The 324,513-nt window shown below is 34.1% G+C and carries 322 protein-coding genes, 15 pseudogenes, 1 riboswitch and 6 other annotated features; of the genes and pseudogenes, 86 read left to right on the forward strand and 251 right to left on the reverse strand.

Features of this window, described 5'->3' with window-relative positions:
* Nucleotides 1-261 precede the first annotated feature (261 nt).
* The 3 genes from ABH955_RS06190 to ABH955_RS06200 all read right to left on the reverse strand — a co-directional run bounded on the left by ABH955_RS06190 (nucleotide 262) and on the right by ABH955_RS06200 (nucleotide 3,664).
* Nucleotides 262-921 carry a CatB-related O-acetyltransferase gene (locus ABH955_RS06190; RefSeq protein WP_404490979.1) on the reverse strand — a complete coding sequence of 220 codons (660 nt, stop codon included), beginning with the start codon at nucleotides 919-921 and terminating at the stop codon, nucleotides 262-264.
* A 764-nt stretch (nucleotides 922-1,685) separates the two neighbouring features.
* Nucleotides 1,686-1,835: a hypothetical protein gene (locus ABH955_RS06195; RefSeq protein ID WP_002069316.1), complete on the reverse strand. Its 150-nt coding sequence runs from the start codon at nucleotides 1,833-1,835 to the stop codon at nucleotides 1,686-1,688.
* 359 nt (nucleotides 1,836-2,194) lie between these two features.
* Nucleotides 2,195-3,664, reverse strand: coding sequence for an aminoacyl-histidine dipeptidase (locus tag ABH955_RS06200; RefSeq protein WP_016102002.1), 1,470 nt, complete (start codon nucleotides 3,662-3,664; stop codon nucleotides 2,195-2,197).
* A gap of 251 nt (nucleotides 3,665-3,915) precedes the next feature.
* Between ABH955_RS06200 and ABH955_RS06205 the strand changes: the two are divergent.
* A pseudogene (locus ABH955_RS06205) lies at nucleotides 3,916-4,297 on the forward strand (YxeA family protein).
* 19 nt (nucleotides 4,298-4,316) lie between these two features.
* Here ABH955_RS06205 and spoIISB read toward each other — a convergent pair.
* From spoIISB to ABH955_RS06275, 14 genes are all read right to left on the reverse strand, one after another.
* Nucleotides 4,317-4,493, reverse strand: coding sequence for a stage II sporulation protein SB (gene spoIISB / locus ABH955_RS06210; protein WP_172798766.1), 177 nt, complete (start codon nucleotides 4,491-4,493; stop codon nucleotides 4,317-4,319).
* Between the two features lie 75 nt (nucleotides 4,494-4,568).
* Nucleotides 4,569-4,694, reverse strand: a complete 126-nt coding sequence (locus ABH955_RS06215; RefSeq protein WP_000588712.1) for a hypothetical protein — start codon at nucleotides 4,692-4,694, stop codon at nucleotides 4,569-4,571.
* 112 nt (nucleotides 4,695-4,806) lie between these two features.
* Entirely contained in the window at nucleotides 4,807-5,547 is a 741-nt protein-coding gene (locus ABH955_RS06220) for a type II toxin-antitoxin system SpoIISA family toxin (protein WP_113936499.1), read from the reverse strand.
* Between the two features lie 337 nt (nucleotides 5,548-5,884).
* A complete protein-coding gene (gene gpmA, locus ABH955_RS06225; RefSeq protein WP_113936501.1) occupies nucleotides 5,885-6,622 on the reverse strand; it encodes a 2,3-diphosphoglycerate-dependent phosphoglycerate mutase in 738 nt (245 codons plus the stop codon).
* Nucleotides 6,623-6,775: 153 nt separating this feature from the next.
* Nucleotides 6,776-7,252: a MarR family winged helix-turn-helix transcriptional regulator gene (locus tag ABH955_RS06230; RefSeq protein ID WP_002017049.1), complete on the reverse strand. Its 477-nt coding sequence runs from the start codon at nucleotides 7,250-7,252 to the stop codon at nucleotides 6,776-6,778.
* 450 nt (nucleotides 7,253-7,702) lie between these two features.
* Nucleotides 7,703-8,116: a VOC family protein gene (locus tag ABH955_RS06235; protein ID WP_002012925.1), complete on the reverse strand. Its 414-nt coding sequence runs from the start codon at nucleotides 8,114-8,116 to the stop codon at nucleotides 7,703-7,705.
* A gap of 118 nt (nucleotides 8,117-8,234) precedes the next feature.
* A complete protein-coding gene (locus ABH955_RS06240; protein WP_404490980.1) occupies nucleotides 8,235-8,945 on the reverse strand; it encodes a class I SAM-dependent methyltransferase in 711 nt (236 codons plus the stop codon).
* A gap of 106 nt (nucleotides 8,946-9,051) precedes the next feature.
* Complete coding sequence (locus tag ABH955_RS06245) at nucleotides 9,052-9,813, reverse strand: ABC transporter ATP-binding protein (protein ID WP_404490981.1); 762 nt, start codon at nucleotides 9,811-9,813, stop codon at nucleotides 9,052-9,054.
* 12 nt (nucleotides 9,814-9,825) lie between these two features.
* Nucleotides 9,826-12,165 carry an ABC transporter permease gene (locus tag ABH955_RS06250; RefSeq protein WP_404490982.1) on the reverse strand — a complete coding sequence of 780 codons (2,340 nt, stop codon included), beginning with the start codon at nucleotides 12,163-12,165 and terminating at the stop codon, nucleotides 9,826-9,828.
* Between the two features lie 6 nt (nucleotides 12,166-12,171).
* On the reverse strand, nucleotides 12,172-13,434 hold the full coding sequence (locus ABH955_RS06255; RefSeq protein ID WP_404455272.1) for an MFS transporter: 1,263 nt from the start codon (nucleotides 13,432-13,434) through the stop codon (nucleotides 12,172-12,174).
* Between the two features lie 46 nt (nucleotides 13,435-13,480).
* A complete protein-coding gene (locus ABH955_RS06260) occupies nucleotides 13,481-14,116 on the reverse strand; it encodes a TetR/AcrR family transcriptional regulator (RefSeq protein ID WP_002069302.1) in 636 nt (211 codons plus the stop codon).
* Nucleotides 14,117-14,511: 395 nt separating this feature from the next.
* Nucleotides 14,512-14,991, reverse strand: a complete 480-nt coding sequence (locus tag ABH955_RS06265) for a DUF1648 domain-containing protein (RefSeq protein WP_404490983.1) — start codon at nucleotides 14,989-14,991, stop codon at nucleotides 14,512-14,514.
* Nucleotides 14,992-15,267: 276 nt separating this feature from the next.
* Entirely contained in the window at nucleotides 15,268-16,620 is a 1,353-nt protein-coding gene (locus ABH955_RS06270) for a DEAD/DEAH box helicase (RefSeq protein ID WP_113709454.1), read from the reverse strand.
* Nucleotides 16,621-16,693: 73 nt separating this feature from the next.
* The gene (locus tag ABH955_RS06275; protein ID WP_404455263.1) at nucleotides 16,694-16,963 is read right to left on the reverse strand and encodes a hypothetical protein; all 270 of its coding nucleotides are present in this window, start codon (nucleotides 16,961-16,963) and stop codon (nucleotides 16,694-16,696) included.
* A 90-nt stretch (nucleotides 16,964-17,053) separates the two neighbouring features.
* Here ABH955_RS06275 and ABH955_RS06280 point away from each other — a divergent pair, with 90 nt between their 5' ends.
* Nucleotides 17,054-17,812 carry a hypothetical protein gene (locus tag ABH955_RS06280; RefSeq protein WP_404490984.1) on the forward strand — a complete coding sequence of 253 codons (759 nt, stop codon included), beginning with the start codon at nucleotides 17,054-17,056 and terminating at the stop codon, nucleotides 17,810-17,812.
* Nucleotides 17,813-17,856: 44 nt separating this feature from the next.
* Here the strand turns inward: ABH955_RS06280 and ABH955_RS06285 are convergent.
* Nucleotides 17,857-18,288 (reverse strand): annotated as a pseudogene (locus ABH955_RS06285) (MBL fold metallo-hydrolase); the annotation flags it as partial.
* 203 nt (nucleotides 18,289-18,491) lie between these two features.
* On the opposite strand from ABH955_RS06285, the gene ABH955_RS06290 reads away from it, so the two are divergent.
* On the forward strand, nucleotides 18,492-18,821 hold the full coding sequence (locus ABH955_RS06290) for a YkvA family protein (RefSeq protein ID WP_078174372.1): 330 nt from the start codon (nucleotides 18,492-18,494) through the stop codon (nucleotides 18,819-18,821).
* A gap of 273 nt (nucleotides 18,822-19,094) precedes the next feature.
* Here the strand turns inward: ABH955_RS06290 and ABH955_RS06295 are convergent, their stop codons facing one another.
* The 10 genes and pseudogenes from ABH955_RS06295 to ABH955_RS06340 form a co-directional block, all read right to left on the reverse strand.
* Nucleotides 19,095-20,330: an MFS transporter gene (locus ABH955_RS06295; protein ID WP_404455257.1), complete on the reverse strand. Its 1,236-nt coding sequence runs from the start codon at nucleotides 20,328-20,330 to the stop codon at nucleotides 19,095-19,097.
* 208 nt (nucleotides 20,331-20,538) lie between these two features.
* Nucleotides 20,539-21,009, reverse strand: a complete 471-nt coding sequence (locus ABH955_RS06300; protein ID WP_404490985.1) for a MarR family transcriptional regulator — start codon at nucleotides 21,007-21,009, stop codon at nucleotides 20,539-20,541.
* 204 nt (nucleotides 21,010-21,213) lie between these two features.
* Nucleotides 21,214-22,215, reverse strand: a complete 1,002-nt coding sequence (gene tdcB, locus ABH955_RS06305; protein ID WP_113936510.1) for a bifunctional threonine ammonia-lyase/L-serine ammonia-lyase TdcB — start codon at nucleotides 22,213-22,215, stop codon at nucleotides 21,214-21,216.
* Nucleotides 22,216-22,321: 106 nt separating this feature from the next.
* Nucleotides 22,322-23,065 (reverse strand): annotated as a pseudogene (locus tag ABH955_RS06310) (GNAT family N-acyltransferase).
* 69 nt (nucleotides 23,066-23,134) lie between these two features.
* The gene (gene plsY / locus ABH955_RS06315; RefSeq protein ID WP_002085555.1) at nucleotides 23,135-23,683 is read right to left on the reverse strand and encodes a glycerol-3-phosphate 1-O-acyltransferase PlsY; all 549 of its coding nucleotides are present in this window, start codon (nucleotides 23,681-23,683) and stop codon (nucleotides 23,135-23,137) included.
* A gap of 135 nt (nucleotides 23,684-23,818) precedes the next feature.
* Nucleotides 23,819-24,718, reverse strand: a complete 900-nt coding sequence (locus ABH955_RS06320) for a BadF/BadG/BcrA/BcrD ATPase family protein (protein WP_113936511.1) — start codon at nucleotides 24,716-24,718, stop codon at nucleotides 23,819-23,821.
* A gap of 18 nt (nucleotides 24,719-24,736) precedes the next feature.
* Nucleotides 24,737-25,888 (reverse strand): anhydro-N-acetylmuramic acid kinase AnmK, encoded by a 1,152-nt coding sequence (gene anmK / locus ABH955_RS06325; RefSeq protein WP_016095318.1) that lies wholly within the window; start codon nucleotides 25,886-25,888, stop codon nucleotides 24,737-24,739.
* Nucleotides 25,889-25,909: 21 nt separating this feature from the next.
* Nucleotides 25,910-26,176, reverse strand: coding sequence for a hypothetical protein (locus ABH955_RS06330; RefSeq protein WP_016095317.1), 267 nt, complete (start codon nucleotides 26,174-26,176; stop codon nucleotides 25,910-25,912).
* Nucleotides 26,177-26,254: 78 nt separating this feature from the next.
* Nucleotides 26,255-27,538, reverse strand: coding sequence for a PTS sugar transporter subunit IIC (locus ABH955_RS06335; protein ID WP_002069275.1), 1,284 nt, complete (start codon nucleotides 27,536-27,538; stop codon nucleotides 26,255-26,257).
* 11 nt (nucleotides 27,539-27,549) lie between these two features.
* A complete protein-coding gene (locus ABH955_RS06340; RefSeq protein ID WP_000865888.1) occupies nucleotides 27,550-27,855 on the reverse strand; it encodes a PTS sugar transporter subunit IIB in 306 nt (101 codons plus the stop codon).
* A gap of 226 nt (nucleotides 27,856-28,081) precedes the next feature.
* Here ABH955_RS06340 and ABH955_RS06345 point away from each other — a divergent pair, with 226 nt between their 5' ends.
* Nucleotides 28,082-29,641: a glycoside hydrolase family 10-like protein gene (locus tag ABH955_RS06345; RefSeq protein WP_113936513.1), complete on the forward strand. Its 1,560-nt coding sequence runs from the start codon at nucleotides 28,082-28,084 to the stop codon at nucleotides 29,639-29,641.
* Between the two features lie 57 nt (nucleotides 29,642-29,698).
* On the opposite strand, the gene ABH955_RS06350 is transcribed toward ABH955_RS06345, so the two are convergent.
* The 3 genes from ABH955_RS06350 to ABH955_RS06360 all read right to left on the reverse strand — a co-directional run bounded on the left by ABH955_RS06350 (nucleotide 29,699) and on the right by ABH955_RS06360 (nucleotide 32,611).
* Entirely contained in the window at nucleotides 29,699-30,532 is an 834-nt protein-coding gene (locus ABH955_RS06350) for a DUF3974 domain-containing protein (protein WP_113936514.1), read from the reverse strand.
* A gap of 24 nt (nucleotides 30,533-30,556) precedes the next feature.
* The gene (locus ABH955_RS06355) at nucleotides 30,557-31,669 is read right to left on the reverse strand and encodes a toxic anion resistance protein (protein WP_002119468.1); all 1,113 of its coding nucleotides are present in this window, start codon (nucleotides 31,667-31,669) and stop codon (nucleotides 30,557-30,559) included.
* 348 nt (nucleotides 31,670-32,017) lie between these two features.
* A complete protein-coding gene (locus ABH955_RS06360) occupies nucleotides 32,018-32,611 on the reverse strand; it encodes an O-methyltransferase (protein WP_113936557.1) in 594 nt (197 codons plus the stop codon).
* A 305-nt stretch (nucleotides 32,612-32,916) separates the two neighbouring features.
* Between ABH955_RS06360 and ABH955_RS06365 the strand changes: the two genes are divergently transcribed.
* On the forward strand, nucleotides 32,917-33,075 hold the full coding sequence (locus tag ABH955_RS06365; protein ID WP_002085567.1) for a hypothetical protein: 159 nt from the start codon (nucleotides 32,917-32,919) through the stop codon (nucleotides 33,073-33,075).
* Between the two features lie 34 nt (nucleotides 33,076-33,109).
* Here the strand turns inward: ABH955_RS06365 and ABH955_RS06370 are convergent, their stop codons facing one another.
* From ABH955_RS06370 to ABH955_RS06380, 3 genes are all read right to left on the reverse strand, one after another.
* A complete protein-coding gene (locus tag ABH955_RS06370; RefSeq protein WP_113936515.1) occupies nucleotides 33,110-33,979 on the reverse strand; it encodes a sigma-70 family RNA polymerase sigma factor in 870 nt (289 codons plus the stop codon).
* Nucleotides 33,957-35,267 (reverse strand): phytoene desaturase family protein, encoded by a 1,311-nt coding sequence (locus ABH955_RS06375; protein ID WP_404490986.1) that lies wholly within the window; start codon nucleotides 35,265-35,267, stop codon nucleotides 33,957-33,959. Before ABH955_RS06375 ends, ABH955_RS06370 begins: the two co-directional genes overlap by 23 nt.
* A 72-nt stretch (nucleotides 35,268-35,339) precedes the next feature.
* Nucleotides 35,340-35,663 (reverse strand): luciferase domain-containing protein, encoded by a 324-nt coding sequence (locus tag ABH955_RS06380; protein WP_404490987.1) that lies wholly within the window; start codon nucleotides 35,661-35,663, stop codon nucleotides 35,340-35,342.
* Nucleotides 35,664-35,869: 206 nt separating this feature from the next.
* Here ABH955_RS06380 and ABH955_RS06385 point away from each other — a divergent pair, with 206 nt between their 5' ends.
* Both ABH955_RS06385 and ABH955_RS06390 read left to right on the forward strand, forming a co-directional pair.
* Nucleotides 35,870-37,258, forward strand: coding sequence for an HD domain-containing protein (locus ABH955_RS06385; protein WP_404490988.1), 1,389 nt, complete (start codon nucleotides 35,870-35,872; stop codon nucleotides 37,256-37,258).
* A 293-nt stretch (nucleotides 37,259-37,551) separates the two neighbouring features.
* Complete coding sequence (locus tag ABH955_RS06390; protein WP_002136296.1) at nucleotides 37,552-38,184, forward strand: cupin domain-containing protein; 633 nt, start codon at nucleotides 37,552-37,554, stop codon at nucleotides 38,182-38,184.
* 618 nt (nucleotides 38,185-38,802) lie between these two features.
* Here the strand turns inward: ABH955_RS06390 and ABH955_RS06395 are convergent.
* Nucleotides 38,803-40,095: an exosporium glycoprotein BclB-related protein gene (locus ABH955_RS06395; protein WP_404490989.1), complete on the reverse strand. Its 1,293-nt coding sequence runs from the start codon at nucleotides 40,093-40,095 to the stop codon at nucleotides 38,803-38,805.
* 477 nt (nucleotides 40,096-40,572) lie between these two features.
* Here ABH955_RS06395 and ABH955_RS06400 point away from each other — a divergent pair, with 477 nt between their 5' ends.
* Entirely contained in the window at nucleotides 40,573-40,863 is a 291-nt protein-coding gene (locus tag ABH955_RS06400; protein WP_002031992.1) for a DUF4183 domain-containing protein, read from the forward strand.
* Nucleotides 40,864-40,928: 65 nt separating this feature from the next.
* Here the strand turns inward: ABH955_RS06400 and ABH955_RS06405 are convergent, their stop codons facing one another.
* Nucleotides 40,929-41,696 (reverse strand): DUF4183 domain-containing protein, encoded by a 768-nt coding sequence (locus tag ABH955_RS06405; RefSeq protein WP_404455240.1) that lies wholly within the window; start codon nucleotides 41,694-41,696, stop codon nucleotides 40,929-40,931.
* A 136-nt stretch (nucleotides 41,697-41,832) separates the two neighbouring features.
* On the opposite strand from ABH955_RS06405, the pseudogene ABH955_RS06410 reads away from it, so the two are divergent.
* Nucleotides 41,833-42,036, forward strand: a pseudogene (locus tag ABH955_RS06410) (BclA C-terminal domain-containing protein); the annotation flags it as partial.
* 370 nt (nucleotides 42,037-42,406) lie between these two features.
* Here the strand turns inward: ABH955_RS06410 and ABH955_RS06415 are convergent.
* A complete protein-coding gene (locus ABH955_RS06415) occupies nucleotides 42,407-43,021 on the reverse strand; it encodes a helix-turn-helix domain-containing protein (RefSeq protein WP_242311477.1) in 615 nt (204 codons plus the stop codon).
* A gap of 59 nt (nucleotides 43,022-43,080) precedes the next feature.
* Between ABH955_RS06415 and ABH955_RS06420 the strand changes: the two genes are divergently transcribed.
* Nucleotides 43,081-43,665: a LysE family translocator gene (locus ABH955_RS06420; protein ID WP_113936520.1), complete on the forward strand. Its 585-nt coding sequence runs from the start codon at nucleotides 43,081-43,083 to the stop codon at nucleotides 43,663-43,665.
* Nucleotides 43,666-44,226: 561 nt separating this feature from the next.
* On the opposite strand, the gene ABH955_RS06425 is transcribed toward ABH955_RS06420, so the two are convergent.
* The 4 genes from ABH955_RS06425 to ABH955_RS06440 form a co-directional block, all read right to left on the reverse strand.
* A complete protein-coding gene (locus ABH955_RS06425) occupies nucleotides 44,227-46,023 on the reverse strand; it encodes an ABC transporter ATP-binding protein (protein WP_404490990.1) in 1,797 nt (598 codons plus the stop codon).
* Nucleotides 46,016-47,770 carry an ABC transporter ATP-binding protein gene (locus ABH955_RS06430; protein WP_404490991.1) on the reverse strand — a complete coding sequence of 585 codons (1,755 nt, stop codon included), beginning with the start codon at nucleotides 47,768-47,770 and terminating at the stop codon, nucleotides 46,016-46,018. The genes ABH955_RS06425 and ABH955_RS06430 overlap by 8 nt, the downstream gene beginning before the upstream one ends.
* Before the next feature lie 589 nt (nucleotides 47,771-48,359).
* Nucleotides 48,360-49,244 (reverse strand): GNAT family N-acetyltransferase, encoded by an 885-nt coding sequence (locus ABH955_RS06435; protein WP_404490992.1) that lies wholly within the window; start codon nucleotides 49,242-49,244, stop codon nucleotides 48,360-48,362.
* Nucleotides 49,245-49,504: 260 nt separating this feature from the next.
* Nucleotides 49,505-50,191 (reverse strand): MOSC domain-containing protein, encoded by a 687-nt coding sequence (locus ABH955_RS06440; RefSeq protein WP_404490993.1) that lies wholly within the window; start codon nucleotides 50,189-50,191, stop codon nucleotides 49,505-49,507.
* A gap of 154 nt (nucleotides 50,192-50,345) precedes the next feature.
* Here ABH955_RS06440 and ABH955_RS06445 point away from each other — a divergent pair, with 154 nt between their 5' ends.
* Nucleotides 50,346-51,245, forward strand: coding sequence for a LysR family transcriptional regulator (locus ABH955_RS06445; RefSeq protein ID WP_404491023.1), 900 nt, complete (start codon nucleotides 50,346-50,348; stop codon nucleotides 51,243-51,245).
* A gap of 104 nt (nucleotides 51,246-51,349) precedes the next feature.
* On the opposite strand, the gene ABH955_RS06450 is transcribed toward ABH955_RS06445, so the two are convergent.
* The 4 genes and pseudogenes from ABH955_RS06450 to ABH955_RS06465 all read right to left on the reverse strand — a co-directional run bounded on the left by ABH955_RS06450 (nucleotide 51,350) and on the right by ABH955_RS06465 (nucleotide 54,305).
* The gene (locus tag ABH955_RS06450; RefSeq protein WP_404490994.1) at nucleotides 51,350-51,613 is read right to left on the reverse strand and encodes a hypothetical protein; all 264 of its coding nucleotides are present in this window, start codon (nucleotides 51,611-51,613) and stop codon (nucleotides 51,350-51,352) included.
* A 274-nt stretch (nucleotides 51,614-51,887) separates the two neighbouring features.
* Nucleotides 51,888-52,493 carry a PRK06770 family protein gene (locus ABH955_RS06455; RefSeq protein WP_404455218.1) on the reverse strand — a complete coding sequence of 202 codons (606 nt, stop codon included), beginning with the start codon at nucleotides 52,491-52,493 and terminating at the stop codon, nucleotides 51,888-51,890.
* A gap of 256 nt (nucleotides 52,494-52,749) precedes the next feature.
* Nucleotides 52,750-53,391, reverse strand: a pseudogene (locus ABH955_RS06460) (nucleoside/nucleotide kinase family protein).
* A gap of 17 nt (nucleotides 53,392-53,408) precedes the next feature.
* Entirely contained in the window at nucleotides 53,409-54,305 is an 897-nt protein-coding gene (locus ABH955_RS06465) for a CPBP family intramembrane glutamic endopeptidase (protein ID WP_404442746.1), read from the reverse strand.
* Nucleotides 54,306-54,688: 383 nt separating this feature from the next.
* On the opposite strand from ABH955_RS06465, the gene cspD reads away from it, so the two are divergent.
* Nucleotides 54,689-54,892: a cold-shock protein CspD gene (gene cspD, locus ABH955_RS06470; RefSeq protein ID WP_002012849.1), complete on the forward strand. Its 204-nt coding sequence runs from the start codon at nucleotides 54,689-54,691 to the stop codon at nucleotides 54,890-54,892.
* Nucleotides 54,893-54,978: 86 nt separating this feature from the next.
* Entirely contained in the window at nucleotides 54,979-55,164 is a 186-nt protein-coding gene (locus ABH955_RS06475; RefSeq protein WP_000286202.1) for a cold-shock protein, read from the forward strand.
* A gap of 43 nt (nucleotides 55,165-55,207) precedes the next feature.
* On the opposite strand, the gene ABH955_RS06480 is transcribed toward ABH955_RS06475, so the two are convergent.
* On the reverse strand, nucleotides 55,208-55,759 hold the full coding sequence (locus ABH955_RS06480; protein WP_002031946.1) for a GNAT family N-acetyltransferase: 552 nt from the start codon (nucleotides 55,757-55,759) through the stop codon (nucleotides 55,208-55,210).
* Between the two features lie 230 nt (nucleotides 55,760-55,989).
* Here ABH955_RS06480 and ABH955_RS06485 point away from each other — a divergent pair, with 230 nt between their 5' ends.
* The gene (locus ABH955_RS06485; RefSeq protein ID WP_404455215.1) at nucleotides 55,990-56,538 is read left to right on the forward strand and encodes a hypothetical protein; all 549 of its coding nucleotides are present in this window, start codon (nucleotides 55,990-55,992) and stop codon (nucleotides 56,536-56,538) included.
* Nucleotides 56,539-56,603: 65 nt separating this feature from the next.
* Here ABH955_RS06485 and ABH955_RS06490 read toward each other — a convergent pair whose 3' ends face one another.
* From ABH955_RS06490 to ABH955_RS06505, 4 genes are all read right to left on the reverse strand, one after another.
* Nucleotides 56,604-58,004, reverse strand: a complete 1,401-nt coding sequence (locus ABH955_RS06490) for a protoporphyrinogen oxidase (RefSeq protein ID WP_404455212.1) — start codon at nucleotides 58,002-58,004, stop codon at nucleotides 56,604-56,606.
* 158 nt (nucleotides 58,005-58,162) lie between these two features.
* Nucleotides 58,163-58,312, reverse strand: a complete 150-nt coding sequence (locus ABH955_RS06495; RefSeq protein WP_002012842.1) for an aspartyl-phosphate phosphatase Spo0E family protein — start codon at nucleotides 58,310-58,312, stop codon at nucleotides 58,163-58,165.
* A gap of 241 nt (nucleotides 58,313-58,553) precedes the next feature.
* Nucleotides 58,554-59,504, reverse strand: coding sequence for a hypothetical protein (locus ABH955_RS06500; protein ID WP_404490995.1), 951 nt, complete (start codon nucleotides 59,502-59,504; stop codon nucleotides 58,554-58,556).
* Between the two features lie 486 nt (nucleotides 59,505-59,990).
* Nucleotides 59,991-60,608, reverse strand: coding sequence for a helix-turn-helix domain-containing protein (locus ABH955_RS06505; RefSeq protein ID WP_002031957.1), 618 nt, complete (start codon nucleotides 60,606-60,608; stop codon nucleotides 59,991-59,993).
* A gap of 114 nt (nucleotides 60,609-60,722) precedes the next feature.
* Here ABH955_RS06505 and ABH955_RS06510 point away from each other — a divergent pair, with 114 nt between their 5' ends.
* Entirely contained in the window at nucleotides 60,723-61,613 is an 891-nt protein-coding gene (locus ABH955_RS06510; RefSeq protein ID WP_404455209.1) for a DMT family transporter, read from the forward strand.
* Nucleotides 61,614-61,710: 97 nt separating this feature from the next.
* On the opposite strand, the gene ABH955_RS06515 is transcribed toward ABH955_RS06510, so the two are convergent.
* The 5 genes from ABH955_RS06515 to catA form a co-directional block, all read right to left on the reverse strand.
* Nucleotides 61,711-62,616, reverse strand: coding sequence for a DUF2935 domain-containing protein (locus ABH955_RS06515; protein ID WP_002165842.1), 906 nt, complete (start codon nucleotides 62,614-62,616; stop codon nucleotides 61,711-61,713).
* A gap of 306 nt (nucleotides 62,617-62,922) precedes the next feature.
* Nucleotides 62,923-63,435, reverse strand: a complete 513-nt coding sequence (locus ABH955_RS06520; protein WP_002168410.1) for a GNAT family N-acetyltransferase — start codon at nucleotides 63,433-63,435, stop codon at nucleotides 62,923-62,925.
* 186 nt (nucleotides 63,436-63,621) lie between these two features.
* Nucleotides 63,622-64,566 (reverse strand): GNAT family N-acetyltransferase, encoded by a 945-nt coding sequence (locus ABH955_RS06525; RefSeq protein ID WP_404455205.1) that lies wholly within the window; start codon nucleotides 64,564-64,566, stop codon nucleotides 63,622-63,624.
* Between the two features lie 37 nt (nucleotides 64,567-64,603).
* Nucleotides 64,604-65,128, reverse strand: coding sequence for a GNAT family N-acetyltransferase (locus ABH955_RS06530; RefSeq protein WP_002141727.1), 525 nt, complete (start codon nucleotides 65,126-65,128; stop codon nucleotides 64,604-64,606).
* A 224-nt stretch (nucleotides 65,129-65,352) separates the two neighbouring features.
* On the reverse strand, nucleotides 65,353-65,997 hold the full coding sequence (gene catA, locus ABH955_RS06535) for a type A chloramphenicol O-acetyltransferase (protein WP_404455202.1): 645 nt from the start codon (nucleotides 65,995-65,997) through the stop codon (nucleotides 65,353-65,355).
* A 201-nt stretch (nucleotides 65,998-66,198) separates the two neighbouring features.
* Between catA and ABH955_RS06540 the strand changes: the two genes are divergently transcribed.
* Nucleotides 66,199-66,381 carry a DUF4021 domain-containing protein gene (locus ABH955_RS06540; RefSeq protein ID WP_002012828.1) on the forward strand — a complete coding sequence of 61 codons (183 nt, stop codon included), beginning with the start codon at nucleotides 66,199-66,201 and terminating at the stop codon, nucleotides 66,379-66,381.
* Between the two features lie 48 nt (nucleotides 66,382-66,429).
* Here the strand turns inward: ABH955_RS06540 and ABH955_RS06545 are convergent, their stop codons facing one another.
* Nucleotides 66,430-68,661: an MMPL family transporter gene (locus ABH955_RS06545; RefSeq protein ID WP_404455199.1), complete on the reverse strand. Its 2,232-nt coding sequence runs from the start codon at nucleotides 68,659-68,661 to the stop codon at nucleotides 66,430-66,432.
* 122 nt (nucleotides 68,662-68,783) lie between these two features.
* Between ABH955_RS06545 and ABH955_RS06550 the strand changes: the two genes are divergently transcribed.
* On the forward strand, nucleotides 68,784-69,407 hold the full coding sequence (locus ABH955_RS06550) for a TetR/AcrR family transcriptional regulator (RefSeq protein ID WP_002085667.1): 624 nt from the start codon (nucleotides 68,784-68,786) through the stop codon (nucleotides 69,405-69,407).
* A 126-nt stretch (nucleotides 69,408-69,533) separates the two neighbouring features.
* Here ABH955_RS06550 and ABH955_RS06555 read toward each other — a convergent pair whose 3' ends face one another.
* Both ABH955_RS06555 and ABH955_RS06560 read right to left on the reverse strand, forming a co-directional pair.
* Complete coding sequence (locus ABH955_RS06555; protein ID WP_404455196.1) at nucleotides 69,534-70,187, reverse strand: MBL fold metallo-hydrolase; 654 nt, start codon at nucleotides 70,185-70,187, stop codon at nucleotides 69,534-69,536.
* Nucleotides 70,188-70,269: 82 nt separating this feature from the next.
* Nucleotides 70,270-70,677, reverse strand: a complete 408-nt coding sequence (locus ABH955_RS06560; protein WP_404455193.1) for a GNAT family N-acetyltransferase — start codon at nucleotides 70,675-70,677, stop codon at nucleotides 70,270-70,272.
* 673 nt (nucleotides 70,678-71,350) lie between these two features.
* Here ABH955_RS06560 and ABH955_RS06565 point away from each other — a divergent pair.
* Entirely contained in the window at nucleotides 71,351-71,791 is a 441-nt protein-coding gene (locus ABH955_RS06565) for a MarR family winged helix-turn-helix transcriptional regulator (RefSeq protein WP_404455190.1), read from the forward strand.
* 42 nt (nucleotides 71,792-71,833) lie between these two features.
* A complete protein-coding gene (locus tag ABH955_RS06570) occupies nucleotides 71,834-72,655 on the forward strand; it encodes a class I SAM-dependent methyltransferase (protein WP_404455187.1) in 822 nt (273 codons plus the stop codon).
* Between the two features lie 372 nt (nucleotides 72,656-73,027).
* Here the strand turns inward: ABH955_RS06570 and ABH955_RS06575 are convergent, their stop codons facing one another.
* The 5 genes from ABH955_RS06575 to ABH955_RS06595 form a co-directional block, all read right to left on the reverse strand.
* Nucleotides 73,028-73,531, reverse strand: a complete 504-nt coding sequence (locus ABH955_RS06575) for a GNAT family N-acetyltransferase (protein WP_404442784.1) — start codon at nucleotides 73,529-73,531, stop codon at nucleotides 73,028-73,030.
* A gap of 154 nt (nucleotides 73,532-73,685) precedes the next feature.
* Nucleotides 73,686-74,156 carry a DMT family transporter gene (locus ABH955_RS06580; RefSeq protein ID WP_085311005.1) on the reverse strand — a complete coding sequence of 157 codons (471 nt, stop codon included), beginning with the start codon at nucleotides 74,154-74,156 and terminating at the stop codon, nucleotides 73,686-73,688.
* 19 nt (nucleotides 74,157-74,175) lie between these two features.
* On the reverse strand, nucleotides 74,176-74,868 hold the full coding sequence (locus ABH955_RS06585) for a Crp/Fnr family transcriptional regulator (protein WP_060751755.1): 693 nt from the start codon (nucleotides 74,866-74,868) through the stop codon (nucleotides 74,176-74,178).
* 18 nt (nucleotides 74,869-74,886) lie between these two features.
* Complete coding sequence (locus tag ABH955_RS06590; RefSeq protein ID WP_002127319.1) at nucleotides 74,887-75,312, reverse strand: DMT family transporter; 426 nt, start codon at nucleotides 75,310-75,312, stop codon at nucleotides 74,887-74,889.
* 181 nt (nucleotides 75,313-75,493) lie between these two features.
* A complete protein-coding gene (locus tag ABH955_RS06595; protein WP_404455182.1) occupies nucleotides 75,494-75,979 on the reverse strand; it encodes a DUF2798 domain-containing protein in 486 nt (161 codons plus the stop codon).
* 225 nt (nucleotides 75,980-76,204) lie between these two features.
* On the opposite strand from ABH955_RS06595, the gene ABH955_RS06600 reads away from it, so the two are divergent.
* Both ABH955_RS06600 and ABH955_RS06605 read left to right on the forward strand, forming a co-directional pair.
* Nucleotides 76,205-76,807, forward strand: a complete 603-nt coding sequence (locus ABH955_RS06600) for a DUF2441 domain-containing protein (RefSeq protein WP_404490996.1) — start codon at nucleotides 76,205-76,207, stop codon at nucleotides 76,805-76,807.
* Nucleotides 76,808-76,840: 33 nt separating this feature from the next.
* Nucleotides 76,841-77,782: a nucleoside hydrolase gene (locus ABH955_RS06605; RefSeq protein ID WP_404490997.1), complete on the forward strand. Its 942-nt coding sequence runs from the start codon at nucleotides 76,841-76,843 to the stop codon at nucleotides 77,780-77,782.
* Nucleotides 77,783-77,970: 188 nt separating this feature from the next.
* On the opposite strand, the gene ABH955_RS06610 is transcribed toward ABH955_RS06605, so the two are convergent.
* The 4 genes from ABH955_RS06610 to ABH955_RS06625 all read right to left on the reverse strand — a co-directional run bounded on the left by ABH955_RS06610 (nucleotide 77,971) and on the right by ABH955_RS06625 (nucleotide 83,106).
* On the reverse strand, nucleotides 77,971-78,837 hold the full coding sequence (locus ABH955_RS06610) for an MBL fold metallo-hydrolase (protein WP_404455173.1): 867 nt from the start codon (nucleotides 78,835-78,837) through the stop codon (nucleotides 77,971-77,973).
* Nucleotides 78,838-79,227: 390 nt separating this feature from the next.
* Entirely contained in the window at nucleotides 79,228-80,541 is a 1,314-nt protein-coding gene (locus tag ABH955_RS06615) for a hemolysin family protein (RefSeq protein ID WP_002085679.1), read from the reverse strand.
* A 679-nt stretch (nucleotides 80,542-81,220) separates the two neighbouring features.
* The gene (locus ABH955_RS06620; protein ID WP_404490998.1) at nucleotides 81,221-82,657 is read right to left on the reverse strand and encodes a YcdB/YcdC domain-containing protein; all 1,437 of its coding nucleotides are present in this window, start codon (nucleotides 82,655-82,657) and stop codon (nucleotides 81,221-81,223) included.
* 242 nt (nucleotides 82,658-82,899) lie between these two features.
* Complete coding sequence (locus ABH955_RS06625) at nucleotides 82,900-83,106, reverse strand: tyrosine-type recombinase/integrase (protein WP_404442799.1); 207 nt, start codon at nucleotides 83,104-83,106, stop codon at nucleotides 82,900-82,902.
* Between the two features lie 208 nt (nucleotides 83,107-83,314).
* On the opposite strand from ABH955_RS06625, the gene ABH955_RS06630 reads away from it, so the two are divergent.
* Nucleotides 83,315-83,638 carry a hypothetical protein gene (locus ABH955_RS06630; RefSeq protein WP_002116589.1) on the forward strand — a complete coding sequence of 108 codons (324 nt, stop codon included), beginning with the start codon at nucleotides 83,315-83,317 and terminating at the stop codon, nucleotides 83,636-83,638.
* Between the two features lie 119 nt (nucleotides 83,639-83,757).
* On the opposite strand, the gene ABH955_RS06635 is transcribed toward ABH955_RS06630, so the two are convergent.
* Together ABH955_RS06635 and merR are read right to left on the reverse strand one after the other, a co-directional pair.
* Nucleotides 83,758-84,204, reverse strand: coding sequence for a putative iron-sulfur cluster-binding metallochaperone (locus ABH955_RS06635; RefSeq protein ID WP_404455167.1), 447 nt, complete (start codon nucleotides 84,202-84,204; stop codon nucleotides 83,758-83,760).
* 29 nt (nucleotides 84,205-84,233) lie between these two features.
* Nucleotides 84,234-84,638: pseudogene (gene merR, locus ABH955_RS06640) on the reverse strand (Hg(II)-responsive transcriptional regulator).
* Between the two features lie 222 nt (nucleotides 84,639-84,860).
* Between merR and ABH955_RS06645 the strand changes: the two are divergent.
* Nucleotides 84,861-85,598 (forward strand): ZIP family metal transporter, encoded by a 738-nt coding sequence (locus ABH955_RS06645; protein WP_219302231.1) that lies wholly within the window; start codon nucleotides 84,861-84,863, stop codon nucleotides 85,596-85,598.
* 82 nt (nucleotides 85,599-85,680) lie between these two features.
* Nucleotides 85,681-87,381 carry a pyruvate oxidase gene (locus ABH955_RS06650; protein WP_219302230.1) on the forward strand — a complete coding sequence of 567 codons (1,701 nt, stop codon included), beginning with the start codon at nucleotides 85,681-85,683 and terminating at the stop codon, nucleotides 87,379-87,381.
* Nucleotides 87,382-87,426: 45 nt separating this feature from the next.
* On the opposite strand, the gene ABH955_RS06655 is transcribed toward ABH955_RS06650, so the two are convergent.
* The 5 genes from ABH955_RS06655 to ABH955_RS06675 form a co-directional block, all read right to left on the reverse strand.
* Nucleotides 87,427-88,431 (reverse strand): ABC transporter permease subunit, encoded by a 1,005-nt coding sequence (locus ABH955_RS06655; protein WP_404455164.1) that lies wholly within the window; start codon nucleotides 88,429-88,431, stop codon nucleotides 87,427-87,429.
* 1 nt (nucleotide 88,432) lies between these two features.
* Nucleotides 88,433-89,299, reverse strand: a complete 867-nt coding sequence (locus tag ABH955_RS06660; protein ID WP_404490999.1) for an ABC transporter permease subunit — start codon at nucleotides 89,297-89,299, stop codon at nucleotides 88,433-88,435.
* A 224-nt stretch (nucleotides 89,300-89,523) separates the two neighbouring features.
* Nucleotides 89,524-90,555: an alpha/beta fold hydrolase gene (locus tag ABH955_RS06665; protein WP_404455161.1), complete on the reverse strand. Its 1,032-nt coding sequence runs from the start codon at nucleotides 90,553-90,555 to the stop codon at nucleotides 89,524-89,526.
* A 232-nt stretch (nucleotides 90,556-90,787) separates the two neighbouring features.
* Complete coding sequence (locus ABH955_RS06670) at nucleotides 90,788-92,671, reverse strand: ABC transporter permease (protein ID WP_404455159.1); 1,884 nt, start codon at nucleotides 92,669-92,671, stop codon at nucleotides 90,788-90,790.
* 12 nt (nucleotides 92,672-92,683) lie between these two features.
* On the reverse strand, nucleotides 92,684-93,451 hold the full coding sequence (locus tag ABH955_RS06675; protein ID WP_404442817.1) for an ABC transporter ATP-binding protein: 768 nt from the start codon (nucleotides 93,449-93,451) through the stop codon (nucleotides 92,684-92,686).
* Between the two features lie 390 nt (nucleotides 93,452-93,841).
* Here ABH955_RS06675 and ABH955_RS06680 point away from each other — a divergent pair, with 390 nt between their 5' ends.
* Together ABH955_RS06680 and ABH955_RS06685 are read left to right on the forward strand one after the other, a co-directional pair.
* Complete coding sequence (locus ABH955_RS06680; RefSeq protein ID WP_002127302.1) at nucleotides 93,842-94,324, forward strand: DUF2975 domain-containing protein; 483 nt, start codon at nucleotides 93,842-93,844, stop codon at nucleotides 94,322-94,324.
* Between the two features lie 10 nt (nucleotides 94,325-94,334).
* Nucleotides 94,335-94,553 (forward strand): helix-turn-helix domain-containing protein, encoded by a 219-nt coding sequence (locus tag ABH955_RS06685; RefSeq protein WP_002127301.1) that lies wholly within the window; start codon nucleotides 94,335-94,337, stop codon nucleotides 94,551-94,553.
* Between the two features lie 165 nt (nucleotides 94,554-94,718).
* Here ABH955_RS06685 and thrS read toward each other — a convergent pair whose 3' ends face one another.
* The 6 genes from thrS to ABH955_RS06720 all read right to left on the reverse strand — a co-directional run bounded on the left by thrS (nucleotide 94,719) and on the right by ABH955_RS06720 (nucleotide 100,790).
* Entirely contained in the window at nucleotides 94,719-96,638 is a 1,920-nt protein-coding gene (thrS, locus tag ABH955_RS06690; protein WP_404491000.1) for a threonine--tRNA ligase, read from the reverse strand.
* A 44-nt stretch (nucleotides 96,639-96,682) separates the two neighbouring features.
* Nucleotides 96,683-96,905: a binding site (T-box leader), on the reverse strand.
* A 37-nt stretch (nucleotides 96,906-96,942) separates the two neighbouring features.
* Nucleotides 96,943-97,167: a binding site (T-box leader), on the reverse strand.
* 119 nt (nucleotides 97,168-97,286) lie between these two features.
* A complete protein-coding gene (locus tag ABH955_RS06695) occupies nucleotides 97,287-97,994 on the reverse strand; it encodes a pseudouridine synthase (protein WP_002141694.1) in 708 nt (235 codons plus the stop codon).
* 444 nt (nucleotides 97,995-98,438) lie between these two features.
* Entirely contained in the window at nucleotides 98,439-98,804 is a 366-nt protein-coding gene (locus tag ABH955_RS06705; protein ID WP_002031902.1) for a VOC family protein, read from the reverse strand.
* A gap of 99 nt (nucleotides 98,805-98,903) precedes the next feature.
* Nucleotides 98,904-99,533, reverse strand: coding sequence for a DUF4937 domain-containing protein (locus ABH955_RS06710; RefSeq protein ID WP_404455152.1), 630 nt, complete (start codon nucleotides 99,531-99,533; stop codon nucleotides 98,904-98,906).
* A gap of 24 nt (nucleotides 99,534-99,557) precedes the next feature.
* On the reverse strand, nucleotides 99,558-99,815 hold the full coding sequence (locus tag ABH955_RS06715) for a PhzF family phenazine biosynthesis protein (RefSeq protein WP_078178853.1): 258 nt from the start codon (nucleotides 99,813-99,815) through the stop codon (nucleotides 99,558-99,560).
* A gap of 156 nt (nucleotides 99,816-99,971) precedes the next feature.
* A complete protein-coding gene (locus ABH955_RS06720; protein ID WP_033709062.1) occupies nucleotides 99,972-100,790 on the reverse strand; it encodes a hypothetical protein in 819 nt (272 codons plus the stop codon).
* 435 nt (nucleotides 100,791-101,225) lie between these two features.
* Nucleotides 101,226-101,345: riboswitch (glycine riboswitch) on the forward strand.
* A gap of 107 nt (nucleotides 101,346-101,452) precedes the next feature.
* Between ABH955_RS06720 and ABH955_RS06725 the strand changes: the two genes are divergently transcribed.
* On the forward strand, nucleotides 101,453-102,820 hold the full coding sequence (locus tag ABH955_RS06725; RefSeq protein ID WP_002012784.1) for an alanine/glycine:cation symporter family protein: 1,368 nt from the start codon (nucleotides 101,453-101,455) through the stop codon (nucleotides 102,818-102,820).
* A 49-nt stretch (nucleotides 102,821-102,869) separates the two neighbouring features.
* On the opposite strand, the gene ABH955_RS06730 is transcribed toward ABH955_RS06725, so the two are convergent.
* Both ABH955_RS06730 and ABH955_RS06735 read right to left on the reverse strand, forming a co-directional pair.
* Nucleotides 102,870-103,400: a DinB family protein gene (locus ABH955_RS06730; protein WP_404455148.1), complete on the reverse strand. Its 531-nt coding sequence runs from the start codon at nucleotides 103,398-103,400 to the stop codon at nucleotides 102,870-102,872.
* Between the two features lie 14 nt (nucleotides 103,401-103,414).
* Entirely contained in the window at nucleotides 103,415-104,182 is a 768-nt protein-coding gene (locus ABH955_RS06735; RefSeq protein ID WP_404491001.1) for a DUF3891 family protein, read from the reverse strand.
* A gap of 204 nt (nucleotides 104,183-104,386) precedes the next feature.
* Between ABH955_RS06735 and ABH955_RS06740 the strand changes: the two genes are divergently transcribed.
* Nucleotides 104,387-104,659 (forward strand): HU family DNA-binding protein, encoded by a 273-nt coding sequence (locus ABH955_RS06740; RefSeq protein ID WP_002012780.1) that lies wholly within the window; start codon nucleotides 104,387-104,389, stop codon nucleotides 104,657-104,659.
* Nucleotides 104,660-104,709: 50 nt separating this feature from the next.
* Here the strand turns inward: ABH955_RS06740 and ABH955_RS06745 are convergent, their stop codons facing one another.
* From ABH955_RS06745 to ABH955_RS06790, 10 genes are all read right to left on the reverse strand, one after another.
* Nucleotides 104,710-105,252: a cold-shock protein gene (locus tag ABH955_RS06745; RefSeq protein WP_113937833.1), complete on the reverse strand. Its 543-nt coding sequence runs from the start codon at nucleotides 105,250-105,252 to the stop codon at nucleotides 104,710-104,712.
* A 36-nt stretch (nucleotides 105,253-105,288) separates the two neighbouring features.
* Nucleotides 105,289-106,038 carry a 4'-phosphopantetheinyl transferase Sfp gene (gene sfp, locus ABH955_RS06750; protein WP_404455144.1) on the reverse strand — a complete coding sequence of 250 codons (750 nt, stop codon included), beginning with the start codon at nucleotides 106,036-106,038 and terminating at the stop codon, nucleotides 105,289-105,291.
* 64 nt (nucleotides 106,039-106,102) lie between these two features.
* The gene (locus ABH955_RS06755; RefSeq protein WP_404455141.1) at nucleotides 106,103-107,545 is read right to left on the reverse strand and encodes an MDR family MFS transporter; all 1,443 of its coding nucleotides are present in this window, start codon (nucleotides 107,543-107,545) and stop codon (nucleotides 106,103-106,105) included.
* Entirely contained in the window at nucleotides 107,545-107,769 is a 225-nt protein-coding gene (locus ABH955_RS06760) for an MbtH family protein (RefSeq protein WP_002136206.1), read from the reverse strand. The genes ABH955_RS06755 and ABH955_RS06760 overlap by 1 nt, the downstream gene beginning before the upstream one ends.
* Complete coding sequence (locus tag ABH955_RS06765; protein ID WP_404491002.1) at nucleotides 107,766-114,926, reverse strand: amino acid adenylation domain-containing protein; 7,161 nt, start codon at nucleotides 114,924-114,926, stop codon at nucleotides 107,766-107,768. Before ABH955_RS06765 ends, ABH955_RS06760 begins: the two co-directional genes overlap by 4 nt.
* Nucleotides 114,927-114,959: 33 nt before the next feature.
* On the reverse strand, nucleotides 114,960-115,853 hold the full coding sequence (locus ABH955_RS06770) for an isochorismatase family protein (RefSeq protein WP_002136203.1): 894 nt from the start codon (nucleotides 115,851-115,853) through the stop codon (nucleotides 114,960-114,962).
* Nucleotides 115,854-115,885: 32 nt separating this feature from the next.
* The gene (locus ABH955_RS06775; RefSeq protein WP_404491003.1) at nucleotides 115,886-117,502 is read right to left on the reverse strand and encodes a (2,3-dihydroxybenzoyl)adenylate synthase; all 1,617 of its coding nucleotides are present in this window, start codon (nucleotides 117,500-117,502) and stop codon (nucleotides 115,886-115,888) included.
* A gap of 12 nt (nucleotides 117,503-117,514) precedes the next feature.
* Nucleotides 117,515-118,714: an isochorismate synthase DhbC gene (dhbC, locus tag ABH955_RS06780; RefSeq protein ID WP_404442852.1), complete on the reverse strand. Its 1,200-nt coding sequence runs from the start codon at nucleotides 118,712-118,714 to the stop codon at nucleotides 117,515-117,517.
* A 26-nt stretch (nucleotides 118,715-118,740) separates the two neighbouring features.
* Complete coding sequence (dhbA, locus tag ABH955_RS06785; RefSeq protein WP_098168156.1) at nucleotides 118,741-119,526, reverse strand: 2,3-dihydro-2,3-dihydroxybenzoate dehydrogenase; 786 nt, start codon at nucleotides 119,524-119,526, stop codon at nucleotides 118,741-118,743.
* A gap of 629 nt (nucleotides 119,527-120,155) precedes the next feature.
* The gene (locus tag ABH955_RS06790) at nucleotides 120,156-121,358 is read right to left on the reverse strand and encodes an L-lactate MFS transporter (protein WP_113937825.1); all 1,203 of its coding nucleotides are present in this window, start codon (nucleotides 121,356-121,358) and stop codon (nucleotides 120,156-120,158) included.
* Nucleotides 121,359-122,052: 694 nt separating this feature from the next.
* Here ABH955_RS06790 and ABH955_RS06795 point away from each other — a divergent pair.
* The gene (locus ABH955_RS06795; protein WP_002012762.1) at nucleotides 122,053-122,238 is read left to right on the forward strand and encodes a YkvS family protein; all 186 of its coding nucleotides are present in this window, start codon (nucleotides 122,053-122,055) and stop codon (nucleotides 122,236-122,238) included.
* Between the two features lie 58 nt (nucleotides 122,239-122,296).
* Here ABH955_RS06795 and ABH955_RS06800 read toward each other — a convergent pair whose 3' ends face one another.
* Complete coding sequence (locus ABH955_RS06800) at nucleotides 122,297-122,596, reverse strand: ArsR/SmtB family transcription factor (RefSeq protein ID WP_097832019.1); 300 nt, start codon at nucleotides 122,594-122,596, stop codon at nucleotides 122,297-122,299.
* 335 nt (nucleotides 122,597-122,931) lie between these two features.
* Between ABH955_RS06800 and ABH955_RS06805 the strand changes: the two genes are divergently transcribed.
* Nucleotides 122,932-123,105 (forward strand): hypothetical protein, encoded by a 174-nt coding sequence (locus ABH955_RS06805; protein ID WP_001142748.1) that lies wholly within the window; start codon nucleotides 122,932-122,934, stop codon nucleotides 123,103-123,105.
* 123 nt (nucleotides 123,106-123,228) lie between these two features.
* Here the strand turns inward: ABH955_RS06805 and ABH955_RS06810 are convergent, their stop codons facing one another.
* From ABH955_RS06810 to ABH955_RS06825, 4 genes are all read right to left on the reverse strand, one after another.
* Complete coding sequence (locus ABH955_RS06810) at nucleotides 123,229-126,318, reverse strand: AAA family ATPase (protein ID WP_404491004.1); 3,090 nt, start codon at nucleotides 126,316-126,318, stop codon at nucleotides 123,229-123,231.
* Nucleotides 126,315-127,472: an exonuclease SbcCD subunit D gene (locus ABH955_RS06815; RefSeq protein WP_215552343.1), complete on the reverse strand. Its 1,158-nt coding sequence runs from the start codon at nucleotides 127,470-127,472 to the stop codon at nucleotides 126,315-126,317. Before ABH955_RS06815 ends, ABH955_RS06810 begins: the two co-directional genes overlap by 4 nt.
* Before the next feature lie 15 nt (nucleotides 127,473-127,487).
* Complete coding sequence (locus tag ABH955_RS06820; protein ID WP_002085739.1) at nucleotides 127,488-127,727, reverse strand: DUF2584 family protein; 240 nt, start codon at nucleotides 127,725-127,727, stop codon at nucleotides 127,488-127,490.
* Between the two features lie 184 nt (nucleotides 127,728-127,911).
* Nucleotides 127,912-128,169 (reverse strand): hypothetical protein, encoded by a 258-nt coding sequence (locus ABH955_RS06825; RefSeq protein ID WP_002012747.1) that lies wholly within the window; start codon nucleotides 128,167-128,169, stop codon nucleotides 127,912-127,914.
* 350 nt (nucleotides 128,170-128,519) lie between these two features.
* On the opposite strand from ABH955_RS06825, the gene ABH955_RS06830 reads away from it, so the two are divergent.
* Together ABH955_RS06830 and ABH955_RS06835 are read left to right on the forward strand one after the other, a co-directional pair.
* A complete protein-coding gene (locus tag ABH955_RS06830) occupies nucleotides 128,520-129,572 on the forward strand; it encodes an enoyl-CoA hydratase/isomerase family protein (protein WP_002065275.1) in 1,053 nt (350 codons plus the stop codon).
* Nucleotides 129,573-129,734: 162 nt separating this feature from the next.
* Nucleotides 129,735-130,364, forward strand: a complete 630-nt coding sequence (locus ABH955_RS06835) for a LysE family translocator (RefSeq protein WP_404491005.1) — start codon at nucleotides 129,735-129,737, stop codon at nucleotides 130,362-130,364.
* Between the two features lie 106 nt (nucleotides 130,365-130,470).
* Here the strand turns inward: ABH955_RS06835 and ABH955_RS06840 are convergent, their stop codons facing one another.
* The 8 genes and pseudogenes from ABH955_RS06840 to ABH955_RS06875 form a co-directional block, all read right to left on the reverse strand.
* Nucleotides 130,471-131,931 (reverse strand): CoA-acylating methylmalonate-semialdehyde dehydrogenase, encoded by a 1,461-nt coding sequence (locus tag ABH955_RS06840; protein WP_016126890.1) that lies wholly within the window; start codon nucleotides 131,929-131,931, stop codon nucleotides 130,471-130,473.
* A gap of 39 nt (nucleotides 131,932-131,970) precedes the next feature.
* Nucleotides 131,971-132,861, reverse strand: a complete 891-nt coding sequence (locus ABH955_RS06845) for an NAD(P)-dependent oxidoreductase (protein WP_002031851.1) — start codon at nucleotides 132,859-132,861, stop codon at nucleotides 131,971-131,973.
* 16 nt (nucleotides 132,862-132,877) lie between these two features.
* Nucleotides 132,878-134,587, reverse strand: a complete 1,710-nt coding sequence (locus ABH955_RS06850; RefSeq protein ID WP_404491006.1) for an acyl-CoA dehydrogenase family protein — start codon at nucleotides 134,585-134,587, stop codon at nucleotides 132,878-132,880.
* Nucleotides 134,588-134,742: 155 nt separating this feature from the next.
* Nucleotides 134,743-135,651: a methylisocitrate lyase gene (gene prpB, locus ABH955_RS06855; RefSeq protein WP_002168448.1), complete on the reverse strand. Its 909-nt coding sequence runs from the start codon at nucleotides 135,649-135,651 to the stop codon at nucleotides 134,743-134,745.
* A gap of 18 nt (nucleotides 135,652-135,669) precedes the next feature.
* Nucleotides 135,670-137,106 carry a 2-methylcitrate dehydratase gene (gene prpD / locus ABH955_RS06860; RefSeq protein ID WP_002085755.1) on the reverse strand — a complete coding sequence of 479 codons (1,437 nt, stop codon included), beginning with the start codon at nucleotides 137,104-137,106 and terminating at the stop codon, nucleotides 135,670-135,672.
* Nucleotides 137,107-137,204: 98 nt separating this feature from the next.
* Complete coding sequence (mmgD, locus tag ABH955_RS06865) at nucleotides 137,205-138,326, reverse strand: citrate synthase (RefSeq protein ID WP_141506918.1); 1,122 nt, start codon at nucleotides 138,324-138,326, stop codon at nucleotides 137,205-137,207.
* A 415-nt stretch (nucleotides 138,327-138,741) separates the two neighbouring features.
* Nucleotides 138,742-138,968: pseudogene (locus ABH955_RS06870) on the reverse strand (HesB/YadR/YfhF family protein).
* Complete coding sequence (locus ABH955_RS06875; RefSeq protein WP_215552344.1) at nucleotides 138,949-140,103, reverse strand: MFS transporter; 1,155 nt, start codon at nucleotides 140,101-140,103, stop codon at nucleotides 138,949-138,951. The pseudogene ABH955_RS06870 and the gene ABH955_RS06875 overlap by 20 nt, the downstream one beginning before the upstream one ends.
* Nucleotides 140,104-140,338: 235 nt before the next feature.
* Between ABH955_RS06875 and ABH955_RS06880 the strand changes: the two genes are divergently transcribed.
* Entirely contained in the window at nucleotides 140,339-140,617 is a 279-nt protein-coding gene (locus tag ABH955_RS06880) for a hypothetical protein (protein ID WP_215552345.1), read from the forward strand.
* An 82-nt stretch (nucleotides 140,618-140,699) separates the two neighbouring features.
* Here the strand turns inward: ABH955_RS06880 and ABH955_RS06885 are convergent, their stop codons facing one another.
* Complete coding sequence (locus ABH955_RS06885) at nucleotides 140,700-143,237, reverse strand: PBP1A family penicillin-binding protein (RefSeq protein ID WP_404491007.1); 2,538 nt, start codon at nucleotides 143,235-143,237, stop codon at nucleotides 140,700-140,702.
* A gap of 466 nt (nucleotides 143,238-143,703) precedes the next feature.
* Between ABH955_RS06885 and ABH955_RS06890 the strand changes: the two genes are divergently transcribed.
* Entirely contained in the window at nucleotides 143,704-143,913 is a 210-nt protein-coding gene (locus ABH955_RS06890) for a KTSC domain-containing protein (RefSeq protein WP_002085762.1), read from the forward strand.
* A 67-nt stretch (nucleotides 143,914-143,980) separates the two neighbouring features.
* Here the strand turns inward: ABH955_RS06890 and ABH955_RS06895 are convergent, their stop codons facing one another.
* The 4 genes from ABH955_RS06895 to ABH955_RS06910 all read right to left on the reverse strand — a co-directional run bounded on the left by ABH955_RS06895 (nucleotide 143,981) and on the right by ABH955_RS06910 (nucleotide 146,685).
* Nucleotides 143,981-144,193, reverse strand: a complete 213-nt coding sequence (locus tag ABH955_RS06895; RefSeq protein ID WP_002085763.1) for a YqaE/Pmp3 family membrane protein — start codon at nucleotides 144,191-144,193, stop codon at nucleotides 143,981-143,983.
* A gap of 300 nt (nucleotides 144,194-144,493) precedes the next feature.
* The gene (locus tag ABH955_RS06900) at nucleotides 144,494-145,153 is read right to left on the reverse strand and encodes a DUF6944 family repetitive protein (protein ID WP_002035373.1); all 660 of its coding nucleotides are present in this window, start codon (nucleotides 145,151-145,153) and stop codon (nucleotides 144,494-144,496) included.
* Nucleotides 145,154-145,311: 158 nt separating this feature from the next.
* Nucleotides 145,312-146,022: an SDR family oxidoreductase gene (locus ABH955_RS06905; protein WP_002085764.1), complete on the reverse strand. Its 711-nt coding sequence runs from the start codon at nucleotides 146,020-146,022 to the stop codon at nucleotides 145,312-145,314.
* A gap of 324 nt (nucleotides 146,023-146,346) precedes the next feature.
* Nucleotides 146,347-146,685 (reverse strand): hypothetical protein, encoded by a 339-nt coding sequence (locus ABH955_RS06910; protein ID WP_002031841.1) that lies wholly within the window; start codon nucleotides 146,683-146,685, stop codon nucleotides 146,347-146,349.
* Between the two features lie 212 nt (nucleotides 146,686-146,897).
* On the opposite strand from ABH955_RS06910, the gene gerPF reads away from it, so the two are divergent.
* Nucleotides 146,898-147,113, forward strand: a complete 216-nt coding sequence (gene gerPF, locus ABH955_RS06915) for a spore germination protein GerPF (RefSeq protein WP_001141569.1) — start codon at nucleotides 146,898-146,900, stop codon at nucleotides 147,111-147,113.
* A gap of 285 nt (nucleotides 147,114-147,398) precedes the next feature.
* On the opposite strand, the gene ABH955_RS06920 is transcribed toward gerPF, so the two are convergent.
* The 4 genes from ABH955_RS06920 to ABH955_RS06935 form a co-directional block, all read right to left on the reverse strand.
* The gene (locus ABH955_RS06920) at nucleotides 147,399-147,734 is read right to left on the reverse strand and encodes a YolD-like family protein (protein WP_002012722.1); all 336 of its coding nucleotides are present in this window, start codon (nucleotides 147,732-147,734) and stop codon (nucleotides 147,399-147,401) included.
* A 707-nt stretch (nucleotides 147,735-148,441) separates the two neighbouring features.
* Complete coding sequence (locus ABH955_RS06925) at nucleotides 148,442-148,663, reverse strand: hypothetical protein (protein WP_215552347.1); 222 nt, start codon at nucleotides 148,661-148,663, stop codon at nucleotides 148,442-148,444.
* A gap of 532 nt (nucleotides 148,664-149,195) precedes the next feature.
* Nucleotides 149,196-150,047 (reverse strand): peptidylprolyl isomerase PrsA, encoded by an 852-nt coding sequence (locus ABH955_RS06930; RefSeq protein ID WP_215552348.1) that lies wholly within the window; start codon nucleotides 150,045-150,047, stop codon nucleotides 149,196-149,198.
* 143 nt (nucleotides 150,048-150,190) lie between these two features.
* Complete coding sequence (locus ABH955_RS06935; protein WP_012260898.1) at nucleotides 150,191-151,186, reverse strand: glycoside hydrolase family 25 protein; 996 nt, start codon at nucleotides 151,184-151,186, stop codon at nucleotides 150,191-150,193.
* A 567-nt stretch (nucleotides 151,187-151,753) separates the two neighbouring features.
* On the opposite strand from ABH955_RS06935, the gene ABH955_RS06940 reads away from it, so the two are divergent.
* Nucleotides 151,754-151,948, forward strand: coding sequence for a hypothetical protein (locus tag ABH955_RS06940; protein ID WP_002141671.1), 195 nt, complete (start codon nucleotides 151,754-151,756; stop codon nucleotides 151,946-151,948).
* 352 nt (nucleotides 151,949-152,300) lie between these two features.
* Here ABH955_RS06940 and ABH955_RS06945 read toward each other — a convergent pair whose 3' ends face one another.
* Nucleotides 152,301-152,804 carry a MepB family protein gene (locus tag ABH955_RS06945; protein ID WP_404491008.1) on the reverse strand — a complete coding sequence of 168 codons (504 nt, stop codon included), beginning with the start codon at nucleotides 152,802-152,804 and terminating at the stop codon, nucleotides 152,301-152,303.
* A gap of 220 nt (nucleotides 152,805-153,024) precedes the next feature.
* Here ABH955_RS06945 and ABH955_RS06950 point away from each other — a divergent pair, with 220 nt between their 5' ends.
* Nucleotides 153,025-153,237, forward strand: a complete 213-nt coding sequence (locus ABH955_RS06950; protein ID WP_002031831.1) for a hypothetical protein — start codon at nucleotides 153,025-153,027, stop codon at nucleotides 153,235-153,237.
* A 92-nt stretch (nucleotides 153,238-153,329) separates the two neighbouring features.
* On the opposite strand, the gene ABH955_RS06955 is transcribed toward ABH955_RS06950, so the two are convergent.
* The 5 genes and pseudogenes from ABH955_RS06955 to ABH955_RS06975 form a co-directional block, all read right to left on the reverse strand.
* A complete protein-coding gene (locus tag ABH955_RS06955) occupies nucleotides 153,330-153,887 on the reverse strand; it encodes a hypothetical protein (protein ID WP_002065254.1) in 558 nt (185 codons plus the stop codon).
* A gap of 137 nt (nucleotides 153,888-154,024) precedes the next feature.
* Complete coding sequence (locus ABH955_RS06960) at nucleotides 154,025-154,600, reverse strand: C1q-like domain-containing protein (protein ID WP_002012631.1); 576 nt, start codon at nucleotides 154,598-154,600, stop codon at nucleotides 154,025-154,027.
* Between the two features lie 732 nt (nucleotides 154,601-155,332).
* Entirely contained in the window at nucleotides 155,333-155,584 is a 252-nt protein-coding gene (locus tag ABH955_RS06965; RefSeq protein WP_002127261.1) for a DUF3947 family protein, read from the reverse strand.
* Between the two features lie 133 nt (nucleotides 155,585-155,717).
* Nucleotides 155,718-155,852, reverse strand: a pseudogene (locus ABH955_RS06970) (YqaJ viral recombinase family protein); the annotation flags it as partial.
* Entirely contained in the window at nucleotides 155,849-155,986 is a 138-nt protein-coding gene (locus ABH955_RS06975) for a hypothetical protein (protein ID WP_002127259.1), read from the reverse strand. The pseudogene ABH955_RS06970 and the gene ABH955_RS06975, both read right to left, overlap by 4 nt.
* Nucleotides 155,987-156,062: 76 nt before the next feature.
* Here ABH955_RS06975 and ABH955_RS06980 point away from each other — a divergent pair, with 76 nt between their 5' ends.
* The 4 genes from ABH955_RS06980 to ABH955_RS06995 all read left to right on the forward strand — a co-directional run bounded on the left by ABH955_RS06980 (nucleotide 156,063) and on the right by ABH955_RS06995 (nucleotide 159,236).
* Nucleotides 156,063-156,671, forward strand: coding sequence for a hypothetical protein (locus ABH955_RS06980; protein ID WP_002012636.1), 609 nt, complete (start codon nucleotides 156,063-156,065; stop codon nucleotides 156,669-156,671).
* 361 nt (nucleotides 156,672-157,032) lie between these two features.
* Nucleotides 157,033-157,389, forward strand: coding sequence for a site-specific integrase (locus tag ABH955_RS06985; protein WP_215552349.1), 357 nt, complete (start codon nucleotides 157,033-157,035; stop codon nucleotides 157,387-157,389).
* A 74-nt stretch (nucleotides 157,390-157,463) separates the two neighbouring features.
* Nucleotides 157,464-157,778 (forward strand): thioredoxin family protein, encoded by a 315-nt coding sequence (locus ABH955_RS06990; RefSeq protein ID WP_002012639.1) that lies wholly within the window; start codon nucleotides 157,464-157,466, stop codon nucleotides 157,776-157,778.
* A 576-nt stretch (nucleotides 157,779-158,354) separates the two neighbouring features.
* A complete protein-coding gene (locus ABH955_RS06995; protein ID WP_002085782.1) occupies nucleotides 158,355-159,236 on the forward strand; it encodes a cation diffusion facilitator family transporter in 882 nt (293 codons plus the stop codon).
* On the opposite strand, the gene ABH955_RS07000 is transcribed toward ABH955_RS06995, so the two are convergent.
* The 5 genes from ABH955_RS07000 to ABH955_RS07020 all read right to left on the reverse strand — a co-directional run bounded on the left by ABH955_RS07000 (nucleotide 159,226) and on the right by ABH955_RS07020 (nucleotide 161,969).
* Nucleotides 159,226-159,861, reverse strand: coding sequence for a phosphatase PAP2 family protein (locus ABH955_RS07000; RefSeq protein ID WP_215552350.1), 636 nt, complete (start codon nucleotides 159,859-159,861; stop codon nucleotides 159,226-159,228). The genes ABH955_RS06995 and ABH955_RS07000 overlap by 11 nt on opposite strands.
* Nucleotides 159,862-159,938: 77 nt before the next feature.
* The gene (locus ABH955_RS07005; RefSeq protein ID WP_215552351.1) at nucleotides 159,939-160,694 is read right to left on the reverse strand and encodes a sporulation protein; all 756 of its coding nucleotides are present in this window, start codon (nucleotides 160,692-160,694) and stop codon (nucleotides 159,939-159,941) included.
* Nucleotides 160,676-161,497, reverse strand: a complete 822-nt coding sequence (locus ABH955_RS07010) for a serine/threonine protein kinase (RefSeq protein ID WP_215552352.1) — start codon at nucleotides 161,495-161,497, stop codon at nucleotides 160,676-160,678. Before ABH955_RS07010 ends, ABH955_RS07005 begins: the two co-directional genes overlap by 19 nt.
* Entirely contained in the window at nucleotides 161,497-161,679 is a 183-nt protein-coding gene (locus ABH955_RS07015) for a hypothetical protein (RefSeq protein WP_002085792.1), read from the reverse strand. Before ABH955_RS07015 ends, ABH955_RS07010 begins: the two co-directional genes overlap by 1 nt.
* Before the next feature lie 110 nt (nucleotides 161,680-161,789).
* Entirely contained in the window at nucleotides 161,790-161,969 is a 180-nt protein-coding gene (locus tag ABH955_RS07020) for a YozD family protein (protein WP_002012644.1), read from the reverse strand.
* Nucleotides 161,970-162,118: 149 nt separating this feature from the next.
* On the opposite strand from ABH955_RS07020, the gene ABH955_RS07025 reads away from it, so the two are divergent.
* Nucleotides 162,119-162,286, forward strand: a complete 168-nt coding sequence (locus ABH955_RS07025; protein ID WP_000456534.1) for a DUF3930 family protein — start codon at nucleotides 162,119-162,121, stop codon at nucleotides 162,284-162,286.
* Nucleotides 162,287-162,290: 4 nt separating this feature from the next.
* Here the strand turns inward: ABH955_RS07025 and ABH955_RS07030 are convergent, their stop codons facing one another.
* From ABH955_RS07030 to ABH955_RS07075, 10 genes are all read right to left on the reverse strand, one after another.
* Nucleotides 162,291-162,953, reverse strand: coding sequence for a hypothetical protein (locus ABH955_RS07030; RefSeq protein WP_002012647.1), 663 nt, complete (start codon nucleotides 162,951-162,953; stop codon nucleotides 162,291-162,293).
* A 273-nt stretch (nucleotides 162,954-163,226) separates the two neighbouring features.
* Entirely contained in the window at nucleotides 163,227-163,442 is a 216-nt protein-coding gene (locus ABH955_RS07035; RefSeq protein WP_002085796.1) for a YozE family protein, read from the reverse strand.
* A gap of 72 nt (nucleotides 163,443-163,514) precedes the next feature.
* Nucleotides 163,515-163,787, reverse strand: coding sequence for a YokU family protein (locus tag ABH955_RS07040; RefSeq protein WP_002085797.1), 273 nt, complete (start codon nucleotides 163,785-163,787; stop codon nucleotides 163,515-163,517).
* Nucleotides 163,784-165,202 (reverse strand): lysine 2,3-aminomutase, encoded by a 1,419-nt coding sequence (kamA, locus tag ABH955_RS07045; protein ID WP_002012651.1) that lies wholly within the window; start codon nucleotides 165,200-165,202, stop codon nucleotides 163,784-163,786. The genes ABH955_RS07040 and kamA overlap by 4 nt, the downstream gene beginning before the upstream one ends.
* Before the next feature lie 210 nt (nucleotides 165,203-165,412).
* Complete coding sequence (rocR, locus tag ABH955_RS07050; protein ID WP_087955290.1) at nucleotides 165,413-166,798, reverse strand: arginine utilization transcriptional regulator RocR; 1,386 nt, start codon at nucleotides 166,796-166,798, stop codon at nucleotides 165,413-165,415.
* A gap of 178 nt (nucleotides 166,799-166,976) precedes the next feature.
* On the reverse strand, nucleotides 166,977-167,876 hold the full coding sequence (gene ablB / locus ABH955_RS07055) for a putative beta-lysine N-acetyltransferase (protein WP_404491009.1): 900 nt from the start codon (nucleotides 167,874-167,876) through the stop codon (nucleotides 166,977-166,979).
* Nucleotides 167,873-169,141 (reverse strand): peptidase, encoded by a 1,269-nt coding sequence (locus ABH955_RS07060; protein WP_002012655.1) that lies wholly within the window; start codon nucleotides 169,139-169,141, stop codon nucleotides 167,873-167,875. The genes ablB and ABH955_RS07060 overlap by 4 nt, the downstream gene beginning before the upstream one ends.
* A gap of 15 nt (nucleotides 169,142-169,156) precedes the next feature.
* Complete coding sequence (locus ABH955_RS07065) at nucleotides 169,157-169,819, reverse strand: CoA transferase subunit B (protein ID WP_002127246.1); 663 nt, start codon at nucleotides 169,817-169,819, stop codon at nucleotides 169,157-169,159.
* Nucleotides 169,804-170,502 carry an acetate CoA-transferase subunit alpha gene (gene atoD, locus ABH955_RS07070; RefSeq protein WP_002085805.1) on the reverse strand — a complete coding sequence of 233 codons (699 nt, stop codon included), beginning with the start codon at nucleotides 170,500-170,502 and terminating at the stop codon, nucleotides 169,804-169,806. Before atoD ends, ABH955_RS07065 begins: the two co-directional genes overlap by 16 nt.
* Nucleotides 170,499-171,809, reverse strand: a complete 1,311-nt coding sequence (locus ABH955_RS07075) for an aspartate aminotransferase family protein (RefSeq protein ID WP_033708325.1) — start codon at nucleotides 171,807-171,809, stop codon at nucleotides 170,499-170,501. The genes atoD and ABH955_RS07075 overlap by 4 nt, the downstream gene beginning before the upstream one ends.
* An 801-nt stretch (nucleotides 171,810-172,610) precedes the next feature.
* On the opposite strand from ABH955_RS07075, the gene ABH955_RS07080 reads away from it, so the two are divergent.
* On the forward strand, nucleotides 172,611-173,360 hold the full coding sequence (locus ABH955_RS07080; RefSeq protein WP_002012659.1) for a DUF4397 domain-containing protein: 750 nt from the start codon (nucleotides 172,611-172,613) through the stop codon (nucleotides 173,358-173,360).
* Nucleotides 173,361-173,393: 33 nt separating this feature from the next.
* Here ABH955_RS07080 and ABH955_RS07085 read toward each other — a convergent pair whose 3' ends face one another.
* On the reverse strand, nucleotides 173,394-174,512 hold the full coding sequence (locus ABH955_RS07085) for a BA2291 family sporulation histidine kinase (protein WP_002065228.1): 1,119 nt from the start codon (nucleotides 174,510-174,512) through the stop codon (nucleotides 173,394-173,396).
* A gap of 253 nt (nucleotides 174,513-174,765) precedes the next feature.
* Between ABH955_RS07085 and ABH955_RS07090 the strand changes: the two genes are divergently transcribed.
* Nucleotides 174,766-175,158 (forward strand): YueI family protein, encoded by a 393-nt coding sequence (locus tag ABH955_RS07090; RefSeq protein ID WP_404491010.1) that lies wholly within the window; start codon nucleotides 174,766-174,768, stop codon nucleotides 175,156-175,158.
* 120 nt (nucleotides 175,159-175,278) lie between these two features.
* Here the strand turns inward: ABH955_RS07090 and ABH955_RS07095 are convergent, their stop codons facing one another.
* On the reverse strand, nucleotides 175,279-176,703 hold the full coding sequence (locus tag ABH955_RS07095) for an aldehyde dehydrogenase family protein (RefSeq protein WP_002085816.1): 1,425 nt from the start codon (nucleotides 176,701-176,703) through the stop codon (nucleotides 175,279-175,281).
* Nucleotides 176,704-176,846: 143 nt separating this feature from the next.
* The gene (locus ABH955_RS07100) at nucleotides 176,847-178,202 is read right to left on the reverse strand and encodes a hemolysin family protein (protein ID WP_002127238.1); all 1,356 of its coding nucleotides are present in this window, start codon (nucleotides 178,200-178,202) and stop codon (nucleotides 176,847-176,849) included.
* Nucleotides 178,203-178,565: 363 nt separating this feature from the next.
* Between ABH955_RS07100 and racA the strand changes: the two genes are divergently transcribed.
* Complete coding sequence (gene racA, locus ABH955_RS07105; protein ID WP_002189514.1) at nucleotides 178,566-179,108, forward strand: chromosome-anchoring protein RacA; 543 nt, start codon at nucleotides 178,566-178,568, stop codon at nucleotides 179,106-179,108.
* A gap of 101 nt (nucleotides 179,109-179,209) precedes the next feature.
* On the opposite strand, the gene ABH955_RS07110 is transcribed toward racA, so the two are convergent.
* The 14 genes from ABH955_RS07110 to ABH955_RS07175 form a co-directional block, all read right to left on the reverse strand.
* The gene (locus tag ABH955_RS07110) at nucleotides 179,210-179,806 is read right to left on the reverse strand and encodes a hypothetical protein (protein WP_002085820.1); all 597 of its coding nucleotides are present in this window, start codon (nucleotides 179,804-179,806) and stop codon (nucleotides 179,210-179,212) included.
* 317 nt (nucleotides 179,807-180,123) lie between these two features.
* Nucleotides 180,124-181,974: a hypothetical protein gene (locus ABH955_RS07115; RefSeq protein WP_002136129.1), complete on the reverse strand. Its 1,851-nt coding sequence runs from the start codon at nucleotides 181,972-181,974 to the stop codon at nucleotides 180,124-180,126.
* Entirely contained in the window at nucleotides 181,964-183,781 is a 1,818-nt protein-coding gene (locus tag ABH955_RS07120) for an AAA family ATPase (RefSeq protein ID WP_215552367.1), read from the reverse strand. The genes ABH955_RS07115 and ABH955_RS07120 overlap by 11 nt, the downstream gene beginning before the upstream one ends.
* Before the next feature lie 107 nt (nucleotides 183,782-183,888).
* Nucleotides 183,889-184,149, reverse strand: coding sequence for a hypothetical protein (locus ABH955_RS07125; protein ID WP_002085825.1), 261 nt, complete (start codon nucleotides 184,147-184,149; stop codon nucleotides 183,889-183,891).
* 76 nt (nucleotides 184,150-184,225) lie between these two features.
* A complete protein-coding gene (locus ABH955_RS07130) occupies nucleotides 184,226-185,653 on the reverse strand; it encodes a basic amino acid/polyamine antiporter (protein ID WP_002189509.1) in 1,428 nt (475 codons plus the stop codon).
* A gap of 213 nt (nucleotides 185,654-185,866) precedes the next feature.
* Nucleotides 185,867-187,378 carry an ABC transporter permease/substrate-binding protein gene (locus ABH955_RS07135; protein ID WP_215552368.1) on the reverse strand — a complete coding sequence of 504 codons (1,512 nt, stop codon included), beginning with the start codon at nucleotides 187,376-187,378 and terminating at the stop codon, nucleotides 185,867-185,869.
* A gap of 3 nt (nucleotides 187,379-187,381) precedes the next feature.
* Nucleotides 187,382-188,329 carry an ABC transporter ATP-binding protein gene (locus tag ABH955_RS07140; RefSeq protein ID WP_033709046.1) on the reverse strand — a complete coding sequence of 316 codons (948 nt, stop codon included), beginning with the start codon at nucleotides 188,327-188,329 and terminating at the stop codon, nucleotides 187,382-187,384.
* Between the two features lie 102 nt (nucleotides 188,330-188,431).
* Nucleotides 188,432-188,989: a YdcF family protein gene (locus ABH955_RS07145; RefSeq protein ID WP_215552369.1), complete on the reverse strand. Its 558-nt coding sequence runs from the start codon at nucleotides 188,987-188,989 to the stop codon at nucleotides 188,432-188,434.
* Nucleotides 188,990-189,052: 63 nt separating this feature from the next.
* Nucleotides 189,053-190,282 carry an MFS transporter gene (locus tag ABH955_RS07150; protein WP_404491011.1) on the reverse strand — a complete coding sequence of 410 codons (1,230 nt, stop codon included), beginning with the start codon at nucleotides 190,280-190,282 and terminating at the stop codon, nucleotides 189,053-189,055.
* A gap of 1 nt (nucleotide 190,283) precedes the next feature.
* Nucleotides 190,284-190,820 (reverse strand): NADPH-dependent FMN reductase, encoded by a 537-nt coding sequence (locus ABH955_RS07155; RefSeq protein WP_071745885.1) that lies wholly within the window; start codon nucleotides 190,818-190,820, stop codon nucleotides 190,284-190,286.
* 143 nt (nucleotides 190,821-190,963) lie between these two features.
* Nucleotides 190,964-191,860, reverse strand: coding sequence for a phosphogluconate dehydrogenase (NAD(+)-dependent, decarboxylating) (gnd, locus tag ABH955_RS07160; RefSeq protein ID WP_002012680.1), 897 nt, complete (start codon nucleotides 191,858-191,860; stop codon nucleotides 190,964-190,966).
* 18 nt (nucleotides 191,861-191,878) lie between these two features.
* Complete coding sequence (locus ABH955_RS07165; protein WP_002165883.1) at nucleotides 191,879-193,228, reverse strand: GntP family permease; 1,350 nt, start codon at nucleotides 193,226-193,228, stop codon at nucleotides 191,879-191,881.
* 14 nt (nucleotides 193,229-193,242) lie between these two features.
* Entirely contained in the window at nucleotides 193,243-194,781 is a 1,539-nt protein-coding gene (gntK, locus tag ABH955_RS07170) for a gluconokinase (RefSeq protein WP_404455097.1), read from the reverse strand.
* Entirely contained in the window at nucleotides 194,760-194,966 is a 207-nt protein-coding gene (locus ABH955_RS07175; RefSeq protein ID WP_404455095.1) for a hypothetical protein, read from the reverse strand. The genes gntK and ABH955_RS07175 overlap by 22 nt, the downstream gene beginning before the upstream one ends.
* Nucleotides 194,967-195,175: 209 nt before the next feature.
* On the opposite strand from ABH955_RS07175, the gene ABH955_RS07180 reads away from it, so the two are divergent.
* Entirely contained in the window at nucleotides 195,176-196,078 is a 903-nt protein-coding gene (locus tag ABH955_RS07180) for an ABC transporter permease subunit (RefSeq protein ID WP_404455092.1), read from the forward strand.
* Entirely contained in the window at nucleotides 196,075-197,094 is a 1,020-nt protein-coding gene (locus ABH955_RS07185) for an ABC transporter permease (protein WP_404455089.1), read from the forward strand. Before ABH955_RS07180 ends, ABH955_RS07185 begins: the two co-directional genes overlap by 4 nt.
* 152 nt (nucleotides 197,095-197,246) lie before the next feature.
* On the opposite strand, the gene adhP is transcribed toward ABH955_RS07185, so the two are convergent.
* The 7 genes from adhP to ABH955_RS07220 all read right to left on the reverse strand — a co-directional run bounded on the left by adhP (nucleotide 197,247) and on the right by ABH955_RS07220 (nucleotide 203,843).
* Complete coding sequence (gene adhP / locus ABH955_RS07190) at nucleotides 197,247-198,284, reverse strand: alcohol dehydrogenase AdhP (protein WP_404455085.1); 1,038 nt, start codon at nucleotides 198,282-198,284, stop codon at nucleotides 197,247-197,249.
* A 525-nt stretch (nucleotides 198,285-198,809) separates the two neighbouring features.
* Nucleotides 198,810-199,340, reverse strand: coding sequence for a methyltransferase family protein (locus tag ABH955_RS07195; RefSeq protein WP_404442975.1), 531 nt, complete (start codon nucleotides 199,338-199,340; stop codon nucleotides 198,810-198,812).
* A gap of 96 nt (nucleotides 199,341-199,436) precedes the next feature.
* Nucleotides 199,437-199,697 carry a hypothetical protein gene (locus tag ABH955_RS07200; protein WP_113937789.1) on the reverse strand — a complete coding sequence of 87 codons (261 nt, stop codon included), beginning with the start codon at nucleotides 199,695-199,697 and terminating at the stop codon, nucleotides 199,437-199,439.
* Between the two features lie 191 nt (nucleotides 199,698-199,888).
* On the reverse strand, nucleotides 199,889-200,743 hold the full coding sequence (locus tag ABH955_RS07205) for a MurR/RpiR family transcriptional regulator (RefSeq protein ID WP_061673902.1): 855 nt from the start codon (nucleotides 200,741-200,743) through the stop codon (nucleotides 199,889-199,891).
* Nucleotides 200,744-201,029: 286 nt separating this feature from the next.
* Nucleotides 201,030-201,665 carry a response regulator gene (locus ABH955_RS07210; RefSeq protein WP_215552372.1) on the reverse strand — a complete coding sequence of 212 codons (636 nt, stop codon included), beginning with the start codon at nucleotides 201,663-201,665 and terminating at the stop codon, nucleotides 201,030-201,032.
* A 14-nt stretch (nucleotides 201,666-201,679) separates the two neighbouring features.
* Nucleotides 201,680-202,798: a GAF domain-containing sensor histidine kinase gene (locus tag ABH955_RS07215; protein ID WP_002031724.1), complete on the reverse strand. Its 1,119-nt coding sequence runs from the start codon at nucleotides 202,796-202,798 to the stop codon at nucleotides 201,680-201,682.
* 151 nt (nucleotides 202,799-202,949) lie between these two features.
* On the reverse strand, nucleotides 202,950-203,843 hold the full coding sequence (locus ABH955_RS07220; RefSeq protein WP_061673901.1) for a mechanosensitive ion channel family protein: 894 nt from the start codon (nucleotides 203,841-203,843) through the stop codon (nucleotides 202,950-202,952).
* 251 nt (nucleotides 203,844-204,094) lie between these two features.
* Here ABH955_RS07220 and ABH955_RS07225 point away from each other — a divergent pair.
* Nucleotides 204,095-204,324: pseudogene (locus ABH955_RS07225) on the forward strand (hypothetical protein).
* A gap of 35 nt (nucleotides 204,325-204,359) precedes the next feature.
* Here ABH955_RS07225 and ABH955_RS07230 read toward each other — a convergent pair.
* The 10 genes from ABH955_RS07230 to asnB form a co-directional block, all read right to left on the reverse strand.
* Nucleotides 204,360-204,908, reverse strand: a complete 549-nt coding sequence (locus tag ABH955_RS07230) for a cysteine hydrolase family protein (protein ID WP_404491012.1) — start codon at nucleotides 204,906-204,908, stop codon at nucleotides 204,360-204,362.
* 234 nt (nucleotides 204,909-205,142) lie between these two features.
* Complete coding sequence (locus ABH955_RS07235; protein ID WP_012260876.1) at nucleotides 205,143-205,325, reverse strand: hypothetical protein; 183 nt, start codon at nucleotides 205,323-205,325, stop codon at nucleotides 205,143-205,145.
* A gap of 151 nt (nucleotides 205,326-205,476) precedes the next feature.
* Nucleotides 205,477-205,965, reverse strand: coding sequence for a putative periplasmic lipoprotein (locus ABH955_RS07240; RefSeq protein ID WP_404491013.1), 489 nt, complete (start codon nucleotides 205,963-205,965; stop codon nucleotides 205,477-205,479).
* 260 nt (nucleotides 205,966-206,225) lie between these two features.
* Nucleotides 206,226-206,873 (reverse strand): nitroreductase family protein, encoded by a 648-nt coding sequence (locus ABH955_RS07245; RefSeq protein ID WP_215552374.1) that lies wholly within the window; start codon nucleotides 206,871-206,873, stop codon nucleotides 206,226-206,228.
* 98 nt (nucleotides 206,874-206,971) lie between these two features.
* Nucleotides 206,972-207,847, reverse strand: coding sequence for a D-amino-acid transaminase (gene dat, locus ABH955_RS07250; RefSeq protein ID WP_404491014.1), 876 nt, complete (start codon nucleotides 207,845-207,847; stop codon nucleotides 206,972-206,974).
* A gap of 131 nt (nucleotides 207,848-207,978) precedes the next feature.
* Nucleotides 207,979-208,941, reverse strand: coding sequence for an ABC transporter substrate-binding protein (locus tag ABH955_RS07255; RefSeq protein ID WP_002189500.1), 963 nt, complete (start codon nucleotides 208,939-208,941; stop codon nucleotides 207,979-207,981).
* 233 nt (nucleotides 208,942-209,174) lie between these two features.
* A complete protein-coding gene (locus tag ABH955_RS07260; RefSeq protein ID WP_404491015.1) occupies nucleotides 209,175-210,176 on the reverse strand; it encodes an N-acetylmuramoyl-L-alanine amidase in 1,002 nt (333 codons plus the stop codon).
* Nucleotides 210,177-210,282: 106 nt separating this feature from the next.
* Complete coding sequence (locus ABH955_RS07265; protein WP_012260872.1) at nucleotides 210,283-210,618, reverse strand: hypothetical protein; 336 nt, start codon at nucleotides 210,616-210,618, stop codon at nucleotides 210,283-210,285.
* A 45-nt stretch (nucleotides 210,619-210,663) separates the two neighbouring features.
* Entirely contained in the window at nucleotides 210,664-211,023 is a 360-nt protein-coding gene (locus ABH955_RS07270; RefSeq protein ID WP_088039316.1) for a GNAT family N-acetyltransferase, read from the reverse strand.
* A gap of 91 nt (nucleotides 211,024-211,114) precedes the next feature.
* Complete coding sequence (gene asnB, locus ABH955_RS07275; protein WP_002012706.1) at nucleotides 211,115-213,016, reverse strand: asparagine synthase (glutamine-hydrolyzing); 1,902 nt, start codon at nucleotides 213,014-213,016, stop codon at nucleotides 211,115-211,117.
* Between the two features lie 217 nt (nucleotides 213,017-213,233).
* On the opposite strand from asnB, the gene ABH955_RS07280 reads away from it, so the two are divergent.
* A complete protein-coding gene (locus ABH955_RS07280; protein WP_404442993.1) occupies nucleotides 213,234-213,701 on the forward strand; it encodes an Hsp20/alpha crystallin family protein in 468 nt (155 codons plus the stop codon).
* A gap of 36 nt (nucleotides 213,702-213,737) precedes the next feature.
* Here ABH955_RS07280 and ABH955_RS07285 read toward each other — a convergent pair whose 3' ends face one another.
* Complete coding sequence (locus ABH955_RS07285; RefSeq protein ID WP_002012710.1) at nucleotides 213,738-214,325, reverse strand: SCO family protein; 588 nt, start codon at nucleotides 214,323-214,325, stop codon at nucleotides 213,738-213,740.
* Nucleotides 214,326-214,660: 335 nt separating this feature from the next.
* Here ABH955_RS07285 and ABH955_RS07290 point away from each other — a divergent pair, with 335 nt between their 5' ends.
* Entirely contained in the window at nucleotides 214,661-215,635 is a 975-nt protein-coding gene (locus ABH955_RS07290) for an MBL fold metallo-hydrolase (RefSeq protein WP_002189499.1), read from the forward strand.
* A gap of 188 nt (nucleotides 215,636-215,823) precedes the next feature.
* Here the strand turns inward: ABH955_RS07290 and ABH955_RS07295 are convergent, their stop codons facing one another.
* The 4 genes from ABH955_RS07295 to ABH955_RS07310 all read right to left on the reverse strand — a co-directional run bounded on the left by ABH955_RS07295 (nucleotide 215,824) and on the right by ABH955_RS07310 (nucleotide 218,377).
* Nucleotides 215,824-216,666: a DegV family protein gene (locus tag ABH955_RS07295; protein WP_033733157.1), complete on the reverse strand. Its 843-nt coding sequence runs from the start codon at nucleotides 216,664-216,666 to the stop codon at nucleotides 215,824-215,826.
* A 153-nt stretch (nucleotides 216,667-216,819) separates the two neighbouring features.
* Nucleotides 216,820-217,071: a DUF2535 family protein gene (locus tag ABH955_RS07300; protein WP_002012715.1), complete on the reverse strand. Its 252-nt coding sequence runs from the start codon at nucleotides 217,069-217,071 to the stop codon at nucleotides 216,820-216,822.
* A 328-nt stretch (nucleotides 217,072-217,399) separates the two neighbouring features.
* The gene (tatC, locus tag ABH955_RS07305; RefSeq protein WP_033708120.1) at nucleotides 217,400-218,140 is read right to left on the reverse strand and encodes a twin-arginine translocase subunit TatC; all 741 of its coding nucleotides are present in this window, start codon (nucleotides 218,138-218,140) and stop codon (nucleotides 217,400-217,402) included.
* Nucleotides 218,141-218,197: 57 nt separating this feature from the next.
* Nucleotides 218,198-218,377, reverse strand: coding sequence for a twin-arginine translocase TatA/TatE family subunit (locus ABH955_RS07310; protein WP_002012719.1), 180 nt, complete (start codon nucleotides 218,375-218,377; stop codon nucleotides 218,198-218,200).
* 209 nt (nucleotides 218,378-218,586) lie between these two features.
* Between ABH955_RS07310 and trhA the strand changes: the two genes are divergently transcribed.
* Entirely contained in the window at nucleotides 218,587-219,243 is a 657-nt protein-coding gene (gene trhA, locus ABH955_RS07315) for a PAQR family membrane homeostasis protein TrhA (RefSeq protein ID WP_002189496.1), read from the forward strand.
* Nucleotides 219,244-219,280: 37 nt separating this feature from the next.
* Here the strand turns inward: trhA and ABH955_RS07320 are convergent, their stop codons facing one another.
* The 5 genes from ABH955_RS07320 to ABH955_RS07340 form a co-directional block, all read right to left on the reverse strand.
* Nucleotides 219,281-220,000: a lysophospholipid acyltransferase family protein gene (locus ABH955_RS07320; protein WP_002189495.1), complete on the reverse strand. Its 720-nt coding sequence runs from the start codon at nucleotides 219,998-220,000 to the stop codon at nucleotides 219,281-219,283.
* Between the two features lie 111 nt (nucleotides 220,001-220,111).
* A complete protein-coding gene (locus ABH955_RS07325; protein ID WP_002012622.1) occupies nucleotides 220,112-220,747 on the reverse strand; it encodes an FMN-dependent NADH-azoreductase in 636 nt (211 codons plus the stop codon).
* Nucleotides 220,748-220,988: 241 nt separating this feature from the next.
* Nucleotides 220,989-222,974 (reverse strand): penicillin-binding protein 3, encoded by a 1,986-nt coding sequence (pbpC, locus tag ABH955_RS07330; protein ID WP_309514844.1) that lies wholly within the window; start codon nucleotides 222,972-222,974, stop codon nucleotides 220,989-220,991.
* A gap of 156 nt (nucleotides 222,975-223,130) precedes the next feature.
* Complete coding sequence (locus tag ABH955_RS07335; RefSeq protein ID WP_000637202.1) at nucleotides 223,131-223,619, reverse strand: dihydrofolate reductase; 489 nt, start codon at nucleotides 223,617-223,619, stop codon at nucleotides 223,131-223,133.
* A 19-nt stretch (nucleotides 223,620-223,638) separates the two neighbouring features.
* The gene (locus tag ABH955_RS07340; RefSeq protein WP_002065184.1) at nucleotides 223,639-224,595 is read right to left on the reverse strand and encodes a thymidylate synthase; all 957 of its coding nucleotides are present in this window, start codon (nucleotides 224,593-224,595) and stop codon (nucleotides 223,639-223,641) included.
* A gap of 198 nt (nucleotides 224,596-224,793) precedes the next feature.
* On the opposite strand from ABH955_RS07340, the gene ABH955_RS07345 reads away from it, so the two are divergent.
* On the forward strand, nucleotides 224,794-226,251 hold the full coding sequence (locus ABH955_RS07345) for a serine hydrolase (protein ID WP_404455067.1): 1,458 nt from the start codon (nucleotides 224,794-224,796) through the stop codon (nucleotides 226,249-226,251).
* Nucleotides 226,252-226,462: 211 nt separating this feature from the next.
* Nucleotides 226,463-226,687, forward strand: a pseudogene (locus ABH955_RS07350) (S41 family peptidase); the annotation flags it as partial.
* A 35-nt stretch (nucleotides 226,688-226,722) separates the two neighbouring features.
* Here the strand turns inward: ABH955_RS07350 and ABH955_RS07355 are convergent.
* The 6 genes and pseudogenes from ABH955_RS07355 to ABH955_RS07380 form a co-directional block, all read right to left on the reverse strand.
* Nucleotides 226,723-227,656, reverse strand: a pseudogene (locus ABH955_RS07355) (aminoglycoside phosphotransferase family protein).
* Between the two features lie 11 nt (nucleotides 227,657-227,667).
* Nucleotides 227,668-228,054, reverse strand: coding sequence for a VOC family protein (locus tag ABH955_RS07360; RefSeq protein WP_016126868.1), 387 nt, complete (start codon nucleotides 228,052-228,054; stop codon nucleotides 227,668-227,670).
* 1 nt (nucleotide 228,055) lies between these two features.
* Entirely contained in the window at nucleotides 228,056-228,691 is a 636-nt protein-coding gene (locus tag ABH955_RS07365; protein ID WP_404455064.1) for an HAD family hydrolase, read from the reverse strand.
* Between the two features lie 105 nt (nucleotides 228,692-228,796).
* Nucleotides 228,797-229,384, reverse strand: a complete 588-nt coding sequence (locus ABH955_RS07370; protein WP_002031682.1) for a YpjP family protein — start codon at nucleotides 229,382-229,384, stop codon at nucleotides 228,797-228,799.
* A gap of 283 nt (nucleotides 229,385-229,667) precedes the next feature.
* Nucleotides 229,668-230,867 carry an ABC transporter permease gene (locus ABH955_RS07375; RefSeq protein ID WP_404455061.1) on the reverse strand — a complete coding sequence of 400 codons (1,200 nt, stop codon included), beginning with the start codon at nucleotides 230,865-230,867 and terminating at the stop codon, nucleotides 229,668-229,670.
* Nucleotides 230,860-231,570: an ABC transporter ATP-binding protein gene (locus tag ABH955_RS07380; protein ID WP_002168480.1), complete on the reverse strand. Its 711-nt coding sequence runs from the start codon at nucleotides 231,568-231,570 to the stop codon at nucleotides 230,860-230,862. Before ABH955_RS07380 ends, ABH955_RS07375 begins: the two co-directional genes overlap by 8 nt.
* 148 nt (nucleotides 231,571-231,718) lie before the next feature.
* Between ABH955_RS07380 and ABH955_RS07385 the strand changes: the two genes are divergently transcribed.
* Together ABH955_RS07385 and ABH955_RS07390 are read left to right on the forward strand one after the other, a co-directional pair.
* Nucleotides 231,719-232,150: a GNAT family N-acetyltransferase gene (locus ABH955_RS07385; RefSeq protein WP_404443020.1), complete on the forward strand. Its 432-nt coding sequence runs from the start codon at nucleotides 231,719-231,721 to the stop codon at nucleotides 232,148-232,150.
* A 29-nt stretch (nucleotides 232,151-232,179) separates the two neighbouring features.
* Nucleotides 232,180-232,707 (forward strand): HAD-IIIA family hydrolase, encoded by a 528-nt coding sequence (locus ABH955_RS07390; RefSeq protein ID WP_002185960.1) that lies wholly within the window; start codon nucleotides 232,180-232,182, stop codon nucleotides 232,705-232,707.
* A gap of 56 nt (nucleotides 232,708-232,763) precedes the next feature.
* Here the strand turns inward: ABH955_RS07390 and ABH955_RS07395 are convergent, their stop codons facing one another.
* From ABH955_RS07395 to ABH955_RS07420, 6 genes are all read right to left on the reverse strand, one after another.
* Complete coding sequence (locus ABH955_RS07395; RefSeq protein WP_033713296.1) at nucleotides 232,764-233,204, reverse strand: GNAT family N-acetyltransferase; 441 nt, start codon at nucleotides 233,202-233,204, stop codon at nucleotides 232,764-232,766.
* On the reverse strand, nucleotides 233,201-233,674 hold the full coding sequence (locus ABH955_RS07400; RefSeq protein WP_033733927.1) for an SAM-dependent methyltransferase: 474 nt from the start codon (nucleotides 233,672-233,674) through the stop codon (nucleotides 233,201-233,203). The genes ABH955_RS07395 and ABH955_RS07400 overlap by 4 nt, the downstream gene beginning before the upstream one ends.
* Before the next feature lie 86 nt (nucleotides 233,675-233,760).
* Nucleotides 233,761-234,459, reverse strand: a complete 699-nt coding sequence (locus tag ABH955_RS07405) for an aspartate/glutamate racemase family protein (RefSeq protein WP_404455057.1) — start codon at nucleotides 234,457-234,459, stop codon at nucleotides 233,761-233,763.
* Nucleotides 234,460-234,607: 148 nt separating this feature from the next.
* A complete protein-coding gene (locus ABH955_RS07410) occupies nucleotides 234,608-235,810 on the reverse strand; it encodes an iron-containing alcohol dehydrogenase (RefSeq protein ID WP_404443332.1) in 1,203 nt (400 codons plus the stop codon).
* Between the two features lie 87 nt (nucleotides 235,811-235,897).
* Nucleotides 235,898-237,337: a GntP family permease gene (locus ABH955_RS07415; RefSeq protein ID WP_002127185.1), complete on the reverse strand. Its 1,440-nt coding sequence runs from the start codon at nucleotides 237,335-237,337 to the stop codon at nucleotides 235,898-235,900.
* Nucleotides 237,338-237,541: 204 nt separating this feature from the next.
* On the reverse strand, nucleotides 237,542-238,207 hold the full coding sequence (locus tag ABH955_RS07420; RefSeq protein ID WP_002136064.1) for an HAD family hydrolase: 666 nt from the start codon (nucleotides 238,205-238,207) through the stop codon (nucleotides 237,542-237,544).
* Nucleotides 238,208-238,398: 191 nt separating this feature from the next.
* Between ABH955_RS07420 and ABH955_RS07425 the strand changes: the two genes are divergently transcribed.
* Both ABH955_RS07425 and ABH955_RS07430 read left to right on the forward strand, forming a co-directional pair.
* Nucleotides 238,399-239,196 (forward strand): lipid II flippase family protein, encoded by a 798-nt coding sequence (locus tag ABH955_RS07425; RefSeq protein WP_002127183.1) that lies wholly within the window; start codon nucleotides 238,399-238,401, stop codon nucleotides 239,194-239,196.
* Nucleotides 239,197-239,220: 24 nt separating this feature from the next.
* Complete coding sequence (locus ABH955_RS07430) at nucleotides 239,221-239,796, forward strand: nucleotidyltransferase family protein (RefSeq protein WP_404455054.1); 576 nt, start codon at nucleotides 239,221-239,223, stop codon at nucleotides 239,794-239,796.
* Nucleotides 239,797-239,835: 39 nt separating this feature from the next.
* Here the strand turns inward: ABH955_RS07430 and ABH955_RS07435 are convergent, their stop codons facing one another.
* From ABH955_RS07435 to aspS, 3 genes are all read right to left on the reverse strand, one after another.
* Entirely contained in the window at nucleotides 239,836-240,750 is a 915-nt protein-coding gene (locus ABH955_RS07435; protein ID WP_243514758.1) for an alpha/beta fold hydrolase, read from the reverse strand.
* Nucleotides 240,751-240,786: 36 nt separating this feature from the next.
* Nucleotides 240,787-242,127 carry a sodium-dependent transporter gene (locus tag ABH955_RS07440; RefSeq protein ID WP_404443033.1) on the reverse strand — a complete coding sequence of 447 codons (1,341 nt, stop codon included), beginning with the start codon at nucleotides 242,125-242,127 and terminating at the stop codon, nucleotides 240,787-240,789.
* Nucleotides 242,128-242,243: 116 nt separating this feature from the next.
* Nucleotides 242,244-242,492 (reverse strand) — a binding site (T-box leader).
* A 168-nt stretch (nucleotides 242,493-242,660) separates the two neighbouring features.
* Nucleotides 242,661-243,959: an aspartate--tRNA(Asn) ligase gene (gene aspS, locus ABH955_RS07445; protein ID WP_404455051.1), complete on the reverse strand. Its 1,299-nt coding sequence runs from the start codon at nucleotides 243,957-243,959 to the stop codon at nucleotides 242,661-242,663.
* 105 nt (nucleotides 243,960-244,064) lie between these two features.
* Nucleotides 244,065-244,276: a binding site (T-box leader), on the reverse strand.
* 251 nt (nucleotides 244,277-244,527) lie between these two features.
* Here aspS and ABH955_RS07450 point away from each other — a divergent pair.
* Nucleotides 244,528-245,007 carry a hypothetical protein gene (locus ABH955_RS07450; protein ID WP_404491016.1) on the forward strand — a complete coding sequence of 160 codons (480 nt, stop codon included), beginning with the start codon at nucleotides 244,528-244,530 and terminating at the stop codon, nucleotides 245,005-245,007.
* Between the two features lie 105 nt (nucleotides 245,008-245,112).
* Here the strand turns inward: ABH955_RS07450 and ABH955_RS07455 are convergent, their stop codons facing one another.
* Nucleotides 245,113-246,624, reverse strand: a complete 1,512-nt coding sequence (locus ABH955_RS07455; protein WP_113937761.1) for a M36 family metallopeptidase — start codon at nucleotides 246,622-246,624, stop codon at nucleotides 245,113-245,115.
* A 328-nt stretch (nucleotides 246,625-246,952) separates the two neighbouring features.
* On the opposite strand from ABH955_RS07455, the gene ABH955_RS07460 reads away from it, so the two are divergent.
* Nucleotides 246,953-247,537 carry a TetR/AcrR family transcriptional regulator gene (locus tag ABH955_RS07460; RefSeq protein ID WP_002136053.1) on the forward strand — a complete coding sequence of 195 codons (585 nt, stop codon included), beginning with the start codon at nucleotides 246,953-246,955 and terminating at the stop codon, nucleotides 247,535-247,537.
* A 1-nt stretch (nucleotide 247,538) separates the two neighbouring features.
* Nucleotides 247,539-248,624, forward strand: a complete 1,086-nt coding sequence (locus ABH955_RS07465) for a DUF418 domain-containing protein (RefSeq protein ID WP_404455048.1) — start codon at nucleotides 247,539-247,541, stop codon at nucleotides 248,622-248,624.
* A gap of 52 nt (nucleotides 248,625-248,676) precedes the next feature.
* Here ABH955_RS07465 and ileS read toward each other — a convergent pair whose 3' ends face one another.
* From ileS to ABH955_RS07540, 15 genes are all read right to left on the reverse strand, one after another.
* Nucleotides 248,677-251,778: an isoleucine--tRNA ligase gene (gene ileS, locus ABH955_RS07470; protein WP_404455045.1), complete on the reverse strand. Its 3,102-nt coding sequence runs from the start codon at nucleotides 251,776-251,778 to the stop codon at nucleotides 248,677-248,679.
* A 55-nt stretch (nucleotides 251,779-251,833) separates the two neighbouring features.
* Nucleotides 251,834-252,072: a binding site (T-box leader), on the reverse strand.
* Between the two features lie 98 nt (nucleotides 252,073-252,170).
* Nucleotides 252,171-256,373 carry a tetratricopeptide repeat protein gene (locus ABH955_RS07475; protein WP_404455042.1) on the reverse strand — a complete coding sequence of 1,401 codons (4,203 nt, stop codon included), beginning with the start codon at nucleotides 256,371-256,373 and terminating at the stop codon, nucleotides 252,171-252,173.
* A 367-nt stretch (nucleotides 256,374-256,740) separates the two neighbouring features.
* Complete coding sequence (locus ABH955_RS07480; RefSeq protein ID WP_404491017.1) at nucleotides 256,741-257,535, reverse strand: endonuclease/exonuclease/phosphatase family protein; 795 nt, start codon at nucleotides 257,533-257,535, stop codon at nucleotides 256,741-256,743.
* On the reverse strand, nucleotides 257,529-258,413 hold the full coding sequence (locus ABH955_RS07485; protein ID WP_002127168.1) for a class I SAM-dependent methyltransferase: 885 nt from the start codon (nucleotides 258,411-258,413) through the stop codon (nucleotides 257,529-257,531). The genes ABH955_RS07480 and ABH955_RS07485 overlap by 7 nt, the downstream gene beginning before the upstream one ends.
* A 345-nt stretch (nucleotides 258,414-258,758) precedes the next feature.
* Nucleotides 258,759-259,100, reverse strand: a complete 342-nt coding sequence (locus tag ABH955_RS07490; protein ID WP_002127167.1) for a DUF2085 domain-containing protein — start codon at nucleotides 259,098-259,100, stop codon at nucleotides 258,759-258,761.
* Nucleotides 259,101-259,234: 134 nt separating this feature from the next.
* Nucleotides 259,235-260,923, reverse strand: coding sequence for an arginine--tRNA ligase (gene argS, locus ABH955_RS07495; protein WP_003188971.1), 1,689 nt, complete (start codon nucleotides 260,921-260,923; stop codon nucleotides 259,235-259,237).
* Nucleotides 260,924-260,968: 45 nt separating this feature from the next.
* Nucleotides 260,969-261,183: a binding site (T-box leader), on the reverse strand.
* 40 nt (nucleotides 261,184-261,223) lie between these two features.
* Nucleotides 261,224-262,000: a class I SAM-dependent methyltransferase gene (locus tag ABH955_RS07500; RefSeq protein WP_002127165.1), complete on the reverse strand. Its 777-nt coding sequence runs from the start codon at nucleotides 261,998-262,000 to the stop codon at nucleotides 261,224-261,226.
* A 49-nt stretch (nucleotides 262,001-262,049) separates the two neighbouring features.
* Entirely contained in the window at nucleotides 262,050-262,484 is a 435-nt protein-coding gene (locus ABH955_RS07505; protein WP_002012568.1) for a BrxA/BrxB family bacilliredoxin, read from the reverse strand.
* A gap of 82 nt (nucleotides 262,485-262,566) precedes the next feature.
* Entirely contained in the window at nucleotides 262,567-262,950 is a 384-nt protein-coding gene (locus ABH955_RS07510; RefSeq protein WP_002085930.1) for a thiol-disulfide oxidoreductase DCC family protein, read from the reverse strand.
* Between the two features lie 3 nt (nucleotides 262,951-262,953).
* Complete coding sequence (locus ABH955_RS07515) at nucleotides 262,954-264,081, reverse strand: conserved virulence factor C family protein (RefSeq protein WP_002012566.1); 1,128 nt, start codon at nucleotides 264,079-264,081, stop codon at nucleotides 262,954-262,956.
* Between the two features lie 155 nt (nucleotides 264,082-264,236).
* A complete protein-coding gene (locus ABH955_RS07520; RefSeq protein ID WP_002012564.1) occupies nucleotides 264,237-264,575 on the reverse strand; it encodes a single-stranded DNA-binding protein in 339 nt (112 codons plus the stop codon).
* 161 nt (nucleotides 264,576-264,736) lie between these two features.
* Nucleotides 264,737-264,991: a DUF4318 domain-containing protein gene (locus ABH955_RS07525; RefSeq protein WP_061688393.1), complete on the reverse strand. Its 255-nt coding sequence runs from the start codon at nucleotides 264,989-264,991 to the stop codon at nucleotides 264,737-264,739.
* A gap of 95 nt (nucleotides 264,992-265,086) precedes the next feature.
* Nucleotides 265,087-265,818, reverse strand: a complete 732-nt coding sequence (locus ABH955_RS07530) for a Bax inhibitor-1/YccA family protein (protein WP_002085937.1) — start codon at nucleotides 265,816-265,818, stop codon at nucleotides 265,087-265,089.
* Nucleotides 265,819-265,893: 75 nt separating this feature from the next.
* On the reverse strand, nucleotides 265,894-267,789 hold the full coding sequence (locus ABH955_RS07535) for an ABC-F family ATP-binding cassette domain-containing protein (protein ID WP_002127139.1): 1,896 nt from the start codon (nucleotides 267,787-267,789) through the stop codon (nucleotides 265,894-265,896).
* Nucleotides 267,786-268,433 (reverse strand): HD domain-containing protein, encoded by a 648-nt coding sequence (locus ABH955_RS07540; RefSeq protein ID WP_002012557.1) that lies wholly within the window; start codon nucleotides 268,431-268,433, stop codon nucleotides 267,786-267,788. The genes ABH955_RS07535 and ABH955_RS07540 overlap by 4 nt, the downstream gene beginning before the upstream one ends.
* Nucleotides 268,434-268,542: 109 nt before the next feature.
* On the opposite strand from ABH955_RS07540, the gene ABH955_RS07545 reads away from it, so the two are divergent.
* On the forward strand, nucleotides 268,543-269,280 hold the full coding sequence (locus ABH955_RS07545) for a hypothetical protein (RefSeq protein ID WP_404443070.1): 738 nt from the start codon (nucleotides 268,543-268,545) through the stop codon (nucleotides 269,278-269,280).
* A 231-nt stretch (nucleotides 269,281-269,511) separates the two neighbouring features.
* Here the strand turns inward: ABH955_RS07545 and ABH955_RS07550 are convergent, their stop codons facing one another.
* A complete protein-coding gene (locus tag ABH955_RS07550; protein WP_002035358.1) occupies nucleotides 269,512-269,787 on the reverse strand; it encodes a stage V sporulation protein S in 276 nt (91 codons plus the stop codon).
* Nucleotides 269,788-270,318: 531 nt separating this feature from the next.
* Here ABH955_RS07550 and ABH955_RS07555 point away from each other — a divergent pair.
* A complete protein-coding gene (locus ABH955_RS07555) occupies nucleotides 270,319-270,903 on the forward strand; it encodes a hypothetical protein (protein ID WP_002127124.1) in 585 nt (194 codons plus the stop codon).
* Between the two features lie 194 nt (nucleotides 270,904-271,097).
* On the opposite strand, the gene ABH955_RS07560 is transcribed toward ABH955_RS07555, so the two are convergent.
* The 3 genes from ABH955_RS07560 to exsG all read right to left on the reverse strand — a co-directional run bounded on the left by ABH955_RS07560 (nucleotide 271,098) and on the right by exsG (nucleotide 273,582).
* Nucleotides 271,098-272,708, reverse strand: a complete 1,611-nt coding sequence (locus ABH955_RS07560) for a lipase family alpha/beta hydrolase (protein ID WP_404455029.1) — start codon at nucleotides 272,706-272,708, stop codon at nucleotides 271,098-271,100.
* Between the two features lie 262 nt (nucleotides 272,709-272,970).
* The gene (locus ABH955_RS07565; RefSeq protein ID WP_002085943.1) at nucleotides 272,971-273,180 is read right to left on the reverse strand and encodes a hypothetical protein; all 210 of its coding nucleotides are present in this window, start codon (nucleotides 273,178-273,180) and stop codon (nucleotides 272,971-272,973) included.
* Nucleotides 273,181-273,429: 249 nt separating this feature from the next.
* The gene (gene exsG / locus ABH955_RS07570) at nucleotides 273,430-273,582 is read right to left on the reverse strand and encodes an exosporium protein ExsG (protein WP_000395676.1); all 153 of its coding nucleotides are present in this window, start codon (nucleotides 273,580-273,582) and stop codon (nucleotides 273,430-273,432) included.
* A gap of 207 nt (nucleotides 273,583-273,789) precedes the next feature.
* On the opposite strand from exsG, the gene ABH955_RS07575 reads away from it, so the two are divergent.
* From ABH955_RS07575 to ABH955_RS07605, 7 genes and pseudogenes are all read left to right on the forward strand, one after another.
* Complete coding sequence (locus ABH955_RS07575) at nucleotides 273,790-274,743, forward strand: excalibur calcium-binding domain-containing protein (protein ID WP_404455026.1); 954 nt, start codon at nucleotides 273,790-273,792, stop codon at nucleotides 274,741-274,743.
* 197 nt (nucleotides 274,744-274,940) lie between these two features.
* Nucleotides 274,941-275,030: pseudogene (locus ABH955_RS07580) on the forward strand (iron-sulfur cluster repair di-iron protein); the annotation flags it as partial.
* A gap of 245 nt (nucleotides 275,031-275,275) precedes the next feature.
* Nucleotides 275,276-276,388, forward strand: a complete 1,113-nt coding sequence (locus ABH955_RS07585) for an RNA-guided endonuclease TnpB family protein (RefSeq protein WP_404455023.1) — start codon at nucleotides 275,276-275,278, stop codon at nucleotides 276,386-276,388.
* Between the two features lie 137 nt (nucleotides 276,389-276,525).
* Nucleotides 276,526-276,675: pseudogene (locus ABH955_RS07590) on the forward strand (DUF542 domain-containing protein); the annotation flags it as partial.
* A 291-nt stretch (nucleotides 276,676-276,966) separates the two neighbouring features.
* Nucleotides 276,967-277,929, forward strand: coding sequence for an AAA family ATPase (locus tag ABH955_RS07595; protein ID WP_404443088.1), 963 nt, complete (start codon nucleotides 276,967-276,969; stop codon nucleotides 277,927-277,929).
* Nucleotides 277,929-279,143, forward strand: coding sequence for a DUF58 domain-containing protein (locus ABH955_RS07600; RefSeq protein WP_404443091.1), 1,215 nt, complete (start codon nucleotides 277,929-277,931; stop codon nucleotides 279,141-279,143). The genes ABH955_RS07595 and ABH955_RS07600 overlap by 1 nt, the downstream gene beginning before the upstream one ends.
* Nucleotides 279,140-281,368 carry a transglutaminase TgpA family protein gene (locus ABH955_RS07605; protein ID WP_404455020.1) on the forward strand — a complete coding sequence of 743 codons (2,229 nt, stop codon included), beginning with the start codon at nucleotides 279,140-279,142 and terminating at the stop codon, nucleotides 281,366-281,368. The genes ABH955_RS07600 and ABH955_RS07605 overlap by 4 nt, the downstream gene beginning before the upstream one ends.
* An 83-nt stretch (nucleotides 281,369-281,451) precedes the next feature.
* Here ABH955_RS07605 and bsaA read toward each other — a convergent pair whose 3' ends face one another.
* Nucleotides 281,452-281,934, reverse strand: coding sequence for a glutathione peroxidase (gene bsaA / locus ABH955_RS07610; RefSeq protein ID WP_002065095.1), 483 nt, complete (start codon nucleotides 281,932-281,934; stop codon nucleotides 281,452-281,454).
* Nucleotides 281,935-282,159: 225 nt separating this feature from the next.
* On the opposite strand from bsaA, the gene ABH955_RS07615 reads away from it, so the two are divergent.
* From ABH955_RS07615 to ABH955_RS07630, 4 genes are all read left to right on the forward strand, one after another.
* Complete coding sequence (locus tag ABH955_RS07615) at nucleotides 282,160-282,369, forward strand: DUF3925 family protein (RefSeq protein WP_002127081.1); 210 nt, start codon at nucleotides 282,160-282,162, stop codon at nucleotides 282,367-282,369.
* A 96-nt stretch (nucleotides 282,370-282,465) separates the two neighbouring features.
* Nucleotides 282,466-283,431, forward strand: a complete 966-nt coding sequence (locus tag ABH955_RS07620) for an MBL fold metallo-hydrolase (protein WP_404455017.1) — start codon at nucleotides 282,466-282,468, stop codon at nucleotides 283,429-283,431.
* 85 nt (nucleotides 283,432-283,516) lie between these two features.
* The gene (locus tag ABH955_RS07625) at nucleotides 283,517-283,951 is read left to right on the forward strand and encodes a hypothetical protein (protein WP_016126826.1); all 435 of its coding nucleotides are present in this window, start codon (nucleotides 283,517-283,519) and stop codon (nucleotides 283,949-283,951) included.
* Nucleotides 283,952-284,252: 301 nt separating this feature from the next.
* On the forward strand, nucleotides 284,253-284,495 hold the full coding sequence (locus tag ABH955_RS07630; RefSeq protein ID WP_404455014.1) for a hypothetical protein: 243 nt from the start codon (nucleotides 284,253-284,255) through the stop codon (nucleotides 284,493-284,495).
* A 54-nt stretch (nucleotides 284,496-284,549) separates the two neighbouring features.
* Here ABH955_RS07630 and ABH955_RS07635 read toward each other — a convergent pair whose 3' ends face one another.
* Both ABH955_RS07635 and ABH955_RS07640 read right to left on the reverse strand, forming a co-directional pair.
* Entirely contained in the window at nucleotides 284,550-285,230 is a 681-nt protein-coding gene (locus ABH955_RS07635) for a DUF3600 domain-containing protein (RefSeq protein WP_404455012.1), read from the reverse strand.
* Nucleotides 285,227-285,805 carry a sigma-70 family RNA polymerase sigma factor gene (locus ABH955_RS07640; protein ID WP_002165914.1) on the reverse strand — a complete coding sequence of 193 codons (579 nt, stop codon included), beginning with the start codon at nucleotides 285,803-285,805 and terminating at the stop codon, nucleotides 285,227-285,229. Before ABH955_RS07640 ends, ABH955_RS07635 begins: the two co-directional genes overlap by 4 nt.
* A gap of 206 nt (nucleotides 285,806-286,011) precedes the next feature.
* Between ABH955_RS07640 and ABH955_RS07645 the strand changes: the two genes are divergently transcribed.
* Entirely contained in the window at nucleotides 286,012-286,998 is a 987-nt protein-coding gene (locus tag ABH955_RS07645) for a quinone oxidoreductase family protein (RefSeq protein ID WP_404455009.1), read from the forward strand.
* Between the two features lie 29 nt (nucleotides 286,999-287,027).
* Complete coding sequence (locus ABH955_RS07650) at nucleotides 287,028-287,666, forward strand: zinc dependent phospholipase C family protein (protein ID WP_404455006.1); 639 nt, start codon at nucleotides 287,028-287,030, stop codon at nucleotides 287,664-287,666.
* 44 nt (nucleotides 287,667-287,710) lie between these two features.
* On the opposite strand, the gene ABH955_RS07655 is transcribed toward ABH955_RS07650, so the two are convergent.
* From ABH955_RS07655 to ABH955_RS07680, 6 genes are all read right to left on the reverse strand, one after another.
* Nucleotides 287,711-288,094 carry a VOC family protein gene (locus tag ABH955_RS07655; protein ID WP_404455003.1) on the reverse strand — a complete coding sequence of 128 codons (384 nt, stop codon included), beginning with the start codon at nucleotides 288,092-288,094 and terminating at the stop codon, nucleotides 287,711-287,713.
* A gap of 70 nt (nucleotides 288,095-288,164) precedes the next feature.
* Nucleotides 288,165-288,959: a sugar phosphate isomerase/epimerase family protein gene (locus ABH955_RS07660; RefSeq protein ID WP_404455000.1), complete on the reverse strand. Its 795-nt coding sequence runs from the start codon at nucleotides 288,957-288,959 to the stop codon at nucleotides 288,165-288,167.
* 229 nt (nucleotides 288,960-289,188) lie between these two features.
* Nucleotides 289,189-290,358 (reverse strand): DEAD/DEAH box helicase, encoded by a 1,170-nt coding sequence (locus ABH955_RS07665; RefSeq protein ID WP_002012513.1) that lies wholly within the window; start codon nucleotides 290,356-290,358, stop codon nucleotides 289,189-289,191.
* Between the two features lie 19 nt (nucleotides 290,359-290,377).
* The gene (locus tag ABH955_RS07670; RefSeq protein ID WP_002065080.1) at nucleotides 290,378-290,905 is read right to left on the reverse strand and encodes a hypothetical protein; all 528 of its coding nucleotides are present in this window, start codon (nucleotides 290,903-290,905) and stop codon (nucleotides 290,378-290,380) included.
* A gap of 90 nt (nucleotides 290,906-290,995) precedes the next feature.
* Nucleotides 290,996-292,684, reverse strand: coding sequence for a formate--tetrahydrofolate ligase (locus tag ABH955_RS07675; RefSeq protein WP_277958626.1), 1,689 nt, complete (start codon nucleotides 292,682-292,684; stop codon nucleotides 290,996-290,998).
* A gap of 93 nt (nucleotides 292,685-292,777) precedes the next feature.
* Nucleotides 292,778-293,458: a class I SAM-dependent methyltransferase gene (locus ABH955_RS07680; RefSeq protein ID WP_404454997.1), complete on the reverse strand. Its 681-nt coding sequence runs from the start codon at nucleotides 293,456-293,458 to the stop codon at nucleotides 292,778-292,780.
* A 350-nt stretch (nucleotides 293,459-293,808) separates the two neighbouring features.
* On the opposite strand from ABH955_RS07680, the gene ABH955_RS07685 reads away from it, so the two are divergent.
* Nucleotides 293,809-294,147, forward strand: coding sequence for a hypothetical protein (locus tag ABH955_RS07685; protein WP_001253195.1), 339 nt, complete (start codon nucleotides 293,809-293,811; stop codon nucleotides 294,145-294,147).
* 29 nt (nucleotides 294,148-294,176) lie between these two features.
* Here ABH955_RS07685 and ABH955_RS07690 read toward each other — a convergent pair whose 3' ends face one another.
* From ABH955_RS07690 to ytfJ, 4 genes are all read right to left on the reverse strand, one after another.
* Nucleotides 294,177-294,389 carry a hypothetical protein gene (locus tag ABH955_RS07690; RefSeq protein WP_002012518.1) on the reverse strand — a complete coding sequence of 71 codons (213 nt, stop codon included), beginning with the start codon at nucleotides 294,387-294,389 and terminating at the stop codon, nucleotides 294,177-294,179.
* Between the two features lie 69 nt (nucleotides 294,390-294,458).
* Nucleotides 294,459-294,779 (reverse strand): hypothetical protein, encoded by a 321-nt coding sequence (locus tag ABH955_RS07695; protein ID WP_002165916.1) that lies wholly within the window; start codon nucleotides 294,777-294,779, stop codon nucleotides 294,459-294,461.
* A 51-nt stretch (nucleotides 294,780-294,830) separates the two neighbouring features.
* Nucleotides 294,831-295,607, reverse strand: coding sequence for a hypothetical protein (locus ABH955_RS07700; RefSeq protein ID WP_002085994.1), 777 nt, complete (start codon nucleotides 295,605-295,607; stop codon nucleotides 294,831-294,833).
* Between the two features lie 160 nt (nucleotides 295,608-295,767).
* Nucleotides 295,768-296,193 (reverse strand): GerW family sporulation protein, encoded by a 426-nt coding sequence (gene ytfJ / locus ABH955_RS07705; protein WP_113938551.1) that lies wholly within the window; start codon nucleotides 296,191-296,193, stop codon nucleotides 295,768-295,770.
* Nucleotides 296,194-296,325: 132 nt separating this feature from the next.
* On the opposite strand from ytfJ, the gene ABH955_RS07710 reads away from it, so the two are divergent.
* Complete coding sequence (locus ABH955_RS07710) at nucleotides 296,326-297,111, forward strand: GNAT family N-acetyltransferase (protein WP_404443121.1); 786 nt, start codon at nucleotides 296,326-296,328, stop codon at nucleotides 297,109-297,111.
* Between the two features lie 25 nt (nucleotides 297,112-297,136).
* On the opposite strand, the gene ABH955_RS07715 is transcribed toward ABH955_RS07710, so the two are convergent.
* The 8 genes and pseudogenes from ABH955_RS07715 to ABH955_RS07750 form a co-directional block, all read right to left on the reverse strand.
* Nucleotides 297,137-298,018, reverse strand: coding sequence for a phosphotransferase family protein (locus ABH955_RS07715; protein ID WP_377865927.1), 882 nt, complete (start codon nucleotides 298,016-298,018; stop codon nucleotides 297,137-297,139).
* Nucleotides 298,019-298,049: 31 nt separating this feature from the next.
* Entirely contained in the window at nucleotides 298,050-298,478 is a 429-nt protein-coding gene (locus tag ABH955_RS07720) for a GNAT family N-acetyltransferase (RefSeq protein ID WP_212090503.1), read from the reverse strand.
* A gap of 3 nt (nucleotides 298,479-298,481) precedes the next feature.
* On the reverse strand, nucleotides 298,482-298,847 hold the full coding sequence (locus ABH955_RS07725) for a cupin domain-containing protein (RefSeq protein WP_377865928.1): 366 nt from the start codon (nucleotides 298,845-298,847) through the stop codon (nucleotides 298,482-298,484).
* A 12-nt stretch (nucleotides 298,848-298,859) separates the two neighbouring features.
* Nucleotides 298,860-299,345 (reverse strand): GNAT family N-acetyltransferase, encoded by a 486-nt coding sequence (locus ABH955_RS07730; RefSeq protein WP_404443129.1) that lies wholly within the window; start codon nucleotides 299,343-299,345, stop codon nucleotides 298,860-298,862.
* A pseudogene (locus ABH955_RS07735) lies at nucleotides 299,342-299,903 on the reverse strand (2'-5' RNA ligase family protein). The gene ABH955_RS07730 and the pseudogene ABH955_RS07735 overlap by 4 nt, the downstream one beginning before the upstream one ends.
* Before the next feature lie 6 nt (nucleotides 299,904-299,909).
* Entirely contained in the window at nucleotides 299,910-300,476 is a 567-nt protein-coding gene (locus ABH955_RS07740) for a GNAT family N-acetyltransferase (RefSeq protein ID WP_404454992.1), read from the reverse strand.
* A 232-nt stretch (nucleotides 300,477-300,708) separates the two neighbouring features.
* The gene (locus tag ABH955_RS07745) at nucleotides 300,709-301,839 is read right to left on the reverse strand and encodes a metallophosphoesterase (RefSeq protein WP_404455371.1); all 1,131 of its coding nucleotides are present in this window, start codon (nucleotides 301,837-301,839) and stop codon (nucleotides 300,709-300,711) included.
* A 146-nt stretch (nucleotides 301,840-301,985) separates the two neighbouring features.
* Complete coding sequence (locus tag ABH955_RS07750) at nucleotides 301,986-302,408, reverse strand: GNAT family N-acetyltransferase (RefSeq protein WP_404443139.1); 423 nt, start codon at nucleotides 302,406-302,408, stop codon at nucleotides 301,986-301,988.
* A 131-nt stretch (nucleotides 302,409-302,539) separates the two neighbouring features.
* Between ABH955_RS07750 and pdxR the strand changes: the two genes are divergently transcribed.
* The gene (gene pdxR / locus ABH955_RS07755) at nucleotides 302,540-303,940 is read left to right on the forward strand and encodes a MocR-like pyridoxine biosynthesis transcription factor PdxR (RefSeq protein WP_404443142.1); all 1,401 of its coding nucleotides are present in this window, start codon (nucleotides 302,540-302,542) and stop codon (nucleotides 303,938-303,940) included.
* Between the two features lie 44 nt (nucleotides 303,941-303,984).
* On the opposite strand, the gene ABH955_RS07760 is transcribed toward pdxR, so the two are convergent.
* On the reverse strand, nucleotides 303,985-304,842 hold the full coding sequence (locus tag ABH955_RS07760) for a YitT family protein (protein WP_404443145.1): 858 nt from the start codon (nucleotides 304,840-304,842) through the stop codon (nucleotides 303,985-303,987).
* A gap of 169 nt (nucleotides 304,843-305,011) precedes the next feature.
* Entirely contained in the window at nucleotides 305,012-306,220 is a 1,209-nt protein-coding gene (locus ABH955_RS07765; RefSeq protein WP_404443148.1) for a macrolide family glycosyltransferase, read from the reverse strand.
* A 382-nt stretch (nucleotides 306,221-306,602) separates the two neighbouring features.
* On the opposite strand from ABH955_RS07765, the gene ABH955_RS07770 reads away from it, so the two are divergent.
* From ABH955_RS07770 to ABH955_RS07780, 3 genes and pseudogenes are all read left to right on the forward strand, one after another.
* Nucleotides 306,603-307,481, forward strand: coding sequence for a phosphotransferase (locus ABH955_RS07770; protein ID WP_404454989.1), 879 nt, complete (start codon nucleotides 306,603-306,605; stop codon nucleotides 307,479-307,481).
* A 23-nt stretch (nucleotides 307,482-307,504) separates the two neighbouring features.
* Nucleotides 307,505-308,371, forward strand: coding sequence for a GNAT family N-acetyltransferase (locus ABH955_RS07775; RefSeq protein ID WP_404443343.1), 867 nt, complete (start codon nucleotides 307,505-307,507; stop codon nucleotides 308,369-308,371).
* Nucleotides 308,364-308,498: pseudogene (locus ABH955_RS07780) on the forward strand (class I SAM-dependent methyltransferase); the annotation flags it as partial. The gene ABH955_RS07775 and the pseudogene ABH955_RS07780, both read left to right, overlap by 8 nt.
* A 31-nt stretch (nucleotides 308,499-308,529) precedes the next feature.
* Here ABH955_RS07780 and alr read toward each other — a convergent pair.
* The gene (gene alr / locus ABH955_RS07785) at nucleotides 308,530-309,705 is read right to left on the reverse strand and encodes an alanine racemase (RefSeq protein WP_002127023.1); all 1,176 of its coding nucleotides are present in this window, start codon (nucleotides 309,703-309,705) and stop codon (nucleotides 308,530-308,532) included.
* A 171-nt stretch (nucleotides 309,706-309,876) separates the two neighbouring features.
* Between alr and ABH955_RS07790 the strand changes: the two genes are divergently transcribed.
* Nucleotides 309,877-310,338: a DinB family protein gene (locus tag ABH955_RS07790; protein ID WP_404443154.1), complete on the forward strand. Its 462-nt coding sequence runs from the start codon at nucleotides 309,877-309,879 to the stop codon at nucleotides 310,336-310,338.
* A gap of 7 nt (nucleotides 310,339-310,345) precedes the next feature.
* Here the strand turns inward: ABH955_RS07790 and ABH955_RS07795 are convergent, their stop codons facing one another.
* The 5 genes from ABH955_RS07795 to ABH955_RS07815 all read right to left on the reverse strand — a co-directional run bounded on the left by ABH955_RS07795 (nucleotide 310,346) and on the right by ABH955_RS07815 (nucleotide 314,440).
* Nucleotides 310,346-311,122: a Cof-type HAD-IIB family hydrolase gene (locus ABH955_RS07795; protein ID WP_404443157.1), complete on the reverse strand. Its 777-nt coding sequence runs from the start codon at nucleotides 311,120-311,122 to the stop codon at nucleotides 310,346-310,348.
* A gap of 6 nt (nucleotides 311,123-311,128) precedes the next feature.
* Complete coding sequence (locus ABH955_RS07800; protein WP_404491018.1) at nucleotides 311,129-311,719, reverse strand: histidine phosphatase family protein; 591 nt, start codon at nucleotides 311,717-311,719, stop codon at nucleotides 311,129-311,131.
* 90 nt (nucleotides 311,720-311,809) lie between these two features.
* Nucleotides 311,810-312,964, reverse strand: coding sequence for a stage II sporulation protein P (gene spoIIP / locus ABH955_RS07805; protein ID WP_043313898.1), 1,155 nt, complete (start codon nucleotides 312,962-312,964; stop codon nucleotides 311,810-311,812).
* Between the two features lie 73 nt (nucleotides 312,965-313,037).
* Nucleotides 313,038-314,009 (reverse strand): SPFH domain-containing protein, encoded by a 972-nt coding sequence (locus tag ABH955_RS07810; RefSeq protein ID WP_002012471.1) that lies wholly within the window; start codon nucleotides 314,007-314,009, stop codon nucleotides 313,038-313,040.
* A gap of 2 nt (nucleotides 314,010-314,011) precedes the next feature.
* Nucleotides 314,012-314,440, reverse strand: a complete 429-nt coding sequence (locus ABH955_RS07815) for an NfeD family protein (RefSeq protein ID WP_404443164.1) — start codon at nucleotides 314,438-314,440, stop codon at nucleotides 314,012-314,014.
* Nucleotides 314,441-314,714: 274 nt separating this feature from the next.
* Here ABH955_RS07815 and ABH955_RS07820 point away from each other — a divergent pair, with 274 nt between their 5' ends.
* Entirely contained in the window at nucleotides 314,715-315,932 is a 1,218-nt protein-coding gene (locus tag ABH955_RS07820) for an MFS transporter (RefSeq protein ID WP_002168568.1), read from the forward strand.
* Between the two features lie 49 nt (nucleotides 315,933-315,981).
* Here ABH955_RS07820 and ABH955_RS07825 read toward each other — a convergent pair whose 3' ends face one another.
* The 5 genes from ABH955_RS07825 to spoIIP (ABH955_RS07845) form a co-directional block, all read right to left on the reverse strand.
* Complete coding sequence (locus tag ABH955_RS07825) at nucleotides 315,982-317,457, reverse strand: amidase family protein (RefSeq protein WP_404443167.1); 1,476 nt, start codon at nucleotides 317,455-317,457, stop codon at nucleotides 315,982-315,984.
* A gap of 187 nt (nucleotides 317,458-317,644) precedes the next feature.
* Nucleotides 317,645-318,091: an NUDIX hydrolase gene (locus ABH955_RS07830; RefSeq protein ID WP_404443170.1), complete on the reverse strand. Its 447-nt coding sequence runs from the start codon at nucleotides 318,089-318,091 to the stop codon at nucleotides 317,645-317,647.
* A 23-nt stretch (nucleotides 318,092-318,114) separates the two neighbouring features.
* Nucleotides 318,115-318,855: a M15 family metallopeptidase gene (locus tag ABH955_RS07835; protein ID WP_219302082.1), complete on the reverse strand. Its 741-nt coding sequence runs from the start codon at nucleotides 318,853-318,855 to the stop codon at nucleotides 318,115-318,117.
* 11 nt (nucleotides 318,856-318,866) lie between these two features.
* Nucleotides 318,867-319,364: a GNAT family N-acetyltransferase gene (locus ABH955_RS07840; protein WP_404443173.1), complete on the reverse strand. Its 498-nt coding sequence runs from the start codon at nucleotides 319,362-319,364 to the stop codon at nucleotides 318,867-318,869.
* Between the two features lie 290 nt (nucleotides 319,365-319,654).
* Nucleotides 319,655-320,809, reverse strand: a complete 1,155-nt coding sequence (spoIIP, locus tag ABH955_RS07845; RefSeq protein ID WP_404443176.1) for a stage II sporulation protein SpoIIP — start codon at nucleotides 320,807-320,809, stop codon at nucleotides 319,655-319,657.
* 89 nt (nucleotides 320,810-320,898) lie between these two features.
* Here spoIIP (ABH955_RS07845) and ABH955_RS07850 point away from each other — a divergent pair, with 89 nt between their 5' ends.
* Complete coding sequence (locus ABH955_RS07850) at nucleotides 320,899-321,195, forward strand: hypothetical protein (protein WP_002012463.1); 297 nt, start codon at nucleotides 320,899-320,901, stop codon at nucleotides 321,193-321,195.
* 4 nt (nucleotides 321,196-321,199) lie between these two features.
* Nucleotides 321,200-321,505 carry a permease gene (locus ABH955_RS07855; protein ID WP_078178819.1) on the forward strand — a complete coding sequence of 102 codons (306 nt, stop codon included), beginning with the start codon at nucleotides 321,200-321,202 and terminating at the stop codon, nucleotides 321,503-321,505.
* On the opposite strand, the gene ABH955_RS07860 is transcribed toward ABH955_RS07855, so the two are convergent.
* The 3 genes from ABH955_RS07860 to brnQ4 form a co-directional block, all read right to left on the reverse strand.
* Nucleotides 321,478-322,044, reverse strand: a complete 567-nt coding sequence (locus ABH955_RS07860; protein WP_002165929.1) for a DUF1572 domain-containing protein — start codon at nucleotides 322,042-322,044, stop codon at nucleotides 321,478-321,480. The two genes, ABH955_RS07855 and ABH955_RS07860, sit on opposite strands and share 28 nt — an antisense overlap.
* The gene (csaA, locus tag ABH955_RS07865; RefSeq protein ID WP_404443180.1) at nucleotides 322,025-322,354 is read right to left on the reverse strand and encodes a chaperone CsaA; all 330 of its coding nucleotides are present in this window, start codon (nucleotides 322,352-322,354) and stop codon (nucleotides 322,025-322,027) included. The genes ABH955_RS07860 and csaA overlap by 20 nt, the downstream gene beginning before the upstream one ends.
* A gap of 67 nt (nucleotides 322,355-322,421) precedes the next feature.
* Complete coding sequence (gene brnQ4, locus ABH955_RS07870) at nucleotides 322,422-323,759, reverse strand: branched-chain amino acid transport system II carrier protein BrnQ4 (protein WP_404443183.1); 1,338 nt, start codon at nucleotides 323,757-323,759, stop codon at nucleotides 322,422-322,424.
* A 478-nt stretch (nucleotides 323,760-324,237) separates the two neighbouring features.
* Here brnQ4 and ABH955_RS07875 point away from each other — a divergent pair.
* The coding region (locus tag ABH955_RS07875) for a helix-turn-helix domain-containing protein (protein ID WP_404491019.1) at nucleotides 324,238-324,513 on the forward strand (276 nt) is incomplete at its 3' end.

A 324,513-nucleotide genomic window follows, 5' to 3' on the forward strand; every position in this document is an offset into this window, starting at 1 on the left:
TCTAATATATGAGCTACCTTTTTTCTACTTCCTGGCGAATACTTCGTGATGGAAAACCTTACAGGGAAAATGAAGAAACAATTTTGTTCAATCATTTGAATTATAAATAAAACATATTAAGAACTACTGGTTATATTTCGTAATTTTTCTTAAGATAATTTATAAAAACTAAACCATAATGGGGAGATTATTTCATAATTGTTTCTAGTACAAATAATAAAAAAACTACATCCTATATTGAATGTAGTTTTTCTAGCTGATTTATTTATTTTTCACTTCATTTTTATAAAAAGTAAATAATGGTTCAATGGCTGGACTAGATAAAAGAGGAATTACCTTCTCAATCAATTCTCTATCCCAATCAAACCAACGCATTTCCATTAGCATATTAATTTCTGTATCAGTGAACCGTTTTTTTATTTCCTTAGCAGGATTACCGCCCACTATTGTATATGGCGGAACATCTTTACATACGACAGATCCTGCCGCAACGATTGCACTTTCACCGATTGTAACGCCAGGCATTATTGTAGCATTCATACCAATCCAGGCATCACTTTTAATGACTGTATCACCCTTCGGTTCATAAGATTGTCCGATTTGCTCAGCGAATGGATACACTGTAATCCATTCAGCGTGATGATTATGATTCCCACCCATTAGAATGACAACTCCACTTGCAATACAAACATAATTTCCAATAATGAGCTTATCAAGATGCCAACCCATCTGTTCAATTGGATTGAAAAGTGTTTGGGACTTAGCATCGCCCCATAAATACCTTACACAACCATCTTCAAAATTTTGATTTCCATAATACCCTGAATAATAGGAGTACTCTCCTACTTCAATGAGTGGATTTGTTACTATATCTTTTAAATACTTTGTTTCAGACCAATGATTAAATAATGGATGCTTCATAACTATATTCCTCGCTTCTAAGTATTGTAGATTTTTGCAATTTCCTTAGAAGCTTAATACGACAGCGACATTTTTAAACTTTTTCAAACGACGAATCATTATCTTCAAGCCTTTCAGTTATAATGAAAAATCATAACGTAATAAATTACACAAGTCAAATTAACCAAGTTATAATAAATCCGAGAATGCGGACAAGAAAACCATTTTATATTTTTTTGAAACTCTTTATTTTTTTATTTAAATTACGGTACATGAAATTCACATGACACTTGTGTAGTAATACTTTCTCCTTATCAAGAGGATATAATATTACAGCAGCACTTTTACATAGGTGTAGCTTTTGAATAAAGTTTGATTAAATTAACTTAACTTAACTTAATAAACCTTGATAAAAGAGCGTATAGAAAAAGCGTGTTTTGAAAAAAAGATTGATCAAAACACGCTTTTTCTATATTCAATTGAATCATCTTTTTATAAAAAATTTTGATGATTTTTGTGAACATCACTCAATTAAAGCGCCCGACTGTGGTAGATACATTATCCTCAATTACTTCTTGGGATAGCGTCAGGAAAATGCGGATTTACAACGCTAAGGAAATGTCACTTATTAAAAAAGCCGATTTCCATCTCAAGGAATCGACTTTTTAGTTCATTAAGTAAGAGGTTTGAAAAAATAGCCTGTATATATTTGAACGATAAATAACTTACCTATTTTCTTGTGTTTGTTTGCATTACATAAAGAAAATTCAGAAAAACATAACGTATTATTTATCTGTTTGTTTTTGCTTCTTTTTCAAATACTCCGCACGCAATTTTTCAAGTTGCTGCTTTTTATCAAATTTGGCAGGCGTCTGTTTTTCATGAAACTTTGCCACAGCTGCCTGACCTTTGTAATCCAATTGATATTTCCCCACTTTGTTCACCTACTTTTCTTGTCTTTAAAGAGAACCTATTCAACAAATATAATATACCTTATTTTACTGAAGTAAACCTTATTAGTCAAAGGAACTTAAAGTAAAAAGCTTGATAATAAGGGGAAAACCAATCTAAAAAGTCGCTTTTCTTAGGTAAGGGAAAGCGACTTTTTGTGTAGTCTTATTCAATTAAATGGCCCGATTGTTGAAGAAAGAGATACTCTGCAAAATAGATCTTTTTATCAAACTTTATTTTAAATCAACAATAGGTAAATTTCTTGGCCATTATTTTGCTTCACATAAAATTCTATACAAAAAAGCAACCTATAAATTTAGGCTGCTTTTTATTCCGTCTTTTATTACTTAGCTAATTCTTTCGTTCCCTGCATTACATCAACGAAAAATCCCCAGTTATTCACAACAGAAGAAATACTAATATGTTCATCTGGAGTGTGAACATTAAAGATATCTGGACCGAATGAAATAGCATCTAACTCAGGCATTTTTTGAACAAATACACTGCACTCAATTCCTGCATGTACTGCGAAGATTTCAGCATCTTTGCTGTATTTTTCTTGGTGCACTTTTTCGAATAAATTACGGATAGGCGAATTAGGATTATATGGCCACTCTGGATATTCAGACTCTTTTTCAAATGTTGCCCCTACTAATTCCGCAATATACTTAATTTCATCTACAATATGTTGTTTTAAGCTACTTACAGAACTTCTCACTTCGCTTCGTAATTTAATCTCATCTTGCAGTGTTTGAATAACTCCTAAATTAGTTGAGCTTTCTACAAGACCTTTAATATCCATGCTCATACTTTGTATACCATTTGGAATTAAGAATAATGAAGAAATAAGCTGTTTTTGTGTTTCTTTAGAAAAGACTTTTTCCGCCTTTTCTTCTACTTTTGTAAGTGAAACATGAACATCCGGATCAACAGCACGTAGCTCTTCTTGTAACATACGTGTCCATGATTTTAGTTTTTCTTCTACTTGCTGTACATCTTCTGCACGTAATAAAATTGTAGCTACACTTTCACGCGGAATTGCATTTGTTTTTAAGCCGCCATGAACTTCACTCATATTAAACTGAATGTGAAGTGATAAATCACGTAAAACTCGTCCTAATACTTTATTCGCATTACCGCGTTGTTTATCAATTTCCAAACCAGAATGTCCACCTTTAAGTCCCCCAACATATAGTCGGTATGTGTCCATATCTACTGACGCTTCATCCCAAATCACTGAAATCGTTTCAACTGCTTTCGCACCACCTGCGCTACTCACTAGTAATTTATGATCTTCTTCAGAATCAATATTAATAAATATTTTTCCGTCAAAATGATTTGAATCAACAGCGAATGCACCGCCCATTGTCGTTTCTTCTTCAGTTGTAATAACAACTTCTAAAGCTGGATGCGGGATGTCTGTTGAATCCAATAATGCTAATGCATATGCAACGGCAATACCATTATCAGCACCTAAAGTAGTTTCGTTTGCATATAACATATCTCCAATAATCCTTAATTCAATTGGATCTTTCTCAAAATCATGAACTGTCGCTTGGTTTTTTTCACACACCATATCAGAGTGCCCCTGAATGATAATAGCTGGAACATTCTCATAACCAGAAGTAGCTTCTTTTTTTATAATGACATTTAACGCTTCGTCTTGAATAACTTCTAAATTACGTTCCTTTGCGAAACTCACTAAGTAATCACTAATTTCTTTTTCATTACCTGATCCTCTAGGAATCTTTGAAATTTCTGCAAAATGATAAAATACAGGGTGCTTTGTTAATTGTTCTAAAGTAGAATACATTTTTAAGCTCCTCTCCAATTGACAAAATAATATGTACGTCCTTTATTATTATACCATGATTCATTACTTTACTTTTATTTTAAGATTTCAAAAATTCATTATAACCTATTCATTCCATCCTCATATTTTTTAATTTATTGTAAATAAGCTATACTCTTACAAGATTGTAAGAGTGCTGTAATCAAAATCGATTTTTCTATTTAAAAAATAACCGCATACTTTAAATACATAATTTAAAGGAGATAATGAAAATGAAAAAATTTTTATCTGTTATTACACTAAGTTTATTATTTTGCAACTTAACTATCGGGTGCGAAAGAGCTTCTCTAAATAGAATCGGTAAGGATGTATATTACGTACAGATAAAAGGTGAAGGGTTTATTGAAAAGATAGAAGGTAGAAACTTACGGAACTACACATTGCCGGCATATGATGAAGATGGAGTAAGAAAACAAATTACATTTAGAAGTAAAAAACGATCAAAAATTAAATGAAAAGGCATTTTTGTGCATTTATGTAGACCAAGAAAATAAAGATAAAAATGAAATATCATCGATTGAAGTAAAATCCTATGAAGAAATTCAAAAAGCGGATTTACCTTTAAAAGTAAAAGAAAAGTTTAATGCAAAATAAAAAATACAGGAAAATGCTCTTATGCATTTTCCTGTATTTTTTTCACTCGAGTATATTTCGAACTATTACTATCCATAAGTTTTTCTAAACGATTTATATTTTCTGTTAATGCACCTTTCACAAGAGAGAAATCTGTATTTGATTCTTCTTTTTTAGTTTTAAAAAACGAAGATTTTTGAGCATTTACTTCTGCCATCTCTTCTCCCCCTTTTCAAAAAGATACAACCTTTTATTTATATTATATAGCAAATGCAGACAGAGTGTACACGTATCATTTTCTTTTTAATTCTTCTTCTAACTCTTCTACTTGCTGCAAAGTATCTCCTTTTATTAAAGAGAAATCTGTTGTATCTTCATTATCTTCTTTAAAAAAATCATTGTCATAATCTTTTATCACTACAATCACCTCTACGTGCTAGTGTAGGAATGATTGTCCAATTTTATACAAGCTTGTCTGAATTTGTTCTCCCTTTATGTATAGGTGAAAAGGACAGAAAAAGATTCTGTCCTCATTTACTAAAATAACTATGATGAATTGTTAAATTATATACATTTTCAAAATCTCGATCTTGAAGGTTATTTTTCTTCCCATCAATAACAATGAAAACATCACTAACTATTTTTGCTGGTATAATTCCGACATTTTCTACTTGCACCGCTTTCTGCTCATTCAATTGCTCGATGTGTTCTAATGGAACCATAATACTAAATTGAGAGCGGATACCACGAAAGTTTGTATTTAATTCCTTCACCGCTTCAAATACAACAATTTTCGCACCAATCTTTTCCCCATATGAATCTAAAAATGTGTTTAAGCTTTTTGTATATTCCTCTTCCGTATGCCATTCCATTGTCCCAAAGGCTGTTGGATTCACATTTTGAATAATTGTCGTATATATTTCTCCCCTTGCTTTTGAAGCAATTAATGACCTTTTAATTGATTGGACCGTCTTTCCAATATCGCTGAATTTTGCGCCCCATATTTCTGAAATATTTGGTGTCAAAATGAATGCAATATCAACGAAAATTACCATCGCAGTAAACATTAAAAGATTTTTCCAGAGGGTTAAATCTATTCCTTTTATCGTGAAATAAACTGTGACTGATGTTATGAACAAACCGTACCACGTTTTTCGAATTCGTTGTTTCTTCTCCTCGTACAACTCTTCATTTCTCCAATAAAAGAAAACAAGAACAATAAAGACGATTGCTAAAATAAATAAGCCAATTCGAATGTTAGAGATCGTCAATCACATCACCCTCCATTCCAAAACTACTCACGATACCATTACATGCACAAACAGCTCTCTTTATGACAAAAGACGTGGACAACCTTCTAAAGTTAGCAACATCGCATATACATTAGAAGCAGGCCACGTCTTTTATCCCGCATTAACGAGCAGTAAGCCCCCCACCTCAAAATTCAGCGAAAGCAAAGACGTTAGGTGCGGGATCAACTGCCCATAAAAGCCCGATTGGTGAAGGCTAATAATCAGTGCGGGATGAACACCCTCCACTGATTAAAGTTTCACTTTATCATGAATCTACATTGTATATGTAGACAAGCATGCGTTTCAAATTTTCATGTTAAAAAGAAATATGTTTCGGAATTTCCCCTTCAGGTACTTCTCCATCCATACTTAAGTAATAATGACGAATCGGACGTAATTTTTCATCTAACTCATAAACAAGCGGAATGCTAGTTGGAATATTTAATGAAACCACACCATCACTTGAAAGGTTGTCTAAGTATTTCACTAGCGAACGAATTGTATTACCGTGCGATGAAATAATTACTTTCTCACCACTTTTTAATGACGATGCAATTTCTGAATGCCAATAATCAACTACTCTTTTCTCCGTATCCTCTAAACATTCAGTCAATGGGAATTCATCTTTTTTTAACGTTTTATATCTTGGATTGTTCGCCTCATATCGAGGATCATCTTCAGTAAGTGCAGGCGGTCTCACATCTATACTTCTTCTCCAAATATGAACTTGTTCATCTCCATATTTTTTTGCAGTTTCGTCTTTATTCAATCCTTGTAGTGCACCATAGTGGCGTTCATTCAACTTCCATGAGTTATGTATAGGGACCCAAGTGAGATCCATTTCATGCAGTACAATCCATAATGTACGAATTGCTCGTTTTAGTACCGAGGTATACGCAACATCGAATGTATATCCATTCTTTTTTAATATTGTTCCTGCTTCTCTCGCTTCACTTAATCCATTCTTTGATAAATCCACATCTGTCCATCCTGTAAATCGATTTTCAAGATTCCACAAACTTTGTCCGTGACGAATGAGTACAAGTTTTATCATTATAATTCCCCTCTCGGAAATATGAATTTTAAAATTTCAATACGTACACATATAAAGTTTTTGGCAATGTGAATTTTTTATCCATAGTTGCCAAATATACAGATAAAAATTTTTGATTTTCCAAACTACAAAACAAGATACTGTTTCTATCTTTTATTCTACTGGTATTTCACGCTTAGACGTCCATGCATCAAATCCTGAACGGCTATTTGCCATTTCATTCATAACTTGATGCCAATTTTCTTCACACGATTCGCCAAACTGTGAGAAAATAGCTCCCATTTGTTCTCTTTGAACATCGCTCAGTTTTTTCTCTAAGTCTGTTCCTTCTTCTGTTAAAGACAGCTGTTTCACACGACGATCATGTGCAGCTTCATTACTCTCAATAAGTCCTTTATCTAACAGTTGGCGCAACGGTCCGTGAAGAGCTTGTTTACTTATTTCTAAAAGTGATAACAGCTCATTTACACTAAGCCCTGGAAAACGAGCGATAAAAAACAGAATTCTATGATGTACACGCTGTATACTATACTCTTTTATTATTTCATCTGGTTTTTCTGTAAAAGTTTTATATGCAAAGTAAAATAATGCTAATGCCTCATTCATTTGCTCTTCTTTATGTTGTGTCATCTACTTTCCCCCTGTATGTAAATTATACCACAACTCAATTATGAATAATTTAGTTGGTATATTGAGCCTAATTTCTTCATTCTAAAACCAACAAATTTCAACTATTATATTTTTTGAAGGTTGTTTAATTCGTAAACCATACCTTCAAATAAAGTATCCAAATTACTTTTTAAAGACTTCTTCCAGTTAATGAGTTCCATTACTAGATAAGCTAAAAAATTAAATTAGCAGTTTTATATTATATACAAACCTAAAGGTGTTATAAATACAACGGGTAGCTAAATCTATTTTAATCTTATTGAATAACGATGGTCTTTCTTCTTTAGTTATAACAATGAAACGTTCTTTAAAAACCAGTGACGTTTGTAAAACAAAAAATAAAAGGGATGATACATATTAATCTTGAATCATCCCTTTTGTTATGACGTTAATGTCACCATATTATTTTAATTATTCATCTCCAGCAAGAGTTAACTGCCAAGACACACCATACTTATCATTTAACCAGCCAAACTTTTTACTAAACGGATATGAACCTAAAGGCATAAGAACTTTTCCATCTTGTGCTAGTTTATTAAAAACGGTTTCGATTTCCTCTTCCGTATCACAAGTTACATAAAGAGACATAGCTGGAGTGAATGTAAAATCATGCTTTACATAACTATCAATACACATGAACTCTTGTCCATTTAGCGTAAAAGTTGCATGAATTACAGTTCCCTCTTTACCTGGTCCATTCTCATCATAACGAGAGATACTTACAATTTCTGATTGATTAAATAGCGATGTGTAAAAATTCATCGCTTCCTCAGCTTTGCCCTCAAACATTAAAAATGTAGTGATTTTTTGATTTGTGTTACCCATTTAGAGACATCCCCTTGTTATGTATTTATGCAAAACATACATCGGACAATAAAACCGAACGTATATTCTTATAAGTGTATTGTCTATAAAAACCATGAGTTTGTCAATTATCTATGTTTTATTTCTTCTTAAATAATGCTGTCCAAAGAAATGATTCTCCAAACATATTATTTGGTTGTTCAATTTGCTTCATTTTTCTAATTTCAATTACTTCAAATTCTTTAAATATCTCTCTTAACTTTTCTTCTGAATATGCAAGACCACCTTGCAAACTCCATCCTCTATACACATCCCAGTCCGTTATTTCCGATCCATTTCGCTCATTCAAATCACCTGCTGCAAAACATGTTAATCCGAAATAACCACCCGATTTTAATGAGTTTTTAACTAGATCAACATAATTCATTCTTCTATGTGGTGGAACGTGATGCAAGCAACCGGAATCATATACAAAATCATATTCATCTTGAAAATCCAAATTAAAAATCGATTCACAAACAAATTGTATTTCTATTCCGTTTTCTAATGCTCTCTCTTTCGCCCAATTAATACCTTCTATAGATAAATCTACTGCTGTTACATCAAATCCCTCACTCGCTAAATAAATTGCGTTTCTTCCTGGACCACATCCAAGTTCTAATACTTTCCCTTTTGAAACACTCTCTTTTTGTATATACGAAACTAGGTTCTCATCTGGAACATTTTCAAAAAACGGAACATCTTTTTCTCTATCCGCATAAAATTCATTCCAAAACGGTTCTGCAGGTCTTAATAATGAATCAAGCATTTTTAATATATCTTCTTGAGTGTGTAACGTTTCACTTTTCATTTATACCCCTCCATAATCAATAGTCAGAAAATTATTATATCTCTTTTTGAACTTTCAAACAAAGAAAAAACTCCTATATTCAATAGGAGTCAAAAATATTATCTCTTTAAAATCCAAGTACGGTTAACCATTTTAACAACTGCTCTTCTCGCACTTTCAAATCATCGTCTCTATACTTACCCATCTGTATTTCGCTAACAATTTCCCCGTCCACCATAAAAAGAACTCTTTCTGTTTTAGCTGCTACCTTTACGTCATGAGTAACTAGCAAAATTGTAGTTCCCATACGGTTTATATTTGCTAAAATATCCATTACTTCTTCTGTCGCTTTTAAATTCAAAGCACCCGTTGGTTCGTCAGCAAAAATAATATTAGGTTTATTTATGAGTGCTCTACAAATAGATACCCTTTGTAATTCTCCTCCTGATGCTTCAGTTATATTATTAGTTGCAATTTGACTAATTCCCGTTTTCTTCATCAATTCAAGTGCACGTTTATTTATTATTTTCCTGCTCTCAACTTTTGCTAAATACGCAGGCAAAACTATATTATCAAAAAGATTCAAATTTCTAAGAAGATTGCTCTGTTGAAAAATAAATCCCATTTCGCTGAGTCGTAAATTTGCTAACACCTCTTCTTTCATACATGTTATTTCTTTACTATCAACTTTCACACTTCCTGATGACATTTGATCCATTCCGCTAATATTATATAGTAACGTCGATTTCCCTGAACCAGAAGGTCCCATGACCGATATAAACTCTCCCTCATAAATCTCTAAATTTATATTTTTTAACATATGGTATGTTTTATTTCCATCCATTGCGTATTTTTTATTTAATTGTTTTACTTCTAAAATTTTTTTCAAATTACACACCTCCTACTCCCCATTTAGCTTTAAATCATTTGTTTGTTTCACTGTAAAACTACTGAAAAGTGTTGCTACGGTCACAGATATAAATAAAATAGCTGGACATATTACATAAGAAATGATCGGATTAACAACAAACTTTATGTGAGCTGCTCCCATAAATGAACCTAACCAGCTTATTAGTGTTTCTCCAAGCGTAGCAGCTATAAATGTCCCTGTTAAAACACCTACTAATACTATAGAAATAGAACGAGTAACATATTGTATACGAATATCTTTGTAGGAAAAGCCGATACTTTTCATAATTAATATTTGCGAAGAATCTTTTACCAATAACATTTTAAAAAACATCGCAGTTATTAAAACCGATATCAATATAGCAATCAAAATTGCCACTTGTGTCACGAGTCTTAATTGTTTAATTGTCTCTCCTAAAGTTTGAGATAAATAATTATCCGTATCTGTTATTTTTGCAGAATTAAAATTTTGTTTATACTCCTTCACTTTTTCTTGTAGATTCACTTTGGGTTTCATATCTACATTTACTACGTACCATAATATATTTTCTTTATTATAAGAAAAACTCGCTTTAGCTGTTTTTCCTCCATTCGTTACATCTTGATATATACCACTAATAGTTAGCATTTTCTCTTTTCCTTCTACAAATAAAACGATTTCATCCCCTATATTCTTTTTTAATTCATTTGCGTTCATATAAGAGAGAGCGATCTCATTTTCATTTTTTGGTGCCATACCTTTAACATATTCTATTGGAAATTGAGCGAAATCTCCCACTTCTACATTTAAGTTTTCATGTGTACCATCAGCTTTCACCATTTTAAATGTACTCGTTACAAATGCTGCATATTTTTCTACCTCTTCATCGTTTCCGACATACGATATAACATCATTAAACCGTTTTTCTATATTTTCAGATTGCTGTAAATCTATTCGTATATCACTCTTTCCTGTTCCCATATAATTAACAAATTGCGGTGCCTGAATCGTGTACAAAAAGTTAACCGGTACAACAATCATGAACACTGCAATAATTAAAACGATACTTAATACTCGATATAACTTAAATCGTTTCACTACATCTTGTATACCAATAAATATATTTACATTTGTAATTTTAGTTTGATAGAGAGAACAAAATCTTCTAATCTTTCTTTTTCCTAGTTTATCTCTTGATCGTAAAGCATCTATTGCTGTAATTCTCCTGAAATCCCGCAAAATGATGCGGCAAAAAAGGATAACGGCTAGAAATAACAATGTTGTGACTATCAATGGCACAACATAGTATAAAATACTTTTATTAGCTGTCCCCATATAAAGTGCGATGTTAGAGGTAAATATTTTTGTAACAAATAACGAAAGGATATATCCACATATACATCCGATAGCTGAAATAACAACATATTTTGTTACATATAGTTTTTGAATATCTTTACTTTGAATGCCTATAGCTTTCATAACACCAATTTCCCGATAATCTTCTTCCATTGAAGTCATAATCGTAAATCTAATACATAAAATCGCGATTAGCATTAATAATGCACTTATAATGATCAGCACTGCAGCTATTATTCCATCTGTTAATGAATTGAGTGTTTTAAAGAGTGAATACGTAATAGAGGGACCTTTTTGAGGTAAGTTTGATGACTGGTATAAAGTTTCAAATTCATTTATTTTATTTAAATCTGTTAGCTGGAATTCAATAAGATATTCACTTTCTCCAAAATTACCCTTTATTTTTTCGAAGTCTTCATCGCTTATTACAAATCGTTTTGAACTAACAAGTGATGGGTTCATTTGAACATCACGAACAAATGCCGAAATAGTAAATTCTAGCTCATTATTATTTTTCACAACCCATATTTTATCTCCAATACGCAAATTATATTTTTGCATATAATAAATTGGTACACCTATTTCCCCTTTCCTAACATCGATCAACTCACTATTTAAATCTAATAAAAAGTCAAAAATAGTATTTTGCTTAACGAAGCTAATGTCCATTACACTATTATGTTCCGCTTGATTTTTCTTCTTTATAAAAATGTTAGATCCGCCTATTTGAACCATCTCTGCTGTTTGTTGTTTTTTTACAAAAGGAGTTTGCGCTACAAATGAATCAATTGACTTTTGGTTTATTTCTCCGGCATGCATTTGTACGAAGTGCGGTGCGTTTGATACTTTAAACAATTGATCCGTTGAGTTCAATAGATTTATAACGTTACTTGAAGCACTTGCGATTAAAAGACTTGATAACATGATAAACATAAATAGAATGGTAATTATCATTTTATTTTGAGAGAAATCTCTTTTTAACATTCTCCTAATCATATGGAGCTAGTTCCCTTCATTCCATAATATTTTCTTCGTCACTATCGCTATTATTATCATTATGAAACTAATAACTAATATAGGTAAATAAATTTTCATACTGAATCCTTCAAACATAAAACCATAAATGACTTGCCCAATTGGTGCCATACATTGAGATACCGCTGTTATAATTGCCATTACTTTTCCTAGGTTTTCATTTGATGTTTTCTTTTGGACTACAGTAATCACATAGATGGATACAATTGTCACGATCATTGCAATTAGAATAGAAGAAAGTATAAAGAGGATAAATGGTGGATAGTATCCTAAATTAAGAATAACTGGCGTAACTGATAGTGCCATTGGTAGTACTAATAAAGCTATTAAAAGCATCCAGTAATACAATGTTTTCATCTGTAGCTTTTTCGCAAAAAAACCTATTGATAATGCACCCAAAATAGTAGCAAAATCGATCAATCCCATTCCAATTCCGTATAACGTGTCGCTACTTTCCATTGTTACTCGTATAATAATTGGAGCGCCAACAACAAATAGCGGTGTAAGTATTAAATTTAGTAATGCAGCTAAAAGCATAGATTTCAAAATAAATGGTTGTTTTAAAACATATATAAATCCTTCTTTCATATCCTTTACAATTGTCGGTATTATATGGCTTTCTCGTGCTCTTTTTATAAAAGGTATTTTAATAAACATTTCTAAAATCGCAGATAAAAAGAAAGCAAGAAAACTTATTATTACGAGCATTTTCAAACCAATTATGCCGTACAGTATTCCTCCTAATACAGGAGCAACTATATTCGATAATGCTTGCACACCATTTACGATACCGTTCGCTTGCTCTAACTTATTCTCTGGAACTAATTGCGGAATACTCGCCATTACAACAGGCGAATACATTGCACTAACGACTGCTAGTAAAAACATAATTGTTCCAATCAATATAATAGATACAGGTCCAGTAAATAACAAAACTATAAAGCTTAATACAATCGCAGCGTTGATAAAGTCAAAAATAACCATTAAATTACGGCGATTGAAACGATCTGCTATCGCTCCGCCGAGAGGAGCTAGTAAAAACGGAATACTCGTTACCGCATATAATCCTGCGAATATATCAGCACGCCCTGTTATATCTAGCACATATAATGACAGGGCAAAACGTAAAAGTGTTGAACCTAAAATAGTAATGATTTGTCCACTCACCATTAAGTGAAAATCTTTCATCGAAGACCTTATACTAGCTGACATACTTATCACACCTTTCATTCGATTCAGACCGACTGTCGGTCGATAATATCCAAACAGAAAATTACTATTTCTGTTTGATTAAAACCTCCACCATGTAATCAAAGGCTCCCTCTTTCGCTCCAACAGATGCTTCCATCATTTTGATATAAGCTTTAGCCCTCCTCATCATTTCTTCCGGCTTCCACTGGAATAAACCCTCATCAAATATGACTTGTGCTGAAGAGAGTAATAATTCAATCGTTTCTTGTGGGTATGGAGTAGAAAATATGCCTTCAGCGATTCCTTGTTCTAAAATCTCTGCTAAAACAGGAGATAAATGAATAATTGATTGTACTATACTTTTTTGATGCATTTCCGCATTATTTGGCTGATGAAATTGTTCAATCATTTTATCTTTTACATCTCCTGATTTTGGTGATTGTTCCATTAAAACTCGAAATAACTTATCCAAAACTGGGATATTAGGGTTAGAGACAATTGCTTTCGCTTTAGCAACATCAGCTTTAATAATCCTCATAATAATTTCATCCATTACTTCTTCTTTCGACTTAAAATAATGATAAAACGTCCCCTTTGCTATACCAATCTCTTTTAAAATGTCATTTACTGTAGTTTTCGTATACCCTTTTGTAACAAACAAACGTTCAGCAGTTTCTAAAATTTCATTTCTACGCTCCCCATATTCTTTTACGATCCTCATTCATGTACTCCTTCCTACGGACCGACTGTCGGTTTATTTAAAGTATATGTTTAGTATGTGAAAAGTTTCCTGTTATCGTACATATACAACAACCTACTTTATATTTCCTTTATGAATTTTAAAATTTATTTTTAATACGGTGAATGAAATTTTAAAATTTCATTTTTGGTATCCCCTGTAGAAAGACATTAAAGTTATTAAATTTTAAAACTGCAAACACGCATACCCCCGTCCTAAAATTAAGATGGAGGTAAAATAAAGTTGTTTAATTTTGAATTTAAAAAACTTCCCTATACGAAATTTATAATAAATTCATTTAAAATTCTAAATTACATCCCATAATAGCGCCCGATAACGAAATAATGTCATAAATTAGAATATTTATTCACTCCGTATTATTTAATTTTCCGTTTCCTTATTATTCCTATAACAATTGGAATAACTGTTCCGATAATTATTATTGGTAAAAATAATTTACCTAAACCCCCGCTCCAACCTAAAACTATTGAAATTGTCTCAAATTGGATTAAAGCAAAAATAACTAAACAAACATTTTTTAATTGATTAATCATTTTTCGGCTATTTAAATAAAACTGCTTAGCATTCGATTCATTAAATCTTTGTGGATAGTTATTAACTTCTGGAAACTTCTCTAAAGTCTGCATTAAAAGTAGTATAAATATCCCGATTCCTGGTAGAGTAAAAAGTTCCCATTTTGACCCCCAGCGATCTACAGCCCCCTTTGCGTTATAATGTCCCGGTACTTCCTCAGGTAATCCTCCCCAAATGGTGATCAAAAAAATTATTGATCCTAAGAAAAATGAATATCCAATGATATCCCAAATCCATTCACTTTTTGTTTTTTGGATTTTCATTCTAGGTCTTCCCCATGAATTCACTATATTTCTCCTCCCCCTTCTACGATATCTATAGTAATACATATCCTGTATTACATTTTAAATTCCGATTCATATAACCAAATTATCTCAAATTTACAATATTTTCTCAATTGATTATTATAGAATATGTCCCAATTATTAAATAACAGGACTCGTATTTTTTAGAAAATCTCATTATCTTTCAAACGACTTCATTGTATAAAAATAAAAAAGAGCCGCAATTATTTGCGCCTCTTTTAAAATTATAACTATTTAACGGCCACGTCTTTGCTGACCTTGTTTTGCACTACTTTTCTTATTACTTGGCTTATTAAATGATCGATTGTTATCATTTCTAGAACTATTTCTTGAATCGTTTCTTGGTCCACCTTTTGAACCACTTCTTGAACCTTCACGGCTATCTCTTTGACGATATTGACCTGATTTCTTTGGAGCCGGCTTTTGTACCGGTTTTCCATTTTCATCTACATTTTTTATCATCGGTTGTTCGATTATTTCTCTTTGTATTGGTGCACCAAGCGTTTTTTCAATTTCTTCTAAATGTTTTTCATCTTTCGCTGCAACGAACGTAATTGCAAGACCTGATCCACCTGCACGTCCTGTTCGGCCAATGCGGTGAATATAACTTTCTACATCTTCAGGGATATCAAAGTTAAATACGTGCGTTACACCATCTACATCAAGTCCACGAGCTGCTACATCAGTCGCAATTAAGTACTGAATTTTAGCTTCGCGGAAACTCTTCATAACTCTTTCACGTTTCGCTTGAGGTATATCACCATGAAGTTCAGCACAATTATAACCTAGTCCTTTTAAATTATCATAAAGCTTACTTGCTCTAACCTTTGTACGACAGAAAATAACTGCTAAAAATGGCTGATCACGATCCATAACAAAACGAAGTGCATCTGGCTTTGCACGATCTGTCGTCTCAATGACACGCTGCTCAATTGTATCTACCGTTACTTCTTCACTTTGTACTTGAATCATTTGCGGCTCTTCCATATAACGTTTCGCCAATTTTTTAATATCTTTTGGCATCGTTGCTGAGAATAACATCGTTTGTTTACTATCAGGTGTCTCATCTAAAATATCTTCAATATCATATAAGAATCCGAAATAAAGCATTTGATCTGCTTCATCTAGTACAATCGTTGAAAGATTACTTAAATCAATTGTTTCACGTCGTATATGATCTAATAATCGTCCTGGTGTCGCTACAACAATATGTGTATTACCTTTTAATTTTCTCAATTGTTGTGCTACATCTTGTCCACCATATATCGCTAGTACATTAATATCTTCTCTTTGAACAAGCATTTTTTTAATTTCAGTTGTAATTTGCAGTGCTAGTTCCCTTGTTGGTGCAACAATTAAAGCCTGAACATCACTAGACTCTGGATCGATTTTTTCTAAAATCGGTAACACGAATGCTAACGTTTTACCCGTTCCTGTTTTCGCCTGCCCAATAATATCTTTACCTGACATAATAACAGGAATTGCCTTCTCCTGAATCGGTGTTGCTTCTGTAATTCCATTTTCACGTAATGTATGATTAAAAGTTTCACTAATTCCTAATTCTAAAAAGTTTTTCAAATAGACCACTTCTTTTCCTTATTTTTCACATTAGCTTTCATTGTACCATTTGTTTCGCCAAATATGAAAAATAAAAAAATTCTTATCTTCTTTTTTTATATTCATCCTGTACTAGATGAACAAATTCTTTTTGTTTTTTCTCGGATTTTATTAATGCTTCCATATTTGCAGAAGTCAAAATATACTTTTTAATTTTTCTATTACTCCAAATTAAACTTGTATATTTCTGATCTTCGTGTAACCTTCGAAACCACTCAAATTCGCTTAATTTTGCAATATGATGTTTTAATTTCATGTCATTTCGAGGATAAAACAAAATAACATCTGAAATCACATCAAATAAAGAGCTCATAGCCTTCCCTCCTATGACTTCTATTACATATATACGTTCCTTTACATATATATTTAAAATTTACGGAAATATAGTTAGAGGGTGATAAAAGTGAACACTAAATTAATAAAGATTTTTTGCATATTTTTCTTACTATTTTTTCAATCCATCTCAATTATTATGGCCAAATCTCAAACCGATATAATAATTAAGTTTAAACACGCTTTACTTAATAATGATAAAAAATTAATGCAGTCATATGTAACAGAAGGGATTGAACTACCTACTTTCCCAAAAGATAAACCTATTCATGAAATTAAAGTAGTACCATCTCCAAAAGAGGACACTACAATTCTTATTTCTTATTTCAAAGACACTGATGATGTAAGTACTATCGGTTTCATTTTAGAAATAGTAACAAAAAATAAGAAAATATCTCAAATTAATCAAATTTATGATGGAACTAATCCGTTTATGAAAGAAGCTACTATTGTAAAAGAATATGAATTGAAGGTTAAACGGCATATACTAACACCTACAAAATTCCCATTCGAAATTCAGGGATTTCACGGTTACATCTATAACGATTACTTGGAACTACGTTACTATAATGATGATATTAGTGGAATTTTAAAAATCACTGTTTCACCAGTCCATAATAAATTAGACCAATATGTACATAGAGGAACCAAATTCTATCATTTAAACAATAATATAAAAGCATTATATAATCCTCATTTTGATTTCGCATATGAGCTTCTATTTCAAAAAGTTGGTTTTCAATATAAAATTGCAATTGGTAACAAACTGCATATAAAAAGAGAATTCAATGTTAATGATTTGATTCAAATTGCAGAATTTATGAATTAAAAAAACGATCTTTTTATTTTAAAATAGATCGTTTTTTTATTATTTTATACAGTGAGTTTCCCTCCATGATAGCAATAATACCTTGTTGCTTTAAGATTTTTAATCTTCTTTAAAGACTCCTCCGCTTTTTCTATATCTAAACAAAAGTTCGGATTCGCAATTACTAATTTTCGATTATCTTGAACAGCTGCATCTCCCGTAATTACACAATCCAAATTTGGAAAATATAATGAAATATGCCCCGAAGTATGCCCTGGCGTCGCCAGTATTTTACATTCATTATTCAAAATCATTTGACCATCATGTACTTTTTCATCAACAGGAATATGACTTACATTTTTTAACTGCTGTATAAACCATTCACCAAATTCCTTTTCTTCATTTTGCATATGTTCTAGCATTTCTTCAGCTTGAACCAACCTCTCTGATTTTATATCACCACTAATATAGATAGATTCAATTTCACTAGCAATAATATAAAATCATCCACATACATTTTACAATACAGACTATGTAACGGGACACTGTGCGTCGTTGCAAAACAAACATTATATTATTTTGAACAGGTAATTCCCTATTTTTATGGAATATACATAAGAAAAACAATAAAATTGATTATTTCCCTACTTCTTTGTCTATCCTTTTAAAAAATCTATGTTTTTGTAATAGGAGTGTTTATATGGAGAAACAGACCCTTTGGAAAAAATTCAAAAAAAGCTCAGCAAACCTCGGGAAATCAAGCGTATATGAAAGTATTATTTTATACTACACAATGAGAAAAAAAGGGTTACCTACTAAAGCGAAATTCATAATATTAGCTGCTTTATCTTATTACGTATTAGCAATCGACTTCATTCCAGATATAGCTGCTATTATTGGGATCGGCTTATTAGATGATGTTTTAGCAATCGCTATAGCGCATAAATTTGTAATGCGCCATGCGGACAGTGAAATTCGAGAAAAGAGCAAAGTAAAAATGGAGTCATTATTTACTTCAGCACAAGCATAATTAAACTATCTAGTCATTTACATAGCTTTTTACTTTCAAAAAAGCTAACTTTAATTATTGATAGTTCTATTTAACCTTCACCATGAGAGCATTACAGAATAAATTCTTAATTTTTCTTAGCTCTCAAACTGTAAACAAATAGGGGCCAGTACTTGTTCCTAAGTTCTGACACCCTATTATTTGTTCTTATATTTATCTGTTATACAATTCATTCAGGAAAGATTCCCGTAGAGACATCCTTATATAAAGAAAGACCATAATAGTGCAGATAGTTTATACAGTTACATGCGTCCCTTTATACAAAACTCCTATTGCCACTACTATAAGAATCATCCCCATAAAAGCAGGAGCTGCATGACCAAGTGATACATAAATTTGCCCTCCAATAATTGGACCAATCATTCTTGCCAAAGCTTGAATAGATTGGCTACCACCTTGAATCCTCCCTTGTTCACTAGAATCGACAGACTTTGAAAGCATCCCATTGAATGAAGGTCCGAAAATCGAGTCACCAAAACCAAACAGTAACATCCCAACGATTAGAAGAGGATATAGGGAAAACAAAGCTGATGCTGCAATAAAACTGTAGCCAATAATCTCCGAAACCATTCCAAGTATAGCTATTTGTTTATCACTAAGCTTGATTAAAAGCTTTGGCATTATAAAAGCTTGTGAAATGATATCTTGAAAGCCCATAATTGAAAACATAAGTCCGATTAGTGCAGGCTTCCAGCTAAAAGTATCCATCGTAAATTGTGTGAAAATTGCTTGTAAAGATCCGTTAGGTATCCAAAGTAAAAACGCTGAGACAAGTAACCATTTTAAGTTTTTCATGGAAAGTATGTTTGCAAGTTGTACAAAAGGATTTAACCTTACAAAAGTAATCTCTTTTAACCTATTATTTTTGTCAAGACTCTCAGGCATATATTTCATCCCATATAAGACATTTAATAAAGTTATGAACGCTCCAAAATATAAAGGTACAGAATGACCAAACTTGGCAAGTAATCCCCCAAGTGTTGGTCCAATAATGGTTCCTGCACCTACCACTGCACTCACCCATCCAAAGTACTTCGTTCTCTGTTCTGGAGGAATGATATCTGCAAAATATGCAAAAATTGTACTTATACTCCCGCCTGTTATTCCTTCTATTATGCGTCCAGCAAATAGTACCCATAAAGCCCCTCCTATACCAAAAACTAAGTACCCGATTGCGGAACCGAAAAGGCATATTAAAAGTAATGGACGACGGCCATATTTATCGCTCAAAGCCCCGATTGCAGGAGCAGCGAAAAACACGCAGACAGCATAAACAGAGGTCAGTAGCGTAACAACTAGAGCCTGTTCTTCTGGACTACTTATATAAGGCTGCACTAAGAATGGCACTACAGGCATAATGATACTGAAACCTATACCACAAAGAAATACAGAAATAAGGCCGAATATTAAAGCATGTTTATCTATGTTTTTTTCAGTTTCGCTTTCATTTTGTGATCTAAAAATAGACATTTAACTTCTCTCCTTAAAACATTTTGTTGCTTCATCAACAAAATAATAACTCTGTTTTGTTGATTAGTCAACAAAAATACAATAATAAAAAGGTAGCCTTACTATGAACAGGCTACCTTTTTATTATTTAAATGTATCCCGCATGAACGGGAAAATAAGTTAGTTTTCGGGATTAACTACCCGTAAAAGCCCGAATGCTTCAACTTTATTATGACTTAATATGTATACCTTGTTTCTTTATTTCTGCATCCAAATGCCTACTATACTTTTCCACGAAGTTAATTATACTGTCGAATTCTTCCTCGGTTACTTGCTCAAATACAGCTTTATCCCGCACTTGAAACTCTTTGTGCAGTTCTTCATGAATTTTATAAACTTCTTTCCCTTGTTCGGTAAGCCTAAAATAAATTTCTTTCTTATTTTTCGACTTTTGATAGCTTTCAATAAGGCCTTTTTTTATGAGCTTCTTAGTCATTCTACTTATTGCACCGCGAGTCACATAAAAAGCCTCTGCAAGTTGTGTCACGTTAGAATCTGTATTGTTTTCAATATATTCAATACAATGTACTTCAGAAGACTTAAAACCCTTCAGACCTGCTTCCATCTTATCCTTATTTAGCCAAACCATCTTATTATATAATTCCCTGAAACCGTTCATGACCTGTTCTTCCTTATTCATGGCCTATCCTCCTAACAGCTCATTCATACATTAAAACCATTATATTAAATTTCTGTTTCTGTTTCGACAATATTGATATAATTATTTGAGTTATCTTTGAATAGAGACGATTACATATAATAATTTACTATACAGTAGACAAAAAGTAAGAGCTAAGATTAGTTTTCTTAGCTCTGCTTTCATAAAATTTATGTTATTTAAATACTATTTCACTTCATTAGCTACAAAAAATTGCTCACAAACACTTGATATACGTTGCAAGTCTACGTTCCCACCAGATATAACCGCTACTACTTTTTTCCCTTTTATATATGTATCCACTTTCCCTGCAAGTAGAGCAGCAGTAGCTAATGCACCTGCACCTTCTACAACGGCTTTACCACGCTGTAATAAGTCTTTCATCGCTACTTCTAATTCACCTTCTGACACTGTTACAATATCATCTACTAATTCTTTTACAACTTCAAAAGTTAAATCACCTGGTATTTTAACTGCGCAACCATCTGCTATAGTAGGTGCCTCATAATGTTCTACGATTGTCCCTTTATCATAAGATGCCTTCATCCCATGAACATTTTCAGCTTGTACACCAATTATATTGATTGATGGATTAAAAGACTTTAATGCAACAGCAATTCCAGAAATAATTCCACCTCCGCCAATTGGTACAATGACCGTATCAACATCCCACATATCATCAAGAATGTCCAAACCAATTGTACCTTGACCAGCCATTACCTCTACATCATCATATGGATGTAAGTATGTTTCACCTGTTTTCCTAATAATCTCCTCACATTTTGCCTTCGCATCATCAAAAGTTTCACCATATAAAATCACTTCTGATCCGTATCCTCTAGTTGCTTCAACTTTCGCCTTCGGTGCAGAAATCGGCATCACAATTTTACTCTTAATACCAAGTAAATGAGCAGATAAAGCAACTCCTTGCGCATGATTACCAGCGGAACAAGCAATTACGCCTCGCTCTTTTTCTTGATCTGTCAACTGTGACATTTTATTAAACGCACCACGAAATTTAAAAGAACCCGTTAATTGCATATTTTCTAATTTCAAGTGAATTTCTCCGCCTGTTTTACTAGTCAAATAAAATGATTTTACTAAAGGAGTTTTACGAGCATTTCTGTCTAAAATGTTTTGAGCTTTTTTAATGTCTGTTATATGTAATGGTAGTTTTTTAGTTATCATGCTAACACCTCTTCTAATAATTTATAATCTACTGTTTGTCTCATTTTTAAGTTTTCGTAAGTAATAATCCCTTTATACGCAACCAACTATGTTCAAAAATCATTGCTCATATATGTATGCCATTCTTTAATGTACATCTGTGTAAACAATTCAACATCCTTTTCATATCACGTTCTTTGTAATGATTCAGGCATGCAATTTGGATCCAGTTATTCTTTTGTAAATACGCTGATTCATAATGAACAATATATCCTTGTAATGCTAACGCATCACCTAGCTCCTTAGAAGACTGATCTTCATTTAATTGAATGGTAACTATAATTGGCGCGGCATGTTCTTTAGGTGAAACAAGATTTAAACCCATAGTAGTAATAGCTTGTTCAATATATGTATACGTCTCTTTTATTTTTTTAAATACCATTTCATCTTCAAGTATTTTTAATGCTTCTTGCAATGCATAAATTAAATTCCATGAATGGGAGTATGGGATACTTTCATTTTCTTCGTACATACCAATGTCCATATAAGCAGGTACTGCCTCGTTTACTTTTACAATTGAAAGTAAACGAATTTCATATACGTTTTCTCCATGTTCTTGCAAGTAAAAATCTAAATTTGAAATTTTATGATCTAATGAGAATGGTCGTTTTCCTCGCAACGCAACCATACCTACTAACTTATCACCATCTAAACAAATTAAATAAGTATTTTCTTCATGAAAACGATCTATACGAACATGCTCTTTCGTTTCTTCATGTTACGGAATTTCTTCTACAAATGTTTTATAATTCAATTTATGTATACTTTCAAATTCCCAAGCTTGATCAGCAACTTTATAAATTAACCCCATGTTGTATCTCCTTTATGTATTTAATAAAAATAATAAGTGGAGATTAACTCCACTTATTAAAAGTTCATTTCATTCTCGATTTACATATAAAATAAGTACAATGATAAGTGCACTTAAAATAGTCGTAACAATAGAGTAAGAATACAAAATCATGCAAACTGGTAAACAAGCGATTGTAATTAGTCCGGGCTTAGTAAATCCTTTAAAGATTAAATAAAATATAATGAAAACAGCAATAAGAGTAAGCGCTATCAAATAATCAAATGCAATTAACCCTCCAATAAATGTTGAAATGCCTTTTCCGCCCTTGCCTTTAAATAAAATTGGGTAAATATGTCCAAGTATAACAGCCAGTAAAGCTAACATTACAAATGTAGAATCTTCAAAAAGGTATTTTGCAATAGAAACTACGATTGCCCCTTTGATCGCATCACCTAAAAATGTAGCGACGAAATACCCTTTTCCATATACGCGCCCCATATTTCTTGCGCCAGGATTACCACTTCCTTCTTCACGAATATCAACATTATGTTTCCATTTCGTTACTATATAAGCGGTCAATATGTTTCCAAATAAATAAGAAGCCACCAAATACAAAAATTGCATACTATTAATCATGTAATCATTCACTTTCTACATGGGAGTACTTATACAATATTCAATGACTATGTATATTGTACTTTTTCTTGCTTTACATCCCTTTGTATATTTTAACATCATATTTTTACAAATCATACAAAAATTCTCATACTTCTATTTTATAAAATATACACCCTTCATTAAATGATATGTTCCTTTCACTGCCATTTCTGATGGTGATACGAATATAACTTCTCTCATACTTTTCTCACAGCATTTCTTAAATTCAGCATATATCTCAGGAACGAAACGCAATATACTGCCACTTACTGCAATTAAAGGTGATAAATCAAACTGCATCTTGTTGTAAATATTCACCGTAATTATCGTTAATTCCTTAGCCGCTTGCAGAATAATTTTATGTGCATCATCATTCTCATTCCTCGCTTCCTCTATAATTAATGGTGCAATTGCTGCAACTTTATCTTTTGAAGAACTATATACTAGTCTTTTTATATGAGATGATGTTAAAAGTCGAAACTCGTCTTGAATCCTTAAGCTTAATGGACAAAGTCTAACTCCTTGATCAAATTGATTTGCCATTCTCTTTAAACCTTGTAACGCAATCCAATATCCGCTTCCTTCATCGCCTAAAATATGTCCCCATCCACCACTATACTCGTACACTTCTCCTTTCTTTCCAATACAAATTGCGCCTGTACCGCCAATCGTTAAAATTCCATCCTTCCCTTTTAAAGCAGCTGCATGTGCAATCACTGCGTCATTAAAAACTTCAATTTTCGTTTCATATTTCTTTATTAATCGTAATGTTAATTCATTTGTATTCGCTCCACTTATACCCGCTAACCCTAAACAAATACAAACGCAATGCCCATCAATTAAAGCTTTCTTGCATTGATCGATCGCCTCCATAATATGCGAAACTGCTTTTTCATAATCTATTAATATATTTCCAAACCCACTCGTACCTCTTACAACTTCGTTTCCGTCTTGATCAAATGCAATTGCTTCTGTCTTCGTGCCTCCACCATCTACTCCAATCATATACTTCATATGTTCGCCTCATTTTCATCATCTTATTGGAGGGAATGTTATATTCCCTAAAACTACAGATTGCTTTGCACCTGTTGCGCTTGGCACATTACTCGGATTACGATGATGCGTTTCGTTTGCTAATATCGCAAAGGCGATTGCTTCTTTCGCCTCTGAAGAATAGCCTATATCTTCTTGAATGAATATCGCGCACTTTTCTTCATTCAATCCATTTCGTATCATGTCAACAAGTGTACGATTATAACTGCCCCCACCACCTAAAATGACTTCATCGATTTCATAATACGGCAGAATAAACTCCTTATAATGATGAACAATTGAACTTGCTGTAAACATCGTGACAGTCGTCAAAAGATTTTCTTTACCATGCTTTTCAAACCGCTTCAATAATTCACTTACAAACTCTTCTCCAAACTGTTCTCTACCAGTTGATTTCGGTGGATTCATTTTCAAAAATGGATGGTTCATACAATATGTCAAAATTTCATCTACAACTACTCCTTGTTTTGCAATCCTACCATTTTGATCATATGGCAACTGAAATAATCTTTGACATACATCATCGATTACCATATTTCCTGGGCCAGTATCAAAAGCAATTACACTCTTATTACTTCGTTTACTTGGAATCACTGTAACATTACCAATCCCGCCAATATTTTGTAGTAATCTATTTTTAGTTTGATGGCGATACAAAATGACCTCTGAATATGGCACAAGTGGTGCACCTTGTCCCCCTGCTGCCATATCCATTGTTCGAAAATTAGAGATAACCGTAGTGTTCGTTTCATATGCTATAACTGCTGGTTCTCCAATTTGCAATGTCGAAGAAATACTATTGCCTTCTTGCTTTGGCTGATGATAAATCGTTTGTCCGTGAGAACCTATTAAATCTAATTGTTCCAATGACAAATCAGCCTTTTTACAAACTTCCTCCACAGCATTAGCAAAACATAAACCAAGCTTAAAGTTCAAACTGCATATCAATTGAACATTAGATGTATCAATTGATAAAGCCTGCAGTATCTCATTTTTTATATCCTTACAAAATGGAACAGTAGTAAAATGAATGAGTTCGACCTTAGAATCTACACCGTTCCCTTCTATATGAACGAGCGCTACATCTATTCCATCTAACGATGTACCGGACATTATCCCTGCAATATACATAAAATACATGCCCCCTATTCACTAAAAAACAATTATGTAAGTAAACAACGTACAACCTACAGAAAACAATATAAATCTAATAAACAACTGGACTTTCGATACAAATGTGCCATCAATGAAAGAAACAACGATCGTAAGCAAAACACTTGCCGCAATGCTTGTAACGATCCATATACTATGCATTTGTGATAGATTTAGCATTCTTAATAAAGGTACGAAAAGTAAATTCGCACATATCACTCCAAATAACAATAAAAATACACCTTTATAGCTAAATTTTATATTCATTCCATTTCACCCTCTCTGGACTTAATGTGAAAGAAGTGATAGACAAAATGCCTATCACTCAAAAATAAAATATAAAACTTACGGATTAACAGATTCCCCATCACCATTTTTCTCAATTTCAAGCATGTTTTTGTCGTACATTTTAAAGAATGGTAAATAAATAAGGAATGATATTGCTATGTTTATAAAAACTAATACAATTGCACGCCAATCTCCACCTGTGGCTAAATATGCACCAATTGGAGCTGGTAATGTCCATGGAGGCATTATATGTGTTGGTGTAACAAACCCCATCGCAGTTGCTGAGTATGCAATAGTTGCTGTTACTAGTGGTGTAATGATAAATGGGATAATTAAAATTGGGTTTAGTACAATTGGCAATCCAAAAATAACAGGTTCATTAATATTAAAGATACCAGGCACAATACAAGTTCTTGATAATGCCTTCGAATATTTTGATCGACCAAATACAATCATAGCTAATACAAGTCCTAACGTCGCACCAGAACCACCAATCCATATAAACCATTGGTATAATGGTTCTGGTGAAATGAATGGCAACTGATTTGCTCCACTAGCAACTGCTTCACCATTTTTCCCTAAATATACTTCCCATAATGGCCGGGCAACAGTTCCAACAACCGACACACCATGGATTCCGAATGACCAAAAAAATGTAATTAAAAATACTGGAATGATTACACCGAAGTAACTATCACCAGCTTTTACTAACGGTGCCGCTAATTTATCAACTACATGATGTAAATCAATACTAAAAACGACAGTTACTAAACTCATTAAAATAATTACGAATGCAGCAGGTATAAGTGCTTCAAACGAACGTGAAACAGACGGCGGTACTTGTTCTGGCATTTTAATCATTACATTTTTCGTCTTACAAAATCTTAAAATCTCTACTGATAAAATAGATACGATCATCGTTACGAATAATCCATGCCCCCCGAGATTTGTCATCGGAAGCATAAATCCTTTTTTATCGATTAATTCGGGCGTCAATGTTAAAAGTAGTGAGCATACTGCTAACTGTGCCCCTGATAAAGCATCTAACTTATAACTTTTCGCTAAATTGTATCCTATACCAAATGCTATATATAAAGACATAATAAACATCGTTAAACGATATGGTATTAATATACTTGTTTGATTTTTCAATGCCCAAACTGATATGAAACTATCTTTCGGTAATGGTGGAAATGCTACTATTAAAAAGAAACTCCCTACGATAATAAATGGTAACGCCGAAATAACTCCATCACGGATTGCTTGTAAATGCCTCTGTTCAGAAAGCCTTGCCATCGGTCCAGATAAGTTTTTATCAAGAAACGTGACAAACTTATTCATAACGCTTCCCCCTAACTAATTAATTCATTTACAGTTTTTAATAAAGTCGGTCCACCAAGCGGCGTGTATGCTTGCGGCGGAATAATACCGCACGGAATAGATTCTTGTTCTGTAAGTTTTTTTACAGCGTCAAATCGATGTCTAACTTGAGGTGCAACCATTACAACATCCCAACCATTCTTTACTTCTTCCTCCACCTCACTTGTTCCAATAGCATGCACTTCCATGTTCATACCTTTTTTCTCTGCTTCTTTTTTTAAAGCGTTTACAACAATTGCGCTGGACATTCCTCCAGAACAAACGAATAAAACTTTCATTATTGAATCCTCCTATACTTATAAATTGTTTCTTTCAAATGAAAGAAAGTTTCACTTTACTAACAAGCATATGAAGAAATGAAACGATTTAGTTATACTGAAAGTAAATTTCACTAAAAATATTTTTCCTATTAAATTAATGTTTCAATATTTATTTTTCTCAATTGCAGGGCCAACCTAACATCATATATTATTTTAAATAATCGTATAATAGGGAGGCGTATAAATGATTATGAAACGTTTAGTAATGATGTGCTGTATCGTCATATTGTTTACTCCTTTCTCTTTCATTTCCCCTCACTCTACTTATGCTGAAGTAAATACTACTTACAAAAAACATGAATTACGCGCTGTATGGATAGCATCTGTTCTCAACATTGATTGGCCTTCAAAAACTGGCTTACCTATTGAAAAGCAGAAACAAGAATTTATAAGACTATTAGACGATGTAAAAAACACTGGTATGAATGCAGTCGTTGTACAAATTAAACCGACTGCTGATGCTTTCTATCCTTCAAATTACGGTCCTTGGTCTGAATACATTACGGGTACACAAGGAAAAGACCCTGGATACGACCCGCTCGCATTTATGATTGAAGAAGCACATAAAAGAAATATAGAATTCCACGCATGGATTAATCCATACCGAATAACGATGAATCACACTGATATAAATCGATTATCAAATAATCACCCTGCAAGACAACATCCCGATTGGGTTGTGCCTTACGGCGGGAAGCTATATTACAACCCTGGTATTCCAGATGTGAAAAACTTTATAACGGAAGGCGCTTTAGAAATCGTAAAAAATTATGATGTTGATGCAATTCATATGGACGATTATTTTTATCCTTATAAAGTAGTTGGCGAAGAATTTCCTGATCAAAAAACATTTGAATCATATAATAATGGGAATTTTTCAACTATCGAAGATTGGCGTCGCAATAATGTAAATGAACTCGTAAAAGGTTTAAATACTGCTATAAAACAAGAAAAATCATACGTAAAATTTGGCATTAGTCCATTTGGCGTATGGCGAAATATAGCTGATGATCCAACTGGCTCTAACACAACTGCAGGTCAAAGAAACTTTGATGACCTTTACGCTGACACACGTGAGTGGATACAAAAAGGATATATTGACTACATTACACCGCAAATATATTGGAATATAGGTTTTACACCTGCTGCATATGATATATTAGTAGATTGGTGGGTAAAAGAAACCAATAATAAACCCATTCACCTATACATCGGTCAGGCGGCCTATAAAATTAATAACAGCTCTGTCCCTGCTTGGTCTGATCCTGAAGAATATCCAAAGCAAATCGCTTTAAACCATCAATATCCACAAATAAAAGGTAGTATGCATTTCAGTTTAAAAGATATAAATAACAATCCACTTGGAATTAAAGATAGACTCTCAAAAGACATATATAAACACCCTGCATTAATTCCACCTATGCCTTGGCTTAATCATGATCCACCAAAACAACCTACTTTAAAAGGTGCCATTCCAAGAGATGAAGGTATTGCTATAGGTATCATTGATGATAGAGAGAATGACTCTGCTTATTACGCAATTTACCGTGTGAATGGAAAAAATGAAGTGGATATACAAAACCCAAAACATTTACTTACTACTGTAAGAAAAACAAAACTTGGAGAAATTTACGTAGATAAAACGGCTATTTCTGGAGAAACGTATACGTATGTGGTAACTGCAGTTGATCGATTGCATAATGAAAGTATTCCTTCTAGTTTTACTACCGTTAAGGCAAAATGAAATCTCAAAAAAAAACGCCTTAAAGCTGAGAAATACTTAGCTTTTAAGGCGCCTTTTTTATTTATTCTTAAACTTCTCAGTCGCTGCTCTCATCTTCACATTCAAATCATGATCAATGGAGTCACGAATATCACGCTCTACTACTTCCATTTCTTTTTGGAAATTTTGCAAGTAGATTTTTAATTCTTCTTCTTTTTCAGGACGTTGTGATGGTGGTAATTGTACCACTAATGATAACATCGCTGTTAAATCTTTCATTAAGAACGTTTCAAGTTTATGTTGTTGTTCAAACATACGTTGTTCTTGATAGTACGGAAGTGCATTTAATACTGAAATTGTAATGTCATCAACCGTTCTTTGTAGTGAAGGATTAATCGAGCGTTTATATGCTTGAATTGTATTTAATGCATCTGGATATCGATCATAGAAATACAATTTATAAAACGATAAGTCTGTCGGTTTAGCAGTTTGCTGTGATTCTTGTCTCAAGAAATCTTTCACTTTCATTGTTGCAATATCAATATCTTCATTCGTAAGCTTTTTCGTTGTTTTTGCCATCACATGCACTTTTTTCTGCTTTTCTTTCGGTAACATTGAGAAAACTTGCTCTCTCGTACGTTGGCCCGATGAACAGAAAAGTGTATTTAATGTATTTTGTTCTTTTTTCCCTTCTGTACGAATCCAGCGATAAAAGAGTGGGTGCTGCGTAAATTCTTGTAAAAACGGTGTTGATTTGTTCGATAATTTTTCAATAGAATCTTGCGCTCTCTTATATGGTTTCGTCCATGAAAAATAAAGTTTACGTCCGAAGTATACAACTAAAACAACGACAGTAAATGCGATTAAAAGTAATGATCCTAATAGTAATAATACTCCTTGAATGAAACTCATTTTTTCACCTCCTCTAAAAGTCTGTTATTTCCTTGGACGCTGAATGAGTTTCTGCTTCATCTCATCATTAAATGTATCTAGTTCAATTACAAATTTCTTACTAGACTCAATAATACGTTCTGACGATTTCTCAGATGCTTCAATAGCGGCAAATACATTTTGGAATGATTCACGTAATTTATCCATGCTAATTGCAGGATTTTCAAGGAGTTTTGTTGTTTCTTCTGTATTTTGTTTTAATGCTTGTGAATTGCTTAATACCATTGATTCAATCGCTTCATTTGTTGCATTAACAGCATCAATTGTTTTACGTTGATTTGTTAATGCAAGCTGTATTGCAGCGGAAACCGTTACAACGTTTTGCGTCATCGTAATTGCATTACGAATTGCCTCTGATAGCTTTTCATTATTTTTCTTAATGATGTCTACAGATGCGATAGATTGTAATAATACACTTTTTGCTTGTTGCATATTACGAGTACGCACAAGTATCTTTTCTAATGCATCATTTATTAACGGAATATCCCTTTGACGTTCTGGATTTTGTTTCTCAGCTTCAAGCATACCAGCAAGTTTTCTTCCTAAGTATACTTGTTTATCAAGAGCGTGAATTTTATCGTGTGATTGCTCTTTTAACATTTCAAGACCAACCGTATCCTCTTGCAAGTTATCACGGCCAATGAGAAGTGATCTTATAATCTCCTCGATTTGCTTATCTATAGATTGATATTTATGCACGTAATTTTCAAGCGGATTTTTCTTAAACACTTTAAACATAAGTTTCTTCATACCAGTTGCTTTTAATGAGTTTGGATCAAGTTCTGATACCACTTTTCGTAATTCTAACAATGTATTTGGAATTTCTTCATTCTTTCCATTCATCATCGCTGTCACAGGACGTTTTAAAGCTGATAGCGTTTGTCCTGCCGCTTGCTGCTCTTTATCCCCTAAGTCTCCAAGCTGCGACAATACTTTTGATAAATCTGTATTTTGCTCGCTATTCAACTTTTGTACATAAAGATCTGCTTCTTTATTCAGTTCTTCAAGTTCTGCATCTTTTATTACTGTATCCACTACTACTTCTACATTATTATCTTTCACAATCGATACAGGTTCTTTTTTCTCGAGTTCAGTCAACAAAATCGCTCCTTTATTTATATGTGCGAATTTATGTGCACTATATTTCATCTAATATATCGTATTTCATATACATTTTTGCTTGCTTGAAATCGATTTTTCAAGAAATACCTGCTTATGCAGTCATTCCCTGTTTCATAGTATAAGTATACCTGTTCTCGTCATTATTTTCCTCAGACTTAAGACCTAGAGAACAACATGCTGAAGACGGATTCTTCACAGCTTACCTTACTTATCACCACTGACTATTAATTTGAAATTCCATTTAGTTACCTTCTTAAATTCATACAATGCTCTATCTTTTGACATATACTATCTTTCAATGTGATAATTATATTAGGTCCACTTCTAATTATTCTTCCGCGCAACAAATGCTCCCTTTTGAAAAGCTAATAACACGGTTTCAAACGTAACGTCTTCTTCAATCATCTTTATAAATCCAGCTAATTCCCCCGCATGAGAAGTTGCATTATCAATTACAAGAAAACCTTTTGGCTCTAAAATACGTTTTATATGTTCCCACCACCACATGTATTGCGTGCGCTCTGAATCTAGGAAAATAAAATCAAATGAACGATCTACTTGCGAATCTAAAAATGCCCCAGCCTCTTGATTATGAATATCGATTCTCTGTGTAAGATTTGCCCTTTCAAAATTTCCAAGTGCCTCTCCAACCCGTTCTGAAGAAAGTTCTACAGTTATAACATTTCCATTTGTTTCTTCTACCGCATTTGCTAGCCACAATGTAGAATAGCCATTTGAAGTTCCAATTTCTAAAATTTTTTTTGCATTGCACCCCTTTACTAATACTGATAAAAACTGCCCCATTTCACGAGAAATATTTCTTAATTTTTCTTCTCTTTTTTCTTTATTTCGATCATGCTCTTCTCCATATTGTTCAAGTTGCAATAATAATGAATCTAGAGTATTCATTTTCTCCATCGCCTTTCCAAGCAATATGATGAAAAAGTACATGATGCCCGTCTACTTTTCATTATATGCGAAATGCACCCCTTTTTCCTGTTATACGACAAAGAATTAAAATTTTTTATAGCATATTGTTTCGTTTTTTGGTAAAGTTAATTTCTACGTGCAATTATTTAATTCACATTATTTTACAATCAGTTTTCAATTATAAGATAATCTAAACCCCATTTAAATGAATCGGTATTTCTAATTCAACTAAGCGCCCTTTTCGGACGCATTTTCTTTTGTTTATATATTTCTGTAAGAAAGGATGCTTACACATGAACGTGATTAACTTAGATGCTGCTAGAAGACGTAAACAGCATAAAAAACTAATGATAACTATACCGATTATTAAACGCATTTATGAAGAAGACGGGGAAATTAAATTCGAGGTAGCCGGCGAAAAAGATGTACCTCTTGAAATGTTAGAAAAATAAAAAAAAGACGCACTTCTAAAGAAATGCGTCTTTTTTATACTATTACATTTAAGTGCATAAGTTTTTCAGGATTAACCATCATATAAATGTTTGAAATTTTCTCATCCTCAAATATGAATGAAAGTACATACGTCACTTTATTATTTATTGTAACTATAACGCCTGGTGCACCATTTACTATTTTGAAATCAACACTATACTTTTCTGGCAATCGTTTTGCAATTCCAAAGAACAAACGTATAATTTTATCTGCAGAATAAATCTGATTAATTGCAGTTGTAACTTTACCACCACCATCTGCTTTAAATATCGCATCTGTTTTTAAAACTTCTAACATACCTTGCGTATCCCCACACTGTAATGATGATACAAACTTTTCCACATAGGCAGCCATTTTCTTCGTACTTAATGTTGATTGCTTCGGCTTATCTAAAATACTTTTTCGTGCACGTTGAAAGATTTTTCGGCAGTTCACACTACTCTTTTCTACAATCGAAGCGATTTCTTCGTAGTCATAACTAAAAACCTCTCTTAATATGAAAACAACCCTCTCTACCTCAGTCAGTTGTTGTAAAAGTAATAAATATGCCGTAGAAATTGATTCTTTCATTACAAATGACTCTGATGGATCATCAATCTCTTCCACAAATGGCTCTGGCAGCCACATTCCGACATATACGTTACGTTTATGTGCTGCCGAACGTAATTTGTCAATTGAGCGATTTGTTACCATTTTACATAAATAGGCTCTCATATTTTCTATAGATTGAACGTCCTCCATATTATTAAACGATATAAATACGTCATGGACGATATCTTCAGCATCCATAACACTCCCAAGGATTCTATATGCTAACGAAAATAATAATGGTTGATACGCTTCATATAACTGCTCCGTTTCCATGATGAACTACCTCACTTTCAAATTGCTTTAAAATGTGTAACGCTGCACGTTTCCCGCTTGCTACCGCAGCATCAGCTAATATTTCATCATGCCCAGCCCAATCTCCTGCAACGTAAACACCTGGCATTTCAGGTATATTAGGGCCCGGTTTTTCAACACGGTCAATATGAGGAAAATCATGTACTACCGTTATTTTCGGTAAATATTGCTTTGCAACAACTTCTCTTTTCCAATTAGGATGTAGCAATTCCATCGTATTTTCTAACTGTTCTTGATCATCATGAAAATGATTTATCTCAAGCATAGGATTATGGTACTTAATTAAACTCACTACAAGTGCTCCATCTTCACTTAATTTGGCTGCTCTTGATTGATTCGTGAAAAATATAGGTTGATCTAACCCTAATGCAAATTGATGTGTAGGATTGGTTAAGCGTCTTAAACCAATATCTAATGCAGCGACGGTAACCCGTACCGATTGTTCACTCCATCTATACAAACTTGTTCCTTCTGCACCTTTTATTATTTTACAAGCTTCTTTAGGTGGCATCGTCACGACAACTGCATCAACTTCAAATACTTCATCATCCGAACAACGAATTTTTTGTATACCTTCACAATTTTCTACTTCCAATACATGCTTACTAGCCTGAAATTGCACCCCAACATTATTCGCTATATCTCTTAATTTTGTTATTATCGTCTCCCAACCACCATCTACATAAAATACTCCTTCTTTTATTGAAAGCTGTATTTGCGTTAGTACAGATGATGCTAATTGTATTGTAGGAGCAAACGTATATGTTGTTGTTCGGCATAGTGCATAAAATATATTTCGAACCATCGGATCTTTTATTTCATTTTCTGCCCATGTAGATAAACTCATTTTTTGAACTTCTCCTACATCTAATTTCCCTAAATGAATCATAAGACGAGAGAATTGTACTTTTGCAGACCATGAAAGTAACGGTGTTGATAAAATGGAGCGAAAATCTGTTGGAATGGTAAATACATCCCCTTTCCATATTCCATGTGCTTTTGTAGATGGCATTCCACCTGGAAGATTCAAACCTAACTCATTAAAAGTTAAAAATGCTGCTCCTCCTCTGTATAAAGCATGTGCACCAAGATTCATGCAAATGCCATTTTTATTTATAGTCATCCCCCGACCACCAAAGCGACTGGATTTTTCTAATACAATAACTTTCCTTCCAGATTTCGCTAAATATATAGATGCTGTTAACCCAGCAAGCCCACCACCAACAATCGCTATATCAAATGTATTCATAATAAAATCCCTCCTTATCGTTCTACATACAAGACGAACGATTTAGGAGGGATGTGACATAAAAATAAAATTTTATTTATCTACTTTATTTCTTTTTTGTATTCGGTCATATTGCATACGAAATAACTCAATTGCGAATGGAATATCCTCTTCACTCTTTATATAATAACTTATCCATCCTGATTCAGGTAATACGTGATGTGGTTTCACTAACCCTTCATTCACTAATTCATCTCGCTTTACCTTCGGAAATGGTAAATCAACTAACTTTTCACCATGAAGATGACCAAGTTCTTTCTTACCATAATTTATTTCAATACCACGAAATCGATGAGGTTTTTCAGAAACACCCGCCCAGCTGAGCACTTCATTTCTAATCGTTTCACTAAATGACATGAACATTCACTCCTTATTATTGATTGATGTAATTTTAAATTAACACGTTCATTACTTTTTTCCATCAATCCAAAGTATGAATGCGAATACGAATATAGTTTAATCTCAATATACTTTATTTTTTTAAACAATAATTACAATTTCAAAAGGTCTTTATCATATTATATAGAATTATTATTAAAAATAATTTTAAAGGATGGATATATATGTGCAAGGTATTATTACGAAAGGCGAATTATCTTCAATCTGAGGAATTAACACTATTTAAAAAAGCTATAAAGTTTGCAGAGCAAGTACACGATGGACAATACCGTCAAACTGGAGAACCATACATCATTCATCCTTTCGCGGTTACAGAAATATTACTAAATTATAAAGCTGACGTCACAACATTAATTGCTGCGTTATTACACGATGTTGTAGAAGATACAGAGCATTCTCTAGAAGAAGTTAAGTTATATTTTGGTGCGAACGTTCAATATATTGTAGATGGATTAACAAAAGTTAAAAAACAATGTGGTCAAAAGAAAGCATTATACGAAGCAATTAATTTTAAAAAGTTATTACTGGCCTCTCAAACAGATATACGTGTTGGTATTATAAAAGTTATAGACCGCCTTCATAACATAAAAACATTGAGTGTTAAAAAGCCTGCAAAACAAGTAGCTTATGCAAATGAAACACTAACACTCTTTGCACCACTTGCAGAGAGATTCGGTTTATATTCAATCCAGCATGAATTAGAAAATCTTGCTTTTCAATATCTACATAAGGAAAGATATAAAAAAACACATAATCTTCTAACGGAATATGCGCCACGCATTCAAAACAATATAACGAATTTAAGAAAAGGCATACTTTCTTTTTATGATACTACCCTGTCATTTGAAATAAGTTATGAACTCAGCCCTATTTACTCTGCTTACTCACAACTACAAGAATCTCAAAACGTATCAAGTGTTTCACGAATATGTATCACCACTGCAAGTGTGCTAGATTGCTATAAAATTCTTGGAATGATTCATCAATTATACAAACCAACTATAAACTATTTCGAAGATAATATCGCTCTTGAAAATAGCCATTTTAATAACAATTTAAAAACTAAAATAAATATGAATGATACTGAACAAACAATTATCATTCAAACGCAATCAGCAAAAACATTAAAAGATAATGGTATTTTTTATTTATTGAATAGTAGAACTGTAGATGTTCAAGCAATATCTTATAAAATAATGAATGATACAATTGTGAATAACGATTTATTAACTACAGATCCAATCGCCTTCCACAATTTAGTATCGTATGAACTATTCGAAAATATTATTACGGCTTATACTACAGATTTACAACCTATTTATTTACCAGATGGTGCTACAATTATTGATTTTTCTTTCTCTGCATTTCCAAAAATTGCACATAGCATGAAAAAAGTAAAAGTAAATGGGATGCCTGTTCCACTTAAAACAAAGGTATCTCATTTTGACGTCATCGAAATCCATTTCGATTTAAAACAAAACTTGGAATTAGAGTGGCTAAATTACGCCAATACTGCTAAAGCACAATTAATGATTCATCAAAAACTATCTTAAATAAAAGGCCAATTCCTTTCTATAAGGCATTGGTCTTTTCATATAACGTAACCATTAAAATATACGAAATAAATTTTAATATTTTTACTCCTAACCTAACATCAATAATTCCGACTTTCATTAGTTCGCTCTAATTTTTATCCGTATTTACATTATGAGAAATAAGAAGCACAACCTATATTATTTATAAAACAGGTGAATTTATTATGATACAGACAAATGCACATAACTAACACTAGGCACATATCCTAAAGTTGTATCCATACTTACCTATAGAAAGGCGGGTAATACAATTGACTTCTAATATCGACTACACTTCCCCCTCAACTAATTTCACTCATGATTTAAGTAAAAGTAATTTTTTTAAGAAAGATGCCCAAAATTATATAAACGTACTTGGCATTAAACAATTAAATACTTTAGAAAATACTTCTTTATTAGATATTTATTTAAGTACAGGGAATGTTGTAGAACCACATATTCATCAAAATGCAGCTGAACTTGTTTACTGTATTTCAGGATCTGCTGTTGTTTCTTTACTTAATCCATTTACGAATCAGATATTAAACTTACCGATAAAACCAGGGCAAGTTGCCAACATTCCACAAGCGTGGTGGCATTATGAAATTGCTTCAGCAGATAATACTCATTTATTAGCTATATTCAATGCCCCAACCCCAGAAGTTATTTTTGGTTCTGATATTTTAAGATTAACTCCTGCTAATATGATGGCTCATACTTATTGCCTCAATGAGCAACAATGGAAACAAGCAGTATCCCCAATTCAATCCACTACGGTAATTGGTCCTCCCGCAAACTGTAATCAAAACCGCGACATGATAAATCAGTCAACTCAGCCCCCTACTCAGCAACAAAATCTATATTACCAAGATTCTTATTACTTCCCTCTATACTGGGGGTATTAATTAGTATCATTTTAATAGAACCACCATTTATCTCCTCGGAAAATATCGAGGAGATTTTTTATCGTAACAATTAATAGAGTACATACATATAATATTTATATATTTAATTGGAGGTGATAGTACTATGAGTAATTATAACTATCGAAAAAACTACTCTAATAATAAAAATAGTAGCTCTTCAGCATCCTCTCAATCTTCGAACTCTCAATCTTCCGATTCCCAGTCACAAAGAGATTTAGCCGAGCAAGGCTATGTAAAGAAAAAGGGATGTAACTGTAATAAAAATAAATAGTTTATTACTAATTTGAGCAATGACATTTCACCGCTCATGATTAACAATTTAACCCACTAGTATATAGTTTATTTTATGGATGAATTCTGTTTTTAATAGAATTCATCTTTTTTGTTTCTATGTAATTTTTCAAACCATATAACTTATTCCATAAACAATAAAGTGTAAATCATAAATTTTGATTTTTCTTATATACCAACTTATCAAATAGTAATTTCTCAATTGATTCATCACCTATCTTCCCATAAAAGATAGCCCCTCCTAATAAAATTAGGAAGGGCTATATACAAATGCCTGTTTAAATTTCAAACAAACATTGTAACAAGTTAGACGATATTAATACCTGCACTTACAAATCCAGCAACTGCAGCTATTGGACTAGCAGCTGTTAATGAAACATATAATAATACTTTATCCCCAGCGGCTACCGGAATTGCTTCAGGTATGATACCTGATGCTGTGTCCAAAATAGCTATTATAGCAAATGCTGGTGTTAATAATAAAGGTGCTCCTTGTACTGTAAACGTATTACTTGCTGCTGGTGCAGTTAATATTTGTATCTGCACTTGAACAGGTGATAATGGAGCTAATGCAGCTGTTGCACTAAAGAAGCCAGCCAATGACGTAATAGTCCCTGCGCGTGGTGCTACAAATGCATAATCACCTATCCCTAACGCTAATGTGATACTTGTTCCACCAGTTAAAGCAACTCCAGGCTGACTAAATCCAAATCCAAGAAGAGTTCCTGTATTAGCTACTAATGCGTTCACTAACGCAGATGGTGTTGTACCTGAAGCAAATGGAATAATAGCTCCGCCACCTGTTGCTCCTGTTGCTCCTGTTGCCCCTGTTGCTCCTGTTGCTCCTGTTGCCCCTGTTGCCCCTGTTGCTCCCGTTGCTCCTGTTGCTCCTGTTGCTCCTGTTGCTCCTGTTGCTCCTGTTGCTCCTGTTGCTCCTGTTGCTCCTGTCGCTCCTGTTGCTCCTGTTGCTCCTGTTGCTCCTGTCGCTCCGCCTCCTGTTGCTCCTGTTGCTCCTGTTGCTCCTGTCGCTCCTGTTGCTCCTGTCGCTCCTGTTGCTCCTGTCGCTCCGCCTCCTGTTGGACCTGTTGGACCTGTTGGACCTGTTGGACCTGTTGGACCTGTCGCCCCTGGAGTAGCATTGATTAATTGAATTAATAAATTAAAAAGAAGTTGTAAAGTTGCAGAATCAACATTTGAGTTGCAGGATATAGGGATAAGATCTAAAGCGAAGAAGAATTGTGCAAGGGCGCTATAAAATTGTTGCAATAATGTTGACAATTGTCCTAAATTAGGTGCTGGAGATTGTAATAAAACTATAATACTTTGAGTTAATTGTTTCAAAAAATTAACTTCTGGAGAAGGTAATAAGGAATTTAAGAAAATTAAAAATTGATTAAATAAATCGAGTAACGCTAATCTGTTTGCATTACTTGGATTTGTAAAAAATGCTGAAATAGCTGATACTAATGAGTTTAGTAAAGTAATTAATTGACTTAATTGTTCCCTAGTAATAGGAACTGACTGTGGATTTTTACAACAATCTGCTGAAAAAACAATTGGATTGCAGTTATTATGACCAAAACAATTATTATTTGACATTTATTTCCTCCTTACTTTTCTTATAGTTGAGTGTTTTCCTATTCTAAGAACTATAAAAGATGCGATTGTAAAAAGTAGTTGAGTTATATGTTTCTCTTAAAATAGGAAACATGAATTATAATCAAACTTGAAAACGTAATTTAATTATGTTCATGACTCACATATTAATTATATGTTTTTAATAATTGACTGCTTAGATTAAACACCTAAACTTAAGAGTTTATTTTATTTTTCCACGTTTATCTATTAGGTCCAAAAGCACATTTTCATTTAAAAATTAAAACATAAATAAATCATTAGCATATATTCTACAAGTAACAACATCATTCTTTCAACTAATTAAAAATGATACCTTTACTAATATTGTGTTCCTTCTATAATCATGAAGCCGTTTCTATTATAAAAAACTTTCATACAATATAGTGGACAAGTTATTCTATACTTCGTTCAAAAAATAATTAAAGGAGTGAAATTTAATTGCCAATTATTCAACCATTTATCGCTTCTAGAAGATTTACATCTACACTAGGAGCTGGAACAGGAACAGGTGCAGCTTTTGCAATTGCTGCAACAGCTTGTTTAAACGATGCCGGTACTACTGCAACTGCCTTTCCGACTTTTACGTATTACAACCTCTATGTAAACGGGATAATTCAACCTAGCGTGAACTCCAGTGTCACCACAGGTCCTACTGGTGCTATTACAATTCCTGGCGGAGATGTATTAGACGGTGGAATCCCAATAACAATTGAATTTATCGTCACTTAATTTTAACTATTGTAATTTAGAACAAAAAAAGACAGATTCCTTTTTCCATTAAGAATCTGTCTTTTTTAATTAATAATAATAAATTGTAATATAATTGATGACCCTTGCGAAGGTGGTTGATTATCCAATAAAGTTAGTTTACCAGTACTAACTTCATAAAATGGTTGTGGTTGCAAAATTCCATTAATAAACAAATTTATATATGAAACCTCACTAGGTGATAATATATTCGTTGTCCCATATTGAGCTATCCCATCTGCATCTGTATATATAAGTTTCTCTCCATCTGAAAAAGTATAATATAATAAATTGGTTGTTGTTATGGGACCAATAACCCCAGGTTCTCCTGTTGGTCCCGTTGTACCGGTCGGGCCTGTTACACCTGTGGATCCCGTTGTGCCGGTCGGGCCTGTTACACCTGTGGATCCCGTTGTACCAGTCGGGCCTGTTACACCTGTGAATCCCGTTGTGCCGGTCGGGCCCGTTACACCTGTGGATCCCGTTGTGCCGGTCGGGCCCGTTACACCTGTGGATCCCGTTGTGCCAGTCGGGCCCGTTACACCTGTGGATCCCGTTGTGCCAGTCGGGCCTGTTACACCTGTTGGTCCCGTTAGACCGGTCGGGCCTGTTACACCTGTGGATCCCGTTAGACCGGTCGGGCCTGTTACACCTGTGGATCCCGTTAGACTGGTCGGGCCTGTTACACCTGTTGGTCCCGTTGTACCTGTTGGTCCCGTTGGAATATAAATTGGGGGAAGAACTGGAAATGTAGGTCCAATATTTCCAGGTTCTATCATAGCTTTATTTATTGATAATTTATCATCTCGCTTCAATTTAATACCTCATTCCACATTTTTGTCTACTAATTTATATAATAATAACTCTATCATTTCAGAAAAATTCCATAACTAATCTTTTTTTCATTCTCAAATGATTTTTACATATATTAAACATTTACCTTTGCTATAACTACTATTGAACTCTTCCATTCCACTTCCTAGATCTATTTTTACTCCCGCAATATCAACTTCAAATTATAATAATAATAATTCAATTACCAATTTATTTGCTTGTAATACAATTTCACTTCAATTATTCGGCATATTATCCATCTTTAATTTAGTTGAAGGTGGTTCAACAGGTACCTTTCTAACAATTATACGAATCGATTAAAAAATGATTCATTCTTTTTTTAATAAACATTTTTAGATACTAAACTAGTAACTATCACGACAGTGATTAAGCAACAAAAACACATTTCACTATATTCATAGTAGTAACTATCTTTACTAAATTTTCCGTATATATATTATCAATTTACACTGCGCCCATGCTGATGTTACATTAAATAAGAAGACAGTTTCTCCTTTACGAACCATCTCAATACGTATTTGAGAAATATTCTCCAATCCTATACGCGAGAGCAATACTGTGTTGACACTCAAATGAGTGTCTTTTTTTGTAAATTGTAATAAATAAAACCATCTCTTATAGATGGTTTTATCAAAACATATCTCTTTATATTTTAAATAAAATAGCAAGTTTATGAAGCTGGATAATAAATGGTCATACTTAACCGAGTTAGCGTTCGTCCGGAATTATGATAAGAGTGCGGTCTATCCGCCTTAAAGCGAATTGAATCTCCGCTATTTAATGTATATTGACAATCATTTATTTCAATTGTCAATTCTCCCTCAAACACCGTTATAAATTCTTCGGTCCCTTCTTTATGGCCTTCCGAACTTAATTTTCCTTCCTTTTCAATTTCAACCGTATAGATTTCAAAGTTCCTATCATCTTGAAAAGGAAAAGAAGGATACACTTTATATCTCCCATTGTCTTCTGATAATACTTGAACATCGTTTCGTAAAACCACTTTCGTATCAGGCTGTGGATTATTAATTAAAGACGTAAAAGACACTTTTAAACCATTCGCAATTTTCCATATCGTTGTTAGTGTCGGGCTTGAATCTCCTCTTTCAATTTGTCCAATCATCGTTTTACTCACACCCGTTAATTGGGAAACCTTTTCTAAACTTAATTTTTCTTTCTCACGTATTGCCTTTATATTTTTCGCCAAAATAAGTTGAATTTCTTCCATAAAAAACACTCCTATACTATATACAACATAACGACCGTTATGTATAATAAAAAGCACACGTTATATTGTTCTTTTCGGTCATTATAACACACGAAAAATACTTAGGGGGTTTTGAAATGCCTTTATTTTCTTTTTTATTATTTGTTTTTATTAGTAGCTTCACACCCGGTCCTAACAATTTTTTAGCTATGACATACGCAAATCAACTTGGTTTGAAAAGGAGCATGCAATTTTGCTTTGGAGTAGCTTTCGGTTTTTTCCTCCTCACTTCTTTATGTAGTTTCTTTAATATCGTACTAATTAATATTTTACCCAAAATCGAATTACCTTTAAAAATTTTAGGAGTAGCATACATGCTATATCTAGCTATTAAAATACTCACTAGTAAAGGCAGTACAGATCCCGATGAAAAAGATAATAAAAACTTATTTACAGTGGGGATTTTTCTTCAGTTTGTTAACCCTAAAGGGATATTATTCGGACTGACTGTAGTTTCTACTTTTATTCTCCCTTACTACAATTCATATTCCAGTTTTCTACTTTTTTCATTATTTCTAGGTGTAGTCGGTTTAATGAGTACATTTAGTTGGAGCCTGTTTGGTTCAATATTCCAAAAACTTTTATTACAACATACTCAATTATTTAACATCATTATGGCTGTTTTATTGGTTTTCAGCGCTATATCAATCGTTATAAACTAGCTCTATACTCATTCCGGTTACTTATAAACTACCTTTCTATATATTTTTAAAACTTAGATTGTTTTTAATAGTAATCTATTTCATAGTTCTAATTCATTCATGGGTTGAGGTGATACTCTATATACCATTTGTGACATATCGAAACGAACTAATTCCGATATGTCACAAATGCTTAAAGTTTTTACCTAGTCAGCTCAAATCTCCCACCTATTTATTGGACTCTGCTCTATTCACTCCTTAAGGCGGGAGTTTTCTGCAAAAAAATAATAACGTATAGCTTTAATCGAAGCGGATTTTTGTTCATTTCCCACTAAATATAAGCTGAAACCAAACTGACTTGCCCCCCAACATAACAAAGCAACAAACACCGAATCAATCTTACTTCAAATTTACTCAACTTCATACCACCAGCCTTTATGATCAAGCCAACCTCTTTTCACCTAGTCTGCAAAAGTACGCTGTTAAAACATTCAGTGAAAGACTATTCGGATGGCAATGTTTGCAAATACAAAAAATGCGGTTTCTCTTATCACGAGAAACCGCATTACATCAATATTTTTGTTAAATTTTAAACTGACTCGTATACAAATCAAAGTAGAATCCTTTCTCTTCCATAAGAGATTCGTGATTTCCTCTTTCAAAAATACTACCATCTTTAATTACAAGTATTTGATCTGCTTTTTCAATCGTTTTCAGCCGATGAGCGATTACAAAACTTGTTCGCCCTCTCATTAAATTATTTAATCCAGATTGAATTTGTAATTCTGTTCTCGTATCAATATTAGATGTTGCTTCGTCGAGAATTAATATATCTGCATCTGCTAAAATCGCTCGTGCAATCGCAAGGAGTTGTTTTTGTCCTTGACTTAAATTCGAACCTTCTGAAGCAATTTCCGTTTCATATTGATTCGGTAGATGTTTTATAAAAGAATGTGCTGATGCTGCTTTTGCTGCTGCAACTACTTCTTCATCACTTGCATCTAAACGTCCATATCGAATATTTTCCATAATCGTTCCTGCAAATAAATACGTATCCTGTAAAACAACCCCTATTTTACTCCGCAAAGAATTAATATCATAATCCTTTATATCTTTTTCATCAATGCTAATTTGCCCTTTTTGAATGTCATAAAAGCGAGTTAACAAATTAATAATTGTTGTTTTTCCTGATCCAGTTGGACCGACTAAAGCGATTGTCTCCCCAGGATTCGCCTTGAGACTCACATCTTTTAAAATCATGTTGTCCTGTGCGTATCCAAATGAAACTTTCTCAAGCCTAACATGTCCTTGTAAATTTTGTACAAGTACTGCATCTTTTTTATTTTGAATTTCTGGTACTTCATCCATAATTTCAAAGACACGTTCTCCTCCAGCAACTGCCGATTGAATCGTATTCATTAAAGTTGCAAATTGACTAAGTGGCCTTGAAAATTGTCGAGAATAATTAATAAAAGCTGCAATGACACCTACTGTTGTCATTCCGTTTAATACCATTACCGATCCAGTTCCAATTACAAGCCCCATTCCTAAGTTATTAATAAAGTTCATACTTGGAAAAATAAATGCTGAAAACGTTTCAGCCTTCGTTGCTGAAATTCTTAGCTGTTCGTTAATTTTATTGAAGTTATGTACGGTTTCTTTTTCTTTTCCGTATAACGTAGTTACGTCTGCACCTGTAATGGCTTCCTCAATAAATCCATTTAATTCTCCTAAATCCTTTTGACGCTTCGCAAAGTTTTTCCCACTATAAGCAACTAGTTTTTTCGTAACGAAAAACATAATAGGTACTGTAATTAAAGTTACAATCGCTAAAATCCAATCTAATGAAAACATCGCAATTGTTACACCTATAAACGTTAACGCTGATGAAATGATTTGCACAACACTTTGTGTCAAAGCTTGATTTAAGTTATCAATATCATTTGTCACACGGCTCATTAAATCACCTTGAGAACGTACATCAAAGAATCGTAGAGAAAGTGTTTGGATTTTTTCAAAAATATCTTGTCGTATTTTTTGTATCGTCTTTAATGCAACATTAATCATTACAAATGTTTGTAACCATGTTAACAATACGGTTATCCCATATATTACAATGAGCAGCATGCACATTCTCGCTGTCCCGCTTAAATCCTTCGGTACAATGTATTCATCAATGATGACCCCCATATAATATGGCCCAAGTAAACCTAGTAATGTCGTGATAAATACAAGAATAATAACGAACATAAGAGATGCTTTTTGATACCCCATGTAGTTCCATACTCGCATTATAGTTCCTTTAGTATTCTTTGTTTTTCCCGTTTTCGGATTGTTACGTCCACCTTTATTTCCAAATTGTCCTTGAAAATTACGCATGCTCTTCCCCTCCTTCTTGCTGCAGACTACCACCTTGGGAAAGATAAATTTCCTGATACACTTCACAAGTTGCCAATAAATCCTCATGCGTACCATTTCCAACTAATTCACCGTTATTCAACACGAGGATTTTCTCAGCATCTATAATAGAAGATATTTTTGATGCAATTAAAAATGTCGTTGTGCCACTATATCTTGTCCTTAACGCTTCCTGTATTACAGCTTCTGACTTCGCATCAACTGCCGATGTAGAATCGTCTAATACAAGAATAGATGGCTTTCTCACTAGGGCTCTTGCAATAGATATACGTTGTTTTTGACCACCAGATAGATTGGTTGCACCTTGTGTTAAGTTATATTCATAAGAGTCTTCCAGCTTATTGATAAACTCAGTCGCACAAGCAGATGAAGATGCTAATTCCAATTCATCATAAGTTGCATCTTCTTTGCCATAACGTAAATTCTCTTCTATACTGCCTGAAAAAAGAAGTGCCTTTTGTGGAACGAAGCCAATGGAAGCACGAAGTTTTTGCAAATCGTATGCTTTCACATTAACATCATCTATACATATTTCACCTTGATCAACATCGTAAAGTCGTGGCAATAGTTTCGCCAATGTAGATTTACCACTTCCGGTCGATCCAATAATCCCTATTTTTTCACCTTTACGTACAGTAAATGAAATATCTTTTAAAACATATTCATTATTTTTCGTATAACTATAGCTAATATTTTTAAACTCTACATTACCAACCACTTGTTTTGGTTCATATACGTCGCCTTCAGTTGTAATATCAACTTCAGTATGTAAGACTTGTTGTACACGATCAGCTGATGGAAAAGCACGGGCAATTTGAATAAATACCATACTAATAGACATAAGTGACATTAAAATGATATTTAAATAGTTAATAAAAGCTAAAATGGCCCCTACTTGGAGTGTACCGTTAAAAACTTTCTCGCCACCAATCCATAAAGTTGCTACAATTCCGCTATTTACAACTAGCATAATAATTGGCATCATCAATGAAATAATTTGTATTGCACGAATATTTATTTCAGTTAAACTTGTATTAACTTTCTCAAACTGTGCGATTTCATATTTTTGTCTTACATATGCTTTTATAACACGTACACCGGATAAATTTTCTTGTAGCTTTGTGTTTACTTTATCTAATGCTTCTTGTACTCGCTTAAATGAACCGCTCGATTGACCTGCAATCAATACAATTGCAACTAATAATACGGGTACCACAACAAGTAAAATTGGAAATAGGTCTCTCGCTGTTACAAAGACTATAATGATACTTCCAATAAATAATAACGGTCCACGGACAAGTACACGTAACGTCATCGTCATTGCCGATTGAATAGATGTAATATCATTTGTCACGATTGTTAATAATTTACCTGTTCCAAATGAATCACGATTTTTGCTAGAAAATGTTTCTATTTTCGCAAACACATCTTTTCGTATGTCTGTAGCGAAATTAACAGCAGCTTTTGTAGAATACATCATACAGCCAAGTCCTCCAACTAAACCGATTGCTGCTGCTCCTATCATAAGAAGCCCCATTTTTATTACATAATTCAAATCCCGGTTTGCAATTCCAACATCAATAATATGTTGCATTATTGTCGGTTGAATTAAGTCCATCGCAACCTCAAGTACCATAAATAGCGGTCCAATAATAGCGAAGAACATGTATGGTTTTAAATACTGTAACAACTTGCGAAATGATTTCATACACAATCTCCTTTTTTCATGAAATTACCATCGAATAATTTATATTCCCCCTTATTTGAGCGATATAGTCTGTAATTTCTCCATTAGTCCTATTATATTAGGTAAATTAATATTTAACATTATTAAATGATAAGCATTTATGACTTCCCGGTCAATAAATGTGCTTTATCTTACGTAAATAAAAAACCACATTCTTAATAGAAAGAATGCGGTTTTTTATTTATATTTGTTCAATTGTAAAATTCAATCGCGAATCATTATTTTAGATGAATTTCGGTTTGGCATAGCCAAAAACTTTTGCTAAACTAGCTTTATGGAGTTCTTTGATAGCTTGATATAGAAGGTTGCAGGAAGAAAATAGCGTGCGAAAACCAAGCCATACGGTTCCTGCGTAAAATATCAACCGTATAAAGAGAGCATCCAAGCGTTGGACATTTAGGGGTGGATCGCCCCGAAGTAACGCTCATGGAGACGAAAGGTTACTTTCGTCGTGGAACTTGAGAAGCTCCCACTTCTAGCTTTGCTAAGTGGTGAGTAGTTCACTAGGATTATTACCTTTATCCTCCATCAAAAGCATCTATATAAACATTTAAAACTCCGTTAAAACTGGGAATTTATGTCCTTTAAAATCTAATTCTTTATTACTTCGAACCATCAAAGATTTACTAGACTGTAATTCTGTATATTGTACATCATCAATCCCTAATTGATCTGGGCAAAAATAAAATTCAATCTCTGTAAATGATTCAGAGATTTCCACACATAGTTCATCTAAAATCGGAAGTACTGGAGCAAATACTCCATATAACTTTAGCTTTTCATTTTCTACTTCATAAACAATGATCGCATCTAGTTTCTTAGAATAATACAGTTTCTCATTCCATTTTAAGTCATACATTTTCAAATAAAATGAAGATTGATAATTTATTGTCGAAAACATATTAGAAAGTCTTTGACTATTTTCAATGATTTCATTTATTAAAATTCTATTCTCTTCATTATAAAAATCTAGCTTTCTAAGTATAGAATCTTTATTATTCTTTAAATCATACGGTATAGTCATCAGATATTCCTGCACCACTTGAAATCCAAATGATTTATATAGTTCAGGGGTCTCAGTAAACAAGAAAGCACATTCACATTGCTTATCTATTTCTTCTAGCATCTTATTAAGCAATTGTGTCATTAGCCCTTGTCTACGAAAATCCGGATGTGTCATTACCGATTGAATACCCGCTGCATTTATTTTTTCACCGTTAATTAGTAACGGGAGTGAAAATACCGCAACATTTGCAATCGCATTACCATCTTGTAAATATGAAAATGCTTTAAATGTATTATCCCAATATCCTTTCTCTGAAAAATCATGTAATGTTTGACTCGTAATCCCAAACACTTTTTCAAATAAAGGAAATAACTGCTCTCTGTTCGGTTCTTCAAATAGAATATTTGCAACCTTTTCAACATTACCCATGTTGTACCTCCATACGTCGATTCCATTAAATTATATAAGCTTATAAGACCTACCCAAAAAATAGTCCTTATAATTCAATATAATATCATAAAACATAAAAAAATCATCTAATTAATTTTATGTTTTGACTCTTTAAAACTAAGTCGAATAAACCAACATTGAGATTGTTGAATATTAATAAGTTTATTATATAAAAATAATGCTTTCTAACTAGCTTTTACTAATAGAAATGCACCATTTATAAAAATATTATTCACTTATTATTTTGTTCCTTCAAGTCGCTCCTTCGTACTAATTTCTTCGCCCCTAATACGCTTTTCAAACGTCTTTCTCCAACTAGTAGACAGTGCATTTACTTCTAAAATCCTTTTTAATCCTTCAGAGTTTTGTTTTTCTTTATGCATTATGCGATTCGCAAACGAAACTGACACACCTTTTGGATCAGGCTTCAACAATTTTAAAGTATCTACCGGTAATATCCATCCTTCTTTTAATACTCGAAAATAAAAACCTGTGTATCCTGTATCTTGAAAATATAATGGTAGCTTTGGAATATTATATTTCTTTGCTAATTTAAAACAAGGTTGTCTTGGCTGCGTTACTTGTACAATCGCTTCTCCGAGTTGAAACGTGTCACCAATACAAACATCTTCTTCACGCATTCCGCTTACTGTTATATTTTCACCGAAAGCCCCATATACAAGTTCCTGATTCAATTCTTTTTCCCAGTACGGATAGTGATCACCAGTATAAACACAAACCGCTTTATCTACCCCTCCATGATGAACTAAATCCGCCTGTCCATCTCCATTAAGCTTTAAAAATGATAAAAAAACAGGTTCCTTTACTTGCTTTTTATTTATCCCTGTTTGAATTAACTTCCCACCATACATAACCTCTTTTGGCAGTCCTATATTTAGAGATAGGACTTCATATACTTTAGTCATTTTAATCCCTCCTCTTACTCACGACACAACTTTTCAAACTGATAGATAACTTGAGAATCCACTTCTGATAAAATGATTATAAATCCTACAAAACCATTGTTCAATTCAATTATTTATATAATAATGATAGGTATATCCTATGGTTAAACTTGAGGTGATTTCAATCGAATTACGACAATTAGAATACTTTTTAGCTGTTTCGAAAGAATTACATTTCACAAGAGCAGCCGAGAAATTAAATATTTCACAACCTTCACTAAGCCAACAAATACGTGCATTAGAACATGAAGTAGGAATGCCACTTTTTGATCGAATTGGTAAAAAAATATCTTTAACTGAAGCAGGAAAAGTTTTATTATCGCACAGTAAAATAATCTTTCACGAAGTCGAACAAGCCCGCTCTGCCATTCAAGATTTAAACGGATTACAACATGGATCCTTAACAATCGGCTCATTGTTAACCGTCGTAAATTATTTACTACCACCAGCCATTTTAAATTTCAATAATTTATATCCGAATATTGAACTTTCTGTATTAGGTCTTCGTACAGGGGAAATTCGTGAAAAATTATTACAAAATGAATTAGATATTGGCATTACATTTCTTCCAGTGCAAGATAAAGAGATTGTTTCTATCCCACTATATAAAAGTGAACTTACATTAGTCGTGCCAACCGGTCATACTTTAACTGAACATGATCGTGTATCTATTGCAGAATTACAGAACTATCCTTTAATTCTTTTACCTAAAAATTTCTTTTTAACTGAACTAATTACATCCCATTGTCAAAACTTTAACTTTAAACCAAAACCAATTTTAGAAATTAGTACAATGGAATCTTTAATTCAAATGGTCTCAAAAGGAATGGGAATTACAGTGTTACCAAAACCGTATATAGACTTTTTGCAAAGTGAGCACATACAAGCTATTAAAATTGAAAACCCCACTCCAACAATAGATATAGGACTTATTTATAGAAAAGATAAATATATGTGCGCTTCTACCCGGGAATTTATTGAGCAACTAAAAATAACAGTACATTCTCTACAATAAAAAGCATAAAAAGAGATTATCCAATGAAGCCGCTGCACAACGACCTAATAGAATAATCTCTTTTCATTATGAAATAAAATCGATACGTATAAACTCATATAATTTTAGTGTACCTTTTTTGAGATTGGAATATATTTTGTAAAATATGCTCCAACTAGCAACAATACGATTGAGACTAGCCAAGTAAAAATACCGCCAAAATGAAGCCAATATGCAAACAAATTTAATATTGCAATTAAAAAGCAACAAATAGAAGTTAATGAACTTTTTAATCCTTTTATCCCCGCTTTTTTTCTTTTTTGATAAGTTATATACATCGAAGCGACTAGAAATAAGATAAGAACAAATGGTAACATGACTTGTAGCAATATCAACCCCTCCTGTCTATTTTCACTCCCTTCATTTTACCATCTTATTCCTTTTTAATCTTTAGGAATCAACTCACTTTTCTCTTCTCTCCAAAATAAGTATATTCACTATTTTTAAAGTTCACATTCACTTGAGAAAACGGAAGGATTAGAGAAACTAGAAAAGTAAGCGAGTAATAACAAAAATGAGTAACTGCTCTAAAAAGCAATTACTCATTTTTGTTAAAACATTTGTGTTCATAACAATACAGGTGTTTCAAAATCAATATGTATATTATTTATTAACTTGTACCTCACCTGCAATTAATTTACTACCTGAATATGTACCTTTTTGTATAAAAACTTGATTAATTAATTCTTTTTGCTCCTTTTCTGACATTACTCCTTTTCCTTCTCCTAAATTCCCACTTTGTAATTTCCAAATCTTGTTGTGGTCCACATCAACCTTTTCATATTTTCCTTGTTTCCATCGTTCTAAAATATCCACATATGTACTTTTTTGTGCAACATCATTACTATTTATAATTTCAAGTAAACTTTCAATACGTTCTTGTGTAATAAAAATATAGCCCCATTTTTGATCAGCTTTCGCTTTTTGATGTGCCATTTCATGTAATGCTGTCTGTATGTTCTCATCTGTCCATTTGAAATTTTTATTAAAACCACTATTCGGCAATGAATAATTACCATTTTCTAACATTTTTGCATCTTCGGCTTTTACATTACTATCAGCTAGCACTTCTACTGCCGGAGCGGCTGGTGATTCCTTTTTCGCAGCTGGTTTACTATTATTCAGATAATACAGCATACCATACGTTACACCTACCCCGATTACCGCCATACCAGCTATAATTCCTATGATTTTAAATAATGTTTTCATCTTGCTTGTTTCCTCCCAAATATCTCTGTTCTTACTACCTCATTATTTCTTATATAAAACAGTTCCTTCATTCAAAATAGTTCATCCCATCTCCTATCATATTATTTATATATATTTCCTTATATTGTATTTCTTTTTTTGTGAAATTGAAAGATTATTCTGTTAAAAAATAAAGATATTCTACAAAATTTCCCTTTATATTTATATGGAAACAAAAAAACAACGAGCGCCTTCTAAAACACTCGTTGTTTTTACTTTATGCTCGATTCTCTTTTAACCACTCCGTAATAGCATCTAACCTCGAAACATCAAAACGTCTTTCTTCACACACGTTTAAGCTGTTTAAACTTTTCACAATTTCTAATTCATTCGACTTTATACTTTTTGCTTCAATCAATTTACAGTACCCGTCTGTGACGTTATTTAAATTTTCATAATAACGCTGAAATGCTTTAGATATATGTAAATGTTTTTCAAAGTTTCTTCTTTTTTTCGTCCCATCAGACTCTTTCCGTTTTCTAAGCTCTTCATCACTTGTATATAAATAAAAATATTGATCTGGAAAACCAATTTCTCTATTTATTATCTTTTCTTTATAAAAGTTTTCTATTAAAGATAACGGCTGATTAAATATATCAAAATGGAAACACCAATTATAACTATGTGGCTGCTAAATATCACCATCGAGTATTACTAACTCATATTGCTGCGACTTCTGCATTGCTATATTCCAGCGCTCTACTTGTTTTTCAAAATACCATGTTCTATGTTCATTTTTTGGTCTTTCAAATAATAGATTAACTTCAGGTATAATAAATGCACCGTAATTTTTTTCTAACTCACGACACGTACTGCTCTTACCAACAGCACTTGCTCCCTCAAATGCTATAATCCCCATAGTTTCTCCCACTTTCATTAACTTAAATCTCTTTGCTTCGCATTTTTCCCCCATAACTGTCTCCATAAAACAATTGAAGCGATAGAAAGCATTATTGTTGTAATGATACTACCTTCAATACCAAATGAGCCTCCATAAAGCACTTCTGACCCATTTGTTACAGGCTTAAATAGCGGCGTTGAATATATCGTCATGCCACTAACTGCAAAACCATAGACGTTATATTGCGCCCAATTCCAAATGGAATGCCACGCGCATATCCCCCAAAGACTACTGTCTTTTAAAACGTAAAATGCTGCAAATACACCAACTAATATTATATTCGATATTGAAAGAATTGTAATACCTGGATTAAGTAAATGAAGAAAACCAAATAAAAAGGACGTCACTATAATCCCAACCCATATACGACTTCTAGCAGAAATAACTGGAAACAACCAGCCTCGTACAATAATTTCTTCCGTTGCACCTTGTATTAAAAAAGCAATTAAAGATCCTACAATACCAAATATGGCGGTTGCCGTAATTTGTTGCATTTGTAGTTTTACAATACCTGTTAATACAAGTACAATTACTGGTATTGAAATGAAGACAAATCCTATTAACGCACCTCTCAAATACTTTCTCATCCATTGCACTTTCCAAAAACCAATGGATGAAAATGACCTTTTCTCTACAAACCTAATCCATAAAAAAATAAAAAATATAGCCCCACCAAACGTTAATATCATCTCAATATTATTATAAATTGCCTTTGCAAATGATGTATCCGCTTTCGGTAAAAACAGCATAAATAACATAAAAAATTCACCTAAAGTTAAAAATACAATAGCTAGTATTACAGCTAAAATAGGATGAACTTTTCTTCTTCCTTCTTTCGCAGCTTCGATTATTTTAAATTGAGTATTTCGCAATATTCTCTCCTCCTAAACAAATAAATCACAACTGTTCTTAAATATATATATCCTTTCCCTTATACATACTTATTAATTAAAATGTTCTCAGTTTAGCATAAATCCAAATTAGGCATAATATATAAATAAAAGAGATGTCTTTGTGCCTTTTGCTATAAAACCCCCTATTTTTTCTTGATTTTCCCAACACTTGCTATTTCCCACCATTTGTTGTAAGATAGTAATTAAGGTCAATTTAGCACTATATTTTCTTTGCATATTATCAAGTATCAATCAGGAATGTTTTGTACTCCTTATGGATTTTTGATAATATGTGAACTTTTATTTCCAATCGAATAAGGCCGATCATATTGTAATCTTTTTAAATTTTAGGAGGCATTACCATGACATTAACAGGTAAAGTAAAATGGTTTAACAGCGAAAAAGGTTTCGGTTTCATCGAAGTTGCAGACGGTAGCGACGTATTCGTTCACTTCTCAGCTATCACTGGCGACGGCTTCAAATCTCTTGACGAAGGTCAAGAAGTTAGCTTCGAAGTTGAAGACGGTAACCGTGGACCTCAAGCTAAAAACGTTGTAAAGCTATAATTCAATCAATAAAAAGGTTGTTACCAGCTCGGTTAACAACCTTTTTAATATATAACTAAAAATTTTTACATAAAAGGAGTGGTTATATGTATCGCAATCGAAAGAACGATGTAGCAGAAGTACCACCAGAACAAACCCCTGTTTGGGAATGTGAATCAGAGGATTGTTTAGGATGGATGAGAAAGAACTTTTCATTTGAAGAAGAGCCTAAATGCCCTTTATGTAAAAGTAGTATGAAAAGCGGAGAACGTTTATTACCTAAAATAGGTTGATTTTTACAAGCCCCTCTTATTTTAAATAAGAGGGGCTTTTTTATTAATAATGAATATCCTCTACATCTGTTCGTACAATAGAATACATTAATGCATCGTGTTGTTTATTTCCTTGATGAATGTATCCACGTAACAGCCCTTCTTGTTGAAAACCTAATTTAGATAACATATTACACGAAGTTATATTTTCAGGATATGTAATAGCTCCAATTCTAAATAAGCCTAAATCTCGAAATCCATAAGTAATAATTTCTCGAGCAGCTTCAGAAGCATAACCATTCCCCCAATAACGAGGATGCAAATCATATCCAATTTCTGAGCGTTTACTCCAAAGTTGTAAATTATTTAATCCAATTGTTCCTACTAAATTATTTGTGTCTTTTAATACAATCCCCCAACGCATTGCCTTTTTCTCAAAGTAATTTTTTGAAAAAGATTCAATCATACGTGAAGCTTGTCCAAACTCAGTAAAAGAATTCATACCGTAATAACACGTTACCTCATCTAATGAGAATATTTCATATATTTTTTGACAATAAGATTGTTCTATTTCAACTAAGCGCAAGCGTTCTGTTTCTAACATAGGAAATACCATAGGATCACTCCTTTCTCTCTACTCATTTATTATAGCAGAAAAAGTATTTATAATTAGGAAAGTCCTTAATGTCCCACAAATCAAATATTTCTAGCGATGTTTATCCTATTAATAATATATAACTTCGTTGTATTTATTAATTCCCCTCTAAAAACCACCCCTAATTTATACCTTCTCATGTTAAAATATAGAAAAACAGTAAATATTTCTTACGGAGGTGCTTAAACTTTATGTATATTTTCATTGGCTTATCCCTCTTGCTCATTTTACTCATTTTTTTATTCGCAAAAAAATTCACACCAAACTCATTTATGATGACAAGTTTTAAAGGAAATAGCTTTAAGACATTTTCAGTTGGTATATTAATCGCTGCCACACTCTCTCTTTCATACGGAATGTATCACGCAGCAACATATCAACCTAGATATTTAGATATTAAATTGCAAAATCAAAATTTCACTGTTTTTGGTAATGTTGGTGAGTTTGGTTATTTCTCAGAAGAATTACTAAAAAAAAATGCAGAAGTTGAACTGTATTTTGTCTCTTGGGAAACAATACAATTAAATAATCCAGAAATAATAGTAGACTACCCTTCAGGCAAACAGGAAACATGGAAGCCTAATATAACATTAATTCCTACAAATAAATTAAAAGAAAAACATAGTATTAAAGAACTTTATCGGCTCTCACCGTATTCCTTTGAAGAATCTGGAAAAATAACATTAACTATTAAAGAGAATACAGCCAATCATAAAAAGATTGTAATTAATGTTAAATAATCACAAATGAAATGTCCCTCCATTATGTTGGAGGGACATTTCATTTACATATGTATTCAATATTATTATTTTGACTGTTCATTCAATGTCGTAATTATTTCATTGGCAGTATTCTTTCCGTTTCCAATACAAGCACCAATTCCTACACCGTAATATGAAGCACCAGCTAAGTATACATTAGGATAAAGCACGGCCAATTTTTCTTGTAATGATTGAACAGCTTGATTATGTTCTAAATGATATTTCGGCATTAAATCTTTCCAATTTGTAACTTCAATTACTTCCGGTTCACCTTTAATTCCGAGGCTCTTTTCAATATCATATAAAGCAACTCGTACTAATTCTTCTTCACTATAACTTTTGATCGTTTCATATACTGGATTAGTGCTCTTATAAAACATTCTTACTAATAGCTTGTGTTTACCAGATGTATGTTTCCACTTCCTGCTTGTCCATGTGCAAGCATCACAATGTAAATCACTGTTTTCCGTTACGATAAAACCTGTGCCGTCAGCCGGTAGTTGTTCATCTAGTATGTCAAAACCTAAGTAAATACTTATAAGCGATGAATTTTTAAATTTATTAAAATGCTCATTTAACTCATTAGACTGTAATAACGTTTGTGCGATATCATGTGGAGCTGCTAAAACGACATAATCAGCTTGTATTGTCTCATGATTTGCAAAAGAAACCTCATACCGATCCCCTTTTTTACTTATCACTGTTGTTACAGCACCTTTATTAATGACAGTCTCCGTCAGCACTTCTTCTAAGCGATTAATAATCGTAGATAGTCCACTTTTAAATGATACAAACTTTTTATTTCCTGCTGACTGAAATTGTTTTTTATTCTCTTCAAAACCTTTAATAATACTTCCATATTTATTTTTATACTCAAGTAAATATGGTAACGTAGATGCCATTGTAAGCTCATTCAATTTACCAGAATATACACCTGAAAGCACAGGTGCAATTTGTCTTTCCACTAACTCTTTCCCTAAAAAGCTTTCTAAAAATAGAGCAAGTGATGTATCCTTTGTAAACTCCTTATTTTTCGTAATAAAATCTTTTAAAGCAACGATTTTTCCTTTTTTTGAGACTAGCGTACTGCTAAATAATGATTCAACACTCATAGGAATCCCAAATATAGTGTCAGCAGGAATTGGATGTAATATGTTATCAGAGTATATGTAAGAAATACCTGTTTCGTTATATACCATTTCATTTTCTAAATTTAAATCTTTTACAAGCGGCAAAACATGTTCATTACGAGCTACAATAGAATCTGCTCCAGATTCCATAATAAAATCATTTTCTTCCACACTGTGGATTTTACCACCTAAATACTCTTCTTTCTCAATAAGGATTAAATTTAAATCTATATTATAATCCTTCTTTAATTTTTCTAAATAAAACATAGTAGAAAGTCCAGTAATACCTCCACCGATGACAACGACTGTTTTCATATTTGCTGCGCCCCTAACCGATACAATTAATAATTCCTTTATTATTATAACCAAAAATTATCATAGTCGACTAGCAGCTTGCGCATTCTGTAAGAAATTAGACAATATATATGAATAAAAAAGAACTATAACATATTCAACTTACGTCATAGTTCTTTCTATTTTAAAAACATAAACCAGTTTATTAATTTGTCAATTTCTTGGCTGAGTGCTATTACTTTTTCATGTTGAAGTCCATAATTTGAGACTAGATTCAATAATTCTTCTTTTTTCAATTCAATTATTTTTTCTAACTTCACTAATTCCATGTCGTCTTTATTCGCTCCAATTTCAAAATATATGTATTTTAGTATAGCCTACTTACATAATAAGTAAAAGTCTTATGCTAATGTAAAATCTTACATATTTGAAAAAACAATATACTACTAACAAAAAAAGAGACTTAAACTAAGCCTATTATTACAGGTCATAATAATTTTCTACCATTTTTTATAAATATATTAGTTTATGAATGTGTACCATTTACTATTAATTTAAAGTTAGACACTTTTACTCATTAATAATACAACAGAATTTTTCAAATGTTTTATCTTTATATTCTGGAACCCTTGTTAAGTGATCAAAATAACTATATGAAAATTTAAATATGTGTCCAAAATCCCAATTAAATTCGCTGTAGTCTTTAAGCCAGAATGCATTATCTATCGGAAGTGTATCAACTTGTTTTGCTTTTGTAAGAGGTAAACGATCTACAGAAGAATTCAATATTATTTGGGCATTCGGCATTAAATTGCGACTTTTTCTAAGTACATAAACTAGCTTTAATAGTGGTTTTATTCCTCGTTGAAATAATTCTATATGCCCTAAGTCATATAATATATTAATCGCATGTGAGAAGGTAAGCATATGACCAATTAAATCGTGATGTGATTCTGCCTTATATATAACATTAAATTCAGATAATTCATTTAAAATAAATTCAGATAATTGCTTCGGGTTTTTAATTTCGCTTTGAATCTCCTCATTATTTATAATTAGTTGCTTTACTTCTTTAGTTGTAAAACCAATCCAAGATCTACCGGGAATTGTTCTTTGAAACGATAATATAAGGTTTGCTATATTATTAATATCTTGCTCACTCCCCCAATGACTTAACTCCTTAATGGCTAGTAAACTTAAAGAAGCGTAAATTACATTATGACCAACCCAATGGAGTTCATCAATCGTTTGTTCCAAAGATTTAATTATCGTTTCTTCAGCACTTTGATAATCGACACCTTGTTTATTATCAATTGTTTCGCCTAACCTTTGCTTATGGAGCATCATTTTCGTTTGAGAATAAATGTTACAGACAGTTTTTTCATCAATGTTATTGTTTTTCGTAAAAAAATAACTAGCAATGGCAGCTGCTCCGAAATGTGCATGCCAAATATCATTTGTTTCTTTTTTACATTGAGATATAATTGAAAGCCCATCTTTTAATACACTTATATTTTCCATCTCTCTTACCCCCTCTAAACCCTAATAAAAATGGTTTTTTGGCATCTACAAAGTCGGCAAAAAGCCAGGTGAAAACTCTTGAAAAGTTTCCTCCTTTATAGTTATAAATTAAAATTTCCCCTGTCGCTCAACAAGAATTAAATTTGCTTCTAATAATATTTTGAGATGATACTTATTCATCCCTAATGCAGTCTCAATCTTCCACAATTGTGTTTGTTTTGATTATGAAATAAATAACGAACAATTTCTCGTTTTACTCCTGCCAAAGCCTTAAAAATTTCCACTCTTTGTTTATCTGAATTATTTGGTTTGATAGTCATGGAACTATCTTAATTTTTTGTCAAGTCTCTCATCTTCTTAAACATACAAAGTGAAAATCAAATGTGTATGTATTTATAGATAGTTGTTTTATTATACACACGAATCTTTATGTAATTGATACTTTCTATTATGTTACCACTTAGTATGTATCGTTAAGCTACTTCCTTAGCTTAACGAAGGTGTTAATACAAATAAGATGTGATTCATTTCATCACTCTTATTCAAAAATCTATGTTTCACGTTCGGTGGAATACGCACAACATCTCCTTCTTCTAAAAAATATTCATTCCCTTCCAATTCCACATACACTTCCCCTTTCATTACAACTGCAATTTCTTCCTTATCTTCGTGGGAATAGTGACTTTCTGTTGTATTTGCATATCCGTTTAAATCCATCATTAACATTTCAATGCGAGCTTTCATAAAATCTGGTGTTAACACATCATAAACAATATGATCATTATTTTCTCGATATACTTTTTTCCGATCTTTCTTCTTAGAAATAAGTGAGTCTGTATCAATATCATTAATAAAAAGAGTAAACAGCGGTACATTTAATGCTTTCGCTATTAATTCCAATACATTTAAAGAAGGATTGGCATGTCCTCTTTCAATTTGACTAATAAGTGAAGTACTGATTCCTGCATAATCAGCAAATTCACGAATTGTCATATTATTTTTCTTACGATAACTTAAAACAGTTTGACCTAGCCGATAATGAATCATTGTTACAACTTCCTTTCGTCCATCATAATACATCTTTTGTCCCTTTTGTGCTGACATACTAAACAGTGGCAATTAATCCTTCCTTATTTCAGCTTAGGCTTATATACTAACTTTTGTACATTATATTATATACAGTTCATTATAATAAACAACCAATCGGAGGGACAAACTTTGAAATCACCTATTCTTTCATATTTCATCTTATTTTTTGGTGTGTTCGCCTTATCTACTTCAGCTATCTTCGTAAAAATAGCCGATGCCCCTGCAGCAATCACTGCTTTTTATCGATTATTGTTTGCTACGGTAATTCTTTTACCGTTTCTAATATTTAATACAAACAATCGAAGCGAACTTTGCTCATTATCAAAAAAACAATGGGGGTTTGGACTCTTATCTGGATTATTTCTAGCAGCTCATTATGTACTATGGTTTGAATCATTACAGTATACTTCTGTAGCAAGTTCTACAGTTATCGTAACGTTGCAACCTTTATTTTCAATGGTCGGTGGTTATTTTTTATTTAAGGAACGGTTTACGAAAGGTGCAATTATAGGCTGCCTTATTGCAATTTCAGGAAGTATCGTGATTGGGTGGCAAGATTTTCAAATTAGTGGTGAGGCTTTATACGGCGATATTTTAGCTTTTATTGCTGCTGGCGTCATAACAGCTTACTTTTTCATTAGTCAACATGTTCGTAAAGACCTATCCCTAATACCGTACTCGGTAATTAGTTATGGCAGTAGTTCACTCTTTCTCGGTATATTTGCTTACACACAGCAGTCATCTTTCTTCAATTACACTACACAAACATGGTGGTCCTTTATAGGTCTTGCATTCATTGCAACGATTTTAGGACAAACAATTTTTAATTGGTTATTAAAATGGATGAGCGCTACTGTTATCTCGATGAGTATTTTAGGAGAGACAATTGGAACTTGTATTTTAGCCTATTTCATTTTAGATGAAACAATTTCTTTACAGCAAGGACTAGGAATTCTACTTATTTTCATTGGATTAGCAATATTTTTATTACAACCGAAACAACCAAATCACAATTTATAAAGTGAAACTTTAATCAGTGGGGGTTTTACTGCCCACAAATAGCGGGATAAACAAGAAAAGCATGTCATTAGTTTGCCATGCTTTTCTTGTTTATTTATTATTGCGGAGATTGTTCCACTTGCTTTTGCTTTAGCCTTTGCTCCAATACATGAATCATAAAGAGGAAATGCTCTGCCTCTCTTGTAACATGATCAGCAAGCAATGGATTTATGACATTTCGAATTTGACATGTTTGAATTAACTCTAATCCTGCTTTTTTGAAATTCCTTAACTCAACAGTAGCATTTTCACTATCTTTATTCATTTTTCCTATAATCGGATATGTCGGTTCTTTTTGATATAACATCGATTCAACATCTCTAGCTTGATTAAGAAGAATTTCAAAATCATCTCCAAATTTCAACGCTGTATGAACAAGATTTCTCTCCGATTGATCCAGTAATGAAGCAATAAAACGTGAGTGTTCCATCATAATTCGTAACCAGAAAACATTCTCGCTAATAATCGCATCTTGAATAGGATCCATCTTGCCTTCATTAAACTTTTGAAGTGTCCGCATAAAATATTCCGCTTCTCGTGCAACATGATCCACTAAAAGTGGAAAATTAAACCCTTTCACTTTACAATTGATGATTAAAATTAGTAAGTTTCTTTTATAATTACGAAAAGCATACACTAACTGAATGCTCTCTTCATTTAATTGCCTTACCGCTTGAACAGTTTGTGGAATAGTAAATGCTTTTTGCAGCTGCCTATCAAACTGATTATAAAACTGTTCTACTTGCTGAATTAAATTTTTATCGTTACGATTAAACCCCTCACCAAGAAACAAAGCATGCTCTTTCATAATACGTAACCAAAATCTATTTTCAGTTATAGATCGTTCAATAAATAATTGTTCTGTTAATGATTCAGATGGAGCTGCTTTCAATTCCGGTGGCAACAGCATAGCTCGCTGTGGGTCCATAATAAAATGTCCAGGAATAGGTTGGTCTGTCGACATTACAATCACTCCTTGTTCCTTGAATGCTCAATTATACTATGTATGAAAATAAATAAAATTTAAATATACTTATGCAATCGTTTTTTCAAGGTTTTTGAAATTTCCACAAATGCATTCCCCTTGCACATAGAAATAGATTCTATTAAGTCATATGCTTTCCGGATTAAGATGATTCCTAATGCTTCAGCCGTTAAAACATCCTTTAAATAAAAATTGTTCTTTATTTTTAATAAACTGAAAAAAGCATGGCGTCCTTTTGCCATACTTTTTTCAAAACAAATCGATATTTCTGTTCAATTTACACCCCTATTTATTATGTACAATCAAACCATTTGGTCTAAAACGACTCATCATGATTTCGTTAACAAAATTCCCATGAGCCTTCAAATTCCCAACCTTTACACCCTCTTCGATAAATCCAAATTTTTCATATAATACTTTGGCTCTAGGATTCGTTTCTAATACACCAAGTTCCACTCGTTCTAACATTAGCCAATTATCAGCTAAATCAAGCATTTTTGTAAGAAGTGCTTTTCCAATTCCTTTATTGTGATACTCACTATCTACTCCGATGAATAAATCACCCGAGTGAGATCTTCGCCCTGGACTTTGGGTTAAACCGACAAATCCAACAACTTCTCCATCATATTCTGCTACAAATTCAAATTGATTCTGTGCTAAATTTCGAATTCTATTCTCCATTGCATCTACACGCATACTAGGTAAGAAAACCATATAAGGTAAAACATCATCTTGTATGCATATACGATGAATTGCTCTAGCATCTTGTATTTCTACTGCTCTAACGTTAATCTCCATCTTTCTCCCCTCCATTCAAATATTCATATTCTAATATCCCATATTAAAATCCTGCCAACCCTTATTTCTTTGTGTTATTTTTATATAATTATTTCGATATAATATTCGCTTTTTGAACATCATCTCTTATATTCCCTCTCGTTCAAAATGAAAAAATCACTTAGAATATGCTAAGTGATTTTTTATTTAATTTTTCACCCTATTATACAACTCAAGCAGTTCTTCTACTGAAATACCATTTATTTTCATACCGGTAATATCACAATTTTCTATTTCAATATTTTTCAGATTACTACTACGTATTGTAGTACTTTCCAAATCACATCTATCAAATGAAATAGGATCTTTATCCTCTCCAAGGCTTGTATCTCTAAATTGAACTCCACCTAAAGTCACAAAATTAAATTTACTGCCAGAAATATTTAAATCTGCATATAAGGAATTTCTAAAATTAATATTCCTAAAGGTTGATTGACTTATATTACAATTACTCATATTCATATGCATTATATTACTACCAACAAATGCACTATTTTTTAAATTTACTTGATAATATTCTGTATTAACCAAATTACAGTTTTCGTATTGACCATTTTTCATATCTTTATTTTTAATTAGGTTCTCTCCAACTGCATCTACATTTTTTCTTTTTACATAGCAATACTCATCTTCAGATTTAAAAATTATTTCATAGCCCATTTTTTTATAAAAATGATGATTATTAATTTGTCTACTAGATGTTTCAAGATCCCAAATCCTTATGTTCGGAAATTTTTCTTCTATTAACTTAATAACCCGCGATCCAATTCCTTTTCCTTGAAGAAAAGGCTCTACAAAAATACGATCGATTCTTCCATACGATTTACCAGAGATCGTAACTATAATTCCCCCGATTACTTTTTCATCCATTATCACTTTGTAAGTATCCAATTCTTCAATTGAATATTTCATCATTTCAACTGAAGAATATCCTGGCGGTTGAATGTTATAATCAATTACATCACCTTGGCCGTATAACCATCGCTTTGCTTCTTCATCAAATGTTCTTTTCATTATTTCTGTTAACTTTTCAGCATCTAAAATTGTAGCTTTTTCTATAGATATTATTGTCATTTTTGTTTTCCCCTTCATTGTTATAAACCGATAACTTTTGTGAACGATATAGTTATTAATTTACTTTTGTCTTTAATATTTTTCCCATTATTACATATGGGGCATCACTTTTACTTGGGTGAAATGGCTCTAATACATCCACCCAATCCAATCTTTTATATAAAGAACGCGCTTTTTCATTGTTTATTTGTGTTGTTAGAATACTCGTTCTATTTGAAATCCCTTCTAATAATTCATTATGTAATTTCATTCCAAGACCTTCATTTCGATATTGTGGGTGAACTGCTAACTCTACAAATTCAAAACAATCTTGTAACCATTCGTCTGCTTGTTCTAGATTTAACGCTTCTCTCATTAATTGATTATAGTACTGCCCTTCTAATGAGCGATAACCATAAGTAAAACCAACTACCTCATTTTCATCATTTATTGCTACTATACCTTTAAAATCTGCATATTCTATATGTCTTTTCATTCTCTCAATCATTTCAGTAAAATTTGTTTTCTCAAATGCTTTACAATACAATTTTGCCATATTATTAATTAGGATTTCATCTTTTTCAATACGTATGAATTTCACTTTACCTTCCCCCTATTAAAACATTTGAACCCTTAAATAATTATAAAATAAAGAATTTTAAAATTAATCACTCTATTTACTATTAAACTACAAATCAACCTATATTTTCCACTGTTACTTAATATGAATGAATAAAAAGAAGAGAACATGTAATATACATATGTTCTCTTCTTTTTATTTTAACGCTTATTCATTTTCAATTTTATATAATTAATACTTAGATATTACTTAAGGTTACAAGTATTAGCTAGCTCCTGTAAATCCTCTATAAATCGACTCGCATGATATCCATCACAAACCGCATGATGTACTTGCAATGAAACAGGTAGCATAACCCTGCTTCCATCATTGAAATATTTCCCACAAGTAATAATTGGTAATAAAGAATCACCATCATTATTAATATTTAAATTAAATCCTGTAAAACTAGTCCAAGGTATACCAGAAATTGAAAAAAAATTTGGCGGAATATTTTCTTTCGTGAAGAAACCATGAACATTAGCATAACATCTCATATCCTCTTCATAGTTTTTATAGAAAATGTGGAAATCGCTAGAATAATCCGTCCATATACTTGAAAAAGATTTATCATCTTTATGAAAGATTGTATAACTAGGTATCATTTCCTCCCAATACCCTAAAACTCCTTCATCATTAAAACATGTTCGAAATTCTGTATGTTTATTTATCACTCTAGAAATTACATAAATAGAAGTCGGATAAAATTTAATTTCCTTTTGATGTATTTCCTCTAGCATCATCGTAATATCAACATTCGCTGTCATACTAAACGAACACTTTAATTTTAAATAATGTTCAAAATACTGCTCTCTATTCCAATTTTCTCTGTCAATTACATGAAACTTCATTTTAATAGCCTCCTAAAATTTTATTTTTATTTTAGAAGGCTAACTTTCTTGTTTTCACCACACTTGTTCACTCCTTACAGTTTAAATTTAATACTAAGCTTTTTATTTAACTATATAACATCTGCAGAAATTCGTTCACATATTTCTGGAAATCCATCCACATACTATTAATAAATCAAATGACGTTTGGAGGATTCAAACATGAATGACAAAAATGTAAATAAAAAAGAAAATGTTATCGAAAACACTACATCTATTCAAAATAATAATACTGCAAATCTTAATATCGAAGAACAAGCAATGAACGGCTTATATGGAATGCCCGAAACAACCATTGAAGATGCTGATCACGTTGTAACTGATGATTTGACTTCAAAAAATTAATGAACTACATAGAAAAGAGCCAAGGAAAATATCCTTGGCTCTTCTCTATTATATATCCAATTTTTTTACTTCCTCTCTCTTTTTAGAAAGTTTCCCTGGCCAAAAAGCAAAGCGTCCTAAAACGACTGTAATCGCAGGTACAAGCAGTGGTCTTACAATAAATGTATCTAGCAATACACCGATTGCTGTCACAATACCGAATTGAACTAAAACTTGAATTGGCAATGTACCTAACACTGCAAAAGTTCCTGCTAAAATTAAACCAGCTGATGTAATTACACTTCCTGTTTGTATAACACCATTTTTTACTGCATCTACATGATTTTGTTTCTTTCTATTTTTCCATATTTCTGAAACCATGAAGATATTATAATCTTCCCCTAAGGCAACTAAAAATACGAATGCATATAACGGTATCGCACCTTGTATCGCGGGAGCTCCCATACCGAAATGCAGTAAAATCCAGCCTGCTCCTAATGCAGAGAAGAAAGATAAAACGACAGTTACAATTAAGTAAATCATCGCAACGATTGAACGTAAATACACGAGTAAAAGTAAAGCGATGATACTAATCATAACCGGAATAATAACCGCTTCATCCCGTTCAGTAATTTGCTTTGTATCATATAAGGAAGCTGTTTCTCCGCCAATCCATAAATGATTCTCAGCTTTACTAATTCCTTCAGCTTTTAATACCTTTTCTACACTATTTTTCAATTTAGGGATTTGATCTAACGCTTCAATTGAGTAAGGATTTTCTGCTAAAGAAACTTCATACATTTGCAATTGATTATTTTCTTTTCCCTTCATTGGCTCTTTCACTTTATTAACAAAAGATAATTTCTCTATTTCTTGTTTAATAGGTAAATCTTTCCCCTTTGAATCAACTACAATCTTTACTGGTGCTAATTCTCCTGCTGAAAAATGATCCGTGATTAATGTAAATCCTTCGCGTGATGGCATATCTTTCGGGAATGATTCTAATAAGTCGTACGTGTATTGAATACGCGGTACAAATGAAGCCAAGCCTCCTAATAAAAATACGGTTAGCATAATAATTGTCCACGGTTTACGTACAACAATATCCCCAAGTTTTTTACTAAAGAACCCTTTAGTATTTTTTACTTTTACTACTTTCTTTTTCTTTCTTGCAAACTCTTCATTCATCGAAGTTGTTCTCGGTATAAACGGGAAGAATGCAACTCTGCCGAAAATTAATAAAAATGCCGGAAGAATTGTTAAAGCAGCAATCCCCATTATGGATACAGCAACACTAAATGGTACTGCAAATCGATGAAAGGCTCCATAATGAGCAAGTAATAATGTTCCTAATCCAAGTACGACAGTTAATGCACTCATTATAATTGCCCCACCTGATGCTTTTATCGCAAGTTGCAGTGCTTTATATTTACTTTCTTCTTCTAACAGATACTCCCTATATCTTGAAATTAAAAATAGACAGTAATCCGTTCCTGCTCCAAACAGTAAGACAGTCATAATCGAGATAGCCTGTGCATCTACTTTAATCCATCCATTGTCTGCTAAAAAGCCCAGTGTCGGACTGATAATTCCGTATGCAAAACCAACAACGAGTAAAGGTAAAATTGCTAAAATTGGTGAACGGTACAGTAAAATTAATAAAACCAATACTAGTAGTACAGTAGCAACTAATAATTTCACATCAGCTTGACTAAATAAACTTACCGCATCCGTTTGAATACCTACAGGTCCAGATAATCGAACATGTAAACCAGAGTCGGTAATTTTTTGTTTGAACGGATCTTCATCCACTTTACTATTTACTATTTTTCGTAACTCTTCTAAATTACCTTTTAATATATCCGTTCCAGCAGATTTATTAAAAAATATTGGTGTGACAAATGATGTACCATCTTTTGATGCACTTTTTGATAATACTTGCTCTGGAATTGTATCAAATGGTGGTAACAATGATTGTTCTTTTAAAGGGGCCGTTTTTAACTCTTTATAAACGTCCTGTATTAATTTGTAGTCTTTTGACTCTAATCCACCATCCCGATGCCATACAACTAACAACGGGTTTCCTGCATTATTAGGAAATTCTTTTTTCATAAGTGCTTCAGCTTGCTGTGACATAGCTGTTTCAGGTAAATTTTTCGGATTCGGTTCTTTCGTACTGTTTACTTGTGGTAACGTAAATGAAAGTACTAATGTAATAAGAATCCATACCGATAAAGTTATCCATTGCGTATTCTTCCCTGCTACAAGCCTCCCTAACATATGTAACGGGTGCTTTTTCATAAAACCCCACCTTCCTTTTTTCCTCCAATATTAATTATATATACTGGTCGGTTAATTAATCAAGAATGATTAAAAAATTATGTTATAATTATCTCAATAATAAATGTCAGGAGCGAATGTATTTGGATCAAAAACAACGTCCTCTCGGAAGGCCTCGTCAAAATAAAAATACAAAGTCTACAAAAGAAATCATTTTAGAAGTTGCAACTAGGTTATTTCTCACTCAAAATTATCAAGTTGTTTCAATGGATGAGGTCGCGAAAGAATGTGGAGTTACAAAAGCAACTGTCTACTATTACTATTCAACAAAAGCTGATCTATTTACCGCTACTATGATTCAAATGATGGTGCGCATAAGAGAAAATATGGATCAAATACTCTCTACGAATAAAACTTTGGAAGAAAGATTATTGAACTTTGCTACAGTATACTTACACGCAACGATGGATATTGATATGAATAATTTTATGAAAGATGCAAAACTTTCTTTATCTGAAGAGCAATTAAAGGAATTAAAAAATGCCGAGGATAACATGTATGAAGTGTTGGAAAAAGCGCTAGATAACGCAATTCTCCTTGGAGAAATTCCTAAAGGAAATCCTAAATTTGCTGCCCATGCTTTCGTCGCTTTATTATCAATCGGGAATTTTAAAGATGAGAATCACAATCCTACTCTTGCAAATATAGATGAATTAGCAAAAGAAATCGTTTCGTTTTATTGGAATGGATTAAGTCATCAAAATTAAATTGATTATATTTAATAAAGAGCACATTTGAAATTCCTTCAAACATGCTCTTTATTAATTTAAGGGTTTTATTTATATACTAGCAATTAAATTATACTTTAGCACTGATTAACAAAAAATCCTTATCTATAGCTCTTGAATTTGTGCATTTATATTCCCCTTACTTAATCCACCATGGTAACAAACTACAGAATCAATTTCTAGATTTAAATACTTCTTCAAAGAATTTTGCGCTTCTTTTATATCCAAAGTAGTTGGGGCATGAATTCCACCTAAAATTCCGTTTACGCTATACATTGAATCCCCAGCGATAAGAGTTTTACTTTGTCTCAAATATAAACTAATATGACCAGGAGTGTGCCCTGGGGTATGAATAATAAGAATACCACCGCAATATGGAAGTTCTTGGCCGTCAACCAAAGTATCATCCACTTTTCCTTTCGGAGGATTCTGTACTTGTGCATTCTTCAACAAAGGTAACTCCCCCTCGATATACGGCTTATCTAGATCGTGAGCATAGACTTTTATATTACTTCCACAGTTTTGTAATAGTTCAGGAAGACTACCTATATGATCTATATCTTGATGCGTCAAAATCACGGCTTTTAGTTTATCAAACGATACTCCAACCTTACCCATTTCTACTCGTATATCTTCAATTTGTCCAGGAAATCCAGTATCTATTAAAACTGCCATTTCATCATCCCATAAAAGAATTGGGTGAATAATAAATTCTTGAAATTCAAGGTGTAGCATTTCTACTCCTTTAGCAATCTCCATAACATTATTCTCCTTTATAACGAAATTTTTGAAATCTAAAAATTGGCCTGATAAACAAGTAATTCTAAATTACAAAGCCCCGCTATCGTTTAATATGTTTCGTCATACCAATCGAAAATCCCTCAAATCCAATTGATTCATAGTAAGATTTTAAATCTTCAACACACATAAGTTGTGGAATAACTCGTTTTTGTTCACAGTGCCGGATTAATCGTTCCACTATTTCCTTTCCAACGCCCATGGACTGATACTCTGGCATTACACATACACCGCAAATAATGCCCGTTATTACACCATCTGATATTACTCGTCCCATCCCAATTAATTGTTGCTCCTTAAAAGCATATATCACATACCAACTTTGTTTACACATTTGCTCTAACTCGTTAACCGATAATTTAAGAGAATTCCATCCTAAAGATTCATACATAGTTAATAATTCATTGAAATCTTTAGGGGGTTCAATCGTGTAATTTAAAATAGTTTTCATGTAAATACTCCCTATCATCCTTTTTGTTTTATTCCAAAAAAATTTTGACCGTCGTTAAACTGACTAGAACAATACTTCAATAAGAAAAAATGAAACTCCTTCTCTTTAAAAACATAAGGAACTTAATAAGATTGGTACCATATATATTTCTCTATTTAATATTTGTTTAATATATCAACTAATGGTGAGTATAAAATATATACATTTCAACCATCACCAAATACTGAATCTAAATTACAATTATAAGAAAAAGAAGGTATCTCATCTTTGTGAGATACCTTCTTTTATATCAATCTATCATTATATTATCAACCGAAAATCATACAGCTACATACGATAAGAACAAACAAAACTAATAAACTATTTGAGAAATAACCCATAGAATACTACCCCTTTATTTCATTATGTAAAAGATTTTACCATAAAATTATTTACAGCATAATATCTGAAAAAGACATTAGCTTCATTAGTTTTTTATGTATAAAGTAATATTTTATAATATTTCTATTCTCCTCTCATAAAAAAACTTTAACTTTTCCTCTACTGTATCTCTCACGACTTAAATAACATTGATATTAGTAAATAAATAATTACTAATATCAATGTTATTATTTGTTTTTAAGTGAAAATAGTAATAAAATAATTACTAAATTGATAAAGGACACGAAAAATAATGACTAATAAAGAATTAACAAACGAATACATGAATTTATTATTAAATATGTCAGGTACTTTTAAATTATTATCAGAGAAATCCACTGAATTTACACATTTAGAGCAACACATAGTTGAGTATATTGCCCAGCAAAAAGTCGCTGTAAATTTAAAAATGATTGCTATTTATTTAAACATACCTAAACAACAATTAAGTGTAACCGTTCGTAATTTAGAGCAAAACGGATACATTGTAAAAAAACAAGATACAGTAGATAAACGAGCTGTTTTAATTTCCTTAACAGATAAAGCTGAAAAAGTACATTATGAAAGATGGAAACAAATTTATAATAATTTCACTAGTAATATTGAAAAACTCAGTGAAGAAGATCAACGTGATTTAACTTACGGACTGTATAAAACAAATAAAATGCTATCAAAAATGCTAAATAACGACTAATCATATATATAATATTTTTTATTATTAAACGGGGGACGTTTCATGGTTAAAGAAATAGATTTACAATCAGTTCAAGGTACTATGCTTATTCCACTATGGGGACGAGCATATGGTAGTGAGAAAAACAAGGATATTTTAGATGATACGGAAGCTATTCGGATTATTAAAGAATGCGACTTTGATTTCTCTAAAATAGCAGATACATTTGGCGAATACGGATGTATCACTTACATTACCCGTGCACGAAAAATTGATGATACTATAAAACAATTTATTACAAAGAATCCGAATGCTACTATAGTAAATATCGGTTCTGGTCTAGACACTACTTTTTCAAGAGTTGATAACGGTACAATACAGTGGTATAACCTTGATTTGCCTGATGCAATCGCTTTCCGCAAAACATTAATTGAAGATACACCACGAAATATAAGCATTGCCAAATCATTCTTTGACACTTCTTGGTTCAACGATATAAACTATGATCCGACGGACGGGATTCTTTTTATATCAGCAGGTGTGTTTTATTACTTTAAAGAAGAGGAACTGAAGGAGATAATTGTCGCTATGGCAAAACGTTTTCCTGGAGGAGAGTTATATTTTGATGCTGAATCAAAGTTCGCACTGACGCTTTCGAATACTACTGTAAAAAAATCTGGTAATAACGGTGCTATGATGTATTTTTATGTAAACAATCCAAAATCAATAGAAAGATGGTCTTCTAACATAAAAATATTAAGCTGTTCCCCTTTCTTTAAACATATACCTACAAATAAAGATTGGGATGGAAGTACACGAATCATGATGCGGATTGTAAATTTAATAAAGATGTTGAAGTTCGTTCATATACGGTTTGAAAAATGATTAATCTATAGCTTATATATTATATCGTATACAAAAAAGACCTCGATTTTATTAAATTCATATAATAATAGGATAGTTAGTCCATTATGAGGGCTAATTATCCTTTTTTATTTACATAATGAATGAAATAAGTAAACAATAAATATTTAGTTTAATCAGTATAATAAAGATATATAACTTGAAACGTTCGATTGTTTTTGGGTGGAGGACAAAGCCTCGGTGCGAAGGCAGCACTCCGCTTTCGAGGACATGCTTCAGTTATAGTTTGTCACTATTTGGATTATAAATCAGTTCTTTTATCTTTATCTGGATTCTCGCCCAAACTAATGACCTCTTCTCCTTTTCAATAGTTTCGAGTTAGGTCCGGGATTTCTAAAGGTCACGTACGTTCCAAACAATCTCACCGCGCTCGTCCCACGTACTGTGATGCCTCTCAAATCCTATCTTTTCTAACACCCGGAAGGACGCAACATTCCAAGCGCCTACAGTCGACCAAAGTCTGTGGCGCCCGGTAGCAATCGCAGCGTCCAGCACAACAGATGCTGCCTCAGTCGCATAGCCTTTGCCATGAGCACTGCGGAACAACTCGTATGCGATCTCCGGCTCTTCCAGTGTGGAACGACCGATAATCAAGCCACAGTATCCGATGAAATCACCTTCGTCTCGTCGGCGGATAGTGAGAAGGGAAATACCATTTTCGACTGCCCTCTTACGCATCTCGATAAGCTTGCTACGAACGGCGTCAAGGGGTGGCATATCCACACCACGTTCGCCAATTAATTTTCTCATCCAGACTGAATCGGATTCCTCCCACATACTCAGATCAAGTCGTTCAGTTTTCAGCTGGAACTCCATAGCTTTAAATAAAGCTGTCATAGTGGAAACCTCCTAGTTATGTCACTGCACTCATAATATAATGTACACCATCTTCCAACATGTACTGAATCACTTATTTTCTCTCCTTATCGCTCATTTACTACCACCTAAATGTATATGTTCTAATTATTAACACCTTTTTCCTTTAAATTCTTTAGGCCCTATCCTCATTTATAGTAATAGCTTTCTTATTCGAAAAAAGATTTTTAAAAATTCCTACCCCTACAATTAATAGACCTATACCAATTAATTTATTTATTTGTATAGGCACTCTCTCCATTCCAAACAATCCAAATGTATCAACACATAATGCAACAACTAATTGAGTAATAAGGCTAATGAGCACCGTATAAGCTGGACCTAAACTCTTTATTGCACCCATTATACAAATAATTAATCCGATACCAAACAATCCACTTATATAAAATAAATAATTTGCAGTATAAAAGTTAACGCTTATACTTTTCTCTGTAATGATATGAAATAAAACAGAACTTATGAGACCTATTCCAAGAACACATGCAGTTGTTAACCACTGTCCTACAATTTCATTCACTTTCGTATTAAAAACAGATTGTAAGCTAATTAATATTCCAGCTAATATAGCTAAACTAAATCCAATCATAACCCTTCTCTCCCTTTCATTACTCATATATATTATCTTTAGCAACTTCCTTCATTCTAGAAAAATCTTTAATCACAATAACTCCATTATTCTTTTCAATTAATTTTTCACTATAAAATTTTTGTAAAACTCGAATTACATGCCTATAACTTACACCTATAAAATCTGCAATACTTGATACAGAAGTTGAATCTAAATCCTCTTTATACATATTCCCATTACTATCCGTTGAAATCGAAAGTAAATAACTAGCTACACGTACTTCTACCGGATAAAGTAAATTTAGAGCTGTAAAACGAGTCGATATTTTTAACGTGTTCGCAATGTTTTCAAGCAAGAACTTCATAAATATAGGATCATGTAATAACTTATTTCTAATAACTGTATTAGAAATGGAGATTGCTACAACATCTGAACAAGCTTCAACAACATTATGTGCTTTGCTATTTTGTATTAATTCAATATCACCAACAATTGCTAATGGATTGATAAAGCGAAGGATTAGTTTCTTTCCTTCTGGTGTAATCGTGTAAACTTTTACTTTTCCTTTAATAACAAAATATAAACGATGAATTTCATCATCTTTATCGCAAATAAGTTTGCCTTTTTCAAAATGATTTACTTGAAAATTGTCAGTACTTATTCCTGAAAAAATTTCAAGTATATTATAAGCTTTCAAATATTGAATAATTAAGTCTGATTTATTATCCACTTACAGTCCCTTCTTTCCTTACATATTAAACACAAAAATACCTAAAATCATTACTATTGTTCCCACAATATGGTATCTCTCCATTTGTATCTTTTTTATATGAAATAATCCTTTCATTTCAATAACAGTAGCTGTTAATAATTGAGCAACCATAAGTGTTCCAGCTGTTAATGTAACTCCCATTGAATATATCGCCATTGTTTCCGCACAAATAATCAACCCACCAAGTGCGCCAGCTGCTAAATATACTTTTTTTACACCCTTTAAATCCGTTACTTTCTCTTCTTTCTTTAACAAAAATATAGTTGTTGCAATAAGAAACCCAATTAAATGCGTCATAATACTCGTCGACCATATACCGATATCTGAACTAAGTTTCGCATTAAACGTACCTTGAAGTGTAATGAATACTCCTCCAAAAACTGAAAGTAAAATACCTTTCAAAAAAATCATCTCCTAATCTTCTATCTATGATTTAATTAAAAGCTACAATACTACAACGACAAAAGGACAAATGTCACATCAATATGAAAATAATTAGTAATGTACACGAAAAAACACATCTCAAAATATGTGAGATGTGTTTAAAACATTTCATCCGTATATAATATTTTAGTAATTAAAACTACGCTACATTATCACCTTTATTCTTCAAAACAAACTTTCCAAATAAGAAACGTACAAGCGGTCCCATTATTATTAATTGAAGTGGGTACGCCATAATAAAATTTTTAATAAAAACCGAAAAATAAATTGTAACGAATGAGTCACCATGTAACCCATTATGTAAATACATCATAGCCATTCCGTAAAATGACATAAAGAATACCATTCCAATTACCATTGTTGTTGCCATCGCAATAATCATGTTTACTTTTTTTAATTTATCAAATGGTAATGCAAATACAATCTTTTTCGCACACGGTCCAACGATACATATTTCAATTAATAGCGCAATAATAAATCCAATTATTAGTTCTAATGCGATCTCCTTAATATGAATTGGCCCTCCTGCTCCATTCATTAATAAATTGTAAAACGTCATAACGATAACCATCCCGAGGCACATCATCATACCAAATTGGAGGTTTTCCTTTCTTGTTGTTGGCAATTTTCATCATCCCTTCTCTTTGAGTCTTTGTCATTATATCGATATTGGAAACTCCTTCGTAAGTGAACATTTTGTGAACATTTTTAAAGCGTTTACGTGCATTTCTTTCACTTTCCACTCGAATCCTATCCCACTCTATAACTTTATGATTATAAAGGTTTTATATATTTCAATGTTGAATTACTAAATTTAACATTGAATTACATTACTACTAGGAGGATAACCATGAATGACACAAAATTTTACGTATACCACATCGTTACAAGGAAAAAAATGAATATTGGACAAATCATTCATTTCGATAAAAATCAAACTAATACCCTCTATCACTTCTTTTTTGAAAGAGAACAATTAAACTCTAACGGTGAAGATGGCATAAAAATTTTAAACAATCATTATAAAAGTGACGGATTACATATAAATAATGAAAATGCTAAAGTAGTTATGAATTATATAGATCAAACAATTAGAGCTGTTAGAGAAACGATTGTAGAAATGGTTAGACTGCAAGAATTTCCTGAATATCCCTCAAGGTTGTCTTGCTTATATGCTTCCAAAAGCTATGAGGATGCTTTGAAATGGAAAGCTTTATTTGATTCTTATAATCGAGATGTTTTACAGATTGTTAAACTACGAGTGGTCGGTAGTTCTTTTGAAGGTGACGGAAATCTTTTACCGAAAGAAGATGGTATCCCTTTCGCTCAAAAAATGGAACAAGCTAGAGAGTATTGGAAAGGAAACGTTAGAAATGAACTTCCTGAGTTACTGATTAATGGGAGAATTGAAGTAGTGGAAATTATTGATGATTTTTCATCAATTAAAATTTAATTCCTGGTTAAATATTAAAGAATGGAGATTAAAATGATGAAAAAAGTGTACTTCAATCATGATGGTGGTGTAGATGATTTAATTTCACTATTTTTACTACTCCAGATGGAAAATGTAGAACTTACAGGTGTTTCAGTTATTCCTGCAGATTGTTATTTAGAACCAGCAATGTCTGCCAGTCGTAAAATTATAGATCGCTTCGGCAAAAATAATATTGAGGTAGCAGCGTCCAACTCTCGTGGAAAAAACCCATTTCCAAAAGAATGGCGGATGCATGCATTTTATGTAGATGCTTTACCAATTTTAAATGAGTTTGGGAAAGTTGTTACACCTGCATCAAAAAAACCTGCACATCATCATATAATAGAGACTCTTCTACAAACTGATGGAAAAACAACTTTATTATTTACAGGGCCCCTGACTGACCTTGCTCGTGCACTATATGAATCTCCAATAATCGAAGATAAAATTGAACGTCTCGTTTGGATGGGCGGTACATTTCGTACTGCAGGCAATGTACATGAGCCAGAACATGACGGAACAGCCGAGTGGAATTCATTTTGGGATCCCGAAGCAGTAGCTCGTGTTTGGAATGCTAATATAATCATTGATTTAGTAACTCTAGAAAGTACAAACCAGGTTCCGCTAACTATAGACATACGTGAACAGTGGGCAAAAGAGCGTAAGTATATTGGTGTTGATTTCCTTGGTCAATGTTATGCGATGGTCCCTCCTCTCGTTCACTTTTCAACTAACTCTACCTACTATTTGTGGGATGTATTAACTGCTGTGTTTGTTGGGAAAGCTGATCTTGCAAAAACAAAAACGATTACTAGTATCGTTCATACATACGGACCCAGCCAAGGGCGTACAGTGGAAACTGATGATGGGCGACCTGTAAATGTCGTTTATGATGTAAAACGTGATGTATTTTTCAACTATATAACTGAATTAGCAAAGAAAGCTTCTACTTGAAATTCTATCTATACGAAAAATAAATAAAGTCGTATAACTTCAGATGATGAGCCTGCAAAAAAAATTCAAATTGGTTGCGACTTAATATTTACTTATTAAAAAGAGTATTGAATTAACTTTCAATACTCTTTTTGTGCAATTATATTATATTTGATCAAAATAAGCGTTAATTTGATTAGAGTTGTATTTTACAGATTATTCATTTCATAACCATTTACAAAAAACGTTATTGTTTCTAATTCATCTTCATTTAATTCTCTATCTATGTCTCGTTTATACGATGCCTTTATATTCGCTTCATCGCCTTTATGAGTTTCCGTATAAGTTCCTACTGTTTTTAGCAAATGAATTTCTTGTAAAAACTCATCCCGATTTATAGCTGTCCCATGGGAAAAAATATATGTCTCAGCATCAAATGCCTCTAACTCTTCTACTAATTTAAACGTTCGTTTCGTCGTATAGTTCCACTTAGAAGAAAAAATATTTGCATAAATACAATCTCCTAAAAACAATATCTTTTCTTCTTTAATATAAATGACAACAGAGTCATGTGAATGGTCTCCGCCCACATGCTTTAACACACATGTCACATCACCAAGGTCTAATTCAAGTTGCTTCTGAAAGGTTAAGGTCGGCGGAATAATTTGAATATTTCTTGGTTGTTCACTGAACTCTTTTTTTATACAGTCCGCACAAAATTCAATTTCTGTGCCTTCTTTTACTCGTGTGTCCAACGCGTCATCTGTCCATTTATAAGAAACTAGTTTCTGCATCTCTCTTTTCGTTTCAGAATGCGCAATAGATAATGCACCTTGTAGTACAGGTAATCCAAAAATATGATCCCAGTGCCAATGCGTTAATGCTACAAAATCAGGATTTGAGATATTTTGCTCTTTTAGCATTTCTAAAAACAATTGTGCATGTGCTTCTGAATTACCTGCATCTATCATCAAAGTCTTTTCTTTTCCAACTACCATTCCTAAGATAGGTCTATCGGTCTCGGAAACAGGTGTCATATACCAAAATGAGTTTCCTATTTTTTTAATTTGCTGCATAACTATTGCCTCCATTTTATGAATGTGTAACAATTTCCAGCCGAGAAAATTCTTTATTTTGTATTTTGATTACTAATAAATAACAATGTCAGAAATAAAATCCTTCTACATTTTTTATTATCTAGTGAAATACAAATACTAATTTTGACAAAGGAATCCTTTCTCAACATTTGTTACTTTTAATCTATTTTACGCTACGAATTTACATTTAAATTATATTACAATTTGTATAAATGAGATACATTTTACAATATCGAAGGAGTGTTGAACCATGAATGCAAAGGAAACAATCCTGCCCTATTTCGGTAATGTGTTAACAGGTAAAGAGTTGATCAATCAATGAATTTAATGAGGAGGGCTACCATGTTATCAGCTGAATAAAAGCAGCAACTATACAGTTGCTGCTTCCAACATTTCTTTTTGTATTTCAACACGTTTGATTTGGTGAGGGTCTTTAGAAAGAATTTTAAATACATATCCTTCGCTATTTACTGTTTGCCCTTCTTGGATATCATAATTCTGCATCAGAATCCAACCACCAATCGTGTCAACATCACTATCATTCATATGTAATCCTAGTAAATCATTTAATTCGCTAATTAATACTTTACCTTCTACGACAACATGACCTTCATTCATTTGCTGGATGGGCGGACGCTCATCTTCATCATATTCATCACGGATTTCTCCTACAATCTCTTCCAGAATATCCTCAATGGTTACAATACCAGCCGTACCGCCGTATTCATCATATAAGACAGCCAACGGAATACGTTTCTTTTGCATTTGTAGTAAAAGATTATGTATTGGTATGGTCTCAATTACTTCAATTACTGGACGCGTATACGATTGAATAGAATTGAATTCTTTTGTTTCCTTATTCATATAACGAATAAAGAAGTCTTTCACATTCACCATGCCAATGATTTCATCTTTATCTTCCCCAAATACTGGGTAACGTGTATACTTTTCATCACGGATTATTTTCATATGGTCTGCTAAAGAATTATCTACATGTAGCCCTATAATTTCTGTACGGGGGACCATGATTTCTTTCGCAATACGATTATCAAATTCAAAAATATTATTTACATATTTGTATTCAGCTTGATTAATTTCTCCACGTTCATAACTTTCAGAAAGAATCAATCGTAATTCTTCTTCTGTATGTGCTACATCATGCTCTGATGCAGGTTTTAAGCCGAACATTCCTGTTATCATCCTTGCAGAGCCATTTAACAAGCGAATAAACGGATACATGATTTTGTAGAACCAGATAAGCGGAGCCGAAAGTAATAAAGTAACCTTCTCAGCCTTTTGAATCGCGAATGTTTTTGGTGCTAATTCACCAACTACAACATGTAAGTACGTCATAATAGTAAAAGCAATTCCTAAAGATAATACACCTGCAATGGAAGGATTGATGTTCCACTTATCAAATAAAGGATGTAAAAGTCTCTCAATCGTTGGTTCCCCTAGTGCCCCGAGTCCCATTGCTGTAACTGTAATCCCTAATTGACAAGCTGACAAATACTCATCCAAGTTTGATGTCACTTTCTTCGCTGCCAGCGCACCCTTCTTTCCTTCTAATACAAATTGATCAATCTTTGATCCTCTTACTTTTACAATAGCAAACTCAATTGCTACGAAAAATGCAGTACATGCGATTAAAACCACTACCATGATTAAATTAAATATGTCCAACTAATTCCCTTAGCTTCCTTGAAACTAAAGGATTCACCTCCTGATATATTTTCTCTTTCCAGACCTACTTCATACACATTGACATGAGATTGTATAAAATCTACATTCTCAAAATGATGAGGGGTACTCTGAGAAAATCGAGGTCATTTAGCCACCTATCCGAGTCAACATCTGAGTCCAATACATTTCCACCGCCTTGATTAAATTATCTATATGTTAGCATGAGAAATAAATCCCAGTCAACGTTAACATTTGAAATACCCTGAAAATTAAACAAAGAACTTCTCTCCCCTGTTTCCTAAGATTTCTTAATGCTTGTACCATACACTATAACATCCTCTTCGCTTCCACTAACTACAAGACCCTTTAGGCTTTTGCCTAACCGCCATTTATCTCCCCCTACTCATTGGTCCATTTCCTACCCATCCCTTGGGGTCGGAGCTGTTCAAGATTGATCAAAATGGATTCAACTTTTGAGATTAATTATTTAGCTTTTATAAAAAAAGTTTGATCATTTTCTGTCTGTATTGTTCAACAATCGCGCCCTTTAATGGAATAACTATCTTAAAATCACTTAATCCTTAATTAACTATAGATTTAGTTGAATAAGAAAACATAGTTGTAGTTTGGTTAGTTAATTTTGTCCCTTTGAACCTGTGCAATTTGACGTCATCACATGTTATTTATCTATATTGGAAATAACTGCTCCAGTCATGGCATCAATGTACTGGATGGAGGTCCTGGAATGACGATCACACGCTCGATAAACAAGGATATAGGATTCTGTTTCACTATCATAATTTTTGTTCCAAGCTAATTCAAAGTCCAAATGATTGATAAATATTTCACCTGCTTCTTTTTTTGAAATAACCGGTTCAACAGGGATTTGGCTCAATTGTTCCATATCAAAACGCGGTCCACTATAATGATCAACCTGCCCTGTTTGACGATTAACAACAACCATAACTAATTCAAGTTGAATTGGTATACCATGGCCGTTATGCATATGGAATGTAAATGATTCTTTCATTGAAGAATCATCCTCTTCTTCCTCGTTTTCTCGAACAATCAGTTGTAAATACCGATAATAATCTGGAACAATCATTTGTAAAAACGCAATGGCTTTTTGATAACATGCCTCACGACTAAGTCTAAGATCACCACTTCGTTCATTAAACCACATAAAGCCTCTGATTTTACCAGTTTTCTTTGAAATGAAGGCTTTAACTGTATCTTCTGACTGTCTTTTGAAAAAGCCATTTATAGATAAATCTGCTTCCTTCATCTCCCAGTCTCGATTACGCCACACTATGCCCGTTTCTTCTCCCATATCTACTTCACGAATGACTTCCATCCTCTCGGTAATACCAATGATATCTTCAATAGATAAATCTTTTCGTACGGTCGTACTCGAAGGAGGAGTAAGCAAGACATATGTTTGCGGAGCGTCTTCGTCATGTATAATCGTTAACGTTGGTTTCAAAACGTCAGCTTTATATTTCATAAAAAATTGCTCAGGTTCGTACACAAGACGGAGTCCATCTACTGCTACATCATGAGTAGCAGTAGACAACTTTGCAATTGTCAGTTGAAAATTAAGTCTATTTTGTACGTGTTCAACCAGTTTTTCTTTTGAAATCAACATTTTTGGAATAACAAGAATCCTTTTTACACCTTTATATGTAAAGTTGACAATATTCCCCGCGAGGTCTATATCAATATAACAACCAGCATGTTCTAACGGTAAGTCCATAACGATTTGTTCATAGTAAAAACGGTCTGCACAAGTAATTTTTTTTGTTTTATAGTATGTTAAATCTTTTAATGCTTCAGGATAATTGCTAAGTAAGAATTGTTCGGCACATTCTCTTTTTCCCTCTATATTTAAAGGAATCACATCTGAATTTTTATCGTTATTATCAATTGTTAAACCAATCAAATTACCAGATAAATCTAGAATAACAGTAATACCCTCATCTTGTTCTTCGTTTGTCCATGAAAAAATAGCCTCGCCTTCTCCATTCTCTCGCTCAACATACTCCTCTATGAGAGGTTGAAAATGACTAGGAATTTGGACCATCGATATTGCACGTTTCTTTAATTCTTCTCTTAGCAAGCAAGCCACCTCTGTATTTTTGATATTTCTTTCTCTTTCTCAACTATTTTAATTTTACATTACTTAAAAGAATTGATATATTTTCTTGCATTTTCCTGCTCCTTTGAATAACGTCAGTATAATAACTACTTCGAAACTTTTTCAAGAAATTCCTGCATATTCCATTAAGTGGCCCAATTCAAAAAGATACGTCTTTATATATGCACGCCTCGATTTTGATTAAAGATTAATTTCAGTAGCTTTCAAAAATATTCACTATAAAAATCGTGTCTCAGCTTTCCGCTCAGCTGAGCATATATTCTCGTGGTTTCACTCTTCTCATGACCAAGTAAGCTTTGTATTACTTCAAGTGGCGCACCGTTGTTAATCATATGTGTAGCATAGCTGTGACGTAATTGATGAGGATGAATACTCTTTTTAATCCCGGCACGGCACGATTCGATATACATTTGGATTGTTTCGTTCCAATCGACTGCAAAATGAACGAATACGTTTCTCCCTGTCTCACCAGATTTCTTGGATTTAAAGCCATTTTCCCTTTTAGGGTGATATAGTCCTTAAGATCTTGTTAAACCTGTGCAATTACGGTTGGAATTTCATTCTGTTTGACACATATCCCCAGGCTCTCTGGACACGATAAAAGATGAGGTGACTGACATGAAGGATAAAATATTAGAATTAGTACCAGGATCGGTAAAAAAATTACTCCAGAAAAAAGTTAAAGATGGAAACCGATGCCTCATTGATTTGGTTGTGGATGATGCAACTGCTTATGGATTTGAACCGGAGCAAGTAGTCCCCTGTATCATGGCGGGTTATTATGTTTATGAATCCACCACCTATCCCAGTGAAATGGAGGAAGAATGGAAGCTGAACTTGGTTTTTCATGCGGCCAATCGCTCGGCAATGAAGCTTCTGTCTTATGGGAAGTATAAAGCGAAACAATCTGAAAGTGGATGGATGAGATATACAAATCCATAAGGTTTACTTAACATACACTAACTAGCTTGGTGAGCATGGGGCACCGTCACATACCCATCAACTTAAGATTTTGAAATACCCCCAAATATTTTGGTAAAAAAAAACAACATTTAGGTTCCTTATGACATTGTTGTAACATTGCCTAAACAACAACTACCTTGTGGATTGTTTACTTCACAACCACATCGGTTTTCTCTTATGTTTTCGCGAATATGCTCTACTGGATTAGGAGTAAGTCCATTTTCCACATATTGTTTAATTTTTTCTTTTGTCCAATCAAAACAATAACAAATTGGTGTAGTTGCTGAGTCATCTTTTTGATGTACAGCTACCTTTATGGCAGATACAAAGTATTTTTTATTATTCGTATCAAAATAGACTACATCACAATCTTCGTTTGAACAAAAATAGTGATTTTCTTTAACATTTAATGTTTCTAATGCAGATGGTTTAAGCAATGATTTTAATGTAATCAACTTTACATTCTTAGCTTTATTTTTACACGATGGACAATGACCATTATTTTCAATTTTTATTCCTTTAAGGTTACTACAACAATCTTCCATTATTCTTCCACCTTTACAATTTATTATTTTTATAAATATTCTTCTGCTTTCTTTTCTGAATCCATTAAAGTTTCGATAATAGGACATTCGTAAATATCTTTGGTTTCGGACATCTTTCCTTAAGGTCTATCAACAGTTGTTTAATTTTTTTAAGGTCTTGAATTTTACGTTGGATGTCCTCTAATTTAAGAACAGTGAAATCATATATGTCACCGCACTTTGCTTCATTGCGATCGACACCCCCCTAGCAATTTGTCAATTTCATTTAAGGTAAACCCCAATTCCTGCGTCCGTTTTATGAAATTCAAACGATCGACCATTTGTAGGGAATACATTCGGTATCCTTTTTCGGTACGATTAGGCTCTGGAATTAAGCCTAATCGTTCATAGTATCGAATGGTCTCCTTGTTAAAGCGACATCTGTTTCGTTGTATCTGAAATGATCGATTATATGTATAAAATAGAAACAGTTGTTAACTATGCTCTAATTTACTACTTCTTCGTAATACTATCTTTTATTACATCCATTTAAATTCAATATATAAATTATAACGAGTTGATAGATTTTTCTCTATAATCAAACACAATTATTTGGACTAATCTTCCTCCCCTATTAGTAAGCTGAAAACACGGGGATAGAATTGGAGTGTGATGATATGGAACGTTTATGGATTCCTATAATCGTTACGTTTTTTTCGTTCGGTGGATTACTATTAGGAGGTGCTGTTGGAGTAGCAACACGCCAACTAATTGAAGAAAAGATGCATCGCTTATACGCATTATGTGGTGGGATTTTGCTTGGGCTTTTATCACTTGAAATTATTCCTGAAACATTTTCAAGCTATGAAATAATTGGGCCTATGCTCGGGATAGCTATCGGTATTTTAGTTATGAGCTTATTAGATAACTATTGTCATCATCCGATTATACATAAGAAAGATCAACAAGCATGGCAAACCTTCCTTTTTCTTTCTTTCGCTATATTCATTCATAATATGCCGAGTGGATTTGCGTTAGGAACAGCGTTTATAAATCATAATGACTCTGCCATTCCTTTCTTACTTGCGATTGTCATTCACCATATTCCAGAAGGGTTAGCTTTAATTATTCCATTTCTTTTTACAAAACATAAATACATTTCATTTTTATTAACAACTTTATTACTTTCTCTCATCCTAGGGACCGGTACTGTTTTTGGCATTATGATGGACGGGAAAGCTCTCCATTTACAAGGACTTATTATGGGAAGCGCAATTGGTTCTCTTGGCTATGTCACAATTCACGAAATGCTTTGGAAAGCAAAAAAACAGCTACCTTTCCTTCCGTTTCTATCGTGGTCTATTAGTGGATTTTTACTAATAATAGCCTTCACTCTTTTCACTGGACATCATTAAAACAAATAAGTTATATCATTTGTATATTTTCCCTTTTTCTCCAAAACATAATAGTATCTACCTATTATAAGGAGGAACGATTATGTTTGGAAAAACAGCCGGTGAAGCATTAGTGGATCTTTTAATTGACTGGGGTGTAGAACACATATATGGTATGCCTGGAGATTCCATTAATTCTATTATTGAAGCTTTAAGAAAAAAACAAGATAAAATTAAATTTATTCAAGTTCGCCATGAAGAAGCTGGTGCGTTAGCAGCGGCAGCCTATGCGAAATTAACAGGAAAACTTGGTGTTTGTATGGCTATTGCAGGACCTGGAGCTATTCATTTATTAAATGGTTTATATGATGCGAAACTCGATCAAGCTCCCGTATTAGCAATTTCAGGACAAGTCGAAAGTGATTTACTCGGAACGGATTTTTTCCAAGAAGTAAACTTAGAAAGAATGTTTGATGATGTCGCGGTTTATAACCAACGAATAATGTCAGCTGAACAGTTACCTGCTGTAGTGAATCAAGCGATTCGAATGGCATATACAAAAAAAGGTGTCTCTGTTCTTACAATTCCAGATGATGTTCCAAAATTTGAAGTGAAAAATGGTGCGCGCATTACAAACTCTTCCTTTACATTACCAGAAATATTTCCGCAAGAAGAAGATTTAGCTGTAGCGAAACTCGCACTTAATGAAGCGAAAAAACCTGTTATTTTAGCCGGAAAAGGAGCTAAACATGCGAGAGATTCTTTACTTGCATTTGCAGAACATATCGGTGCTCCAATCGTACTTACATTACCAGCTAAAGGGATTGTTCCTGATGAACACCCTCTTTGTATCGGTGGATTAGGATTAATCGGGACAAAACCTTCTTATGAAGCAATGAAGCATGCAGATACTTTAATTATGGTTGGTACTTCTTATCCGTTCACTGGTTTCTTGCCCGAAAAAGCAAAAACACTTCATATTGATACAGACCCTGCACAAATCGGGAAACGTTATACGACAGATATCGGCTTAGCTGGTGATGCTGATAAAACATTAAAATGGTTAATTGAAAATGTAGAAAAACACGAGGATCATTCCTTCTTAGAGCATCATCAAGAAATGATGAAAAAGTGGGAAGAAAAATTACACACTCAAGAAGAAGATTCTTCTACTCCAATTAAACCACAACGAGTTATGCATGCACTGCAGAAAGTAGCAGAAGATGACGCAATTCTTTCAGTCGATGTCGGAAATGTAACAGTATGGACTGCAAGGCACTTCCGTATGACAAACCAGAAATTTATCATTTCTAGTTGGCTTGCAACACTTGGCTGCGGTTTACCTGGTGCACTTGCTGGACAAATTGCTTTCCCGGATAAACAAGTGTTTGCAGTTTGTGGTGACGGCGGATTTGGAATGACAATGAATGATTTCGTAACAGCTGTTAAATATAAACTACCAATCGTTGTCATTGTATTAAACAATAATAAAATTGCTATGATTAAATTCGAACAAGAAGTTATGGGGAATATTGAATTTGGTACAGACTTAACGAATCCTGATTTCGCAAAATACGCAGAGGCGTGCGGTGGTATTGGATACCGTGTAGAACATTTAGATGACTTACTTCCTGCCTTTGAAAATGCGGTAAAACAAAGTAAACCATGCATTATTGATGTAGTTGTAGATGTAAATGAAGCACCAATGCCAGCAAAAATCACATTTGGTCAAGCAGCTGGTTATACGAAACATATGATAAAAGAATTATTTGAAGAAGGTAAGATTGATTTACCACCACTTTAAACAAAAAAAGATAGCTGAAAACAATTTGTCTTCAGCTATCTTTCTTTATTTTTGTACCTCTTTATAGAAAGAAAAATCATTCATAGTAGGTTGTACTTGCTTCTCTACTTTCACTTCTTTATCCTTCCTCTTCGGCATTCTTACATTTCCTAGTTTAATCGCATCTTGCATACTATTACTAATAAGATTTCCTGACAAAATTGTCATACTATAAAAAGCAATCGGAATAAGTACAATCCATGTATGAGTAGTTAAGTGACGGAAGTTTTGACCAATTAGGCCAGTCCATTCCTTTGTTACACTATCTGCATCTATAGCGCCAAAAATTATTGTTCCGCCAAAAAATAATTCCAACAAACCAAGATGCAAGAGGAGTAATAAAGTACTTACAAATTGCTGGGCTACTAATAAAAGAAATGATGGTAACATATGCGGCCATACATGGCGTTTCAACCTCTGCCACTTACTTCCGCCGAGCACAGTGGCCGCCAACATAAATTCTTCTTTCTTAATACGCTTGACTTCTTGCGCTACATACAACATAACTGTCGGTACTGCAAGACATGCAAGAACTATAATTTGAAACGCAACTCGCAAATGAAACGGAGCAGCTGCCTCTCCACTGTCGAACATTAAAACTCCCCTTAATATAAAATAGGAAATCATAACCATTGGTACAATGCTGAATGGGTCAAAAAAGGACGAAATAATTGGAAAAGAACGCCGACTATACATACCGAGAAATAAGCCTATGCCCCCTCCAATAATTACTCGTAAAATCGCTATAATTAAACTCGCACCAACCGTCCATTTCGCTCCCTCTATTATTAGTCGAAAAAGATCGCGGCCTTTCGCATCACTTCCGAACCAAAATTTACTCGATGGTGAAAACGGAGCAACCTCTAATTCTCCTTTTGCGTTATACATCATCGTTAGTTCACGAATATTCCCATCGAAAAACAACGTATTCCCAATACTAACAATCATAAGGACACTTAAAAAGGTTACACCAAACCAAAACCTTACATCTTTTTTAACAACTTGCCACATATTACGCACGCTCCTTTATAACATTTTGCAAAAGCGTATGTAATAAACGAAACAAGATAAAAATCGGTACATATAATATAATTAAACTTACTGTGAAAATTTCTATGTTCGAATGTTCTTTTACAAATACAAACATTCCATATGTGTTAAAAATCCATTCAATAATATATAAATTGGATAGCATAAATAAAATATTTGTTTTCGCATAATAAACTGTCGTCAATAAAACATTTCTTGAAATATGATGTGTCAAAATATGCCGTAAGCTTAACCCTTTACTCTTGGCAAACATACTATAATCTTTCTCTAATTCTTCTCTGAACCTTAATAACAAAAGTTTAATAAACAATAACATTGTTGGTATTGTAAGACATATAATCGGTAACAAACGTACTCTTTCTTCCCCTAATCCAGCCAGTTTGATTGGCATAAACCCTGTTTTTTGAAAAATAATTACGACAAGAAGTTGCGATAATAAAATAAGTAAAATATCTGGTATGCTCTCAAGGGTAAGAAAAATCCCATTCCATATTCTTTGTTTCATATGAGTTCGCTGCAGTACAAAAACAACAAGTACATACGCTATACATAAAGAAAGTAAAAATGCTGAAAGAAATACTATCATCGTTTCAATATAATGGATCCAAATTTGCGGAAATAATTTTCTCGGCGCTTGAAAACCATATGTAATTTCAGTTGGGTGAAGTACTTTCTCACCAACATATATAATTGCATTCCAAAAACCGATTAAATCAATTTGTAATCCCTTAAATAACCGAGGGAGCGCACCTAGACAGATTATACATAAGATTGCAGCAAATAATTGTAAACAAGTAACCCCACACCACTTACCAATTCGAATGAACATAACTATTACCCCTTCTATTTAAATGAATATTCAGAAACTAAAACTATGTATAGTACCTATATCTTTTAATAAAATAACTCCTCTCTCGACAAAACATATCGATTCTCGTCATTTCTCTGAAGTTGTATTATATCTTTCGACTATTATCCAACATTTTCCTTCCTGATCGATTATATACTATAAAAAAGCACTTATTTTTAAAATAAGTGCTTTTTTATTTAATTTCATTTTACGAATGTATCACACAACCACTCATAAAACTTTTCCTTCTCTTCAAATTGAGGGTAATGTGCTGAGTTTTCAAAAGCTATAAATTCTTTTTGATTCGCTTCAATCCTATCAAAATACTGTTTAGCTGCATGAAATGAAGTATTATAGTCATATTTACCCATAAGAAAATAAAGCGGTAACTTCAGTTTAGTTACTTTAGTAGGTAATGGATTCTTTAAGTCTTTTTCTAATAAGACAGTTTGAGAGTGTGATAATCCAACGTTATAACGAATTACATCCAACAAGTTATATTCATTACTGAATAACATCCCCATGTTATCACCATCTGGATTTTCAATGAGTCTTGATGTTCCACCATATTTCGCAACATAATTTCGCGGGGTATATGTATCACCATTTTTAATTTTTTCAGTTAACCCTTTTAAATGTGAAACCTCATCCGCATTCCCAGCATTTTGTGCCTGTTCAATAACGTAGTTTAAACTATCCATCTCACTTTCTACTGTATCGCTCATCTGTCCAATGCCAATATATGCTTCATATTTTTCAGGAGCTTTGTTGGCAGCCTGTATTCCAATATATGTACCATAAGAATGGCCTATTAAAATTACTTTTTCTTTGCCTAGACGTTTTGAAACGTAATCCGTCATAGCTAATAAATCCTCCACGAGTAGATCTGATGAAAGGTTAGAATAGTCTTCAAAGAAATGATACGATTTTCCACTTGCTCTTTGATCGTAATTGACAACCGTGAATTTCTCTTCCAATAAGTCTTCGTATTTTTGAGCATATGGTATTTCCGAAGAACCTGGTCCACCATGTACAAAGATAATAACTGGATTACTCTTATCTTTGCCGCGTATCATAATTTCATGACCAGTTCCATTTATCTCTACTTGTTCTAATGTACTTATACTGTTTTTGACCCTTATTTGTGAGGTCCATGTAGGAAATACCAACGCTATGATTAGTAATAGTATAGTAATGACTCCGATAAGTTTTATTAATTTTTTTATCTTCCTCATACAACGTTTCCTTTCCTTTAAATTTATAAAAATATCAATTCCATCTAAATTTGTTTGTACATTATTAGTCTCCCATACACTTCTTAACTTTCCACTACATAAACCCTTAACATTTCCTTAATTTTCTATATATTCATTACAGAAAGACTTGAAAACATCTCGCATACACGTATTTATGTATCACAAACACAGAAAAAGCCCTTGTTTTCATAACAAGGACTCAATTGTTTTCCTATTTCGCTATCTTTTCTTTCGGCATTACCATACCTTTATAAAGTTGGACAGTAATCCAATAATAAATGAAATAAATTACTATGAAGATTCCTATTGGCATCCACACTTTTACAAATGGGTCAACTAATATGAAGCTGAATAAGTTAAGCCCTACTAACACGTGGGAAATTCCAATAATTGCTGGGAAGATAAATAAATATGAGATTTCTTTATATATACTTTTTGTTAACATACTACGTCTCACACCGATTTTCCGTAACATTTCATAACGGCGTACATCACGAGAAGCTCCTGTTAATATTTTGAACATAAGAGAACTCGCCATCATTGCTAAAAACGCAATTCCAAGGAAAAATCCCATAAACATTGTTCCGCTCATGAAACTGTTCATAAATTGATAAATTGTCATTTTCGTAAATAAGTCTACTTTTGTACCTGTTGTTTTTTCAATTTGTTCTTTTTGCCTCTTATCAATTTCTGTCAATAACGGTTTATATTTTTTCATATCATCTACTTTTGCTAATGTTACAGTATGTTCTGTTCCTTGAATTCCTTTGTAATGCTCTTCATCTGCAATTCTTACCGGTTTTCCGTTAAACTGATTATGTGTAATTTGTATCTCTCTTACAACCGCATCTTCCCAATCTTTTGGCATACGAGGAAGCTTATTGGCTACTTCAGGAGCTTCCAAAGCAGAATAGACAGGTTCAGTTAAAGGTGCAGCCACACGTTTACGAGCAGGTTCTTTTAAAGTCTTTGTATCAAAATGATCTGAAATAAGTGGTGGTTTTTCAGTTAAGTCGTTACGTAAATAATAAACCGCTTCTCCATCTACTTTATACTTATACTTGCTTTCTTCAACAATTTCCATTTCTTTTAATGCCGCTTTATCTTGTTCATTTGGATTATGAATTACGACATCATATACACGTGAGAAGTCTGTCATAATGCCTACATTCTTTTGAAACGCCATACCTGCTGTCATCGCACCTGCACCTAATGCAATTAACATCGCTACAGTGCCTAGTACTCTCGATAAACTAGTTACTCGAAAACGTAACTGTGCATAAGTAAAACTATTTAATCCCGTTTCATTTCGTTTTTTATTTCCCTTAATTTTCATTACAAAAAGTGGGAGCAACGAGCTAAAAATGAAATACGTTCCTACTGTCGTAACAATTGTCGCTATTATAAATCCTAGTTCAGCAAACATTTTTATATTCACCATAAAATAATATCCTGTACTTACTAGCAATACACCTAGTACTGTCATAATAACAGTGCGAATCTTACTTTTCTTCACCTCATCTTGCGTTTCATCTTCACGTATTAACTCTAATTCTGTTTTACGTAATAATCGGAAACTATTCATTAAACCAGTAATGAAAAATAATATTAAGAAGAAAATAGATGTAACTAATATAGCTGGTGTGTACACAGATGCGTAATTACCTTTTGCTGAAATTTCCATTCCATTCATTAAAAAATTTCCTGCTACACTAGCAAGTACTATTCCTACTAAAATACCGATAATAATACTGACAATACCCATACCAAAAGTCTCAATAAATAATAATTGCGCTACTTTTTTCTTTTTCGCTCCAAGCATCATGTACATACCGAGTTCTTTTCTTCTTAATGTAAGTAAAAAAGAATTGGCATATATGATGTAAAAAACTGTAATGAAAGAAAGCAATATTGCACCAACCCAGAAGACGAGCCTAATACTACTAATGAGACTATTATCTTTTGTAAATTCACTATTCATCGCCATCGTTTGGAACATGTAAAAAATACTAATACTAATGACTAGACCAATAAGTAACACTATATAATCCTTTAACATTTTTTTCATACTATGACGTGATAATTTGAATAACATAGTCTCGCCTCCTTACTTCGACTCAGTTGCTGAGCCCATTTGGGCAAGCACACCTAAAATATCTTGATAGAAATTTTCTCGTGTTCCTTGACGATTTAACTCTTTATAAAGAAGTCCATCCTGAATAAATAAAATACGTTCACAATAACTTGCACTAAATGCATCGTGTGTTACCATCAAAATACTTACATTGTGATTTTCATGTAAATCTTGCATCGCTTCTAATAAACTTTTTGCATTTTTACTATCAAGTGCTCCTGTCGGTTCATCTGCTAATACGATTGCCGGATTATGTACTAAAGCTCGTGCTGCCGCTGTTCTTTGCTTTTGTCCACCAGAAACAGCAGTCGGATATTTTGTTAAAATTTCAGTAATCCCTAATTTCGTCGCAACCCCATTTACTTTTCCAGTAATCTCACTTGACGGTACGCCTTGCAGGGAAAGTGGTAAAGCGATATTTTCATAAATTGATAAATTTTCTAGTAGATTAAAGTCTTGAAAAATAAATCCTAGTTTTTGAGAACGAAAATCTGATAATGCATTCCCCTTCATAGAAGTAATATTTGTGCCAGCTATTGTTACACTACCACCTGTCGCTTGATCAAGTGTACTAATCACATTTAATAATGTCGTTTTACCAGATCCAGAAGGACCCATAATCCCTACAAACTCTCCTTCTTTAATACTTAATGAAACACCCCTTAATGCTTTTGACTGATTCTCATTTCTTTTCCCATACGTTTTTTCTACACTTTCTACAGTAACTACATTTGTTGACATCTCTTTCACTCCATCCCTTTTGTATAGTATAAATTTCCCATATATTTCTTATATTTTTCTCATAAAAATTCTTAAGAATTTTTAAATTTTCCAAATGCAGATTGAGATACATAAGAAATACAAACGATTTCTCTGCTTAATATTCTCACTTTTCTAAAATCCTTTCATTCGATTTCCCTTACATTTACCTTACATTTTTGTAAGGTTAAAAAAAACAAACCACTTCATAAGAGCATTTCTTTGGAATGAGAAATGCTTTTTATTGTTATCAAAATTTAAAAGATATTTCAATAAAAATAATAACACAATAAAAAAACAATACATTTTTATTGCAAAACGATAAATCGCATGATAAAATCATGTTGTTATTACATAAGTGAGGTGCTTTTTATGAAACAAGTTACGACACTCTTTTTAAAGCTAGCTATTATTTTTATAGGATTCCCAGTTCTTGCATTGTGCATATTTTTGGTGCCTAAGATTGGGAATTTCGCTGGAGAATTGTATCCAGATATTGCTTATATGAAATCTCTCGTTTTAATCGATATGTACGCGGCAGCGATACCTTTTTACTTTGCTCTGTATCAAGCTTTTAAACTTTTAAGCTATATTGATAAGAACCAAGCGTTCTCGGAATTATCGGTAAAGGCTTTAAAGAATATAAAATACTGTGCCATCACGATCAGTACCTTGTACTTGCTAGGTATGCCACTCTACTATCTCATGGCGAAAAAAATTGATCCTCCAAGTTTCATACCAATCGGATTGACCATCATTTTCGCCTCTATGGTGATTGCCGTTTTTGCTGCTGTTCTCCAAAGGCTTTTACAAGAAGCTATTAATATAAAATCAGAAAATGATTTAACAGTCTGAGGTGGAGAATATGACAATTATTATTAATATTGATGTGATGTTAGCAAAACGAAAAATGAGCGTAACGGAGCTTTCGGAGAGGGTTGGGATTACGATGGCGAATCTTTCCATTCTGAAAAATGGGAAAGCAAAAGCGGTTCGTTTTTCAACATTGGAAGCGATATGTAAGACTTTAGATTGTCAACCAGGTGATATTTTGGAGTACAAAAGCGACGAATACACTCAATAAAAACAAATAACAACTTTCTTCAACCAATGGGATTAGATTGTGAAATTAAGATGAAGGGATAGCAATTAAGCTATCCCTTCTCTGCGTTTATTATTGTTATTTAATATATCTTTAATTACTTTAACTTCAGTATTACATATTAATGGTGTGTTTTATTATCAATCTCTATTTCCTATTTTTAATTTCCTCTTTCATACTTTCCACAAACGCATCTAGTTCAACAACTTCTGACTTCTCTTCACCATATTTCCGTACATTTACAGCTTCGCTTTCCATTTCCTTATCCCCAATAACAAGAACATACGGAACTTTTTGCATTTGCGCTTCTCTAATTTTATATCCTAACTTTTCATCTCGTATATCTTGTTCGACACGAATTCCGGCTTGTGCTAATTTATCTGCAATCCTATTTACATATTGTTCATGCACTGCATTTGAAACTGGAATTACTTTCACTTGAACTGGTGCTACCCATGCCGGGAACGCGCCTCCAAAGTGCTCAATTAATATCGCTAAGAATCGGTCTAACGAGCCTAAAACTGCCCTGTGAATGACAACTGGTCTTCTCTTTTCATTCTTCTCATCTATATAATTTAAATCGAATTTCTCTGGCATTTGGAAATCGAGCTGGATTGTTCCGCACTGATGACTTCTATTTAAAGCATCTTTAATATGGAAATCAATTTTCGGTCCATAAAATGCGCCGTCACCTTCATTTAGTCTATATTTATAATTCAATGAATGTAATACATTTTCTAATGCCGCTTCTGCTTGCTCCCACAATTTATCATCACCCATTGAATCTTCTGGACGAGTAGAAAGCTCTACTTCATACTGGAATCCAAAAGTTTTATATACGTAATCAATTTGCGCCATTACTGATTTAATTTCATCTTCAATTTGTTCTGGAGTTACAAATAAATGAGCATCATCTTGGCAGAAAGTACGAACTCTTAATAATCCGTTTAAAGCGCCACTAAATTCATGTCGATGCACTTGACCGAACTCACACATACGAATCGGTAACTCACGATAAGAATGTAATTTATTTTTAAACATAAGCATATGGCCTGGGCAATTCATCGGTTTTAACGCAAAACTTTTATGATCTACTTCTGAGAAATACATATTGTCTTTGTAATGTCCCCAGTGTCCTGATTTCTCCCATAATTCTTGATTCATCATAAATGGAGTACGCACTTCTTGATAATTGTACTCATTTTGAATTTCTCTTAAAAATGCTTCTAATTCATTGCGAATAATCTGTCCTTTTGGCAAGTAAAAGGGCATTCCCGGAGCCTCTTCCGAAAACATAAACAATTCAAGTTCACTACCTAATTTCCGATGATTTCTCTTCGCAGCCTCTTCAACAAAATGCAAATAATTTTCTAATTCTTTTTGTGAAGCAAATGCAACGCCATATATACGCTGAAGCACTTGATTGTTACTATCGCCTCGCCAATATGCACCAGAAACATGAGTTAATTGAAATGCTTTCAAATAACCAGTAGATGGCAAATGTGGTCCTCTACATAAATCTACAAATTCACCTTGTTTATAAAGTGTTACACTCTCATCATTAGGAATTGCTTCTAAAAGCTCTAATTTCAAACTATCATTCATTTCTTGAAACAGTTTTTTTGCTTCTTCTCGAGAGATTTCAACTCGTTCTATCTTTACATTTTCATTTATAATATTTTTCATTTCTTTTTCGATTTCCGGTAAATCTTCAACATTTACACTACTTGCAAGATCCATATCATAATAAAATCCATTTTCAATAACTGGCCCTACTCCAAGCTTCACATCACCATAAATTCTTTTCACAGCTTGCGCTAATATATGTGCCGCAGAGTGTCTTGCAATTTTTACCCCTTCATCTGAATCCATAGTAATGATTTCTACTTTCGCACTTTCTTCAATGTTTCGTCTTAAATCAAAAGACTGCTCATTAACTTTTCCTGCGACTGCTTTCTTTTTTAAACTACTACTAATCAAACCAGCAATTTCTTCCAAAGTAATACCTTTCACAAATTCTTTAACGCTACCATCTGGAAATTTAATTTCAATCATCTGTTCTTTCATTTTTCATCTCTCCATTTCATAATAAAAAGCACACTCATCCCTAAAATAGGGACGAGTGTGCTTTTACCCGTGGTTCCACCCAGATTCCCATCGCAAACATGCAATGGCTTCTTTTACGGTAACGTCGTTTACACGGCACTAGATACTTGATTTCCCCAGTGCAGCTCTAAGGTGGTAAGTTATTTTTCTGCGTTAGGAAGTTCTCAGCTTTTCTTCCTTCTCTGTATAACCGTTTAAAATAACTCGTGTCCTTTTCTTCGCTTATTATGAAATTAAATATAAAAAAGCATATTCATCCCTAGTAAATAGGGACGAATATGCTTATATTCGTGGTTCCACCCAGATTCCCATCACAAAAAACATAATGGCTTCTTTTGCGGGTAACGTCGCTTACACGGCACTAGATACTTGATTTCCCCAGTGCAGCTCTAAGGTGGTAAGTTATTTTTCTGCGTTAGGAAGTTCTCAGCTTTTCTTCCTTCTCTGTATAACCGTTTAAAATAACTCGTGTCCTTTTCTTTGCTTTTGTAAAAAATCCATTTATTGTTATTTAATATATCCTATTCATTTTATTTTTACAAGTGTTAAAAATATTTTTTTTATTCAAAAAAAGAAACCAAAAACATTTTTGGTTTCCCCTTCTCTTTTTTACCAATCTTGTGGTTCGTAATTTAAGTCTGAAAATAGGCGTTTTTTCTCTTTTTTCGATAAATCTCTCCACTGTCCAACCGGTAAATTATTCAATTCAATATTCATAATTCTCGTACGTTTTAACGTATATACTTGATAACCTAGAGCTTCACACATACGACGAATTTGACGATTTAGCCCCTGTGTTAAAATAATTTCAAACTCATATTTTGATAACTGTGTTACTTCACAAGGAAGTGTTTTTGTATCTAAAATTTTAACACCTGCTGCCATTTTCTCTAAAAACTCCGGTGTAATCGGCTTATCTACTGAAACGATATATTCTTTCTCATGTTTGTTTTCAGCACGTAAAATCTCATTAACGATATCGCCATCATTCGTTAACAAAATTAAACCGTCTGAGTCTTTGTCGAGACGTCCGATGTGATTAATTCGTAAAGGATGATTCACTAAATCGATAATGTTACCTTTTACGGCCTTTTCACTTGTACATGTAATACCTACTGGTTTATTTAAAGCGATATACACATGGTCTCGAGCAATACGAAGTTGCTCTCCATTTACTCGTACGTCATCACCTGGATTTACTTGGTCACCAATTTTTGCAACCTTACCGTTAATAATTACTTTTCTCTCGTTAATTAACTTATCTGCTCCACGTCGAGACGCTTTTCCAGCTTCACTAATAAATTTATTGATACGCAAGTTAGGCACATCCTTTTCATAAAAAATTTCAAGCTCACACTGCTTCTACCGTACAATACAAAAGGGTAAGCATCCTATTATAACTTAAATATATTAACATGAAAGGGTATATGACGTCTCCACTTAATTACATGTTTACACGAAAATAATTGGTCCTCTTTTCCTTTTCACCTCAAACTGTTTAGCAGTCAATAGATTAACCCTTGAATATAACATCATTTATTTACTTTTTTCATAGATAATATACCGATATAAGTTTGATTAATCATGCCTAAATAACTCACAATATGTGAAAAATAAAAAAGAACCCTTTTGAAAATAATCAAAATGGATCCTTCTTCAACTAAACGAATACTAGTTTTTATACAAAAGTGTTCAATAATTATAATCTTTGATAGAAAACATCGTTCAACAAACAAAATAATCTCGAACTCCCCTAATTTTTTACGCTTCACTATTTTCTTCACATACTCCAAAAAGAAGCCCTTGATTATCTATACAATAAGCAAAGTAACCCATATTAGGAATAGCAGTTTTAGGTACAACTACTTGTCCACCATTTTCAATAACTTTATTTATGTACTCATCAACTGAAGGTACTTCAATCGAATTAGTTGTCCTAGTAGCACCATCAGGTGATTTCATTAATCCACCATCGATACCAGGTCTATCACTCTCACCTGTAATTATGAACCAATAGTCATGTGGCCCAGGCATTTTTTCAAACTTCCATCCAAAACTATTTGTATAAAATTGAATAGCTTCTTCAGGGTTTGGGACTTGCAATTCAAATCTTAAAACTCTACTCATTTAAATATCTCCCCTCTTATTCTTGTACAAAGTAATTGTACAAGAACTAATGTTCTGTATCGAATTTTTCGAAACTAGCTACTTTAATAAGTTCTAACTTTATTTAGAAGCGGCAACAGACCATTCTTCCTCCCGAATAACTCTATTCCCATTTATATTTTCAACATACTCATTTACATTTGCCAACTGATATAGCTCTGGGAAAATTTCTTTCATATAGAGTTCATGTGCTATTTCATCTTGCCAATACGTTAATACTATGTAACGATTTTCAGTCTTTAAAGACTTCCCAACAACTCCACCTAACATTCCTTTTGCATTTTCCATTCCTTTATTCCAAATTGTTTCTTGCGTATGTAAAAAATACTTTTCTTTTCCTTCTTTCACATCGCAAATTGCAACTCTTACAAATGATCCTTGTGCAGTTACGTCTTTCAAAGGAGTTTCTGTTATATCATACAACGTTTGAAACATTTCAATATTACAGGAAATATATGTGCCTTCTTGATTACTATTTAAAAAAATTGTATCATGAGCATCATTCATGAATGATTGATATGCATTTCTATCTTCCCATAAAGTATATACACACGCTTCCCCTTCATTCCACCCACCAAATTGTCCATAGAATCCGTCTAAATACTGTAAATCACGCCATTTTTCTTGCGCATCAGAAAACAATTCCCTTTTCTCTTCTTCCACCTTGCAAAATATTGTTTTTAATAGCATTTCTAATCCCCCTTATGATACGGTTCATTTCCCACTTGCAATACTTTCTATTTTTCCACCAACGCAAACATTAATTTTACTCTCAATCACCTCTGCTTCTATATGTATTAGAGAATGGCGATTTATCTCATCCCCTTGTCCAACATGCATATTTATCTTTTTCGTTCCAAGATAACGATATTTTATAAGATACGCCGCTAAACATCCATTTGAGCTTCCTGTTGCCACATCCTCTGTGATTCCATAATAATCTGCAAAATCACGGACATTAAGATCATTGATTTCCCAACTAGAAAATCCCTAATTTTCCATAAATAACGCAAGTTGATTACCTGAATACTTGCCTTGCGAGAATACATCCACAATGTAAAAATCCCAATATCTCTCCTCTCTTCTATTCTTCAACACAATCTGTTTACATAATGAAATTATAGTTTATTAAATTTGTATATTTTTCAAAGAATCCTCTGCTTTTTCTATCAACCAATCACCAAACGTATCTAAAAATGATAAGATTTCTTCTATATCTTTTATCGGTTCAATTACATATTGTAGTGCTTTCCTCATATTTTTTTCTTGTTCGGGAAAATGCTTACTAAATAACTCATATGCTGGATATAAGTCCCTGGAATACAGCCCTTCTCTATCAATTGTTAATGCTAGACCTGCCCTGACTACAATCTTCATGATCCAACGACAACAATCCTCTATATCATCCACGTCCTTATTATGAATTAACTCTTCGTGTGTTTGTTCAATTTGTTTCCGCAAATGAATGAGATGTTCATACGCTATCTCCTGACTTACTTTATATTTAGGTAAATATAATTTTACGTCTTCACCTAATATACATACACTATGTGTCTGAATCATAAATCCTATAAAAGAAAAATCCTCTGAGTTTATTACTTCTTTTTCACTATAAAAACTTAACTCCACTCCTGATATACAATTAAACTGCTGTGTAATTTGGACTTCTAGCTCCTTTCTCCAGCTTAAGTCAATTACTTGAGGATTCTTTCGAACTAATATAATCATATCTACATCTGCAACCCCTTCTATCCCAATCCCTCTTGGAATAGAACCCCTTATATAAACACTGTGCAAATCATCCCGCAAAAATTGACAACAAGTATCCTTTATTTCTTGTATTACCTCCAAAAACACAGGCTGAATTTTATTAAAATGTGCATCGTTTATAATAAATCCTTCATCATCCACAGGACAAAAACGCCCTATTTTTTTTATTCTTGGCAATTTATCAACTCATTTCCCTATAAAATATTGGTTTATTCCACACATACAACAATTATAATTCAAATAATTCAGAATTGAAAATTTGAAAGTAAGACATAAATAATCCTACATTGTTACGTCCTATCTCTTTTATCACCATTCATTTTTCGAATATATAATAAGTAATCTCTCCTGAGATCATAAAATAGAAGATAAATTAGGAATACCAAAAAAATAAGTTTATTTACTATTTCAAAATAAAAAATGATTGCATTTCACTAATTGTATATCTATAATGTTTTTATTGATTCTATACAGAATCAATGCGTTTAAGTTTTTAATTTTATAATTCGGATGAACCATTCAGGAGAAGGTCTATTGATCTACCGACGGGGCAAAAAGTTGCTGAACCAACTTTGAAACTCTCAGGTCTTGTTTACAAGTAGAACTGCATGGGGACGAATCTCTGGAGAGACTCCCTCTCGCTTAATATAGCGCGGAGGAAAACGAGCACCGAAGGAGCAAATCCGCTAATCTAGCGGATAATCTCTCAGGTAAAAGGACAGAGACAAGCGAAAGAAAATGCCGATTTGTATCGGTTTATTTTTCTATCCCTTGTTTCTCCAGAGACCATTTCATTTCCTTGAAGTGGTTTTTATTTTTTCTAAAAAAGGAGAATACAGATGGAGACAGTAAGTAAAGTATTAGAACAAATTAATCAGTATGTGTGGGGGTTACCAACTTTGTTGCTACTTGTTGGAACTGGTATCATTCTCACAGTGCGCTTAAAAGGTTTACAATTTAGTAAACTAATATACGCTCACAAACTAGCTTTTAAAAAATCAGAGGATACATCATCTTCTGGAGATATTAGTCACTTCCAAGCACTGATGACAGCTATGGCTGCAACGATTGGTATGGGAAATATAGCAGGTGTCGCAACTGCTGTGACAATCGGTGGACCCGGCGCAATCTTTTGGATGTGGATTACTGCTTTATTTGGAATGGCAACAAAGTATGCCGAAGCAATCCTTGCGGTGAAATACCGTGTTAGTAATGAAAATGGTGAATACTCCGGTGGACCAATGTATTATTTAGAACGTGGTTTAGGGAAAAAATGGCTGGCTGTTTTATTCGCTATATTCGGCACAGCTGCTTCTTTCGGTATCGGTAATATGGTTCAATCTAATTCAGTTGCAGAGGCAATGCGAATCAATTTTTCTTTCCCTCCTGCATTAACTGGTATACTCATGTCATTCTTAATCGCTATCGTTATTTTGGGCGGTGTAAAAAAGATTGGTAGAGTTACTGGATATATCGTTCCTATTAAAGCATTCTTTTATATAATCGCTGGCCTTATTATTATTTTCTATCACTTTGATCAAATTCCAGAAGCATTTTCACTTATTTTTTCTGGTGCATTTCAAGGTACTGCAGCTGCTGGTGGTTTTATCGGAGCAACAGTTGCATCTGCAATTCAAATAGGAATGGCACGTGGTGTATTTGCTAACGAGGCTGGTTTAGGAAGTGCTCCTATTGCTGCGGCTGCTGCCAAAACAGATTCACCTGCAAAACAAGCTTTAGTTTCTATGACTGGTACTTTTCTAGATACATTTATTGTATGTACAATTACGGGGCTAGTATTAATTACTACAGGCGCATGGAAATCAGGTAAAACTGGTGTTGAAGCTACAACATTAGCATTCCAATCCGTATTCGGTACTGCTGGTAGTATGATTCTCGGTATCGCCATTATATTATTCGCCTACTCTACTATTTTAGGTTGGTCGTATTACGGAGAGAAGTGTGTAGCTTATTTATTCGGACAAGGTGCTGTACGATATTATAAAGCAATCTTTATCGTTATGATTGCAATAGGTGCTAATTTAAAGCTAGGTGTCGTATGGACATTTGCCGATATAGCAAATGGACTTATGGCGATTCCAAACTTAATTGGTCTAATCGGATTAAGTGGTATTGTTGTCGCTGAAACGAATCGCTTTTTACAAGCAGAGAAATTGAAAGAAAGTCATAAAAAACAGGCAAGTTAATCACTAAAAAAAAGAATGGCTCATTTATAATAAGCCATTCCTTTTTTCTCTATTTCAATTCCTTTCCCTCCTGAACCATATGTAAATAAAGTACAAAATCCATCATTGTAGATGAATAACCAAGTTGACGGATCATTGCTGTTATATTCCCTCTATGATATGTACCATGATTTACGACGTGTTGCACTAACTCTAAAATGGAAGTGTCTAATGCACCTGCATATGGGTTCTCAATAACAAATACAGTATTTACGTCTTGTATTGTACTTAAAAATTCTTTATATTGATTTACCATGTTTTCAAACATTTTTTCTAATTCATGTAACGATTTAGTTTCGATTTGTTTTCGTAATTTTTCTCGGTCTTGTACTACTTCACTCATACTTTTACCATGCAATATGTGTAACCACACTTGATCTGTAATATAAATATGTACAAAAGTATCCTTAATTGATGGGAATACACTCTGTATCTGTTCATTAAAAATTGTCTCATAGTTTGGTAACTCTTTTAGTCGGTTGAATAATCGTGTATTAGCCCAAGCATGGTAATCAAACTGTTTTAACATGTAATCTTTCAATCTAAATCTCCTCCTTATTGTATGAAACGAATGTTTTGCTTCTTCATTTCCGATTCTCTATCAGCTTTTACAATCCCTTTTTCTTTAACTTCATGTTTATTTATAGTTTTATATTTTACATACGTATGAAATTCCGTTTTAAATGGAAACGATGTTATTTGAATTGTTTCTTCATCCACCCATTCAGCTTGAATAGACTTCTCCCCCTTACTATTAAACATTTCTGTTCCTTCAAAACCCTCTTTAAATAAATTAATTTCATCTTTCTTTTTTACACCAGGTTTATTCATACATACATATAAAGAAAGTTCATCACAAAACTTTAATAATCTATAATGTTTATCAAACATCGCATATTGTTCTTTTGTTAACGTTTTCAAAATTCTTTTTTGTCGTTCCAATTCATGTTTATAAAAAGACATCATCTCTTCATCTTCCTCATTTAATGAAAATGATAAAAAGTGCTTACTACAAAGTAGCGCCCCGTATGGATTTGACTCTTCAATTGCATTCAAACCAATCGTATAAAAAACAAAGCGTAATGAACTTGGACAATCCATAAATGTATATGGAATATTTTTAGCATCATTCAAAATTGGTACTTTATCAAGCTCTATCCATCCTCTATCATGCTCATATATAGCATCAATTGTCTCTTTTAAGTATATTTTATCTTCAAAAAAATCTTCTATTATATGTCTTGCAATTTCACCAGCTAAAAAACCATGATCATGTTGACGAATTAATATACTTTCTTTCTCATTCTTTTCACGAAAAATCATCCGTATATTCCCCCTCATCCTCATATTACAGCTTGTTGTATGCATCAATTCTTAATTAATCCCTAATTATTAGCAGGGATTCAGTTTCTTTCAACGAAATTAACATAAATATACAGCATTCTTTCTAATCACAAAGTTAGCTTTATCTTTACTAACCATTATACTAAAACATTCATTCTAAAAATTTTTTTATGAGGTGAAAACATGAACAAAACAGAATTAGTTAAAAATGTAGCACAATCAGCTGATATTTCTCAAAAGGATGCTTCTGCAGCTGTACAATCCGTATTTGACACAATTGCTAATGCATTACAATCTGGCGATAAAGTGCAACTAATCGGCTTTGGAACTTTTGAAGTGCGTGAAAGATCTGCTCGTACAGGGCGTAATCCGCAAACTGGAGAAGAAATTCAGATTGCTGCTGGTAAAGTTCCAGCATTTAAAGCAGGAAAAGAATTAAAAGAAGCTGTTAAATAAACAAGAAACCAGCCATTTTATAGGCTGGTTTCTTGTTTATTGTTTATTTCTTATTTAAGCAGTTCCTTTATATTCTCTGCATGATACACTTCACAAATATAAAATACACATTTGCAGTTACTTACAATTTGATATTTTCTAGTTGGATAAACATTCGCCGCAACAGAACATCCATCAAACAATTCGATAATATTTCCAGATGGCTGATATCCTTCATATAATACGTTTCTTCTTACTTCCATCTTTTCTATAAGGTTTTCAACAGGAATATTTCCACTCTCTAATTCACTCTTTATTGTATCCGGTAAAAACGAAGTGTCTGCAAAAATTAGATTTTCAGATAACACCTTACCTTTATAACTAACATTAGATACGCGATAAAGAAATGTTCCGTTTTTATCAAAGAAATTCTTTGCTTCTTTCGGAATGTATTGTCTATTAAGCGCTTCCTGTTCAAGTACATCAAACTGAACTGTATCTTTTACAAGTTTTTCTAAAGCTAGAATAGATGACGTATTTCTAGAAAACAACATATCTTTAATTGCCTGTACATTATAAGTTAATTCAGTTTTTCTATTTTCCGCTACTAACATGAGGAACACCTCTTCTATAAGAAATTTTATTAAAAATTAACGATGATTTAATAGCAATCCCGCGTCTAACTGCGTGATTTCAATCACTTCTTTACTGAATATTGCAATTGCAGCCATATAACCCACACTTGGCCTTACATCTTCCATCATTGTATTTTCTGCTAACTCTTGTCTATCTTTAAAAATCAACAATTTTGGAGGGTCATTTGGAGCTGATACTGTAATTTCTACCGGTGGAATCAATAGTCCTTCACCTGTCGCTTTCAGCACTGCTTCTTTTCGAGTCCAATATGTTAAAAATCCTTCTAGTCGCTGCTCATCAGGTAACTTCATAACTTGTGCTATTTCAATGTCTGTTAATACGCCCTCTGCCATTTTCATAACATCTACATTTGGATTCATTTGCTCAACATCAACACCCACAGGTGCAGATTTAGTAAATGCAACAACAACCCACTCACCCGAATGTGAGACTGATATTTGCGGCATACCTTCTGGTAACTGTGGTCTGCCATGTTGTAATTTACATACTGGGCACATTCGATTAATTGGCACTTGAACTGGCGACATAGAAAGTACCTTTCCAAGTACTAATCTACTAATTACGCAACCTATTATAAAACGCGCACGGTCTGCCGAATGATGATATGAATTTGCTTTCTCTCGCTCTACATCATTTAGTAAATTGTTATGCCATAATTGTAAATCTGAAATTCTTGCCCACCATATTTGACAACTATTCTCATTAAGAGTTGGTACAGAATCTACAACTTTACTCTCTATCATGTAAACTCTCTCCTTTTAAATGCCAATATTACTTTATTTCAAAAGAGTATTAGCATGCTGCAACTCATTCATTTACAACTTCTTTCTCTTTTTGTAATACAGATAACGGCTTTTTATTCTTCTTTGACATTACCTCCTTATCGGAAATACGTAAAGAAAATAGTAATGCTATGAGTAAAAATATTGCTGATCCAATTAATGCAGCTTGATATGGTAAGAAATCTGATTGTGCATTATTCTGTACGTTATTACTTCCAAAACTAGATAGTATACTAGCTAAAACAGCAACTCCTATTGCTGATCCTAATCGGTTTTGCACATTGAATATAGTAGTTGCTCTACCCATAGAAGGTGGTGCAATATTGTTAAAAGCAGAAAATTGAACCGCACCAACAGATTGACCTAAGAAAATACCAATGCCAAACAATAGTGCCCGAATTTGCCATGGATTCGTATCATGATTTACAAAACTTAATAAAATAAAGATAACCGCCGTGCTTACTAATCCAATAGAGATTATCTTTCGAGCTCCTAATTTCTTATATGACCATGGTACAATCTGCGAAGAAATCATTAATCCAATCGCCTCTGGGAATGTAGTAAGACCCGATTCCAGCGCGGAAACTCCTATTACATTTTGATACATAAGCGGAAAAATAAATAACATTCCTAGTAAACCAGCTGATGAAAACAACGAAATAAGACTCATTTTTCTAAAGACCGGTTCTTTTAATAAGCGTAAATCTAACATCGGTTGCTTTACTTTAAGTTCTACAATAATAAACAATGTAAGTAATACAATCCCAGCTATCCCAATACTAATTATTTCTGGAGAAATCCAACCTTTTGATGGCCCTTGACTGAGTGCATAGATGAGCATCGCAAATCCTGGTGCTGAAAGAACAAAACCGAGAGAATCAAAGCGACCAGCTGATTTTTCAACATGCTCTGCTAAAAATAGAAGTCCAAAGAGCAACGCAATGATACCAAACGGCAGATTAATATAAAATGCCCAGCGCCAAGACATTTGATCTACAAAGAAACCACCAATAATTGGTCCGATCGCTGGTGCTACAGCAATTGGAAGTACAATAAATCGAGAAATTTTTGGTCTTTCCTCTGGTGAAAATGTTCGGAATAACATCGCCATCCCGACTGGTGTTAAAAGCCCGCCACCAGCACCTTGAATGATACGAAAAATGTTTAATGAAGTAATATCATTCGCAATTCCACATAATGCAGATGCAATTGTAAAAACGAAAAGGGCAGTTAAAAATACTTTTTTCGTACCAAAACGATCGCCTAACCAACCAGAAATCGGAAGAAAAACAGCTAAGCTAACTAAATATCCAACATTTACTGTCCCCATTGCAGATGGGGGTACTTGCAGTTCTTTGCTTATCGTTTGCAGTGCTACATTCACAATCGTTGCATCCATCGCAGCCATAAACATCGCTGTTATATAAACGATGCTTACAACTACTTTTGGATTTATTTTTACTTTCATTATTGTTTTCCTACTAATATTTTTTCGCTAATTTGATTTTTTTTCGGCTCTAAATCATTCCAGTTAACTTCAACGTAGTCTAAGCAAACTTGTCTGCTAGCTTCTTCATGTACGACATTCCATCCAATTGGTACATCGAGAAAGGCAGGCCAGAGAGAATACTGGCCCTCCTCATTCATTAATACTTTATATGTGTAATTATCATTTTCAAATGGATTCGTCATACTTTACTTACCCCTTTCTTATTCTGCAAATATTTCGCTAGCACTTGTCCAATTTCTGTAAGTGGACCTGGCTGACATAAATCTTTATGTCTACAATCAATATCATGCTGCACGATTTCCCCGTCTAAATAATTTAGCCACGTATTTGGAGAAATAGGGTCAAACCAGTCTGGTATAACAGTAGATCTAAAGAATAAAATATCCCCGTTATAAACTTTTGGCACGTATTTCCCTAACAACCCTACTGAATTCACATATGTCTCTTTCAAGTTTAAAATAGTCTCTTCCTCAAGACTTGCTAATGCACTTCCATCTTTGCGAAGTATTGCAACCGCACTTTCCATAGTAAGTGGTTTACCATCCATGTTATCTGGATCATATCCACCTAAAGCAAGTAATGCGATTAACGCTTCTTCTTCAGTAGGTGCTTCCGTATTCGGTAAGAAGTGACCAGGATACGAATCCAGCATAACGAGTAATTCTACTTCTTCCCCTTCATTTTGAAGTTGCGCCGCCATAGCATGAACAACATTTCCTCCAAGCGACCATCCGAGTAAACGATACGGTCCGTGAGGCTGTATTTCACGAACGTGTTTTAAATAATCCGCTGCCATCTCCTCTAAGCTTTTTGGAAGTTCTTCATTTTCAGCGATACCACGTGCTTGTACACCATAGATTGGATAATCTGTTCCTAAAGATTTCATAAGTCCTGCATAACACCAACTTAATCCACCTGCTGGATGTACACAAAATAGTGGTAATTGATCTCCGCTTGCTCGTAATGGAAGCAACACATCAAGTGCACTTTGACCATTCCCCATTTCAAGTCTTTCAGCAAGACCTGCAACAGTAGGTGCTGCAAATAAAGTTCCGATATTCAGTTCAACCCCAAGTGCCTCTTTAATACGGCTCATCAGCTGCACCGCAAGAAGTGAATGACCACCAAGATCAAAGAATCCATCATCAATTCCAATTTGAGACACACTTAAAACTTCTGTAAACAAGTCGCATAGCATTTCTTCTTGCGGCGTTCTTGGTCCGCGGCTAGAAGATGATGCAATAAATTCTGGAGCTGGCAATGCCTTTCTATCTAATTTACCGTTTGGAGTTAAAGGTAACTCATTTACTACTACAAAAGCGTACGGAACCATGTAATCTGGTAAACTACCTCCTGCATGCTGACGCATTTCATTCGTATCAATCGTTTCATTATTTGATGCGACGATATAAGAAACTAATCGTTTATCCCCTGGTTGATCTTCCCGTACAATAACTGCTACTTGTTCAACTTTAGGATGTTTCATTATGACCGCTTCTATTTCCCCTAATTCAATTCGGAATCCACGAATTTTAATTTGATGATCTGCACGTCCTATATAATCTAACGTCCCATCTTGACGCCAGCGCGCTAGGTCCCCTGTACGATACATTCTTGTACCTGGCTTCCCAAATGGATCTGCGATAAAACGTTCAGCAGTTAATCCTGCTCTTCCTAAATATCCACGAGCCAGTCCTGCACCTGCAACATACATTTCTCCAACTACTCCAGGTGGCATCGGTTGTAAATAGTTATCTAATACGTATACTTTAAGATCCGGTATACTGCACCCGATTAAACTATTTGCTCGTAAAGAGACGATGCTCTCATCTAATTCAATATAACTAACATGTACCGTCGTCTCCGTTATACCGTACATATTAATAAGCTTCGGTGAATTATGAGGATGACGACTATACCAATCTTCTAATCGACTTAGTTCAAGTGCTTCTCCTCCAAAAACAACATATCGTAAAAATAATTTTTGACCAATCTCTTCATTTTCACGATCGGCTTGCATCAATTGATAGAACGCTGATGGAGTTTGGTTTAAAACAGTCACCTTTTCCTTAACAAGCAGTTGTAAAAATTCTTTCGGCGAGCGACTTACAGTATGTGGTACTACAACTAGACGCCCTCCATATAATAAAGGTCCCCAAATTTCCCAAACTGAGAAATCAAAAGCGTATGAATGGAACATCGTCCACACATCGTCTGCGTCAAATTGGAACCAATGATCAGTTGCTCCTAAAAGTCTTACTACATTTTGATGAGGTATCATAACGCCTTTCGGTCTACCTGTTGATCCTGACGTATAAATAACATAAGCAATATGTGAAGGAGATAACGGCTTAATGCGCTCCATTTCATCAATATTACCTTCACTATATTTCCCAATTTCTTCTATTACTTTCACATCATCAACTAAAATCTTTAGTGCCTCATCACATTCAACTTCCACATCTGAATTTGTTAAAACACACGATGGTTTCGCATCGTGTAGCATAAATGAGATACGATCTGACGGATAATCCGGATCTAACGGAAGGTATCCCGCACCAGCTTTAAGAACAGCTAGTAAGCTTACAACCATGTTTAAAGATCTCGGCATCGCTAAAGCAACGAGTTGATCAGGACCGATTCCTTTCGCTATTAACAAACGAGCTATTTTATTCGCTTTTCTATTTAACTCTTCATAAGTTAGCTTTTCATCTTCAAAGACGACAGCAATAGAATTTTGATTTACATGAGCCTGCTTTTCAAATAATTGTGGCAATGTCATTTCAGGTACAATTTGAAAACCACCATTCCACTTTTCTAAAACTGTATTTCGCTCTGCTAAAGTTAATATTTCTAATCTACCAATTGATTGATCCGGATGTTTCTCTGCATCATCTAATAATAGAATGAATCGTTCTATTAGTTTTTGAACCGTTTCACGTTTATATAAATCGGTACTAAACTCTAACAATCCGTGTAAGCCATTTGGCGTACCATCAGCTCCATTACTTTCACTAATCTCAAATGTTAAATCAAATTTTGCAGAACCAACACTTTGAATTTCAAGGCTCGCTTCTAAATCCGGTACATCAAACGTTGCTTCTGGAGTATTTTGGAAAGCTAACATAACTTGAAACAGCGGATGACTATTTCGAGTTCGTACTGGGTTTAACACTTCAACAAGTCGTTCAAATGGAACATCTTGATTTTCATAAGCTGCAAGGTTTACCTGCTTCACTCTATCCAATAATTCTTTAAAGCTTGGATCTCCTGATGTATTTGTACGTAACACTAATGTATTTACAAATAAACCGACTATATCCGAGAGTACATCGTCGTTTCTTCCAGCAATCGGGCTACCTAATGGTATATCAGTTCCAGCACCTAATCTTGTAAATAGTGCACTAAGTCCCGCTTGCAACACCATAAACAAACTAACTCCATTTTTACGACCAAGCTCTACTAACCTACTATGCATACCTTTATCTATATGAAAATGAATTGTTTCTCCGCGATAACTTGTTTCAATTGGACGCTGATAATCTATAGGCAACTCCATTTGATCTGGTAAACCTTTTAATTCCTCTTTCCAAAAATCTAATTGTGTTGAAATAAGACTTTCTGGTGTCTTTTCATCACCTAGTAATTGCTGTTGCCAAAGTGAATAATCTGCGTATTGAACTGGAAGGGTTTCTAATTGAACACTATCACCTTGACATCGTGCTTTATAAGCTACTGTAAAGTCTTTCGTTAACGGTTGTAATGACCAGCCATCTCCTACAATATGATGTAAAAGAATTAGTAATACATGCTCATTTTCACTCACTTTAAAAAATTGCAAACGAATTGCTGGTTCGATATCAAGATTAAAGCTATATCTTACAGCTTCAGACAGTGTACTTTCTAATTCATCCTTACATGTATTTGTTATAATCATTTTTAAATTCAATTTATCCATTTCTAGAATTCTTTGATATGAACTGCCAAGTGAATTCGGGAAAATCGTTCTAAGTGTTTCGTGTTTCTCAACTACATCATAAAAGGCACCTTGCAGTGCTTCCTCATTCAATTTTCCAGACATACGAATGACTAACGGAATATTATAAGTAGGACTTGGACCTTCTAAACAATTTAAGAACCATAACCTGCGCTGTGCAAATGAAAGTGGAACTTCATTTGGCCTACTTACTTTCTTAATAGCTGGTCTTGCGCTTTTTGCACGATCTAATTGTTTCGCTAATTCAGCAACAGTTGGTGATTCAAATAGCTTTCCGATCCCTAATTCTACACTTAACGTTTCACGAATTCTTGCCATTAAACGAGATGCAAGAAGCGAATGGCCACCCATTTCAAAGAAATTATCATCTATACTAATTCGCGAAACACCAAGTACTTCTGCAAATAAATCACATAGTATTTCTTCTTTCGGATTTCTAGCAACTCTCTCATTGTTCATTCCATTAAAATCAGGAGCAGGTAATTTCTTTCTATCAACCTTACCATTTGGTGTTAATGGTAATTCTTCTAGCACAACAAATGCTGATGGTACCATATAATTCGCTAAACTTTCTGAAACATAAGAGCGAATTTCTGAAAGATGAATCGTTTCCTTCTCTTCGGCAACGATATACGCAATGATTCGTTTATCATTTGGACGATCTTCTCGTACCATTACCACTGCTTGTTGTATATTTTCATGTTGTTGTAAAACCGTTTCAATTTCAGCTAATTCAATCCGGAAACCACGAATTTTAATTTGATGATCTGCACGACTAATGTACTCTAGCACACCATCGTTACGCCATTTCACAAAATCACCGGTGCGATACATACGTGCTCCTGGTTCTCCATAAGGATTTGCAACAAACCGTTCAGCCGTTAACGCTGGTTTTCCTAAATATCCGTTCGCAAGTCCTTCTCCTGCAATATATAATTCACCGATAACTCCAGGTGGAACAGGCTGTAACCCTGCATCCAAAACGTACACCTCTGTATTCCAAATTGGTCTTCCAATAGGAGGTATACCATTTTCACTGTCATCAATGTTCATGAAAGTAGACCAAATAGTCGTTTCAGTTGGTCCATACAAGTTAGTTATAGAGCAACCTAATTCTTTTAATTTATTTGCTAAATGTGCCGGAAGAGCTTCACCGCCAACGAGTACGTTTAGCCTTTGTAACCTCTCTGGATATTCAGTTATTAACGCCTGCCAGAGCGTCGGTGTAGCTTGCATAATTGTCGCTCTTTCTTCTTGTAACAATGTCGTTAACGCAGAAGGCTCTTGGATTACCTCTTTTTGTGCAATTGTTATACTTGCACCACTAATAAGAGGTAAATAAATTTCTAGAGCAGAAATATCAAACGCAAACGTTGTAACTGCTAATAAATGATCGTTTTCATTTAATGAAAACGTATGTTGCATGGCTAATAAGAAGTTACTTAAACCTTTCATAGGAACAATTACACCTTTTGGATTTCCAGTGGATCCTGAAGTATAAATTGTATACGCTGGGTTTAAAAGTGATTCATCATTTTTAAATGGTATATTCATATGAGAATATGTTTTTAACACTATTTTCGTTTCTTCGCTATCTAATATGATTTTTTTAATATTATTTTCTATAACTAAAGAGGATGAAACAGATGAATGTGTTATGATATACACCGGTTTTGCATCATTTACTATATAACTAATACGTTCAACTGGGTATTCTGGATCTATCGGCAAATACGCTGCACCCGTCTTTAGAACTGCTAACATACTAACTACCATTTCTATTGATCTTGGAAATGCTAAGGCAACAAACTGATTTGGTCGTATTCCTTCTTCTAATAAATAGTGTGCTAGTTCATTCGCTCGTTCATTTAGCTCTTTATACGTAAGTTTTATCCCGTTACAAGTAACTGCTATTTTATTTGGATTTTTTTGTACTTGTTTTTCAAATAATATAGGTAGATTAATTAGCTCTTCAGCTTTCTTCGTTTCATTCCATTCCAATAAAACTTTATGATTTTCTTCGGGAAGAGTAATGTTTATTTTTCCAATCGGCTCGTCTTTGTGATAATTATTTATCACTAATTCTAATAGACTCATAAATCTTTCTTTATGCAATGCTAGTTCCGCGCCGTTATATACTTCCGGATTCGCATCAAAATGAATCATTAACTCATTTTCATCGAAACGTTTATATACATTTATCGATAAATCATCAACAGGTCCTGCCGATAAATTATGTGTAATACCACGATTTCCAGCAAAGTTAAGCCCATAATCAAAAGGCATAACATTCACTAACGGCCCAAACAACCTTTGATTTTCACCTAGTAGCTTTAAGTCTCTTCTTAATTCCTCATGACGGTATTTATGATGACGACGTACGTCTCGAATTTCTTTAGAAACTTGCTGTATTAATTCCGCAAGAGTTATATTTGGAGTTACAGTGAGACGAAGTGGAACTAAATTCATTACCATGCTTGGTGTATGAATAGATACAGAACCAAGACGCCCCATCATCGGTAAACCTAAAACAATATCATTTGCACCTGTTAATTTATGCATGTAAATACTTGTTACGGCTACAACAAATTCGGGCCAACTCGTTAACGAAATATTAATATCTTCTAGTAAAGTTTTCGTACTAGCATTTGATAGATAAGCAGTTTCTCGTAAAAATCCATTTGATGTTCTCGGCGCTCGTTCTGCTAAACTTATAACTTCCGGTTCATCTGCAAACTTTTCTAGCCAAAAAGTACGATCTTCCTGAAATTGTTTAGATTCACGATACTCATTATCTTCTTGTACAATTTTTGCAAGAGAACCAAATGGCTTTTCATTCTTGTTTGTTTCTTCTATAAGTGATGTATACTCATTCGCTACCTTTTGGCTAAGAAGTGAAAATCCATAGCCATCCATCACAATGTGATGGATGCGCTGATACCAAAAGAAACGATTATTTTCAACTTGAATAAGTACTTCAGTAAATAATTTATCCTCTGTTAAATCCACGGGCATAGATAAATCATTTTTCATCCATACTTTAGCAGCTTCTTCAGGATTTTCCTCTTTACGAACGTCAATAAAATGCATATGAAACTTTGACGATTCCTCAATAACTTGCCATGGGCCAATTTCATCCTCTTCGAAACGAACATGAAGTGCTTCTGCTTCTTTTACCACTTTACGTACAGCTAACTCGAAAATTTCTTGATTAATATTTCCGTTTATTTCTATATATTCCCCAGTATTATAAATCGGATTAAGCGGATCTAATTGCTGCGCAAACCACATACCAAACTGCGCAGATGATAACGAATTACGAATCTTTTGACTGTTAGGCATTCTTTACTACCCCTTTATTATGTAGTCTATTTGTTACAGCACTTGTGCTGCTTGTGAAGATAGTAAACGGTACCAATCATCAACAGTTGGACGTTCTGCTAAATCTGCAAAAGTGATTTCTTTCCCTTCGCGACGCCATTTCTCTACTAAACTCATAATTCTGACCGAATCAAGTCCTCTATTTAATAAGTCTTCATCAACTTCAATACTCTCTACTGGCTCACGGAGTAGTTGTGCAACTAGTTCATGTACTTCCTGTAAAGTGATTCCTTCACTGTCATCGCCTTTTACACTTTGTAAATCTTTTAATAGTAAGTTTGTTGATGTCGTTACTGCACATCTATTAGATGCATACTCCAATGCTTGTTTATGATGCTCTAGTGAAAAATCAGCAACTGCATCTGCTACAAAAAATGGCTGGATACCATCCATAAAGGCTTCACAAGCTGTTAAAAGGCAGCCAATATGCGCATAAATACCGCAAATAATAAGTTGATCTCTTCCCTGTTCATTTAAAATTTCTAATAGATTCGTCTTTTTAAATGCACTATATCTCCATTTTGTTAGGAATATATCATCCTCATCTGGAGTAAGTTCATCGACAATTTTCTTTTTATCTGGTCCAGCAGGAATACCGTCACCCCAAAAGTCTTGTAATAACCCTCGTTGTTCCAACGTTTGTCCACCAGGTTGTGCTGTATAAACAACTGGTATACCTAGTTCCTTACATCTTTCTCTTATCACCTTAATATTTGAAATTAGTTCTACTTTTGGCGATTCTGTATCGCTATATGCATCAAGAAAGTATTCTTGCATGTCATGGATTAGAAGAACCGCACGTTTCGGATTTGGCGTCCAATTCACTTTATTTTTTGGTAGTTCTGATTCAATTGGCATTTTATATACTGAAATAGATGGGATAGCCATCTAATCACTTCCTTCCAAATTTTAATAGTTTTTTATCGTTTTACTGTAATAAGTTTTTCAGCAATGGCTTTACGTAATTCTTTTTTGCTTACTTTTCCAACACCTGTTTGCGGGAATGATTCAATAAATTCAATTCGATCTGGAATCTTATAAGCCGCTATACCACGTGCTCTTAAAAACGTTTTTAATTCACTTACAGTTGGAGATTGTCCGCGAGCTATAACAAAAGCGCAAGTACGTTCTCCTAAATAATCGTCAGGCATAGATACAATTGCTACATCATGTACTGCATCATGCGCTAATAGATGATTTTCAACCTCTTCCGCAGCAACCTTCTCACCGCCACGATTAATTTGATCTTTATCTCTGCCTTCTACAATGATGTAACCTTGTTCATTTACTTTCACAAGATCTCCTGTACGATAAAATCCATCCTTTGTAAATGATCTTGCATTATGCTCTTCCGCTTTATAATAGCCACGAATTGTATATGGCCCTCTTGTTAATAAACTTCCTACTTCACCGGGCTTTACATCGTTATCATTTTCATCAACAACCCTTACTTCATCGAATGTAGACATCGGTCTACCTTGTGTATGAATAATGATTTCTTCAGGATCATTTAATCTTGTGTAATTTACTAACCCTTCTGCCATACCGAACACTTGCTGTAACGTACATCCAAATGTAGGGCGTATACGCTTCGCAACTTCGGCACTAAATTTCGCACCGCCTACTTGAATAACTTGCAGGCTTGATAAATCGTTATTACGGGAAGATGCAGCATCAAGCCAAATCATTGCTAATGGTGGAACGAGCGCTGTAATCGTAACTTTTTCTTTTTCTATAAGAGCAAATGACTCATCTGGACTACCTCCAGTTGCCAATACTACTTTTCCACCTGCATAGAAAGTTCCAAATGTTCCTGGAGAACTCATCGGGTAATTGTGTGCTACTGGAAGAACTGCCATATAGACGCTTTCTGCATTTAAATTACAAATGTCAGCGCTAGCACGTAAACTATAAATATAGTCATCATGTGTTCTAGGAATTAATTTAGAAAGTCCTGTCGTCCCTCCTGATAATTGGAGAAACGCAACATCACTTGGCTGAACTTCTGGTAACGGAACTGGATTCATGTAAAGTTCATTTATACTCACAAACTCTTCCTCTTCCCCTACTACGATTACATGTTGTAAAGTAGGCACTTTTTCTTTTACTTCTCTTGCTAGTTTTCGATAATCAAAGCCGAGAGCCTTGTCTGAAATAGCGTAAGCACTCGCCTCACCAAACTCACAAAAATAACTAATTTCACTGCTTCGATGTGAAGGTAGTGCAAAAACAGGAAGCGCTCCAATTCGAAATAGTGCAAAGCATATTTCGAAAAACTCTATAATATTAGGTAACTGGATTACAACTCGATCCTCTTTCTTTATTCCTAAATTCAGTAAACCTGAAGCTAAGCGATCTACCTGTTTATCAAGTTCACTATATGTTATTTGTGAATTACCACTTACAATCGCAATTTGATCTCCATGTTTTTCAGCGCGTTCTTTTAACATCGAACCAAATGTTTCCCCAAGCCAACACCCTTCTTCTCGATAGCGATTGGCAAATTCTTTTGGCCATTCCGTATAACCTATTAACATTCTTTCTTCCCCCTATTTTTCATTCAGCGAATTATCTCTTAACCCTAAAGCCTTCAACATTGTTTGGAACTTAGCTGATGTTTCTGCTAACTCATCTTCTGGCTTTGATTCAGCAACAACTCCAGCACCTGCAAATAAGCGAAGTGTATTCTCTTGCACTTCAGCACATCGAATTGTAACAATCCATTCGCCATCTCCATTTAAATCGCTCCACCCTAACATTCCTGTAAAGAATTCACGGTCAAATGGCTCAATTTTTTGAATAGCCTCTCTCGCTTCTTCCATTGGAGTTCCGCAAACTGCTGGCGTAGGATGAAGAGCAATTGCTAATTGTAAAGAAGAAGTATTTGGATCCTTAAGTTCACCTTTCACTTCTGTAGACAAATGCCACATTGCTTCACTATGAATAACTGATGGTTTTTCTGGCACATGCAATGTATGACAGTACGGACGAAGCGCAGCAGCAACCGCTTCAACTACTACCGCATGTTCATGTAAATCTTTTGGAGAAGAAAGTAATTCTTCTGCTCTTCTTTTATCTTCTACTGGATCCTCACTTCGTGGTCTTGAGCCAGCCAACGGATTTGAAATTACTTGCATACCACTACGTGAAACAAGCAATTCAGGGCTTGCTCCAATTAACGTCTTATTGTTCTCGTTTTCATCTTTCGGTAAATTCACAGCAAATGTGTAGCCGTGCTTATTATGTTCCGCTAATTCACGAAGTAGTTTTTGTTGATCAATTTTCTCGGAAGACTTAACATCCAACGATCTAGATAGAACGATTTTCCTTAAATCTCCGTCCTGAATTTTTGCTATTCCTTGCTTCACACCATCCATATAAACTTCAGGAGCTGGAACCGGTGTCATTTCAAATGTCAGTTTCTCATTTCGTTTTATCTCATTTGTTGTCTCTAACTGTAAACGCTCAGTAATTCTACTATGTTCTGGTACGATAAGTTGAACTTCTTTTCTACGATCAAAAGGCAAAGCACCAACAACGATAGGATTCGGATTTCCGGCTTGTTTTGCATTACTTAATACCGCTTGTACAAGTTCTGGAAAGCTTTCAATTTCACGATGTTTTACTGTAGTAAACTCTCCTTCTGCTAATATTGTTCGAGTTGGTGAAGCGAAAAAGAATGAAGATTCTGTCTTATAATCTTCTAAAAGTTTTTCTGACAGTTCCTTTACGGCTGTAAGTTCATTCATAGTATAATAACCTCCTGAATTTTTTATTAAGCTCCTAATGTAGCTCCGCCATCGACACATAAATTGTGCATTGTAATATGACTTGCTTTATCAGAAGCTAAAAACAATACTGCTTCAGCAATTTCTGAAGGTTGTGCAATTTTTTGTAACGGAATACCGAGTCTATATGTATTTTGAGAACCAGCAATTATATTTTCAGCTCCATTCTCATCAGCCCATAGTAATCTTTGCATTTCAGTTTCAGTAGAACCAGGAGAAACTAAGTTGCAGCGAATATTGTATGCTGCAAGCTCTAATCCTAAACACTTCATAAACATTGTCGTTGCGGCTTTTGATGCAGCGTACGCAGCCATTTCCATTCTCGGAGTATTTGCCGCATTTGAACCAACTGTAACAATTGCCCCTGACCTTCTTTGCATCATATGTTTACTTACTGCTCGAGACATATAGAAAACTCCTGTAGAATTTACAGAGAAGGTTTTATTCCAATCTTCATCACTTAAAGAGTGAATTGGTCCCATACGTAATACCCCTGCAACATTTATTAATATATCTATTGGTGCTATATCATTTTCAATACCGTTTACCATATCTTCAACAGCGGTACTATCACTCACATCTAAATGAAATGTTTTCATACGTGTTTCATTTAATTCATTTTCATTTAAGAGTACGTTTAACCCCTCTTCATTTTGATCAACCGCAATAACTGTAGCTCCTCTTTCTAAAAACATTTTGGCAACAACACTGCCTATACCTTGAGCTGCACCTGTTACTAAAACCGTTTTTCCATCAAATTCCCCTAAGTTCATTTCCTCTATCCTTTCATTTGAAAATTGATCTAATTAAACAAATAGCAATAATGATAACGATTATCACTATCAATGTAAAAAATAATACACTTACTAAACTAATTGGTCAAGTGTACTTTTCATCAAAATATTATTCATTGATAATGTTTTTCATTTAATATTCTTACATCGAAATGATAATCTTTCTCAATAAACTTGTCAACCTATTTTTATTTTTCAGATAAAATATTTTAGTACTTCTCAATACAATTACATCTAAAAGCATTAATAAGTACTTACATTAAAAAATTTAATTCGTACTCCTCTTTTTAAAATTGAAGAAGATAAACTGTAGATACCTTCATTTACAAAGCCTTACCAAAAACTCAAGTATATATTTTCTCAACATTTTTCTGAAAATATCGAGAAAGTATATCTTGCAATTACCGATACATATCATGTTTATAATTTAAGATTTAATAAGTATTTCGAATATAATATATCAATTTATGATATTCCAATATAATCCAAACGGATACTTTACTCATTTTTTTGCCTCTAGAAAATTCCACATGTTGTAATTCATAAAAAAGCACCCTATTAAATAGGGTGCTTTTTAGTAAACATAGTGTTAAAGAAGATTTATATACTTACGCTACACTGCGATACTCTTCTTCTTTTTCTTTTTTCTGCTTAGGCACTTGGATTAAAAGTGCGATAATAAATGATACGACACATAATACGCCGATCACCATGAAAGTTGGTTTGAATCCACCTAGAACTGCACCGATAAAGGAACCAGCGAGCGCTCCAAATCCAAATCCTTGATACACAATTCCGTAGTTCTTACTATGGTTTTTCATACCGTAGAAATCACCAACGATAGCTGGGAAAATAGTGATATTTCCACCAAAGCAAAACGCTACACTTGCTACACATACGAAGTAGATACCATAATTTAAATCTACGAAACTTAAAACCAAGACTGAAGCTGCCATAGCAACAAATGTACCAGTAACGATTTTTAAACGGCCGATTTTATCTGATAACGGTCCTAAAATAATACGACCTAATGTATTGAAGATTGCAACCATAGCCACCGCATTAGCTGCTGTCGCTGCGCTAAGCCCTACAAGTTGAACACCAATGTCTTTTACCATACCAATTAAGTATAAGCCACTCATACATGATGTAAATAACATAATAAATAATAAGTATACTTGTTTTGTGCCTAACATTTCTTTCGTTGTATATTCCTGAGTTTTTGTTTCATGAACTGCTCCTTGATCTGCAGCTTGATGGATTAAACAAGCGCCAAGGACAATCATAGCTGTAACAATTAAACCCCAGTATATAAACGCTTGTGATACACCAACTGATTCAATTAACTGTGCGTTAATATATTTAAAAATTAAGCTACCCGAACCATATGCAGAGACAGAAATACCAGCAATTAAACCTTTACGCTTTGGAAACCACTTTATTAAATTGGATAATGAAGTGATATATGCTGTACCATCTGCATAACCTACAACAACCCCTGCTAGTACATAAAGCAATATTAATGAGGAAGCTTGTGAACTAAGTATTAATCCTAGTCCTAATGCTAGTCCAGCTATCATAATAAGTTTTCGAAGTCCCCACTTTTCTTGCAATTTACTCGCAAATAAAGTTGAAAACGCTAAGGAAAGACTAGTAATTGAGAAAGTTATAGCAACAGCGTTTAGACTCCAACCATATTTACTAACTAAAGGCTGATTGAATAAACTCCATGTATATATCGTCCCAAGTCCCATTTGTACTATGACTGTGCCAAGGACAACAAGCCATGGATTAACATTTGATTTTTTCATATCATTCCGCCTCCTCTTTCTATTTCAATGCTATTCGCTAAATATGCTTTTTTTATTTTTATTTTCGCCACCTCATTCGACTTAACAACTTCATTGTATAGGATGTTTTCGCTCATGTAAGCACTTACAAGACGGAGCGTCAAAAATATGGAATCAGTTACAGAAAACGAAGGGTGAAATACAAAAAACTACTTGTTAAATACGTAGTAGTTTTTATAATGTTTTACATCAATACGACTTATGTGTGTTTTCATATCCTCTTTTATACAAAGTTATGCGCCCTGTTACACCATGGCTGGACTTCAAAATTTTGATTATCCTATACAAACAAAAAAACACCATATTCTTTTTAACTCTCCAGCTTTATAACATGTTGCGTCTATATTTCTTAATACAAATCATTTAATAGTCTTGTAATCTGGCTTCTCGTTACAATGCTTGTAATCAAAAATCCCACCACTTCCACTTCCGTATATCTTGTTTTTCTAACGGAACATACAAAATTACAACATTTTTTTACAATTTTCTACATAAAAACAGAAAATATATAATTCATTTACATAATGTTGCACTTTAATTTTTATTAAACAACAAATATTTTATTGATAAATAAAACTAAACATTCACTAATATATCTATACGTGGTTTAATATATATAATAAACAAACATTTCTGACTTTTACAAGGAGGTACTATGAAAGCAAACGTAGGCGATACTATACTATTTCAACGAAATAACTTAAAGATCACAGCATCTGTACTAAAACTATACACTGAATCGGTCTTAGTTGAAGTTACAGATGTAAGCGGTGGTACTTTTGAATTTGACCGAACAATTGTAAATCATAAAAACTATAAAATTTTAAATGCAAATAAATAAAACAATACAAAATAGCCCCTGCTTAACAGCGGAGGCTATTTTGTATAATAACAATTCATTAATTTATATATCCTAAAACACTAACAATCTTGCTTGCTTTTAAATTATTAATATAATAATAAATTTCTAACCCTCTTCTCTCAGCTCTTAGCACTTTACCTTTCATTTTTGATAAATGCTGCGAAACAGTCGATTGAGGAATATTTAATATTTCTGTTAATTGTGTTACATTACAAGTTTTGCGTGCACTTAATTCATTTACAATTTGTAATCGTATTGGATGTGCCATTATTTTTAAAATATCCACATCTTCTTCAGTTACTAAACTTTTTTTTATCTCGCTCGTATATGTTGTCATAAGACATTCCCCTTTTATTTGAATTCCTTTTTATTAAAATCTGCTTCTAAATAAAATATTATCTCTAATATACAATTAAGACCCTTATATAGAAATAATAGGATTTTGATTATTTAAAAACAGCAATACTATACAATTTCATCTATTTGGTACATATACATAATACAATTTCAATTTGTGCTCTATGTGAAGTTAGCATAAATTTATAATGAAGATTTTTCAAACAATTCACATCTAACTATATACTTCCTCATAATACTATCCAGTGATTTTAACATATTTTAGGCATTTGTATATACTATCTACAAAAGAAATGTTGTTTAGGGGGAATTCAAATGCCAACAATGTTACAAGAAGAAGTTGAAGAAGCGCGCGAAACATATGTCAGTCGTATCATATTGGTCGGCGGATCAGCTTTATTTCTAGTAGGTGGTGTTATATCAGCAATTTCGGCCTTTAAAACCTATAATCGCTTAGAAAATACACCGCCTTCTACAGATAACTCGTAGGTGAATTATGTAGTTTTGAATAAAAAACAAATGCCATCTCTATAATGAGGCGGCATTTGTTTTTTCGTAAGTTCTATACTAGAAAATTGCAAACAATACTTTGAGCATGAATTATAATTGAACTTACTTCACCACAAATCTCGTCTGACTACACCCATCCTTCTGCTTCGTTACTTCTAATACAGCTGGCATTGCGTTTTTCAGTTCTTGAACGTGTGAAATTACACCGATAAATCGGCCTGATTTTTGCAAGTCGATTAGGGCGTCGACTGCTTTCGTTAATGACTCTTCATCTAATGAGCCGAATCCTTCATCGATAAACATCGTTTCGATGGAAATACCACCCTCATACGCTTGAATTACATCTGCCATTCCAAGTGCTAAGCAAAGTGATGCGTTAAATTTCTCACCGCCAGATAATGTTTTTACATCTCGGGTTTGACCTGTATATGCATCATATACATCTAATCCTAATCCACTTTGTCGATTCCTCTTTTCAACTCGTTCGCTTCGTTTTAAATAAAATTGTCCATTTGATAATTTACGTAGTCGTTCGTTCGCAATTTGAACAATTTGTTCTAAATACTCAATTAAGATGTAACGTTCAAAGGATATACGACTATCATTATCCCCTTTCATTACTTCATATAAATCAACAAGTTCTTGGAATGCTTTTTCTTCCTCATGAATTTGTTCATCAATTCGTTTAATATTTTCATGTAAATCCGTAATATATGATACGGCGTTTTGAGCACGTTGTCGTTTTTCTTTAATAATATCAAGGCTAATTTCCAATTCTCTCACTTGCTCATCTAATGAAGAAATGTCCATATACTCTTTATCTTTTAAGTCTGCTTTTAATTCTTCAATTTGTTTTGTAAGTACTTCTAGAGATGAGTAATAACTTTGAATTTCTTGTTGTAACTTATCCATCTCAGCATCATTTAATTTGGATTCTTTATATGTTAATTGATCTGTAAATCCGCTTTGTTCTAGCTCTTTCATAAAGCGTGTGAGCGTCTCTTCTTTCTTCTCTTTTGCACTATTAAATTGATTAGAAGCATTATCATGTTCTGCTTGAATACGTATATTTTCATTTTGCCAATGTTGATACGCCTCTTGTACTTTCTCCCATTCATCTTCCATTAACCTAAGTTCTTGCAGAGCTTGGTCAAACTGTACTTTCCAAGCTTGTACCGTTTGCAAGCTTTCCGGAATATTTTGCTTATCATGTTCATATGACGTACGAAGCTGCATACACTCCATTTCAGTACGGTGCTGCACAGTTTCTACTTCACGCTTTTGTTTCTGGAGTTCTTCTACTTTTTCTTCTACGCTTTTTATATTCACAGCAATTTGCTTACGCGTTTCTTCACTTGCTTTTAACGCATTAACTTCTGCTGCTAATTGCTTTCCTTTTTGAACGAGCGCACTATATGTTTCTACTAATTCTTCTGAGCGATAGCCTCGCTTTAGCACTTCTTCTATCACTTGTTCATATTGAACTCGATAGAAATTCCACTTTTCTTCTAATTGAACATGTAATTTTTCCGCAATATTTTTCTTTTCTCTTAGCTCATTTAACTCTTTTTCATCAATTGCATTACTTTGCTCTGTAGCTTTTTTCGGGTGGTCCATACTACCACATACAGGACAAGATTCACCATTATGTAAATGAAGAGCTAATATACCAGCTTGTTCACTTAACCAGCGGCGTTCCATATTTTCATATGTACTAACTGCCTGTTGCATCTTATGAAACGCACTTTCTTTTTTTAGCTCGTATTTTTGTTTTTCTTGCCATACATCATATGCCTGCTTTAATACTTTTGCATCTTCTCGCATATTCGTTAGTTCTTCTACTTTAGCTACATATTGTTCAAGCGCTGCTTCTAATTGCTGTAATTCGCCAGACATTCTTTGTTTTTCATTTTTATGCGCTTCTAGTTGTTCATCTAACTTTTGCATACCTTCTTTTAATTTTCCTATTTGAATTTCAGCATTTTGCAAATTTAACTTTTTCTCAGCTAATGATGCAATAATTGGCTGTAACTCTTCTAGTCTTTGAACTTGTTTTTTAGCATTTTCTCGCTCGGATGCCTTATTCTTTAATGCTTCATATTTCTCCTGAGCAAGTGCAAAACTGTTCATTATATGCTCTTTTTTTGCGATTATCTGTTTTAACAAACTTTCAGACTGCTGTTCATATTGCATCGCTTCCTCATACCATTGCTCAAATGGTAATAATCGCTTCGCCTGTTCCGCATGTTTAAAAGATTTTTCTTTCATTTCGATTACGGCACGGTTTTCTTGTAAAATACTGTACTTCTCATTCTTTTGTTCTAAATCTTTGAATTTCTCATTTACAGCTTTTGCTGCATGAAAACGTGCCTCTGCTTCTTTTAATTGTTTCGTTTTGTCATTTTGTTCTAAGTGTAATTGCTCAACCTCTGCATTGTACCAAACTGTTTCTTGTTCTAATGCCTCTACTACTTGATGTGTATTTACATGCTCTTGTTCCACTAATGTCTCTAATAATGCCCCATCACGTATTGGTAATTTAAATACATTACGGAAATATAGCTCACGTTCTTTTTGTTTTTCTTGTAAGACGTCTTTCCATTGTTTGCGCTTTTGATCTAATATCTCACGCATTAATTTATAACGATCTGTTTTAAAAATGCGGCGTAGTATTTCTTCTTTATTTTCCGTTTCAGATGTTAATAATTTTCGGAACTCTCCTTGCGGTAACATGACAATTTGGCTAAATTGATGTTTACTTAATCCAATTAAATCTTCAACTTTTTTATTTACATCCGTTACATGAAAACGATCGACACATGGAACTTTTTCCTCATCAATTACTTCATATAATTCGACTGCATGTCCTGTAATTGTTTTATTTCCTTGTTTTTTATGGCCCAGTTGTCGTTTAATTTCATAACTTTTTCCTTTTAATTGAAAAGTTAATTCCACACTTGTATAAACATCATCATCAGCAAATTGGCTACGAAGCATGTTTGTATCACTGCGCTCTTCTCCACTAGCCTCTCCATATAATACATAACAAATCGCATCAAAAATCGTTGTCTTTCCAGCTCCTGTATTTCCAGAAATAGCGAAAATACGATGCTCACCAAGATCTTTAAAATCGATTACTTCTTTCTGTTTATATGGACCAAACGCGGTCATTATAAGCTGAATCGGTCTCATCCTCGCTCACCTTCCCGTTCTTGCACTGTTTGCAAAACATCTAAAAATAGACGTTCTTTCTCTTCTGATAAATCTAGCCCTTTCATTTCTTTATAAAATGCTTTTAAAAGAGATAAATCATCCGTTTTATGTCTTGAAACAGTTACTTCATTTTCATCTGTGAACTCTCGTCTTTGAATAGATCTTTCAACATGCATTGCATTTGGGTATACAGAACGTATTTTTTCCATTGGCTGCAAGACAGGATTTTCATCTAATAATTTCACAAATACATAATCTTCACTTACTGGATGAAGCAATAAATCGTCTATTTTCGCTTCTACTGTACGCATTTTACGACGTGGTGTAAGTAAACGTTTTTCAATTGTTGTTTCACCTTTTTCATCCAGTTCCACAATATAATATCCTTTTTTATGCTTTTCTTCAGAAATAGAATATGCAAGTGGTGAACCTGAATAACGAATTGTCTCATTACGTACAAAATGCGCTTGATGTAAATGGCCAAGCGCCGTGTAATGAAACTTATCAAAATAATGGCTATTTACATATTCAGCACCACCAATTGAAAGTGGTCGTTCCGCATCACTCGTATTTTCCTCTGCCTCTCCTGAAGAAGTTACAAATGCATGTCCTACAAATATGTGTCTCGCTTCTTTATCCATCGTTTCAGAGAGTTCGTTCATAAAAATACGCATCGCATCATCATGAGAACGAACATCTTCATTTTTCAATATATGTCTAACAATACTTGGATCTGCATACGGAACGAGATGGAAATGAACCTCTCCGTATTCATCATTTAAAATAACAGGATTGTATGGAAACTGGAATTGTCCAACAATATGTAATCCTTGTTTTTTCATTAAATTACTACCAAAATGTATGCGGTCCGGACTATCGTGGTTTCCTGCAACTGCAATTATTGGTGTTTGTAAATCAATAACTATCTTTTGTAATACATCATTTAATAAGTCTACTGCTTCTGTAGGTGGAATTGCTCGGTCATATAAATCTCCTGCAATAATTACAGCATCCGGTTTTTCCTCTTCAACAGCTTGTACAAACTGATCTAACACAATTTTTTGATCTTCAGTCATATATACACCATGAACAAGCTTACCTAAATGCCAATCCGCTGTATGAAAAAACTTCATATTACCCTTCTCCTTTTAGTTTACTGATTGTAGTGAAACAAGCTGATAGTTTAGTGTAGTTTTTCCGTTCTCCCATTCTAACTTTTGGACAATTGCACTACCGATTCTTTCTTCGTTTGATTTATATAAAGGCAATATTTCTTGAATAGTAAATAGATGATAACCATCTAAAATTAATTGAAATAAATTATCTTCTATATGTAATCTTACTTCTTTTTCATTTGAAATAATTTTTGTATGCATCTCAAATTTCATGCTAGATACAACCCCTTTTTTCTAATCTCTACATTTTAATAGTATAGTGGTCATGCAAGATTGACAAGTAAATACACCGCGATGTACATACTTTTTTAATTATAAATATTTTATGTTTTTTTATATGAAATACGGTATGTGAAATTATTAATCTACAAAAATAAAAATGCCCTTTCAGGCATCCTTATTTTTGTAAGTACTCTTTCATAACGTAGTACAATACAGTTATTAAGACAATCGCTACAAAAAACGCAAATACGGCCACAACATACCCATCTTTATTTAATAAAAAGCATATGGAAATAGATATTATAAAAATCGGAAACACGAGACGTACCTTAGCCTTCACTTCTTCTGTCGTATCTGTATGATGAAAATACTGTGTAATTCCTACCATAAGAGATGACAAAATAATAACCGACAATAGTAAAGGTCCTGGCATTCCGATCTCTCCTTTCTCTATTTCTAATTATATACAAACCCCGCGCTCTTTAAAAGTTAGATAATTCAGCCTTTTAACTTTTTCTACATCAACTCTTTAATTTACGCCACGTATACTAACTCAATATAAGTTATACATATAATAGCGCCTTCAACACGACATTTTCAAATAATAGCACTTACAGTAATGTTGTAATATTCCTCTTCATTCTCTGAAATCCTGCAAATATAACTCGTCAAAATATGCGATAAATACTAACACTAAGCACCTAATTTAGACAAAAATTATAGAGGACATTTCAGCATGTATCAAGAAATAAGAATAGAAAGATAAGTAAGGGAGGATTTATAATGACTGAACACGTTTTATTTTCTGTTAGCGAAAACGGCGTTGCATCTATTACTTTAAACCGTCCAAAAGCACTTAATTCTTTATCCTATGACATGTTACAACCAATTGGGCAAAAACTTAAAGAATGGGAGCAAGATGAGCGTATTGAACTCATCGTTTTAAAAGGAGCTGGGACGAAAGGTTTTTGTGCAGGTGGTGATATTAAAACGCTATACGAAGCACGTTCTAACGAAGTTGCATTACAACATGCAGAGCAGTTTTTTGAAGAAGAATATGAAATTGATACATTTATTTATCAATACAAAAAACCAATTATCGCTTGTTTAGATGGAATTGTAATGGGCGGTGGTGTCGGTCTGACAAATGGAGCGACGTATCGAATTGTAACAGAGCGTACGAAGTGGGCAATGCCTGAAATGAACATCGGTTTCTTCCCTGATGTCGGTGCTGCTTATTTCTTAAATAAAGCGCCTGGATATACTGGTCGATATGTTGCTTTAACAGCATCTATTTTAAAAGCTCCTGATGTATTATATATTAACGCTGCTGATTACTTTATGACATCAGATTCATTACCAAATTTCCTTACCGCACTTGAAAATGTAAATTGGAAAAAAGAAGATGTACATACTCATTTAAAAGAAGTTATTCGTACATTTGCAACTGCTCCAAACTTAGATGGTAATCTTTCTTCTTCAGTAGAAGAAATTAATTCGCATTTTGCATTCGATACAATTGAGGGAATCATTCAATCGTTAGAGAAAGATCAAAGTCCATTTGCCCAAACAACGAAAGAAAAGCTATTATCCAAATCCCCTGTTTCATTAAAGGTAACATTAAAACAGTTTATTGATGGCCAAGAAAAGTCAGTTGAAGAATGTTTCGCGACAGATCTTATACTCGCTAAAAACTTCATGCGACATGAAGATTTCTTTGAAGGAGTACGCTCCGTTGTAGTTGATAAAGACCAAAATCCAAATTATAAATATAAACAATTAAGTGATGTTTCAGAAGAAGATGTAAATCGATTCTTTAACTTACTTAACGCTTAAACAAAGAGGCCATATATTGTAGCACACTCTCAGCTACTCTATATGGCCTCTTCTTTTTAGTTAAATAATTTTAAATATAATTTAATTTTATTTAACTAAAATGTATGTTAAACTAACGTTAATCGAATTTTCTAAAAACAACAAAGGAAGGCGGATAACATTATGGAAATTTTTTTTCTGTTTATTATTATGTCTATATGTCTTATTATTCTACCCGGTCCTGATACAGCAATGGCTACGAAAAACACATTGATTGCCGGCAAAATCGGCGGCGTAAAAACTGTTTTTGGTACTTGTGTTGCGCTTTTAATTCACACTTTAGCTGCTGTAATTGGTCTTTCAGCACTTATTGTAAAGTCTGCTCTTTTATTTTCTATTTTTAAATATGTTGGTGCTGTATATTTAGTCTATATTGGTATTAAAGCCCTTTTAGCAGTAAGAAACACAGAAGACTTAAATACAAATGACGTTCCAATAAATAATGACAATAAACATACTTCTTGCTTTCGCCAAGGGTTTCTTACAAATTTACTAAACCCTAAGGTTGCAGTCTTCTTTTTAACTTTTTTACCACAGTTTTTAAATCCAAATCATAATACATTTATACAACTTCTCGTTATGGGACTTACTTATCTCATTTTAACCGTCATTTGGTTTGCTTTTTATATATTTTTAATTGATAAAATTAGTGCTTTTATGAAAAAACCGAAGACACAGCGTTATATTCAAGGGATTACAGGAATCGTCTTAATTGGGTTTGGTATTAAATTAGCCTTTGAAAGAAATAGTTAACACAATACAAACGAAAATACACTACTCCATTATGAGTAGTGTATTTTCGTTTGTATTATTTTGATAATGAGTGGGAATGCACCCCACTCATTATCATTTCACTTTATTAAAACCAGCGCTCAGTTACAACTTTTTTACGTGTATAAAATTGAACGCCATCCGTACCATTTGTACCAAGATCTCCAAAGAATGAAGCTTTGTTTCCTGCAAATGCGAAGAATGCCATTGGTGCTGGAACATTAACGTTTACACCAATCATACCAGCATCAATATTGTCTCGGAATGTTTGTGCATGTTTTCCATTTGATGTATAAATAACAGCACCATTCGCAAATTTCGATTGATTTGTCAGCTTAATACCTTCTTCTAAATCTTTTACTCTTACAATACTTAATACCGGAGCGAAAATTTCATCTTGCCAAATTTTCATTTCTTGATTTACACCATCAAAGATTGTTGCACCAACAAAGTAACCTTCTCCAACTTCTTCATTGATTTTACGGCCATCTACTAGTAAAGTTGCTCCATCTGCTACACCACTATTAATATAGCCTAAAACACGCTCTTTATGAGATTCACGGATTAATGGTCCAACATAATTATCTTCATTGAAACCGTCACCTACTTTTAACTTCTTCGTTTCCGCTACTAATACATCAATGAATTCATCAGCAATTTCATCAACTACTGCTACTACTGAACATGCCATGCAGCGCTCTCCACTACTTGCAAACGCAGATCCAATTACACCTTGTACTGTTTTTTCAAGATTGCAATCTGGCATTACAATCGCATGGTTTTTCGCACCCGCTAACGCTTGTACACGTTTACCATTTTTTGTACCAGTTTCATATACGTAGCGTGCCACTGGCTCAGAGCCAACAAACGAAACTGCTTGAATATCTTTATTTTCTAAAATACTATTTACAACATCTTTTCCGCCTTGTACTAAATTTAATACCCCTTTTGGAAAACCAGCTTCATAGAATAACTCTACAAGTCGCTCAGCTAAAAGTGGCGTTCTTTCAGATGTTTTTAATACGAATGTATTACCGCAAGCAATTGCAAGTGGGAACATCCATAATGGAATCATCATCGGGAAGTTAAACGGTGTAATACCAGCAACAACTCCGATTGGGTAGCGCCAAATCGATCCATCAATTCCACTAGCAATATTCGGAAGAGCTTGTCCCATCATTAAATTTGGTGCTGATGTTGCAAGTTCTACCGCTTCAATACCACGCTGTACTTCACCAGTTGCATCCGTTAGCGTTTTACCGTTTTCTAGCGTAATGATTTTTGCAAGCTCATCTTTATTTTCTTGTAACAGTTGTAGATATTTGTATAGTTGTCTTGAACGATTTGGAACTGGCACTTTAGACCATGTTTTGTATGCCGCTTTTGCCGCTTCAACAGCTTTTTCAACATCTTCTTTTGGAGAAAGTGGAACGTAAGCGATGATTTTTCCAGTTGCCGGATTCGGAACCGCTTCTACTTCCGTACCAGTAGATTCTACCCATTCGCCATTAATATGATTTTTCACTCGTTTAATTTCAGTTGTAATCATTATATTCTCTCCTTTTTTATCATGGTTTTTATAAGTGCACTATTTTTGATTAGAAATTAATTGTTCGCTAACTTTCTTATATAAAGCAGCCATATCGTTTTCACCATATCCTGCCTCACTCGCTTCTTCATATACGTTTAATAGCATTTCGCTTACTGGTAAGTGAAGTTCGCTTTCTTTCGCTAAATCTACTGCAAATCCTAAATCTTTCTTTAATAAATTCACAGTAAAGCCTGGCTCATAATTTTCTGATGCAATGAAACTTTTATAATTACGCTCATAAATTCTACTTTGACCGTAACTTACATTTAAAATATCAAACATTTTATCTAAATCCATATTGTTCTTTTTCGCTAATGTTAAAGCTTCACTCACACCAGCTGTATAAAAACCAATTAATAGATTATTAATTAATTTAACAGTTGTACCACTATCAATCTGCTCACTAACATGGAAAACATTCGCTCCAAGTACTTCCATGACAGATTCAGTTTTCTCATACACTTCTTTCGATCCACCAACCATAAACGTTAATGTACGGTTTTCTGCACCAATTACCCCACCGCTAACAGGTGCTGCTAAAAAGTCTACTTTCTTTTCCTTCGCCGATTCCTCTAATTGTTTGTTTAATTGTGGAGATACTGTACTTGTATCAATTAAAGCTACATTCGAGTGGCTATTTTCAAATAATCCTTCTTCCCCAAAATATACCGCTTCCACAGCACGAGGTGAAGGCAAACTTGTAAAAATCACATCGCATGTCTCTGCTAGTTTTGAGATTGATAGACCGATAATTCCTCCTTCTTTTTCAAAGGAAGCTTCCGCCTCTTTATTCAAGTCCACTCCATATACTGTGTAGCTAGATTTAACTAAATTTTTAGACATTGGAAGACCCATGTTACCTAAACCGATAAAACCAATCTTTTTCATATCGCTTTCCTCCTATTTACACAATATATTTCCCGCGATTTATAATAACTTTCGCAATATCTCTCTTTTTCGTAAATAAGTTTGAGTATAAAGGCACTAATAATTGACGGATTTCAGCTAATATTTCTTGTCTATTTTGTTCTTCTGTGACAGCTGCTGAAAGAATGGAAATCGCAGCTTCTTCTACTTTACGATATCCTTCTTCACAAATAACACCTGTTATCATTTGCTTCGTACGCTCTTTTTCCTCACCATTTTTACTAACTGCTTTCCTCGTACGTAAAAATGCTGATTCCATGACGTACACGTCCGTCAACATATTTGATAATACGCGTGAATATTCTTGCTCTTGCTCAATTTTTATTCCTGGAGTTTTAGAGAGCGTTTTCAAAGATTGTTTCAACAATTTTTTCGCTAATAAAATGTAACGATGGTTTCTTTCTACATTTGCTACATCAATTTCTACTTCAGCATCTTCTATTTGCTCGATTTGCTTCATTAACATTTTTGCAACTGTTAATCTATTAATTTCATTCGTTCCTTCAAAAATACGACTAATTCTAGCATCACGATATAATCGTTCTACTTCGTATTCTTGCATATAACCGTAACCACCATGAATTTGTACAGCTTCATCTACGATATAAGCAAGTGTTTCAGAAGCGTTTACTTTATTCAGTGCACATTCAATTGCAAATTGGGACATTTTTTTCATAAGATCTTCATCACTCTCATGAATTGCTTCATCAATTACACCCGCTGTACGGTAAGCTGCACTTTCTGCTCCATATGTAGAAATAATCATATTGGCAATTTTCTCTTGAATCATCGTAAAATCTACTAATCCCGTTTGGAACTGTTTTCGCTCTTTTCCATATTGAACTGACAAACCGATTGCTTGTTTTGCTGTTCCAATATTTCCAAAAGCAAGTTTTAGTCTAGCGAAGTTAAGAATATTAAGAGCTACGTGATGCCCTTTCCCAACTTCCCCTAAAATATTTTCAGCGGGGATGACAACATCTTCTAAAATAAGCGTCGCTGTTGAAGATCCTTTAATCCCCATCTTCTTTTCTTCTAATCCTATTGATACACCTTCACATGTTCTTTCGACAATAAACGCTGTCATTCCTTTATTTGTCTTCGCAAAAACAACGTATACATCTGCCATATGAGCATTTGTAATCCACTGCTTCTCACCATTCAACTTCCAAGCAGTACCATCTTCATTCAATACTGCACTCGTTTTTGCACTTAATGCATCAGAACCAGCATTTGGCTCAGTTAAAGCATAAGCCCCAATCCATTCTCCCGATGCGATTTTCGGTAAATATTTTTCTTTCTGTTCTTTCGTTCCATAATATATGTAAGGCAATGTACCTACACCGGCGTGTATATTAAAAGAAACGCTAAATGCACCAGCGTAACCCATTTTCTCTGCTACAAGACCTGAGACAGCCTTTCCTAACTCGAATCCGCCATAATCTTCTGGTACCTCAATGCCTAATAATCCAAGTTCCCCAGCTTTCTCAAATAATTGGCGAGAAACTTTATAGTTATGTTGTTCAATATTCTCAATTTGCGGGACAATTTCTTGTTTAACGAATTGTTCTGTCGTTTTTGCAATTAAATCTTCATCCCCTGAAAAATCTTCTGGTGTAAAGAAAGTATTATTCACATCTTTATTGAGTGAAAAAAATTCATCCCATGGTAACTTCGTTTTCTCCATCTGAATCCCCCTATCATTTCGGCCTTCGTTGATCTTTGCATATGCTCGTCTACGATGAGTGGAATATCTTATTATTGAAAACAGAAGGCGATGATTTTTCACATCAAGCAGTTCGTTTTGCCAAAGATGTATTTTCATCGCCTAAATCCTTCTACCTATTGATCTTCAGATAATACTGTTTTTGCAATTCCAGTATCTAACTCTTCAAAGTCATGATATGAAATTGTTTCATATAATTCACTTCTCGTTTGCATATTAGAAAGTGCATCTTTTTGAGAACCTGTTTCCTTAATTAGCGTAAACACATTCTCATATGCTTTTGCAGCAACACGAAGTGAAGTTACAGGATAAATTACCATTTGGAAGCCCATATTCGCAAATTCCTCTGCACTATAATATGGTGTTTTTCCGAACTCAGTCATATTTGCTAGTAAAGGTGCATTCACTTTGCTAGTAAATAAACGGAATTCTTCTTCCGATTGAAGCGCTTCTGGGAATATTGCATCTGCTCCTGCTTTTACATATGCATTCGCTCTTTCAATCGCTGCATCTAATCCTTCCACGCCGCGAGCATCTGTGCGTGCTACAATATATAAACTTGGCGCAACTTCTTTAATCGCTTTAATTTTTTGAACTAATTCTTCTGTAGTAACAAGTTTCTTACCATTTAAATGTCCACATTTCTTTGGTAATTGTTGATCTTCAATCTGAACAGCCGCAACTTTCGCTTCCACCATTTCTACAGCTGTTCTCGCTACGTTTAGTACTCCACCAAATCCTGTATCAATATCAACAAGAACTGGTAAATCTGTAGCTCTAACTAGATCCCTTGCTCTCTCTGCTACTTCAGTAGACGTCACGATTCCTAAATCTGGTAGTCCTTTACTTGCAGTGTAAGCAGCTCCCGATAAATATAGAGCTGAAAAACCTGTATTTTTCGCAACAAGAGCCGCCATTGCATCATGAGCACCTGGAATTTGCAAAATTTCATTTGCTTCTACTAAAGCTCGGAAGCGATTCGTAAGCTCCTCTTGTGTCGACTGTTTATTCACAACCCAAGCCATTCTAAATTCCCCCTATTATTAAATTAAGAATAGATCTACAAATTCGTTTACATTCATATTTTCTAGTTTTTCTTCATTTAGACAAGCTTCATGGATTTTTTCTTGTTGCTTACTAGAATAATGACCTGCCATATTTGCAGTGAATTTTCGAACAACTTTTGGAATTGCTTCGTCTCTACGGAAACGGTGGCCAAGTGGATATTCACATTCCACATTTTCTGTTACAGTACCATCTTTAAAATGAACTTGAACAGCGTTGGCGATTGAGCGCTTGTTCGGGTCAAGGTAATCTAAACTGTACTGTTTGTTTTCAACAACAACCATCTTATTACGTAATTCATCTACACGTGGATCATTCGCTACTACATCCTCATAATCATCCGCAACGATATCTCCTTTTAATAAACCTATTGCCGTAATGTATTGTAGGCAGTGATCGCGATCAGCTGGGTTATTTAATGGACCTTCTTTATCGATAATACGAATTGCTGACTCATGAGTTGTAATTGTAATACGATCAATTTCATCTAATCTTTCTTTAAGTTCCGGATGTAATTTCACTGCACATTCTGCAGCTGTTTGTGCATGGAATTCTGCTGGGAATGACACTTTGAATAATACATTTTCCATTACATAAGATTCTAGCGGTCTTGCTAATTTTAATTCTTGCTTGTTAAATAACACATCTTGGAATCCCCATCCTGGTGCAGATAATGCCGTTGGGTAACCCATTTCACCTTTTAATGCAGTCATTGCGAGATGAACACCGCGGCTCGTCGCATCACCTGCTGCCCATGATTTACGTGAACCTGTATTTGGAGCATGACGATATGTACGAAGACTAGAATTATCAATCCACGCATGTGATAATGCATTAAAGATTTCCTCACGCGTTCCGCCAAGCATTTTTGCAACTACTGCAGTCGTCGCTACTTTTACGTATAATACGTGATCAAGACCAACACGGTTTAAACTGTTTTCTAAAGCAAGTACACCTTGAATTTCATGTGCTTTAATCATCATTTCTAGTACTTCCCGTACTTTTAATGGTTCTTTTCCTTCTGAAATACGAACGCGGCTAATATAATCTGCAACTGCTAAAATTCCGCCTAAGTTATCAGATGGATGTCCCCACTCTGCTGCAAGCCAAGTATCGTTATAGTCTAACCAACGGATCATACATCCGATATTAAATGCGCCTTTTACTGGATCTAGCACATAAGATGTTCCTGGTACACGTGTACCATTTGGCACGATTGTTCCTGGTACAACTGGTCCTAATAATTTCGTACACTCTGGGTATTGTAGTGCTAAAATTCCACATCCAAGTGTATCAAGTAATACGTAGCGAGCCGTACTGAATGCCTCTGCACTTGTAACCTCTTTATTTAATACATAGTCCGTAATTTCTTCTAATAATGCATCTTTTTGTTTAATTTCATTTGTTTTAATCATGCTATTCTTCCCTTTCTGTCGAAAATTCGTTATTATTAATGATGGGTGTCGGTCAAACACCCATCTGGCGGGCGGCGCTAACAACTCCCCAGTTGTTTTTATTTACTAAATGCATGTCGCTCGCCAATATAATTTACACGTGGACGGAACAAACGATTGTTCGCATGTTGCTCAATTACGTGTGCACATAGCCCTACTGTTCTAGAACTAAAGAAGATTGGTGTGTAAAGTTGAATTGGAATACCAAGCATCCAATATACTGGAGCAGCATAATAATCAAGATTCGGATAAATTCCTTTTTCCTTCTCCATAATTTTTTCTCCAGCTTCACACATTTCATATAGTGTATAATCGCCTTTCACATCACATAACTGCTTTAATGCTTCCTTCATCATAAGTGCTCTTGGATCCATCTTTTTCATATAAACACGGTGTCCAAAGCCCATAATTTTTTCTTTGTTATATAGTTTCTTCTGTAATAACTCTTCAAATTTCTCAACATTACCAGCTTCTAAAAGCATGTACATAACCGCTTCATTCGCACCGCCATGAAGACTTCCTTTTAAGGATGCAACTGCTCCTGTTAAAGCACCGTATAAGTCGGATTGCGTTGATGCAATAACGCGTGCTGTAAATGTAGAGTTTGGCATTTCATGTTCACTATATAAAACAAGGGAACGATCAAAGATTTTCTCTTCAAGTTCAGTTGGTTTCTTTCCAGTTAACATATAGAAGAAATTCGCACTATATGACAATTCTTGAAGAGGCTGAATTGGTTCCTCATTATTTAAAATATGGTAGCTATTCGCTACAATATTTGGCACTTTACTTAAAAGCTTGTATCCTCGACTTTTATTCACTTCTAACGAGCGGTTTTCGATATCACTATCGTAACCAGCTAATGCGGACACACCTGTACGTAGCCCATCCATAGGATGCGTTTCCTTAGGCAATGCCTTTAGAACATTGAATACACCTTCTGGCACTGCATATTCTTCTTTTAATTTCTTTTCAATTGTTGCTTTCTCATCCTCATTCGGTAAACGTTCTTCTAATAAAAGGTGCACAATGTCTAAATACTCTTTTGTTTTTGAGAGTTCGATTAAATCATACCCTTGAATTACAATTTCACCTTTTACTGTGTCAAGAAACGAAATTTTCGTTTCCGCTGCTACTACACCATCTAATCCCGGGGAAAATTTTTCTTCAGCTTTCATCATTATTTCCTCCAATCCTAATAGATCTTCGTGCACATAACTGTAAGCCTTTACAATAATATGAAACTACATTTCTATTTCAATGTATCAGAGTTTTTAGAAGATTTCAATTTATTTTATAATGATAAGTTCCCTATACTTTTACCGATGTAATAATACAATTTTTCAAAAATAACTTTCATCTTTTATAAAGAAAGGACAGACATCCTTTTACAATGTTTTAAAACGAAATATGACAATTATCCATATAATCCCACTAAATATACCTTTAATCCCTTTTTCTTCAACAAACATAAAAAACCGAGCTGCACTCATGCACAGCTCGGTTTTTTATAATATTTATTTCATATTCCCATAAATATAATTCTTATATAAAATTTATTTATTTTTAATAAAATTATTATTTTACATAATTAAATTAAATTTCTTCCGTTTCTTTACGATAGCTTACAACTAATTCATAGTTTTGAAAGTACGAAAGATCATCAAAATCTATAAAAATAAACTACCGTCTTTCTCAACTGACACTATTTCCCGAACTGATTTCTCAGAAACAATCCCTAAAGAATATCCGGGCTGAATTGAGCTATTTCCTCCGTACCTTACAATACATCAAATAGATTCATCATGCTTTATACGCAAAATCTTTTTTGCCTAATCGTTGTTTTACAAAAATGACAAATATAATTAAAGCTATTAATCCTGAAATTGCACTACCTGCGAATAAAATACGGTAACCAAACATTTGTGAAACAACTCCAAGTAAAATCGCACCTAATCCAATCCCTAAATCAAAAGCGGTAAAGAATGAAGCGTTAGCAACTCCTCTTTTACTAGGATCAACAATTGTCAGCATCGCTGCTTGTAAAGCGGGCTGTGCTGAACCGAATCCAACACCATATAATGCCGCTGCAATCATTACACCTATCAAACCATTTGAAATCGTTAGTACAACTATCGCTAAAATAGTAATACATAGTGCCGGAAGTATGATAAAAACTTCTCCATACTTATCTAATAGTTTTCCTGAAATAGGTCGTACAATTGTTAAAGCAATTGCATATACAAGAAAGAATGTCCCAGGATTCACATCAATTGATGACGCGAATAACGGTAAAAATGTTGTTATTCCTCCATATGCAAATGATAAAAAGAAAACAACAACCGTTATTGATAAAACGGATTTTTCAAACAGCTGAATTTTCCCTTTTTCTTTTTGTGGCGTGAATCGCATTTTCGTTATTAACGATAATACGACTGCCATAAAGGATAAAAGAGTTGCTAACAAGAATAGACCATGAAATGAATAATTTTGTACAACCCATAATCCAATCATCGGACCAATTGCCATCGCGATTGTCATCGCCATGCCATACCAGCCCATCCCTTCACCACGACGTGAATCTGGAATAATATCAGTTATCGCTGTTCCAACTGCTGTTGTAGAAACAGCCCACGTCACTCCGTGAATAACGCGTAAAACAGCTAAAAGGACAATAGTCGATGCTAAATTATACGAATACATCGTTATCCCAAAAAATATGAGTCCGAAAATAATAAAAGATCTTCTACCATATTGATCTAACATACCTCCAATAATCGGTCGTATTACAACTGCCGCTATTGTAAACATTCCCATCATCAGTCCAACTTGCGATTCATTTCCACCAATCTCTTTAATAAAGAGCGGGAGCGTTGGAACAAGTAAATAAAACCCCGTAAATAAAAATAACATCGCGATAGTCATTTGTATAAATGATTTCGTCCATAATCGTTCCATTAAAATCCCTCCATAAACACGTAAAATATTACAATCAACACATCAATTGTATATTTTTCATGTTCCCTTGCCCTCCGCTAATAGACGTATCTTTTCATAATAAATGGTCTACCATCAATTTAAGTTGGTCTTACGACTTTATGCCTATGTTTTAAGCAAAAAACCTATATATGTACCTTTATATGTTCTAGAAGAATATACTATTTTATTATTAAACTTAGGAGTGATCGTTTTCATGTGGGTATCACCAAGAATAACCGCCGTTGTCCCAGCAGCTCCCTCAATACATGTTCCTACCGTTCATACAGCTAGTTCTGATGTTGGTATCGAACTTCCTGCTGCTTGGCAACAATATCAATCGACTGACCAAGTCACCCCTTCATTTTGGCATCATGGTACACACCCGAGTAGTACTACTTTTTATAGCCCTAGTTATCCAATACCGCCAACTCAAATTTTTTATCATTTCCCATCAATTTACTTTCAAAATTTCTATGGTACTTTTAACATTTAAAAATAATATTACTCTTTATAATACAAAAAGCACCAAAGAAACCGTTTTTTCCGGTACCTTCGGTGCTTTTAAAATGCATTATTTATTGTCCATTATTGGAAGGAGCCTCTCCTGTGTTCCCACCAGTAGTTGGTGGGGTTGGAGTTTCCTGGCCACCTCCAGTGGTTGGTGGATTTGGAGTTCCTTGGCCATTTCCATTAGTTGGTGGATTTGGAGTTCCTTGACCATTTCCATTAGTTGGTGGATTTGGAGTTCCTTGACCATTTCCATTGGTTGGTGGATTTGGAGTTCCTTGACCATTTCCATTAGTTGGTGGATTTGGAGTTCCTTGACCATTTCCATTAGTTGGTGGATTTGGAGTTCCTTGGCCATTTCCATTGGTTGGTGGATTTGGAGTTCCTTGACCATTTCCATTGGTTTGTTCATTTTGCTTATTCTGTTCATCTTGTTTCTTTTGCTCTTCTTGCTTCTTAAGTTCATCTTGTTTCTTTTGCTCTTCTTGTTTCTTAAGTTCTTCCTGTTTCTTTAATTCCTCTTGATTTTTCTCTTCTTCAGTTTTTTGCTGTTGATCTTGTTTTGGTTGTTCCGTTGTATCCGGTACGCTAGTATTTGGGGATGAATCACGTTTTTCACCTTTTATACGCAATTCACTACCTTCTTGAATAACACTACTTGGCATTTTAAAGCGTGATTTATCTGTAGCCATCTCGCTCATCATTTCTTTAAAGATCAACTGTGCAATTTTCGTATTTTTACTACTAATATACTCGTCTTTACCATCTTTCGTATATCCAGTCCATACTGCCATCGTATATTGCGGTGTATATCCTGCAAACCAACTATCACGAGTTGCACTTTCTGGAATTCCATATTGTGCTAGTTGTTTTGAAGAATAGTTAGTTGTACCTGTTTTACCAGCTACATCTAAAGAGGCCACATTTGCCGATGTACCAGTACCTGATGTAACTACAGAACGAAGCATATCAGTAATCATATATGCTGTAGAATCCGCCATAACTGATTTTGGTTTTTGTCCAAAACTTTGTGACTTGCCGTCTGGATAAACTACTTTCTTAACAAAATGCGGCTTCGTATACTTACCGTCATTCCCAAATGCCGCATAAGCACCTGCAATTTCAGTTGGTGACGCTTCATTTGTACCGATCGCTGTTGATTCTGTCGGTGCTACATTAAATGTAATACCTAATTTCTCAGAGAACTCTTTCGATTTACTAATACCTACCTCTTTAGCTGTTTTAATAGCTGGGATATTACGTGACTTTGTTAGTGCTTCACGCATTGAGATTGGCCCTAAATGACTTCTATCTGCATTTCTAACTTCTTGGCCAGTTGAATACTTAAATGGAGAGTCATCAATTTGATGATAAGTAGCCCATTTTAAATATTCAATTGCAGGAGCGTAATCAAAAATTGGTTTCATCGTTGAACCAGCTGCACGATCTAATTCAATCGCCATATTATGCCCTTTAAATACTGCTTTATTTTCACCGCGCCCACTACCTATAGCGCGAACTTCTCCAGTTTTCGTATCCATAAATGTGAAAGCACCTTGGAATTTATCATTTGGATAATTAATAATATTTGTATTCAAAATATTATCAGCTAATTTCTGTGCTTTTGGATCCAATGTTGTATAAATTTCTAAACCATCAGATCCAATATTAACATCTGGTATTTCCTTTTCTACTTCTTTAACTACTGCATCCATAAATGCAGTATATGGCATCGCTTGTAGTTCAGCTGCACTCTTAATATTTTTATCCACTGGTACTTTCGATGCTTCTTCCATTTCTGCCTTTGTAATATAACCATGTCTATTCATTAAGTTTAGTACAGTATTTCTTCTTTCTGTTGCCCTTTGAACATTTTCTTTTTTCGTTGGGTCATAGTTATTCGGTGCTTTTGGTAAGCCAGCTAGCATCGCAACTTCTGGTAATGTTAAATCTTTCAATTCTTTACCGTAGTAGTTTTGTGCTGCTGTTGCGATTCCATATGAACGGTTTCCTAAATTAATTTTATTTAAATACATCTCTAATATTTCATGTTTTGAATATTGTTGTTCTAGCTTATACGCTAAATATATTTCCTGAACCTTACGTTTTGACGTTTTTTCCATCGATAAGAAGTAGTTTTTAATAACTTGCTGCGTTATCGTACTACCACCTTGAGAGCCATAATCTCCCTTAAGACTAACTAAAACTGCACGAGCAGTACCTTTAAAATCTACTCCGCTATGCTCATAAAAACGCGAATCTTCTGTTGCTAAAAATGCATTTTCTACTAATTTTGGGATTTGATCATACGTAACATTCGTCCGCTTTTCTTTCCCATATTCATATACCAAATTCCCGTCTTTATCATAAATTTTTGAGGATAACGGATTAACAAGTTTTGCTTTCTCAAGTTTTGGTGCATCCTTAATCATTACGAAAAAGGTAGCAACCCCTGCCACTAAACCTACAATACCCAGTAGTAAACAACTGATTAAAAATTTACGGAAAAACGATGTTTTACCTTTTGGTTTTGTTTTTTTAGAAGCTGGCTGTTTTTTCTTTTGAACTTGTCGTCGCTCCTCTCGAGAACGATAATTTTCTGACATGTTACTTTCTCCTGCCTTTCAATTCTCCCGTTGATTTACTTGAAAATATTGAGGTCACTTTCCCAAATACATTTAATCAAGAAAGTATATTGACCTGGAGCATTCAATATTTTCCCAATTCACAGATTATACATTTTAGAATACTTCTTATACAAACTATTTTCACTTCTATTTTTTCTAATAATACTGCCCCTTAAAGCATAGAATGTAAGAAGTGAATTTTTAATACCTCGTATAAATAATATACCTTTTTTTCAAATGGTCAATATTTTCTTATTTATAAATCAAAGGTGAAATAAAAATAGCACAACGATATGTACTTCGTGTGAACTTCCTTATAATTACGTATAACAAACATTTAATATATTGCATATAAGTATAATACTCCTTTAATTATTAGAATTTCAACACGACAATCCCCTTCTCTACAAGAAACCATCTAAAATGAAAAATAAGGAGTTGCGTAATGATGAAGCTATCTCCCGTTATTTCAAAAAAATTAGTTGCTGTTGGCTATAATCCTTTTTCTATGATTTTACGTATTCAACTAAAGAATGGTATGTATGATTTCTTTAATGTGCCAGAAAGCATTTACACCGGTTTATTAAACGCACACTCTAAAAGTTATTATCATAATACTTATATTAAAAATTCTTACCGCTATACTAAAATTTAAACTTGATTGGCATACAAAAAAGAAAGGCGAATCAAATCCCCTTTCTTTTTTGTATGTCAATCGCAATTTACCTTCTATTTCTTTTATTAATTTCATCATACGCTTGAACTTGTTTTTTAAGTCGCCTGTCGGCTTTTTTATCATGTACGACAAGAACTGCGTGTATCGCTCCTGGAACCCAAAAAATTAAGGTTAAAATGAAATTAATAATCGCTTGAAACGGCTTTCCGCAAAATAAAACAGCTACCGGCGGAAGTAAAATTGCTAATAAGTACATCATGTCTGAAAAACTCCTTAATGTTTATTTTTCGCTTCTTCCCCATCCATCTCCTACACTATCAAACCTATGAAATCATGTTATTTCTAAAAGCGTATATAAGAACTCATCATTACAAAAATCACATATAATAGTATAACTAAATGAGAAGCCTCTCACTAACGTTAACAAGTTATTTTCACCTGTTCGTTTATATGTATATTCTACGCCTATATGAAAAAGCCTACAAAAACAATTAACACATCCATCTTGTCCTACTTCTAAAATTGAAATACTCCAAACTTCATTGAAATGAGTATTTCATCACCTTTTCTTAGATTCCAATCGTTGTTCCTCTACTATTTCGGTTAATCCAATTGCTGAAATTACAGTACCTATTGCCTGTATCCAAATACCTATTAGCCCTATTATACGTTGATCTTCTTTATCTATATTACTGTCTTCTTTTCCCTTTTCTTCTTTTGGTATATTTTTAATACCTTCATATGCTTGTAATCCCGCACCTAAACTTTGCATCGAATTCCCTAATACGATAATCCACTGTATTCCATTTATCTCATTCAATGCTACTTCTACTCCTAAAAAAGCGCCAATTGATTGCAAACTATTTCCAGTAATTATAAGGAAATCATTTTCTTTCATTTGTTCATTGAGATTAAAATACGTTCCTATTACATTTGAAATATTACCTAAAGCTAATAACTCAATCCCCGTTTTCGCTAGCGCTTTATTTTTATTATCTATAGTTACCTCTTGCTTCTCACATTTATCTTCATCTTTCGCATCATTAGTTGCTATAATTTGTAATATATATCCGAGAGCTTGTAATGAACTCCCTACAATAACGAGATCCGACTCAATCTTTTCTTCCCCTGCAAACCCTCTAGTTGTTCCAATTGCTGCTATAAGATTTCCTCCTACTTGAAACCAGGCACCTGTCAATTCTAAATCGCGTAGGTTCATTTCCCATCACCTATATTTAAATTTTCTAGTACATTCAAAACAAACAAATATCACCTTTAATTCATTATTCTATTTTTCATATGTAATTTTGTGCATCACATAATGTACTAATAATACAAAAGAACACCTTTCAGGCGCTCTTTTTGACAAGGAGTTTCTCAATGAATGTATGCCGGACATGTCAATGACTCACCGTTTTTATCTATTGATATATTTAATATATAATGAATTGCTTTATGTGACCACATTTCAGGTGTAGGAGATTCTTTTACATATTGAGGTGCACATAAGTGAAGCATTGGAGTGCTAATACTGCCACCTGGATCTAAAGCAACTACTGCCATACCATTTGGCAGTTCCATTGCCATTGACTGCGTGATACCTTCAACAGCAAACTTCGAGGCACAATATGGCGCAAGTTCAGCCTCGCCTTCTCTTCCCCAACTAGAGCTCATGTTAATAATAATTCCTTCTTTCCTAGCTATCATCGCCGGGACGAACGCCCTAATGACATTTACTACCCCGTTCACATTTACACTCATTACACTTTCAAATTCTTGTGCGGTAACTTTCCATAGAGGTGCATTTTGATTAACAATCGATGCATTATTTATTAACATATCGGGAGCCCTATACTTATTAAGAATACGACTTGCCCATTTACTAACTTGGTGATGATTTGAAACATCAATTATTTGAAAATCATGTGAAGCACCGTAATATTTATTAAGTTCTTCAATTTTATTTTTTGAGCGTCCACACCCTGCTATGTTCCACCCCAATTCATGAAACCTATCAACCATTGCACGTCCTAACCCTTGCGTTACTCCAGTAATAATTACAAGTTTCCCAATGTCGTTTCGCTCCAACTTCATCTCCTCCTTTCCATTAATATTACTCTTTTTATTCTTATTCAACTTCTCACTTAAGTATCAATTCATTTCATACTTTAGAAGTATTTTGATATTACATATTACAAACAAAAAGAGTAACCATCATAGTTACTCTTTTTGTTTGTATCGTTATTATTTTTAAATTGTATCTTCTATTCCCTACATTTCTCACATCGATAAATATAGGTTACACCTTAATGAAAGTATATTTATGTTTACGGTTCGATTTATCCAAATACTTTTCAATCCACTTTTTCAACTTAACAGAGCCCACCTCTATCAATAAATTTCCACCTAGTCTTATAACATACTTTTATTTAGATTCTCAATCTCATTTTGCAACTTTTTAAATTGCTCAAAATGCATTGTTATAGATTGAATACTATTCCTTTCAACATTTTGCTTTACTAATAAAACGCCTGTATCGTGAAAAATCGCTTCAAGTTCTTTCCTTATAGATACTTTCGTAATATATGCAGTTTTAATTGCCGATAAAATTGCTATTTCATTAAACTTTAATTTTATTTCATTAGGACAAAATGCTTTTTCGATCAATGTGACATCATTACTATAAATATAAGCAATAAGTTTACTTGATTCTGCATCTGTTAAATCCACTGTTTTTATAACATTATCCATTACATTTTGCCTCCTTTAATTCCATATATATTAATTATTCAAATTTGTTCTTTTTAAAATTCAGCTCTTCATTAATTTTAACATACTTTTTGCTCGATTGATTAAACAAAGCTTCAAACATTTTTCTATTCCGGAATATTTGTCAAATGAACCAATTAGACTGTACCTTCATATAGTAATGCAAACAATTACTTATAAAGTAGGTGAAAATTATGCCCTCAGTTGTTGGGAATTTAGTTGTACAAAATAGTAACGGATCTTTCAACTTAGGTGATTTCTACAATGTTTCTCCAAAAGAGAATACGAAAGCTTATAACGGCTCTGGCGCATCTAACGTTGGCTTCGTAGTGAACACTTTTAGTGGGGTTAGCGCGACTAATACATTTGATTCTGATCTAGCAGATCAAAACCAAGTTGGTACGGCCTAAACAGCTCTGTAATCATTTTTGTATAACATTTTTAAATTTGTCTATACTATACTTAGGCTGATACACAGCTATCGTCGATTTTTTGAGTACCAATCTTTTTCTCCCTTTCCCTGGGACTAAGCAGCTAGCTTCCATCTAGTTGCTTTTTCATTTAGTTCTTCACCTCTTCAAAAAATTAGGTTTTTACAGGTACCCTGACTCACAGCCGAATTTTGAGGTGTAAATCTAATTGCCCGCAAATAGCTAGATAAATTAAAGAAGCTAAACTTCAAAATTCAGCTTCTTTTAAGTTACATCAATTATGTCCCTTGCAGCAAATATATATGTTTTATAAAATGCATCTGTACATTTTACAATTTGTTGAATTGGATTTATATGAACCACTGTCATATAACTCGTAAGTATGTATCCTTCTTCAAAATAGGTCACTAACATCTCTTTTTCAGACAATAATGAAGTTAATAATTTGTCTGAAATGCTTTCTTTCGCTTCATTCGTTATTAGTGGCCTTTGGACTTTTAATTTCTCTCCAATAATTTTTCTCATACTTAATAATTGTTCCGACATTACTGTAAATGGAACCCACTCTCTTCCTTTTTCCTGTACCTTTACATAATTCATTTTCTTTACTCCTCAATTTTCTATATCTATCCATTCTTGAACTACCCCACTTTCACTTCGTTTAGAAGTGGGGGATTCCTAAGTAAAGAGTTCTATCGAACTCTAATTTATTAGGCTATCTCCGCAGCCCTTGCGGTTAGAAGCCTTATCGCTTCATTCTTTATCCATCTCTTATTTATACGTAGCGTAGCTTTCCAATTCAAAACTATTTATGAATTTGTAGACATCTCCACTTTGAAAGAACATTCGTTCTAATTATACACGAACGAACGTTCTTATGGAAGTGCAACATGTAAATTTTTCAAACAAAATGCAACTTTAATATATGAAGTTTATTCATACTCATTTATTACTCCCTTTTATTAATCAAATTTCTTTGCACTTCCTATCGCATCATAGAATACGTGTAGCAACAATAAAAGCGACTCCACCTAATGTGAAGTCGCTTTTATTGAACTAATTATATTTCTAATTTTACTTTTCTATCCTAACTAACGTTCTTTCTGTAATACAAATTTCAGCTACATCTCATTAACCATCCTTCAACAAAAGCATACACTTTTATTATGAACGAACTCACAAAGCTTTAGAAACTTATGATGTAAAACAATTCATTCCTCATAAGTTTCATACATATCGACAATTACTACCATTTATCCTGCTATTTGCAGGCAGTAAGATTCACACTCATCAATTTTTCACTTTCTTTATTGAATATGCTTGGGTTGCATTATAATATGTAATTCTCTCTCTGTTTCTGTTTTTTTCGGATTCCGATAATATTCCAGTTTATATTCTAATACTTCATACTCAACCACCCCAATCTTTATCCCTTTTGTTTCTTTTAATACAGCTAATAGAACGCTTATATTTTCATTAGATGATTCAAAAATTTTCCCTCCGCCTTCTCTCTTAAAAATAACTTTCATATATTTTCCCCCAAATTAATTTAATAATCTAGTAAATATAAAAATATTCATCCTATTTTAATAAAGTGAAGGCTAATAATCAGTGGGGGTTTTACGAGCAGTAAGACTCCCACAAATAGCGGGATAAATAATTCTTATCATCATTAAGAACATCTTTTTGTACTAAATGTTCAACATGTCACTTCCTATAAAGTTAATTTATACTCCAATAAATATGATATGTACCATTCTTTAAATTATGTCCTCAATTCACTCTCCAAGAAAATATATTTAGTTTATATTTAACAAAATTAATTAACTAAAACATTATCATTTCAACATTTTGCGAATTTAATTGCTTATTCCTTTTATCTACATCCAAATTTTCCTATTGTAATTCTTAATATTTAAATGTAATATTGTATTGTCTTACTATCTATTTATAACTCACACACTAACGCGAAAAGGGAACTCTATATGAGTTCCCTTTTCTATTGAAAACAAAAAAACAGAAATATAGCATTATGCTAAATCTCTGTTTTTCTTCTAAACCTTATTTCTCATCTAAGAATTTAAATGTATCTTTAAATTCTTTATCTGTTACTTTAATATCTGCTTCTTTCAATAGATCATTGATTACTTGTTGTTTCCATTTACCTGTCGCATCTTGCAGTCTTTGTTGTTCTAAATCTTTTCGAATCGTATCTTTTACTTCATCAAATGGTTTCAATTCTTTTTTTTCCGTCACTTTTATTATATGATAACCATAAGATGTTTTTATTGGCTCACTTACTTGTCCTGCATCTAATTTATACGCAGCTTCCTCAAACTCTTTCACAGTTTGACCAGGAGCAAAACCAGCTATTTCTCCGCCCTGTTCCTTTGAACCAGTATCTTCCGAATACTGTTTCGCTAAAGCAGTAAAATCTTCACCATTATTTATTTTCTCTTTTACTTCTTTCGCAGTTTTTTCATCTTTCACTAAAATGTGACTTACCTTCATTTCAGGTTTATGGTTATCTTTCACATCTTTATCTGTGACAGTCGCTCTAATCGCTTTCTCAAGTGCAATTTCTGGCTTCATTCTCTCTTTTAATTCATCTTCATTCTTTAATCCTACTTGCTCTAAAGCCACTTTAAACTTGTCACCCATTTGTTCCTTCGCTGCTTCTACTTGTTTTTTAGCTTCTTCATCTGAAACTTTATATTTATCTAGCAATGCCTTATTTAACATCATTTGAGATAAAGTACTTTTTCCATATGTTTGCCTTAATTCTTTACTTAACTCTTTCTCTGTTACGTTTCCTACTTTTGATGTTGCAACATTTTCTGAGGAACCACACGCAGACAATGTTAGCGCCACACATGCAATAATAGTTCCCATAAATAGCTTTTTCTTTTTCAATTCAAATACCTCACTTTGATAAATGTATATTAGGAACTATACAGCGCTATTGTGAAATCAATGTGTTTTCTGCAAGTATTTCTCTTCATGCCAGAGACAAGCTTTATTAAATAAAAAAGCCGGCATAAATCCGACTTTTAACATCATTTAATCTGCACATGTTCTTCTTTGATCCATTTGTTCCCACCTATATCTATATATCCATCTTGACGATTCCAAATACGATAAGGAACCCTCCCATCGACCGCACCTGTATCATTCCCGTTTGGCCCATCGTACGTTCTAATTTCATATCCAGGTGTATACTTTGAATATGCATAAAACCATTGTACATTAAAATGTTCTAACTTAGCCCACTGTTGTTCACCACCTAAACAAATCATATCTTTTTCGCCACCTCCCCAATAACCTTTATAGATTAAATATGGGATTTTTTTCGTAAGTCTTCCTATAAATTGCGGATTCGCAGGATTTTCATATAAATTAATTCCGTATCCATCATCATATTTTGAAACTGCAATACCAATTCCATTTGGTCGCTTACTGTCTCCAATACTAGATTGATTTGTTTGATTTGAACCTATAAACCAAGAAAGATTTTTATTCCCAATTAATTGATTCAAATCACATTTTCCAATACCAGGAACATTTCCTGAATCAGTATATTGCCAAATATCACAAGGATATGCTGGTTTATTCCCTCCATAACGAGGAATCCAAATAAAATCAGCATCAATATTGCGAGCTCCAAATGATACATACGTGTGATGTCCTACATATAAACCAATTTTTTTTGCACCTAATCGGCGTAATTCATCAATAAATGCTTGAGTCCCGCCTTGCATATCTACCATTGTTTGAACTTCTACATCTGCCACCCAAAATTTAGCGTTTTTATCGCCACGATTCCAAAAATCTTGCGCTTCTTTTTTTGCATCTGAAATAGATATAAAACGGCAAAATGCATAATTCCCAAATGGGATACTACGTTTCTTCATTTCTTTCACATAACCTTGATACATAAAATCGATCGTATTCGAACCATCTTGAACTCTAGCAATAACTAAATCTAGCTGAGACGCTGCAATATCCCAATTAATATTTCCATTCCATTTCGAAATATCTACAATATAACCCATTACTAATCAACTCCTTTTTATTATCTTATTCAAAGCTTGTTTTATTGCTAGACCCATACGCCTAATAGCAAGCTTCTATAAGACAAATAAATATATTTTCATCATTTTTTAAAACTAAATAATTTCTTTTTATCCATAATAAATAAGTCCTTCTTTTTTGGCATTTGTAAACGATAAACTTGCGTTTATTTCATACTAAATATTGGAATAAAACTATAAATAATGTACATACTACATATAAGCAATTTTTGCTTATACTCATGAATGACCTCCAAGATTTTTCAATCTCCCTGTAAAAAGGCAGCTAAAAAAAGCTGCCTTTTTACAATTTATTATATAGAGACAAGTTAATTAACGCTTATTCCCTCATATTAGTCTGTTTTTAAGCTTTTTATAAACATGATATATATTTTTTCACAACACTATTTTGATACGTAATAGAAATTACATCAACTCATACAGTATATGTAATAATCAACTACAATAAAAATTACATATTATATTAATATGTCTTCCTAATTAAAAGGAAATAAACATATAACCTCTGTTATGTAAGGAGTTTATTTAATGAAAAAAATCCCTATCGTATTCAAAGTTCCCCCGAATTCAAAGCTAAAAGTTACATTCTATGGTCCTTGTAACGAAGTAATTACAAATGTATCTTTAATTAATCAACTACTCACCACTACCTGCCAAACTGTATCTCAATATCCAGACTTCAAGAAATATATAACTGAAGTCCAATCATTATCAAATTGTTAATCGTATAATTTTATGATTTATCATTTCGAACAGTACGATAACAAAATAATAAAAAGAGCCGCATCTTTCAAAAGAAACGGCTCTTTTTCATTTCACAAAACATGACTTCATTAAAAAACTAAAATAACTCATTAATTGATATTCTGTTGATATTTTATTGATATTTTACACATATTAATGAAATGCGCATATATTATCGTATGGAGATTCTCCACTCATAAAACCTATCTTTTTTTGAGCATACTTTATTTGTATGCTCCTTTTTTATTCTTTACTTAACGGCTTACCCTGTTAATATTTCCAAATATCATCTGAACGAACATTGAATATTTCAATTTTTTCTTATTATGTGCTATGAATATAAGTTTAATAATTTATCTGTAGCTACATTTTCAGTATCACTTAAATCGACAAAATAATGAAGTTGCCACAATTGACTCTTCTTAGCTTGATTACTAATAGGTTTATCCCAAATAGGGTAAACCCTCATAGCCATTTTCCCTTTTTGATTTTGAGTTTTTAATATTTTTTCTTTTAGAAGAATCTCTTTTGGAAAAATAAATTGTCCTAGGTTATTATCCGCTATACAAGTGATAACTAAAAGGTTAGGAGCTGAATCATAAGAAAATGCCTGATTGCTCATGGAGGCATTCTTCTCCCAAAAAGAAACAAATTGTCCAATCTTATTAGGCGTAATTTTTGATATCCTAAATCGGATGCTTCTATTATTTAGCTGGAATACCCCTCCTGCATATTCTGAATTTTGCTTTTCTTCTTTTCGTTTAGTAATTAATAGATTATTAGGTTTGTAAATCATTTCATCTAGTTTTTCAATTATATTACTAAAATTTGTCATGTAAACGCACCTTTTTTATTTTCCAGTATACCAAGAACGTTCGTTCTTGTATATTAAACTTAAACAAATGTTGGCTTTGAATAGTCTTTCAAAGATTATTTTATCTACTCCATCCATAACTTCAAATTTACTTTTATAGTATTTATTACATTACTCTTCCAATTCCTTATATTCTTCATTATTTCATTAATATATTAATAAAAAACGAGGTACATATTACATGAATCCATCCAAAATTGACTTCGGCTCCATAGAGCAACCTTTATTCCTATTAATTTTATATCTTATCGCAATTCTTTTAACACTCGGCATTACATTTAGTATATGTCATTCCCTTTTACTAAATTTAAATGCACCGAGATGGGTAGCAAAACTGTTAGCTATCATATTAACTCTAGGTGTTGCTTATCAAGTGTTTATGAACTTATTTTAATATATTACCAATTTAACACCTTTAACTAAAAGGCCCTACCATAAGGTAGGGCCTTTTTTAAAAAAATAGTCCATAAATCACAAACATGTCTTTTATTTTATTGGAGATGGGAATCTTGCAGCTTCAAAATGCGTACTAATAAATCCTGGATCATTTTGTATAATCAGTCCATCTACATCACTCTCAGCAAAAATTTCAACTACATCTCCTGCATGTAATTGAAGTATTGTTGAAACCGCTACGACATTTGCAAAATTGGGTGGACCAAAAAAGTCATTATCTATCGCTATAGCTGGATTATCATTTACCCGAATTTCTACACGCGCTCTATAATTCGTATTACTATCATTAGGTGCAAAGCTGATTGTACCAATAATAGAATAAACCCCTCTAGTCTTCGGAATAAAATCTGATGTTACTGGATTATATTCATTCGCTAAATCAAACTGTTCATTTTGGAATAATACTTTAACAAAAGTATTTGCAGTGACATTTTGATCTACTGTACTAACCGCTCTAAAAGCAGATGCCCTTACAAGTTTATCTTTCTCATTATCACAACACTTATCGTAATAATCTGTACTCTTCTTACAACAAGTATGCTTTGTCTTTTTATAGCCATTGCAATGCTTACAATAATAATAAGACATATTTATATCCCCTTTCTAAATCTATTGTTGTATACTATGCAAAATAAATTTAAAAAGTTCGGACGAGCTATTGCTATTATGAAATTAAAAAACTCCACCGAAAAGCAGAGTTAATAAATTTTTTTCCTTTTTAATATTTATACAATTGGAGATGGGAATCTTGCAGCCTCAAAATGAGAACCGTCTTCTGTACTACTAATAACCCCATCTATACTACTTTGTGCAAAAATCTCGACAATATCACCTGCATGTAATTGAAGTATTGTTGAAACACTTACGACATTACCGAAATTTATCGGACCAAAAAAGTCGTTATCTATAGCAATTGCCGCATTTCCATTCACTCGAACTTCTACACGCGCTCTATAATTTAAATTTGTATCGTTCGGAAAGAAACCAATCGTCCCAATTACGGAATAAACTCCTCTAGTCTTCGGAGTAAAATCTGATGTTGCTGGGTTATATTCGTTCGCTAAATCAAATTGTTCATTTTGAAATAATACTTTAACAAAAGTATTAGCTGGAAGGTTTTGATTAACTGTATTTACAGCTCTAAAAGCAGATGCTCTTACAAGGTTATTCTCCTTATGATCGCAAGAACAGTCATCACATCTTTTACCGCACTTATTATAATAATCACTTCTTTTTTTACAGCAATCATGATTTTTCTTTTGGTAACTCTCACAATTCTTACAGTAGTAATAACAAGACATATATAGTGCTCCTTTCTAATCTACTACTGCATAATATGTATGCTAGACTTGAAAAGTTTGGACAGGTTATTGCGATTACAAAAATAAAAATGCTCCACCATAAGGCAGAGCGAAGAGAAAGTATAACTTTTAAAAACAAAGCACTCATGTAATATTCTGGTTAAATCAGTAATACAAATTATCTAGTTTCATCAACTCGGATTTTCAGAAAAAACTCCTCTGTACGATTTTATTATTATTGAATAGATTATATTGTTAATTGAGATATGCAATATTTCATATTTTATTATTTCAATATTCCTTTATTATCGTTGAGTTGTAAACATTCTCTTTATAACAATTTAAAATCAACACTTACTCTATAACAAATACTTTTTCATCCTTTAGAATTACCTGCAATCATTATATCTAAATATTATTATTGTAAATTATCGACCTGTACAAACGTATAATTTTTGTGTATTCTATGGACAAGGAGTAAGGTAAGAGTTACTCTTTGCCTTTTTTCATATTTTTTTATAGTAAAACACCCAAAATTGTCACCTTTCATTTTGGAAAAATAATATCCCCCACTTAAGAATCCTTGCGTTGCATATAACTCATGAGGTTGTAACATTCTCATTCCAATATCTAAAATTTTATAATTGTTCCCTAGATACGAATCATTTCTTATAAGGGCGCTCTGTACTTGCGCTCTTATATAAATACTTAAATTTATTCCCCCGCATATTTTTATAAATTGTATACAGTTCCATATGGAATTGTTGAAACAGAAATTCCGTATGGTGTAATATGATGCATTGGGTAATAATACTCCATAGATGGATAGTACGGTTGTATGCCTTGCTGTATTTGTTGCATTTGCTGCTGTGCTTGTAACGCTTGTTGAACAGCTTGAATTGTAGTTTGTGCTCCGCTATACGTAATACCCGCCGTACCATACGGACGCATTCTATCTCGGGTATCAAAATATGAATAAAACATTATTATTCAACTCACTTCCATATAAGTTATTACAAAGTATGTTATGATTCTTAATTTCAGTGAGTGTTAAAAACTAGTCCACTAGCTTTTATTCAAATAGCGTTTTTGTTCACCTTCCTTCTTTTCACCCTCACTCTTTCCCGAAATATTCCGGCGATTTTCCGCATTCAAGGCCAATCTTTTCACCGACAATCAATCGGTCTACATTTGCAAGCATCCACGGGTATTCAGGATGCTGCAGGATTGCATTTCTGCGTTGTACCTTTAAATCCCGTACGCTTGGAATCGACTTATGGCATCTTGTAACTTTTCGGCATCGATAGACGTTGTCATGATACCTTCTTGCTCCTGTGGATCAGCTTTACCATAGCCATTGTGCATGGACATCGGGTTTTCTAGCATCTAGCTCACCTCCTTAAAAAATGCAGGATTTTCCTTTCCATTATCGAATTAGTAATGTTTGAAAAGGGGGTGTAATATGGCAGAAATTAAAGTAGGACTTACACAATTTTTAGACTTCACACTAAAAAGTAGTGCAGCTAAAACAAACTTTGTGAAAAATCTAAAATCTCAACCGGAATACCAACCAGCTTTTGATTACTGGAAACAATTACGAGATACTGTTATTAAATTTCATCAAAACGAACTACCTTTTGAATGTTTCGAAACATTAGTGCAAACGGTTGATCAGAAGAAAAAGCAAAACTACATTGATGTCATAAAACAGTACAAAAAATTTATTAAAAACAAAGACGTCTCTTGGTTCGATCCAGGTAAATCACATTGGATATCAGATGATTTAATCGTCCGCTCATCACCTGAACTCGGTTTGCTCATTAATGATGAGCCGCATCTTATCAAACTGTTTTTCAAAGGAAAAAAAGAGCGAATTGATAAATACAACATCAACTCAACGCTGACATTATTAAACGAATCGACATTTTCAAATGAACATAACGATGTGAATTATACGGTTCTTAACATCCAAAAGAACAGAATGTATACGAATAACTCTATTAATAATGATCATTTAATAGCACTTGAATCAGAAGCTAACCAGCTTTGTTATATATGGAATAAGATGTAAAGAGTACTATTCATCTCTTTCAATACCTTTTCCATGCATAATTTGGGCACAATTTTCACAGATCCTATCAGTTTCGTTTAATTGAAGCTCACCTTCTTGTTCCTCACGAACAATGCAGGGTGGGCGTTTTTTCGAAAATAGTTTCTTTCACCATTTCCGCATCCTAACTCACCTCCTCCGAAAGAGTGATATAATGAGCTCTCTCCACTAAATCAGCGTTAACCCCCTGTTTTTTTAACCGATGAAGAAGATCTTCGTTTTTTAGAACATGCAAAAGAAAACCGTTATTATATCGCTTATCTTCTTACTATTACATGTGGAATGCGTAAAGGTGAAACCTTAGGTCTACAATGGAAAGAGATTGCTGATTTTACCTGACATTACTTTAATGGCACTAAATGACCATCTGCAAAAAATCTCTGAGGAAAAAGAGCGATATGATGAAAGCTATAATGACTACGATTTGGTCTGCCGTTTCAGAAGTTTGACACAGCTCCTGAAAAAGCTTATAAAGAAAAGTGAGGTTCCTGATATTCGGTTCCATGATCTGAGGATTATGTTAAAGCAAGGTATACATCCGAAGATTGTGAGTGAACGATTAGGACATAAAAGAGTAGGCATCACATTGGAAACCTACTCACATGTTGTACCAGGACTTCAGGAAACTGCGGTGGATCAATTTGCAAACGAATTATTCGGAAAGAAAAACTTTTGTTAGAAGTTTTCGTTTCTAGGCAAAAACACCGCCTAAATAACCCCAAATATTATAAGTGAAAAAGGAGCAACAAAAACATGAAAGAAATCAAAGCTGAACAAGAATTCAAAGACATCATCGCAAGCGAGGAGCCAGTAGTTGTTAAGTTCTTTACTACATGGTGCCCAGATTGCGTGCGTATGGACAACTTTATCGGAGATGTAATGGAAGAGTTCAATAAATTTGAATGGTATTCTATTAATAAAGATGAGTTCCCAAGTATTGCTGAAGAGTATCAAGTAATGGGTATTCCAAGCCTACTTGTATATCAAAATGGCGAAAAGTTAGGTCACTTACATAGTGCAAATGCAAAAACGGAAGAGCAAGTTACTGAGTTTTTAGAAGCATACTAAGAAACGAAAAACCTCTGAAAAATCATCAGAGGTTTTTTTCGTTTTCAAATTATTCTTTGCCTTTGTCTCTTTCTGGAAAGTGAATATTATAATGCTTTCTCCCCTTCTTATTGAAGAATTTTGTTATCATTTCTTATATATTACTCACATGAGGAATTACAAAGAGTCATTTTGCGAAAAATATATATGAAAAAAATTTTGAGAATCATTATTCTCGCCCTCTTTCCATTTGCCATAATCATCATTAATTGTTTAATAAAGTGAAACCTTAATCAGTGGGGTTTTTGTTCATCCCCCACTGATTATTAGCCTTCACCAATCGGGCGTTTACGGGCAGCCCGACTCCCGCCTAACTTCTTTGCTCCAACTGAATTTTGAGGTGGGGGTCTTACTGCCCTCAAATAGCGGGATAAATTTCTACTTTGTACTTTTCAACATATTTTTCCTTAACGAAACTTTGTTATCCCCTTCTTAAAAAGCTATAAAACGTCAACAATGTTTGTATAGACCCACACGAGTTTCGTTTGATACTCTATGTATAGAAAGAAATTCCTTGTAGAAAGGCGAGTGATTAAAATGGATTCTCTTTCTCATAAAGAAGCTGATAAAGGTGCTATTGTCAGCATTATAGCCTACATATTTTTATCCTCTATGAAAATCATCATCAGTTATATTACCCTCTCTAGTGCATTACGTGCTGACGGTTTGAATAACTTAACGGATATTGGTGCTTCTTTAGCAATATTAATTGGCCTGAAAATTTCTCGTAAGCCTCGTGACCCAGATCATCCATATGGGCATTCGCGTGCAGAACAAATCGCATCACTTGTTGCTTCCTTTATTATGGCAACGGTCGGATTAGAAGTTGTTATTAGTGCAATTCAATCGTTTTTCAATCCGAAACAAGCAGCACCTAATGTACTTGCTGCATGGGTGGCTTTATTTTCTGCTGTCGTTATGTACGGTGTATACAAGTATACGAAAAAGATTGCAATGCGAACAAAAAGTAAATCATTAGAAGCTGCTGCAAAAGATAATTTATCAGATGCTCTTGTAAGTATTGGTACAGTAGTAGGTATAGTCGGAGCACAGTTCCAAATGCCTATTTTGGACCCTATTGCCGCTTTACTTGTCGGTCTTATTATTTGTAAGACCGCGTGGGAAATTTTCGTAGAAGCTTCTCATATGCTAACAGATGGAATTGATCCTGAAAAAATGGATGAATACGCTGATGCTATAGGGCATATTTCAGGTGTAGAACATATTGTAGATATTCGTGCTCGTATGTATGGGAACCAAACGTATGTGGATATTACAATTGAAGTAGATGCTCGAATGGATGTTAGCGAAAGCCATTGTATTACTGACAATATTGAAGATATGCTTCGAAAAAAATTCGGAATTTACCATGCTCATATTCATGTGGAGCCCATGCAAAAAGAACCTATTATGACATAGGTTCTTTTTTAATGAACGCCTTATGAAATATAATACATAAAACGAGCCAGCTACCGCCCGCTGCCCATCCGGCTAATATGTCAGATGGATAGTGCACGCCAAGATAAATTCGGCTAACTGAAATAGATAATACAACGAAGCTTGCTATAAAAATAATCAGCAACTTTTTATGCAATGAAATACGATCTTCTGTAATTGTGACGTATGCAATAAATCCTAAAAAAGCAGTAGCATTCATCGTATGACCGCTCGGAAAGCTATATCCAGTTGCTGTAACAAGCTGCGTCACATCAGGTCGTGCTCGTTCATACCATAGTTTGAGCATACTGTTCAAATAACGTGATCCGTAATAATTAATTGTTAGAAGTAATGCACTTAATATTTTTTTTCTAAGAAGAAAATACATTACAAGTATAATGAGTAACGGGAAATATATTCTTTTTGAACCGATAAAGGACACCCAAGTAAAATAGGTTGTCAAATACTCGTTTCGGGAACTTTGAATAAAGTGTGCGACTACATTATCAAATTTTTCAATACAAGCGGTATGATACGAAAGTGATAGTGCGACAAAACAAATGAGTAGTGTACAACTTAACAAGTATAAATGTCGGTATCGTTTCACATACATAACCTCACTATGCAAAAAAATGGAGCGGTTGTTTTAGTTTTCCTCTCCATTTCTTTTTTATGCATAGTTTATTAAAAAATATTATTGTTAATTTTTTGCTGCATCGTTGGAATATCTTCGTTTGTTACTGTAAAGCGAATAACCTTCTCATCAAGATCAAGTGCTTCTGCGAATAAACCAGCCAATCCACGTGATTTTCTATCTACTTCCATAATAATTTCTAATTGATCGTGGGCACTTGGCAAAATTAATAATTCTAATTCATCTAATTTCCCATAATACTCTCCGGAAACTGGAATAAACTCAAATTCTTGTGCGAATGGAACTTGCTTACGTAATCGATACGGTAATTCTTCGCATTCTATATGACGCGCTTTAAAACCTAATTGATTTACACTATTTAATACACTGTTCAATAGCGCATTCGGCAATACTTGAATATAATCACGGTCACTTGGATCAATACTACGTTTAATATCAAGACCTGTATGAACCCAAACCGTTTTCATTCCAAGTGTTAGTGGTGCTTCAATTGGCATTAAAAACGAAAATGGAATTTCCACTTTTTCATTTGGCTCTACAGAAAATGGATCTGTTAAACGAACTCGCTCTAAATCATACGATGCAGTTACTTTTTTATCATCCACTTCTCTTACATATGACGTCGACAACGTTAAGTAAATGCTTTCAATTTCTTGGCTAACTGAACCTCCAGTTATATGAACCTTCCCTACTATCTCTTCTCCAACTGTATACTCATCTCTTTCAAGAACAGTATCTACTTTTGCACTTCCAATTCCAACGCTTGCTAAAAACTTTTGAAACATGGGGTCTCCATCCTTTCTAAAGCGTAAGCTACATCTTTTTTCAAATCTTGTACATTTTCATAGTATGGCGCTTTCATTTGTAACATTCGCATCAGCATGTCGCGATTATATTCTTCCAGCGCTAACTCTTCATACCAAGGTTTTTCCTTTTTTTCAGTCGCTTCATAACTAGCATACAATAAAAATAATACGAAATGACCGAGCGCATAAAAGTCGCTACGAAAGTGAACTTCTCGCATCAAAGCTTGTTCACCTTCATAAGTTATAGCTCGCTCATCACCCTCACCTTTCAATTTAGCCAATCCAAAATCAATAATACTAATCTGATTTTCTTTCATTAATATGTTTGGAATACGTAAATCTCGGTGAATGATACCTTTACTATGAAAATACGAAACAATTCCTAGTACTTCATATAAAATTTCAAAAACTTCACGTTCATCATATACTTGCCCATCTAAGAAAATATGATCTTCGAAATTTTCCCCCGGCATATACTCCATCACAAAAAAGTTCTTTTTCTCCCATATGAAATGGTCATGTAGCTTAGGAATTGACGCATGATTTAATGTTTGTAAAATCACTTTCTCTTGCTCAAATGATTTTCTACCAGACTCATATCTTTGTTTACTTTGCCTTAATTGTTTTAAGACTTTATATTTATTTATTTGTAAATCATTAACGACATATGTAACCCCATAACTGCCCATTCCAATTACTGATTCAATCTTATAACGCTCTGCAACTATTGTATTTTTTCGCAGTGGTCTATCAAATAAAGCTAGTATACGACGCCATTTCATCAGCTACTTGAAAAGAAGCTACGGCTTTTACGTTTTCTTTTATAATGCTGATGCCCATAACCAGATGAACGTCGTTTATAGTCGCTACTTGAATAAGAGCGCCCTCTTTGACGATAATCACTACTTGAATACGAACGATGTTTTTTCTTTCCTAATAAAGAATCAATAATTTTTTTGAACATCCCTTCACCTCTTGTATAAAATTTTCTTTTAATTATACCAACAATTCTTGTCTATATTTGTGACAAGTTTGTAAAGAGTAAAAAACGACGAGTTAAGCCCGCCGTTACTTTCAATCTTCCTCTTCATCAAAAACTTCATCAATCATGCATTTCTCTAATAAATACTCAAATGTAATATCTGCCAGGTCCTCAATTTCTTCTCTTTTTGGAACGTACCCTCTTTCAATTAGTCGCTCATAAAAAAACTCCGCAATCTCTTCCGTGTCAATTACGACTTCAATTTCCTTCATGAGCATCACTCCTTTATTTCTGTTTTATGAAAAAATCTCAAAATTATGTATATGAGATTAGAAAAATAGTTTTTCTTTTTTTATAAGTCATATCATGTAGGTAAAGGGCATACGATGTTAGTACAAGCTATCCAAAGGGGGAAATAATAATGGAATACCAATATGAAGTAGATCAAGAAGTAGGGCAAACAAAAGAAGAGTTCATGCATGAAGATCAATGGGCAGACTCTCTTATTAAATGGCTTTTTATTTTTTTAATAATTGTAGGCATACCTTATACTGCATATGTTGTTGTTCAATTTATTCTCTCTTTCTAGTTAACTATTTTTTCTCTGTCAATTTAACTAAATAATTTTGAACAACATCCATAACAATTTTATATTCTTCATCTTTAAATGTATCGAATAATAAATGATAATCATTATAAATATCTAATAACCCATCAATAATTTCTTGGCGATTCGTCTTTACACTTACTTTTTTCGAATTGTTAATCGACTTCAATTTTCCTAAATCCAATTTATTCATACCAGCTTTATCTTGTTTCATTTTCTTCAAAATTGCATTTGCCGTTTGTGCATTGGCAAGTAATGTTAAATCTGATTCATCAGCTTCTAACCATTCACCATCAGTAATTCGTGACAATTCATATATAGTATCTTCCCATGCATCATTTTTATATCTCCATACTTCTGTACGAAAACCAACAATACGAAAAACATCTTTATCATATCCAGTTACTTGCACGAGATCACCAAACGTAAAGTTATAATTTAATTCAATCCACTCTGTGTCGCCCTTTTTCATTTCTTGCTCTGTAACATGCTGCAAAGTTTGTTCTACATAAAATCCATCGTGATTATTTACTTCGTATACGTAAACTCCATCTAAAACTTTCATATTTGTAACTTTCCCAACGGTTCCATATAGCGTAATCACGACTATGTCTCCTACGTTATATTTAGGTTGTTTTTTCCTTGCCATCAATATCTCTCCTTTTTTAAACGTCGTGATTTTGATAACAGTATATGCAACCTACATAAAAACGCTTATCACAGAAGCTTATATTCATAAATTTTTTCAATAAAAAAGTAGAATTTGTATATAACTTAAAAAAGCTAGTATTTAAACTAGCTTTCACTTTTCATTTATGTTCTAACAGCAAGACGTATTGTAAATAAAAAAGCATAATGAATACTTCACTTCTTTCAAAGTAATGTATTCATTATGCTTTCATTTCCCTAAAACTTCATATCGTTATCTCTCTTGTATATATAAATCCCATGCATCATCAAATATAGACATACTTTCTAGCATTCCACTTAACTCTAAGTATGAACTAATTACATCATAGTCTTCAGATTGCTTCGGAAAACTTAAATCATCATACATCGCCTCTGCTAAATCTGATATTTCATTTTTAAATAAAGCTGCACGGTGCTTCATCATATAATGGTAAAATGTCTTTTTCAAAAATATTCCCTACCTTTCTAACTTGGGTACATTATACAAGGCAAAAAAGAAAAAAACCAGCATAAAAGCTGGTTAGAAGTCGAAATAATTCCTTTTTAATAAACGTGGTCTTCCCATCAACTCTTCGTATGTTAGTTGTTTTGGCAAATCTTTCGTATAAATTAAAAACAACTGATCTTCAATTTCTTTTACAGTATGGTCTGCTTGATAGTCCATTCCACATGAGGAACAAGTAATACATGGTGTCTCTTGGATTTCAATGGCTTTCGTACCATCTGGTAATTCCCAATATACAGTATTCAAGCTTTCTTTCGCTTCTGTACTGTCACACCACATACAATTCATACTACGTCACCCTCATTTTTTTTGTCATCATCTAACTTTGCTATTTGTGCTTGATATTTTTTATCTTTTAATTGATCACGCTTATCACGTTTATCTTTTAAAGAAGCATGCGTTTCATTGACTTCATAATCTTTGCGGCGATTCATACGTTGTAAATCATCTGGAACAAGATTAAATTTCTTATCACTCATCAATCCTGCAACGCCGATATCAGAGCGTTTCTCTTCATAAGTCGGATAAATTTCTTTAAAGTAGCCTTCTGCTCTTCCTGGGATATAGTTTTCTGGTTCTGGATACGTTGTAATAACCCCTTCAAAGTTACGAAGAACAACTTTATCCGCACTTTGTGAAATTAAATAGTTTGGCTGAAGCGCAATTTTTCCGCCTCCACCCGGTGCATCGACAACGAAAGTTGGTACTGCATAACCAGACGTATGTCCACGTAAGCCTTCAATAATTTCAAGACCTTTCGAAACTGGTGCACGGAAATGACCGATACCTTCTGATAAATCACATTGATAAATGTAATATGGACGAACACGAATTTTCACTAAATCATGCATAAGTTTTTTCATAATTGGAACGCTGTCATTAATTCCAGCTAAAATTACAGCTTGGTTTCCAATTGGAACACCTGCATTTGCAAGCATTTCACATGCTAGTTTCGATTCTTCTGTAATCTCAATAGAAGTGTTAAAATGAGTATTTAACCATACTGGATGGTATTTTTTAATTATGTTACACAGGTTTTCTGTAATACGCTGTGGGAATACAACTGGTGCTCTCGTTCCGATACGAATAATCTCAACATGCGGGATTGCTCGTAAATTCTTTAATACATATTCTAAAATTTTATCATTAATTAGAAGTCCATCACCGCCAGAAATTAAAACGTCACGTACTTGTGGTGTTTCACTAATATAAGCAATCGCATCATCTAATTGCTTTTTCGGTACGCCCATTCCAATTTGTCCACTAAAACGACGACGTGTACAGTAACGACAATACATAGAACATTGATTCGTTACTAAAAATAGTACACGGTCTGGATAACGATGAGTTAGTCCTGGAACTGGTGAATCTTCATCTTCATGAAGGGGATCTTCTAAATCATATTTTGTTTTATATAACTCTTCCGAAATCGGTACTGATTGCATCCGAATCGGACAGCGTGGGTCATCAGGATTCATTAGCCAAGCATAGTACGGTGTAATGTTTAACGGGATCGTTTTCGTTGAAATTTTAACGCCTTCTTCTTCGTCAGGTGTTAAGTTAATTACTTTCTTTAAATCATCTAAAGTTTTGATCGTATTCGTTAATTGCCAAACCCAATCATTCCATTGTTCTTCTGTAACATCTTTCCATAATTCAATATCCTTCCAGTGACGATTTGGTTTGTATACATCATGTAACATTGCTATTCCCCCTTTTTATACGCTCATCCTTTATATAAGCAATAATTATGCCAACTTCATATTCTTGATAAGTAAATGCGAGAAATACCCTATTATATAAGAGAATAAATATTTTTAAGTGCTGTACTAAAATGATATTTACTATCATATTCATTACTTGTTATATATGTAAACGCTCTTTTATTGGTGCAAACACACAAAAACCGCCGATTATTCGGCGGTTTTGTCGTACTTGCTCAGTTTATATTGAAGCGTTTGACGCGGAATACCTAACATTTTTGCTGCTTGCAAAATATTCCCTTCCGTTTCAATTAACGCTTGATCTATTAATTCCTTTTCCATTTGATGAAGAGCTTCCCTAAGCGGTAATATACTTTTCTTCTTCGGAAGTTTCTCTTTCCGAAATGTTCGTGGCAAGCAATTTGCTGTTAACGAATTCCCTTCTGTAATAATGACAGCATGTTCAATCGTATGCTTTAACTCACGAACATTTCCAGGCCATTGATAAGCTTGTAATCTTTCTTTCGCTTCCTTATCAATTTGAAGTACACCTTTTCTATAACTTTTATTATATTCTTTCAAAAAGTAAGACGCTAATAACAGTACATCCTCAGTTCTTTCGCGAAGCGGCGGGATATATAATGAAAACACATTTAATCGATAGTATAAATCAGTGCGAATTTTATTTTCTCTTAAACATACTTCTGGAGGCTGATTCATTGCAGTAATAACGCGAACATCTACTTTTCTCGTCTTATTATCACCAATGCGACGAATAACTCCATCTTCTAATACACGTAGCATTTTTGCTTGTAAATCAAGCGGCATTGAATTCAGTTCATCTAAAAATAATGTCCCTCCATCTACAAGTTCAAATAATCCTGCTCGTTCGATTGCCCCTGTATAACTACCTTTTGTCGTGCCAAACAGCAAACTTTCTAATAGCGACTCTGGCAAAGCTGCACAGTTTTGTGCAATAAACGGCTTATTTTTTCGTTTAGAAGCTTCATGAATCGCTTGCACAAATAGCTCTTTCCCCGTTCCAGTTTCACCATATATTAAAACATTCGCATCGGTTGGCGCTACTTTTTGTGCTAACTCTTTCGTCTGTTTAAAGCGGGAATCATCAGTTACAATTGTCTCGAATGCAACATGCTTTTTCACCGTTTTTTTGCTAGTCGATCGTTTTATTTTCGATTGTAGATCTACAATCGTATCAGTAAGCTTTTGAATAGTAGAATAATCTTTCGCAATTTCTACAGCACCAGCAATATTTCCATCTATTAAAATAGGTAACGTTGTATTGACCGTACAAACGTCTTCCCCATTTAAATTTTGGTAATGTTGAACTTGGTGTACGATTGGTTTTTTTGTATCTAATACTTTCATCAACGTACTTGTTTCTCTGGATAATGACGGGAATGCTTCTAATAAATGCTTTCCTAGCACATTTTCAATTTTAGATCCATCATGTTTTGCAGCAACTGTATTATAAAATATTGTAATCCCATTTTCATCTACTGCATGTATGGCCTCATCTATACTGCCCAAAATCGCTTCAATGACTTCCTGTGTCGAAACTGCTAGCAATGTCATCCCCCCTTTTGCCGAAAATCCAGCAAATTCAACGCCGAATTTCCGGCACCCTCTGCGCGATTATAAGCATGACGATTCCGTTCTATTATTTTGATGAAATGTATATATATTTTTATTGCTTATTTATGGTTAAGTGAAACTTTAATCAGTGGGGCTTTATTATTAACCCGACTCCCACCTAACTTCTTTGCTTTACAGCCGAATTTTGAGGCGGGAGTCTTACTGCTTTCGAATAGCTTGATAAATCTTTCACCCATATATTCATATCTTCCAACTTATCAAAAATGTAGCAATTATTCGCAAGCCTTCCCGTATATGTATAGCCTAATTGATGAAAGGCTGCATTCATACCGAAAGATAGCGAGCGAGCAATTGTATAAGAACAAAAAATAGATTTTTCTTGGAGCTCTTCCTCCAATTTAATTAACAGACTTTTCATGAAACCATGTTTTCGATATTCAGGTAATGTAGCACAATTCGTTAATTCTGCATTACCTTCTTTCACGTTCATTTCAGCAGATGCTGTACTAATAATTTTCCCCTCGAATTCATAAACATAGTAAATTGTATCGTCTTCCTTCATCGTCTGCTTTACATAATTCCCATCATTTAAAGGTGTCGGATAAACTTCAAATACTTTTCCAAAGACAATTGCTAATTCTTCCGCATCCTCTTCTGTCGCTTTTCTTAACACAAATTCCTCTGGGACTATTTTTTCTTTCACTTCTTTTTCTTTTACACCACTTAAAATAGTATCTTCCTCAGTCCAATGAATACTATTTCGTCTTTCATCATTATGATATTTCACGAAGAAGTGCGCATCGTGCCCTTGAAAATAATGAGGTATCGTTGCTTCCAGTAAGAAACCGAAAGAGAGCCATGTTGAAACATGCTCTCCCTTTCCTTTAATAATACATTTAGTGAAAGAATGTTTCTTTGCTAATTCCTCGATTGTTTGTATGATGCTTTCAACATTTCCTGTATAGTGATCAACTCTAATACGTTTATTAAAATAATCTAAAACCCCTTCTACTGTATAATGCTTTGTCTGTTCACTAAAAGATTCATAGTATTTCATTTTTTCACCTCACACCAATCTAGTAATGTACATGCAATTATTTTTGCGGCAGCAATCATTTTATCAACTTCTATATATTCGTTTGGATAGTGTGCTACTTTCGTCTCTCCTGGACCAAATACTATCGTGGGTACGTTAGCTATTTGTGTGAACAAACCTCCATCTGTTCCCCATGGCGAAGCTTCTATAATCGGCTCGTTCCCTTCGATTTCAACAAAGTTATGTTGAAGCGTTGTAATAAGTGGATGATTTTCTTCTAGTTCACCAGGAACCCATCTAGCCCCAAACCATTCTACTTCTACAGGATTTTTTACAAACCAACTATCCACATCTTTTAATTCACCAATCCAGCCCTCAAACTCTTCTTTTGCTGCCTCTATAGTCTCATTCGGCGCAATACCACATCTTCCTTCTAAAATTAATGAATCGGGAACAGAACTTGGCCAGCTTCCCCCTTCAATTTTCCCAACGTTAATTGGAATTGGAATCGGAATCCCCTTAAATAACGGATCTGTAATTCGACCATTTCTCTTCTCTTCTAATTTTCTCAAATGCTCTACAACAAACATACTTTTTTCAATTGCACTTACTCCTTCATAACGTGTACCACCGTGTGCTGCTTTTCCTTTTATATGTAGACGAAACCACATTGATCCTTGTTGTTTCGGAAAAAACTTCATATTCGTCGGCTCAGGAATAATAACGCCATCTGCCTTATATCCTCGTAAAATAGCAGCTAATGTTCCTGCCCCACCGCTCTCTTCTTCTATTACACTTTGAAAATGTATATCCCCTTTTAGTTCAATACCAGATTCAATAATCGCTTCCATCGCAAGCATAAGTGAAACATTGCCGCCTTTCATATCTGTTGTTCCACGTCCATATATGCGGTTTCCTATTTTCTCTCCACTATATGGATGATGGTCCCACTGATTTACATCCCCTTCTGGCACGACATCAATATGCCCGTTTAAAATCATAGATTTCCCTTCGCCACTTCCTTTTAAAGTCGCTACAATATTCGGGCTATCTGTAAAACTTGTACGAGGTGATACGAAATAAGGGTGATCTTTCATTTCATTAAAAGCAGGCTCCCAAATATCAAGATCTAGACCTAACTCACGCAACTTTTCAATAACAATTGCCTGCGCACCACTTTCATCACCAGATACGCTCTTTTCTTGAATTAATCGTGTTAAAAATTTTACACTCTCTTCTTCATGACCCTCAATATAATCACAAACTTGTTTTTTTAATTGCTCCATATATTACAACTCCCCTCATTCAATTACTAGTAAATTTGAGCTTATATGAAAATCAGCTGTCGTATGTCGTTTTACATCTTCTACAGTATATGGACTCATTAATTCTTGTAAGACAAGTCCTCTTTGGGTCACTTCCATGACAGCCATGTCTGTAATAATTAAATCTACACATTTTTTCGAAGTTAATGGCAATGTACATTCCGAAACAATCTTTGCATTTCCGTATTTATCAACATGATTCATCACAACAACGACCCGCTTCGCTTTTTGCGCTAAATCCATCGCTCCTCCAATACCTGGAACGCGTTTTCCTGGTACAATCCAGTTGGCTAAATCACCATTTTCACTTACTTGTAACGAACCAAGTATCGTAACATCAAGTAATCCTTTTCGAATCATGCCAAACGCCATGCAACTATCAAAATAACTTGCTCCTGTAATAAGAGATGTTGGTAAACCAGCTGCGTTACATAAATTCTCATCTTCATTCCCTTTACTTGGCGTTGGTCCCATACCAACAATACCGTTTTCCGCATGAAACATAACATTCATATCTTCTGGCAAATGATTCGGTACAAGCGATGGAATTCCAATACCTAAATTTACAAGCATACCATTCTGAATTTCTTTCGCTGCACGTCTTGCAATCTTATCTCTTACTTCTACGCCCATACCCATTTCCAATTCACTCCTTCCGATGGCACGATATAATTTACAAATACACCTGGGACGACAATTTCTTCTGGATCTAAACTTCCAAGTGGAACAATTTCTTCTGCTTCTACAATCGTTATGTCACCAGCCATAGCTACGTGTGGATTCATATTACGAGCACTTTTATCAAATACAAGATTGCCAAACGGATCCGCTTTTTTCGCATATACAATTGCGACTTCAGCCGTTAAAGCTGTTTCAACTAAATATGTCTTTCCATTCATTTCAACTGTACGCTTTCCTTCTTCTACAATCGTATCAACACCAACGTCAACTAAAATACCACCAAGCCCTACACCACCAGCGCGAATACGCTCTGCGAGTGTTCCTTGCGGAGAGAATTCAATTTGCAATCTTCCTTCATTTAATTGTCTTCCCGCATTTGGATTTGACCCAATATGAGAAGTAACTAAAGATTTAACCCTTTCATTCGTAACAAGACGACCGATTCCTACATCAGGAAATCCAGTATCATTTCCTATTAAATTTAAATTTGTAATGCCTTTATCTAAAACAGCTTGAATTAAAGATGGAGGGGATCCGATTCCTCCAAATCCCCCAAACATTAATGTCATATCATCATGGAACAAAGAAATTACTTCCTCTATTTCTTTTAATTTACCGAATGTATTTGTAATAGTTGTCATGCGATACTATGCCCTCCTTTTTGCATCATCTCTTCCACGCTCTTTACAAAAATTGAAAGTAATTCATCTAACTCGGAATATGTAGTTGTCATTGGTGGTGCAACAAGCAGTGCACTATCCTCTTTTCCTGCTTGCCCTGAAACAGCTTGGTATAAGAGCAGTCCATTTTTAGCAGCAACTGAAATAAGCTCCGACGCTTTTGTAAACGGTTGCAATTCTATTCCAATTAGCAATCCTTTTCCACGAACATCGGCAATGATTGTCGATTGTTGTTGAACTTTCTGTAAACCTTTTAATAAATACTCTCCCTTTTCTGCTGTTTTTTCAGGTAAATTATGTTTCTCCATATATTCAATAACAGCTAAAGCCGTTGCTGCAGACAATGGATTTGCACTAAGCGTATGCCCGCTCATTACAGAACGTGATCCACGTAAAATTGGCTCCATAACACGGTCACTTACAACTGTTGCTGCCATTGGTGTATAACCTGCTCCTAGCCCCTTACCAAGGGTCATAATATCCGGTTCTACACCCCAGTGCTCCATCGCAAACCATGCACCAGTACGACCAAGTCCAGTCATTACTTCATCCGCAATAAATAATATATCGTAATGACTACAAATATCTTTAATTACTTTATAGTATTCTTTCGGTGGGACAACCGCTCCTCCAGCAGCTCCGATAATCGGTTCAGCAATAAAAGCTGCAATATGTTCTGCACCAATTCGATCAATCGCTCTTTCTAGTTCAGTCGCACAAGAAAGTTGACATGTTGGATATACCTTTTGTACAGGACATCTAAAACAGTATGGAGCTGGAATAGTCGGATAATCTTCCAAAATAGAAACGAAACGTTGTCTGCGCAGTGGATGCCCAGACATAGATAAAGCTCCCATTGTAATCCCGTGATAGCTCATCCACCGTGACAAAATTTTATGTTTCCCTTGAATGCCACGCTCCTGAAAATGCTGAATTGCGATTTTCATAGCTGTTTCATTTGCTTCCGTACCACTATTCACAAAAAAGCTCCAGTTCAAATCTCCTACACATAAATCACTTAACTTCTTCGCTAATTTTTCAGCTGGTTCACTCGTAAACTGTGATCTATAAACGAAAGCGATCTCCTCTGCCTGTTTTTTTATAACTTCTGCTATCTCTGCTACGCCATGTCCAATACCTGCCGTAATCGCTCCAGACGAACCATCAAAATATTTATTTCCGTTTTGATCATACAAATACACGCCTTTTCCATGTGAAATCATCGGATACGGCTGACCAACAAGTGGTTTAATTAAGTAATCGCGCATAGCGCTCCCCCATTTCTCCAATTTGTATATGTATATGAAGAAAATTGACGTTTCTTTCATAAAAAAGAATCCTCTGCAAAAGCAGTGAATTTATCAAAAAACTATTATAAAATATACAAATGACTGCTAAATATCATTTTAAAAACAGAAAATTCAGAACTGAAAATGAAGACCAACCCTACCTGTACGCTTAAATACCCCTTCCTGATTTAAGATAACAGCAAATTGAATATTTTTTAAATATAATATCAACTTTCCTCAATTGCTGACATTGTGTAAACTTCGACGAAACTCCCGTTATTCTCCTTCCTATTATCCTACTTTATATTGCATATTTTCAAACAAAATTCGACATTTTACTTCGCCTCATTTATCATAACTATTTCTTAACAAATAGTACCACCTGTTTAGAACAATAAAAAAAGAACCGATTAACCACATTAATCAGTTCGGCACGACGCTCTTTTATCGGTATTACCTTATCCAACGCATCACTAAAATTAATAGAAATACTCATAATACAAATCCATAATTCGTCCCACAGCCTATAGCACCAAATCCTCCATAACTTCATTCCCAATAACTATGGGGATATCCCCATCCCAATGGTTCCACTCCTTCCATCAAAGTCAAACTACCTTTCCTTTATAATTTATGTAGGACAATTATCGATTTGTATGTGTGTTTGCCTATAAATAAAAAAATCCCCATTTAAACTTTTCCTTCTAGAAAGGCAAGTTTTTTGCATAACCTCTTTCTAGCTTCGCATATATTTGTAATGATGATAAAGGAGGAATGTTCATGACTCAATCCGAAATTGAAAAATACGGCCAAGAAGCTGCACGTTACGAACAGCTCGCTCGTTACTATCAATATAGCAATCCTAAAAGATATGTAGAACTCTATATGAAATACTATGATGCAATTACAAAACTTGTACAAGCATATGAAAAGAGAGATTCACAAGAAGCGACTTTACCGTCACATATGAGAATCTTCCACACAGCTCCCCATACACCAGCAGTTGATATTATAATAAACGGACAAAAGGTTATTAAAAATATTTCTTTTAAACAATTCAGTCCGTATTTATCATTAGTGCAAGGTAAATACCGTATTGATATTGTCCCTGTCGGAAACGAAACTCCAATATTTTCAGCATTAGTACCAATAATGGGGAATCACACTTATACCCTTGCAGCGGTCAATAGCGATAATCATCTCCAATTACAACCCATTCTTGATAATACTCATTTACCATCTGGTCAAGCAAAAATACGATTTGCACATTTTTCACCAGACACTCCAGTTGTAAATGTAAATTTAAAAGATGGGGATCATTTATTTGAAAATGTACTCTTTAAGCAAATAACAGATTTTTTACAAGTTAGCCCTGGTACAGCAGATATTGAAGTTTCACTTGCTGATACAAAAAAAGTACTATTAACCATTCCAAAATTCAACGTTGAACCAAATACAATTTACACAATTTCAATAGTTGGTTATTCAACTGAGGATCCAAAATTAGAAACCGTTATACTTACAAATTAAAACAGTCTACACCATTCGCATGGTGTAGACTGTTTACTTTTGAAACGTAATTTGAAATTCTGTCCAATCGTTATCCGAACGACACAATATGGATCCTTTATGTTTTTCTACAATTTGTTTACATACAAATAGTCCAATACCAGTTCCTAGCTTTTTAGTAGTTACAAATGGCTCAAAAATAGTCTCTACATTGTCTGCTGGAATCATAGGTCCATTATTTTTTATAACAATGCGAACAGCCTGATCCTCTTCAAATACATCAATGATAATTTTCCGCTCTTCTTTCACCGATTCAAGAGCATCAATCGAATTCATTAAAATATTTAAAACTACTTGCTTCACTTCACTCCGGTAACCAACGAGTGGAATAGGATACGGCAAATTCTTTTCAATCAAAACATTTGCATTAACTAAACTTGGATATAAGAATTGTATAATATCTTGAAATAAGTCATTTACCAAAAAACGTTCAGATTCATTCCACATTTCTTTTTTCGATACAAGTAAAAATTGCGAAATCCTAAAATTTAATTGATCTAATTCATGTGAAATAATATCTAAATACGATAGATTAGGGTGATCTGTCTTCAATAACTTTACAAATCCCATAATCGAAGTTAGCGGATTACGAAATTCATGTACAAAACTAGCCGACATTTGCCCTAGAATCGTAAGCCTTTCTTTATGTGTTTCATTTATATATTGCTGTTTTTCTTCTAAATTTCTCGATATAATTTCTGAGTATTTTAAAACGGTATAATAAATTAATTTGTCAAAACAAGTATGTATTTTGGCCATAATCGGTTTCAGTTCACGAGCACTTACATCCAATTCGCACATCGCTTCAAAAAGTTCATTTCTTCCCACATTTGCATTGTAAACAAAATCTCCAATATTCGCATCTGCCCCTGCACGCTCAATGGCAATTTTCTCACATAATGGCTGAAGATAATTAATGTCTTTATCTTCCATAATAAGTTCGATAATTAACTCTAATAAATTCGCTCCATTTTGAACTACCTCTTGTTTAAATGGATCTTTTTCGGAAATTATCATTTTGTTTTTCCAGTTCTCTACGAATTGGTGCCTGTTGTTTTTCAAGTGCGAACAAAATACTTCTTTAATATCCTTATCGATTGGAAAAACCTCCATTCCTCCATTTCCATACGACGAATACCCTTTATATTTTGAATATTAACACAAAAAATACATTTCGTTAATAGATTTTTGTCACATTTTGTTAATTTCTGTTGATAAAATTTATTTTTCCTTTCTTATTTAAATAAGTTGTATTCCTATATCCCTTTCCCTTCTCATTTTTTAAATTATTTTCCTGTTCAAAACTACTTTTTTTTGCATCCTTTTTAATTCTTGCGTACAATAAGAAGTGAAAGGTGTGAAAAATATGGTAAATAAAAATGTGGAAGACTATCTCCAAGAAGGCATATATGGCCAAAAGCAAAACAAACCAGAAGAACGTAATATGTACTTAACTACATTACGTGAGCGTGTAGAAATCGCTTTAACAATCGGTCAAGTAATGCAAAGTAATGTGTATACAGAAGTAACGGGTAACATACGTTCTTCTCAATCATTACAACTATTCCTAAATGGAAGCATTGCTTACCCACATTTATCAAAATACATTAAATTAGCAACTGAAAAAAATATTCCTTTTACAATTGTTCAAAATAAAGGTACTGAAACACCACTCGGTTTAGTACTCTCTCATAGCACTGCTGTAGATAAAGAACATATTTATGTCGAAGATGATATTTTCAAACAAGAAATGAAGTAAAAGGTACACTTGATTAAATGTAATCGTTCCGAGAAACGTAAAACAAACAATAAAAAACGAGTATGGAATCGTAAACATTTCCTGCTCGTTTTTTATTGCGGTGTTTAAGCTCGATCTACTTTATTTTTTAATACACACTAATTTCATTTCTGTCATTTCTTCTATTGCATATTTAATCCCTTCACGGCCTGTTCCACTCTCTTTCACACCGCCATAAGGCATATGATCTACTCTGAACGTTGGAATATCATTAATCATGACACCACCGACTTCTAATTCATCAATTGCACGCATTGCCTTACATAGATTGTTTGTAAATACACCTGCTTGTAATCCATAACGTGAATTATTTACTTGTTCTAAAGCCTCATCAAATTCTTTAAATGTATTTACAGTCATAAGTGGACCAAATACTTCTTGGCACTGAACAGATACATAATCTGGAACATTTGTTAATACAGTTGGTTCAAAAATCCTTGCATCACGTTTGTTACCACCGTATACAACATTAGCTCCTTCCTTAACTGCCTCTTCCACCCATGAATTTATACGTTCTACATCTTTTTTTGAAATAAGTGCTGATACATCTGTTTCTTCATGAAGCGGGTCTCCTACTACAACGTTTTCCATTGCTTTCGTTAATTTTGTAATAAACTCTTCCATTTTGCGTTCATGCACAAAAACACGTTGTACTGAAATACAAACTTGTCCATTATTCACAAACGCGCCCCATTTTACACGTTCAATTATTTCGTCTGTCAATTCAACATCTTCATCAATAATTACTGCAGCGTTCGATCCTAATTCTAACGTCACTCGTTTCAACCCGGCTTTTTCCTTAATTCCAATACCTACTTTCGGACTTCCTGTAAAAGTAATACTAGCAACGTTCTCATCTTTTACTAATGCCTCACCTACAACAGATCCAGGTCCAGAAATTATATTGAAAGCTCCCTTTGGTAAACCAGCTTCTTCAAATAATTCTACCAATGCATACGAAGAAAGTGGCGTTTGGTCGGCAGGCTTTAGCACAATAGTATTTCCAGCCGCAATTGCTGGGCCTACCTTATGTGCTACTAAATTAAGTGGAAAATTAAACGGTGTAATAGCACCAATAACCCCGATTGGTTGTCGAATTGTATACGCTATACGGCCACCTGCTCCTGGTGCAGCATCTAATGGTAACGTCTCACCATATATTCGCTTCGCTTCTTCAGCTGCAAACTTATATGTTTGAACAGTGCGATCTACTTCTCCCCGTGCAGCACGAATTGGTTTTGCAGCTTCTTTTGCGATAATCTCTGCAAACTCTTCTCTTCTCTCATCCATTTTTTGTGCAACCTTTTCTAAAATAGTTGCACGGTCGTATGCGGATAATTTTTTCATTTCTTTCATTGCATTTTTGGCCGAAACTATTGCTTCCTTAACGTCATCTTCTGTACCTTGCGCAATCTCCGCTAATGTTTCTTCAGAATATGGTGCATACAATGGTTTATACGTCTCTACTGATTTCCATACCCCATTTATATATAAATGTTTTTTCATAGTGGTTCTCCTTCCGAATATATGTATACAATAATACATTTCATTTATTTCACCTGGTGAAAGGTCTGACTTGTGTAATTGTATCATAGCCCTAATACATCAAAAAACATTTTGCTCAAAAAAACTCTGCTACAAAGCAGAGTTTACGAACTAATTTGTTCTTGGAGCGAAATCTTTTTTTCATCTCCTACAATAACAATCGATTCTGAAGGTTTCGTTACTTCTAATCTCTTAATATAGTGTCCATCTAATTTTTTTACGCAAAATTTATAATTTTCAATCTCAATGGTATCACCCTCGGAAATCTCAATATTTTTTGTTAGGATCCAACCGCCAATCGTATCGACATCATCGTCGTCAATAGTCAAACCTAATAATGCGTTCACTTCACTAACAAGTACTTTTCCCTCTAAAATCGTTTTCGTCTCACTAACTTGTTGGATTTCCGGTTGTTCATCAGTATCGAACTCATCTTGAATATCCCCTACAATTTCTTCTAAAATATCTTCAACGGTTACAAGACCTGATGTACCACCATATTCATCAATTAATATAGCGATATGTGTTCTTTCTCTTTGCATTTTTAAAAATAGATCATGAATTGGGATAGATTCAATAACTAAAATAATTGGCCTAATATATTGCTCCACTGTCTTTTCACTAACAACTCGGTGCTTCACAAAATCTGTAAATATATCTTTAAAATTCACAAAGCCTATTACATGGTCCTTATCACCATCAACTACCGGATACCTCGTATATTTTTCATGAGACATTTTTTGTAAAGCCTCTTCAGCAGGCATTTCTTTATTTAAAATATTCATCTCTGTTCGTGGTACCATTATTTCTTTCGCAATACGATCATCAAATTCAAATATTTTATTCACATACTTATATTCAGATTGATTAATCTCACCATTTTTATAACTTTCTGAAACTAACAACCGCAATTCTTCTTCTGAATGCACTTCATCATGCCCTTTTGGTGGTTTCAACCCAAGAAACTTTGTAATTAACCGAGCTGATCCATTTAAAATCCAAATGAATGGGAATGCAATACGATAAAACAAAATGAGTGGCTTAGCAACAAAGAAACTCACTTGTTCTGCTTTTTGAATCGCAAATGTTTTTGGAGCTAACTCTCCTACTACCACATGGAAAAATGTGATAAACAAAAATACTAAAATTATAGCTAAAATGTCTGCGAGTTGAGTAGGGACGTTCCAATTTGCAAACAACACATCAAACATGTGCTTTAGCGCAGGTTTACCAGACCACCCAATCCCAAGAGCTGTAACAGTTATTCCTAATTGACAAGCTGATAAATATTCGTCTAAGTTTGTAATGATTGTTTTGACAGATATTGCACGATTATTTCCTTTTGCAATTAAATAGTCAATTCGTGAACTCCTCACTTTAACAATTGCAAATTCTGCTGCAACGAAAAATGCCGTTAAGGCAATTAAAACAATCACTATACTTATACTATATATGTCCAAATACTTTTCCTTACTTACAGTGTAAGCAAGGAAGCCACCTCCTACTTAAATTTATTCAAGTGAAGTAAGCATTCTTATACTCTAATAAAATTCTACATTAGTAACCACCTTTTTATATATTATATGCATACATAAAAAAGATATTTATAATTATGATAATCTAATTAGCTTATTATCGTCAAACTATAATAAGCCCAATTTTCCGATAACTAAAAATGATTTATATAAATAGTATGTGCTAAACAGCTGAACTTCGTGAAAAAACACTTTCTTTGCCGATTCCACACTTCTTTTGTCACACCTGAAGGGAACTTGCTACATAACTAGAAATCATTCAACAGGATATATATAGGAGGGATTATTTTGGAATATAAAACACCATTTATCGCAAAGAAATTAGGTGTTAGCCCAAAGGCTGTTGTCCGGATTGCACAACAATTAAATCTTACGATTAAAAAAAATAAATATGGTCATTTTATTTTCACACAAGGTGATTTAGATCTAATGTTAGAATACCATCGCTCTCAAATGGACCAGCCTCAAAACTCTCAAACTACTCAAAAACCATCTTCAAATGATGTAGAAAAATTAAAAACTCAAGTAAACACAATTGCTCAAAACACATCATCGAATGATTTTGAGCAATTAACAGCTCAATTTACCACAATTACGAGAAGACTAGATCGAATGGAAGAACAAATGCAAGATAAAGCAAATGATGTCGTTACATACCAACTTTTACAACATCGCCGCGAAATAGAGGAAATGTTAGAACGAATTCAAAAACTAGAAGCTGCCCTAAAAAAAGAAGAACCAATATACATTACTCCTGATGCAAAACCAACATATGAAAGAGAAAAGAAACCGAAGCGTCGTAAAATGATTTTTAGTATATTTGGACTATAATATTTTAGACCCTTATTCTGAGAATAAGGGTCTACTTTTTGTATGAAAACAGATGCCTGTAATAAGTAACTCTTCTTCATACTATACATATTCATATATTTTCATTTTGTTAACATAATATTTTTACTGTATTCTGCAATAAGTGCCTGCGCATGAGCATTCCCTTGAATAATATCACGGAATTCTTTCAAGGAATACAGATGTGTAGCCCCTTTTCGAGCATGAATTCGCACTGGTACACCTTGTAAAGTATCATGAAACTGGAATGGACTATCTATCGGTTCGATTGGAAAACCGAGTGTAAGTAAATACATATACATTCTTTTTGTAACTGCTGCAATATACCATTCCGCTTTCGTCTCTAACGCATGCATAAATAAAATAGCTGCCAGCCTTTTGAAATGTCCTCTCCCCCGAGACGTTTTCGCAATACTTAACTTTCCTATTTCATACACATTTTTCAAATCTTTCACTAAATCATTTTTAGAAAACGGATAGAAAAACTCAGAATTTGATTGTTCAGGTACTGTAAACTTAATACATTCTACTGTACCAATATGATGTTCATCTTCTATTAATAAAAATCGTGATGGATTTAAATTACGTTCTACAAACATTAAGTTTCTTTCTTCACAAAAATCTCCCCACAGTTGCTCGAACCAAAAATGCTCTTCCTTTGTTTGAACACGCTGGAACATATTTAACCGCCTTTCCCATCGCCGCTCTGTTTTTGATAACGCTTTCACTTACTATCATATAAGAACAAATCTTCGTATGCAACTAAAAATATTTATGTCTTATTATATTCTGCAAAACGAATTAAATTCCTACTTATTAGTCATTAATACACATGCAAAACCCCTTAATTCCCCATACTGTTACAAACATAACAAGATTCAATTACTCTAATAAAAAAATGATAATCACTATCAAGTTCGAACCGTATAATGTGTCTTTCCGTACTGCATATAATTCTTCTTAACCTAAAGAAATCCTTCATTAAAAAGGATTTCTTTTACATTTTATTACTTTTTAACCATTTCTCAAAAATTTGAATCATCCCATGCTTCCCAGCCAACTTCTCTTCTCCTTGTTTCGTTTTATATGGATATAGTTGTAAAAACACTCCACATCCAGATTCAATTTTTTTACTATGCATATGGCTACCTGGATATACACAAATCACTTCATAAATCGCTCTTCGCTTAAAAATTCGTTTACCATTCTGTTCTTCTACATACTTAATAGACCAGTATTTATACATTTGCTCCGTTGCTTTCGTATTACCGACAGGCTGAAAAATATTGTACATAGGGCTGTATTTCACTTCGATAATAATAGAAGATTTATATACATACTTCTCTTCTTCCTTTACATAACAATCTAAACGAATATCCGGCTTCTTTGTGTCCTCTCCGTTATAAAAATTACTTCCTTTGCTTAGTGCAATAAGAGGGTGTGTTTCAATTAAATCATTAAACGCGACGTGCACTTTTATATCATCTCGATGTAAAATCACTGTCGTTCCATCTTGTAATCCGTCTAAATAAAAATGTTCTTGTATTTGTTCACGAATAGGATTCTTATCTTCAAATCCGATTTGTTCTAATATAGAAATAACGATAAAAAAAGCGTAATACTCATACACTAAAAACGTTGGTTTATATACGAATAATAAAGATGGAGGTTGCTCCGTATGTTGCGGTAACAATTCTAAATGGTGGATTAATTGTTGATGCGGTATAGATAAAGTGTTCGAATTAATGGTAGCTGTTTCAGAAACTTCCCTCCAAAATGGAGAATACAATAAATTTCGAAAGTATTGCACACTTTCATATACGATATGAGCTAATATTTTATATTCTTGTATTTTCACAGAACTTTTCCGTAAATCTGCTTCTTTCAGTAAATGTAGATTTCTATATTTTTGTTTTTCCCTATCCGTCACGGATCCATTTCGTTCAATCGTTTTCATAATTGTTTTAACAGCTTGAAATTCATCTGACTTTTTCTTCTTTTCTCCTTCTAGTATTTCAATAGTTTTACGTACAAAAATTTCTGCTTCAAGTAAATAATAATAGAATTGCATCGTTTTAAATTTAAGAAATGCATTTTCAATACTATTTTTTTGCTCCTTAAATTTACGGTTGTAATATTTCGCATAAAGCTTTCTTTCTGTCATAATGGCAGTTTTTCTCGTTGCCTTCCGCGCTTTCGTTTCCCATTCATATTCGTGTACAAATTCCGCATTCGATTCTACTTTCTTAAAAATTTGTTTTATTCTTTTCATTTTTTGTGGCAACTTTCTTAACAATACCAAATAAGAAGAATCTTCAATATCGCTAAGTGCTGAGAAAGTTTTCTTGTAATAACCTCTATCTAAAATTAACTCGTTTAAAATTGACTTCACATAATCTTGAATCATTTCAAATTGGTCATCAAAAAAGTTTTTAGGAACCACTTGAAACGCACCATAATAAGTTTTATCTTCTATACGCACTTCAAAATGGTATAAGCCACAGCGCCACGGATAAAAAAATTCAGTTTTTCCATGTTCATACACTAATACTCTTTGTTTTTTTTCATTTAATTCATATTGTGACTCTTTTATATTCTTTTGTCCCTCATATACTTTATTCCATATGAATGTAATGTCCATTGGATTTTGATAATGGAAATGTAATTTCAGTGGTTTTAATTCCTGTACTTTATAAATACATTGAACTAATGCTGTAGTAGACGTACAAAGCCGGTTTAAAAGGATAAAATCGCCTTTCCCCTCAGTACCAATAATTAGCTTCAATACAAACGGGAGCGTTTCTTTCGTATCGACGATTGCTGTTTCATAACGCTCCTCATTTTGCATAGCCATACAGCTCCAGTTCTCTACGCTTTTGTCTTATATAAGCTAAAGAATGTTCAAATGTAGATACACGATTTGCAAGCGGAGACTGTAAAAGTGGTATCAATGTCGCTCCCCTTTTTGCTTCTTCAGAAAGTAGAGGGCCCACTGTCATTTCTGTCCCCCTTAATTTCGTTAATACACGCTGCTTTATTTGCAAATCAAAACCTTCTTCCCTGCTAATCATATAAGACTGATTATTTTGGAACGGTATATTTTGCAAATACGTAGCGATTGCGCTTGCACATCGGAAAGAAATTCCTTTTGATATATCGTGTGATGATAATACATCATGTAACTTATCCAATAACTCTAATTCCTCTTCAGTATACACTTCGATCATCTCTTTATTCCTAAACCAATTGAGTCGAAATTCTCCCGTTGTTACTTTCAGCGGGGGTTGCTGAACAACTTTCTCATGTTCTATACTCATCTCGCAAAACGGAATTTTTTGTAATGTAATCAAATTTGTTCGATCTAATAATCGATCGGAAAGCTCTTTCGTCGTTTCATCAAAATTTACAGTGCCTACGAAAATAATATTCTCACCAATTTCCACTGAAGGTGGAATTTGATTTTCTATTTCTTGTACTTTCTCATACAAACTCAAAATACGATTTTTCTTTTCAAGTTGAAGAACGGATAGAAACGGAGTAAACCAATGCTCAATATGTGACATGTTCATTTCATCGAACACAATTATATACAATTGATTTGGATTTTCTTTAGCCTTTAACAATGTCCGAACTAACTTCGTTTCACTTTCAATAAAATTACCATTCGGATGAAGGTAACCGAGAATATCATGTGGTTCTTGATACGATGGTGAAATCGGAATCCAAATTAATTCTTCCCCATAACGTAACCCAAGTGATTCTGCATAAGCTTGCACAAAGCGTGATTTCCCAACACCTGGTATACCACCAACAATTGTTAACATATTGGTTTTAATACTAATGTGAAAATTATATATATCTGTATCATCCAAATATAACCCTTTATTACGAACCATACTTTGTACATACTGCAAAAAAGAGGATTCACGCTCATCCCATTCCCAGTCATCCTTTTGCATTTTAATATCTTCTACTTCAACTAACTTACCTTCTTCAGCAATTCGTTTATTTAGTTGGTCATACATATTTTCACTTACAAAATATAAATGATCATCTACTGCTATTTCTACATGTTTCATCCAATCGTTTATTTCAATATATTTGCATTCTTTTCTTTGCTCAAAATATGAAATTGAACTTATTGATGATTTTAACGATAAATTTCCATATAGCCTTCCTTCATGCCACAATAATTCTGGAGGCTCAAAGTCTTTTGGTAATTTAGGCATAAGAAATGATAAATAACCGTTGCTTAACTTCCGTTCCAATGACGCTCTCTTTTTATAATTTGAGACCTTTGGTGAAGGAATCACTTTATATGAAGATGCTATTTCCCGAGGCTCTTCTGTGCATATTAATTCCAGAAATAAATTTCCACGATCATAATAAAGACGAAACATAACCAGTTGCTTTTCTAATTTATGCTTCTTTAAATCAGTAAAGATTTTTTCATTCTTTTTATTACTGCATAATCCTTCAAACAAATATTTTCCAGTCGGAAATAACTCTTGTAAAGTTAAAGGTATTGAAGAAAGACATTGTACAAAGAAATTTTCTCCATTCTTCTCTCCCTCAGCTTTTGCAAACTTCCCAATAAACCTCATATAATACATTCGCTTTATAAAACTTGGATGAAGAGCTTTATGTAATTTCAACGTAGTCACCTTCTTTTTTTCATACTATCCTTATTGTATGAACTACAATCTAAAACTAGAAATAAAAAACCTGACGTCATCCGTCAGGTTCAAAATTAAAACGTATATTAATGAGAAGGAAATGCTTTTTTTTCTTGTAAAATGGCATTATGAGCGATTTTCATTTTAGCAAGTACGTACCGTAATCGATCTTCGGCATTTTCATCTTTATTTTGCTGCAAACTCGCCAAATTCTCTACAGAACTCGCTAAATTTTCAATCACGCCTCGAAGTTCAGGATGATGATTAAAAAAAGATTCTTGTACTAATACTTTCCTTAAATCACTAGCTAAATCCATAATTCTAGACAACTGTTCTTTTTCTTCCATTTTCATCCCTCCTGAATATCTTATGTATTAAATATTCTCTAGACAAGGAAAAAAGCCCTTTAAATTAAAAGGACTTTTACATTTTTATAGTTCCTGTCAGTAACATATAAAGTGATGTAATAGCTGCAATAACAATTGCCAACATCACATATCGCTCTTTGCCTGCAAAACAACGATTCCCTTTTTCTTTTCTTGCAAACATATACACGAGAATCCCAATACCATATACGATTGAAACAAGCAATAAATTCTTTAAACCAGCTGCATAAATTAACCATACAGAGTATAGGGAAGCAATTAATGCTAACAATCCATTTTTTACTCTCGCAACTTTCAGCTCTTTCGTGATGACTAATTTCAATTGAAATAGCGCTGATAATAAGTACGGCAGTAATATAGATGTTGACGCAATAAAATACATAATTTGATATGTCGATTGTGAAAACAAAACGATTATAAATATAGTTTGGGCAACGATATTTGAAATCCACAATGCCATATGCGGCGTTTGTTTCTTATTTGTTTTCGTAAAGACTTTCGGAAACACGCCGTCTTTTCCTGCTACGTGAGAAATTTCAGAAACGAGTAAAAACCAGCCAATTAATGTACCTACAAGTGACGCAACTAATCCAATATTAATTGCCATTGCACCCCATGGCCCAACAACATGTTCTAATACATGTCCCATTGAAGGAGTCTCTAATACTGAAAGTTCTTTTCTTGTCATGGCTCCCATTGACAGAACAGAAATTAAAATATAAATAGACATTACTAAAATAAGTCCAAGTACTGTCGCTTTTCCAACGTCTCTACTATTTTTAGCTCTTCCTGATAATACAACTGCTCCTTCAACCCCAATGAACACCCAAAGGGTTACAAGCATTGTATTTTTCACTTGCCCTAGTACAGAGGAAACTGAGATAGTCCCTTCGCCCCAAAAGTCATGTGTAAATGTATCCCAGCGAAACGCTGTTACCATCACGACAATAAATAATAAAATCGGAACTAATTTCCCAATCGTTGCGATAACATTCATAATGGAGGCTTCACGAATTCCAAATAAAATTAGAAAATGCAATGTCCATAATAAAAGTGATGCACCTACGATTGACGCAACATTATTTCCGCCTTTAAAAATTGGGAAGAAGTAACCTAATGTACTAAACAGTAACATAATTGTTGCAACATTTCCTAAAATCCCTGCTAGCCAGTATCCCCAAGCACTGTTAAAACCAATATATTCACCGAATCCAGCTCGTGCATAACTATAGATTCCGCCCTCAAGCTCCGGTTTTTGTCTTGCTAACGTTTGATATACGAGCGCAAGTGGAATCATTCCCATTGCTGTAATACACCAACCAATTATCGTTGCACCACTATTTGCTCCTACTGCTAAATCATGCGGTAAACTAAAAACACCGCCACCAACCATCGTTCCAACTACTAATGCGATTAACGGAAAGAATCCTAACTTCTTTTCTATTTGTACCACCCCATCTGTCATTCTAGGTGTTATGTTCGTTCAACTATTAAAGTCACCTTTTTCTCTAATAGACGTTTCTCTTATATTTTTTCAGGAAAACATTACTTATTCTAAAAGAAAATGAAGAAAAATGGAATACTTTTTTGAAAAAATGTATAAGTATGCACAAAAAAACCGTTCATTTTGTAATGAACGGTCATTTCATACATATAAAATTGTATATTTATTGTAAAATTAACGAAGTAACTTCTCTTTTTGTAAAAATTGTTTTGCGACTTCTTCGCTACTTTTCCCATTCACATTTACTTCATAATTCATTTTTCTCATTTCTTCATCTGTAATCTTTCCAGATAATTTATTTAATATTTTTTCGAGTTCAGGATATTTCTGTAACGTCTCTTTTCTTAATAATGGTGCTCCTTGATAAGGCGGGAATAGTCCTTTATCATCTTTTAGCACTTTAAGCCCATATTGCTCCAATTCACTATCTGTTGAATATGCATCGATTACGTTAACATCTCCCGATTGTATTGCACTATAGCGCAGTTTCGGTTCCATCGTTTTAACATTTGAAAACTTATAGTTATATAATTTTTGCATTCCTTTATAACCATCTTCACGATCAGCAAATTCTAATGTAAATCCTACTTTAGCTTCCTGTGCAATTTTTCCTAAATCAGAAATTGTATTTATGTTATTTTGATCTGCTATTTTTTTCGGCATGGCTAGTGCGTATGTATTGTTATACTCCATTGGCTTTAACATAACCATATTATATTTCTTTTCCATTCCAATACGAGCTTGTTCATATACTTCATCACGATTTGTACTTTTCGGTTCTTCTTTCACGAAAGTAGATAAAGCTGTACCTGAAAATTCTGGGTATATATCTACTTCACCTGATTTTAACGCTTCGAATACAAATGCTGTTTTTCCAAGGCCTGGCTTTAATTCCACTTGTAAATCTGTATCCTGTTCAATAAGTTGCTTGTACATTTGAATTAATATTTCTGGTTCAGATCCAAGTTTACCAGCAATAACTATGTCTTTCTTTTCGGTATTCCAAAGAAATGGAGCAGCTATCATTACTACAACTATACATATCGTCAATATAACGCGCTTAGAACAGCGTTTCGGGCTCTCAAGTATGCGAAGTACTATATCAAAGAATAAAGCGAGTAACGCAGCTGGTACGGCCCCTAAAATGATAAGCGCATGGTCATTTCGATCTATACCTAATAATATGAGCTTACCGAGCCCACCAGCGCCTATTAAAGCAGCTAATGTAGCCGTTCCAACAATTAATACCATCGCTGTACGAATACCAGCCATAATAATTGGCAATGCGAGCGGAAGCTCTACCTTCCATAATCTTTTCCAGCTATTCATCCCCATAGCTCTCGCCGCTTCTATAAGTGATTCATCTAATTCCCGTATTCCTGTATATGTATTTCGTAAAATAGGTAATAGTGCATACACAACTAATGCGATTATAGCTGGCAGTTTTCCAATTCCTACCAACGGAATTAATAGTCCAAGTAAAGCAAGTGAGGGCACTGTCTGCATAACAGCAGAAGTCCCTATAATAAATTCAGCCATTCGTTCTTTTCTCGTTAATATAATGCCGAGTGGCACTGCAATAATTACTGCAAAAAATAGTGAAATAAGCGATATTTGTAAATGCTCACTTAATGCACTTAGCAATTCTACTTTTCGTTCTTGGAACGTTTGAATAAAATCAGTCACTGTTTAGCCTCTTTCCTTCATTTGTTCAACAATGTAATTGACAATATGACGACTTGTTAACGCTCCAACATATTGACCATGCTCTTCAACCGGCACTGACTCTTCAGTTTGTAAGCGGACTAGTGCTTCTTGTAATGACGAATGTAAAGATAAAGCATTCCCTTCAACTCGTATACCCTCGTCTAGCGGCAATACCTCTTCTATACTCTTCCCCTCATACCAAGGTCGTCCACGATTTCCAATGAACTCCTCTACAAACTCATTTTTCGGGTTATGTATAATTCCTTCTGGTGTATCTAATTGAACAACTTTTCCTTCTTTCATTACACAAATACGATCACCAAGTGATAAAGCCTCTTGCATATCGTGCGTTACGAACACGATTGTTTTTTGAATCTTTTTTTGCAATTGTACGATATCCTTCTGAAGCTGCTCCCTACTTAACGGATCTAACGCACTAAATGGCTCGTCCATAAGTACAATTTTCGGGTTTGCGGCTAATGCCCGTACGACACCAACACGTTGTTTCTGCCCTCCTGACAATTCATCTGGCATGCGATCACGATATACATCTGGATCGAGCCCAACCATCTGTAGCAAGTCATCGACACGTGCTTTTATTTCCTTTTTGGTCCATTTTCTCATTTCAGGGACAACTGCAATATTTTCAGCAATTGTCATATGTGGAAACAGCGCAATCTGCTGCAACACGTACCCTATATTCCAACGTAGTTCGTTTATGTTATATTGTTGAATATCTTTTCCATCGATTAAAATTGATCCTTCCGTCGTTTCAATTAAACGGTTAATCATCTTCATTGTCGTTGTTTTCCCGCAACCACTCGGACCAATGAGAACAAAAAATTCTCCTTTTTTAATTTCTAAATGTAATGAATCCACTGCTTTTGTGCCATCTTCATACGCTTTTGACACATGATTAAATTGAATCACAGACACAACTCCTTTCATGTTGTTTCCTTTATTTTGATGGAATATAGCATTCATTTCAAATGATACGCTTTATTATACAAAAAAAGAGCTCTCATTTGAGCTCTAACGGTCGAACAATATTGTTTTCATAATTGCAGCATATTCACGCACATACGCTTTTTTCTTAGAGCGTCTCGGTGTTTCAGCAGCCAAAGCTTCCATCTTTATCCCTACACGCTTTGCAATTATTTTCGTTCGATATAAATGATACGTATTACTTACAACTACCGCATGCTTTACATCATATAAATCCATACTAAACTTTAAATTTTCATACGTATTTGTAGAGCGGTCTTCAATTAAAATGCGATTCTCATCTATACCATGTACCATTAAATAGTTTCTCATACTGTGAGCTTCCGGTATATCTTCATCTTCCCCTTGACCACCTGAAACAATTACTTTCACCTCAGGGTGAGCATGTAAATATTCTAGCGCCATATCCAAACGATTTTGAAGAGATAAAGACGGTCTATCTCCAAATAACTTTGCACCTAATATAAGAACGTATGGAGAGTGATTACTCAATGTTTCACGAGCAACTTTATTCATTCGAAACGTCATATAAATGATGTATATCGGAGGTAGTAATAAGATTATAAGCAATATCCATTTGTTCATAAATAAGTTAACACTCCCTTTCTTTTTATTATATAGAAAAAGAAAAGGAGGCAGAAGTATTTTTTAAACAATTGATTTATTAGACACATTCGCTTCCGTTTTACGTTTTGAAATTACATAATAAAAAGCAATCCCTAATGATAGGATCAATATACAGCTCAGTACATAAAACGGGATCATTACCCCTGCTTTAGATACGCCTGCCGTAAACAACATTAATAATACAATTCGAATTCCTGTACCAATTAATCGAAATAAGCTGTCCACACGTCCCATTACTTCATTTGGAATTTCTTCCATCATCAATACATTTCTCGCCACTCTCGTTCCAGCATTTCCAATCGCATGGAAAATCGCAAGTCCATATAATAACATAATGGAAGGCTCAATAATCATTGCGGTAATTGAAATTACATAAATAATCATCGTCATAACGATTGAAATTTCTATTTTGACATATTTCATCATGATTGGAATACTTATTCCCGCAATAACAGCCCCAACACCATACATCATACCTTCTATCGCGTATACAGAGGCACTAGCTTTGAGTATATCTGAAATATATACTGGGATTAAATAATTTGCCATCATGACACCGATAAACGGCATATAAGTCGCTAGTAAAAACCAAAATAACTTAGGGCGCTTTTTCATAAAGTGAATTCCTTCGAACAATTGCTTCTTAAATGTTGCTTTCCGTTTTACTTCTTTTTTCTTTACATACGGTATACATAAGAAAAGAAAAAATGCTCCTGCAAAAGTTAACATATCCACTAACAAGATCCATTTCAAAGAAATAATCTCAATTAAAAAGCTAGCAGCTGCGCCTGAAATAACTTGCGTTAATTGTCCTTGTATTTCCATCGTGCCACTTAAACTTTTATAATGTTCAGATTGAAATATTTCTTGGTTGAATGCAAAAATTGTAGGATAGAATAATAGATAATAGAAAGAACCTGCTATATAAATAATGATGTAATGAATAGAATTGTATGATTGCCCAGCAAATCCCCAAATAGCCATCATTCCTATAATCGCTATCCCAATACCTTCGTTACATAACAACAAAGATTTTCTTGAAAAACGATCTATGCTTTGCCCAATGAATGGTGTTAGTAAAAACATGATGAGAGTCGCAACGATAGAAACATAACCAAACGTTGTCTCTCCTCCACTTTCCTTAATCAATAGCCACGGAATCGTTATCATAACAATCCCGGAACCAATAGCGGATAAACTATTGGCTCCTAGAATGTAATACAAGCGAGAATCATGATAAAGAGAGGACATATCACTCAACTCCTAATTGTTTTTTCACCTCTTTATATACGCTCATATATGCTTTTAATTCTTTAACTAAATCATGAATTAATGGTTTTGCATCTTCTCCAAGTTCACCATCTTGCACATGTAACCCATCAAGCACGACTTGTTTTGGAATTGCATTTGCGTAAACGCCTCTAGCGACAGTGCGCATACTATTTAATGCGTTTATTCCCCCTTTACCTCCTCCAGCAACTGCTAGTAATGCGACAGGCTTATGGATGAATTCACTGCTACTTAAGTAATCTAACGAATTTTTCAGCGCTCCGCTCATCGCATTATGATATTCTGGTGTACATAGTACTACACCGTCTGCAGCTTTCACTAAAGCTTTTAATTTTTTTACTGCCTCTAATTCACGTTGTGATTCTTCTCCATTATATAAAGGCAATTCCGCTACTGCTAAATCGTATAACTCCCCTTCAAATTGCTCTGCAATATATTTTGCCACAACGCGAGTTCTACCGAATTTTCTTGGTGTACCGTTAATAACGACTAGTTTCATAATTATTTCTCCCCTTTGTTTTCAAGTTATATTTATATATTATCAGAAATTTCTATACAAAACACAGTAAAAAGAGGGAAAAACTTTCATTAAATAGTATGAGAAATAAAAAAAACTCATACTTTCGTATGAGTTTCACAAAACTAATTTTTCACAACCTCATGTCCACCGAATTGATTACGAAGTGCGGAAACCACTTTTCCGTGGAATGTATCATCTTCTTGTGAACGGTAGCGCATAAATAATGACATAGCGATAACTGGTGCCGCTGCTTGTAATTCAAGCGCTGTTTCAACAGTCCATTTCCCTTCTCCTGAAGAGTTCATAACACCTTTAATGCCATCAAGTTTCGGATCTTCTGCAAATGCTTTTTCAGTTAAGTCCATTAACCAACCACGGATAACCGATCCGTTTGCCCATACTTTTGCAACATCTTCATAATTGAAATCAAAATCACTTTTATCTAGTACTTCAAATCCTTCAGCGATTGCTTGCATCATTCCGTATTCAATACCGTTATGAACCATTTTTAAGAAATGCCCACTACCGACGCGGCCTGCATATGAATAACCATTTTCTACTGCTAAATCTTTAAATAAAGGTTCTAGTTGATCATAAATTTCTTTTTCTCCACCAACCATTAAGCACGCACCGTATCTAGCTCCTTCCACACCACCTGATGTACCGATATCTACGTAATGTAAGCCAAAGCTTTTCGCTTCTTCAGCACGACGCAACGTATCCTTATAGAATGAATTTCCACCTTCAATAACGATATCGCCTTCCTCTAATAATGGATATACATCTTTTAGTACTGACTCGACAACTTCTCCTGCAGGTACCATTACCCAAATTGTACGAGGTGCTTCTAGTTCAGCAATCATTTCTTTTAACGTATGACGAGCAGTAATCCCTAATTCCCCTGCCTTTTCAACAAGCTCATTATTTACATCGTATACAACTACTTCATGCTTGTCTTCATGTAAGTGTTCAGCTAATGGGAATCCCATTTTTCCTAATCCAATTAAACCTAGTTTCATATTAATCAATCTCCCATTCTATACAAATATATTTAATAACGAAATTAATCCAAGTGCTACAACAGATAATATTGTCTCCATTGCGGTCCATGTTAATAATGTTTCTTTCACAGTCATTCCGAAATACTCTTTAATCATCCAAAATCCAGAATCATTTACATGCGATAATATTAATGACCCTGCTCCTGTTGCAAGTGCCAGTAACTCTACATTTACTCCTGGTGTACTTGCTGCAATCGGTGCTACAATTCCAGCTGCTGTCATCATGGAAACAGTAGCAGAGCCCGTCGCGATTCGGATAAGTGCAGCAATCCCCCAACCTAATAATATCGGTGAAATATGCGATTCTTTCGCCATCTCCGCAATTGTAGTTCCGATCCCAGAATCTAATAACACTTTATTAAATGCGCCGCCTGCACCGATAACTAACAGTATGTTTGCAATTGGGCCTAAACAATCATTTGTAACTTGTAAGACTTTGTCTTTAGAAAACCCTTTTGCATAGCCAAGACTAAAGAAAGAATATATCGTTGCAATTAATAATGCCACTATTGGATCTCCAATAAAATGCAATACTTGTGCAAGTTGGCTTGTTTTATTTAATGCTACTTCCGCTATCGATGCACCTAGCATAAGAAATACTGGAAGTAAAATAGTAAACAATGTATTTCCGAAGCTAGGAAGTTCCTTCTTCTTATCTCTTTCAATAAATTGCTCCGCTATATCTAACGGTACTTCTTTATGTATACGAGCACCAATCCATTTCCCGTAAAGCGGACCTGCAATTATTGCAGTTGGAAGTCCGACAATTAATGCATACAAAATTGTCTTCCCTACATCTGCTTTAAATATACCTACCGCTGCCATAGCTGCTGGATGCGGTGGAACAAGTCCGTGTACAACCGAAAGACCTGCTACTAGCGGAATACCGATTGTAATAAGTGATACCCCTGTTTCTAACGCAATTGTAAATACTAACGGAATTAATAGTACAAATCCAACTTGGAAAAATACCGGAATCCCTACTATAAATGCAACGAACATCATTGCCCAGTGAACACGCTTTTTCCCAAAACGTCCAATTAATGTGTTAGCAATTCGTTCAGCACCGCCAGACTCAGCCATCATTTTTCCAAGCATTGTTCCTAAAGCTAAAACAATCGCCAAAAACCCTAACGTATTACCAAGACCTAATTTAATAGAATCGATAATCCCTGGATGTTGTGGTGAAGTTCCAATTAAGGGCATCCCCATTGCTAGGCCTACACCGATTGCTGTTAAAATTAACGCGACAAATGGATGCCATTTTACTACCGTAATTAGTAAAAGCAATATGACAACAGCCGCTAGTACGATTCCAACTACCATTTCTCCCAATCCCCCTATTGTTTACGTTGGAAAGCAGCTATACAATCAAATTCTTCTTTCAAACGATTGTAAAGTCGTTCATACATATAAAACATCTCTAAATATAAAGCCGTATTTTCTTTATTCGGTACATGGTGATGGACAATATCAATCCAATCCTTCACCTCTTCAAGCGAATCAATTTTCCCAATTGCATACAAAGCAAGTGCCGCTGCCCCAAGCGCAGATGCTTCATGACTTTCTGGAACAAGTAATTCTTTCCCCATCATGTCAGATAACATTTGTCTCCAAAATGCAGATTTCGCAAAGCCTCCTGAAACACGTATTTCAGTAAGTGGCCCTGTACAATCTCGAATGGCAAGTGCTACTGAATACACACTCATACAAACACCTTCCATAACTGCTCGTATAAAATGTTCTCGTTTATGCTGAAGGTTTATACCGAAGAATGTACCACGAGCATTTGCATTCCAGTAAGGTGCACGTTCCCCAGATAAAAACGGTAAAAATAGCAATCCTTCTGCTCCAGCTGGTACATTTTCTGCATACTTAATTAATAAATCATAAGGATCAATCCCAAGCTTCCTTGCAACTTCTTGCTCTGGACTACCGAATTCATCACGTAGCCATCTTAATAAAATCCCGCCATTATTCGTCGGTCCACCGATTACCCAGTGCTCATCTGTTAATGCGTAACAAAAAGTTCTTCCTTTTTCATCTGTATTAACACTTGATGAAATTGTTCGAACCGCACCACTTGTCCCAATCGTAATTGCAGCTGATCCAGGTGATATTGCACCGACACCTACATTTGCAAGAACACCATCACTCGCACCAATAACAACTGGAGTATCTTCATGAATGCCCATCTTTTGTGCTAATTCCGGTTTCATTCCCGATAAAATATATGTAGTTGGTACAGGTGTTGATAATTGTTCTGGTGACATATTTAACATAGTTAAAACATCTTCATCCCAGTTTAATGTTTCTAAATTAAATAACCCAGTAGCTGATGCGATTGAATGATCAACTACATAGCGTGAAAATAATTGATAAATGACATACTCTTTAATGGAAATAAATTTATAAGCAGTTCTGAATAAATCCGTTTCTTCTTCTTTCATCCACAGTAATTTAGAAAGTGGTGACATCGGATGAATTGGTGTACCAGTTCTTCTATAAATGTCATGACCATTCATTTGTTGTAATAGTTTTTCTGATTGCTTTGTGCTTCTATTATCTGCCCAAATAATAGAGCGCGTTAACGGCGCACCGTTTTCATCTACAGCAATTAAGGCATGCATCGCTGTACTAATACCGATTGAAGAAATATCTTCCGGTGACACATTACCCTTTTTAATGGCAACGCTTACAGTTTTATATACAGCAGCACATATTACATCAGGATCTTGCTCAGCCCATCCGACGTTCGGTTGAATAATTGGATAATCAATTGCATGTGAAGCAACGACTTTTCCTTTTTCAGTGAATACAACCGTTTTCGTACTTGTGGTACCGATGTCAACCCCGATTACTCTCCCCCTTGTTTCCATGCGAACCTTCCCTTCGTTTCTAGCAAAATACGATCTAGTAAACCGTTTACATGAATTAGTATATAAAATATTTTTTCATAAATCAAGTTATTAGAAGAAAATTTTTTTCGAATCAAAATGTACCTCTCATCTTCTAAATCATTCTCTTTATCTTTTTTAAATAACCTTTTTAATTTATCAAACATTCTTTCCCCTCCACCTAAAGATAATAATATATAAGTTCTCGTTTTCTTAGCTTGATGGACATAGGGCGTGGCTCCCTACTATCACTTTTTTACCTTGTAAATATATGTTCCATACTATAAAATCTAATAGTATTTATATTTTTCGGAAAAATCAAAACAGAATATAAACTTTATTGTATAATGTTGTAAAAAGATGTCGGAGGGATTTAATGTTAAATACAATATCTCAATTCACAATTAAGCTTTCATCAATTCTTTTATCACTCTTACTATTATTAAATTTACCTTATTTATTTATCACTCAACAAGGATTTACCTTTCAACCAATTTACTTTTTTAATCAGATCGTTACTATGTTAAAAGAGGTTTTCTCCCCTGAATCATTAGTGGTTATCGGATCAGACCCTAAATTTGGTAGTTTCAAAAAAACACCATTATTTCCAACTGTTTTAGAACCTTACCTATATTCATTTACTGTATTATTTATAGCCTTTTTGCTTGCACTCTTTCTATCATCTAGTATGGCATTTTTTTATTTTTTAGCAAAAGATTATATAAAAAAATGGATAAACCGAATTGTATTCATATTAGAAGCTATCCCTGATATGATGATGATGATTTGTTTGCAAATATTTTTCATATGGGTACTTCAGAAATTCGGGGAATCTCCTGTCACCATTATTTCTTTTAATGAAAATCGAGCTTATTTACTCCCTATTTTATCTTTAGCAGTCTTACCTACATTACAAATGTTTCGGATGATGGTGTTATACATAAAAGAAGAACATGAAAAACATTACGTAGAGGTTGCATATGGAAAAGGACTTTCATCAAGTTATATACTTTGCATTCATTTATTCAAAAATATATCTATCCACTTCTTTCACCATTTAAAAACGATTTTTGTTTTCTTACTTTCTAACTTATTCATTTTAGAATTTGTTTTTAATATGGAAGGCATTATTCAATTTTTATTTAAGAAGGCGTTTATTTCACCCCCAGCTGCATTTATCATACTTGTTATGATTATTTTACCGTTTTATACCATTTTTCAAATAATCTCATTCATGATGAATAGATGGAAAAAGCAATTGAAAGGAGCAGCATTATGAAATCTATTTGGAAATCAAAACGATTTTTAATCGGCTTTACTTATCTATTCATACTTGTTTCAGCTAGTTTTATTTATAGTTGGTTCTTTAAAGATAACATCCCAAAACCTCCTCAGTTACTTTACAATGACAATAACGAATTACTTGGAAAGGCCCCCTTTTCGCCATCGTTAATGCCGCCTTTTGGATCTGATCGTTTTGGAGAGTCTGTTTTCTTACAAATTGTAGAAGGAGCAAAATTCACCATTTTATTAGCCGTGGCAATTAGCTTCTTTCGAATTTTATTCGGAACATGTATAGGAATCCTCTTAAGTTTATACGCTCCAAAATTCAAGAGATTTTTCCAGTCATGCTCAGAAGTTTTTTATTATATTCCAACTCTATTTATCGCATTTATACTCATCACGCCCGTTAATATTGTAATCACATCAAACGCTGATAGATTAGACCCAAATATTTCATTTATGTTTTATCAAGTACTCGTACTTATTTTCGTCGCTCTACCTACACTTTCTTTATATATATCCTCAGAGGTTGATGAATTTATGAAACAAGATTACATTTTAAGTTCTCAATTGCTGGGTGCTAGCCGTTTTCATATTATCAAAAAACACTTACGAGTCTTATTACTTGATCGCTTATTTGTGTTATTCATGGAACATATCGTCCAAACACTCATACTCGTTATCCATTTAGCGTTGCTTAACATTGTAATTGGCGGGATACAAATGCGGGAACTCTATGACGGAGTGCCCAAACCTGTTTCTCTATCTAATGATTGGGCAGGTCTTATTGGATTAAATCGTTATGAAATGAATCTTTCATGGTGGATTATTTTTTATACTCTCGTTTCATTCTTTATTACAATTCTTTTTATTAAGCTTATGACAATCGGAATTCAAGATGCACTGAAAGCAAGAGATTCGCAAGTTGTAGCAATTCAAACCGTTCCAGATCATAAAAAATTTGTTGAAAATAAAGATTCTTTTTCGTTTGCAAATAAAGTGAATTTTTAATCATGTCTCATCAATCAAGTATTAATTGGCATTGATATTAGTAGAATATAAAAAAGATGATCCCTATTGAATACGAGGGATCATCTTTTTTATGCCGTCTAACTTTTTTACATGTCCTTTGCTAGACTCATGCTTTTTATATTTAAAATGAATTATTTACAATCACAATTATGCTGTTTAAAATCGATTACCATACGTCCTTGAATTCTACCTTGTTCCATTTCTTCGAATACATTTTGTACTTTTTCTAGAGAACACGTTTGAACAACCGGCACTACTTTTCCTTCTGCGCCGAACATAAATGCCTCCTCCAGATCCTTACGAGTACCAACTAGAGAACCAACTACTTCAATCCCGTCTAATACAAGTCGTGGAATGTTTAAATCCATAGTTTCTACTGGTAAACCTACCGCAACTACTTTACCGCAAGCACGTACTGCATCAACTGCTGAGTTGAAAGCTACTTTAGAAACTGCTGTTACTACAGCAGCATAAGCACCACCAAACTCCTCTTGAACAATTTTATCAGCAGGACCTTGAGAAATTGGATTGATAGTCATATCAGCACCAACTTCTTTTGCTAAGGCTAATTTGTCGTCATTGATATCTACTGCAATTACCTTTGCACCAAATACGTTTTTAGCATATTGGATAGCTAAGTTTCCTAATCCACCGCAACCATAGATTACGATAGGTTGACCAGGTTTAATGTCTGATACTTTTATAGCTTTATATGTAGTTACGCCCGCACATGTGATTGATGATGCTTGAGCAGGATCTAATCCTTCTGGTACCTTCACCGCATAATCAGCTGTAACAATACATTGTTCAGCCATACCACCATCTACTGAATAACCAGCATTTTTCACTTCACGGCAGAATGTTTCTCTACCCGTTACGCAATATTCACAACGTCCACAAGATTGGAACATCCATGCAATACTTACACGGTCACCTATCTTTAGTGAAGTAACATCATCAGCAATTTTAGTAACAATACCTACACCCTCATGACCAAGGATGCGGCCATCGGTGTTTCCAAAATCATGATTTGCAACGTGTAAATCAGTGTGGCAAACTCCACAATACTCTACATCTACTAGCGCTTCACCCGAATGTAGCGAACGTAATTCCTTTTCAATAACTTCAATGTTTGCTTTGCTGTTTTTATTAACTACTACTGCTTTCATATGTGATCTCCCCTTTAGTGTTTTAGAGTTTTAATGAGTTTATCTCACAACTACTGTCCTCACTATTTTGGCTAATTATTGTGCCAAATTTAAGTGTTCAATCATCATTACAGGTTCATCATAACATGGAATTTCATAAGATTATTGTGAAATATTGAACAATATTTGAATTATTAACCAAGTATTTTCTTACTATATTTGAAAGGAAAACTGAAATTCCATCATATTTACATTGAAATTTATCAGGCATTTCTTTTTGGTTTATATGCAAAGAATATAGAGGTTTAAAAAATATTTTTTAAGCTTGGGAGATTATAAGTAATATATTTCTATAGACAATTAGAACCATTAAATCTAGCGGATATATCAACAACTATTCACCAATATAAAAAGCCTTCTATTATTATATTTAGGTCATACACTTTAGACTCAATAAAATCAAAGACAGGAACATATTTGTTCCTGTCTTTTTATAATGTGGTGGGACCCCGCATCCATCTATTTAAGAAATTTCTCCTATAATCCCTAGTATAAAAACGGAATAATTCGCCAAGTCTTGGACTGATATTGTTTATATTGTTCACCAAACAGCGTAATAAGAATTCTCTCTTCAATTTTTATACGATACGAATACACAAGGAAAAATAAAATAATATTTATGATAATGGCAATGAATGAAGATATAGCAAATCCTAAAAAGGTCAAAAAAGACCCTAAATAACCAGGATGGCGAACATATTTATATAGACCGTTTTGAATTAACTTATGTCCCCCTTGCATTCCGACATTCCTACTGTAAAATCTTCCTAAGATTTTCATTGAAGAAAATCTTATCCATACACCAATTAGCCCGATAATAACACCCAAAAACAGCAATGAATTAATCTTATTTACTGTAATGAAATACATAATCTCTGGAATGGTTAACATCAATGCAAAAACTACTCCGATAAAAAAACTAGAACCACGATTTTGTTTTTCTTCTTTAACAGGTGAACTTCTATAAAATTCTAATAATAAATACAGAAAAATAGGTAAATAAGCTATGAGAAACATAATTCTTTTTCCCTTCAATAAAAGTATTTTATAATTAACTCACTTATTTTTATCAATTAGGTCACAAAATTTGGAGATTCCTTCAGAAATAGCTAATTACTCTTCCTTGTTCAATGCCTTTATTTTTGCAAGTAATGGCACAAAATAATCAGAGATTAACTTTTCAATATAGTCTTTAACTTGTTCTAAAATGTAAAGACATGTATATCCCCGATCTAATTTATCAGTTTTTCGTTCTACTAAATTTTGTTTTTCTAATCGGTCTATTACTAAGCTACTGATGTAACAGGTACCCCCTCTGAATCCACTAGTAGGAAAGCTTTTCTTTTTACCAATGTTTATTTCTTTAACCCTCATTAAAACACTCTCCGAGGCTTTGTCCCCCTCCCAAAAGCCAAACAAACGATTCAAATTCCATATCTACATTATACTAATCGAATTGAATATTCATTCTTTTTATTCATTATGTAAATAAAAAGGATAATCAGCCCCGTAATGGACTAACTACCCTATAAGTTATTATCTAAATTTAACATTTGAAGAGCCCTTTATATTCGTTTCATCGAAATTGTTTCACGTATACTTTGTAAATTTTGTAGTGTTTCCTCTTGTCGCTGCAATGACAATCCCACATACAAAGTATCTAATAAACTAAGCTGCGCTAATCGTGACGAACTTGCTTCTGTACGAAATTCCGTCTCACGCGTCGAAGTATATAGTGTTATATGAGCAAGTTGGCTTAATGCCGATTTTTGATAGCTTGTAATCGCAATAATGCGAGCCCCTCTTGCTTTCGCTACTTCTAATGCTTCAAGTAATCCTTTATTACTGCCCGAATGAGAAATTGCAATGACCACTGCTTTTTTTGTCAGCAAGCCAGCTCCCATAATTTGAAAATGTGAATCCGTATGAGCAATACAAGAAATACCCGTTCTCATAAACTTATGATAAGCATCCATCGCAATAATACCTGAACCACCATTTCCATAAAACTCAATTCGTTTCGCTTCATTCAGCGCACTTACTGCCTGTTCCAACGCGTTATCGTTTAACAAATGTAATGTATCTTGCAGTCCTGTAATATGTGAATGAAAAACTTTTTTAGCAACAGTGACAATATTATCTTCTACCGATACTTCCTCATGAATATTTTGCATCGGAGTATGTACAATCTCACGAGCTAATGTAATTTTCAAGTCTTGGAACCCTTGAAAACCTAAGTGTTTGCATAAGCGGAATATCGTTGCTTCGGAACTATTCGTAACTTCCGCTAATTCCGTAATCGATTTATGTACAACATCTTGTGGATGTTTCAAAATATGTTCGGCAATACTTCGTAATTTCGGTGATAAACCATTTAACGAAGCCTGAATCTTTCCAATCCCACTTTTTGTACCAGGCATAGCGTATCTTCCCCTTCCATAGTAGCTTTATCCCGTATTAACGGGCAGTAAGACTCCCACCTCAAAATCCGATGAATGCAAGGGAGTTAGGTGGGAGATCAACTGCCCGTAAAAACCCGATTGGTTCAACTAATAATCAGTGGGGATGGCCCCCCCACTGATTAAAGTTTCACTTTATTGTACCTAATTATTGAAAGAAGAAAAACCTTTATTCGGCATCTCTATACATTTTAATTTCTCCTATGTATTCTTCCGTAGCATATGACACAATTATTCATACTTATTTCTAGTTTTCCCCATGCTTTACTGCGTATAAGGCAGCTTGTGTACGATCATCTACTTCCAATTTAGCCAATACGTTAGAAACGTGTGTTTTCACAGTTTGTTCTGTAATATGAAGTTCTGCTGCAATCTCCTTATTGCTTCTTCCTTTCGTAATTTCACGAAGTACTTCTTGCTCCCTTTTAGTTAACATAGAAAAAGGATTCTCTTTTTCTTTCTTGACTGCTGATCGTCCTAATAGTGCTGGTGTTACTTTCGGGTGAAAATTTGCGTTTCCTTGATATACCGCAACGATTGACGCAACAAGTTGATCTGGCTGCACTTCTTTTAATTGATAACCATCTGCCCCAGCTTCTAATGCTGGTAAAACGTAATCTTGTTCTGAAAAACTACTGAGCATAAGAATTTTTATTGTCTCATCGTATTGTTTTATACGTTTTGTCGCTTCAATACCATCCATTTTCGGCATTGATAAATCCATTAATACTACATCTGGCCTTTCTGTTTGGACGAATGTTAATGCTTCTTCACCATTTGCTGCTTCCCCAATAATTTCAAATTCTTCTCTCGTCTTCAAAAAGAATACGAGTCCCCTTCGCACGATATGATGATCTTCTACAAGTAATAATTTAATTTCCACTGACGTTCTCCCTCTCAAACCGGTAATTGAATTTCTATCTTTGTCCCCTTTTCCGGTTCTGCTTTTATTCGAAAAATTCCCCTCATTAATTCAATTCGTTCTTTCATACTTTTCAAACCAAGTGCTGACTCTCTTACTTGATCCTGTATAAATCCTATTCCGTTATCTTCTATGTAAAAATGCAACTTATTATTTTCTATCCTTAAATGAACACATACTTTTTCACATGAGGCATGTTTTTTACAATTATGTAATGCCTCTTGGCTTATACGCCATAAAACTTCTTCTATTTCATCTTCAATTAAAACCATTCCATCAATTCGAACTTCCACTTGAATCCCTAACAGTTTTCCGTAATTTTGAATCGCTTCTGCTAAACCTTTCTCTAATCCTTCAGGCCTTAATTGCCAAATCAAAAGTGTCATCTCTTGTAATGCTTCCTGTGATAATTCTCCAATATAACTTAACATCTCTTGCAAGTCTCTATCCTTCGTCATATTTAGAGTCCCTTTCGCTGTTAGCATAATTGAAAATAACAATTGTTTAACAGAATCATGTAAATCACGAGCCAATCGATTTCTTTCAGCTACAACTACATATTTTCGTTCTTTCTCAACTAATTGAATACGTTGTATTGTCGTTCCAATTTGAAATGCAATCGCTTCTAATAACGCTAACTCCTCCTCAGAAAAATGTGTTTTATGAGGCGAGGCTACATTTAATAGACCAAATTTCTCTGATCCAGATCTTAGCGGGATTGTCGCATGATGTGTAACATCTTCTGTCTCGCCCCAATTACATTCAATCGCATCCTCTATTCGTTTACATTCAATAATATTTGTCGCTTTTTCCAATCTTCCATTCACAAAACGTTCTACACACCAACAATCTCCTTCACACATCGGCTTCTTTTCCTGCCACGTAAGAGCTGGGGGTAAGTTTTGGTCTACAAGCATACGATGCTTTCCACTTTCATCAATAAAGAATATCCACCCTGTTTGTAAATTCATAACTTGTAACAATGTATGTAACACTTTCCCTAACATTTCCTGTAAGTTTGTTGCTTCATTTAGTAACTCAGCAATTTCTTTTAATGCCTCTAAACGATGCATCTCTTTTTCATCTATGTTCATTCTCATCACCAACTACCATTATAACATTAAGAAATTTCAAAATACTACAAACAAAAAAGAACCGAATTCCTTCAGCTCTTTTTTCGGAGATATCCCATACAGTTCATTCAAATCCAAATCCTAAATAAAAACAGAAATTAGCTAATTTTCTTTAACTGTCTGATAAAGATTGTCCCCCATGAATATGCTGTAAACTTTCAGTGTTAACGAACATATTCGCTGCTGGCATTTGCACTTGATTTTTATGGAACATAGACATTAATTCAAATCTTACTTGTCTAGAAGTTTCAAAATAATCTTCCGGTTTAATCAAACCTGTAATACAAAATTCATATCCAACATATTTAAGGTTAGGATTTAAGTCTGTAACTCCAACATATTTAAATGGCTCAACAGCTTCATCATCTACTCTATAAAGATTTTGCTCCAATTTTTCATTACAAATAACACATACTTCTTCTAACAATTCTTTAACTCTTGTAGGATCTTCCTGATAACTTACCGTGATGCGTTCAATAACTCGCATCCATCCTTTATTAAAATTCTGTATCGTTCTAATCTCTCCGTGTGGAATGGTAAGGAGTTTCCCTGACCATTCACGAATTTGCATAAAACGAATACTAATTTCCTCAATAGTTCCTGAATTTGTTCCGTTAAAAGTTACAAAATCGCCAACTCGAAACTCTTTGTCCGCTAATCTTGCGAAGCCTAATATGACATCTTTTAGCATCTGTTGTGCAGCAAAACCGATGACGACTCCCGCTATCCCTGCACCTGCAATAATACTTTTTATATCTACAAATTGACTAATTAAATATATGATCAGACTGATGATAATGATATATCTAAAAATAGATCGAATAACACTTTGAATCGTCTGCTCTACCTCTTCATCAAAAAAGCTTGATTTCCTAAAAAACCAATCAATAATGCGATTTATAACAAAAGAAATAATGATAAGAACTAAAGCAAATAGTAAAAACCTTAAAAGTAAAAACTCCCTTACATAATTAAAAAACTCTTCAGTATACGTTAATAAACTCATCCATCCACTTCCTTATTAATGAAAATTTCATGCAAAACTGATTTATTGTATTACTTTTTGGTTCCCTTCAAACTTGTTATACATTCTTCTATAAATATAACCTTTTTCATTATCTAAAGGGAGCTGACAATTGAAAATTTTTTAAATGACTTTATTTTAAGACTGCACTACTCATCTTAATAACAGGAAAACATTCACATGACACCGAATAGTTCATTTGAAAATATTTTGACTCGCGAAGGTTACTAACAATGAGCTATATCGAAGAACTAAGAGAAGTTATTGGATCAAGACCACTCAATTTAGCTGGAGTAGCTGTTTTCAATGAACAAGGATAAATATTACAGAATTTACATGTGGCTTGTTAAAAGCAGATGGAGTTGAATCATTGCATGTACAATTTTTCGATTTAAACCGACTACCAGAAAAGATTAGTCCGTTCATTAAAAAGTTAATTCAAAAACAAGTCGTTTCTATATAAATGTAAAAAAGAGGCCTTTTCGAAGGCCTCTTTTTTTACTTCACTTCTGCATTTAAACAAGATTTAAAATGTCCAAGTGCATATTCATGTCCTTGCACATTAAAAGATGCAACCGCCTTTTCATAAACGACAATTTTAAATCCTTTATTATAAGCATCTACTGCTGTATGAAGAACACAGATGTCGGTACAAACACCTACAAGATGAACTTCTTCTATTCCTCGTTCTCTTAACTTCATCTCTAAATCTGTTCCGGCAAATGCACTGTAACGTGTTTTGTCCATGTAATATACATTCTCTGCATTTTTATATTTCTCGCATACATCTTGTAATTCACCAAATAAGTCTCTTCCATTTGTACCTGCTATATTATGAGGTGGAAACAATTTCGCTTCTGGATGATATACATCATTGTCTTCATGTTTATCGATCGCAAATACTACGTAATCACCTTTTTCAATAAATTGTTTCGTTACACTTACAAGTTCCTTCTCAATTTCTTGACCTGGTTTCCCGCATGTTAAAGCACCTTTTTCAGCTACAAAATCATATGTATAATCAATATTTATAAGAGCTCTTTTCATAACTACAATCTCTCCTTCTTCTGTTTCACAGTAAACAATAGAAAATTTGTTATTACGACATCGTATGTACTATTCGACATTTCAAATGAAATCCCTACATTTCCAACTCAATACTTACCTTAATCCGAGTTTATCATAAAGCGAAACTTTAATCATAGGGGGTATTATCCTTCACCAATCGGGCTTTTACGGGCAGCCCGACTCCCACCTAACTTCCTCGCATGTGCCGAATTTTCAAGTGGGGTTCTTATTGTCCGTTAAGGCTTGATAAAACCGATACACAATGACAAAACATACAGCTCCAATTAACAAGTCATGAATGTGATAATTGAGCGTAACTTCAACCGCCTCTTGTAAAGTAAACCAAATGACCGAAAACATTATAATAAATAAGAAAATACGAATAACTCGTTTCAAACTTTCAATTCCTTCCTCTTACATGATAGTAAAGAATAAGTTCTTTCTATTCATTCGTACTAGAAAGTGAAACAAATTATTCTCAACAACCTAATCCTATCCAAATTAAAAAGTACACTACCACTTTAAGTAATGTACTTTTTATCCATAATTAAGACGCAGGCTTTGTTTCAAACGTTGCTTGATTAAAGCTAATGACTTTTCCTTTCGGGTCATTGTTTTCAAACTGAGCTGCGGTAATCGTATGACTACCTGTCTCAAGCGTCTTTTCTTTTAATTGTACTGTTGTCTGTGTTGTACTAGTTACTTGATGTTTATCTGCAAATATTTGATCTACAAATACAAATGTTTCTTTATCGTTTTGAAAATTGGAAAGTTCTAATTCGACTTGCTGAATTAAAGTATCCTTTTTTATGAATACAGTTGGTATATTGCCATTTTCAGAAGTACCATCTGGCGTAGTTACTTTTACTTTCCCTTCTCCGACTGGCACTGCTCCTTCAGGATATACGACCATATTCTCATCACTTGCATTTACAACTTGTTCTTCCTTGTTTGACTGTGCATCCTCTTTTTCCTTTGGAGTACCACAGCCTACTAATAACAATACAGACAATCCAGCGATTATGAATTTCTTCAAAATTCATTCCCCCTGTTATTTCATTATAATTTATTATACAAAAATAACTTCTTGATTTTAAAACTAGTTTTTAACACTTTCATGAACAAATATTAGCTTGCTCACGATTACTGTACCATACTTTCATTTTAAGAACATTAATTTTTTAAAAGAAATAAATAGTAATTCCACTCTATTCATCATTTTAGCCCAAATCACTTAAAAAATATCCACTCAAAATAAAAAGACATTGCTATTTCAATGTCTTTTCCACATAACATTTAGAAAATAAATGTTGTAATCTCATCTACTTCTTTTCTTGGAAGTTTCTTCGGTTTATCTTTCGGATAACCGAGTGAAATAACCATATTTATTTGTTTTTCGGTCTCAATTTGTAAATATTGTCGTAGTTCTTTTTGAGCTAACAATACAGGTCCTGTCATTGGACAAGTACCCAGTCCTCTCGCATGTGCAGCCAACATTAAGTTTTGTGCTGCTAAACAGCTACTCTTAATTCCTTCCTCTTCCCATACTGAATCAGGAACGAAGGCAATTGGATCAAATATCTTTTCGCGAAACTTTGATTCATATGGTGTTGCCAAACATACGATTAATACTGGCGCCTCAGAGAAAGCTGTCGCATATGGACCGAAAGAACGTGTAAGTAATTTCCCTGCTTTCTCTTCTCCATTTTCTGCTGCTTTTGCTGCAAGTTTATGTAATGCATCCCATGTCATTTGTTCAATTTCTTTAATTTTCTCTCGGTTCATAATGACCAAGAACTCCCACGTTTGTGAGTTCGTATCACTCGGTGCATAACGAGCACAATCAATAATTTCTTTTATATCACTAGTGGATACTTCTTGTTCTGTAAACTTTCTAACACTTCGTCTACCGTGAATTACTTCTTTAAAATCTTCATAATTCATACATTAAATCCCCTTTTTACAGCGTTTTCAAAATTTGTCCTATGGTTGAATTATATCATGAAAAAAAGCTGGGGGAATACCAGCTTTTTTCCTCATTATTAATTTGTCACTTTAAACAAACTAATACTTTCTTCATATGCAGCTTGTAGTTTTTTCGTAATTGGTCCTCTTTCGCCACTTCCAAACTTCTCATCACCAATTTGAACAACAGGGAATATTTCAAGTGGTGTCGCTGTGAAAAAGCACTCATCGGATTCGTACACTTCCTGTAATGAAAATTCACGCTCTTCTACCTCTATATGTAACGCTTTCGCTAATGTAATAACGTAGTGACGAGTAATGCCATGTAAAATAAAATAATCGGCCGGATGTGTAATTAATTTATTATTTTTCACCATAAAGAAATTCGAATGACACCCCTCTGTTACAATTCCATCTCGCACCAATATCGCTTCTTGGTAGCCTTGTTCGTTTATTTTATTTTTAATCATGATATTAGGGAGCAGATTTAATGATTTTATATGGCAGAACTTCCAGCGTATATCCTCTTCGACAGTCACCTTTATTCCTTGTTCCATAGTAGCAGTAGGTCTTGGAAACGAAACGATATTCGCAAAATATGTTGGTTGTAAATCTTTTTCATACACATGATTTCGTGCTTGAGCACCACGTGATATTTGAAGATACACATTCCCATCTTCTTGAAATTGATTTCTTTCAATCATTTGATGTAACTCTTCCACTAACTCTTCTTTAGCAAACGGTGGAATTAGTTTTATTTCTTCCATAGAATTAAAAAATCGTTCCAAATGTAAATCCAATAAATGTGGCTTCCCATCATATAACCTAAAAACCTCATATATACCATCACCAAATTGAAAGCCCCTCTCCTCTAATGGGACCATCGGCTGTTCTTCCTTCGTATTCACAATTCTTCCGTTAAACAAAATCCAATCTTTATGAGTAGCTTTCATTCCTTCCCACTCCTTTATTCCATGATTGGTTTTATTGTACAACTTATCCACACTTAAAAGAAGGAATTTTCTGTATTTAACTAAATTAAAAAGTACATCACCTATTTAAAGTGATGCACTCAACCATTCATTTATTTCAGAAAATATTTTTCAATATCATCTAACATTAAATTTGCTGCTTTAATACCGCCTGCTGTATTCCAAATTACTTCATCCACTTGGAATACTTTATTGTCTTTTGAAGCTTGTAGCTGCTTAAAGAGTGGATCTTCTGTCCATTCTTTTGCTAACGTATTTCCTTCGTTATTCTTATCTGCATCTTTATCAGATGTAAAATAGAATATGTAGTCCCCATCCATATTCGGAATTTGCTCTTTTGTAATTCCTTTTATCGCAAATTCATCTTTATCTTGTAGTGGTGGTCGCTTAAATCCAACATCATTTAAAATAGCACCTGAGAATGAGTTTTTCTGATAAATCCGGACATCACCTGGTACGAAGCGAATAATAGAAACTGTAGAATTCAATTTATCTCCTAACTTCTCTTTCATTCCTTCAATACGTTTTTTATAATCTTCAAGAGCCTTTTGCCCTTCTTTTTCTTTATTTACAGCTTTTGTATAGAGTGTAAAGTTTTCCTTCCAATCCCCGCGCAATGTTTCAGCGTATACAGTTGGCGCTATTTCGTTCAATTGCTCATATATTTTTTCATGACGCATTTTATTCCCGATAATTAAATCCGGCTTAAGCTTCATAACTGCCTCTAAATTAATATCACGCTCAGTTCCTACAACTTTCGTATCTTTTAAATCTTTCGCTAAATGAGGATACCATTCATCACCAGCACGTGGTTTTGTAGTTCCAACTGGCGTTACTCCAACAGCTAAAAGTGCCTCCGCACCCTCATTTGTTAAAACAACTACTTTTTTAGGTGTACCATTTACTGTTGTTTCACCCATTGCATGCTTTACAGTATACGAATCTTTTGCTTTAGCTGATGGATCATTTCCTTTTTTCTCTTCTTTGCTACACCCTGCGATTATTACCATAAGTATCATAATGCATAACATAAATATTTTTTTACTATGTACCATATGTCCTCCTAGATGAAATTGATTATCATTAACAATTAAAGGTTAATGTATATTACATACATTGTCAATGTATATCAGAAAACTTTTTTAATATATACAATTTAGATTCTATCCGCTATTCAAATGTTTATTTTTAAAATAAAGTGTATAAGTATGAAAACAATAAACGTTCTTAAAATGCGTATCTACGTTATACATAAATACGCATTCATATTACATCATAAATTCATTTCCTAATATTGATTATATTTAATATATGATGGATCATTATACACCCACTGATTTCCACCAAGGTTCAACCAACCGTTTTGATTAATATATACTAAATAAGATTCCGGATTATTTAATTTACGAATAACTGAAGAAGATGTTGATGGACCACTTCTTAAATTCACATTTGTTCTTTGTATATATGCAACACCAATTGCGCTTCCATCACTATTGCTCGTCTTTACAAAATTAATATACGAAGGGTCATTATACACCCATTGTCCATTTCCTAAGTCTAACCATCCGTTACTTTCCTGATATACGACATACGATTCTGGGGCGTTTAGTTGACGAATAACTGAAGAAGATGTTGATGGGCCACTTCTTAAATTCACATTTTTCCCAAGTATATAGGCAATCCCCTTCGTTTGCGGTGTTGGCTGTGGGTTTGGAGGTTGTGGATTTGGAGGATTCGGATTTGGAGCTACTCCAAAAATAGCTGCTATTCCGTTTGCATACGCTTGGCTTAGATCTTCGATAAATTGTGGATTTTTCAATAAATTAGCATCAAACGTTGTATCAATAAAGGCAGTCTCTGTTAAAATTGCATCCATTGCAGTCTCTCTTAGTACCGCATAATTTGCTTTTTTGGCTCCTCGGTCACGAAGACCGTATTTTGTTAATACAGGATTGACTGCTGCATGCATTTTTTGTTGCTTTTCATATGCGGAACTACTATTAGATAGCGCGTTGTAAATATAACTTTCAAATCCAGTTCCACCACCACTATTAATGTGAAATGAGATAAAATAATCTGCACCAAATGAATTAGCAATATTAGCACGTTCTGATAAAGAGATAAACACATCACTATCACGTGTCATTTTAATATTGATTGGATAATTTGCAGATAAAATATCTCGCACACGTCTAGCAATTTGAAGTGTTAACTCTTTTTCCACTAACCCATTACCAACAGCACCAGAATCATATCCACCATGCCCTGCGTCTATAACAAGTTTCATATATCTTTTTCGTTCCTTTCTTTATTGTAATAAGCTTTCATTTCTACTCGTCCTATTTTATGTTAATTGTACAAGTTCCGTTACAAGTACAAATAAAAAAACCCCCTTATGTAAGGCGGTTTCTATCGCTTTGCTTTAGCCAATTTAAAATGAATATATACGATTGATAATGGATGTAACGTATGCAAAATAAAAGAAATAAAAGAAATATCCCACCGCCGCTATATAGCAACCCAAACTTCAAAAAGATGTTCAAAAGAGGTGGGAAATACGTTATGTTTTGCAATACAAATAGCATACAAAACAAAATTAAAAATACGGGAATGTATTGTAATTCATATGGTCTTCTCTTCTTATACATTCTTTTCCGAATAAAAGTCTGGCATAGTTCTGCTACTATAAAACAACCTCCAACTAATACAAGACCAGAAGTAATCGTCATACGTCCACCTACCTTATATTCATATCATCACCTAATCAATATTCACTATATTTTTTTTACATATATTCCATTTTCCTCAATAAAACCAGATCCCTCTATGAAAGATTTAGCTTGTTCAGTAAACATCTCTTGCAATACTTTTATTTCTTTCACATTTCTCTGTTTCATCATTTCTTCAAATGTAAAATACGTATTTGTCCCGTATCCATAACCTTGATAATCAAAATGAATAATTAACTGTGACAAAATAGCACTCTCTTCTTGAACGCTATAATCTATTACGCCAATATATGTATCATCAACTTTTACACAATACTGAACCTTTTTCTCATCTAAGCTGTGTGAGTGAAACATTTCTTTTACAGCGCTTTTATTTTCTGTATTTACTTTCTCAAACGTAATCATATGTTGTCCATCCTTTTACTATTATTGTATCAATAATAAATGCAATTTATGAAAAAAACCTTAAGATCGAATGCGACCTTAAGGTTTTTTATTAAACTAAGCTATACGCACGCTTTGTTTCTTCGTGGAACTTATTCGTATCGTATTTATGCTCAACATAAATTTGATGCCATACCATAAACGCAAGTACAGTCCAAATTTTACGGCTATAATCGCCTTTATCTGCACAATGTGCTTCCAGTAAGTTTAATACATACTGTTTTTCGATTAAATGCTCAGTTTTGCTTTCTTTAATAATATTTACAGCCCAATCGTGCATTTCATCTTTTAACCAGTGACGAATTGGTACTGGGAATCCAAGCTTTTTACGATCTAACACGTGATCCGGAACAATTCCACGAGCAGCTTCACGTAATATAGCTTTCGTTGTTCCGTTTGCAATTTTAAATTCTGTCGGAATTTTAGATGCAACGTCAAATACTTCTTTATCTAAGAACGGTACACGAAGTTCTAATGAATTTGCCATCGTCATTTTATCAGCTTTTAATAAAATATCGCCGCGTAACCATGTGAACATATCAATGTACTGCATTTTACTTACATCATCATAATCTTTAATTTCGTTATACAATGGTTTCGTGATATCCATATAGTTAACACTTTCATCGTAATACTTCATTAATTCAGCTTTCTCTTCTTCACGGAAGATTTTCGCATTTCCATAGTAACGCTCTTCGATTGGCGTACATCCACGCTCTAAGAAGCTTTTTCCTTTAAACCCTTCTTTAAGAGCACCACTTAATGCCTTTAGAACACTCTTTCCTGGGCTAGGAATGTAAGAGAACATTTTTAACGAGTTTGGCTCACGATAAATGTTATATCCACCAAACAACTCGTCTGCACCTTCACCAGAAAGAACAACCGTTACGTGTTTACGCGCTTCTTTCGCAACGAAATACAATGGTACAGCTGCTGGATCCGCTAAAGGATCATCCATATGCCAAATGATTTTTGGGAACTCATCCATAAATTCTTGAGCTGTAATGAATACGTTATGGTTTTTAACTCCTAATTTCTCAGCAGTTTCTTTCGCAACATCAACTTCACTGAAACCACGTTGTTCGAAACCAATAGAAAATGTTAATAGATTTGGATTCATTTCTCTTGCGATAGAAGCAATAATAGATGAATCGATACCACCAGATAAGAAAGAACCTACTGGTACATCACTACGCATATGTACTTTTACAGAATCGTATAATACATCGCGAATTGCTTGGATATGCTCCTCTTTCGTTGCGCTTGAAGCGTTGAAATAAGGATTCCAGTAGCGATGGATTTCCATCTCTTTACCGATTTCTTTTACGAAGTAATGACCAGGCTCAATTTTGTTAACATCAATTGTTAATGTTTCTGGCTCTGGACCATATTGGTACGTAAAGTAGTGTTGTAGTGACTTTGGGTTTACCCCTTTGTCTTCCATTACATGCATAATACTTTTCTTCTCAGATGCGAAGAATGTAGTATCACCTTGTTGTGCGATGTATAAAGGCTTAATACCGAAGTGGTCACGTGCACCGAAAAGTGTCTTTTCTTCACGATCCCAAATCATAAATGCGAACATACCACGAAGGTAGTCTACACATTTTTCTTTCATATGTGCATACAATGCAATGATAACTTCTGTATCAGATTGTGTAGCAAAAGTTGCACCTTTTTCAAGTAACATTTCACGTAGTTCTACATAATTGTAAATTTCACCATTAAAAATAATTACATATCGATCATTTTCATAAGTTAGCGGCTGATGTCCTGCCTCTAAGTCAATGATACTTAAACGGCGGAAGCCAAATTGTACATGTTCATCACGAAAATATCCTTCGTCATCTGGACCGCGGTGGAAAATCATCGTGTTCATATTTTCAAATTGATGTTTTTCTGTTTCTGAAAACTCTCTAGGGTTTTCACATAAACATCCTACAAAACCACACATACTTCTTACCCTCTTTCAGTTTTCATTCTGTCTCAATACTACTATATCAACCCTATTTATACTAGCATAATCAACTGAATATGGCGACCAAAAACTATAAAAAACTCACTCCATTTCACATTTTTAACATTTTTTTATGAAAACATGAAAACTAGGCACTCACCTTTCTCCGCTTTTGTCATATGATATTGCAAATTGATTTCTAGGAGGTAATACCATGAGTGAAGAAAAAAAAGATTCTTCTCGCCCACCGGTTCGTAATTATTTAAAACAAATTGATGATTTTTTCGAACAAACACCTCTTCGTGGCGTAATTGCTGATTTAAATCATTTTTTCCAAAAAGGAAACCGTTTATTAACATTCCCAGTAGATTTATACGAAGTTGGTGACGAACTCGTCGTTACAGCCGAACTACCAGGTATACAAAAAGAACAAATTCAAATTGAAATACAAAGCGAATACTTAAAAGTCTCTGTAAAAGAAGATATACTTGAAGCGACGGAAGAAGAACAGACATCTCATAACTATTATCGCCGAGAACGTTCCATTTCAGAAGCGTCAAGAATTATTAAGTTACCATATTTAATTAATAAAAAAGCAACGAAAGCTTCTTATCAAAACGGTGTATTAGAAATTCGCGCACCGAAATTACCACAACAGCATGACATATTATCCATAGACTGAATACTAATAAAAGAAGGGTGCTTAGCACCCTTCTTTTTAATCAGCTAATCGCTTCATATCACGTATAATATCTTCGTATGGCGTATTGCTAATGCCGCTATATTTTTTCATTACTTTTCCATTTTGATCGACTAAGAAAAATGATGTACCGTGTATTACTTGCCCATTCTCTGGTTTATCTACAAGCGATTGGAAGTTATCTTTTGAAAACTTTGTAATATCCTCCAGTGAATAACCTGTTAACAAGTTCCAATTACTTGTATCCTCTGTAAACTTTTGAATGAATGCTTTCAAATTTTCTGGTTTATCAAGTTCAGGGTCTACACTAAACGAAACAAACTGAACGTCTAATTTCTCTTCCTTAGCCATTTTCTGTAATTTCGCCATATTAGCAGTCATTGGCGGACAAACCGTTTGACAGCTTGTAAACATGAAATCAGCTACCCAGACTTTCCCTTTTAAATCTTTTGTACCAAACGGCTTTCCTTCTTGATTTGTAAATTGGAAAGTTTCTAAATCCCAGTTTAACGGTTTACGTAATTTTGACCCTGAACTGCTACAACCTGCAAGTACAAAGAGACAAAATACAACCATAAGACCAATTAACTTTTGATAACGCTTCATTATTAAACCTCTTTTCTCTATCCTTAATTTATGTAAGTTATGTATATCATAACAAAAGTAAACACTATGAGAAAATTGTTTACATCATTTGTTCACGAAATCGTACGAATTTACGTATGTTACTTCTTTATTTCAAGCGAATTACTAGACAAAATATATTTTACTACTATTATTTCTCTAACCATTATTTGCGAAACGAAGTTCATTGTTAAATTTGTAAATAAATCCACTTATTTTTTTACAATTACTTAAACATTAATCCATGTTAAACACTGTATTCCTTAACAACATTTCGGTACAATGCAACTACAACGATTTTAAATGAGGTGATGTTCATGGCAAAGCGCTATGAAAATATGGATAATGCAAGTACAAAAAAATCAATTCGCTCCTTCTTACGTTGGCGTAAAGAGAGAAAGCAAAACAAAAAAGACTTTTCTTTTCTAGTAGAACAATCACCTGTTAAACAAAGTAAATTTCTACTAAATAACTTTGAAAAAACGACTGTCACATGGATTGGTCATTCAACTTTTCTCATTCAAACGAACGGCTTAAATATTTTAACAGATCCAGTATGGGCAAATAAATTAAAGTTAGTTCCACGACTTACTGAGCCAGGGCTCACTATAAAAGAACTACCTAAAATCGATATCGTTCTTATTTCACACGGTCATTACGATCATTTAGACTTTTCATCTCTTCGTCAACTAAATGATGATGCCTTATACCTTGTTCCTATTGGGCTAAAAAAATTATTTACTCGTAAAAAATTCACCAATGTAGAAGAATACAACTGGTGGGAAAGTACAACAATTGATGAAGTCTCTTTTCACTTCGTACCTGCCCAGCACTGGACGAGAAGAACATTATTTGATATGAACACCTCTCACTGGGGAGGATGGATCATTGATAATATGACTTCTTCAGAAACCATTTATTTTTGTGGTGATAGTGGTTATTTCCAAGGATTTAAAGAGATCGGCAAACGTTTTTCAATCGATATTGCACTTATGCCAATTGGTGCCTATGAACCAGAATGGTTTATGAAAGTGTCTCACGTTTCACCAGAAGAAGCTGTGCAAGCCTATCTAGATATAAAAGCTACACATTTCATTCCCATGCACTACGGTACTTTTGCGCTAGCAGATGAAACGCCGAGGGAAGCTGTAACACGGCTTCGTAATAACTGGAATTTACGCATGCTACCGTGGGAACAACTTCATGTTCTCTTTTTGGGCCAAACTTTCACTTATAGCCCTATTGTCTCAGTTAAAGAACCAGTAAAAATCACAGAAACTTCTCATGTATAATAGTACTAATTTTTGCGAGTAATTTATCATATACTTTAAAAAATTGAAAAGGGTGTTTTCCATGAAAGATTATTTACAGACTCGCTATATAATTAGCGGTAGCGCCTGTATTGCCCTTCTCATTTATTATTTTCTGTCCTGAAATAATAAAAAAGCTACTTGAAAATTCATTTCAAGTAGCTTTTTTATTACTCTGCTAAATACATAAAACCAATTGCTCCTGGTCCTGTATGAGTACTGATAACTGGTGTTGTATAGAAAATCTCTGATTGAGTGAATCCATTCACTTTTTCAACAGCAGCTTTTACACTTTCTGCTAAAGGAATTGCTTTAGCATGTGGAATCGCAACAGCTTTCACTACTTTTCCAGCAGTATCTTCCTCGAATATTTTAGCCAATGTTTTTACAATCTGCCCTTGGCTACGTACTTTCGTTACCGGATTATATACGCCGCCTTCTAAACTTGCGATTGGTTTAATATTAAGTAAAGAACCAATAAGTGCCTTACCTTTACCGATGCGTCCACCTTTTACTAAGTTTTCTAATGTATCTACGACAACATATAAACGAGTATTCTTTCTTACTTCATCAATACGTTTTAAAATATCTTCTAGTGAGCATTCTTCTTTTGCCATTTTTGCCGCTTCAATTACTTGATATGCTAAAGCATGTGTAATAAATTGAGAATCAACAACTGTTACTTTTGTATCTGTCATTGATGCAGCGCTATTCGCTGTTGCGACAGTACCGCTCATTCCACCTGTCATATGAATGGAAAGTACTTCACTTCCATCTTCGCCTAGCTTGTCATACATTTCTACAAATGTACCCATAGCCGGTTGTGATGTTTTTGGTAATTCTTCTGATTTAATCATTTCTTCAATAAATTCATCCGGTTGTAAATCTACACGATCTAAGTATGTTTGTCCATTTACAGAAATAGATAATGGTAAAACATGAATATCATACTTCTCAATTATATCTTTTGATAAATCTGCCGTTGAATCTGTTACAATTTTAATTTTTTGCATATTATATTCTTCCCTTTCCAATACGCTCTCCCTGTTATTATACTAGCATTCCCGATGCTTTCAACAATTTCGAATGAATTTCACCAAATTAATTATATTTTTATACCTAAAATAAAAAAGACAGAGCCTATCTAACTCTGTCCCTGCTGTGTATTATGCATTCTTTTCAAGAGTATTTGTCTTATATACATTTGAATAATCATTCCACTTCAAACAACTTTGTAAATATTCACGGAAAGAGTACGAGAATCTTGGGTTTTTATGTTTTTGAATTTTCGCAATAAACAATTGAAGACGAGACTGAATTAGAAACGCTAATGGATGCTGTGTTTGTAGGACAGGGATTTCAAATATTTTAATACAATTTCCTGTTGCATGAGTGAAATAAAAACTTTTCGTAATCACACTATCAATCCTCTTTTTCGTTGGATTTTTGAACTTCCTCCACTTTATTCTTTAACACGTTTTTTAGTGTAGGTTTCCTATGAATACTAAAATATCCTTAAGCTGCCCCATTTAGAAGTTAATACTTCATTTATATCCACCTAATTCGAACCCTGTCCTATATATCCTTTGAGACGGGAGTCTTATTATCCATATATAGCTTGATAACTTCAGTATAAACTTATAAAAATGAAAAGTTTGTCTAAATTTTGGAGATTCTATAATTTTTTCCTTCTATATATTGTATACAATTATAGCTAGAGTATAACAAATAAATTAAAAAGTGCCTTTATAACGAGGCACTTTTCGACTGTATTTCTTCTCTTTTCTGTTTTCGTTTACTAACTATCTTTGATAAAGCGATACTGATTTCATAAATACAAATAAGCGGTACCGCTACTAAACTATGTGATAAAAAATCTGGCGGCGATATACATGATGCAATTATAATCAACACGACATAAGCATATCTTCTTATTTTTTGAAGAAATTCTGCAGTTAGAAGACCTATACTCGTTAAAAACATAACAACTACAGGTAATTCAAATATAACAGCAAACGGAACTGTTAAATTTAATACGAAATGAAAATATTTTTCCGTTGTAAACATCGTATTAAACATCTCATTACCAATTGTAGTTAGGAAATGAAATAAAAATGGCATGACGATAAAATAACCAAAAGATAGGCCTGCTATAAATAATATAGACAATACCGGTATATACATTAATGTCATTTTTTGTTCATTGGGATGTAAACCTGGTTTTACAAATAACCAAATTTGTATCGCAGCAAAAGGAATTGTACAAACGATAGCAAATACTGTAGCAATCGAGAAAAAAATCCACAACACATCACTTGGACCGAGAACAGTTAATTTCATTGGTAAATCTTTTACAAGCCAAAAATAAATATCCTTCGTAAAAGTAAATCCAATAATTAAAAATAATACAAAGGATAATACTGTATATATTACTCGTTTGCGAAGCTCAACAATATGTTCTACTACGCTCATTTCCCGATCTTCCATCTCGTTCACCACACTTTATTTATCCATTCCGAGAAAAACTTCAGCATATTCTTTTATTTATTTATTTTTTTCTTTCTCTTGAAATGCCTCATCAGTCAATTCTTTTGTTGATTTTTTAAATTCTTTTAACGTTTCCCCTAAAGCTTTCCCAATTTCCGGTAACTTTTTTGGGCCAAATAAAATTAACACTGCTACTAAAATTAAAATTAACCCTGGAAAGCCAATATTTGAAAACATTTCCCCATCCCCTTCATAAGTAGATTCCTTGTCCTACTATTCCATAAGTTCATTTTGTCAAAAAATTTCGTAAACGTCAATGTATCCGTTGTCTTTTGTCAAAAAAATTCGAAAATATAATCAATTGAATATCATTTTCTATTCCTTTTGTATATGATATGGTTAAGGAAAATATAACTTATCTCAATACAGTGAAAGGAATTAACATTATGACGCAAAAAATTAAAAGAATGACCCAATTTGTAAAAGAAGAAATTGCGAATGCCATTACCCATGGTATCGGTGCCATTTTAAGCATCCCTGCCTTAATCATATTAATTATTCATGCTTCCAAACATGGCACAGCATCTGCTGTTGTTGGCTTTACCGTTTATGGTGTAAGCATGTTCTTGCTATACTTATTTTCTACACTGTTACATAGTATCCATCATCCAAAAGTAGAAAAGTTATTTACCATTTTAGATCACTCCGCCATATATTTATTAATTGCCGGCACGTATACACCATTTCTACTCATTACACTGCGTGGCCCGCTCGGTTGGACTTTACTCGCAATTATTTGGACCCTTGCGATTGGGGGCATTATTTTCAAAATCTTCTTTGTTCGTCGCTTTATTAAAACATCAACATTATGTTATATCATTATGGGCTGGCTCATCATCGTTGCCATTAAACCCCTTTATGAAAATTTAACCGGTCACGGCTTCTCACTACTATTAATAGGCGGCATTTTGTATTCTGTGGGAGCTATATTCTTCCTTTGGGAAAAACTTCCGTTCAATCATGCCATTTGGCATCTCTTCGTACTAGGCGGTAGTACAATGATGTTTTTCTGCGTACTGTTTTATGTCTTACCCACAGCATAAAAAAAGTTTCAGCTTGTTTAAGCTGAAACTTTTTTTATTACTTATGTAATTGAGATGCAATAATATCTTTTGTATGCTGGGTTAACTCTTTAGCATCCATACTTGCATATTCTTCAGGTGTAATTGGCTTAGAAATTGTTAATGTTGCATGAGCTGGTTTCATACGATTTCCATTAGCCTCAAACATCTTATATGTACCATCTAAAGTTACTGGTAATATAGATACGCCAGATTTTACAGCAAGGTGAAAACTCCCTGCTTTAAACTCACCAATTTCGCCACCCTTACTTCTCGTTCCCTCTGGAAAAATCACGATAGAATGCCCGCTCTTTAACAGTTCAATTCCATCTTTAATTGCCTTAAGAGATTGACGACGATCGCTGCGGTCCATAAACACACAATTCATTAGTTCCATCCATGTTGGCACAACCGGAAACTTTTTAATTTCCGCTTTTGAAACGAATCCAATTGGCTTATTTAAGTAACCTAGTAACACAGGAATATCCATATTACTTTGATGATTACTTACAACTAGCACCGGCTTGTCTTTCGGAACATTTTCAAGTCCCTTTACTTCTACAGTCGATCCAGTTACACCCACCATTTTCTTACCAAACCAGTTTGTTGTTTTATACACAACACTATCTTTTTCTTGCGGTGACATCGCATTTGCTTTTCTTTTTATACGCCACAACCTTGGTGTAATCGCAATTACGATTAAAATTAAATAAAAGATTTTAAAAAACGTTTGAATCATACAGAACCCCCACCTATTATCATTCCGACCTTCATTATACTAGACAAACGAAGGAAAAAGAAGAAAAAATGTCCAAACAACAAGTGTTTGGACATTTTGAAGTTTTCTATATTAGAAACGTTTTGCTAATTCGCGTGCATTTACAATTGCTGCTTCTTTAATGTCTTGTGCTTTTTCAGGATTTGCATTCATTCCTTCAACTGCAATATATTCAGTGTCTGATACACCCATGAATCCTAATACCGCATTTAAGTGATTGCGACCGAAGTCCATAGATGCGTATGCTCCTTCAGAGTAAACGCCGCCTGTAGCTTGAATATGAAGTGCTTTTTTGCCTTCTAGTAAGCCAACTGGACCATTTTCAGTATATTTGAATGTTTTACCTGCGATTGATAAGTTATCTAAGTATGCTTTCACTACTGCTGGGTAGCTGAAGTTCCACATTGGAGTCACGAATACATAACGATCTGCATGCATAAATGTTTCTAAGTTATTGTTCATTGCTGCAACTTTTTGTTGCTGATTTTCACTTAAAGTTTCGAATCCTTCGCCTGCTGCAAATTTCCCCCAAGCAGCGAATACGTCTGCATCGATTGCTGGTACAGTTGTATTGAATAAATCAATTGTTACAACTTCGTCTTGTGGATGTTCGTTTTTATATGCTTCGATAAAAGCTTCTCCTACTGCCATACCGAAAGAACCTTCTGCTGAATTTGGATTTGCTGTAATAAATAGTACTTTTGTCATTGTATTAGCTCCCTTTTACACATTTTATCTTTAATTTGAGATTTGTAATTTTAAAGTAAACAACTTACCTTATGTAAGTATAATACAAAAAGTTATGTTTGATGTCAATAAAAAATAGCTACTTTTTTTTCGTAAGTTAATGATTTATTTTGTCCCTTTAAAATTCAGTATATAGATATTTAGAATTCCTCATGCAAAAAGGCTATCTCTATACACTATAGAGATAGCCTTTTATTACATATTATTTTTGAAAAACATGTTTCACTTTTTCAGCTGGAATATTACTTCCACCTCTACCTTTTACATCTTCAATCATCATTGTAATGACCATATCAGGTGAATTTAAATCAAACGCAGCAAACCAACCTAGTTCTTTTCCTTCTGCCTCTTTTGATACTTTTAATTCTGCTGTTCCTGTTTTACCAGCAAGGGTCATACCATCAATTTTCGCAATTTTCCCCGTACCATCTGGATCGTTAATTACTTTCGTTAAAGCCGTTTTCAATATATCTTGATTTTCTTTAGAAATCACGTTCTCTTTCCAAGCTTTTGGTTGTTTATCTGTTTTAATAAGATATGGCGATGGAATCGTTCCATCATTTACAATCGGTGCATACGTTAAAGCTAAATGAAGAGGAGTCATTAAGACTTGTCCTTGTCCATATCCTGTATCTGCCATTTGAATATCATTTTTTATGCCATCATTTGCGATTTTAGAAGCTGGGAATCCGTATTCAATTGGTAATTTCTCATCAAATCCGAATTTTTTCGCCTCAGCCATAAATTTATCTTTTCCAATTTTCAAAGCTTCTTGTGCGAAATAAATATTATCCGAGTATTTCATTGCCTTATCAAAATCAATCGGATTTGCATCTTTTACACGTGTTACGTAATAATTGCCCCAAGAAGAATCTTTCGTCCATTTCAGTCCTTCAATTTTCAATTCTTCTTTTGGATCGATTGTTTTTGTTTCAAGACCAATTGCACCTGTAATTGGCTTAAATACAGAACCTGGTACCGATAATTGTGTAAATCGATTCGTCATCGGTTTTTTCGGGTCATTATTCCAAGCCTCGCGCTGTGCTTTTGATGTTCCTCGTGCAATTAAATTAGGATTATAAGCTGGACTACTTACAAGAGCAATTGTTTCTCCACTTTTCGGATTAATTGCCGCACTTGAACCAGCTTCTCCTTTCATTTCATTATACGTTTTTTCTTGAACAACACTATCGATAGTTAAAGTTACATTTTCTCCATCAACAGCATCTGTTTTCGCTAAATTTTTAATTTCTTTTCCTTGTGCATCCTCCATGAAGACACGGCCACCTTTTTTCCCGCGTAGCTGTTCTTCCAATACTTGCTCTAATCCAGCTTTACCAACTGGATCATCGGCTTGATAGCCTTTCTTTTGAAGCGTTTTTAAATCTTCTGCATTTACTTTTCCGATATAACCAGTAAGATGCGCTGCTGCTTCCCCTAACGGATATGTACGAACATTTACAGGTTTTGCTGCAACACCAGGTAAATCGATGTACGTATTTTGCGTTGCTCCCTCAGGCAAAATTCCAATTGGTACGAGATACCCTGGTTTTACCCATTTCGCAGCTAGTTTTTGATCAATCTCTTCTACAGACATATTTAACAACTTCGCTACTGCTTCTTTCGTTTGCGGAGCAGTTTCATCTAATTTTTCTGGAATAATTCCAATCTCAGAAGCTTTCCCATTCGTCGCAAGACCTTTTCCATTACGATCGTAAACTTCACCACGTTTTGGTTGCGTTGCCTGCATACGCACTTTACTATCTTTTGTCATGCCAGGGAAAATGAAATCAGGAGTCCAATCTATTTTCCAAGATTCTTTATCTCCATCTTTTTCTTTCACCATTTTTGCTTCATGACCAAAAGTGATTTTACCACCAACTGTATCCATGCTTACTTTAAAAGGAACAGGGCCTTCATCTTTTTTATCTTCTTTTACTTCCCCTGTTTCTACCTTTAAGTCTTTCACTTCAATACCAGAATAAATTTTTTCATATTTCTCAGTAAACTCTTTCTTTGAAATATCTTTTTTTGCATTTTCTGATAATTGATCGTACATATCTGCAAATTTTTGTTTATTCCATGCTTTTACATATGTATCAAACGCTTCTTGTGGTTTTTCTTCTTTACCACATCCAACTAACATGAATGTTAAGCAAAGAAAAAGAATCCCCCATATTTTTCTCAACTGATTCTCCTCCTCTTTCTATATTAATACTTTTGAAAATTTCAGCATTTTTCACATGCTACCTTTCATTATAGCACTATTGAATATCATCTATAAACTTACATTTATAAATACAAATAAAAAAATTGATGCGAATACTCACATCAATTTTTATTATTATTGTTGTTTCTCGTATACATGGTAATAATACGTATACGGATTTTTTTCATCCGTTAAACCTTTTTCTACAAAAATCTCTTTCCAATTTGTCATATCCATTTCTGGGAAGAATGTGTCTCCTTCAAATGCGTGGTGGATTTTTGTTATATATAACTTGTCTACATAAGGTAAAAAGAGATCATAAATTTGCGCTCCGCCAAAAATAAAAATCTCTTCTTCATTTTTACATAGTTCAAACACTTCTTCTACAGTATGAGCTACTTCGCAGCCTTCTACATGATACCCTTCATTACGAGTTACAATAATATTACGTCTTCCAGGCAATGGTCTACCAATTGCTTCATAGTTCTTTCTCCCCATAATAAGTGGGTGACCCATCGTCGTTTTCTTTACATACTGTAATTCACTCGGTAAACGCCAAGGTAAGTTATTATCTTTACCAATTACTCTATTCTCGTCCATTGCGACCATAAATGAAACAATCATCTTGTCATCTCCTCTACAATTACACTGCAACCGGTGCTTTAATCGCTGGGTGTGGATCATATCCTTCAATCGTTAAATCTTCCATCTCAAAATCAAACACAGATTTCACATCTGGATTTAATGTAAGTTTAGGGAACGGGCGTGGTTCACGTGCCAACTGCTTTTCGACTTGTTCAAAATGATTTGTATAAATATGTGCATCACCAATTGTATGAACAAACTCTCCTACTTCAAGACCACATTCATGTGCTATTAAATGTGTTAGAAGTGAATAGCTTGCAATGTTAAATGGAATGCCAAGGAATATGTCACCGCTTCTCTGATATAACTGACAAGAAAGCTTTCCATCTGCTACATAAAACTGGAATAGCGTATGACAAGGCGGTAAAGCCATACTTGGTACATCTTCAGGATTCCAAGCAGAAACAATTAGCCGGCGTGAATCTGGTGTTTTCTTAATCATTTCAATTACATCTTTTAATTGATCAAGTGTCTCACCAGCTGTCGTTTTCCAAGCACGCCACTGCTTTCCGTATACGTCTCCTAAATATCCAAATTTCGTTGAGAATTCATCGTCTTCTAAAACGTTCTTTTTAAACAATTCCATTTGCTCATCGTATCGCTTCTTAAATTCCTCATCTTGTTGTGAGCGAAGACCGAAATCTGTCATATCAGGGCCAGTATACTCATCGCTTTCTACCCAGCTCTTAAACGCCCATTCATTCCAAATATTATTATTATGTTGCAATAAATAGCGAATGTTTGTATCACCTTTCATAAACCAAAGCAGTTCACTTGCTACAAGGCGAAACGGGACTCTCTTTGTCGTTAATAAAGGAAATCCTTTACTCAGATCAAAACGCATTTGATATCCAAATACAGATACAGTTCCTGTCCCTGTACGATCTTCTTTCTTCGTACCGTGCTCCATTACATGGCGGCATAAATTTAAGTATTCATATTCAGCATGTTTCATATGTAGGAAAACCTTCTTTCAATCTTATATGAAATTTATCATAACATGAAAAACAATAAATTTAATAATCTTGATAAATAAAAATTATTTCAGTAATTCTTACAAAATTATTAACTTTCCATATTTAAAAAGGTTTTCATTTTCTATTACCGAAAGTATAGTGCGGTAAGACAAAATTTATATTTGGAGGTTAGAAGTATGTCTAAAATTGAAACTCCTGTTATGACTTCGTTACAAACAACGGTTGAAAAAATGATGAAGGATTTAAACGTTCCTGGTGCTGCTGTAGCTGTTATAAAAGACGGTGAAGTTATTCTTTCAGAAGGTTTCGGATATCGAAATATAGAAACAAAAGAACCTGTTACACCGAGTACTCGGTTCGCAATCGGTTCCTCAACGAAAGCTTTTGGCACACTTTCATTAAGCTTGTTGGCACAGCAAAAAAAGTTTAATTGGGATACTCCTGTCCAGTCTTATATACCTAACTTCTCTTTATCTGAACTACTTGCTAGCTCACAAGTTACAGGACGAGATTTGGCTTCCCATCGTACTGGGATAAGTCGTCATGAGGCTCTTTGGTACAGCTCTTCCTTATCTCGAAAAGATCTCGTTGAAAAAATAAAACATTTACAACTTGATGCACCGTTCCGCACAGCATTTCTTTATAACAACTTAATGTATGCAACAATTAGCCACATTGTTGAAAACATTACAAATCAAACGTGGGAGCAATACGCTACAGAACATATTTTAGAACCTTTAAATATGAGACATACAAATTTCTCTGTTACAGATTCACAAACTACAGATGATTATGCTTTACCTTACATTGAAAATGAAGGTGAAATAAAAGAAGTTCCATTCCGTAACATCGATACAGTCGGCGCTGCTGGATGTATTAATTCTACAATTGAAGATATGGCAAATTGGGTACTTCTTCACTTAAACGAAGGAAAGTTTGGAGATCATGAATTAATCTCCTCTGAATTATTACAACAAATGTATACACCACACAATTCAATTCCAGATCAACCGATTTTATCACTTCCCGAATCTCCATTAAATAGTTACGGACTTGGTTGGTTTATTAGTGCTTATCGTGGTAATAAGGTGGTTCATCATGGCGGTAATATTGATGGATTTTCAGCGCTCGTTTCATTCATACCAAATGAAAACATAGGCCTTGTCATTTTGACAAATGCTGGAGGCACATTACTTCCTACTTATCTCGCTAATCAAATTTATGATGAACTACTTGAATTAGAATCCATTGATTGGCATAAACGTGCTGTAGAAGATACTGAAAAAATGAAGGAAATGATGAAAGAAGCAACTGAATCACTTCCTGAACAAATTAAAGGAACTACACCTTCTCACAAGTTAGAGGATTATACTGGTACTTTTGAACATCCTGCATACGGAACATTACAAATATACAAGCGAGATGATTCGTTAAATGTACAATTTATGGAGATGGATATTCAATTAGGGCATCATCATTACGACATCTTCTCCGCAGAAGTTGAGTTATTCCAAATGAAAATGAGTTTATTATTCGCTTATGAAATGAGTGTGAGTGGTGAATTCCCATCCCTTCAGTTACATGTACCAGCTATGTTAAGTACTCAGCCGCTTGCATTTAAGAAAATTAAATAATTTTTAAATAGAGGGATGACAACACTTCCCTCTATTTCCCTTTAAATTCTTCATCCAAAAAAAGGATAATACGTAAAGGATACAGAATTCTATTATTCAACTAATTAAATTATAAAGTGAAAAAGCTATGTACACAGAAATTTTTAAAGAAATTGTTTCGATTACTCATCACGATTATTCCGGTTGTATTGATAAAAAAGGATGGGACGATCCTACTGCTGGTTTAAATGATTATTCTAATTTAGCAGTAATGGAATGGGCTGATACATTTGCTCTTTACTACCCTACTTCACGGCTTTCTATTATAGATAAAGGCGAAGGAATGTCCGGAATTGGTATACAACCGCATATACATATCCCGTGGACTCCGGAACATATACAAGAAGATGTAGATTTAAAGTTAGCATTACAACTGCTTCAAAACGAAGAATGGTAAAAAATAAAGGTAGATGTGAATCACACCTACCTTTTCTATTTCATATCAATCTTTTCTGGTTGAAACCAAATTGGCTTTGATAGCTCAAAGTTTTTATGATCCGCTAAAACTATAGTAAGACGTTCTAACGTATCATCTAACATATGCGGTGCTGCTCGTAAGGACCAGACAACTGATGAGAAAACTGTCATGCCAACGTACACCGCATATAATTTCCAAAACTCCTCTGGTATTCTACCATTAAAGTATCCTTCTATTTGTCCAATTGAATACGGAATACTAATGTCCCTTGCAAATAGTGCAATTTTCAACGAAATCATGAAGTGGATCGCCCCAGTCGTATCCATTAAAATCAACAACACCTACATATTTCCCATCCCGCACAATTATATTTTCTAAATGAAAATCATCGTGTTGAAATCGATTTGGGCGGTTTTGTAAATACATTTCATTATCATCTATAAACTTTATGATTTTATCATCATTTTTTATTTTTATTCCACATGTTTTATATGCCACTAAATATTTCCGGTGTTTTTTCATTGCTCTTTCATACCATGGAAATATATCCTTAGGAGCTTCATATGTATGCATTTTTGCTAAATCTTTTCCTGCCTCTATACCAATATTATATTGTTCTTTTGGTGAATACGTAGGCAATAGCTTCTTCGCATCTTCTCCTTCTATATACGAAAAAACACCGTAGCATAAACCTTCTTCTTCCAACAAACCCATTTCAATTGGCTTTTGTGCTTGCACACTACGTTTTTGCATTTCATTTAAAATTTGAAACTCTATTTTCTTTCTTTCAAACTCTTTTATATCGCCTGTCCGTAACAAATACTTTTCATCTTCAATAGTCGTAATGATATATTTTTTATCAGGAGAGAAACCTTTAGAGATTTCTTCAATATTTGCTGCATCTTTTACTATTTGTATATTGTTTTGCCGTGCTGTAATTGTCTTCATGTTTATTCCCCTTACATTTCTACATTTGGTGTATACGCTACTTCTATAATAAATCCATTCGGATCGTAAAAATCAATAGTATAGTATCCGTCCGAATAATGACTCATTTCTATCGGACCACGTATTACCTTCACTTTTGTACTAGCAAGAAAATCTGCTACTTCATCAACTACTTCTCTACGAATAGCTTGGTAACAAATATGTCTAGGCCCTAAAGTCCTTACAATTTCCCCGTCCATCTCTTTAAAATATATTTCACTTTCTCCCGTACTATATGCTACTTCATTTAACTTTCTCCATCCAATTATCAAAAACAATTTATCATAAAAAGAAATAGACTCCTCTAAATTCGCGACCCAAAATTCAATATGATGAATACCTGCTCGAAGTGTATTCATATTAAGAATGTGCCCCCTGTACGACTTGTACAATTTCCATAGGCGTATGAACCATATAATCTGGTGCATCTTTTTCTACTGTTTCAATGACATCATATCCCCAAGATACCCAAATTACGTTCACACCAGCCTTTTTACACGCTGCTACGTCTCGCTGTTCATCACCGACATATAACATATCTTGCTCTGTTATTTTTTTTGATTTTAAAAATCTTTTTATCATTTTGTCTTTACCAAATAAATTTTTAGAACAATACACTTCTTGAATATTTTCGATACCATTATTGTGTAAAAACGCCCGAATATGCTCTTCTGAGTTCGATGATATGACGGCAATCCCGTAGCCTTTTTTATGTAATTCATCTAATACATCCTTCATCCCATGGAACAAAACGAGATCTTTTATAGCAGGTTGATCCAATTTATAAAACTCCAGCGCTAATATCGGTAGTTTATACAGTGGTACATCGATTTGCTTACATCTCTCTGGCATCGTTAATTTACGTAAATACTCAATTTCTTCTTCCCTTACCGTTTTATATCCGTGCTTTTCAGCAAGTTGATTATAAATCGGTACAAATATATTTTGTGAATCTACTAATGTGCCATCAAAGTCAAAAACGATATATTTTTGCATCCCCATACTCCCTTTTTTCTTTTTTCCTAAACATATGTTATTCAACAACATAAATGTCGTATCCTTTCATAAAGAAAAAAAGAACAAGATTTTCTCTCGTTCTTTTTAAGACAACCATTTCGGCGGTACATTCGTATTCCAATAAATATTTCCTAACTCATGGTGTCCTGAATATCCATCATCAAAACGATGATAGTGGAAATTAAAATAATATCCATCTTGCGGTGGATGATCTCTCCTCACATGAAATCGCAGTAAGTCATTTCCTGATTTCGTGTCATAAACATGAAAAATCTTTTCATTATTTCCGCCAGCCGGTCTTTGAGAAATCGCTAATGATTGTAACGATTCTTCTGGCACATCATTTGCAAGTTCCGCAATTGCCTCTTCAATTTTAGGTAATACAACATCTTTAAATTCATCTTCAATTACAGGCCCAATTTTAGAGCCGAATTTTTGCATAGATTGCTTCTCTGCTTCTTGCATCGCATAGTTAACAAAAGTATCGGTGGTTAACCTATCATTTGTTTCTTCATATGTATAGGACGTACTCTCCAAATTTTGTTGCCCAGCTGTGCTCGTAGGCTTGTCCGCAGCTTTGGCATTATCAAGTAATATGGAAGGAGGCGTCACTAAACCAAACGTAAATACGGTAATTAATGCGACTAAGGTTTTTCTAAACCAATTTGGCATTTATGTTCCCTCCCCTTTCACTCATTATATTTTATATAACGGTTGTTTCTTCTATTATACAAAATGATTGTAATTTTTGCACTTTACAATTTTGTTAACGTTCACATATTTTTCACTTGAATATGAAATTGTAAGATTTCATACACTATAAATACAACAACAATGAGGGGGACAATCAGATGACTTTAGATGTCGTGTACTCAGCCGCAAGCATACTCCTTTTAGTATATTTTATTTACCAGTGTGTTACAGACTAGAAAAAGAGCCATTTCCGGCTCTTTTTCTATGGTAAAAATAGAATCCAACCAATCCATACTATAAAAATAATCCCGGCAATTACAGCTGGTAATAAATAAAAATGAGAAAGTATAACTATTCCATACAAAAATATTACTGGAAGTAATAAATAGCGATCTGCCTTCCATCTTAACAATAGTAATTTGCCTTCATCACAATATAAATGTAGAAACATTTTTTTCGTAAATTCATTCCAATAATCGCGTGCATAACGAGAAATTGCAACTAACGTAAATACGAGGATAATAGCTGCAATCCACCTCGGACTCATCATAATACTTACCGTGCTTATACATACAATTTGAATATAAAATATTCGTGCACTACTTGTACGGAAAAATTCTTTCAAAAAAGATTCAACGATACGCGAATCAGCTTTTTTCCCTAAAAGTCTTTTAGAATGTGGGAACATCCACGGTTTTTTACTCGAACTACTCGGTTTAGCCGCATGACCACCAACTTGCATAATCCCACTCGTCCAGCGCATACTTTCTTCTTTCTCTTTCTCAACTTCTTTAAAAAAGCAATTTTTATAATTTAGTTTTTCTTTTATCAATACGATAATTAGAAAAACTGCTAGACCGATACATAGTATAGAATAAAATGGATTTTTATAAATAAGAAACAGACTCAATCCAAAAAAGGATAGACTTATAGAAAATATTACATTTTTTATAATCCATAGTAGCCATCGTTTCCCCACACGTATATGAATAAATCTCGTCAACAACGACAACATAAATCGAAATACAGTAAAGAATGTCCAAAATAATACGATTTGTATCTTTGTCGCTCCGATACTTTTCATTAACACTGGTAACATAACAACTACTACCATTACATTCGTTATCGCTATTCGAATAAATGTATATATCATGCCGTACTGAATTAATTTTCGCATATGAGTTGGATACGAAATTAAAAATAAGCTATCTGCTTGTTCAAAAAACGAGCGTACACCTCTCGAATATGTTACAAGATAAAATGCGAGTAAACCTAATCCGAAATACACAGTCTCTTCCATCGATAATGTTTCCGTCCATAGTGATCGATAATAGATTCCCATAAATATAAGTGCTGGAATAATTATATATAACGCAACTGTCCAATCTGTTACCGAACGTATGGACTTCCATTTCCGCTGGAGTTCATGGCGTAATCTTTTATAAAATTGTTTTTTAATCATGCTGTTCACGCCTTACGATTACATCAAAACAGTCTAATAATGAACTCCCTGGCATTTCTGCTAACGTTTGAATAGACTCTAAATGTCCATCTGCAACTAATGTACCTTGTGAAATGAGCAAAAATCTTTCGCAAATTCTTTCAGCAGTATCCAATACGTGCGTACAAAGTAAAATTCCTGCCCCGCGCTCTTTTTCTTTATATAAATAACTTAAAAACTCTTTCGTAGCTACTGGATCTAATCCGATAAAAGGTTCGTCAATTATATAAAAATCTGGCTTAGTTAAAAACGCCAATATAAGCATCGATTTTTGTTTCATCCCTTTTGAAAACTTTGATAAATACTCATGCTTATGCTTATCCATTCGAAACATATGTAATAATTCTTCAGCTTCCCTTTCCCAGCTTCCTACTTCATTCTCACGAGCAGCCATTAATAATTCAATATGTTCCCAGAGCGTCAAATACTCATAATATGTTGGATGTTCTGGCACATATGCATACGGATTTTTCTTTTCACCAAATGATATTTCACCATTCATATTTACAAGTAAGCCTAGCATCGTTTTAATCGTAGTACTTTTCCCGGCACCATTTGCGCCAATAAGAGCAACTAATTCACCTTTTTCAATTGAAAAAGCAATATCATGAATTGTTTTTTCACCTATTTCATATCCAGCTGAGCGGATATTCACCTTCAACATACATTCCCCTTCTTTCCATTCCCAATACAATCAAGGAAAATAATAACACTATCTATATATCATTATAAAATATTTATTTTCATAGCAGGAAAAAACATTTTTTAACAGAATATTAAATGTTTGATTACATTTTATTGGAGTGAATACTATGCCTTTTCAAATTCGTGAAGCGATGATAGATGATATAGATACACTTTGTTCTTTAACAAAAGAATTAAAAGGTTCCTCTATTTCCTATGAAGATATGAACAACCGATTGCAATTCGTACACATGAGTCCTTTTGATTTTTTATATGTTTATGAGGAAGAAGAAACTATATTTGGATTACTTGGGTTTCGTATACGCGAAAATTTAGAAGATGTAACTCGTTATGGAGAAATTTCAATTATTAGCGTCGATTCCACAATACGGCGGAAAGGCATTGGACAAGTGTTAATGAATTATGCAGAACAGTTAGCAAAGAAGCATAATTGCATTGGAACATGGCTAGTTAGCGGAACAAAAAGAGTGGAAGCACATCTTTTTTACAAAAAATTAGGTTATGAAGTAAATGGATATCGATTTGTAAAACATTTTTAAACTACTTTTTAATTGAAGGGACTATAACTATGACAAACATTAAAGCAATTTTCATTGATCGTGACGGTACAATTGGCGGCGACACTACAATACATTATCCTGGATCTTTTACATTATTCCCCTTTACAAAAGCAGCTCTGCAAAAACTAAAAGCTCAAAATATAAAAATTTTCTCTTTCACAAATCAACCAGGTATCGCGGATGGAATAGCGACTGTAGCTGATTTTGTACAAGAATTAGAAGGTTTCGGTTTTGATGATATTTACGTTTGTCCTCATAAACACGGGGATGGTTGTGAATGCCGTAAACCAAGTACAGGCATGCTTCTTAAAGCAGCGGAAAAACATGAGCTAGATTTAACAGAATGTGCTATAGTTGGTGATCGTTGGACTGATATTGTGGCAGGAGAAAAAGTGAATGCAACAACGATATTAGTACGAACAGGCGCTGGATACGATGCTTTACATACGTACCGAGACAAGTGGGCACATATTGAGCCAAACTACATTGCAGAAAACTTTGAAGATGCAACAAACTGGGTTTTAAATCAACTATAATACAATTTAAAAGAGACGTTTTCATTTTGAAAACGTCTCTTTTAATCTTACATTTTTTAAAATGTTAATTCATAATGGAAATAACGATTATCTCTCAAATAACCATTTTCAGCATATAATCGCTGTGCTGATAAATTATCAATCTCTGTTTGTAATTTTACACCTTTTGCGCCATTTTCTAATGCGAATTTTTTAGCAGCTTCTAATAATTTTTTACCTGTTCCAGATCCGCGCTTCGCCGCTTGTACAAACAGATCATTTAAAATCCATAATTCTTTCATTGAAATGGAAGAAAATGATGGATATAATTGCGTGAATCCAATATATTCACCGTCTTCAACTGCTACGAAAATAACGGATTCCTTTCTCTCGATACGATTTCTTAAAAATACTTTTGCACTTTCTAAATCGGAATCTTGTCGGTAAAACATACGATAGTTATTAAAAACTGATGCTAGTCCATCTAAATCTGCAATTGTTGCCTCATATATTCTCATTTTACTCCATTCCCCTTCCAATACTTTCTCATTATATCCGTTACCCATTTAGGCTGTTGTATTTCTTCTTTCGGCATAAACTCTTTCATTATTGGCTTTATGTCCAATATAGGGGTACCATCAATAGCATCTAACCCCTCAACAATAATTGATTTACCTTCTCTTTTTATCACTTTTACAATTGTTACACCTATGCGATTCGGGCGATTTTTCCCGCGCTGTGCAAAAATACCTACTTTAGGATAATCATTATTATTTCTAGGATGTCTAGCAAAATATTGAATTTGTTCATCCGTTACTTTATGAAAATAAAAAACAACTTCAATATGAGAAAAATCTTCAATCCCTTGTATACTTTCCTCTGTATACAATTCAGTTAAAGTAATACAGGATCTTACTTCTCCCCATTCGTCATCTTTTATTTCCTTTCTTTCATTATGTACAAATGCGATTGGTTGAACTGAAAACATACGCATCCCCCTTAAATGTAACCACTTACATTATAAAGTATTTTCTGAATGTTTTCCACACACACGGACTAGGTTACATAATATAATTATAATCTATTTTGTAAAGCGAAATTAACTGCTTCAACTGCATGTATATGAGTTGTGTCAAATATCGGTATTGATACGTCTTCCTGCTTTATTAATAATCCTATTTCTGTACAACCTAATATGATTCCTTGTGCCCCTTCTTGTACTAGCTCTTCTATAACTCTTTTATAATACTCTCTAGATTGAGGTGTTATCTTTCCTAAACACAATTCTGTATATATTACTTCGTTTATCTTATCTCTATCCTTTTTTGATGGAACCATTACTTTTATATGATTCTCTTCTATGCGTAACTTATAAAAATCTTGCTCCATTGTATATTTAGTTCCAAGCAAACCAACCGTTTGAATATCTTTCCTTTTAATTTCTTTCGCAGTTGCATCAGCAATATGTAACACTGGAATATTAATATTCTCCTTTATTTTCTCAACTACTTTATGCATTGTATTTGTGCAAATAATTATAAAATCTGCTCCTCCCCTCTGTAACGAATACGCCGCATTCCCTAATACTTCTCCTGCTCCATTCCAATCTCCGTTAGACTGGAATCGTTCAATCTCTTCAAAGTCCACACTATTAATCATACATTTTGCTGAATGTAACCCTCCTAATCTCTCTTTTATTTCTTCATTTATGATTCGATAGTATTCAGAAGTTGATTCCCAACTCATACCACCAATTAAACCTATTGTTTTCATTAAACCAACACCCACCTTATACTGTTTTTTAAAATTAATTATAACGTTTTATTATGTATATTATACATAATAAAACAAGACTTTACATTTATAATATAAAGTCTTGTTTTAACTATTTCCAAGGAAATTTTATAAGAATATTCTGAAATTATTTCTCTAATGTTTTTATAGAATCTTTATATTGATAATGAAAACATTCTCGATACAACTGTTTAATTTCATCATATGATGGCACACGTGGATTATTTGCTGGACTCCCACTTTCAATTGCATCTGATGCCATTTTAGAAATAGCTTTTTCAAATTCAACTTCACCAATTCCGTATTCTTTTAAATTTGGAATACGAAGATCGAAACAAAGTTTCTTTATTTCAGCAAGCGTGTAATTCGCTACTTCTTCCTCAGAATATGAGTAGAGATTTTTGTTTAAATTGCGTCCAATCTCGGCTAACCTTTTCACTGCACTTGTTTTTGTGAACTCTAAAACTGTAGGTAATAGTATGGCGTTCGATATACCATGCGGTACATGAAATAGTGCACCTACTGGCCTTGACATACCATGAACTAACGTAACTGATGCATTTGAGAATGCAATTCCAGCTTGTAATGAAGCGATCATCATTGCTTCCCTTGCTTCCATATTATCTCCATCTTCATATGCAATACGTAAATATTTCATAATACTTTCAATAGCCGAAAGAGCAAGTACATCTGTAAGTGGTTGTGAAAATTTAGAAATATATGCTTCAATTGCATGGCATAATGCATCTATACCTGTCGCTGCCGTAATATGAGGTGGTACCGAACTTGTTAATATCGGGTCAATAATCGCTACTTGTGGGGTAAAACTCGGATGCTTCATCATCATTTTTACATCTGTTTTTTTATTCGTAATTACTGCTACACTTGTTACTTCTGACCCAGTACCTGAAGTTGTTGGAATTGCAATGAGTGGTAGTGGATCATTTTCTATTTCAACATCTTTTTGGACGTAATATTCAATTGCTCCACCATTAGTATGTAACACCGCTACTGCTTTCGCAGCATCAATACAACTTCCACCACCAATACCGATAATAAAATCACACTTTCCTTCTTTACAAATCGTTAACGCTTCTAATACGTGTAAATTTGTAGGCTCAGCATTCACTTTGTTATATGTAATAACAGTAATACCTTTCTTATTTAGCTGTTTTATGCACCTTTCAACATACCCTAATTTCTCCATAATTGTATCAGTAACTATAAAAGCTCTTTTCCCAAACTTCTTTGATTGTTCCCCCAGCTTTTCAATCGAATTTCTTCCATATAGTACCGACTTCGGCATACGAAACTCAGCAACTTCTTGCAAGTACTCCACCCCTTCTTCCCCTTATTAATGTTTTAGTTTATAAAATATCAACTAAATAAATCTTTACAATTCATATAGTATCTATTATTAATAAATTCCTGTAATAGTATAGAATGCGATAACTAAAAACACAGCAAGCGTTTTCAAAACTGTAATAGCAAATATATCTTTATATGACTGTTTATGTGTTAAACCTGTTACTGTAAGAATAGTAATAATAGCCCCGTTATGTGGTAATGTATCCATTCCTCCTGATGCCATTGATACGATACGGTGCATAACTTCTAATGGAATATCAAATTGATTGGCTGCTGCAATAAATTTATCCCCCATCGCACTTAAAACAATCCCCATTCCTCCTGATGCAGAACCTGTAATACCGGCTAAAATATTCGTCGTTACCGCTCCATTCACTAAAGGATTTGTGAACGTTGCAGAAATGCCGTCTCTCATAATTGCAAAGCCTGGAAGTGCTGCAATGACACCACCAAAACCAAATTCTGCTCCTGTATTCATTGTTGCAAGTAGCGCACCACCAATACTTGTATTCAATCCAGCTTGAAATCCTGTTACTACCCGTTTCCAATATAATAAAAGAGTTGTTAAAATTCCTATTATAAGTGCCAATTCTACAGACCATATTCCAACTACCGCACTCAATTCTACTTTTCCAAATGCTTTCATACCAATTGCTGAAAAGTCAAAACCGTTCGGATACCACTTCGGTATCATAATAGTAAACACTTTATTCATTACACCTACTAAAATAAGTGGTATAAAAGCAATAAGTTGTTGTGCCCTCGTAATTTCTAAACTATTTAACAGCGGTATTTCTTTCTGCTCTAATTCCAAAGATGCTGCCATTTCAGTATTCCCATTGTTAAAACCAAAATACCCTTCACCTGCTGCTTTTGCCTTCTTACGCCTACTCTCTAAATATAATAAACCTAACGTGAGAACAAAAATTGCCCCTACAATACCAAGTATCGGTGCAGCATAAATGTCCGTTTTAAAAAATGTTGTAGGTATTACATTTTGAATTTGTGGTGATCCAGGAAGCGCATCCATTGTAAACGTTACTGCTCCAAGGACAATCGTTCCAGGTATTAAGCGCTTTGGAATATTAGCTTGTCGAAAAAGCTTAGCTGCAAACGGAAATATAGCAAATACCACTACATATACACTAACACCACTATACGTTAAAATAGCACCCATTAAAACAATCGCTAAAATCGTACGTTTTTCTCCAACCAACTCTACAATCGTCTTTGCAATAGAATCAGCAATTCCTGACATTTCTACTACTTTCCCAAAAATTGCTCCAAGTAAAAACACCGGGAAATATAGTTTAATAAACCCTACCATTTTCTCCATAAAAATATTAGAAAAGAAAGGTAATACAAAACTAGGTTCTGTCAAAAATACCGCAAATAATGCAAAAATCGGTGCAAATAAAATAACAGAAAACCCTCTATACGCTACAAACATAAGTAAGCTAAGTGCTAATAATATAATAACTAGCTCCAATTATACCCCTCCTTTAAACTGAAAATTCAATCTTTTATTGATAAACTTCTACTAATCTTTCATTTCTGACATCCCTCCTCTAATTCATACAAATTTTTCATACTAAAATGTCTAATTATACATATTCGATTACATATGAAAAATCCCTTTAAACAAAAACGATTTCATCGTCATACGTTATAAAGGGATTGTTAGTCTCTATTTTTATTTTTTTATTAAACCATTTTCTATACAAAAATGGTGTAGTTCTTCTATATCCTTCGCTATATGAGTCGCACTAACTTCAATCAACTCATTTTCACTACCATAGCCATATAAAACACCAATTGAAGCAATTCCATTATGATTTGCACCTATTATATCGTGCTTTCTATCTCCAATCATGACAACTTCCTCTTTATTAAGTCCTTCATTTTGTTGTAAAATATGAGCAATTATTTCTTCTTTTTTTATTCTCGTTCCATTTAAATTACTTCCAATGATATCTTCAAAATAATTCGTTAGTTGAAAATGCTCTATTACTTGTCTAGCAAAAATAGTAGGCTTTGAAGTAGCTATAAATAAACGATTTCCGGTATCTTTTAATTGTTTTAGGAGATTTGGAATACCCTCGTATACACTATTCTCCAACAACCCACGTTGCTTTAAATACTCCCTGAAATAAAAAACAGCTCGTTCAACTTCTCCTTCATTCATATTATATCTCTCTACGAATGATTGCTGAATAGGAGGACCAATAAATGAATCTAACTCACTTACATGTAATTCTTCAATTCCAACCTTTTCTAACGCGTACAAAACTGAATTTACAATCCCCTTTTTAGGATCCGTTACTGTTCCATCTAAATCAAATAAAAATGTTGTATACATATTTAATCCCCCACTCATCCTACTTTACATGTAATACTGAAGGTTTTTTACTACTCTACCTCTACTATACTATCATTATTTATTTTTCGAAAAATTACTTTTTCTATGTTACATAGTTTCAGTTACAAAATACGGATAGATATGATAAAGTAAAAAAGTTACAATTAATTCAATAGAAACTGGTGAAACAAATGTCAATTACATTAATTTTTATAATGGCTTTCACAATTGTCATCCACGCAGTCGAAACTAGTTCTTATAGTATTCGATTAGCTGGTGTTCGTTTAAAAAAGATTGTCGTTGCCTTATCTGTCGTAGGAATGGTATTACTTATTTCAAGAACGTCAAATTTACTACAAGCCTTTTTAATTGGCGGGATTGTCGATGACGCAAAACGAGATGTTTCTATTAATTTAGAGTATACTATACGACTTGTACTATTATCAGCTTCCATCGGTACATTACTTGCGATTATTCTTTATCCAACTTTGACAAAACTATTTGGATATGTCATTCAAAACTTTGAAACAGATGGTTCTTTCATTCGAATGATGAAAACAAATAACATTCAAAAATTAAAGTACACAAAAAAATATGTGCGCTTTCCAAGATTTGAAATGATTCATAGATTGCGTATCGGTGGTATCCCAAAGCGTATTATGCTTATTAACATGTTTGCTACTGCAATTTATACAGCAGGTGTTCTTTCTGCCCTTTATGCTTCTTTTCTAAATCCAGATTACGCAACAAATGCAAGTACAGCTTCTGGCCTTGTGAATGGTTTTGCTACAATTTTATTAACAGTGTTACTCGATCCACGTATAGCACTTTTGACAGAACGTGCTTTACAATCAGAAAATGGCGCTGAATCTATGAGTAAAATGTATGGTTGGCTAATGATTTCTAGACTTCTCGGCACCTTATTAGCACAACTTTTATTTGTACCAGGTGCTCACTGGATTTTATGGATTATTGAGCTGATGCATTAATCTACTAGGAAGGTGTATTTATCAATGAATATAAAAACAGAGCAAGATTTAATTCACTTAATAGAAAACGACGAATGGATGATGAATGTATTAAAATTGGCAAAATCACTAGAGCTACCTGATTGGTGGATTTGCGCTGGGTTTGTCCGTTCTAAAATTTGGGATACTTTACATAACTACGAAGTAAGAACGGCTACGCCAGATGTCGATGTCATTTATTATGATCCATTACATAAAGATGAGGCGTACGAACAATCATTAAAACAGAAGCTGGCGAATATGGATGCCTCTATCCCTTGGTCAGTAAAAAATCAAACTCGCATGCATGTAGTGAATGGAATGCCACCATACTCTTCTTCTGTTGATGCTATTTCTAAATTTCCTGAAACAGCAACCGCTTTAGGAGTTACGCTTGACGAGCAAAACAATGTCATATTAACAGCTCCATGTGGAATTGAAGATGTACTTTCATTACAAGTGAAACCTACACTTCATTTTCTTGAAACGAAAGAACGAATACATATGTACAACAAAAGAGTTAATCAAAAGAAATGGCAAAGTAAATGGCCTAATATTACAATCACTTATCCAGAAATTTAAAATAGAGCGCTTCGCATTATACGAAGCGCTCTTTCTTTTTTAGTTCAAAAAATGAATGACTGTTTCAGCAAATCGATCAGCTTCCTCATAATGTGGTGTATGGCCACTCTCTTCGAATATGATATGCTTCCCATTTCGAGCATCTTTATTAAATGTTTCAATTTGTTTTTCACACGTTACTACATCATATTTTCCTACAATTAATAACATTGGATTTTCTACATCTTTTATTTTTGATAATAATGACGTATGAAATGCTCTTTCTGCTTTTAATCTATCAAAATGGATTTCGGAACGCTTTGAAAATTCTTCCCACTCTTCATCACTATATAAACTATAGTCAGTTTTAAACTCCTTATTTTCATAAATCTCCATTCTTTTTTCTTCTAATTCATCGCTTAATCTTATGTAGGTTTCTAGCAACTCCTCTGAACTAGTATTGCTAGATGAATAAGCGAGGCACTCTTCTGCTACTTCTTCTTTTCCATACTTTGTTAATAATGTTCCTGTCCTTTGTAATAGAGCCCTACTTGTTAATGCAAAATCGAAAGTCGGACCTTCAAATATTATTTTCTCTATTGAATTTGGATACGCCCTTGCATATAACAATGCTACATATCCACCGAAAGAGTGCCCGATTACAGACCATTTCTCAATTTGTAGTAGTTTTCTTATTTCCTCACAGTCTTCAACTAAATCATTTAATCCAAAAGATTCTTCCTCAGTAATTCCTTCTGATCGACAAACTCCTCTTTGATCTATCATAATTACATATAAGGAATCTTTTAATCGTTCCGCTTGATGAAATGAAAAATCATAACAGCTTTCACCTGGGCCACCGTGTAAAAATAATACTGGTTTATTTTTAGGACTTCCATGTGTTTCAACGTATAGCTTTTTCCCTCTAATGTTCATATATTTCCCAACTTCAATCAAATTTGTTTTTATTATCATCACCTTCTTTTTTACTGAATATTATAACATTTAAACTTAAATAATCCCTATTACATTTAAAAATACGATAACTATCGCAAGTGGTGCTACAAATCGAAGTAAAAATGCCCAGATAGTAAATACTATCTTTCCATAATTTCCACCTACAAAAAATTCAGCTTCTAGCACTTTCTTTTCCATCTTGAATGATACGAAAATACTAATGAATAGCGCTCCAAGCGGCATTAATATATTACTAGATAAGAAGTCTACTGCATCAAAAATATTCTTCCCAAAAATCGTAATATCACTCCATACTCCAAATGATAAGGCCGATGGTATACCTACTAGGAAAATGCAGAAACCGATGATCCATGAAAGTTTAGCTCTTCTTTCTTGTTCACCATTTGCTAATGCTGAAACAACCGTCTCTAGTAGAGAAAATGCCGAGGTTAATGTGGCAAATGTAAATAGCGCAAGAAATACAGTTAAGAACAATCCTCCGAATGGAATTTGGCTAAATACAGATGGCAATACGATAAATAGTAAGCCTGGCCCTTCTGTCGGCTCCATGCCTAACGAAAATACTGCTGGAAAAATGGCAAGACCTGCAAATAAAGAGACGAATAAATTCAATCCAACAATTGTTATTGCTGATTTTGGTAAACTTTCTTTTTTATTTAAATACGAGCTATACGTAACCATAATCGAAATCCCTATACTAATCGCAAAGAATGATTGGCCCATTGCGAATAAAATACTTTCTGAAGTAATCTTCGAGAAATCTGGTTGTAAAAAAAACTTCACGCCTTGCATCGCATTATCCAGTGTTAATGAACGAATAATAAGAGCGACAAATAAAACGAACAATGCTGGTAGCATATATTTACTTGCTTTTTCAATTCCATTTTGTACACCTTTTGATACAACCCATATCGTAATGAACATAAATGCAAAATGACCGATAATGGCCCAAGTCGGATTTCCAATTGTCTCTGTGAATAATGCACTATAATTTTGTCCCGGAGTAATAAGCTGTCCTGTTACTCCCCTGAAAAAATATATTAAAACCCAGCCACCTACAACACTATAAAATGATAGCAATATAAAACAAGTTCCAACGCCAAGACGGCCAATCCAGTGCCATCCTGTATTTGGTGCGATACTTTTAAATGCTCCAACTGCTTGTTTCTGTGTACTGCGTCCAATCATAAATTCAGCTATAAGTAGCGGTAGTCCAATTAATACAGTAAATAATATAAAGATTAAAAAGAATGCCCCTCCCCCGCTCTTTCCAGCGATATAAGGAAACTTCCATATTGCGCCAAGTCCAATTGCTGATCCTGCTGCTGCCATTATAAAACCTAATTTCGAAGTCCATTGCTCCGTCTGTTTCATCCTATTTTCCTCCTGTTAAAATCAATTTATATTAATAAATAAATATTATTGATCAATCTGAATAAAACCTCCATTTCTTTTTCTATAAAATAAAAAAATGGCTTAGCGTCTCTATATAAAGAGACGCTAAGCCATTTACTTAACGCGGTACCACCCTTATTGATTCCATTATGAATCCACCTTAGTAGTAATCGTTTGATTACAAACCTAATATCGAAGGTTAACCGTTAAGATTTACTAAGAATGTGATTCCGTTCCACCTTACTGCTCCTAGGCGAGTTCAGGATGTCATTTGACTATGTCGCACCAACCCATAGCTCTCTGTACAAATACATGACCTTACTACTCCTATTCAATGCATTTTAATATTTAGAATATATTTTCTTTTGAAATTAATATGAAGTATATCGGTTATATTTATAACTGTCAAGGGCTATGTTAATTTTTTGTCGAAAATGATTTTTATAAACTTTCAATGTAAAAATGAAAGAACAGTAAAAAAGCATCTTCGCGATAATCGCGAAGATGCTTTTTTATGGTATAAGACGTGTACAATCTCTCGGAAAAGCACTCGCTTCTCTAACATTTGATAATTCTAAAAGCTTATACACAACTCGTTCTAATCCAATTCCAAAGCCACCATGCGGTGGACATCCGTAGCGGAATGTATCTACATACGATTGAAATTTCTCTGGATGTAATCCTTTTTCTTTAAAAGATGCGAGTAACATTTCATGATTGTGAATACGCTGTGCACCTGACGTTATTTCTAATCCTTTATATAATAGGTCAAATGAATCCGTTACGGCTTCATTCTCCTTATTCGGTATTGTATACATCGGTCGCGATTCTTTCGGATAATGTGTAATAAAGACAAATTCACTTTTATATGTTTCCTTCACATATTTCCCTAGTAACTTTTCACCTTCTGTATCTAAATCCCCTTCAGGAGATTCTTTCCGATACTTCATTTTCAAAATTTCTTGCGCTTCTGCCAATGTGATTTTAGGAATTTCTGTAATGACAGGTACTGTTATTTGTAATAGTTGTAGTTCTTTTTCACATTTTTCTCCTACTTGTTGAAACATGTATCGTAAAATATCTGTTTCTAATTGCATTACTTCATGAAAATCATGAATAAATCCAAGTTCTACATCTAACGATATATATTCATTTAAATGTCTTGAAGAGTTATGATGTTCAGCCCGGTACACAGGAGCAATTTCAAAAACACGTTCGAGTCCTCCCGTTACCATCATTTGTTTATAAAACTGTGGTGATTGAGCTAAATACGCTTCTTTTTGGAAATATGGAAGCTTAAAAACATTCGCTCCTCCTTCTGCCCCTTGCGAGACAATTTTCGGAGTAAATATACGTGTGAAATCGTTCTCTATTAGGAATTCACTAAAGCTCTGAACGAGTATAGATTTCACTTTAAATATCGCCACGATTCGCTCATGCCTTAACGATAATACTCGCTCATTCAATAATTGATCTAGGCCAACTTGTAACTTTTTTTTATTTATTTCAAATGGGAGTGATTCTGCTCCATTTAGTACTTCCACTTCATGTGCAAGTACTTCAACACCTAATTCTGTTTTCGGTGTCTCTACTATTTCTCCAATTATTTGGACCACACTTTCAACATCAACTTTGTATCCGGCTAACTCGTTTTCTAATACACATTGAATAACTCCCGTTCGGTCCCTTAATAATAAAAAACTAACATTCCCTAGATGACGAATCTTTTTTACCCATCCTTGTAGTAATACAACCTTCCCGCCATGTTCCGTACATTCTCGTGTGAGTGAACGCTTCATTATTTGATCCATTACATTTCCCTCCAATAGTTTTATTTTTATTTACATTATTGTTGTCATCGTCATCATCCACGGTCACTCACCTCCTTTCAAAGAATACAAAAATCCGCCCCTATAAATAGGGACGGATTTTTCCGCGGTACCACCCAAATTGTCATAATGACCATCTTAGCCCTGATAACGGTAGGTACCGTTTGCTTTTACTAATTATCACGTTCAAAGCAACACTCACAGGTGTCTTTCCATCATGCGGTATCGCAATCTTCCCAGCAATCGATTGCTCTCTGTAGACCCTTGCATCATGTACTTTTCCTAATCATCACTTTTTATATTTACAGAGTATTCTATCTCTTTATTATATAAAACGCAAGCCCTTTTAGAAAAATATTGCGATTTCTCACTAAACAGACCCCTTCTAAAGATATGTAACATGAACATTGAACTCTATACAATTATCATTTGACAGCTTAGAAATATTTTATCCTTATCAAATTCTTTCAATCGAACTTTTTCTATTTTATTACATAAAACACAAGTTTCCCACGCATATTATTATTAAAGTTTTATCGGAGGTGTACATATGAAAAAAACAATTAGTTTCTTTCTCCTACTATTATGCTTAGTTGTAGTTAATGAAGCATATGCCTATTCACCAAAATCTTTACCAATCTCTCAAAATTCTGATCAATGGCAAGTAAATATTGATGAAGTAAAAAGAACGAGTGAAAAATTGTTACAACCCAAAAAAGGTGTATTTCAAACATATCATTTCTCTGTAAAAAATCTTGGAAAAAGTGAAGTGTATAATGTACAAGTTGAAGTTTTTCGGAATGAACCAAATACGAAAACAAAATATGAACTCTTTTCCCTAAAAGAAAGTCGTCTAGCGGGCGGAAAAACTGGATTTGAACACGCTAATTTTCCAGTTTCTACAAAATCGGATGAGGTTGACGTGATCATTACGTGGCAAGAACATCCTTTCCGCTCTATGAGAAACGGTCAAAAAGTTGAATCTAGAAAATTTAAAGAGCATTTTGTTTTTAAAGAAGCAGTAAAGTGAACTTATCGGTATATGTACATTATTACCGCTACCAATAAATTTTCTAGTACCAGTTCTTAAGCAAATTAAAAACGTCGTGGCTTATAAATGCCACGACGTTTTTAATTAATTCGTACTAATTCCTCTCGCTGCCCAAATACGATCGATTTCAGCAGCATGTTGCCCGCCGTATAAAAGAGCATCTGCTTGCTTAATCGCTTTCGCTCCATCACGGAATTTCGCATTTGGCGTTAATGACCAATGTGATTGTAAAATAATTTTTGTTGCTACATCACGTCCAAAAGATTGCGCCATTTCGTATTGACCTTGAGCCCAAATTTCCCCATCATTATGCACTTCATTCGTTATATCTTTCGGGTATACTTTATTCGTATCTAATCGGCGTAAGCACGTCGGATCTGAACTAGAATAAGCAGTCGCATCCCATTCTCCAATACATGCTTTCCCGTATCCTGTTGTCGATACTGCATCTTCATAAGTAGCACCTAAGAAGTCTCCAAATCCTTCTCCCATCGCTCCACCTTCTGGTGAACTTCCGAATCCTGGCACTTGATTATCTTGAATAGAATGACCATATTCATGCGCAATAATGCCAGCATCTTCTGCATCATCTACTCCGCCAGTACCGAAAGTTAAAGCTTTCGTTGATGGAGAATAGAATGAATTATCGTCAGTTGTACCATTTACATTCACTTTAATCGAACGTTTATTAATATTTTGAAAACCTAATCCTTGAATGTAACGCTGTAATGTATCAATATGATAATATGACATAACATCTTCAAAACTATCATTTGCACGTGTATAGTTAAATTGTAAGTTTGTAGATTTCGTCTTCGCTTTTGAAGAAATCGTAACATACTCACCAATTAAAAATCCTGTACCATCTAAACCTTTTAACGTAACAGTTTTCAATTGATTCGTTAATGCTGTTGAATCTGCATCATTATTATCTTTTAACCCTGCTAAACTTCCACTAGATACGACAGGGTTAGGTAAAAATACTTTTCCTGTTCCTTCTGCTTTTCGGTTTATATCAACTTTTTTAATTAACTTTCCATTTTCCGCATCAATGAATGTTTCCCATGCACCGAATGGATTATTAGAATGGACTACCACTTTATATACAGGAATAGCGACTCCCTCTTCAACAATATATCCGAATTCTTTTTCCGTAGGAGCCCATAAGTTTTGCTCACTTTCTCCTCCAACATACGCCATCGATTTTTGTTCTGCATCTTTTTCACTAATTTTTTTCGTAACTTCCTTCACACCTGTAACAGGCTGATAATCTGAAATCGCAAGTAATCCTTTTCCCTCTCCGTTAAGAGTAACTGTAATTTGTTTTGAAAATACAGGCGCACCATTGACCACTTGTTGGAATCTAACATATGAAGCTACTGACGTTTCTGTTGTAGAAATATATTGCAAGTCTGAAAGGTCTGCCTTCAATCCATATTCCGTAGCATGTCCCTTTAAATATTCAATTGCTTTTTTCTGTGGTGAATAAGCTTCTAACTTTACTTGCTGTTGTTTTTCCAGTGCTGAAACAGTAGAAATTGTCCCCATTACTAATGGCACAGTCATTGCCATTGCCACCATTTTTTTGTTTAACATAGAACCACTCCCCCTAATAAATTGAAAACTTTACCCCATTCCTATAAGGCTATTCCTGTCCACAAGTAACGAAATAAAGTGAATCTACGAGTAATTCTATACAAACAATTCTATTACCTTTACATTTTGGGTAAGTGAAATTTTCTCAATATTTATGTGTGAAACGAGAAAAATACTGTAGAAATATATTTCTTTTGTAAATTTCTTTACCTTATGCTTTTTAAAGTAATGTGTAAAAAAATAAGTTATTTTTTACCTAACGGTAGGTTGAAAATAATATTAATGAATGATACGATTTATGTAACCTTTTTTATTAGGAGGACTTATCATGAGCAAAAGTGAAGAAACACTCTCTTCCATAGTCGAAGCAAGTTATCGACTATTTGCCGGACACGGCATTGCCAAAACGACCTATACAATGATTGCTGAAGAAGTTGGTATTGCCAAGCCATCTATTTATTATTACTTTAAATCTAAAGATGCATTAATTGAAAGTATTTTTAATGAATTATGTGCAGCGATGCAGTTCTCCTCATTCTTTCATACAGAAGAATTTACGAAAGAGAATTTCATTGAGAAATGTGTTGAAATTGGCTTTAAAATGATAGACGAACAACAGAAAGATCCTTATTTTAATCGTGTATTACAAGAATATGTATTACTATCTTCAAGAAACGATATGTACAAAGATCGATTACTAACTGTACAAACAGAATATTTAAACGGATTTGAATCACTCCTAACAAAAGCAAATGAACTTCAACTCATTCAAAATAAAAATCTAGTTTCAAAAGCTCATATGTTAGCATTAGTTCTTGATAATATTGGGAATTTTATGATGTTACATTTAGATATGGATTATAAACAAATATGGATTGAAGCTGTAAATAGCATTTTTGAAAGCAGGGATTGAAGTGAATACAAAAAAGCGCATTATCGGCTTAGATTTTGCTAGAGCGTGGGCAATGTTTGGAATGTTACTAGTTAATTTCATGGTGATAACAGGGGCGGAAGGAAATGGACCTCCTCTGTTAAAAATCTTTATGACACTTTTTGAAGGTAGAGCTTCTGCCTTGTTTGTTATACTTGCTGGGATTGGCATAACTTTAATGACTAAATCATCTGTTGCTAGCCAAGAGAAAATAAAAATCAATACCAGCCGAATATTGATTTGGAAACGATCACTATTCTTATTTATTTTAGGATTATTATTGTATGTAATGGAATGGACGGGTGATATTTTACACTACTACGGCGTTTACCTTTTCATCGCTGCATTACTAATTACTGTACGAAGAACTATACTAATATGGCTTTCTATCATTATTTTACTTGCTGCACAATATCTCCAACTTACTTTCAACGCCTTCGAAGGATGGGGAGGCACAATCCCATTTATAAACTATATAGACTTTTGGACCTTAACAGGTTTTCTTCGCAACTTATTTTTTAATGGCTATCACCCTATTTTCCCATGGTTTTCTTTCTTCTTAATCGGTATGATAATTGGCAGGTTAGATCTTCATAATAGGAAAATTAGACATTGGTTGTTCTTACTGGGTTTAACAGTAACCGTAATTGTAGAGCTATTATCAAAAGGGTTAACACACCTTTTTATCCCATACATTGGTGAAGCAGCCTCTACATTTTTGTTTAACACAGGACCCATTTTACCCAATATATTATACGTCGCATCCGCTACAGGATCTGCTATTGCTATATTAATAATTTGCCTCTACATTGCTGAAAAATATGAAAATAATTGGTTTGTTACTTCCATTATACAAACAGGACAATTAACATTAACGCATTATGTAAGTCATGTATTTATCGGTATTGGCGCATTGATTGTATTAAATCGTATGAAACATCAAACACTACTTTTCGTTTTATTATTTGCTACTGCATTTTTCATTTTCAGTATTTTATTTAGCGTATTATGGCGAAGGAACTTTTCTAGAGGACCTATCGAATGGATTATGCGGAAAATAACTGATTAATTTATCTTCATACAAAAAAGGAAGTTGGAATGATTCCAACTTCCTTTTTTCTTTAATTAGCCGCGTTTAATTTAATTCGGATCTTTGTCTCACCTAAAGAAAGTTCATCGTCCTCATTCGTTAAGTGACCAAATGTAAATTGCTTGACGAGTAAGTTTTCTTCTAATAAATCTTTATGATTCGTTAACGTTTGCTGTAGTTCTTCTTCTGTATCAAGAATTACATCCACTCGTAAATTAACTGGTAAATTCAACTGCTTACGATATTCTTGAACTGCACGAATAAATTCACGTGCTACTCCTTCTTGTAACAATTCTTCCGTTACATTCGTATCTAACATTACCGTATATTGACCGTTAGTCGTATTTGAAAATCCTGATTTCGCAACTTTTTCTACTAATACATCTTCAGCTGTTACAACTACTTCTTCTCCTGGTGCTACTTCGTAAACTGCTCTTTCTGTAGATGCAAAGTGTTGTACTTCTTCTTTTGATAATTGTTTTAGCCAACCATTTACTGCATTCACACTTTTACCAAACTTCGGCCCAGCCGTTTTAAAATTCAGCTTTAATTGATAGGACGTGTATTTCGTTTCATCGAGTTCAACATGGAACGCTTTTACATTTAGCTCATCCATGATGATATCACGATAAGATTCCCAATCCATATCATTTTCATTATGCGCTAGTAATACAAGTTCTGCTAACGGCTGTTTTACTTTTAATGAATGTTGATTACGATTACTTCTTCCAAGTTCAACAACTTGTAAAACAGCATCCATTTCTGCTTCTAACTCAGGCTGGATAAGTGATTCGTTTACAACCGGATAATCTGCTAAATGAACGCTGCTTCCTTCTAAATTCAGATGAATATCCTCAGCTACAAACGGTGTAAATGGTGCGATTAATTTACTAATTGTTACAAGCACTTCATGAAGCGTTTCATACGCAGCTGCTTTTTCAGGATTCATACCAGATTCCCAGAAACGATTACGTGATCGTCTTACGTACCAGTTACTCACTTCATCTACAAGCGCCGCGATTTCACGAGCTGCATTCGTAAATTGATAATCATCAAGTGCTGTTCTCACTTTTTTCGTTGTGCTATGCAATCTTGATAATACCCATTCATCTAATTTCGTACGTTTAACTTCATACTTTTCTTTCGGATTATACTCATCTAAATTTGCATATAAAACGTAGAAGCTATATACATTGACTAACGTATCTACAAATTTAGATTTTGCTTCCAGTACTGTTCTTTCAGAAAAACGCTTTGCATTCCACGGAGCACTGTCAACAAGTAGAGCCCATCTTAAAGCATCTGCACCAAACTGATTTACTAAATCAACTGGATCTAGTGCATTTCCTTTACTTTTAGACATTTTCTGTCCTTCCTCGTCTAGAACATGCCCTAGTGATAACACTCGTTTATAAGGTACTTTTCCTGTATATAGTGCGGATACTGCTAATAAACTATAAAACCAGCCGCGTGTTTGATCAATTCCCTCTGCAATTACATCTGCTGGAAACTGTTCTTCAAATAACTCTTTATTTTCAAATGGATAATGATATTGTGCAAACGGCATGGAACCACTATCAAACCAAACATCGATTACTTCTGGTGTACGATTCATTGTACTTCCGCATTTTTCGCAGCAAACTTGCACTTCATCTACATACGGCTTATGCAATTCTAAATCTTCAGGTGTTTCTTTCGTACTATGCTTTCTTAATTCGGCAATGCTTTTCGGTGCGAATTGATGATCGCAGCTTTCACATTCCCATACGTTTAACGGTGTTCCCCAATATCTATTCCGGCTAATATTCCAGTCCACCATGTTTTCTAAAAACTTACCAAACCGTCCATGCTTCATATGGTCTGGATACCACTTAACAGAATCATTATTTCGTAAAAATATTTCTTTAATCTCAGTTGTTCGGATTAACCAGCTTTCTCCTGCATAATAAAGTAATGGTGAATCACAGCGCCAGCAATGCGGATAGCTATGTTCATATTTTTCTTTATGATATAGCAAACCTTCTTTAGCTAAATAACGAACGATATCAACGTCACATTCTTTTACAAACTTACCTTTAAGAAATGGTACTGCATCCGTATACTCACCTTTCTCATCTACAACATGTAAGAACGACAATCCTTCACTTTGAACGACTCTATAATCGTCCTCCCCATATGCTGGAGCGATATGAACGAGTCCTGTACCACTATCTGCAGTTACAAAATCTGCTGCAATTACGTGGTACCCATTTGTAACTTCCTTCATCGGAAACGGTGCTGTATAAGATGTGTTTACTAATTCTTCGCCTTTATGAACGGATAATACTTCATAGTTTTCTTTTAGTACTTCTTGTACACGCTCTTTCGCAACAATGTATACATACCCTTCTTGTTTCGCTTTAACGTATTCCATATTTGGATGTACAGCAAGTGCAACATTCGCTGGAAGTGTCCACGGCGTTGTCGTCCATCCAAGGAAATATTCATTTTCACTATTTTTCACTTTAAACTTAACTGTCGCGCTTAAATCTTTCACTGTTTTATATCCTTGTGCAACTTCATGTGAACTAAGAGATGTTTGACAGCTTGGGCAGTACGGTGAAACTCTATGCCCTTTATATAACAAGCCTTTTTCATGAATCGTCCCTAAAATATTCCATACACTTTCGATATATGGATTCTCTAGAGTAACATACGGATCATCCATATCTACCCAATATCCAATACTCTCCGTAAATTCACGCCACTGCTTCTCATATGTGAATACACTCTCTTTACACTTTTGAATAAATGGTTCAATGCCGTACTCTTCGATTTCATGTTTACCTGAAATACCAAGTTGCTTTTCAACACCTAATTCTACAGGTAATCCATGTGTATCCCATCCGGCTTTTCTTAACACTTTATATCCAGCCATCGTTTTATATCTTGCTACTAAATCTTTAATTGCCCGACCAAGTGCATGGCCGACGTGTGGTAAACCGTTCGCCGTTGGTGGTCCTTCATAAAACACAAACGATTGTGCGCCTTCTCTATTCTGAATTGATTGCTCGAAAATACTTTGTTCATTCCACTGCTTACGAATACGTTTTTCTCTCTCTACAGCTGACTCTTTTACATCTACTTTTTTCATGTACAATCACTCCTTTGAATGTTTTAAAAAGCACACAAAAAACCCGTCCCTATGAAGTAGGGACGGGTTTACCCGCGTTACCACCCTAATTCTATTAGCTTTTCACTAATAGCACTTAGCAACGTACTAACATACGCGTTCTTTGTAACGGTAGACATCCGTCCGAGCTTACTTTATTCAGCCACGGCTCCTCGGAGATGATTTTCAAATAACGTCTGCACACCGACTTTCAGCAATACACCGGCTCTCTGGAGAACAGCTCACTATTTTACTCTTTCTCGTCTTCAGATTTGTATACTTTATTAAAAGTTATTTTATGCCATTAAACAATTAATTGTCAACTAATTCGGAATATATTTTTATTTATACCCTTTTTCTCTATTCTTATACAATTACTTTTCAAATTCTCGCAATCCTGCTAAATCTTCATCTTCCTCTGCAAGTTCAGCGAAAAATCCTGTTTCATCTTCACGAAGCACAATTTCAAGTTCATCTCTTGCCTCTTCATTTCTGTTTAATGATGTTAAATAACAAGCATGATCGTATCTTGCTAGCAAGTCAGTAGCATCAATTGCTAATATTTCACTTGTTATTTTTTCTGCCTTTGTCGTTTGCCCAGCTCTATGATACGAAGATGCTAAAGCAAGAAGAATTGCTGTTTCATTTGGATGATGTACAGAAGCGTCTTCTAATAACTGAATCGAGTCCTCAATTCTCTCTTGACTTTGATATATTTCTGCTAAAGCAAGGAATCCTCTACTTACAAATGGCGTTTTCTCAATTAATTGCAAGTGAATTTTTTCGGCTTTTCTTTCTTCGCCTAGCTTACATAATACATTCGCTTGTAGAAGAAGTGTATCATAATCATCCGGTAGCTCGCGAACCATTTGTTTCGTTAATTCAAAAGCATCTCGTAACATATCTTCTTCTTCACACTCAATGAAAAGATTTACAAGTTGCTTCGCTACATCATAATCCCACTTATTTTCTAACGATGTTTGTAAAACCTCTATAGCTTCTTTATTCATCGCCGCATTCTCATAAAATATTGCGAAACGCTGCGCTGCCATACTATTTTTCGAATTTAACTTTAAGGAGATTTCAAATAAATCGATAACAACTGTAATCATTGAAATTTCCTTCGCACGATTTTTCATGCGATAAAATGCTCTTGTAAATATAGATTTTTTCGGTTGCTCATTTTGCTGTCTTTCTACTAATCTTTCGGCAACCGCAGTAGCTGCATACATAAACGCTGTACTTCTTTCTGCTTTTTTCACCTTTAGCGTATGAAGTACGTCTCGTATCTGGGATAATTTTTTATGTTGTTCCATTGCTTTTACGTACACACCAAAAATACGTTCACTTTCCAAATCTTTATGCATTACTTTCAGCGCAACTTCGATTGCTTCTGCACTCTGCTTTTTAACTAGCAATTTCGCATAATGATATAGTACTTCCACATGCGCTTCATCTATTTTCATTGCGCATTCGATATATTCTTTTTCTTTATCTATGTCATTCATCGCGCCAAACACGTATGCAATCGCATCTAAACGCCATGTTTCAGGAACTTCTTCCTCCAATTTTTCTAGTTCAACTAGCAATTCTTCCTGAAGATTCATTTCTACTGAAAGCTGCGCTAAATATTCCATATTTATATGCATTGGTTCTTCTTTCATCGCCTGGACCATATGCTTTTGTTCTTTGGAACGATTCTCTTCTTTTTCGTATATTTCAGCAAGCTGCAAATGTACACCTAAGAAGTTCTTATCCCTTTCTAAACATGTTTCATACGCATGCTTTGCTTCTTGAAATTGCCCTAACGCCATGAATGTTTCACCGATACGGAAATACGGCAATGAATCTTGTTTTTTCTTAAGTGCATCATTATACCGTTTTATCGCCTGATCATACTGTCCAATAGATTCATATAAAACACCTGCGTAACAACCGTATTCAATTACATCCTCTTTTTCTTTTTCTAACGTTCTTAAAAATGCTATGCCTCGTTGCACAAAAGCTGTGTCTTTTATTCGATTTACATACTCATCCAACACGCTCGCTATATTAGCGTATACGCTTCGTATACCGTTCTCTAATTTAGAAAGTGCAAGTTTTAACTCTTTTTCATCCTCACCTAATGCCATTTCAGCATCCCATAACACCATACCAGCATTCATAAGGAAATCTTGATTGTCTTCAAATTGCTTATTAATACTGACAATATAGTTTTTTGCATCCTTATATTGTTCCTTTGCCATATAAACTTGAATTAAACCGAAATGAGAATATACATCTTCATTATTTTCTTCTAAAGAACGCTTATATATAGTTTCCGCTTCTTCAAGTTCATCATTTTGAAAATGAAAATCTCCTAAACGAACATATAAAGACGCCTGATCTTCACAATTTTGAATTCCTTGTAATAGAATTTCCTTCGTATTTTTCTCATCATCCAAATCCGATTCATAGATTTCCGAAAGCTTCGTATATAAATAGGCTGCTGTTTTATCTAATTGAATCGCCACTTTAAGTCCTTTTACCGCCAAATACACTTTCCCTAAATACTGAGCACATCTTGCACGTTCATACCATATGTGCGCTTCATATTTATATTCTTTTAATAAATCATTAAAGAATCCATATGCTTCTTCATATCGTTCTAAATCTATTAAAATTAAACCGTGATTTACAAGCGTAAACCTTTCTGGACTACGTTCTATAGCTGTTAGAGAATACTCTAGCCCCTTTTCGGATTGATCCATATACATGTATGATAATGCTAAGAAACTCCACGCAACTGGTTGATCTGCATCCAATTGTAATGATGAACGAAAACTAGCAATCGATTCTGCATAATTATCTTGCTCAAAAGAATAACGTCCATTTATAAAATGATACAACGCTTGATTGCTTTTCTTCTCCACACTTTGAAGCATCTGTCCTGCTTTTTCCATATCCTGCAGACGAATAAAACACTGTGCACTATGCAATTTCACAAAGTCAGAGCTCGGAAACTTTTTCATTAATTTTTCTATACAAAACTGAATAAAATCTTTATCTACTTCAGCATCTAAATGTTTAATCGTATATAACCAAGTGTTTGGGTTTTCACTTGTTTCTTTTAAAAATAGTACTAACTTTTCAATTCCCTCTTTATCTTGCTCACCTAAATGATCTGTAAGAGAAAAGATTGTTTTATAATAAGTGTGTTCTTTCTCATTTAAAAATGAAAGTTGTTCCATTCTATCTTTTGGTATAAACGTAATAGCTAAACAATCTGTATAACGATATTTTTCTTGCAACTTATCATATTCCACAAGAATCGGTTCCAAGAAATTCGGATCTTGAATATAAAAAGCTTGCAGTACATCGTCATAACCAGAAAGCACTTGTACATGGGAAGCGTGCTCAATATCTATACTTAATAAAACGGGAATACCTTGATTGAGTAATCTCTTATAATTTTCCTCATTCCCTTGAAAATAACGATATTCGTAACCTTGCTCTTCTATATATGTAACTGTATCTGAAAACTTAGAACCTGTTACATCAAAAATATGTTGTGCAATTTCATCTTGCGTACGTTTTTCTCCCCATACCCCTAACATCATTTCCAAACTTGTCGGAACGCAATAGTTATCCTTTTGTACAACCGGAACTATCGGTAAACGAACCTTTTTTCCATCAGGATTTTTTTCTATATGATGATATAGAGAATTTTTTAAACTCTTTTCACTTTTCAATAGTGCTTGCAAATCGTGAATATTATTCATTTTATAAAATGCTTCTGCACGTAAATGTATAAAATAAGTTGTATATGCATGATGCGGAAGCATATGATTGATTTTATCTATTACCGCTAACATTTCTTCATAGCGCTCTAAATCTAATAAATATTTTACTTTTTCAAAATAGAAATATGGTACTTGAGGGAACTTTGCAATCGCATCATTAATGAGTTGTAACGCTCGCTGCTGTTCACCTTTATATGCATATAATTGCGCCAATAAGTACGTAGCTAACTCTTCACAATCTTTATGCTGCTGACCGGATAAAAGTTGTTCCTCTGCCTTCTCCCACTCACCAGTCTGTATAAATAAGTAACCCCATTTATCAAAAACTGCACGTGTACTATACTTTTCCGCCTTTTGCATATAGGCATAGGCCTCTTCATTTCGCTTCATATCTAACAAACATCTAACTAACGTAAAATATGCTTTCGTTAAAACATCCGCATCAGTTTCTTCTTCATTTACCTTTTCCAAAGAATCTTTTAATAATTGTTCAGCATCAAGAATTTTACGTTCATCAATTAATTCATCACAATATAAAGAGAGCGTTCTCATATTTGAGAATTTTTTATAAGTATAACGAATTAAAAAGGAGCTATATTGATGCATCAAACCTTCATCAGCAAGACGAATTAATGTATCAAACTCCTTGGGTGACGAGACGTTAGAAAGCCAATTCTTCACGTATGATAACTTATTCGTTTCTTTTATATGCGCAATTTCATTATTTATCTCATGTAATCCATCTAGGAATCTCTTTTCTTTCAAACAAATCTCTAATTGCTTAAAATCTAGCATGCATTCACCTCAAATTATTATTTATACTGCCATTTGCAAGCAGTATTCTAACCTACTTGCTTAGATTTTACACATCATATAGTATGCATTCAACTAAAACCTCATATAATGAACGATATTATTTAATATTATTCAAGTTTATAACTAAATATCTTAAAAACGATACTTTTTCTCGTTATTTTGTTTAATTTGATGAAATAACATATATTATTCGAAGATGGGTTTTATCTTCTTTTTTGAGGCTTCATTCAGTGGATGAAATTATATTAACGATTTCCTAAATATCTATTGTAACTTACAATAGATCAACGATTTGATAAGATATATCGATTTACCTAAAAAAATGACAATCATCCTATCTTTTATTTCACTTATCAAATTTTAAATCTATAAAAACACCGTAATGATCACTTGGAAATACGTGTGATGAAGTTAATGCTAAATCTCCAAATACAGATACATTTTCTATATTTAGAGATTCAAACGAATCCTTCTCTTGTATCAAAATCCAATCATATCGTTCTTCTTGCTTTTCATCCCCTATTAAATTTGTATTCTTTCCATAATCTAAAGTTGGCTGAGCAAGAATGTTATCTTGATTTTCTTTAAGCTGAGTCACGTCTATCCATTGATTACTTATTAAGTATTGATGCACCCCTGAATGTGGTTCATCATTAAAATCACCACATAATAATTCGTAGCCACTACCTCTGTTTTTAATCCAATTATTCACCGTATCCAATTGCTCTTTTCTTACCTTACTAGATTTCCAATTTAAATGAACATTCGTTATCCCGAGCTTATACTCTTTATATTTTAACATAATTCGAATGGCACAATAATTCGATTCCTCTATATCTGTTTCCCAAATAGCTTCTTCAGCTAAAATAGGAACTTTACTTAAAAAAGCTAAGCCTTCATCTGGAGAATCTGGATACTCTTTAAATACACAGACCGGATATCCAGATTGATCCGCTATATACTGCGCAACATTTTTCTTCAATTCATACTTAGCACAACTTCCCACTTCCTGTAGAGCAAGAATATGCTGGGAAATATTGCGAACCTCCTCACAAATGGCTTCTAATCTCTCAAACCAAAAACTCTCGTGATTCCATATATTGAAAGTAGCAATTCGAATTACATCACTACAATTTAACATTTTATTTCACCAAATGTAATTTTCATATTCGGAGCATAAACTAAAGATGCATGTATATGAAACACTTCAAAAAATCGTAGTTCTGCTTCATATTGAGCGAGCGCTTCAGCAAATGTTAATCCCCGACTCATTAAACGTTCTATAAATTGCTGTTTATCACCCGGATTGCCTGCAATCCCCTCTTCTTTTAGAGAATTATATAATCCTTGCTTATCATTTTGATTTAAATTAGAATCTAAAAAATTCACTTTATCACTTACTCTACATTCAATATTTTTAACACCCAATTCACTTAAATACATAGGTATTTTCATACCGATATTTCCATCTTTACCGTTTCTCTGTGTATCTCTTTCAAATAATCTCTGCAAAACACCTAGCTGGATAATTTCCGATTGATTCTCTCCATCTAATACGTATGAAGACATATTTGACATCCAATGTGGTTCAAAACAGATTATTTTACCACCTTGTTTAATTGAATGTATCATCTTCTCTAGCATCGTTTTTGGGGAACTCATATGTAATAAGAAAGCATGACTGACAGCTATATCATATTTATTTTTCAATTCAATTTCTGTCGCATCCCCCTCAATAAATTCTGTTTCATATGGGAGTGCACGAAACAACTCTCTCGCTTCAGCTATTAATGTTTCTCCCCTATCAATCCCTGTATACTTTGATCCAATTGGAAGTAAAGGCAACAAAATTAAACCTAAATAACCATATCCACAACCATAATCAACAATATGTATAGGATCAGTAATCTTCCAAACTGAATTGACTAAAAAACTTAAATAATCATCGTTATAATATAAATCTCTCGTATTTCTTAAATATGCTAGCTTACTATTCCAATCATACTCTTCCAGGTCCAACACCTCCTTTTATATACAAAACTAAAGTTCTCCATTTAATAGTCACATTCCTACACTTCTAATAAAAAAAGCTAGTATACCTTAAACGATACACTAACTTTCCCACTCACATAATTTAACAATTACAATCAGTATAATCAGTACAAGCTAATGTACTGCAATCACAGTTTCTATGTTCGTCATTTCTTTTTAGGTGAAAATAGAGTAACACAATAAATATTGTACAAATAACAAAAGCAATTACTGCTTCTATATTTCTTTCATGAATGAGAAAACTAATCCCGCTTCCTCCTGAAATAAGAATTAGAACTGAGTAAATTCAAAACATGTAAAGTTCTCCTTCCATTAATATATGCTTTTAGATGTTATCCATATAATGCTAGAGGCAATAAATAGCCCCATACCATTACCGCTTAATAAACCGGTCGTTACTCTTAGTAAATTTGTGCTGCTTCTCCATTTCCATTTTTGGGTGAATCCATCAATAAGTAACGGAATTTGAGCGGAAAATGATAGTATTATTGCAAGTAGAAACGAAGGTGTCATATAAAAATAAATTGGAAACATTAAAATACCGATAAGCATGCCTGTACAACGCGCACATAAAGGTATGTATTTTTGTAGTTTAAGGAAACTTCTTTCCGATCTTCTATGACAAGGAATTTGTAAAATAAAAGTTCGAATCAATATGAATCACCCTCTCTAAATAGATTTTAATTGATTTTGCAAAAAAATTATATATCCAATAAAAAAACAAACCAGGTTCATACTAGACCCGGTTTGTCAGTTTATTACTAAGTTCATAATAATTCTTTTCATATTTACATCTCCTCAGGTGCCCCTACCCCAAGTAAACGTAATCCCTCTTTTAATACAACCGTCACAGCGTAAGCTAATGCGAGTCTACTCTCTTTCTCTTCGTTCTCTTCTAATATACGAACATTTCCATAATATTTATTGAACGCTTGTGCTACATCTAATACGTATTTTGAAATAGTAGATGGCTCATTTTTGTTGAAGGCCGCTTCAATTACTTGCGGGAATTTATTAAGTAATTTTACGACACTCCAGCTATAATCATCTTTTAATGCAAACGTACAAGTTTCAAATTCTACACTTTCTTTTCTTAAAATTGAACAAGCACGCGCATGTGTGTACTGTACATATGGTCCTGTTTCTCCTTCAAATTTCAACATATTTTCTAATGAGAATTCGATATTATGCATACGCTCATTTTTTAAATCGTGGAAGATAACCGCTCCAACACCGACTTGTTTTGCCACGTCTTCTTTTTGTTTTAAATTCGGATTTTTCTCTTCAATATTTTGTTCCGCAAGCGCAACAGCTTCTTCTAACACTTCTTCTAATAAAATAATTCTGCCCTTACGTGTCGACATTTTCTTACCATCTTTTAATATGAACCCGAACGGTACATGTTCCATTCCATCAACCCAAGTATAGCCTAGCTTTTTTAATACAGTGAAAAATTGATTAAAATGTAAACTTTGTTCTGGTCCAACTACATAAAGTGCTTTATCAAATCCATATGTGTTTTGGCGATATAAAGCCGCCGTTAAATCACGTGTTGCGTAAATAGTTGCACCATCTGATTTTCTAATTAAGCATGGCGGCATACCTTCTTTTTCTAAATTAACGACTAATGCGCCTTCTGATTCTTCAAGTAAATCGTGCTCTTCTAAAATCCCAATAAAGTCTTCCATTTTATCGTTATAGAAAGCTTCTCCTTGAAAGTTTGTAAATTCCACACCGAGAAGTTCATAAATACGAGAAAATTCTTTTAAAGACTCATAACGGAACCAATTCCAAAGTTCGACTGCTTCTTCATTTCCTTCTTCTAGTTTTTTAAACCATGATCGTCCTTCTTCTTCTAGTTCTTTGTTCTCTTTTGCTTCTTCATGAAACTGAACATATAACTTAAATAACTCACGTATCGGATCCTCTTTAACTAACTCTTCATTTCCCCATTTTTTATATGCGGTAATTAACTTTCCAAACTGCGTGCCCCAATCGCCAATATAATTGATTCCGACAACTTCATACCCACATTTTTCGGCGATATGTTTCAGCGAATTACCAATCATTGTAGAACGTAAATGCCCCATTGAAAAAGGTTTCGCGATATTAGGAGAGGAATAATCGATAACTACCGTTTTTTCACATCCAAAGTGATTTTGACCGTACTCTTCTTTCTCCGCTAAAATTATTTTTAATACTTCATCACTTACTGTTTCACGATTAAAAAATACATTTACATAAGGACCAACAGCCTCTACTTTCGTAAAGAACGGATCATTTAATTTCTCCGCCAATTCCTTCGCTATAATAGCTGGTGATTTTTTATATTGCTTCGCTAGTGAAAAGCATGGGAACGCTGCATCTCCGAATTCATCTTGTTTTGGTGTTTCGATTAAATCTAAAATTTGATTTTGTGTTAATTCATTCGTAAAAATATTCGATAAACTTTTCGCAAACTGCGTTTTATAATTCATACTATAACCTCCTTATTTTTTAAAACACAAAAAACTCGTCTCTAAAAAAGAGACGAGTTTTAACCCGTGGTACCACCCTTGTTGTTCATTTCGAACCACTTTCCCGTTTATAACGAGGACAGGGGGCCTCGGCTTACTCTACTATTCGTTCAAGAAGCATCTCCGAAGTGCGCTTCATCTTTTTCTTCTGCACTAGGCTCACACCATCCCTAGCTCGCTTTCCTTCTGAAAAAGACTACTCTCTTCATCACAGACAGTATATTTAATTAATTATTGCTTATTATACATCTTTTCAAACAATTAGCAAGGGTCAATTACACCAAAGTGAAACTTAGCACTTTTTCTTTTGTATACGTGAAAATTATGTTTTTCAAATCTAGAACTACGGAAATGATCTTTCAGAACGACACGCTTTCTCGCCACACGCTTCGCTTCCGCAATTGTTTCGTCAGTAATATCATGATACAAAGCGAAGTGTTTTAATCCTTTAATTCCATCTGATTCTATGACAGTTTCTTCGAACATTGGATCAAGGTAAACGACATCATAACTATTATCTTCACATTGTTTTAAAAATGAGTAATGCTCCGTTTGCTTCACATCGATTCGTTGCATTGCCTCATCAATTTCAGAAACAGATGAAGACCATGTTTTTAAACCATTTCCCATAATATAAGCCATATATTCATTGCCTTCAAGTCCCGTTACTTTTCCGCTTTCACCAACAATATAACTAGCTACAATACTATCTGATGCCATACCGAGCGTACAATCTAATACTGTCATTCCGCTCTCTAATTTAGCAGCTTGTACAAACGGATCGTGCTCTCCGCGCATTAACCTTTTCACACGAAACATCGCTGAGTTTGGATGAAAGAAAAACGACTCTTCCGTACCTTTTGGATAAATGGCTAATCGATTTTTCCCTACGACAAGTACATCTTGTTCATACTGCTCATGCAGTTTATGTACTGGTATGTCATTACGTTTAACGAAAGAAAGATTTAATTCTGCTGCTACCTTGTTTGCATAATCTTTCATTTCTTTATTTGTTCTTCCTGCTGTTGTTACTATCATTTTTTCACCTCTATATAAAGAAAAGAGGGAGATTCACTCTCCCCCTACTTTAGCAATTCTTTTCGAAAGCTTGTTCTAAGTTTGTAATAATTTCGTCCATTGTTGCGCCTTCAATTTCATGACGGTGAATGAAGTGAACAACTTCTTTTCCTTTTAGTAATGCCATAGATGGTGAAGATGGAGGAATTTCTCCGAAGTATTCACGCATTTTTACAGTAGCATCTTTATCTTGACCTGCAAATACAGTTACAAGATGATCAGGTTGTTTTTCAGCACGTACAACCGCTTGACCTGCTGATGGACGTGCTAAACCAGCTGCACAACCACAAACAGAGTTTACAACTACTAAAGTTGTACCTGATGCATTCTCCATAAATTCTGTTACAGCTTCTTCTGTAGTTAACTCTTCAAATCCAGAACGCACTAACTCTTGGCGCATTGGAATTACCATTTGACGCATGTATTCTTCATATGCATTTGACATCTTGTATCTCTCCTTCAACTTTCATTCCAAATTTATCATATCACGCTCTATTAATAGGTGCAAAAGAAAGATAACGATGATTTCATTTTTTTGTAGGGATTTCACAAACCCCTTCACGACAGTGTCCAACTGGGACAAGTTTTCTATTGTTGGCAATATAATCGTATACTTTACTTCCAAATCCAAGTACGATAGATAGTTTTATAAAAGGTACTGCAAACCAATAAGATGGAACGGCCTTTGCTAATACGTTAATGCTATGAATTCCGTCATACCACTTATTATTTTTTAAAATATACAATCTTTGTTCCATCTTACTTTGTAATTCTTGAGAAAGTTCATACTTCTCAACTACATCTTCATCTCGAAATGAAACAAATTTCATCTTACCCTTTTTATCTAATCTTTTCGTACGTTCTGCAACCGCCGTACACATCGGGCACCAACTATCATAGAAAACAATCATAAACTATTCCCCTTTACGAGACTCCGTCATTTGCTTCCATACTGATCCTTTTGCTTCTTCGCCGCCTTCAATACGTTCTAAAGCTAAACGTGCTTGCATCGCCACTTCAAACTCCGGATCATCTTCTGCTGCTTTTAGTGCCGGAATTGCACTTTCATCACCAAGTTCAAATAAGAACATTGCTGCACGCCAGCGTACTAATTTACTTGAATCTTTCAAAGATTTAATCATAACGAACATCGCTGCTGGATCACCTACGTCTGATAAGCAATCTCCTGCTGTACGACGAACGCTTACTGAACGATCTAATAACGCTTTATATAATAACGGCAATACTCCTTCACCTTTTACCATACCTAAATAAGCTGTTGCTAAACGGCGGATAGATACTTTCTCATCATCTAATGCCATTTTCAATACCATCATATCTTCTTCCGTTGGATCCATTTGTTCTAAAGCTGCAAAACGGTTTTTCCAGTCAGAATCTTTCATCATCTCTTCTGTTACTTTATATGGCTCACGCTTTTGAATCGTTACTTCAACAGCACCTGCTTGATCTAATAATTCTTTAACCGTTTCATTTACACGTTCTTCTGAATAAGCAGCAATAATTTCTTCTACTACTTCTTTCCCGATTTCTTCAAAATTACCGTAACGTGTACTTTGCTCTACCCACTTACGCTCTTTCACAACGTTAGGTGCAGACATTTGCACTTTCATAATTGATTCTTTAAAACGATCAGGTAAACCAACACGCTCTTCTGAGGTTCCATCTGTTAACTTCACTTGCATCGGAATTGTAAAGAACATTTGAACAAACACTTTCACTTCTCCAAAATGAGAAAGTTGTTGTTCTTCGCTTTCTTCCACTATTTCTTCACCGAAAACAGCACGAACTTGTTGTAATAAAACTTTCCAGTCATACTTCGCATTTCGCTCCACTGCTAAAAAGTCTGCAACATGATACACACCTTTAATGCCTTCAATCTTCAAAATTTCTTGCACTTGCACTGGTGCTTGTTCTTTATTTTCATTTGTATAATTATTACGCGCTCCTGATGGTAATACTTCATTCAAAATAACTTTCATTGTATTTGGACTTGGCGTCGGTTCAATTGCTTTAATCTTCACGTAAAAAACTCTCCTTTATTGCGTGTTCTTAGCTGTATTGTAACATGTTACCCCTTTATACTCCTACTCGGATGCTTAATTTTATTGATTTCTTCCCATCATCATACTTTCTCTTTCCACCTAATTAATCCGAAACTATCATTAAAATTCTAATATTATTGCGATGCACTCTCCCGCCTTCTCTCTAAAAATGTAATATTCTCAATCAGAACTTCAGTTCTATATACTCTCTTTCCTTGTTCATCATCGTAATTACTCGTATGAATACGCCCTGTAATTCCAACAAGTGAGCCTTTCGTACAATATTCTGTTACATTTTCAGCCGACCTTCTCCATACAACACAATTAATAAAATCTACTTGTTGCTCACCTAAACTATTTCGAAAACCTCTATTCACCGCAACACATATTCGTGCATAAGCGACACCTTGTTTTGTGTAGTATAATTCTGGCTCCTTTGTCAATCTACCGATTAATACAACTCGATTCATCATAAGTTATACCACCTCACATATTTTTCTTCATTGTAAAGAAAAATGTTGGAAGGGTAAAAAGCGCAAAATGATATGTTTGTAAGCAAAAATTATTACTTTATATCTTACAAATCAAAAAAAGAAACCCTACATAGTTTAAACATCTAAGGTTTCCAAAAATATTATACTTCACTGCAAGATATGTAATATCCTCCGCGGGCCATCTTTATTTCAGCGCGGTACATTACATTTTCTAAGTAGAAAGTAATCGGTTTAACTTTACTCTCAAATTTCAATTGTTCATTACATTCTGTCGCATGTCCTTCAATAGCTGAACGAATGACTTCTGCTGACGGATATGTTAAAGCGTTATCTAGTTCTATGAAAAAACTTTTAGAAAATAGTTTTTTCATAATCCCTTTTTTCTCTTTCATCATATTCCATCCCCCTTCAATTTAAGTCGCCAACATCCATATTTTCAATTTATCTTTAAAAACAAAAAAACCTGCACATTTCATGCAGGATTTTTTTATTAGTCATTTTTCGTAAAGTAAGAAACGAAACGAAGAATTTCTAAGTATAACCATACTAGCGTCATCATTAGACCCATTGCACTGTACCACTCCATATATTTTGGAGCTTGACTACGTGCGCCACTTTCGATTAAATCGAAATCTAGTAATAGATTTAATGCAGCAACTACAATAATAACTGCACTAATGATAATACCGATTGTTCCACCTTGGTGAATATATGGAACTGTAACACCGAACATGTTTAGTAAGAATACGATTAAATACATAACCATAATTCCCATTGTCGCTGCGATTACACCTGTGCGGAATTTATCAGTTACTTTTACTACGCGTGTTGCATACAACACTAGCATTGCAAATAGAATTGAAACTGTTAGTAAGACAGCGTTTAAAACGATAGTATCGCCAAATTTCATTGTATAAATCGCTGAAATACTCCCTAATACAACCCCTTCTACCGCTGCATAGATTGGCGCACCGATAGGTGAAATGCGCGGGAAGAATATAGACGCAAATGCGACGATTGCCGCAATAACTAAAGCGCCAATTAATACTGGCATCTTCATCGTACCTTGCGTCATCTGTATGTATGAATAGACAGACGTTGCAAGCAGCAAGATAAGCATGATAAACGTTTTGCCTACTGTTCCGCCAATAGTCATCGCAGAAGTATTTGCTCCCTCTTTACGGAATGCCTCTTTTTTCAACATTGGATTAGATGTTCTCATTTTTTCCCTCCTAAAATAGGTTCTACCAATAGTGTAAAGTTTTTCTCTTTACTTTTCAATATATGCAGCTTGTTTTTATTTTAATCCTTCAACGATGTCGGATAGTTCACTCCATCGTTCCATCGTTTTTTCTAGCTCTTCTTCTATCTTCTGCCCTGCTTCAGATAATTCTTGGGCCTTTGTGAAGTCAGATCCAACATTCGTAAGTTCTTCTCCAATTGATTCAAGTTTCTCTTCTAGTTGTGCAATTGTATCTTCAATTGTTTCCCACTCACGCTGCTCATTGTAAGAAAGTTTACGTTTACGTTGTTGTTTCGGAGCCTCTTCTACTACTTTTTTCTCCTTTTGAACTTCTGCTTTCTCAATGAGTTCTCTCGTTTTTTCCATTTCTAAATACTCTGTATAACTACCTAGGAATTCACGCACTTCACCTTCGCCAGTAAAGATGAACAATTCATCTACTACTTTATCTAAGAAGTAACGGTCATGCGATACAGTTAAAACGACACCTGGGAAATCTTCTAAATAATCTTCTAGCACTGTTAATGTTTGTGTGTCTAAATCATTCGTAGGCTCATCAAGTAATAGTACGTTTGGTTCTCCCATTAAAATACGCAATAAATATAACCGTCTTCTTTCGCCACCAGATAGTTTACCAAGCGTTGTTCCATGTGAATGCGGTAGGAATAAGAAACGTTCTAGCATTTGAGATGCGCCAATTACTTTTCCGTCTGTCGTATGAATAACTTCCGCAATTTCTTTAATGTATTCAATCATACGCTGGTTTAAATTCATCTCTTCATTTTCTTGCGTATAATAGGCAACTTTTACAGTTTGTCCTACTTCAATTTCACCACTATCAGGAGAGAATTTTCCTGCAAGCATATTTAATAGTGATGATTTTCCGCTTCCATTTGCTCCGATGATTCCGATACGATCACCAGGCTTCACAATATGATTAAAGTTATGTAATACTGTTTTATCACCAAATTTTTTCGTTACATCTTTTAATTCAAGTACTTTCTTTCCTAAACGACTTCCACTTAGTGCAATATCAACTGATTGCTTCGCTGCTGGTCCTTCTTGTCCCTTCAGCTCATCAAAACGCTGAATACGCGCCTTTTGTTTCGTAGAACGGGCTTTTGCACCACGGCGAATCCAAGCAAGTTCACGACGATATAAATTTTGGCGTTTTGATTCTTGTGCCGATTCCTGCTCTTCACGAAGTGCTTTCGCTTCTAAAAATGTACTGTAGTTTCCTTCGTAGCTATACAGTTTACCGTTATCTAATTCAAAAATACGGTTTGTCACACGGTCTAAGAAATAACGATCATGGGTTACAAGTAATACCGCACCTGTATATCTTGCTAAATATTCTTCTAACCATTCAACTGTCTCATGGTCAAGGTGGTTCGTAGGCTCATCCAAAATTAATAAATCAGGTGTTTCAATAAAACATTGCGCCATTGCAATACGCTTTTTTTGTCCACCAGATAGGTTTCCAACAGTTGCTGTAAAATCAGTAATTCCTAATTTCGTTAATAACGATTTTGCATTCGCATTTGCTTCCCATGCACTCATCGCATCCATACGTTGCTGCACTGCAAATAATTGTTCCTGTACTTTTTCATTACTTGGATCTTTTTCGATATTTAATAACGATTGTTCATAATCACGAAGAAGACGAATTAAAGGTGTATCACCATGGAACACTTGCTCTAATACTGTTAGTTTTTCATCAAACTCTGGTTGCTGTGATAAATAACTAATTGTATATCCGCGTGAATGCGTCATATCACCTGTATCAGGAGTTTCTAATCCTGCAATAATTTTTAATAACGTTGATTTACCAGTACCGTTTACACCGATAATTCCGACACGTTGTCCTTCTGTAATACTACATGATAATCCATCAAATAACGGTTTTTCTCCGTATGATTTCGATAAGTTCTCCACAGTTAACATTTTCATATTTGTGCATTCCACTCTTTCATAAATTGTTCAATAAACTGTTCCATATAACGATGACGAACTTCAGCCTCTTGTTTTGCTGCGTTCGTGTTCATTAAATCTTTTAGTTTTAAAAGCTTTTCATAAAAATGATTTAAAGATGGATCATTATTTTTTCTATATTCATCTTTCGTCATCACTTCTCGAGGAGGGATAGTTGGATCATACATTAATCTCCCTTTCGCTCCTCCGTATGCAAACGTTCGAGCTATTCCAATTGCACCAAGAGCATCTAAACGATCCGCATCTTGAACAATTCTACCTTCAAGTGACTCAACTGTGCCACCATGACCGCCCTTATAAGACATATTGGCGATGATATGAAGAACATGCTTACTTTCATCTTCTTCAACACGTAACTCTTCTAACCAATCAGAAACTTTTTTCATTCCTGCTTCTTCACTCTCATTTAACTTCTCATCTGCTACATCGTGAAGTAATGCTGCCATTTCAATTATAAAACGATTTCCCCCTTCTTGCTCGGATAAAGAAATCGCCAATTTATGTACGCGTTCAATATGATACCAATCATGCCCACTCGCATCTTTTTCTAAAATATGCTTTACGAAAGTTATTGTTTTTTGTATTTTTTCTTGTTTTATCATTTTATCTTCACCCAGTTACTTATTGTAACACGCCCGCATTTTTTCATCACATATTTTCTTGTCCGCCCATACACTAGGTGGTAGGCATCATTATGAAGGAGGAATAAAAATGTTCTATAATAACCAACCGCCTTACCCACAACAACCATTTTCCCCTCAACATCAGGAACAAAGATATGCCGAACAATATGAGGAGCAAGAGACACAACATCAAGAGCCACAATACGAACAAAATCCATACGCAACACCGCAAACTCAAGGAGCTGAATATCAACAAAATCCATATGACACACGTCCAAATTATGAATATCCTCAAAACCCATATGCAGCATCACCAACTCAAGAACAACAATATCAGCAAAATCCATACACAACTCAGTACACTCAAGAACAACAAAATCCATATGTACCGCGGCGCACCCAAGAACAACAATATCAGCAAAATCCATATGCAAATCAGCCACAACAGCCAATGTATCAACCAAACTCCGAACAACGTGTCTCCCCACCTGCACCACCAACTATCGATCCGACGCAACCACAAATTTTACCGCCTGGTCCAACATTCGATATTACACAGCCACAAATTTTACCACCAGGACCTATTACAGAACCAACACAACAACAAATTCAACAAGTTGTCGGTACACAGTTTTTACCTTTAAAGAAACCTGTACTAGATTTCGTAAAACCTTGGGTAGATTACGGTTTAAATGAAGCAAAACATACATCACATCAACACGCTTTAACTGAGGTTGCTGCAATTATGTTCTTAGTTGGTAAAGGATTCAACCCAACGATTGCTCATTATATTGTTGAATCTTGGGAGAAGAATGAGCAGTTTTAGAATTGTTGATTTTAAAAAACATAAAACCTCAAAAATGCCAAATCCCTTATGTCACAAAGGATTTGGCATTTTTAAGTTTCTAGAAAAACCCGCTAAATATAAAGAGGAATTAAAAGTCATAAATCCGGTACAATACTGTATCCACGCCCAAGGAACTGTCAAATGAAATAACGTGTCTAACTTTTTGGAGTCTATTGACCTTTTCAAATCCCCTTATATTAATGCTCGCTATTAAGACCTTCTCCTTCTAGGACCTACAATTAATTTGATTGCTGTTCTTTCTTGATTATCGATAGTAACCTCTTGAAACGCTGGAACAAGAACCAAGTCAATGCCACTTGGAGCTACAAAACCTCTTGCAATCGCAATTGCTTTAATCGCCTGATTTAAAGAACCAGCTCCAATCACTTGGATTTCTACTTTGCCACTTGCTCTTAGTACGCCCGCTATTGCACCTGCCACTGAATTCGGACTTGATTTTGAGGATACCTTTAATATATTTTCCATGTAAGTTGCTCCCTCTATTATTTAATCTCTCTTTTCTTACTGTTTGAAATATAACTAACGTATCTTTAACTACTATTCGAAATAAATACAAACAATTCTGTATAATTACATTCATTCGATATTTTTTGCCTTCTTCCTGCACAACTACATAAATAAAAAGCGACGACTAAGTTAAAAACTTAATCATCGCTTTATCCATTTCTCTGTTTCACTAAAATGCTGTCCTTTAAATACTTCTCTTCTTTACTTTGGCGATATACTATCTTAAAGTTTAAATACTTCAACATTTTAAAACCTTGGATAGAGTTATCTGCTAAATATTCATCCTTTTTCTTCTCCAAAATTTATCACATAGAATATTCTAACTCCATTTTTTTGAAAACTATATCCCCTCATTAAAGTACTTTATATTATGCCAGTTTTTTATCCCAAATCTATTACCTTATATATGGACAAGTATACACGCCAATTGCTTTTCGATTGCATAAACTACTATGTGTTATACATTTATTAATAATAGGAGGTAATATATTGGGTTCATACTATCATTCTTCAAGTTCATATAAAAGATCTTCATGCCACTCTTCTTCTAGTTCATATAAAAAATGTTCGTGCCATCAATCTTCCAGTTCGTATAAAAAATGTTCATGCGACCATTCACATAAATCATCTAAGCCTGCTTACGGCACTTTTTGGCAAACTGAGTTTATAACTGTTCCTTTTGGCGGTTCTTTTCCGTTTAATCACGTTGGCCCTTTGGCAGGAGGAGTTTCCTTATTAAATCCGACTACTATACAATTTAGTAAAGCTGGTGATTATAGAATTTCTTTCATTTCAAGTATTAACACTACGTTAAATCCTGTATTTCCCCATATTCCAGTCATAACTATATTTTTAAATAATAATCCACTTGCTAATAGTCAAGGTGATTTCGCTTTTCAAATGAATACTTCATCAAATAACGAATGCCTTCAACTAGTTGGTGAAACCATTGTTACGGTGCCTGCTAATTCAACTCTTCAACTTAGAAATAATAGTGGTTTCAATCATCAAAGTATTGTAACTTGTGATAATGGTATAAATTCAGTTGAATTAACAGTTACAAAACTAAGTTAATACTATTCCCTCACATTCAGATGCTAATTCAGCATCTTTTTTATTGCATAACGTTTTTTTGATTCCTATCGTCCTCTTATACAACATAAACTCCCATTTCACTTTTCTATTTATCTAATAAACATGAAAAAGTGCCGAAATCCTTCTGCCACAAGAATTCGGCACTTTTTTTATTAAAACCGATTCATTCTTTCCTACTTCTCCACATAAACCGATTTAACTATCGTACGATTATAAGGTTGTCCTTCCTTATTCATTCCTTTCATATCAATTGTAACGTTATACACACCTGGCTGTTCTATATTTTTCAAAGCACCTGTAAATGTAGTTGTATTAATGTTTTTCGATTCATTTGATTCAGAAACTAATTTTCCATCTTTATTAATTACTCGTACTGTTACTGAAAGATCGCCTTTCATTTCTGGAGCTACAGGTGATTTTTTGAGTTTATACTCTGCTTTATTTACTTTAACCTTTGCCGGCATTTGAAGGACGAACGGAGCATCTTTTTTGTAATTGGTCACGATTAAATATGCATCTTTCGGCTGCTTCGCCATCATTTTAACTTGCCATTCTCCTGCTTCCATTTTATCAAATTTAAATGTTCTTATAGTGGCTCCTTTAAAGAGAGATTCACCTTCACCAGTAGATACAGCACTATCTTTATTTGTATAAACTTTTCCTTTTGGAGATATTAGTTGTATTTCTACATCTGAAGAAGCTGTTAAAATAGAAACTACCCCTTCTGCTTTTTTATCAACTGCGACAGTTTGTCCTACCCACTCATTTTGTGACAACTCTCCTCCTAAAATAGCTTGATTAGAAGTTGTGTTTAATTGTTCTACCTTTTCCTCTGAACTATTACTCGGGGCTAATAAAACCGGTACTGGTACATTCGCTGTCCGTAAATATGGTTCAATTCGTGCGAAAACGGCTGAACCTTTTCGGATATTATCATGATCAAATCGTGAATCTGTAAATAAATGTGTTCCATATGGTAACTTAGCACTCCATTCGTTCACTAACCCATCATTAGAACCGTATGATGACAAATACAACCCGCCCATAGATAATGCTGAAAAAACAGGTCCCCAGCTTGTCCCAGTAGCCGTATAGTAACGGTTTAATTTAGCTGCAGGATTATTATCTATTGTAGAACGAAACTTTGCCATTTCACCTATTTGCAATGAATATGTCCCATCATCTTTTTGACCTAATATAGAGGCAAGCCATCCTGCCCACCAACTATATGATACATCCGCTAAATTGGATCCGTAATGCGGAGTGGCAAGCGTAATAACATTTCCAACAAATCGATTCGCTCCATATCCAACTAACGCAGCTTGTGTATCAATACCACCTTTACTGTGAGCTACAATATTTACTTTTTTGCCAAAATGATTATAAATCTCTTCAAGCTTTTGTGCTAACAATTTTCCATTGTCCCATTGGCTAGCTGATCCTTTCCCCGCGGCATCATATAATTGAATAAATACAGTTTGATAGCCTGCTTTCAAAGCATAATCGTACATATCATTCATCTCATGATATACTGTCTTTCCATACCAACTATCCGCATTACCATTTCTTCCTTGTACAAAGAGAATTGGTGGTTTATTCTCATCATAATTAGCAGCTTTCTGACCTAAAAACCATTCTCCAGGAGTAAATACTTCTTGATCTGGAAAGCCAGTCTTAAGCTCTGTTACAACCTCCGCGTGTACATTTGCACTAAAAACCAGCGGACTCATAAAACAAAGTACAATAAATAATGCGATACTCCTTTTCATAATTCCCATTAACATCCCCCTTTTTCTCCCAAAAGAAAACGCCACCATTCTGTTGAACACCAATTGTTTTAAATTCCATTTAATCAATTAGTTTTACGATACAATCTAATAAGAAATTAATAGCCGCATTCCTTTCTTATCAAACGTTATTCTCTCAACATTCCTTCATTCCTTTTTATAATAAGCGTTTTGAATATTTCTCAATAAAGCATTCTCTTTACAAAAAAGCTGCGTATAAAAGGTCTCTTTAATAACCTTTTATACGCAGCTTCTTTGTTTAAAACTCGATGATGTACTCATCATCATATTTATCGTATTGCAAACCAGCTCCTATTTTGAATTCTGTAACTTGATCTCTTAGAAATGGTGCATCTTCTATTTTACTAGTTGCTATTTCAATCCCATATTTTTTTGTTAAATGCGCTAATTCTATTAAAAACCATTCTCTTCGTAATACGACTGGAATATCATACGTTCGTCTTTTCATATATACTAGCACCTCTTCTATTTTCATTATTGAAAAGAGTATCACTTCTACTTTCGATACACTTTTTAAAACTATCGTTCATCATCAATGGCCAATGAAACATTATAGTATATGCATGTCCGTTTTAAACGTGCTATAGCAAAAATAATATTAAAAAACTTAAAAAGCCTTATTTAGTTTACATAAAAAAATTATGTAATAGTAAAAGGGGAAGGCTTGTCCCTCATCCTTTTACTATCAAAAGCTAAATTAAGAACATCTTGGTACACCTAAAGCTAAGAATAAACCTGCTACTCCTGCTGTAATTGGCACTTTCAACGTAATAACATCATCTACTTTTGTTACTAAAAAGTAAGCATTCCCTTCTTGTAACACGCAATTCACTAATAATTGGAATTCCATTCAAATCTCCTCCTTTCAATCGATATACTATAATTTATGAAATCTCTTTCAAAAAGTAATAGTAAATATATCTATTTTTCCTTATATATAAAATAAATGTTTATACGTCTATTAAAATATTAATTTTCTAAATTAATATAAAACGTGTAATATCCAATAAATCCCTATATAATCAATAGAGAAAATCTTACAAATGGAGGTATGAAAATGGCTATTTTGAGTAATATTGGTGTAGCTTTATTTTTGATTGCTATCATTCTTTTAATCTTATGTATCATTTCATTCTTTAAGAAAAATGGAAAAGCAAAACAATATGGTCGTCCTACTGTTATTCTTTTTATGATTTCAATTATATTAATAATGACTGGCTCAACAAAATCTGAACACCCAGTCGTAGAATTTTTTTCTACTTTAAGTTTCATTCTATTTATATTTTTCCTTGTTCTAGCAATCATATCTGTAATTAAGAAAACAGGTGTAGCAAAAAAGCAATTTATTATTACAGCTGTTTTATTTGTCATTTTTGTTGCGCTATCAGGTATTTCAAGTCCTTCTTCTGAAAAAACGACAGCAACGAATAAACAAGTTGCTTCTAATAGTGAAGAGAAAAAAGATGACGAAAAGAAAAAGGAATTAGAAAAGAAAGAAGCGGATAAAAAAAACCGTAAGCAAGAAGATGAGAAACGCCAAGCTGAGGAACTAGCTCGTAAACAAGAAGATGAGAAACGTCAAGCTGAGGAACTAGCTCGTAAGCAAGAGGATGAGAAACGCCAAGCTGAAGAACAAGCCCGTAAACAACAAGAAGAGCAACAGCATCAAGCTGATGAACAGGCCCGTAAACAACAAGAAGAACAACAACGCCAAGCTGCTGAGCAAGCTCGTAAACAACAAGAAGAGCAAAAACGCCAGGCTGATGAACAAGCTCGCAAACAACAAGAAGAGCAAAAACGCCAGGCTGATGAACAAGCTCGCAAACAACAAGAGGATCAGCAAAAAGCACAGCAAGCTCAAACACAACCAGCTGCAAGTAACAATAGTAATGTAACTTACAAAAATTGTACTGAAGTTAAAAATGCTGGAAAAGCTCCATTATATAGAGATCAACCAGGTTATAGCTCTAAACTTGATCGTGATGGCGATGGAGTTGCATGTGAAAAATAGTAATAAAAAAGAAGCTTCTACTAAGCTTCTTTTTTTATTATCGTAAAGTATTGCGACGAATTACGCTTCCTCTTACTTAAATAAAACTCCTTTTATTATTCTCAAAAATGACACATAATGAGTGATTTCAATCACCACATTGATGTTAATTTATCGCTATTCTTGATTTAGATATTACATTTAAACTTTATGGAGGTATTCATATGGAACATACATTTACTGAAACTTCAATTATCGGTGAGATTGTAACACAATTTCCGAAAGCTAGTGATCTTTTTAACATTTTTTCTTAAAGAAGTCTCCTTCCTAAAGCCTGTGAAAGACGATAGTCTAGCAGTATATGGGAGATGAATTTCGGTTTGGCGTAGCCCAAAAAATGGTTTCTCTATTTATTTTGCCTCTGATATAATCAGTCTTATAAGAGGTAAAGTTTTGTATAACAATGAAAGTAGATAATAATCATGTATTGTTCAGGTTGTGTGATCACCGTCATAGCTTATGGGAAATGAAGCGGAAAATGAGGTGAGTTGATATGACAAAGCATAATAAGGCGTACAAATTTCGTCTGTATCCAACAGAAGAACAAGCACATCTGATACATAAAACTTTCGGATGTGTACGCTTTGTATATAACAAAATGCTAGCTGAACGGAAAGAAATATATGAAAAATACAAAGCGAACAAAGAAGAGCTGAAGAAACAAAAATTCCCTACTCCTGCGAAATACAAAGTGGAGTATGAATGGTTGAAAGAAGTTGATTCCTTAGCATTGGCCAACGCACAATTAAACTTGCAAACTGCGTATAAGAACTTTTTTAGTGGTCAAAGTGAGTTTCCTACATTCAAAAGTAAAAAGAATAGAAAATCCTATACAACGAATCGAGTAAACGGAAATATTATGTTGTTTCATGGTTATATCAAATTACCGAAACTGAAATTAGTACGACTGAAACAACATAGAGAGATCCCGCAAAATTATAACATCAAATCATGCACGATTTCGATGACACCAACTGGCAAGTATTATCTGTCTGTCTTAACTGAATATGAAAACGAAATTGTTCAGAAAGAAGTAGAAAGTGTAGTTGGATTAGACTTCTCAATGGCTGAATTGTACGTGAGTAGCGAAGATGAGAAAGCCAATTATCCTCGCTTTTATCGTCAGATGTTGAACCGATTAGCAAAGGCACAACGAGTATTAGCAAGGCGTGTACAAGGCTCAGCACGCTTTAATAAACAACGGATCTGTGTAGCGAAGTTGCATGAAAAAGTCGCAAATCAACGTAAAAATTTCCTTCATCACAAGTCTAAAGAATTGGCTACTCATTTTGACGTTGTAGCAATAGAAGACTTAAATATAAAAGGAATGTCACAAGCACTTCGTTTTGGTAAAAGTGTTGCGGACAACGGTTGGAGGATGTTCACGACATTTTTAGCATATAAGCTACAAGAACAAGGAAAACAGCTTATAAAAATAGATAAATGGTTTCCTTCTACAAAGATGTGTAGTCGTTGTGGAAATAAAAAAGAAATGCCATTATGTGAACGCGCGTATGCGTGTTCGTGTGGATTCACAATCAGTCGTGACTATAACGCAGCTATCAATATTAAAAAGGAAGCCATGCGGTTATTAGCGTTGATATAAATCGTAAGAAATAACCTTTGGAACAAGGGAGTTAGCTCGGCTGTCCTAGGACAAATTCGTTAGCTATCAAAAGTAGCGATGAACCGAGAAGCCCCCACTTCGGGGTAAGCTCGTAAGAGATACTAAGTGGGAGGTAGTTCACATCATATAGAATAGACTTTTGTTGTAGTGGTAATAAACCACTTATTGATGCAATTCATGAAAGAAATTTATCAGCTTCTGAAGTAATTACAGAGTTAAATACGCTTTATCATAATACGAAACTATTAAATGAATCTGAAATTGAAGTCACAGGACATGAGTAGCAATGCTCATGTCCTGCTTCTATTTATGCCTCTTCACCCTCTCTATCCATATAACTAAATTTCCTATCCGCTTCTCTTTTCACATAAAACTAGAAATCATTATTTACCATATTGCCCTTAGTTACGGAAACAATTATACTAGATGTAATCGCGATAAATAATCTGAATATTCTCAGAATTAAAGATAGGAGTTTTACTACTCGCAAATAGAGAGATAAATTCTATTTTCCACTAAATGAATTAAAAAACGACAATAAAATTAGGAGGATTACGATGCCCCAGCTTGATTCATTACATCCCATAGTAGAAAAAATAATCACCAATATTGAAAAATTAATGGTCGGAAAACGAAAAGAAACACTCTTAGCCTTAACAGCTCTTTTAGCTGAAGGTCATGTACTATTAGAAGATGTTCCCGGTGTCGGGAAAACAATGCTAGTACGTGCTCTTTCTAAATCAATTGATGCTGATTACAAGCGTATTCAATTCACACCTGATTTACTGCCGTCAGATGTAACAGGTGTTTCTATTTATAATCCAAAAGAACTCCAATTTGAGTTCAAGCCTGGACCGATTATGGGGAATTTTGTACTTGCTGATGAAATTAATCGTACATCTCCAAAGACACAATCTTCCTTACTTGAAAGTATGGAAGAAGGCACTATCACAATAGATGGCATTACAAGATCGTTACCAAAACCTTTCTTTGTAATGGCTACACAAAATCCGGTCGAATATGAGGGAACATATCCTTTACCAGAAGCTCAGCTCGATCGTTTCTTGTTGAAGCTAAGAATGGGATATCCTACACCAGAAGAAGAATTTGAAATTTTAAACCGGATGGAAAAAACAAATCCACTCTCTCATTTACAAGCTATTACTACAATAAAAGAATTACTTTATTTACAACAAAGCGTACGGGAAGTAAGCATGGACAAAGCAATCAAGCATTACATTGTAAAGCTTGTTACTCAGACGCGTTCTTATAGTTCTATACAACTAGGTGCAAGTCCGCGTGGCTCGATCGCTTTAATGAAAGCTTCACAAGCTTATGCATTCATCCATGGCAGAAATTATGTTATTCCAGACGATGTTAAATTTTTAGCTCCTTACGTTTTAGCTCACAGACTCATTCTAAAAATGGAAGCAAAATTTGAAGGGATTACAGGAGAACAAGTTATCGCAAAAATCGTTGCACGAACTACCGTGCCGACTCAAAGGACGAAAAACCTTTGATGAAACGACTACTACGGGCGCTATATCACGTTACGAAGTTATTGCTAATCCCTTTATGCCTAGTCTTAACATTTGTGTACGCTATGCTTCAAGGAGGATTTGTAAGTTGGTTTTTGTTTTACAGTACGATTCCTATTGGCCTTTATTCACTTCTACTTCCCTTCTACGCTTTACGAGACGCTGAAGTAAAACGAATAACAAACCAAAATGAATATGCAGCAGGAGAACAATTTTTAAGCACCATTACAATAAAAAGAAGATTTCCTTTTCCCTTACTTTATTTAATTATAGAAGATGAACTGCCATCACAATTTACAAATTGTAGACAAACGAAGGTGAATAAGGTAATACTCTTTCCAGGATTCAAACGAAATATTTCGTTTCAATATGTTATTGACACAATCCCTAGAGGAGAGCACACTTTTTCAAGCGTACGTGTCAAAACTGGTGATCTATTCGGTATGATGGAGAAAGAAGTAACTTTTTCAGTTCCAGATACATTTTTAATCTATCCCCAGTACGTAGATATAACATATCGACAATTGGAAAATCATTTCGAACAAGGAGCGCTTTCAGCAAATATAAATTTAGCAAAAGACTCTACAATCTCTGTCGGTGTCAGAGACTATAAACCTGGTGACCGCTTTTCATGGATTGATTGGAAAGCAACTGCCCGAACAAACAATATTATGACGAAAGAGTTTGAACAACAGCGCAGCCATAATATCATGATATTTATGGACAGAACTGAGTCCCCTCTATTCGAATCAGTCGTAACGTTTACTGCCTCTATTGTAAGGGCTGTCTTGAAGCAAAATTCACCAGCGTCATTCGTGTCTGTCGGAAAAGAACGAACTTTTTTCCCTTTAAACAATGGAGATACTCAGTTGCAACAAATCTTTTGTCATTTAGCGAAAGTACAAGCGGACAGTGTATTCCCGCTCTCCCGGAGTGTAGAAATGGAATTAAGAAAAATTTATGAGCCCGTAACGATTATACTCGTAACAAGCGATCTTTCTCCCGATATTCAAAAGGCGGCTAACTGTGCTGCTATAAAAAACAGAAAATTAATGGTGTTTGTCGTGAAAGAAAAAGCAAATCAACTCTCACATCGAGAACTAAGTATTCTAGAAACTCTACAAAAACGAAAAATATTTGTAAATGTGGTTTATGGGAACCGGTATACAAACGTGTTTTTTGAGGTGAGCAAATGATAACATTACGAACAAAATACAAATGGGATATGAACAGATTCTTCATGCATGTATGTGCACTTCTACTTTTACTAGAATGGCTAAGACCCCTTATAGGTATTACAAACGTAGGTAGATTAGATATTTTTGTAATATTTATAGGAATTTGCTTCACTCTCTCTTTTTTTCAAACAAGGTGGCAGGTTCCAATAAAGATCGTCACGATCTTATTCATCATTCATTTCCTGTATTATAAAAATGCTTTTATAAATCCATCTTGGCTAACGAAATTTTTTTCTGATATTTCTCAAAATTCCTCCCTGTTATTTCAAGGGAATTTGCTAGATATTTCTCCAGTTTTTCCAACACTTTTATTTTTTTTATCATTTTGGTTTTTGAGTTCTTTCATCTCTTTTTGGATGATTCATAAAAAACGCGGGTTGTTATTTCTTATATTGACTATTATTTATATCATAACTTTTCATAACTTACATTTATACAATGCAAACTACGCTATTATTCGTACTGTTGTCATCGGCTTTTTTATGCTTAGTCTTCTTCAAATAGAACGAATAAAAGAGATGGAACACTTACAAAATTATGCTAGAGAAATCTCAAAATTACTTAGACCTCTTACAATATTTATTGTATTGTCAGCAACCATCGCATACTTTGCTCCAAAATTTGGCCCTCAATGGCCAAACCCAATGGATTTTTTAAAATTCAACACATCTGAAGCAAGTAAAGAACAAGAAGTTTCTAAAATTGGATATGGTCTAGATGACTCGCAATTAGGCGGTCCTTTTAAGCCGGATAATACAATTATTTTTACAGCACAAACGCAAAACAAACAATATTGGAGAGTAGAAACAAAAGATTTTTATACAGGAAAAGGTTGGGATGTTTCTGAAAATCGAAAAAAAGTTTCTTTTAAAAATAAAAACGACGTCGTAAGCTGGTACGAACCAAATACAAAAACGGAGATAACTGAGGCAACAATCACCATGCAAAAAAGTTATCCTCACCTTACCTATCCAGCAGGATTAGTATCAGTTGAGGCTTCTTCTGATGTATCATACAGCGTTGACCCATTTTCAGAAAAAATCTATACGATGCACGGAGACTCTTCTACTACTTTAAATTCGTATAGAGTAACATATGAGATTCCGGAGTTTTCCATAGAAAATTTGAAATCTGTAAAAACGAATGAAGGTCATGAAACAAGTCCTTATTTCATGACAAAGTACACACAACTTCCCGAATCATTACCGCAGCGAGTAAAAGACTTGGCTGTCAATCTTACAAATGATAAAGACAACCGATATGATAAAGTATTAGCTATTGAAAATTACTTTACAGACAATTCTTTTGTATACGAAACAATGAATGTCTTATACCCTGCCAAAAACCAAGACTATGTAGATCAATTCCTTTTCGATACAAAAAGCGGTTACTGCAATAATTTTTCGACATCTATGATCGTGTTACTTCGTTCTGCCGGGATTCCTGCTCGCTGGGTAAAAGGATTTACAGAAGGAACTCTGGAGAATACACTTGCTAGTACAGAAGGTGAGAATGTTTATACAATCGCGAACAATAACGCACACTCTTGGGTCGAAGTATATTTCCCAGGATACGGATGGATTCCATTCGAACCAACAAAAGGATTTACCAATCCCTATAATTTTACAAATAATACTCCTGCTCCTACTTTACAAAATAGCGAAGAAACTAATTCTCAAAACGCACAAATACACCAACGAAACAATGAAGCAAAGCTCAAAAGTTTAATAGAAGATACAGAAGAAGCTCCTACTAAAAAGATTACAAATTCTAAAAAGGGATTTTCCTGGTGGTACGTATTCCTCTCTATGATACCAATTAGTATCATCGGATACATTCTCTTCACCACTAGAATGAAATGGATTACATTTTTTATTATTCTTTTCTATAAATACCGAAATGATGATGCTGTTTATCTAAAAGCTTACGGTGCACTTTTAAAACAATTTGCGAGAATCGGCATACCACGGGGTGAAAGTCAAACATTCCGAGAATACGCTCTCCACATCGATACACTTTACAATTCGGCCGATATGCAACAACTTACTTTCAGTTATGAGAACGCTATGTATCAAAAGGAACAGGCCGCAGCCGAATGGAAGACATCCGTACACTTATGGGAAGTGCTTATGAAAAAAGCAGCTTCTCTGCCTAAATCAAACGACTACGATAGAGTGATTTAATCTTGATAATGTGAGTTTAAAGAAAACACCTCAAAGAACTACTTTGTTCTTTGAGGCGTTTTTTAATAAAGTGAAACTCCTAATTATTCCCCAAGCACCTTCTCAATCTCAACCTCTAAATCCACCGGCTTCGTCTGCGGTGCAAAACGCCCTACTATTTTCCCGTCTTTTCCAATTAGAAACTTAGTAAAGTTCCATTTCACTGCTTTCATACCGAGTAAACCTGGTGCTTGTTCTGTCATGTATGTATAGAGGGGATGCGCTTTATCACCTTTCACATCAATCTTCGCAAACATCGGGAAGTTTACACCGTAGTTCAATTCACAAAAACTAGTAATATCAGCTTCTGTGCCTGGTTCTTGTCCCCCAAATTGATTACAAGGGAAACCGAGTATTTCTAATCCTTGGTCTTTATATTTATCATATACTTCCTGTAACCCTTTATATTGTGGTGTAAATCCACATTTACTAGCTACATTTACAATAAGAAGTGCTTTTCCTTCGTAATCTTTTAACGATTTTTCTTCTCCTGTTATTGTTTTAGCTGAAAAATCATAAACTGTCATTGTTCCTACCCCTCTCTTCACTATCATTCTATGTTTATACTATACTACATTCGTGAATATACAGCTCTTATTACGTACTCACATACCGGAATGATAGCGCTTTATTTTCGTTCGAAAATTCGACACAATATACTAGACTTTTATGATGGAAAGTTTTACAATTAATTTATGAACAAAATGTGACAGTTTATATTTCCATTATAATAGAAAAGGATGGTGTTCATTATGAAAACTGCACAACATGAAACGATTTCAAATCGCGAGTTTTATTTCGTACTATATATGATGTTATTGTATGTTATTGGCTGGGTAATCGATGTAAATGGTTTATTTTTAAGCTCCTACTTTAATTTAGCAGGAGAAATTATGCTTCCGATCGTTGGCGGCATTGTTGGACTGTTCGTTATGTCTATCAATAAAGAACAAACGAAATAACTACATTACAAAAGGGCAGAAGACGAGCTTTCGTTTTCTGTCTTTTTCTATTTTTAGCGTATAATAGATACATACCGTATATAAGGAGTGGTAAGTATGAAAAAAGTAGAACAACTATCTTCTCATCTATATCTTATTGATGATTATGACTTACAACATGATGAACGCACAGGTACATACGTTTTATTAGGTGACGATATTACTTTAATTGAAACTTGTGCGGCCCCTTCTCTTCCCTATATTTTAGACGGCTTACAGCAATTACATATTAATTTAAATGATGTAAAAAACATTATCGTTACACATGTTCATTTAGATCACGCAGGCGCAGCAGGGTTAATGATGGAAAAGTGCCCAAATGCTACTCTATTTGTGCATCCGCGCGGGGCTCGTCATATGATTGATCCAACAAAACTAATTCTTGGCGTAAAAGCTGTGTACAAAGAAGATTTTGATAAACTTTTTGATCCAATTCTTCCAATTGAAGAAGAACGTGTTCATATTGTACAAAATGGTGATACATTAAAAATTGCAGAAGACCGTACACTCACATTTTATGATACACCGGGACATGCGAAGCACCATATTAGCATTCACGATTCATTAACAAACGGCATTTTTACTGGCGATACAATAGGAATTTATTATAGAGAACTCGCAGACCTTGATGTAGAACTATATCTACCATCAACGTCTCCTTCACAATTCCAGCCAGATGCGATGATTGCTTCTAAAAATCATATTCAAAGTATGAATGTAGATACTATTTATTTCGGTCATTACGGCGCATCATCCAATGTTACAGAAGTATATAACCAACTTGAACATTGGTTACCTATTTTCGTTAATACTGGAAATGAAATTTTTCAAAAACATACTGATTTTGATGAGGCTACTAAGGCATTACAATCTTTACTACTGGAGAAAGTCTCCACTCATCTTACAAAGCTAAATGTTCCATCAAATCATTCTGTTTATAACATTTTACATCTTGATTTAGAAATTAGCGCGATGGGAATTATTGATTACTTAACGAAGCAAACAAAATCCACAATTAACTAATAGAAAACGAAGATATATACAACGCCATTATCGTATATATCTTCGCTCCTTGAATATATTTTTTAATAAAGGATGGTGGAATAGAATGCAAAAAGTGATACTTTACCTCTGCTTTACATTATTTATCATCTTATTATTAGTTGTAGGTGTTAAAATTCAATTTTATTTAGATACAGACGCGCAAGTGAACTTTAACGTCTATCCAAGATTATTCTACTTTACACTCTTCCCTCTTTTGGTCGGCATTTTATTACGATTCCTACAATCAATTAATCGCGAAACGAGTAAACAAAACTGGAACTTTCAGCCGGATAAGTTTATCGCTATTACGTTGCCAACACTATTCATTGCCTTTTCTCCAGCTCTACTCTTTTCACCAGTTGGTGAATACCTACCTTATTTAACTAATATTATTCTTGTGAATACAACTTTCGTTACCATTATTAGTTTAATAGCTGGTTACTCGCTTTTAGATTGTTTTATACAAAAAGACAAGGAGAATAGTAAGGAATATAACTAAGTGATTTCTCACTTTCACTTTACAAGATAATTCTGCCCCTGACTTGTGTGCAAAAGAACCTAATGTTCAATTTTTAAGTGCCGTTGGTTATGGTGGTTTATTTATAAGTGCAATACTCCTTGTAAGAGTTGCTATACATGCGGTAAGGAAATTTATGTAATAACAAAACGAGTATGAAATCGCATAGATTTTATACTCGTTTTTTATTGTTCATATATTTAATTGACAATAGGAAATTTATGTTAAACTAAAGAAAGTCGTGCACTAAATCAAAATACATTTCAAACAAGGGAGACTTATTATGAAATTAGGGACTTTCTCGTTTCTAACGTTTATCGCAAGTATATGTTCTTTCTTTGTTTTAAGAGGCCCTAATGCGAATTTAACGTTAATTATTGTGATTCTAAGTATACTTCCATTACTCGGCATTATTTTTGCAATCGCATCAAAGGATTGGCTATTTAAAATAGTTGGTACGGCATTAAATGGAGTAATACTCGTATTTGTATATTTCTTATTGCTAGCAAAAGGAATAGGTGGTTAATATATTTACGTTTCAATAAGAAAGGCTCACAGCTTAAGCTATGAGCTTTTTTACTTATCTCACCTTTCCATCTACATACTCCATAAACTGTTCTGCTTTAATAAATCTTTCTTTATACGCTTCAGGTACTTCTTCTACTGTTATCCCACCGCTCGATTTCGCTTTTACTAATACGGTTTGATATGACATTAACGCTTCCATATATTGTTCATACTCTTCTGAAGTTAATACTTCTTTACTAGATTTATGGCCATTTAATTTATCAAAATACGGCTGAAGCTCCATTTCTACCTTTTTCAATTCCTCTTTTTTAGCTGGTGATAATTGATCATAATCAATATTACCATTCGAATCCCCGTACTCAAGCTTTGCATTTGTTAATTTCTTTAGTTCTTTTGTAAACTCTTCATATTCCTTCGCACCCATTTCGTCTTTCGCTTCTGATAACTTTGCATTAAAACGCATATACGCTTCTAATGTCATCGCTCCGGCATGTTTTTTTAAGTTCTCAAACGAACCGTATATACCATCCGCCATAATAGATTGGTAAGCAAAACCAGTCGTTGGGATTAAAAATGCGGCTGCAAGCACTCCTGCGATAAGGCGCTTCTTCCTTTTACTTCCCCCGCTCTTCATTTTTATTTGAACAATTACTTTTTCTTTTAACTCCGGCGGGGCAATAATCCCCTTCGCTTCTTCTTGTATAGATTCTCTAACTCTACAATCTAAGCTCATTTCACATTCCCTACCTCTCCTAAAAAGATTTCTTCTACTTGCTCTTTTTGACGTAGTTTCTTTAATGCCGCATGAATTCTAGACTTCACTGTACCGATTGGAATATGTAATATTTGTGCTACTTCTTCTTGAGAGTAATCGTGTAAGTATCTTAAGATAATAACTTGTTTCAATTTATACGGTAACTTATGAATGAGTTCGATTAATTTTTGATTTGATATTTTACTTACAACATCGCTAGAAAAATCAATTTGTACTGGTTTTCTTTGCTCTTCTGCTTTTTTTACAATTCGTAGTCGCATCCACCTCTTTCTTCTATAAGAATGAATTTGTTTAATCGCAAGTCCAATTAGCCAAGGTCTAAATGGCTTCTCGCTATCATATTTACGAAGCGATTCATATAGCTGTATGTATATTTCTTGAACGACATCATCTACATCTGCTTTGTCTTCTATTAAAAAATGTGCTGTCTTATATATTTCTTGAATCGTTTTATCATACAATTCGCTATATGCTTCTTTATTGCCTGATAAAGTTAATTGGATTAAATCTGAATACACTGTTTCCCCCTTCATGTACCATCCCTCCTTTGTCCTACACTATATATTGGCAAGAAAACGATATTTCGTTCGATTTCTTTCAAAGTTTTTTCAAATAAATTAATATAATGATGCAATGACTTCATAAGCTTCACTTATAACCCTGCATAACAATTATATAATTTTTCAATTTCTAATAAAGATTTAAAATAATATATATATTCAAATTTAGGAGGATGTATATGAAAGCTATCGTTGTAACTTCGTTCGGTGGTCCTGAAGTGATGAAATATACAGATGTAGAGATGCCGGCTATTTCAGACAATCAAGTTTTAATTCGTGTTGTTGCTACTAGTGTTAATTTCGCCGATATTAAATCACGCTATGGCAAAAAAGGAAACAAAGCATTACCTTTTATTCCAGGTATAGATGTAGCTGGTATTGTAGAACACGTAGGTTCTCAAGTGAAAAATATTCATTCTGGACAACGTGTCATCGCTTTCCCTCAAAACGGATCTTACGCAGAATACGTTGTCGCAAACGAAAATCTTACTTTCGTTTTACCTGATGAAGTCGATTTTCAAGCTGCAGCTGCCTGCCCTATCGTATCTTTTACAAGCTACAATTTACTTGCAAATGTTGCAAGACTTCAGCAAGGTGAATCTGTTCTAATTCATGCCGCTGCTGGAGGAATTGGTACTACCGCGATTCAACTCGCAAAATTATTAGGGGCTAAAAAAGTAATCGGTACTGTTGGAAGTGAAGCGAAAAGAAAAATTGCTTTAGATGCTGGCGCTGATTATGTTATTTGTCATCAAGATGAAGATTTTGTAGAGAGGGTAAATCAGCTTACAAACGGAGAAGGTGTTAATATTGTTTTAGATTCTATTTCTGGTACTGTGTCCGAAAGAAGTTTAGAATGCCTTGCTTATTACGGTCGTCTCGTCCATTTCGGCAATGCTAGCGGAGAAGTTGGTATTTTTCAAACGAAAGATTTACACGCAAGTTGCCGTTCTATACTCGGTTTCAGCTTTGGCACTACACGGAAAAAACGTCCTGAATTGCTTCAAGAAACTGCGAATCAAGTTTTCCATTATTTACGCGATGGAAGTTTACAAATTAAAGCTACGAAATCTTTTCCTCTTCAAGATGCAGGGAAAGCACATGAATGGGTCGAAAGTAGACAAAGTATAGGGAAAGTAATACTACACGTTCAGACAGCTCCCTAAAATGAATACATGAAATAGAGGTGTTATTCATGGGATCACGAATTATGCATATCATTATCGCGAGCGGTATTGCTGAGAAACTTTCTATTCAAGATAAAACTTCTTTCTTACTTGGTGGTGTAGCTCCTGATGCTGTTCATTCAAAAGAAGAAAAAGGAGCTTCCCATTTTTACGCTGGTACAACGAAGAACTATACGAGAAGAATAGATTATGATTCATTTATTCATAAATACGAAGATCATATAGATTCCCCTTATATTTTAGGTTATTATACCCACCTCATTGCCGATGATAATTGGCTAAGCGGCTTTTTTCTACCTTGGCTTAAAAACAGAATAGAAAACGACGAAACTATCGCACCTATGTACTATAACGATTTTAAATTATTGAACGCACAATTGTTGCATCATTACGATAAAGAACAGCAGCTCTTCACCCTACTTAATCAAGAGGCTAACATTGTGAATATAGAGGAGGTTTCTAGAGAGAATGTTTTAGCTTTTCGGCAATATATTTTTGAAGATATGCTATATCCTGAGCAACACTTGCACGAAAACTTACAAGTGTTTTCATTTGATCAAATCGTTGGTTATATTGAGACTGCAATTGAAAAAGGAACATTTTTTATAGAACAACTCGTTAATAAAAAATTGACTTCAAATATTTAATCCCCCTCATTATTTACGAGGGGGATTTTCACATAACTATATAATTATTTATTTTTTTCCATTACTGCAAAGTAATTCCCTTCACTATCAGCAAAGTTAAACACTTTACCAGTAGGCATAGTTACCATTTCGCCAACAGTAACATTTTTATTTGTTAAATTTGTATATAATTGGTCAAGATTTTCTGAGAAGAACATTAAAGATGGTGTACCAAGATTCAATTCTGGGCTCATTTTCGAAATAACTTCTTTATTATGTAGTATAATGCTCGTTTCTGCACCCTTAGTCGGAGCGATTTCAATCCATTTCATTCCTTGTTTGTTATCTTCCTCTGCAACTACATGAAACCCTACCTTTTCCGTCCAAAAATTTACTGCCTCATCTTGATTATTTACATACAACATAATTTGTCCGACTTTATGAATCATTTGTTTTCCCCCTAATCGTTTTTATATTCTATGTAGGTTTCTACAGGTGCTATTATTATTCCTTTTGAGTTTATATGTACTTCTTCACAAAATTTATCGACCTACTCATCCCATTCAGTTCGTCAAAATAATCATTTCTTTCAATCATGTTATATCCGTCGAATCCAATTTCATCTAATACCTTGAAGAATATATCGAAATCTACTTCACCATTTCCTACTGCTACTTCTATATACTTACTTGAACTATCACTTTTCACTCCTTTACAATCTTTAATATGAGTTTGTACTATATAATCTTTTAATAGTAATAAACCTTCTACCGGATTTTCATTTGCATCACTTATTAAATTTGCTGGGTCAAAGTTAACAGCTAGTCCTTTTGAGTTTATAGTTTCTAAAAATCGTTTTAACACTAATGCTTTTTCAGACCCCGTCTCAATAGCGAAGACTCCTCCAAATTTGAATGATAAATCCCCTATCTCAAAACAAGCCCTTTGCATCTTTTCATATCGCTCGCTCTTTTCAACATCTGGAATCTTTCCAATGTGAGCCGTTATTATGTTTGCTCCTAATTCTAATCCCTTATCAGCAACACGTTTCAACTGCTCTATTACACTTTCATCTTCCGCCCCTACAATTCCACTTTCTCCAAAACTAATTGCTAATGATGGGACTTTAATCCCATTAAAAGATAAGCTATCCTTTAAAGTAATCCATTCTAACTTTGAAATATTAGCTAAATTGAAGTTCTTATTCATAGCATATAATTGAATATATTCTAAATCCCATTCCCTTGCTTTTTGTATTCCTTCGTTTACTCCAATATGTTTCGTATTCAAAAACATTCCTAATTTCCTATCCATATATGTACCTTCTTTTTATTATTTCGCATCAGTTTAATATTCGACTCTCTTTACATTACTTCCTTGTACAAACTAAATGAGAAATGATTCACCTTTATCGATATTCCCTGTAGAATCGTTAATATTTTTAAAGTTACGATAGATGAAATTTTAATAGTCGTTAATAAAATTCCATCTATTATTCCACAAAAAAAGACGTAACTACGCATAGTTACGTCTTTCCATTCATTTATCTAGGCTTTTTCTTACCAGTAAAAGCTGGTTTCTTTTTCTTTGGTGCTGGTGGTTTCGATTCTACAAATGTTCCTTTGAACATTTCTTGTTTCGTAAACACGATACCTAATTTTTTCGCAAATTGAAGTAATTTACGCTCTTCTTGTTCTGTTACAAGAGAAACAACTGTTCCTTCTTTGCCCATACGTCCAGTACGTCCTGAGCGGTGAATATATTGGTCTACTGTATCTGGTAACTCTAAGTGGATTACGTGTGTTAAATCATCGATATCTAATCCACGTGCTGCAATATCAGTAGCAAGTAATATTTCTAATTTCCCGCTACGGAACGCGCGCATCGTTACTTCACGCTCTTGTTTGCTTGCCTCTGCATGAAGTGCTGCTGCTTTCATTTTACGGAACTTCAGTTTTTGAGTAATTTCATCTAAACGGAATGGATCATTTAAGAAGGCAACTGCTTTTACATTTCCCATATGCATAACTCTTCTAATATAATCATTTTTTTCACGACGCTCACAAACGATATACGTATGTTCAACTAGGCTCTGTGCCTCTGAACGTGTTACACGTACTAATTGTGGTTCAACTGTCAAATCACGTGCCGCATCTTCTGCAGCTTTTGTTATTGTCGCTGAGCAGAATACTAATTGACGATCGCGCATCGTTGATTTAATTACATCAAGTACAGCACCCATCATCTTTTGTTTTACAATTTGATCAAACTCATCAAATACAATCGTTTTCACTTCATGCATCTTTAATTTTTTCATACGAATCAATTCTAAAATACGTCCTGGTGAACCGACAATAACTCTCGGATGTTTCTTTAATTTTTCAACTTGGCGCTTAATATCCGCACCACCAATTAAAGACGCACCTGAAATATCAGTTCCCGCTGTAAACTTTTGAACCTCTTCATGAATTTGCATAACAAGTTCACGAGTTGGCGCTAAAATTACAACTTGTGGTTGTTTAACTTCAGGATTAATTTTATGTAAAAGTGGTAATAAGTACGCTAATGTTTTTCCTGTTCCAGTTGGAGATTCAGCAATAACGTCTTGTCCTTCTAAAATAGTTGGAATCGCTTGTTTTTGAATTTCAGTAAATTCTTTAAAACCAGCCTTCTCCCAAGCTTGTTGTAAAAATGGTTGCATATCTTTTATCATTTGTTTTTCTCCTTTATCTCTATTTTTGAAGAAAATGTTGTATTGTTCGCACCGTTTCTATCATGTGTGAAATAACAGCTATTAAATCATCAACATGGTCTTCTGTAATCGATTTTTGAAATAGAACCTCTACCTTATTATGATATGAAATCGCTTGCTTATTATATTCGTATGAAATTTTTTGCGTAATCATTCGCTCTTTTCCCCATATAGAATGCAATAAAGTTTCAATTTCTTCGCATCCTATCTCTGGTTGCTCCATTTCGAACGAAAATTCCAGCTTCATTTCACAACCTGGTATAAACTGAGGTACTTCTAATATTTCACCTGATAAATTCTTTGCATCAACAGATAGTGAAAATGTCGCCTCTACCATCGTTTTAAATGTTTCTGTTAGTTGAAATGAAATACTATACATACGACTTAATGAAGCAAGGTCCATCACATCTTTTCGATCCGTTACGAGAATATCACCGTGTAAATCGAAATCATAGACAGCTCCTTCCACAATTACCTTTAAATTTTCAAAAGCAGTTGGATCAAACATAATTTCCTCCAAAAAACAGGCGCCTTTCGATGGAAAGGCGCCACTTGATGTATATATAGTTTACAGATAAACGAGATGAATTACAACCTTTTAGAATAAACCTACTGCTTTTCCATCTTCATTTACATCCATTTGTAGTGCTGCTGGTTGTTTAGGAAGGCCTGGCATTGTTAACATTGTTCCTGTTAACGCAACGATAAACCCTGCACCGATAGATGGTTTTAATTCACGAATTGTAACGATAAAGTCAGATGGGCGACCTAATTTTGTTGCATCATCCGAAAGAGAGTATTGTGTTTTTGCCATACAAATCGGTAGGTTACTCCAGCCTTCTCCCTCATATTGAGCTAATTGCTTACGTGCTTTCGGAGCAAATTCAATATCTTTTGCGCCGTACACTTTTTGAGCAATTGTACGGATTTTTTCTTCTAATGGTAATTCTAATTCATAAAGTGGTGCGTAGTTGTTTTCACCTTTTTCAATTTCTTTTAACACTTTCTCAGCAAGGTCAACTCCGCCTTGGCCACCTTTCTCCCAAACTTCCGTTAAGGATACTGCATAGCCACGCTCATTGCACCATTCTTGTAAGTATGCAACTTCTGCATCTGTATCAGTAATGAATTTGTTAATGGCAATTACGAAAGGAACACCGAAGCTTTGAATTGTTTCAACATGCTTCTGTAAGTTCTCCATACCTTTTGCTAACGCATCTACATTTTCTTCTTTTAATTGATCTCTCGCCACACCACCGTGCATTTTAAGCGCACGAATAGTCGCAACAATAACTACCGCTTCTGGTTTAATACCAGCTGCACGTGCTTTAATATCTAAAAACTTCTCGGCACCTAAATCTGCACCGAATCCAGCTTCTGTAATAACATAATCACCTAATTTTGCTGCCATTGTCGTAGCGATAACACTGTTACAACCGTGAGCGATATTCGCAAATGGTCCGCCATGAATGATAGCTGGTGTATTTTCTAATGTTTGTACTAAGTTCGGTTTTAATGCATCTTTTAATAGAAGCGTTAACGCACCTTCTACGCCTAAATCTTTAACTGTTACAGGTTGATTTGAAAAATTATAAGCGACAACAATGCGAGATAGACGAGCTTTTAAATCTTGAATATCTGTTGCAAGGCAGAATACGGCCATAATTTCAGATGCTACTGTAATATCAAAACCGTCTTCACGCGGTACGCCTTGAACCGGTCCACCAAGGCCAATTACTACGTTACGAAGGGCACGATCATTTAAGTCAACACAGCGTTTCCAAACGATTTTACGCGTATCAATTCCAAGTGTGTTTCCTTGTTGGATATGATTATCAATGAACGCCGCTAATGCGTTATTGGCAGTTGTAATCGCATGAATATCTCCAGTAAAGTGAAGGTTAATATCTTCCATTGGTACTACTTGAGAATAACCGCCACCTGCTGCTCCGCCTTTTAATCCCATTGTTGGTCCAAGAGATGGTTCGCGAAGTGCAATTACTGTTTTCTTACCAATTTTATTAAAAGCTTGACCTAAACCAACTGTTACTGTTGATTTACCTTCTCCTGCTGGAGTTGGGTTAATTGCTGTTACTAAAACAACTTTACCGTCTTTCTCATCTTGTAAACGCTTAAAAATATCAAGAGATAACTTGCCTTTATAGTGTCCGTATGGCTCTAGTTCTTCTTCTAAAATATTTAAATCAGCTGCAATTTCTTGAATCTTCTTCATACTTGCTTCTTGTGCGATTTCAATATCAGATTTAACTGTTGTAGTAGTTGTCATGTACCCTAGTCCCCCTTTAATTGATTCTGATGATATTGTATCAGTTTTTTGTATTTTCTGCACTTATTTACCTCCTAAAATCCTTCAATTTTGTCATACGTTTTTTAACATAAATACCCATAAAAATGTTAACGCTTGTTGTAACTCTGTAGGTAGCTGACCTAACATCTTCTCATTTACTCCGCGCTTATATACGCCGGTACCATCTACAACTTCAAATCCTTGTTCTTTTGCTAACTGTTCAAATTCCCAAGGCATCATCGTATTGCAAACAACGCCTTTGCCATATAGGCGCGGATAACTGTTCTCTCTCGGTTTTGCTGTCGGTCCTAAAATTGCAATACATGCGTATCCATCTTTCTTTAAAACACGCTTTATTTCATTTAATGCTCGCAACGGCTCCTCGGTCCATTCTAAAGAATTAATTGCCATAATTGCTTCAAATTTCTCATTTTCAAATGGTAATGAAGAAAGATCACCTTTTATAAAAGATAAGTTTGGGCCTTCTCCGCGCTCCTTACCCTTTTGAATCATAACTTCCGATAAGTCCACCCCAACCGCTTTGTACCCAGTAAGACTTAATTTATATGTACCATACCCATCACCACAGCCAACATCTAACACTTGTACTTCCTTTTCCACGTACTGCTCAAAAAATGGAATGATTGTACTCCTGCTCCCGCTATCCCACATTTCTTGACTATTTTGATTCCAAAACTCTGCATTGTTATCCCATTTTTTCTCTGCCGATTCATGCCAATTAAAATTCGCCATACATTCCCCTACCTTCACGTATTATCATTCATTTCATTCTACATCATGTTCCAAAATCCCTGTTTATCTTCATAAGGAGATAAAGTGAAACTTTAATCAGTGGGGGTGTTTGTTCGTCCGCCACTGATTATTATTTGAACCAATCGGGCTTTTACGGGCAGCCCGACTCCCATCTAACTTCTTTGCTCCAGCCGGTGGGGGTCTTACTGCACGGCAAATAGCGGGATAAACAGGATAACAACGGAATCTATTTTCTCCAATTTTTGCTTTACTTGGGTTTAACTCATACTCATGTTCTGCTTCTTATGAAAGATACTATAGATACACCCAATTGAAAGAGAGGGATGTACATGCGAAGAAAGAGAAATCATCATTTTAAAAGTGGTGAAAAAAACGAAGAGTATGCAGCTGAAATATCTCCAGCTGGTATTCCGATTAGACATGAGCGCAAAGAAATTGCAAATGAAATAGAAGGTACAAACACCGGTGCAATGATAGGCTATGTCGCATTATTTCTTTCGTTATTCTCCATTGCTTTTTATCCTGTTACACTCGGCTCCCTTGCTATTTTAGTTGGCTTATTAGCTGTCAATTTTGGGGCGAGAACACTTGGATATACCGCAATTGGTTTTGGCAGTTTTTCTGTTTTATTCACTTTACTATATCCGCTTGCTTTATCAGCATTTTAAAAAAACACACCAAGTTATACTTGGTGTGTTCATTCATGATACAACATGATATGACCGCATCCACAACAATGCTTCGCTGTAATTTCTTGAAAAACCGGATAATTTTCTTCATCTCTATGCTCAATAAACACCTTTTCAAATCGGTACATGTTTGGCGCATATGCCCAATCTTGTTTCGTACGTGCATATAATGTTGAAGAAAAAAACTCCTCACCACCACAAACGATACATCCCTTCTTCATCAATACCCCTCCTATGCTTGTCTTACTTCATCTATATGAACATAAGCATAAAAAAAAGACCTTCTATTACTAGAAAGTCTTCTCTGAAACAAAAAGAAATGTACCGAATATACCTACTCCGCTATATTCTTTCATAACACCAGCTTCTGTTTTATACGTTTGCTTTACAGTCATAAAGAAAACACCATTTCGTGCATCAATACTTTCAAACTGTAATTTCTCTTTTTTTTCATCTACATTTTGCGTGCATTCAAAGCTACTCTCGTCACATTTTAATGCATACTTATCCTCTAAATACAATTTAAAATCTGATTCTTTCGGACAAGTTATAAGTAATATTGCCACGAGAATAATACTTACAATACCCACAATTGTATAATATTTCTTCATTTGTTCTCCTTTCAAAAGACAAGAAAACTTGACTTCATGCGCCAAGTTTTCTTAGTCTACAACCCATTGCCACTCTTGTTCTTTCTTATCAAAAATGAGCCAACCCGTTTCTGTTGCTTCCGCTTTCAATTCATCGATATTATCTAGTACCTCATCCGTACTTTCGAATGATCCTACTACATATACCGGAATTTCAAGACCTCTTCTCGACTCAATTTTCCCCGCTAAATCAATGTATAACCCATCTTCCATTAACGGCATAAGCCCAAGGATAACTTCCTTTGAAATTGCTGGGAAAATTTTTGATTTTTGGAAGAAAGTAAAACGTTTCTTTCCAAACGAACCGAGTTTATATGGAATCACTTTACTCAGCATTCCTACAAAATCACCGATTCTACGGTAATACACTTTGTTGTACCAACCGTCATCATGTGAAAAATAAACGAATCTATTCTTCAACAATGGGAAGAACGTTCTTCCAAGTGGTTCTTTTTTGTGAGCCAAATATAATAATTCTGCAATTTCTTTTGGCTCTAACTCATCTAAATCGCTTGCATCATCGAAATCTACCCAACAAAATTCATCAAATTCATCAATCTCTGCTTGAATGAGTTTATGTATGTTTTCTTCCTCAACATATTCAAATAAAGTATGATAATGAAAATCTGTCCACTCAAAATTATGCTTTAAAAGCAATACTTGATGAAGCGGTGAAGGGATGTTACTTGCAAACTCTTTAAACGTAATTCCAGATGTAATAAAACAATGACCCCGACGATTACCATTAATATATATCATATTGTTTACTTGGTCAGATCCTCCAGACAAAGCACCTAGCCACCTTCGTTTTATATGTTTCAATTCTATAGCATATTTTAACATGAAAAATTTTAGAAACATAGAAAAAACTTCAAAAACTATTTACAATTTCATGTGTTTTATTACATACTGATTACAAGAAAAAACGCCTGCTTATGAGCAGGCGTTTTTAAAGGATATCATCTGGGTTTTGAGGGTGATTATTTCCCTCTTTCTTTTCTTCTTTTTGGAACATCGATTGAATTTTATCAATTGTTTGCGGAGCTAATTCAATTATTTTTTCTGCTAAATGTGTCGCATTTTGTAGATGCAGAATATTTATCCCGTCTTTATTCACGACTAGAAATGCTACTGGTGTAATAGAAACACCACCCGCGCTACCGCCACCAAATGCAGGGTTACCGTTCGCTCTTTGTCCATCATTCGTCTGGAAGTCAGATCCTCCTGCTCCAAAACCGAACGCTACTTTAGAAACCGTTAACACTACACCACCGTCAGCCGTTTGAACAGGCTCCCCAACAATCGTATTTACATCGACCATTTCCTTCAAATTCTCCATTGCTGCTCTCATTAATCCTTGAATTGGATGATCCACCGTTCATAACCTCCTTTGTCATATCTTTCCTAGTTTTTCCGAAAGTTGGTGAACTAAACATAAAATTTTATATTGATTTCAAAAAACTTAAGTTGTAATATTTAGAAAAATAAAAAAAGAGGTCGATTCGTTATGATGAGAAAATTAACAAAGAAAGATCATAAACAAGTATTTTCTTTTCTAAAAGAAGAAGCAGCCCTTAACTTATTTATTATTGGGGATTTAGAAGCTTTCGGTTATGAAACAGACTTTCAAGAATTATGGGGCGTATTTAAAGAGAATGGAACATTAAAATCCATTTTACTTCGCTTTCACGATACATTTATACCGTATAGTAAAGAAGAGTTTGTGGTTACTGACTATGAGGCACTTCTTTCCGCATATAAGCCACTTAAACTCTCTGGCAAGTCAACTATTGTAGAAAGATTTGAAACTGCTCCAAGTGTACAACTAGGCGCCAAAAATGAAATGTATTTTTGCGAATGTCTAAATGACAGCAATTTACCTAGCACACCAATTCATGGAACAATTAAACTTGCCTCACTCGATGATATAGAACGAATTATGAAATTACGAAGTGACATCGCTGAATTCCCGGCTGCTAATGAATCAGAAAAAATGTTAAGGCAAGCTATCGAAACAAATACAGGACGTACATACTATATTGAAAAAGACGGTGCAATCATCGCATCCGCCTCTACATCCGCTGAAAATTCATTATCGGCTATGGTTGTTGGAGTCTGTACACATCCGAATCATCGCGGGAATGGATATGCTTCGCTCATATTACAGAAAATGATTCAAGACTTTACGAAAGAAGGCCGAACGCTTTGCTTATTTTATAACAATCCAGCTGCTGGACGAATTTATAAACGTTTAGGGTTTAAAGATATTGGGATGTGGACGATGTATCGATAATAAAAAGCCGATTTGAAATCGGCTTTTATACATATTCTGCTATTCCAGCTTGAAAGGCTTTTTTATCATTATTCAGGACACCAAATAATGCTTCTTGAAGAGCAAATGTACTTTTGTAAAAATACATTCTTTCCTTTACTGCTTCTAAATTAGGATAATGAACCGAAAAGAGTTGTAAAAACTCCTCTCCATAACTAGCTAATATCCCCGCAAAGTCATAAGCAGGATCTCCCATGCTCGCACCACCAAAATCTATAACTCCTGAAATATCCCGCTTTGTTGCACTATATAAGATGTTTGTCATGCCAAAATCCCCATGAACAAGACTAGGGGTAAAGTTAAAGTGACTAGATTCATTTAAATATAACTCAAATGATTTTGAGATCTCTTTTCTCGCTTCAGTTCTCATGAATGGATAAACATGTTCTTGTAATTTGCTATATAAACTATTTATTTCTGAATACATATCAGTACCATCATATTGCATAATACCTTCAAATGTAGATAACGGAATTTCGTGTAACTCTTTTAAAAATCCCGCTAATGTGCACGCAAGTTTCTGTATTTGTTTTTCATCATTTATTTCTGTAAAAATGTCTTTCCAAAACGGTTCTCCCTCAATCATTTCATATCCTGTAAATACTTTCCCTGGCACTTCATCTTGAAATCTTTGATAACATGGATTGGGAATATGGAGCGTAATGAAGGGTCTTATTTTCTCTAACAGCTTTGTTTCTACTCGAAGTTTCTGAATACCTTTTTCATATTTCGGAAAACGAAATACTATATTATCATTTACAATTAATACATCATTATTTTGACCTATTTCATTTACATAAACCGATTTTATTTGTAATTGAGGATATATCCTTTGTAAATACGCAACATACTCATTTTCTTTTCTCATTCTTTCTCTTCTCCCGTTCAGGCTATTGTACTTACTTCAAAGTCATAATTACCTGTCTTTCAACAAACCCAAGTTCTTCGTACATCTCTTTCGCAAAATTCCCAGCAAATACATTTAAGCGAATTTCTGAATACTTCTCCTTCAATTCCTTAATACCGGCCTCCATCAATTCTCGTGATAATCCTCTCCCGCGATATTCTGGGAATACGTACAGCTCATATATAAATCCAAGTTTTTCACGAGAAAAATAGTCTGTGTTTTCCCCTATTAATATCCATCCCATTACTTTATTTTCTTCTTTAATGACTAAATAATATGCCCCTTTTTCTATTATTGGCTTTGTAATTTCAATCGCTTTCTCTTTACTTAACTGACAATTCCCTCTCGTCCCTTCAAAAAGCGCTTGAGCTGCATAATGTAATATTTCTTTTGTATCTTCTCGATTCGCCTTTACTATCATTTTTCACAACTCCCCCTCACTAATAGGCATTAATATGGCTTGTTCAAGATTCTCCGACTCCATAACAATTGCCATCAAGCCCTTTTCCGTACTCGTCTCATGAAACTCACCCTTCTCCCAAAACACAGCTTGTCCAGCTTCTACCTTCACTTTTTCTTTATTTGCTCCACACACATATCCTTCACCATCCACAATAAGAAGCAGTTGAGATACAACTGCTTCATGATATCCGATAATTCCATTCTCTTGTAAATGCATGGCACCGATATGTATATTCCCTTGATGATTTAATATTTTTGCCATTATGAAATTAGATTGAAATGCTGATATGTGTTTCCCAACTTCTGCACTGAAATCAAATATTTTCATTCCTGCTCCTCCCTATATGTATAAAACCATCCTTACTGTCTGCATCAAATGTCCTTCAAAATCTTCTTCAAATTGCTCTAATTCGGCAAAACCCTTCGCTTCATAAAAGCGCTTTCCTTTTTCGTTTGCTGCTTCTACATGAATGTACATTTTTCGAATTCCGTTTAATGCTGAAATTCCTTTTTGTAATAAAGCACTTCCTATCCCTTTTCCTTGCTGATCTGGTAACAAATAAATCGCACCTAATTCTGCTTCATTTTGCAGTCTAACAGGTGAAAAATTCGCAAATCCAATTACTTCTCCCTCTTCTTCTGCAACGAATAAATGTGTATTTTTAAGACGATATTTCATTTTTTCATCAGAATATGCTTCCTCTAAAAAACTATCTTGAATCTCTCTCGGAATAATTCCTTCGTAAGTATCATGCCAAGCTATTTTTGCTACGTTTTGTACAGCATGAATATCTTCTTGCTTCATTTCTCTAATTACATATGTCATCTCGATGTCTCCATTCTCATTAAATTATATTCTGCTAATATACTAGAAGAAATGGCAAAACCATTTTCATAATTTACCTTAATTAATTTTAACTTCTCAATCGAAGCTATTGTAACATCAAATTTTCCATATATATATTCCATTACACTTAAAAATTGATTTGAATTTAACCCATTAGAAATCGTGCAATGCGGAACCCATTTTCCTGGCACGTAATATGAATTCGAATTATCATGAAAAGTTTTGAAATAATCATGATAAGAATGATGAAGTCTTAATAATTCATCGGTAATGGTCGGTGCTAGAAAGATAGTTCCGTTAGTAGGAAAAGTTCCAACAGAAGGAAAAGTTACAGTGGAGATGTTCTCTTGAAAAGCTACAAACTCCTCTAATCTCTTCGTATATAAATTAACATCTAACTCCTTATAATCAGCCAATGTTATATGTGGTTCTACTCCGGCTAGTTCATTTGTTTCAATTATATTCGTTAATTCATTTTGCAATTCTCTAACTTTAATTAGTAAACACACAATCAAATGTAGCAATGATAGCGTACATGCTTCCTCACCCCTTCGTTACACGTAGCGCTTCCCATTCTTCACGAATCATTCCCATTCGAATAGAATCATAGTATATCCCGTTATAATATCGGCATTTTCGCATTCTTCCTTCTAAGCTCATTCCTATTTTCTCTGCTACTTTCATCATTCTTTCATTGCCAGACCAAGTTGTAAGCCCTACTCTACCAATCTCCATATTTTCAAATAGTAAGTCCTTATATAATGTTAATGCTTCTGTACCATATCCACCATTCCAGTATGCTGGGTCATAAATTACGATTCCCATCTCTAACCAACGCGTCGGTTTATGCTCCCAATAAAATCCGACTGTCCCTATAATTTGGCCGTTATTTTCTATAATTAAATTTGACAGTGGTTCTTCTTTTAAACGAGCTTGCATCTTCTCTTTATAAGATGGGTATTCTTGCATTGAGAAAGGGAAATATGGCGCATCCCATTTCTTCCATTCTGGATTCTCTTCTTTAAATACGAGATTCCATAATGTTTTTATATCTGATTCTTCTATTGTACGAATTGTAACTTTGTTCCCCTTTAATATAACGTTTTGCATAATTTCCTCCTACAATCCTCTTTATTTCATATATAATTATAATATTTTTTCAGAAAAATCAAAACAAATATCGTTAATTGTATTGTATAATTTTGTTATAAAATACGAATTATTTATGTAAATTAGCCAATTTTTTCGAGTTTAATCTAGAAACGGAACTTCGGAAAAAATTAGATGAAGTACGAACTCGTAGCATAGTTAATAAAAAATAGGAGGTTATACCCCTCCTATTTTAGCTAAATATTGTATTCCCCTTCTTTTCTACCTCAAGTAGAATTCCTTTCTCAATCCAGCCTTCTACACCATCTTTTTTAATTAAATCATATCCCATGCAGCTATCATCAATTAAAGAAACTGTATCCCCTTTTCTAATACTGATTTGCGCACAAGAAATATCCGTTTTCACTGTATACTCACCTGATTCAAGTTGCTTTATATACTCGTTTTTCACATGAAGCAGTTCATTTGTTTCTATTTGTTTACATATAGTAAAATCTTTCATTCTCTCCACAGGCTCTATGTAATAATACGGATATGTAACCCCGCCATGCATTTCTGAATCCGCATTAAAATCTGCCATTACTTTATACTCTGGAAAATAGTCTACATGTGTATAAGAAAACGTATCACCTGAAGTTGTCCTCTGAATAATAAATGCGTTTAATTGCCCTGCTTCTTTAATCGCATTACCACCATCAATCGCAATAATTTTTTTCTCCTTATCAATAACTGGATTGTTAGACGGCGCCTCTTTGGAATAGTTTACAACAGGCCAATGTCCAACAATTACGTACTTATCCGCTCTATGTGACTTATTAAAAAACTCTGGCATTGCAATTGCATTTTTCCTGTCTGTTTGTCTCCAATTCTCTCTATCTTCAAGACCAGCATGTACAAAGATATAATCTTCTGTTTCAATCGCTGTCGGCAATTCTGTTAGCCACTTTATTTCTTTTGAAAAATGGCTCATCAATATGTTTTTCACTTCACGAATATCACTTTCTTCATTAACTGTAATGTTCAATTTCCCTAGCCATTCATTAAAAATTGTATTTTTTCGCGTACATAAATAATTTATTAGCGCAGGATTTTCATTTACAAGCGCTTCAACTACAACTTCACAATTCCCTTCAACTACATAAACATTTGGCTTGCTAACTACTAAATCCATGACGTAGTTTACTACGCCGATGCTATCGTTCCCCTTCTCACAAAGGTCGCCATTTATAATTAAATAATCATCATCTTTAAAATTAACTTTATGTAATAATTCCTTTAAAAGATTTAATTCGCCATGAATATCAGATATTACGATAATCCTTACACCTTTTGGGATTAATAGTTTCTGAATTTTTCCAAGTATAAACTCCCCTAACCTTCTTTTAATTCAATATTATCGTCTCAATTATAAAGAGACTATTCGACAAAATAAGTAATTAACCCTCCTCATTCTTCAATTCTAAATTAAAAGGGGTTCCATATGTTCTCACACATAGAACCCCCTTACTATTATAATTCTTTATAAAAAGAATAGCTTACCTTATTATAGCCTTCTCTTTCATAAAAACGATGGGCATCAACTCTTGGAAACGCTGATGTAAGAACGATAGAACTGCACCCTTTTTCTTCCCCCCATTTTTCTACATATGACAGAAGAACTTTACCATATCCTTTCGATCTGTGAGCTTCCGCAGTTACAAGGTCATATACGAAAACATGTTTCTCATTATAAAAGTTCGTACAAATTGCTACACCAGCTAGACTAACAACTTCATCATCTTCATTCTGTAACGAAAGTAGTTTATAATTTTCTTCTTTCATTTTTTGAAATAAAGAACTTGCTTCTTCTCTTGAAAGTTTCGTTCGTAATTGCTGTAATACGGGGAATACATCATGTAAATCAGCTTCTGTTACTACTTCTCTAATATTCATTATGATTCTCTCCTTACTATTTATAAAATTTTCTAAATGTTATATCATTATTATAAAAAGTAACTGCCCCTCACTTAAGTGACAGTTCGATTATTTTTTATATGGCCAGTTTTTAAAGGAGAATTCATAAAATGGATCTTACTATCCCATTGCAATTAGAAAGTAAAACACCAATTTATTTACAAATTTACGAATATATGAAACGAGAAATCTCTCAGGGATCACTGCCTGCCGGTACACGCCTTCCTTCTCATAGAAATTTAGCGGTACAACTTAATGTTAGTCGTATTACTGTTGAATCTGCTTATCAACAATTACTAGCTGAAGGTTATGTAGAAAGTAAACCGAAACGTGGGATTTTTGTTGTAGAAGTTGATATTGATGTCATTCAAAATAAACAACAAGTTGTGTCAAACAGCGCTAACAATATAAAAAAAGAACAATATGACTATGATTGTAGCCAAGGGCTGATTGATCAAAAAGCTTTTCCAATTACAAACTGGAAAAGAGCATTACAAGAAACTTTATTCCAGTATGAAAATGAATTATTTGCTAGAGAAGATCCTCAAGGTGAGTTCGTTCTACGAGCGCATATTTCAAAATATTTATACCATGCACGCGGGGTACATTCTTCACCTGATCAAATTATTATCGGAGCCGGTACGCAGCCTCTTCTTTGGCTACTACTTCAACTGCTTGGTCCAAAAAAAGAATACGGAATCGAAAACCCTGGATTTCACCGTATAACTGCCATGATTCAAAGTTCTGGTCTTCCTGTTCACCCTATTTCATTAGACGATAAAGGGATTCGTATTTCAGCTTTACTTGAATCACGTTCCAATGTAGCATACGTCACTCCATCACACCAATTTCCTCTTGGAATGATTATGACATTATCTAGAAGGCTCGAATTATTAAAATGGGCCAATGATTGCGGAGGATATATTATTGAAGATGATTATGACGGAGAATTTCGTTATGTAGGAAAACCTATTCCCTCTTTACAAGGACTAGATTCAAATGAACGCGTTATTTATATGGGAACTTTCTCGAAATCCTTCTTACCTTCTTTGCGAATGGGGTATATCGTTTTACCAACTCACCTATTAAAAATCTATACAGAGCTGGAAGGTAAGTTTAAACAAACTGTTTCCACAATACAGCAACTCGCTTTTGCAACCTTTATTCACAATGGTGATTGGGAGCGCCATTTGAACCGTAGTCGTACGTTATATAAAAGAAAGCACACATTACTAGTTAAATCTATCAAAAATGAAATGGGATCTCGTGTTCAAATACTTGGCGAACAGTCTGGACTGCATATCGTACTTCATGTTCATAATGGTATGAACGAACAAGAACTTATTCATACTGCTGCAAAACAACGAATCAAATTATACCCACTCTCTACATATGATTCTGTACATAATTTAAGAGAGGCGTCATATGTACTACTCGGTTTCGGCAGCATTCCCGAAGATAGTATCGAAATTGTAGTCAAATTACTAAAGGAAGCCTGGTTCCCTAAGTAAAATAACTCCACATAAGTTATACTTATGTGGAGTTATTTTACACACTATTTTTCTGATACGTCTCCTGATCGAGCAGTCCTTCCTGGACGCTTTACACCAGTTGTTTCTGTTGAATAAGAAGCTTCAATTATAGCACTTGGATCTACAGAGAGAACGAGATCTTTCATTTTTGGATAAATGAAACGGTTTGTAATACAATAAATAATTCTCTGGTGCTCTCCTAAAAAACCACCTTCTCCATGTAGATACGTAACAGACAGTTGCAATTCTTTCATAAGCAGTTCGCCAATTTCTTTATTTTTATTCGAAATAATCATGACGCTCTTCCCTTGATTAATACCGTCTAATATGAAATCAATCATTTTCGTAACAATATAGAAAATTGCTAATGAAAACATCGCTTGCTCAATTGAAAATAAAATAGCAACAAATACAAAAATAACCGCATTTACAGCAAGTAAAAATGTACTAATTGGTACTTTAAAATACTTATTCATCCAAACCGCTAACATTTCTGATCCGTCAATTGCTCCGCCCATTTTTACAACAATCCCAACACCAACACCAAATAGAACTCCTCCATAAAGTACAATTAATAATTCCGAAGTTGTAATTGCTGGAAATGGTTTTAAATAAATCAATCCGAGTGTTGTAACAACATTTGCATAAGACGTACGGATAAAGAACTTCTTACCCATTACTTTTGCAGTAAATAGTAAAATTGGGATATTAAGTCCTAAAAATACTCCATAAAGCGGTAATCCAGCAACTTTATTTGCCATAATAGCAATCGCAGTTACCCCACCGTCTACTAGGCCATTAGGCGCTAAAATAAGTTCTAGTGAGCCCGCTACAATAATGGATCCAATTGTTAATAATACGTATTCGAATAATTTTTTCATTCATTACCCCCAAAACTTATGTATTTTCTTAGTATTATTTTAACGTAATTTTACTACTAATTCAAAGATATGAGTTTATATACACAAAAGTTTCACCTTTACAGTGATTTTTTATGTAATTTATTTATAGAAACACACTTACATATTACAGTAAGTGTGCTCCAAACATTTATTTAAGTTTTGAGTACGAATTCATTTTCATTTTTAATATTTCATCAACTGCCCTATTATACCCACCAGCATTTCGAAGTGACTCTCCAACTCTACGACTATTTTCCTTAAACGTTACATCATACGTTACTTTCTCTACAGCTTCACGTAACGATTCAGAAGTTAATTCTTTACGATTAAGCCTTATTCCAGCTCCTACTTCACTCACTCGCTTCGCAACTAAAGGCTGATCTCCTGTTACCGGAATTACAACTAATGGGACACCGTAATATAGTGCTTCACTTGAACTATTCATACCACCGTGTGTCACGAATACATCAGCATGCTGTAATACTTCTAATTGCGGCACATAATTAAACAACTTAAAGTTATTCGGAATGTTTTTAAATTGACTTATATTTATCTTCTTACCAACAACTAATATGACTGTCGCTTCTACATCTTTAAACGCTTCAAAACATTTTTCATATAGCTCAGGTTGTTCATTAAAAACTGTTCCCATAGAAATGAAAATCAATTTTTTATCTTTTAAATCTTCCATAGGAAAGCGCCCTACTTCTTTACGCGTAGCAATTGATGGACCGACAAACTTATACGATTCATCGAATACATCTGAACGCGGCTGATATTCCTTTGAAGTATATACAATAGTAATATCACCAGGATGATTCATAATATCATACATATTAATACATTTCATTCCATACTGCCTATTCCATTTTTCCATTCCCGCTAAACAAGATTGATATAATGGATTAGTTTCATCTACTTGTCTCGATTCTTGTTCATCATTAAAAGTAATGTACTGATTAAAAGCAAACGTTGTACAAGAAGAAACGCTAGGTAATTTTAAAACATTCGCTATAATACGTCCTACTGGAAAATGATTATCGTATATCAAGTAATCGTACTTTTCCCCTTTTGTTTCTTCTACAATTTGAGTAACAATACGCTCTGATGCTTCAATCATATGAGATAGCATCGTCAAAGGACTCCCACCTTCATTTACTCGTTCCATAATATTAATTTGAGAGAGGAAATTCTCAAACACTCGGAATTCTGCACCTGTTGCTTCAATCTTCTTTCTATAATCTTCAATACAATACGAAACAACTGTTTCCCCTCGCCGAATTAGCTCACTTACAATAGCTAAAGTCGGATTTATATGACCTTCTCCAGGGAAATTTATTACGAGTACATTTGCCATAATATTCTCTCCTATCTAATATAATCAATAGTTAATCATATTAATTAATTTAAAACTATTAAGTAATCTATTCTACTTCTTCATATTTTTCTCTTCATTTTATTATTGAGAAATATTTTTCATAACCTACATTATAACTCTTATAAAAGTAGACTTAACCTTTCATTTATTGAAAAATACGGGATTTACATTCAGGCATTTTTCAGATTTATCATCAGAAACATTATTTTGATAATTCATACAAAACTAGAAAAATATAATTTTCACACTGATTTCTCACCATAAATTTATTTAAGTTCTATGTTGTCCCCATCATTATCCACTTGGTACATATTCTGTTATATAATAAATTTATAGAATTTACAGAATAAGGAGTCCTTTCATGCTACAACAACTATTCATTTCACCTATTATATCTGTTCAAGCACTACATCCGGGCTATGAAGACCATGCAAGCGACGTGTTTCTTGTTAAAACAGAAACTGAAGAAGTTATTGTTCGTTCCTCAAAAATGACTGAAGAGCCCAACAATGATTTTTGGCGGGGATGTAAAAACCTTTTTGGAATTGATCCAAGGCATGTACATCATTTAGAAACAATACACGCATTATTGAAAAAGCATACTACCTTGCCCATCCCGACTATTTTGCAAAAACATGTTTTAAATGAGCGAGAATATGTAATCGTCGAAAAACTAACCGGAAATACGCTGCAATCATTTTTCGGACAACCTGATTCTATTTTATTCAGCCTTGGAAAAGGACTAGCAGAAATTCATTCGTTTCAAGCAAAGTTTATAGGAAACCCATCAAGTACTTTCCACATTCCACTAGCAGAATTTAAGTCTCACATATTAAAAGTCAGTAAAGATCTTGTAAATGGGTTCTATTCCGATAACGCGAGCATCCATAACGCATTTCATACTTTTGAATCACAGCTATCTTCCTTGCTTGCACCAAAGGAATCTACACTCGTTTTAATTGATATGGATCCTACTCAGTTTTTATCAGATGGTACAACTATTACGGGTTTAGTAGATACAGCAGCCTATGCAGTTGCTCCTCGAGAGTTTGATTTTATCGGCTTAGAATATGTATTTACAGAAAAAGAGGCTCGTGCTTTTAAACGAGGTTATGAGACCATTATGCCCATTCCTCGTCTTGATCAATGTAGACAGCCTTATCGTTATTTATATCGCTTATTATCTGTTCAAGGTAGTGTGGAGTTAGAAAAGTGGTTACGTCACCCATCTTATTTTTAAAACCGATTGCGAGGGATTATGAAATGAATATTGAACAAAAGAAATCTTTAACAGCAAACGAAATTCAGCAAATGAAAGATTTATCTCATATTTGCGGACAACACGATCAAATTGATTACTCGTCAGATTTACATGTCAATTTTTTAACTGCCCGTAATAAAGAAAAGATAAATGATTTTATATTTTATGATGGTACTCAATTAATTGGTGCATTAAGTATGTATGACTTTGAAAGACCGACAAAACTGGAGTTAATAGGGTTTGTTCATCCGAACTATAGGAAACAACATATAGGCACTACTCTTTTACAAACCGCAATGAAAGAAATACAAAAAAGAGAGGCAGATGAAGCCCTTCTTATAATTAATGGTGACTCTATTTCAGGGAAATCATTTGCAAAACAAATGAACCTTCCTTATTTATACAGTGAATACGGTATGGCGTTCAAAACAAACGAAGCACAAAAAACAATGAAAAATAATATTAATCTTACCGTTGCATCTTCTGAATTACTTCCTGATCTTATAGAAATCGCTAGTGAAGCTTTTGGAGATTCGGCAGCAAATACATCCACATGGTTACAAAAGATGATGAATTCATCTTCCCATCAAGTTTACAGTGCTCTTATCGATGAAAAAGTGATAGGAACGATTACAGTTACTGAGCAAGAGCAATCTACTACACTATCAGGATTCGCCGTTCATCCATCTTATCAAGGTAAAGGATATGGTAAAGATATTCTTAGTTATATGGTACATACACTTATTACAGAAGGAGTTTCAACAATTGAACTAGACGTCGAAACGAAAAATAACAATGCTTTAAAACTATATACACAATGTGGTTTTGAAATTATGACAAAGTATGATTATTATAGATTGTTGGAATAGGAGTGACTTTTCTATCGAGGAAGCATGTTATTTTAGAGACGAAATTATTACCTCTTTAAAATCTGTAGGATGTAACAATATACAACTACACGGTATAAATAGAACATTTTTCATTTGTCAAAAATAAAAAAACTGAATCATATCGATTCAGTTTTTTCTTATTTTTTTCTTAATATATTTACAACCGCAGTCGTTTCATCATTTTTTTTATAAACACGTGGAATTCTTCTATCCAACATGCATGTAACTTCATAATTAATTGTACCTAACATATCTGCTATTTCTTCCACCGCAATCTCTTCTTCACCTTGTTTGCCGTAGAATACAACTTCGTCTCCTACTTGTACTGGCATTGCATTTGTAACATCTAGCATAAGCTGATCCATACAAACACGGCCAATTACAGGTACTCGTACTCCGTTTATTAGTGCATGCCCTTTATTAGATAGCTGACGATTATAACCATCAGCATAACCAATCGGTACAGTTGCAATCCATTCTTCGCCCGTTGTTACATAAGTATTCCCATAGCTAACACCACGATTTTTCTTCGCATGTTTAACATGAGCTACTTTTGATTTTAAAGACAACGCTGGCTGTAAGGAAGCAACTGTATGATCCACTTCTCTTGAAGGATACATACCGTAAATTCCAATACCAACACGAACCATATTTTGAAATGTGTTACTAAGTTCCATTGATCCTGCACTGTTTGAACTATGAATATATGGAAAATGAATTCCTAATTCTTCCGCTGTATTTACAGCTTTCTCAAACAAACTTGTTTGCATATTTGTATAAGTTTTATCTATTTCATCAGCGGTAGAGTAATGTGTAAACATCCCTACTACTTCTACATATCGCATACGTTTTAACTCTTCAAAAAACGGTTTAACTTCTTCTTCCTGTAAACCAATACGGCTCATTCCTGTATCAATTTTCACATGAATTCGCACTTTCTTTTGAAGATGGTTTGCAACTTCATCTATACCTTGTAAATCTTCTACTCTATAAACAGTCATCATAACGTCATATTGAATTACATCTTCTACAGCTGCTACTGGTGTATATCCTAAAATTAAAATAGGTACAGTGATTCCAGCTTCTCTTAATTCAATTGCTTCATCTACAAATGCAACTGCAAGTTGGTTTATTCCTGCTTCAATAGCCGATTTCGCAACTTCAACTGCCCCATGACCATACCCATTCGCTTTTACAGCAGCCATCATTGCAATATTTTCATCATTCACACGTTTTTTAAATTCTTTTACATTATGTTTTACCGCATTTAAGTCAACTTCAACAATTGTATCTCTTCCATATTTCAAGCTCATTGGTCTAACTCCTAACTCAATAATTACATTCCATTCTATTTCACGTTTCATATGACCTTTTACAATATAATACTTTTCACTATGCTAGTCAAACTACTAGAATTTTCGGAATTTTGAGCATGATATAATACCCTTAAGAAACTATTATATACGGAGGTGAGAATAATTACAATGTTTGTTCCATCTGCATTGAATCAAGTTAAAATTGCTATCGATACTTCCATTCAAATACTGAACCAATATACTGAAAGTGATTTGAAAATAAAGCCGATTGAATCAAAGCGGTCATTATTTGAAATGTGCACACATCTTTCCCTTATTTTCCATGCTGATTTACTCATATTAAATGGTATTACGGAAAAAGACTTACATACCTTTTATATAGAACAAACATCAGAAACAATTACTCAAATACAGCAAACGATGATACAAGGGTACGATTTACTTTCTAAAACTTTTTTATCCTGTTCCAATGAAGAATTAGCGGAAATTATGACTGCTTATTGGGGTATTTCTTACTCTCGATTCGAATGGTTGCTTGAAATCGTTGCACATTTTTATCATCATCGCGGGCAAATTCATATTTTATTATGTGAGCATATTAAAGATCCTAACATACCTTTATTTCAATAAAGGTATATTAGACGACATTAAACTTTTTTAAGGCAAATAAAATACCACCTTCACTCGCCTTCTTTGTAACGAAATCTGCTCTTGTTTTTAACTCTTCTCCACCATTCTCCATCGCAATTCCTAGTCCTACATACTGTAACATCTCAATATCATTTCCACCGTCACCAAAAGCAATTGCTTCTGATTTACAAATTTTCAGATGTTCCAATACCTTTTGAATTGCAGTTAGTTTCGATACTTTATTATCTTCCAACACATTCATAACGTAACCATGAAAACGTTCAAACGTAAGCATTGGATATCTTTTCAAAAATTTTTGAGTTTCTGATTCATCAGCATACAGACATACACAATAAACCTCTTCTAACAAGTTTCTGACTTTGTCAGGATACTGCTCTAAATTTAACGTTTCGTTTAGTGCTCGTATTACACGTTCATCTTTCGAGGCAACACCATTCATAGCAAATTCTTCTGTAAAATAAGAAACACTATGACCATGTAATTCAGCGAAATTTGAAATATCATGAACAATTTCACTTGAAAGTACCGATTTATGTATAACTTCTTCCCTACATTTTATATGTGCACCATTCGCAGAAATAAACGTGTTTATGCCCAGCTCTTTAAATTGTGAACATAAGCTATATGGTCTCCCGGTTGTAACAACTACGTGAATTTCTTTATCTATTAACCTTTGTATCGCTTCTTTTGTGCTTTCATGCATACTTCTATCAATCTCACTTAAAAGAGTACCATCCACATCGAAAAATACAACTTTGTACATATCCTCTTACATTCCCTCTAAATGATTTGTATCATTTATAAAATGAATAGTTTTCTGTTTATCCGTAAGTTCAATCAAACTAATTCCCGTATCTCCAATTTTAAAATAATAGTCCATGCTAATTGGCATTTGGAAAAACGCTCGTAAAATACTATTTATTACACCACCGTGTGCAACAATTGCAATTCGGTCATATGTATTCTCTGTCACGATTTCAGAAAAAATTCCTTCTATTCTCATTCTAAATTCAATAAATGATTCCCCGTTTTCAAAACGATCATGAAGAAATTTTGGCTCTGGATATTTTTTCGCTTCTTCAAATGATAGCCCTGCTTGTACCCCATTATTAAACTCCATTAATTCTTCTTCTAGTTGAATTGGGCACCCAATTCCTCCTGCTAATGTTTCACCAGTTTCGCGGGCACGTTTTAATGTGCTTGCCCAAATGAAATCTGGCGGGAAATCTGCTTTCACTTTCTGTACAAGTCTTTGCACTTGCTGTCTTCCCTTTTCTGTTAATTCAAAGTCAGCTCGCCCTTCATGTACATTTAAAATATCAGCTTCTGATTCACCGTGGCGTATTAATATTATTTGCATATTTCCCCTACTTCCTCATTTAATATTCACAAGATTCCATTATATCACATTCTTACCTTTCCATAACAAAAAGGAACGGTTTCCCGTTCCTCACCCATTCACTTTCTCCGCATTGTTCCAATAATATTTACTAAACGCTTCCGTCAACACATCAATTGTGTTATATAATTCATCTAATGTATTATCAACACCACCAACTTCAATTAACATCGCATTTTTAGATAAATCTTGATTATAAACGCCATTTCCATCTTTTTTATACTTTGGAAAGATTCCTCTGCTTAATCCGTAATAGTTTTCATCTAAATAACTATTGATTGCTCTTGCAATTTTTTCATTTTCAGCACGCCCTTCATTTTCCATCCCAATTATAAAATATAATCTTGCATACGATTTCCCGTTAATTACTTTTGTTGTTACCTTCTTCCGCTGATCATCACGGTGTATATCAATCGGAAACGCAATTTTATTATTTTGTGCTAATGTTTCTTTTACATATTCATGAGACGCTTTATATGATTGCGGCCATTTCCATTTTTTACTCGCTAATAAATCCCCCATATTCGTTTTATCATGAACTACCGGAATTCCTTGTCCTTCAAGTTGTTCTTTCATACGTTTCCCTAGTAAGGACACATTTACATCTGGACTTGATGGATCGGTAGCCCCTGGTAATAACGGAAAGAAAGATTCCCAGCTATGTGTATGATAAATATATACTGCACTTTCACCTTTTTTCGCTCCGTTCTTTTTCTGAACCGGATTATTCTTTTCAGCTTCTGTAACTTTATCTTTTGCTACTTCTCGCTCTTTCGTTACTTCTTCAATCGGTACACTAGATTCATTTGGGATATTCGTAAAGTTTGTCCCTTCCCCAGCTACGATAATGTTAGAGTAATACTTTGACATACCAGGCACTTCTTTACCGACAAACGTTCTTAAATCTTTAATTTTCAAATCCGTCGCAATCGAGAACATTAAATTTCCAAATGACTCCCTTTTATTCTGCTTAAAATAATCAAATCCGTAATAGCGATTCTCACTTTCTATCATTTGAACAAAACCTTGCATCGATACTTTTCCAAACCATTGATTCGCGTAATTCGATTTCATTGTATGTAAAAGCGACGTCAAAATCGACGCAATAATAATTATGACTAGTGCATATAGAAAGAGTAACGAGATTAGTTTCTTCCCATGTATACGGGTTGCATACTTCTTCACTGTATCACCTTCTTTATACATGGATATGTACAAGCCTTTCGTAATATACGCAAAAAAAAAAAGAGAAATGGCATCCCATTTCTCTTCCTCACTCTTATTGTTCTTTTTCTGTATCTGACGAAGGTAATTTCTTCGTTTGTTTCTCTTTAAAGATTTCCCCAATCGCCCCAAGAGTACCAAGTGTTTCAATTGCATTAGACGGAATAAAGACTTTATTCGCTGGTCCTTTTGCAACCTCAATCAATGATTCAAATGATTTATAAGCAAGTACGCGCTCATCTAAATCTGCTGCACGAAGTAACTCAATTCGATTTTGTTCTGCTTTTGCAATTTCCTCAATCGCTCTTGCTTCCCCTTGCGCTTCTAATTCTTTCGCTTCTCGTATACCTTCCGCTTCACGAATACGTGCTTCTTTATCCCCTTCAGCCATTAAAATTTTACTTTGTTTTTCCCCTTCAGCACGAAGGACTTTATCTTGTTTCGCTGCTTCAGCTTCTAAAATGATCGCACGTTTATTACGTTCTGCTTTCATTTGTTTTTCCATTGATACTTGCACATCTTTTGGTGGATTAATATCGACTATTTCGACACGCTCAATACGAACGCCCCATTTTTCTGTCGCTTCATCAAGTGCTAAACGAATTTCTGTTGAAATTTTTTCACGACCTGATAATGTTTCATCAAGCTCCATTTTACCAATAATTTGACGCATTGTTGCAGATGTAATATTACGAACACCATATTCATAGTTTGAAATACCATATGTCGCAAGCTCTGGTTCAACAATTTGATAGAAAATAATTGTATCAATTTCTACTTGTACATTATCTTTCGTTATTACCTTTTGTGGTGGTACATTCGTTTGTTGAATACGTAAATCGTGATATACACGAACGCGGTCTACAATTGGGATTAGAATATTTAATCCTGGGTGCATAATCCGTTGAAATTTACCAAACCTTTCAACGACCCCAACTTTTTGCTGAGAAATAATTTTAATTGTCAATGCAATAAATACAACGACAATCAATGCGAAAATAATCGTTAACGTTAATGCTACTGCCATATTTATTCACTCTCCTTTTTCACTTGTAAAATAGTACTATGCCTCTGTATAACAACGACTTTTTCTCCAGCATCAATAGGAGTATCCGAAATAGCTGTCCAAGTATCTCCATCCACTTTCACAATACCGTTCACTTCGCTTGTAATCGTTTGCATAACAATTCCCTTTTTACCAACAAGTTTATCTACTGTATCAGTAAAACCTTTTGCTTCTCGAAAGTTTTTAGAAATTCTTTTCGTAAAGAAAGTCAATGTTAAACTTACAATCGCCCCAACAACAACTTGTAAAAATAGTGCATCAGGAGCAAACAAAGCAATAAGACCTCCGACAACAGCTCCAATTCCAAGCCAAAGCATGTAAAACGTAATCGACAACATTTCTGCAATAAATAAAATACCCGCTATTATAAACCAAATCATCCATCCAGCCATATGCAACCCTCACTTTCTTTCTCATTTTCTATATGTATATGAAGAAAAGAATGGTTTATCCGCCCTTTCTCATAGAGGGGGCGTTTGCTACAAGCTATTATATGTATTCGCTGTTACAACAAGCATTAATAAAATGCTATATTAATATATTCTTCATTATACACGAAAATCCCTTTCAAAAAATGACAAAAAATTTAATTCTTTCAAAAATATAACTTACAGATTATAATAATTAAAATTAAAAGCAGTATTGATTTGAAAGGTGGTATTCTTATTGCCTAAACGTTCACTAACTTACTATTTGGGCTCCAAAATATGCATTACTCTCGCTGACATTGTATACATAATGATTATTACAACTCACATCTATATCACAACTAGATCAGCTACAATTACTGCTCTTTTTCCATTATTACAGGTTATCACAAATCTTATCGCGAACACCTCTGCACCACTTATAATGAATCGGTTTCCATCTTATTCATTGCTATATACTCTACAATGGATTAAAACAGCTCTTTTAATATTGTTAATGATATTATTTCCTATACTATCAACAAACATTTCTGCTCTTTTAACTTTTGTTATTTTCATTTCATTATGTAGTGGCTGGAGCGCTCCTCTACTATACGCCGTTATCCCGCGCTTAACACCACAAGAAAAATTAGTAAAAGTAAATAGTGTCTTTTCCTTTTCAACACAAATTATACAAGCCGCTGCATACTCATTTACAAGCATAATTGTTCTTCTCATTGGCGTTACTTCGACACTCATGATTAATAACATATTGATGATTTTCGGATGTATTACATTACACCTTTCATTACAATCTATACAAGCTGAACGAGTAGCAGAACCCACTTCTTCGAAAACTACTGCATTATTAGAAGGATGGAAACTGTTATTTCAACACCCGTCTCTGCGCATCGTTACAATTATGGACTTAATTGAAACTTTCGCAGGGACGATATGGATCGGTGCTATTACGATGGCATATGTAACGACTGTTCTTCATAAAGGCGAAGATTGGTGGGGATATATTAACACAAGTTATTACGTCGGCACATTAATTGGCGGGATATTAGCGTGGAAAATGAGTACATATATTCAAAAAAATTTAATACGCTCCATGGCGATAGGCTCTCTTATGTTTAGTATTCTTACATTTTTATATGGTATGACAAGTAGCGGATTTATTGCTCTATTTCTTTGTGTTCTAATGGGACCATGTTATCAAATTAGAGATATTTCTCAAACGACGGTTTTACAATCAAGCGTCACTCCTTCTTTATTATCGAAGATGTATACAGCTCATGGTGCACTTCTCTCGACAGCTTCTGGTCTTTCTATGCTTAGCGTTGGAATTATTACTGATATGTTCGGCGTTCGTACTATTTATATTATCGCCGCTTTTCTTATTTTATGTTCTGCTTGTTTATCCTTTAACTTATTAAAATATCAGAAGACGGAGCAGAAAGATATTTCACTTTAATCAATAAAACAAAAAGGACAGGAATTCCTGTCCTTTTTGTTTATTCTATTCATGACAAGTTGGGAATCTTCCTATGTTTTGTCGCTTGTTCAAAAGCATATGCTAGTTTAATTAATGCCCCTTCACTAAAAGCAGCACTTGCAAGAGTAATTCCAAAAGGCCTCCCATTATCCATATATCCCGCAGGCATTGCTATAGACGGATAACCTGCTTTCGCACATATAGTAGATCCTATATAAGAAGGGAACAGTATCGCATCAAGATTATATTTTTCCAATGCAAAATCAATACCTTGTTTTTGCGAAAAGTATATATCTTCTAATCTTGCCTTTAAATATTCAGGATTTCTTAACGTATTAGGAAAATCTTTTTTTCTTTCTAACTTAGTTTGTCCATATTTCAAAGCTCTTTCTGCTATGTTTTTATTAAACTCCATTAACTCCGAAATAGAATGTACTGGAATAGTAGAAGGTAATTTAGAAAGATAGTTATCTAAGCTATGCTTCAGTTCATAAAGCGGAACTCCCCAGCTCCATTCTCTATGAAAAGATGGAATATCAATATCTTCTACTATTGTCGCTCCCTTACTACGTAAAACTTGAATCGTTTCCTTAAACAATTTTTCATCGTATTCTCCAGATTCATAATAATCTTTTGGCGCATTGCTAAATACACCAATCTTAGCCCCCTTTAAACCGTTAGCATCAAGATAAGATGTATAATCTTGATATGCCATGCCTTCACTTTTATGAGTGGCTACATCCTTCTCATCCATCCCAGTTAGACTCCCTAGTAAAATAGCAGCATCTGTTACTGTTCTAGCAAATGGCCCAGCTGTATCTTGTGAATAAGTGAAAGGAATAATTCCACTACGACTAATTAACCCAACAGTCGGCTTAATACCTACAACCGAGTTTTGAACAGCTGGGCTCAAAATAGAAGCATCTGTCTCTGTTCCAACGGATAATACAGTAAAGTTAGCGGCAACTGCTATAGCAGACCCTGTACTTGAGCCACCAACGAACATATCATCCTTTCCTGTACCGTAAGGATTAATTGTTTGACCACCTCTAGCGCTATATCCAGCCCACATTTCAAAAGACATTGCATTTGCTAGTTCTGTCATATTTGTTTTACCTATTATAATTGAACCTGCTTCTCGAAGTTTTGTAACGAGAAATGCATCTTCACTACTTATATTTTGTTCTAGGGCAATCGTACCAGCACTTGTATGCATCGAGTCATTCGTTTCAATATTATCCTTAAGTAAAACAGGTATACCATGTAATGGACCTCTTACACCTTTTGTCTTTCTTTCATAATCTAACGCTTCTGCAATAAAGATAGCATCTGGATTGATTTCTAAAATAGAATTGATTTTCGGTCCATCTTGGTCATACTTTGCGATTCTATGAAGATAATACATGACTAGTTCTTTTGAAGTTAACTTCCCAGCTTCCATTTCCTTTTGAATATCATGAATTGTTAATTCTTTTTGCAGTAGGGTATTGAACTGAATTTCCATTTTCATTCTCCTTTTATAAGCCCTTTTATATATGACGTATGTCTATTACTTTTTCATTTTCTCCGCTCCTCGTATTAACAACTACTATCCCTATACAGGAATTCAACTCACCAGTTTAAAAACCTTTAATTTCCAGAGAAATACAAAGAGTCTGAAACGAATACAATATCGCCTCAGACCCTTTTTATTATTTTACATATACCTCTTCTAACAAATGTAAAAACTCGCCTTGTTTACCTGCTAATTCAGGGCATTTGTTAATATCAACCCACTCATAACAAAATACTAAACCTTTGTCTTCCTCACCAGCACTCACTATATGCTCCCACGTATCTTTCACATCTGTTAATAATGAAATGTGGAAAAAATGACGTTTTTGATATTCCTTTTTTTCTTTCACAAAAATAATGTAATCGGAAAGGAAGCGCTCGATACAAAAATGGCGTAGTCCTGACTCTTCTTGTACTTCACGTAAAATTGCTGCCTCTAACGTTTGGCCTTCATCTACTGTCCCGCCTGGCACTTGGATACCAGCCTCTCGTATATCACGATGTTTAAAAACGAGTAGTTGCATAACCCCTTCTTTTTCTCTCGTAATATATGCATGTACCTTTTTCTTATATAACATCGTCATCTTAGCCCTCTCCCCTCAATTCATTACTGCGTTACTTCTTCAATCGTCAGTTGGTTTTCATATAAATATGTAGCTTGCGGATTCCCAACATACCGTACATGCCACGGTTCATAACGATAACCGGTAATCCCTTCTTTCTCTTTCGTATATCGAATAACAAAACCAAATTTATGGGCATTTTCAGAAAGCCACTTTCCTTCTTTCGTCTCCCCAAAAACAGTTTCTAGCTGAAATTTAGCAGATTGAGATGTAATATCCATAGCTAGTCCTGTTTGATGTTCACTCGTACCAGGGACTGCACTAGACATCGCTGTCTTTGCTTCTCCATCTTGTCTTTTATACATCGTATTTAATGCTTTTTGTCGATCAAAAGATCTAAATCCAGAGACTGCAAAAAGGAAAATCCGCTCCTTATTGGCTTGCTGAAACATTTCCTCAAGTGCCGCCGCTGCCTCTTTCCTCATCTTTTTCTTCTCTTGATCACCTTCACTAGAGTAACGTACTTTCGGAACAACTAAATCTGGCGGTCTATACCCATCTGGTAAACGCCTATTTTTATTCACAAGTACAAGCATCGAATTTGGATTACTAATGACTGCGATATCCCCATCCATATTAGCAATCGTTTCTTTAGCTTTCGGAAATATATTATTTACATTTACTTCCTTCGCCTCTTGATCCTTGTACATCTTATAATTTATTCCTGCTACTCCAATGATCAGTATCATCGCTACGATACCAAGTAGTGCCCATCTTTTTTTCATATAACGACCTCTTATTTTAATAATTTGGCCATTTCATACTCATCGACACCTTTTCCATCGATGATAAGAGCAGATTTTTTGACACCTTCTTGTTCAAATCCAATTTTGCTATATAGTGCCTGAGCTCTTGTATTGTGGGCCATTACCGTTAATTCTAAACGCCATACATCATGTAATCTTGCCCACTTCTCTACTTCTTTAAACAAACTCGTTCCAATACCTCGGCCACTATACTCTTGCAAAATACCAATTACAATGCCTGCCACATGTCTCTTTCTTTGAACATCATTACCATTGGCTAAAATAAATCCAACTACTCTATCATCTTCAACTGCTACAAATATTGTTGCATATTCATTTTCTATAAAACGGTGGACCATCTTTTCTTGTTGCTCTACTGTGATTTTTCTTTCCCCTGGTTCGTATAACATAAATTTCGTTTCTTCGTCTAACTGCTTACTTAATTGTAAAAATGATGCTGCATCTTCTACTCTAATCTCTCGTATCACCTTGATCCCCTACCCATTCTGTTAGTTAAAAATTTTCCTTGTAAAAAGATTTTCTCCACTATTCCGAAAATTCCTTTTTAAATTTCTTACTATAAATAGACAAATTTCGATATCAATATAATAATAGGGAATTTTGTCTATAATGTGACATTTATTTCTACCTATAGATTATGAACAAACAAACAAATAAACGTAAGCTTCTTGCTTACGTTTATCCCGTATTAACGGGTAGCCTGATTCGTAAGGGCTACTAATCAGTAGAATGAGCACTCACCGATCAAATTTTCGCTTTATCCATTCACTTTTTCAGCTTGCCAAAAATATTCTCCAAATGCTTTAGCAAGTACATCAATTGATCGATTTAATTCTTCCTCTGTATTATCTACCCCGCCAACTTCAATTAATATCGCTTGTCCTGATAGGTCTTGATTGTAGACTCCATTTCCTGTTTGGAATCCTTTTTGAATTACACCACGGCTCATTCCCGGATATTTCTTACTAATCGTCTCATGTAACGCAGTTGCTAATTGTAAGTTTTTTTCATAGTTTTTGTTACCTTTCCCAATTACAAAAGCAAGCTTTGCATATGATTTATCTCCAATTGTTTTTGTCGTGACATTTTTCCGTGCACTATCACGGTGCAAATCGAAAAAATATTGGAGTTCTTTATTACCAGCCATCGCTTCTTGTACAATTTCTCGTGACAGTTTATAAGAACTATTACTATTTAATCCTTTACTTATTAATTTTTGACCAACATCAGTTTTATCGTTAGTAGCACCGATCCCTTCACTTTCTAACTGTTCTCGCAATCGATCGCCAACTATTGAAATATTCGTTACAGAACTCGTTGCTTTATTTGGATTTGGATCATTCGTTAAGTTAAGTAACGGCAAATAAGATTCCCAGCTATGTGAATGATAAATCAATGCAACTTGTCTTTTTCCAGTCGTTTGAGCTGGTTGTTTCTTCTCTTTATTCGGATCAGGCTTAGGAACTTGTCCAGCTTCTCCAGTCCGTTCCTTCACTACTTCTTCAAGAGGAACACTCGATTCTATCGGTAAGTTGGAATAATTTGTTCCTTCACCTGCTATAACGATTTCTGTCTCATATTTCCCAAATCCCGGAAGTTCTTTCCCGACAAAACTACGTACATCATCAAAACGAATATTCGTAGCCATCGAAAAGAGGAATGAAGAAATAGAAAAGTCTTGATTCAAATTCCGGTACTCCTGTGTAAAATAATGATTCTCTTTCCCAATAACGTACATGTAACCATTCATTGATAACTCATTTAACCAATTATATAAATACGTTGACTTTGTCTCTTTCATGGAAGTTACCATTACACTAATAAGAAAGAAAGTCGCTAATACCGTAGTAATAATAAATATAATTAACTTGCGTACACTTGTTAATTTCACGTAAAAAAAGCCTCGATTCATACTATCACCCTCTCTATTTCAAGTTATGTACAAGCTCTAGAGAATAGACCGCTTAAATTCCGGCTATATTGTTAATGAGGTGAAATGAATTGAAGCTACTAATAGGAACATTACCGATCGTCTTATCATTTATTTTTTATTTGTTTGCTTTACATCCTAAAATTCGTATTGTGCTACATATTTCCGCATACTTAGCACTGTATGTACTCGGGACAATTATTTCTATTAATATATATGATGTTTTAATACAAAATTTAGTTTTCATGACAAGCATTCATGGAATTTTACTGAATCCATTTTTCCTTATTGCAGGAGCGTATATAGGAACATACACTTTATACTTACTTTTGTCTTACATTATTACAAATATAAAAAATGGAGCGTAATGAAATGCAACCACCGTTCATCTGTCATAAATGTAAAAAAAGAATAACGAGAAGGAAAGATCTTATTACCTCTACATGGCATTTCCGCTTTTATTTGTTTCACAACACTTGTTTCAAAAATCAGCAATTATTTGTCTCACGTTTTATTCCTATAAATACACTCTTTGGTTTCTTTCTTATTACATATGGGCTTATTGCTGGCAGCATTCTAATGTTCACGGAGCCCTCTATCAATTGGCTTATTTTTTTGCTTCCTATTTTATATCGGTTTCTTTCCTATTATTACGTTGAACGTTTTTTCTGTAAATAACTAGTAGATTGACCTCTAGGAATGCTTAAACACTCCCATTCATTTTCTTTTAACATTTTACCAATGTAAATGATTTGTCCAATATGTAAAGCATAATGAGAAATTTGCCTTTCGATCGCTTGCATGACAGTGTGTTCTTCTCCGCGAATGTATACTTTCTGCAAAATCTGCTCTGCTGTTAAAGTATCCATCGTTTTAAAGACATACTCCCACCCTTCTTGCCACGCAGCAAGCGCTTCTTGTTTTGAATTGTACCCACCTTCAAATTCACCATCTCGGTTACGATCTATTTTTTCGCCATCAGACGTTAAAAATTCCGTCCATCTTGAACGCATATTACCATGTAAATGTTTAATAATAATCGCGATACTATTTGTCTCTTCATAAGCAGACCACATTATCTGTTCATAAGATAATTGAGAAAGTACACGTTCTCCTTGTTTTTGTGTTGCCTTGAAATTCGAAATGGCACATTGTAAATATTCTCGTCCGATATCCATGTTTACCCCTACCTTCACACTAACTAATTTTCGTTCCATTTGGCAATTCCATATTAGGCTGAAGCAACACAACATCACCAGCTTCAGGAACTCCACCTAATACAAGCACTTCCGATTTAAATCCAGCTACACGCTTTGGCGGAAAATTTACAACAGCAACAATTTGCTGACCGATTAAATCTTCTGGGCCGTACCTTTTCGTAATTTGAGCACTGGACTGCTTGACCCCAAGCTCCCCAAAATCAATTTCTAGTTTAATCGCTGGCACTCTCGCTTCTTTAAATTCCTCTGCCTGTGTTACTGTTCCAATTCTTACATCAAAAGTTAAAAAATCTTCAAAATTAGCCATTTTATCATTCCTCCCAATTATTACTTAGACAAAACATAAAAATCCCCTTTTAAAAAAAGAAAGGCGCCTAAGCACCTTTCTTTTGTAATTCACTTAATTCATTTGATTTATAGAAGAAGAAACCGAGAATCCCGCCAATACATGATGGGATTAGCCATCCTATTCCTTCTTTATATAATGGTAACATTTGTAGCACATTAGAAATCGCATCAATTTTAATGTTCGCACTTTCTAAACCGTTAAAGAAACTAATTAACAACGCACCTAGAATAGCTCCAATATATATTGTATTACGCTTTCCAATCCATTTATGGAAATATGAAAGTACGATTAATACGATTGCAACTGGATAAATAATCATTAACACTGGTAAAGTGACTGCGATTAATTGTGTTAAACCTAAGTTAGATACAATTAAACTAAACACACATACCATTGTTACAATCGTTTTATGCGAAAGTTTTGGGAATACGTTTGTAAAGAAGCCCGCACAAGCAGATGTTAATCCAACAGAAGTTGTTAAACAAGCGAGTATAATAACAAGTCCTAATAAAATTTTACCACTTGTTCCATATAACTCATTTACAACATTCGTTAAAATAAGTCCACCATTCTCTGAGATCCCAAGTGATGTACTTGTTGAACCAAGATAAGCAAGTGATAAATAGATTAACGTTAAACCAAGTACAGCAATAATACCTGATACAATTGTTATTTTTGCAACTTGACTACTCTCTTTTATCCCTTTAGAGCGGATAACTTGTACAACGACAATTCCAAATACGAGCGCGCTAATTGCATCCATCGTTAAATATCCTTGAATAAATCCACCAAAGAAAGCATTTTCTTTGTATGCCGCTAGCGGTGCAGCTGGTTCTCCAATCGGATCAATAATTGCCTTTCCGACAATAACAGCAACAATCAATACTAACAATGGTGTAAGAAATTTCCCGAACCAATCCACTAATTTAGATGGATTTAATGATAAATACCACGTTATTCCGAAGAAAACTATAGTGAAAAGAAATAGCATGTACCACTCAGAAACCATTGCCTCTGATAGAAATGGCTTCATACCCATTTCAAATGAAACAGCTCCAGTACGCGGAATCGCGAAAAATGGTCCAATCGCTAAATAACTAATCAATGGGAAAATAAACGCAAATATAGGGTGAACTCTAGAAGATAGCGCTTTCAAGTCTCCCTCTACAAACGCGACAGCTGTTACAGCTAATAGGGGTAATCCGACTCCCGTTACAAGGAATCCAATTGTAGCAATCCAAACATTTTCTCCTGCTTGTTGACCTAAAACTGGCGGGAAAATTAAATTTCCTGCCCCTAAAAATAGTGCAAATAACATTAAACCAATCGCTACCGTATCACCTGGCCTTAAACGTCCCTTCATGCTTTTCATTTGCATAGCACTTTTTCATTGTTTATCTCTCTTTTCACAATATGCTATGCATCCTCCTCTCTGCTCAAGATGATAAAATATGCCCCTTACAAAGCAATGTCTTTCTCCATAATTTCTCCATTCCCCTTATTCTTACTCTAATTATTATTTTTTTATTTTTTTGAATATTCAAGTCATTAGAGTGTTATAACGTGGAGTTTAGTTGTCAGACCTCTTTGTTTTTATCACACATATAGTAACATATTTGGCTGAAAAATAAAAACATATTTTTAAATAGAATTTTTTGAAAATCAAAATTATCCACACATACCTCCTTTATTTATTTTATTACACAAATTTTTTTAGAAATTTACGATTTTTACATTTTATTATATTTGAATATTTTTATACGAAAGAAAGTAAAAGCCATCAAAAATGAAGTGCACCCCGATTGTTAGACACAGTCTAACAATCGGAGGTGCACTTTTTAATGGCTAAACTTTCTTCAAAAGAAAAAATACGAGCGATAAGACGATATTTAGAGGGGACTGAAGGTGGAAAAACAATTGCTAAATCTATTGATGTTCACCCCAGTATGCTCTATCAGTGGATTAAACAATATGAAGCCTTAGGTGAAAATGCTTTTGAAAAACGCTATACATCCTACTCTACCCAGTATAAACTAGATGTACTTAATTATATGAACGAACAAGGGACATCTATTAGGGAAACAGCGGCGCTTTTCAACATTCCTTCTTACGAAACA

Source organism: Bacillus sp. RC240 (genome assembly GCF_044907945.1).
Taxonomy (GTDB): domain Bacteria; phylum Bacillota; class Bacilli; order Bacillales; family Bacillaceae_G; genus Bacillus_A; species Bacillus_A mycoides.

Excerpts from the sequence above, each read along its gene's own strand:
- ABH955_RS06680 (WP_002127302.1), top strand. The coding sequence starts at position 93,842 with ATGAAACAAGTTACGACACTCTTTTTAAAGCTAGCTATTATTTTTATA.
- ABH955_RS07030 (WP_002012647.1), bottom strand. The coding sequence starts at position 162,953 with ATGGCAAGGAAAAAACAACCTAAATATAACGTAGGAGACATAGTCGTG.
- gntK (WP_404455097.1), bottom strand. The coding sequence starts at position 194,781 with ATGGAAACAAGGGGGAGAGTAATCGGGGTTGACATCGGTACCACAAGT.
- ABH955_RS07650 (WP_404455006.1), top strand. The coding sequence starts at position 287,028 with ATGGGATCACGAATTATGCATATCATTATCGCGAGCGGTATTGCTGAG.
- ABH955_RS07365 (WP_404455064.1), bottom strand. The coding sequence starts at position 228,691 with ATGCAAAAATATATCGTTTTTGACTTTGATGGCACATTAGTAGATTCA.
- ABH955_RS06950 (WP_002031831.1), top strand. The coding sequence starts at position 153,025 with ATGAATCCATCCAAAATTGACTTCGGCTCCATAGAGCAACCTTTATTC.
- ABH955_RS07725 (WP_377865928.1), bottom strand. The coding sequence starts at position 298,847 with ATGAAAATATTTGATTTCAGTGCAGAAGTTGGGAAACACATATCAGCA.
- ABH955_RS06655 (WP_404455164.1), bottom strand. The coding sequence starts at position 88,431 with ATGTGGCAAGTTGTTAAAAAAGATGTAAGGTTTTGGTTTGGTGTAACC.
- csaA (WP_404443180.1), bottom strand. The coding sequence starts at position 322,354 with ATGGCTAATTTTGAAGATTTTTTAACTTTTGATGTAAGAATTGGAACA.
- ABH955_RS07125 (WP_002085825.1), bottom strand. The coding sequence starts at position 184,149 with ATGGAAGAAAAAGAACAGTTGTCTAGAATTATGGATTTAGCTAGTGAT.
- ABH955_RS07825 (WP_404443167.1), bottom strand. The coding sequence starts at position 317,457 with ATGGAAATTCAGTTCAATACCCTACTGCAAAAAGAATTAACAATTCAT.
- ABH955_RS06295 (WP_404455257.1), bottom strand. The coding sequence starts at position 20,330 with ATGTCTATTTTTAGATCACAAAATGAAAGCGAAACTGAAAAAAACATA.
- ABH955_RS07115 (WP_002136129.1), bottom strand. The coding sequence starts at position 181,974 with ATGCAAAATGAGGAGCGTTATGAAACAGCAATCGTCGATACGAAAGAA.
- ABH955_RS06830 (WP_002065275.1), top strand. The coding sequence starts at position 128,520 with ATGACTGAACACGTTTTATTTTCTGTTAGCGAAAACGGCGTTGCATCT.
- ABH955_RS07550 (WP_002035358.1), bottom strand. The coding sequence starts at position 269,787 with ATGGAAAATATATTAAAGGTATCCTCAAAATCAAGTCCGAATTCAGTG.
- ABH955_RS07065 (WP_002127246.1), bottom strand. The coding sequence starts at position 169,819 with ATGGGTATGGGCGTAGAAGTAAGAGATAAGATTGCAAGACGTGCAGCG.
- trhA (WP_002189496.1), top strand. The coding sequence starts at position 218,587 with ATGACGCAAAAAATTAAAAGAATGACCCAATTTGTAAAAGAAGAAATT.
- ABH955_RS07790 (WP_404443154.1), top strand. The coding sequence starts at position 309,877 with ATGTTTGTTCCATCTGCATTGAATCAAGTTAAAATTGCTATCGATACT.
- ABH955_RS06230 (WP_002017049.1), bottom strand. The coding sequence starts at position 7,252 with ATGACACAACATAAAGAAGAGCAAATGAATGAGGCATTAGCATTATTT.
- ABH955_RS06275 (WP_404455263.1), bottom strand. The coding sequence starts at position 16,963 with ATGAGCTCTTTATTTGATGTGATTTCAGATGTTATTTTGTTTTATCCT.
- ABH955_RS07015 (WP_002085792.1), bottom strand. The coding sequence starts at position 161,679 with ATGTTCAAAAAAATTATTGATTCTTTATTAGGAAAGAAAAAACATCGT.
- ABH955_RS07830 (WP_404443170.1), bottom strand. The coding sequence starts at position 318,091 with ATGACGATGTTATATAAGAAAAAGGTACATGCATATATTACGAGAGAA.
- plsY (WP_002085555.1), bottom strand. The coding sequence starts at position 23,683 with ATGATTAATAGTATGCAATTTTTGTATTTGGTGGCTTCTTATTTATTT.
- ABH955_RS07390 (WP_002185960.1), top strand. The coding sequence starts at position 232,180 with ATGACAAACATTAAAGCAATTTTCATTGATCGTGACGGTACAATTGGC.
- ABH955_RS06725 (WP_002012784.1), top strand. The coding sequence starts at position 101,453 with ATGGAGACAGTAAGTAAAGTATTAGAACAAATTAATCAGTATGTGTGG.
- ABH955_RS07130 (WP_002189509.1), bottom strand. The coding sequence starts at position 185,653 with ATGACAGATGGGGTGGTACAAATAGAAAAGAAGTTAGGATTCTTTCCG.
- ABH955_RS07540 (WP_002012557.1), bottom strand. The coding sequence starts at position 268,433 with ATGATAAAACAAGAAAAAATACAAAAAACAATAACTTTCGTAAAGCAT.
- ABH955_RS06545 (WP_404455199.1), bottom strand. The coding sequence starts at position 68,661 with ATGAAAAAGCACCCGTTACATATGTTAGGGAGGCTTGTAGCAGGGAAG.
- ABH955_RS06850 (WP_404491006.1), bottom strand. The coding sequence starts at position 134,587 with ATGGAGAAAACGAAGTTACCATGGGATGAATTTTTTTCACTCAATAAA.
- ABH955_RS06335 (WP_002069275.1), bottom strand. The coding sequence starts at position 27,538 with ATGAATAAGTTTGTCACGTTTCTTGATAAAAACTTATCTGGACCGATG.
- ABH955_RS07635 (WP_404455012.1), bottom strand. The coding sequence starts at position 285,230 with ATGAGCTTAGATTGTAGAGTTAGAGAATCTATACAAGAAGAAGCGAAG.
- ABH955_RS06815 (WP_215552343.1), bottom strand. The coding sequence starts at position 127,472 with ATGAAGTTTTTTCATACAGCGGATTGGCATTTAGGTAAGCTTGTTCAT.
- ABH955_RS07640 (WP_002165914.1), bottom strand. The coding sequence starts at position 285,805 with ATGAAGGGGGAAACAGTGTATTCAGATTTAATCCAATTAACTTTATCA.
- ABH955_RS06835 (WP_404491005.1), top strand. The coding sequence starts at position 129,735 with ATGGAAATTTTTTTTCTGTTTATTATTATGTCTATATGTCTTATTATT.
- ABH955_RS07220 (WP_061673901.1), bottom strand. The coding sequence starts at position 203,843 with ATGAGTTTATTAACGTATACTGAAGAGTTTTTTAATTATGTAAGGGAG.
- ABH955_RS06635 (WP_404455167.1), bottom strand. The coding sequence starts at position 84,204 with ATGGAAGATTGTTGTAGTAACCTTAAAGGAATAAAAATTGAAAATAAT.
- ABH955_RS06995 (WP_002085782.1), top strand. The coding sequence starts at position 158,355 with ATGGATTCTCTTTCTCATAAAGAAGCTGATAAAGGTGCTATTGTCAGC.
- ABH955_RS07690 (WP_002012518.1), bottom strand. The coding sequence starts at position 294,389 with ATGAAGAAGGGATGTATCGTTTGTGGTGGTGAGGAGTTTTTTTCTTCA.
- ABH955_RS06370 (WP_113936515.1), bottom strand. The coding sequence starts at position 33,979 with ATGGAAACGGAGCAGTTATATGAAGCGTATCAACCATTATTATTTTCG.
- ABH955_RS06350 (WP_113936514.1), bottom strand. The coding sequence starts at position 30,532 with ATGAGTTTCATTCAAGGAGTATTATTACTATTAGGATCATTACTTTTA.
- ABH955_RS06490 (WP_404455212.1), bottom strand. The coding sequence starts at position 58,004 with ATGAAAACAGTCGTTGTCATCGGTGGAGGTATTACTGGACTTTCTACT.
- brnQ4 (WP_404443183.1), bottom strand. The coding sequence starts at position 323,759 with ATGAAGGGACGTTTAAGGCCAGGTGATACGGTAGCGATTGGTTTAATG.
- ABH955_RS07370 (WP_002031682.1), bottom strand. The coding sequence starts at position 229,384 with ATGCCAAATTGGTTTAGAAAAACCTTAGTCGCATTAATTACCGTATTT.
- ABH955_RS07440 (WP_404443033.1), bottom strand. The coding sequence starts at position 242,127 with ATGAAACAGACGGAGCAATGGACTTCGAAATTAGGTTTTATAATGGCA.
- ABH955_RS07835 (WP_219302082.1), bottom strand. The coding sequence starts at position 318,855 with ATGAAAAAAAGATGGGCACTACTTGGTATCGTAGCGATGATACTGATC.
- ABH955_RS07675 (WP_277958626.1), bottom strand. The coding sequence starts at position 292,684 with ATGACAACTACTACAACAGTTAAATCTGATATTGAAATCGCACAAGAA.
- ABH955_RS06395 (WP_404490989.1), bottom strand. The coding sequence starts at position 40,095 with ATGTCAAATAATAATTGTTTTGGTCATAATAACTGCAATCCAATTGTT.
- spoIIP (WP_404443176.1), bottom strand. The coding sequence starts at position 320,809 with ATGAATCGAGGCTTTTTTTACGTGAAATTAACAAGTGTACGCAAGTTA.
- ABH955_RS06685 (WP_002127301.1), top strand. The coding sequence starts at position 94,335 with ATGACAATTATTATTAATATTGATGTGATGTTAGCAAAACGAAAAATG.
- gerPF (WP_001141569.1), top strand. The coding sequence starts at position 146,898 with ATGCCCTCAGTTGTTGGGAATTTAGTTGTACAAAATAGTAACGGATCT.
- dhbC (WP_404442852.1), bottom strand. The coding sequence starts at position 118,714 with ATGAATGAACTTACAGCCGTAAAGGAACTGTCAGAAAAACTTTTAGAA.
- ABH955_RS07770 (WP_404454989.1), top strand. The coding sequence starts at position 306,603 with ATGCTACAACAACTATTCATTTCACCTATTATATCTGTTCAAGCACTA.
- tdcB (WP_113936510.1), bottom strand. The coding sequence starts at position 22,215 with ATGATAACTAAAAAACTACCATTACATATAACAGACATTAAAAAAGCT.
- rocR (WP_087955290.1), bottom strand. The coding sequence starts at position 166,798 with ATGACATTGCTAGCAGTTTCGACACAGGAAGTCATTGAAGCGATTTTG.
- ABH955_RS06555 (WP_404455196.1), bottom strand. The coding sequence starts at position 70,187 with ATGGAGATTGCTAAAGGAGTAGAAATGCTACACCTTGAATTTCAAGAA.
- ABH955_RS06670 (WP_404455159.1), bottom strand. The coding sequence starts at position 92,671 with ATGTTATTCAAATTATCACGTCATAGTATGAAAAAAATGTTAAAGGAT.
- ABH955_RS06605 (WP_404490997.1), top strand. The coding sequence starts at position 76,841 with ATGATGAAAAAAGTGTACTTCAATCATGATGGTGGTGTAGATGATTTA.
- ABH955_RS07155 (WP_071745885.1), bottom strand. The coding sequence starts at position 190,820 with ATGAAACTAGTCGTTATTAACGGTACACCAAGAAAATTCGGTAGAACT.
- ABH955_RS07730 (WP_404443129.1), bottom strand. The coding sequence starts at position 299,345 with ATGACATATGTAATTAGAGAAATGAAGCAAGAAGATATTCATGCTGTA.
- ABH955_RS07695 (WP_002165916.1), bottom strand. The coding sequence starts at position 294,779 with ATGAAGAAATATTATACAATTGTGGGTATTGTAAGTATTATTCTCGTG.
- ABH955_RS07270 (WP_088039316.1), bottom strand. The coding sequence starts at position 211,023 with ATGATTACGTTTGAGAAAGTAAATACAGAAAATAAAAGCGCTGTAAAA.
- ABH955_RS07375 (WP_404455061.1), bottom strand. The coding sequence starts at position 230,867 with ATGATTAAAAAACAATTTTATAAAAGATTACGCCATGAACTCCAGCGG.
- ABH955_RS07685 (WP_001253195.1), top strand. The coding sequence starts at position 293,809 with ATGCGAAGAAAGAGAAATCATCATTTTAAAAGTGGTGAAAAAAACGAA.
- ABH955_RS06500 (WP_404490995.1), bottom strand. The coding sequence starts at position 59,504 with ATGGAAAATATAAGTGTATTAAAAGATGGGCTTTCAATTATATCTCAA.
- ABH955_RS06565 (WP_404455190.1), top strand. The coding sequence starts at position 71,351 with ATGACTAATAAAGAATTAACAAACGAATACATGAATTTATTATTAAAT.
- ABH955_RS07310 (WP_002012719.1), bottom strand. The coding sequence starts at position 218,377 with ATGTTTTCAAATATTGGCTTTCCAGGGTTAATTTTAATTTTAGTAGCA.
- ABH955_RS07595 (WP_404443088.1), top strand. The coding sequence starts at position 276,967 with ATGCCCCAGCTTGATTCATTACATCCCATAGTAGAAAAAATAATCACC.
- ABH955_RS07460 (WP_002136053.1), top strand. The coding sequence starts at position 246,953 with ATGAGCAAAAGTGAAGAAACACTCTCTTCCATAGTCGAAGCAAGTTAT.
- ABH955_RS07360 (WP_016126868.1), bottom strand. The coding sequence starts at position 228,054 with ATGAATACACTTCGAGCAGGTATTCATCATATTGAATTTTGGGTCGCG.
- ABH955_RS06955 (WP_002065254.1), bottom strand. The coding sequence starts at position 153,887 with ATGTCTTATTATTATTGTAAGCATTGCAATGGCTATAAAAAGACAAAG.
- sfp (WP_404455144.1), bottom strand. The coding sequence starts at position 106,038 with ATGATAGAGAGTAAAGTTGTAGATTCTGTACCAACTCTTAATGAGAAT.
- ABH955_RS06990 (WP_002012639.1), top strand. The coding sequence starts at position 157,464 with ATGAAAGAAATCAAAGCTGAACAAGAATTCAAAGACATCATCGCAAGC.
- ABH955_RS07620 (WP_404455017.1), top strand. The coding sequence starts at position 282,466 with ATGAAAAAAGTAGAACAACTATCTTCTCATCTATATCTTATTGATGAT.
- ABH955_RS07680 (WP_404454997.1), bottom strand. The coding sequence starts at position 293,458 with ATGGCGAATTTTAATTGGCATGAATCGGCAGAGAAAAAATGGGATAAC.
- ABH955_RS07260 (WP_404491015.1), bottom strand. The coding sequence starts at position 210,176 with ATGAAACTTGTTATAGACGCAGGGCATGGTGGATATGATTCTGGTGCT.
- ABH955_RS06580 (WP_085311005.1), bottom strand. The coding sequence starts at position 74,156 with ATGATTGGATTTAGTTTAGCTATATTAGCTGGAATATTAATTAGCTTA.
- ABH955_RS06340 (WP_000865888.1), bottom strand. The coding sequence starts at position 27,855 with ATGAAAGTTTTATTCGTTTGTTCTGGAGGAATGTCCAGCGCAATTGTT.
- ABH955_RS06660 (WP_404490999.1), bottom strand. The coding sequence starts at position 89,299 with ATGTTCATTCGAATTGGTAAGTGGTGTGGGGTTACTTGTTTACAATTA.
- ABH955_RS06200 (WP_016102002.1), bottom strand. The coding sequence starts at position 3,664 with ATGTATTCTACTTTAGAACAATTAACAAAGCACCCTGTATTTTATCAT.
- ABH955_RS06760 (WP_002136206.1), bottom strand. The coding sequence starts at position 107,769 with ATGACGAATCCATTTGAAAATGATAATTACACATATAAAGTATTAATG.
- ABH955_RS07245 (WP_215552374.1), bottom strand. The coding sequence starts at position 206,873 with ATGAATTATGAAGATTTTAAAGAAGTAATTCACGGTAGACGAAGTGTT.
- ABH955_RS07670 (WP_002065080.1), bottom strand. The coding sequence starts at position 290,905 with ATGTTTGATCCAACTGCTTTTGAAAATTTAAAGGTAATTGTGGAAGGA.
- ileS (WP_404455045.1), bottom strand. The coding sequence starts at position 251,778 with ATGAAAAAAGTAGATGTAAAAGAGTCAGCTGTAGAGAGAGAAAAACGT.
- mmgD (WP_141506918.1), bottom strand. The coding sequence starts at position 138,326 with ATGATGAAAGCTGAAGAAAAATTTTCCCCGGGATTAGATGGTGTAGTA.
- ABH955_RS07425 (WP_002127183.1), top strand. The coding sequence starts at position 238,399 with ATGTCAATTACATTAATTTTTATAATGGCTTTCACAATTGTCATCCAC.
- ABH955_RS07150 (WP_404491011.1), bottom strand. The coding sequence starts at position 190,282 with ATGTCCTCTCTTTATCATGATTCTCGCTTGTATTACATTCTAGGAGCC.
- ABH955_RS06755 (WP_404455141.1), bottom strand. The coding sequence starts at position 107,545 with ATGAAAGTAAAAATAAATCCAAAAGTAGTTGTAAGCATCGTTTATATA.
- ABH955_RS06890 (WP_002085762.1), top strand. The coding sequence starts at position 143,704 with ATGATGAAGCTATCTCCCGTTATTTCAAAAAAATTAGTTGCTGTTGGC.
- ABH955_RS06485 (WP_404455215.1), top strand. The coding sequence starts at position 55,990 with ATGTATATTTTCATTGGCTTATCCCTCTTGCTCATTTTACTCATTTTT.
- ABH955_RS07040 (WP_002085797.1), bottom strand. The coding sequence starts at position 163,787 with ATGAATTGTATGTGGTGTGACAGTACAGAAGCGAAAGAAAGCTTGAAT.
- ABH955_RS07545 (WP_404443070.1), top strand. The coding sequence starts at position 268,543 with ATGTTCTATAATAACCAACCGCCTTACCCACAACAACCATTTTCCCCT.
- ABH955_RS07530 (WP_002085937.1), bottom strand. The coding sequence starts at position 265,818 with ATGAGAACATCTAATCCAATGTTGAAAAAAGAGGCATTCCGTAAAGAG.
- ABH955_RS07565 (WP_002085943.1), bottom strand. The coding sequence starts at position 273,180 with ATGAAAAGACGAACGTATGATATTCCAGTCGTATTACGAAGAGAATGG.
- ABH955_RS06805 (WP_001142748.1), top strand. The coding sequence starts at position 122,932 with ATGCCAACAATGTTACAAGAAGAAGTTGAAGAAGCGCGCGAAACATAT.
- ABH955_RS07060 (WP_002012655.1), bottom strand. The coding sequence starts at position 169,141 with ATGGAGCAATTAAAAAAACAAGTTTGTGATTATATTGAGGGTCATGAA.
- ABH955_RS06960 (WP_002012631.1), bottom strand. The coding sequence starts at position 154,600 with ATGTCTTGTTATTACTACTGTAAGAATTGTGAGAGTTACCAAAAGAAA.
- ABH955_RS06430 (WP_404490991.1), bottom strand. The coding sequence starts at position 47,770 with ATGAAATCATTTCGCAAGTTGTTACAGTATTTAAAACCATACATGTTC.
- ABH955_RS06345 (WP_113936513.1), top strand. The coding sequence starts at position 28,082 with ATGATTATGAAACGTTTAGTAATGATGTGCTGTATCGTCATATTGTTT.
- catA (WP_404455202.1), bottom strand. The coding sequence starts at position 65,997 with ATGAAGTTTCATGTAATTGACAGAGAAAATTGGAATAGAGAGCAGTAT.
- ABH955_RS07740 (WP_404454992.1), bottom strand. The coding sequence starts at position 300,476 with ATGCAAAACGTTATATTAAAGGGGAACAAAGTTACAATTCGTACAATA.
- ABH955_RS06240 (WP_404490980.1), bottom strand. The coding sequence starts at position 8,945 with ATGAAAAGTGAAACGTTACACACTCAAGAAGATATATTAAAAATGCTT.
- bsaA (WP_002065095.1), bottom strand. The coding sequence starts at position 281,934 with ATGACAGTTTATGATTTTTCAGCTAAAACAATAACAGGAGAAGAAAAA.
- ABH955_RS07815 (WP_404443164.1), bottom strand. The coding sequence starts at position 314,440 with ATGGCTGGATGGATGATTTGGTTTATAATAGCGGGTATTTTATTTATT.
- ABH955_RS07405 (WP_404455057.1), bottom strand. The coding sequence starts at position 234,459 with ATGAAAACAATAGGTTTAATTGGTGGTATGAGTTGGGAATCAACTTCT.
- cspD (WP_002012849.1), top strand. The coding sequence starts at position 54,689 with ATGACATTAACAGGTAAAGTAAAATGGTTTAACAGCGAAAAAGGTTTC.
- gnd (WP_002012680.1), bottom strand. The coding sequence starts at position 191,860 with ATGAAACTAGGTTTAATTGGATTAGGAAAAATGGGATTCCCATTAGCT.
- ABH955_RS07080 (WP_002012659.1), top strand. The coding sequence starts at position 172,611 with ATGACTCAATCCGAAATTGAAAAATACGGCCAAGAAGCTGCACGTTAC.
- exsG (WP_000395676.1), bottom strand. The coding sequence starts at position 273,582 with ATGGAATTCCAATTATTAGTGAATTGCGTGTTACAAGAAGGGAATGCT.
- ABH955_RS07600 (WP_404443091.1), top strand. The coding sequence starts at position 277,929 with ATGAAACGACTACTACGGGCGCTATATCACGTTACGAAGTTATTGCTA.
- argS (WP_003188971.1), bottom strand. The coding sequence starts at position 260,923 with ATGAATTATAAAACGCAGTTTGCGAAAAGTTTATCGAATATTTTTACG.
- ABH955_RS06520 (WP_002168410.1), bottom strand. The coding sequence starts at position 63,435 with ATGGAGATTAACGTTAGAGCAGTAGAAATACAAGATGCTAGAGCAATT.
- ABH955_RS07575 (WP_404455026.1), top strand. The coding sequence starts at position 273,790 with ATGGCTATTTTGAGTAATATTGGTGTAGCTTTATTTTTGATTGCTATC.
- ABH955_RS06235 (WP_002012925.1), bottom strand. The coding sequence starts at position 8,116 with ATGGGTAACACAAATCAAAAAATCACTACATTTTTAATGTTTGAGGGC.
- ABH955_RS06965 (WP_002127261.1), bottom strand. The coding sequence starts at position 155,584 with ATGTTTTATTCATATTTTGATACCCGAGATAGAATGCGTCCGTATGGT.
- ABH955_RS06475 (WP_000286202.1), top strand. The coding sequence starts at position 54,979 with ATGTATCGCAATCGAAAGAACGATGTAGCAGAAGTACCACCAGAACAA.
- ABH955_RS07765 (WP_404443148.1), bottom strand. The coding sequence starts at position 306,220 with ATGGCAAATGTACTCGTAATAAATTTCCCTGGAGAAGGTCATATAAAT.
- ABH955_RS07215 (WP_002031724.1), bottom strand. The coding sequence starts at position 202,798 with ATGAACATAGATGAAAAAGAGATGCATCGTTTAGAGGCATTAAAAGAA.
- ABH955_RS06935 (WP_012260898.1), bottom strand. The coding sequence starts at position 151,186 with ATGGGTTATATTGTAGATATTTCGAAATGGAATGGAAATATTAATTGG.
- ABH955_RS06940 (WP_002141671.1), top strand. The coding sequence starts at position 151,754 with ATGAAAAAAATCCCTATCGTATTCAAAGTTCCCCCGAATTCAAAGCTA.
- ABH955_RS07020 (WP_002012644.1), bottom strand. The coding sequence starts at position 161,969 with ATGAAGGAAATTGAAGTCGTAATTGACACGGAAGAGATTGCGGAGTTT.
- ABH955_RS07560 (WP_404455029.1), bottom strand. The coding sequence starts at position 272,708 with ATGTTAATGGGAATTATGAAAAGGAGTATCGCATTATTTATTGTACTT.
- ABH955_RS06735 (WP_404491001.1), bottom strand. The coding sequence starts at position 104,182 with ATGATTTTTCGTGAAAAGAATGAGAAAGAAAGTATATTAATTCGTCAA.
- ABH955_RS06790 (WP_113937825.1), bottom strand. The coding sequence starts at position 121,358 with ATGAAAAAATCAAATGTTAATCCATGGCTTGTTGTCCTTGGCACAGTC.
- ABH955_RS07320 (WP_002189495.1), bottom strand. The coding sequence starts at position 220,000 with ATGATTCAAACGTTTTTTAAAATCTTTTATTTAATTTTAATCGTAATT.
- ABH955_RS06190 (WP_404490979.1), bottom strand. The coding sequence starts at position 921 with ATGAAGCATCCATTATTTAATCATTGGTCTGAAACAAAGTATTTAAAA.
- ABH955_RS07715 (WP_377865927.1), bottom strand. The coding sequence starts at position 298,018 with ATGAGAAAAGAAAATGAGTATGTTGCGTATTTACAAAGGATATATCCT.
- ABH955_RS06290 (WP_078174372.1), top strand. The coding sequence starts at position 18,492 with ATGGAGAAACAGACCCTTTGGAAAAAATTCAAAAAAAGCTCAGCAAAC.
- ABH955_RS07435 (WP_243514758.1), bottom strand. The coding sequence starts at position 240,750 with ATGATAATAAAAACAAATTTGATTGAAGTTGGGAAATATATGAACATT.
- ABH955_RS06745 (WP_113937833.1), bottom strand. The coding sequence starts at position 105,252 with ATGTTAGTAGCGGAAAATAGAAAAACTGAATTAACTTATAATGTACAG.
- ABH955_RS07750 (WP_404443139.1), bottom strand. The coding sequence starts at position 302,408 with ATGAATATTAGAGAAGTAGTAACAGAAGCTGATTTACATGATGTATTC.
- ABH955_RS06710 (WP_404455152.1), bottom strand. The coding sequence starts at position 99,533 with ATGCTATTAAAAACAATATTTTGCAAGGTGGAAGAAGAGAAAAGGGAA.
- ABH955_RS07480 (WP_404491017.1), bottom strand. The coding sequence starts at position 257,535 with ATGTTAAATTGTAGTGATGTAATTCGAATTGCTACTTTCAATATATGG.
- ABH955_RS07760 (WP_404443145.1), bottom strand. The coding sequence starts at position 304,842 with ATGAAAAAATTATTCGAATACGTATTATTAACAATTGGATCCATTATT.
- ABH955_RS06610 (WP_404455173.1), bottom strand. The coding sequence starts at position 78,837 with ATGCAGCAAATTAAAAAAATAGGAAACTCATTTTGGTATATGACACCT.
- ABH955_RS07185 (WP_404455089.1), top strand. The coding sequence starts at position 196,075 with ATGAAATCTATTTGGAAATCAAAACGATTTTTAATCGGCTTTACTTAT.
- ABH955_RS06675 (WP_404442817.1), bottom strand. The coding sequence starts at position 93,451 with ATGTCAACAAATGTAGTTACTGTAGAAAGTGTAGAAAAAACGTATGGG.
- tatC (WP_033708120.1), bottom strand. The coding sequence starts at position 218,140 with ATGGAAGATCGGGAAATGAGCGTAGTAGAACATATTGTTGAGCTTCGC.
- ABH955_RS06375 (WP_404490986.1), bottom strand. The coding sequence starts at position 35,267 with ATGAATACATTTGATATAGCGATTGTTGGTGGTGGGCTTGCTGGGTTA.
- ABH955_RS07205 (WP_061673902.1), bottom strand. The coding sequence starts at position 200,743 with ATGCCTGGTACAAAAAGTGGGATTGGAAAGATTCAGGCTTCGTTAAAT.
- ABH955_RS06455 (WP_404455218.1), bottom strand. The coding sequence starts at position 52,493 with ATGAAAACATTATTTAAAATCATAGGAATTATAGCTGGTATGGCGGTA.
- ABH955_RS06250 (WP_404490982.1), bottom strand. The coding sequence starts at position 12,165 with ATGATTAGGAGAATGTTAAAAAGAGATTTCTCTCAAAATAAAATGATA.
- ABH955_RS07625 (WP_016126826.1), top strand. The coding sequence starts at position 283,517 with ATGCAAAAAGTGATACTTTACCTCTGCTTTACATTATTTATCATCTTA.
- ABH955_RS07290 (WP_002189499.1), top strand. The coding sequence starts at position 214,661 with ATGGCAAAGCGCTATGAAAATATGGATAATGCAAGTACAAAAAAATCA.
- ABH955_RS07510 (WP_002085930.1), bottom strand. The coding sequence starts at position 262,950 with ATGATTGTTTTCTATGATAGTTGGTGCCCGATGTGTACGGCGGTTGCA.
- ABH955_RS07660 (WP_404455000.1), bottom strand. The coding sequence starts at position 288,959 with ATGGATAGGAAATTAGGAATGTTTTTGAATACGAAACATATTGGAGTA.
- ablB (WP_404491009.1), bottom strand. The coding sequence starts at position 167,876 with ATGAAATACTATGAATCTTTTAGTGAACAGACAAAGCATTATACAGTA.
- ABH955_RS06765 (WP_404491002.1), bottom strand. The coding sequence starts at position 114,926 with ATGCCTAACAGTCAAAAGATTCGTAATTCGTTATCATCTGCGCAGTTT.
- pdxR (WP_404443142.1), top strand. The coding sequence starts at position 302,540 with ATGGATCTTACTATCCCATTGCAATTAGAAAGTAAAACACCAATTTAT.
- ABH955_RS07280 (WP_404442993.1), top strand. The coding sequence starts at position 213,234 with ATGAGTGAAGAAAAAAAAGATTCTTCTCGCCCACCGGTTCGTAATTAT.
- ABH955_RS06560 (WP_404455193.1), bottom strand. The coding sequence starts at position 70,677 with ATGAAAACTATTTTAAATTACACGATTGAACCCCCTAAAGATTTCAAT.
- ABH955_RS07535 (WP_002127139.1), bottom strand. The coding sequence starts at position 267,789 with ATGAAAATGTTAACTGTGGAGAACTTATCGAAATCATACGGAGAAAAA.
- ABH955_RS07165 (WP_002165883.1), bottom strand. The coding sequence starts at position 193,228 with ATGGTAGTTGGAATCGTACTAGCGGCTGTTGTCATATTGCTTTTACTA.
- ABH955_RS06540 (WP_002012828.1), top strand. The coding sequence starts at position 66,199 with ATGAATGACAAAAATGTAAATAAAAAAGAAAATGTTATCGAAAACACT.
- ABH955_RS06665 (WP_404455161.1), bottom strand. The coding sequence starts at position 90,555 with ATGAGGAAGATAAAAAAATTAATAAAACTTATCGGAGTCATTACTATA.
- ABH955_RS06920 (WP_002012722.1), bottom strand. The coding sequence starts at position 147,734 with ATGAATTATGTAAAGGTACAGGAAAAAGGAAGAGAGTGGGTTCCATTT.
- ABH955_RS06320 (WP_113936511.1), bottom strand. The coding sequence starts at position 24,718 with ATGAAGTATATGATTGGAGTAGATGGTGGAGGCACGAAGACAGAAGCA.
- ABH955_RS06810 (WP_404491004.1), bottom strand. The coding sequence starts at position 126,318 with ATGAGACCGATTCAGCTTATAATGACCGCGTTTGGTCCATATAAACAG.
- ABH955_RS07455 (WP_113937761.1), bottom strand. The coding sequence starts at position 246,624 with ATGTTAAACAAAAAAATGGTGGCAATGGCAATGACTGTGCCATTAGTA.
- ABH955_RS07285 (WP_002012710.1), bottom strand. The coding sequence starts at position 214,325 with ATGAAGCGTTATCAAAAGTTAATTGGTCTTATGGTTGTATTTTGTCTC.
- ABH955_RS07450 (WP_404491016.1), top strand. The coding sequence starts at position 244,528 with ATGAAAAAAACAATTAGTTTCTTTCTCCTACTATTATGCTTAGTTGTA.
- ABH955_RS07110 (WP_002085820.1), bottom strand. The coding sequence starts at position 179,806 with ATGTTCCAGCGTGTTCAAACAAAGGAAGAGCATTTTTGGTTCGAGCAA.
- ABH955_RS06845 (WP_002031851.1), bottom strand. The coding sequence starts at position 132,861 with ATGAAAAAGATTGGTTTTATCGGTTTAGGTAACATGGGTCTTCCAATG.
- ABH955_RS06885 (WP_404491007.1), bottom strand. The coding sequence starts at position 143,237 with ATGTCAGAAAATTATCGTTCTCGAGAGGAGCGACGACAAGTTCAAAAG.
- ABH955_RS07720 (WP_212090503.1), bottom strand. The coding sequence starts at position 298,478 with ATGATAGTAAAGGCGAATCGAGAAGATACAAAAGAAATATTACATTAT.
- ABH955_RS06980 (WP_002012636.1), top strand. The coding sequence starts at position 156,063 with ATGGCAGAAATTAAAGTAGGACTTACACAATTTTTAGACTTCACACTA.
- ABH955_RS07085 (WP_002065228.1), bottom strand. The coding sequence starts at position 174,512 with ATGGAGGTTTTTCCAATCGATAAGGATATTAAAGAAGTATTTTGTTCG.
- ABH955_RS07385 (WP_404443020.1), top strand. The coding sequence starts at position 231,719 with ATGCCTTTTCAAATTCGTGAAGCGATGATAGATGATATAGATACACTT.
- ABH955_RS07475 (WP_404455042.1), bottom strand. The coding sequence starts at position 256,373 with ATGCTAGATTTTAAGCAATTAGAGATTTGTTTGAAAGAAAAGAGATTC.
- ABH955_RS07855 (WP_078178819.1), top strand. The coding sequence starts at position 321,200 with ATGCAACCACCGTTCATCTGTCATAAATGTAAAAAAAGAATAACGAGA.
- ABH955_RS07775 (WP_404443343.1), top strand. The coding sequence starts at position 307,505 with ATGAATATTGAACAAAAGAAATCTTTAACAGCAAACGAAATTCAGCAA.
- ABH955_RS07525 (WP_061688393.1), bottom strand. The coding sequence starts at position 264,991 with ATGATGAAAGAGAAAAAAGGGATTATGAAAAAACTATTTTCTAAAAGT.
- ABH955_RS07255 (WP_002189500.1), bottom strand. The coding sequence starts at position 208,941 with ATGGTACATAGTAAAAAAATATTTATGTTATGCATTATGATACTTATG.
- ABH955_RS06300 (WP_404490985.1), bottom strand. The coding sequence starts at position 21,009 with ATGAATAAGGAAGAACAGGTCATGAACGGTTTCAGGGAATTATATAAT.
- ABH955_RS07335 (WP_000637202.1), bottom strand. The coding sequence starts at position 223,619 with ATGATTGTTTCATTTATGGTCGCAATGGACGAGAATAGAGTAATTGGT.
- ABH955_RS06330 (WP_016095317.1), bottom strand. The coding sequence starts at position 26,176 with ATGAATATAAAATTTAGCTATAAAGGTGTATTTTTATTGTTATTTGGA.
- ABH955_RS06425 (WP_404490990.1), bottom strand. The coding sequence starts at position 46,023 with ATGCGTAATTTTCAAGGACAATTTGGAAATAAAGGTGGACGTAACAAT.
- ABH955_RS07380 (WP_002168480.1), bottom strand. The coding sequence starts at position 231,570 with ATGTTGAAGGTGAATATCCGCTCAGCTGGATATGAAATAGGTGAAAAA.
- gpmA (WP_113936501.1), bottom strand. The coding sequence starts at position 6,622 with ATGATAAAACTTGTACTCATTCGTCACGGACAAAGTTTGTGGAATCTT.
- aspS (WP_404455051.1), bottom strand. The coding sequence starts at position 243,959 with ATGGATCAAATAATGAAGCGTTCACTCACACGAGAATGTACGGAACAT.
- ABH955_RS07010 (WP_215552352.1), bottom strand. The coding sequence starts at position 161,497 with ATGAAATGGCGTCGTATACTAGCTTTATTTGATAGACCACTGCGAAAA.
- ABH955_RS06875 (WP_215552344.1), bottom strand. The coding sequence starts at position 140,103 with ATGGAACGATTATGGACGAAATCATTTATACAAATGACTATCGCGATG.
- ABH955_RS06800 (WP_097832019.1), bottom strand. The coding sequence starts at position 122,596 with ATGACAACATATACGAGCGAGATAAAAAAAAGTTTAGTAACTGAAGAA.
- ABH955_RS07265 (WP_012260872.1), bottom strand. The coding sequence starts at position 210,618 with ATGACGATTACTTCTGGTCTTGTATTAGTTGGAGGTTGTTTTATAGTA.
- ABH955_RS06910 (WP_002031841.1), bottom strand. The coding sequence starts at position 146,685 with ATGGATAATGTTATAAAAACAGTGGATTTAACAGATGCAGAATCAAGT.
- ABH955_RS07175 (WP_404455095.1), bottom strand. The coding sequence starts at position 194,966 with ATGTTTGATAAATTAAAAAGGTTATTTAAAAAAGATAAAGAGAATGAT.
- ABH955_RS07090 (WP_404491010.1), top strand. The coding sequence starts at position 174,766 with ATGGTAAATAAAAATGTGGAAGACTATCTCCAAGAAGGCATATATGGC.
- ABH955_RS06575 (WP_404442784.1), bottom strand. The coding sequence starts at position 73,531 with ATGACAGCTTTATTTAAAGCTATGGAGTTCCAGCTGAAAACTGAACGA.
- ABH955_RS07180 (WP_404455092.1), top strand. The coding sequence starts at position 195,176 with ATGTTAAATACAATATCTCAATTCACAATTAAGCTTTCATCAATTCTT.
- ABH955_RS06900 (WP_002035373.1), bottom strand. The coding sequence starts at position 145,153 with ATGAACCTACGCGATTTAGAATTGACAGGTGCCTGGTTTCAAGTAGGA.
- ABH955_RS07500 (WP_002127165.1), bottom strand. The coding sequence starts at position 262,000 with ATGATAGTAACAACAGCAGGAAGAACAAATAAAGAAATGAAAGATTAT.
- ABH955_RS06480 (WP_002031946.1), bottom strand. The coding sequence starts at position 55,759 with ATGGTATTTCCTATGTTAGAAACAGAACGCTTGCGCTTAGTTGAAATA.
- ABH955_RS07345 (WP_404455067.1), top strand. The coding sequence starts at position 224,794 with ATGTCTAAAATTGAAACTCCTGTTATGACTTCGTTACAAACAACGGTT.
- ABH955_RS06945 (WP_404491008.1), bottom strand. The coding sequence starts at position 152,804 with ATGACAAATTTTAGTAATATAATTGAAAAACTAGATGAAATGATTTAC.
- ABH955_RS06365 (WP_002085567.1), top strand. The coding sequence starts at position 32,917 with ATGAACGTGATTAACTTAGATGCTGCTAGAAGACGTAAACAGCATAAA.
- ABH955_RS06420 (WP_113936520.1), top strand. The coding sequence starts at position 43,081 with ATGCCTTTATTTTCTTTTTTATTATTTGTTTTTATTAGTAGCTTCACA.
- kamA (WP_002012651.1), bottom strand. The coding sequence starts at position 165,202 with ATGTTACATGATGTATACAAACCAAATCGTCACTGGAAGGATATTGAA.
- spoIIP (WP_043313898.1), bottom strand. The coding sequence starts at position 312,964 with ATGTATAAAGAAGGTGATACAGTGAAGAAGTATGCAACCCGTATACAT.
- ABH955_RS07400 (WP_033733927.1), bottom strand. The coding sequence starts at position 233,674 with ATGTTTTCAGTTCAACCAATCGCATTTGTACATAATGAAAGAAAGGAA.
- ABH955_RS07630 (WP_404455014.1), top strand. The coding sequence starts at position 284,253 with ATGAAATTAGGGACTTTCTCGTTTCTAACGTTTATCGCAAGTATATGT.
- ABH955_RS06775 (WP_404491003.1), bottom strand. The coding sequence starts at position 117,502 with ATGTTAATAGGTTATACGGAATGGCCAAAAGAATTTGCCAATCGCTAT.
- ABH955_RS07795 (WP_404443157.1), bottom strand. The coding sequence starts at position 311,122 with ATGTACAAAGTTGTATTTTTCGATGTGGATGGTACTCTTTTAAGTGAG.
- ABH955_RS06260 (WP_002069302.1), bottom strand. The coding sequence starts at position 14,116 with ATGAGGATCGTAAAAGAATATGGGGAGCGTAGAAATGAAATTTTAGAA.
- ABH955_RS07710 (WP_404443121.1), top strand. The coding sequence starts at position 296,326 with ATGATGAGAAAATTAACAAAGAAAGATCATAAACAAGTATTTTCTTTT.
- ABH955_RS06525 (WP_404455205.1), bottom strand. The coding sequence starts at position 64,566 with ATGAAGGGGAAAACAAAAATGACAATAATATCTATAGAAAAAGCTACA.
- ABH955_RS07295 (WP_033733157.1), bottom strand. The coding sequence starts at position 216,666 with ATGCAAAAAATTAAAATTGTAACAGATTCAACGGCAGATTTATCAAAA.
- dhbA (WP_098168156.1), bottom strand. The coding sequence starts at position 119,526 with ATGAACTTAGGGGAATTTGATGGAAAAACGGTTTTAGTAACAGGTGCA.
- prpB (WP_002168448.1), bottom strand. The coding sequence starts at position 135,651 with ATGGCTTGGGTTGTGAATAAACAGTCGACACAAGAGGAGCTTACGAAT.
- ABH955_RS06600 (WP_404490996.1), top strand. The coding sequence starts at position 76,205 with ATGAATGACACAAAATTTTACGTATACCACATCGTTACAAGGAAAAAA.
- anmK (WP_016095318.1), bottom strand. The coding sequence starts at position 25,888 with ATGTATATTGCAGGGATAATGTCCGGTACATCGTTAGATGGAATAGAT.
- ABH955_RS06770 (WP_002136203.1), bottom strand. The coding sequence starts at position 115,853 with ATGGCTATCCCATCTATTTCAGTATATAAAATGCCAATTGAATCAGAA.
- ABH955_RS06440 (WP_404490993.1), bottom strand. The coding sequence starts at position 50,191 with ATGACTAAAGTATATGAAGTCCTATCTCTAAATATAGGACTGCCAAAA.
- ABH955_RS06880 (WP_215552345.1), top strand. The coding sequence starts at position 140,339 with ATGTGGGTATCACCAAGAATAACCGCCGTTGTCCCAGCAGCTCCCTCA.
- ABH955_RS06570 (WP_404455187.1), top strand. The coding sequence starts at position 71,834 with ATGGTTAAAGAAATAGATTTACAATCAGTTCAAGGTACTATGCTTATT.
- asnB (WP_002012706.1), bottom strand. The coding sequence starts at position 213,016 with ATGTGTGGTTTTGTAGGATGTTTATGTGAAAACCCTAGAGAGTTTTCA.
- ABH955_RS07520 (WP_002012564.1), bottom strand. The coding sequence starts at position 264,575 with ATGATGAATCGAGTTGTATTAATCGGTAGATTGACAAAGGAGCCAGAA.
- ABH955_RS06360 (WP_113936557.1), bottom strand. The coding sequence starts at position 32,611 with ATGGAGAAAATGAATACTCTAGATTCATTATTATTGCAACTTGAACAA.
- ABH955_RS07810 (WP_002012471.1), bottom strand. The coding sequence starts at position 314,009 with ATGGCAGTAGCATTAACGTTAACGATTATTTTCGCATTGATTGTCGTT.
- adhP (WP_404455085.1), bottom strand. The coding sequence starts at position 198,284 with ATGAAAGCAGTAGTAGTTAATAAAAACAGCAAAGCAAACATTGAAGTT.
- ABH955_RS07800 (WP_404491018.1), bottom strand. The coding sequence starts at position 311,719 with ATGCAAATAATATTAATACGCCACGGTGAATCAGAAGCTGATATTTTA.
- ABH955_RS07145 (WP_215552369.1), bottom strand. The coding sequence starts at position 188,989 with ATGAACAAATGGATATTGCTTATAATCTTATTACTACCTCCGATATAC.
- ABH955_RS07195 (WP_404442975.1), bottom strand. The coding sequence starts at position 199,340 with ATGTTTCTCATAGCTTATTTACCTATTTTTCTGTATTTATTATTAGAA.
- ABH955_RS07615 (WP_002127081.1), top strand. The coding sequence starts at position 282,160 with ATGAAAACTGCACAACATGAAACGATTTCAAATCGCGAGTTTTATTTC.
- ABH955_RS06840 (WP_016126890.1), bottom strand. The coding sequence starts at position 131,931 with ATGATTACAACTGAAATTAAACGAGTGAAAAATCATATTAATGGCGAA.
- ABH955_RS06895 (WP_002085763.1), bottom strand. The coding sequence starts at position 144,193 with ATGATGTACTTATTAGCAATTTTACTTCCGCCGGTAGCTGTTTTATTT.
- ABH955_RS07585 (WP_404455023.1), top strand. The coding sequence starts at position 275,276 with ATGACAAAGCATAATAAGGCGTACAAATTTCGTCTGTATCCAACAGAA.
- ABH955_RS06820 (WP_002085739.1), bottom strand. The coding sequence starts at position 127,727 with ATGAAATTTGAGATGCATACAAAAATTATTTCAAATGAAAAAGAAGTA.
- ABH955_RS06705 (WP_002031902.1), bottom strand. The coding sequence starts at position 98,804 with ATGAGTAGAGTTTTAAGATTTGAATTGCAAGTCCCAAACCCTGAAGAA.
- ABH955_RS06925 (WP_215552347.1), bottom strand. The coding sequence starts at position 148,663 with ATGAAAGTTATTTTTAAGAGAGAAGGCGGAGGGAAAATTTTTGAATCA.
- ABH955_RS07325 (WP_002012622.1), bottom strand. The coding sequence starts at position 220,747 with ATGACAAAAGTACTATTTATTACAGCAAATCCAAATTCAGCAGAAGGT.
- ABH955_RS07665 (WP_002012513.1), bottom strand. The coding sequence starts at position 290,358 with ATGATAAAAGATATGCAACCATTTTTACAACAAGCTTGGGAGAAGGCT.
- ABH955_RS07200 (WP_113937789.1), bottom strand. The coding sequence starts at position 199,697 with ATGAGGGTTAAAGAAATAAACATTGGTAAAAAGAAAAGCTTTCCTACT.
- ABH955_RS06255 (WP_404455272.1), bottom strand. The coding sequence starts at position 13,434 with ATGAAAGGTGTGATAAGTATGTCAGCTAGTATAAGGTCTTCGATGAAA.
- ABH955_RS06825 (WP_002012747.1), bottom strand. The coding sequence starts at position 128,169 with ATGCCAGGACCTTTACTATTGTCGGTTATTATTTTGTCATCTCTTATG.
- prpD (WP_002085755.1), bottom strand. The coding sequence starts at position 137,106 with ATGATTAAAACAAATGAAATTAAACAAAAAGATGCATTATTAGAAGAA.
- ABH955_RS06975 (WP_002127259.1), bottom strand. The coding sequence starts at position 155,986 with ATGCTAGAAAACCCGATGTCCATGCACAATGGCTATGGTAAAGCTGAT.
- ABH955_RS06380 (WP_404490987.1), bottom strand. The coding sequence starts at position 35,663 with ATGTCATTTAGTGAAACGATTAGAAATGAAGTGCTCAGCTGGGCGGGT.
- ABH955_RS06630 (WP_002116589.1), top strand. The coding sequence starts at position 83,315 with ATGAAGGATAAAATATTAGAATTAGTACCAGGATCGGTAAAAAAATTA.
- ABH955_RS07420 (WP_002136064.1), bottom strand. The coding sequence starts at position 238,207 with ATGTATACAACATTTTTATTTGATTTAGATGGAACAGTAACGGATCCT.
- ABH955_RS07860 (WP_002165929.1), bottom strand. The coding sequence starts at position 322,044 with ATGGAACGAAAATTAGTTAGTGTGAAGGTAGGGGTAAACATGGATATC.
- ABH955_RS07340 (WP_002065184.1), bottom strand. The coding sequence starts at position 224,595 with ATGAAACATGCTGAATATGAATACTTAAATTTATGCCGCCATGTAATG.
- ABH955_RS06385 (WP_404490988.1), top strand. The coding sequence starts at position 35,870 with ATGTGCAAGGTATTATTACGAAAGGCGAATTATCTTCAATCTGAGGAA.
- ABH955_RS07605 (WP_404455020.1), top strand. The coding sequence starts at position 279,140 with ATGATAACATTACGAACAAAATACAAATGGGATATGAACAGATTCTTC.
- dat (WP_404491014.1), bottom strand. The coding sequence starts at position 207,847 with ATGAAAGCTACTCATAAAGATTGGATTTTGTTTAACGGAAGAATTGTG.
- ABH955_RS07075 (WP_033708325.1), bottom strand. The coding sequence starts at position 171,809 with ATGCGCGATTACTTAATTAAACCACTTGTTGGTCAGCCGTATCCGATG.
- ABH955_RS06495 (WP_002012842.1), bottom strand. The coding sequence starts at position 58,312 with ATGGAATTAGTGAAGTTAGAAAAAATAATTGAATTGAAAAAAGAAGAA.
- ABH955_RS07005 (WP_215552351.1), bottom strand. The coding sequence starts at position 160,694 with ATGTTTCAAAAGTTTTTAGCAAGCGTTGGAATTGGAAGTGCAAAAGTA.
- ABH955_RS06265 (WP_404490983.1), bottom strand. The coding sequence starts at position 14,991 with ATGAAAATCCAAAAAACAAAAAGTGAATGGATTTGGGATATCATTGGA.
- thrS (WP_404491000.1), bottom strand. The coding sequence starts at position 96,638 with ATGAAAGAACAGATGATTGAAATTAAATTTCCAGATGGTAGCGTTAAA.
- alr (WP_002127023.1), bottom strand. The coding sequence starts at position 309,705 with ATGAGCTTGAAATATGGAAGAGATACAATTGTTGAAGTTGACTTAAAT.
- ABH955_RS07095 (WP_002085816.1), bottom strand. The coding sequence starts at position 176,703 with ATGAAAAAACATTTATATATAAATGGGGTATGGAAATCAGTAGAGACG.
- ABH955_RS07655 (WP_404455003.1), bottom strand. The coding sequence starts at position 288,094 with ATGATTCATAAAGTCGGACAAATTATGTTGTATGTAAATAATCAAGAT.
- ABH955_RS07395 (WP_033713296.1), bottom strand. The coding sequence starts at position 233,204 with ATGAGAATATATGAGGCAACAATTGCAGATTTAGATGGACTAGCATCA.
- ABH955_RS06650 (WP_219302230.1), top strand. The coding sequence starts at position 85,681 with ATGTTTGGAAAAACAGCCGGTGAAGCATTAGTGGATCTTTTAATTGAC.
- ABH955_RS07430 (WP_404455054.1), top strand. The coding sequence starts at position 239,221 with ATGAATATAAAAACAGAGCAAGATTTAATTCACTTAATAGAAAACGAC.
- ABH955_RS06740 (WP_002012780.1), top strand. The coding sequence starts at position 104,387 with ATGAACAAAACAGAATTAGTTAAAAATGTAGCACAATCAGCTGATATT.
- ABH955_RS07025 (WP_000456534.1), top strand. The coding sequence starts at position 162,119 with ATGGAATACCAATATGAAGTAGATCAAGAAGTAGGGCAAACAAAAGAA.
- spoIISB (WP_172798766.1), bottom strand. The coding sequence starts at position 4,493 with ATGGCAGAAGTAAATGCTCAAAAATCTTCGTTTTTTAAAACTAAAAAA.
- ABH955_RS07230 (WP_404491012.1), bottom strand. The coding sequence starts at position 204,908 with ATGAAAAGAGCTCTTATAAATATTGATTATACATATGATTTTGTAGCT.
- ABH955_RS06515 (WP_002165842.1), bottom strand. The coding sequence starts at position 62,616 with ATGTCGACAGACCAACCTATTCCTGGACATTTTATTATGGACCCACAG.
- ABH955_RS07645 (WP_404455009.1), top strand. The coding sequence starts at position 286,012 with ATGAAAGCTATCGTTGTAACTTCGTTCGGTGGTCCTGAAGTGATGAAA.
- atoD (WP_002085805.1), bottom strand. The coding sequence starts at position 170,502 with ATGACAACTATTACAAATACATTCGGTAAATTAAAAGAAATAGAGGAA.
- ABH955_RS06645 (WP_219302231.1), top strand. The coding sequence starts at position 84,861 with ATGGAACGTTTATGGATTCCTATAATCGTTACGTTTTTTTCGTTCGGT.
- ABH955_RS06505 (WP_002031957.1), bottom strand. The coding sequence starts at position 60,608 with ATGTCAGCACAAAAGGGACAAAAGATGTATTATGATGGACGAAAGGAA.
- ABH955_RS06435 (WP_404490992.1), bottom strand. The coding sequence starts at position 49,244 with ATGGGTAATGTTGAAAAGGTTGCAAATATTCTATTTGAAGAACCGAAC.
- ABH955_RS06795 (WP_002012762.1), top strand. The coding sequence starts at position 122,053 with ATGAAAGCAAACGTAGGCGATACTATACTATTTCAACGAAATAACTTA.
- ABH955_RS07505 (WP_002012568.1), bottom strand. The coding sequence starts at position 262,484 with ATGTCAAATGCATATGAAGAATACATGCGTCAAATGGTAATTCCAATG.
- ABH955_RS06625 (WP_404442799.1), bottom strand. The coding sequence starts at position 83,106 with ATGTATATCGAATCGTGCCGTGCCGGGATTAAAAAGAGTATTCATCCT.